Annotated in this window: 406 protein-coding genes, 1 tRNA gene, 1 other RNA gene and 3 pseudogenes (1 of these 411 only partly in view); 200 read left to right on the top strand and 211 right to left on the bottom strand. The window is 66.3% G+C overall.

Translation table 11 applies throughout. The features are described from left to right. Window positions 1-442, bottom strand: the start of a protein-coding gene (gene trpB, locus ACQ5BL_RS18140) for a tryptophan synthase subunit beta (protein ID WP_207884829.1). It extends 767 nt beyond the left edge of the window; the window shows 442 of its 1,209 coding nt (coding positions 1-442); it begins with the start codon at window positions 440-442; its stop codon lies beyond the left edge, outside the window. A gap of 155 nt (window positions 443-597) precedes the next feature. Between trpB and ACQ5BL_RS18135 the strand changes: the two genes are divergently transcribed. From ACQ5BL_RS18135 to ACQ5BL_RS18120, 4 genes are all read left to right on the top strand, one after another. Continuing rightward, a complete protein-coding gene (locus tag ACQ5BL_RS18135; RefSeq protein ID WP_243807106.1) occupies window positions 598-1,488 on the top strand; it encodes a LysR family transcriptional regulator in 891 nt (296 codons plus the stop codon). 94 nt (window positions 1,489-1,582) lie between these two features. Next, window positions 1,583-1,798 (top strand): dodecin, encoded by a 216-nt coding sequence (locus ACQ5BL_RS18130; RefSeq protein WP_017518905.1) that lies wholly within the window; start codon window positions 1,583-1,585, stop codon window positions 1,796-1,798. A gap of 145 nt (window positions 1,799-1,943) precedes the next feature. Beyond that, window positions 1,944-2,165 carry a DUF1161 domain-containing protein gene (locus tag ACQ5BL_RS18125; RefSeq protein ID WP_207884827.1) on the top strand — a complete coding sequence of 74 codons (222 nt, stop codon included), beginning with the start codon at window positions 1,944-1,946 and terminating at the stop codon, window positions 2,163-2,165. 148 nt (window positions 2,166-2,313) lie between these two features. Next, window positions 2,314-2,550: a DUF1161 domain-containing protein gene (locus ACQ5BL_RS18120; RefSeq protein ID WP_430293210.1), complete on the top strand. Its 237-nt coding sequence runs from the start codon at window positions 2,314-2,316 to the stop codon at window positions 2,548-2,550. 130 nt (window positions 2,551-2,680) lie between these two features. On the opposite strand, the gene ACQ5BL_RS18115 is transcribed toward ACQ5BL_RS18120, so the two are convergent. Both ACQ5BL_RS18115 and ACQ5BL_RS18110 read right to left on the bottom strand, forming a co-directional pair. Then, on the bottom strand, window positions 2,681-3,106 hold the full coding sequence (locus tag ACQ5BL_RS18115; protein WP_207884825.1) for a hypothetical protein: 426 nt from the start codon (window positions 3,104-3,106) through the stop codon (window positions 2,681-2,683). A gap of 62 nt (window positions 3,107-3,168) precedes the next feature. Then, window positions 3,169-3,585, bottom strand: coding sequence for a hypothetical protein (locus ACQ5BL_RS18110; protein WP_207884824.1), 417 nt, complete (start codon window positions 3,583-3,585; stop codon window positions 3,169-3,171). 67 nt (window positions 3,586-3,652) lie between these two features. Between ACQ5BL_RS18110 and ACQ5BL_RS18105 the strand changes: the two genes are divergently transcribed. Next, window positions 3,653-4,744, top strand: coding sequence for an aminopeptidase (locus ACQ5BL_RS18105; RefSeq protein WP_243807104.1), 1,092 nt, complete (start codon window positions 3,653-3,655; stop codon window positions 4,742-4,744). 144 nt (window positions 4,745-4,888) lie between these two features. Here the strand turns inward: ACQ5BL_RS18105 and ACQ5BL_RS18100 are convergent, their stop codons facing one another. Together ACQ5BL_RS18100 and ACQ5BL_RS18095 are read right to left on the bottom strand one after the other, a co-directional pair. Further along, window positions 4,889-6,412 (bottom strand): 3-hydroxyacyl-CoA dehydrogenase, encoded by a 1,524-nt coding sequence (locus ACQ5BL_RS18100; protein WP_243807103.1) that lies wholly within the window; start codon window positions 6,410-6,412, stop codon window positions 4,889-4,891. Between the two features lie 47 nt (window positions 6,413-6,459). Next, window positions 6,460-8,091: a long-chain-fatty-acid--CoA ligase gene (locus tag ACQ5BL_RS18095; protein WP_243807102.1), complete on the bottom strand. Its 1,632-nt coding sequence runs from the start codon at window positions 8,089-8,091 to the stop codon at window positions 6,460-6,462. A gap of 199 nt (window positions 8,092-8,290) precedes the next feature. On the opposite strand from ACQ5BL_RS18095, the gene ACQ5BL_RS18090 reads away from it, so the two are divergent. Then, complete coding sequence (locus ACQ5BL_RS18090) at window positions 8,291-9,076, top strand: IclR family transcriptional regulator (protein WP_207884820.1); 786 nt, start codon at window positions 8,291-8,293, stop codon at window positions 9,074-9,076. Between the two features lie 547 nt (window positions 9,077-9,623). Here ACQ5BL_RS18090 and ACQ5BL_RS18085 read toward each other — a convergent pair. Genes ACQ5BL_RS18085 through ACQ5BL_RS18075 form a run of 3 tightly spaced genes read right to left on the bottom strand, consistent with a single transcriptional unit; the run spans window position 9,624 to window position 14,059 of the window. Beyond that, window positions 9,624-10,754, bottom strand: coding sequence for an acyl-CoA dehydrogenase family protein (locus ACQ5BL_RS18085; RefSeq protein WP_243807101.1), 1,131 nt, complete (start codon window positions 10,752-10,754; stop codon window positions 9,624-9,626). A 10-nt stretch (window positions 10,755-10,764) separates the two neighbouring features. After that, window positions 10,765-11,955: an acyl-CoA dehydrogenase family protein gene (locus tag ACQ5BL_RS18080; protein ID WP_243807100.1), complete on the bottom strand. Its 1,191-nt coding sequence runs from the start codon at window positions 11,953-11,955 to the stop codon at window positions 10,765-10,767. A 10-nt stretch (window positions 11,956-11,965) separates the two neighbouring features. Then, window positions 11,966-14,059: a 3-hydroxyacyl-CoA dehydrogenase NAD-binding domain-containing protein gene (locus ACQ5BL_RS18075; RefSeq protein ID WP_243807099.1), complete on the bottom strand. Its 2,094-nt coding sequence runs from the start codon at window positions 14,057-14,059 to the stop codon at window positions 11,966-11,968. A 271-nt stretch (window positions 14,060-14,330) separates the two neighbouring features. On the opposite strand from ACQ5BL_RS18075, the gene ACQ5BL_RS18070 reads away from it, so the two are divergent. Further along, entirely contained in the window at window positions 14,331-15,281 is a 951-nt protein-coding gene (locus ACQ5BL_RS18070; RefSeq protein WP_243807098.1) for an alpha/beta fold hydrolase, read from the top strand. A gap of 3 nt (window positions 15,282-15,284) precedes the next feature. Here the strand turns inward: ACQ5BL_RS18070 and ACQ5BL_RS18065 are convergent, their stop codons facing one another. Together ACQ5BL_RS18065 and ACQ5BL_RS18060 are read right to left on the bottom strand one after the other, a co-directional pair. Then, window positions 15,285-15,740, bottom strand: a complete 456-nt coding sequence (locus ACQ5BL_RS18065) for a GNAT family N-acetyltransferase (protein ID WP_243807097.1) — start codon at window positions 15,738-15,740, stop codon at window positions 15,285-15,287. A gap of 42 nt (window positions 15,741-15,782) precedes the next feature. Next, the gene (locus tag ACQ5BL_RS18060) at window positions 15,783-16,700 is read right to left on the bottom strand and encodes a LysR family transcriptional regulator (RefSeq protein WP_243807096.1); all 918 of its coding nucleotides are present in this window, start codon (window positions 16,698-16,700) and stop codon (window positions 15,783-15,785) included. A 97-nt stretch (window positions 16,701-16,797) separates the two neighbouring features. On the opposite strand from ACQ5BL_RS18060, the gene ACQ5BL_RS18055 reads away from it, so the two are divergent. Continuing rightward, window positions 16,798-17,085 (top strand): DUF2218 domain-containing protein, encoded by a 288-nt coding sequence (locus ACQ5BL_RS18055; RefSeq protein ID WP_243807095.1) that lies wholly within the window; start codon window positions 16,798-16,800, stop codon window positions 17,083-17,085. Window positions 17,086-17,330: 245 nt separating this feature from the next. Here ACQ5BL_RS18055 and ACQ5BL_RS18050 read toward each other — a convergent pair whose 3' ends face one another. Both ACQ5BL_RS18050 and ACQ5BL_RS18045 read right to left on the bottom strand, forming a co-directional pair. Next, the gene (locus ACQ5BL_RS18050; RefSeq protein ID WP_207884812.1) at window positions 17,331-17,612 is read right to left on the bottom strand and encodes a type II toxin-antitoxin system RelE/ParE family toxin; all 282 of its coding nucleotides are present in this window, start codon (window positions 17,610-17,612) and stop codon (window positions 17,331-17,333) included. Then, a complete protein-coding gene (locus ACQ5BL_RS18045; RefSeq protein ID WP_243807094.1) occupies window positions 17,609-17,836 on the bottom strand; it encodes a CopG family ribbon-helix-helix protein in 228 nt (75 codons plus the stop codon). The genes ACQ5BL_RS18050 and ACQ5BL_RS18045 overlap by 4 nt, the downstream gene beginning before the upstream one ends. Window positions 17,837-18,099: 263 nt before the next feature. Between ACQ5BL_RS18045 and ACQ5BL_RS18040 the strand changes: the two genes are divergently transcribed. The 5 genes from ACQ5BL_RS18040 to ACQ5BL_RS18020 all read left to right on the top strand — a co-directional run bounded on the left by ACQ5BL_RS18040 (window position 18,100) and on the right by ACQ5BL_RS18020 (window position 22,615). Beyond that, complete coding sequence (locus tag ACQ5BL_RS18040) at window positions 18,100-19,485, top strand: sodium:solute symporter (protein ID WP_243807093.1); 1,386 nt, start codon at window positions 18,100-18,102, stop codon at window positions 19,483-19,485. Between the two features lie 26 nt (window positions 19,486-19,511). Further along, complete coding sequence (speB, locus tag ACQ5BL_RS18035) at window positions 19,512-20,468, top strand: agmatinase (RefSeq protein ID WP_243807092.1); 957 nt, start codon at window positions 19,512-19,514, stop codon at window positions 20,466-20,468. Window positions 20,469-20,543: 75 nt separating this feature from the next. Next, entirely contained in the window at window positions 20,544-21,470 is a 927-nt protein-coding gene (locus tag ACQ5BL_RS18030; protein ID WP_243807091.1) for a LysR family transcriptional regulator, read from the top strand. Further along, window positions 21,467-22,198: a phytanoyl-CoA dioxygenase family protein gene (locus ACQ5BL_RS18025; RefSeq protein ID WP_243807090.1), complete on the top strand. Its 732-nt coding sequence runs from the start codon at window positions 21,467-21,469 to the stop codon at window positions 22,196-22,198. Before ACQ5BL_RS18030 ends, ACQ5BL_RS18025 begins: the two co-directional genes overlap by 4 nt. Window positions 22,199-22,213: 15 nt before the next feature. Next, window positions 22,214-22,615 carry a GFA family protein gene (locus tag ACQ5BL_RS18020; RefSeq protein ID WP_243807089.1) on the top strand — a complete coding sequence of 134 codons (402 nt, stop codon included), beginning with the start codon at window positions 22,214-22,216 and terminating at the stop codon, window positions 22,613-22,615. Between the two features lie 140 nt (window positions 22,616-22,755). On the opposite strand, the gene ACQ5BL_RS18015 is transcribed toward ACQ5BL_RS18020, so the two are convergent. The 5 genes from ACQ5BL_RS18015 to ACQ5BL_RS17995 all read right to left on the bottom strand — a co-directional run bounded on the left by ACQ5BL_RS18015 (window position 22,756) and on the right by ACQ5BL_RS17995 (window position 26,086). Further along, window positions 22,756-24,714 carry a DUF4105 domain-containing protein gene (locus tag ACQ5BL_RS18015; RefSeq protein ID WP_243807088.1) on the bottom strand — a complete coding sequence of 653 codons (1,959 nt, stop codon included), beginning with the start codon at window positions 24,712-24,714 and terminating at the stop codon, window positions 22,756-22,758. Continuing rightward, window positions 24,711-25,046, bottom strand: a complete 336-nt coding sequence (locus ACQ5BL_RS18010; RefSeq protein ID WP_207884805.1) for a DUF2388 domain-containing protein — start codon at window positions 25,044-25,046, stop codon at window positions 24,711-24,713. Before ACQ5BL_RS18010 ends, ACQ5BL_RS18015 begins: the two co-directional genes overlap by 4 nt. Before the next feature lie 37 nt (window positions 25,047-25,083). Next, window positions 25,084-25,377 carry a DUF2388 domain-containing protein gene (locus ACQ5BL_RS18005; protein ID WP_243807087.1) on the bottom strand — a complete coding sequence of 98 codons (294 nt, stop codon included), beginning with the start codon at window positions 25,375-25,377 and terminating at the stop codon, window positions 25,084-25,086. 100 nt (window positions 25,378-25,477) lie between these two features. Then, entirely contained in the window at window positions 25,478-25,798 is a 321-nt protein-coding gene (locus tag ACQ5BL_RS18000; protein WP_207884803.1) for a DUF2388 domain-containing protein, read from the bottom strand. A gap of 90 nt (window positions 25,799-25,888) precedes the next feature. Continuing rightward, window positions 25,889-26,086 (bottom strand): DUF1127 domain-containing protein, encoded by a 198-nt coding sequence (locus ACQ5BL_RS17995; RefSeq protein WP_430293201.1) that lies wholly within the window; start codon window positions 26,084-26,086, stop codon window positions 25,889-25,891. Window positions 26,087-26,373: 287 nt separating this feature from the next. On the opposite strand from ACQ5BL_RS17995, the gene ACQ5BL_RS17990 reads away from it, so the two are divergent. From ACQ5BL_RS17990 to ACQ5BL_RS17930, 13 genes are all read left to right on the top strand, one after another. Then, on the top strand, window positions 26,374-27,819 hold the full coding sequence (locus ACQ5BL_RS17990; RefSeq protein ID WP_430293200.1) for a glycosyltransferase: 1,446 nt from the start codon (window positions 26,374-26,376) through the stop codon (window positions 27,817-27,819). Beyond that, entirely contained in the window at window positions 27,816-29,354 is a 1,539-nt protein-coding gene (locus ACQ5BL_RS17985) for a glycosyltransferase family protein (protein ID WP_243807085.1), read from the top strand. Before ACQ5BL_RS17990 ends, ACQ5BL_RS17985 begins: the two co-directional genes overlap by 4 nt. Before the next feature lie 72 nt (window positions 29,355-29,426). Continuing rightward, window positions 29,427-30,257 carry a class I SAM-dependent methyltransferase gene (locus ACQ5BL_RS17980; protein WP_243807084.1) on the top strand — a complete coding sequence of 277 codons (831 nt, stop codon included), beginning with the start codon at window positions 29,427-29,429 and terminating at the stop codon, window positions 30,255-30,257. Window positions 30,258-30,342: 85 nt separating this feature from the next. Continuing rightward, a complete protein-coding gene (locus ACQ5BL_RS17975) occupies window positions 30,343-31,497 on the top strand; it encodes an acyltransferase family protein (RefSeq protein WP_243807083.1) in 1,155 nt (384 codons plus the stop codon). Between the two features lie 63 nt (window positions 31,498-31,560). Further along, window positions 31,561-32,781 (top strand): acyltransferase family protein, encoded by a 1,221-nt coding sequence (locus tag ACQ5BL_RS17970; protein WP_243807082.1) that lies wholly within the window; start codon window positions 31,561-31,563, stop codon window positions 32,779-32,781. Between the two features lie 77 nt (window positions 32,782-32,858). After that, window positions 32,859-33,764: a GDP-mannose 4,6-dehydratase gene (locus tag ACQ5BL_RS17965; RefSeq protein ID WP_243807081.1), complete on the top strand. Its 906-nt coding sequence runs from the start codon at window positions 32,859-32,861 to the stop codon at window positions 33,762-33,764. Window positions 33,765-33,980: 216 nt separating this feature from the next. Next, complete coding sequence (gene gmd / locus ACQ5BL_RS17960) at window positions 33,981-34,952, top strand: GDP-mannose 4,6-dehydratase (protein WP_243807080.1); 972 nt, start codon at window positions 33,981-33,983, stop codon at window positions 34,950-34,952. A 3-nt stretch (window positions 34,953-34,955) separates the two neighbouring features. Continuing rightward, on the top strand, window positions 34,956-36,392 hold the full coding sequence (locus tag ACQ5BL_RS17955) for a mannose-1-phosphate guanylyltransferase/mannose-6-phosphate isomerase (protein WP_243807079.1): 1,437 nt from the start codon (window positions 34,956-34,958) through the stop codon (window positions 36,390-36,392). After that, complete coding sequence (locus ACQ5BL_RS17950) at window positions 36,392-37,189, top strand: ABC transporter permease (protein WP_243807078.1); 798 nt, start codon at window positions 36,392-36,394, stop codon at window positions 37,187-37,189. The genes ACQ5BL_RS17955 and ACQ5BL_RS17950 overlap by 1 nt, the downstream gene beginning before the upstream one ends. Beyond that, the gene (locus ACQ5BL_RS17945) at window positions 37,189-38,451 is read left to right on the top strand and encodes an ABC transporter ATP-binding protein (RefSeq protein ID WP_243807077.1); all 1,263 of its coding nucleotides are present in this window, start codon (window positions 37,189-37,191) and stop codon (window positions 38,449-38,451) included. Before ACQ5BL_RS17950 ends, ACQ5BL_RS17945 begins: the two co-directional genes overlap by 1 nt. Then, on the top strand, window positions 38,448-39,818 hold the full coding sequence (locus tag ACQ5BL_RS17940) for a glycosyltransferase family 4 protein (RefSeq protein WP_243807528.1): 1,371 nt from the start codon (window positions 38,448-38,450) through the stop codon (window positions 39,816-39,818). Before ACQ5BL_RS17945 ends, ACQ5BL_RS17940 begins: the two co-directional genes overlap by 4 nt. 1 nt (window position 39,819) lies before the next feature. Next, complete coding sequence (locus tag ACQ5BL_RS17935) at window positions 39,820-40,953, top strand: glycosyltransferase family 4 protein (RefSeq protein WP_243807076.1); 1,134 nt, start codon at window positions 39,820-39,822, stop codon at window positions 40,951-40,953. After that, the gene (locus ACQ5BL_RS17930; protein WP_243807075.1) at window positions 40,954-42,111 is read left to right on the top strand and encodes a glycosyltransferase family 4 protein; all 1,158 of its coding nucleotides are present in this window, start codon (window positions 40,954-40,956) and stop codon (window positions 42,109-42,111) included. It abuts the gene before it with no gap. 72 nt (window positions 42,112-42,183) lie between these two features. Here ACQ5BL_RS17930 and ACQ5BL_RS17925 read toward each other — a convergent pair whose 3' ends face one another. From ACQ5BL_RS17925 to ACQ5BL_RS17880, 10 genes are all read right to left on the bottom strand, one after another. Beyond that, entirely contained in the window at window positions 42,184-42,390 is a 207-nt protein-coding gene (locus tag ACQ5BL_RS17925; RefSeq protein ID WP_207884786.1) for a DUF1127 domain-containing protein, read from the bottom strand. A gap of 355 nt (window positions 42,391-42,745) precedes the next feature. After that, window positions 42,746-44,242, bottom strand: a complete 1,497-nt coding sequence (locus tag ACQ5BL_RS17920) for an acetyl-CoA hydrolase/transferase family protein (RefSeq protein WP_243807074.1) — start codon at window positions 44,240-44,242, stop codon at window positions 42,746-42,748. 188 nt (window positions 44,243-44,430) lie between these two features. After that, the gene (locus ACQ5BL_RS17915; protein WP_243807073.1) at window positions 44,431-45,867 is read right to left on the bottom strand and encodes an NAD(P)(+) transhydrogenase (Re/Si-specific) subunit beta; all 1,437 of its coding nucleotides are present in this window, start codon (window positions 45,865-45,867) and stop codon (window positions 44,431-44,433) included. 1 nt (window position 45,868) lies between these two features. Then, on the bottom strand, window positions 45,869-46,183 hold the full coding sequence (locus ACQ5BL_RS17910) for an NAD(P) transhydrogenase subunit alpha (protein ID WP_015474896.1): 315 nt from the start codon (window positions 46,181-46,183) through the stop codon (window positions 45,869-45,871). A gap of 62 nt (window positions 46,184-46,245) precedes the next feature. After that, window positions 46,246-47,364, bottom strand: a complete 1,119-nt coding sequence (locus ACQ5BL_RS17905; protein WP_243807072.1) for a Re/Si-specific NAD(P)(+) transhydrogenase subunit alpha — start codon at window positions 47,362-47,364, stop codon at window positions 46,246-46,248. Between the two features lie 618 nt (window positions 47,365-47,982). Beyond that, complete coding sequence (locus ACQ5BL_RS17900) at window positions 47,983-48,618, bottom strand: SCO family protein (RefSeq protein WP_243807071.1); 636 nt, start codon at window positions 48,616-48,618, stop codon at window positions 47,983-47,985. Between the two features lie 157 nt (window positions 48,619-48,775). Beyond that, window positions 48,776-49,678, bottom strand: a complete 903-nt coding sequence (cyoE, locus tag ACQ5BL_RS17895) for a heme o synthase (RefSeq protein WP_243807070.1) — start codon at window positions 49,676-49,678, stop codon at window positions 48,776-48,778. A gap of 75 nt (window positions 49,679-49,753) precedes the next feature. Further along, window positions 49,754-50,827 (bottom strand): COX15/CtaA family protein, encoded by a 1,074-nt coding sequence (locus ACQ5BL_RS17890; protein ID WP_243807069.1) that lies wholly within the window; start codon window positions 50,825-50,827, stop codon window positions 49,754-49,756. Between the two features lie 47 nt (window positions 50,828-50,874). Beyond that, window positions 50,875-51,441 carry a hypothetical protein gene (locus ACQ5BL_RS17885; protein ID WP_207884779.1) on the bottom strand — a complete coding sequence of 189 codons (567 nt, stop codon included), beginning with the start codon at window positions 51,439-51,441 and terminating at the stop codon, window positions 50,875-50,877. Next, a complete protein-coding gene (locus ACQ5BL_RS17880; RefSeq protein WP_243807068.1) occupies window positions 51,416-52,183 on the bottom strand; it encodes an SURF1 family protein in 768 nt (255 codons plus the stop codon). Before ACQ5BL_RS17880 ends, ACQ5BL_RS17885 begins: the two co-directional genes overlap by 26 nt. Before the next feature lie 45 nt (window positions 52,184-52,228). Here ACQ5BL_RS17880 and ACQ5BL_RS17875 point away from each other — a divergent pair, with 45 nt between their 5' ends. Continuing rightward, window positions 52,229-52,438, top strand: coding sequence for a twin transmembrane helix small protein (locus ACQ5BL_RS17875; RefSeq protein ID WP_207884777.1), 210 nt, complete (start codon window positions 52,229-52,231; stop codon window positions 52,436-52,438). A gap of 116 nt (window positions 52,439-52,554) precedes the next feature. On the opposite strand, the gene ACQ5BL_RS17870 is transcribed toward ACQ5BL_RS17875, so the two are convergent. The 4 genes from ACQ5BL_RS17870 to coxB all read right to left on the bottom strand — a co-directional run bounded on the left by ACQ5BL_RS17870 (window position 52,555) and on the right by coxB (window position 56,836). After that, a complete protein-coding gene (locus tag ACQ5BL_RS17870) occupies window positions 52,555-53,442 on the bottom strand; it encodes a cytochrome c oxidase subunit 3 (RefSeq protein WP_243807067.1) in 888 nt (295 codons plus the stop codon). Window positions 53,443-53,464: 22 nt separating this feature from the next. After that, complete coding sequence (locus tag ACQ5BL_RS17865) at window positions 53,465-54,022, bottom strand: cytochrome c oxidase assembly protein (RefSeq protein ID WP_243807066.1); 558 nt, start codon at window positions 54,020-54,022, stop codon at window positions 53,465-53,467. 83 nt (window positions 54,023-54,105) lie between these two features. Further along, window positions 54,106-55,701, bottom strand: a complete 1,596-nt coding sequence (ctaD, locus tag ACQ5BL_RS17860) for a cytochrome c oxidase subunit I (protein ID WP_207884774.1) — start codon at window positions 55,699-55,701, stop codon at window positions 54,106-54,108. 10 nt (window positions 55,702-55,711) lie between these two features. Then, complete coding sequence (gene coxB, locus ACQ5BL_RS17855) at window positions 55,712-56,836, bottom strand: cytochrome c oxidase subunit II (protein ID WP_207884773.1); 1,125 nt, start codon at window positions 56,834-56,836, stop codon at window positions 55,712-55,714. Between the two features lie 423 nt (window positions 56,837-57,259). Between coxB and ACQ5BL_RS17850 the strand changes: the two genes are divergently transcribed. Further along, window positions 57,260-57,898, top strand: coding sequence for a hypothetical protein (locus tag ACQ5BL_RS17850; protein ID WP_243807065.1), 639 nt, complete (start codon window positions 57,260-57,262; stop codon window positions 57,896-57,898). Window positions 57,899-58,042: 144 nt separating this feature from the next. On the opposite strand, the gene ACQ5BL_RS17845 is transcribed toward ACQ5BL_RS17850, so the two are convergent. The 3 genes from ACQ5BL_RS17845 to ACQ5BL_RS17835 form a co-directional block, all read right to left on the bottom strand. Further along, window positions 58,043-58,759: a carbonic anhydrase gene (locus tag ACQ5BL_RS17845; protein WP_243807064.1), complete on the bottom strand. Its 717-nt coding sequence runs from the start codon at window positions 58,757-58,759 to the stop codon at window positions 58,043-58,045. A 209-nt stretch (window positions 58,760-58,968) separates the two neighbouring features. Next, complete coding sequence (locus ACQ5BL_RS17840) at window positions 58,969-60,027, bottom strand: PA0069 family radical SAM protein (protein WP_243807063.1); 1,059 nt, start codon at window positions 60,025-60,027, stop codon at window positions 58,969-58,971. A 451-nt stretch (window positions 60,028-60,478) separates the two neighbouring features. Further along, complete coding sequence (locus ACQ5BL_RS17835) at window positions 60,479-62,074, bottom strand: inorganic phosphate transporter (protein ID WP_279577305.1); 1,596 nt, start codon at window positions 62,072-62,074, stop codon at window positions 60,479-60,481. 325 nt (window positions 62,075-62,399) lie between these two features. Here ACQ5BL_RS17835 and ACQ5BL_RS17830 point away from each other — a divergent pair, with 325 nt between their 5' ends. Then, a complete protein-coding gene (locus tag ACQ5BL_RS17830) occupies window positions 62,400-63,539 on the top strand; it encodes a hypothetical protein (RefSeq protein WP_243807061.1) in 1,140 nt (379 codons plus the stop codon). An 86-nt stretch (window positions 63,540-63,625) separates the two neighbouring features. Further along, the gene (locus ACQ5BL_RS17825) at window positions 63,626-64,270 is read left to right on the top strand and encodes an HAD family hydrolase (RefSeq protein ID WP_243807060.1); all 645 of its coding nucleotides are present in this window, start codon (window positions 63,626-63,628) and stop codon (window positions 64,268-64,270) included. Between the two features lie 454 nt (window positions 64,271-64,724). On the opposite strand, the gene argE is transcribed toward ACQ5BL_RS17825, so the two are convergent. The 5 genes from argE to ACQ5BL_RS17800 all read right to left on the bottom strand — a co-directional run bounded on the left by argE (window position 64,725) and on the right by ACQ5BL_RS17800 (window position 70,003). After that, window positions 64,725-65,876, bottom strand: a complete 1,152-nt coding sequence (gene argE, locus ACQ5BL_RS17820; protein WP_207884766.1) for an acetylornithine deacetylase — start codon at window positions 65,874-65,876, stop codon at window positions 64,725-64,727. A 105-nt stretch (window positions 65,877-65,981) separates the two neighbouring features. Then, on the bottom strand, window positions 65,982-66,656 hold the full coding sequence (locus ACQ5BL_RS17815) for a DUF1028 domain-containing protein (RefSeq protein WP_243807059.1): 675 nt from the start codon (window positions 66,654-66,656) through the stop codon (window positions 65,982-65,984). A gap of 205 nt (window positions 66,657-66,861) precedes the next feature. Continuing rightward, complete coding sequence (locus ACQ5BL_RS17810; RefSeq protein WP_207884764.1) at window positions 66,862-67,272, bottom strand: RidA family protein; 411 nt, start codon at window positions 67,270-67,272, stop codon at window positions 66,862-66,864. Window positions 67,273-67,275: 3 nt separating this feature from the next. Further along, the gene (locus ACQ5BL_RS17805; protein ID WP_207884763.1) at window positions 67,276-68,604 is read right to left on the bottom strand and encodes a flavin-containing monooxygenase; all 1,329 of its coding nucleotides are present in this window, start codon (window positions 68,602-68,604) and stop codon (window positions 67,276-67,278) included. Between the two features lie 478 nt (window positions 68,605-69,082). Continuing rightward, the gene (locus ACQ5BL_RS17800; RefSeq protein ID WP_207884761.1) at window positions 69,083-70,003 is read right to left on the bottom strand and encodes a LysR family transcriptional regulator; all 921 of its coding nucleotides are present in this window, start codon (window positions 70,001-70,003) and stop codon (window positions 69,083-69,085) included. A 137-nt stretch (window positions 70,004-70,140) separates the two neighbouring features. Here ACQ5BL_RS17800 and ACQ5BL_RS17795 point away from each other — a divergent pair, with 137 nt between their 5' ends. From ACQ5BL_RS17795 to ACQ5BL_RS17785, 3 genes are all read left to right on the top strand, one after another. Next, a complete protein-coding gene (locus ACQ5BL_RS17795) occupies window positions 70,141-71,487 on the top strand; it encodes an aspartate aminotransferase family protein (RefSeq protein WP_243807058.1) in 1,347 nt (448 codons plus the stop codon). Beyond that, window positions 71,488-71,799 carry a cupin domain-containing protein gene (locus ACQ5BL_RS17790; protein ID WP_207884759.1) on the top strand — a complete coding sequence of 104 codons (312 nt, stop codon included), beginning with the start codon at window positions 71,488-71,490 and terminating at the stop codon, window positions 71,797-71,799. It begins immediately after the preceding gene. A 165-nt stretch (window positions 71,800-71,964) separates the two neighbouring features. Then, window positions 71,965-73,461, top strand: coding sequence for a CoA-acylating methylmalonate-semialdehyde dehydrogenase (locus tag ACQ5BL_RS17785; RefSeq protein WP_243807057.1), 1,497 nt, complete (start codon window positions 71,965-71,967; stop codon window positions 73,459-73,461). Window positions 73,462-73,508: 47 nt separating this feature from the next. Here the strand turns inward: ACQ5BL_RS17785 and ACQ5BL_RS17780 are convergent, their stop codons facing one another. The 19 genes from ACQ5BL_RS17780 to ACQ5BL_RS17690 form a co-directional block, all read right to left on the bottom strand. Beyond that, window positions 73,509-75,251, bottom strand: a complete 1,743-nt coding sequence (locus ACQ5BL_RS17780) for an anti-phage dCTP deaminase (protein WP_243807056.1) — start codon at window positions 75,249-75,251, stop codon at window positions 73,509-73,511. A 306-nt stretch (window positions 75,252-75,557) separates the two neighbouring features. Next, a complete protein-coding gene (locus ACQ5BL_RS17775; RefSeq protein ID WP_243807055.1) occupies window positions 75,558-76,010 on the bottom strand; it encodes a BRO-N domain-containing protein in 453 nt (150 codons plus the stop codon). A 1,404-nt stretch (window positions 76,011-77,414) separates the two neighbouring features. Beyond that, on the bottom strand, window positions 77,415-77,840 hold the full coding sequence (locus tag ACQ5BL_RS17770; protein ID WP_243808589.1) for a GNAT family N-acetyltransferase: 426 nt from the start codon (window positions 77,838-77,840) through the stop codon (window positions 77,415-77,417). Between the two features lie 147 nt (window positions 77,841-77,987). Continuing rightward, the gene (locus ACQ5BL_RS17765) at window positions 77,988-78,308 is read right to left on the bottom strand and encodes a DUF2845 domain-containing protein (protein ID WP_243808590.1); all 321 of its coding nucleotides are present in this window, start codon (window positions 78,306-78,308) and stop codon (window positions 77,988-77,990) included. 139 nt (window positions 78,309-78,447) lie between these two features. Further along, on the bottom strand, window positions 78,448-79,236 hold the full coding sequence (siaD, locus tag ACQ5BL_RS17760) for a biofilm regulation diguanylate cyclase SiaD (RefSeq protein WP_243808591.1): 789 nt from the start codon (window positions 79,234-79,236) through the stop codon (window positions 78,448-78,450). Between the two features lie 5 nt (window positions 79,237-79,241). Then, on the bottom strand, window positions 79,242-79,622 hold the full coding sequence (gene siaC / locus ACQ5BL_RS17755) for a biofilm regulation phosphoprotein SiaC (protein ID WP_207888449.1): 381 nt from the start codon (window positions 79,620-79,622) through the stop codon (window positions 79,242-79,244). A gap of 26 nt (window positions 79,623-79,648) precedes the next feature. Continuing rightward, window positions 79,649-80,191, bottom strand: coding sequence for a biofilm regulation protein kinase SiaB (gene siaB, locus ACQ5BL_RS17750; RefSeq protein WP_207888448.1), 543 nt, complete (start codon window positions 80,189-80,191; stop codon window positions 79,649-79,651). A gap of 10 nt (window positions 80,192-80,201) precedes the next feature. Continuing rightward, on the bottom strand, window positions 80,202-82,190 hold the full coding sequence (gene siaA / locus ACQ5BL_RS17745; protein WP_243808592.1) for a biofilm regulation protein phosphatase SiaA: 1,989 nt from the start codon (window positions 82,188-82,190) through the stop codon (window positions 80,202-80,204). 192 nt (window positions 82,191-82,382) lie between these two features. Then, window positions 82,383-83,432 (bottom strand): protein-glutamate methylesterase/protein-glutamine glutaminase, encoded by a 1,050-nt coding sequence (locus tag ACQ5BL_RS17740; protein ID WP_243808593.1) that lies wholly within the window; start codon window positions 83,430-83,432, stop codon window positions 82,383-82,385. Between the two features lie 12 nt (window positions 83,433-83,444). After that, complete coding sequence (cheD, locus tag ACQ5BL_RS17735; RefSeq protein WP_207888445.1) at window positions 83,445-84,038, bottom strand: chemoreceptor glutamine deamidase CheD; 594 nt, start codon at window positions 84,036-84,038, stop codon at window positions 83,445-83,447. Continuing rightward, window positions 84,035-84,871, bottom strand: coding sequence for a CheR family methyltransferase (locus tag ACQ5BL_RS17730; RefSeq protein ID WP_243808594.1), 837 nt, complete (start codon window positions 84,869-84,871; stop codon window positions 84,035-84,037). The genes cheD and ACQ5BL_RS17730 overlap by 4 nt, the downstream gene beginning before the upstream one ends. A 287-nt stretch (window positions 84,872-85,158) precedes the next feature. Continuing rightward, entirely contained in the window at window positions 85,159-87,573 is a 2,415-nt protein-coding gene (locus tag ACQ5BL_RS17725; RefSeq protein ID WP_243808595.1) for a methyl-accepting chemotaxis protein, read from the bottom strand. Window positions 87,574-87,614: 41 nt separating this feature from the next. Further along, entirely contained in the window at window positions 87,615-88,100 is a 486-nt protein-coding gene (locus tag ACQ5BL_RS17720; RefSeq protein ID WP_243808596.1) for a chemotaxis protein CheW, read from the bottom strand. Beyond that, window positions 88,087-89,955, bottom strand: a complete 1,869-nt coding sequence (locus ACQ5BL_RS17715) for a chemotaxis protein CheA (RefSeq protein WP_243808597.1) — start codon at window positions 89,953-89,955, stop codon at window positions 88,087-88,089. The genes ACQ5BL_RS17720 and ACQ5BL_RS17715 overlap by 14 nt, the downstream gene beginning before the upstream one ends. An 11-nt stretch (window positions 89,956-89,966) precedes the next feature. Then, the gene (locus ACQ5BL_RS17710; protein WP_207888441.1) at window positions 89,967-90,332 is read right to left on the bottom strand and encodes a response regulator; all 366 of its coding nucleotides are present in this window, start codon (window positions 90,330-90,332) and stop codon (window positions 89,967-89,969) included. A 139-nt stretch (window positions 90,333-90,471) separates the two neighbouring features. Then, the gene (locus ACQ5BL_RS17705) at window positions 90,472-91,392 is read right to left on the bottom strand and encodes a methyl-accepting chemotaxis protein (RefSeq protein WP_430293209.1); all 921 of its coding nucleotides are present in this window, start codon (window positions 91,390-91,392) and stop codon (window positions 90,472-90,474) included. Between the two features lie 576 nt (window positions 91,393-91,968). Beyond that, on the bottom strand, window positions 91,969-93,579 hold the full coding sequence (locus ACQ5BL_RS17700; RefSeq protein WP_243808599.1) for an arylsulfatase: 1,611 nt from the start codon (window positions 93,577-93,579) through the stop codon (window positions 91,969-91,971). 168 nt (window positions 93,580-93,747) lie between these two features. Beyond that, window positions 93,748-94,575, bottom strand: coding sequence for an ABC transporter ATP-binding protein (locus ACQ5BL_RS17695; protein WP_243808600.1), 828 nt, complete (start codon window positions 94,573-94,575; stop codon window positions 93,748-93,750). Next, window positions 94,572-96,179 carry an ABC transporter permease gene (locus ACQ5BL_RS17690; protein WP_243808601.1) on the bottom strand — a complete coding sequence of 536 codons (1,608 nt, stop codon included), beginning with the start codon at window positions 96,177-96,179 and terminating at the stop codon, window positions 94,572-94,574. Before ACQ5BL_RS17690 ends, ACQ5BL_RS17695 begins: the two co-directional genes overlap by 4 nt. A 249-nt stretch (window positions 96,180-96,428) precedes the next feature. Here ACQ5BL_RS17690 and ACQ5BL_RS17685 point away from each other — a divergent pair, with 249 nt between their 5' ends. Then, a complete protein-coding gene (locus ACQ5BL_RS17685; RefSeq protein ID WP_243808602.1) occupies window positions 96,429-97,487 on the top strand; it encodes an ABC transporter substrate-binding protein in 1,059 nt (352 codons plus the stop codon). Between the two features lie 736 nt (window positions 97,488-98,223). Here the strand turns inward: ACQ5BL_RS17685 and ACQ5BL_RS17680 are convergent. Then, window positions 98,224-99,144 (bottom strand): LysR family transcriptional regulator, encoded by a 921-nt coding sequence (locus ACQ5BL_RS17680; protein ID WP_243808603.1) that lies wholly within the window; start codon window positions 99,142-99,144, stop codon window positions 98,224-98,226. Window positions 99,145-99,479: 335 nt separating this feature from the next. On the opposite strand from ACQ5BL_RS17680, the gene ACQ5BL_RS17675 reads away from it, so the two are divergent. The 3 genes from ACQ5BL_RS17675 (at window position 99,480) to ACQ5BL_RS17665 (ending at window position 103,890) form a co-directional block, all read left to right on the top strand. Beyond that, the gene (locus ACQ5BL_RS17675; RefSeq protein ID WP_243808604.1) at window positions 99,480-101,888 is read left to right on the top strand and encodes a TonB-dependent receptor; all 2,409 of its coding nucleotides are present in this window, start codon (window positions 99,480-99,482) and stop codon (window positions 101,886-101,888) included. A gap of 56 nt (window positions 101,889-101,944) precedes the next feature. Continuing rightward, window positions 101,945-102,850 (top strand): TauD/TfdA dioxygenase family protein, encoded by a 906-nt coding sequence (locus tag ACQ5BL_RS17670; protein ID WP_243808605.1) that lies wholly within the window; start codon window positions 101,945-101,947, stop codon window positions 102,848-102,850. A gap of 149 nt (window positions 102,851-102,999) precedes the next feature. Continuing rightward, window positions 103,000-103,890: a TauD/TfdA dioxygenase family protein gene (locus ACQ5BL_RS17665; protein WP_243808606.1), complete on the top strand. Its 891-nt coding sequence runs from the start codon at window positions 103,000-103,002 to the stop codon at window positions 103,888-103,890. A gap of 217 nt (window positions 103,891-104,107) precedes the next feature. Here the strand turns inward: ACQ5BL_RS17665 and ACQ5BL_RS17660 are convergent, their stop codons facing one another. From ACQ5BL_RS17660 to ACQ5BL_RS17635, 6 genes are all read right to left on the bottom strand, one after another. After that, the gene (locus ACQ5BL_RS17660) at window positions 104,108-105,466 is read right to left on the bottom strand and encodes an 8-oxoguanine deaminase (protein WP_243808607.1); all 1,359 of its coding nucleotides are present in this window, start codon (window positions 105,464-105,466) and stop codon (window positions 104,108-104,110) included. Between the two features lie 150 nt (window positions 105,467-105,616). Beyond that, window positions 105,617-106,300 carry an SDR family oxidoreductase gene (locus ACQ5BL_RS17655; protein WP_243808608.1) on the bottom strand — a complete coding sequence of 228 codons (684 nt, stop codon included), beginning with the start codon at window positions 106,298-106,300 and terminating at the stop codon, window positions 105,617-105,619. A 39-nt stretch (window positions 106,301-106,339) separates the two neighbouring features. Beyond that, on the bottom strand, window positions 106,340-107,140 hold the full coding sequence (locus ACQ5BL_RS17650; protein WP_243808609.1) for an ABC transporter permease: 801 nt from the start codon (window positions 107,138-107,140) through the stop codon (window positions 106,340-106,342). Next, window positions 107,137-107,760 carry an ABC transporter ATP-binding protein gene (locus ACQ5BL_RS17645; protein WP_243808610.1) on the bottom strand — a complete coding sequence of 208 codons (624 nt, stop codon included), beginning with the start codon at window positions 107,758-107,760 and terminating at the stop codon, window positions 107,137-107,139. The genes ACQ5BL_RS17650 and ACQ5BL_RS17645 overlap by 4 nt, the downstream gene beginning before the upstream one ends. 195 nt (window positions 107,761-107,955) lie before the next feature. Further along, entirely contained in the window at window positions 107,956-109,263 is a 1,308-nt protein-coding gene (locus ACQ5BL_RS17640; RefSeq protein ID WP_243808611.1) for an MFS transporter, read from the bottom strand. Between the two features lie 584 nt (window positions 109,264-109,847). Continuing rightward, the gene (locus tag ACQ5BL_RS17635; RefSeq protein ID WP_243808697.1) at window positions 109,848-110,645 is read right to left on the bottom strand and encodes an AraC family transcriptional regulator; all 798 of its coding nucleotides are present in this window, start codon (window positions 110,643-110,645) and stop codon (window positions 109,848-109,850) included. Window positions 110,646-110,722: 77 nt separating this feature from the next. Here ACQ5BL_RS17635 and ACQ5BL_RS17630 point away from each other — a divergent pair, with 77 nt between their 5' ends. The 4 genes from ACQ5BL_RS17630 (at window position 110,723) to ACQ5BL_RS17615 (ending at window position 115,044) form a co-directional block, all read left to right on the top strand. Continuing rightward, window positions 110,723-112,339, top strand: coding sequence for a gamma-glutamyltransferase family protein (locus tag ACQ5BL_RS17630; protein ID WP_430293199.1), 1,617 nt, complete (start codon window positions 110,723-110,725; stop codon window positions 112,337-112,339). 472 nt (window positions 112,340-112,811) lie between these two features. Next, window positions 112,812-113,648 (top strand): outer membrane protein OmpK, encoded by an 837-nt coding sequence (locus tag ACQ5BL_RS17625; RefSeq protein WP_243808613.1) that lies wholly within the window; start codon window positions 112,812-112,814, stop codon window positions 113,646-113,648. Window positions 113,649-113,788: 140 nt separating this feature from the next. Continuing rightward, window positions 113,789-114,457, top strand: a complete 669-nt coding sequence (locus ACQ5BL_RS17620) for a TetR/AcrR family transcriptional regulator (protein WP_243808614.1) — start codon at window positions 113,789-113,791, stop codon at window positions 114,455-114,457. Beyond that, window positions 114,454-115,044, top strand: coding sequence for an IMPACT family protein (locus ACQ5BL_RS17615; RefSeq protein ID WP_243808615.1), 591 nt, complete (start codon window positions 114,454-114,456; stop codon window positions 115,042-115,044). Before ACQ5BL_RS17620 ends, ACQ5BL_RS17615 begins: the two co-directional genes overlap by 4 nt. Before the next feature lie 462 nt (window positions 115,045-115,506). On the opposite strand, the gene ACQ5BL_RS17610 is transcribed toward ACQ5BL_RS17615, so the two are convergent. The 5 genes and pseudogenes from ACQ5BL_RS17610 to xdhA all read right to left on the bottom strand — a co-directional run bounded on the left by ACQ5BL_RS17610 (window position 115,507) and on the right by xdhA (window position 122,134). Continuing rightward, a complete protein-coding gene (locus tag ACQ5BL_RS17610; RefSeq protein ID WP_430293208.1) occupies window positions 115,507-116,235 on the bottom strand; it encodes a methyl-accepting chemotaxis protein in 729 nt (242 codons plus the stop codon). A gap of 138 nt (window positions 116,236-116,373) precedes the next feature. Beyond that, window positions 116,374-117,396, bottom strand: a pseudogene (locus ACQ5BL_RS17605) (HAMP domain-containing protein); the annotation flags it as partial. A 148-nt stretch (window positions 117,397-117,544) separates the two neighbouring features. After that, complete coding sequence (xdhC, locus tag ACQ5BL_RS17600) at window positions 117,545-118,381, bottom strand: xanthine dehydrogenase accessory protein XdhC (RefSeq protein WP_243808617.1); 837 nt, start codon at window positions 118,379-118,381, stop codon at window positions 117,545-117,547. After that, window positions 118,378-120,717 carry a xanthine dehydrogenase molybdopterin binding subunit gene (xdhB, locus tag ACQ5BL_RS17595; protein WP_243808618.1) on the bottom strand — a complete coding sequence of 780 codons (2,340 nt, stop codon included), beginning with the start codon at window positions 120,715-120,717 and terminating at the stop codon, window positions 118,378-118,380. Before xdhB ends, xdhC begins: the two co-directional genes overlap by 4 nt. Continuing rightward, the gene (xdhA, locus tag ACQ5BL_RS17590) at window positions 120,710-122,134 is read right to left on the bottom strand and encodes a xanthine dehydrogenase small subunit (protein WP_243808619.1); all 1,425 of its coding nucleotides are present in this window, start codon (window positions 122,132-122,134) and stop codon (window positions 120,710-120,712) included. Before xdhA ends, xdhB begins: the two co-directional genes overlap by 8 nt. Before the next feature lie 284 nt (window positions 122,135-122,418). Here xdhA and ahpC point away from each other — a divergent pair, with 284 nt between their 5' ends. Beyond that, the gene (gene ahpC, locus ACQ5BL_RS17585; protein ID WP_207885866.1) at window positions 122,419-122,982 is read left to right on the top strand and encodes an alkyl hydroperoxide reductase subunit C; all 564 of its coding nucleotides are present in this window, start codon (window positions 122,419-122,421) and stop codon (window positions 122,980-122,982) included. 198 nt (window positions 122,983-123,180) lie between these two features. Beyond that, complete coding sequence (gene ahpF, locus ACQ5BL_RS17580; RefSeq protein ID WP_207885865.1) at window positions 123,181-124,746, top strand: alkyl hydroperoxide reductase subunit F; 1,566 nt, start codon at window positions 123,181-123,183, stop codon at window positions 124,744-124,746. A gap of 285 nt (window positions 124,747-125,031) precedes the next feature. On the opposite strand, the gene cls is transcribed toward ahpF, so the two are convergent. The 14 genes from cls to zur form a co-directional block, all read right to left on the bottom strand. After that, the gene (gene cls / locus ACQ5BL_RS17575) at window positions 125,032-126,465 is read right to left on the bottom strand and encodes a cardiolipin synthase (protein WP_243808620.1); all 1,434 of its coding nucleotides are present in this window, start codon (window positions 126,463-126,465) and stop codon (window positions 125,032-125,034) included. Between the two features lie 42 nt (window positions 126,466-126,507). Further along, window positions 126,508-127,905 (bottom strand): amidase, encoded by a 1,398-nt coding sequence (locus ACQ5BL_RS17570; protein WP_243808621.1) that lies wholly within the window; start codon window positions 127,903-127,905, stop codon window positions 126,508-126,510. 90 nt (window positions 127,906-127,995) lie between these two features. Then, the gene (locus tag ACQ5BL_RS17565; protein ID WP_243808622.1) at window positions 127,996-128,577 is read right to left on the bottom strand and encodes an alpha/beta hydrolase; all 582 of its coding nucleotides are present in this window, start codon (window positions 128,575-128,577) and stop codon (window positions 127,996-127,998) included. 118 nt (window positions 128,578-128,695) lie between these two features. Next, on the bottom strand, window positions 128,696-129,349 hold the full coding sequence (locus ACQ5BL_RS17560) for a gamma-glutamylcyclotransferase (protein WP_243808623.1): 654 nt from the start codon (window positions 129,347-129,349) through the stop codon (window positions 128,696-128,698). A gap of 279 nt (window positions 129,350-129,628) precedes the next feature. Beyond that, window positions 129,629-130,030, bottom strand: a complete 402-nt coding sequence (locus ACQ5BL_RS17555) for an ExbD/TolR family protein (protein ID WP_207885860.1) — start codon at window positions 130,028-130,030, stop codon at window positions 129,629-129,631. A gap of 1 nt (window position 130,031) precedes the next feature. Continuing rightward, a complete protein-coding gene (locus tag ACQ5BL_RS17550; protein WP_243808624.1) occupies window positions 130,032-130,748 on the bottom strand; it encodes a MotA/TolQ/ExbB proton channel family protein in 717 nt (238 codons plus the stop codon). Between the two features lie 48 nt (window positions 130,749-130,796). Continuing rightward, on the bottom strand, window positions 130,797-131,612 hold the full coding sequence (locus ACQ5BL_RS17545) for an energy transducer TonB (RefSeq protein WP_243808625.1): 816 nt from the start codon (window positions 131,610-131,612) through the stop codon (window positions 130,797-130,799). Between the two features lie 429 nt (window positions 131,613-132,041). Further along, window positions 132,042-132,824 (bottom strand): MetQ/NlpA family ABC transporter substrate-binding protein, encoded by a 783-nt coding sequence (locus tag ACQ5BL_RS17540; RefSeq protein WP_207885857.1) that lies wholly within the window; start codon window positions 132,822-132,824, stop codon window positions 132,042-132,044. A gap of 42 nt (window positions 132,825-132,866) precedes the next feature. Beyond that, the gene (locus tag ACQ5BL_RS17535) at window positions 132,867-133,532 is read right to left on the bottom strand and encodes a methionine ABC transporter permease (protein WP_207885856.1); all 666 of its coding nucleotides are present in this window, start codon (window positions 133,530-133,532) and stop codon (window positions 132,867-132,869) included. Beyond that, on the bottom strand, window positions 133,529-134,539 hold the full coding sequence (locus ACQ5BL_RS17530; RefSeq protein ID WP_430293198.1) for a methionine ABC transporter ATP-binding protein: 1,011 nt from the start codon (window positions 134,537-134,539) through the stop codon (window positions 133,529-133,531). The genes ACQ5BL_RS17535 and ACQ5BL_RS17530 overlap by 4 nt, the downstream gene beginning before the upstream one ends. A gap of 324 nt (window positions 134,540-134,863) precedes the next feature. Continuing rightward, window positions 134,864-135,250, bottom strand: a complete 387-nt coding sequence (locus ACQ5BL_RS17525; protein ID WP_243808627.1) for a hypothetical protein — start codon at window positions 135,248-135,250, stop codon at window positions 134,864-134,866. Window positions 135,251-135,287: 37 nt separating this feature from the next. Further along, window positions 135,288-136,076 (bottom strand): zinc ABC transporter permease subunit ZnuB, encoded by a 789-nt coding sequence (znuB, locus tag ACQ5BL_RS17520; protein WP_243808628.1) that lies wholly within the window; start codon window positions 136,074-136,076, stop codon window positions 135,288-135,290. Beyond that, the gene (znuC, locus tag ACQ5BL_RS17515) at window positions 136,069-136,869 is read right to left on the bottom strand and encodes a zinc ABC transporter ATP-binding protein ZnuC (protein ID WP_243808629.1); all 801 of its coding nucleotides are present in this window, start codon (window positions 136,867-136,869) and stop codon (window positions 136,069-136,071) included. Before znuC ends, znuB begins: the two co-directional genes overlap by 8 nt. Next, window positions 136,869-137,375, bottom strand: a complete 507-nt coding sequence (gene zur / locus ACQ5BL_RS17510) for a zinc uptake transcriptional repressor Zur (RefSeq protein ID WP_207885851.1) — start codon at window positions 137,373-137,375, stop codon at window positions 136,869-136,871. The genes znuC and zur overlap by 1 nt, the downstream gene beginning before the upstream one ends. Window positions 137,376-137,446: 71 nt before the next feature. Between zur and znuA the strand changes: the two genes are divergently transcribed. The 3 genes from znuA (at window position 137,447) to ACQ5BL_RS17495 (ending at window position 141,694) form a co-directional block, all read left to right on the top strand. Continuing rightward, window positions 137,447-138,379 (top strand): zinc ABC transporter substrate-binding protein ZnuA, encoded by a 933-nt coding sequence (gene znuA / locus ACQ5BL_RS17505; protein ID WP_243808630.1) that lies wholly within the window; start codon window positions 137,447-137,449, stop codon window positions 138,377-138,379. A 375-nt stretch (window positions 138,380-138,754) separates the two neighbouring features. Then, the gene (locus ACQ5BL_RS17500) at window positions 138,755-140,989 is read left to right on the top strand and encodes an adenosylcobalamin-dependent ribonucleoside-diphosphate reductase (RefSeq protein WP_243808631.1); all 2,235 of its coding nucleotides are present in this window, start codon (window positions 138,755-138,757) and stop codon (window positions 140,987-140,989) included. A 15-nt stretch (window positions 140,990-141,004) separates the two neighbouring features. Continuing rightward, complete coding sequence (locus tag ACQ5BL_RS17495) at window positions 141,005-141,694, top strand: NrdJb (protein ID WP_207885848.1); 690 nt, start codon at window positions 141,005-141,007, stop codon at window positions 141,692-141,694. 640 nt (window positions 141,695-142,334) lie between these two features. On the opposite strand, the gene ACQ5BL_RS17490 is transcribed toward ACQ5BL_RS17495, so the two are convergent. Both ACQ5BL_RS17490 and ACQ5BL_RS17485 read right to left on the bottom strand, forming a co-directional pair. Then, complete coding sequence (locus ACQ5BL_RS17490) at window positions 142,335-143,285, bottom strand: homoserine kinase (protein WP_243808632.1); 951 nt, start codon at window positions 143,283-143,285, stop codon at window positions 142,335-142,337. Between the two features lie 34 nt (window positions 143,286-143,319). Next, window positions 143,320-143,607: a DUF2782 domain-containing protein gene (locus ACQ5BL_RS17485; RefSeq protein ID WP_243808633.1), complete on the bottom strand. Its 288-nt coding sequence runs from the start codon at window positions 143,605-143,607 to the stop codon at window positions 143,320-143,322. A 74-nt stretch (window positions 143,608-143,681) separates the two neighbouring features. Here ACQ5BL_RS17485 and polA point away from each other — a divergent pair, with 74 nt between their 5' ends. Continuing rightward, entirely contained in the window at window positions 143,682-146,423 is a 2,742-nt protein-coding gene (gene polA / locus ACQ5BL_RS17480) for a DNA polymerase I (protein WP_243808634.1), read from the top strand. 269 nt (window positions 146,424-146,692) lie between these two features. On the opposite strand, the gene yihA is transcribed toward polA, so the two are convergent. Next, window positions 146,693-147,346 carry a ribosome biogenesis GTP-binding protein YihA/YsxC gene (yihA, locus tag ACQ5BL_RS17475; RefSeq protein ID WP_207885843.1) on the bottom strand — a complete coding sequence of 218 codons (654 nt, stop codon included), beginning with the start codon at window positions 147,344-147,346 and terminating at the stop codon, window positions 146,693-146,695. 190 nt (window positions 147,347-147,536) lie between these two features. Between yihA and ACQ5BL_RS17470 the strand changes: the two genes are divergently transcribed. The 11 genes from ACQ5BL_RS17470 (at window position 147,537) to ACQ5BL_RS17420 (ending at window position 159,569) form a co-directional block, all read left to right on the top strand. Next, window positions 147,537-147,827, top strand: coding sequence for a c-type cytochrome (locus ACQ5BL_RS17470; protein ID WP_207885842.1), 291 nt, complete (start codon window positions 147,537-147,539; stop codon window positions 147,825-147,827). Between the two features lie 47 nt (window positions 147,828-147,874). Then, entirely contained in the window at window positions 147,875-148,480 is a 606-nt protein-coding gene (locus ACQ5BL_RS17465) for a c-type cytochrome (protein WP_243808635.1), read from the top strand. A gap of 168 nt (window positions 148,481-148,648) precedes the next feature. After that, window positions 148,649-149,290 (top strand): thiol:disulfide interchange protein DsbA/DsbL, encoded by a 642-nt coding sequence (locus tag ACQ5BL_RS17460; RefSeq protein ID WP_152219063.1) that lies wholly within the window; start codon window positions 148,649-148,651, stop codon window positions 149,288-149,290. A gap of 10 nt (window positions 149,291-149,300) precedes the next feature. Beyond that, window positions 149,301-150,173 carry an endonuclease/exonuclease/phosphatase family protein gene (locus tag ACQ5BL_RS17455; protein WP_207885839.1) on the top strand — a complete coding sequence of 291 codons (873 nt, stop codon included), beginning with the start codon at window positions 149,301-149,303 and terminating at the stop codon, window positions 150,171-150,173. Then, window positions 150,170-152,083 carry a diguanylate cyclase domain-containing protein gene (locus tag ACQ5BL_RS17450; protein ID WP_430293197.1) on the top strand — a complete coding sequence of 638 codons (1,914 nt, stop codon included), beginning with the start codon at window positions 150,170-150,172 and terminating at the stop codon, window positions 152,081-152,083. The genes ACQ5BL_RS17455 and ACQ5BL_RS17450 overlap by 4 nt, the downstream gene beginning before the upstream one ends. Window positions 152,084-152,233: 150 nt before the next feature. Beyond that, window positions 152,234-153,004 (top strand): DeoR/GlpR family DNA-binding transcription regulator, encoded by a 771-nt coding sequence (locus tag ACQ5BL_RS17445; RefSeq protein ID WP_207885837.1) that lies wholly within the window; start codon window positions 152,234-152,236, stop codon window positions 153,002-153,004. Window positions 153,005-153,020: 16 nt separating this feature from the next. After that, the gene (gene glmS, locus ACQ5BL_RS17440; protein ID WP_243808637.1) at window positions 153,021-154,856 is read left to right on the top strand and encodes a glutamine--fructose-6-phosphate transaminase (isomerizing); all 1,836 of its coding nucleotides are present in this window, start codon (window positions 153,021-153,023) and stop codon (window positions 154,854-154,856) included. A gap of 350 nt (window positions 154,857-155,206) precedes the next feature. Then, window positions 155,207-156,208, top strand: coding sequence for an NAD-dependent epimerase (locus ACQ5BL_RS17435; RefSeq protein ID WP_243808638.1), 1,002 nt, complete (start codon window positions 155,207-155,209; stop codon window positions 156,206-156,208). Between the two features lie 23 nt (window positions 156,209-156,231). Beyond that, window positions 156,232-156,972: a glycosyltransferase family 2 protein gene (locus ACQ5BL_RS17430; RefSeq protein WP_207885834.1), complete on the top strand. Its 741-nt coding sequence runs from the start codon at window positions 156,232-156,234 to the stop codon at window positions 156,970-156,972. A 3-nt stretch (window positions 156,973-156,975) separates the two neighbouring features. Beyond that, window positions 156,976-158,571 carry an ArnT family glycosyltransferase gene (locus ACQ5BL_RS17425; RefSeq protein WP_243808639.1) on the top strand — a complete coding sequence of 532 codons (1,596 nt, stop codon included), beginning with the start codon at window positions 156,976-156,978 and terminating at the stop codon, window positions 158,569-158,571. Between the two features lie 26 nt (window positions 158,572-158,597). Further along, a complete protein-coding gene (locus tag ACQ5BL_RS17420; RefSeq protein ID WP_207885832.1) occupies window positions 158,598-159,569 on the top strand; it encodes an SdiA-regulated domain-containing protein in 972 nt (323 codons plus the stop codon). Between the two features lie 119 nt (window positions 159,570-159,688). On the opposite strand, the gene ACQ5BL_RS17415 is transcribed toward ACQ5BL_RS17420, so the two are convergent. After that, complete coding sequence (locus tag ACQ5BL_RS17415) at window positions 159,689-160,345, bottom strand: lipid-A-disaccharide synthase N-terminal domain-containing protein (protein WP_430293196.1); 657 nt, start codon at window positions 160,343-160,345, stop codon at window positions 159,689-159,691. A 560-nt stretch (window positions 160,346-160,905) separates the two neighbouring features. On the opposite strand from ACQ5BL_RS17415, the gene ACQ5BL_RS17410 reads away from it, so the two are divergent. Further along, complete coding sequence (locus ACQ5BL_RS17410; protein ID WP_243808640.1) at window positions 160,906-162,213, top strand: MFS family transporter; 1,308 nt, start codon at window positions 160,906-160,908, stop codon at window positions 162,211-162,213. A gap of 3 nt (window positions 162,214-162,216) precedes the next feature. On the opposite strand, the gene ACQ5BL_RS17405 is transcribed toward ACQ5BL_RS17410, so the two are convergent. Further along, on the bottom strand, window positions 162,217-163,731 hold the full coding sequence (locus tag ACQ5BL_RS17405) for an MDR family MFS transporter (RefSeq protein WP_279577377.1): 1,515 nt from the start codon (window positions 163,729-163,731) through the stop codon (window positions 162,217-162,219). 311 nt (window positions 163,732-164,042) lie between these two features. Here ACQ5BL_RS17405 and cfaB point away from each other — a divergent pair, with 311 nt between their 5' ends. Both cfaB and ACQ5BL_RS17395 read left to right on the top strand, forming a co-directional pair. Beyond that, window positions 164,043-165,227 carry a C17 cyclopropane fatty acid synthase CfaB gene (cfaB, locus tag ACQ5BL_RS17400; RefSeq protein WP_243808641.1) on the top strand — a complete coding sequence of 395 codons (1,185 nt, stop codon included), beginning with the start codon at window positions 164,043-164,045 and terminating at the stop codon, window positions 165,225-165,227. Between the two features lie 138 nt (window positions 165,228-165,365). Beyond that, a complete protein-coding gene (locus ACQ5BL_RS17395) occupies window positions 165,366-165,836 on the top strand; it encodes a GNAT family N-acetyltransferase (RefSeq protein ID WP_243808642.1) in 471 nt (156 codons plus the stop codon). Here the strand turns inward: ACQ5BL_RS17395 and folE2 are convergent. Together folE2 and ACQ5BL_RS17385 are read right to left on the bottom strand one after the other, a co-directional pair. Then, the gene (gene folE2, locus ACQ5BL_RS17390; protein ID WP_243808643.1) at window positions 165,833-166,720 is read right to left on the bottom strand and encodes a GTP cyclohydrolase FolE2; all 888 of its coding nucleotides are present in this window, start codon (window positions 166,718-166,720) and stop codon (window positions 165,833-165,835) included. The two genes, ACQ5BL_RS17395 and folE2, sit on opposite strands and share 4 nt — an antisense overlap. Window positions 166,721-166,790: 70 nt before the next feature. Beyond that, complete coding sequence (locus ACQ5BL_RS17385; protein WP_243808644.1) at window positions 166,791-167,192, bottom strand: hypothetical protein; 402 nt, start codon at window positions 167,190-167,192, stop codon at window positions 166,791-166,793. A gap of 111 nt (window positions 167,193-167,303) precedes the next feature. On the opposite strand from ACQ5BL_RS17385, the gene dksA reads away from it, so the two are divergent. Genes dksA through ACQ5BL_RS17370 form a run of 3 tightly spaced genes read left to right on the top strand, consistent with a single transcriptional unit; the run spans window position 167,304 to window position 169,556 of the window. Further along, entirely contained in the window at window positions 167,304-167,708 is a 405-nt protein-coding gene (dksA, locus tag ACQ5BL_RS17380; protein ID WP_243808645.1) for an RNA polymerase-binding protein DksA, read from the top strand. A gap of 16 nt (window positions 167,709-167,724) precedes the next feature. Beyond that, complete coding sequence (gene zigA, locus ACQ5BL_RS17375; RefSeq protein WP_243808646.1) at window positions 167,725-168,927, top strand: zinc metallochaperone GTPase ZigA; 1,203 nt, start codon at window positions 167,725-167,727, stop codon at window positions 168,925-168,927. Further along, window positions 168,927-169,556 (top strand): DUF1826 domain-containing protein, encoded by a 630-nt coding sequence (locus tag ACQ5BL_RS17370; protein WP_243808647.1) that lies wholly within the window; start codon window positions 168,927-168,929, stop codon window positions 169,554-169,556. The genes zigA and ACQ5BL_RS17370 overlap by 1 nt, the downstream gene beginning before the upstream one ends. A gap of 160 nt (window positions 169,557-169,716) precedes the next feature. On the opposite strand, the gene ACQ5BL_RS17365 is transcribed toward ACQ5BL_RS17370, so the two are convergent. Continuing rightward, window positions 169,717-170,070: an NADH:ubiquinone oxidoreductase gene (locus ACQ5BL_RS17365; protein WP_243808648.1), complete on the bottom strand. Its 354-nt coding sequence runs from the start codon at window positions 170,068-170,070 to the stop codon at window positions 169,717-169,719. 75 nt (window positions 170,071-170,145) lie between these two features. Between ACQ5BL_RS17365 and ACQ5BL_RS17360 the strand changes: the two genes are divergently transcribed. Further along, complete coding sequence (locus tag ACQ5BL_RS17360) at window positions 170,146-171,108, top strand: CobW-like GTP-binding protein (RefSeq protein ID WP_243808649.1); 963 nt, start codon at window positions 170,146-170,148, stop codon at window positions 171,106-171,108. An 85-nt stretch (window positions 171,109-171,193) separates the two neighbouring features. Then, on the top strand, window positions 171,194-172,201 hold the full coding sequence (locus ACQ5BL_RS17355; protein WP_243808650.1) for an energy transducer TonB: 1,008 nt from the start codon (window positions 171,194-171,196) through the stop codon (window positions 172,199-172,201). A gap of 150 nt (window positions 172,202-172,351) precedes the next feature. Here the strand turns inward: ACQ5BL_RS17355 and ACQ5BL_RS17350 are convergent, their stop codons facing one another. The 3 genes from ACQ5BL_RS17350 to ACQ5BL_RS17340 all read right to left on the bottom strand — a co-directional run bounded on the left by ACQ5BL_RS17350 (window position 172,352) and on the right by ACQ5BL_RS17340 (window position 174,481). Then, window positions 172,352-172,858, bottom strand: a complete 507-nt coding sequence (locus ACQ5BL_RS17350) for a nucleoside 2-deoxyribosyltransferase (RefSeq protein WP_430293195.1) — start codon at window positions 172,856-172,858, stop codon at window positions 172,352-172,354. Between the two features lie 2 nt (window positions 172,859-172,860). Then, the gene (locus tag ACQ5BL_RS17345) at window positions 172,861-173,943 is read right to left on the bottom strand and encodes a calcium:proton antiporter (RefSeq protein ID WP_243808652.1); all 1,083 of its coding nucleotides are present in this window, start codon (window positions 173,941-173,943) and stop codon (window positions 172,861-172,863) included. A 100-nt stretch (window positions 173,944-174,043) separates the two neighbouring features. Then, the gene (locus ACQ5BL_RS17340) at window positions 174,044-174,481 is read right to left on the bottom strand and encodes a DUF1090 domain-containing protein (RefSeq protein WP_243808653.1); all 438 of its coding nucleotides are present in this window, start codon (window positions 174,479-174,481) and stop codon (window positions 174,044-174,046) included. A gap of 224 nt (window positions 174,482-174,705) precedes the next feature. On the opposite strand from ACQ5BL_RS17340, the gene ACQ5BL_RS17335 reads away from it, so the two are divergent. Continuing rightward, a complete protein-coding gene (locus ACQ5BL_RS17335) occupies window positions 174,706-175,656 on the top strand; it encodes an adenosine deaminase (protein WP_243808654.1) in 951 nt (316 codons plus the stop codon). A 19-nt stretch (window positions 175,657-175,675) separates the two neighbouring features. Here ACQ5BL_RS17335 and ACQ5BL_RS17330 read toward each other — a convergent pair whose 3' ends face one another. Beyond that, on the bottom strand, window positions 175,676-177,337 hold the full coding sequence (locus ACQ5BL_RS17330) for a SulP family inorganic anion transporter (RefSeq protein ID WP_243808655.1): 1,662 nt from the start codon (window positions 177,335-177,337) through the stop codon (window positions 175,676-175,678). Window positions 177,338-177,940: 603 nt separating this feature from the next. Between ACQ5BL_RS17330 and ACQ5BL_RS17325 the strand changes: the two genes are divergently transcribed. From ACQ5BL_RS17325 to ACQ5BL_RS17255, 15 genes are all read left to right on the top strand, one after another. Further along, window positions 177,941-178,300 (top strand): SMR family transporter, encoded by a 360-nt coding sequence (locus ACQ5BL_RS17325; RefSeq protein ID WP_243808656.1) that lies wholly within the window; start codon window positions 177,941-177,943, stop codon window positions 178,298-178,300. Continuing rightward, window positions 178,294-178,623, top strand: coding sequence for a multidrug/spermidine efflux SMR transporter subunit MdtI (gene mdtI / locus ACQ5BL_RS17320; RefSeq protein ID WP_243808657.1), 330 nt, complete (start codon window positions 178,294-178,296; stop codon window positions 178,621-178,623). The genes ACQ5BL_RS17325 and mdtI overlap by 7 nt, the downstream gene beginning before the upstream one ends. 209 nt (window positions 178,624-178,832) lie before the next feature. Then, on the top strand, window positions 178,833-179,453 hold the full coding sequence (locus tag ACQ5BL_RS17315; RefSeq protein WP_243808658.1) for a CDP-alcohol phosphatidyltransferase family protein: 621 nt from the start codon (window positions 178,833-178,835) through the stop codon (window positions 179,451-179,453). Window positions 179,454-179,517: 64 nt separating this feature from the next. After that, window positions 179,518-181,275, top strand: a complete 1,758-nt coding sequence (locus ACQ5BL_RS17310) for a bifunctional alpha/beta hydrolase/class I SAM-dependent methyltransferase (protein WP_243808659.1) — start codon at window positions 179,518-179,520, stop codon at window positions 181,273-181,275. Continuing rightward, a complete protein-coding gene (locus ACQ5BL_RS17305) occupies window positions 181,275-182,615 on the top strand; it encodes a phosphatase PAP2/dual specificity phosphatase family protein (RefSeq protein WP_243808660.1) in 1,341 nt (446 codons plus the stop codon). The genes ACQ5BL_RS17310 and ACQ5BL_RS17305 overlap by 1 nt, the downstream gene beginning before the upstream one ends. Then, window positions 182,605-183,051, top strand: coding sequence for a hypothetical protein (locus tag ACQ5BL_RS17300; RefSeq protein ID WP_152224137.1), 447 nt, complete (start codon window positions 182,605-182,607; stop codon window positions 183,049-183,051). Before ACQ5BL_RS17305 ends, ACQ5BL_RS17300 begins: the two co-directional genes overlap by 11 nt. Window positions 183,052-183,065: 14 nt before the next feature. Further along, complete coding sequence (locus ACQ5BL_RS17295) at window positions 183,066-183,695, top strand: lysophospholipid acyltransferase family protein (RefSeq protein ID WP_243808661.1); 630 nt, start codon at window positions 183,066-183,068, stop codon at window positions 183,693-183,695. 1 nt (window position 183,696) lies between these two features. Next, on the top strand, window positions 183,697-184,626 hold the full coding sequence (locus ACQ5BL_RS17290; RefSeq protein WP_243808662.1) for a phosphatidate cytidylyltransferase: 930 nt from the start codon (window positions 183,697-183,699) through the stop codon (window positions 184,624-184,626). Between the two features lie 230 nt (window positions 184,627-184,856). Beyond that, a complete protein-coding gene (locus ACQ5BL_RS17285) occupies window positions 184,857-185,852 on the top strand; it encodes an ATP-grasp domain-containing protein (RefSeq protein ID WP_243808663.1) in 996 nt (331 codons plus the stop codon). A 261-nt stretch (window positions 185,853-186,113) separates the two neighbouring features. Next, on the top strand, window positions 186,114-187,235 hold the full coding sequence (locus tag ACQ5BL_RS17280) for a PAS domain-containing protein (RefSeq protein WP_207885807.1): 1,122 nt from the start codon (window positions 186,114-186,116) through the stop codon (window positions 187,233-187,235). After that, window positions 187,232-188,668 carry a sigma-54 interaction domain-containing protein gene (locus ACQ5BL_RS17275; RefSeq protein WP_243808664.1) on the top strand — a complete coding sequence of 479 codons (1,437 nt, stop codon included), beginning with the start codon at window positions 187,232-187,234 and terminating at the stop codon, window positions 188,666-188,668. Before ACQ5BL_RS17280 ends, ACQ5BL_RS17275 begins: the two co-directional genes overlap by 4 nt. Before the next feature lie 430 nt (window positions 188,669-189,098). After that, entirely contained in the window at window positions 189,099-189,698 is a 600-nt protein-coding gene (locus ACQ5BL_RS17270; RefSeq protein WP_243808665.1) for a dimethylamine monooxygenase subunit DmmA family protein, read from the top strand. After that, on the top strand, window positions 189,695-190,663 hold the full coding sequence (locus ACQ5BL_RS17265; protein ID WP_243808666.1) for a PDR/VanB family oxidoreductase: 969 nt from the start codon (window positions 189,695-189,697) through the stop codon (window positions 190,661-190,663). Before ACQ5BL_RS17270 ends, ACQ5BL_RS17265 begins: the two co-directional genes overlap by 4 nt. 14 nt (window positions 190,664-190,677) lie before the next feature. After that, window positions 190,678-191,694 carry a heme-dependent oxidative N-demethylase family protein gene (locus ACQ5BL_RS17260; RefSeq protein ID WP_243808667.1) on the top strand — a complete coding sequence of 339 codons (1,017 nt, stop codon included), beginning with the start codon at window positions 190,678-190,680 and terminating at the stop codon, window positions 191,692-191,694. Window positions 191,695-191,817: 123 nt separating this feature from the next. Continuing rightward, complete coding sequence (locus ACQ5BL_RS17255) at window positions 191,818-193,347, top strand: APC family permease (RefSeq protein WP_243808668.1); 1,530 nt, start codon at window positions 191,818-191,820, stop codon at window positions 193,345-193,347. Between the two features lie 412 nt (window positions 193,348-193,759). Here the strand turns inward: ACQ5BL_RS17255 and ACQ5BL_RS17250 are convergent, their stop codons facing one another. The 9 genes from ACQ5BL_RS17250 to ACQ5BL_RS17210 form a co-directional block, all read right to left on the bottom strand. After that, complete coding sequence (locus ACQ5BL_RS17250; RefSeq protein ID WP_243808669.1) at window positions 193,760-194,695, bottom strand: AEC family transporter; 936 nt, start codon at window positions 194,693-194,695, stop codon at window positions 193,760-193,762. Between the two features lie 80 nt (window positions 194,696-194,775). After that, the gene (locus ACQ5BL_RS17245) at window positions 194,776-195,456 is read right to left on the bottom strand and encodes an SDR family NAD(P)-dependent oxidoreductase (protein WP_243808670.1); all 681 of its coding nucleotides are present in this window, start codon (window positions 195,454-195,456) and stop codon (window positions 194,776-194,778) included. A gap of 106 nt (window positions 195,457-195,562) precedes the next feature. Further along, the gene (locus ACQ5BL_RS17240) at window positions 195,563-196,357 is read right to left on the bottom strand and encodes an ABC transporter ATP-binding protein (protein WP_243808700.1); all 795 of its coding nucleotides are present in this window, start codon (window positions 196,355-196,357) and stop codon (window positions 195,563-195,565) included. A 25-nt stretch (window positions 196,358-196,382) separates the two neighbouring features. Beyond that, window positions 196,383-197,144 carry an ABC transporter permease gene (locus ACQ5BL_RS17235; RefSeq protein WP_243808671.1) on the bottom strand — a complete coding sequence of 254 codons (762 nt, stop codon included), beginning with the start codon at window positions 197,142-197,144 and terminating at the stop codon, window positions 196,383-196,385. After that, window positions 197,141-197,899: an ABC transporter permease gene (locus ACQ5BL_RS17230; protein WP_243808672.1), complete on the bottom strand. Its 759-nt coding sequence runs from the start codon at window positions 197,897-197,899 to the stop codon at window positions 197,141-197,143. Before ACQ5BL_RS17230 ends, ACQ5BL_RS17235 begins: the two co-directional genes overlap by 4 nt. 3 nt (window positions 197,900-197,902) lie before the next feature. Continuing rightward, window positions 197,903-199,114: an MFS transporter gene (locus tag ACQ5BL_RS17225; RefSeq protein WP_243808673.1), complete on the bottom strand. Its 1,212-nt coding sequence runs from the start codon at window positions 199,112-199,114 to the stop codon at window positions 197,903-197,905. Next, window positions 199,101-200,156, bottom strand: coding sequence for an ABC transporter substrate-binding protein (locus tag ACQ5BL_RS17220; protein ID WP_243808674.1), 1,056 nt, complete (start codon window positions 200,154-200,156; stop codon window positions 199,101-199,103). The genes ACQ5BL_RS17225 and ACQ5BL_RS17220 overlap by 14 nt, the downstream gene beginning before the upstream one ends. Before the next feature lie 84 nt (window positions 200,157-200,240). Further along, the gene (locus ACQ5BL_RS17215; protein WP_243808675.1) at window positions 200,241-201,296 is read right to left on the bottom strand and encodes an ABC transporter substrate-binding protein; all 1,056 of its coding nucleotides are present in this window, start codon (window positions 201,294-201,296) and stop codon (window positions 200,241-200,243) included. Window positions 201,297-201,313: 17 nt separating this feature from the next. After that, the gene (locus ACQ5BL_RS17210; protein WP_243808676.1) at window positions 201,314-202,468 is read right to left on the bottom strand and encodes an LLM class flavin-dependent oxidoreductase; all 1,155 of its coding nucleotides are present in this window, start codon (window positions 202,466-202,468) and stop codon (window positions 201,314-201,316) included. 339 nt (window positions 202,469-202,807) lie between these two features. Between ACQ5BL_RS17210 and ACQ5BL_RS17205 the strand changes: the two genes are divergently transcribed. Further along, on the top strand, window positions 202,808-203,539 hold the full coding sequence (locus ACQ5BL_RS17205) for a class II aldolase/adducin family protein (protein ID WP_243808677.1): 732 nt from the start codon (window positions 202,808-202,810) through the stop codon (window positions 203,537-203,539). A 270-nt stretch (window positions 203,540-203,809) separates the two neighbouring features. On the opposite strand, the gene ACQ5BL_RS17200 is transcribed toward ACQ5BL_RS17205, so the two are convergent. The 4 genes from ACQ5BL_RS17200 to ACQ5BL_RS17185 all read right to left on the bottom strand — a co-directional run bounded on the left by ACQ5BL_RS17200 (window position 203,810) and on the right by ACQ5BL_RS17185 (window position 208,084). Next, the gene (locus ACQ5BL_RS17200; RefSeq protein WP_243808678.1) at window positions 203,810-204,154 is read right to left on the bottom strand and encodes a type II toxin-antitoxin system HicB family antitoxin; all 345 of its coding nucleotides are present in this window, start codon (window positions 204,152-204,154) and stop codon (window positions 203,810-203,812) included. After that, window positions 204,151-204,405, bottom strand: coding sequence for a type II toxin-antitoxin system HicA family toxin (locus tag ACQ5BL_RS17195; RefSeq protein ID WP_430293194.1), 255 nt, complete (start codon window positions 204,403-204,405; stop codon window positions 204,151-204,153). Before ACQ5BL_RS17195 ends, ACQ5BL_RS17200 begins: the two co-directional genes overlap by 4 nt. 359 nt (window positions 204,406-204,764) lie before the next feature. Further along, window positions 204,765-205,841: an ABC transporter substrate-binding protein gene (locus tag ACQ5BL_RS17190; RefSeq protein ID WP_243808680.1), complete on the bottom strand. Its 1,077-nt coding sequence runs from the start codon at window positions 205,839-205,841 to the stop codon at window positions 204,765-204,767. 14 nt (window positions 205,842-205,855) lie between these two features. Then, complete coding sequence (locus tag ACQ5BL_RS17185) at window positions 205,856-208,084, bottom strand: TonB-dependent receptor (protein WP_243808681.1); 2,229 nt, start codon at window positions 208,082-208,084, stop codon at window positions 205,856-205,858. A 352-nt stretch (window positions 208,085-208,436) separates the two neighbouring features. On the opposite strand from ACQ5BL_RS17185, the gene ACQ5BL_RS17180 reads away from it, so the two are divergent. Next, window positions 208,437-209,174, top strand: a complete 738-nt coding sequence (locus tag ACQ5BL_RS17180; protein ID WP_243808682.1) for a metallophosphoesterase — start codon at window positions 208,437-208,439, stop codon at window positions 209,172-209,174. A gap of 18 nt (window positions 209,175-209,192) precedes the next feature. On the opposite strand, the gene ACQ5BL_RS17175 is transcribed toward ACQ5BL_RS17180, so the two are convergent. Further along, window positions 209,193-209,627 carry a CBS domain-containing protein gene (locus ACQ5BL_RS17175; protein ID WP_207885787.1) on the bottom strand — a complete coding sequence of 145 codons (435 nt, stop codon included), beginning with the start codon at window positions 209,625-209,627 and terminating at the stop codon, window positions 209,193-209,195. A gap of 165 nt (window positions 209,628-209,792) precedes the next feature. Here ACQ5BL_RS17175 and ACQ5BL_RS17170 point away from each other — a divergent pair, with 165 nt between their 5' ends. Next, window positions 209,793-209,969 carry a hypothetical protein gene (locus tag ACQ5BL_RS17170; RefSeq protein ID WP_243808683.1) on the top strand — a complete coding sequence of 59 codons (177 nt, stop codon included), beginning with the start codon at window positions 209,793-209,795 and terminating at the stop codon, window positions 209,967-209,969. A 65-nt stretch (window positions 209,970-210,034) separates the two neighbouring features. After that, window positions 210,035-210,769: a hypothetical protein gene (locus tag ACQ5BL_RS17165; RefSeq protein ID WP_243808684.1), complete on the top strand. Its 735-nt coding sequence runs from the start codon at window positions 210,035-210,037 to the stop codon at window positions 210,767-210,769. Window positions 210,770-210,800: 31 nt separating this feature from the next. On the opposite strand, the gene ACQ5BL_RS17160 is transcribed toward ACQ5BL_RS17165, so the two are convergent. Both ACQ5BL_RS17160 and ACQ5BL_RS17155 read right to left on the bottom strand, forming a co-directional pair. After that, the gene (locus ACQ5BL_RS17160; protein WP_243808685.1) at window positions 210,801-211,397 is read right to left on the bottom strand and encodes a hypothetical protein; all 597 of its coding nucleotides are present in this window, start codon (window positions 211,395-211,397) and stop codon (window positions 210,801-210,803) included. 200 nt (window positions 211,398-211,597) lie between these two features. Beyond that, window positions 211,598-211,674 (bottom strand) — tRNA-Arg (locus ACQ5BL_RS17155). Window positions 211,675-212,331: 657 nt separating this feature from the next. Here ACQ5BL_RS17155 and gabD point away from each other — a divergent pair. From gabD to ACQ5BL_RS17140, 3 genes are all read left to right on the top strand, one after another. After that, on the top strand, window positions 212,332-213,783 hold the full coding sequence (gabD, locus tag ACQ5BL_RS17150; RefSeq protein WP_207885784.1) for an NADP-dependent succinate-semialdehyde dehydrogenase: 1,452 nt from the start codon (window positions 212,332-212,334) through the stop codon (window positions 213,781-213,783). Window positions 213,784-213,985: 202 nt separating this feature from the next. Further along, complete coding sequence (gene gabT / locus ACQ5BL_RS17145) at window positions 213,986-215,266, top strand: 4-aminobutyrate--2-oxoglutarate transaminase (protein ID WP_243808686.1); 1,281 nt, start codon at window positions 213,986-213,988, stop codon at window positions 215,264-215,266. A 227-nt stretch (window positions 215,267-215,493) separates the two neighbouring features. Continuing rightward, the gene (locus ACQ5BL_RS17140; protein WP_243808687.1) at window positions 215,494-216,687 is read left to right on the top strand and encodes an HDOD domain-containing protein; all 1,194 of its coding nucleotides are present in this window, start codon (window positions 215,494-215,496) and stop codon (window positions 216,685-216,687) included. Between the two features lie 39 nt (window positions 216,688-216,726). On the opposite strand, the gene argH is transcribed toward ACQ5BL_RS17140, so the two are convergent. Further along, window positions 216,727-218,121 carry an argininosuccinate lyase gene (argH, locus tag ACQ5BL_RS17135; protein ID WP_243808688.1) on the bottom strand — a complete coding sequence of 465 codons (1,395 nt, stop codon included), beginning with the start codon at window positions 218,119-218,121 and terminating at the stop codon, window positions 216,727-216,729. 230 nt (window positions 218,122-218,351) lie between these two features. On the opposite strand from argH, the gene ACQ5BL_RS17130 reads away from it, so the two are divergent. The 6 genes from ACQ5BL_RS17130 to ACQ5BL_RS17105 all read left to right on the top strand — a co-directional run bounded on the left by ACQ5BL_RS17130 (window position 218,352) and on the right by ACQ5BL_RS17105 (window position 224,363). Next, window positions 218,352-219,422: a sensor histidine kinase gene (locus ACQ5BL_RS17130; protein ID WP_243808689.1), complete on the top strand. Its 1,071-nt coding sequence runs from the start codon at window positions 218,352-218,354 to the stop codon at window positions 219,420-219,422. A 4-nt stretch (window positions 219,423-219,426) separates the two neighbouring features. Beyond that, complete coding sequence (algR, locus tag ACQ5BL_RS17125; protein ID WP_207885780.1) at window positions 219,427-220,173, top strand: alginate biosynthesis regulator AlgR; 747 nt, start codon at window positions 219,427-219,429, stop codon at window positions 220,171-220,173. A gap of 127 nt (window positions 220,174-220,300) precedes the next feature. Further along, a complete protein-coding gene (gene hemC / locus ACQ5BL_RS17120) occupies window positions 220,301-221,242 on the top strand; it encodes a hydroxymethylbilane synthase (RefSeq protein WP_243808690.1) in 942 nt (313 codons plus the stop codon). Next, on the top strand, window positions 221,239-222,009 hold the full coding sequence (locus ACQ5BL_RS17115) for a uroporphyrinogen-III synthase (protein WP_243808691.1): 771 nt from the start codon (window positions 221,239-221,241) through the stop codon (window positions 222,007-222,009). The genes hemC and ACQ5BL_RS17115 overlap by 4 nt, the downstream gene beginning before the upstream one ends. A gap of 15 nt (window positions 222,010-222,024) precedes the next feature. Next, the gene (locus ACQ5BL_RS17110; protein WP_207885777.1) at window positions 222,025-223,134 is read left to right on the top strand and encodes a uroporphyrinogen-III C-methyltransferase; all 1,110 of its coding nucleotides are present in this window, start codon (window positions 222,025-222,027) and stop codon (window positions 223,132-223,134) included. Continuing rightward, a complete protein-coding gene (locus ACQ5BL_RS17105) occupies window positions 223,131-224,363 on the top strand; it encodes a heme biosynthesis protein HemY (RefSeq protein ID WP_243808692.1) in 1,233 nt (410 codons plus the stop codon). The genes ACQ5BL_RS17110 and ACQ5BL_RS17105 overlap by 4 nt, the downstream gene beginning before the upstream one ends. A 46-nt stretch (window positions 224,364-224,409) precedes the next feature. On the opposite strand, the gene ACQ5BL_RS17100 is transcribed toward ACQ5BL_RS17105, so the two are convergent. Next, window positions 224,410-225,495, bottom strand: a complete 1,086-nt coding sequence (locus ACQ5BL_RS17100) for a PQQ-dependent sugar dehydrogenase (RefSeq protein ID WP_243808693.1) — start codon at window positions 225,493-225,495, stop codon at window positions 224,410-224,412. Between the two features lie 114 nt (window positions 225,496-225,609). On the opposite strand from ACQ5BL_RS17100, the gene ACQ5BL_RS17095 reads away from it, so the two are divergent. Together ACQ5BL_RS17095 and rsd are read left to right on the top strand one after the other, a co-directional pair. After that, on the top strand, window positions 225,610-226,092 hold the full coding sequence (locus ACQ5BL_RS17095; RefSeq protein WP_243808694.1) for a disulfide bond formation protein B: 483 nt from the start codon (window positions 225,610-225,612) through the stop codon (window positions 226,090-226,092). Window positions 226,093-226,346: 254 nt separating this feature from the next. Further along, window positions 226,347-226,814: a sigma D regulator gene (gene rsd / locus ACQ5BL_RS17090; RefSeq protein ID WP_207885774.1), complete on the top strand. Its 468-nt coding sequence runs from the start codon at window positions 226,347-226,349 to the stop codon at window positions 226,812-226,814. A gap of 57 nt (window positions 226,815-226,871) precedes the next feature. Here rsd and ACQ5BL_RS17085 read toward each other — a convergent pair whose 3' ends face one another. Next, complete coding sequence (locus ACQ5BL_RS17085) at window positions 226,872-227,522, bottom strand: FKBP-type peptidyl-prolyl cis-trans isomerase (protein ID WP_243808695.1); 651 nt, start codon at window positions 227,520-227,522, stop codon at window positions 226,872-226,874. Between the two features lie 127 nt (window positions 227,523-227,649). Here ACQ5BL_RS17085 and ACQ5BL_RS17080 point away from each other — a divergent pair. Continuing rightward, window positions 227,650-228,741, top strand: a pseudogene (locus tag ACQ5BL_RS17080) (AlgP family protein); the annotation flags it as partial. A gap of 135 nt (window positions 228,742-228,876) precedes the next feature. On the opposite strand, the gene ACQ5BL_RS17075 reads toward ACQ5BL_RS17080, so the two are convergent. After that, the gene (locus ACQ5BL_RS17075; RefSeq protein ID WP_243809145.1) at window positions 228,877-229,341 is read right to left on the bottom strand and encodes a TIGR02444 family protein; all 465 of its coding nucleotides are present in this window, start codon (window positions 229,339-229,341) and stop codon (window positions 228,877-228,879) included. Between the two features lie 47 nt (window positions 229,342-229,388). Between ACQ5BL_RS17075 and ACQ5BL_RS17070 the strand changes: the two genes are divergently transcribed. From ACQ5BL_RS17070 to ACQ5BL_RS17050, 5 genes are all read left to right on the top strand, one after another. Continuing rightward, window positions 229,389-231,299 (top strand): ATP-binding cassette domain-containing protein, encoded by a 1,911-nt coding sequence (locus ACQ5BL_RS17070; protein ID WP_243809146.1) that lies wholly within the window; start codon window positions 229,389-229,391, stop codon window positions 231,297-231,299. A 68-nt stretch (window positions 231,300-231,367) separates the two neighbouring features. Beyond that, entirely contained in the window at window positions 231,368-232,126 is a 759-nt protein-coding gene (locus ACQ5BL_RS17065; protein ID WP_207885769.1) for a TerC family protein, read from the top strand. A 220-nt stretch (window positions 232,127-232,346) separates the two neighbouring features. Then, window positions 232,347-232,976, top strand: a complete 630-nt coding sequence (locus tag ACQ5BL_RS17060; RefSeq protein WP_207885768.1) for a LysE family transporter — start codon at window positions 232,347-232,349, stop codon at window positions 232,974-232,976. A 128-nt stretch (window positions 232,977-233,104) separates the two neighbouring features. Then, a complete protein-coding gene (locus tag ACQ5BL_RS17055; RefSeq protein ID WP_243809147.1) occupies window positions 233,105-235,006 on the top strand; it encodes a cytochrome c/FTR1 family iron permease in 1,902 nt (633 codons plus the stop codon). 73 nt (window positions 235,007-235,079) lie between these two features. Beyond that, window positions 235,080-235,550 (top strand): YaiI/YqxD family protein, encoded by a 471-nt coding sequence (locus ACQ5BL_RS17050; RefSeq protein ID WP_243809148.1) that lies wholly within the window; start codon window positions 235,080-235,082, stop codon window positions 235,548-235,550. A 135-nt stretch (window positions 235,551-235,685) separates the two neighbouring features. On the opposite strand, the gene elbB is transcribed toward ACQ5BL_RS17050, so the two are convergent. Next, window positions 235,686-236,339 carry an isoprenoid biosynthesis glyoxalase ElbB gene (gene elbB, locus ACQ5BL_RS17045; RefSeq protein WP_207885765.1) on the bottom strand — a complete coding sequence of 218 codons (654 nt, stop codon included), beginning with the start codon at window positions 236,337-236,339 and terminating at the stop codon, window positions 235,686-235,688. Window positions 236,340-236,493: 154 nt separating this feature from the next. Between elbB and ACQ5BL_RS17040 the strand changes: the two genes are divergently transcribed. Then, window positions 236,494-237,732 carry a sterol desaturase family protein gene (locus ACQ5BL_RS17040; protein ID WP_243809149.1) on the top strand — a complete coding sequence of 413 codons (1,239 nt, stop codon included), beginning with the start codon at window positions 236,494-236,496 and terminating at the stop codon, window positions 237,730-237,732. Between the two features lie 3 nt (window positions 237,733-237,735). On the opposite strand, the gene ACQ5BL_RS17035 is transcribed toward ACQ5BL_RS17040, so the two are convergent. Next, on the bottom strand, window positions 237,736-238,296 hold the full coding sequence (locus tag ACQ5BL_RS17035; RefSeq protein ID WP_207885885.1) for a DedA family protein: 561 nt from the start codon (window positions 238,294-238,296) through the stop codon (window positions 237,736-237,738). Between the two features lie 233 nt (window positions 238,297-238,529). Here ACQ5BL_RS17035 and hemB point away from each other — a divergent pair, with 233 nt between their 5' ends. Together hemB and ppk1 are read left to right on the top strand one after the other, a co-directional pair. Further along, window positions 238,530-239,543 carry a porphobilinogen synthase gene (gene hemB / locus ACQ5BL_RS17030; RefSeq protein ID WP_207885763.1) on the top strand — a complete coding sequence of 338 codons (1,014 nt, stop codon included), beginning with the start codon at window positions 238,530-238,532 and terminating at the stop codon, window positions 239,541-239,543. A gap of 21 nt (window positions 239,544-239,564) precedes the next feature. Further along, entirely contained in the window at window positions 239,565-241,757 is a 2,193-nt protein-coding gene (gene ppk1, locus ACQ5BL_RS17025; RefSeq protein ID WP_207885762.1) for a polyphosphate kinase 1, read from the top strand. 231 nt (window positions 241,758-241,988) lie between these two features. On the opposite strand, the gene ppx is transcribed toward ppk1, so the two are convergent. Beyond that, window positions 241,989-243,491, bottom strand: coding sequence for an exopolyphosphatase (gene ppx / locus ACQ5BL_RS17020; protein WP_243809150.1), 1,503 nt, complete (start codon window positions 243,489-243,491; stop codon window positions 241,989-241,991). Between the two features lie 190 nt (window positions 243,492-243,681). On the opposite strand from ppx, the gene trxA reads away from it, so the two are divergent. The 4 genes from trxA (at window position 243,682) to ACQ5BL_RS17000 (ending at window position 248,174) form a co-directional block, all read left to right on the top strand. Further along, the gene (trxA, locus tag ACQ5BL_RS17015; RefSeq protein ID WP_015475045.1) at window positions 243,682-244,008 is read left to right on the top strand and encodes a thioredoxin TrxA; all 327 of its coding nucleotides are present in this window, start codon (window positions 243,682-243,684) and stop codon (window positions 244,006-244,008) included. Window positions 244,009-244,259: 251 nt separating this feature from the next. After that, complete coding sequence (gene rho / locus ACQ5BL_RS17010) at window positions 244,260-245,522, top strand: transcription termination factor Rho (protein ID WP_207885760.1); 1,263 nt, start codon at window positions 244,260-244,262, stop codon at window positions 245,520-245,522. 106 nt (window positions 245,523-245,628) lie between these two features. Next, window positions 245,629-247,095 (top strand): 4-hydroxy-3-polyprenylbenzoate decarboxylase, encoded by a 1,467-nt coding sequence (gene ubiD / locus ACQ5BL_RS17005; RefSeq protein WP_243809151.1) that lies wholly within the window; start codon window positions 245,629-245,631, stop codon window positions 247,093-247,095. A gap of 110 nt (window positions 247,096-247,205) precedes the next feature. After that, the gene (locus tag ACQ5BL_RS17000; protein WP_243809152.1) at window positions 247,206-248,174 is read left to right on the top strand and encodes a CDP-6-deoxy-delta-3,4-glucoseen reductase; all 969 of its coding nucleotides are present in this window, start codon (window positions 247,206-247,208) and stop codon (window positions 248,172-248,174) included. 133 nt (window positions 248,175-248,307) lie between these two features. Here ACQ5BL_RS17000 and ACQ5BL_RS16995 read toward each other — a convergent pair whose 3' ends face one another. Continuing rightward, window positions 248,308-249,213, bottom strand: coding sequence for a LysR substrate-binding domain-containing protein (locus ACQ5BL_RS16995; RefSeq protein ID WP_207885757.1), 906 nt, complete (start codon window positions 249,211-249,213; stop codon window positions 248,308-248,310). A 229-nt stretch (window positions 249,214-249,442) separates the two neighbouring features. On the opposite strand from ACQ5BL_RS16995, the gene ACQ5BL_RS16990 reads away from it, so the two are divergent. The 7 genes from ACQ5BL_RS16990 to ACQ5BL_RS16960 all read left to right on the top strand — a co-directional run bounded on the left by ACQ5BL_RS16990 (window position 249,443) and on the right by ACQ5BL_RS16960 (window position 257,911). After that, entirely contained in the window at window positions 249,443-250,561 is a 1,119-nt protein-coding gene (locus tag ACQ5BL_RS16990) for an ABC transporter ATP-binding protein (RefSeq protein ID WP_243809153.1), read from the top strand. A 12-nt stretch (window positions 250,562-250,573) separates the two neighbouring features. Beyond that, window positions 250,574-251,497: an ABC transporter permease gene (locus ACQ5BL_RS16985; protein ID WP_207885755.1), complete on the top strand. Its 924-nt coding sequence runs from the start codon at window positions 250,574-250,576 to the stop codon at window positions 251,495-251,497. Beyond that, a complete protein-coding gene (locus ACQ5BL_RS16980; RefSeq protein ID WP_207885754.1) occupies window positions 251,497-252,303 on the top strand; it encodes an ABC transporter permease in 807 nt (268 codons plus the stop codon). Before ACQ5BL_RS16985 ends, ACQ5BL_RS16980 begins: the two co-directional genes overlap by 1 nt. A gap of 19 nt (window positions 252,304-252,322) precedes the next feature. Continuing rightward, window positions 252,323-253,357, top strand: coding sequence for an extracellular solute-binding protein (locus tag ACQ5BL_RS16975; protein WP_243809154.1), 1,035 nt, complete (start codon window positions 252,323-252,325; stop codon window positions 253,355-253,357). Between the two features lie 215 nt (window positions 253,358-253,572). Beyond that, entirely contained in the window at window positions 253,573-255,030 is a 1,458-nt protein-coding gene (locus tag ACQ5BL_RS16970) for an amidase (protein WP_243809155.1), read from the top strand. A gap of 28 nt (window positions 255,031-255,058) precedes the next feature. Next, window positions 255,059-256,378 (top strand): malonyl-CoA decarboxylase, encoded by a 1,320-nt coding sequence (locus ACQ5BL_RS16965; RefSeq protein ID WP_243809156.1) that lies wholly within the window; start codon window positions 255,059-255,061, stop codon window positions 256,376-256,378. A gap of 9 nt (window positions 256,379-256,387) precedes the next feature. After that, complete coding sequence (locus tag ACQ5BL_RS16960) at window positions 256,388-257,911, top strand: malonate--CoA ligase (protein WP_243809157.1); 1,524 nt, start codon at window positions 256,388-256,390, stop codon at window positions 257,909-257,911. A gap of 692 nt (window positions 257,912-258,603) precedes the next feature. Here ACQ5BL_RS16960 and ACQ5BL_RS16955 read toward each other — a convergent pair. Then, window positions 258,604-259,581, bottom strand: a complete 978-nt coding sequence (locus tag ACQ5BL_RS16955) for an NADPH:quinone oxidoreductase family protein (protein WP_243809158.1) — start codon at window positions 259,579-259,581, stop codon at window positions 258,604-258,606. A gap of 199 nt (window positions 259,582-259,780) precedes the next feature. On the opposite strand from ACQ5BL_RS16955, the gene ACQ5BL_RS16950 reads away from it, so the two are divergent. From ACQ5BL_RS16950 to ACQ5BL_RS16935, 4 genes are all read left to right on the top strand, one after another. Continuing rightward, a complete protein-coding gene (locus ACQ5BL_RS16950) occupies window positions 259,781-260,143 on the top strand; it encodes a flagellar basal body-associated protein FliL (protein ID WP_243434655.1) in 363 nt (120 codons plus the stop codon). Window positions 260,144-260,288: 145 nt separating this feature from the next. Beyond that, window positions 260,289-261,362, top strand: coding sequence for an HlyD family secretion protein (locus ACQ5BL_RS16945; protein ID WP_243809159.1), 1,074 nt, complete (start codon window positions 260,289-260,291; stop codon window positions 261,360-261,362). Continuing rightward, window positions 261,359-264,094, top strand: coding sequence for a ribosome-associated ATPase/putative transporter RbbA (rbbA, locus tag ACQ5BL_RS16940; protein WP_243809160.1), 2,736 nt, complete (start codon window positions 261,359-261,361; stop codon window positions 264,092-264,094). The genes ACQ5BL_RS16945 and rbbA overlap by 4 nt, the downstream gene beginning before the upstream one ends. 1 nt (window position 264,095) lies before the next feature. Next, window positions 264,096-265,220, top strand: a complete 1,125-nt coding sequence (locus ACQ5BL_RS16935) for an ABC transporter permease (RefSeq protein WP_430293193.1) — start codon at window positions 264,096-264,098, stop codon at window positions 265,218-265,220. A 205-nt stretch (window positions 265,221-265,425) separates the two neighbouring features. Here ACQ5BL_RS16935 and ACQ5BL_RS16930 read toward each other — a convergent pair whose 3' ends face one another. Both ACQ5BL_RS16930 and ACQ5BL_RS16925 read right to left on the bottom strand, forming a co-directional pair. Beyond that, complete coding sequence (locus tag ACQ5BL_RS16930; RefSeq protein ID WP_207885744.1) at window positions 265,426-267,264, bottom strand: sensor domain-containing diguanylate cyclase; 1,839 nt, start codon at window positions 267,262-267,264, stop codon at window positions 265,426-265,428. Between the two features lie 85 nt (window positions 267,265-267,349). Next, entirely contained in the window at window positions 267,350-267,811 is a 462-nt protein-coding gene (locus ACQ5BL_RS16925; protein ID WP_243809162.1) for an EVE domain-containing protein, read from the bottom strand. A 326-nt stretch (window positions 267,812-268,137) separates the two neighbouring features. Between ACQ5BL_RS16925 and ACQ5BL_RS16920 the strand changes: the two genes are divergently transcribed. After that, entirely contained in the window at window positions 268,138-268,269 is a 132-nt protein-coding gene (locus ACQ5BL_RS16920; RefSeq protein ID WP_279381568.1) for a hypothetical protein, read from the top strand. On the opposite strand, the gene ACQ5BL_RS16915 is transcribed toward ACQ5BL_RS16920, so the two are convergent. The 4 genes from ACQ5BL_RS16915 to ACQ5BL_RS16900 all read right to left on the bottom strand — a co-directional run bounded on the left by ACQ5BL_RS16915 (window position 268,257) and on the right by ACQ5BL_RS16900 (window position 269,651). After that, window positions 268,257-268,910, bottom strand: coding sequence for a 5-formyltetrahydrofolate cyclo-ligase (locus ACQ5BL_RS16915; protein WP_243809163.1), 654 nt, complete (start codon window positions 268,908-268,910; stop codon window positions 268,257-268,259). The genes ACQ5BL_RS16920 and ACQ5BL_RS16915 overlap by 13 nt on opposite strands. 9 nt (window positions 268,911-268,919) lie before the next feature. Then, a non-coding RNA gene (ssrS, locus tag ACQ5BL_RS16910) (6S RNA) lies at window positions 268,920-269,098 on the bottom strand. 32 nt (window positions 269,099-269,130) lie between these two features. Continuing rightward, entirely contained in the window at window positions 269,131-269,445 is a 315-nt protein-coding gene (locus ACQ5BL_RS16905; RefSeq protein ID WP_152219347.1) for a cell division protein ZapA, read from the bottom strand. Further along, window positions 269,442-269,651, bottom strand: a complete 210-nt coding sequence (locus ACQ5BL_RS16900; protein ID WP_207885741.1) for a TIGR02449 family protein — start codon at window positions 269,649-269,651, stop codon at window positions 269,442-269,444. The genes ACQ5BL_RS16905 and ACQ5BL_RS16900 overlap by 4 nt, the downstream gene beginning before the upstream one ends. A 185-nt stretch (window positions 269,652-269,836) precedes the next feature. Between ACQ5BL_RS16900 and ACQ5BL_RS16895 the strand changes: the two genes are divergently transcribed. The 6 genes from ACQ5BL_RS16895 (at window position 269,837) to ACQ5BL_RS16870 (ending at window position 276,756) form a co-directional block, all read left to right on the top strand. Continuing rightward, window positions 269,837-270,391, top strand: coding sequence for a UPF0149 family protein (locus tag ACQ5BL_RS16895; protein WP_207885740.1), 555 nt, complete (start codon window positions 269,837-269,839; stop codon window positions 270,389-270,391). Between the two features lie 9 nt (window positions 270,392-270,400). Continuing rightward, window positions 270,401-271,735, top strand: a complete 1,335-nt coding sequence (pepP, locus tag ACQ5BL_RS16890; RefSeq protein WP_243809164.1) for a Xaa-Pro aminopeptidase — start codon at window positions 270,401-270,403, stop codon at window positions 271,733-271,735. A gap of 1 nt (window position 271,736) precedes the next feature. After that, entirely contained in the window at window positions 271,737-272,921 is a 1,185-nt protein-coding gene (gene ubiH, locus ACQ5BL_RS16885; protein WP_243809165.1) for a 2-octaprenyl-6-methoxyphenyl hydroxylase, read from the top strand. A gap of 25 nt (window positions 272,922-272,946) precedes the next feature. Continuing rightward, window positions 272,947-274,164 carry a 2-octaprenyl-3-methyl-6-methoxy-1,4-benzoquinol hydroxylase gene (locus ACQ5BL_RS16880; protein ID WP_243809166.1) on the top strand — a complete coding sequence of 406 codons (1,218 nt, stop codon included), beginning with the start codon at window positions 272,947-272,949 and terminating at the stop codon, window positions 274,162-274,164. A 160-nt stretch (window positions 274,165-274,324) separates the two neighbouring features. Then, the gene (locus tag ACQ5BL_RS16875) at window positions 274,325-275,659 is read left to right on the top strand and encodes a vWA domain-containing protein (protein ID WP_243809167.1); all 1,335 of its coding nucleotides are present in this window, start codon (window positions 274,325-274,327) and stop codon (window positions 275,657-275,659) included. A gap of 95 nt (window positions 275,660-275,754) precedes the next feature. After that, window positions 275,755-276,756, top strand: a complete 1,002-nt coding sequence (locus ACQ5BL_RS16870) for a Fe(3+) ABC transporter substrate-binding protein (protein ID WP_243809168.1) — start codon at window positions 275,755-275,757, stop codon at window positions 276,754-276,756. A gap of 10 nt (window positions 276,757-276,766) precedes the next feature. On the opposite strand, the gene ACQ5BL_RS16865 is transcribed toward ACQ5BL_RS16870, so the two are convergent. After that, on the bottom strand, window positions 276,767-277,096 hold the full coding sequence (locus ACQ5BL_RS16865; RefSeq protein WP_243809169.1) for a hypothetical protein: 330 nt from the start codon (window positions 277,094-277,096) through the stop codon (window positions 276,767-276,769). Window positions 277,097-277,288: 192 nt separating this feature from the next. On the opposite strand from ACQ5BL_RS16865, the gene ACQ5BL_RS16860 reads away from it, so the two are divergent. From ACQ5BL_RS16860 to gcvP, 4 genes are all read left to right on the top strand, one after another. Then, window positions 277,289-278,908, top strand: a complete 1,620-nt coding sequence (locus tag ACQ5BL_RS16860) for an ABC transporter permease (protein WP_243809170.1) — start codon at window positions 277,289-277,291, stop codon at window positions 278,906-278,908. Window positions 278,909-279,020: 112 nt separating this feature from the next. Further along, window positions 279,021-280,103 (top strand): glycine cleavage system aminomethyltransferase GcvT, encoded by a 1,083-nt coding sequence (gene gcvT / locus ACQ5BL_RS16855; protein WP_207885733.1) that lies wholly within the window; start codon window positions 279,021-279,023, stop codon window positions 280,101-280,103. Between the two features lie 66 nt (window positions 280,104-280,169). Further along, complete coding sequence (gcvH, locus tag ACQ5BL_RS16850; protein WP_045213109.1) at window positions 280,170-280,559, top strand: glycine cleavage system protein GcvH; 390 nt, start codon at window positions 280,170-280,172, stop codon at window positions 280,557-280,559. Between the two features lie 76 nt (window positions 280,560-280,635). Continuing rightward, window positions 280,636-283,512, top strand: a complete 2,877-nt coding sequence (gene gcvP / locus ACQ5BL_RS16845; RefSeq protein ID WP_243809171.1) for an aminomethyl-transferring glycine dehydrogenase — start codon at window positions 280,636-280,638, stop codon at window positions 283,510-283,512. Window positions 283,513-284,721: 1,209 nt separating this feature from the next. Here gcvP and ACQ5BL_RS16840 read toward each other — a convergent pair. From ACQ5BL_RS16840 to ACQ5BL_RS16815, 6 genes are all read right to left on the bottom strand, one after another. After that, a complete protein-coding gene (locus ACQ5BL_RS16840) occupies window positions 284,722-285,048 on the bottom strand; it encodes a DUF2388 domain-containing protein (protein WP_243808065.1) in 327 nt (108 codons plus the stop codon). Between the two features lie 114 nt (window positions 285,049-285,162). Beyond that, a complete protein-coding gene (locus ACQ5BL_RS16835; protein WP_207885730.1) occupies window positions 285,163-285,480 on the bottom strand; it encodes a DUF2388 domain-containing protein in 318 nt (105 codons plus the stop codon). Between the two features lie 73 nt (window positions 285,481-285,553). After that, window positions 285,554-287,959, bottom strand: a complete 2,406-nt coding sequence (locus ACQ5BL_RS16830) for a tetratricopeptide repeat protein (protein WP_243808064.1) — start codon at window positions 287,957-287,959, stop codon at window positions 285,554-285,556. 118 nt (window positions 287,960-288,077) lie between these two features. Further along, entirely contained in the window at window positions 288,078-289,358 is a 1,281-nt protein-coding gene (locus ACQ5BL_RS16825; RefSeq protein WP_243808062.1) for a cytochrome c, read from the bottom strand. Between the two features lie 2 nt (window positions 289,359-289,360). Further along, window positions 289,361-290,944 (bottom strand): GMC family oxidoreductase, encoded by a 1,584-nt coding sequence (locus ACQ5BL_RS16820; protein ID WP_243808061.1) that lies wholly within the window; start codon window positions 290,942-290,944, stop codon window positions 289,361-289,363. 2 nt (window positions 290,945-290,946) lie between these two features. Then, window positions 290,947-291,453, bottom strand: a complete 507-nt coding sequence (locus ACQ5BL_RS16815) for a sugar dehydrogenase complex small subunit (protein WP_243808059.1) — start codon at window positions 291,451-291,453, stop codon at window positions 290,947-290,949. A 215-nt stretch (window positions 291,454-291,668) separates the two neighbouring features. Here ACQ5BL_RS16815 and ACQ5BL_RS16810 point away from each other — a divergent pair, with 215 nt between their 5' ends. The 3 genes from ACQ5BL_RS16810 to ACQ5BL_RS16800 all read left to right on the top strand — a co-directional run bounded on the left by ACQ5BL_RS16810 (window position 291,669) and on the right by ACQ5BL_RS16800 (window position 294,372). Next, a complete protein-coding gene (locus ACQ5BL_RS16810) occupies window positions 291,669-292,463 on the top strand; it encodes a thymidylate synthase (RefSeq protein WP_243808058.1) in 795 nt (264 codons plus the stop codon). 309 nt (window positions 292,464-292,772) lie between these two features. Continuing rightward, window positions 292,773-293,930: an iron-containing alcohol dehydrogenase gene (locus tag ACQ5BL_RS16805; RefSeq protein ID WP_243808057.1), complete on the top strand. Its 1,158-nt coding sequence runs from the start codon at window positions 292,773-292,775 to the stop codon at window positions 293,928-293,930. A gap of 7 nt (window positions 293,931-293,937) precedes the next feature. Beyond that, a complete protein-coding gene (locus ACQ5BL_RS16800) occupies window positions 293,938-294,372 on the top strand; it encodes an acyl-CoA thioesterase (RefSeq protein WP_243808056.1) in 435 nt (144 codons plus the stop codon). 539 nt (window positions 294,373-294,911) lie between these two features. Here ACQ5BL_RS16800 and ACQ5BL_RS16795 read toward each other — a convergent pair. From ACQ5BL_RS16795 to ACQ5BL_RS16770, 6 genes are all read right to left on the bottom strand, one after another. Beyond that, on the bottom strand, window positions 294,912-295,271 hold the full coding sequence (locus ACQ5BL_RS16795) for a hypothetical protein (protein ID WP_243808055.1): 360 nt from the start codon (window positions 295,269-295,271) through the stop codon (window positions 294,912-294,914). A gap of 174 nt (window positions 295,272-295,445) precedes the next feature. Next, entirely contained in the window at window positions 295,446-295,898 is a 453-nt protein-coding gene (locus tag ACQ5BL_RS16790; protein ID WP_243808052.1) for a glycine zipper domain-containing protein, read from the bottom strand. Window positions 295,899-296,026: 128 nt separating this feature from the next. Beyond that, window positions 296,027-296,518, bottom strand: coding sequence for a glycine zipper domain-containing protein (locus tag ACQ5BL_RS16785; RefSeq protein WP_243808051.1), 492 nt, complete (start codon window positions 296,516-296,518; stop codon window positions 296,027-296,029). Between the two features lie 508 nt (window positions 296,519-297,026). Next, window positions 297,027-299,348 (bottom strand): FdhF/YdeP family oxidoreductase, encoded by a 2,322-nt coding sequence (locus ACQ5BL_RS16780; protein WP_243808050.1) that lies wholly within the window; start codon window positions 299,346-299,348, stop codon window positions 297,027-297,029. A 15-nt stretch (window positions 299,349-299,363) separates the two neighbouring features. Beyond that, window positions 299,364-300,200, bottom strand: a complete 837-nt coding sequence (gene fdhD, locus ACQ5BL_RS16775) for a formate dehydrogenase accessory sulfurtransferase FdhD (RefSeq protein ID WP_243808049.1) — start codon at window positions 300,198-300,200, stop codon at window positions 299,364-299,366. 98 nt (window positions 300,201-300,298) lie between these two features. Continuing rightward, window positions 300,299-301,195: a LysR family transcriptional regulator gene (locus ACQ5BL_RS16770; RefSeq protein ID WP_243808048.1), complete on the bottom strand. Its 897-nt coding sequence runs from the start codon at window positions 301,193-301,195 to the stop codon at window positions 300,299-300,301. Window positions 301,196-301,345: 150 nt separating this feature from the next. Here ACQ5BL_RS16770 and lysM point away from each other — a divergent pair, with 150 nt between their 5' ends. Continuing rightward, window positions 301,346-301,783 carry a peptidoglycan-binding protein LysM gene (gene lysM, locus ACQ5BL_RS16765; RefSeq protein WP_207885717.1) on the top strand — a complete coding sequence of 146 codons (438 nt, stop codon included), beginning with the start codon at window positions 301,346-301,348 and terminating at the stop codon, window positions 301,781-301,783. A 52-nt stretch (window positions 301,784-301,835) separates the two neighbouring features. On the opposite strand, the gene yrfG is transcribed toward lysM, so the two are convergent. Further along, on the bottom strand, window positions 301,836-302,498 hold the full coding sequence (gene yrfG, locus ACQ5BL_RS16760) for a GMP/IMP nucleotidase (protein ID WP_243808046.1): 663 nt from the start codon (window positions 302,496-302,498) through the stop codon (window positions 301,836-301,838). A 125-nt stretch (window positions 302,499-302,623) separates the two neighbouring features. Here yrfG and nudE point away from each other — a divergent pair, with 125 nt between their 5' ends. The 6 genes from nudE to ACQ5BL_RS16730 all read left to right on the top strand — a co-directional run bounded on the left by nudE (window position 302,624) and on the right by ACQ5BL_RS16730 (window position 308,172). Next, the gene (gene nudE, locus ACQ5BL_RS16755) at window positions 302,624-303,190 is read left to right on the top strand and encodes an ADP compounds hydrolase NudE (RefSeq protein ID WP_243808044.1); all 567 of its coding nucleotides are present in this window, start codon (window positions 302,624-302,626) and stop codon (window positions 303,188-303,190) included. After that, window positions 303,190-304,008 (top strand): 3'(2'),5'-bisphosphate nucleotidase CysQ, encoded by an 819-nt coding sequence (gene cysQ, locus ACQ5BL_RS16750; RefSeq protein WP_243808042.1) that lies wholly within the window; start codon window positions 303,190-303,192, stop codon window positions 304,006-304,008. The genes nudE and cysQ overlap by 1 nt, the downstream gene beginning before the upstream one ends. Before the next feature lie 332 nt (window positions 304,009-304,340). Continuing rightward, a complete protein-coding gene (gene mutM / locus ACQ5BL_RS16745) occupies window positions 304,341-305,153 on the top strand; it encodes a bifunctional DNA-formamidopyrimidine glycosylase/DNA-(apurinic or apyrimidinic site) lyase (protein WP_243808041.1) in 813 nt (270 codons plus the stop codon). Window positions 305,154-305,235: 82 nt separating this feature from the next. Further along, window positions 305,236-305,814, top strand: coding sequence for a lysophospholipid acyltransferase family protein (locus ACQ5BL_RS16740; RefSeq protein ID WP_207885712.1), 579 nt, complete (start codon window positions 305,236-305,238; stop codon window positions 305,812-305,814). A gap of 83 nt (window positions 305,815-305,897) precedes the next feature. Next, window positions 305,898-306,239: a multidrug transporter gene (locus ACQ5BL_RS16735; protein WP_207885711.1), complete on the top strand. Its 342-nt coding sequence runs from the start codon at window positions 305,898-305,900 to the stop codon at window positions 306,237-306,239. 85 nt (window positions 306,240-306,324) lie between these two features. Further along, a complete protein-coding gene (locus ACQ5BL_RS16730) occupies window positions 306,325-308,172 on the top strand; it encodes a Na/Pi cotransporter family protein (protein WP_243808040.1) in 1,848 nt (615 codons plus the stop codon). Here the strand turns inward: ACQ5BL_RS16730 and ACQ5BL_RS16725 are convergent, their stop codons facing one another. After that, window positions 308,173-309,876, bottom strand: coding sequence for a gamma-glutamyltransferase family protein (locus ACQ5BL_RS16725; protein WP_243808039.1), 1,704 nt, complete (start codon window positions 309,874-309,876; stop codon window positions 308,173-308,175). Window positions 309,877-310,000: 124 nt separating this feature from the next. Then, entirely contained in the window at window positions 310,001-310,252 is a 252-nt protein-coding gene (locus tag ACQ5BL_RS16720; protein WP_207885708.1) for a YfhL family 4Fe-4S dicluster ferredoxin, read from the bottom strand. Window positions 310,253-310,502: 250 nt separating this feature from the next. Here ACQ5BL_RS16720 and ACQ5BL_RS16715 point away from each other — a divergent pair, with 250 nt between their 5' ends. From ACQ5BL_RS16715 to ACQ5BL_RS16705, 3 genes are all read left to right on the top strand, one after another. Beyond that, window positions 310,503-312,014, top strand: a complete 1,512-nt coding sequence (locus ACQ5BL_RS16715; protein ID WP_243808038.1) for an aldehyde dehydrogenase family protein — start codon at window positions 310,503-310,505, stop codon at window positions 312,012-312,014. A gap of 71 nt (window positions 312,015-312,085) precedes the next feature. Continuing rightward, window positions 312,086-312,241 (top strand): hypothetical protein, encoded by a 156-nt coding sequence (locus ACQ5BL_RS16710; RefSeq protein ID WP_207885706.1) that lies wholly within the window; start codon window positions 312,086-312,088, stop codon window positions 312,239-312,241. Then, window positions 312,238-313,671 (top strand): purine-cytosine permease family protein, encoded by a 1,434-nt coding sequence (locus tag ACQ5BL_RS16705; RefSeq protein ID WP_243808037.1) that lies wholly within the window; start codon window positions 312,238-312,240, stop codon window positions 313,669-313,671. Before ACQ5BL_RS16710 ends, ACQ5BL_RS16705 begins: the two co-directional genes overlap by 4 nt. 36 nt (window positions 313,672-313,707) lie before the next feature. Here the strand turns inward: ACQ5BL_RS16705 and ACQ5BL_RS16700 are convergent, their stop codons facing one another. From ACQ5BL_RS16700 to ACQ5BL_RS16680, 5 genes are all read right to left on the bottom strand, one after another. Beyond that, the gene (locus ACQ5BL_RS16700; protein WP_430293192.1) at window positions 313,708-314,607 is read right to left on the bottom strand and encodes a helix-turn-helix transcriptional regulator; all 900 of its coding nucleotides are present in this window, start codon (window positions 314,605-314,607) and stop codon (window positions 313,708-313,710) included. Between the two features lie 155 nt (window positions 314,608-314,762). Beyond that, on the bottom strand, window positions 314,763-315,242 hold the full coding sequence (gene coaD / locus ACQ5BL_RS16695) for a pantetheine-phosphate adenylyltransferase (RefSeq protein WP_207885703.1): 480 nt from the start codon (window positions 315,240-315,242) through the stop codon (window positions 314,763-314,765). A gap of 288 nt (window positions 315,243-315,530) precedes the next feature. Continuing rightward, window positions 315,531-317,126 carry a GMC family oxidoreductase gene (locus ACQ5BL_RS16690; RefSeq protein ID WP_243808033.1) on the bottom strand — a complete coding sequence of 532 codons (1,596 nt, stop codon included), beginning with the start codon at window positions 317,124-317,126 and terminating at the stop codon, window positions 315,531-315,533. Between the two features lie 39 nt (window positions 317,127-317,165). Further along, window positions 317,166-317,711 (bottom strand): twin-arginine translocation pathway signal protein, encoded by a 546-nt coding sequence (locus tag ACQ5BL_RS16685; RefSeq protein WP_207885701.1) that lies wholly within the window; start codon window positions 317,709-317,711, stop codon window positions 317,166-317,168. Between the two features lie 70 nt (window positions 317,712-317,781). Next, the gene (locus ACQ5BL_RS16680) at window positions 317,782-319,212 is read right to left on the bottom strand and encodes a coniferyl aldehyde dehydrogenase (RefSeq protein WP_243808031.1); all 1,431 of its coding nucleotides are present in this window, start codon (window positions 319,210-319,212) and stop codon (window positions 317,782-317,784) included. A gap of 229 nt (window positions 319,213-319,441) precedes the next feature. On the opposite strand from ACQ5BL_RS16680, the gene ACQ5BL_RS16675 reads away from it, so the two are divergent. Next, window positions 319,442-320,095 (top strand): TetR/AcrR family transcriptional regulator, encoded by a 654-nt coding sequence (locus ACQ5BL_RS16675; RefSeq protein ID WP_207885699.1) that lies wholly within the window; start codon window positions 319,442-319,444, stop codon window positions 320,093-320,095. Window positions 320,096-320,196: 101 nt separating this feature from the next. Here the strand turns inward: ACQ5BL_RS16675 and ACQ5BL_RS16670 are convergent, their stop codons facing one another. The 5 genes from ACQ5BL_RS16670 to ACQ5BL_RS16650 all read right to left on the bottom strand — a co-directional run bounded on the left by ACQ5BL_RS16670 (window position 320,197) and on the right by ACQ5BL_RS16650 (window position 325,217). Then, on the bottom strand, window positions 320,197-320,613 hold the full coding sequence (locus tag ACQ5BL_RS16670; protein ID WP_243808030.1) for a GNAT family N-acetyltransferase: 417 nt from the start codon (window positions 320,611-320,613) through the stop codon (window positions 320,197-320,199). An 83-nt stretch (window positions 320,614-320,696) separates the two neighbouring features. Beyond that, entirely contained in the window at window positions 320,697-321,686 is a 990-nt protein-coding gene (locus tag ACQ5BL_RS16665) for a hydrolase (RefSeq protein ID WP_243808029.1), read from the bottom strand. 66 nt (window positions 321,687-321,752) lie between these two features. Beyond that, window positions 321,753-322,361 (bottom strand): 16S rRNA (guanine(966)-N(2))-methyltransferase RsmD, encoded by a 609-nt coding sequence (rsmD, locus tag ACQ5BL_RS16660; RefSeq protein ID WP_243808028.1) that lies wholly within the window; start codon window positions 322,359-322,361, stop codon window positions 321,753-321,755. Further along, complete coding sequence (locus tag ACQ5BL_RS16655; protein WP_243808027.1) at window positions 322,361-323,854, bottom strand: M16 family metallopeptidase; 1,494 nt, start codon at window positions 323,852-323,854, stop codon at window positions 322,361-322,363. The genes rsmD and ACQ5BL_RS16655 overlap by 1 nt, the downstream gene beginning before the upstream one ends. Beyond that, on the bottom strand, window positions 323,847-325,217 hold the full coding sequence (locus ACQ5BL_RS16650) for a M16 family metallopeptidase (protein WP_243808026.1): 1,371 nt from the start codon (window positions 325,215-325,217) through the stop codon (window positions 323,847-323,849). The genes ACQ5BL_RS16655 and ACQ5BL_RS16650 overlap by 8 nt, the downstream gene beginning before the upstream one ends. A gap of 191 nt (window positions 325,218-325,408) precedes the next feature. Here ACQ5BL_RS16650 and ftsY point away from each other — a divergent pair, with 191 nt between their 5' ends. The 5 genes from ftsY to ACQ5BL_RS16625 all read left to right on the top strand — a co-directional run bounded on the left by ftsY (window position 325,409) and on the right by ACQ5BL_RS16625 (window position 330,218). Continuing rightward, on the top strand, window positions 325,409-326,881 hold the full coding sequence (gene ftsY / locus ACQ5BL_RS16645) for a signal recognition particle-docking protein FtsY (RefSeq protein ID WP_243808025.1): 1,473 nt from the start codon (window positions 325,409-325,411) through the stop codon (window positions 326,879-326,881). Continuing rightward, window positions 326,878-327,549: a cell division ATP-binding protein FtsE gene (gene ftsE, locus ACQ5BL_RS16640; RefSeq protein ID WP_207887095.1), complete on the top strand. Its 672-nt coding sequence runs from the start codon at window positions 326,878-326,880 to the stop codon at window positions 327,547-327,549. Before ftsY ends, ftsE begins: the two co-directional genes overlap by 4 nt. Then, complete coding sequence (gene ftsX, locus ACQ5BL_RS16635) at window positions 327,549-328,559, top strand: permease-like cell division protein FtsX (protein ID WP_207887094.1); 1,011 nt, start codon at window positions 327,549-327,551, stop codon at window positions 328,557-328,559. Before ftsE ends, ftsX begins: the two co-directional genes overlap by 1 nt. 110 nt (window positions 328,560-328,669) lie before the next feature. Further along, entirely contained in the window at window positions 328,670-329,524 is an 855-nt protein-coding gene (gene rpoH, locus ACQ5BL_RS16630) for an RNA polymerase sigma factor RpoH (RefSeq protein ID WP_207887093.1), read from the top strand. 79 nt (window positions 329,525-329,603) lie between these two features. Beyond that, window positions 329,604-330,218, top strand: a complete 615-nt coding sequence (locus tag ACQ5BL_RS16625; RefSeq protein ID WP_207887092.1) for a hypothetical protein — start codon at window positions 329,604-329,606, stop codon at window positions 330,216-330,218. Between the two features lie 10 nt (window positions 330,219-330,228). On the opposite strand, the gene mtgA is transcribed toward ACQ5BL_RS16625, so the two are convergent. Further along, window positions 330,229-330,951 (bottom strand): monofunctional biosynthetic peptidoglycan transglycosylase, encoded by a 723-nt coding sequence (gene mtgA, locus ACQ5BL_RS16620; protein WP_243808024.1) that lies wholly within the window; start codon window positions 330,949-330,951, stop codon window positions 330,229-330,231. Between the two features lie 32 nt (window positions 330,952-330,983). Here mtgA and ACQ5BL_RS16615 point away from each other — a divergent pair, with 32 nt between their 5' ends. From ACQ5BL_RS16615 to ACQ5BL_RS16595, 5 genes are all read left to right on the top strand, one after another. Further along, complete coding sequence (locus tag ACQ5BL_RS16615; RefSeq protein WP_207887090.1) at window positions 330,984-331,352, top strand: DUF423 domain-containing protein; 369 nt, start codon at window positions 330,984-330,986, stop codon at window positions 331,350-331,352. Window positions 331,353-331,451: 99 nt separating this feature from the next. Next, window positions 331,452-331,652, top strand: a complete 201-nt coding sequence (gene thiS, locus ACQ5BL_RS16610; RefSeq protein ID WP_207887089.1) for a sulfur carrier protein ThiS — start codon at window positions 331,452-331,454, stop codon at window positions 331,650-331,652. 60 nt (window positions 331,653-331,712) lie between these two features. Beyond that, entirely contained in the window at window positions 331,713-332,519 is an 807-nt protein-coding gene (locus ACQ5BL_RS16605) for a thiazole synthase (protein WP_207887088.1), read from the top strand. 133 nt (window positions 332,520-332,652) lie between these two features. After that, window positions 332,653-333,324, top strand: a complete 672-nt coding sequence (trmB, locus tag ACQ5BL_RS16600) for a tRNA (guanosine(46)-N7)-methyltransferase TrmB (protein ID WP_243434773.1) — start codon at window positions 332,653-332,655, stop codon at window positions 333,322-333,324. Window positions 333,325-333,491: 167 nt separating this feature from the next. Beyond that, complete coding sequence (locus tag ACQ5BL_RS16595) at window positions 333,492-334,838, top strand: DUF1329 domain-containing protein (protein WP_243808022.1); 1,347 nt, start codon at window positions 333,492-333,494, stop codon at window positions 334,836-334,838. A 181-nt stretch (window positions 334,839-335,019) separates the two neighbouring features. Here the strand turns inward: ACQ5BL_RS16595 and ACQ5BL_RS16590 are convergent, their stop codons facing one another. The 13 genes from ACQ5BL_RS16590 to ACQ5BL_RS16530 all read right to left on the bottom strand — a co-directional run bounded on the left by ACQ5BL_RS16590 (window position 335,020) and on the right by ACQ5BL_RS16530 (window position 344,846). Further along, window positions 335,020-335,274 carry a hypothetical protein gene (locus ACQ5BL_RS16590; RefSeq protein ID WP_207887085.1) on the bottom strand — a complete coding sequence of 85 codons (255 nt, stop codon included), beginning with the start codon at window positions 335,272-335,274 and terminating at the stop codon, window positions 335,020-335,022. A gap of 42 nt (window positions 335,275-335,316) precedes the next feature. Beyond that, on the bottom strand, window positions 335,317-335,640 hold the full coding sequence (locus ACQ5BL_RS16585; RefSeq protein ID WP_207887084.1) for a DUF3392 domain-containing protein: 324 nt from the start codon (window positions 335,638-335,640) through the stop codon (window positions 335,317-335,319). Window positions 335,641-335,711: 71 nt separating this feature from the next. After that, a complete protein-coding gene (hemW, locus tag ACQ5BL_RS16580) occupies window positions 335,712-336,866 on the bottom strand; it encodes a radical SAM family heme chaperone HemW (RefSeq protein WP_243808019.1) in 1,155 nt (384 codons plus the stop codon). A 27-nt stretch (window positions 336,867-336,893) separates the two neighbouring features. Continuing rightward, window positions 336,894-337,394, bottom strand: coding sequence for a DUF3916 domain-containing protein (locus tag ACQ5BL_RS16575; RefSeq protein WP_243808017.1), 501 nt, complete (start codon window positions 337,392-337,394; stop codon window positions 336,894-336,896). Between the two features lie 42 nt (window positions 337,395-337,436). Next, window positions 337,437-338,030: an RdgB/HAM1 family non-canonical purine NTP pyrophosphatase gene (gene rdgB, locus ACQ5BL_RS16570; RefSeq protein ID WP_243808015.1), complete on the bottom strand. Its 594-nt coding sequence runs from the start codon at window positions 338,028-338,030 to the stop codon at window positions 337,437-337,439. Then, the gene (locus ACQ5BL_RS16565) at window positions 338,027-338,449 is read right to left on the bottom strand and encodes a DUF4426 domain-containing protein (protein WP_207887081.1); all 423 of its coding nucleotides are present in this window, start codon (window positions 338,447-338,449) and stop codon (window positions 338,027-338,029) included. The genes rdgB and ACQ5BL_RS16565 overlap by 4 nt, the downstream gene beginning before the upstream one ends. Before the next feature lie 20 nt (window positions 338,450-338,469). Continuing rightward, on the bottom strand, window positions 338,470-339,090 hold the full coding sequence (gene metW, locus ACQ5BL_RS16560) for a methionine biosynthesis protein MetW (RefSeq protein ID WP_152219478.1): 621 nt from the start codon (window positions 339,088-339,090) through the stop codon (window positions 338,470-338,472). Window positions 339,091-339,101: 11 nt separating this feature from the next. Then, complete coding sequence (gene metX, locus ACQ5BL_RS16555; protein WP_243808013.1) at window positions 339,102-340,241, bottom strand: homoserine O-succinyltransferase MetX; 1,140 nt, start codon at window positions 340,239-340,241, stop codon at window positions 339,102-339,104. Between the two features lie 77 nt (window positions 340,242-340,318). Then, the gene (locus ACQ5BL_RS16550; RefSeq protein WP_430293191.1) at window positions 340,319-342,286 is read right to left on the bottom strand and encodes a dynamin family protein; all 1,968 of its coding nucleotides are present in this window, start codon (window positions 342,284-342,286) and stop codon (window positions 340,319-340,321) included. Window positions 342,287-342,402: 116 nt separating this feature from the next. After that, complete coding sequence (locus ACQ5BL_RS16545; protein ID WP_243808008.1) at window positions 342,403-342,693, bottom strand: DUF167 domain-containing protein; 291 nt, start codon at window positions 342,691-342,693, stop codon at window positions 342,403-342,405. A 5-nt stretch (window positions 342,694-342,698) separates the two neighbouring features. Beyond that, the gene (locus tag ACQ5BL_RS16540; protein ID WP_152219487.1) at window positions 342,699-343,292 is read right to left on the bottom strand and encodes a YggT family protein; all 594 of its coding nucleotides are present in this window, start codon (window positions 343,290-343,292) and stop codon (window positions 342,699-342,701) included. A 13-nt stretch (window positions 343,293-343,305) separates the two neighbouring features. Then, the gene (proC, locus tag ACQ5BL_RS16535; RefSeq protein WP_243808006.1) at window positions 343,306-344,139 is read right to left on the bottom strand and encodes a pyrroline-5-carboxylate reductase; all 834 of its coding nucleotides are present in this window, start codon (window positions 344,137-344,139) and stop codon (window positions 343,306-343,308) included. Window positions 344,140-344,156: 17 nt separating this feature from the next. After that, window positions 344,157-344,846, bottom strand: a complete 690-nt coding sequence (locus ACQ5BL_RS16530) for a YggS family pyridoxal phosphate-dependent enzyme (protein WP_207887076.1) — start codon at window positions 344,844-344,846, stop codon at window positions 344,157-344,159. Between the two features lie 73 nt (window positions 344,847-344,919). Here ACQ5BL_RS16530 and pilT point away from each other — a divergent pair, with 73 nt between their 5' ends. The 5 genes from pilT to ACQ5BL_RS16505 all read left to right on the top strand — a co-directional run bounded on the left by pilT (window position 344,920) and on the right by ACQ5BL_RS16505 (window position 350,464). Continuing rightward, a complete protein-coding gene (pilT, locus tag ACQ5BL_RS16525; protein ID WP_207887075.1) occupies window positions 344,920-345,954 on the top strand; it encodes a type IV pilus twitching motility protein PilT in 1,035 nt (344 codons plus the stop codon). A 105-nt stretch (window positions 345,955-346,059) separates the two neighbouring features. Beyond that, window positions 346,060-347,205, top strand: coding sequence for a PilT/PilU family type 4a pilus ATPase (locus ACQ5BL_RS16520; protein WP_243808005.1), 1,146 nt, complete (start codon window positions 346,060-346,062; stop codon window positions 347,203-347,205). A 92-nt stretch (window positions 347,206-347,297) separates the two neighbouring features. Further along, on the top strand, window positions 347,298-347,702 hold the full coding sequence (locus ACQ5BL_RS16515; protein ID WP_207887073.1) for an NINE protein: 405 nt from the start codon (window positions 347,298-347,300) through the stop codon (window positions 347,700-347,702). 222 nt (window positions 347,703-347,924) lie between these two features. Beyond that, window positions 347,925-349,298 (top strand): pyridoxal-phosphate dependent enzyme, encoded by a 1,374-nt coding sequence (locus tag ACQ5BL_RS16510; RefSeq protein ID WP_243808004.1) that lies wholly within the window; start codon window positions 347,925-347,927, stop codon window positions 349,296-349,298. After that, entirely contained in the window at window positions 349,295-350,464 is a 1,170-nt protein-coding gene (locus ACQ5BL_RS16505; protein WP_243808003.1) for a cystathionine gamma-synthase, read from the top strand. Before ACQ5BL_RS16510 ends, ACQ5BL_RS16505 begins: the two co-directional genes overlap by 4 nt. Before the next feature lie 404 nt (window positions 350,465-350,868). On the opposite strand, the gene ACQ5BL_RS16500 is transcribed toward ACQ5BL_RS16505, so the two are convergent. From ACQ5BL_RS16500 to gshB, 7 genes are all read right to left on the bottom strand, one after another. Continuing rightward, window positions 350,869-352,140, bottom strand: coding sequence for a dihydroorotase (locus tag ACQ5BL_RS16500; protein ID WP_243808002.1), 1,272 nt, complete (start codon window positions 352,138-352,140; stop codon window positions 350,869-350,871). Continuing rightward, window positions 352,137-353,141 (bottom strand): aspartate carbamoyltransferase catalytic subunit, encoded by a 1,005-nt coding sequence (locus tag ACQ5BL_RS16495; protein WP_207887069.1) that lies wholly within the window; start codon window positions 353,139-353,141, stop codon window positions 352,137-352,139. The genes ACQ5BL_RS16500 and ACQ5BL_RS16495 overlap by 4 nt, the downstream gene beginning before the upstream one ends. 45 nt (window positions 353,142-353,186) lie before the next feature. Beyond that, entirely contained in the window at window positions 353,187-353,699 is a 513-nt protein-coding gene (pyrR, locus tag ACQ5BL_RS16490; RefSeq protein ID WP_152219510.1) for a bifunctional pyr operon transcriptional regulator/uracil phosphoribosyltransferase PyrR, read from the bottom strand. Window positions 353,700-353,817: 118 nt separating this feature from the next. Further along, on the bottom strand, window positions 353,818-354,255 hold the full coding sequence (gene ruvX / locus ACQ5BL_RS16485; protein ID WP_152227853.1) for a Holliday junction resolvase RuvX: 438 nt from the start codon (window positions 354,253-354,255) through the stop codon (window positions 353,818-353,820). Further along, window positions 354,252-354,821 (bottom strand): YqgE/AlgH family protein, encoded by a 570-nt coding sequence (locus ACQ5BL_RS16480; protein WP_207887067.1) that lies wholly within the window; start codon window positions 354,819-354,821, stop codon window positions 354,252-354,254. Before ACQ5BL_RS16480 ends, ruvX begins: the two co-directional genes overlap by 4 nt. Before the next feature lie 76 nt (window positions 354,822-354,897). Further along, window positions 354,898-355,791 carry an energy transducer TonB gene (locus tag ACQ5BL_RS16475; RefSeq protein WP_207887066.1) on the bottom strand — a complete coding sequence of 298 codons (894 nt, stop codon included), beginning with the start codon at window positions 355,789-355,791 and terminating at the stop codon, window positions 354,898-354,900. Between the two features lie 54 nt (window positions 355,792-355,845). After that, a complete protein-coding gene (gene gshB, locus ACQ5BL_RS16470) occupies window positions 355,846-356,808 on the bottom strand; it encodes a glutathione synthase (RefSeq protein ID WP_207887065.1) in 963 nt (320 codons plus the stop codon). A 270-nt stretch (window positions 356,809-357,078) separates the two neighbouring features. Here gshB and pilG point away from each other — a divergent pair, with 270 nt between their 5' ends. The 10 genes from pilG to ACQ5BL_RS16420 all read left to right on the top strand — a co-directional run bounded on the left by pilG (window position 357,079) and on the right by ACQ5BL_RS16420 (window position 372,952). Further along, window positions 357,079-357,486: a twitching motility response regulator PilG gene (gene pilG, locus ACQ5BL_RS16465; protein ID WP_207887064.1), complete on the top strand. Its 408-nt coding sequence runs from the start codon at window positions 357,079-357,081 to the stop codon at window positions 357,484-357,486. A gap of 45 nt (window positions 357,487-357,531) precedes the next feature. Beyond that, window positions 357,532-357,897 carry a twitching motility response regulator PilH gene (gene pilH / locus ACQ5BL_RS16460; protein ID WP_207887063.1) on the top strand — a complete coding sequence of 122 codons (366 nt, stop codon included), beginning with the start codon at window positions 357,532-357,534 and terminating at the stop codon, window positions 357,895-357,897. 61 nt (window positions 357,898-357,958) lie between these two features. Beyond that, window positions 357,959-358,495: a chemotaxis protein CheW gene (locus tag ACQ5BL_RS16455; RefSeq protein WP_207887062.1), complete on the top strand. Its 537-nt coding sequence runs from the start codon at window positions 357,959-357,961 to the stop codon at window positions 358,493-358,495. 81 nt (window positions 358,496-358,576) lie between these two features. Further along, window positions 358,577-360,625, top strand: coding sequence for a methyl-accepting chemotaxis protein (locus ACQ5BL_RS16450; protein WP_207887061.1), 2,049 nt, complete (start codon window positions 358,577-358,579; stop codon window positions 360,623-360,625). 62 nt (window positions 360,626-360,687) lie between these two features. Next, window positions 360,688-361,551 carry a CheR family methyltransferase gene (locus ACQ5BL_RS16445; protein ID WP_207887060.1) on the top strand — a complete coding sequence of 288 codons (864 nt, stop codon included), beginning with the start codon at window positions 360,688-360,690 and terminating at the stop codon, window positions 361,549-361,551. Between the two features lie 24 nt (window positions 361,552-361,575). Continuing rightward, window positions 361,576-369,921, top strand: a complete 8,346-nt coding sequence (locus tag ACQ5BL_RS16440; RefSeq protein WP_243808001.1) for an Hpt domain-containing protein — start codon at window positions 361,576-361,578, stop codon at window positions 369,919-369,921. After that, on the top strand, window positions 369,914-370,945 hold the full coding sequence (locus ACQ5BL_RS16435) for a chemotaxis protein CheB (protein WP_207887058.1): 1,032 nt from the start codon (window positions 369,914-369,916) through the stop codon (window positions 370,943-370,945). Before ACQ5BL_RS16440 ends, ACQ5BL_RS16435 begins: the two co-directional genes overlap by 8 nt. Window positions 370,946-370,961: 16 nt before the next feature. Next, window positions 370,962-371,462: a chemotaxis protein CheW gene (locus ACQ5BL_RS16430; protein ID WP_207887057.1), complete on the top strand. Its 501-nt coding sequence runs from the start codon at window positions 370,962-370,964 to the stop codon at window positions 371,460-371,462. 6 nt (window positions 371,463-371,468) lie between these two features. Beyond that, window positions 371,469-372,266, top strand: coding sequence for an AraC family transcriptional regulator (locus ACQ5BL_RS16425; RefSeq protein WP_243807999.1), 798 nt, complete (start codon window positions 371,469-371,471; stop codon window positions 372,264-372,266). Between the two features lie 74 nt (window positions 372,267-372,340). Further along, window positions 372,341-372,952: a LysE family transporter gene (locus ACQ5BL_RS16420; protein WP_243807997.1), complete on the top strand. Its 612-nt coding sequence runs from the start codon at window positions 372,341-372,343 to the stop codon at window positions 372,950-372,952. A 282-nt stretch (window positions 372,953-373,234) separates the two neighbouring features. On the opposite strand, the gene ACQ5BL_RS16415 is transcribed toward ACQ5BL_RS16420, so the two are convergent. Beyond that, window positions 373,235-373,954: a 16S rRNA (uracil(1498)-N(3))-methyltransferase gene (locus ACQ5BL_RS16415; RefSeq protein ID WP_243807994.1), complete on the bottom strand. Its 720-nt coding sequence runs from the start codon at window positions 373,952-373,954 to the stop codon at window positions 373,235-373,237. Window positions 373,955-374,018: 64 nt separating this feature from the next. Further along, entirely contained in the window at window positions 374,019-375,422 is a 1,404-nt protein-coding gene (locus tag ACQ5BL_RS16410) for an adenosylmethionine--8-amino-7-oxononanoate transaminase (protein ID WP_243807980.1), read from the bottom strand. 192 nt (window positions 375,423-375,614) lie between these two features. Here ACQ5BL_RS16410 and ACQ5BL_RS16405 point away from each other — a divergent pair, with 192 nt between their 5' ends. The 3 genes from ACQ5BL_RS16405 (at window position 375,615) to ACQ5BL_RS16395 (ending at window position 378,428) form a co-directional block, all read left to right on the top strand. Next, entirely contained in the window at window positions 375,615-377,093 is a 1,479-nt protein-coding gene (locus ACQ5BL_RS16405; protein ID WP_243807978.1) for a flavin monoamine oxidase family protein, read from the top strand. 177 nt (window positions 377,094-377,270) lie between these two features. Next, window positions 377,271-377,825: a cytochrome b gene (locus tag ACQ5BL_RS16400; RefSeq protein WP_243807975.1), complete on the top strand. Its 555-nt coding sequence runs from the start codon at window positions 377,271-377,273 to the stop codon at window positions 377,823-377,825. Between the two features lie 27 nt (window positions 377,826-377,852). Continuing rightward, window positions 377,853-378,428 (top strand): YceI family protein, encoded by a 576-nt coding sequence (locus ACQ5BL_RS16395; protein ID WP_207887050.1) that lies wholly within the window; start codon window positions 377,853-377,855, stop codon window positions 378,426-378,428. 81 nt (window positions 378,429-378,509) lie between these two features. Here ACQ5BL_RS16395 and ACQ5BL_RS16390 read toward each other — a convergent pair whose 3' ends face one another. Next, window positions 378,510-378,944, bottom strand: coding sequence for a MarR family transcriptional regulator (locus ACQ5BL_RS16390; RefSeq protein ID WP_207887049.1), 435 nt, complete (start codon window positions 378,942-378,944; stop codon window positions 378,510-378,512). Window positions 378,945-379,213: 269 nt separating this feature from the next. Here ACQ5BL_RS16390 and mexA point away from each other — a divergent pair, with 269 nt between their 5' ends. The 3 genes from mexA to ACQ5BL_RS16375 are packed head-to-tail and all read left to right on the top strand — an operon-like array spanning window position 379,214 to window position 384,980. After that, window positions 379,214-380,371 (top strand): multidrug efflux RND transporter periplasmic adaptor subunit MexA, encoded by a 1,158-nt coding sequence (gene mexA / locus ACQ5BL_RS16385; protein WP_207887048.1) that lies wholly within the window; start codon window positions 379,214-379,216, stop codon window positions 380,369-380,371. A gap of 15 nt (window positions 380,372-380,386) precedes the next feature. Next, window positions 380,387-383,530, top strand: coding sequence for an efflux RND transporter permease subunit (locus ACQ5BL_RS16380; RefSeq protein ID WP_207887047.1), 3,144 nt, complete (start codon window positions 380,387-380,389; stop codon window positions 383,528-383,530). A 1-nt stretch (window position 383,531) separates the two neighbouring features. After that, complete coding sequence (locus tag ACQ5BL_RS16375) at window positions 383,532-384,980, top strand: AdeC/AdeK/OprM family multidrug efflux complex outer membrane factor (RefSeq protein ID WP_243807973.1); 1,449 nt, start codon at window positions 383,532-383,534, stop codon at window positions 384,978-384,980. Between the two features lie 243 nt (window positions 384,981-385,223). On the opposite strand, the gene ACQ5BL_RS16370 is transcribed toward ACQ5BL_RS16375, so the two are convergent. The 13 genes and pseudogenes from ACQ5BL_RS16370 to ubiE form a co-directional block, all read right to left on the bottom strand. After that, window positions 385,224-385,652, bottom strand: a complete 429-nt coding sequence (locus ACQ5BL_RS16370; RefSeq protein ID WP_243807972.1) for a UPF0158 family protein — start codon at window positions 385,650-385,652, stop codon at window positions 385,224-385,226. Window positions 385,653-385,752: 100 nt separating this feature from the next. After that, the gene (locus ACQ5BL_RS16365; protein WP_243807971.1) at window positions 385,753-387,330 is read right to left on the bottom strand and encodes a methyl-accepting chemotaxis protein; all 1,578 of its coding nucleotides are present in this window, start codon (window positions 387,328-387,330) and stop codon (window positions 385,753-385,755) included. 449 nt (window positions 387,331-387,779) lie between these two features. Continuing rightward, entirely contained in the window at window positions 387,780-388,493 is a 714-nt protein-coding gene (locus ACQ5BL_RS16360) for a methyl-accepting chemotaxis protein (RefSeq protein WP_430293207.1), read from the bottom strand. Between the two features lie 159 nt (window positions 388,494-388,652). Beyond that, window positions 388,653-389,693 (bottom strand): annotated as a pseudogene (locus ACQ5BL_RS16355) (methyl-accepting chemotaxis protein); the annotation flags it as partial. Window positions 389,694-389,861: 168 nt separating this feature from the next. After that, window positions 389,862-390,569 carry a 16S rRNA (uracil(1498)-N(3))-methyltransferase gene (locus ACQ5BL_RS16350; protein ID WP_243807970.1) on the bottom strand — a complete coding sequence of 236 codons (708 nt, stop codon included), beginning with the start codon at window positions 390,567-390,569 and terminating at the stop codon, window positions 389,862-389,864. After that, window positions 390,566-391,363 (bottom strand): twin-arginine translocase subunit TatC, encoded by a 798-nt coding sequence (gene tatC, locus ACQ5BL_RS16345; RefSeq protein WP_207887041.1) that lies wholly within the window; start codon window positions 391,361-391,363, stop codon window positions 390,566-390,568. The genes ACQ5BL_RS16350 and tatC overlap by 4 nt, the downstream gene beginning before the upstream one ends. Next, entirely contained in the window at window positions 391,360-391,866 is a 507-nt protein-coding gene (gene tatB / locus ACQ5BL_RS16340; RefSeq protein ID WP_207887040.1) for a Sec-independent protein translocase protein TatB, read from the bottom strand. The genes tatC and tatB overlap by 4 nt, the downstream gene beginning before the upstream one ends. A gap of 11 nt (window positions 391,867-391,877) precedes the next feature. Further along, a complete protein-coding gene (locus ACQ5BL_RS16335; protein WP_207887039.1) occupies window positions 391,878-392,123 on the bottom strand; it encodes a twin-arginine translocase TatA/TatE family subunit in 246 nt (81 codons plus the stop codon). 24 nt (window positions 392,124-392,147) lie between these two features. Beyond that, a complete protein-coding gene (locus ACQ5BL_RS16330; protein WP_065086256.1) occupies window positions 392,148-392,486 on the bottom strand; it encodes a phosphoribosyl-ATP diphosphatase in 339 nt (112 codons plus the stop codon). Continuing rightward, window positions 392,476-392,889 (bottom strand): phosphoribosyl-AMP cyclohydrolase, encoded by a 414-nt coding sequence (gene hisI / locus ACQ5BL_RS16325; protein ID WP_243807969.1) that lies wholly within the window; start codon window positions 392,887-392,889, stop codon window positions 392,476-392,478. Before hisI ends, ACQ5BL_RS16330 begins: the two co-directional genes overlap by 11 nt. Before the next feature lie 83 nt (window positions 392,890-392,972). Continuing rightward, a complete protein-coding gene (ubiB, locus tag ACQ5BL_RS16320) occupies window positions 392,973-394,580 on the bottom strand; it encodes a ubiquinone biosynthesis regulatory protein kinase UbiB (RefSeq protein WP_207887037.1) in 1,608 nt (535 codons plus the stop codon). After that, on the bottom strand, window positions 394,577-395,203 hold the full coding sequence (locus tag ACQ5BL_RS16315) for a ubiquinone biosynthesis accessory factor UbiJ (protein ID WP_207887100.1): 627 nt from the start codon (window positions 395,201-395,203) through the stop codon (window positions 394,577-394,579). The genes ubiB and ACQ5BL_RS16315 overlap by 4 nt, the downstream gene beginning before the upstream one ends. Beyond that, on the bottom strand, window positions 395,200-395,982 hold the full coding sequence (gene ubiE / locus ACQ5BL_RS16310) for a bifunctional demethylmenaquinone methyltransferase/2-methoxy-6-polyprenyl-1,4-benzoquinol methylase UbiE (RefSeq protein WP_207887036.1): 783 nt from the start codon (window positions 395,980-395,982) through the stop codon (window positions 395,200-395,202). Before ubiE ends, ACQ5BL_RS16315 begins: the two co-directional genes overlap by 4 nt. A 140-nt stretch (window positions 395,983-396,122) precedes the next feature. Here ubiE and ACQ5BL_RS16305 point away from each other — a divergent pair, with 140 nt between their 5' ends. The 3 genes from ACQ5BL_RS16305 (at window position 396,123) to ACQ5BL_RS16295 (ending at window position 397,871) form a co-directional block, all read left to right on the top strand. Beyond that, window positions 396,123-396,398: a polyhydroxyalkanoic acid system family protein gene (locus tag ACQ5BL_RS16305; protein ID WP_152219573.1), complete on the top strand. Its 276-nt coding sequence runs from the start codon at window positions 396,123-396,125 to the stop codon at window positions 396,396-396,398. Between the two features lie 170 nt (window positions 396,399-396,568). Beyond that, window positions 396,569-396,979, top strand: coding sequence for a phasin family protein (locus ACQ5BL_RS16300; RefSeq protein ID WP_207887035.1), 411 nt, complete (start codon window positions 396,569-396,571; stop codon window positions 396,977-396,979). 10 nt (window positions 396,980-396,989) lie between these two features. Next, a complete protein-coding gene (locus ACQ5BL_RS16295) occupies window positions 396,990-397,871 on the top strand; it encodes a phasin family protein (RefSeq protein ID WP_243807968.1) in 882 nt (293 codons plus the stop codon). A gap of 49 nt (window positions 397,872-397,920) precedes the next feature. On the opposite strand, the gene ACQ5BL_RS16290 is transcribed toward ACQ5BL_RS16295, so the two are convergent. The 10 genes from ACQ5BL_RS16290 to ACQ5BL_RS16245 form a co-directional block, all read right to left on the bottom strand. Further along, window positions 397,921-398,535, bottom strand: coding sequence for a TetR/AcrR family transcriptional regulator (locus ACQ5BL_RS16290; RefSeq protein WP_243807966.1), 615 nt, complete (start codon window positions 398,533-398,535; stop codon window positions 397,921-397,923). 250 nt (window positions 398,536-398,785) lie between these two features. After that, window positions 398,786-400,468: a class II poly(R)-hydroxyalkanoic acid synthase gene (phaC, locus tag ACQ5BL_RS16285; RefSeq protein WP_207887032.1), complete on the bottom strand. Its 1,683-nt coding sequence runs from the start codon at window positions 400,466-400,468 to the stop codon at window positions 398,786-398,788. Window positions 400,469-400,784: 316 nt separating this feature from the next. Further along, window positions 400,785-401,786, bottom strand: a complete 1,002-nt coding sequence (gene phaZ, locus ACQ5BL_RS16280) for a poly(3-hydroxyalkanoate) depolymerase (protein WP_243434766.1) — start codon at window positions 401,784-401,786, stop codon at window positions 400,785-400,787. Beyond that, window positions 401,783-403,462, bottom strand: coding sequence for a class II poly(R)-hydroxyalkanoic acid synthase (phaC, locus tag ACQ5BL_RS16275; protein ID WP_243807964.1), 1,680 nt, complete (start codon window positions 403,460-403,462; stop codon window positions 401,783-401,785). Before phaC (ACQ5BL_RS16275) ends, phaZ begins: the two co-directional genes overlap by 4 nt. A 538-nt stretch (window positions 403,463-404,000) precedes the next feature. Further along, a complete protein-coding gene (locus tag ACQ5BL_RS16270) occupies window positions 404,001-404,372 on the bottom strand; it encodes a gamma-butyrobetaine hydroxylase-like domain-containing protein (protein WP_207887030.1) in 372 nt (123 codons plus the stop codon). Window positions 404,373-404,464: 92 nt separating this feature from the next. Continuing rightward, window positions 404,465-405,805: an ATP-dependent protease ATPase subunit HslU gene (hslU, locus tag ACQ5BL_RS16265; protein WP_243807962.1), complete on the bottom strand. Its 1,341-nt coding sequence runs from the start codon at window positions 405,803-405,805 to the stop codon at window positions 404,465-404,467. A 29-nt stretch (window positions 405,806-405,834) separates the two neighbouring features. Next, on the bottom strand, window positions 405,835-406,371 hold the full coding sequence (hslV, locus tag ACQ5BL_RS16260) for an ATP-dependent protease subunit HslV (protein WP_207887028.1): 537 nt from the start codon (window positions 406,369-406,371) through the stop codon (window positions 405,835-405,837). A 143-nt stretch (window positions 406,372-406,514) separates the two neighbouring features. Next, the gene (locus ACQ5BL_RS16255) at window positions 406,515-407,360 is read right to left on the bottom strand and encodes an SPOR domain-containing protein (protein WP_243807960.1); all 846 of its coding nucleotides are present in this window, start codon (window positions 407,358-407,360) and stop codon (window positions 406,515-406,517) included. 6 nt (window positions 407,361-407,366) lie between these two features. After that, a complete protein-coding gene (gene argS, locus ACQ5BL_RS16250; RefSeq protein ID WP_243807959.1) occupies window positions 407,367-409,106 on the bottom strand; it encodes an arginine--tRNA ligase in 1,740 nt (579 codons plus the stop codon). 203 nt (window positions 409,107-409,309) lie between these two features. Beyond that, the gene (locus ACQ5BL_RS16245; RefSeq protein ID WP_243807958.1) at window positions 409,310-411,529 is read right to left on the bottom strand and encodes a primosomal protein N'; all 2,220 of its coding nucleotides are present in this window, start codon (window positions 411,527-411,529) and stop codon (window positions 409,310-409,312) included. A 210-nt stretch (window positions 411,530-411,739) separates the two neighbouring features. Here ACQ5BL_RS16245 and rpmE point away from each other — a divergent pair, with 210 nt between their 5' ends. From rpmE to ACQ5BL_RS16205, 8 genes are all read left to right on the top strand, one after another. Beyond that, the gene (gene rpmE / locus ACQ5BL_RS16240; RefSeq protein WP_090264577.1) at window positions 411,740-411,955 is read left to right on the top strand and encodes a 50S ribosomal protein L31; all 216 of its coding nucleotides are present in this window, start codon (window positions 411,740-411,742) and stop codon (window positions 411,953-411,955) included. Between the two features lie 25 nt (window positions 411,956-411,980). Continuing rightward, the gene (locus tag ACQ5BL_RS16235; protein WP_243807957.1) at window positions 411,981-412,784 is read left to right on the top strand and encodes a thermonuclease family protein; all 804 of its coding nucleotides are present in this window, start codon (window positions 411,981-411,983) and stop codon (window positions 412,782-412,784) included. A gap of 38 nt (window positions 412,785-412,822) precedes the next feature. Then, a complete protein-coding gene (locus tag ACQ5BL_RS16230) occupies window positions 412,823-414,232 on the top strand; it encodes a M48 family metalloprotease (protein ID WP_243808067.1) in 1,410 nt (469 codons plus the stop codon). Between the two features lie 103 nt (window positions 414,233-414,335). Beyond that, window positions 414,336-415,604 (top strand): malic enzyme-like NAD(P)-binding protein, encoded by a 1,269-nt coding sequence (locus ACQ5BL_RS16225; RefSeq protein ID WP_207887024.1) that lies wholly within the window; start codon window positions 414,336-414,338, stop codon window positions 415,602-415,604. A gap of 140 nt (window positions 415,605-415,744) precedes the next feature. Continuing rightward, window positions 415,745-417,085, top strand: a complete 1,341-nt coding sequence (locus tag ACQ5BL_RS16220) for an NfeD family protein (RefSeq protein ID WP_243807956.1) — start codon at window positions 415,745-415,747, stop codon at window positions 417,083-417,085. Then, on the top strand, window positions 417,085-417,855 hold the full coding sequence (locus ACQ5BL_RS16215; RefSeq protein ID WP_279577334.1) for a slipin family protein: 771 nt from the start codon (window positions 417,085-417,087) through the stop codon (window positions 417,853-417,855). Before ACQ5BL_RS16220 ends, ACQ5BL_RS16215 begins: the two co-directional genes overlap by 1 nt. Before the next feature lie 92 nt (window positions 417,856-417,947). Further along, window positions 417,948-418,721 carry a phosphatase PAP2 family protein gene (locus ACQ5BL_RS16210; RefSeq protein WP_243807953.1) on the top strand — a complete coding sequence of 258 codons (774 nt, stop codon included), beginning with the start codon at window positions 417,948-417,950 and terminating at the stop codon, window positions 418,719-418,721. Window positions 418,722-418,783: 62 nt separating this feature from the next. Continuing rightward, entirely contained in the window at window positions 418,784-419,518 is a 735-nt protein-coding gene (locus tag ACQ5BL_RS16205) for a substrate-binding periplasmic protein (protein WP_430293190.1), read from the top strand. Window positions 419,519-419,650: 132 nt separating this feature from the next. Here the strand turns inward: ACQ5BL_RS16205 and yccS are convergent, their stop codons facing one another. Both yccS and dbpA read right to left on the bottom strand, forming a co-directional pair. Beyond that, a complete protein-coding gene (gene yccS, locus ACQ5BL_RS16200; protein ID WP_243807950.1) occupies window positions 419,651-421,846 on the bottom strand; it encodes a YccS family putative transporter in 2,196 nt (731 codons plus the stop codon). A 216-nt stretch (window positions 421,847-422,062) separates the two neighbouring features. After that, window positions 422,063-423,439: an ATP-dependent RNA helicase DbpA gene (dbpA, locus tag ACQ5BL_RS16195; RefSeq protein ID WP_207887020.1), complete on the bottom strand. Its 1,377-nt coding sequence runs from the start codon at window positions 423,437-423,439 to the stop codon at window positions 422,063-422,065. Between the two features lie 320 nt (window positions 423,440-423,759). Here dbpA and ACQ5BL_RS16190 point away from each other — a divergent pair, with 320 nt between their 5' ends. After that, window positions 423,760-423,972: a cold-shock protein gene (locus tag ACQ5BL_RS16190; RefSeq protein ID WP_015475193.1), complete on the top strand. Its 213-nt coding sequence runs from the start codon at window positions 423,760-423,762 to the stop codon at window positions 423,970-423,972. A gap of 90 nt (window positions 423,973-424,062) precedes the next feature. Beyond that, window positions 424,063-424,590, top strand: coding sequence for an ATP-dependent zinc protease family protein (locus ACQ5BL_RS16185; protein ID WP_243807949.1), 528 nt, complete (start codon window positions 424,063-424,065; stop codon window positions 424,588-424,590). Here ACQ5BL_RS16185 and mdtD read toward each other — a convergent pair whose 3' ends face one another. After that, window positions 424,591-426,027 carry a multidrug transporter subunit MdtD gene (gene mdtD / locus ACQ5BL_RS16180; protein WP_243807948.1) on the bottom strand — a complete coding sequence of 479 codons (1,437 nt, stop codon included), beginning with the start codon at window positions 426,025-426,027 and terminating at the stop codon, window positions 424,591-424,593. Between the two features lie 306 nt (window positions 426,028-426,333). Between mdtD and ACQ5BL_RS16175 the strand changes: the two genes are divergently transcribed. Together ACQ5BL_RS16175 and ACQ5BL_RS16170 are read left to right on the top strand one after the other, a co-directional pair. Next, a complete protein-coding gene (locus ACQ5BL_RS16175) occupies window positions 426,334-426,867 on the top strand; it encodes a DUF2780 domain-containing protein (RefSeq protein ID WP_243807947.1) in 534 nt (177 codons plus the stop codon). Between the two features lie 151 nt (window positions 426,868-427,018). Continuing rightward, window positions 427,019-427,573 (top strand): DUF2780 domain-containing protein, encoded by a 555-nt coding sequence (locus tag ACQ5BL_RS16170; RefSeq protein WP_207887016.1) that lies wholly within the window; start codon window positions 427,019-427,021, stop codon window positions 427,571-427,573. Between the two features lie 8 nt (window positions 427,574-427,581). On the opposite strand, the gene ACQ5BL_RS16165 is transcribed toward ACQ5BL_RS16170, so the two are convergent. After that, entirely contained in the window at window positions 427,582-428,466 is an 885-nt protein-coding gene (locus ACQ5BL_RS16165) for an acyltransferase (protein ID WP_243807946.1), read from the bottom strand. A 136-nt stretch (window positions 428,467-428,602) separates the two neighbouring features. Here ACQ5BL_RS16165 and ACQ5BL_RS16160 point away from each other — a divergent pair, with 136 nt between their 5' ends. The 5 genes from ACQ5BL_RS16160 to ACQ5BL_RS16140 all read left to right on the top strand — a co-directional run bounded on the left by ACQ5BL_RS16160 (window position 428,603) and on the right by ACQ5BL_RS16140 (window position 433,222). After that, a complete protein-coding gene (locus ACQ5BL_RS16160) occupies window positions 428,603-429,130 on the top strand; it encodes an ATP-dependent zinc protease family protein (RefSeq protein WP_243807944.1) in 528 nt (175 codons plus the stop codon). A 66-nt stretch (window positions 429,131-429,196) separates the two neighbouring features. Beyond that, window positions 429,197-429,883 carry a two-component system response regulator CreB gene (creB, locus tag ACQ5BL_RS16155; RefSeq protein ID WP_243807941.1) on the top strand — a complete coding sequence of 229 codons (687 nt, stop codon included), beginning with the start codon at window positions 429,197-429,199 and terminating at the stop codon, window positions 429,881-429,883. Beyond that, window positions 429,883-431,301: a two-component system sensor histidine kinase CreC gene (gene creC / locus ACQ5BL_RS16150; protein ID WP_243807939.1), complete on the top strand. Its 1,419-nt coding sequence runs from the start codon at window positions 429,883-429,885 to the stop codon at window positions 431,299-431,301. The genes creB and creC overlap by 1 nt, the downstream gene beginning before the upstream one ends. A 164-nt stretch (window positions 431,302-431,465) precedes the next feature. Further along, window positions 431,466-432,911: a cell envelope integrity protein CreD gene (gene creD / locus ACQ5BL_RS16145; RefSeq protein WP_243807937.1), complete on the top strand. Its 1,446-nt coding sequence runs from the start codon at window positions 431,466-431,468 to the stop codon at window positions 432,909-432,911. An 11-nt stretch (window positions 432,912-432,922) separates the two neighbouring features. After that, entirely contained in the window at window positions 432,923-433,222 is a 300-nt protein-coding gene (locus ACQ5BL_RS16140) for a hypothetical protein (RefSeq protein WP_243807935.1), read from the top strand. A gap of 302 nt (window positions 433,223-433,524) precedes the next feature. Here ACQ5BL_RS16140 and ACQ5BL_RS16135 read toward each other — a convergent pair whose 3' ends face one another. Together ACQ5BL_RS16135 and ACQ5BL_RS16130 are read right to left on the bottom strand one after the other, a co-directional pair. Then, entirely contained in the window at window positions 433,525-434,148 is a 624-nt protein-coding gene (locus ACQ5BL_RS16135) for a glutathione S-transferase (protein ID WP_243807933.1), read from the bottom strand. Between the two features lie 16 nt (window positions 434,149-434,164). After that, window positions 434,165-435,124 carry a virginiamycin B lyase family protein gene (locus ACQ5BL_RS16130; protein WP_243807932.1) on the bottom strand — a complete coding sequence of 320 codons (960 nt, stop codon included), beginning with the start codon at window positions 435,122-435,124 and terminating at the stop codon, window positions 434,165-434,167. An 80-nt stretch (window positions 435,125-435,204) separates the two neighbouring features. Between ACQ5BL_RS16130 and ACQ5BL_RS16125 the strand changes: the two genes are divergently transcribed. Then, window positions 435,205-436,062: a protein phosphatase 2C domain-containing protein gene (locus ACQ5BL_RS16125; RefSeq protein WP_243807931.1), complete on the top strand. Its 858-nt coding sequence runs from the start codon at window positions 435,205-435,207 to the stop codon at window positions 436,060-436,062. Between the two features lie 235 nt (window positions 436,063-436,297). Here ACQ5BL_RS16125 and ACQ5BL_RS16120 read toward each other — a convergent pair whose 3' ends face one another. The 3 genes from ACQ5BL_RS16120 to ACQ5BL_RS16110 form a co-directional block, all read right to left on the bottom strand. Beyond that, window positions 436,298-438,694, bottom strand: coding sequence for a TonB-dependent siderophore receptor (locus ACQ5BL_RS16120; RefSeq protein ID WP_243807930.1), 2,397 nt, complete (start codon window positions 438,692-438,694; stop codon window positions 436,298-436,300). A gap of 201 nt (window positions 438,695-438,895) precedes the next feature. Continuing rightward, a complete protein-coding gene (locus ACQ5BL_RS16115; RefSeq protein ID WP_243807929.1) occupies window positions 438,896-439,858 on the bottom strand; it encodes a FecR domain-containing protein in 963 nt (320 codons plus the stop codon). Continuing rightward, window positions 439,855-440,358, bottom strand: coding sequence for an RNA polymerase sigma factor (locus tag ACQ5BL_RS16110; protein ID WP_430293206.1), 504 nt, complete (start codon window positions 440,356-440,358; stop codon window positions 439,855-439,857). Before ACQ5BL_RS16110 ends, ACQ5BL_RS16115 begins: the two co-directional genes overlap by 4 nt. Before the next feature lie 188 nt (window positions 440,359-440,546). On the opposite strand from ACQ5BL_RS16110, the gene ACQ5BL_RS16105 reads away from it, so the two are divergent. Then, on the top strand, window positions 440,547-441,299 hold the full coding sequence (locus ACQ5BL_RS16105) for a glutathione S-transferase family protein (protein WP_243807927.1): 753 nt from the start codon (window positions 440,547-440,549) through the stop codon (window positions 441,297-441,299). Here ACQ5BL_RS16105 and ACQ5BL_RS16100 read toward each other — a convergent pair whose 3' ends face one another. Beyond that, on the bottom strand, window positions 441,300-442,175 hold the full coding sequence (locus tag ACQ5BL_RS16100; RefSeq protein ID WP_243807924.1) for a LysR family transcriptional regulator: 876 nt from the start codon (window positions 442,173-442,175) through the stop codon (window positions 441,300-441,302). A 97-nt stretch (window positions 442,176-442,272) separates the two neighbouring features. On the opposite strand from ACQ5BL_RS16100, the gene pcaD reads away from it, so the two are divergent. Further along, on the top strand, window positions 442,273-443,070 hold the full coding sequence (gene pcaD / locus ACQ5BL_RS16095; RefSeq protein ID WP_243807922.1) for a 3-oxoadipate enol-lactonase: 798 nt from the start codon (window positions 442,273-442,275) through the stop codon (window positions 443,068-443,070). 43 nt (window positions 443,071-443,113) lie between these two features. Here the strand turns inward: pcaD and ACQ5BL_RS16090 are convergent, their stop codons facing one another. Then, window positions 443,114-444,643, bottom strand: a complete 1,530-nt coding sequence (locus ACQ5BL_RS16090; RefSeq protein WP_243807920.1) for an NCS1 family nucleobase:cation symporter-1 — start codon at window positions 444,641-444,643, stop codon at window positions 443,114-443,116. Window positions 444,644-444,733: the final 90 nt, after the last annotated feature.

Below are 444,733 nucleotides of genomic sequence, written 5' to 3'. Positions count from 1 at the left end.
GGCGATCGATGTCGGTGGTGCCCATGTAGATCACGCATTGCAGGCCGAAGCGCGCGGCCACGGTGGCGGTGGCCACGCCGTGCATGCCGGCGCCGGTCTCGGCGATGATGCGTTTCTTGCCCATGCGCCGGGCCAGCAGGATCTGGCCGATGCAGTTGTTGATCTTGTGTGCGCCGGTGTGGTTCAGCTCTTCGCGCTTGAGATAGATCTTCGCGCCGCCGCAGTGCTCGGTCAGGCGCTCGGCGAAGTACAGCGGGCTCGGGCGGCCGACGTAGTCGCGCTGGAAGTAGGCCAGTTCCTTCTGGAACTCCGGATCGTCCTTGGCCTTCTCGTATTCGCGGGCCAGGTCGTGGATCAGCGGCATCAGGGTCTCGGCGACGTACTGGCCGCCGAAGCTGCCGAACAGGCCCTTGGCGTCGGGACCGTTGCGCAGTGTGGACATGGGAAGGCTCCTTTGTTGTAAGGGTAGGTGCCGGCTGGGGGCAATCGCGGACGGAGTCCGCTCCTACGAATGGGGCTCAGGATACGGCTGTGTGATGACGGGGAAAAGCGATAAGATCGCCACAACCTGTCAGGAAAACTCACAGATCGACCGCCATGAGCCGAGACCTTCCCCCGCTCAATGCCCTGCGTGCCTTCGAGGCCGCCGCGCGTCTGCGCGGCGTGAGCCCGGCGGCGGATGAGCTGAACGTCACCCACGGCGCGGTAAGCCGGCAGATCCGCCAGTTGGAGGAAGAACTGGGCGTCACCCTGTTCGTCAAGGACGGGCGCGGCGTAAAACTCACCGATGCCGGCCAGCGCCTGAGCGAGGTCGCCAGCGACGCCTTCGAGCGCCTGCGCAACGTCAGCGCCGAGCTGCGCCGCCAGGCTGATGGCAATGCGCCCTTCGTGCTCGGCTGTCCGGGCAGTCTGCTGGCGCGCTGGTTCATCCCCCGGCTGGACCGGCTGAACCGCGACCTGCCCGGCCTGCGCCTGCAATTGTCGGCCAGCGAAGGCGAGATCGACCCGCGCCGAGCCGGCCTCGATGCCACCCTGCATTTCGCCGAGCCGCCCTGGCCGGCGGACATGCAGGTGCACGAACTGGCGGTGGAGCGCGTCGGCCCGGTGCTCAGCCCACGCTATTCGCGCTTCGCCGAACTCTGCGCGGCACCCGCCACCGCGCTGCTGGGCGAGTCGCTGCTGTACACCAGCTCGCGCCCGCAGGCATGGCCGGCATGGGCAACCAATACCGGCCTGGACGCTGGCGCCCTGCGGCTCGGGCAGGGTTTCGAGCACCTCTACTACCTGCTGGAGGCGGCGGTGGCCGGCCTGGGCGTGGCCATCGCGCCGCAGCAGGTGGTGGCCGACGACCTCGCCGCCGGCCGCCTGGCCGCGCCCTGGGGCTTCGTCGAAACCCGTGCGCGGCTGGCGCTGTGGGTGCCCGCGCGCCTGCCGGACCGGCGCGCCGCGCTGCTGGCGGAGTGGCTGCGCGGTGAGCTGAACGTCTGAGCCTGCGGTTTGCCCTGAGTCCACCCCTCTACTAGTGTCCTAGGAAGGCGCTGGCGCACTGCCTGTGCGGCGCGACGAACACAGGAGAATGGGCATGTCGAATCATCACACCTACAAGAAGATCGAGCTGGTCGGCTCCTCGCGCACCAGCATCGAGGACGCCATCAACAATGCCCTGGCCGAGGCGGCCAAGAGCATCGACTTCCTGGAGTGGTTCGAGGTGGTGGACACCCGTGGACACATCGAGAACGGCGCGGTCGGTCACTACCAGGTGACCATCAAGGTCGGCTTCCGGATTGCCAACAGCTAAGGCTGCCCGGAACACCACGCGCGACCCTCGGACGTTTGTCATGCGTGCCTGCGATGCTTGCGGCGCGCCTTGAGCGGTGCACCGGGCTTGCCCGGTTTTCGGCCCGGCTGGGCCTTTTCATGTGAATGGCGAGGGAGCGTTAACGATGAAGAAGTTTCTGTTGGCCGTGGGGGTCTTCGCACTGGCGGGCAATGTCCTGGCCGCCGGCAAACCGTGCGAGGAACTGAAAGCGGAGATCGACGCGAAGCTCAAAGCCAAGGGCGTCACCTCCTACACGCTGGAGATCGTCGACAAGGGCAGCGCCACCGACAAGAAGGTGGTGGGCACCTGCGACGGCGGCACGAAGGAAATCGTCTACTCGAAGTAAGGCTTTCGCAGTGGATGAGCGGCCGGGCGCCCGCAAGGGCCCCGGCCTTTTTCATGCTGCCCGCGCCGGGCACTCTGTCGCCGGGCGGTGGTCCACCGTTAGGATAAAGACGCCCCGCGTTGGGGTATGACGAGGGAATGCGATGACGATGAATTGGGCCGTGGCGACAAGCGTGGCGCTGCTGCTGGCGACGCCGGCGAGCTGGGCGGCAACCAAGCCGTGCGAGGAACTCAAGGCGGAGATCGAGACCAAGATCCAGGCCGCCGGGGTGACGTCCTACACCCTGGAGATCGTGGACAAGTCCGAGGTGAAGGACCCGAACATGGTGGTCGGTACCTGCGACGGCGGGAAGCGGCGGATCATCTACCAGAAGAACGACAGCTGAGTTTCCCCTCGTGCCGGGCTGGCACGACGGCTCGACCGTAGGAGCGCGCCATGCGCGCGAATCGCGGGCGTGGCCCGCTCCTACAGGGGGCGCAGCACTTCCGTCCTGCGAGTTCGTCAGGCTGTTAGAACTAGAACAACCCGCAATTCACCGGCCCCTGGAAATCCGTCTTCGCCACCAGCTTCCCGCTGGCGTCGGTCAGCAGCGCCAGGGCGCTGCGCAGTTGCGGGCGCAGCTCCAGGCGGTAGCGCTGGCCGGCGGCGAAGTCGTCGTAGCTCACCTTGACCCGGCAGGTCAGTTCCGCGGGCTCGTTGTTCATGCCCATGCCGCCGCCGGAGGGGATTTCGTACTGGAAGCGCACCACCAGGTCATGGTGCCCGGGCGTCACCTGGTAATAACGCCCGTCGTTGACCGACTTGCCGTCCAGCCGCTCGGCCATCAGCGTCTTGCCGGCCGTGGTGTAGAGGTCGATCCAGGCCATCTGCGGGTCGTGGGCGGGCAGCGGGCCGGCGCAGCCGCCCAGCAGGGCGAGCGCGAAGAGCAGACACAGGCGCATGACGGTTCACCGTGGCGAAGGACTTGTCGCCACAGCATAACCTGCAAGCCTGTGCAGCGACGTCAGGCGCTGTCGCAGCCGCGTTCGCGGCCCCGGGCGATCTCGTTGGATTGCCCGTCATACAGCTTGGCCCAGGGGCGGAAGCCGATGCTGCCGGTCTCCAGGCGATAACGCTGGCCGGCGGCGAAATCCTTGTACTTCACCGTCATCTCGCAATTGCGCCACAGGCTCTGGTCCACCGGACCGATGTCCACCGGCTCGACCTGGAACTGGAAGCGCACGCGCAGCTCGTGCTGGCCCGGATCGACCTCGAAGTAGCGCGAGCTGGGCCATTCCTTGTCGTCGACCTGGGTGGCCGCCAGGTCGCTCTGGCTGTTGGTGTCCAGGTCGATCCATGCGCGGTTGGGGTCCGGTTGTGGCATCAGCATGGCGCAGCCGCTCAGGGTGAGCAGGCTGATGGCAGTGAGAAGGGCGCGCATCGGGGGGACTCCTGGGTAGGTTGCGTCGTGCCAGCGGGCGGACCAGGCGCTGTGCTATGTTCCGCGCATGCCCTTCCGCCTTCTTATCCCGACACTCGACCGCCGCCTGTGCCGCTGGGTTCCCTGCCTGGCGATCTGGGCGCTGAGCGGTTGTTCCACGGTGGGTTATTACGGGCAGTTGGCCGACGGCCAGCTGCGCCTGCTGGCCGCCCGCGAACCGGTGTCCGAGGTGGTCGCCGACCCCGCCCGCGACCCGGTGCTGCGCCGGCGCCTGGAGCAGTCCCAGGAGGCGCGCGCCTTCGCCAGCGCCGCGCTGGGCCTGCCGGACAACGGCAGCTACCGCCTCTATGCGGATATCCATAGGCCCAACGTGGTGTGGAACGTCTTCGCCACCCCGGAGCTGTCATTGCGGCCGGTCACCCATTGCTTCCCCATCGCCGGCTGCGTGGCCTACCGCGGCTACTACGGCGAGGCGGGCGCCCAGGGCGAGGCGAAGCGGCTGAAGGATGACGGAATGGACGTCTATGTCGGCGGTGTGGAGGCCTACTCGACCCTCGGCTGGTTCGACGACCCGATCCTCAGCAGCATGCTGCGCTGGGGCGACCAGCGCCTGGCCGAGACCATCTTCCACGAGCTGGCGCACCAGAAGTTCTACCTGCCGGGCGACACCGCCTTCAACGAATCCTTTGCCTCCTTCGTCGAGGCCGAGGGCGGCCGCCGCTGGCGTGCCGCGCGCGGCCTGGCGGAGGAATCTCCGCAGCTCGCCGGGCAGCGCAAGCGCTTCACCGAACTGGTGCTCGAGACCCGCAAGCGCCTGCACAAGCTCTACGCCAGCCCGCTCAGCGACGCCGAAAAGCGCGCCGGCAAGGCGGCGGAATTCGAGCGGCTGCGCCGTGAGTACCGCGACCTGTGCGAGCACGAATGGGGCGGCAAGGCGCCGTTCGACAATTGGGTCAACGGCCCGCTGAACAACGCCAAGCTGCTGCCCTTCGGGCTTTATGACCAGTGGGTGCCCGCCTTCGCCGCGCTGTTCGCCCAGGTGGGCGGCAACTGGCCGGCGTTCTATGCGCGAGTGGAGAAGCTCGGCGCGATGCCGCCGGCACAGCGCACGGCGGCGTTGGAGAAGCTGATGGCGGGCGGGTTCGTCAGCTTCCGGTGAGTCCTTTGCCGGAGTTGGTTCGCGAGCAAGCTCGCTCCTACGAAAAGCTGCCCGGCACTGGCCTGTAGGAGCGAGCTTGCTCGCGAACCGCCCAGCGCCGGTCTCCCCTGTAGGAGCGGGAGCGTTTCTACAGGCCCTAGCGTGTCACTCCGCGCGATCAGGGCTATGCAACGGCAAATCCAGCTGCACCCGCCGCCGCAACCACGGGCTCGGCCGGTAGCGCGCCTCGCCGTAGCAGGCCTGCAGGCCCTGGAGAATGGTGAGGATGCGCGCCGCGCCGTAGTGCTCGCCGAAACCCAGCGGGCCGAAGGGATAGCCCAGCGCCAGTTGTACCGCGCGGTCCAGCGTCACCGGACTGGCGATACCGCGCTGGGCGATCTCGCAGCCCAGGTTGACGATCCCGGCGACCACCCGCTGGCTGATGAAGCCCGGCGAATCGTTGATCACCTCCACCGGCACGCCGTCGCTGCCCAGCGCCTGGCGGGCCTGGATTTCCAGTTTCGGGTCGAGGGCGGGCTGGCGCATCAGCACGCGGCGGCGGTCCAGGTCGGTGAAGGTCTCCAGCGCGAGGCTGCGCTCGGGCGGCAGGCCCAGGGCGTCGATGCGGGTACTGGCGTCGGTCCCCAGCGGGGTGACCAGGCAGATGGCGCGGGACGACGGCGCTTCACTGGTTTCCAGTACCACGCCGCCCTGGGTCAGGATCGCGGCGATGCGGTGGCGCAACTCCGGGTCCTGGCTGTCGAGCCAGTACGGGCGGTTCAGCAACACTGGCTCCGGTGGCACCTCCACTTCGTGCAGCGGCTGGCCATCGCGGTAGCGGTAGAAGCCCTCGCCGCTCTTGCGCCCGAGCAGGCCGCCGGCGACGCGCTGGGCGGCCAGGGTCGACGGCGTGTAGCGCGGGTCCTGGTAGAACTGCTGGTAGAGCGACTCCATCACCGCGTGGGAAATGTCCAGGCCGGTCAGATCGAGCAGCTCGAACGGCCCCATGCGAAAGCCCACGCCGTCGCGCAGGATGCGGTCGACCTGCGCCGGGGTGGCGATGCCTTCGCCGAGGATGCGCAGCGCCTCGGTGCTGAAGGCGCGGCCGGCGTGATTGACGATGAAGCCGGGGCTGTCCGGCGATACCGCCGGGAAGTGCCCGGCCTGCTCCGCCAGGCGGCTCAGGCGGCGCACCACCGATTCGCTGGTGCGCTGGCCGCGCACCACTTCGACGATGCGCATCAGTGTCACCGGGTTGAAGAAGTGGAAGCCGGCGACCCGCTCCGGGTGCTGGCAGCGCGCGGCGATGCGGGTGACCGAGAGCGACGAGGTGTTGCTCGCCAGCACGGCATCCGGCGCCACCCGTTTTTCCAGCTCGGCGAGCAGCGCCTGTTTGGCGCCGAGGTCCTCGATGATGGCTTCGATCAGCAGGTCGCAGTCGGCCAGTTCGTCCAGGCTGCGGGTCGGCAACAGGCGCTGCATCGTTCCGCTCAACGCGTCGGGGCTGAGCTTGCCCTTGGCCACCGAGCGCTCCAGCAACTCGCGGTTGAAGGCCAGCGCCTGCTCCACGGTCTGCGGGTTGCTGTCGTACAGGCGCACCGGCAGGCCGGCGGCGGCGAACAGCTGGGCGATGCCTCGGCCCATGGCGCCGGCACCGATCACGCCGATGCGGTTGAAGGACTCGGTCATGCTGCGGGTCTCATCGTGCGTACCTGCTTCAACCATAGACGCTGCGCTCATGCCGTGGTTCTCCGGGCCAGTTCCAGGTCGCGCAGCTGGCGGCGCAGCAACTTGCCGACGGCGGTCTTGGGCAACTCCTCAAGCACCTCGACGAAGCTTGGCACCTTGTAGCCGGTGAGGTGCTCGCGGCAGTGAGCGATGATCGCCGCCGCATCGAGCGCGGGGTCGCGCAGGCTGACGAACAGCTTCACCGCTTCGCCCTTGCGCGCGTCCGGCACGCCGATGGCCACGCATTCGCGCACACCGGGATGGCGCATCACCGCGTCTTCCACTTCGTTGGGGAACACGTTGAAGCCCGAGACCAGGATCATGTCCTTCTTTCGGTCGACGATCTTCAGCATGCCGTCGGCATCCAGTTCGGCGATGTCGCCGGTCTTCAGCCAGCCGTCTTCGGTCAGCACCTGGGCGCTCTCCTCCGGGCGCTGCCAGTAGCCCTGCATCACCTGCGGGCCGCGCAGCCACAGCTCGCCGGGCTGGTCGGGGCCGGTGTCGTTGCCCTCCTCGTCCACGGTGCGCAGCTCGGTGTCCACCAGCGCCTGCCCGACGTAGCCCTCGCGGTACGGGCTCAGCAGGGTGCCGGTGGAGACTACGGGCGACGCCTCGGTCAGCCCGAAGCCTTCGCGCACCGGCGCGCCGGTCAGTTCTTCCCAGCGCCGGCCGACTTCGCGGTTCAGCGGCGCGCCGCCGGAGGTCACCCATTTGAGGTGGCTGAAGTCGATGCTGGCAAAGTCCGGGTGGTTCATCAGGCCGACGAACAGGGTGTTGATCCCGCTCATCAGGGTGAAGGGGTAACGGCGCATGGCGCCGATGATCTCGTCGAGGTTGCGGCCGTCGCGGATGAACACCGTGTGCAGGCCCATGCCCACCGAGGACAGCAGGTTCGTGGCGAACGCCATGATGTGATAGAGCGGCAGCGGCGCGATGCGCATGTCGGTGGCCGGCTCCAGCAGGCCGGGACGCAGGAACAGTTCGAGGGTCTGCACGACGTTGGCGAGCAGGCTGCGGTGGCTGAGCATGGCGCCCTTGGAGACGCCCGTGGTGCCGCCGGTGTACTGCAGCAGCGCGAGGCGGTCCAGTCCGGGCTCGGCGTCCAGCGGCGGTGCGTCGGCGCCCAGGCGCAGGGCCTGCTGGAAGCGCGTGCAATCGGCTTCGTCGCTGTCGAACTGTGGGTGCTCGATATCGTCGATGGAAGTCAGCAGTACCTGCCGCACCGCGCTGTGTGTCTGCACGCCGCGCAGCAGCGGCAGCAGGCGGTCGAGCAGCAGGACGGCGCTGGCGCCGGAGTCGGCCAGCTGGTGGCGTAGTTCGCTGGCGGTGTACTGGGGGTTGGTATTCACCAGCACCACCCCGGCCTTCAGCGCGCCGAAGGTGGCGATGGGGTACTGCAGGGAGTTGGGCAGCATCAACGCCAGGCGCTCGCCGGGTTGCAGGCCGGCGTGGTGGCGCAGGTAGCGGGCGAAGGCGTCGGCCTGGCGCTCCAGCTCGGCGAAGCTCAGGTGGCTGTCGCCACAGGAGAAGGCGAGGCGTTCGGGAAACTCGCGACAGGCGTCGCGCAGCAGGTCGTGGAGGTTCCCGTAGCCGTGTCGGGCGATCTCACGGGCTACGTATCCGGTCGGTTGAGCGGGCATCGACTTCTCCGTACTTTTTCTCTGAGCCTTGAATTATTGTTCTGCACAGCGAAACAGTGTGTCGAAATCGATGGTATGCGATAGGCTGACGCGACGCAACGAGCAGGTTCGGGACCGCTGCGGGAAATGCAGCCGATCTGCTATCGTTCGCCCGCGCCGCCAGCGGCGCCCGTCAACAGGATTTCCCCGCCGAGGCCCCATGAGCGACGACGTCGAAGACAGCAGCAACCCCAAGGACCGCAAGTTCGTCGAGGCCCTCGCCCGCGGGCTGGACGTGCTGCGCGCCTTCACCCACGGCTCGGTGGTGCTCGGCAACCAGGAAATCTCGCGGATCACCGGGCTGCCCAAGCCCACCGTGTCGCGCATGACCTACACCCTGACCAAGCTGGGCTACCTCTGCTACTCGCAGCAGCACGAGAAGTACCAGCTGGATTCCGGCGTGCTGGCGCTGGGGTATGCCTACGTGTCCAACCTGCGGGTGCGCCAGCTGGCCAAGCCATACATGGACGCCTTCGCCCGCCGCACCAACACCACGGTCGGCCTGACCTGCCGTGACTGGCTGTCGATGATCTACGTGGAGAACTGCCGCCCGCCGGAAGCCACCTCGCTGCGTATGGACGCCGGTGTGCGTCTGCCGCTGGCGACTACCGCCGCTGGCCGCGCTTACCTCGCCGCGACGCCGGAGCAGGAGCGTGAGCATCTGCTGTCGGCGCTGGAAGCGCGCCATGAAGGCGACTGGAGCGTGATGCGCGAGTCGTTGGAGGCTTCGTTCGAGGAATACCGCCAGCATGGGTTCTGCCTGTCCCTGGGCGACTGGGACCGCAACGTGCGCGCGGCCGGCGTGCCGCTGCGTCTGGCGGATGGCGGGCTGATGGCGCTGACCTGCGGGGCGCCGTCGTTCCAGCTCAGCGAGGAGACGCTACGCGGCTCGCTGGCCCATGAGCTGGAGATGCTGGCGCGGGATATCGAGAGCCTCGGGGCCTGATATTCCCTGACCGGGAGAGCGGCTTTCGTAGGAGCGAGGGGGGTGCCTAGCTCTTCTCCGCGAAATCCATCGCGGCTGACTCGGTGTTCTATGTGAACGCCTGCCTTATGCGCCCGCGTAGGAGCGGACTTCGTCCGCGATGTGTCTGCCTCACGCCTTGTTTCCCGCATCGCTTCGGCGTGCGCGCGGGCTTCTTGTTTCGCCCCCTCGGGCGAGTCACTTCTTCCAAACGCCGAAGAAGTAACCAAGAAGGCTCGCCCCTGCATCCGGGTCCCGCTTCGCGGGACTCCCCTCGCTCCATCGAAGTTTCAGGGGCACGCGTCGACGGGCCATCCCTGGCCCGACGACGCTCTCGCGGCATCCATGCCGCTCAACCCCTGAAACTCCGATTCCACTCGGCCTCCTGAAGGGGCGCTCCGGTGTGTGCGGAAGTTTCTCTGGAAGTCGATTTTTGTAGGAGCGAGCTTGCTCGCGAACGGATTCACCGGCGACTACGGCGCTGGGCGGTTCGCGAGCAAGCTCGCTCCTACAAGGGCCGGCAAGCGTCTCAGGCGACTTCCATCAAACCCGCATACACCTTCAAATGATGATCATCGTCCCCCAGCTGATGGCTAAGCATCACCAGCCGCTTGGCGTGATGCGCCAGCACGTATTCCCAGGTCATGCCGATGCCGCCGTGCAACTGGATTGCCTGCTCGGCCACGTAGCGCGCGGCGCGGGTGACGATGAACTTGGCGGCGGCCAGGGTGCGGCTGCGCTCGGTGCTGTCGGGCTGGTCGGCGACGCAGGCGGCGAGGATCGCCATGCTGGTGGCCTGCTCCAGTTCGCTGCGCATGTCCACCATGCGGTGCTGCAGCACCTGGAACTTGCCGATGGGGATGCCGAACTGCTTGCGCGTCTTGAGGTAGTCCAGGGTCAGCGCGCAGGCTTCCTGCAGGCTGCCGAGGGCCTCGGCGCACTGCGCGGCAATGGCGCGTCCCTGTTGATAACGCAGCGCCGGCAGCGCCTCGCCCGGCGTGCCGATGGCTTCTCCGACAGCGCCATCGAGGAACAGCTCGCAGGCGCGCTGGCCGTCCACCGTCGGGTACTCGCGGCGGCCCACGCCGGGCTGCTGCGGATCGATCAGGAACATGCCGATGCCCGCCTCGTCCCGCGCATTGCCCGAGATCCGCGCCGAGACCAGGATCGCCGTGGCGCTCTGCCCGCCGATCACCACCGCCTTGCGCCCGCTCAGCTTCCAGCTGTTGCCGGCCTGCTCCGCGCGGGTCTGCACGTCGTGCAGCTGGTAGTGGCTCTGCGGCTCTTCCAGCGCGACCGCCAGTTGTGCTTCGCCGCTGGCGATGCGCGGCAGCCAGTGGTCTTTCTGCGCGTCGCTGCCCAGCTGGGCGATCAGCCCGCCGCCGTGCACCACCGATTGCAGGTAGGGCTCCAGGCACAGGCCGCGGCCCAGTTCGGTGAGCACCAGCATGCTCTCGACGCCGCCGCCGAAGCCGCCGTAGGCCTCCGGCAGCGACACCGAGGTCAGCCCCAGCTCGCCGAGCTGGCGCCAGAACTCGGCGCTATAACCCAGCTCGGAGCGGCTGAAACCCTCGCGCTTGTCGAACGGATATGCGTCGCGGACCAGGCGGGCCGCGGTGTCCTGCAGCATCTGCTGCTCTTCGCTCAGTTTGAAGTCCATGGTCCTGGCCTCACAGCTCGAGAATCATCTTGGAGACGATGTTCTTCTGGATTTCGTTGGAGCCGCCGAAGATCGACAGCTTGCGCAGGTTGAAGTACTGGCTGGCCGGTGCAGCCGAATAGTCGGCGTGCAGCGGCTCGGCGCCCAGCTCGAACTCGTCCTCGATGAAGGGCAGCGCGTAGGGGCCGAGCACCTTGCGCAGCAAGTGGCTGATCGCCTGGCGGATCTCCGTGCCCTTCACTTTCAGGATCGAACTCTCGGCGCCCGGTACGCCGCCTTCGCGGGCGGCGGCGAGGATGCGCAGGGTGCTCATCTCGATGGCCATCAGCTGCATCTCCACCTCCGCCACCTGGGCGCGGAACAGCGGGTCCTCGATCATCGGCTTGCCGTCGCACAGCTCGCGGCTGGCGACCTGCTTCAGGTGGGCGAGCACCGCCTTGGATGCGCCGATGCCGGCCAGCCCGGTGCGCTCGTAGGTCAGCAGGTACTTGGCGCAGGTCCAGCCTTCGTTCTCGCGGCCGACGAGGTTCTCGAGCGGTACGCGCACGTTGTCGAAGAACACCTCGTTGACCTCGTGCTCGCCGTCCAGGGTGATGATCGGGCGCACGGTGATGCCGGGGCTCTGCATGTCGATCAGCAGGAAGCTGATGCCGCGCTGCTGCTGTGCCTCGGGGTCGGTGCGCACCAGGCAGAAGATCCAATCCGCGTGCTGGCCGAGGGTGGTCCAGGTCTTCTGGCCGTTCACCACGTAGTGGTCGCCGTCGCGCACGGCGCGGGTCTTCAGCGAGGCGAGGTCGGAGCCGGCGCCGGGCTCGGAGTAGCCCTGGCACCACCAGTCGGTGCCGTCGAGGATGCGCGGCAGGTAGTGCGCCTGCTGTTCGGGCGTGCCGAACCTGATGATCACCGGGGCGACCATGTTGACGCCGAAGGGGATGGTGCGCGGCGCGCCGAATGCGGCGCATTCCTCCTCGAAGATGTGCTTCTGCACGGCGTTCCAGCCGGTGCCGCCGAACTCCTCCGGCCAGTGCGTGGCGTACCAGCCCTGCTCGGCGAGCACGCGCTGCCAGCGCTGGTGGTCGGCCTTGGTCAGGTGTTTGCCCAGGCGCACCTTGGCGGCGATGTCCTTGGGCAGCTTGGTTTCCAGGAAATGGCGGACTTCATCGCGGAACGCCAGTTCGTCGGGGGTGAAATGGATGTCCATGGCGGGTCCTCTACAGATCGGCGAAGCGGCGGCCTTCGGCCACCAGGCGTTCGAGCAGTGGTGCGGGCTGCCACCAGGCGCCGAGGCGCTGGTGGAACTCGCGGATTCGTTCGAGTACGTGCGCAAGGCCGACGCTGTCGGCATGGAACAGCGGGCCGCCGCGCCAGGCGGGGAAGCCGTAGCCGTTGAGGAAGATCACGTCGACGTCGCTGGCGCGCTGGGCGATGCCCTCGTCGAGAATCTGGGCGGCCTCGTTGACCAATGCATAGATGCAGCGCTCGACGATCTCTTCATCGCTGACCGGTGCACGGGTGATGCCGCGTTCGGCGGCGGCCTGTTCCAGCATGGCCGGCAGCGCCGGGTTGTCCTGCGCGGCGCGGCCGCCTTCGCCGTAGTGGTAGAAGCCGGTGCCGGTCTTTTGCCCAAGCATGCCGGCGGCGATCAGGTGGTCGAGCACCCGGGGCAAGGTCTGGCCCGGCTTGAGGTTCGGTCGCTGCCGCGAGCGGATCGCGTGACTGATGTCCAGGCCGGACAGGTCGCGCACCGCCAGCGGCCCCATGGCCATGCCGAAAGTGCGCAGCGCGCGGTCCACCTGTGCGGGCGTGGCGCCCTCCTCCAGGAGGAATTCGGCCTGGCGGCCGTACGGGAAGATCATGCGGTTGCCGACGAAGCCGTCGCACACGCCGACCACCACCGCGACCTTCTTCAGGCGCTTGCCCAGCTGCATGGCGGTGGCCAGCACGGCATCCGAGGTGGCTTTGCCGCGCACCACTTCAAGCAGGCGCATGACGTTGGCCGGGCTGAAGAAGTGCAGGCCGACCACGTCCTGCGGCCGCTTCGTGAAGGCGGCGATTTCGTCGAGGTCCAGCGATGAGGTGTTGCTGGCGAGAATCGCGCCGGGTTTGCAGACCGCGTCCAGTCGTTCGAAGACCTGGCGCTTCACCTCCAGGCTCTCGAACACGGCTTCGACCACCACGTCGGCATCGCCCAGGGCGGCGTAGTCGAGCACGCCGCTGATCAGGCCCATGCGCCGCTCCATCTCCTCGGCGCCCAGACTGCCGCGCGCCACGCTGGCGGCGTACAGGCTGCGGGCGCGGTCGAGGCCGCGTTGCAGGGCCTCTTCGTTCACTTCCAATAGTTGCACGGGAATGCCGGCGTTGGCGAAGCACAGCAGGATGCCGACGCCCATGGTGCCGCCACCGATGACGGCGGCGCGGCGGATTTCCCGTGGCTGCACCTCGGCGGCCAGCCCGTCGACCCGTGCGGCTTCGCGCTCGGCGAAGAAGGCGTGGATCAGCGCGGCGCGTTGCGGCGATTCCATGCATTGCAGGAACAACTCGCGCTCGCGCGCCAGGCCTTCGCCCAGCGGCAACTGCGTCGCCGCTTCCACCGCGTCGACGCAGCGCAGCGGGGAGAACTGACTGGGCAGGCGCTTCTGCACGTCGCCGCGCTTGTGGGCAATCAGCTCGGCGAGGCCGCTTTCCTGCACGCGCTCGTTGCGCTCGCCGGTGCGGCGCGAGCCCTTGCCGTCCGCCAGTAGGCGCTGGGCGAAGGCCAGGCCGGCTTCGATGAGATCACCGTCGAACAGTTCATCGACGATGCCGTTGTCGAAGGCCTCGGTTGCTCGGATCGGCGCGCCGGAGACGATCATCTCCAGGGCCTTTTTCACACCCGCCAGGCGCGGCAGGCGCTGAGTGCCGCCGGCGCCGGGCAGCAGGCCGAGCTTCACTTCCGGCAGGCCGACCTGGGCGTCGCGGCGGGCGATGCGGTAATGGCAGGCCAGAGCGACTTCCAGGCCGCCGCCCAGGGCGGTGCCGTGGATCACGGCGACGCTGGGCTTGCTGGAGGCTTCGATGGCTTCGATCACCTCCGATAGCAAGGGCGCCTGCGGCGGCTTGCCGAACTCACGGATATCCGCACCGGCCATGAAGGTGCGCCCGGCACACACCAGCATCACCGCGCGTACCTGCGGATCGGCCTCGGCCTGCTGGAAGGCTTTGAGCAGCCCGGCCCGGACGGATTGTCCAAGGGCGTTCACCGGTGGGCTGTCGACCGTGACCAGAGCGATCTCGCCCCGGCGTTCGTGTTGTACCGCCTCTGACATGCTGAGCTCCGCTATTGATTTGTTTTAACGGAATAGTGTTTCGCTGTGCAGAATACGATGGTCGTTTTTTCTTGTCGAGTAGGTGGCCCCGTGCTTTTTGTAGAACCGAGGGAGATGCCCGGAGGCAGACCTTTCGCGAGCAAGCTCGCTCCTGCAGGCAATGCATCGGCGTGGGATGCTGGTGAGAGCGCTACATTCGCCCGATGAATACGATTCGGGCTGCGAGCCAGGCGCGGCATAGTTGAATCTGGCTCTCACGGAAGGTCGCGTCATGCACGAGTTCGAACATCAACTGCTGGCGGTCAACGGCATCCAGCTCAGCCTCTACAGTTGCGGTCCGGCGAACGGCAGGCCGGTGTGGCTGCTGCATGGCTTTCCCGAGTGCTGGCATTCCTGGCAGCACCAGATGCGTGCGCTCTCCTCGGCCGGCTACCGCGTGTTCGCCCCGGAGATGCGCGGCTTCGGCCAGAGCAGTGCGCCGCAGGCGGGAGACGCCTATGACGTGCTGACGCTCTGCGCGGATATCCAGGGCGCCATGGACGCGCTCGGCCACGAGCGCGTGGCGATGATCGGGCACGATTGGGGTGCACCGGTGGCCTGGCACCTGGCGCTGCTGGAGCCGCAACGCGTGGAGGTGTTGGTGACCCTGTCGGTGCCCTTCGCCGGTCGCGCCAAGCGTCCTGCGGTGGAGATCATGCGCGAGGTGTTCGCCGGTAAATTCTTCTACATCCTCTACTTCCAGCAGCCCGGCCGCGCCGAGGCTGAGCTGAACGCGGACATCGGATTGAGCCTGCGCCACTTCCTCGGCGACAACGTGCGCCTGGCACCGGAGCAATCGCCCGATGGTTGCCTGTTCGACGGCCTGCCCTCGCCGCCTGCGCACCCGAGCTGGTGCAGCGCCGAGGATTTCCAGTGGTATGTGCGCACCTTCGAGGGCCGTGGCTTCCATGGCGCGCTGAACTGGTACCGCAATTTCGAGCGGACCTGGCAACGCACCGAGCCGTTGGCTGGGCGCAAGGTCGAGCAGCCGACGCTGTTCCTGATCGGCGACCGCGACCCGGTCGGGCGTTTCGAGGCCTACACGTTGCAGCGCATGCCCGAGCATGTGCCCAATCTGGAACAGCATGTGCTGGCGGACTGCGGCCACTGGATCCAGAACCAGCAGCCGGAACGGGTCAATGCGCTACTGAGCGACTTCCTGACGCGCCATTACCCGGCGTGACGGTCAGGCCTCGCGGCGCATGCCGATGTGCGGGATGTCGTCTTCCAGGTAGACCTCGGTGACCGGCGTGAAGCCGTAGCGGCCGTAATAGCCCTGCAGGTGCGCCTGCGCCGAGAGGTAGATCGGCAGGCCGGGCCAGCGTTGGGCGATAGCCTCCAGCGCCTGCTCCATCAGCTGGTGCCCGAGGCCGGTGCCGCGCCCTGCCGGGGCGATCACCACGCGGCCGATGACCACGTCGCCGTCGTGGCGCTCGGGGTCCAGCAGGCGCAGGTAGCCGACCAGCTGGCCTCCCTCCTCCACCATCAGGTGGCAGGTGTCGCCGACGAGGTCGAGACCATCGACTTCCTGGTAGGGGCATTTCTGCTCGACCACGAAGACTTCGGTGCGCAGGCTGAGGATGGCGTACAGCTCTTCCTTGCTCAGGTCGCTGTGGTGCTTGCAGGTCCAGTTCCGGGCCATGGGAATACTCCTGTCGATGGGGCGCCCATGTTAGCGCGCCGTTCAGACCGGCGCCTGGAAACGCAGGCGCGACGAGCCGCCGAGGTGGCGACGCAGCGCCTCGATGGCGACCTTGACCTTGGCCGGCTGGGCATCGCGGCGCGGGGTCACGGCGTAGATGCCGAACGGCGGCAGCGTCCAGTCCGGCAACAGCCGCTGCAAGCGGCCCTCCTCCAGTGCTTCGCGGACTTCCGGTTCAGGCTGCGCGGACACGCCCAGCCCGTCGAGGGTGAACTGGCGCAGGGCGATCATGCTGTTGGCGGCGACGCGGGGCTCCAGGCGCAGCTTGCAGCCCTCCCCGCCCGGTCCGCTGAAGTTCAGGTAGCCCTGGTGCGCCACGGTGTTCAGCGCCAGCCAGTCCACACCCTGCAGCTGCTGCGGGTGGTCGACGGGCCCGATGCGCCGCAGGTAGGACGGCGCGGCGCAGATGACGTTGTTCCACTCGGCCAGGTGACGCGCCACCAGGCTGGAATCGGCCAGGCTGCCGACGCGGATGGCGAGGTCGATGCGCTGCTCGACCAGGTCGATCTGCTCGTCGTGGAAGAACAGCTGCAGGCGCAATTGGCGATGGTTCTCCAGCAACGGACGCAGGGCCTCGGTGATCAGCTTGCCGGAAAAGCCCACCGGGGCGGCCAGGCGCAGCTCGCCCACCGGCGCCTCGCGCCATTCGCCCAGGCGTTGCTCGGCTTCCTCGGCGATCGCCAGCATCTGCGCGCAACTGCGGTAGAAGGCTTCGCCCGCCTCGGTCAGGGTCAGCTTGCGGGTGGTGCGGTGCAGCAGCGTCACCTGGGCATGGGCTTCGAGCTTGCGGATCTGCTGGCTGACGGCCGAGGGCGTCATGCCGAGGCTTTCGGCGGCCGCTGCCATGGAGCCGCGAGCCACCACGGTGGCGAAGACCGCCATGCCCTTGAGGTTGTCCATTGTGAAGCTCCGCTTAAGAGTGAAAGGCAAAATAGCGGGTTTTTCCCTGGATTTCCCCCGCCTAGCATGGCAACTCCCGAAAAAGGAGAAGAGAACGATGCCGCTGAGCCGTGCCACTGTCGCCACCCCTGACGCCTCGCGCTACCTCAAGCGCCTGTGCAACCACTTCGCCCACAAGCTCCCGGTCGAGCTGACCGAGAATCGCGGCGTGCTGCGTTTCGATTTCGGCACCTGCTGCCTGCACGCCACGCCCGACGCGCTACTGATGGACGCCGAGGCCGCGGATGCCGAGGCGCTGGAGCGCCTGCAGAACGTGGTGGTCAGCCACCTCGACCGTTTCGCCTGGAAAGAAGGGCAATTGCCGGTCGATTGGCAGGCTGCCTGATCCGCTTTCGAAAATAAGCTCGGAAAAACGAAAACCCGGCCAAGGCCGGGTTTTTTGTTGCCTGGAAAAAAGTCAGTCGTCGCTCAGAAAAAATGACTATTTATGAAGTGAAAGTTTGTAATTAGACCAAATAAAACAATAAAGAACTAAAAGTGACCAAATATACCTTATGTATATATTTGTATGATTTTTGATCAAATTAAAAAGTCAATACTTTGAAATATTTTGTAACCGTGTGGCCACTTTTACCCCGAGTTATCCACACGGTCGATGCGCAAAATCTGTACAGAACGGCCCTTTACCCGGTAGGCGGCGTGATACGGCCAGCGCTCGACCGGCAATTCCCTGACGCCGGGCACTTCGCTGGGCACGCCGCTGCTGCTCAGGTCGAGGTTCGCCAGCGGGCGGACCTGCTCGACGATGTCCTGGATGGCGCGCAGCGCCTTCTCCGGCCCGATCAGCACGACGTAGTGGTCGTAGATGGCGTCCAGGTCGGCCGCGGCCTTGTGCGTCCACTGCAAGCTCATGCCAGCCCCCACTTGGCTTCGATGGCGGCGTGATCCAGCAAGTGGCCGGCATCGGCGTCTGCCACCCCTTCATCGATGGCCGCCACGTGCCAGCTCTGGCGTTCCAGGTACTGCGCCAGGGCCTGGCGCAGGTGGTAGGGCCTGTCCCGGTGGGTGGCGCGGGCCAGCTGGTCCAGGGCCGCGACGAGGGCGTCATCGGCGCGGAAAGAGACAACGGTGGTCAATTTTTGAACAGCTCCGTTTACGCTGTATACAGTGTTTACAACGATAACATACGTATACGAATCAAGCAGTTGGCGAAGGCGAAGTTTTTTCTCGAAGGCAGCGGGAGGAGGGTGCACGGCGCCGTCTGGCGCGGCCTGAAGTGTCACTTTCGTGGCTGCGAAAGTTGGCTTCCGGCATCGGGGATTTGTTCGAAGGGCAGGGCGGATCAGGCTTGTCCGGCGACGGCCTGCATCCCACACAACAACAACAGGAGCCTCCCGCGATGCTGCTCGATTACCTGATCATGCTGGTCTACGCCCTGGGCATGCTTGCCCTGGGCTGGTACGGAATGCGCAAGGCGCGCAACCAGAACGACTTCCTGGTGGCAGGGCGCCGGCTCGGCCCCGGCCTCTACCTGGGCACCATGGCCGCCGTGGTCCTGGGCGGCGCGTCCACCATCGGCACGGTGAAGCTCGGCTATCTCTACGGTTTGTCAGGCCTGTGGCTGGTATTCATGCTGGGGCTGGGGATCATCGTCCTAAGCCTGGTGTTTTCGCGGCAGATCGCGAAGCTGAAGGTCTACACCGTCACGCAGATTCTGGAGCAGCGCTACCAGGCGTCCTCGCGGCTGATCGGCGGAATCGTGATGGTCGCCTATGACCTGATGGTGGCGGTCACCGCGACCATCGCCATCGGTTCGGTGACCGAGGTGGTCTTCGATGTCCCGCGCATCCCGGCGGTCCTCTGCGGTGGCGGTATCGTCATCGTCTACTCGGTGATCGGCGGCATGTGGTCGCTGACCCTGACCGACATCATCCAGTTCGTGATCAAGACCCTCGGCATCTTTGCCGTACTGCTGCCGCTGTCGATCCACGAGGCGGGCGGCCTGTCGCGCATGCAGGCAGTGCTGCCGGCGGGTTTCTTCGATCTCGGCCACATCGGCCTGGACACCATCCTCACCTATTTCCTGCTGTACTTCTTCGGTGCGCTGATAGGCCAGGACATCTGGCAACGGGTGTTCACCGCGCGCAGCGAGAAGGTGGTGCGCTACGCCGGCCTCGGTGCCGGGGTCTATTGCATGCTCTACGGCCTGGCCTGCGCGCTGATCGGCGCCGCCGCGCACGTGTTGATCCCGAACCTGGCGGTCCCGGAGAACGCCTACGCCGAGATCACCCGCCAGGTGCTCGCTCCGGGCCTGCGCGGGCTGGTGGTGGCAGCGGCACTGTCGGCCATCATGTCCACGGCCTCCGGTTGCCTGCTGGCCGCCGCCACTGTGCTGCAGGAGGACGTCTACGCGCGCTTCCTGCGCCCCGGCGCGCCCAACGGCCTGCGCGAGAGCCGCCTGTTCACGCTGCTGATGGGCGTGGTGATGCTGGTTCTGGCGTGCCTGGTGAACGACGTCATCGGCGCCCTGAGCATCGCCTACAACCTGCTGGTCGGCGGCTTGCTGGTGCCCATCCTCGGCGCATTGCTGTGGCGCCGCGCCTCGGCGCGCGGGGCGATTGCCAGCATCGTGGCCGGCAGCCTGGTGGTGGTCCTGTTCATGGCCATCGACGGCATCCTCGCCAACACCCCCATCGCCTACGGCCTGCTCGCCAGCCTGGTCACCTTCGTGGTGGTCAGCCTGGCCGGCGCGCCCGCTGCCAGCCTTCAGGCGCAGGCCGACTGAAACCCTTTCCCATCAGGAGACGCCCCATGAACCATGACTTTCCCCAGCCCATGGACGCCGCCGAGATTCCCCGCTTCGCCGGCATCCCCAGCTTCATGCGCCTGCCGATCTTCGAGGACCCGGCGCAGGTGGACATCGCCCTGCTCGGCGTGCCCTGGGACGGTGGCACCACCAACCGCGCCGGCGCCCGCCACGGCCCGCGCGAGGTACGCAACCAGTCGAGCCTGATGCGCAAGGTGCACCACGTCAGCCGCATTGCGCCCTACGACCTGGTGCGTGTCGGCGACATCGGCGATGCGCCGGTGAACCCCATCGACCTGCTCGATTCGCTCAAGCGCATCGAGGGCTTCTACCGGCGCATCCATGCCGCCGGTGCTGTGCCGCTGTCGGTGGGCGGCGACCACCTGGTGACCCTGCCGATCTTCCGTGCGCTGGCCGCCGAGCGGCCGATCGGCATGGTGCATTTCGACGCCCACTCCGACACCAACGACCGCTACTTCGGCGACAACCCCTACACCCACGGCACGCCGTTCCGCCGTGCCATCGAGGAAGGGCTGCTCGATCCGAAGCGGACGGTGCAGATTGGCATTCGCGGTTCGATCTACGACGCCGACGATGAAGCCTTTGCCCATGAGCAAGGCATCCGCGTGATCCACATGGAAGAGTTCGCCGAACTGGGGGTCGAGGCCACGCTCGCCGAAGTGCGACGCGTGGTAGGGCAGGAGCCGACCTATGTGACCTTCGACGTCGATGTGCTCGACCCGGCCTTCGCCCCCGGCACCGGCACGCCGGAGATCGGCGGCATGACCACGCTGCAGGCGCAGCACATGATCCGTGGCTTGCAGGGGCTGAACCTGATCGGCGCCGACGTGGTGGAAGTCTCGCCGCCCTTCGACCAGGGCGGGGCGACCGCGCTGGTGGGCGCCACCATGATGTTCGAGCTGCTCTGCGTGCTGGCCGACTCGCTGGCCGCGCGCCGCTGACCACCCCGGGGGTTCACGCGGCGGCGCCCGCGGGGCTATAACCAAAGGCCTGCGCCTGCCGCCGCGAGAATTCCCATGCTGGGCAATCTTTCCGATATCGACCTGCGCCTGCTGCGCACCTTCTGCACCATCGTCGAGGCCGGCGGCTTCACGGCCGCCCAGGTGCGCCTGAACACCAGCCTGTCGCGCCTGAGCGTACTGGTGCGCGATCTGGAACTGCGCCTGGGCTATTCGCTGTGCCGGCGTGGCAGCAGCGGCTTCCAGCTCACCGATGAAGGCCAGGAGCTGTACGAGGCGGCGCTTGTATTGTTCACCGATATCGAGCGCTTCCGCGAGCAGGTCACCGGCCTTGGCGGGCGCGACCGCGAAACCTTGCACCTGGGTTGCGTCGACGGGGTGCTCGGCCAGCATTGCTGGCCGCTGCCACTGGCCATCTGGCTGTTCCGCCAGGGCAACCCCCGCGTGCGCCTGAACCTGCATACCCAACGACCGGACGAGCTGGAAAACGCCGTTCTGGAAGAGCGCCTGCAACTGGCCATCGGCGCCTTCCACCACCGGCTGTCCGGGCTGCGCTACCAGTCGCTGTTCCGCGAGGAACAGAACCTCTACTGCGCCCGCGAACACCCGTTCTACGGACGGCAGGACGACGAGCCTTCGCTGGAAGCCATCTGCGCCGCCGACTACGTCGGACGAGGCTACATGGCCGAGAGTCAGCGGCCCCACGGGCTGGTGTTCAGGCGCACGACCAATGCCTACAGCATGGAGGCCATCGCCAACCTGGTATTCAGCGGCACTTTCATCGGCTACCTGCCGAGCCACTATGCCGCCGAGTGGGTGGCCGAGGGCCGCTTGCGGGCGATCCGCCCGGCGCAGCTGGCCTACGTGTCCGAGTTCCACTGCGTGACCCGACAGGGCGCCGAGCCGGGGGAAGCGGTCGCGGCCTTCCTCGACGCCCTGGTCCAGGCCCAGGCGCAGCTGGGCGATGGAGGGTCGTCGCCGTGAACGCCTTACAGGCTCTGCACGAGGACGGCTTCGTTCTGCTGCGCGGTCTGCTGGATGCCGCCCAGGTGGAGGAGGTGCGGTCGCTGATCGATGGCCTGCGGCCGATCCACTGGGACTACGAAGGGCTGGTGGATCACTACAAGTGCGTGTTCAACCGTTCGCCACGCTGGCTGCCGTACCTCGACCCGCCGGGTCTGATCGAGTTGGCCGAAGCCGTGCTGGGCGAGGATTGCCATGTGATCGGCCAGACGGCCTGGCGCTGTCATCCCGGCTTCATCGGCGCAGAGATGCACCAGGACTACCTGCCCGTCGCGCTCCCGGCGGAGCTGCTGGAGTCGGGCTTCGAGCTGCCGATGTCGATCTGTACTGCGCAGATCTATCTCGATGACATCGACGAGGCGCTGTGCCCGACCTGGGTCATCCCCGGCAGCCATCGCGCCGGCCGGGTACCTCATCCGGACGAGCGCGAATGGCGGGGCAGGGTGGCCGAGCCGGTGTTTTGCCGCGCCGGCGATTGCCTGCTGTTCCGTAGTGACCTCTGGCACGCCGGTAGCCGCAACCTGAGCCAGCGCACGCGCTACCTGCTGCAGGTGCATTACGGGCGGCGCATGGTCGCGCAGAAGTTTTCACCCTACCTGGACTGGGTCTTCAACCCCGAGGTGCTGGCCGCCTGCACGCCGCGTCAACGGCGGCTGCTGGGCGATCACGAAGCCGCCGAATACGACTGAAACGGAGGATTACCCATGGGCGCAATACACCAGGGCGGCTGCCACTGCGGACAGCTGCGCTACGCGTGCAACGCCGAGCTTGCGGACGTTGCGCATTGCCACTGCTCGATCTGCCGGCGCACCACCGGCGGCATCGTCACCACCTGGGTCACGGTGCCGCTGGAGCGCTTTCGCTGGACCGCCGGCAAGCCTGCCGAGTACCGGTCCTCGACGTCCTGTGTGCGTTACTTCTGCGCCAACTGCGGGGCGCAGCTGGCGTTGTTCACCGACCTCGCGCCGGACACCCTGGACATCACCATCGCGACACTGGATGAGGTCGCCGATGTGGTCCCGGACCGGCACATCTGGGTGAAGAGCCGGCTGCCATGGATTCACCTGGATGAGCAGTTGCCGGAGGAGTGGGAGGAGAAGCTTTAGTTCTGCCGGAGGCTCTGTTCGCGAGCAAGCTCGCTCCTACAGGTCGCACGTTGCGTCGCTCTTCGTAGGAGCGAGCTTGCTCGCGAACCGCCTAGGCGCGCGCCTGCGGATCGCGGACGGAGTCCGCTCCTAAGAAGCAGTCAGGGCAGCTCGAACCCACCCGCTGCCTTGTGCAGTGCGCGCAGGTGCGCGCCGATCTGCTTGGTGTTGGCCTCCAGCGCGGCCAGTTCCTCGCGTCGCTCCGGCGTGAGCAGGGCACGCACCTCGCGGTCGAGGTTGTCGCTGAGCTGGCGCAGGCGCTTCTGTCGCTGCTGGGTCTGCTGTTCGAGGGTGGTGGTTTCCTTCGCCTGGGGCAGCCCGTAGCCACCGTCGAGCAGCTCCGCCGGGCGACTGAGGAAGCCGCTGTCGTCGAGGATCTGCTGCAGCGTCTTGCCGGCAGTGGCCAGGCGTGTGTCGGCGCTCATGTCGTCACGGTTGCTCAGGTAGAGCTGCTTGAGTTCGTCCTGGGCCAGCAGCAGCTGGCGGCGCAGCGAGGCCTGTTCGAGCAGGAGCAGGGCGGCACTGGCGCGCAGGTCGGCCTTGTCGAACCAGGGGCGGCGTTCGGTGGCGGGCAGAGCGAGCCAGTCCTCGACCTTGTCCTGGGGGACGTCCAGGCGTTTTTTCAGCACGTCGAACATCGCCTGATAACGGTCGCGGAAGGAGTCGAAGCGATAGCCCAGGCGCAGGGCTTCCTTGGGGTTGTCCAGCACGCTCGGGTCGGCGATTCCCTGGTTCTCCAGCAGGCCGAGCACGCCGTAGGGGGTAATGCTGTCCATGCTCTGCAGGCTTTGCCGCTGGATGCCGCTGCGCAGGAGCTTGAGCGTCTCCACGGCGCAGTTGTTGGACAGGAAGTAGTAATTGCCGTCGTAGCTCCAGTGACTCTGCGCAGAGCGTTCCACCAGGCCATTGATCTCGTCGCGGCTCAGACGCAGCGGGATCGAGGCCAGGCTGCGCAGCTCGACCTTGGTGTATTCCTCGATCACCTGCGACAGCGGCAGCACGAACAGCCGCGACGGGTAGGCGCCGGTCAGGCCGTCCCAGCTGGAGAGCTGCAGGTCGCCGACGAAGGCGCGGAAGGACAGCACCAGGTGCTGGTCGAGGTCCAGGCGGCAGTCCGGCCCGCGCGGGCGGCCCGGTGCGCAGACCACCAGGCGCAGCATGGTGTGGCCCCAGCGGCTGGCGATGTCGGCGTTGGCCTCGGCGATGAAGTAGTCCACCTCGTAGACCCGCTCGGGGTCGAGGTAGCCCAGCGGCTGCTGACCGAAGTCGCGGCCGGCATTGAGGTAGGCGTAGCTGCTGGCGCATGCGTCGTGCGGGCGCTCGCCGAAGCGCGAAGCGTAGTAGCGGTACAGCGCGGGCCGGCGGCAGGCGTAGCTCGGGTCGAGGAGGAAGTACTCCATGTTGACCGCCACGTACTCGCGCGGGTTGCTCAGCTCGTAGCGGTCCGGGCTGCGCAGGACGAAGCGATTGTGCTGCTCGCGTTCGCCATGTTTGCCGGCGTACTGCGGCCAGCCGGCCAGGTCGAGCAGGCGTGGATCGTCACTGAGGGTGAAGCGGCGACCGGTCTGGGTGCGGCACTCGCCCGGCGCGCCGACGCGGCCGAGGCTCTTGTCGCGCATCGTGCAGCGGCGGATGACGCGGGCTTCGTCGGCATCCCAGAGGCGGGCGCGGTCGTAGAGGTGGGTGAGTTCGTGGAGCAGGGCAGCCAGCAGTTCGCGGCGCAGGGTGCCGTGGGTGCGGCCGGTCTGTTGGGTGGCCGCGCTGCCGTCGGTGAGTGCCGCGAGGTAGCGGTTGCTCAGGGCGATGGCATCTGGACGCAGGGCGCGGCCCATGCCGTTGCTGGGCAGGTCATCGCGCCACTGCACCTCGACGGTCCGGTCGAGGCGTTCGACGAAAGTGGCCGGCAGCGTTTGCAGGGCCTCGTCCAGCAACTGCTGGCTGGCCTGGCGCTGGGGGCCGGTCAATCCGTCGGTGTCGAGCTCCAGGCGGAGCGAGGCTTGGCTGCTGGCGGCGACGATCAGTGCAAGGGCCGCCAGCCAGCGGCCAACCCGGCGTTTCACAGAGCGAGAATGGCTTCGGCCAGGGCCTGGTCGGAGGCCTCACGTGCCTGCGGCACGTCTGCGCGCAGTGCCTTGAACGCGGCTTCCAGCTGGGCACCGCGGATGGCGCCATCGCTGCCGACGAAGCTGGCGGCGTCGTCACGGGCTTCCTGGACGATCTTCATGTCGCGCACGGAGGTGGTGGTGTCCGAGGTGAAGTCGATGCTGCGGGCGAAGGCGTTGGTGGTGATGTTGAACACGCGAATCACCGACTGCGCCTGGGCGCCGGAAGCGCAGGCGGCGAGCAGCAGACCGAGGATCAGGGGGCTCTTGGAAATCGAGCTGAGGCGCATGGATGTCTCCGAAAGGGCAGCAGGAGCTGCTCACGACTTATTGGGCAAGAATCGCTTCGGCCAGTTCCCGATCATTCGCCGCAAGCGCCGGGTGGCGTTCGCGCAGCCAGTGCAGCGCCGCTTCGAGGCGCGCACCACGCAGCTCGCCAGCGGTGGCGATGAAGCCTGCCGCGTCGTCACGGGCGCTGCGCAGCAGCTTGTTCTCGAACGGCGCGCTGGTCAGTTTGCTGGTGATATAGCTGGTCCGTACCGGGAACTGGGTCGTCTGGTCGAATGCCAGGGCAGGCAGGGCGAGGAGCGACAGCGGTAGCAGGATCAGCAGAGGGCGCATGGGCGGAAATGATCGGAAAAGCACGACCGCCAAGGCTAACGGAATGCGTGGCCGAGGGCCAGCGCGGCGCGCCGGGCGGAGTGCCCGGCGCGGCGGGGCATCAGATGGTCAGGATGGCCTGTGCCAGCTGCTGGTCGTTGGCGGCCAGGGCCGGCATCTTGGTGCGGATGTGGCGCAGGGCGGCTTCCAGGTGGGCGCCGCGGATGTCGCCCTGGCTGGCCACGAAGGTGGCAGCATCGTCCTTGGCTTCGAGAACGATCTTGTCGTCCTTGAAGGAGTTGCTGATGTTGGAGGTGGCGTCGGAGGTGGCGCCGGTGGCACGCACCGTCATGTCGGTGGTGTAGACGAAACTGGTGGCAAAGGCGCCGGTAGCGCAGCCGAGCAGGGTGGCTGCAGCAATCAATTGCAGGCTTTTCTTCATGAAGTGGCTCCGGATTAAGCACAAAAAGGTGGCCGGGGGGCCACTCTACTGGAGCACAGACTAACCAAGACTGATGCGAGTCACCAGAGCTCAGCGCCAGAAGGGCTTCGAGATCTCACCCACGCGCTCGCTGTGACTGACGCCGATATCGGCCGGTTGCCGGCTGTCCAACTCGGCCAGCTGGCGGCGGGTGCGGGTGTTCTGCTGCCACTGGCGCAGCAATTTCCAGAGGGTGCGTTGCATCCCGGTGCGCGGGTTGGTTGCCGGTCGGGCGAGGGCGTGTTCCATGGCGGTGTCCTCCGGCTCCTTTGGGGAGCGAGTGGTATGGGAGGACATGATTGGGTGGAGGTGGGGTGACTCGCCAGTCACAGCGGAGAGTGATTGTTCTGGGTCAGTTCCAGGAAGTTCGCAACTGTATTGCCTGGTTATCGCCCCATCTGTACTCACAGCGGAAAGGCTCTTGCCAGCGCGGCGAAGAACTGGTGCTATGCACCCCTTACTCCAGAAATTCGCAGTGGCGGCACCGGCTGCATCGATAATAAGAACCGCGCAGGAGCGGGGCCTGCGGTTGCATCATGATGGATACGCTCATTCTCATTGGCTCGAAAATCAGCCAGGACACCATCCATAGCTCGCTGGGCAAGCCGGAGTACAGTTACTACTTTCTGATGAAGGAGTTCGTACCCGCGTTGCTGCGCCTGGGCAGTGTCATCGAGGTCAAGAGTCTCGATGAGGTCGATGCGCTCTACGACCAGCACAGCGCGCAGGGCAGGAAGGTCGTGTTCCTCAGTTTCAGCCCGCCGCAGCAGACGCCCGAGGGGTTGCGTTGCCCGACCGTCCCGGTGTTTGCCTGGGAGTTCGACAGCATCCCGACCGAGGCCTGGGGTGACGAGCCACGCAATGACTGGCGGCGTGTCTTTTCCGGCTCCGGCGCCGCATTGACCCTCAGTCGTGAAGCCGCAGATGCGGTAAAGGCGGTGATGGGCGAGGACTATCCGATCGTTGCGCTGCCAGCGCCGGTGTGGGATCGCTTCCAGGGCGAGAGCATGGCCGACGCTCGCCGCCTGAACCTCTCGGAAAGAATGCTGCGCTTCACCGGCCATGTGATCGATAGCCCATACCTGGGGTTGTCGGCCGATTGCCTGGTGTTGCCGCCACAGCCGGAGCCCGCTCCCGAACCGGTAACCGCCGCACCGCGTTCGTCGGTTCGCTGGCTGACCACCAAGGCCCTGTTCAAGGGCTGGTGGGCCGAGGCAGTGGTACCCTTCCTGCCTTCCAGGCAAGAGCCTCCCGAGGCCGAGCCGCCTGTGCCGCCGGCCCCCCAGGCTGAACCACGGCAGGTGGAGTTGCGCGGGGTGGTCTACACGACGGTGCTCAACCCCGGCGACCATCGCAAGAACTGGATCGACATGATCAGCGCCTTCTGCTGGGCGTTCCACGATGTGGCGGACGCCACCCTGGTGGTGAAGATGACTCACCATGATCTGGAGAGCTACCGCGTGATGCTGATGACGCTGCTCTCGCGCCTGGCACCGTTCCAGTGCCGGATCGTGGTGATTCACGGCTTCCTCGAGGACGAGGAGTATCGCGACCTGGTCCGCCACTCGACCTATTACGTGAACACCTCGGTGTGCGAGGGCCTGTGCCTGCCGCTGATGGAGTTTCTCAGCTGTGGCAAGCCAGGGATCGGGCCGCGTCATACCGCGATGCTCGACTACCTCGACGAGGACGTTGCGTTCATCGTCGGCAGCGCGCCGCAGCCAGCCAGCTGGCCGCACGATTCACGTGCCCTGCTGCGTGCCTACCTGCATCGCCTGAACTGGGAATCGCTGGTCACTGCCTACCGCGAAAGCTACGCGACCGCCAAACGCCCCGTGGACTATCGGCGGATGTCCGAGGCGGCAGAGCGCAGGATGCGTGAGTACTGTTCGGTGGAGCAGGTCAGCGGACGCCTTGGCGAGTTTCTCGATGATCAACTGGCAGCCGCTCCGGGCGCCGCGAAGAGGAGCCTGGTGCTATGAGGTTCCTGGTCTATTCGGACGTCAATGCGACGAACATTGCCACCAGCCTCGGCCGGCCGGAGTACAGCTACTACTTCGTGCTCAAGGAGTTCACGCCAGTGCTTCGGCAACTCGGCGAGGTCACCGTGGTGCAGGATCCGCAACGCGAGGTCGATCCGCTGTTCCACCAGGCGCTGGCCGAAGGCGAACGCTGCGTGTTCCTCTCGTTCTCTCCCCCGCACAAGACCGTCCGTGGATTGGTTTGCCCAACGATCCCGGTATTTGCCTGGGAGTTCGACACCATTCCCGATGAAACCTGGCACGACCAGCCCGAGCAGGACTGGCGCTTCGTCCTCAAGGGGTTGGGGCGCGCCGTGGTGCATTCGAACCAGACGGTGCGTGCCATCCAACGCGCGGTGCGCGACGATTTCCCGGTGACGTCCATTCCCGCGCCAGTATGGGACCGCCTGGAAGGCCTGCGGCAGATGCTGGCCCAGCCGCGTCCAGCAAGTGCAGAGCACCGTATTCGGGTGCCACATGGCGTGGTGGTGGATACCCGTACCCTGGACCTGGGGCCGTACCGCCCCGGCCCGAATGCATTGGAAGAATTCATTGCCGCCGGCCAGCCGAAGCCGGTGATCGGCCCTGTGGCGGTAGCAGAAGAGATTCCCCGGCCTGGCCTCCGGCAGGTGGCGCACACCACGGTCCGCTATCTGCTGGAGTGGTATCGCCTGGTCTGGCGCGACCTCTTGCCCGCGCCGCTCAGTAGCGCCTTGGCGGCCGTCAAGCAGAGGGTCAGCCCCAGGACCTCGCTGCCCTCTGTCCAGCCCGTGTCGTCGGCGCCGGCGGTTGGTCCCGGCGCAATGGAAACCGGCTGGTGGGTTCCGGGATGTCATGAGCTGGTGCTCGACGGGGTGGTCTTCACCTCGATCCTCAATCCCTACGATGGCCGCAAGAACTGGACTGACATTCTCACGGCCTTCTGCACGGCATTTCGCGATGTTCCCGATGCCACCCTGCTGTTCAAGTTGACGCATCAGGAGTACCGCTCGGCCATCGAGGCCATGCTGACCACCCTGGCGCGTCTGCCGGATTTCCGCTGCCGCATCGTGCTGGTGCACGGCTTCCTCGAGCAGAGCGACTTCAATGCGTTCATCGAAGCCAGTGACTTTGTGGTCAATGCGTCCCACGGCGAGGGGCAGTGCCTGCCGCTGATGGAAATGCTGTCCTGCGGGATTCCCGCGCTGGCCCCGCGCAACTCAGCGATGCTGGACTACATGGACACCGAAGTCGGCTTCGTGGTGAACAGCTGGGAGGACGGCACTGCCTGGCCGCACGATCCGCGCCTGGCGTATCGCACCTGCCGCCACCAGCTGGACTGGGCGTCGCTGCGCGATGGCTATCTGGCGGCCTATCGTTGTTATCTCGAGACCCCTGAGCGTTACCGCCAACTGTCGGCCAATGCCATCGAGCGTATGCGTGGTCACTGCTCCCAGGCAGTGGCCCAGCAGCGGCTGTGCCAATTGCTGGAGATCGAGGAGGAGGCGTGCGCATGAACCAGGCCAGCCTCGAAGTGCTTCTGGCCGCAGGCTCTGCCGCGGCATACACCCGTCATAGCTGGAGCTGACATGCTGGAGTTCATCAAGAGCCTGGGCCGCAAGCCGGCGCCGGCCGCCGAGCCTGATCGCACCCCCGATCCGGTGCCCGCACCGGTCGAAAATCTGTCGACGCTGAAAGATACCTATCTGAGCGGCTGGTTCCACCAGGAGACCGATGAGTTGTTCGAGGGCTTTCCGATCAGCGCCGACGACTCGGTGCTCGACATCGGCTGTGGTGACGGTCCTTTCGTACAGTTCTGTGCCCAGCGTGGTGCGGAAGTCATCTTCGCGGACATCGACGCAGACAAGGTCGCCGGTGTCGAGCGTGCGCTGCAAGGTTCCAATGCCCGCGCGATGCTGCCGCTGGTAACCGATGCCAATCCCATCCCGCTGCCCGACGCGCGTGTCAACAAGGTCGTGGCAATGGAGGTCCTGGAGCATGTGGAGGACCCGGCGCAGTTCATGAGCGAGCTGGTTCGGGTGGGCAAGCCCGGCGCGCTGTACCTGATCACGGTGCCCGATCCGCTGGGCGAAAGCGTGCAGAAAGACCTGGCGCCGGAATCGTATTTCCAGCGCCCGAACCACATCCGCGTGTTCGAGCGCGAGGCATTCGAACAACTGATCCGCGACGCCGGCCTGGTCATCGAGCGCCAGGCGCACTACGGCTTCTACTGGTCGGTTTGGTGGTTCTTCTTCTGGGCCTGCAAGCAGGATCTCTCGCCGCCGTGGCATCCGTTGCTGGATAGCTGGACGCGCACCTGGAACATGATGCTGGAAACCGAAGACGGCCCGCGCATCAAGAAGGCCCTGGACAGGGCAATGCCCAAGAGCCAGGCGATCATTGCGCGCAAGCCTGCTTGAGCCAGGAACGAATCAGCGTGTCGGGCCTGACTCGCGCCCTACCAGCCATCGTGCCTGCGGGCCGTGGTCTGTCTGGAGCTGGACAATGAGCAAAGGCCGGATCACCGACATTGAGATCCTGCGGGGTTTCGCCGTGGTCTTCGTGGTCCTGCACCACGCCCATGGCAACCTGATCAACTGGGCCTCGCCGCGTTTCGACTACCTGACTGCACACTTTTCCGGCGGCTTTGGCGTCGATCTGTTCCTGGCGATTTCCGGCTTTGTCATTGCCCGCGACTTGCTGCCGCGACTGAGTGTGGCAGCGGAACAGGGCGGTGTCTGGCGCTGCATCCTGGCATTTTGGGTGCGCCGTGCCTGGCGCCTGCTGCCCTCGGCCTGGCTCTGGCTGATAGTGGTGCTGGCGGCGGTGCTCTGGTTCAACAGCTCCGGGGTGTTCGGTACCTGGCGTGCGAACCTGGATGCGACCTATGCCGCGCTGTTGCAGATCGCCAACTGGCGCTTTGTGGAAACCTTCATGCGCAGTGAGTATGGCGCCAGCTTCGTGTATTGGAGCCTGTCGCTGGAAGAGCAGTTCTATGTGCTATTGCCATTGGTGGCCTTGCTGTCCCGCCGCTGGCTTCCCCATGTGCTGGCGGTGCTTGTCCTTTACCAGCTCTTCGCTTCCCGCGGCCTGCTGATGGTGATGTTCCGCAGCGATGCCCTGATGCTCGGGGTGCTGCTGGCGATATGGAGCCGGACGGGGCTCTACGCCCGCCTACGAAGTGCGCTGCCGGTCCGGTTCGGGGCAGGCACTCTGTTGCTGGCCGGGATGAGCTTGCTGATGGGTGCGTTCTGGGCGGATGTCATCAATGTTGGCAGCTACAAATTCAGTCTCGTGGCATTGGGTTCCATTCTGCTGGTGTGGATCGCCTCCTACGACGCCGATGTCCTGCTACCCGAGGGTGTAATGCGGCGCCTGATGATCTGGGTCGGCACGCGCTCCTATGCCATCTACCTGATCCACGTGCCAGCCTTCTTCGCGATCCGGGAAGGCTTTGCACGCCTGTACCCGTCGGTGGCTGTCGACGAGCGTTTCTTCTATCCCTTCGTGCTGTGTGCAGCGGTGCTGATCGTGCTCCTCAGTGAATTGAATTTCCGCCTGATCGAGACGCCGTTGCGGCGCAAGGGCGCGGTCCTGTCGCGGCGCTTGGCCGGACAGCCGGATATGCCGGTGATGGTCGATTCCCGGGTTGGCGGCTGAAGAACGGGGAGTGGTGTGCATGTTTGTTCACGGAGCGGCCCGAATGGCGGAAGAGGGGAGATCATGAGTCAAGGCAAGAACCTGGAGATCGAGTATCTGCGGGGCGCCGCCATCGGCTTGACCTTGCTCTGTCACGTGCCGGTGCTGTTGCCGTACTACGAGGCGTTCTTCCTCAAGTTTTTCGGCGTTTACATGCCCTGGACCGGTGTGGATCTGTTCTTCTGCATCTCCGGCTATGTGGTGAGCAAGAGTTACCTGGACTACTTCGACAAGCATCGTCAGCAAGGGCATTTCGCCATTGCCGCGCAGAGCTTCTGGTTGCGCCGGATCTATCGCCTGCTGCCGACGGCCTGGCTGTGGGTGCTGATCCCGCTGGGGCTTTCAGTGGTGTTCAACCAGAGCGGTGCCTTTGGATCCTGGTTCGATAACCTGCGCAGCTTTACCGCGGTGGCGACCTTCAGTGCCAACCTGGCCAACCAGTACGGGAACCTGCTGGGCCCCAACAGCGTGTACTGGAGTCTGGCCCTTGAGGAACAGTTCTACTTCATCTTCCCGCTGTTCCTGTTGTGCGTGACGGCTTATCGATGGCGGGTAGGCTTGCTGCTGGGGCTGATCGCCCTGCAGTTCGCTCTGGATCGCAATATGTTCGGCACGCCTACCAGCGCGATGCTCAACTCCTTCCGCCTGGACGCCATGATGTGGGGCGTACTGCTCTGTCTGGCCGGACGTACCCCGCTGCTTCGCCAGTTTGAGCCGACCTTCCTGGGCGACAGCCTTTGGCTCCGCCTGGCCGTGCCGCTGATGCTGCTCTACCTGCTAGGAGCCATTCCCGCCCAGCTGATCGCGATGCCGGTGGCGGTGGGGCTGGTGGCGATCGTTTCGCTGTTGCTGGTGTGGATCGCCAGCTACCAGAAGGGCTACCTGTACTGTCCGGCGCCGCTCTCCAGAGTGCTGCTGTGGCTGGGGTCGCGCTCCTACGCGCTGTACGTGATCCATGTGTGTGCGTACCACTTCAGTCGCGAGCTGTGGAATCGCTATGCCGCGGCGCAGGGGGTGACGCTGGACGCATCGTTCACCGTGGAACTGGTGGCAACCGCGTTGCTGTTCGCTGTAATCGCCGCCGAATTGAATTACCGTTTCATTGAGCAGCCTTTGCGCCGAAAAGGCGCCGAGATCGCCCACCAGCGCCTGCAGCGCTTCACGGCGGAGCCGGCAGTGGTCGAGATCGATACGGAGCCGGTAAAAGAATTGGCAGTACCGGGGCGCTATCGGCAAATCGAGTAGACAGTCATCCGTCTACATGACTAACCGGTCAGCCGTTACTGGTTCCTTTGATGCAGAACAATTAGAGAGACTGACCCTTGGATAAGCGACTTCTGGTAACGGGGCTTTCCGGTTTTGTCGGTTCGCACCTGCGTTCATCGCTACCGCCAGGCTGGCAGTTGATGGAGGTACCGAGGCTGGACTTGCTGCAGCCTGGTGCCTTCGACGGCTGCTTGACGGAGAGGGCGCCGGATGCCGTGATCCATCTGGCCGGCCAGACCTTCGTGCCGCAGGCGTTCAAGGACCCGGCGGGAACGCTGCAAGTGAACGTATTGGGGACCCTGAATCTGCTGGAGTCGCTCAAGCGTTGCGGTTTTTCCGGGGCTTTTCTCTATGTCAGTTCCGGAGACGTTTATGGACAGGTGGGCGAGGCGCAATTGCCCATCACCGAGGAACAGATGCCTCGCCCACGCAATCCCTATGGTGTGAGCAAGGTCTCGGCGGAGCTGTTGTGCCAGCAGTGGAGCTTCACCGAGTCGTGGCGCATGATGGTGGCACGCCCGTTCAACCATGTGGGGACGGGGCAGAAGGCGGATTTCGTCCTGCCTGCGGTGGCAAGGCAAGTGGCGCGTATCCGGCGTGGCCTGCAGGCCCCCCGCATCGAGGTGGGTGACATCGATGTCTCCCGTGATTTTCTCGATGTGCGGGACGTGCTGGCGGCCTATTTCGCGCTGCTGGAGCATGGTCGCAGCGGGGAGGTGTACAACGTGTGCTCGGGACAGGAATACCGAGTGCGAGACCTGATCGAGCGGATGGTCCGGCTGGCCGAGGTCGAACTGGAGATCTGCCAGGACCCGCAACGTCTACGGCGCGCAGAACAGCGCAGGGTTTGCGGCAGCCACGCCAAGCTGCGACAGGAGACGGGATGGGCGCCAGTGATCAGTATGGAGCAGACGCTCCGGGATATTCTGGCGGACTGGGATGTCAGGGTGTTGCAGGAGTAGATCCTTCGCTATTGGGGGAATGGTCGGGAACCCCGACCCGGCGACGAGCAATCGCCATTGAAGTCGGCGCGGCAACGCCACAAGCGTGCAATGCCCGACCGCAGTAATGCTTCACGCGGAGACCATGGAGGGCATGCCCCGCCAGCCAGGGAATCCGGAATAACTAAAATCAACTCGCAGGCAATGATCCTGCGAGACATCACGGATGCCACAAGAATGACAAAAAGTGCTCTGATCACCGGCCTGACCGGCCAGGATGGCGCGTACCTTGCGAAGCTGCTGCTGGAGAAGGGCTACAAGGTCCATGGACTGGTCGCCCGCCGCAGTAGCGATACGCGCTGGCGCTTGCGCGAACTCGGTATTGAGTCCGAGCTGGTCTACCTCGATGGCGATCTGGCGGATGCCTCTTCCGTCCAGCGTGCCGTCATCAAGGCCAAGCCGGACGAACTCTATAACCTGGGCGCGCAGAGTTTCGTCGGCAGCTCCTGGGACCAGCCCGTCACCACCGGGATCGTCGACGGCCTGGGGGTCACTCATCTTCTGGAAGCCATTCGCCAATTCAGCCCGGAAACGCGCTTCTACCAGGCCTCCACCAGCGAAATGTTCGGCCTGATCCAGGCCGAGCGGCAGGACGAAAACACGCCGTTCTACCCGCGCAGCCCCTATGGGGTGGCTAAGCTCTATGGTCATTGGATCACGGTGAACTACCGCGAGAGCTTCAAGCTGCACGCTTCCAGCGGCATCCTCTTCAACCATGAATCCCCGCTACGCGGCATCGAGTTCGTGACGCGCAAGGTCACCGATGCGGTGGCGCGCATCAAGCTCGGCAAGCAGAACGAACTGCGCCTGGGCAACATCGATGCCAAGCGCGACTGGGGCTTTGCCGGTGATTACGTAGAAGCCATGTGGCGGATGCTGCAGCAGGACCAGCCGGATGACTACGTGGTGGCCACTGGCGTGACCACCACCGTGCGCGAGATGTGCCGAATTGCATTCGAGTACGTCGACCTGAAGTACCAGGACCATGTGGTGATCGATCCCGCCTTCTTCCGTCCGGCGGAAGTGGATGTGCTGCTGGGTAACCCGGGCAAGGCCGAACGCGTTCTGGGTTGGAGTCCAAAGACCAGCCTGGAGTCGCTGATTCACATGATGGTTGACGCCGACCTGCGTCGAGTCGGCAAGGAGTAAGCCATGCTCATTCCTGTGATCCTTTCCGGCGGGGCCGGTACACGGCTGTGGCCGGTATCGCGCGAAGGTCAGCCAAAGCCATTCATGGCGATGCCCGATGGGCAATCCCTGCTGAACAAGACCTATCGGCGCGCGGCCGGCCTGCTGGGGGGCGACGGGAGCATCGTCACGGTGACCAACCGTGACTATTACTTCCAGAGCAAGGACCATTTCCAGGCTGCCAAGCTGCGCCAGCGCGGTCACTTCATCCTTGAGCCCATCGGACGCAATACGGCGCCGGCCATCGCGGTCGCGGCCCTGGCGCTGCGCGCACTGTACGGCGACGACGTGACCATGGTGGTGATGCCGGCCGACCATCTGATCCGTGATGTCGAGGCATTCGCCAACGCCGTGGAGCACGCGGTGGAGCTGGCCGCGCAGGGGCGACTGGTGACCTTCGGTGTGGTGCCTACCACGCCGGAGACCGGCTTCGGCTACATCGAGACCGGTGACGCGCTGGACGCCAGGGGCGGCAGCACGGTCAGGCGCTTCGTCGAAAAGCCCGATCTGGATACCGCCAGGCAGTTCCTCCAGGCTGGCACCTTCCTCTGGAACTCGGGGATGTTCTGCTTCACCGTCGGTACCTTCATCAGCGAGCTGGAAAAGCACGCGCCGCAGATGCTGGCGCAAGCCATCGACTGCCAGATGGCGAGCCAGCCGGAAGAAATGGGCAATGTGGTGCAGCAGGAGCTGCCCCACGAGCACTTCAGCACCCTGGAAGACATCTCCATCGACTATGCGCTGATGGAGCGTTCCGATCGCGTCGCTGTCGTTCCGGCGATTTTCGACTGGAGCGATATCGGTTCCTGGACCGCCATGAGCGATCTGGTGGACGCGGATGCCGACAACAATCGCGCGGCCGGCAACGCGATCTTCGTCGACAGCCGGGACAACTACGTGCAGAGCGAGGGACGCCTGATCGCCACCGTGGGCGTCGAGGGACTGATCGTGGTCGAGACCGCCGACGCCATCCTGGTGGCGCGCGCGGACAGGGCGCAGGACGTTCGCAAGGTCGTCAAGCAGCTCAAGGACAGCGAGAACGAGGCGTATCGCCTGCACCGCACGGTCAGCCGTCCCTGGGGCACCTACACCGTTCTCGAGGAAGGCTCGCGCTTCAAGATCAAGCGTATCGTGGTCAAGTCCGGGGCCGCGTTATCGCTACAGATGCATCATCACCGCAGCGAACATTGGGTGGTGGTACAGGGCATGGCCAAGGTCACCAACGGCGAATCGGTACGCCTGGTGAACAGCAACGAATCGACCTACATCCCCGCGGGGCACCGTCATCGCCTGGAGAACCCGGGCGTGATCGATCTGGTGATGATCGAGGTGCAGAGCGGTGAGTATCTGGGCGAGGACGATATCGTCCGCTTCGAGGATATCTACGGCAGGATTGTCTGATGTCGCTGAGTAGTCTGAAAGGCACCTGGCAGTACCGTGGCTTCATTGCGGGCAGTGTGCGTCGGGAGTTCGAGTCTCGTTATCGCGGTTCACTGCTGGGGGCGGCCTGGACCGTCCTCAATCCGCTGGCGATGATCCTGGTGTACACGGTGATCTTCTCCGAAGTGATGCGTGCGCGCCTGCCGGGCGTGGACGACAAGATGGCCTACAGCGTGTTCCTTTGCGCGGGCCTGCTGACCTGGGGCTTGTTCGCCGAAGTGGTCAGCCGCTGCCTGAACATGTTCCTGGAAAATGCCAATCTGCTGAAGAAATTGAGTTTCCCGCGCCTCTGCCTGCCGGTGGTGAGCGTGTGCAATGCGTTGCTCAATTTCGCCATTATCTTCGCCCTGTTCATTGGCTTCCTGCTCATTACCGGCCGCCTGCCCGGCGTGGCGCTGCTGGCGTTCCCGCTGCTGCTGGCGCTGCAGCTGCTATTCGCTGTCGGCCTGGGCATGCTGGTCGGCGTGCTGAACGTGTTCTTCCGTGATGTCGGGCAATTGTTCGGCATACTCCTGCAGTTCTGGTTCTGGCTCACCCCTATCGTCTATCCGCTGAGCATCCTGCCGGAGTCCATCGGTCGGCTGGTGCAGCTCAACCCGCTGACTGGCCTGATGCAGGCCTACCAGAACCTGTTTCTCCATGGCCAGTGGCCGCAGCTGTCGCAACTGCTGCCGGTCACGCTGTGCGGCTTGCTGCTGTGCGTCCTTGCATTGGCGCTGTACCGCGCACGCGCGGGTGAGATGGTGGACGAACTCTGATGGGCCATATCCGCATTCACCAACTGGGCAAGGCCTATCGCCAGTACCCCAAACGCTGGTCGCGCCTGCTTGAATGGATCACTCCCGGCAGCGAGCCCCGCCATCACAAGCACTGGGTACTGCAGAATATTTCCCTGGATATCGCGCCGGGTGAAGCGGTGGGCATCGTCGGCTCCAATGGCGCTGGCAAGAGCACCCTGCTGAAGATCATCACCGGCACCACCCAGCCCACCAGTGGTTCCTGCGAGGTAGGCGGTACGGTGTCCGCCCTGCTCGAACTGGGAATGGGCTTTCATCCGGAGTTCACTGGCCGTCAGAATGTTTACATGGCCGCGCAACTCCTCGGTCTGCAGCGCGACGAGATTGATGCGCTGCTGCCGGACATCGAAGCTTTCGCCGAGATTGGTGATGCCATCGACCAGCCGGTGCGCACCTATTCGAGCGGCATGCAGATGCGCCTGGCGTTCAGCGTGGCCACCGCGCGCCGTCCGGATGTGTTGATCATCGACGAGGCGCTCTCGGTGGGCGACTCGTATTTCCAGCACAAGAGTTTCGAACGCATCCGCAGCTTCCGCCGTGCCGGCACCACGCTGCTGATCGTCTCCCACGACCGCTTCTCCATCCAGTCCATCTGCGATCGCGCGGTGCTGCTGGAGTTCGGTCAGGTGGCGATGCAGGGCGACCCGGAAATGGTCATGGATTACTACCACGCGCGTATGGGCGAAGGGCTCAACCATCTCGTGCGCCAGGAAATGCTCGCCAACGGCAAGGCGCGGACCATCTCTGGTACCGGTGAGGCGGAAATCGAGTCGGTGCGACTGCTGGATGCTGGCGGTCGTGGAGTCGATCTGGTCGAGGTTGGCCATGAAGTGGTACTGGAGGTGGAGGTGCGAGCCTGCCGGGACCTCGACCATCTGGTGCTGGGCTTCATGCTCAAGGATCGCCTGGGGCAGGCCATGTACGGCATCAACTCACATCGCCTGAAGCAGGTGCAGCATGACGTGAGAGCGGGGGACCGAGTGATATTCCGCTATGCCTTCCCCATGCGTCTGGGCCCGGGCAACTACTCGGTGTCCCTGAGCTTGTCCCGGCAGGATTCCCATCTGGATGGCAACTATGAGTGGCGGGACTGCGCGATGATCTTCCATGTTGTCAACAGCACCCGGGAGAACTTCATCGGCTATTCATGGCTGGATGCGCGGCTGAGCATCGAGCGCGAACACAGTGAATCCATGACAGAAAGCAGTGGAGAACATCGCTGATGCGCCTGCTCGTCGAATGCACCTACGTCTTCGAACATCCCCATGTGAACTCTGGTATTCAGCGCGTAGTGCGCAACGTCATCAGTCATCTGGAGAGCGTGCACAGCGACGTGGAGTGCATCCCCGTGGCGTTCTTCCGCGGGAACATGTACCGCGTCTTGCACCTGGCGCCGTTGTCGACGGAGAGGCTGCCGTGGCACAGCCGCATGAAGGTCGCCCTGGAGCAGCTTCGCGGCCAGTACTGGATGTGGCACGCGCGGTTGGAGCGGCGCTGGCCTATGAGTCGCTGGCATAACGCTCGGCGTGCACTTTATGTGCTGGCCCGATTGGCCAGCCTATCGATCACCTTGCCGTTGCGCTTTGCCATGTTCGCTTCGCGCAATCACGAAGTGCCCGAGCGGCTGACGTCTTTGGAGGTCCAGCCTGGCGATCAACTGCTGTTGCTCGACTCTTCCTGGCACGCGGATTTCTTCATGGTGGCCGAGCGCCTCAAGGCGCAGGGCGTCGGGCTGGTGTCGGTGATCTACGACCTGATTCCCTGCACCCACCCGCAGTTTTGTGATGCCGGATTGGTGAAGGTATTTGACGTCTGGTTCGACTGGATCGCGGAAAAGGCCGACGGCTTCATCTGCATCTCCACCACCATTCGTGACCAGGTGCGCGCCGAGATCGTTCGCCGCCGCGGCGAAAATGCGGCCCAGCAATTGTGGTTCGAGCACTTCTACCTGGGTTCCGAACTGGACCTTGTGCACGACCAGTCGGAGCTGGACGATGGGCTCACCCGTATGTTCGACGAGGGCGATCCGGTTTACCTGATGGTCAGCACCATCGAGCCGCGGAAGAACCACGCCTACCTGCTGGATGCCTTCGAGCGCCTCTGGGCCGAAGGCTCGCGAGCCAGACTGTGCATCATCGGTCGCATTGGCTGGAAATGCGATGCGCTGATCGAGCGAATCCAGAGCCATCCGCAGCTCAATCAGCGCTTATTCATGTTCAACAAGCTCAATGACCGCGGCCTGGAGCACGCCTATGCGCACGCCCGCGCATTGGTCTTCCCCTCGTTCGTCGAAGGCTTCGGTCTGCCGCTGGTCGAGGCGATGCAGCGCCAGTTGCCGGTCATGGCCAGCGATATCCCGGTGTTCCGGGAGGTTGGCGGCGATTTCGTCGCCTACTTCGAGCTGGAACGCCCCGAGTCCCTGGCGTCGCTGGTACAGGAATTCGAAGCCAGCGACCGCTTCCCGGCGGCCCGCAGTGTGCGCGACTGGCGTTGGCTCGGCTGGCGCGATGCCAGTCAGCAACTCGTGGATCGCGTACTGCACGCCCTGAGGCTGCGGCGCGAACCACGGCGCGAAGCAGAAGTGGTCTGACGTGCGCGTCGCCCTCAATGCACGCATTCTGCAGGCACCAAGGACCGGAATAGGCCAGTACGTGGCGGCCCTGAGCGAGGCGCTGCAGGAGCAGGCCGGAGTGGACCTGGACCTGTTCCTGGGTCGGTCCTGGGGAGCCGACCTGCCGTCGGCACCCATGCCCGGCTATGCGCGCAAGGCTTCGTTGGCCAAGCAGGTGCCGGGTGCCTATCGAATCCGGCGCTGGCTGGAACAGCGCTCCTTTGATCGCGGACTGAAGCACCGCCAGGTGGATCTGTACCACGAGCCGACCTTGTGGCCGCTGGAGTTCGACGGGCCCATGGTCATGACGCTGCACGACCTGACTCATGTGCATTACCCGCAGACCCAGCCGGCTGATCGCCTGTTGGAAATCGAGCGGCACGTTGGACGGGCTGTCGAGCGTGCGCAGGCGGTGCTCACCGATTCCGAACATGTTGCCGGCGAGGTTCGCCGACACTTCGGCTTGCCCGAAGAGCGAGTGACCGTCGCTCCCCTGGGCTGCGCCGCGCGCTTTTATCCGCGCGCGTATCAGGCGCTGGAGCGAACCCTGGGCGAGTTAGGGCTGGTCGCGGGTCGGTACCTGATCTGTGTCGGCACGCTGGAGCCCAGAAAGAATCTCGAACTGGCGCTGCGTGCCCATGCCCTGTTGCCGGCGAGCCTGCGCAAGGGGCTTCCGTTGGTGATAGTCGGAATGCCGGGATGGCGCGCCGAGCAGTTGGATGACACGCTGAAGGCCTCACTGGCAGAGGGAGATGTGAAGGTGCTGGGCTACCAGAGCGATGCCGTGTTGGCGGAGTTGCTCGCCGGTGCCCGGGCGCTGCTGTTCCCCTCGCTTTACGAAGGCTTTGGCCTGCCGGTGCTGGAATCCATGGCCAGTGGCGTTCCGGTGGTGCTGACAGGGACTTCCTCGCTACCGGAAGTCGCCGGCGAGGCGGGGGTATATGTAGAAGCGCACGATCCGCAGGCGATGACTATTGCCATACTGCGGCTGATGGAAGACGAATCTTATTGGCAGCGCTGCCGTACCCTTGGCCTTGAGCAGGCAAAGGCGTTCAGTTGGCAGCGGTGTGCCCGGATTACCAGCGATGTCTACCGAAAGGTACTGGGGGGCTGAATGCGCGTATTGCACTTCTTCAAGACCTATCTGCCCGATTCCGTGGGCGGCATCGAGCAGGTGATCAACCAGCTCTGCCGCACGGGGCACAGTCATGGCATCGAGAACCAGGTACTGACCCTGAGCGCCAATCCCGAACCGGCCGAGGTGATGGTCGACGGTCACCGAGTGTTCCGCGCGCGCCTCGATCTTCAGCTGGCCTCCACCGGCTTCTCCTACAGCGTGGTGCCGCAGTTCCGCAGGCTCGCCGCCGAAGCGGACATCATCAACTTCCACTTCCCCTGGCCCTTCATGGACCTGGTGCACCTGCTGTCGGGCGTGCGCAAGCCGACGGTGGTGACCTACCACTCCGATATCGTTCGCCAGAAGCACCTGTTGAAACTGTATCAGCCGCTCATGCACCGCTTCCTGAGCAGTGCCGACCGCATCGTCGCGGCGTCGCCCAACTACCTGGGTTCGAGCGATGTGCTGCGCCGCTACCAGCACAAGGCGCAGGTCATTCCCTATGGCCTGGACAAGCAGGCCTATCCCAAGCCGGTCGAGGCGTGCGTCGAGCGCTGGCGGCGGGCGGTGGGGGAACGGTTCTTCCTGTTCGTCGGCGTGATGCGTTACTACAAGGGGCTGCACATCCTCCTGGAGGCGGTGAAGGGTACCGGCTACCCCGTGGTGATAGTGGGGGCCGGGCCGCTGGAGCAGCAGCTCAAGGCGCAGGCCGCGGCGCTGGGTGTCGATTCGCACGTCCGCTTCGTCGGCCGCGTCAGCGAGGAAGACAAGGTTGCCCTGCTGGAACTGTCGCGCGCGATCGTATTCCCCTCGCACCTGCGCTCGGAGGCGTTCGGTATCTCCCTGCTCGAGGGGGCGATGTATGGCAAGCCGATGATTTCCAGCGAGATTGGCACCGGGACGAGCTTCATCAATGCCAATGGATTGACCGGGCTGGTGGTGCCGCCGAGCGACCCGCAGGCGTTTCGACAGGCAATGCGCTGGTGCTGGGAGAATCCGGAAGCGGCAGCCGAGATGGGGCGGCAGGCGGAAGCTCGCTATCGCGAACTGTTCACGGCGGATGCGATGGGGCGCGTCTGGGCAGATCTGTATCGCAATCTGCTGGACGAAAAAGCGGAGAGGGAGATTCTGCTGCCCGAAGGCCGCTCTGGCTGAGCGGCCGGGGCAACATACTTACCAGTACAGTTACGGCGAGCCTGGAGAGAGTGGCTCAGTTGTACTGTTGAATCAGCGCCAGAACGGCTTGTTCAGTTCGGCGTAACGCTGGGATTCGCTGATGCCGGCGTCGGCCAGCAGGCGGGAATCCAGGCGGGCCAGCTGACGGCGGCTTTCCATGCGGCGCTGCCACAGGCGAACGGTGCCGACGAGGCCACGGTGGGCGCTGGAGGTGCTACGGGTAGTGCTCAGAGCTGCGGAACCGAGGGTACGTTCCATGGTGGTCATCCTTCTCGCTTGTGACGAGAGTCAGTTGCTGAATTGATTGAGCATATGATCTGACTTTTTAGTCAGGGATGACAGGTACAGTTGTACTGTATTGCAGCTGGTCAGGCGATTGTTATTTTGAACTGTAATGGTGTTTTTCGGGGCGAACTGTACCGCTGCGCTCCATTCTGGTGCGCAATTGGCGGGCGTCTGGGGTGTTTCGAGGGTGCCGAAGGGCTCGGCAGAGGGAAAAACTGAACAGTTGGTGCGGGATAAAAATCTGTTCGGGAGTGTTTTTACGTGGTTTTTTTCCGGCTGTAAACCCTTGCGGGCCATTCATTGCTGAATGGCCCGCAAAAGGCTCCGGTCAGCTCGCCGCCAGCATGTGGCCGCGTTCTTCCAGATTGATATGCCACTCCAGGGCCTCGCGCAGGATGTGCGGGGTATGGCCGCCGCGCTCGCTGGCGGCTTCGAAGTAACTGTTCAGGGCGTCGCGGTAGGACGGGTGCACACAGTTGTCGATGATCACCCGGGCGCGCTCGCGCGGCGCCAGGCCACGCAGGTCGGCCAGGCCGACTTCGGTGACGAGGATATCCACGTCGTGCTCGGTATGGTCCACGTGGCTGACCATCGGCACCACGCTGGAGATATTGCCGCCCTTGGCGATGGACTTGGTGACGAAGATGGCAAGGTGCGCGTTGCGGGCGAAGTCACCCGAGCCGCCGATGCCGTTCATCATTTTGGTGCCGCCCACGTGGGTGGAGTTCACGTTGCCGTAGATGTCGAATTCCAGCGCGGTGTTGATGCCGATGATGCCGAGGCGACGGACCACTTCGGGGTGGTTGGAGATCTCCTGCGGACGCAGCACCAGCTTGTCCTTGTAGCGCTCCAGGTTGCCGAACACGTCGGCGTTGCGGCGGGTCGACAGGGTGATGGAACTGCCCGAGGCGAAGCGCAGCTTGCCGGCGTCGATCAGGTCGAAGGTCGAGTCCTGCAGCACTTCGGAGTACATGGTCAGGTTCTCGAAGGGCGACTCGATCAGGCCGCACATCACCGCGTTGGCGATGCTGCCGATGCCGGCCTGCAGCGGGCCGAGGCTGTTGCTCATGCGGCCGGCTTCCACTTCGCGCTTGAAGAAGTCGATCAGGTGGTTGGCGATGCCCTGGGTCTCGTCGTCCGGCGGCAGCACGGTGGACGGGGAGTCCGCCTGGTCGTTCACAACGATGGCGACGATCTTCTCCGCCGGGATCGGGATGGCGGTGCTGCCGATGCGGTCGTCCACGCGAGTGAGCGGGATCGGCGTGCGGGTCGGGCGGTAGGTCGGGATGTAGATGTCGTGCAGGCCTTCCAGGTTGGGGTTGTGCGCGACGTTGATCTCGACGATCACCTGCTTGGCGAAGATCGCGAAGCTGGCCGAGTTGCCCACCGAGGTGGTCGGCACGATGTGGCCTTCCTCGGTGATGGCGACGGCTTCGATCACGGCGATGTCCGGCAGCTTGAGCTGGTGGTTGCGCAGCTGCTCGACGGTCTCGGAGAGGTGCTGGTCGATGAACATCACGTCGCCGGCGTTGATCGCCTTGCGCAGAGTGCTGTCGACCTGGAAGGGCATGCGGCGGGCCAGCACGCCGGCCTCGGTGAGCTGCTTGTCGAGGTCGTTGCCCAGGCTCGCGCCGGTCATCAGGCTGATGCGCAGCGGCTCCTGCTTGGCGCGTTCGGCGAGGGCCTTGGGCACGGCCTTGGCTTCGCCGGCGCGGGTGAAGCCGCTCATGCCGACGGTCATGCCGTCCTGAATCAGGGCCGCGGCCTGGTCGGCAGTCATCACCTTGTCCAGCAGGGAGGACATACGCACGCGATCACGGAACATGGGAAAAACCTCGGGCAGTAGGAAGTGCGAGGCCGCCAGTCTAGGGACTCGGCGATTTTTGGCTCTTATACCAAGGTCGAAAAATCGCCCGGCCGGTTGCCTTCTTACTACCAAAGTCCAGCGCTTTTCCCTTTGCCGGAAAGCAAGACACCGGCGCGAGGCCGGTGTCTTGTAGATCAGCGGTCGTCTTATTCGACGGCCTTGACCATGTCTTCGATGACCTTCTTGGCGTCGCCGAAGACCATCATGGTCTTGTCCAGGTAGAACAGTTCGTTGTCCAGGCCGGCGTAGCCGCTGGCCATCGAGCGCTTGTTGACGATCACGGTCTTGGCTTTGTAAGCCTCGAGGATCGGCATGCCGGCGATCGGCGACTTCGGATCGTTCTTCGCGGCCGGGTTCACCACGTCGTTGGCGCCCAGGACCAGCACCACGTCGGTCTGGCCGAACTCGGAGTTGATGTCTTCCATCTCGAACACCTGCTCGTAAGGCACTTCGGCCTCGGCCAGCAGGACGTTCATGTGGCCCGGCATACGGCCGGCAACCGGGTGGATGGCGAACTTCACGGTGACGCCGCGATGGGTCAGCTTCTCCGCCAGTTCCATCAGCGCGTGCTGGGCACGGGCCACCGCCAGGCCGTAGCCGGGGACGATGATCACGCTGTCGGCGTTGGTCAGCAGGAAGGAGGCGTCGTCGGACGAGCCGGACTTCACCGGGCGGGCTTCCTTGGCACCGGCAGGGCCGCCAGCGTCCGCTTCGGCGCCGAAGCCACCGAGGATGACGTTGAAGAACGAGCGGTTCATCGCCTTGCACATGATGTACGAGAGGATCGCACCCGAGGAGCCCACCAGGGAGCCGGCGATGATCAGCATCGAGTTGTTCAGCGAGAAGCCGATACCTGCCGCGGCCCAGCCGGAGTAGGAGTTCAGCATCGAGACAACCACCGGCATGTCCGCACCGCCGATCGGGATGATGATCAGCACGCCGAGCACGAAGGCCAGGGCCAGCATCACCACGAAGGCAGTCAGGTTGCCGGTGAACATGAACAGCAGGCCCAGGCCCAGGGTGGTCAGGCCCAGCACCAGGTTCAGCATGTGCTGGCCGGAGAACTGTACCGGAGCGCCCTGGAACAGGCGGAACTTGTACTTGCCCGACAGCTTGCCGAAGGCGATCACCGAACCGGAGAAGGTGATGGCACCGATGGCCGCGCCGAGGAACAGCTCCAGGCGGTTACCGGCCGGGATGGTGTCGCCCAGGTTCTGCACGATGCCCAGGGACTGCGGCTCGACCACGGCGGCGATGGCGATGAACACGGCGGCCAGGCCGATCATGCTGTGCATGAAGGCGACCAGTTCCGGCATCTTGGTCATCTCGACGCGCTTGGCCATGATCGAACCGGCGGTGCCGCCGATCAGCAGGCCGACGACTACGTAGACGATGCCAGTGGTGGCGATCTCGGTGCTGATCTTGAACACCAGGGCCACGGTGGTGACCACCGCGATGGCCATGCCGATCATGCCGAACAGGTTGCCGCGGCGCGAGGTGGTCGGGTGCGACAGGCCTTTCAGGGCCTGGATGAAGCAGACCGAGGCGATGAGGTAGAGGAGGGTGACGAGGTTCATGCTCATGTCAGTGCTTCTCCGCCTTCGGCGCTTTCTTCTTGAACATTTCCAGCATGCGGCGGGTGACCAGGAAGCCACCGAACACATTCACTGCAGCCAGGGCCACGGCCAGGGTGCCCATGGCCTTGCCCAGCGGGGTGACGGTCAGGGCGGCAGCCAGCATGGCGCCGACGATCACGATTGCGGAAATGGCGTTGGTCACTGCCATCAGCGGGGTGTGCAGGGCAGGGGTTACGTTCCAGACCACGTGGTAGCCGACATAGATGGCCAGCACGAAGATGATCAGGTTGTAGATGCCGTGGGAGATCAGCATGTCTTCCATAGTTTCTCACCGGTCTTGAGGCCGGACCCTGGGGCCCGGCGCGTTCTTATATAAGAAGGGACTCAGCCGTTCTTGCGCACGATCTGGCCGTCGCGGCACATCAGGCACGCGGCGACGATGTCGTCTTCCAGGTTCACCGTGAAGCCTTCGGCGGTCAGGGTGAGCTTGAGGAAGTCGAGCAGGTTGCGTGCGTAGAGTGCGGAGGCGTCCGCCGGCACCAGCGCGGCCAGGTTGCTCAGGCCTACGATGGTCACGCCGTTCTTGACCACCACCTTGTCGGCTTCGGTCAGCGGGCAGTTGCCACCCTGGGATGCGGCGAGGTCGATGACCACCGAGCCCGGCTTCATCTCGGCGACGGTCGCCTCGTGCAGCAGGGTCGGCGCCTTGCGGCCCGGAATCAGCGCAGTGGTGATGACGATGTCCGACTGCTTGGCGCGCTCGTGCACGGCCTTGGCCTGGCGCTCCATCCACGAAGCCGGCATCGGGCGGGCGTAACCGCCAACGCCTTCGGCGCACTCGCGTTCTTCGTCGGTCTCGTAGGGCACGTCGACGAACTTGGCACCCAGGGACTCGATCTGCTCCTTCACTGCCGGGCGTACGTCCGACGCCTCGATCACCGCACCCAGGCGCTTGGCCGTGGCGATGGCCTGCAGGCCGGCAACGCCGGCGCCGAGGATCAGCACGCGGGCGGCCTTAACGGTGCCGGCGGCGGTCATCAGCATGGGCATGAAGCGCGGGTAGTGGTTGGCAGCGAGCATCACGGCCTTGTAGCCGGCGATGTTGGCCTGGGAGGAGAGCACATCCAGGCTCTGTGCGCGGGAAGTACGCGGCGCGGCCTCGAGGGCGAAGGCGGTGACGCCGCGTTCGGCCATGCGGGCGATGTTCTCGTTGTTGAACGGGTTGAGCATGCCGATCAGCACGGTACCCGGCTTCATCTGCGCCAGCTCGCTTTCGCTGGGAGCGACGACCTTGAGGACCAGTTCCGCGCCGAAGGCATCGGCGGCAGAGCCGATCTTCGCGCCAACGGCTTCGTAGGCGGCATCAGGCTGGCTGGCGTTGACGCCCGCACCGCTCTGAATGACGACCTGATGGCCCTGCCCGATCAGTTTCTTGACCGTCTCCGGCGTTGCTGCGACCCGCGTCTCACCGGCTTGGGTCTCGAGGGGTACACCGATCTGCACTTGCAAATCTCCTGCGTGATCCTGGGATTGTCCGGGCTACTACATTGGCGACCCGGGTTATCGAACTGGCAACGGTCTTCTTGTTATCGAGTGGCCGGGCTTTGTGACCCGGTGGCCGCGGCATTCTGCAATCTAACCTGGAAGGCTTCAAGGAGTTCTGGAGTGGTACGAAGCGATAACTACAAGTCACGTTTCGACCTGTAGTTTTCCGGTCTTCACCGAAGCCGCGCGGGCCTTGGTGCCTAGCCTAATTGCCTATTGTGACCGGACGGAAATGTCATCCTCGCCGTGAATGACCACCCATCAGAGGCTCCCCTACCCGCCGAAAGGCCCATTAATCCTGCAACAGGCTCAGGCATAGGTGTTAATTAATGTTTCTAATATGGAGTATGAGTCATTACTGATATCTGACTTCCTGTAGCAGATTTTTTACATTGACTACGGGGTCAGAAAATCACTCTGAAGGCTTCAATTCCGCGCATCGCGCCGGATCAGAGCCTGAGGGAGAGGTTTAGCAGAAAGTTCGCGGTTGTCTTGCCGGGGCGGGAGTGACACGAAAAAAACAACGGCCACCGTGATCGGGTGGCCGCCGGGGGTGAGACACGGTGTCGCGGGGGATCAGTTGTTCGCGCTGATCACGCTGGGCAGCTGGGCCGCCAGCTTGTCGTTGTGCAATGGGGCGCGGGTGAAGCCGTGCTGGGTATTGTCCGGGCCGATGATGACCAGGTTGCCGCTGTGGTCGACGGTGTAGTTGGGCTTGCTGGTGTCCGCCGGGATGTAGGGGATGCTCATGGCGTTGGCCAGTTTCTGCACGTTTTCTTCCGAGCCGGTGATGCCCTTGAAGCCGGCGTTGAAGAAGCCGAGGTATTCCTTGATGCGCGGCGCGGTATCGCGGTGCGGGTCGACGCTGACGAACACCACCTGCAGGTTCTTCGCCACGTCCGGCGGCAGCTTGGTCTGCAGCTCGCGCAGCTGCGCCAGGGTGGTGGGGCAGACGTCCGGGCAGAAGGTGTAGCCGAAGAACAGCAGGGACCATTTGTCCTTCAGGCTGGCGGTCTGGAACGGCTGGCCGTCCTGGTCGGTGAAGGTGAGATCGGGAACGCTGCGGGTCTGCGGCAGGATCACGATGCCGGCATCGAGCAGCACGGTCGGGTCGAGCTGGTGACGCTGGGTGAGCACCTTGTGGATGGTGAGGCCGAGGATCAGGGCGACGATGGCGACGAGGATGAAGACGGTCTTGTTGACTCGGGACATGGGGTTCTCGTGGGTCGGGACGTCTGGGCTTGAGGCTGCTGTTCGCGCCGTGCAGGTGTCTGGCAGGCGGCGCGGCGGTGTTCGCGAGCAAGCTCGCTCCTACAGTTGTGCCCAACGGCGGTGTGCTTTTTGTAGGAGCGAGCTTGCTCGCGAACCCTCAGTAGTTCAGGTGCAGCGGCAGGTAATGGTCCACCAGCAGCGCGATGAACAGCAGGAACAGGTAGGCGATAGAGTACTTGAAGGTCTTGATCGCCGCATGGGGCCGGCTGCCGCAGTAGAGTGCCCAGGCCCAGTCGAGGAAGCGCGCGCCCAGGGCCAGCGCGGCGAGCAGGTAGACCAGCCCGGCCATGTGGATGGCGAAGGGCATCAGGGTCACGGCAAACAGCACCAGGGTGTAGAGCAGGATGTGCAGCTTGGTGTAGTGCTCGCCGTGGGTCACCGGCAGCATCGGGATGTCGGCCTTGGCGTACTCGTCCTTGCGGTGCAGGCACAGCGCCCAGAAGTGCGGCGGCGTCCAGGCGAAGATGATCAGCACCAGCAGCAGCGGTTCGGCCGACACCTGCCCGGTCACCGCCACCCAGCCGAGCAGCGGCGGGGCGGCGCCGGCGAGGCCGCCGATGACGATGTTCTGCGGCGTGGCGCGCTTGAGAAAGCCGGTATAGAGCGCCGCGTAGCCCAGCAGCGAAGCCAGGGTCAGCCAGGCCGTCAGCTCGTTGGTGAACGCCAGCAGCACGGCCATCCCGGCCACCGACAGCAGCAGGGCGAAGCCCAGCGCGATGGGCGGCGAGACACGGCCCTCGGCCAGCGGGCGCTTGTGGGTGCGCGCCATGATCGAATCGATGCGCCGGTCCACCACGTGGTTCACCGCCGCCGCGCCGCCGGCGCACAGGCCGATGCCAAGGTTGCCGAATACCAGGACCTGCCAGGGCACGCCGGCCTTGGTGGCGAGCAGCATGCCGATCAGCGAGGTGATCAGCATGAGCAGGACCACCTTGGGCTTGGTCAGTTCGAGCAGGTCGCGCCAGCTGGCGTGGCTGGAAGTGCTGATAACGCTGGCCATGGTCGTTTCTCCGTCTGGTGGATCGGGACCGGCACACCGTGGCGCCGGCCTTCCATCGTGTTCAACCGTGTAATGTCATCCCTGCGAGGGATAAGCCACTGGGCGCTCCAGGGCGTCCAGGGTGATCGGGCTGCTGGCGGGCAGCTCGACGCGTTTCGTCGCCGGTGCGCGAACCCGGTAGTTCACCAGCACCAGCATCAGCAGCAGGAAGGCGCCGCCGCCGTTGTGGGTCACCGCCACCGGCAGCGGCAGGTGCAGCAGCACGTTGCTGATGCCCAGGCCGATCTGGATCGACAGACCCAGCAGCATCAGCGCGGTGATGCCGATCAGGCCGTGGCGCTGGAGGTTCCAGGCCAGCAGCAGGATCACCGCCGTGACGCATAGCGCGCCCATGCGGTGGGTCATGTGGATCGCCGTACGGGCGTCGCTGTCGAGCTGGCCGCCCAGGTAATTCGGGCCGATGTGCTGGGTGAGGTGGAAGCCATTGGCGAAGTCCATGTCCGGCCACCACTGGCCGTGGCACATCGGCAGGTCGACGCAGGCCACCGCCGCGTAGTTGCTGCTGACCCAGCCGCCGAGGGCGATCTGCCCGATCACCAGCAGCAGGGCGAAGGCGGCCAGCGCACGCAGACGCGAGGGCAGTTGCAGCGGGGCGAAGGCGCCGGACAGGCGCAGGCTGAGCAGGAACAGCAGCGACAGGGTGGTGAAGCCGCCCAGCAGGTGCGCGGTGACTACCTGCGGCCAGAGCTTGAGGGTGACCGTCCACATGCCGAACGCGGCCTGGGCGATCACCACGCCGAGCAGCAGCAGCGGCAGGCGTAGCGGCTGGCCGTCACGGCCGCGACGGACCAGCGCATGAATCGCCAGGCCGAGAATCAGCAGGCCGAGGCTGCCGGCGAAATAGCGGTGGATCATCTCGTTCCAGCCCTTCTGCGCCTCCACCGGGGCATCGGGGAAGTGCATCTCGGCATGGGCCAGTTGCGCTTCGCTGGTCGGCACATGGACGAAGCCATAGCAGCCGGGCCAGTCCGGGCAGCCGAGGCCGGCGTGGGTCAGGCGGGTGTAGGCGCCCAGCAGGATCACCACGAAGGCCAGCGCCGTCGCCAGCACGGCGACGTAGAAGGCGGGTTTGCGTGTTGCCTGGATCATGCGTCGCTCCCGATCTTGTTGTTATGGGGGCTGGCGATGGTTCAGCTTCAGCCGATGTTCGACAGCTTCAGCAGCAGCTGCAGATCCTTGAGGATCGACTTGCCGTCGACGCCGGCGTCGTAGCGCAGCACCAGGTTGCCGTGGGGGTCGACGATCCACAGCTGCGGCTTGGCGCCGGTGTGCTCGGTCGGCGTCAGGCCCAGGCGCTGCAGGCGCGGATAGTCCTTGTCGAGCAGGCCGGTGAAGTCGGCCGGCAGCGGCCTGGCGAAGGCGAGCACATGCTCGGCGCGGCTGGCCTCGCGGCCCAGGCCGATGTTGATCTGCCGGGCGAGGTAGACCAGCTGCTGGCAATCGCTGGCGCAGGCCTCCGGCGCGGTGACCAGCAGTTGCCAGCGCTCGCTTGCCTTGTCGGCCTGTACGCCGAGGTCGGCGGGGGTCTGCCCGGTGGCGATCAGGTCGCCGTGGTAGCTGCGGCCTTCCGGCACCCAGAACTGCAGCTTGTACATGGCAGTGGCGAGGATCATCGGGCCGAGGGTCACGCAGAGGATCAGGATCAGCTGCAGACGCCCACGGCGGCGGGCGGGTTGCTCATTCAGGGTCATGCTGGCGGTCATTTTCGAGAATCTCCCGTGCGCGACGGATGCCGAGGTAGAGGTAGAGGCCGGTCAGTGCGAACGCCAGGGCGAACCACTGCACGGCATAGCCGACGTGGCGCTCCGGTGGCATGGCGACGATCGGCCAGTCGGTGTCGAGGGCGGCGTCGCCCGGCTCCAGGCGGATTTCCTGCGGCAGCCCTTCGCGGCCGAGCTGGTCCCACAGGAAGGGCGCGTCCACCTGGGTGACCAGGCGCGGCCAGCCGACCACCGGAGCGGATGGCGTGGCGGGCGGCGGTACGTAGGTCCATGCGTCCAGCAGCAGGTCACGGCTGGGCGTTTCGATCTGTGGTGGCACGCGGCGGTCGGGCCAGGCGACCCAGCCACGGTTGACCAGCAGCCACTGCTGGCTGGCCCGGTCATGGAAGGGTTGCAGCACCTCGACGCCGGCGCGGCCGTCACGGGTGCGGTTGTCCAGAAGGACGGTATGTTCGGCGTCGAGCTGGCCCTGCAGGCGCACCCGCACATAGCTGCGCAGTGGTTGGCGTTCGAGTTCGGCGACGGAGATCGGGTCCTGCTGGCGCTGGGTTTCGGCGGCGGCGAGCAGCGTGCGTTTTTCGGCGGCGCGGGAGAGTTGCCAGCAGCCCAGGCCGATCAGCACCGGCAGCAGCGCGAGCACCACCAGCGTCGGCGCAAGGCCGGGCCGGAAGGCGCGGGCCTGGTGGCTCGCGCGGTGCTGGGTAACGTGCTGGCTATACTGCAAGACATCCCCCTCAACCCCAGTCCCCCCGCGGACAGGAGGCCGGTAGTGCTCAAAGCTGCGATCGTTCTGTTGTTGCTGGCGACCGTCGTCAGTCTGTTCAGTGGCCTGTTCTTTCTGGTCAAGGACGAGGGGCACGGTTCGCGCGTGGTCAACGCCTTGACCGTTCGCGTCATCCTTGCCGCCCTGACCATCGCCCTCATCGCCTGGGGCTTCTTCAGCGGTCAACTGAGCAGCCCCGCTCCCTGGCATTTCTAGTTCTGCGTTGCTTTTCGTAGGAGCGAGCTTGCTCGCGAACGCTTTTTTCCTGATGTCTCAGTATTGGGCGGTTCGCGAGCAAGCTCGCTCCTACAGGTCCGGCAATTCCTCCGGCGTCAAAGCACGTATACGAAGGTGAACAGCCCGACCCACACCACGTCGACGAAGTGCCAGTACCAGCTGGCCGCCTCGAAGCCGAAGTGTTTGTCGGCGTCGAAGTGCCCGCGGATGATGCGGATCAGCATGATGCTCAGCATGATCGCGCCGATGGTCACGTGGGCGCCGTGGAAGCCGGTGAGCATGAAGAAGGTCGCGCCGTAGATGCCCGAGCCCAGGGTCAGGCCCAGTTCGGTGTAGGCCTCGTGGTACTCGTAGGCCTGCAGCACCAGGAAGCAGGCGCCCAGCGCCACGGTCAGCGCCAGCCACAGCTTCAGCGGGCCGCGATGGTTCTTCTTCAGTGCGTGGTGGGCGAAGGTCACGGTGAAGCTGGAGCTGACCAGCAGCAGGGTGTTGATCAGCGGCAGCTTCCACGGATCGATCACTTCCTTGGGCGGCGGGAACAGCTTGTTGTCCGGGTTGCTCAGCTGTGGCCAGCCCTGCTCGAACTGCGGCCAGAGCATGTGCGAAATGCCGTGGTGACCCTCGCCGCCCAGCCACGGGTTGACGAAGTGGCGCACGTAGAACAGCGCACCGAAGAAGGCGGCGAAGAACATCACCTCCGAGAAGATGAACCAGCTCATGCCCCAGCGGAACGAGCGGTCCATCTGCGGGCTGTACAGGCCGCCGCGACTTTCGCGGATGACGTTGCCGAACCAGCCGAACAGCATGTATGCCAGGATCAGCCCGCCGGCGAAGAAGATCCATGGGCCGTGGGACTGCGCCTTGCCGGCGCTCATGTCGTTCATCCAGGTGCCGACGCCAAACATCGTCACCAGCATGCCGATGGTGGCGATGATCGGCCACTTGCTCTGCGCGGGGACGTAATAGGGATCGTGGGTTGTCATTGTTGTTGTTCTCCTTTTCCGTTCAGCGCGTGTTACTGGCCACGGGCGGCTTGCGGGAAGTGATGTCGAACAGCGTGTAAGCAAGGGTCAGGTGACGCACATCCTTGGGCAGGTCGCGGTCGACGATGAAGCGCACCGGCATCTCGATGCGCTCACCCGGCTGCAGAACCTGCTGGGTAAAGCAGAAGCATTCGGTCTTGTGGAAATAGGTGGCCGCCACCGAGGGCGCGATGCTCGGGATCGCCTGGGCGGTCATCGGCTTGTCGGTGGGGTTGCGGGCGACGAACAGCATCTGGTTCACCGCGCCCGGATGCACCACCAGTTGGTCCGACTCGGGATGGAATTCCCAAACCATGTCGATGTTGTTGTTGGCGACGAACTGGATCTTCACCTCGCGCGACTGATCGACCACCTGGCCATCGCCCTGGTAGGCGCTGCCGGAGGTCTTGCCGTTGATCCCCAGTGCCTTGCACATCACGTCGTACAGCGGCACCAGGGCGAAGCCGAAGGCGAACATGGCGACCACGGCAATGACCAGCCGGGTCACCAGCTTGCGCGTTTCGATGTTGCCGTCGCTCATCTCGTCGTTCTCCTTTCGCAGGGGCGGGCTCCGTGCGTGCCGGGAGCCGATCGCGGACGGAGTCCGCTCCTACGCAAGACCCGTCACTTCACCTCGGGCGGGGTGCTGAAGGTGTGGTACGGCGCCGGCGAGGGAATGGTCCACTCCAGGCCTTCCGCGCCATCCCACGGCTTGGCCGGTGCCGGCTTGCCGCCCTTGATGCACTTGATGACGATGAACAGGAACAGCAGCTGCGTGGTGCCGAACATGAAGGCGCCGATGGACGAGACCATGTTGAAGTCGGCGAACTGCAGGTTGTAGTCCGGAATCCGCCGCGGCATCCCCGCCAGACCCACGAAGTGCATCGGGAAGAACGCCATGTTCATGCCGATGAAGCTCATCCAGAAGTGCAGCTTGGCGAGGCTCTCGTCGTACATGTGCCCGGTCCACTTGGGAATCCAGTAGTACACCGAGGCGAAGATGCCGAAGATCGCGCCGGGGACCAGCACATAGTGGAAGTGCGCCACCACGAAGTAGGTGTCCTGGTACTGGAAGTCCGCCGGGGCGATGGCCAGCATCAGGCCGGAGAAGCCGCCGATGGTGAACAGGATGACGAAGGCCACGGCGAACAGCATCGGCGCCTCGAAGGTCAGCGAGCCCTGCCACATGGTCGACGCCCAGTTGAACACCTTCACCCCGGTGGGCACGGCGATCAGCATGGTCGCGTACATGAAGAACAGCTCGCCCACCAGCGGGATGCCGACCACGAACATGTGGTGCGCCCAGACGATGAAGGAGAGGAAGGCGATCGACGCGGTGGCGTAGACCATCGAGGTGTAGCCGAACAGCGGCTTGCGGCTGAAGGCCGGGATGATCGAGCTGACGGCGCCGAACGCCGGCAGGATCATGATGTACACCTCGGGGTGGCCGAAGAACCAGAACACGTGCTGGAACAGCACCGGGTCGCCGCCGCCGGCCGCGCTGAAGAAGCTGGTGCCGAAGTGGATGTCCATCAGCATCATGGTCACGCAACCGGCCAGCACCGGCATCACCGCGATCAGCAGGAACGCTGTGATCAGCCAGGTCCAGACGAACAGCGGCATCTTCATCAGGGTCATGCCCGGTGCGCGCAGGTTGAGGATGGTGGCGATCACGTTGATCGCGCCCATGATCGAACTCATGCCCATCAGGTGGATGGCGAAGATGAAGAAGGTCACGCTGTGCGGCGCGAAGGTGGTGGACAGCGGCGCATAGAAGGTCCAGCCGAAGTTCGGGCCGCCGCCCGGCATGAACAGGGTGCTGACCAGCAGGCCGAAGGCCGCCGGCAGCAGCCAGAAGCTGAAGTTGTTCATGCGTGGCAGGGCCATGTCCGGTGCGCCGATCATCAGCGGCACCATCCAGTTGGCCAGGCCGACGAAGGCCGGCATCACCGCACCGAAGACCATCACCAGGCCGTGCATGGTGGTCATCTGGTTGAAGAACGCCGGCTCGACGATCTGCAGGCCCGGCTGGAACAGTTCGGCGCGGATCACCATGGCGAACGAGCCGCCGAGCAGGAAGGCGCAGAAGGCGAACCACAGGTACAGCGTGCCGATGTCCTTGTGGTTGGTGGTCAGGACCCAGCGCATCAGGCCCTTGGCGGGGCCGTGGTGGTGGTCGCCGGCGTGAGAATGGTCGGGGTGATCGATCACAGCACTCATCGCGGCCTCCTTATTTTTGCTTCTGCTTGTAGGCGACCACGTCTTGCGGGGTCACCATGTCGCCGTCGTTGTTGCCCCAGCTGTTGCGCTCGTAGGTGATCACCGCGGCGATGTCCACTTCCGAGAGCTGCTTGCCGAAGGCCGCCATGGCCGTGCCCTGGACGCCGTTGAACACGGTTTCCAGATGGTGCTCCTTGGGCCCGGTGACGATCTTCGAACCCTTGAGCGCCGGGAACATCGGCGGCATGCCCTGGCCCTCAGGCTGGTGACAGGCGGCGCAGATGGTGTGGTAGACCTTGTCGCCACGGGCGATCAGCTCGTCCTTCGTCCACTCCTTGCTGGTCAGCTCCTTGAGCTTGGCGGCCTCTTCCTTGCGCTCGGCCAGCCACTTGTCGAAGTCCGGCTTGGATTTCACGTCCACCACGATGGGCATGAAGCCGTGGTCCTTGCCGCACAGCTCGGCGCACTGGCCGCGGTAGATGCCGGGCTGGTCGATCTTGGTCCAGGCCTCGTTGACGAAGCCGGGGATGGCGTCGCGCTTCACCGCGAAGGCCGGCACCCACCAGGAGTGGATCACGTCGCTGGAGGTCACCAGGAAGCGCACCTTGACCCCGGCCGGCAGCACCAGCGGGTTGTCCACCTCCAGGAGGTAGTGCTCGTCCTTGTCGGCCTTGTTGTGGATCTGGTCCTGGGACGTGGCGAGGTTGGAGAAGAACTCCACGTCCTGGCCCAGGTACTTGTACTGCCACTTCCACTGGTAGCCGGTCACCTGCACGTCCAGCTCGGGTTCCGAGGTGTCGTACATGTGGATCAGGGTCTTGGTGGCCGGGACGGCCATCACCACCAGGATCAGGAAGGGAATGACGGTCCAGAGGATTTCCACCGTGGTGCTTTCGTGGAAATGCGCGGGCTGCTGCCCGGTGGACCGACGGTGGACGATCATCGACCAGAACATCGCACCGAAGACGATGATGCCGATGACCACGCAGATCCAGAAGATGGTCATGTGCAAGTCGAAGACATTACGGCTGACTTCCGTCGCACCGGGGGCCATGTTGACCGTCCAGGCGGCGTTTGCCTGACTGAAAGCCAAGAGCAAAAGGAAGCCCATCCAGACTCGTGGATGTCGCAGCATTCGGGTTCCCCTTATCGTTGTTTTTATCCCGCCGGCATTGCGCTCTTACGGCAAACCCCCATTCCAGAGGGATTACGCGCCTGAACTCGCCAACGGCCAAGGGAGGGACCGCCAAGACAACTTACTTTGACCGTCTTACCTCGGCAGCACGCAGGGCAGGCCGGGTCCATCAGGTTTTTTCGTGTGTCGAGTCGGAGTATAGACAGGGGCCGCGACATAACAACGCAGAGTAAAAAACCTTTTCTAAAGACCGAAGAGTGATCTCAAAGCCACGGCCGGCGCGGCTTTGGAGTACCATGATGGCGGGGTGATATACCAGGACGGCATAAACACTTCCCGATTATGACAATCGCGTCTTAGCTGCAGCCGGACGCCGGCTAAGGTCTTTCTTCATTTTCCAAACCCCGCTGTCTTGGAGTTGTCATGAATACCGCTGCACTGCGTGACCTGATCCAGAACGCCCATCTTCTCGAGTCCCGCCACGGCCACCTGGCGCGCCTGATCCAGTCCCAGCTCGAAGGGCTGCATCCGAGCATCGTCCTGGCCGGAGAAGACCCCAGTGGCACCCTTACCCGCTTCGCGCATGCCTATATCGAACAGGTGCCGGACTTCCTCGATGCCGCCGCCAGCGTGGCGCGCGAGGCCGGGATAGAAGAGCGCATCAAGCCGGTATTGAAGCTGGCCGAGCAGTTCTTCCTCACCCCGCTGGCGCTGCTCGACGGCCACGATGGCCTCGACGCCCTGCTGGACGAGGCCTACCTCGCCCATCGCCTGGTGGAAGAGGTGAACGACCGTTACATCGCCCACTTCAACCAGGCGCTGATCCCGCTGGACACCACGGTGGCCAACCTGGTGGCGCACCAGTTGATCGGCGAACCCTTCGCCAACCAGCTGGACGAGGCGGTGCACCACGCGGTGGACGGCATGCTCGACGAAGACGCCTTCAGCTCGGATGCGGCACAGGGCTACCGTGCGCGCCTGAACGACCCGCAGGTGGTGACGGCGTGGCAACAGTGGCCGTGCCTGTCCCGCCAGTTCGGTGTGGAACTGCGCCTGCGCTAGAGCGGCGACGGCGGGAACAGGGAAAGGAACCCCGAGTTGGCCGGGGTTGGAGCGGGGGAGCGGTGCGCCTCTTGTGGCGCACGCCCCTGAAGTGCCTGAACCGGAGCGGCCGCGCATGCGCAGCCAGCCGCTCCGCAGGCGCCGTCAGCGCGGCAGGTAGCGCGCGCGCGGCGTGGCCATGGGGATCGGGCCTTCGCCATCGATCGGGCGGAAGCGACCTTCCTCGGCGTCGTAGCCTTTGATCTCGCTGGTCTCGATGTCGTACACCCAGCCATGGATGAACAACTGGCCGCTGGCCAGGCGCGCGGCCACGGATGGATGGGTCTTCAGGTGGTCGAGCTGGGCCACCACGTTCTCTTCGGTGAGGATGCCCAGGTGTTCCTCGGTCGCGCAGCCGCAGGTTTGCGCCACCACGGTGCGGGCGACTTCGGCGTGGCGCAGCCAGGCCTTCACTGTCGGCATGCTTTCCAGGGTCTGCGGGGCCAGTACCGCCTTCATCGCGCCGCAATCGGAGTGGCCGCAGACGATGATGTGCTGCACGCCCAGCGCCATTACTGCGAACTCGATGGCGGTGGACACGCCGCCGTTCATCTGGCCATAGGGCGGCACCACGTTGCCGACGTTGCGGGTGACGAACAGGTCGCCCGGCGAGCTCTGGGTGATCAGCTCCGGGACGATGCGCGAATCGGCGCAGGTAATGAACATCGCGCGCGGATTCTGCGCATGGGCCAGCCTCTTGAAGAGCTCTTCCTGCTGTGGGAACACTTCTTGGCGGAAGTGCTGGAAGCCATCGACGATTCGCCGCAGCGCCTCGTCCGCGCTTTCGTGGGCCTGCCCTTCACCGTGCGTTTTATCGTTCATGTATGAGCCTCGAAGAATGACGACGAATTTTTCCCATGCTTGCCGACGACCTGCCGTAGGCGAAAAGACACAACCTGACGGAAAAATCCTCTGAGATAGTTGCCTGAAGTCTGTCGGATTCCCGGGGAGCAAAGCGTAAAGCAAAACCCTGCCAGCACTTCGTGACGGATTTTTGCACGATGCTACATCCAGGCTCATGCAACGGGGAGTCAGAACAGGCTCATCTGGCTGTGGGGTGGCGCGAAGGCCGTGCAATCCAGGCTGTCGCTGCCGCGACGTTCCAGTCCCAGGCGGCGCAGGGCGATGTCGAAGCGCTGGGCCAGCAGTTGGGCGAACGGCCCCTCGCCACGGAAGCGATGGCCGAAGCGACTGTCGTAGATGTCCCCGCCGCGCACCTGGCGGATCAGGCTCATCACATGGTTGGCGCGCTGCGGGTAGTGCGCCGCCAGCCATTCCTCGAACAGCGGCCCGACCTCGCGCGGCAGGCGCAACAGAATGTAGTTGGCACTCTGCGCGCCGGCATCATGGGCCGCTTCCAGCAAGGCTTCCAGCTCGTGGTCGTTGATCATCGGGATCATCGGCGCGCACAGCACGCCCACCGGAATGCCCTGTCCGCGCAGCACGCGTATGGCCCGCAGGCGCGCGGACGGCGCGGCGGCGCGGGGTTCGAGGATGCGTTTGAGCTCATCGTCCAGGGTGGTCAGGCTGATCAACACCCGGACCAGGTTCCGTTCCGCCAGCTCGCTGAGCAGATCGAGGTCGCGCAGGATCAGCGAGCCCTTGGTGACGATGGTCAGCGGATGGCGGAAGCGCAGCAGCACCTCGAGGATCTGCCGGGTCAGCCGCTGTTGGCGCTCGATGGGCTGGTACGGGTCGGTATTGGCGCCCAGGTTGATCGGCGCGCAGATGTAGCCCGGTTTGCTCAGCTCCTGCTCCAGCACGGCGGCAGCGTTGGTCTTGGCGATCAGTTTCGTTTCGAAGTCCAGCCCCGGCGACAGGTCCCAATAGGCGTGGCTGGGCCGCGCATAGCAGTAGATGCAGCCGTGCTCGCAGCCACGATAGGGATTGATCGAGCGGTCGAAGGGCAGGTCCGGCGACTGGTTGCGGGAGATCACCGTCTTCGCCAGTTCCTGGCGGATTTCGGTCACCTGGGGCGTGGGGACCTCGTCGAACCAATCGTTATCCACAGGCACCGAGGTGGTCGGGGCGAAGCGGTTGTGCGGATTGCTGGCGGTGCCACGGCCGCGGGGTGGGAGCGTGGAGGTCATGTGGGAAATCTCTGAAAAATAGCTGTATATAAATACAGTAATCCACGAAGTTTTCCACAGCCAGTGCGATCTGCCGGATGGTCGCTTGCCCGCTATTCCCTACCCTGAGCGCGCCCTATGAAGAACATCGCGGACGGAGTCCGCTCCTACGGAAACCTGCAGCTCTTGTAGGAAGAACTGTCTTTTCCTGAATAAATCGGTGCCTGTGCTTCCCCCTTACCCCAGCCCTGGCTGCGCGCCCCGCTCCTCAGGGAGAGGGGGCAGTGCGAGCCGACTGACGCCAAGGTTTCATCCTGCACCGAACGGTCCCCTCTCCCTGAGGGAGAGGGTTAGGGTGAGGGGCTTTTGATCTGGTAGGAGCGGACTCTGTCCGCTATTTCCCGCTCGACGCAGGAGCGCCCGGTAGCCTCGTTCGCGAGCAAGCTCGCTCCTACAGGTGCTTATCCGTGGTTCACAGCACCCGCGCGAACACCCAGTACAACCCTGCCGCCAGGCCAATGGCCGCCGGCAGGGTGAGCACCCAGGCCAGCAGCATGTTGCGGATGGTCGGCCATTGCAGGCCGCTGCCGTTGGCGGACATGGTGCCCGCCACGCCGGAGGACAGCACGTGGGTGGTCGACACCGGCAGGCCGAAGCCATCCGCCGCGCCGATGGTGAGCATCGCCACCAGCTGCGCGGCAGCGCCCTGGGCATAGGTCAGCGGGGTCTTGCCGATGCCTTCGCCCACGGTGGTGACGATGCGCCGCCAACCCACCAGGGTGCCCAGGCCCAGCGCCAGGGCGACCGCCACCTTCACCCATACGGGGATGAAGCGGATGGTCTTCTCGCCCTCGGTGCGCAACGCCTGCAGGGTGCTCCAGGTTTCCAGGTCGATGTTCTGTTCGCCCTGGTCGAGCAGGCGGATGGTCTCCAGGCTCAGGTACAGGTCGTTGCGCAGGGCCTGCACCTCGTCGCCGGGAACCTTGGCCATCTCGCCGTGCCGCTCCAGGCGCGAGGCGACATCGCCGATGACGACGCCCAGGGACGGCAGCAGGTCAGGCCCGACGCGCGGGTCCTGCTGATAGGCCAGCAGCACCTGGCGCGGGTCGCCGCTGACTGCGCCGCCGCCGGCATGTTGCAGCTGTGCCTGGCTGGCCTGGGCCAGGTCCAGCAACTGGCGGGTCTGCTCGGGGCTGTGGGCGCGATCCACCGCGAACGCAAGCGGAACGGTGGCGATCAGGATCAGCATGATCAGGCCGATGCCCTTCTGCCCGTCGTTCGAGCCGTGGGCGAAGGAGACCCCGGTGCAGGTGACGATCAGCAGCCCGCGAATCCATCCGGGCGGCGGTGTACGCCCTTCGGGCGAGTGGAACAGCGCCCGATTGCGGATGCTCGCACTCATCGCCCGCAGCAGCACGAAGGCGCTGACGAAGCCGACCAGCGGCGACAACAGCAGCGCGTAACCCACCGTCAGCAGTTGCGACCAGGCGCTGCCGGACAGCCCCAGGTGCCCGGACATCGCGCCGTGGGCCAGGCCGATGCCGACGATGGAGCCGATCAGCGTGTGCGACGAGGACACCGGCAGCCCCAGCCACCAGGTGCCGAGGTTCCACAGGATGGAGGCGATCAGCAGGGCGAAGATCATCGCCAGGCCTGCGTTGCTGTCCACCTTTAACAGCAGGTCCAGCGGCAGCAGCGAGACGATGGCGAATGCCACCGCGCCGCTGGAGAACAGCACGCCGAGGAAATTCCACAGCCCCGACCAGGCCACCGCGAAGCGCGGCGGCAGGGCGTTGGTGTAGATCACCGTGGCCACGGCGTTGGCGGTGTCGTGGAAGCCGTTGATGAATTCGAAGCCCAGCGCCACCAGCAGGGCGACGACCAGGATCAGCATCGGCCAGCCCGGTTGCAGCGACGTGCCGCTGGCGCGGATGTCCTGTTCGAGGCTGACGAAGGTGAACAGCAGGGCAGCGGCCAGCAACAGGAAGAAGCTCAGGCGTCCCTTGAAGCCATGGGTTTCGCGAAGTACGGGGCTGATCGGGAACTGGGTCAGGCGCGAGGCGCGCATCACTTCCAGCAGGCCAAAACGGTCAAGCACGGCAGTGGCGCTCCCTCCGGGAGGTGAATGGGATGTGGGTCACGGCGGACTCCTTGTGACGATGCGCTACAGACTAGCCGCCTTGTGGAGGGCTGGCCTCAACGCAGGTCAATCGGCACTTCCTTTGCCAGGAGCCGGCGACCCCGCTGGCGTTCGCCGGCAACCGCCGGACGGCCGTCTGGCGCCAACGTCCGGCCTTATACTGAAATCTGGATGACCGGACGCCCCTGTGTGCCCGGCCGAGGTCAGGAGCGGGCGGCAGGTCCTTCGGACGCCGTCGAGCCGGCGAGCGGCCATGAACAGTCTGTGTTTTTCCAGCGCCATCCGGACGCCCTGGCGGCGCTGGGGTGTCGTTGCGTTATTCCTGCTGGCGCTGGGCGGTTGCTCCCATCGTCCCCCCGAACCCGTCGGCCCGGTCAGCGAGGCCACTTGGCGGCAGGTGGACGCGGACATCGGCGCCGCTTCGCTCAACGCCACGTCCCAGGCCCGCGCCTACGCCGAAGGCGCCATGGAGCACTGGATGGACCTGGTGTATGCGCGCACCGACAGCAAGTTCATCCCCTGGTTTTCCAGCTACTGGACGCAGCAATGGCTGAGCATGAAGGTCGCCTGGTACAAGATGGGTTCCAATGGCGATCTCGACCCCACGGTGGACCGCCTGGCTGCCTACCTGCAGGACGAATACCACCAGCAGGTGCTGGTGCCGGTGGCGAGGGAGCTCGACCCCGACTCCATCATGGAAACGGCCGCCAAGCGTTATGTCGGCGCGCTGGTGGAGGCCCTCAAGGCCATTCCCCAGCGCCGCGGGCTGCCGCAGCAGGCCTTCGACGAGCACCTGAAGGGCATTCCGGCGATTTCCCTCGGCCCACCCGCGAGCCGCGATGCCTCGCTGTATGACGTGGTGCGCGTCCAGGACGTCGGCGAGCTTCCAGCCTTCGCCGCGTTGATGCAGGAGATCCGCAAGGCGTCGGGCAAGGCCGGCGCCGGCACCAAGGTCAGCGGTGTGTCCCCGGTGGCCCAGCGCACCAGCGCCAAGCTGGTCAACGATCTGCGCAACCGCAGCATCGCCGGGGTGGTCGCCAGCGCCGCCGGCAAGGTCGCCGGTTCGATCATCTCGGTGGCCTTTACCCTGTTCAGCCTGAGCAGCAACGACCACGACCGGCCCGAGGTGGAAACCCAGCTGCGCAAGGAGATCAACGCGGCCTTCGACGAACAGTGGCTGGCGCTGATGCACGACCGGGAGGGCGGGGTGATGGCCGGTCTGGACTACCTCGGCGGACGGGTCCAGCAGAGCCTGACCGGCCAGCTGGCGCAACCGGTGGAGGAAGAAGAGGACGCTCAGGAGGTACAGTCCTTCGGCGCCGCGCCGCCTCCGCCCATCGATGCCAATGGCGGCTTCCGCGTGCTGCGCCAGGGCCAGGGGACCGCGCCCTGAGCGTGACGTTCGGCGCCTGAGGCTTCGCGCAGGTGGCCATGCACAGTATCCTTGCCGCCCGACTTTCGCGGCCGGACGCTGATCCCATGCATTACCAGAACATCCTCTTCGACCTCGACGGCACCCTCACCGACCCGCGCGAGGGCATCACCCGCTCGATCCAGTACGCCCTTGCCCAGCTCGGCATCGACGAACCCGACCTGCGCCAGCTCGAACACTTCATCGGCCCGCCGCTGCTGCAGTGCTTCATGAGCACCTACGACTTCGACGAGGCGCGCGCCTGGGAAGCGGTGAACCACTACCGCGTGCGCTTCAAGGACACCGGGCTGTACGAGAACAAGGTGTTCGAGGGCGTTGGCGAGCTGCTCGAACTGCTCGGCAGCCAGGGCCGCACGCTGTACATCTGCACCAGCAAGCCGACGGTGTTCGCCGCCGAGATCGCCCGGCACTTCGACTTCGCCCGGCACTTCAAGGTGATCTACGGCAGCGAGCTGGATGGTACCCGCACCAACAAGGTCGAGCTGATCGAGCACCTGCTGGACATCGAGAAGCTGGACCTTGCGCAGACGCTGATGATCGGCGACCGCAAGCACGACCTGATCGGCGCGCACCGTAATGGGCTGTCCGCTGCCGGTGTCGGCTATGGCTTCGGCAGCCGCGAAGAGCTGCTGGCGGAAAGCCCGGCGCATTACTTCGCGAGCATGGACGAGCTGCGCGCGGCGTTTGCCTGACACTCCCCGGCCGGGATTTGTTCGCGAGCAAGCTCGCTCCTACAGGTCTGCCGCGGACGGCTCTTCGTAGGAGCGAGCTTGCTCGCGAACCTGATCTGAAAGCGCGTGCCACGGCATGCCCTGTCCCCAGCCCTCTCCCAAGGGGAGAGGGAGCCGATTGCGCCGGCTGATGCCGTTGACCGATCAGTCCCCTCTCCCTCAGGAGCGGGGTGCGCGGCCAGGGTTGGGGCGAGGGGCTTTTGCTCTTGCAGGAGCGGATTCATCCGCGATCCGGCCGAAAGCCCGATGCCGTCGGATGGCAATCGCGGACAGAGTCCGCTCCTACGTCGTTTTCTGGGTCCCCGCGTTCGCGGGGATGACGCAGAGGAGCGCGAATCGCCCCGTCACTCCCGCGAACGCGGGAGCCCAAAAGACAGTTGCTCCTACGCAATGCACAGGCGCGTCTGTGCTCACATCAGCCGCGCAGCCACTCCGCCAGCCGCACCATCATCGCGTCGCACCTGGCCAACTGCTCCAGGCTGACGAACTCGTCGGGCTTGTGCCCCTGGTCCATGCTGCCGGGGCCGCAGACCACGGTGGGGATGCCGACCTGGTCGAACAGCCCGCCCTCGGTGCCGTAGGCCACGGTGGAGAACTCGCGGGAGCCGCTGAGCAGGGCGATCAGGTCGGCCGCCTCGGTCTGCGGGTCGGTGGCCAGCGCCGGGTAGGCGGACAGCGGGGTGAAGCGGATGTCCGCCTCGGCCTTCACCGCACGCATCTTCGGCAGCAGCTCGGCTTCGGCATACTCGCGCAGGTCATCGGCGACCTGTTGCGGGTCGTCGCTGGGCAGCGCGCGCACTTCGAAATCGAACTGGCACTCGGCGGGCACGATGTTCAAGGCGCGACCGCCGCTGATCACGCCGGTCTGCACGGTGGAGTAGGGCGGATCGAAGCGCGGGTCGTGGCGCGCGGGCTCCGCCAGGCGGGTGCCGATCTCGCCGAGGCGGCCGATCAGCTTCGCCGCATACTCGATGGCGTTCACGCCCTGCGGCGCGTAGGCCGAGTGGCAGGCCGCGCCGTGCACGTTGCAGCGCATCGCCAGCTTGCCCTTGTGCCCGAGCACCGGCTTGAGTTCGGTGGGTTCGCCGATGATGCAGACCATCGGCTTGTGCTCGCGCTGTTCCAGCGCGGCGATCAGCGATCGCACGCCCAAGCAGCCGACTTCCTCGTCGTAGGAGAAGGCCAGGTGTACCGGCAGGCGCAGCGGCTGGGCGAGGAAGGCCGGCACCGCCGCCAGTACGCAGGCGATGTAGCCCTTCATGTCCGCCGTGCCGCGACCGTAGAGGCGGCCGTCGCGCTCGGTCAGCTCGAACGGCGGGACCGTCCAGGCCTGGCCGTCCACCGGCACCACGTCGGTATGCCCGGACAGGCACACGCCGCCGCGATCCTTGGGGCCGAGGGTGGCGTAGAGGTTGGCCTTGCCGCCTTCGGCGTCGAAGAACAGCTCGCTCTCGACGCCCAGACCGGCGAGGTAGTCGCGGATGTATTCGATCAGCGCCAGGTTGGGGTTGCGGCTGACGGTGTCGAAGGCGATCAGCTTGGCGAGGATTTCACGGCTGGAAGACATGGTCGGGTCCTGCATCAAAACTTTTTCGTAGGAGCGGACTCCGTCCGCGATTCTGGCCGGCTGCGCCGGCATCGCGGATAAATCCGCTCCTACAGGGGCATGGTCTTACTCGTCGCCCGGCACGCCGTAGCTCGGCGCCTTGGTCGGGTCGAGGGCGCGGGTGAGGTAGTCCTGCAGCTGCGGCTTGTAGGCGACCCAGAGCTTCTCCAGCTCATCGATCGGCGCCTCGTCAGCCCAGTCTACGCGCAGGTCGACGATTGGCCAGACCAGATCGCCCACCACCTTCATGGCCGCCGAATGTACGGGACCTGCTTCGCCGCCCGCGGCCATCGCCGCCTGCATGGCCGCCAGCAGGCGCTCGGCGAGGCAACCGCCGGTCTGCTCGAAGGCGCGGGTCATGGCTTCCATCACCGCCGTGGAGGACAGCAGGTTGCCCGCCGCCACGCAGTTCTCGCCGGCCACCGCGTGGTTCACGCCCAGCGCTTCGCTGCCGGTGAACAGCGCGACCTTGCCGTGCTGGTCGATCACGGTCACCTGGCGGTACTGGCTGTAGCCGTTGCTCGACAGCGCCTTGTCCAGCGCCGCGCCCGGCTCCAGGCCGGTCTCCAGCAGGTCGAGGATCTGCGGGCCGAGGGCCGGCAGGGTGACGTTCTGTGTGGCCACCGCGCCAACCCCGGCGCGTACCCAGGGGCAACGGGCGCCCACGGCAATGCTCGAGGAGCTGATGGCGATACCCAGCTGGCCGGTCTCGGCGCAGCGTCCAACGATGGAAAAGGTCATGGGAGCTCCTTAATCAATCCTGTGTCGTAAACGACAAAACGGCGAGGCAGGGAAATCCCCGCGTCGCCGCTTCATCGCGGTGCTGCGAAAGCGTTACGAGCGACGGCCAGGCAAGGCGGGGATGGACGGGAAAAGCGGAGTTTGCTGTAGCAAATGAGCATTTTTCCGTCCGTCCCCAACGCCGTCTGGCCTAGCGCAGTCGCTTTCAGTCCGGAATGACCGCGATGACGTCGATCTCCATCAGCCACTGCGGCTGGCCGAGGGCCGAGACCACCAGGCCGGTGGAGATCGGGAACACGCCCTTCAGCCACTTGCCGACTTCCTGGTACACCGGCTCGCGGTAGCGCGGGTCGATGATGTAGGTGGTGGTCTTGACGATGTGCGACAGGTCGCTGCCGGCTTCTTCGAGCAGCTGCTTGACGTTCTTCATCGCCTGCTCGGCCTGGGCGCGCGGGTCGCCCAGCCCTACCAGGTTGCCCTCGAAGTCAGTACCGACCTGGCCGCGCACGTACACGGTGTTGCCGGCGCGCACGGCCTGGCAGAGGTCGTTGTCCAGGGTCTGGTTCGGGTAGGTGTCCTTGGTGTTGAACATGCGGATGCGAGTGTGGGTAGGCATCTCTTACTCCCAGGAAGCGGCTTTTTGAACGGAGGCTTCGCGCTGCGAAGCGTCCTGGTATTCGACATATTTACGCTGGGTGGCGATGTGGCCGGCCACGTGCTTGGCGTCGTGCCAGACACCCCAGATGAAGGAGGAACCCCGGCGCGACAGCCACGGCAGGCCGACGAAGTACACGCCCGGCTCGCGGGATACACCGCGCTGGTGCTTGGGCTTGCCCTTCTCGTCGAAGGCATCGACCTGCAGCCAGTTGAAGTCCACGGCGTAGCCGGTGGCCCAGATGATCGAGGTGATGCCGGCCTCGGCGAGGTCCAGTTCCAGGATCGGGTTGCGTACGCATTCGGCGTCCGGGTAGACCTTGCGGGCCTCCGGCTCTTCCGGCAGGTCCAGGCCGTTGCGCTCGATGTAGGCGTCGGCGGCGTCCAGCAGGCCCAGGTAGTTATCGTCGCCCGCCTTGAGGTTCTTCAGCAGGTCGTCCTGGAAGGTCACCTTGCTGCCTTCGAAGGCCTTGGTCAGGCCGACCAGGGTGATGCCCTCGTTGGCCAGGCGGCGGAAGTCGATGGTCTCGCCGCCACGGGCACCGCTCACGGCGATGGTCACGTGCTCGCGGCCCGGCTGCACTTCCTCGGCGTCCCACAGGCCGAGCACGCCCAGCCACCAGACGAAGTCGCGGTTGCGGTAGGAGCGCGGCGGACGGTCATGGGCGCCCACGGAGAGGTAGGTCTTCTTGCCGGCGCGGTTCAGCTCGTCGGCGATCTGCACGCCGGAGGAGCCGGCACCGACCACCAGCACGGCGCCTTCGGGCAACTGCTGGGGGTTGTAGTACTGGGCCGAGTGGATCTGCTGCAGGCTCTCGGTCTTCGGCGCAATGGCCGGGATCACCGGGCGCTGGAACGGGCCGGTGGCGGACACGATGCGCAGGGCCTGGAGGGTGCCTTCGGAGGTTTCCACGGTGAAGCCGGGACGGCCGTTGTTGCGGGTCACCTTCTTCACTTCCACGCCGGTGTGGATCGGCGCGTTGAATTGCTTGGCGTAGGCGACGAAGTAGTCGGCTACCTGTTCCTTGGCCGGGAACTCATCCGGGCCGACCGAGAATTCCATGCCCGGGAAGCGGTCGTGCCAGGCCGGGCCGTTGGCGACCAGGGAGTCCCAGCGGCCGGTGCGCCAGGCTTCGGCGATGCGGCTCTTCTCCAGCACGATGTGCGGTACGCCCAGGCTGGTCAGGTGCTCGCTCATGGCCACGCCGGCCTGACCGGCGCCAACGACCAGCGTATCGATTTCCAGGTTGTCGAGCGACTTCTTGGCGAAGGCGTTCGGATTCAGCTCGGTCATGGCTTGCTTCCTCTGACTCTGATCTCGTTGTTCTGCTTGTTGCGCTAGTAGCGAGGTGCTTGGGCGCATTCTGTTCAGAGACTGGCAATAGCGAAATTATGTTTTTTGTAGTCGCAGGCTAGGGAAAAGCTGTCGGGCCTCAAGCCACGGGGCATGCGGGCCGAAAGGGCGGGGGTATAGGATTTTTGGTGGCTGGGGTGACAAATTGGATAGGCAGGATGCGGGCAGGGCTGCGGGGCTGGTTTTTTCGTAGGAGCGGACTCCGTCCGCGATCAGCCCGACGCCAGGCCCATCGCGGACGGAGTCCGCTCCTACAAGAGCTTTGGGCAACGCAGGGCGTACAACCGTTCGCGGTTTTACGCCGATACACCTCGCACTGCCGTTGGCGCCAAAACCGACCTGTAGGAGCGGGCCATGCCCGCGATAGCCGGCAGCACCGGTGTAATTCGCGGGCATGGCCCGCTCCTACGAAAGCCGATCAGCGGCTCTCCGCCACCGCCTCCAGGAACCGCTCCAGCACCAGGTTCGGCCGGCGGCCCTTGCGGGTTACCACGGTCAGCGGGATGTCATAGTGGAAGCGCTCCGGCCGCAGGGCGCGCATGCGGCCCTGGGCCACCCAGTCGGCGGCGTAGTGGTCGGGCAGGTAGCCGATATAGCTGCCGGTGAGGATCAGGAAGGCCATGCCCTCGCGGTCCGAGGCACTGGCGCCGCCGCGCAGCTCCTGGTGTCGCTCCTGTGCCTCGGCGGGGATGCGGTAGCTGGGCGCCACGGCGTCGCAGGCGTGCACCTCCTCCACCGTGATGCTCGCGTCGTCGCGCTCGAACAGCGGATGCTCGCGGCTGCAGTACAGCAGCGAGCGCTCTTCATAAAGAGAGGAATACTCCAGCCCCGACAGCGGACTGATCAGCGGCACCACGCCCACGTGCAGCCGTCCGTCGAGCACGCCCAGCTCGATCTCGTTGGGCGTGGTCATGCCGATATTGATCCGCACCCCCGGCCCGCTGGCCTTCAGCGCGCGTAGGGCGTGGGTGATGCGCATCTGCGGCAGGGTCACCAGGTTGTTGATGATGCCGATGTTCAGCGCGCCGCGCAGGTGCTGGTGCAGCTCGTTGACCTCCGCGCGGAAGCCCTCCAGCGCCGCCAGCAGCGACTGGGTGGCGCGGTACACCTCGCGGCCCTCGTCGGTCATGGCGAAGCCGGCGCGGCCGCGCTGGCACAGGCGCATGCCCAGGCGTTTCTCCAGGTCGCCCATGTGCAGGCTGATGGCCGAGCGGCTGATGCCCAGCGTGCTTTCCGCGGCCGAGAAGCTGCCGCACTCGACTATGGTTTTGAAGATGCGCAGCAGGCGGATCTCGAAGTCGCTGACCTGGCCCAGGGACGGGGCGCGGGGTTTTGCCATTTTAGTTTTACCAATTCGAAACTGAGCGTGAGAAGAATAGGCTTTAACTCACGTTTAGTCAGGCTCAATCTTGGACTATCGCAGCAGGCCCGACGCGGCCTGCGCGCCCAACAAGACTGTCGTCGAGGACAAGCTCCATGAACCAGCACGTGAACGTCACCCCGTCGGTGACCAGCGACCTGAACCTGAAGGCCCACTGGATGCCCTTCAGCGCCAACCGTAACTTCCACAAGGACCCGCGCATCATCGTCGGTGCCGAAGGCAGCTACCTGGTCGACGACAAGGGCCGCAAGATCTACGACAGCCTGTCCGGCCTGTGGACCTGCGGTGCCGGCCACTCGCGCAAGGAAATCGCCGACGCGGTCGCCAAGCAGCTGACCACCCTCGACTACTCCCCGGCCTTCCAGTACGGCCACCGGCTGTCCTTCCAGCTGGCCGAGAAAATCACCCAGATGACCCCGGCCGGCCTCGACCACGTGTTCTTCACCGGCTCGGGCTCCGAGTGCGCCGACACCTCGATCAAGATGGCCCGTGCCTATTGGCGCATCAAAGGCCAGGCGCAGAAGACCAAGCTGATCGGCCGCGCCCGTGGCTACCACGGCGTGAACGTCGCCGGCACCTCCCTGGGCGGCATCGGCGGCAACCGCAAGATGTTCGGCCAGCTGATGGACGTCGACCACCTGCCGCACACCCTGCAGCCGGGCCTGGCCTTCACCAAGGGCATGGCCGAAACCGGCGGCGTCGAGCTGGCCAACGAGCTGCTCAAGCTGATCGAACTGCATGACGCCTCCAACATCGCCGCCGTCATCGTCGAGCCGATGTCCGGTTCCGCCGGCGTCCTGGTTCCGCCGAAGGGCTACCTGCAGCGCCTGCGCGAAATCTGCGACCAGCACAACATCCTGCTGATCTTCGACGAAGTGATCACCGCCTTCGGCCGCATGGGCAAGGCCACCGGCGCCGAGTTCTTCGGCGTGAAGCCGGACATCATGAACGTCGCCAAGCAGGTCACCAACGGCGCCATCCCCATGGGCGCGGTGATCGCCAGCAGCGAAATCTACGACACCTTCATGGGCCAGAACCTGCCGGAATACGCCGTCGAGTTCGGCCATGGCTACACCTACTCCGCGCACCCGGTCGCCTGCGCCGCCGGTATCGCCGCGCTGGACCTGCTGGCCAAGGAAAACCTGATCCAGCAGTCCCTGGAGCTGGCGCCTTACTTCGAGAAGGCCATCCACGGCCTGAAGGGCGCGAAGAACGTCGTCGACATCCGCAACTGCGGCCTGGCCGGCGCGATCCAGATCGCCGGCCGTGACGGCGACGCCATCGTGCGTCCGTTCGAAGCCAGCATGAAGCTGTGGAAAGAAGGCTTCTACGTGCGCTTCGGCGGCGACACCCTGCAGTTCGGCCCGACCTTCAACGCCAAGCCCGAAGACCTGGACCGCCTGTTCAGCGCCGTCGGCGACGCCCTCAACGGGGTAGCGTAAGTGAGCGAGCGTCCGAAGGCCGTCCCGACGGTACAGATCGACAACGACAAGGTCCTGGTCACCGAGTGGCGCTTCGCCCCCGGTGCCGAGACCGGCTGGCACCGCCACGGCATGGAATACGTTGTGGTCCCGGTGACCCACGGCGAGCTGCTGCTGGAAACCCCCGAGGGCGAGCGGCGCGCGCCGCTGGTCCTGGGCCAGAGCTACACCCGTCAGATCGGTACCGAACACAACGTGATCAACCCCTGCGATCACGAAGTGGCCTTCATCGAGATCGAGCTCAAGCAAGGCGACCACCCGCACGAGCATTGAGCACGCGGGCACGCAAGCAGGCAGCGCCGGACGAGTCGCCTTAGAGTGGCTGCCGGCGGGCCCGCTGCCCGGCACCGACTAAATCCCCGCTCCCCCGGGAGCGGGCTAGGGTGAGGGGCTCTTGAAAGAGTCCCGCCCCACACTTTCAGCGAGAAGAGACAACCCATGACCATCGTCAAGCACCTGATCGGCGGCGAGATGATCGCCGACACCGGCCGCACCGCCGACGTCTTCAACCCGTCCACCGGCGAAGCCGTGCGCAAGGTCCCGCTGGCCAGCCGCGAAACCGTCCAGCAGGCCATCGACGCCGCCAAGGCCGCCTTCCCGGCCTGGCGCAACACCCCGCCGGCCAAGCGTGCCCAGGTCCTGTTCCGCTTCAAGCAACTGCTCGAAGCCAACGAGCAGCGCATCGTCCAGCTGATCAGCGAAGAACACGGCAAGACCATCGAAGACGCCGCCGGTGAACTCAAGCGCGGCATCGAGAACGTCGAATACGCCTGCGCCGCCCCGGAAATCCTCAAGGGCGAGTACAGCCGCAACGTCGGTCCGAACATCGACGCCTGGAGCGACTTCCAGCCGATCGGCGTGGTCGCCGGCATCACCCCGTTCAACTTCCCGGCCATGGTGCCCCTGTGGATGTACCCGCTGGCCATCGCCTGCGGCAACACCTTCATCCTCAAGCCGTCCGAGCGTGACCCGAGCTCCACCCTGCTGATCGCCGAACTCTTCGAAGAAGCCGGCCTGCCCAAGGGCGTGCTGAACGTGGTGCACGGCGACAAGACCGCCGTGGACGCGCTGATCGAGGCCCCGGAAGTCAAAGCCCTGAGCTTCGTCGGCTCGACCCCGATCGCCGAGTACATCTATTCCGAAGGCACCAAGCGCGGCAAGCGCGTACAGGCCCTGGGCGGCGCCAAGAACCACGCGGTGCTGATGCCCGACTGCGACCTGGACAACGCCGTCAGCGCCCTGATGGGTGCGGCCTACGGCTCCTGCGGCGAGCGCTGCATGGCCATCTCCGTGGCCGTTTGCGTGGGCGACCAGATCGGCGACGCGCTGGTCGAGAAGATCGTTCCGCAGATCAAGGCCCTGAAGATCGGCGCCGGCACCTCCTGCGGCCTCGACATGGGCCCGCTGGTCACTGGCGCTGCCCAGGCCAAGGTCACCGGCTACATCGACAGCGGCGTCGCACAAGGCGCCCAGCTGCTGGTCGACGGCCGCAACTACAAGGTTGCCGGTCACGAGAATGGCTTCTTCGTCGGTGGCACCCTGTTCGACAAGGTCACCCCGGACATGACCATCTACCAGGAAGAAATCTTCGGCCCGGTGCTGTGCATCGTGCGCGTGAACAGCCTGGAAGAAGCCATGCAGCTGATCAACGACCACGAATACGGCAACGGCACCTGCATCTTCACCCGCGACGGTGAAGCGGCCCGCCTGTTCTGCGACGAGATCGAAGTCGGCATGGTCGGCGTCAACGTACCGCTGCCGGTACCGGTGGCCTACCACAGCTTCGGCGGCTGGAAGCGTTCGCTGTTCGGCGACCTCCACGCCTACGGCCCGGACGGCGTGCGCTTCTACACCAAGCGCAAGGCGATCACCCAGCGCTGGCCACAGCGCAAGTCGCACGAAGCGGCGCAGTTCGCCTTCCCCAGCAATGGTTGATGGTGGCTGAGTGACAGAGAAAGGCCGGTCTTGTGACCGGCCTTTTTTTAGGAGTTATCTATTAGATAATTCAATTCGTCTTTATAAGCTAAAGTCGGATCGTATAATTGATAGTAACCCCTGCCTACGGCTCCTCGGAACTGAGTCAACTGTGGCGGCCTGTCGCCAATTGCGAGAATGTGGTCCTTTGCAATTCCTGGGTAAGGGTCGATAAAGATAATTTCCTTGATCCCCAGTTGGTAGGCTTTTTTGGCACAGAGTTCACAGGGGCTGGCTGTTGTAAATAGTTTTCCACCTTCTATAGCTGCGCTTCCATATTTTGCTAGTTGAAGGAAAGCGTTTTCTTCTGCGTGTAAGGATCGTGTATGGACCTGATTTCCTTTGTTGTCTAGGGAGTTCTTCAGGTCCTTGAAGCAATAAGAGAGATTTTTCCCTTTAACTCCATCGGAATCGGTGAGCTTAATTAGTTGGTCCTTTGCGGCAAGTCTAAATCTGCCGTTATTTCTCTCGTACTCGCTATAAGCGATTGGGTCGAAGTCGTTCAATAAACCAGGTAGTGACCTTAAATTGCAGGGGACTTGGCCTTTGGCGACATCATTCCAGCCGACAGATTTTATTGAGTAATTATTGTCTGTCACTACTGCACCAACTTGTCTGGAAATACAGCCTGAATTGCTTTTGGCTGTATAGGCAATTTGCATTACGCGTTCTAATGCGGTGGGTGTTGTCAGCCCGGGGTGCAGCATTAAGGATAAGTACCAGGCAAGTTGTGCTTTCAATACATTGTTGTTTTCAAGCTCATTTCTTGGGTTGAGTATATGAATGTCAGAGATTTCTATGCATCGCTGCACATTTTGGCTTATGAAATCACTGTCCCCAATTGTTGTTTTGCCAGACTCCCTGCGCTCTAGTTGGTCGAATTCATCAACGCTGAATTTATGGACATTTTGTAAGTAGCTCTTTCTGTCGTCGTCTGGCGCGTTGATTGATACTAGATAGAATGCGGAGTATCGCTCTCTGAAGTATTTTGCTTCATAAGGATTTCGTATTGCATCAATAACAATAAAGGTTCTTTCATGTAACTTTCGGAGAATCTTTATTGTCCTGTTTATGGTTTCGGGAAGATGGAATACTGAAGTTGGCTGAAACTCACGCTCTATGTAGTTCGGGAGAACTAATCCAATCTTTCTAATTGAATTGCCTGCTGCTTGGTAAACCTTTATGTATAAATGATTGTCGAGCGATTGCAGTTCGCTTTTGAAATCTCTCGTGAATTTCCTTATTAATTTTAAAAATCGTAGGAAGTTGGATCTTTCTTCTTCGTCTAGGCTTATTTCTTTGTTGTGATCTAATAGGTTTGCTAATATCTTGTGGAATTTCTGAATAATATAGTTATTCGTGAATTTCCCGTCTTTTATGATTTTCTTGATTCTGGACTTTGTTATTGTTTTGTCTTGCGCGTAGATAAATTCTGTTGCTTCATCTACAGTCAGTAGTAATAGATATGAGGAGATTAGGTCGCTTACTTTAATGGATATGAATTGTTGGAAGTTTTCTCTGGAATATCGTGAAAGAATGTCGTATCTCTTAGAGTCAAGCCCGTTAAAGAATGGACTTCCTTTATGCTCGAATAAGGGATTTTGGGGGAACTCTGGATCTTTGCTTTCTAGAATATTTGCGGCTGTTGTGCACCCTGAGCCAGTTCGTCCTGTCAGACCTATTACTACAAATTTGCTTCTTTCTAGAAATAGACTTGAAATCATCTGACTATTTTTATTGACGCTTGTCATTTCATTCATCTCCTTATCAGTCAATCCCTGTGACACTCTGTAGGTATATTGCCATGAAAGCGCATTGCCACTACAGGATTTAAGTCGAAATGGCGGAGCTTGAGTGCTCAGAATGATTATTTACTGTCAGGGTAGTCTCGGGCCTCCAGCCCATCTCACCTATTGCAAATTTTTCTAGTTAACGCTTAGCCTTGGTTCTAGCTCCCACGGCATCGCGTGCGAGCGCCGGAGGTCGAGGTGTTGACCATTCTTCAGGCCGTTACCACTACGATAAATAGGGCCGCCGAAGCGGCCTTTTTGTTTAGGCTAGTCGCACCATATGAGCTTCGGTACGTCTTCCCAGCGCATCCACATTCCGCCCTGCCAGTTCAGCAACAGCCAGCGCTTTGCATCCCACGCCAGCATCACGCGCCTTGGCGCGTCGGTATCCGCTGCGTGTTCGTCGCGCAGGGTCGGGATGACGTCCTGGGTCAGCCAGCGGTCGAGGGCTTCGAGTTCGGGGTGGCCGAAGCGGAGCAGAGCTTTGTAGACGGCGGCTTCGCTCAGCATCACGGTGGGTTCTTCTGCGCCGGAGCTGTTGGCGAGGCGGACGGTCTGGACTTCGTGGGGGTAGAAGCGGTGGTGGATGCTATGGGGGAAGCGATAGGCGAGCAGGCGGGCGATGTCCGAGGCGACGAACCAGGCCTGGTTGTCGATCATGACGCCGCGTAGGAAGCGTTTGTGGCGGGTGAAGAAGGTTGGGGTGTATGCGTCGTGCATGGATGGAGCTCCTATCAATTGAATGAGCTGCCACCTGCGTCGCCAAACGAAGGGAGGCAGACCGCGCGGGGTTGGCGAACCGGTTGATAGGACCCGGCAGACACGAGGGTCTCCCCGCGCGATCTGCCATTAGCGTTGCAGAAAATTCTGCAGTTGTGCGAATGCCTGCAAAAACTTACGCCGTTTTCGCACGCACCTTGTGGCGCAATCGCGCCTATCAATAACCAGGTCGCCAAACCCGGGTCACGGAATGTGACGGCGGGAGGATAGAAATGGAGCGGGTTTCCCAACAAGCCAGCCGATTCCGGGAGACCTGTAGGAGCGGACTTTGTCCGCGATGCTCTTGTAGGGCGGATAACGCTCCAAGCGTTATCCGCCGTCTTGTTCGGTGTTTCCGCGCCGCTTCGGCGTGTGCTGGGACTTTTTGTTTCGCCCCCTCGGGCGACCCACTTTGGCAAACGACCCAAAGTGGGCAAAGGTCTTGCCCCATCATCCGGGTCCCGCTTCGCGGGACTTCCCTCGCTCCATCGAAGTTTCAGGGGCACGCGTCGACGGGCCATCCCTGGCCCAACGACGCTCTCGCGACATCCATGTCGCTCAACCCCTGAAACTCCGATTCCACTCGGCCTCCTGAAGGGGCGCTCGGAGTGCGCGGAGATTTTTCTGGAAGTCTTTAAAGCCAGAGCCAGAGCGGAAGCAGCGCTCTTCGTAGGAGCGGACCTTGTCCGCGAAATCCATCGCGGCGGAATTTGCGCTTCCAGGGAAGCGCAGATGCCAGCCGCCAATCTGCAGGACCGAGGGGGACGCCTAGTCCTTGCTCGCGAACCAAGGCCGATCGCGGACGGAGTCCGCTCCTACAAGAGCTGCATGCTTCCGTAGGAGCGGACTCTGTCCGCGATGCTTGTGTAGGGCGTATAACGCGCAGCGTTATCCGCCGTGATGGGTATCGCTTCGCTCCACGCCATCCTACGAAGAGCAATCCAGCATGAAGCAGCCAAAGTGTCAGGCGCGTGCAGAGTCCCGTCAGGAGGCCGAGTGGAGGTATTGCGCAGAGGGGCGAGCGGCATGGATGCCGCGAGAGGCGTAAAGGGCCAGGGATGGCCCTTGTACGCCGACCCTCGGAGCGATACCGGAAGGAGGGGACCCCGGCGGAGCCGGGGCCGGATGTCGGGACGAGCCCTTTGGTTACTTTCTGGGGGGCGGCCATCCGTCGTTTGAGAAAGTAACTCGCCCGAGGGGGCGAAACAGAAGACATCCGAGCATGCCGAAGCGGCGCAGAAACACCGGGCAAGACGGCGGATAACGCCAAGGCGTTATGCGCCCTACGAAGAGCAAGAGCATCGCGGACGGAGTCCGCTCCTACGGGAGTTCATCGCGCCGCGTAGAGGCGGGCTCCAGCTGAGATCAGCCGAAGTGTTTCTTCAGGTAGATACGCTGATGCCCCGGCGGGCAGTCTTCCAGCACGCCCATGCGCTCGAAGCCCTGCTTCTCGTAGAACACCGGTGCCTGGAAGCTGTAGGTGTAGAGGAACACCCCCACGCAGCCACGACGGCGGGCCTCGGTTTCGGCCTGGGCGATCAGCTGCGCACCCAGACCGTTGCCGCGCTGGTCGCCCTGCAGCCAGAGGTAGTCGATATACATCCAGCCCATACCCGATTGGCCGAACATGCCGCCGACCACTTCGCCACGCTCATCGTGGGCGTAGAGCTCGAAGTCGTCGTAGGTGTTGCTGCGGCCCATCTGCTCGAAGTTGTAGGCCAGCAGGCCCTGGACGACGACCTCGCGCGCGTGCGGGTCGACGCCGAGGGTGAAGTTGAAGGTGGGTTGCATGGGGCCCTCCGGATTGGCGAAAGCGACCAGTCTAGGGAGCTGGCGGCGGGTTGGGTAGGGTGCCTTTGGTAGGACGGCGGAAGCGCTTCGTGGAGAAGCTCCGCTCCGACAAAAGCCTCGCGCCATCGCTCCTGCAGGATTGCTCGCTCAGAGCAGTTCGCTGCGCGTGGTCTTGATCAGTTGCAAGGTGGTATCGCGGAAGTACAGGTAGCGGTAGGCGCCATTGCTGGGGCCGTACATCCAGGTTTCCAGCTGCGGATCGCCGGGGATGAACTGGTCGTCGCCGCCGCGCCGAGGCGGGGTCGGCGGGGTGACCACGCGCTTGGCCGGCTGGCCGCACTGGGCCAGGACCTGGTCCATCTGATCGCCTTCGTTGATCAGGCCGGTGCCGCAGCGCAGGGTGTCGGCCTGGGCGGTGCCCAGGGCCAGCAGGCTGGCGGCGAAGAGGAAGAGTGCTGTCCGTGGCATGGGGATTCCTTTGCGGATCTGCGGCGTATGACGATCGATGTTATACGCCGTTTGACCTTGGCGGCAGGGCTCCGGGGTCGGCCATGGCGCCAACGATGAGCGCGGTGTATCGGCGTACAACCGCGAACGGTTGTACGCCCTACGTTTCGGCAAACTCGCACTTGTCCCGCCCGCTGCGCTTGGCGTCGAGCAGCGCGGCGTCGGCGCGGCTGACGGTCTGCGAGTAGCTTTCGCCGGGCTGGTGCTCGGCCACGCCGAAGCTGGCGGTGACGGAGAGGGCTTCGGTGCCCACCCGTACGGTGAGGCAGCGGATGTCGCTGCGCACGCGCTCGATGATGGCGGCGGCGTCGGCCAGGCGGGTTTCCGGGAGGAGGATGAGGAATTCCTCGCCACCCCAGCGGCCGCACAGGTCGTACTGGCGCAGCGCGGCCTGCATGGCGCGGCCGATTTCCACCAGCACGCGGTCGCCGACGTCGTGGCCCCAGGTGTCGTTGACCTGCTTGAAGCGGTCCACGTCGAGCATGGCCAGGACGTAGGTTTCGCGGTTGCGCCGGGCGCGTTCGCTTTCCTCGCGCAGGCGCTCCATCAGCAGGCGGCGGTTGGCAATGCCGGTGAGTGGGTCGTGGGTGGAGGCTTCGCGCAGGGCGATGTTCAGGTCGCGCATCATGTTCTGGTAGCGGTCGGAGATGCGCGCGACCTTTTCCAGCTGGCGCAACTGTTTGTGGTAGCGCTCGGACAGGGTGCTGTTCTGCGCCCGGGCCATGGACTGGAAACCGTCGGAAATCTTCGCGATGCGCTCCAGGCGCGCGAGCTGGTCGAGCGATTGCTGGTGTTTCAGGTACAGGGCCTCGCGCAGGGGGTGCCCCTCGTACTGAGGGTCGGCCAGCAATTCGTCGATCAGCAGGTCCAGCTCGCGCTCGCTTGTCATGGCTCTTACTCGTCGTAGGCTTGGATGACGAACGGGAAGGTACAGTCCTCGCGGAATTCCTCGGCCAGCTCGGCGACGCGCTCGTTGCGGCGGTCGTAGTGCCAGGTGACGGTGGCCGCGCGGCCTGCGCGGTGGGCTTCTTCGAGTAGGTCGAAGATGTCCATCATGGCCTTGATGGAGCTGGTGTTGAGGTACAGCAGGCGCAGGTCGAGGGCGAGCGGGCGTTGTTCCTGGGCGAGGAAGCGCTCGACCCACTCGATCACCTGGCCGAACAGTTCATAGGAGTTTTCCGGGTAGGAGTCGCCCTGCATGGTGAGGGTGCCGGCCTGCCAGTCGCCCTGGATCGCGGGGGTGGACTGGGTTCCTGTGATGTTGAGCTCGGTCATGGCTGGGTGTTCCTGAATTCGCAGGTTCAGATCACGGCGCGCAGGCTGAAGAAGGCGCGGCCATCGGGTTGTTCGGTGAGAGAGGTCTTGAGCGGTGCGCTGGATTTGCGGGCGATGTCCAGCAGGCCAAGGCCCGCGCCGGAGGTGGCTTCGGCATCGCGCGGGCGGCGCAGTTGTTCCTTGTAGGCGGCCTTGAGCTGGGCTTTGTCGAGCCCGGCGATGGCCTCGATGCTGCGCACCAGGCCGCGGCCGTCTTCGAGCTCCACCAGGTTGCCGGCGGAGACCACGTAGTGACCTTCGTCGTTACGGGCGATGGCGACGGTGGCCGAGGCGTCCTGCTCGCCGTAGCCGCGCACGGCGGCGTAATGGCGGATGTTCTGGGTCATTTCGATGTAGACCGCGAACACGTCCATGGCCTCGCTGGGGTGCGCCTGTTCGGCCTGCAGGTAGTTGCGCAGCGCGTGGCCGATTTCCTCGATCAGGCTGCGCGAGATGGGCCCGTTGAAGCAGAGCAGGATGCGTTGTCGGGTGAAGCTTTCACGCATGGCCAGCAGATCTAGCGATTCCATGGATTAACCCCTAGTCGAAGCGGAAAGAGAGAATGGTGATGTCGTCGCGCTGCGGCCGCTCGCCCTGGTACTGCGCCAGGGTCGCGGCGAACACCTCCGCCTGCTCGGCCAGCGGCCGGCGCGCGTGGCTGCGCAGCATGTCGGCGAAGCGGCTGTTGCCGAAGCCGAAGCCGTGCTCGCCGCCGGCCTGGTCGAGGAAGCCGTCGGTGCACAGGTAATAGGTCCAGCCCGCTTCCATGGGGATCTCGACGTCCTGGTAGTCGCCCTGGCGCTTGTCGCCGATGGCGCGGCGCGCGCCCTTGTACTCGCGCACGTCGGTGCCGTCGCTGGCGAACAGGGAGATCTTCGCGCCGGCGAAATGCAGCAGGCGGCGGTCGTGGTCGACGCGCACCAGCCCGGCATCCATGTTGGTGGCCAGGGAGCGGGTGACCTGCTCCTCGCTGAGCATGCCGCGCATGACGTGGTCGGTCTCGCGCAGGATGGCGGCCGGGTCGTGGCTCTTCACGCTGTCGATGGCGTGGTCGATGGCGGCCAGCGCGAGCATGGTCATCAGCGCGCCGGGCACGCCGTGGCCGGCGCAGTCGACCACGCCGATCAGGCTGTCGAGGGGGCCTTCGCGGTAGATGTAGAAGTCGCCGCCGACCACGTCGCGCGGCTTCCACAGGACGAAATGGTGCTCGCCCAGGGACTTCTGCAGCTGGCGGTCGGGGAGGATGGCGCGCTGGATCAGGCTGGCGTAGTCGATGGAGTCGCCGATCTTCTTCTGCGCGGCGGCCATCTCGCGGTTGGCGGTTTCCAGTGCCTGGGTGCGTTGCTGCACCTTGTCTTCCAGCTCCTCGGTGTGCCGGCGAACCTGGTCGGCCATGCTGGCGAATGCCGACGACAGTTCACCGATCTCGTCCGGGCGGGTGCGCGGCAGCGGGCTGTCGTACTGGCCGGCGGCGATCGCCTTGGCCGATTGCTTGAGGCCGCGCAGCGGGCGCAGCACCAGCAGGTCGACGGTGTAGGCGAAGCCGAGCAGGAGGATCGCCAGCAGCCCGGCGAGGGTGCCCACCAGCGGCCAGATCCAGCGGTTGTCGAGCACCTGGGCGGCGTGCAGGTCGATGGCGCTGAGCACGTGCCAGCGCAGCTGCGGGATATAGGCCATGGCCAGCAGCTGCTCCTTGCCGTCCACCCTGGCCCACATCGTCTCGACTTCGCCGGGGTTGGCCTCGGCCTGGCGCATGGTCTGGCGCAGGGCGGCACGCTCCTGCTCGCTGCCGAGCAGGTCGAACACGCGGTGCTGCGCCTTGGCGCCGGAACCGGAGGAGAACGCGATCAGCTGGGTGTCCGGGTGCGCCTGGATGGCGCCGTCGGGGTCGACGATCATCGGTGTCACCCCGGCTTCGCGGCGCGAGATGAACTGGTCGAGGAATTCCGTGAGGTCCAGGCCGCCGCCGGCCAGGCCGATCTTCTCGTTGCCGGCGCGGACCACCATGTTGAACCAGACCTTGGTGACCTTCAGCTTGGCGTCGTAGTTGACGTTGATGTTGTAGGTCTCGTCGCTGGCCAGGGTATCGAAGTACCAGCGGTCCTGCGGGTCGTCCTTGCTCAGGGTGTAGCGCGGCGAGTTGGAGAGCGGCGAGCTGGAGTCGTTGAAGTAGTAGTGGTGCGAGGCGTTGACCACCACGAAGTAGGAGTAGTTGTGCTGGTCGGCGCGGAAACCCTCGGCTTCGCGGAAGAACAGCGCACGGCGCGCCGGATTGTTCTCGGCAAGCAGCCAGTCCTGGGTCACCACGGATTCGGCCAGCCGCCGCGAGAGCGCCAGCTCGCGGATCACCGGGGCGATGATCTTCTGCTGGTTGAGCAGGGTGAAGTTTCTCGCAAAGGCGAGGCCGAAATGCGTGCGGATATCCTCCATGGCCTTCCAGCCCAGCAGGACCGCCGGAACCAACGCCAGAAGACAGGCGATGAGCAATGCCACCACCGATTTACCGCGCAACCCCCATCTTGCCGCCATGGCTCTCTCAGTTCCCCTCGTCGCCCGCCGTCTGCCGGTCTTTTGGCGAAAGCCCGATTGTGCAGTGGGTGTGCAGGCACAATCAAACCAAATTGATAGCGCAGCGCCATAATCCTGGCGCCACCCTATCGACAGGGGAGTCTAGTCATTGTCTGAAAGGTCGCTCAGGCAGTGTTTCGATTTCGTGCACTGTTAGACGCGATTTCCTCCTCCGCTCAGTCGCGCCTGGTGCAACAGTGCCGTGGCGATGCGCTCCAGCGGCAGCACTTCCTTCGCCGCGCCCAGCTCCACCGCCTCGCGCGGCATGCCGTAGACCACGCAGCTGGCTTCGTCCTGGGCGACGGTGTGGCCGCCGGCCTGGCGGATCGCCAGCAGGCCGCGCGCGCCGTCCTTGCCCATGCCGGTGAGTAGGGCCGCCAGCAGGTTGCGTCCGGCGCAGCGGGCGAGGGAGTCGAACATCACGTCCACTGCCGGCCGGTGGCCGTTGACCGCCGCTTCGTGCTGCAAGTGCACCACGTAGTTGGCGCCGCTGCGCCGTACTTCCATGTGGAAGTCGCCGGGGGCGATGAGGACGTGGCCGGGGAGGATGCGGTCGCCGTCGCGGGCCTCGCGCACGGTCAGCCGAGTCTGACGGTCCAGGCGTTCGGCATAGGATTTGGTGAAGCCCGGCGGCATGTGCAGGGTGACCACGGTGCCGGGGCAGTCCGGCGGCAGCCCCAGCAGCACTTCCTTGATCGCCTCGGTGCCGCCGGTGGAAGCGCCGATGGCGATGATCTTCTCGGTGCTCAGCAGCGGCCCGCAGGCCGCGACGTTCGCCCCGGCGGTGGCGCCGGGCTTGCGCATCCGCGCACGGGCGGCGGTCTTGAGCTTGGCGCGGATTTCCTCGGTGTAGGCCTGCATGCCTTCGGCTATGCCCAGGCGCGGCTTGGCGATGAAATCGATGGCGCCCAGTTCCAGGGCGCGCAGGGTGGCTTCGGAGCCTTTCTCGGTGAGCGAGGAAATCATCAGCACCGGGGTCGGCCGGCCCTTCATCAGCTTGTCGAGGAAGGTCAGGCCGTCCATGCGCGGCATTTCCACGTCGAGGGTGATGACGTCCGGCGAATGCTGCTTGATCAGGTCGCGGGCGGCGAAGGCGTCCGGCGCCAGGCCCACCAGTTGCAGCTCCGGGTCGCCCTGGATGATCTCCTTGAGCAGGCTGCGGACCAGCGCCGAATCGTCGACCACCAGAACCCTGACCGCCATGGTGCTCTCCTTTCAGAACAGATCGATGGTGCCGCCGCGCGTCTGCCGCGACAGTTGCTGGCGGTACTGCCGCTCGCGCTGCAGCAGGGTGTCGTTGGCCAGCACGCGCAGCTTGCGCACCAGCACCCGGCCGCTGCCGGGGAAGAAGTAGACCTTGCGCGGGTGCACGTCGAGCAGGTCCTGGGCGAGCACCGGGATGTTCTCGGCGCTCAGGTAGTCGAGGACGAACGCGACGTTGCGCTGGCCGACGTCGGCGCTGAGATTCTGCAGCACCGAGCCGCCGCCGAACACCTTGGCCTCGAAGTTCCGGCGCTGGGCGCCGCGACGCATCAGGCCGTTGATCAGCAGGTCCATGGCGTGCACGCCGTAGCGTCCGGAGCTGGACAGCAGGCTCTGGGTGCCGGTGTCGCCGGGCAGCATGAAGTGGTTCATCCCGCCCAGCCCGTTGCTGCGGTCGCGCAGGCAGACCGAGACGCAGGAGCCGAGCACGGTGACGATCATCAGCTCTTCGTCGGTGACGAAGCATTCGCCGGGCAACAGCTTGACCGCGTCCAGGCCGAAGCGCGGGTCGTAGTAACGGTTGAGGCTGTCGCGCGCCGCGCTCATCCGGCCGCCTGGTAGGTCGTGCGGCCCACCGAGCGCACCAGGTGCGCGGCATGCACGAAGTTCTCCGAGTGCCCGGCGAACAGCAGCCCGCCGGGCCGCAGCAGGGCGACCATGCGTTCGAGCAGGCGGGTCTGGGTCGGCTTGTCGAAGTAGATCATCACATTGCGGCAGAAGATCACGTCGAGCCCGCCGCTGATGCCCCAGTTGGCGTCGAGCAGGTTGATCTGGCGGAACTCCACCATCTGCCGCAGTTCGCCGACCACCCGCGCCTTGCCGGCGTTGGCGCCGGTGCCACGCAGGAAGAAGCGCTTCTTCTGGGTGGTGCTCAGCGCTTCCAGGCGCTCCATGGGATAGATGCCCTGGCGCGCGCTGTGCAGCACGCCGGTGTCGATGTCCGAGGCGATCAGCTGCACCGGCGGGGTGAAGCTGCCCAGGGCGTCCACCAGGGTCATGGCGATGGAGTAGGGCTCCTCGCCGGTGCTCGATGCGGCCGACCAGACGCGCAGCGGGCGGTGGTCGAGCAACTGCTCGTCGGCGAAGCGCGCCAGGTGTTCGAAGTGATGGCGCTCGCGGAAGAAGGCGGTGAGGTTGGTGGTCAGCGCGTTGACGAACTGCTGCCACTCGTCCTCGTGGTTCTCCAGGTAGGCGAAGTACTCGGCGAAGCTGTTCAGCCGCAGGTAGCGCAGGCGCCGGGAAAGGCGGCTGTAGACCAGTTGTTCCTTGTTTTCAGACAGGCTGATGCCGGTGTGGCGGTACAGGCGGTCGCGTACCTGCTGGAAGTCCCGGCGGGTGTAGTGGAATTCATGGTCGGGGGCTGGCAGGTTGATCGACATCGTCAGTCTCGATGGTGAGCAGCTTGCGTGGGGCGGATAACCTGGCATGGGTTATCCGCCACGGCGGCGGATAACGCCTGTGGCGTTATGCGCCCTACTGAGAAAAGGTCGTAGGAGCGGGCCATGCCCGCGAAGAACCGCCGGCGCGAAGCGGATCGCGGGCATGGCCCGCTCCTACAGGGCGACTCCGGTATTGCGGCAAGGCTCATCCCAAACCATCCCTGGTCAGCTCGCGGTAACCGGCCCTCCCATTGCTCCGGCCGCCGCCATCCCTGCGCCCCGCCCGATCAGAACTCTTCCCAATCCTCCTCCTTGCCCTTGGCCCGCACCGCCTTGGCCACCCCGCGCGAGGCGCGGGAGGTGTGCGCCGGCGCCTCGGCCCGCGCCGGGCGGGCGACGGCCAGGGGCACCACGGTGGCCGAGGTGTCGAGCTTGAACACCGAGACCGACTGGTTGAGCAACCCGGCCTGTTCCTGCAGCGCCTCGGCCGAGGCCGCGGCCTCTTCCACCAGCGCGGCGTTCTGCTGGGTCATCTCGTCCATCTGGGTCACCGCGCCGTTCACTTCCTCGATGCCGCTGCTCTGCTCGGCGGAAGCGGCGGCGATCTCGGCCATGATGTCGGTGACGCGCTTGATCGCCACCACGATGTCGCTCATGGTCTGCCCGGCCTGGGCGACCAGGGTGTTGCCGTTCTCCACCTTGTCCACCGAGTCGTTGATCAGCGTCTTGATCTCCTTGGCGGCGGCGGCCGAACGCTGCGCCAGGGTGCGCACTTCACCGGCGACCACCGCGAAGCCACGGCCCTGCTCGCCGGCGCGCGCCGCTTCCACCGCGGCGTTGAGGGCGAGGATGTTGGTCTGGAAGGCGATGCCGTCGATCACGCCGATGATGTCGGCGATCTTGCGCGCCGAGTCGTTGATGGCCGACATGGTGCCCACCACCTTCTGCACCACGTTGCCGCCCTCGGTGGCGACTTCCGAGGCGTTCACCGCCAGCGAGTTGGCCTGGCGGGCGTTCTCGGCGTTGAGTTTCACCGTGCTGGTCAGCTCCTCCATGCTCGAGGCGGTTTCCTCCAGGCTCGACGCCTGCTGCTCGGTGCGGGTGGACAGTTCTGCGTTGCCGCTGGCGATCTCGCTGGCGGCGGTGTGGATGGTGTCGGCGGCTTCGCGGATCTGCCCGAGCATGCGTGACAGGCTCTGCGCGGTCTCGTTGGAGTAGTCCTTGAGTTCGCCGAAGGTGCCCTGGTAATCGGCGTCGATGCGCTGGGTGAGGTCGCCCTGGGCCAGCGCGCTGAGCATCCGGGTGACGTCGCGCAGGCCCTTGTCGGCGGTTTCCACCAGTTGGTTGAGGCCGCTGGTGAGGTTGAGGAGGAAGCCGGACTTGCCCTCCTCGGCGATGCGCGTGGAGAAGTCGCCAGCGGCAGCGGCGTTGACCAGCCCCGCCACCTCGCGCTCGACGCTCACCTCCAGCGTGCGGTCGTTCCATTCCACCACCGAGCCGAGGCGCTCGCCGGTTTCGCTCATGACCGGGTTGGCCACCAGGCCGAAGGTGCGTCCGCCGACTTCGATCTGGGTGCGGAAGGTGCTGGTGAAGGTGGCGAGCAGGCGCTGCTGGTGCTCGGGATGCTTGTGGAACTGGTCGATCGAGCTACCCATCAGCTTGTTCACCGAGAAGTTCGGCAGTGCCTTGCGCAGATCGGCCTCGGCATTCTGCAGCATGGCGGTGACGGTCTTGTTCATGTAGATGATGTTGCGGTCGCCGTCGGCGATCATCACGTTGGTGCTGCAGTTGTCCAGGGCGCTCTTGATGCGCGCGTTCTCCCCGGCGATGCGTTGCTCGCGCTCGCGGGCGGCCAACTGCTCGGTGATGTCCTGCCACTCCACCACGGCGCCGAGACGTTCGCCGGCTTCGTTGATCACCGGGTTGGCCACCACGGTGAGGGTGCGTCCGCCCAGCTTGATCTTGGCCTCGTAGGTGCCGCTCAGACGGTCCAGCAGGCCGCGCTGGTGCGCCGGCTGCTTGTGGAAACGGTCGATGCTGCCGCCGAGGATGTTGCTGGCGCGGAAGTCCGGCAGTTCCTTGCGGATATCGGCTTCGGCAGCGAGGAACATCTGCCCCACGGCCTGGTTCATGTAGACGATGTTGAAGTCGCGGTCGGCGATCATCACGTTGGCGGTGACGTTGTCCAGCGCGCTCTTGATCCGTGTGTTGACCTCGGCGGCTTCGGCGTTGGCCTTGAGGCTGGCGCGCACGCCGTCGATGGCCTCGGTGATCACCGCCTTCTTGCCCGGCAGGCGGTCCATCTCCACGCTGAGGTCGCCACGGCCGTAGGCGGTGACGGTGGCGACCACCTTCATCTTCACCGCGATGTGCGCGGCGACCAGCTCGTTGATGCCCTTGGCGATGCGCGCCTGGCGGCCGCTGAGCTTGTCGGCGGGGATCACTTCGTCGATCCAGCCCAGCTCGTGCTGGCGGGTCATCTCCACCAGCCCGGCTTCCAGGGCTTCGTCCTGCGCCTGCTCCGCGCGTTGCTCGCGCAGGGTGCGCTGCACGTTGCGCAGGCCATCGTAGAGGCGCTCGTAGCCGGGCGCGGGCGCCTCGCCGATGGCGACATCGAGGTTGCCGTCGACCAGGCTGTGGAGAATGGCGGTGATGCGGTCGGCGCGCTGCTGCGCCACGGCGTGTGCGTTGAACAGACCCATTGTCGTTATCCTCGGCTCAATCTTTTTTTGTCGTGTGGCAGTCAGGCGGCGGCTTCATCGACCAGCGCCATCTCGCGGCTGGTCATGAGTTTCTCGATGTCCACCAGGATCAGCATCCGCTCGCCCGCGGTGGCCAGGCCGAGCAGGTATTCGGTATCGAAACTGGCGGCGAACTCCGGCGGCGGCTTGATCTCCTCGCCGGACAGGGCGATCACGTCGGAGACCGAATCCACCACCGCGCCGACGATGCGCCGGCCGACGTTGAGGATGATCACCACGGTGAACTGGTCGTAGCTGATGTCGGCCAGGTTGAACTTGATGCGCAGGTCGACGATGGGAACGATGGCGCCGCGCAGGTTGATCACACCCTTGATGAAGGCGGGCGCGTTGGCGATCGCGGTGACCTGGTCGTAGCCGCGGATTTCCTGCACGCGCAGGATGTCGATGGCGTATTCCTCGCGGCCCAGGGTGAAGGTCAGGTACTCCTGTGCGGGGCTGACCGCTGCGCTGGCTTCAGTGGCGCTCATGGGTGGTTTCTCCTTGTGCCGCCAGGCGCGGCAGCGCGTCGACATCGAGGATCAGGGCGACGCTGCCGTCGCCCATGATGGTGGCGCCGGCGATCCCGTCGATCCGGCGGAAGTTCTGTTCCAGGCTCTTGATCACCACCTGCTGCTGGCCCACCAGCTCGTCCACCTGCAGGGCGAAGCTCTTGCCCTCGGATTCGAGGATCACCACGATGGCCTGCTCCGGCGGCAGGGGCATGGCGTCGATGTGCAGCAGCGCATGCAGGGAGAACAGTGGCAGGTACTCGCCGCGCACGCGGATCACCGCCGCTTCGTCGCCGGCCATGCCGCGCACGTCGTCGGCGCGGGCCTGCAGCGACTCGATGATGTAGGTCAGCGGGATCACATAGTTGACCTTCTCCACCGCGACGATCAGGCCGTCGAGGATGGCCAGGGTCAGCGGCAGGCGGATGCACAGGCGGGTGCCCATGCCGGGCGCCGAGTCGATCTCGATGCGTCCGCCCATGGCCTGGATGTTGCGCCGTACCACGTCCATGCCGACGCCGCGCCCGGAGAGCTCGGTGACGGTCTCGGCGGTGGAGAAGCCGGGCATGAAGATCAGCTGCCAGACTTCGGCATCGGTCATCCCGTCGTGCACCGCCAGGCCCTTCTCGCGGGCCTTGGCGAGGATGCGCTCGCGGGACAGGCCGCGCCCGTCATCGGAGATTTCCACCACCACGCTGCCGCCCTGGTGGCTGGCGGCGAGCTTCACCGAGCCCTGCGCCGGCTTGCCGGCGGCCAGGCGTTCGGCGGGGGTCTCGATGCCGTGGTCGATGCTGTTGCGGACGATGTGGGTGAGCGGGTCGCTGAGTTTCTCGATGACGCTCTTGTCCAGCTCGGTGTGTTCGCCCTGGAGGATCAGTTCGACCTGCTTGCCCAGGCGCGCCGAGGTGTCGTGCACCAGCCGCGGGAAGCGGCTGAAGATGAAGCTGATCGGCAACATGCGGATCGACATCACCGATTCCTGCAGGTCGCGGGTGTTGTGTTCCAGTTGCGCCAGGGCCTGTTGCAGGCGCTCGTAGTGGGTGGGGTCGAGGTCTTCGCTGAGCTGGCTGAGCATGGCCTGGGTGATCACCAGTTCGCCGACCAGGTTGATCAGGCTGTCGATCTTCTCGACGCTGACGCGGATCGAGCTGGACTCGCCCTCGCTGCGATTGTCCGTGCGCGCTGCTGCCACGGGTTTGGCCGGAGCCGGTGCGGGGACCGGAGTGGGCACGGGCGCTGAGGGTGCTGCGGTGGCGGCGCTGGGGGTACCCGGTGCATCGTCGAAGAAACCGAAGTCTTCGCTGGCCGGCGCGGATTCGGCCGGGGGCGTGCCGGGGGCATCAGCGAAGAAGCCAAAGGCGTCGTCATCGCTGGCGCCGGCTGCCTCGGGATTGCCCGGTGCGTCGTCGAAGAAACCGAAGCCGTCGTCGACGGGCGCGCTCGCCGGCTCCGCCAGCCAGGCGCGCAGGCGTTCCACCGTGTCCTGCACCGGCACGCTCGGGTCCGGACACTGGTCGCGGTGGGCGTCGAGCAGACGCTGCAGCACGTCGCGGGCTTCGAGGAACACCCCGATCATCTCCGCGCGCAGGGCGGTCTGCCCGCAGCGGATGCGGTCGAGCAGGGTTTCCAGTTCGTGGGTGACGGCGGTCAGGTCGTCGAAGCCGAACATGCCGCTGGAGCCCTTGATCGAGTGGGCCGCGCGGAAGATACCGTTGAGCGCCTCGGCGTCCGGCTGATCGAGGTCGAGCCCGATCAGCAGGAGTTCGAGGGTGGCCAGGTGTTCGTCGGTTTCCTCGAAGAACACCTGGAGAAATTGCTCCATGCCAGTAGCCATCTGCGGTACCCCTAGGGCAGGACCTTGCGGGTCACTTCAAGGAGCTTGGGCGGGTCGAACGGCTTGACCAGCCAGCCGGTGGCGCCGGCGCTCTTGCCCTGCTGCTTCATGGCGTCGCTGGATTCGGTGGTCAGCATGAGGATCGGCACGCTGCGGTAGCCGGCCATGTCGCGCAGGCTGCGGATCAGCGACAGGCCGTCCATGTTCGGCATGTTCTGGTCGGTGAACACCAGGTTGTAGGTCTTGCGCTGGGCCTTGCCCAGGCCGTCCTTGCCATCGACGGCTTCATCCACTTCATAGCCGGCGGACTTGAGCGTGAAGCTCAGCATCTGCCGGATCGACGCCGAGTCGTCGACGATCAGAATCTGCTTTCCCATTGCGTGACTACTCCTTGTTCCAAGGGGTTGGCATTCGGGGATACGGACTGGGTTCAGCCCACCAGGGCGATGTTCGCCAGGTACTCGATGATCGACTGCAACATCTTCACTGCCTCCCACGCACCGTCGGGTGGTGCGTTCAGAACAGCTCGACTTCACCAGCGCTGAGGCTGGTCTGTGCCACCGGGTTGCTCAGCGGGCGGCCGAGTTCGGCGACTTCCTCGCGCAGGCGCTCGCCCCATTCCCGGGGATCGCGCCCATCCAGCGCGCCGAGGCCGACCGCCAGCGCGCCGAGACGCGCGCCGTGCTTGCCGATCTGCCCCAGCAACTGGCTGCTCATGTCCTGGAACTGCAGGGCGGTCACGGCGGCGTTCACGCCGTCGCCCACTTCCAGGGATATCCGGTCCAGCTCCTGCACCACCTTGACGGTGTGCTGGTTCATGGCGTCCAGGTCGTCGAGCATGGTCTGGATCTTCTTGCGCGAGTCGAGGGCGAAGGACATGTCCTTGTCGGCCAGCTGGGCGATGGCGCCCTCGGCGTCCCTGATCTCGTGGTAGACCACGTCGACGTGCTCACGAATGGCTTGCGAGAAGTGCGTGGAGCGGGTGGACAGCGCGCGCACTTCGTCGGCCACCACGGCGAAACCGCGGCCGCTCTCGCCGGCGCGGGCGGCCTCGATGGCGGCGTTCAGGGCCAGCAGGTTGGTCTGCTTGGCAATGGCGTCCATGTCCTGGGTGGACTGCAGGATTTCGCCGATCTTGTGGGTGACGCGGTCCATCCGCTCCACCAGCTGCTGCGAGGTGCGGCTGGTTTCCAGGGTGGCCTCGACGAACAGCCCGAGGGTTTCCTGGGTGGCGTGGATGAAGCGCTGGAAGTCGATGTCGTCGTCCAGGTGGCCGCGCCCGTCGTAGCGCTCGATCAGCGAGTGGGACAGGCCGCGCTGGGTGTCGATGCGCTCGGCCAGACCGTGGAAGCTGTCGGTGAGCTGGGCGATGGCCTGGTGCAGGATGCTGTCGATCTGGTGGGTGTGGCCGTTGAGGCTGGCCAGGTGGCTGTCCATGGCGTCCTGCAGCGGGCGCCATTTCGGCAGTTGCTCGCTGTCCAGGCGCACCTGCTGGGTTGTCGCTTGCGCCTGGGGGGGGCCGCCGAGCAGCGGAGTCAGTGCGAGGCTGGCGATTGCGCCCAGCGGCAGCAGTACCCAGATCGGCAGGCCCGCCCAGTAAAGCCCGGCCACCGCCACCCAGGGCAGCGACTGGAGAACCAGGCGTTTCGGCCACAGGTGGCCGTCGGCCTGTTCGACAGGCGTATCGAATCGGGTATCGCGCATGCTGCACTCCGTTGCCGGCGCCAGGAGGGGAGGCCGTCGGCTGCTGAGGTAGGTCCTGAGCAGTGCGTCGGCCTGGCTTCTTAAAGCTAGAGTGCCGTTGGATGATGTCAAATTGACGCTATTTTGTCGGCGTCAAATGAGGGGCTTGATTTGGATGGATTTTTGCCTGGAGTACCGCTGGTCGGGCTTCGCATCTGGCGACAGACGGTAGTCTGAAAGCCCCGCCTGGTGGGGGCTGCAGGCATTTCAGGGAGTGGCAATACGGGTCGGGACTGGCATTGCGGGCCAGCCCGATTTTCCGTCGAGGGTTCAGCGCGCGAGGAAGGGCGGCGGCGCGTCGATTACCCCGGTTTCGTTGACGTACTGCTTGTAGTGCTCGACCAGCGCTTCCAGCTTTTCCGGCTGGAGCTTGGCCAGGTCCTGAGTCTCGCCGGGGTCGCTGGCCAGGTCGTACAGCTGCCAGGTGGCCGGACCGACCGGCGCCGGCAGGTACACCGCCTTCCAGTCGCCCTGGCGGATGGCGCGCATGCCGAACAGCTCCCAGCCGGTCACGGTCTTCTCGTCATGGGCCTGCTCGGTCTCGCCGGAGAGCCAGCCCAGCCAGGACTTGCCGCGCACCTCGGCCACCTCGCGGCCACGCCAGCGTTTGCCGGGGTGGCGCACGCCGGCGAGGTCGAGGATGGTCGGGGTGATGTCCATCACCGTGGAGAAGCCGTGGCTGATCTCGCCCTGGCGCTTGAGTTGCGGGTAGCGCACCAGCGCCGGCACGCGGATGCCGCCCTCGGTGGTGAAGGCCTTGTACAGGCGCGACGGCGCGGTGGCCGCCTGGGCCCAGCGCGGGCCGTACCAGATGTAGGAGTTGGCGCGGCCGATGTTCTCCAGGCTGTTGTCGTAGTGCTGATCGAGGAAGCTCAGGAGGTCCGGACCGAAGCGCGGGAAGGCTTCCAGCAGTGCGCCCTCGGCGCCGTTGTCGGACATGAACAGGACGAAGGTGTTGTCCAGCTCGCCCTGCTGGCGCAGGTACTCGACGACGCGGCCGACGTTCCAGTCCAGGCGCTCGACCATCGCCGCGTAGACCTCCATGGCCCGCGCCGATTTCGCTTTCTCTTCGGCGCTGAGTTGCGCCCATTCCTTGCTGATTGCCAGCACCGGATGCGCCTTCACGTCGGCATCGATCAGGCCCAGCTGCTTGAGCCGCTCCAGGCGCTCCAGGCGCAGCGCCTCGGGACCGGCGTCGTAGCGGCCCTGGTACTTGTCGACCACCTCCTTGGGCGCCTGCAATGGCCAGTGCGGCGCGGAGAAGGGCAGGTAGGCGAAGAACGGCCGGCTCTGGTCGCGCTCCTTGAGGTACTGGATCAGCTTGTCGCCAAAGGCATCGGAGGAATAGAAGTCCGCCGGCAGCTCGTCGATGAACCGGTCGTCCTCGACGTACAGCGCCGGGGTGCTCTTGAGGATGCCCGGCGTGGTCTCGTCGTAGGGTGGCTCGAAGCCGTAGTGGTTGGCCGCGCCGGGCAGCAGCGAGAAGGAGCGCTCGAAACCGCGCGCGTGGGGTGCCTGTTCCAGCTGCAGGCCCAGGTGCCATTTGCCGGCCATCAGCGTCTGGTAGCCGGCCTCGCGCAGCAGCTCGGGCAGGGCCACCACGCGGTCGTTGAGGTAACCCTCGTAGCCGGGCTTGCCTTCCAGCTCCGGGGTCAGCGCCTCGGCCATGGTGCCGATGCCGGCGATGTGGTGGTCGGTGCCGGTGAGCAGCATCGAGCGGGTCGGCGAGCAGGTCGGCGCGGTGTGGAAGTCGGTCAGGCGCAGGCCGTCGGTGGCCAGGGCGTCGAGGTGCGGGGTGGAGATCTCGCCGCCGAAGGCGCCGAGGTCGGAGAAGCCGAGGTCGTCGGCGACGATGACGAGGAAGTTGGGGCGTTTGCTCATGATTGGGCTCGTATGACTGGGAGGATGGGTGCGTTGGGCGTGCCCTCACCCCAGCCCTCTCCCAGGGGGAGAGGGGGCAGTCCGTGCCGGCTGAAGCCGTAATCCCAGCCGGCGCCGATCGGTCCCCTCTCCCTCCGGGAGAGGGTTAGGGTGAGGGTGCTCTTGCCGTCAGCAGGCAATGAACTCAAACGGCAGGTCTTCCACCCGCCTCGGCTGCGGCGCGACGTAATCGCCATCGCCGGTCAGCTCGTGCAGCAGCGCCTCGCGCTGACGCAGGAAATCGAAACCGCCGCGCTCGCGCGGATGCGCCAGCGGCACCTCGACGATGCGCTTGATCCGCCCCGGCCGTGGCGCCATCACCACCACGCGGTCGGCGAGGAACAGCGCCTCCTCCACGTCGTGGGTGACCAGCACGGTGGTGATGCGCTCGCGCTGGCGGATGCGCAGCAGCTCTTCCTGCAACTGCTGGCGGGTGAGTGCGTCCAGCGCGCCGAAGGGTTCGTCCAGCAGCAGGATGCGCGGGCTGGCCACCAGCCCGCGGGCGATCGCCACGCGCTGCGCCATGCCGCCGGAAAGCTGGTGCGGGTAGGCCCGTTCGAAGCCCTTCAGGCCCACCAGTTGCAGGTAGTCGGCAACCCGGCTGGCCTTGCCGAAGGCGCTCAGCGATTCGTTGACCAGGCCGAGCTCGACGTTCTGTTCCACCGTCAGCCAGGGGAACAGGCGGTGTTCCTGGAACACGATGCCGCGCTCGCCGCCGATGCCGTCGATGGGGGCGCCGTCGATACTGATTTCGCCCTGGAACTCGCGGTCCAGCCCCACCAGCAGGCGCAGCAGGGTCGACTTGCCGCAGCCGCTGGCGCCGACGATGGCGATGAATTCGCCGTCGGCGATCTCCAGGTCGAAACGTTCGATGGCCTGCAGCTCGCGGCCGTCCACGGGGAAGGTCTTGGCGACCTGGCGAAAGCTCACCAGCGCCGGGGAAGTGAAGGCGTTCATGCGTGTCTCCAGCGCGTCGCACGCGCTTCGATGCGTTGTCCGAGGGCGGCCAGCAGCGCGCCGGTGAGGCCGACCAGCAACATGCCGGCGCCGACCAGGTCCATGCGGAACAATTGCTGGGCGCCGATCATCAGGCTGCCGATGCCGCCGTTGGACGGCATGAAGTACTCGGCGCCGATGGTGCCCAGCCAGGCGTAGATCAGCGCCAGGCGGATGCCGGCGAACACCGAGGGCGCGGCCCCCGGCAGCACCAGCCGGCGCAGCCGTTGCCAGGGCGACAGGCGCAGCGCGAGGGCCGCCTCGCTCAGTTGCGGCGGCAGGCTGGCGACGCCGCGCTGGGTGGCCAGCAGCAGCGGGAAGAAGGACGCGAGGCCGACGAACACCACCTTGGCCGTCTCGCCCAGGCCGAACCAGGCGGTTAGCAGCGGCACCCAGGCGAAGATCGCCACCTGGCGCAATGCGGCGAAGCTCGGGCCGAGCAGGCGTTCGGCGGGGCGCAGCAGGCCGAGCGCGAGACCCAGGCCGAAGCCCAGCGCACCACCCAGCAGCAGGCCGCCGAGGGTGCGTTGCAGGCTGCTCAGCAGTGCGCCGGGCAGGCTGCCGTCGAGCAGCCCCTGCCAGAGGGCGACGGCCACCGAAACGGGGCTGGCGAGGATCGCCGGATCGACCCAGGCGAAGGTGCTCGCGGCTTGCCACAGGGCGAGCAGCGCCAGCGGCAGCAGCCAGGGTTGCAGGCGTTGCCAGCCGTGGCCGCGCCCACTGCGGCGCAGCTCTCCGGCGGCCTGTTGCGGCCAGTGCAGCAGGCGCTTGTCCAGGGCCTGGATGCCACGGTCCATCGCCGCGCCAACCAGGCCGACGACCAGGATGCAGACGAACACCGTATCGAGCATGAACAGCTGGCGCGCCTGCACCATCAGGTAGCCGATGCCTTCGCTGGAGGCCAGCAGTTCCACGGCCAGCAGTGAGGTCCAGCCTTGCGCCAGGGCCAGGCGGACGCCGGTGAGGAATGAGGGCAGCGCCGCCGGCAGGATCAGCCGCCATACCAGCAGGTGACGCGGCAGGCGCAGCACGGCGGCGGCCTCGCGCAGGCGCGGCTGGGCGTCGCGCACGCCGACCAGGGTGTGCAGGGTGACCGGGACGATCACCGCCTTGATCAGCACCACCAGCTTGAGCAATTCGCCGATACCGAAGAACAGCATGAACAGCGGAATCCAGGCCAGGGTCGGAACCTGTGCCAGGGCGCTGAAGGTGGGCAGGATCAACCGCTCGGCACGCCGGCTGAACCCCAGCCAGGCGCCCAGGGCGAGCCCGCTGGCAATCCCGGCGAGCAGGCCCCAGGCCAGGCGCTTCAGGCTGACGCCCAGTTGCAGCCACAACTCGCCGCCGAGCAGCTCGCGGGTGGCCTGCAATACCAGCTCCGGGGTCGGCAGGATCTGCGCCGACATCCAGTGCCGATGGCTGGCGACCCACCACAGCAGCGCCAACGCGGCCGGCACCAGCCAGGGCAGCGCACGGGAGGCCGAAACCCACGGCAGGCGCGGTGTGGCCAGCGCCGGACGAGGAGCGGGGAGGGCAAGGCCGGAGGCTTTATTAATATTCTTCATTGGAATATGAAAAAACCAATCAATGCATTTATGAGCTAAGAAAGGCCCATTTAAGGGAAGCCCTCCCATCGCAGCCAATGCATTCGAGGAATATTTTTTATGCCCTGCGAGCATTCCCTCGCAGAGCCCGAGCGCGTCTGATTTAGGTCTTTCAGTTACTAAAAAATAAGTTTTTATTATTTTATTTACAGGCCAGGAACTGCCTTTAGTGCCTCCCACGCATTCATCCCATTGCAGGAGGCAGGCGCCATGAAGGCCCTCACCCAACAGTTGCTGTCCCTCTTCGCCGCGCCGGTCCTGGCGGGGCTGCTCGGCGCCTATCCGACCTTCACCCAGGCCGCGCCGGTCAAGGAAATCCGCATAGCCGTGCCCGATGTCAGCGCCGGGCCGAAGCCGTCGGGCGGCGGCATCGTCGACGTGCTCACCACCCGCCAGCTGCTGGAAAAGGAATTCGCCGCCGACGGCATCCAGATCAAGTGGACCTTCTTCAAGGGCGCGGGCCCGGTGATCAACGAAGCCCTGGCCAACGACCAGGTGGACTTCGCCTACCTGGGCGATCTCGCGGCGATCATCGGCAAGTCCAGCGGGCTGGACACCCGCCTGCTGGCCGCCACCGCGCGCGACGTCAATCATTACCTCGGCGTACAGCCGGGTTCGGACATCAAGTCCCTGGCCGACCTCAAGGGCAAGCGCGTGGGACTCTTCCGCGGCACAGCGAGCCAGTTGTCGTTCGACAACGCCCTGGCCAGCGCCGGGCTTTCCGAGAAGGACCTGAAGGTCATCAACCTCGACTTCAGCGCTGCGCTGGCGGCCCTGGCGGCGAAGCAGATCGACGCCACCTGGGGCCTGGCCGGGCTGTTCGCCCTGCGCGAGAAGGGCCTGGCGGACATCGTGCTGAGTACCCACGACCTCGGCGGCGCCGGCACCCTGCAGGCGGGGCTGGTGGGCAATGGCGCCTTCGTCGACGCCCATCCCGACCTCACCGAGCGGCTGCTGAAGGTGCAGCTGCAGGCGGTGCAGTGGGCCAGCGCCGAGGCCAACCGCGATGCGTACATCGAGCTGGTGTCCAGCCAGGCCAATTACCCGGCGGTGATCTTCAAGAGCGAGTACCAGGGGCGCACTCTCGCGGAGGTGTTGTCGCCGAAGCTGGATGCGGGGTTCCTGGCGAAGCTCGATGCCTCCATTCAGGCGGCGAAGAGCTATGGGTTGATCCGGCGCGAGTTCAAGGCGGCGGAGTGGGCCAGGCCTGAGTTGCAGGAGGCGGCGGGCAAGCAGATTGCCGGGCAGCCGGTGGCGGCGATCCAGTGAGGCAGGGCGCCCTGCGGGCGCCTATCGCGGGCATGGCCCGCTCCTACTGGGGGCGTACGCTTTCGTAGGAGAGACGGGGGCGCCTAGCCCTTGTCCGCGAAATCCATCGCGGCCGATTCGGTGCTCTATGCGGATGCCGGAGTCATTCGCCCGCGTAGGAGCGGACTCTGTCCGCGATGCTTTTTGTTGGGGTGTTCGGCGCCGCTTCGGCGTGTGCGGGGACTTTTTGTTTCGCCCCCTCGGGCGAGTCCCTTTTGGCAAACGCCCCAAAAGGAACCAAAAGGTCTTGCCCCATCATCCGGGTCCCGCTTCGCGGGACTCCCCTCGCTCCATCGAAGTTTCAGGGGCACGCGTCGACGGGCCATCCATGGCCCAACGACGCTCTCGCGACATCCATGTCGCTCAACCCCTGAAACTCCGATTCCACTCGGCCTCCTGAAGGGGCGTTCCGGAGTGCGCGGAAATTTCTCTGGAAGTCTTAGAGAGCCAGAGCCAGAGCCAGAGCGGAGCTGCGCTCCCGTAGGAGCGGACCTTGTCCGCGAAGGTTAGCTACTGCATCCACTTTGCAGGATGAACACCTGTAGGAGCGAGCTTGCTCGCGAACCCGGCCTGACGCCGGCCTTGCCGGCTGATCGCGGACGGAGTCCGCTCCTACAGGTCTGGCGGTATCGCCCGGCTTTTCCTGGGCTGGGACGACATGCCCCGCCTGGTCACCGACGGCCTCTAGCGCAGCCCGTCACGCCACCGCGCTGGCCACATCCCCATCCAGCTCCACCAGCAGCTCGATCATCGCCCGCGCGGCCGCCGAGAGGCGGTCGCCGGTGCGGGTGACGATGCCGCAGCGGGCCTGGAGGATGTCGACGTTGGGCGGCAGGTTGCGGAAGTACAGGCGCTCCAGTTCACCACGGGCCATGGGCTCGCTCACCGCTTCCTCGACGGCGATGCCGATGGCCTCGGTCTGGCTGACGATGCGCACCAGGGAGGCCATGTCCTCGCACTGGATGTTGGCGGTGACGTCGATCTTGCCGCTGAGATTCGCCAGCATCTTCCGCGCGCTGGGCGGGATCAGGGTGGCGGCCAGCGGGTAGGCGAACATGTCGTTGGTGGAGAGGCTGTCCTTGGCCAGCAGCGGGTGCCCCTGGCGGCAGAAGAACAGGCCTCTGCGCGGCTTCAGCGGACGGGTCTGGAAGTTCGGGTCGGCCTCGAAATGGCGGATGTCGGCGACGAAGAATTCGATTTCCTCGCGGCTCAGGTTGCGCGCCAGGCGCTCCCAGTTGTCCACCCCGAACTGGATGTGGATGCGCGGATGGCGCCGCACGAACTGCACCACCGCATCCGACACCAGTTTCTGCGCCGGCGCCGGGCCGCAGCCGAAGCGCAGCTCGCCGGAATCCAGCTGGTTCAACTGGGCGATGGCGTGGCTCAGGTTGTTCGCGCCCTGCACCAGGCTCAGCGCGTGCTGCAGCACCACCTGGCCCTCGGGTGTGGGGCGCAGGTCCTTGCTGGCGCGGTCCACCAGGCGGCAGCCCAGTTCCTGCTCCAGACCCTGGATGCTGCGGCTGAAGGCCGGCTGGGTGATGCCCATGGCGTCGGCGGCACGGACGAAACTTCGGTGTTCGTTGAGGGCGATGAAGTACCGCAGCTGGCGCAGATCCATGATGCATTTCCGGCATTGAAAATAGTGGGCAAAGGCATTTGCCGTGGGTGATGCGCTGGTTTTAAATGCAAGCTCTTATTCCGTCAACGAAGAATAAAACTTAAATCTATTCTTTTTAGACATAAGAATATGCACGAGACCAGGAGCCGCCCGATGCATACCTTGAGCCGCCCGCCTTACCGAATGTGCTGTCCCTGCGGCCGTCCGCGCTGCTGCTGACCGCCTCGCCGCGCTGACGCGGCGCCATCCCGAATCACTGAGTTGCCGTTCGCCGCGCTGACGCGGTGCGGCCCCCTTTTGCCCGCGCATTTCGCGGACGCCCAAGGAATCACCCCATGAGTTCGAGACAGCACTTCCCCTCCATCGCCCCGCGCCGGCTGCGCGCGCCGGACTACGCCGTCATCCTGCTGCTGGCCCTTGGCGGCGCGCTGCCGGTGCTTGCCGCCGAGCAGGACGAGGACGCCACCACGACCACCACCGAGGCGCCTGCCGCCACGTCCAGCAAGGCCACGTCGACCAAGACAGAACCCGCCAAGGCCGACGCCACCCTGGGCAAGGTCACCGTGACCGCCCGCCGCCGCGAGGAGGACTCGCAGAAGGTGCCGACGCCGATCACCGTGCTCGGCGGCGAGACCCTGGAAAGCCAGCGCATCTACAAGGTGCAGGACCTGCAGCAGGTGCTGCCGAGCGTCAACGTCGCCTTCATCCACGCCCGCCAGTCGAGCATCGCGGTGCGCGGCATCGGCAACAACCCGGCCAGCGACGGCCTGGAAGGCAGCGCCGGGGTCTACCTGGACAACGTCTACCTGGGCCGCCCCGGCATGGCGGTGTTCGACCTGCTGGACATCGAGCAGCTGGAACTGCTGCGCGGCCCGCAGGGCACGCTGTTCGGCAAGAACACCACCGCCGGCGTGCTGAACATCAGCACCCGCGCGCCGACCTTCACCCCCGAGCGCAGCGTCGAGGTGTCCGGCGGCCAGGACGGCTACTTCCAGGGCAAGGGCACCGTCTCCGGCGCGCTGACCGAGACCCTGGCCGGGCGCGTGTCGGCCTACCGCACCCGCGACGACGGCTACATCAAGAACATCTACGACGACAACGACCTCAACGGCGGCGCGCGCCAGGGCATCCGTGGCCAGCTGCTGTTCAAGCCCAACGACGATTTCGACCTGCGCTGGATCAACGACTACAACGAGGAGGACTCCAGCGTCGGCAGCATGGTGGTGTACGGCGCCGCCGACCGCTTCTGGCAGCGCGCCGCCGCCGTGGGCGCATCGCCGATCCGCGATCCGGACCGGCACAAGGTCAACATCAACGGCCGGCAGAACGTCAGCGTGCACCAGGGCGGCAGCTCGGTGGAGGCCAACTGGAACCTCAATGGCGGTTTCAAGCTGACCTCCATCAGCGCCTACCGCTACTGGCACTTCACCCCGGCCAACGACGAGCAGCTCAACGTCTCGGCGATCAACAACACCGGCGTGGAAGTCCACGACCGCCAGTTCTCCCAGGAAATCCGCCTGGCTTCGCCCACCGGCGGCTTCTTCGACTACGTGCTCGGTGCCTATGCGTTCAACCAGAACCTGGGCAACAAGACCTTCACCGACTACGGCCCGCTGGCTGACCGCTACCTGCTGGGCACCAACCTCAACGCGCTGAACAACACCTACACCAAGGCCAACGGCAAGATCGAGACTGACAGCTTCGCGCTGTTCTCCCAGGGCACCTGGCACCTCACCGACAAGCTGGACTTCACCGCCGGCCTGCGCGGCACCTACGAGGAAAAGGCCGCCAAGGTCGAGCGCTTCGCCCCCGAGGGCGGCGCGCCGGTGACGGGCATCGGCGCGGTGGTGCGGCGCAACCAGCTGGGCGCCTACGACTCGGGCGACCTCGGCCTGTACAGCTTCGCGCCCTCGGCGCTGCTGAGCCTGAGCTACCAGTTCAGCGACGAGCTGCTGGGCTACGCCTCGCTGTCCCATGGCGAGAAGTCCGGCGGGGTGAACCTGGCCGTGGCCAGCGCGCCCACCGCCGGGGCGGACTCGCTGCTGGTCGGCCCGGAGCGCGCCAACGATGCCGAACTGGGGATCAAGTCGACCCTGTTCGACAATCGTCTGCAGCTCAACACCAACATCTTCTGGACCGGTATCCATGGCTACCAGGCGACCACCCTGTACCAGCCGCCGGGTTCGTCCCAGCTGGTCTCGGTGCTCTCCAACGCCGGCAGCGTGCGTTCGCGCGGCCTGGAGTTCGAAGCCACGGCGCTGCCGCTGCGCGGCCTGACGATCAACTTCAACGGCTCCTACAACGACGTCACCTACCTGTCGTTCAAGGACGCCCCGTGCCCGGCGGAGGTTTCCACCAAGCCCGGCGCGCCGGCCACCTGCGACCTCACCGGGGAAAACGTGGTGGGCGCCTCGAAGTGGATCGCCAACCTCAACGGCGAATACGCCTGGAACCTCGACGACGGCATCCGCCCCTACGTGACCGGCAGTTACGCCTACCGCTCCGAGGCCGAGGGCACGCTGGACAACTCCGACCTCTCGAAGATCGACGGCTACGGCCTGGCGAACTTCTCCGTCGGCCTGCGCAAGGACGTCGGCGACGGCCAGCTGGACGCCTCGGTCTGGCTGAAGAACGCCTTCGACAAGGACTACTACCTGGCCGCCTTCGCCAGCATCAACGGCTCCTACACCGCCTCGGTGGGGCAGCCGCGCACCCTCGGCGCGTCGGTCCGTTACGACTTCTGATCCCACTCCCGCGCCGCCCGCGGCGCGGTTCATTGCCACAGTAAGAGGACTTCGACATGAGCAACGCAGCACAAGTCATTCCGCAACAGGGCATCGAACTCGACATCCATCCGGTGGCCGGCCGCATCGGCGCCGAAATCCGTGGCGTGACCCTCTCCGGCAATCTCGACGCCGCCACCGTCGAGGCGATCCAGGCCGCCCTGGTGAAGCACAAGGTGATCTTCTTCCGGGGCCAGACCCAGCTCGACGACGCCGGCCACGAAGCCTTCGCCCAACTGCTCGGCGAGCCGGTGGCGCACCCCACGGTGCCGGTGCACGAGGGCACCCATTACCTGCTGGAGCTGGACGGCGCCCAGGGCCGCCGCGCCAATTCCTGGCACACCGACGTGACCTTCGTCGACGCCTATCCCAAGGCTTCGATCCTGCGCAACCTGGAGGCGCCCGAGGCCGGCGGCGACACCGTCTGGGCCAATACGGCGACCGCCTACGACGACCTGACGCCGGAGCTCAAGGCCCTGGCCGATTCGCTCTGGGCGGTGCACAGCAACGAATACGACTACGCCGGCATCCGCCCCAACGCCGACCCGGTGCGCCTGGAGGAGTACCGCAAGGTGTTCACCTCCACCCTCTACGAGACCGAGCACCCGGTGGTGCGCGTACACCCGGTCAGCGGCGAGAAGACCCTGCTGCTCGGGCACTTCGTCAAACGCCTGAAGGGTCTGACGCAGCATGACTCGGCGCACCTCTTCGCGGTGTTGCAAAGCCATGTCACCCGCCTGGAGAACACCGTGCGCTGGCGCTGGCAGCCGGGCGACGTGGCCATCTGGGACAACCGCGCGACCCAGCACTACGCCGTGGACGACTACGGCACCCAGCCGCGCATCGTGCGCCGCGTGACCCTGGCCGGCGATGTGCCGGTGGGTGTCGACGGGCAGCGTAGCCGGACGATCAAGAAGGTTTGACCTTTTCCCCAGAGCCCCTCACCTCCGCCCTCTCCCAGTGGATCGGTGCGACGGGATAACCCGCTGCATCGGACTGCCCCCTCTCCCACAGGAGCAGGGTGCCTAGCCAGGGCGGGGGTGAGGGAGGCCGCCAACTCAGGATTCTCGACATGACCCAATCCACCGCCCTCAAGCAATCCACCCCCGAACCCTTCGCCATCGTCCCCCTCGACGCCCCGCTGGGCGCCGAAGTACGTGGCCTGGACGCCCGCGAGCCGCTGACCCCGGAGCAGGTCCTGGCGATCAAGCAGGCCCACCGCGACCATCACATCCTGATCTTCAAGAACCAGGACCTGGACGATGAGCAGTACCTGCGCTTCGCCACCCTGTTCGGCGCCGTATTCCAGCCGCCGGCGGACGTGCCGGTGCTGTCCTCCGGCACCGACGGCAAGGCGCCGGACATCGTCAAGGTGGCCAATACCGGCGACGGCGAGCTGGGCAATTTCGCCCTGCCAGCCCATGTCGATCACCAGTGGACGCCAGTGCCGTCCTCCGGCTCCTTCCTCTACGCGCTGGAGGTGCCGAAGACCGGCGGCGAAACCCTGTTCACCAACCTGGCCCGTGCCTACGAGACGCTGGACGAAGCGACCCGCGCCGAGATCGATCCGCTGCGGCTGATCAACTACAACCCGTTCATCCGCCTGAAGAACGGCGGCTACAACGGCGGCTTCGTGCGCTACCGCACGCCGGACATCGAGCCGATCCAGGGCACCGAGCACCCGCTGGTGCGCACCCATCCGGAAAGCGGCAAGCGCGTGCTGTTCCTCTCGGTGCACACCGAGGTGGAAATTCCCGGCCACGATCCGCAGCAGGGCGCGGCGCTGATCGAGCGGTTGCGCGAGCACCTGCAGCGGCCGGAGCTGAGCTACACGCACAAGTGGGAAGTGGGCGATATCGTCTGGTGGGACAACCAGGCCACGCTGCATGCGCGCAACGCGTTCCCGGCCAGTGAACGGCGGCGGCTCAAGCGTATAAGCCTGGGTGGCAGCCGCCCGTTCTAAGAGCCAGCTCACGATCTGCTGCGCGTCGGCATAACTGCGTTAAAAACAGGCTCGGACTGCTCATTTACTGCTCGTAAACTCCGCGTCCTCGCCTGTTTTTGCCTTGTTCTGCTCTAGCTCGCGAGATCGTGAACGGGCTCTGAAAGAGCAATGAGGCGCGGGGGAACGGCCGGCGCCCCATCCGCCAGCCGTTCCGCCGCGCCTCACCATCTACCGCTTACAGGGTGCCGAGCAGCTTGCGCGCGGCCTGGGTGTGGTCGGCGATCAGGCGCTTGAGGTCGAGGCCTTCGACTTCGCCGTCGATGACCCGCCAGGTGCCGCCGATCATGATCCGGTCGGCCTTGTCGGCGCCGCACAGCAGCAGCGCGGAGAGCGGATCGTGGCTGCCGGAGAAGCGCAGTTCGTCGAGTTTGAACAGCGCGAGGTCGGCCTGCTTGCCCACCGCCAGTTCACCGATGTCGCTGCGGCCGATGAGCTTGGCCGAGCCCCTGGTCGCCCAGCCCAGCGCGCGTTCCGGGGTGATCTTCTCGGCGCCGTAGCGCAGGCGCTGGATGTACAGGGCCTGGCGGGCTTCGAGGATCATGTTCGAGGCGTCGTTGGAGGCCGAGCCGTCCACGCCGATGCCCACCGGTGCGCCGGCTTCTTCCAGGGCCACGGTCGGGCAGATGCCCGAGGCCAGGCGCATGTTCGAGCTGGGGCAGTGGCACACGCCGGTGCCGGCTTCGCCCAGGCGGCGGATTTCCTCGTCGTTGAAGTGGATGCCGTGGGCCAGCCAGGTGCGCGGGCCGAGCCAGCCGACGCTGTCCAGGTAATCCACGGTGCGCTGGCCGAAGCGCTGCAGGCAGAAGTCTTCCTCGTCCAGGGTTTCCGCCAGGTGGGTGTGCAGGCGCACGTCTTCGCGCTCGGCCAGCTCGGCGCTGGCGCGCATGATTTCCGGGGTGACCGAGAAGGGCGAGCAGGGCGCCAGGGCGATCTGCACCTGGGCGCCTTCGCCGCGCTGGTGGTAGTCGCGGATCAGGCGCTGGCTGTCGTCGAGGATGGCCTCGGCGCTCTGTACCGTCTGCTGCGGCGGCAGGCCGCCGTCGGCCTCGCCCAGGCTCATCGAGCCACGGGTGAGCATGGCGCGCATGCCCAGCTCGTTGACCACGCCGGCCTGCACGTCGATGGCCTGCTCAAGGCCGTCGGGGAACAGGTAGTGGTGGTCGGCGGCGGTGGTGCAGCCGGAGAGCAGCAGTTCGGCCAGGGCGACCTTGGTCGCCACCGCCAGTTGGTCGGGGGTCAGGCGTGCCCACACCGGGTAGAGGGTCTTCAGCCAGGGGAACAGCGGCTGGTTCACCACCGGCGCCCAGGCGCGGGTCAGGGTCTGGTAGAAGTGGTGGTGGGTGTTGATCAGGCCGGGCGTCAGCACGTGCTGGCTGGCATCGAAGGTCTGTTCGCAGGGAGTGGAAGGCTGCTGGCCGGCAGCGACCAGTTCGACGATGCGGCCGTCCTGCACGACGATGCCGCCACGGGCGTCCTGATCGTTGGCAGTGAATACGGCGAGGGGGTTGCGCAGCCAGAGGCGGGTGGAAGGCATGAGTGATTCCTCGTTGGGCGGAGCTGCCGCGTGAGGCGAGCCGGCTCCTGTATTGAGAGAGCCAGCTCAGTGTTCACCCTGTCTGCTGATCCAGGTTCGTTGACCCACAGGTCAGACGTGGGCGCATGGTAACCCCGCCGGGGCGGTTCGTCACCAGTCGATCGTCGTCCCCTGGTAGTCCAGGTAGAACTGGCCGCCGCGCCCGGCGTGGCTTTCGATCTGCTCGACAAGGCCTTTCACGCTGGTGTGCACGTCCAGCGGCGCGGCTTCGCCGCCCATGTCGGTGCGCACCCAGCCCGGATGCAGGTTGAGCACGGTGATGCCGGTTTCGCCCAGTTCGGCGACGAAGCTGCGAGTCAGCGAATTGAGCGCCGCCTTGCTCGCCCGGTACAGCGCCATGCCGCCGGATTCGTTGCCGGCGACGCTGCCCAGCTCCGAGGTCATGAAGGCCAATACGCCTTGCTCGCCATCCAGGCGCGGCAGCAGGCGCTCGGCCAGGCGCAGCGGCGCCACGGCGTTGACCATGAACAGCTGGCCGACCTCGGCCAGCGTGGCGTCGATGGCGGACTGGTGCGCTGGGCCGTAGATGCCGGCGTTGATGAACACGAGGTCGTAGTGCGCGCCGGCCAGGGTTTCGGCGAGGCGGTCCTGGGAGTGGATGTCGTCCAGCAGCAGCGATTCGATGCGCAGCGGCAGGCCGGCCAGGTCGCCGGGGTGGGCGGCGTCGCGCACGGTGGCGGTGACGTCCCAGCCGCGCTCCAGCAGCTCACGCACCAGCCCCAGGCCGAGGCCGCGCGAGGCGCCGATGATCAGGGCGGATTTTGCAGTGTTCATGGCGCTCTCCGGTGGCGTTGGCGGGCCTCCAGCATAGTCTCAGTTCTCCGCGCGCAGGCGGTCGAGGCGCAGGCGGTCGCGCTCGTCGGTGAGCCGCCAGGCCGACAGCCAGACCGCGCCGAGTGCGGTAGCGAAACCGGCAGCGGCCAGCAGGAACATCAGCAGGATCTGGTAGCGCGCGGCGTCCAGCGGGTCCATGCCGGCGAGTATCTGCCCGGTCATGATGCCCGGCAGGGTGATGATGCCGGCGGCGGCCATCTGGTTCAGCGTGGGGATCAGCCCGTTGTAGAGCGCCCGCCGCATCACGCCGCCGAGGGCGGTGTAGCGGTCGGCCCCCAGCGCCAGGCGCGCCTCGATGGCGGCGCGCTCGCGGGTGACGCTGGCGAACACCTGGTTCAGCGCCAGGCTGCCGGCGTTCATCGCCGTGCCGAGGATGATGCCCACCAGGGGGATGGCGTGGCGCGCGTCGTACCAGGGCTGCGGGCGCAGGCTGCTGGAGAGGGCGAACAGGGCGATGCCGAGGGTGGCGACGCCCACCGTGCCGCCACCGATGCCCAGGTGCCAGAAACCGGCGAGGCGGCGCCGCTGCCGCGAGCCGACCTCGAAGGTGGCGGCACCGAGCATGCCCGCCACCACCAGGGCGGTCAGCCAGGGCGAGGAGAGGGCGAACACCTGACGCAGGAACAACCCCACCAGCACCAACTGCACCACCAGGCGCACGGCGGAGACCAGCAGCGTGCGCTGCAGGCCCAGGCGCAACGCCCAGGACAGCGCGGCGGCGGCAACGATCAGCAGGGCCGCGAGGGCCAGTTCCGGCAGGTTCAGCTGGATCGGTGTCATGCCGTCACCTCATGCAGGCCCTGCTGGTCGAGCAGAAGTCGCACATCCCCCAGGCGGCGCGCCTGCTCGCCGTCGTGGCTGACCAGCAGCAGGCCCATGCCATCGGCCAGCAGGCGTCCGAGCAGCTGTTCGACGCCGTCCCGGCTGGCCGGGTCGAGCGCCGCCGTGGGCTCGTCGAGCAGCAGGAAGCGCGGCTTCTGCACCACCGCACGGAGCAGCGCCAGGCGCTGGCGCTCACCAGTGGACAGTTGCATCACCTGGGCCTGCAACAGCGTCGGGTCGAGGTTCACCTGCGGCAGCAACGGACGCACGGCATCGAGGTCGGCGAAGTGCGCGGCGACGCTGTCCTCCCACCAGCCGGACTCGGCTGCAACATAAGTGACCAGGCGCCGCCAGGTGCCGGCCGGCAGGCTCTCGCGGCTGACCCCGGCGAGGCTGACCCGACCCTGGTTCGGGTCCAGATCGGCGAGCATGCGTAGCAGCAGACTCTTGCCGATGCCCGACGGCCCGCTGAGTACCGTGCAGTGGCCGGGCGCGAGATCGAGATCGAAGGGGCCGCCGTGCGCGCCGCGCAGTTCGCGGGCTTGCAGCGGGCCGAGGGGAATTTGCGGAAGGTTCATGGAGGGCCTTCGCCGGGGAAGATGAAGGCGAGCATAACAAGGGCGCCTGACGGTTTCTCCGGAAGCTGATTCTACAAAAAACAGCCGAACCCTCTGCCGAGCTGGAGCCCGAAACGACAAGGCCCGGCATTGCGCCGGGCCTTGTGGATAAAACGCCCCGGAGAGTGTGCGCCGGGGCCTGGGCAAGCAGCCCAATCAGTCGGTGGTGATCTTCGAGTGCTTCTGGGTGTCCTTCATGGTCACGTAGACCAGCAGCGAGCAGGCGATGCACGCGGTGACGTACCAGTAGAAGCCGCTTTCCATGCCGATGCTCTTGAACCACAGCGCCACGTACTCGGCGGTGCCGCCGAAGATGGACACGGTCAGCGCGTACGGCAGGCCCACGCCCAGGGCGCGGATCTCGGTGGGGAACAGCTCGGCCTTCACCACGGCGTTGATCGAGGTGTAGCCGCTGACGATGACCAGCGCGGCCATGATCAGGAAGAACGCGCCCCACCAGGTGTCGATGCTGTGCAGGGTGCTGAGGATCGGGTAGGTGAAGACGGTGCCCAGCACGCCGAAGGCGATCAGGATCGGGCGACGGCCGATCTTGTCCGACAGCGCGCCGACGATGGGCTGCAGCAGCATGAACAGGAACAGGGTGGCCGCCGAGATCATGGTGGAGTCGGTCTTGCTCATCCCCACCGTGTTCACCAGGTACTTCTGCATGTAGGTGGTGTAGGTGTAGAAGGCCAGGGTGCCGCCCATGGTCAGGCCGACCACAGTGAGCACTTCCTTCGGATGGCGCAGCAGGGCGCGGATCAGGCTCTCCTTGGGCTCTTCCTTCTTCCTGGTGAAGGACTCGGTCTCTTCCATGCCGCGACGCAGGAACATGGCCACTACCGCGCACAGCGCGCCGATGAAGAAGGGCACGCGCCAGCCCCAGCTTTCCAGCTGCTCGGTGGTCAGGGTCTGCTGCAGCACGATCAGCACTGCCAGGGCGATGAGCTGGCCGGAGATCAGGGTCACGTACTGGAAGCTGGAGAAGAAGCCGCGCTGATCCTTGTTGGCCATCTCGCTCAGGTAGGTGGCCGAGGTGCCATATTCGCCGCCGACCGACAGGCCCTGCAGCAGGCGCGCGAGCACCAGCAGGATGGGCGCGCCGACGCCGATGGTTTCATAGCTGGGGGTCAGGGCGATGATCAGCGAGCCGAAGCACATCAGCAGCACCGAGGCCAGCAGCGCCGCCTTGCGGCCCTTGCGGTCGGCATAGATACCCATCAGCCAGCCGCCGATCGGGCGCATCAGGAAGCCCACGGCGAAGATCGCGGCGGTGTTCAGCAGCTGGGCGGTCATGTCGCCCTGGGGGAAGAAGGCCTTGGCGAAGTACAGCGAGAAGGCGGCGTAGACATACCAGTCGTACCACTCGACCAGGTTGCCCACCGAACCGCTGAAGATCGACTTGATGCGCTGGGAAGTCGTACGGGGTGCGGCAGAAGCGGAGACGGCGCTTGCGCTATCCATGGGTATTCCTCTTGTCGTTGTTGTCGTCAGGCGTGCGGACTACGGAACGGCACGCCGGCGCGCCGCGAGGGCGGCGCAGTGTCGAGGGCGATAGCAGGCAGCGTGCCAAGGCGGGAAAGCCGCGTGGCAGAAGGGTTTCAGCGATTCATGGAGGGGCGCGGGCAGGCGAAGGAGCGCCGATGGATGCGGGTGGTGAGCGGAAATCCGCCGATCACGGCGCCGGCATTTCCCTGTAGGAGCAACTGTCTCCTTCTGGGGGGCCGTGCCAATGCATCCCCCTCACCCCAGCCCTCTCCCTCAGGGAGAGGGAGCAGTCCGAGCCGACTGACACCAAGGTTTCATCCTGCGTCGAACGGTCCCCTCTCCCCCTGGGAGAGGGTTAGGGTGAGGGCCAACCTGAGCGCAGATATATCTCGTAGGAGCGGGCCATGCCCGCGATCGCGCGCATGGCGCGCTCCTACACAAGGTGCTCCGGCGTGGCTTCGGTATGGGGTTGGCCAATCGCGGACGGAGTCCGCTCCTACGCGGGGACGGGCGTTGGGTAGGAGCGGACTCCGTCCGCGATCGACATCCGCCGGCACAGACTACCTCTGTCGGAACAAATCCCCCGGCGTAAACCCGAACAACCCCTTGAACGACGCGATGTACGCCGAGGTCGAGTCATACCCGCAATCCAGCGCCGCCGCTGTCACGCTGTCGCCGGCCTCCAGCGAGCCGAGGGAGGCGAGCAGGCGCTGGCGCTGGCGCCAAAGGCGGAAGGTCATCCCGGTCTCGCGCTGGAACAGCCGCGACAGGGTCTTCTCCGAGGTGCCGATGCGCTGCGCCCAGTCGCCCAGGGTCTGGTTGTCGGTGGGGTGGTCGATCAGCGTCTGGCACAGCTGCAGCAGCCGGCCTTCCTGCGGCATCGGCAGGGAGAAGGCGACTTCCGGCAGGGTGCGCAGCTGGTCCAGCAGCACCTCCACCAGTCGCGATTCGGGGCTGTCGCCCTGGGGATAATCCACCGGCAGCTCGCAGAAGCTCTTGATCAGCTCGCGGGCCAGCGGCGTCACCTCCAGCACCCGGCAGCGGTCCGGCGCCCAGGCACAGGCGTCGTCGCGGATGTACAGGCTGCGCATCTCGGCCTGGGTCGAGGTCACTACCTCATGCTCGAGATAGGCCGGAATCCAGATCGCCCGCTGCGGCGGGGCGAAGAAGCTGCCCTCGGCGGTGTGCACCCCGAGTACCCCGGTGATGGCGTAGGACAGCTGCACCCAGGCGTGGTGGTGGCGGCTGGTCCAGGAACCGGCGCGCAGGCGTTCGGCGCGGGCGTAGACCGGCCGCGGCAGGCGTTCGAGCACCGGGATCAGGCGCTGCAGTTCGGGAGCTTGTCCTTTCATCGGTATATCTTGAAGGTATGTCGCTAGCTGACGAAGTCTGGCAGGGCTACCCTGCCGTCTCAAGCCGTATCCGGAGGACGCCGATGCTCAGTTTTTCCGCCCAGGAGTACCCCTATCCCTCGCAGCGCTCGCTGGTCTTCGGCCGCCGCGGGATGGTCGCCACTTCGCAGCCGCTGGCCGCGCAGGTGGGGCTGGACATGCTCAGGCGCGGCGGCAACGCCATCGACGCAGCCATCGCCACGGCGGCGGCGCTGACGGTGGTCGAACCCACCGGCTGCGGCATCGGCGGTGACGCCTTCGCCCTGGTCTGGGTGAAGGACCGGCTCCATGGCCTGGACGCCAGCGGCCAGGCGCCGCAGAAACTCTCCATCGAGGCGGTGCAGGACGCCGGCCATGCGAAGATGCCGCTGTACGGCTGGACTCCGGTGACCGTGCCGGGCTGCCCGGCGGCCTGGGCCGAGCTGTCGCGGCGCTTCGGTCGCCTGCCGTTCGCCGAGCTGCTGGCGCCGGCCATCGAGCTGGCGCGCGACGGCTTCCCGGTGTCGCCGGTGATTGCCGGCCTCTGGCAGAGCGGCCTGGACAAGTTCCGCGCGGCGCTGGCGCAGCATCCCGAGTTGCAGGCCTGGTTCGACGAATTCCTCCTCGATGGCCGCGCGCCGTTCGCCGGCGAACTCTTCGCCAACCCGGCCCAGGCTGACACCCTGCAGGCCCTCGCCGAAAGCCAGTGCGAAAGCTTCTACCGCGGCGAGCTGGCGCGCACCATCGCCGCCCACGCCGAGCGCAGCGGCGGCTACCTGCGCGCCGATGACCTGGCCGCCTACCAGCCGCAGTGGGTCGAGCCGATCTCGCTGAACTACCGGGGCTACGACGTCTGGGAGATCCCGCCCGCCGGCCAGGGCCTGGTGGCCCTGATGGCGCTGAACATCCTCAAGGGCTTCGACTTCGGCGACCGCGACAGCCCGGAAACCTGGCACCGCCAGCTGGAGGCGATGAAGCTCGCCTACGCCGATGGCCGCGCCTATATCGGCCAGCCGGACTGCATGCGCGTCAGCGTGGCCGACCTGCTCAGCGACGACTACGCCGCCAGGCGCCGCGAGTTGATCGGTGCGCGGGCGCTGGAGCCGCACCCGGGCAAGCCCAGATCCGGCGGCACCGTGTACCTGGCCTGCGCCGACGGCGAGGGCAACATGGTCTCGTTCATCCAGAGCAACTACCACGGCTTCGGCTCCGGCGTGGTGGTGCCCGGCACCGGCATCGCGTTGCAGAACCGTGGCGCCGAGTTCAGCCTCGACGCCCGCCACGTCAACGCCCTGCAACCGGGCAAGAAGACCTTCCACACCATCATCCCCGGCTTCCTCAGCAGGGACGGCGTGCCGCTCGGCCCGTTCGGCGTGATGGGTGCCTACATGCAGCCGCAGGGGCACGTGCAGATGGTGATGAACCTGGTGGATTTCGGCCTGAACCCCCAGGCCGCCCTCGATGCGCCGCGCTGGCAATGGCTGGGGGACAAGCGCGTGGGCATCGAATACCACGCGCCGCGCAGCCTGGCAGCGGTGCTGACACGTCGCGGCCATCACATCGAAGTGGCCCACGACCTGACCACCTACGGCCGTGGTCAGATCGTCCTGCGCGACCCGGTGAGCGGCGTTCTCTGCGGTGGCACCGAGCCCCGCACCGACGCGCATATCGCGGTCTGGTAGCACAACCGCCCGGCGGTCCGGTGCAATCCGCAGGTGTGGCGCGCGGCTGCCTCTGGCATTATTCGCGCCCGAAAAAACGCGTGACGCTTCCCACGGGGGATTGTGTAGATTTCCCACAGAAGACTTGTATACACAATTCGAAATGATTCGATTCAACACAGAATTGCCATGTATCCAATTTTCTCCCCGGGAACCGTAAAAGCCTCAGCCGAATGGCGTGATGCTGCCCTGAATTCGGCAAAAGTTGTCTGGCGGGTCAGAAAATCTGCCCATCCAGAGCCGGTCGGCGACTGTCCGCCACCCGGGCCGGGGTCACGCAAAACGTACGGATCGTTCTTCGATCCGGAAGAAAAATGGAACACCTGGTCAGGTTTGGCTCCAATCTTGCTTTTCCAGGCCAGACCTGACTTTCCGGACAGGTTCCGCTGACAACTAAAAACGTAATTCGACTGCACTGATTTAGGAGCAACGCATGACTCGCACTCTCGCATCCCTGCTGTTCGCCAGCGGGTTGCTGGCGGCCGGCCAGGCCATGGCTGGCGGTGAAGACCTGACCCCCGGCGCGGTCGTCGACGACGGCCCGCTGATCTGGCACAACGAAAGCCTGTCCTACCTGTGGGGCAAGAACTACAAGGTCGATCCGCCGATCCAGCAGACCTTCACCCTCGAGAGCGCGAGCGCCTGGACCTGGGGCGACATCTGGTTCTTCGTCGACCAGATCAACTACAACGGCAAGGAAAGCCCGGTAAACGGCAAGAACAGCTACTACGGCGAGTTCAGCCCGCGTCTGTCCTTCGGCAAGATCACCGGCACCGACCTGTCCTTCGGCCCGGTCAAGGACGTGCTGCTGGCCAGCACCTACGAGTTCGGCGAAGGCGACGTCGAGTCCTACCTGCTCGGCCCGGGCTTCGACCTGGCCCTGCCCGGCTTCGACTACTTCCAGCTGAACTTCTACTACCGCAAGCCCGATGGCGACCGCGTGCCGTCCGGCGCCTGGCAGATCACCCCGGCCTGGGCCATCACCTTCCCGGTGGGCAACTCCGACATCCTGTTCGACGGCTTCATGGACTGGGTCGTGAACAACAAGGACGCCAGCTCCGGCCACCCGAACCAGTCGGACTACCACGCCAACCTGCACTTCAACCCGCAGATCAAGTACGACCTGGGCAAGGCCATGGGCTACGAGGCCAAGCACCTGTACGTGGGTATCGAGTACGACTACTGGTCCGACAAGTACGGCATCAAGGATTCCCAGTACTTCACCACCGACCAGAACACCATGAGCGCACTGGTCAAGTACCACTTCTGACGGCTCGCCGGACCCCGCCAGGCGGCGGGGTCCGCGTTCCCTCGTGGCGCATTGCCACTCATTTTCTCCGGCGAGCGCTTGAATCGCCCGCCCCGCCTGGGTTATCCATGCTGCGCCCCCCGTAGACGTGGACCCGCCACATGACTCTCCAAGTGCCCGCCCATACTGCCCAGAACGGTGAAAAGCCCGCTGGCCGCATTCGCCAGAAGAACGAAGTCGCGATCCTCGCCGCCGCCGAGGAGGAATTCGCCCGTCACGGCTTCAAGGGCACCAGCATGAACACCATCGCCCTGCGCGTCGGCCTGCCCAAGGCCAACCTGCACTACTACTTCAGCAACAAGCTGGGGCTGTACGTGGCGGTGCTGAGCAACATCCTCGACCTGTGGGACAGCACCTTCAACCACCTCACCGTGGACGACGACCCGGCCGTCGCACTGGCCGCCTACATCCGCGCCAAGATGGAGTTCTCCCGCCGCTACCCGCAGGCCTCGCGGGTGTTCGCCATGGAGATCATCAGCGGCGGCGAATGCCTGACCGAGCACTTCAGCCAGGACTACCGCACCTGGTTCGCCGGCCGCGCCGCGGTGTTCCAGGCCTGGATCGACGCCGGCAAGATGGACCCGGTCGACCCGGTGAACCTGATCTTCCTGATCTGGAGCAGCACCCAGCACTACGCCGACTTCGCCACCCAGATCGCCTTCGTCACCGGCCGCAAGCGCATGTCCAAGCAGGACTTCGGCAACGCCAGCGACAATCTCATCCGCATCATCCTCAAGGGCTGCGGGCTGACGCCGCCGGCGACTGCATGAGTTTCACCCTCGCCGCCCCCGCCCAGTACGAGGAAGACATCCGCAAGAGCCGCTTCCACTGCGTCGCCGCGCCGATTGCCAGCGAGGCCGAGGCGCAGGCCTTCCTCGCCGCACACCGCGACGCCAGCGCCGGGCACAACTGCTGGGCGTGGAAGCTGGGCAACCAGTACCGCTTCAGTGACGACGGCGAGCCCGGTGGCACCGCCGGCCGGCCGATGCTGGTGGCCATCGAGGGGCAGGACATGGACCGCGTGGTGGTCATGGTCAGTCGCTGGTTCGGCGGCATCAAGCTCGGCACCGGCGGCCTCGCCCGTGCCTATGGCGGCTGCGCAGCGAAATGCCTGCAGGACGCGCCGCGCGTGGAGTTGGTGCCCAGCAGCCGGCTGGCCTTCGAGTGCAGTTTCGCCGAGCACGCGCTGTTCAAGGCGCGACTGCTGAGCCTGGGCGCTGCCATCGAGGACGAGGCCTTTGGCGCCAGTGGCGTACGCCTGACGCTGAACCTGCCCACCGCCCAGGTGGATGCCCTGCAGCGGCTGCTCAGCGACCTCAGCCGGGGGCGTATCCAGGCCGAGTCCCTGGACGCCTGACGCTTCTCCCCAATCGCCGTGGAACCGCCTGTGGATAACCTGTGGTCCGACGTCGCTCGCCCCGATGAATCGTAGTGTTGCACCTTCTGGTTGATTTTTGATCAAAAGCACCGTCGAGCGCTGAGCATTATTTGAACAAGCTGTGGAAAAGCTGTTGGCAATTTTCGCGGGCTTTTGCTGATCGGACGACCCTCGAATTATTCAGTGAGCTTATGCAGCGCCCGCAGCGCTTGGCCCCGGGCCTTTCGAGCGAATGTTCAGCGGCGGTGGAGAACCCGGTGTAAAAGCTCTGAACAATCTGTGGGTAGTCTGTGAGCGATTCGGGCCCGATCATTGCTGATCCGGGGCGATGATCGATCACCAGGGTGCACCGACAAGCGGGTTGTGCGAAACGAGAAGCCTCGCCAGCCTGTGGGTAACTTTGGGGAAAAAGGCGCCGGCGCAAAGGCCAGCGCCTCGGGCTTACAGGCGGAATTGCGCCATCTGCCGCGCCAGGTCGTCGGCCAGGGCGCGCAGTTCGCGGCACTGCTCGCTGCCGTGCTGCACTTCGCGGCTGGTGGCGTGGGCGAGGTCGGCGATGCCCTGCACGTTGCGGTTGATCTCCTCGGTCACCGCCGACTGCTCCTCGGTAGCCGTGGCGACCTGGTGGTTGATGTCGCTGATGCGCTCCACCTGGTCGGCGATGGCGCCCAGCGAGGCGCCGGCCTGTTCGCTGGCGGCCAGGCTCTGGCCGGTGGCCTGCTGGCCGGAGTGCATCGAGCGCACGGCCGTGTCGGCGCCGTTCTTCAGGCGCTGGATGATGGCGAGGATCTCGTCGGTGGAACCCTGGGTGCGGCTGGCCAGGGTGCGCACCTCGTCCGCCACCACGGCGAAACCGCGGCCCAGCTCGCCGGCCCGCGCGGCCTCGATGGCGGCGTTGAGGGCGAGCAGGTTGGTCTGCTCGGAGACGCCACGGATCACCGCCAGCACCTGGTCGATGCTCGCCACCTGGTCGGCCAGCTGGCCCACCGCGCTGGCGGCCTCGCCGATCTCCCCGGACATGCGCTGGCCGAGCTGCAACGAACCGTCGACCACCCGGCGCGCCTCGCCGGCCTCGTCCCGCGCCTGCTGCGAGGCGCTGGCCGCCTGCTCGGCGTTGCGCGCGATCTCCTGCACGGTGCTGCCCATCTCGTTCACCGCCGTGGCGACCATGTCGGTCATCTCCTGCTGGCGGCCGGCGTGTTCGGCGGTGTTCTCCACCACCCGCGCCACTTCGCCGACCGTCTGCAACAGCCGCTGGCTGGTGGCGAGCACGGCGCCGATCAGCGCGCGCTGGCCTTCGAGGAAGCGGTTGAAGCCGCGCGCCAGGTCGCCCAGTTCGTCGGCGCGGCTGTCGTCCAGGCGGCGGGTCAGGTCGCCACCGCCGCCGCCGATTTCCAGAAGGGCGCCGGTGACCTGGCGGATCGGCCGGGCCAGGCTGCGCGCCATCAGCACCACCAGCGCCAGGCAGAGCAGCGCGACGATGGCGCCGGCCAGGCCGGAGAACGCCAGCGCCTCGCGGGCGTCGGCGTAGATTTCCGCCTCGGGCACTTCGGTCACCAGGGTCCAGCCCAGGTCATGCAGCGGCAGGCTGGCGGCGAGGAAGTCTTCGCCGTCGCGCTCGAAGCGGGCGCTCTGGAAATCCTGCCGGCCCAGCAGCGCGGCCGCCGCCTGGGCGCCGACCAGGTCGCCCAGAGTGAGGCCCTTGGGCAACGAGGGATCGGGATGGATCTGCACCTGCCCGTCGTTCTTCACCAGGTACACGCGCCCCGACTGGCCGAAGCGGAAGTCGCGGATCAGCGCCGACAGCTCGCGCATCTCCAGGCCCAGCCCGGCGATGCCCAGCAGCTTGCCGTCACGCTCCACGCGCTGGTCGATGAACAGCGCCAACTGGCCGGTGCCGCCGTCGACGTCGATGTTCCACATGCGCGGCTTGCCGCTGTCGATGAACTGGAAGTACCAGCTGTCCTTGGGGTCGCTGCGGCTCAGGGTGCGTTCCTTGCCCTTGTCGCTGTAGTAGGCGCCGCTGGCGTTGGACGCGATCAGCGCCGCGAAGGCCTTCTGCGAGGTGCGGATGCCGCCCAGGTAGCGGGTGAATTCGGCAACCCGTTCCGGGCTTTCGCCACCGGCCAGCCAGTCCTGCACGAGGGTGTTCTCGGCAATGCCGGAGGCGGCGGTGATGGGGCCGGTGAGGCGTCGCTCGAAGTCGTTGGCGATCGCCTGGATGCTCGCTGGCAAGGCCTGCTCGAGCAGGTAGCGCTCGCTCAGGCGGTTGACCAGCACGGCATACAGGCCGAGGACGATGAGCAGGCTGATCAGCAGGGCTGCGCCCATGCTGAGGATGAGTTGGGTCTGGATACTTCGCAGGCGCATATTCTTGTTTTCCTCCGAACGCACGGCGAACTGCACGTGACTGGGCACGGGCAAAGAGACGGGGTCAGGAGGTTATCGGCGGGTACGCGAAAAACTGTCGTCTAATCAGTCAGCTTTTCGTCGGGTCGCCGCACAGCGCGGTCCAGGCGACGCCTTCGCGCGTCTGGCGCGGCGGCGCGTCCTGGTGATAGCGGGCGATGACTTGCGCTGCGATGGAGATGGCAACCTCCAGCGGCCGCTTGCCGGGTACTTCGGCCAGGCCGATGGGGCAGTGCAGCTGGGCGATCACCTCCGGCGCATAGCCGTGCTGCTCCAGGCGCATCCGGAAGCGCTGGGCCTTGGTGCGCGAGCCGATCATGCCGAGGAAACCGGCGTCGCCGCGCTTGAGCACGGCTTCGGCGAGGGCGTAGTCGAGCGGGTGGTTGTGGGTCATGACCAGGAAGTAGCTGCCCGGTGTCGCTTCACTCACCGCATCCTCGGGGTCGTCGAGCAGGCGCATGCGGACGCCGTCGGGCGCCTGGGCGGGAAACTCCGCCGCGCGGCTGTCGACCCATTCCAGGCGCAGCGGCAGGCCCGCCAGGAGCGGCGCCAGGGCGCGGCCCACGTGGCCGGCGCCGAACAGGATCACCTGCGGCCCGCGCGCGGCGAAACACTCGAACAGCAGGCTGGCACGCCCGCCGCAGCACTGGCCCAGGCGTGGGCCGAGGGGGAAGTGTTCCAGCGCCTGGGCGTCCTTGCCGGTCAGCAGGAGCTTGCGCGCGTGTTCGATGGCGGCGAATTCCAGATGACCGCCGCCGATGGTGTCCACCGTGCCCTCGGCGGTGACCAGCATCTTGCTGCCGGACTCGCGTGGGGTGGAGCCCTGCACGCCGATCACGGTGACCAGCACGTAGGGCTCGGCGCTGTCGCGCAGGCGGGCGATGGCGTCCATCCAGGTTCGGGTCATGCTCGGGTCTCCTTGCGCATCGCCTCACAGGCCCAGAGTACCCGCTCCGGCGTCGCCGGCGTATCCAGGTCGGGGCTCACCCGGTAATCCGCCAGGCTGGCGACGGCATCGCGCAGCGCCGACCACACCGAGATCGCCAGCATGAACGGCGGTTCGCCCACGGCCTTGGACAGGTACACGCTGTCCTCCTCGTTGGGACGGTCGAACAGCGCCACCCGGAAGTCCTCGGGCATGTCGCTCACGGCCGGGATCTTGTAGGTCGCGGGTCCCACCGTGAGCAGCCGACCCTTGTCGTCCCAGCGCAGTTCCTCGGTGGTCAGCCAGCCCATGCCCTGGACGAAGCCGCCCTCGATCTGACCGATATCGATGGCCGGGTTCACGCTGCGGCCGACGTCGTGGAGGATGTCCACCCGCCGCACGCGGTATTCGCCGGTCAGCGTGTCCACTTCCACCTCGGAAACCGCCGCGCCATAGGCGAAGTAGAAGAACGGATGGCCCTGGCCCTTTTCGCGGTCGTAGAAGATCTTCGGCGTGCGGTAGAAGCCGGTGGCGGAGAGCTGGATGCGCGCGAAGTAGGCCGCCTGGATGACCTCGGCGAAGCCCAGGTGCCGGCCGCCGACCGTCACGCCGCCGTGTTCGAAGCGCACCTCCTGCGGCTTCACGCCGTCGCGCTCGGTGAGAAAGTCGATCAGCCGTTTCTTCAGCGTGCGCGCCGCGTCGCGGGCGGCCATGCCGTTCAGGTCGGTGCCGCTGGAGGCGGCGGTGGGCGAGGTGTTGGGCACCTTGTCGGTGCGCGTGGCGGTGATATGCACCTGCTCCAGCGTTACCTGGAATTCCTCGGCGACGATCTGCGCGACCTTGGTGTTCAGCCCCTGGCCCATCTCGGTGCCGCCGTGGTTCAGCTGGATGCTGCCGTCGGTGTACAGGTGGATCAGCGCGCCGGCCTGGTTCAGGTGCTGCGCGGTGAAGGAGATGCCGAACTTCACCGGGGTCAGCGCCAGGCCCTTCTTCAGCACCGGGCTCCGCGCGTTGAATTCATGGATCGCCGAGCGCCGTGCCTGGTAGTCGCTGCTCTGCTCCAGCCGCGCGATCAGCTCGCCCAGCAGGTTGTGCTCGACCTTCTGGTGGTAGGGCGTCAACTCGTGCCCCATTCCTCCGTAGAGGTTGAGCTTGCGCACCTCGAGCGGGTCCTTGCCCACGGCGCGGGCGATGTCGTCCATGGCGCGCTCGATGATCATCATCCCCTGCGGCCCGCCGAAGCCGCGGAAGGCGGTGTGCGAGACGATGTTGGTGAAGCTGCGGTAGCCGGAGATGGCCACGTCGGGGATGAAGTAGGCGTTGTCGGCGTGGAACATCGCGCGGTCGACGATGGCGTCGGAGAGGTCCGGTGAATGGCCGCAGTCGCCCACCACCTCCAGCTGCGCGGCGAGCAGCCGGCCTTCGTCGTCGAAGCCGATGCGGTAGCGGTTGTGGAAGGGGTGGCGCTTGCCGGTCAGGCGCATGTCGTCGGCGCGCGGCAGGCGCAGCTTCACCGCGCGGCCGGTCTTGCGCGCGAGCAAGGCGGCGAGGCAGGCGAAGGGCGCGGCCTGGGTCTCCTTGCCGCCGAAGCCGCCGCCCATGCGCCGCACTTCCACCGCGACCTTCGCCAGCGGAATCGCCAGCACCTCGGCCACCAGTTTCTGCACTTCGCTGGGGTGTTGGCTGGAGGTGTGCACCAGCATGCCGCCGTCGTCGGTGGGCAGGGCCAGCGAGGCCTGGCCTTCGAGGTAGAAATGCTCCTGGCCGCCGACGAACTGGCGGGCTTCCAGCACCTGCGGTGCAGCGGCCAGCGCGGCTTCGGCATCGCCCCGGTGCATGTGGTGCGGCGGGCGCACGAAGCGCTCTTCGGCCTTGGCCTGGAGCGGGTCGAGCAGGGCAGGTTCCTCGGCGTATTCGACCTTTGCCAGGCGCACCGCGCGGCGCGCCTGGATCAGGCTTTCGGCGGCCACGGCGAACAGCGCCTGGCCATGGTATTTCACGCGATCCCCGACCAGCAGCGGGTCGCCGGGGAACACCGGGCCGATATCGGTGTGGCCGGGCACGTCGTCCAGGGTCAGCACCGCCACCACGCCGGGGGCGGCACGCACGGCGTCGAGATCGAGGGCGCGCACGGCGCCGCAGGCGATGCCGGTCAGGCCGACGGCGGCGTGCAGCAGCTCGCGCGGCTCCTTGAGGTCGTCCACATAGCGTGCCGCGCCGCTGACGTGCAGCGCCGCGCTGTCGTGTTCGCGGGCCTGTCCCGCGCTGTGTACGGCGGCGGTTACGCCGTTGCTGGCCAGCGGCGGCAGACTACGCATGGCGCACCTCCGCAGGGCTGTGGGTCCATTCCAGTAGTGCGCGCTGCAGGAGGTTCTGCGCCACCTTCAGGCGATAGGCGGCGCTGGCGCGCAGGTCGTCGATGGGCTGGAAATCCTGCGGGATGGCCGCTTGCGCAGCGGATACGGCAGCGGCGTCGAAGGGCCTGCCGCGCAGCGCCGCTTCGGTCCGGGCGCCGCGTAACGGCGTGGCCGCCATGCCGCCACAGGCCAGGCGCGCATCGGTGACGATGCCGGCGTCGTCGAGGTCCAGGCGCAGGGCCATGCACACGGCGGAAATGTCGTCGTCGCGGCGCTTGGAAATCTTGTCGACGCGGAATTTCTGCCGGGCCTTCAGGCGCGGAATCAGCACTGACTCGATGTATTCGCCGGGTTGCAGGATCGTGCTGCGATAGCCGGTGAAGAAGTCGTCGATGGGGACCTCGCGCACGGCTCCCGTCATGCGCAGGCGCAGGCGCGCATCCAGTGCGAGCAGCACCGGCGGCATGTCGCCGATGGGGGATGCGTTGGCGATATTGCCGCCGAGGGTGCCGCGCTGGCGGATCTGCAGGGAGCCCAGGCGCTCCAGCAGGGCGGCGACGCCGGGGAATTCCTCCAGTGCTTCGAGACAGTCGGCGTAGGGGCGGGCGGCGCCGATCAGCAGGTGGTCGGGGTGGGTTTCCAGGCGCTGGAGCTCGGCCACCCGGTCAAGGTGGATCAGCGCCGGGAAGGCTTTCAGGTTCTGTGTGGCTTCCAGCGCCAGGTCGGTGCCGCCGGCGATGAGCCGGGCCTGCGGATGGCGTTGCAACAGGTCGTCCAGCTCCTTCGGCAAGGTTGGCAGCCAGGCCTGTTGTTCGCCGTCTTGCAGCGTGCCTTCCGTAGGCAATTCGCGGAGGCGGGCGAGGGTCAGGGCAACGTCCCGGGAGAAGCGGTCGGTGCAGGGCTGCGCGGCGATCTGCGTGGCGGCATCGAGGATCGGCCGGTAGCCGGTGCAGCGGCACAGGTTGCCGGACAGCGCGGTCAGCGCCGACTCGCGGTCGTGGGGCGGCGGCGAGTGCCGCCAGGCGAACAGCGACATGACGATCCCCGGCGTGCAGAAGCCGCATTGCGAGCCGTGGCAGTCCACCATCGCCTGCTGCACCGGGTGCAGCGCGCCGGGCGCGCCGAGGTGTTCCACGGTCAGCACCTGGCGCCCGTGCACCGCGCCGAGCAGGGTGATGCAGGCGTTCACCGCGCGGTAGCGCAGCGACTCGCCGTCGGGCTCGACCAGCACCACCGTGCAGGCGCCGCAATCGCCGGAGGCGCAGCCCTCCTTGGTGCCGGTACGGGCCAGGTGGCTGCGCAGGTAGTCGAGCAGGCTGGTTTCCGGCGCTGCGCCGTCGGCCCGGATCAGCTCGTCGCCCAGCAGGAATTGGATCATGCGGAGTCCTCGTCGTCAGGCGCTGGCGCCCTCAAGGCAAGCATAGGCTCGCAGGGCTTTTTGACCAGACAGCCAGGAATAGCGAGGGCGCAGGACGTAGGACGCGGAAGCGGGTTTCGATAGGAAACTTCTTCCTTTTATATATCCTTTGATAGAGACACTCAATCTACATGATGCCCTAAATCAATGGGCCTTTCCTGTCATCAGGCGATAATCTTGCCCCTGTCGAATTTCAACCGATCGACCACTCGATTAAACGACAACTCTCTACGAGGAATTGCCTAATGAACCTGATCAACACCCAAGTTCAACCGTTCAAGGTCAACGCTTTCCACAATGGCAAGTTCATCGAAGTCACCGAACAATCCCTGAAGGGTCACTGGTCGGTTCTGATCTTCATGCCGGCAGCCTTCACCTTCAACTGCCCGACCGAGATCGAAGACGCCGCCAATAACTACGCCGAGTTCCAGAAGGCCGGTACCGAGGTCTACATCGTGACCACCGATACCCACTTCTCCCACAAGGTGTGGCACGAAACTTCCCCGGCCGTCGGCAAAGCCAAGTTCCCGCTGATCGGCGACCCGACCCACCAGCTGACCAACGCTTTCGGCGTGCACATCCCGGAAGAAGGCCTGGCCCTGCGCGGCACCTTCGTGATCAACCCGGAAGGCGTGATCAAGACCGTCGAAATCCACTCCAACGAGATCGCTCGTGACGTCGGCGAAACCCTGCGCAAGCTGAAAGCTGCCCAGTACACCGCCGCTCACCCGGGCGAAGTCTGCCCGGCCAAGTGGAAAGAAGGCGAGAAGACCCTGGCTCCGTCCCTGGACCTGGTCGGCAAGATCTAAGAACGGCCGGGAAGCGGTTGCGCGGCGGCTCCCGCCACGCAACTTCCGGGCGCCTGCTCACGACGCTTCCCACTCCGTTTTACGCAGTACCCCGAGGATGCCTACCGGCATCCTCCCTGCCAAAGCCAAAAGCGTGCGCAGGGTGGGCTGAAAAGCCTGCCGGGGAATCCCTTTGCTCAAATTCCGAGGATTTGAATCATGTTGGACGCCACGCTTAAAACCCAGTTGAAGGCCTACCTGGAAAAGGTCCAGCAGCCGTTCGAGATCGTCGCGTCCCTCGATGACAGCGACAAATCCCGCGAGATGAGCGAGCTGCTGCATGAAATCGTCGGCCTGACCGACAAGATCACCCTGCGTGAAGATGGCCGCGACGAGCGCGTGCCGTCCTTCTCGCTGAACCGCCCGGGGGCGAACATCGGCCTGGCATTCGCCGGCATCCCCATGGGCCACGAATTCACCTCCCTGGTGCTGGCGCTGCTGCAGGTCGGCGGCCACCCGTCCAAGCTCGACGCCGATGTGATCGAGCAGATCAAGGGCATCCAGGGTTCGTTCGAGTTCGAAACCTACTTCTCGCTGTCCTGCCAGAACTGCCCGGACGTGGTCCAGGCGCTGAACCTGATGGCCGTGCTCAACCCGAACATCCGCCACGTCGCCATCGACGGCGCGCTGTTCCAGGAAGAAGTCGAGCGTCGCCAGGTGATGGCTGTCCCGAGCATCTACCTCAACGGTGAAGTGTTCGGCCAGGGCCGCATGGGCGTGGAAGAAATCCTCGCCAAGATCGACACCGGCGCCGCTGCCCGCGAAGCCGAGAAGCTCTCGGCCAAGGAAGAGTTCGACGTGCTGGTGGTCGGCGGTGGCCCGGCTGGCGCTGCTGCTGCAATCTACGCCGCGCGTAAAGGCATCCGTACCGGTGTGGCGGCCGAGCGCTTCGGCGGCCAGGTGCTGGACACCATGGCGATCGAGAACTTCATCTCGGTGACCGAGACCGAAGGCCCGAAACTGGCTCGCCAGCTGGAAGAGCACGTCAAGCACTACGACGTCGACATCATGAACCTGCAGCGCGCCAGCGCCCTGATTCCGGCGAAGACCGCCGGCGGCCTGCACGAAGTGCAGTTCGAGGGCGGCGGCAGCCTGAAGGCCAAGTCCGTGATCCTGGCCACCGGCGCCCGCTGGCGCGAAATGGGCGTGCCGGGCGAGAAGGAATACAAGGCCAAGGGCGTGTGCTTCTGCCCGCACTGCGACGGCCCGCTGTTCAAGGGCAAGCGCGTGGCGGTGATCGGCGGCGGTAACTCCGGCGTCGAAGCGGCCATCGACCTGGCCGGTATCGTCAGCCACGTGACCCTGCTGGAGTTCGACAGCAAGCTGCGCGCCGATGCCGTGCTGCAACGCAAACTGTTCAGCCTGCCGAACGTGGAAGTCATCACCAGCGCGCTGACCAGCGAAGTGAAAGGCGATGGCCAGAAGGTCACCGGCCTGGTCTACAAGGACCGCAACTCGGAAGAGTTCAAGTCCATCGACCTGGAAGGCATCTTCGTGCAGATCGGCCTGCTGCCCAACAGCGAATGGCTCAAGGGCACCCTGGAGCTGACCCCGCGTGGCGAGATCATCGTCGATGCGCGCGGCGAGACCTCGCTGCCGGGCATCTTCGCCGCCGGTGACGTGACCACGGTGCCGTACAAGCAGATCGTGATCGCGGTGGGTGAAGGGGCGAAAGCGTCGCTGTCGGCCTTCGATCACCTGATCCGTAGTTCTGCGCCGGCCTGATAGGTTCGCGCTAATAAAGACGCCCGGCTCACGAGAGTGAGCCGGGCGTTTTCTTTTGGGCGGCGTTTACCGGTCGAAAATGGTGCTCGGGTTAACCCTCACCCCCGCCCTCTCCCAGAGGGAGAGGGAGCTGCGTGTGCCGGCTGATGCTGTGGTTTTATCCTGCGCCGGACCAGTCCCCTCTCCCTTTGGGAGAGGGTTAGGGTGAGGGGCTTCTGACCTTGTAGGAGCGGGCCATGCCCGCGATCGCGCGCATGGCGCGCTCCTACGGGGTGCACCGATAAATCAGAGAATCGGCGACACCAGCCGCGCCACCCGCATGCCCAGTTGCTGCAAGCGGTGCAGCCGCTTGCGGTCGTCCAGGGTCATCTCCACCGATTGTTCGAAGTCCGCCTCCAGCATGCGCTCCACCTCCTGGGCGAAGCCTTGGTCGACGGTCACCACCATGATCTCGAAGTTCAGCCGGAACGAGCGGTTGTCCAGGTTGGCGCTGCCCACCGCCGCCGTGTCGCGGTCGATCAGCACCACCTTCTGGTGCAGGAAGCCCGGCTGGTAGCGGAAGATACGCAAACCGGCGCGCACGGCGTCCAGCGCGTACAGGCTGGACGCGGCATACACCGTCTTGTGGTCGGGCCGCGAGGGCAGCAGGATGCGCACGTCCACCCCGCGCAGGACCGCCAGGCGCAGCGCCGCGGCCACCGCCTCGTCGGGGACGAAATACGGCGTGGTGATCCAGATGCGTTCCACTGCCGAATTGATTGCCTCGACGAAGAACAGCGAGCAGGTCTCCTGGGCGTCCGCCGGGCCGCTGGGCACCACCTGGCAGAGCATCCCCGAGTCTTCGTAGGCCTTGGGCAGGATCAGCGTCGGCAGCGTATGGCTGGCCCAGTACCAGTCCTCGGCGAAGCACTCCTGCAGGCAGGCCACCGCCGGGCCGCGCAGTTCGATGTGGGTGTCGCGCCAGGGCGACAGCGGCGGCTTCTCGCCGAGGTATTCGACGCCGACGTTGTGCCCGCCGACGAAGCCGCGCACGCCATCGACGACCACGATCTTGCGGTGGTTGCGGAAGTTCACCTGGAAACGATTGATCATCCCGCTGCCGGTGCTGAACGCGTGCACCTGCACCCCGCCATTGCGAAGCTTCTCGACGTAGCGGCCGGGCAGGGCGTGGCTGCCGATGCCGTCGTAGAGCAGGAACACGTCCACGCCGTTGGCAGCACGCTCCAGCAGCAGTTGCGCCAGGCGCTGGCCGAGGGCGTCGTCACGGACGATGAAGAACTGCACCAGGATCACTTTCTGCGCACTGGAAATGGCTTCGAACATGGCATCGAACGACGCCTTGCCGTTCACCAGCAGGCGCACATGGTTGTTCGCCAGGGTTGGCATGCGCGCCAGCCCGACCATCGCCTTGAGCCCCTTGTAGCCGTCGTACTGACGCGCCGCCAGGGCCTCCTCGACCCAGGGCCGCCAGTCCAGCTCGGCGGCGGCCACGTGCATTTCCTCGTTGGCCTGGCGCCGCGCGCCGATGTAGGCGTCGAAGCGGCTGCGGCCGAACACCAGGTAGGGCAGCAGGGTCAGCAACGGCATGAACACCAGCGAGGTGGCCCAGGCGATGGCGCCCTGGGCGGTGCGCACGGTGAGTACGGCGTGTACTGCGGCGACGATGCCCAGGAACTGGATCAGCACCAGCAGGTGGGCGATGTAGGCGGAATACTGCATGGGCGCGCGATCGAATCCTTGTGGTCGGCGTGTGTCCTGAGCTTAGTCGGTGGCCGGGGGCTGCGGCCACTGTGGCAGCGGGCCGCGCCAGCGTTCCCAGGCCTTGCCCAGGCGCAGCACCTCGACGTCGGCGAAGCGCGGGCCGACGATCTGCAAGCCTATGGGCATGCCCTCGGCGGTGAAACCGCAATTGATCGAAAGCGCCGGCTGCTCGGTCATGTTCCATGGCACGGTGAAGCCGATGTGCTCGAAGGGACGTGCCGGGTCATTGGTGGGCGAGGCGAACTCGGCGGGGAAGGCGGCCACCTGGTTGGTCGGCGAGAGCAGGAAGTCGATGCCCTGGAACTGCTCGGCGGCGCGCCGGCGCATCTCGAAGGTGCGGTTGAAGCCGCGTACGGCCTCGGCGCCGGAGACTGCCGCGCCGCCTTCGGCCCATTGGTAGATGTAGGGCAGCACCTTGGCCTGGCGCTCGGGCGGGAGGTTCTCCAGCTCGGCCCAGAGGCGCGCGCGCCAGAATCGATCCAGGCCTTCCAGGAGTTCGCGGTCGAGGATGGGCCGTACTTCGATGATCTCCGCGCCGGCTTCAGCGAAGCGCCGGGCAGCGGCTTCGATGGTGGCACGCACCTCGGGTTCGGGTTGCAGGCCGCAGCCGGGGTCGAGTTGCAGGCCGATGCGCAGGCCGCGCACGTCGGCGGGCTGGATGTGCCAGTCGAGATCGGCCGGCGGCAGGGCGGTGGCGTCACGCCAGTCGGGGCGGGACAGGTGCTGCATCATCAGCGCCGCATCGTCCAGGGTGCGGGTCATGGGGCCGGCACAGCGCCCGGTGTAATAAGGGTCGATGGGAATGCGCCCGAGGCTCGGCTTGAAGCCGACCAGTCCGCACCAGCCGGCGGGCAGGCGCACCGAGCCGCCGATGTCGGTGCCGATGTGCAGCGGCCCGTAGCCCGCGGCTGCTGCCGAGGCGGCGCCGGCGCTGGAGCCGCCCGGGCTCATGCGCAGGTCCCAGGGGTTGCGCGCCAGCTTGTGGAAGCTGGAAAGCCCGGAGGAGAGCATGCCGTAGTCCGGCACCGTGGTCTTGCCCAGCAGGATGGCGCCGGCCTCGAACAGGCGCGCTGCGGGCGGCGCGTCGGCGCTGGCCGGTTGCAGCAGGGTGGCGGCGCTGCCCAGGGGAATCGGGTCGCCGCGGGTGGCGATCAGTTCCTTGATGGTCACCGGCACGCCGTCCAGTTCGCCGCAAGGGGCGCAGCGTATCCAGCGCGCCTCCGAGCGCCGCGCCTGTTCCAGCGCGCGCTGCGGGTCGAAGGCGTAGAGCGCGCAGAGCTGCGGCTCCCAGCGTTCGATATGGGCGATCAGGTGCTTGAGGTACTCCACCGGCGAGAGCTGGTGCGAGCGATACAGGGCAAGCAGTTCGACGGCGGACAGGTCGTGCAACGGTGGCATGGCGGTCTCCGGCGGGGGCGTTGTTTCACCCTAGCCGAATCCGCGCCGGGAGGGGATAGGTACGGTGGTCACACCACACCGGAGCCGGAATCAGGCGCGCCGGCGCGACTGCTGGTCGATCAGGTACTGCAGGCGGTACAGGTGGCGGTAGCCGGCCTCCCAGGCAGCGTGCCCGGATTTCACGTTGATGTGCCCGGCCGATGGCAGGATCACCGTCTCGGCGCCCCAGGCGCGGCCCAGGATCAGCGCGCGCTGCGGACTGCAGGCGGCGTCGTTGTCCGAACCCACCAGCACGGCCGGGAAGGGCAGCGCTTCACGGGCGATGGGCGCGAAGTTGCGCAGGGCCTCGTGGCAGGTTTCCCGCTCCACGTCGGCCGGCGCCACCAGCAGGGCGCCGGAGACTTGCGCCAGCACGCGGCGGTCGGCGCGGGCAGCCCAGGCGGCGACGGTGACGCAGCCCAGGCTGTGGGCGATGAGCACCACGCGGCCCGGCTCGCGGCGAATCTCGCGGTCCAGTTCGGCGACCCAGTCGGCGCGCTGCGGATTGATCCAGTCGCGCTGCTGCACCCGCGTGGCGTTGGGCAGGGCGCGTTGCCAGTGGCTTTGCCAATGGGCGTCCTCGGACCCGTGCCAGCCGGGCACGATCAGGTAGCGGATGCGTTCGTTGCGCATGGAGCGGCCCTCTCGAATCGTCATGAGAAGGCATTCTAGGGAGGGTTTTAATATTCGTTAAGGAATAAGAAATTCTTTGCTTATGCAATATTTCGGCTAAACGAATCGCTATAAGGGCCTATTCCTGTGCCCGGCGCAGCGGGCAGCAGCGCGCCAGGATGCCTTCCAGGTTGAGGTCGGGCATGGCGTAGTCGCGCAGCGCCTTGGCGGTCTGCTCGACGTAGTCGCGGGTGGTGCCGAAGTGACCCTGGGCGCTGTCGAGCACGTGCCGGAAGATGCTGTCGGGCAGGGAGCCGGCGTAAGTGGGCAGGTGACGTTCGAGGACGAAGCCCAGAGCGCGCACGCGGGTGCCGTCGTCCAGGCGGCAGCTCAGCCATTCCGGGCGGTAGGAGGCATAGGGCATCTCCCGTTCCCAGAGCGCGTAGAGGTTGGCGTCGAGGTTTTCCTCCGGCAGGCGGAAGGCGAAGCCGGAGCAGGAGCCGCCCCGGTCGAGGCCGAGCACCAGGCCCGGCGCTTCCGGCGTGCCGCGGTGGGTGAGGGACCACAGGTAGAGACCGCGATGGTAGCCGTGCACCCGCGCGCGGCGGGCCTCGGCCACCGGGAACTCCGGCCGCCAGATCAGCGAGCCGTAGGCGAACAGCCAGACGGGACCGGCGCCGTGGTCGCCCATGGTGATGTCGAGCGAGGCGCGCAATTGCTGTGGTGTGAAGCGTTCCGGCACCCCCAGTGTCGGTGGGTAGAACGGGCCATCCAGGGCGGGAGACGATGTCATGCGGTACCCCTCAGGTCTCCAGACTGTCATCAACTTAGTTTATGCGCGCGAGGTGCGGAAGACCCTGATGTGCAAAGGGATATCGCCGGAGCGGGGATGACGACGAACGGTGGGGGATAGCGGTTGGTGGGGCAACCGTAGGAGCGGCTGCCGGTGCGAAGCGCGGATAAAAAAAGGCCGCTCACCCCTGCCTGAGTATTGGGTGAGCGACCTTGAAGCCTGTGGCGTTGTGGAGGTCCCGTTTTACGCCCGCTCTATTTCAAGGGTTTTACAGCCTCCTCAACGCGCGGTGATCACCGCCAGCTTGGTAATCCCGGCCTTCTCGATGGAGGCCATGGCCTTGGCCACCTGGCCGTAGTTCACGCCCTCGTCGGCCTGCAGCTGCACGCGTACTTCGGCATCTTTCGCCTTGGCCGCCGCCAGGTTGCTCTGCAACAGGTCCGGCTGGATCTCGTCCTTGTTGATGAACCACTTGCCGGCGCCGTCGATGCTCACCACCAGCGGGTCCTTCTGCTCCGGCGGGGCAACCGCCTCGGTCTTGGGCAGGTTGATCGGGATGGCGTTGGTCAGCAGCGGCGCGGTGACGATGAAGACCACCAGCAGCACCAGCATCACGTCCACCAGCGGGGTGACGTTGATCTCGGAGAGAACCTCGTCGCTGTCCTGGGTCGAGAAGGCCATGTCAGCTCGCCTCCTTCACGCTGGCGCCGGCAGCCGGTTTGCGCACGGCGGTGGGCAGGCTGACGACACGGAAGGCGCTCTTCTGCGCGAGGCTGTAGAAGTCGTGGGCGAAGTCGTCGAGGTCGGCCGCGGTGAGCTTCAGGCGGCGGAGGAAGTAGTTGTAGACCAGCACCGCCGGCACGGCGACGGCGATACCCACGCCGGTGGCGATCAGCGCGCTGCCGATGGGACCGGCGACGGTTTCCAGGCTCGCGGAACCTGCGGCGCTGATGCCCTTGAGTGCTTCCATGATGCCCCACACGGTGCCGAACAGGCCGATGAAGGGCGAGGTGGAGCCGATCGAGGCGAGCACCGCCAGACCGGACTCCAGGGAGCGGCGCTCGCGCTGGATCTGCTGGCGCAGGGCGCGTTCGAGACGGTCCTGATGGTTGATCGACTGGGCCAGGTCCGGCTGGCCGTTGTCCTGTACCTGGATGGCGGCGAAACCGGCCTGGGCCACGCGGGCGCCGGCGCCGGGCTTGCCGGCGGCCTGGTCACCGGCCGATTCGAGGCTGGTGGCGCTCCAGAACTGCTTCTGGAAGCGCTTGTCCTGGGACTTCTGGCGGGTGAACTGGACGCCTTTCACCAGGGCCAGCGCCCAGGTGACGACGGAGAAGCCGACCAGCAGCCAGATGACTGCGCCTTCGACGGATTCCAGGGGGTTCAAGGGCAGACTCATGGTTTTCTCCTTCCGCAGCTCTTGTGCGGCTTATCGATGCGGTTCGAATCAGTGCAATTTGAAGTCGATGGGTACGCTGACCCAGCCGTCCTGGGCCACGTCGCCGCGCTTGGCAGGGACGAAGCTCCAGCGTTTCACCGCGCGCACCGCGGCATCGTCCAGGGCGTCGCGACCGCTGCTCTTCTGCACCTGGATCTCGCTCGGGCTACCGCTGGCGAGAACGTGTACACGCAGCAGCACGGTGCCTTCCCAGCCACGGCGCTGAGCCAGGGGCGGGTATTCCGGCGCCGGGTTCTTCAGGTAACCGGCGCTGGCCGAGGGCGGCGTCAGCGGGGCCGGAGCCGGTGCCGCCGGGGCGGGCGGAGCCGGTTGCGGCGGTGGGGTTTCGGCCTTGGGCGGCGTGGGTTGCTCGACCGGCTTGGGCACGGGCTTGGGTTTGGCCACCGGTTTCGGCTTGGGTTTGGGGATCGGCTTGGGCGGCGGCGGTTTTACCGCGTTCTCGTCCACCACCGGAGGCGGCGGCTCCTGCACGACCGGCTCGGGAATCGGCTCGGGTGGCGGCGGTTCCACGACCGGCGGTGTCGGCGCGGTGAATTCGATGGTCATCGGCGGCACCTGCGGCGGTACCTCCGGCAGCTTCGGCGTGGGCTGCTGGCTCAGCCAGTAGACCACCGCGCCATGCAGGGTCAGGGCGAACAGGCCGAGCAGCACCGCTTCGCGGCGGCTCAGAGTGCGGGCTTTCGCCGGCACATGGCGACCCAGCTCCAGCGCATGGCGCAGCGGGCGGCCGAGATCGACCAGGTCGCCGCCGGGCACGTGGCGCAGGAGGGCATCCGGCGCGAGGGCATGCTGGGGTTGAGCCATGAACGATCTCCTTGCAGGTCTGCGCGGCTCTACGTCGCGCTTGAAACGGACCTGCATGATTGATGGAGCGTCTTAGCTCTTGAAGTGATTATTTTTGTTATTTAAATAACTTTTAGGACTAAATGATTCTGCCTGATCGCTGCAGACCGCGTGGCGCGTGGTGTTGCGCGAGGTCGGGAAAAACCGATGCTTTTACAGCATGAAAAATATGCGGGGAAGGTTGGTGCCAAACGTCCCAGAACTGCGGGATAGAGCCTATCTGTAGGAGCGAGCTTGCTCGCGAACCCGCCCAGCTCCGGCGCGACCGGCGAAACTCTGTTCGCGAGCAAGGAATAGGCGTCCCCCTCGGTCCTACGAAAGGCGAAAAGCCAGAAACGAAAAAGCCCGGTCATTCGACCGGGCTTTTCAGGAACCTCAGCTTCGCGGCGATCAGAACGCCGGAACCACGGCACCCTTGTACTTCTCGAGGATGAACTGCTTCACCTCCGGGCTGTGCAGGGCGGCGGCCAGCTTCTGCATGGCGGCGCTGTCCTTGTTGTCCGGACGGGCAACCAGGATGTTCACGTAGGGCGAATCGGAACCTTCGATGGCCAGCGCGTCCTTGGTGGGGTTCAGCTTGGCTTCCAGGGCGTAGTTGGTGTTGATCAGGGCGAGGTCGACCTGGGTCAGCACGCGCGGCAGGGTGGCCGCTTCCAGCTCACGCACCTTGATGTTCTTCGGGTTCTCGACGATGTCCTTCGGGGTGGCGGTGATCGAGGTGTTGTCCTTCAGCTTGATCACACCGACCTTGTCCAGCAGCAGCAGGGCGCGGCCGCCGTTGGTGGCGTCGTTGGGGATCACCACGGTGGCGCCGGCGGGCAGTTCTTCCAGCTTCTTGAACTTGGTGGAGTAAGCGCCCAGCGGCTCGATGTGCACGCCGGTGACGGCGGTCAGGCTGGTGCCCTTGGACTTGTTGAACTCGTTCAGGTACGGCTGGTGCTGGAAGAAGTTGGCGTCGAGACGCTTCTCGGCGACCTGGGTGTTGGGCTGCACGTAGTCAGTGAATTCCTTGACCTTCAGCTCCACGCCTTCTTTGGCCAGCATGGGTTTGACGAAGTTGAGGATCTCGGCGTGCGGCACCGGGGTGGCGGCGACGGTCAGGGTGTCGGCGGCCTGGGCCAGCGGGGCGGAGAGGGCTGCGGCGGCAGTGAAGGCGGCGAGCAGTTTTTTCATTGTTGGCTCCTGGAAAAAGCCCGCGTCCGGCGGGCCGTGCGGTTACTTGCGGGAGAAGTGGACCACCAGCTTGTCGCCGACGGTCTGCAGGATCTGTACGAGCACCAGCAGCATCACCACGGTGACCACCATGACGTCGGTCTGGAAGCGCTGGTAGCCGAAGCGGATGGCCAGGTCGCCCAGGCCGCCGGCACCGACCACGCCGGCCATCGCGGTGTAGGACACCAGGGTGATGGCGGTGACGGTGATGGCGGCGATGATGCCCGGACGGGCCTCGGGCAGCAGGGCATTCCAGATGATCTGGCGGGTGCTGGCACCCATCGCCTGGGTGGCTTCGATGATGCCCTTGTCCACCTCGCGCAGCGCGGTTTCCACCAGCCGCGCGAAGAACGGCGTGGCGCCCACCACCAGCGGCGGAATGGCCCCGGCGACGCCCAGCGAGGTGCCGGTGATCAGCACGGTGAAGGGGATCATCACGATCAGCAGGATGATGAACGGCAGCGAGCGCAGCACGTTCACCACGAAGGACAGCAGGGCGTAGACCGCGCGGTTCTCGAACATCTGCTTGGGCCCGGTGAGGAACAGCAGCACGCCCAGCGGCAGGCCCAGGACGATGGTGAACAGCAGCGAACCGCCGAGCATCCAGAAGGTGTCGATGCTGGCCTGGAGAATCTCGGACCAGTCGATGTTTGCAAAGAACTCATTCATGCGCGCAGCACCTCGACGTGGACTTCGGCGGCGTTCAGCTGCGCCATGGCGGCCTCGATGTCACCGCCCACCAGGGACAGGGTGAGCTGGCCGTAGGGCTGGTCCTTGATGCGGTCGATACGCCCGGCAAGGATGCTGTAGTCGACGCCGGTCTGGCGCGCGACGGTGCCCAGCAGCGGCGCGTAGGTTGCCTCGCCGCGGAAGGTCAGGCGCAGGATGCGGCCCGGCACGTGGGCGAAGTCGTCGTGCTGTTCGTCCTCGTCCACGCGCTCGGCCTCGAAGACGAAGCGGCGGGTGGTGTCGTGCTGCGGATGCAGGAACACGTCGGCGACGTCGCCCTGCTCGACGATGCGGCCGGCGTCCATCACCGCCACCTGGTCGCAGACGCGGCGGATCACATCCATCTCGTGGGTGATCAGGACGATGGTCAGCTTCAGCTCGCGGTTGATTTCAGCCAGCAGCTGCAGGACCTGGCCGGTGGTCTGCGGGTCGAGGGCGCTGGTGGCCTCGTCGCAGAGCAGGATGGTCGGCCGGCAGGCGAGCGCGCGGGCGATGCCGACGCGCTGTTTCTGGCCGCCGGAAAGCTGGGCCGGATACTTGCGGGCATGGTCCTTGAGGCCGACGCGCTCGAGCAGCTCGCTCACCCGCGCGGTGATTTCGGCGGCGCTGTAGGTGCCGGCGAGCTTCATCGGCATGGCGATGTTGTCGGCGACGGTCTTGGAGGCCAGCAGGTTGAAGTGCTGGAAGATCATCCCGACGCGCTGGCGGAAGCGGCGCAGGCCGTCGGCATCCAGGGCGGTGATATCTTCGCCGTCGATGACGATGCGCCCGCCGCTGGGCTCTTCCAGGCGGTTGATCAGGCGCAGCAGGGTGCTTTTACCGGCGCCGGAATGGCCGATCAGGCCGAAGACCTGGCCGCCCTCGATGGTCAGGCGGGTGGGATGCAGGGCCGGGATATCGCGTCCGGCGACGCGATAGGTCTTGTGGACGTCGTGGAATTCGATCACGTAGCAAACCTTGTGGGTACGGCGTGTGGGAACCTGTTTATGGCGTGCTGCGCGTCGGCATTACTGCGTTGAAAACAGGCGAGAAATGCTCATTTACGCGTCAGTAGACTCCGCTTTCTCGCCTGTTTTCGCCTTGTACTGCTCTAGCTCGCAAGCCCTAAACAGGTTCGGGACCTACTAAGTTGTCGAGGGATAAACGACAAACGTAGGCGGTCAGCCAAAACCGCGCATTTTAACCTGCTTTTTTATGGCTGATTAATCTTTGTTCAGATAAGGGCAGAACAAAAGAGAATAAAGGGCGCCACGAATGGGCGCCCGAGGGGGTTACGGCGTGCAGTTCGGCTGGGCGGGCGGAGCAACCGGAACCGCGGGCTTCTGCAGGCCGCTGACGTCGGCGGCGACGCCGGGGGCGCGCGGCATCAGCGAGCGGGCGCGGGTCAGATTCGCGCTGGCGCCGTTGACGTCGCCGTTCTGCAGGGCCTTGCGGCTGCGCTCCAGGTAGGCGTCGGCCAGGCGCTGGCGGCGTTCGGTGAGCTGGGTCGCGGTTTCCTGTTCGGAGCCGAGCTTGAGCTGCGCGGATTCCAGACGGCCGGCGGCCAGTTCGGTTTCGAAGCCACTGCTGCTGGTCGGGTTGCTCGCGGTGCTCTGGCAGGCCGCGAGGGCCAGTGCCAGGGTCATCAGCGCGAACAGGCGGATGACGAACGACTTCATGCGTCAGGGTCTCTTTTGATCAAAAAATCGCCAAATTCTACACCGTACGGCGCGGCAGGACAAAACTCAGCAGGAACAGGGCCGCCGCACTGACCACGATGGAGGGGCCGGCGGGGGTGTCCTTGAACCAGGACAGCGACAGCCCCGCGCACACCGCTATCAATCCGATCAGACTCGCGCCGAAGGCCATTTGTTCAGGGCTGCGCGCATGCCGTTGGGCGGCGGCGGCGGGGATGATCAGCAGGGAGGTGATCAGCAGCACGCCGACGATCTTCATGGCCACGGCGATGACGATGGCGATCAGCAGCATCAGCGCCAGGCGGATGGCGGTGACCGGCAGGCCTTCGACCCGCGCCAGTTCCTCGTGCACGGTGATCGCCAGCAGCGGCCGCCACAGCCAGCAGATCAGGCCCAGCACCAGGGCGCTGCCGGCGATTATCCACAGGAGGTCGGTCTGGCTGACGGCGAGCAGGTCGCCGAACAGGTAGGCCATCAGGTCGACGCGCACTTCCTTCATGAAGCTCAGGGTCACCAGGCCCAGGGACAGCGTGCTATGGGCGAGGATGCCGAGCAGGGTGTCGGCGGCCAGCGGCTGGCGCTGCTGCAGGGTCACCAGCAGCACGGCGAGCAGCACGCAGCCGACGGTCACCGCCAGGGTCGGGCTGACGTCCAGCAGGAAGCCGAGGGCCACACCGAGCAGCGCGGCGTGGGACAGGGTGTCGCCGAAATAGGCCATGCGCCGCCAGACGACGAACGAACCCAGGGGCCCGGCGACCAGCGCCAGGGCCAGCCCGGCGAGGAGGGCGTTGAGCAGGAAATCAGCCATGGTTGCAGTCGGGGCCGTGCTGGTGGACCGGAGTGAAGCGCGTGCCGGCGGGGAAGGCGGATTTCACCACCTCGCCGTGCAGGTCGTGGGAATGGTCGTGGTGGTGGTGATAGACCGCGAGGCTGCGGGCGTCCTGGCCGAACAGCTCGACGAAGGCCGGGTCGCCGCTGACCTGTTCCGGGTGCCCGGAGCAGCAGACGTGGCGGTTCAGGCAGACCACCTTGTCGGTGGCGCTCATCACCAGGTGCAGGTCGTGGGAGACCATCAGCACGCCGCAGCCGAGGCGGTCGCGCAGGCGGCCGATCAGGCGGTACAGCTCGGCTTGCCCGGCAACGTCGACGCCCTGTACGGGTTCGTCGAGCACCAGCAGTTCCGGTTTGCGCAGCAGGGCGCGGGCCAGCAGCACGCGTTGCAGCTCGCCGCCGGAAACACTCTGCAGCGGCTTGTCGATCACGTGGGCGGCACCGACTTCCTTCAGCGCCTCCAGCGCCTGGGAGCGTTGCACGCCGGGCACCAGGCGAAGGAAGCGCAGCACGGTGAGCGGCAGGGTCGGGTCGACGTGGAGCTTCTGCGGCATGTAGCCGATGGACAGTTTCGGCTGGCGCCAGACGCTGCCGGTGTCGGGCTTGAGCAGGCCGAGCACGCTGCGCACCAGGGTCGTCTTGCCGGCACCGTTGGGGCCGATCAGGGTGACGATCTCACGCGGGGCGATGGTCAGGTCGACGTTCTGCAGCACCGGCTGGCCGGCGTAGCTGACGCCGACGCCTTGCAGGCGGATCAGGGCGTCGCTCATCAGGCCTCCCGCTTGCCGGGGGCGCAGGCGCCGCAGAGGCCGACCACTTCGACGGTCTGGGTTTCCACCGCGAAACCGACGCCCTTGGCGCCGGCGACGATGGCTTCGCTGATGGCCGGCTGTTCCAGCTCGATGGCGGTCTTGCAGGCGCGGCAGATCAGGAACTGGCCTTCATGGGCATGTTCGGGGTGGGCGCAGCCGATGAAGGCATTGAGCGAGGCGATGCGGTGCACCAGGCCGTTTTCCAGGAGGAAGTCCAGCGCGCGGTAGACCGTCGGCGGCGCCGCCTTGCGGCCGTCTTCCTCGCTCAGCACGGCGAGGATGTCGTAGGCGCCCAGCGGCTTGTGGCTGGCCCAGACCAGCTCCAGCACGCGCCGGCGCAGCTCGGTCAGGCGCACGCCCTGGCGCGCGCACAGCGCATCGGCGTCGGCCAGGGCGCTGGCCACGCAATTGGCGTGGTCATGCGGGCGGCAGGCGAGGGGAGTCTTGGGGGCGATCTTGTACATGCGGCGGCGACGCTCGTGTGTAGAGACGTTATTATATTACTCTTTCATCATCCCCCTGTGTGAGTGCCGCCGTGTCCTTCCGTCCCGCCGCTCTGCTGATCACCTGCTGCGCCCTGCTGCTCAGCCTCCCCGCCCGTGCCGAGGTCAGCGTGCTGACCAGCATCAAGCCGCTGCAGCTGATCGCCGCCGCCATCCAGGACGGCGAAGGCACCCCGGATGTGCTGCTGCCGCCGGGCGCCTCGCCGCACAGCTACTCGCTGCGCCCATCCGATATCCGCCGGGTGCGCGACGCGCAGCTGTTCTACTGGGTCGGGCCGGACCTGGAAAACTTCCTGCCCAAGGTGCTGGAAAGCCGCAAGGGCCCGAGCGTGGCCGTGCAGGACCAGGCCGGCATGCACCTGCGCAAGTTCGCTGACTTCAGCGGGTCCAACCATCCGGACCACGATGATGACGATACGGGCCATGACCACGACCACCGCCCCGGCATGATCGACGCCCACCTCTGGCTGCTGCCGGCCAACGCCCAGGTGATCGCCGCGCGCATGGCCGAGGACCTGGCCATCGCCGATCCGGCCAACGCCAGCCGCTACCAGGCCAACCTGAAGGCCTTCGACGAGCGCATGGAGCAGCTCGATGCGCGCCTCAAGCAGCGCATCGATCCGCTCAAGGGCAAGCCGTTCTTCGTCTTCCACGAGGCGTTCGATTACTTCGAGGAGGCCTATGGCCTGCGCCACACCGGGGTGTTCGCCGTGTCCGCCGATGTGCAGCCGGGCGCGCGGCATGTGGCGTCCATGCGTGCGCAACTGCAGAAGGCCGGACCTTCCTGCATCTTCAGCGAACCGCCGATCCGCCCGCGCCTGGCCGACACCCTGAGCCAGGGCCTGCCGGTGCGCCTGGCCGAGCTGGATGACCTGGGTGTGAGCGTGAAGGTGGATGCCCAGGGTTACGAGAACCTGCTGGGCAACCTGGCGGGTGAGTTTGCGGGGTGTCTGGAGAAGCTCTGATTCGGGCTTCCCGGAATTTCCTCGGCCAGGGGCGTCCCCTCACCCCAGCCCTCTCCCAAGGGGAGAGGGAGCCGTCCGTGCCGGCTGAAGAGGCGGTGCCACCCTGAAGCAGACAGTCCCCTCTCCCTCTGGGAGAGGGTTAGGGTGAGGGACTCTTCGTGAGTTACGACCTGACCCGCGTCCGGAATAGCATCGCGGACAAAGTCCGCTCCTGCGGGGGCATTCCCCGCGCCTGATCGTCGCACCCGTCCCCCTGCGAAAACTCTCTCCTCCTGTCTCCAAACCTGCCGATCGTCTGGAACTCCGGCCCCATCGCAGCGTCTGCCGTCCAACCGACTATGTTGTCTTGTTGGGAGCTTGCGGCACTACATATTGATGTCTGTCAGTTTTTTGCTCCCACATATTGGGTTTACTCGCGCTCCATTGTGCCTGCCACCCAACTGCCAGGAGGTTATTTCCCGGATGGCCAAGACCGATGCGCGCCCCCGTGGCGCAGACCAAGGAGTCCTCGCCCTGCAACCCGCTTCGCAGGATATCTGGGACAGCAAATACCGCCTGAAGCACAAGGACGGCAAACCCATCGACGCCAGCGTCGACGAGACCTGGCAGCGGGTCGCCCGCGCCCTGGCCGGGGTCGAGGCCAACAAGGCGCAGCGCGAGCACTGGTACGAACGCTTCCTCTGGGCTCTGCGCAATGGCGCGATCCCGGCCGGGCGGATCATTTCCAACGCCGGTGCCCAGGGGCACAAGCCGGCCACCTCGACCATCAACTGCACCGTCTCGGGGATCATCCGCGATTCCATGGACGACATCCTGCAGAAGGTCCACGAGGCCGGACTGACGCTGAAGGCCGGCTGCGGCATCGGCTACGAATTCAGCACCCTGCGCCCGCGCGGCGCCTACGTTTCCGGGGCCGGCGCGCACACCAGCGGGCCGCTGTCCTTCATGGATATCTACGACAAGATGTGCTTCACCGTCAGCTCCGCCGGGGGGCGGCGTGGCGCGCAGATGGGCACCTTCGACGTCAGCCACCCGGACGTCCGCGAGTTCATCCGCGCCAAGCGCGAGGATGGCCGCCTGCGCCAGTTCAACCTCAGCCTGCTGATCACCGACGGCTTCATGGCCGCGGTGGAGGCCGATGAGGAGTGGCCGCTGGTGTTCCCGGTGCACCAGAAGGAACGCGACGAAGTCGACCTGGAAGACGCCGAGCAGGTGGTCTGGCGCGACTGGCCGGTGCACGAGGAATACCTGGTGCGCGACGACGGCCAGGTGGCCTGCCGGGTCTATGGCCGGGTCAGGGCGCGGCACCTGTGGGACATGATCATGGTCTCCACCTACGACTACGCCGAACCGGGCTTCATCCTCATCGACCGGGTCAACGAGCTGAACAACAACTGGTGGTGCGAGGCCATCCGCGCCACCAACCCCTGCGGCGAGCAGCCACTGCCTCCGTATGGTTCCTGCCTGCTGGGCTCGGTGAATCTCACCTGCTTCGTGAATGAGCCCTTCGGCGAGAACGCGCGCTTCGACTGGGAACGCTTCCGCGAGGTGGTGCGCGTCTTCACCCGCATGCTCGACAACGTGGTGGAGATCAACGGCCTGCCGCTGGCGCAGCAGCGCGCGGAAATCCTCGGCAAGCGTCGTCATGGCATGGGCTTCCTCGGCCTGGGCTCGGCGCTGACCCTGCTCAAGCTGCGCTACGGCAGCCCGGAAGCCTGCGTGTTCACCGAGGAAGTGGCGCGGGAAATGGCCCTGGTGGGCTGGGAAGTGGCCCTGGAACTGTCCCGCGAGAAAGGCCCGGCGCCGGCCCTGGCGCAGGACTACGACGTGACCGCCGAGATGCTGCGTAAACGCCCCGAGATGGCCGACGATGGCTACAAGGTCGGTGACAAGGTGGCCGGCCGTGTACTCCACGCCAGGTACTCGCGCTACATGCAGCGGGTCGCCGAGTACGCGCCGCAGCTGGTGAACGAATTAGCCGAGCAGGGCGCGCGCTTCACCCACCACAGCTCCATCGCACCCACCGGAACCATCAGCCTGAGCCTGGCCAACAACGCCTCCAACGGCATCGAGCCGAGCTTCGCCCACCACTATTCGCGCAACCTGATCCGCGCCGGGCGCAAGACCAAGGAGAAGATCTCGGTCTACAGCTACGAGCTGCTGGCCTACCGCGCCCAGGTGGATAACCACGCGGTGCCGGACGCCGAAGAGGAGAAGCACCGCCTGCCGGACTACTTCATCACCGCCGACGACATCACCCCGCAGCAGCATGTGGACATCCAGGCGGCGGCGCAGAAGTGGATCGACTCGTCGATCTCCAAGACCGCCAACGTCCCCACCGACTACCCGTTTGAGCAGTTCAAGGACATCTACCTCTACGCCTGGCGCCAGGGCCTGAAGGGCTGCACCACCTTCCGCTTCAACCCGGCGGCCTTCCAGGGCGTGCTGGTGAAGGAGGCGGACCTGGAGAAGACGGTGTACCGCTTCGAACTGGAAGACGGCAGCGTGGTGGAGTTCAGGGGCAACGAGGAAGTGGAGTACGACGGCGAGATTCACACGGCCGCCAACCTCTTCGACGCCCTGAAAGAAGGCTATTACGGCAAGTACTGATACCCCTGGAGATACGTGATGAGTGTCAAGATCAACCAGAAGATCAAAGGTTTCCAGGTGGTGGACGTGGCCGAGGAAAAGGCCCGCGCCGAGGCCGCCCAGGCGGCCGCCGTGGTGAAGATGGACGAGACCCTGCAGCGGCCGGAAATGCTGGTGGGCGCCACCTACAAGATCAAGTCGCCGCTGTTCGAGCACGCGCTGTACGTGACCATCAACGACGTGGTGCTCAACCCTGACACGCCTTATGAGCAGCGCCGGCCCTTCGAGATCTTCATCAACTCGAAGAACATGGACCACTTCCAGTGGATCGTCGCGCTCACCCGCATCATGTCGGCGGTGTTCCGCAAGGGCGGCGATTGCACCTTCCTGGTGGAGGAGATGAAGGCCGTGTTCGACCCGCGCGGCGGCTACCTCAAGCGCGGTGGCGTCTACATGCCTTCCATCGTCGCCGAGATCGGCGCCGTGGTAGAGCGCCACCTGGTCGCCATCGGCCTGATGGAGGGGCCGCAGCTGGACGAGGAGCAGCGCCTGTACCTGGCCGAGAAACGCGCGGCCTATGAAGCGGCGCAGGGCACCAACAAGGCCGAGCCTGGCGAAGGCTTCCCCGCTGGCGCGCAGCTCTGCGGCAAGTGCAACACCATGGCGGTGGTGCAGATGGATGGGTGCGCCACCTGTCTCAACTGCGGACATTCGAAGTGTGGGTGAGCCGGAGCGACGCGACGTATACGTCGCGCCGGCGAACGCCCGGCCACGGATAGCCGGGCCGGGGTTGACCTTGAGCAGAGGAGTCACGGCAGGGATGCCTGCTCCGGGTTGGATCTTCACACCACCCGCTTCGCACCGGACTGCTCTTTTGTAGGAGCGAGCTTGCTCGCGAACGAACTCCGCTGCGGGGCTGTTCGCGAGCAAGCTCGCTCCTACAGGAAACCTCTCTCCACGGACGGAACCTGTAGGAGCGCGCCATGCCCGCGATCGCGCGCATGGCGCGCTCCTACAAGGGAGTCATCAGTTTCCGGCAAGCGCAGGGTTGTACTCGTAGGAGCGGACCTTGTCCGCGAAGGTCCGCCGCCATTCCCGTGTTGAAGGCTGAACACCCTTGATGGGATGGGCGCAATGCCGAGGTGTTTCCCTGTCAGATGAGACACCGCCGCGAGGGATTTCGCGGACAAGGTCCGCTCCTACGGGGGCAATTCGTCCAGGCTCGGCTACGGAGTGGCGATGCGGTGAGGTGTATCAACCGGTGTACAGGGCTCTCGTAGGAGCGGATTTATCCGCGATCCGGCCGGCAGGCTGGTGTCACGGCTATCGCGGACGGAGTCCGCTCCTACGGCTCAACACCGCCGCATTACAGCGCAAACGGCAAATGAATCTCCACCTTCTGCCGCTTCGCCAGCCGCCGCTCGAACTCGCTCGGGTCATGGATCAGCACATCCTGCCCGGCGAACGCCTCGGCCGCGATCAGCCGCGACAGCCAGAAACGCACGCAGGCCACCCGCAGCATCTCCGGCCACAGCTCGGCCTCCAGCGCGGTGAACGGCCGCTTGGCCGCATAGGCCGCCAGCAGCGCACGGGCGCGCGGGCCGTCGAGGGCGCCGTCGTCAGTGGAGCACCAGTCGTTCACGGTGATCGCCAGGTCGTAGAGCATCCAGCCCGAGCAGGCGTTGTAGAAGTCGATCAGCCCGGCCAGGTGCGGGCCGTCGAACAGCACATTGTCGCGGAACAGGTCGGCGTGCAGGTTGGCACGCGGCAGCGCCGGCTGCTCAGCGAGCAGGCGGGCGATTTCTTCCAGGGCGTCGGCCAGCAGCGTGGCGGCAGTGCCGGACAGGTGCGACTGGAAGGCCTGGCCTTCATGCAGCATCCAGCTCAGGCCGCGATCGCTGGGACGTTCGATGATGCGTCCGCGGGTTGCCAGGTGCAGGCGGGCCAGCAGGTTGCCGACTTCCTGGCAATGGTGGTTGTTCGGTGTGCGTTCATGCCGGCCCGGCAGACGCGGTTGCAGCAGCGCCGGCTTGCCTTCGAGCTGGCGCAGCGCCTCGCCGTCCTTCGTGCGCAGGGCATAGGGCACCGGCAGGTCGGCGTCGTGCAGGACGTCGAGCAGCTCGATGAAGAACGGCATTTCCTGCACCGGGCCGCGTTCGACCAGGGTCAGGACGAACTCGCCCTGCTCCATGCTGACGAAGAAGTTGCTGTTTTCCGAACCCTCGGCAATGCCACGGAAATCATGCAGGCGGCCGAGGCCGTAGGGGGCGAGGAACTCTTCAAGAACGGGACGTTCCAGAGGTGTGAATACCGACATGCTCAATCCTCTGGAGCGTCGTGGGTGAATGGGTTTACCAGCTGAAGATCTGCCACTGCGGGATCAGCTTGTCCGGTTGGTCCGAGCGGATGAAGTTGCCGTCGCTGCCGTCCTGGCGCACCAGGAAGTACGGCTTGCCGTGCTTGGGGGTGACCTTGATGGCGTAGAGGAAGCCGTTCACACGGTATTCCTGGATGGTCTTGTCGCCGTCCTGGCGGATGGTCACATCCGGTTCCGGCGAGGGTGCATCGTCCGCCGCCATGACGGAAGTCGCGCCAAGACCCAGCACAGCGGCGAGCAACAGGCGGTTCAACGTACGCATGATAACCTTGTCCCTTTGTCGAATTGGCTACGGACAGTTTAGCCCGAGCCCTTCTGAAAAGGTTGATTCCCCTCATGAGCCAAGCACCCCTCGTCCTCGTGGACGGCTCTTCCTACCTGTATCGCGCCTTCCATGCCCTGCCGCCGCTGACCACCTCCACCGGCATGCCGACCGGCGCGGTGAAGGGCGTGCTGAACATGCTCAAGAGTCTGCGCAAGCAGTACCCCGACAGCCCCTTCGCGGTGGTGTTCGACGCCAAGGGCCCGACCTTCCGCGACGCGCTCTTCGCCGAGTACAAGGCCAATCGCCCGTCGATGCCGGACGAGCTGCGCGTGCAGGTCGAGCCGCTGCACGCCAGTGTGCGGGCGCTGGGCCTGCCGCTCTTGTGCGTGGAGGGCGTGGAGGCGGACGACGTGATCGGCACCCTGGCCCGGCGCAGCGCCGCGGCGGGGCGGGCGGTGGTGATCTCGACCGGTGACAAGGACATGGCGCAGCTGGTCGATGGGCACATTACGTTGGTCAACACCATGACCGGAAGCGTGCTCGACCCCGATGGCGTAAAAGAGAAATTCGGTGTCGGTCCTGAGCTGATCATCGATTACCTGGCACTGATGGGCGACAAGGTGGACAACATTCCGGGCGTGCCCGGCGTGGGCGAGAAAACCGCGCTGGGCCTGCTGGTCGGCGTCGGTGGTGGCCTGGATGTGCTCTACGCCAGCCTGGACAAGGTGCCCGAGCTGCCGATCCGCGGTGCCAAGGGCCTGCCGGCCAAGCTGGAAGAGCATCGCGAGATGGCTTTCCTCTCCTACGAGCTGGCGACCATCAAGACCGACGTCGAACTGGACGTCGAAGTCGATGCGCTGCATCCGGGCGAGCCACAGCGCGAGGCGCTGATCGGCCTGTACCGCGAGCTGGAATTCAAGAACTGGCTGGACGACCTGCTGCGCGAGGCCAAGGACGAGGGCGGCGGCGACGCCGAGGCCGTGTCGATCCAGGCCACCGCCCAGTACGACACCGTGCTGGAGCAGGCCGAGTTCGACGCCTGGCTGAAGAAGCTGGAAGCCGCCGACCTGATCGCCTTCGACACCGAGACCACCAGCATCGACCCGCAGCAGGCGCAGGTGGTGGGCGTGTCCTTCGCGGTCAAGGAAGGCGAGGCCGCCTACGTGCCGCTGGCCCACAGTTATATGGGCGTACCGGCACAGCTGGATCGCGACGCCGTGCTCCGCGCCCTCAAGCCGCTGCTGGAGGACCCGAAGAAGCGCAAGGTCGGCCAGCACGCCAAGTACGACATGAATGTCCTGGCCAACGCCTCGACGCCCATCGCCGTGCAGGGCATCGCCTTCGACACCATGCTCGAATCCTACGTGCTGGACTCCACCGCGACTCGCCACGACATGGACAGCCTGGCGCTCAAGTACCTGGGCCACAGCACCATCCGCTTCGAGGACATCGCCGGCAAGGGCGCCAAGCAGTTGACCTTCGACCAGATCGCCATCGAGCAGGCCGGCCCCTACGCGGCCGAGGATGCCGACGTGACCTTGCGCCTGCACCAGACCCTGTGGGCCAGGCTGCAGGCCATCCCGTCGCTGGAGAAGGTCCTCACCGAGATCGAGATGCCGCTGGTGCCGGTGCTGGCGCGCATCGAGCGCAACGGCGCGCTGGTCGATGCCAACCTGCTGGGCAGGCAGAGCGTCGAACTGGGCGAGAAGATGGTTGAGCTGGAACGCAAGGCCTATGACCTGGCCGGGCAGGAGTTCAACCTCGGCTCGCCCAAGCAGCTGGGCGCCATCCTTTATGAAAAGCTCGGCCTGCCGGTGCTGGCCAAGACCGCCACCGGCCAGCCGTCCACCGCCGAGAATGTCCTCGCCGACCTCGCCGAGCAGGACTACGAGCTGCCCAAGGTGATCATGCAGTACCGCTCGCTGAGCAAGCTCAAGAGCACCTACACCGACAAGCTGCCGGAGCAGATCAACCCGCGCACCGGGCGCATCCACACCAGCTACCACCAGGCGGTGGCGGCGACCGGCCGGCTGTCCTCCAGCGACCCGAACCTGCAGAACATCCCGATCCGCACCGCCGAGGGCCGGCGCATCCGCCAGGCCTTCGTCGCGCCCAAGGGCTACCAGCTGCTGGCGGCTGACTATTCGCAGATCGAGCTGCGCATCATGGCCCATCTGGCCAAGGACGAAGGCCTGCTGGACGCCTTCCGCCACGACCGCGACGTGCACCGCGCCACCGCCGCCGAGGTCTTCGGCGTGCCGCTGGACGAGGTGACGGGTGATCAGCGCCGCAGCGCCAAGGCGATCAACTTCGGCCTGATCTACGGCATGAGCGCCTTCGGCCTGGCCAAGCAGATCGGCGTCGAGCGCAAGGAGGCCCAGGCCTACATCGACCGCTATTTCGCCCGCTATCCCGGCGTGCTCGCCTACATGGAGCGCACCCGCGCCCAGGCCGCCGAGCAGGGCTTCGTCGAGACGCTGTTCGGCCGCCGCCTGTACCTGCCGGAAATCGCCTCGAAGAACGCCGCCATGCGCAAGGCCGCCGAGCGCACCGCGATCAACGCGCCGATGCAGGGTACCGCTGCGGACATCATGAAACGCGCCATGGTGGCTGTGGATAACTGGCTGCAGGACAGCGGGATCGACGCCCGCGTGATTCTCCAGGTGCACGACGAACTGGTGCTGGAGGTGCGCGAAGATCTGGTACAGCAGGTCAGCGACACCATCCGCCCGCTGATGAGCGGCGCGGCGGAGCTGGACGTGCCGCTGGTGGTCGAGGCCGGCGTGGGTGCGAACTGGGACGAGGCACACTGACGAACGGTCGAGAGGCCCGGGTGGCGGGCCTCTCACTCGGCCGATGAGCGGTAGTTCAGGGGCTTGCGGAAAATATTTTCGTGGCCTGCTGAACTTTCCCGCAAAGGCCCCAGTCAGAACACGTGAATGGCTGGTGAAGCCCTTCGATGCTCCTTTGCAGTGTTTAGTGTTGGCAGATTACTGGACCCCGCCCTAGCGGTCCGGACTTAAACCCCGAACTTCCCCCTCCCCATACGAAGCTCGGGGTTTTTTTTGCCTGCGATTTGGCCTCAGGCTTCCTCGCCGGCCTCCTCTTCCTCGTCATCCAGCAGCCCCAGCCAGCCGGCCAGGACCATCTGTGCCTCTTCCACGCCCTGGCGCTTGGGCGCGGAGAACAGCTGCAGGGTGGCGACGTCGCCCCAGCCCTGCTGGATTTCCTTGCGTACCTTGAGCAGCGCGTTCTTCGCCGCGCCGAAGGCGAGCTTGTCGGCCTTGGTCAGCAGCACGTGGATCGGCAGCCGGCTGGCCTGGGCCCAGTCGAGCATCAGGCGGTCGAAATCGGTCAGCGGGTGACGGATATCCATCAGCAGTACCACGCCGGCGAGGGCGTTGCGGCTGCTCAGGTAGGCCTCCAGGTGCTGCTGCCAGTGCAGCTTCAGCGGGATCGGCACCTTGGCGTAGCCGTAGCCGGGCAGGTCGACCAGGCGGCGTTCGTCATCCAGGCGGAAGAAGTTCAGCAGCTGGGTGCGGCCCGGGGTCTTGGAGGTGCGCGCCAGGTTCGCATGGGTCAGGGCGTTCAGCGCGCTGGACTTGCCTGCGTTGGAGCGGCCGGCGAAGGCGACTTCCAGGCCGGTGTCTTCCGGGCATTGGTTCACCTTGGCGGCGCTGATGAGGAAAGTGGCCTGTTGGCACAGGCCGAGAATCGGGTTTTTCGCAGGGTTCATCGAGGACATTGGCATCTTCGCAGAGGGGTGCGACCAGGTGTCGCGGGGAGCGGGCTCGTTTCCGTTTCGGCATTGGAAGTATATAATGCCGCGGATTTTGTGTGCGCTTTATCCCCCAGGGTCGGGCGCCACGGGGACCCCATTAGCCCGCGCATCAGAACGCGGACGTTCCCAGACGATGAGGATAATCATGAAGAAACTGCTGTTCGCAGCCATCGTTGCCGCGCTGGCCACCAGCGCTCAGGCCGCTCAGGATCCGGAAGCCGTGTTCAACCGAGCCTGTGGCGCCTGCCACAGTGGCCAGTTGCCGATGGCGCCGAAGAAGGGCGACGCCGCAGCGTGGAAGCCGCGCCTGGAAAAGGGCATGGACACGCTGGTGCAACATGTGACCAACGGTTTCAACGCGATGCCTCCTCGCGGCCTGTGCACCGACTGCAGCGCCGAGGATTACCAGGCCATCATCCAGTGGATGTCCAAGTAATCCCGGAAGCCCTACTCTTTCACCCTTAGCCGTTATTGGATTAGCTGATGAACAAATTGATCGTGAGTCTGCTGTTGACCCTGGGCCTTACCGGCGTTGCGCACGCCGCTGGCGATGCCAAGGCCGGTCAGGCGAAAGCTGCTGTGTGCGGCGCCTGCCATGGCGCCGATGGCAACAGCATGGCGCCGAACTTCCCGAAACTGGCCGGCCAGGGTGAGCGTTACCTGCTCAAGCAGATGCACGACATCAAGGAAGGTCGCCGCACCGTGCTGGAAATGACCGGCATTCTGACCAACGTCAGCGATCAGGACATGGCCGACATCGCTGCCTACTTCTCCAGCCAGAACGCCAGCATCGGCATGGCCGATCCGAAACTGGTCGCCCAGGGCGAAGCCCTGTTCCGTGGCGGCAAGCTGTCCGAAGGCATGCCGGCCTGCACCGGTTGCCACAACCCCAGCGGCCTGGGCAACGCCGCCGCCGGCTTCCCGCACCTGGGTGGCCAGCACTCGGCCTACACCGCCAAGCAGCTGACCGCCTTCCGCGAAGGCGAGCGCACCAACGACGGCGACGCCATGATCATGCGCAGCATCGCCGCCAAGCTGTCCAACAAGGACATCGCCGCGATCTCCAGCTACATCGAAGGCCTGCACTAAGCGGCGCGCCGGGCGGAAATCGCCGGGATGAAAAAAGGGTGGCTTCGGCCGCCCTTTTTCGCATCCGCCGCCACTACAATGCTGGAACCGTGCCTGGCGCCTCAGGTCAAAACCGCTTCATCCCGCCGCGCCCGAGCGAGGCGGATCCGCTCAGCCAAGGAGTGAACCATGCGTAACCTGATTTTCACCGCCGCGCTTGCCTTTGCCGGCCTGTTCGCCCTCAACGCGAATGCCACCGAGTTCGAAGCTGGCAAGAGCTACACCGAGCTGAGCCAGGCCGTGCCTGTGTCCCAGCCGGGCAAGATCGAGGTGGTGGAGCTGTTCTGGTACGGTTGCCCGCATTGCTACGCCTTCGAGCCGACCATCAATCCGTGGATCGAGAAGCTGCCGGCCGACGTGCACTTCGTGCGCATCCCCGCCATGTTCGGCGGCCTGTGGAATATCCACGGCCAGCTGTACCTGACCCTGGAATCCATGGGCGTGGAGCAGAAGGTTCACCACGCGATCTTCGAAAAGCTGCACAACAATCCCAAGAGCCTGACCACCCCGGAAGAAATGGCCGCCTTCGTGGCTGAGCAGGGCCTGGACAAGGACAAGTTCCTCAGCACCTACAACTCCTTCGCCATCAAGGGCCAGATCGAGAAGGCCAAGAAACTGGCAATGGCCTACCAGATCAGCGGCGTACCGACCATGGTCGTCAACGGCAAGTACCGCTTCGACATCGGTTCGGCCGGCAGCCCGGACGCCGCGCTGGAGCTGGCTGACCAGCTGATCGCCAAGGAACGCGCCTCCGCCAAGGCCGCTCAGTAAGGAGCTGGCGATGCTGCGCCGGCGGACTCGCGATCGTGTCGCAGGGGCCTGCGTCCCGAAGGTGAATCCCGTCCAGGGGAGCGCCTCCGGCTTGCCCGACGACGGCCGGCTCCGCCTGCTCAGCTTCAACATCCAGGTCGGTATCAGCACCGAGCGATACCGGCATTACCTGACTCGCGGCTGGCAGCACCTGCTTCCGACCGCGGGGCGGGCCAGCAACCTGCAGCGCATTGGCGAGCTGCTCGCCGACTACGACGTGGTCGCACTGCAGGAGGCCGACGGCGGCAGCATCCGCTCCGGCAACATCAACCAGGTCGAGCACCTGGCCCAGCTCGGTGCCTTCCCCTACTGGTACCAGCAGCTCAACCGCAATCTCGGGCGTATCGCCCAGCACAGCAACGGCCTGCTCAGCCGCCTGCAGCCCACCGCCCTGGAAGATCATCCGCTGCCCGGCCCGCCCGGACGCGGTGCGATCCTCATGCGCTTCGGCGAAGGCGAGGACGCCCTTGCGGTGGTGATGATGCACCTGGCCCTGGGGGCGCGAACCCGCACCCGCCAGCTCGCCTACATCCGCGAACTGCTGCAGGGCTACCGCCACCAGGTGCTGATGGGCGACATGAACACCCACGCCGCCGATCTGCTGGAAAGCTCGCCCCTGCGCGATCTCGGGCTGATCGCGCCGCAAGTGGAAGCCACCTTCCCCAGCTGGCGCCCGCAGCGCTGCCTGGACCATATCCTGCTCAGTTCCGAGCTGGCGCTGGAGCGCGTCAGCGTCCTGCCGCAACCGATTTCCGATCACCTTCCGGTGGCCGTGGAAATCCGTTTGCCGGATGCCTTGCGCACCTCCTCGTCGCTTGCGTTGCGCGGCGAGGCCCCTGAATGAGTCGCGAAGCCGAGCCACGCTGGAAACAGAAGTATCTCGATAACCTCGAGCAGCAGGAAAAGCTCGAACGGCGCTGGAACGCCCGCGTCGACCTGCTGCGCCGCGGCCTGGTGCGCAGCAGCCTGGCGGCCGAAGGCAGCGACAAGGCGGTGGACGCCTGCATGAAGGAGCTGCGCGAGGTCCTGCGCCGCGACGAGATGGACGCTGGCCTTGCCCGCCTGATTCCGCAACTGGAACGTGCGGTGCTCGACTCCGAACAGCGCCGCCAGCAGCGTATCGAACAGAACATCGCGGCACTCTCCCAGCTCGCCCAGCAACTGCTGGCGCTGGAGCTGCCGGGAGAGGTGCGCAAGCCGCTGAAGAGCTTCGCCCGGGACATCGCCGCGCGAGCCAGCAGCTCCCGCGAGCTGCCGGCGCTGCTGTCTGAGTTGAGTGGTTTGCAACGTCGGGTACTGGAGCACTTCGACGGCGCTGGCGGCGAGCAGCGCCCCGGCCTGCTGCAACGCCTGTTCGGTGGTCGTGAAGCGGCCGCCGATGCGCCGGAAGAGCCGCTGGCGGCGACTGTCGCCGTGGCCGAGGCGCCCTTGGCCGAGGCAACGGTGCTGGGCGAAGCGGTGGCGCACCAGGCCGAATCCCTGGCACCTGCACCTGCACCTGCACCTGCACCTGCACCTGCACCGGTCGAGCCCGTTGCCGAACAGGCCAATGTGGCGACCAGCCCGGTGATTGCCGAAGTGCCGGCCGTATCTCCCGGCGTAACGTCCGCTCCGGCCCTGCTCGACAGCCTGCCATTGCCCCCCGGCCTTTTCGGTGAACCCGCCGAGGCAGCCGACCCCTACGCCCTGCCGGCGCGTCCGGAGCCGGGCTACAGCGCAGTCGCTCCGCATATCGAAGCCAGCCTGCTGCACCTGCTGGACGAAATGCACCTGCCGATGACCCACCAGCCCCAGGCCGATGCCCTGCGCACGCGGATTCACGGCAGCCTCAACTGGTACGAACTGGTGCCGGTGCTGGATGACCTGGCGGCGCTGGTGCTGTCGCTCAACGACAGCGGGCAGCGCGAGTTCGAAGGCTACCTGCACCAGCTCAACGAGCGCCTGGGCGCCTTCCTCGACGGATTGCAGGCCGTACATGACAACCACGCCGGCGCCAGCTCCAGCGCCCGCAGCCTGGACGACACGCTGCGCGAGCACGTCAGCGGGCTGAAGGACAGCGTGCTGGAGGCCACTGACCTCGAGAGCCTCAAGCGCCATGTGGAAAGCCGCCTGCAAGGGCTGGTCGGGACCATGGACCAGTTCCGCGAGGAGCGTGAAGCCCGTGAGCGCGAAGTGGGCGAGCGTATCCAGTCGCTGATGACGCGGGTGGCGAGCATGGAAGCCGAAGCCCAGACCTTCAAGGCCAACATCGAGGACCAGCGCCAGAAGGCCATGACCGACGCGCTCACCGGCCTGCCCAACCGCGCCGCGCTGATCGAGCGCCTGGAGCAGGAAGTGGCGCGCTGGGAGCGCTCCGGCGGCGATCTGCTGCTGGCGATCCTGGATGTGGACCACTTCAAGCGCATCAACGACGACTTCGGCCACCTGGCCGGCGACAAGGTACTGAAGATCATTGCCACGGAGCTTTCCAAGCGCCTGCGCAAGACCGACTTCATTGCCCGCTTCGGTGGCGAGGAGTTCGTCGTGCTGCTGCCCGCAACGCCCCTGGAAGGCGGCCAACGGCTGCTCGACCTGCTGCGCGGCGCGGTGGAAGCCTGTCCGTTCCACTTCAAGGGCGAGCGCCTGGTGATCACCTGCTCGGCCGGCTTGACGGCCTTCCGAGCCGGCGAGCGTGGTGATGTGGCCTTCGAGCGCGCCGACCAGGCGCTGTATCGCGCCAAGCGGGGCGGGCGCAATCGGCTGGAAGTGGACTGAGCCCCGCTCGGTGTTCCCGTAGGGCGTACAACCGCGAACGGTTGTATGCCCTACAGAAAAACTTTCCATTCACGCCATCAAATCTTGACGAACGAAAGCTCTTGGGTTTTGATTCGCACACTTATCTTTCGAATCGAAACTTAATCGTTCATGTCGAAACGCAACACGCCGCAACGCCGCCACGACATCCTGGCGCTGCTCGCCGAACAGGGCGAGGTCAGCGTGGACGACCTCGCGCACCGTTTCGCCACCTCCGAGGTCACCATCCGCAAGGACTTGGCCGCCCTCGAAGGCAATGGCCTGCTGCTGCGCCGCTATGGTGGCGCGGTACCGATGCCGCATGAGCTGATCGGCGAGCCGAGCCAGCCGCTGTCGCGCTACAAGCAGGCCATCGCCCGGGCGGCGGCGAGCTGCATCCGCGAGCATGCGCGGATCATCATCGACAGTGGCAGCACCACCGCGGCGTTGATTCCCGAGCTGGGGCGCAAGCCGGGCCTTGTCGTGATGACCAACTCCCTGAGCGTCGCCAACGCCCTGCGCGAGCTGGAGCGCGAGCCGGTGCTGCTGATGACGGGCGGAACCTGGGACCCGCACTCCGAGTCCTTCCAGGGCCAGGTCGCCGAGCAGGTGCTGCGTTCCTACGACTTCGACCAGCTGTTCATCGGCGCCACCGGCCTGGACATCGAGCGCGGCACCACCACCTTCAATGAATTGCTGGGGCTCAGCCGGGTCATGGCCGAGGTCGCCCGCGAAGTGATCGTGATGGCCGAGGCGGACAAGCTGGGTCGCCGTATCCCCAACCTGGAACTGCCCTGGAGCAGCGTCCAGATCCTGATTACCGACGAACGCCTGAGTGACGAGGCGTTCGAACTGATCCAGGCGCGTGGCGTGAAAGTGATCCGCGCGCGCTGCGAAGACTGAAAAGGAGAGCCAATCCATGTGTGGAATCGTAGGCGCCATCGCCGAACGTAATGTGACCCCGATCCTCGTCGAAGGCCTCAAGCGCCTCGAATACCGTGGCTATGACAGTGCCGGGGTGGCGGTAGTCGAAGGTTCCGGCGCGTTGGAACGCCGCCGCCGCGCCGGCAAGGTGTCCAGCCTGGAGCAGGCCATCGAGGAGCAGCCGCTGCTCGGCCGCCTGGGCATTGCCCATACCCGCTGGGCCACCCATGGCGCGCCCACCGAGGACAACGCCCACCCGCACTTCTCCCATGGCGAGCTGGCGGTGGTGCACAACGGCATCATCGAGAACCACGATGCGCTGCGCGAAATGCTCAAGGCGCGTGGCTACGTGTTCACGTCGCAGACCGACACCGAAGTCATCGTCCACCTGCTGCACCTGCGCCTGAGCGAGATGGGCGATCTCACCGTCGCGCTCAAGGCCGCGGTCAGCGAACTGCACGGTGCCTACGGGCTGGCGGTGATCAGCGCCAAGCAGCCGGATCGAATCCTCGCCGCCCGCAGCGGCAGCCCGCTGGTGATCGGCCTGGGCCTGGGTGAAAACTTCCTGGCATCCGATCAGTTGGCCCTGCGCCAGGTCACCGACCGCTTCATTTATCTGGAAGAAGGCGACATCGCCGAGATTCGCCGCGACAGCATCCAGCTGTGGGACGTGAAGGGCAATCCGGTGCAGCGCGAGGCCGTGCGTTACCACGAAGGCGCCGAGGCCGCCGATAAGGGCGAGTACCGCCACTTCATGCTCAAGGAGATCCACGAGCAGCCCTCCGTGGTGCAGCGCACCCTGGAAGGTCGTCTGGGCACCGAGCAGGTGCTGGTGGACAATTTCGGCCCCCAGGCCCGCGAACTGCTGGCCAAGGTGCGCAACGTGCAGATCGTTGCCTGCGGCACCAGCTACCACGCCGGCATGGTGGCCCGGTACTGGCTGGAAAGCCTGGTTGGCATTCCCTGCCAGGTCGAAGTGGCCAGTGAGTTCCGTTACCGCAAGGTCGCGGTCCATCCGGATTCGCTGTTCGTCACCATTTCCCAGTCCGGCGAAACCGCCGACACCCTGGCCGCCCTGCGTTATGCCAAGGAACTGGGCTTCCTCTCCAGCCTGGCCATCTGCAACGTCGCCACCAGTTCGCTGGTGCGCGAGTCGGACATGACCCTGCTGACCAATGCCGGCCCGGAAATCGGCGTGGCCTCGACCAAGGCCTTCACCACCCAGCTGGTCGCCCTGCTGCTGCTGACCCTGGGCATCGGCCAGGTGCAGAAGCGCCTGAACGACGGCGTCGAGGCCGAACTGGTGGCCGAGCTGCGCCGCCTGCCGACCCGCCTGGAAGAAGCCCTGGCAATGGATAAGGTGGTGGAGAAGATCAGCGAGCTGTTCGCCGAGAAGCACCACACCCTGTTCCTCGGCCGTGGCGCGCAATACCCGGTGGCGATGGAAGGTGCGCTGAAGCTCAAGGAAATCTCCTACATCCACGCCGAGGCCTATCCGGCCGGCGAACTCAAGCACGGCCCGCTGGCCCTGGTGGACGCCGACATGCCGGTGGTCACCGTGGCGCCGAACAACGAACTGCTGGAGAAGCTCAAATCCAACCTGCAGGAAGTGCGCGCCCGTGGCGGTGAACTGGTGGTCTTCGCCGAAGGCGGCAGCGGTATCGCCAATGGCGAAGGCACCCACGTGGTGGGCATGCCGGCGATCCACGATTGCCTGGCACCGATCCTCTACACTGTGCCGCTGCAGCTGCTGTCCTACTACGTCGCGGTGCTCAAGGGCACTGACGTCGACCAGCCGCGTAACCTCGCCAAGTCCGTGACCGTGGAGTAAACCGTTCGCCGTCGCGATCCCCGCGGTGTCGGCACCTTGCGCCGTCACCGCGGTCCTTCCTTTGCCCGCTTCTGATGTGTAGGCGTTTTCGTCGTAATGCCGTCACACTTTCTCTACTAATCTTTCACAAATTCTTCTCACGCCTGCCAAGACGATGAGTCAGCCTTTGCGCGGCGTCCTAGACGGATGCCGTGCGTAGCCGAGCCCCTTGCGGCCCGGACCATCAAGACCAGGGATCGGCCCTTGCCGGTCACCACAACAACACTCTGGCTCGGGCGACCCATGACGATCACAGCGTTCGTGCAGACAAGGGATATTCCTGCCCCCGGCTTCAGCTGGGGACTGTATCCATGAAGTTCCTGGTCACCGGCGCCGCCGGTTTCATCGGCTTCCACACCGCGCAGCGGCTGTGCCGCGACGGCCACGACGTGGTCGGCATCGACAACCTCAACGATTACTACAGCGTCGAGCTCAAGCAGGCCCGGCTGGCGTTGCTGCGCCAGGAGCGCAACTTCCGCTTCGAGCAGCTGGACATCGCCGATGGCCCGGCCCTGGCCCAACTGTTCCAGCGTGAGCGCTTCGAACGGGTGATTCACCTGGCCGCCCAGGCCGGGGTGCGCTACTCGCTGGAAAACCCCCAGGCCTACGCCGACGCCAACCTCACCGGCTTCGTCAACCTGCTCGAAGGTTGTCGCCATGGGCAGGTCGGCCATCTGGTGTATGCCTCCAGCAGCTCGGTGTATGGCATGAGCCGCGACATGCCGTTCAGCACCGACATGGCAGTGGACCAGCCGGTGTCGCTTTACGCCGCGACCAAGCGCGCCAACGAGCTGATGGCGCACACCTACGCACACCTCTACCGCCTGCCGGTCACCGGCCTGCGCTTCTTCACCGTCTACGGCCCCTGGGGCCGTCCGGACATGGCGCTGTTCAAGTTCACCCGGGAGATCCTCGAAGGCCGCCCCATCGATATCTACAACAACGGCGAGATGTCCCGCGACTTCACCTACATCGACGACGTGGTGGAAGGCGTGGTGCGCATCCAGGACTGCCCGGCCGAGTCGGGCGAGCACGGCGAGGCGCCGGTGGCGCTCTACAACATCGGCCGCGGCGAGCCGGTACGCCTGCTCGACATGGTCGAGTGCGTGGAGAACGCGCTGGGGCGCCGGGCCGTTCGCAACTATCTGCCGCTGCAGCCGGGTGACGTGCTGCAGACCTGGGCCGACGTCGAGGCGCTGGCACGGCGCACCGGTTTCCGTCCGGCGACTTCGCTGCAGAGCGGCGTCGAGCGTTTCGTTCATTGGTACCGCGAGTTCTACGCGATTGAAGAGCCCTGCGCCGGCGCGGCGTGAGGGTCATGGAGCAAGATCCGAGCATGTCCAACAGCCCTTATGTGTCGGTGCTGATTCCGGCGAAGAATGAAGCCGAGAACCTTCCCGGGCTCCTCGAGGAAGTCCGCCAGGCCCTGGCCGGCGAGGTGTTCGAAGTCATAGTGGTCGACGATGGCAGCACCGACGCGACCCGCGCCGAGCTGCAGAAGCTGCAGCAGGGCGGCTATGCCGAGCTGCGGGTGCTGACCCACGAGCGTTCGCTGGGCCAGAGCACCTCCATCTATCACGCCGCCGAGGCCGCCCGTGGCCGTTGGCTGGCGACCCTGGACGGCGACGGACAGAACGATCCGGCGGACATCCCCGGGATGCTCGCCATGGTCCGCGCCGCCGACTGCCCGGCCGACCTCAAGCTGATCGCCGGGCACCGGGTGAAACGCCAGGACAGCGCCAGCAAGCGCTGGGCCTCGCGTTTCGCCAACCGCCTGCGCGGCCGCCTGCTCAACGACCACACGCCCGATACCGGTTGCGGGCTCAAGCTGATCGAGCGCGAAGCCTTCCTGCGCCTGCCGTATTTCGATCACATGCATCGCTTCATTCCGGCGCTGATCCAGCGCCACCAGGGCCGCATGCGCGTGCACCCGGTGAACCACCGGCCGCGCAATGCCGGGGTGTCCAAGTACGGCAACCTGGACCGGGCGCTGGTGGGCATCCTGGACCTGTTCGGCGTCTGGTGGCTGATCCGTCGCACACGCCTGGATGCGGTTCCCCGCGAACTGGGGCGCTGACCCATGGCCAATCAGGGCGAGCCAGGCAATTCCCTTCCCCGCCTGACGCCCCTGCGTGTCGGGACCGGTGCGCAGTTTTCCTGGTTCTGGCGTTGCGCCGAACGGCCCTGGTTGCTGCTTTTGCTGGCGGCCCTGCTGCTGGGCGCCGGCCTGGGACTTCGCCAGCCGAGCAACGTCGACGAAGAGCGCTTCCTCGGCGTGGCCCTGGAGATGCTGCAGAGCGGCGACTGGCTGATTCCCCACCGCGCCGCGGAAATCTATCCGGACAAGCCGCCGCTGTTCATGTGGCTGGTGGCGCTGCTGGTGCGCCTGGGGCTGGCGCCGAACCTGGCGCTGTTCCTGCCGGCCTTCGGCTCGGGCCTGGTAGCGACCGCCTGCCTCTACGACCTCGGCCGCCGCCTGTGGAACCGCCGCATCGGCCTCGTCGCCGGGTTGTTGTTCCTGGCTACCTACCAGACCTATTCGGTGCTGCGCGATGGCAGCATCGACGGTTTCCTCTGCCTGTGGATAAGCCTGGCCGTCTATGGCCTGTGCCGGCACCTGTTGCTCGGCCCGGCGTGGCGCTGGTTCTACCTGGCGTGCGCGGTGATGGGCCTGGGTGTCATCAGCAAGGGCGTGGGCTTCCTGCCGGCACTGATGCTGATTCCCTACGCCTATGCGGCGCGCAAGGGTTGGTCCGGCGTGGTGCGCATGCCCGGTCAGGCGCGCGCCTGGTGGCTGGGGCTGCTGGTGGCCCTGGGGGCTATCGCACTATGGCTGGTGCCGGTGGTGCTGCACGTGCTCCTGAGCGGCAGCGCCGATGGCCGCGCCTACCTCGACGACATCCTCCTGCACCAGACCGCCAAGCGCTACGCCAGCGCCTGGCAGCATCAGGAGCCGTTCTGGTACTTCTTCGCCAAGGTCATCCCGCAGTACTGGCTGCCTCTGGTGCTGACCCTGCCGTGGATGGTGCCCGCCTGGCGCCGCCAGCTGGCCCGCCATGACGGCCGCCTGCTGGTGCTGCTCGGCTGGGTGGCGCTGGTGCTGCTGTTCTTCAGCCTGAGCTCCGGCAAGCGCAAGCTCTACATCTTCCCCGCGCTGCCCGGCCTGGTGCTGGCCATGGCGCCGCTGGTGCCCTGGCTGCTGCGCCGCTGGTTTGCCGAGCGGCCGAGGGCGCGCAAGGTGTTCCTGGTCATCGCGGTGGTCTGGTTCACCGCCTGGTTCGCCCGCGGCTTCATCGAGCCGCTGCGCGACCCCGGCGATGACCGTCGTCCGCTGATGGCCGAGGTGGCTCGCCTGAGCGGCGGCGCCGAGCTGGTGCTGACCAACTGGCGCGAGGGGCATTGGCTCTACGCCCGCCAGCCGCTGGTGCACTTCGGCCTGGATACCCCCGACCCGCTGGGCAAGGCACTGACCTGGTTGCGCGGTCATCCGCAAGCGGTGGCCATGGTTTCCGCCGAAGGCCTCGAGCGTTGCTTCCACCGCGAGCGTGCCCGCGAAGTGAAGGGCGACTACGAGGAGCAGTGGTTCCTGGTCGACGCCGATGCCGACAACGGCCAGTGCGCCGACGACGCTTCCGCCCCGGCCTACCGCTTCGCCTGGAAGCCGCCGCTTTTCTGAGTTTCCACTTTCCTGGGAGTCCGAACGTGAACAGAGCTGCCGACAGCGTGGACGTCATGCAACTGCATCCCCTGCGTCGCCGCTTCGACCGGCGCACCTTGCTGTGGCTGCTCCTGGCCCTGGTGCTGGTCGTACCGGGCGTGACCTTGCTGCTCATGAAGCTCTTGCCGCAACAGGCCTACTTCTACTTCAGCAGCCAGCTGCACGCGTCCGAGTGGGCCGGGCGCAGCGTCTGGCTGCCGGACTACAAGGTGGTGATCGACGCAAAGCCGGTGAAGGGCATCGAATCCGACCTGTCCGCCCTGAGCTACGACTTCGACCACGACCGCCTGCTCGCCGTGACCAATGCCGGTGCCATGAAGCTGACGGTGTTGAGCAAGACTGGCGAGCTGCTGGCGCAGTACCCCATGACCGGTTTCGAGGACGTCGAAGGTGTGGCCTACCTAGGCGGCGGCCTGGTGGCGGTATCCGACGAGAACCTGCAGCAGATCGATTTCTTCGCGCTGCCGGATCAGCCCGGCCGGACGATCGACGCCCGCGAGGCGCAGTCGTTCGCCCTGGAGATCAAACCGAGCATCCACAACAAGGGCTTCGAAGGGCTCACCTACGACCCCGACCACGATCGCCTGTTCATCGGCAAGGAGCGCGGCCCGCGGCAGATCTACGAAGTCACCGGCATTCGCGCGAGCCTGGCCGGCAAGCTGCAGCTCAAGGTGATCGACCACACCGACTGGGTGAAGCGCAGCGTGTTCGGCACCGACATCTCCGACCTCCACTACGACCGCAAGAGCGGCCACCTGCTGGTGCTCAGCGAGGAGTCGAAGCTGATCATCGAGCTGGACGGGCAGGGCAAGCTGGTCAGCTTCCGCTCGCTCGGCGGCTTTGGCGACCTGAAACACGCGGCGCCCCAGGCCGAGGGGCTGACCATGGATGCCGACGGCAACCTCTACGTGGGCAGCGAGCCGAACCTCTTCTACCGCTTCGAGAAGCAGCGCTGAGGGGTTCGTTTCAAGGTGTGCTGAAGGCTGTCGCCGAGGCCCGCGGACGGCTCTTCTCCAGAGTCGCGCGAGCCTTTGTCATGCATCGCTGAAGGCGTTCATCAGGAGCCGCCGAAGGCTCACTGGCTCTGCTGCGCGCTGGCGCCTTCGGCCTGGGCCTGGCGCCGGATCAGCGCCAGGTTGCGCAGGTAGACCACGATGCCGAAGGACTGGCCGAGGATGATGATCGGGTCGCGCTGCGCCACGGCGTAGCTGAACAGCAGCACGCTGCCGGCCATCGACAGGTACCAGAAGTAGATGGGGTTGACCGGGCGTCCGGCGCGCTCGGAGTACCACAGCTGCAGCACGAAGCGCCCGGTGAAGAGCACCTGGCCGACCATGCCGATCACGGTCCACAGCGGGTCGGCGCCAGTGATGACCTTGAGGATCGGTTCAGGTTTCGACATCCAGCCCAAGGCGATCGCCACCGCCGCCCAGGTCAGCCAGGGCCAGGCGAAGAACAGCGGCCGGCCGCCGCTGTGGCGACGATCCAGTTCGAGATTGCGCAGGTAGATGGCGAGGCCGGCGAGCTGCCCCAGGCAGATCACCAGGTCGCGCTGGTGGGTGGCGTAGGCCAGCAGCAGCACGGCGCCGGCGCAGCTGAAATACCAGAAGTGCACCGGCATCAGGCTCTTGCGAGCGCGCTCGGAAAGCACCCATTGAACCAGGAAGCGAGCAGAGAAAGCCGCCTGTGCGGCCAGTCCGATGGCAAACCACAATGGATTGGCTGCGTTCAAGCAGAGCCCCCCGGTCGAATCGTCGAGCGCCGCGCATTTCGCGGCCTGTAGCGCTGCCCCGCAGTATACACGGGACGCATGTCTCTTTAATGGCGGCGACGAGTGGTCGGGCGGGATGACCGGGCGGGGCAGGGGCGGTCAACATTCCCCCGGTGCCTGCACGTCCGGGGGTGTGGACGGGGCACCGAGGCCAGGCGGCAGGAGCCGCAACACGAGGGGAATGGAAATCGACCTTGTCTTGTGGACAAGGTCGGACCCCGACCCTTCGAGGGGTACCTGACAAGTCTCCCGAAGGATGCGAGGCGGGCCAACGATAGAAGCTGGCCACTGGCCGGTCAATCGAAAACGACAAACGTGCGTTGGGCATGGCCGATATTCGAACCGAAACCAAGCCGGGGAAGCCGCTGACTTCGTTAGCCGGCTATCGGAGGTGTCTATACTGTTACCGAGTGTGTCAGCGACGCAGCGCCGGGCAAGGTTGGCGAAGCGTCTGATACGGGGCGGCCAGGGACTTCCGCCCAGACTTCCGGGAAGCCGTTCAACCCAACCAGAGAAGCCCCATGAACGCACCGTCCTCCGTACCGCAATACTCTGCCCATGAGCGCCGTACGCGCATCCTCGCCATCGTCGGCGCCTCCTCGGGCAACCTGGTGGAGTGGTTCGACTTCTACGTCTATGCCTTCACCGCCCTCTATTTCGCCCACGCCTTCTTCCCCTCGGACAACCCGACGGTGCAGTTGCTCAACACCGCCGGGGTGTTCGCCGCCGGCTTCCTGATGCGTCCCATCGGTGGCTGGATGTTCGGCCGCATTGCCGACAAGAAGGGCCGCAAGACCGCGATGATGATCTCGGTGCTGATGATGTGCGGCGGCTCGCTGGCGATTGCCGTGATGCCGACCTACGCGACCATCGGTGTCGCCGCGCCGGCCCTTCTGCTGCTCGCGCGGCTGTTCCAGGGACTTTCGGTGGGCGGTGAGTACGGCACCAGCGCGACCTACATGAGCGAAGTGGCGCTCAAGGGCCAGCGCGGCTTCTTCGCCTCCTTCCAGTACGTCACCCTGATCGGCGGCCAGTTGCTGGCAGTGCTGGTGGTGGTGGTCCTGCAGCAGCTGCTGACCACCGACGAGCTGAAGGAATGGGGCTGGCGGATTCCCTTCGTGGTCGGCGCGATCACCGCGGTGATCGCCTTCTACCTGCGTCGTTCGCTGAGCGAGACGGCCAAGGCCGACAACCTCAACCGCAAGGAGTCGGGCACCCTCACCGAGCTGTTCGCCCACCACAAGCGCGCCTTCTTCACCGTGCTCGGCTTCACCGCCGGCGGCTCGCTGATCTTCTACACCTTCACCACCTACATGCAGAAATACCTGGTGAACACCGCCGGGATGGACGCCAAGGTGGCCAGCGGCGTGATGACCTTCGCGCTGTTCTGCTACATGTGCATGCAGCCGCTGTTCGGTGCGCTGTCCGACCGCATCGGGCGCAAGACCTCGATGCTCTGGTTCGGCGCGCTGGGGATGATCTTCACCTGGCCGATCCTCTCCGCGCTGAAGGCCGTGAGCAGCCCCTACCTGGCTTTCGTGCTGATCATCGCGGCGATGGCCATCGTCAGCCTGTACACCTCGATCAGCGGCCTGATCAAGGCGGAGATGTTCCCGCCACAGATCCGTGCCCTGGGCGTGGGCCTGTCCTACGCGGTGGGCAACGCCATCTTCGGCGGCTCGGCGGAGTACGTGGCCCTGGGCCTGAAGAGCCTCGGCGTCGAGGAGTACTTCTACGTCTACGTCTCGGTCATGTGCGGCGTGGCGCTGGTGGTCTGCCTGCTGCTGCCGGACCTGCGCAAGGTCAGCTACCTCAACGACGAGGACTGATCCTCAGTCGCTGCCCCGGCCACGCAGCGCGTGGTCGGGCAGTGCCAGGGCGATCAGCAGCGCCAGGGCACCGAAGCCGGCGTTGATCAGAAACAGATGGCTGAACACCCGGTCCAGCGTCAGCCGCTGCGTCTCGTGGCCCGCGCCGCCCAGGCTTTCCAGCATCGCACTGGCCGAAAGGCCCTGGCCGGCGTCGCCCGCCAGCGGTTGCAGCATGGCCAGCAGCAGGGCCGACATCAGCGCGATGCCCACCGCGCCGCCCAGGGAGCGGAACAGCGTGATGTTGCTGGTGGCCACGCCCAGGTAGCGGGTGTCCACCGCGCTCTGCGCCGCCACCAGGCTGGTGGGGAACTGGGTGCCGGCGGCGATGCCGGTCAGCAGCATGCACAGACCCGAGAGCAGGTAGGCGTCCGGCGAAGCCAGCGCCAGACCGGCGATGGCGCAGGGCGTCAGCAGCGCACCGGCGACGATCTGCGGCTTGTAGCGCCCGAGGATCGCGGTCAGCCGGCCGCAGTAGTACGCGCCGATCGGCACCCCCATGGCCAGCGGCAGCAGGTGCAAGGCGGCGCTGTCGGCACCGGCGCCGGTGACCGACTGGAAGCGCAGCGGTACCAGCACCGACAGCGAGATGACCTGGAAACTGGCGAAGAAGCTGATCAGCCAGCTCAGCGTCGCCGCGCGGATGCGGAACAGGTGCATCGGCACCAGCGGTTCCGGCGCGCGGCGTTCCTGCAGCACGAACAATGCGATCAGCACCAGCGCGGCGGCGAACAACCCGAGCATCTGCGGATCGTTCCAGCGCGCGCCCTGGCCGACTTCGGTGATCGCCAGCAGCAGGCTGCCGAGCCCTGCGATCATCAGCGCGGTGCCCAGGTAATCGATCACCGGCTGCCGTCCCGGCACCGGCAGGCCGCGCAGGGTGCGGCGCGAGACCGCGAGGGCGACCAGGCCCACCGGCAGGTTGATCAGGAACACCCAGCGCCAGGACAGGTACTCCGTCAGCAGGCCGCCGAGCACGGGACCGGCGATGCTGGCCACGGCATACATGCTGCTGAAATAGCCCTGGTAGCGACCCCGTTCGCGCGGCGGGACGATGTCGCCGATGATCGCCTGGCTCACCGACATCATGCCGCCCGCGCCGATGCCCTGCAGCACGCGGGCCAGCACCAATTGCTCCATGCTCTGCGCGGCGCCGCAGAGTGCCGAGGCGGCGGTGAACAGGCCGATGGCGAACAGCATCAGCACGCGGCGCCCGTAGAGGTCGCCGAGCTTGCCGTAGATCGGCATGGAGATGGTCATCGCCACCATATAGCCGGAGATGACCCAGGCGAGCAGGTCGAAATCGCCGAAGCCGGCGGAGATCGCCGGTAGCGACACGGCGACGATGGTCTGGTCCAGCGCACCGAGGAAGATCGCCAGCATCAGCCCCACCAGTACGGTGCGGACCGCCGGACGCGGCGCGGAGAAGGTATTCAAGGTAGCCCCCTTCACTGCAGAGGTCCTCCGGTCGGAATGCATGCGGAGGGAGCGACAGTGTAGTCCAATGGAGTCATGGACTGACACGCCGACGCCATTGTTGCCGGCTGGGAAAGGCTCTATCTCAAGGCTGGAGACGAAGTCTCGCGGATGCGCTGCTACGCTTGCGTAGCGAACTATCGTTCCGCGCGTTGTTTTTTGGAACGCCCGGGGCCGGGTTGCACTCCACTGCAAGGGCCCCGGTCGACGCATCGCCACGGCGGTGCCCGATAGCGTTCCGCAGGCCAGGCCATAGGGACAGACTATGGAGGAACTGGTCTATAGTTTTTCAGCCCTGTGACCAGGAGGTATGCATGAAAGCCAATCTGCCCTCTGAGTTGCTGTCCCTGCAGTTGCCGTTGCGTATCCGCATCGGCGAGGCCCAGGCCTTCGACCTGGGGCCGGACCCGCAGGTAACTCTCGTCGTGCGTGACCCGACGCTGCTGACCGAGATCACCCAGCCCAGCCTCGATATGCTGGGCCGCGCCTACGTCGAAAGGCGCATGGATATCGAAGGCCCGATCGGCGAGGTGATCGCCATGGGCGATGCCCTGAGTGCGGCCCTTGGCAGCGACGATGGCGCGGTTGACTACGTGCGCAAAAGCCACGACAAGGCCACCGACGCCGAGGCGATCCACTACCACTACGACCTCTCCAATGACTTCTACCGGCTCTGGCTGGACCCGGAGATGGTGTACTCCTGCGCCTACTACGAGACCGGCCATGAGGACCTGGCCACGGCCCAGTTGGCCAAGCTGCGCCACCTGTGCCGCAAGTTGCGCCTGAAGCCGGGCGAGAAGTTGCTCGACGTCGGCTGCGGCTGGGGCGGGCTGGCGCGTCTGGCGGCGAAGGAATTCGGCGCCCTGGTGCACGGCATCACCCTCAGCGAGGAGCAGCTCAAGCTCGGCCGCGAGCGGGTCAAGGCCGATGGCCTGGAAGGCAAGGTGACCCTGGAGCTGCGGGACTATCGCGACCTGCCTCGCGACGGCCGTTTCGACAAGGTGGTCAGCGTCGGGATGTTCGAGCACGTCGGTCACGCCAACCTGGGCCTCTATTTCCAGCACCTGTTCGACGCGGTACGGCCGGGCGGGCTGGTGATGAACCACGGCATCACCTCCAGCAATACCGATGGGCGTCCGGTGGGGCGCGGCGCCGGTGATTTCATCGACCGCTACGTCTTCCCCCACGGCGAGCTGCCGCACCTGTCGCTGGCTGTTGCTCGCATGGGTGAGTCCGGGCTGGAGGTGGTCGATGTCGAAGGATTGCGCCTGCATTACGCGCGCACCCTGGACTTCTGGAGCGCGAGCCTGGAAGCGAAGCTGGCCGAAGCGGCGAAGATGGTGCCCGAACAGGCCCTGCGCATCTGGCGCCTTTACCTGGCCGGCTGCGCGTACGGCTTCAAGAAGGGCTGGATCAACCTGCACCAGATCCTCGCCAGCAGGCCGCATGCCGATGGCTCGGATGAGGTGCCGTGGAGCCGGCGCGATATCTACCAATGAGACTCGGGATGGGGCAGATCGTCCGGGTCTGCCCCGCGCGGCGCGTTCGGTATTCGACCAATGGTGATGTCGAAATGCTTGCATTGTGGGGCGCGAGAGGATAAACCGTCGCCTCCGTTTGGCTTATCCCTTCAGGTCATGGTGTCTTTCTACTCCGAGCTGTCCCTCGTCGAGCTGCCCGCCGACAACGCGCCCTGGCCCCTGCTGCTGTTGGCCGACCCTTGTCGCGAACAGGTCGAGCGCTATCTGCCGCAATCGCGTGTCCTGGCCCTGGCCGAGGAAGGCGCGGTGCGCGGGGTGCTGACCCTGACAGCACGCAGCTGGGGAGTCATCGAGATCACCAACCTTGCCGTGGCCGAGGAATGGCAGGGGCGTGGCCTGGGCCGGCGCCTGCTGGAGGCCGCGATCGATGCAGCGCGCAGCGCGGGTGCGCTGCGCCTGGATATCTGCACCGGCAATTCCAGCCTGGCGCAACTCGGCCTGTACCAGCGCATGGGCTTCCGCATCGCCAGTGTGGAGCATGATTACTTCTCGCTGAACTACCCCGAGCCCATCATCGAGAACGGCATCCGTTGCCGGGATCGTCTGCGCCTGGACATGGTGCTCTAGGCCCGCGTCCAGCGGCTGACCGCCACCGCGTCGTGGGCATGCAGGCTTTCCGCATGCACCACCTGCACCTCGAATCCGCTCACCTGTTCCAGCTGCACCAGCGCCCGGTGCAGCCGGCGTGCGGCATCCTCGCAGAACATCAGGTTCTGCCCGTTGGCCAGGGCGAAGGCCTGCTCGTCGGCACGCTTCACCGCAGTCTGCACGGCGGTGCCGAGGGCGGCTTCGGCCTGGTCGATCAGCGCGTTGAAGGGCAACTCCGCAACTGTCGGATCGAGCCTTAGGCGCAGCTGAGCCTCGCTGCGCTGGCTGTGCGGCGTGGCGACGATGCCCTGCGTGCTGCCGAGCCAGGCGCGGACTTCACCGGCGTGCAAGGTCCGGCCGGCGAAGTCGCTGTCGAAGCGCTCCTGGATCAACTGGCGCGCGAGGGCGGCGGAGCAGGGGCAGGTGGAGGAATAGGGCAGCGACAGGCACAGCTCCAGTTGCAGGGCGTCGCCTTCCCGCCGCGCGTGGATTTCGCAGGGATAGCGCTTCCAGCCGCTCAGCGGACTGACCAGCGCCGGGCGGCGCAGCATCAGTTCGAAGCGCAGCACCAGGCTGGCCTGCCGGGAAAGCTGCGCATGGCTTTCGAGGAAGCGCCCCAGCGTTTCACGCAGCAGGGCGGACGAGAGTTCGTTCTCGGCCAGCGCTTCCAGCGCCAGATACAGGCGCGACATGTGGATGCCCCTCGTCTCGGCATCATCGAGACTGACGCCCGCATCGGCAACGGCGGCAATGCGCTCGCCGGCGATCCGCAGCGGCACGGCAATGCCCCGCATGCCGACCCAGTCGAGCGCAATGGGCAGGTGGGTGGACTGGCAGGCGATGTCGGGGAGGAAGGCGGTCATGGGCGGGTCACGGATGGCAATTGTTATAATATAACGTATTTGCCTGGCAGCGATTGCGCAATGAATTCCTTCAGCGCGCCTGCTGCTTGCAGCCGCTGACCCGCCCGCAGGTCAGGCGGGAGCTGTCGCCGGAGGAGTTGCTGAAGCGGCTGATCGTGGTCCAGCCGATGCCCCGGCTGGTGCCGACCCATACCTGCCCGTCGCTGGCGATGCCGCTGAAGAAAGTCAGGTCGCCGTAGCGCGTGCCGGTCTGCGCCCAGTGCCGCCCACTGGCGGCCTCGAAGCCGCGCAGATAGGTGTCATGGCCCCGGGTGGCGACGCTGTAGAGATCGCCTGCGTCGGTCATGCAGGCCAGAACCTGCGCCGACCAGGCGCAGCGTGCCGGTGCTTCGCCGGGGAAGGGCAGCGGCGGCTGGCCGCTGGCGTGGGCGAGCGGGGCGAACAGGCAGAGCAGCAGGGCGCGGCGCAGCATCGGGAATCCGGAGCATCGGTGAGAGCAGTGGTATCGCACGTCGGTGGTCGCTTGTCGATCTTGCATTGTTATAATATAACATAAAAGATCACCTCCGATCCGGAGACGGCCATGACCGAACAGGAACTGCTCGCCCAGCCCGGCGAGGCCTACATGAGCGAGGCGCAACAGGGCTATTTCCGTGACCTGCTGCTGAACCAGCGCGGCGAGTTGCAGGCGCGCATCGACGAGGAATTCCATGCCCTGCAGGACGGCGAGCGGCCCAGCGACGACGCCGACCTCGCCAGCCGCGAGGAGGCGCGCCAATGGCAGCTGCGCGTGCTGGAGCGCGAAAAGAAGCTGCTGGACAAGATCGACCAGGCGCTGGAGCGCCTGGCCCGGGGCGAGTACGGCTGGTGCGAGGAGACCGGCGAGCCGATCGGCCTGCGCCGTCTGCTGCTGCGCCCTACCGCCTCGCTCTGTGTTGAGGCCAAGGAGCGCCAGGAACGGCGCGAACTGCACGTCCGCGAAGCCTGACTCTCTGGAGCACCCCGTGAACAAGCCACTCCCCGTTACCGTCCTGTCCGGCTTCCTCGGCGCCGGCAAGAGCACCCTGCTCAACCATGTGCTGAAGAACCGCGAAAACCTCAAGGTCGCGGTCATCGTCAACGACATGAGCGAAATCAACATCGACGGCCGCGAGGTGCAGCGCGACGTCAGCCTCAACCGGGGGCAGGAGCGCCTGGTGGAGATGAGCAACGGCTGCATCTGCTGCACCCTGCGCGAGGACCTGCTGGAAGAAGTCAGCCGCCTCGCCCGCGAGGGCCGCTTCGACTACCTGCTGATCGAGTCCACCGGCATCTCCGAGCCGCTGCCGGTGGCCGAGACCTTCACCTTCCGCGACGAGCAGGGCCGCAGTCTGTCCGACCTGGCGCGCCTGGACACCCTGGTCACGGTGGTCGACGGGCTGAACTTCCTCGCCGACTACGAGGGCGCCGACAGCCTTGCCGAGCGTGGCGAAACCCTTGGCGAGGACGACGAGCGCTCGCTCAGCGACCTGCTGGTGGAGCAGGTGGAATTCGCCGACGTGATCCTGGTGAGCAAGATCGATCTGATCGGCAACGCCGAGCGCGACGAGTTGCTGGCGATCCTGCGCAAGCTCAATCCGGACGCCTATATCCAGCCCATGGTGATGGGCCAGGTGCCGCTGGCGCGCATCCTCGATACCGGACGCTTCGACTTCCAGCGTGCCGCCCGCGCCCCTGGCTGGCTCAAGGAACTGCGCGGCGAGCACCAGCCGGAGACCGAGGCCTATGGCATTTCCTCCACCGTCTACCGCGCGCGGCGCCCCTTCCACCCGCAGCGTTTCCACGACTTCCTCGCCCGGCCCTGGAGCAACGGCCGGCTGCTGCGCTCGAAGGGCTTCTTCTGGCTGGCCAGCCGCTACCGCGAGGCGGGCAGCTGGTCCCAGGCCGGCGGCCTGATGCGCCATGGCCTGGCCGGGCGCTGGTGGCGCTTCGTGCCGCGCGAATCCTGGCCGCAGGACACCGCCGAGCTGCAGGTCGTGCTCAAGCATTGGGATGGCGACAGCGGCGACTGCCGGCAGGAGCTGGTGTTCATCGGCCAGGACCTGGACTTCGGCCGCCTGTTCGCGGAGCTGGACCGCTGCCTGCTGGACGATGCCGAGATGGCCGCCGGCGCCAACGCCTGGAAGCATCTGCCCGACCCCTTCGACCCCTGGGAGGCGCAGGCCTGATGCTCGCTCTCGACACGCCGGCCTGGCCGCGCCAGGTGCTAGGGAGCGATCCGCAGGTGCTGGCCGAGGTCCTGAAGGATGATGTCAACCTGGCCGTCTGGCAACGCACGCTTTACCCGGAACTCAGCGCCTTCGCCGATCGACTGGGTAGCCGGCCGCTGGACCTGAAGCAGAGTCTGGATGTGCAGGATGAGCGCGTCGTGCTGGGTGAACTGCTCGAGCATGCACCTTTCGACGGCTGCGCGCTGTTCCGCGCCGACCTGGAGTGGCTGCTGGAAGCCTTTGCCTGCCTCACGGGCGCTCGCCGCATCGGCCTGCGCGTGCGCAGTCTGGACTGCGCCATGTGCCCACGCTTTCACGTCGACCATGTGCCGCTGCGGCTGGTCACCACCTACGCTGGTCCTGCCAGCCAGTGGCTGGAGGAGGGGACGATGGCCCGCACCTGCTTGGGCGAGCCGACGGCGGAGCCCGCCGGCTCTGCGCTGATACGTCAGATGGCGGCCGGCGATGTGGGGTTGTTCAAGGGCGAGAAGTGGGCCGGCAATCTTGGCCGCGGCATCGTCCACCGCTCGCCGCAACCGGCGCCTGGTGAGCGGCGCCTGCTGCTGACGCTGGACTGGCTGGGCTGAATTCCGCACCACCGGACCGGCGCCGGACAGGCAAAAAAAATGGGTCGTCAGGGGATGACGACCCAATTCACCAAGATCATGTTCGGCGTGGGGTGCCGAGAGGGTGTGAGGTACCCAGCGACAGTAAGCCTGAGGCGTATGACAGGCCGATGACCGTGCCTCAGGGCTTGCGCCACTGGCCGTTGCTCTGGCCCTCGCAGAACGGCTGGAGGATGCGCGCGTCGCTGGCAACCCCGTAGTAATGGATATCCTGGCGGTAGGGCATGCCCTGCACCTGGGCGTTCTCGCAGACGCCGAAAGCACCGCTCGGGCAACTGTCGGCATAGGTGACCTGGACTTTCTGGTCCTTCAGTTGCGGCTGGCAGAATCCTTCGCGGAACAACTTGGCGGGAATGCTGCGATTCTGCTGGCAGACCTTCACGTCGAGGTTGGCGCCCTGGCTGTGCACCACGCAGGCTTCGCCGTGGGCGAGCAGCGGCAGGCAGGCGAGGGCTACGGGCAGGAGCTGGCGCATGGTCGATCCGGGGTGCGATAAGAAGCCGCGACTCTAGCGCTTTTCCCGGCGAGCGTCAGGCGGCACCATGGCGGAATGTTGAAGCAGATCCCGACTCATCTCATCGCCGGCCCTCTCGGGGCGGGCAAGACCAGCCTGCTGCGCGACCTGCTGGCCCAGCGCCCGGCGGACGAGCGCTGGGCGGTGCTGGTCAACGAATTCGGCCAGGTCGGCCTGGATGCCGCACTGCTCAGCCGCGACGAGGACGGTGTCGCCCTCGGCGAAGTCGCTGGCGGCTGCCTGTGCTGCGTGAATGGCGCGCCTTTCCAGGTCGGTCTCGGCCGGTTGCTGCGCAAGGCCCGGCCGCAGCGGCTGTTCATCGAACCCTCCGGCCTCGGCCATCCGTCCCAGCTGCTGGCGCAACTGGGCGCCGCGCCCTGGCAGGGCGTGCTGGCGGTGCAGCCGCTGGTGATGGTGCTGGATGCCGCGGCGCTGGCGGCCGGGCAAGCGTTGCCCGAGTCGCAGCAGAATGCGCTGGGGCAGGCCGGGCTGTTGCTGCTGAACAAGAGCGAGGCCCTCGATGATGCGGCCCGCGCCGCGCTGCTGGCCGGCTTGCCGGCGCTGCCGACACGCTGGACCACCCAGGGCCGGCTGGCGCTCCCCGAGTTGCCCAGCGTGCCCCTGACCGAGCCCGCGGCCGAATTACCGGTGCTGCCCAGAGGCGTGGAAGGCGTCGTGCTGCTGCGCCGCGACCAACCCTTGCGGCAGGAGCGCATCGAGGAGGGGCGGCAGGCGATTGGCTGGCGCTTCCACCCGGACTGGCGTTTCCGTATCGGCGAACTGGATGCGTGGCTGGCCACGCTGCCCGGCCTGCTGCGGGCCAAGGCGGTCCTGCATGGCGAGGCGGGGTGGACGGCGTGCAACCGCACCGACCGGCCAGCGGCCTGGACGGACAGCGCCTGGCGTCGCGACAGTCGGATCGAATTGATCCTGGCCACGGAAATCGACGCGCAGTTGCTTCAGGATGCGCTTCTGCGCTTTGCCATCGCTCCGCTCTGACGGACGAGGTTGCCCTTGCGGGCTGAGTGAATGATAATAATTATCAGAAGATAGTGCTTCCTGAACTCTTTCCGCAGGAATTCTCATGTCCTTACCCCAACTGCGCGAAGCGGCTGATAGCGATCTTGCCGTGTCCGCCGAGGCCCCGCTGTTTCCCGCCACGAAGGCGGAAGACGGCGCCGTGCTGCCTAGCGTGAACGCCCAGCGCGTCAGCGAGGCCAACCTGCGTCTGGTCAGTTGCGAGGGTGAGCGTCGGGATGCGGAAGTGGTTCCCGAAGAGGTGCTGATCCCCTACGCCATCCCCGTGGAAGGCGTGGAGGAGGGCGAAGAACCACCGCGTCGTGGCGGCTGGTGGAAGTCCTCGGGCCTGGCGATCGGCATGCACGTCGCGATTGTCGCCGCGCTGTTCTGGGTCGTGCCGACGCCGGCTGAGCTGAACCTGGGACAGGGCGAGATGCCCAAGGCGATGCAGGTCAGCATCGTCACCCTGCCGCCCAAGCCCGAGCCGGTGCAGCAACCGCCGGCCGCCGCGCCAGTGCCGACCCCGCCTGAACCGGAGCCGCCCAAGCCGGTCGAGCCGCCCAAGCCGAAACCCAAGCCGGTGGAAAAGGCCATTCCCAAGGTCGCGCCCAAGCCCAAGCCGAAACCCAAGCCCGAGCCTGAGGCGGAAGCTGCGCCGGAAACCACCGCGCCGCCGACCCCGGCCGCCCCGCCGCCGCCCGCCGCGCCCACCGTTGGCCAGTCCACCCCCGGTGCGCAGTCGGCGCCGACCGGCTCCCAGGGCCCTGCCGGCCTGCCGACCGGCAGCCTCAACGACAGCGACATCAAGCCGCTGCGCATGGACCCGCCGACCTACCCGCGCCTGGCCCAGGCGAAGCAGATCCAGGGCCACGTGAAGGTGCTGTTCACCATCACCAGCGATGGCCGGATCACCGACATCCAGTTCCTCGAATCGACCCCGCCGCGCGTGTTCGAGCGCAGCGTGCGCGATGCCATGGAAAGATGGCGCTTCGAGCCCCGTACGGTCGGCGGCCGGATCGTCGCGCGCCAGGCGACCAAGGTGTTCAACTTCGAGTTGAAGAAAGCCCGCTGAGGTGTTTCCGCACTCAACAAAAAACGCGCCCAGGGGCGCGTTTTTTGTTGCCGCGATTCGCACCGCATGGCTCTTCGTAGGAGCGAGCTTGCTCGCGAACAGGATTAGCCGGCCCGATTGAAGTCGGGCGGTTCGCGAGCAAGCTCGCTCCTACAAGGGCAGCAGCTCCGCACGCAACAACTCCAGCGCCTCCCGCGTCCCGCCAACGGCGACCTGCGCCGGCACGCCGAGCATCAGGTTCAGCGGCAGGCCGAAGGCTTCCACCTGGTTGCCGTCGCGGTCGCGGCCCGGCTGGTTGCCCTTCCACTCGCACGGCAGGCGCTCGGCGCAACTGCCGCCTTCCTGGATGTAGCCGTACAGCGGCTTGCCGAGCGCGGCGGCATAGCCCAGCTCGAAGGCCGTGCCGCTGTCCGGTTCGGCGCCGCGGAAGGGGTTGAGGTTGGCGACCACCGCGTCGGCCTCGGCGATCAGGGCGAGGTTGGCCTGGTAGATCCACAGCGCCTGGTCCTGCGGCCGGTCAATCCCCTCGGGCACCGAGTGATCCAGCGGATACAGCCCCTGCAGGCCGAACTCGGCGCACAGGGCCTTGAGCCGTTCGCCCTGCTCGAAGGCATCGGGGCGGAACACGTCGGGGCCGGCGAGGTAGATCTTGAGCATGGTCAGAGTCCCATCAGCGACAACATCAGGAAGGTGGCGAACAGCACGAAGTGGGTCATGCCCTCGATGGCGTTGGTCTTGCCGTCGTGCAGGTTGAAGCCGGCCACCACCAGGGTGATGAACATCATGCCGGTCTGCAGCGGGGTCATCGCCATCTGGATCGGCTGGCCCTTGAACAGCGCCAGGGCCTCGATCACCGGCACGGTGAGGATCACCGTGGACAGCGAGGCGCCCAGGGCGATGTTGACCACCGGCTGCATGCGGTTGGCCAGTGCGGCGCGCAGCGCGGTGAGGATTTCCGGGCTGGCGGAGATCGCCGCCACCAGCAGCGCCGGGACGATCGCGGGCACGCCGCTGCCTTCCAGGCCGACGTCCAGGGCCTTGGACATCACCTCGGCGAGCGCGCCGATCAGCACCACGCCAACCACCAGCAGGGCCATGGACTGTTTGCTGCTGCCCGCCGCCTCGTGGTCTTCGGCGTGTTCGCCGTGGGCCGCGTAGTTGTAGCTGAAGAAGTAGCTGTGCTGGCCGGTCTGCATGCGCAGGAACAGCGCATAGAGCATGACCATGCAGCCGATGGTGAAGAAGGAGTAGAGCTTCCACTGCTCGGCCGGGATCAGCTCCGGCACCACCATGGAGATGCCCACTGCGGTGAGGATCATGGTCACGTAGGTCTTGCCCGAGTCGTCGTTGTACGACTGCTCGCCGTGCTTGAGGCCACCCAGCAGCGCGGCCAGGCCGAGGATGCCGTTCATGTCCAGCATCACCGCGGCGTAGATGGTGTCGCGGGCCAGGGTCGGGGAGTGGTTGTGGCCCATCATGATCGCCAGGATCACCACTTCCACCAGTACCGCCGCCAGGGTCAGGATCATGGTGCCGTAGGGCTCGCCGACCTTCTCCGCGAGGATTTCGGCGTGGTGCGCCACCCGCAGCGAGACGCCGATGATCACCGCCAGCAGGGCCGTGGCGGTGATCCCGGCGAGCAGCTTGCCGCCGCCCAGCAGCCCATGTTCCAGCGGGTACACCGCGATCGCCACCAGCAGGGCGAGGAGGAGGAATTTTTCGTCTTTGAGCGCGCGCAGCATCGAGGGCTTTCCATTTCCGGTTAGAGCGAGTGCGCCATCTTAGGCAATGCCCGGAAGGCGCACCAGACGCAGACGGACCTCGTCGGGGAGCGCCGGACTGTCAGCGCTCGGCGGTCAGTTCAGCCTGTGCCTTGCGCGGCGCATCCTCGATGTCCGCTACCTCGGCCTGCTTCTCCTGCAGCTTGGATTGGGCCTTGGCGATTTTCCCGGGATCGCCCTTGGCTTGGGCTTCGCGCAGGTCGACCTGGGCTTCCTGGACGTCTTCCTGCTTGTCGCGCAGTTTGTCCTCGAACTTCGTCACTCGCTGTTCGGGGCTCCAGGTCGAATGGGCGGCGCTGTGGTCGAAGCAGTGGGCATTGGTTTCGCTCAGTGCCCTTTTCAGGCCGGCTACGCGATGGCTATTGCCATACTGTTGCGCCTTCTGGAGCTGATACTCGAGCGAGGCCCGCTTGTGCGCGCAATCCGCGGAAGCCAGGGTGGAGAACCCTGCAGTCATGGCGAATACAAGAGGAAGGACAGACAGTTGCCGCTTGGTCATAGTGAAAATCCTCAAACAAATTTCACAAGGCAGGAGAGATTTCTACCTCGACCACTTTAGGACGATCGTTCCACTAACCGGTACCGCTCGAAACCCAAGTAACCACTGGAAACTGTCGCTATTCCTGTAGGGCTATTCGCCGGGGCGTGCGACCTCGCATTCGCCCTGCGCTCTTCGCGGGCCGTGCGATAATTTCCCCGACCGCCTGATAACGAGACCTCACCATGTACGACTGGCTCAATGCCCTGCCCAAGGCCGAACTGCACCTGCACCTGGAGGGTTCGCTGGAGCCCGAGCTGCTCTTCGCCCTGGCCGAGCGCAACAAGATCGCCCTGCCCTGGGGCGACGTCGAGAGCCTGCGCAAGGCCTATGCCTTCAACAACCTGCAGGAATTCCTCGACCTCTACTACGCCGGCGCCGACGTGCTGCGCACCGAGCAGGACTTCTACGACCTGACCTGGGCCTACCTGCAGAAGTGCAAGGCGCAGAACGTCATCCACGTCGAGCCCTTCTTCGACCCGCAGACCCACACCGACCGTGGCATCCCCTTCGAGGTGGTGTTGCGTGGCATCCAGGGCGCGCTCAAGGACGGCGAGAAGCAACTGGGCATCCGCCATGGCCTGATCCTGAGCTTCCTGCGCCACCTCTCTGAGGATGAAGCGTTCAAGACCCTGGAACAGGCCATGCCGTTCCGCGACGCTTTCATCGCCGTCGGCCTGGACAGTTCCGAAGTGGGCCATCCGCCGAGCAAGTTCCAGCGCGTATTCGACCGCGCCCGCGCCGAAGGCTTCCTCACCGTGGCCCATGCGGGCGAAGAGGGTCCGCCGGAATACATCTGGGAAGCCCTGGACCTGCTCAAGATCGAGCGCATCGACCACGGCGTGCGCGCCATCGAGGACGAGCGCCTGATGCAGCGCATCATCGACGAGCAGATCCCGCTGACCGTCTGCCCGCTGTCCAACACCAAGCTCTGCGTGTTCGACCACATGCGCGAGCACAACATCCTCGACATGCTCGAACGCGGGGTGAAGGTGACGGTGAACTCGGACGACCCGGCCTACTTTGGCGGCTACGTCACCGAGAACTTCCAGGCGCTGCACGAGCACCTGGGCATGACCCAGGAGCAGGCGCAGCGGCTGGCGCAGAACAGCCTGGATGCGCGGCTGGTGAAATGACGCGTGGCGCCCTCCCCCTTCAGGGGAGGGCGATGGTATCGGCCGCCGCCGTCGAGGCCGTCAGCGCGGCGGGGAAGTCCGGGTGATAGATGGCCGCCCTCGGCGCATCGAGTATCCCGGTCTTGCGCAGCTTGCCCAGCACCCGTGCGTTGGCCTCGCACAGGCGCACCTCGATGCCGCGCCGCTGGAGGTCCTCGATCACTTCCTGCAGCGTCTGCAGGCCGGTGATGTCCATGAAGGGCACGCGGCGCAGGCGGATGATCAGCACCTTCGGGTCGGTGTGGGTGGTGACCAGGGCACGCTCGAAGGTCTCCACCGCGCCAAAGAACAGCGGTCCCTCGATGCTGTACACCAGCACCCCTGGCGGCAGTTCGGCCAGGCCGCGGCCGCGCAGCTCCACCTCCAGCTCCGGACCTTCGTTGGCGTGCACTTCCACCGACGATGCCATGCGCCGCATGAAGTGCAGCATGGCGAGGATCACGCCGATGTTCACCGCGATCACCAGGTCGCTGAACACCGTGAGCAGGAAGGTGATCAGCAGGATCGCCACGTCGGCCCGCGGCGCGCGCTTGACCATGAACACGAAGTGCCGCATTTCGCTCATGTTCCAGGCGACCACGAAGAGAATCGCCGACAGCGCGCAGAGCGGGATGTTCGAGGCCAGCGGGGCGAGGAACAGCAGGATCAGCACCAGGGTCGCGGCATGAGTGACGCCGGCCAGCGGACTATTGCCGCCGTTGCGGATGTTGGTGGCGGTGCGGGCGATGGCGCCGGTGGCGGCGAAGCCACCGAACAGAGGGGTGACCAGGTTGGCGATGCCCTGGCCGATCAGCTCCTGGTTGGAATCGTGGCGGGTGCCGGCCATGCCGTCGGCGACCACCGCCGAAAGCAGCGACTCGATGGCGCCGAGCATGGCGATGGCGAAGGCCGGGCCGATCAGTTCCAGCACGCGCGGCAGGGTCACCTCCGGCAGGCTGAAGCTCGGCAGACCCTGGGGAATGCCGCCGAAGGCGCTACCGATGGTGGCCACGCCGTCGAAGTGGAACAGCGACTGGATGGCCGTCACCACCACCATCGCCACCAGCGGGCCGGGCACCCGCTGCAGCGCCTTGATGCGCGGCGTGAAGAGCACCAGCGCCAGGCTCAGTAGCGCCAGCAGGGTGGTCGCGATGTGCAGTTGCGGCAGTGCCTGCAGCAGGTGCCAGAGCTTCTGGTGGAAGTGTTCGCCGCTGACGGCGGGCAGGCCGAAGAAGTCCTTCCACTGGCCGACCCAGATGATCACTCCGATGCCGGCGGTGAAGCCGACGATCACCGGCGCCGGGATGAAGCGGATGATCACGCCCAGGCGGCTCATGCCCAGCAGCACGAGGATGGCGCCGGCCATCAGCGTGGCGATCTGCAGGCCGTCGACGCCGTACTTGGCGGTGATCCCGGCGAGGATGACGATGAAGGCGCCGGTGGGCCCGGCGATCTGCACCCGGCTGCCGCCCAGCACAGAGACCAGCGCGCCGGCCAGGATCGCCGTATAGATGCCCTGTTCCGGCTTCACCCCGCTGGCGATGGCGAAAGCCATGGCCAGCGGCAGTGCCACCACCCCGACTATCACCCCGGCCACCAGATTGCGTGTCCAGTGCTCACGGCCGAACAGGCCGGCCTTCCAGGCGTCTCGCAGAGCGATCATCGCAGTCTCCGACGGTGTACTGGCTGTGGATACTAACAGGGCGGCGGATGGCCGGGCGCTGGCGCAGGTCACGGCCGCGGCGTGCTGTCGCAGGTTGAACGGTGTGAACAAAATATTGCACAACCCTGATGGCGCCTGCTGTCCGGCGTGCTCTTCAGGCGCCTATATATGGGCGTTCATACCCATGATCGACGGCGTCGATTTGCCTGATGACCCGAAAATCGGCATAATGTGTTCATTATGTTGAACATCAAGGCTCTACCTCTCCCCACTTCCCGCCTGGTTTCGCGCGAGCGTTACTGGACCGGCGACCTCTAGCCCCTCCCTTCGGTAGCCACCTGAGCGTGGCGCCAAGCGCGGCGGAACCTCCGTCGCCCGAGTCGGCGCCACCGAACCCGAACCGAAAACCGCCGCAAGGATGCTTTCAGAGCCTTTTTACGATCCAGCGAGCTAGAGCTGGAGTAGGCGGAAAGTAGCCGAAGAGCGGAGTTTGCGACTGCAAATGAGCATCTGAGGGTAGTTTCCAACGCCCTCCAGCCGACGCGCAGCAGATCGTAAACAGGCTCTTAGATTGCGCGCGGCCGCCCATGGAGGGCTTGTACCATGCGTTCCTGGATCTATCTGTTTGCCGCCATCGGCTTTGAAGTCGTTGGCACCACGTCGATGAAATTCACCCATGCGCTGTACCCGGTCGCGGGTCTGCTGCTGATGTACCTGATGGTCGGCCTGTCGTACTACTTCCTGTCCCTGGCCATCAAGCATGTGCCGGTGGGCGTGGCCTACGCCCTGTGGGAAGGCATCGGCATCGTGCTGATCTCCCTGGTCAGCGCCGCCTGGCTGGGCGAGGACCTGACCTTGGAGAAGGCTCTGGGCCTGGTCGTGATGATCGCCGGCATCCTGCTGGTGAAGTCCGGCACCCGCAAGAACGAGCGTGAGACCGACATGGAGGCCGTAGCATGCTGAACCATGACCTGATTCCGATGGCCTGGCTGGGCCTGGCCATCGTCCTGGAAGTGATTGCCAACCTGCTGCTGAAGTATTCCGACGGCTTCCGCAAGCGCCTCCTCGGCGTCACCTCGATTCTCTTCGTGCTGGCTGCCTTCACCGCGCTGTCCCAGGCGGTCCGTGGTATCGAACTGTCGGTGGCCTACGCGGTGTGGGGCGGCTTCGGCATCCTCGCCACCGTGGCCATGGGCTGGGCCCTGTTCGGCCAGCGCCTGTCCTGGCGCGGCTGGCTGGGCCTGGCGATGCTGATCCTGGGCATGGGCCTGCTGAAGCTGGCCTGATCACCCTGCATCGTCCGGAAGGCGGAGTCTCCGAAAGGGGCTCCGCCTTTTTCATGGGCGCTGCCTGTCGGCGGTTTGTGTCTCGGCATGCGGGATCGTTCATCTATTGTGTTGAGACGCTTCCTACAGCTCTGCTTCCACCGTGAGGCTATGCTCGATGGGTCCACAGGGCTGTGGATTGTTCGTTCCGATCGATGAGAAGGACCTTCATGATCTCCGTCTACCAACTCAAGTCGCGCTTCCAGAACCTCCTGCGTCCCCAGGTGACGCGCCTGCACCAGCGTGGCGTGACCGCCAACCAGGTGACGCTCGCCGCGTGCGGCGCCTCGCTGCTGGTCGCGCTGGTCGTCGCGCTGCTCAGTGCCCATCTCTGGATTTTCCTGCTGATTCCGCTGTGGATGTTCGTGCGCATGGCGCTCAACGCCATGGACGGGATGCTCGCCCGCGAGTTCGGCCAGCAGTCGAAGCTCGGCGCCTACCTCAACGAACTCACCGACGTGATCGCCGACAGCGCCCTGTACCTGCCGTTCGCCCTGCTGCCGGGCGTCGCGCCAGGGCTGGTGGTGCTGGTGGTGCTGCTGGCGATCATCAGCGAGTACGCCGGCGTGCTGGGCGTGATGGTCGGCGCCTCGCGCCGCTATGACGGTCCGATGGGCAAGAGCGACCGCGCGCTGTGCTTCGGCATTTTCGGCGCGGGGCTGGCGACGGGAATCCTGCCGCTGGGCTGGCTGAACGACCTGCTGGTGGTGGTGGCGGTGCTGCTGCTGCTGACCATCGTCAATCGCGTGCGCCATGGCCTCTCCGAGCAGCGGGAGAAGTCCGCCGCCTGAGTACGCACCAAGACCTGAACGGCGGGGACGGGATCGTCCCCCAAGCCATCGAACAGAGGAAGTTATGCGCGAATCTTCGAATCACCACTTCGTGACCCACGACGGCGTCGAACTGTTCTACCGCCACTGGCCGGCGCTATCCGCCGCAGAGGAACCGCGCCGGGCGGTGCTGCTGTTCCATCGCGGCCACGAGCACTCCGGACGCATCGCCCACCTGGCCGACGAGCTGGACATGCCCGGCTTCGACATCTTCGCCTGGGATGCCCGTGGCCACGGCCAGTCCCCCGGCGCGCGCGGCGACAGCCCGAGCTTCGGCACCAGCGTGCGCGACGTGCAGACCTTCGTCGAGCACATCGCCGCTCACCATGGCATCGCCGTCAGCGACATGGCGGTGGTGGCACAGAGCGTCGGCGCCGTGCTGGTTTCCACCTGGGTGCACGACTACGCGCCGCCGATTCGCAGCCTGGTGCTTGCCTCGCCGGCCTTCAAGGTCAAGCTTTACGTGCCCTTCGCCCGACCGGGGCTGAAACTGGCTCGCTGGTGGCGCGGCAATTTCTTCGTCAACAGCTACGTCAAATCCAACTTCCTGACCCACGACCCGGAGCGCATCGCCTCCTTCGACAGCGACCCGCTGATCGCCCGCGCCATTTCGGTGAACGTGCTGCTCGGCCTCTACGCCGCTGCCGAGCGCGTGGTGGCCGATGCCCAGGCGATCCAGGTGCCGACCCAGCTGCTCATCTCCGGTTCCGACTTCGTGGTGCACCGCAAGCCGCAGCAGCGCTTCTTCGACACCCTCGGCACGGCGCGCAAGGAGTTGCACGTCCTGCCCGGCTTCTTCCACGACACCCTCGGCGAGCTGCACCGCGAGCAGGCGGTGAGCCGCGCCCGGCGCTTCCTGCTCGAGTGCTTTGCCCGGGCGCCGGAGCGCCCCGACCTGCGCGCTGCCGATCGCTTCGGCTACACCTGCGCCGAAGCCGAGGCGCTGGCCACGCCGCTGCCGGCCTGGTCGATCCGCGACCTCTACTGGCGCGCGACGCGGGCCAACATGCGCCTGGGCCGCCTGCTCTCGGACGGCATCAACCTGGGCTTCCAGACCGGTTTCGATTCCGGCAGCACCCTGGATTACGTCTACCGCAACCAGCCCGCCGGCGCCGGGCCGGTGGGCCGGATGATCGACCGCACTTACCTGGAATCCGCCGGCTGGCGCGGTATCCGCCAGCGCAAGGTGAATATCGAGGAACTGCTGCGCCAGGCCATGGCCAGCCTCCGCGAGCAGGGCCGTGAGGTGCGCATCCTCGACATCGCCGCCGGCCACGGGCGCTACATCCTCGAAGCGCTGCAGGGCGTCGAGCCGCTGCCGGAGAGCGTGCTGCTGCGTGACTACAGCGAGCTGAATGTGCGCGAGGGTTCGGCGCTGATCGAGCGCCTTGGCCTCAAGGAGCGCGCCCGCTTCGTGCAGGGCGATGCCTTCGACGGCGCGGACCTCGCCGCCGTCGAACCGAAGCCGACGCTGGCGGTGGTCTCGGGCCTCTATGAACTGTTCGCCGACAACGCCATGGTCAGCGGCTCGCTGGCTGGCCTTGGCGAGGCGGTCGAGGAGGGCGGCTACCTGATCTACACCGGCCAGCCCTGGCACCCGCAACTGGAACTGATTGCCCGCGCCCTGACCAGCCACCGTGCCGGCCAGGCCTGGGTGATGCGCCGCCGCACGCAGCTGGAGATGGACCAGTTGGTGGAAGCCGCCGGCTTCCGCAAGCTGGCCCAGCGTATCGACGAGGACGGCATCTTCACCGTGTCCCTGGCTCGCCGGGAGCGCGGCTGATGGCGCCGCGCGAGCCCGGCGTGCTGCGCCGGGCGGTGATCTGGCTGGTGTTCCTCGGGCCGTTCTTCTTCGCCAGCTACGGCTTGGCCAACTGGGCGGCGGCGCAGCGCGAGTCGGTCGGCGTGCTGGCGTTCGACTGGGAACGCGGTATGCCGCTGTGGCCCTGGACGATCATCCCGTACTGGTCCATCGACCTGCTCTACGGCTTGTCCTTCCTGCTGCCGCGCACGCGCCGCGAGCTGGACAGCCACGCGCTGCGCCTGCTCAGCGCACAGGTGATCGCGGTGAGCTGCTTCCTGCTCTTCCCGCTGCGCTTCAGCTTCGAGCGGCCGGCGCTGGACGGCGTGTTCGGCTGGCTGTTCGACCTGCTGATGGGCTTCGACAAGCCGTTCAACCAGGCGCCTTCGCTGCACATCGCGCTGCTGGTGATTCTCTGGGTCGCCTACGGGCGCTACGCCAGTGGGCTGTGGCGCTGGCTGCTGCACGGCTGGTTCGCGCTGATCGGCCTGTCGGTGCTGACCACCTGGCAGCACCATTTCATCGACGTGCCGACCGGCGCGCTGGTCGGCTTCCTGTGCGTCTGGCTGTGGCCGCGCGAAGGGCGCTCGCCCGTCGCCGCCTGGGCCCTGAGCGGTGATCCGCGCCGGCTGCGGCTGGCGGCGTCCTACGCCATCGGATCGGCCGTGTGCGCGACGCTGGCGCTGGTTGGCGGTGGCGGGTGGCTGTGGTTGTTCTGGCCGGCGGTGTCGCTGGCGCTGGTTGCGCTCTGTTACCTGGGCATCGGCTCGGAGGGCTTCCAGAAGCGCGCGGACGGTGGGCAGTCGCTGGCGGTGTCCTGGCTGCTGGCGCCCTATCTGCTCGGCGCCTGGATCAACTCCCGCGCCTGGACGCGCCGCCATCCGCAGCCGGACGAAGTGCTGCCCGGTCTCTGGCTGGGCCGCTTGCCTGGCGCTTCCGATCTTGAAGCAAGGCCCGACCTCGCCGTGCTGGATCTGTGCGCCGAATTGCCCTGCATGGCACGGGCTCGCCGCTACGCGTGCCTGCCGCTGCTCGACCTGGTGGCGCCCAGCGTCGAGCAGTACCGGCGTGGCGCCGCGCTGATCGACGAGTTGCGTGCCTCCGGGCCGCTGCTGGTCTGTTGCGCCCTGGGCTATTCGCGCAGCGCCACGCTGGTCGCGGCGTGGCTGCTGGTTTCCGGCCATGCCCGCTCGGTCGAGGAGGCCGTGGCGCAGCTTCAGCGTGCACGACCGCAGGTGGTGCTCAAGGCCGAACAACGGGCGGTGCTGGCGCAGATCGCCGGCCAGCCGAGCCTGTCGCAGGAGGTGATCCATGTCGGTTGATCCGGGCCTGACCCTCGTCGCCAGCCTGTTGCGCCGTGGCAGCAGCCTCAATGGCCTGTCCTCCGCGCTGACCGTGCTGGCCCTGGCGCTCGGCTTCTATGGCGTGCTGATGGCCAGCGCCACGCTGGCGTTCAGCCTGAGCATGGCGTTGCTGGTGCTGCTGGGCCTGGTGCAGAAGTTCTACGCCATGCGCGTGGCGCTGGACGCCGATCTGTTCGAGGCCATGGCCAACGCCGGCGATGCGCTGCCGGAGAAAACCCGGCAGCTGGACGACGCGCTGGCCACCTACGCCGGAGTACCAGCGGACAAGGCCGGCCGTCCCTGGAGCGAGCGCAGTCGAGGCGCGCTCGCGCTGTTGCGCAGGCAGGTTCTGCTCTGCGCGGTGCAGTGGCTCGTCGCGCTGCTGTGCCTGATCACCCTGACCTTCCAATCCTGAGGAACGTACCCGGAATGCTGGAACGACTCTTCGCCTACGCCATCATCGCCGGTGCCCGCGCGGTGACCGGCCTGCGCAGCCTGTGGCTGGGCACCACGCCCATTCCCGCGCAGCGCATCTACTACGCCAACCACAGCAGCCACGGCGATTTCGTCCTGCTCTGGGCCTCGTTGCCGCCCGAGCTGCGCGCCCGTACGCGCCCGGTGGCGGGCATGGACTACTGGGGCAAGGGCGGCCTGCGCGGCTTCATCATCAACCGCGTGTTCCACGGCGTGCTGATCGACCGCCAGGGCAGTGCGGAGGGCCGCAATCCGCTAGAGCCGGTGGAGCAGGCGCTGGCCGACGGCGACTCGCTGATCCTGTTCCCCGAGGGCACGCGCAACCTCGACGAGGAAGTGCGCCTGCTGCCGTTCAAGAGCGGTATCTATCACCTGTCCAGGAAGCATCCGCAGGTGGAGCTGGTGCCCGTGTGGCTGGACAACCTCAACCGCGTGATGCCCAAGGGCCGCGCGCTGCCGCTGCCGCTGCTGTGCACCCTGAGCTTCGGCGCGCCGCTGACGGTAGAGGAGGGCGAGGCCAAGGAAGCCTTCCTCGAACGCGCCCGCGAGGCGCTGCTCAAGCTCGCCGCGCCGGAGGGCCATTGAGATGAACCAGACCTGGCTGCTCTTCGGTGGCATCGGCGCCATCCTCGTCCTCGCCTCGCTGGTCGGCGCGGTGCTGCGCTGGAAGGCGCCACCCGGACCGAACGCGGTGATCGACAACCTCAACGCGCGGATCAATGCCTGGTGGGTGATGGTCGCGGTGATCGGCGGCGCCTTCGCGCTCGGCCAGTGGGCGGTGATCCTGCTGTTCTATGGCGTGTCCTTCTACGCCCTGCGCGAGTTCCTCACGCTGATGCCGACCCGGCGCAGCGACTACCCGGCGCTGGTGGCGGCCTTCTACTTCGTGCTGCCGATGCAGTACCTGCTGATCGGCATAAAGTGGTACGGGCTGTTCTCCATCTTCATCCCGGTCTACATGTTCCTGCTGCTGCCGATCCTCGCTTCGCTGGGCGGCGACTCCAAGCATTTCCTCGAACGCGCCTCGAAGGTGCAGTGGGGGCTGATGCTGGCGGTGTTCTGCATCTCCTTCGTGCCGGCATTGCTGACCCTGGACATCGCCGGCTACGAGGGGCGCAACCTGCTGCTGATCGCCTTCCTGGTGATCGTCGTGCAGCTCTCGGACGTACTCCAGTACGTCTGCGGCAAGCTCTTCGGCAAGCGCAGGATCGCGCCGAACCTGTCACCGTCGAAGACCGTGGAAGGCTTCGTCGGCGGCGTGGCGCTGGCCACCCTGATCGGCGGCGCGCTGTGGTGGATCACCCCGTTCAAGCCCTGGCAGGCGCTGCTGATCGCGCTGATGATCAACATCCTCGGCTTCTTCGGCGGGCTGGTGATGTCGGCGATCAAGCGCGACCGTGGGGTAAAGGACTGGGGCCACATGATCGAAGGCCACGGCGGCATGCTCGACCGCCTGGACTCGGTGTGCTTCGCCGCGCCGGTGTTCTTCCACTTCGTGCGCTACTGGTGGACCTGACGAGCGGCGGGCCAGAGGCGGCGAGGCCCGGGCCGGTTTTTCCGCCCTGGCCGGGGCCCGCGCCTTCCGGCCGGCCGGTTCGCGGCTACGCTTGAGTTTGCCGCTGGTCGATTCTTGTACGGCCAGCGGGGCGCCAGGGGGCAGCAGCACGATTGCGTACGAGGCCGTCAGGCAATGGGAACTCACTTTCCGGTTGAGCTGTTCCGGTGTGTTGCCCGCGGGGTTTGTGCATGAGCACGCTATTTAGCGGCATTTCCTCCCCCACCTGCCTGATCACGGCCACCGGCGCGTTCTGCGCCGAGGCGGTGATCGATTCACTGCGCCGCCATTCCAATGCGCGGCTGCTGGGCACCAACTACCGGCCGCCGGAGTGGTGCGCCACCTCGGCCTTGCTGGATGCCGCGTTCCAGGTGCCACCCGCGCGGGAGGTGGACGCCTATGTCCGGCGCATACTGGAGATCTGCGACGCCGAGCGGGTGACCCACGTCCTGCCGATGATCGATCCCGAGGTCGATGCCTTCGCGCTGCACCATGAAGCCTTCGCCGCCCGCGGCATCACCCTGTGCATGCCGCCGCTGGAGAGCATCCGCGTCGCCCGCGACAAGTGGCTGGTCCACCAGGCGTTCCAGGACGTCCCGGGCATACGCACCATTCCCACCTGGCGCCTGCGGGACCTGCCGGTGCCGGGCCTGGAGCTGCCGCTGATCGCCAAGCCCTGCGACGGCCGCAACTGTGAGGGGCTGGTGCGTATCCAGGACCCGGACTACCTGCGCTACATCCAGGACAAGTGCCGGGATCGCGACTACATCGTGCAGCCGCTGCTGCCCGGCGAGGTGTGCGTCGTCGACGTGGTGCGGCAGGCCGGCACGGGGCAGTGGGCGGGCATGGCCCGGCAGGAACTGATCCGCACGCCCACCGGCGCCGGCCTGACCGTGCAGATGCTGCCCGATGCGTCGCTGGTCGAGGCGGCGGGCCGTGTCGCCGAAGTGCTGGGGGTGAATGGCTGCATCAACATGGAATTCCTCGTCCATGACGGCGAGGCGCTGCTGATGGACGTCAACCCGAGGTTCTCCGGCGGGATTGCCTTCAGCTACCTGTCCGGTTACGACATGGTGCTCAACCACTTCCGCTGCTTCTCGGGCGGCGAGCTGGATGCGCCGGTGATGCCGGCGCCGGCCATCCATGCGCGGCATTACGTGGAGGTCACCACCGTCAGCGGGACGTGAAGCAGCGCTTTGCATTGGGGCGGATACCACACCCGCACGGATCCATCACCTTCCATCGCTCCGCACGCCGCTGCACCGATGCAACGGTTAATCTGCCCGTTGCGCTGCGCGAATGCGCAACATGCTGCGATTTTGCACACAGTCTCTCGCGCCACCCCGCAGGGCATGGGCGTTGCACGCTGGCATGCAACATGCCTTGTTCTCCACGCGAGCCGCCAGACGGCTGCACTGTCGTGTTGGGAAATTGCATTGGAGAGGGAAATGGACCCGCTAAAACTGCTGCTGGACAGGGGCCTGCTGCTGTCCGACAGCCTGACGTCCCAGGGGCGCTTCATCGAGGTTTCCGCCGAACAGACCGACCAGCTCGGCTATCCGCCGGGTTCGCTGGACGGGCAGGGCATCGAGCAGGTCTATACCGCCGAGTCGGTCAATGCGCTGCACCAGTTGTTCGCCAACCCGCCGGCGGACGAGCGCGTGCAGGATCTGGAGCTGACCCTGATCCGCCATAACGGCGGCCTGCTGCCGGTGCTCGCCAGCGGCGTGCTGCAATGGCGTGATGGCGAGCCGGCGCGCCTGCACCTGGTGAAGATGCCGCTGGGGCCGATCAGCCGCCGCCTGGGCGAGCTGCAGAGCGCCAACGAAGTGATGAGCCAGATGCTCTTCAGTGCGCGGGTGGCCTACTGGTGCATCGAGTTCGCCGAATCGGTGGACGTGCGCGAGACGCCCGACGAGATCGTCCGCCAGGTGTTCGAGAACCGCTCCTACTGGCGTATGTGCAACCGCGCCATGGCCAACATCTACGAGATGCCCGCCGATGTCGATTTCAGCGAGCAGCCGGTGCGCCTGTACTGGCCGCGCAGCCCGGCCAACGAGGAGTTCGTGCGGCGCCTGATCGAGGCGGACTTCCACGTCGATGGCGCGCTGTCGGTGGACCGCCGCCACGACGGCTCGCCCGCCTACGTCGAGAACGACGTGCGCGCCAGCATCCACAACGGCCGAATGCTGCGCATGTGGGGCAGCCTGCGCGACGTCAGCCAGGAACTGCGCATGCAGCACGACGCCGAGCAGCGCATCGAGGCGCTGCGCCGGGTGTTCGACGCGGTGCCTGACGCCGTGCTGGTGATCGACGAGCAGGCCCAGCCGCAATGGCGCAACGCGGCCTTCGAGCAGACCTTCGGCATCACCCGCGCCGCCGGGCTGGCCTCGACCCTGAACCGCCTGCCGCTGCCCGAGCGCACCTGGCAGCTGCTCGACCTGCCGGACCAGTTCGGCAACTACCTGTCCTTCAACAGCCACTGCTCGCGCATCCTCATCCGCGAGGGCGTGGCCTGGCGCGTCTTCGTGCTGCGCCAGGCGAGCGAGGCGACGGAACTGCATCCATGAATGAAGAAGGCTTCTTCGCGTCCCCGCGCATGGGCATGCGCTCCTCGGTCAGCGCCTCCGGGGAGATGCTTTCCGCGCTGCTGGAAACGCCGGCGCTGCACGCGCTGCTGGACAGCTTCGGCGAGGCGGTGATCGTCTGCGACGGCGACTCGCGGGTGCGCTTCATCAACCTCGCGGCCGAGCGGGTCAACCGCGTCGCCCGCGCGGATGTGCTGGGGCTGCCGGATGCGGACTTCTTCCAGCGTTCGGCCTTGCAGTTCGACGACTTCCTGCAGGTCCTGCGGCGTGGCGGCAAGAGCGCGCTGACCCGCTCGCGCGATGGCCGGGTGTTCCTCACCCGCGCCCAGGCCGTGCCCACGGGGGCCTACGAGAAGCCTTACACCCTGCTGGTCCAGCGCGAATACGAGCCAGGCACCGCCGGCAGCCTGCGCAGCCCGTCCGGGCGCGCCTCGACTACTGACCTGCAGGGCCTCGGCGACCCGCAGGACAACGCGCTGCACATGTCGCCGCTGCTCTCCTCCATCGCCGACATGGGCGTGCGCGCCTTCCGCCGCCGCGCGCGCCTGCTGCTGCTCGGCGAGCCCGGTGTGGGCAAGACCGCCATCGCCCGGCATATCCACCGTGCCGCCGGCTGGGGCGACCGGCCCTTCATCGACGTGAACTGCGCGAGCATCCCGGAAACCCTGTTCGAGTCGGAGATGTTCGGCTACGAGCGCGGCGCCTTCACCGGCGCGCTGCAGTCGGGCAAGCGCGGCTACATCGAAAGCGCCTCGGGCGGCACGCTGTTCCTCGACGAGATCGGCGAAATCCCGCTGCAGGTGCAGGCCAAGCTGCTCAAGTTCCTGGAGGACGGCACCATCCAGCCAGTGGGTTCGCCGTTGTCCAAGCAGGTGCAGGTACAGGTGATCGCCGCCACCAACAAGGACCTGCGCGCCCAGGTGGCGGCCGGTGAATTCCGCGCCGACCTCTACTACCGCCTGGCCGTGCTGCCGGTGGAAATCCCGCCGCTGCGCGCCCACCGCGACGACCTGCCGGTGCTGATGGACATCCTCCTGGCGCGCATCAACCGCGACCGCCAGCCGCCGCTGCGGCTCGCCTCGGCATGCCGCGAACGCCTGCTGGACTATGACTACCCCGGCAACATCCGCGAGTTGGTGAACATCTTCGAGCGCCTCGCCGTGCTGGCCGACGACGTGGCCGAAGAGCTGCACCTGCCGCCGGAACTGCTCGGCGCGCCGCCGGCCGGCAGCCCGGTGGCCCTCGATGAGCCGGCCGCCGCCATCGACGACCAGCCGCTCAAGGCCCAGGTGCAGCGCTACGAGCGCCAGGTGATCCTGCGCGCGGTGCGCCTGTGCGGCAGCAAGCGCAAGGCGGCGATCCACCTGGGCATCGACGTCGGCACGCTGATCCGCAAGTTGCAGCGGGACGAGTGAGCGCCAGCCTGCCGGCCGGCTCGCGGGCATGGCCCGCTCCTACATGAACGTCCGCGCCGTGCTGCCCGGTTACTGTAGGAGCGGGCCATGCCCGCGACCGCATCACTCCGACCCTATCGCGGACGAAGTCCGCTCCTACGCAAATCCCACCCACGGCATCTATCCGTGTGACCGAATGGTCACGCCGCCTTCCTGCGTCCAGCGGAGCTGCCCTTGCGACAATCCACCGCTGCAAGCCTGCCTACAGGCGTTGTCATTTCTGCTTACACCTCTATCCCTGTTTATTATTTTTATTCTTTAATTTCAATAACTTAACTATTTGGCACAGCCTGTGCTCTATGTCTCTGCGACCCGTGACCGTGCACGGGTCCTCGAATCGCGCCGCTGCTTCTGACTTCAGAGCCGCGGCAGTTCTGGAGGCACAAGAACAATGCTCATCACAGGTATCAAGAGCCGGCCGGTCTATGACCAGTTGCGCCCGCTCGCCGGTGGCCACCACCACATCATCGCCGGCCAGGGCAGCGGCGGCGCCGCCATGCTCCGCCTGCTCGCCGAGATGCCGCGCACTGCGCCCATCCGCGTGCTGTATTCCACCGAATCCTTCTCCGGCCAGGATCACCTCGCCGCGCTGCGCGACATCACCGACGTGGAGCTTTCGATCTACCCGAGCAACCGCGCGCTGGTCGATGACCTGCACGCGCTGCTGGGTCAGTCGCGCATGGGCACCCGCCTGTACCTGGCTGGCTCCGAGAGTTTCATCGGTACCGCCATGCAGGCCGCCGACGCGATCAACCTGAACAAGGACGAAGTGCTGCGCGAGCACGCCGGTTCCTTCGTCCGTCGCGTCTGGTGCGTGCACTGCGACGGCTACACCGAGAACGTCACCCAGCGCGTCTTCGACTGCCCGCACTGTGCCCGCACCCTGGTGGTCCGCGACCACTACTCCCGCCGCCTGGCCGCCTTCCAGGCGGTGAAGGCCGACGCCGAAGTCCCCGGCGAACTGCCCGAAGCCGAGGAGCTCGACACATGAGCCAGTCCAACGGAACCCTGAATGTCCGCGTCACCCGCATCGAGCAGGTGACCCCGGAGATCAAGCGCTTCACCCTGGCCTCCACCGACGGCGCGCACCTGACGCCGTTCTCCGGCGGCAGCAACGTCGTGGTGCTGATGCCCCACGCCACCGGCACCTACCGCAACGCCTACTCGCTGATGAGTTCGCCCTACGACGCTAGCGCCTACCAGATCGCCGTGCGCCGCGTGGAAGACGGTCGTGGCGGTTCGAAGTACATGCACGACGTGGTGAAGGAAGGCGACGAGCTGGAAATCCTCCGCCCGGTGAACCTGTTCCCGCTGAGCAAGCATGCGCGCCTGCACCTGTTCATCGCCGGCGGCGTGGGCATCACCCCGGTGTGCTCGCAACTGGCCGAACTGCGCCTGCGCGGCACCCCGTTCGAAGTGCACCTCGCAGTACGCGGCGACGCCCATGCGCGCCTGGGCGAAGAACTGCTGCAGGAATACGGCGACGCCGTGCGCCTGTACCGCGACGACCGCGGCGAGCGCCTGGATATTTCCGCCGTACTGGCCGACCGCCCGCTGGGCAGCGACGTCTACGTCTGCGGTCCCGAGGGCATGATCCAGGCAACGATCGACGCCGCCCACGCCCACGGCTGGACCGACAGCCACATCCACTACGAGCGCTTCCTCGAACAGGGCAGCGTCGGCGAGGCGTTCCAGGTCACCCTGGCGCGCAGCGGCGCGACCATCCAGGTGTCGCCCGACCAGAGCCTGCTGGAGGCCGCCGAGGCCGCCGGCCACGAAATCCCGTACCTGTGCCGCGGCGGTGCCTGCGGCATGTGCGAGACCAACGTCCTGGAGCTGGAGGGAGAAATCCTCCACACCGACGACTGGCTGTCCGACGAGGACAAGGCCGCCAACACCAAGATCATGCCCTGCGTGTCGCGCGCCAAGTGCTCGCGGCTGGTCATCGACTGCTGAGCCGGAGAACGACCATGACCATCCAATTCCGCCCCGACGAAACCTACCGCGACGACTACACCTACGCGAACAGCCAGGCCTGCATCGACCGCGCGCCCTGGCCCTTCCCGGATGACGAGTACATGTACTCGATGAACCTGGAGCCGCACGTCAGCGTGGGCGACGGCGCCTTCCGCGCGGTGTTCGACATCGACGAGCACTACATCAGCGAGTGCCGCGACCGTGCGATCACCCTGGAGAAGGACCCGGGCATGCACTACGTCTCCGCGCCGCACATGATGGAGGCGCAGTGGGACCTGCTCGAACTGATCATGGAGTCCTATGCCAAGGACTACCCGGAATACTTCTCTCTGGAGAAAGACGGCACCCGCTGGCACTGGACCAACAAGCTGCTGAACATCGACGACACCTTCACCTTCGGTGATCCGTCGACCCTGCCCTATGAGCCGATGGAGTACGTCACCCGCCAGGCCCAGGGCGACTGGGTCCTGCAGGAAGAGCGCGACGGCACCCTGTACTGGGGCGCGGGCATCGCCACCCAGCGCGCCGACTACTCGCTGCGCTTCAACCTGGGCATGGCCTGGCACGAGTTCCACGGCCCGGTGCCGCTGGTGAAGGAAACCGGCATGCTCGACCGCGCGCTGAAGTTCCTCCTGCGCCTGCGCAACGGCCACCCGGTGCGCCGCCTGAACTGGTCGCTGACCGTCAACCCGCGCCTGGACGTGTCCGCCGAGTCCCTGCCTGAGTGGGCGCCGGACCGCACCACGGTGACCGCCGAGAACGCCGGTCAAAAGGTCTACTTGCGCATCGAACTGCAACCGCTGCACCGTTTGCCGCGCAGCAACGCCATCGTGTTCCCGATCCGAACCTACCTGCTGAGCCTGGAAGACATCGCCACCAACCCGGCGTGGGCCAAGCGCATGCACCGCGTGCTCAAGAGCCTCAACCAGGAACTGGTCGACTACAAGGGCTTCACCCGCTACCGCGACCAGGCAGTGGAGTGGCTCTCGCAGTTCGACGACGGCCAGTAACGCTCCACCAGGAGCAAAGCCGCGCAGTACACACAACTACAAACCCGAAAAGGGAACCGGCGGGCGTCGTGAGGCCCGCCGGCCGATTGCCTTCTGCCCATCAACCCCTGAGAGGAAACAACGATGAGTGGGTCCCCTGCCAAGCGTGCCGCTGGCGTAACCGATTCCGATGCCGAGCAGCTCGCTGCCCTCGGCTACAGCTCCAACTTCGAACGCAGCATGAGCCTGTGGGAGAACTTCTCCCTGGGCTTCACCTACCTGTCGCCGGTGGTCGGCGTCTACACCCTGTTCGGCCTGTGCCTGGCCGCCGGTGGTCCGCCGATGTTCTGGACCTACCTGCTGATCGGCCTGGGCCAGATGCTGGTGTGCCTGGTGTTCTGCGAAGTGGTCTCGCAATTCCCGATCTCTGGCGGCGTCTATCCCTGGGCGCGCCGCCTGGTGGGCAAGCGCTGGGCGTGGATGGTGGGCTGGGTGTACGCCTGGGCGCTGTGCACCTCCATCGCCGGCATCGCCGTGGGCGCCAGCCCGTACATGGCCGCCATGCTCGGCTTCGAGATGCACGGCAACGCCGCCATCGGCATCGCCCTGGCGCTGATCGCGCTGTCCACCGTGCTCAACCTGTCCGGCACCAAGCTGCTGGCCCGCGTCGCCATGTTCGGTTTCCTCTGCGAGCTGGGTGGTGCGCTGCTGGTGGGCGGCTACTTGCTGATCTTCGAGCGCCACAACGACTTCAGCGTGCTGTTCAACACCTTCGACATCAAGATCGACGGCAGCTACTGGCCGGCCTTCCTCGCCGCGTCCCTGGCGGGCCTGTTCCAGTACTACGGCTTCGAGGCCTGCGGTGACGTCGCCGAGGAAACTCCGAACCCGGGCAAGATGATTCCCAAGACCATGCGCATGACCATCTACATCGGCGGCGCCGCCGCGATGTTCGCCTGCCTGGCGCTGATCCTCTCGGTGCCCGACATCCAGCGCGTGATCAACGGCGAAGACACCGACCCGGTGACTACCATCCTCGCCAATGCCTTCGGCCCGGTCGGCTCGAAGCTGGTGATGGCGGTGGTGATGGTGTCGTTCGTGTCCTGCGTGCTGAGCCTGCAGGCTGCCGCCAGCCGCCTGCTGTTCGCCTATGCCCGCGACGAGATGATCGTCGGCAGCAAGGCGCTGTCCAAGCTGAACACCAACCACGTGCCGGCCGTTGCGCTGGTGGTGGCGGGCGTGATGCCGGCGGCCATCGTCTGCCTGGGCCTGTTCATGGGCGACGCCGTGGCCACCATCGTCGGCTTCGCCGCGATCGGCATCTACGTGTCGTTCCAGCTGATCGTCATCGCCTCGCTGATCGCCCGCGCCAAGGGCTGGGTGCCCGGCGGGCAGTTCACCCTCGGCAAGTGGGGCGTGCCGGTGAACGTCGCGGCGCTGATCTACGGCGTGGCGGCGATCACCAACATGGTCTGGCCGCGCACTCCGGATGCGCCCTGGTACATGAACTACTCGATGATCCTCACCACCGTCGTGGTGATCGGCGCGGGCCTGGTCTACATGCTGCTGGCCAAACCCTACGACAAGGGCACCGCACCGGCGGGCGACGCCCATCGGATTTCCGGCCGCCAACTACCCGCGCGCGCTGCGGGCGCGCTGACCGAACCGGCTTGATCGCAACGTTGACGCAATTCGGGCCATACGCCTGAGGGGCTGCGTCTGGTCCGTCATCATCTTCCCCCGTGACGGACCCCTGCGTTTGCGCAACGGACCACCATCCCCGCGATGGCTGGTCCGTTTTTTTATTCCCGGCTTTTGTAGGAGCGAGCTTGCTCGCGAACGGACTCCCCGGCGGCTCCGGCGCTGGGCGGTTCGCGAGCAATAACGACGGTGTCCCCCTCGCTCCTACAGGGAAATTTCTGTGCTCGAATCAGCCCTCACCCCAGCCCTCTCCCAGAGGGAGAGGGAGCTGCTCGTGCCGGCTGACGTTGCGCTGCCATCCTGCTCCAGACGGTCCCCTCTCCCTCCGGGAGAGGGTTAGGGTGAGGGGAAGCACAGGTACAGGTTTACCCAAGAAAAGACAGCCTTAACGAGCGATCCACAGCAGGCACAGCGACAGGGTCACCAGCGACCCCAGCGTCGACACCAGAATGCTCCGCGACACCACCGCCGCCTCGCGCTGGTAATACTCGGCGAGCATGAACGGCCCGGTGCCGGTGGGCAGCGCACTGAGCAGCAGCGCCGAGTCCGCCCACAGCGGCGGCAGGTCGAAGACCTGGTAGGCGAGGAAGCCGGTGAGCAGCGGCTGGCCGATCAGCTTGATCGCCACCAGCGGCCAGGCGCCGGCCTGCGCATCCTGCGGCTCCTGCTTCTGCGCCAGGAACAGGCCGAGCGAGACCAGTGCGCAGGGCGTGGTAGCCGCGGCGAGCATGTCGAGGAAATGCAGCAGCGGCTCCGGCAGGCCGATACCGGACGCTGCCCACAGGCCGCCGATGATGGGCGACACCACCAGCGGATTCTTGCCCAGCGCCTTGCTCACCACCCAGATGGCGCGGCCGATGTGTTTCTCCTCCTGCAGGCCGACTTCGATGCACACCACGGCGATGGCGAACAGCACGCAGACCACCAGCAGCGAGGCGATCAGCGCCGGCTCCAGGCCGTCCTGGCCGAACACCAGCAGGCACAGCGGGATGCCCATGTAGCCGGTGTTGGCGTAGGACGCGCTGAGCCCGTCGATGCTCGCCGCCGGCAAGGTGCGGCCCTGCATCAGGCGCCAGGCGAGGGTGGCGAAGAACACCAGCAGGCAACCGCCGGTGAAGGCGGCGAGGAAGCCCGGCTGCCAGATTTCCGCCCAGGTTGCGGTGGCGGTGACCTTGAACAGCAACGCGGGCAGGCACAGCCAGACCACCAGCCGGTTGATCTCCGAGGCGGCCTGCGGGCCGAGGCGATTAATGCGCCGGCACAGCCAGCCGACCAGGATCAGCGCGAAGATCGGCAGGACGACGGACAGGACGTGGGACATGGCAACGCAACCGGACAGCGAAACGGTTGGCGAGCATAGGGGCCGAGGTCGCTGCCGTCCAATGCGACCTCGGTCCGAAGTCAGACCCGCCCGGTGACCGGAATGCAGGCGCCGGTGATCGCCGCCGCGCTGTCCGAGGCGAGGAACAGCAGGGTCGCCGCCAGTTGTTCCGGGCGCACCCAGCGGTCGAACTCGGCGTCGGGCATGTCGGCGCGGTTCTGCGGGGTGTCGATGATGCTCGGCATCAGCGCGTTGACGGTGATGCGTGCGTCCTTCAGCTCTTCCGCCAGTGCCTCGGTCAGGCGCATCACCCCGGCCTTGGACGCGGCATAGGCGCCGGTCCCAAGCGCCGCGCGGGTGGCGGCGGCCGCCGCGATATTGAGGATGCGCCCGCGGCCGCGGGCCTTCAGGTGCGCCAGTGCGGCCTGGCTGGAGACCACGGCGGTGCGCAGGTTGATGCGGTACATCAGATCCCAGGTGTCGACGTCGCCGTCGGCCAGGGTTTCCCAGTGGAAGCCGCCGGCCACGTTGATCAGCGCATCGAGTCCGCCGAAATGTTCGCTGGCGCGGTCGATGGCGGCGCGGGCGGCGGCCGCGTCGGTCAGGTCGACGCCGCCCAGGGACAGCGCACCGGCCTGTGGATAACGCGGACTCACGGCCCGGTCGAGCAGCGCGACCTGCCAGCCGGCGTCGGCGAACGCCTGGCCGACCACGCTGCCGAGGTGGCCGAAGCCGCCGGTGATGGCGACGATCCTGTTCATGCAGTGCACCCTCAAGGCGTTGGAAGAGCGGCCCTTATAGGGTTAGCACGGCGCGCGGAGAAAGGTCGCCGACGACAGATCTACGGACGAATCGGGACGCACCGGTCTAGCCGTGCATCAGCTCGCCCAGCAGTTCGTCCTTGAGCCGTTGCAGCAAGGGCTCGGCGCGCTGGCGCGGGTGCGGCAGGTCGACCCGCACCTCATGGCGAATCCGCCCCGGCCGCGCATCCATGACGATCACCCGGTCACCCAGGTACAGCGCCTCTTCCACGTCGTGGGTGACCATGATCATGGTGCTGCGCTGCTGCACCCAGATGCGCTGCAGTTCGTGTTGCAGGCGCACGCGGGTGAGGGCGTCGAGGGCGCCGAAGGGTTCGTCCAGCAGCAGTACCTTGGGCCGGGTGATCAGCGCGCGGGCGATGGCGGCGCGCTGCGCCATGCCGCCGGAGAGTTGGTGCGGGTAGGCGTGCTCGAAGCCGGTCAGGCCCACCAGCTCCAGGTGGTCGGCGACCAGCTCGCGCTTCTCGGCGCGGCTGAGCTTCTGCTGCTTCAACGCCAGGGCGACGTTTTCTTCCACGGTCTTCCAGGGGAACAGGCGGTGGTCCTGGAACACGATGCCGCGCTCCAGGCTGGTGCCGGTGACCGCCTTGCCGTCGAGCAGGATGCGCCCGCTGTAGTCGTTCTCCAGGCCGACGATCAGCCGCAGCAGCGAGGATTTGCCGCAGCCGCTGGCGCCGACGATGCTGACGAACTCGCCGGGGCGTACTGCCAGGTCGATGTTCTCCAGCACCGGCAGGCTGCGCCCGTCGATGGAGTAGGCCTTGCTCAGGCCCTGGATGGCCAGCGCGCCGGATTGCGCCTGCTGGGCCGGTAGAATGGCGGGGTCGAGGATCGCGTTCATGGTCTGGGCACTCATGGCAAAAGGGTCAGCGCAGGTTGCGCCAGCGCAGCAGGTGGCGCGCGGCGCGGGCGAACAGCTGGTTCATGGCGTAGCCGAGCAGGCCGATGCTGAGCACGCCGATCACCACGATCTCCATGCGCGAGCCGGTCTCGGCGTTCATCATCAGGTTGCCCAGGCCCATGCCGGTGGAGAGGAACAGCTCACAGCCCACCGAGCTGACCCAGGCGAAGGCCAGCGCGTGCAGCACGCCGTTGCTCAGGCTGGGCAGGGCGCCGGGCAGCAGCACTTCGCGGAACTGCTGCCAGGGGCCGAAGGCGTACAGGCGGCCGACTTCGCGGTAGCGCTTCTCCACGTCGCGGAAGCCCTCGAAGGCGTTCAGCGTCATCGGGTAGAAGGCGGCGAGGCTGACGATCAGCACCTTGGACGCCTCGCCGCTGCCGAACCACAGGGCGATCAGCGGGATCAGGCCGAGGATCGGCACCTGGCGGATGGTGTGGTAGAGCGGCGCGAACAGTCGCTCCAGCGGCCGCGACAGTGCCATGCCGGCGCCCAGGGCGAAGCCGGCGAGCACGCCCAGCAGCAGGCCGAGGCAGGTGCGCTTGAGACTGGCGGCGACGCTCAACCACAGCTCGCCGGTGTCGATCAGCTCGGCGAAGCCGGCGCCGATGCGCTCCAGCGGCACGAAGGCATAGGCGGCGCTGGCGCCCTGTTGCGACTGCCAGTGCCAGCCGGCGATCAGCAGCACCGGCAGCACCAGCCCGCGCAGCTTTCTGAGGTGTTGGATCATGGCGTCGGTCTCCAGCGCAGCAGGCGCTTCTCCAGCAGGCGGAAGGCGAAGTCGAGGATGAAGCCGATGGCCCCGGTGATCACCACGCCGACCATCACGATGTCGATGCGCAGCATCTGCCGGCTCAGTTCGATCATCTGCCCCAGCCCGCTGTCGGCGGCGAGCAGTTCGGCGGCCACCAGCACCATCCAGGCGCGGCTCAGGCTGATGCGCAGGCCGGTGACGATGGGTGGTGCGGCGGCGGGGAAGGCGACGTCGCGCAGCAGGCTCCAGAGCGGCAGGCGGTAGACGCTGGCGACCTCGAAGTAGCCGCGCGGAATGCCCTTCACGCCTTCGCTGGCGGCCAGCGCCACGGGGAAGAAGGCGGCCTTGGTGACGATCAGGACCTTGAAGGTTTCTTCCACGCCGAAGAACAGGATGAACATCGGGATCAGTGCGATCGACGGCACCTGGCGCAGGGTATGGAACAGCGGCGCGCAGTAGGCTTCGACTGTCTTCGACAGGGCCATGGCGGTGCCGAACAGCAGCCCGCCGACGGCGCCGATGGAGAAACCGATGGCCAGGCGCGACAGGCTGTTGACCACGTGCTCGCGCAGTTCGCCGCTGGCCAGCAGGTCCTGGAAGCTGGCCCAGACTTCCGCCGGCGGCACCAGCAGTTGCGGGGGGAACCAGCCGGCGCGGGCGGCGACGAACCAGGCCAGCAGCAGGAGCAGCGGCGAAGCGAACCAGCTCAGGCGATCGAATGTTCGGCTCATGTGTCAGCCCTCCTGGCCGAGCAATGGCCCGGCACTGTGGCGGCGCAGCTTGCGTTGCCAGCAGAACAGCGCGGCCAACAGCACCAGGGGAATCCAGCAGAGGAACAGGTTGCCCAGCCCGACGAAGTGGCTGATCGCCCCGCCCAGCAGCGCGCCGGAAAAACTGCCGGACATGGAGGCGAGGTTGAACAGCCCGGAAATCTTGCTCTTGTCCATGGCGTGCTCGCCCAGCTGGGCCATGTTCACCAGATGGATGAGCGCCGCCGCCGCGCTGAGCAGCACGCCGCCCAGGGCCAGCAGCCAGTAGTCGCGGGCAACCCCGAGCAGCAGCAGCGCAGCCAGCGCCGCTGTGAGGCTGCCGATGTAGGCCAGGCGCCGGCCGCTGCGTTCGATCAGGTAGCCGAAGCCGAACAGCCCGAGCACCGAGGCCAGGCCCTGGATCATCACCAGGCTCACCGCCTGGCCTTGGGACAGGCCAACGACCTCCATCGCCAGCAGCAGGATGAAGGTGCCGAACAGCGCGCTGGTGGCGGCGCTGAGCAGCTCGATCAGGCAGCTCTCGGCGATCTCGACGTTGGCCAGCATGGCGCCCACCTGTTGCAGCAGCCCGCCGGTGGCGGCGGCGACGGGTATGTCATCGCTGGGCACTTCGCCTTCCCAGAAGCCGAGGCTGTAGAAGGCCATCAGGCCGAAGCACAGGCCGATGGCGGCAAAACCCCAGGTGAAGCTCGCCGCGCCGCTCAGCCAGTTGCCCAGCAGCGGCCCGAGCAGGCCCATGCCCAGGGTCAGCGAGCCGCGGTACCAGCCGGCCTTGTCGTTACCGATACGCTTGAGCTGGCGCAGGAAGGCGCTGTTCATGGCGACGATGCGGAACGGGATGCACAGGCCGATCAGCAGGCGCGCTGCGGCCAGCCACAGCCAGCCGCCGACCAGCGGGATGGCCAGGTTCAGCAGCATCGGCCCGAGGCTGGCGAGGAAGTACACCCGGCGCGCGCCGAAGCGGGCGATGACGAAGCCGGCGGGCAGGGTGAGGATCACCATGCCCAGGGCTTCCATGGCCGAGATGATGCCGATCTGCATGGCGTTGGCGCCGATGCTGATGGCGTAGAGCGTGGTGACGATCTTCGCCATGCCGATGGTGGCGCCGCTGAACGCCGCCAGCAGCATGAAGTTGAGCAGGAAGGCGGCGGGCCGCGCCGGGCTAGATGGCGACATCGATCTTCCCCAGCAGGGCTTCCAGCGGACGCGGGTCGATCCAGTCGTCGACGCTGAAGTCGGCGCCGATGAAGTCCCAGCGCTGCAGGAACGAGGTGAGGTCGCGCAGGGCGTTCACCGAGCGTTCCGCCAGGTTGGTCTGCAGGCGCAGATGGGCGTCCTCGCCATAGGCGCTGGCGACCCAGAACTCGCTGGTGTTCAGCTCGCGGGCGAGGAAGCGGCGGGTTTCCTCCGGGTGCGCCCAGGCCCATTGCTCGGCACGCAGCACGGTATCGAGCACCAGCACCGCGGCATCGAAATGTTCGTCCAGCAGTTGCTGGTCGACGGTCAGGGTGCGTGGCGTGCCGATGTTCGAGCGCACCAGCGGCTCGGGGTGCGAGCCGACGTCCAGCACCACGTGCAGGCCGAATTCGTGGGCCAGCTGCAGGCCGTGGGCGCCCTTGAGGAAGAGGGCGTCGATGTCGCCGCGCAGCAGGCCGATCAATTCGTTGTTGCGCTGCACCACGCGGTTGCCCTTGAGCGCCACCTGGGCGCCGAACACGTGGCGCACCGGGTCGTCGCTGTAGGTGCCGCCGTAGGGGTAGTCCACCAGCTCCACGTCGCGCACCTCCAGGCCTTCCAGGCGCAGGGCGTTTTCCAGGCCGCGCAGCGACTGGGCGCGGGTGAAGTCGATCTGCACGTTGGCCCACTTCGGCAGGCCGAAGCGCCGGTGGCGCAGGTCGCGGATGCTGCGCACGCCGCTGTCCGGGGCGCTGACGATGAGCTGCACTTCGTCGCTCCACGACAGGCCGATCACCCGCGTGGACGCGCCGCTGGCACGGGCCCAGATAGCGGGGATGTTGCCGCCGTGGCGCACGGAGTAAGGCAGGTGATGGTCGAAGTGCGCCTCGCGCACCTCGCGTTCGGACGACTCGCGCAGCGACTGGATGCGTGTGCCGAAGGGACGGAAGGCCTGGGCCAGGCGCCCGGATTCGACGGCGATGCCGAGGCCCGTGGGAACGGGGCTGTGGGTGTACCAGAGGGTTTCCAGCGGTGTGCTCATGGGTGTCCGTCAGGGATGAAAGCCCCCGCGCCGTCGCGCGGGGGCCAGGTCGGGAAACAGAGGGAATCGCCCTCGTGACGTTGGTCAGCCAGCTTTTTGCGCCAGAAGGCTGCGCAGGGTTTCCAGCGGGCGCGGGTCGATCCATTCGCGCACGTCGACGCGTGCCGGGATGAAGTTCCAGCGCTGCAGGAAGTCGGTGAAGTCCTGCAGCGCGAGGATCGAGCCTTCGTCGAGGTTGGTGCGCAGGCGCAGATGGGCGTCCTCGCCATAGGCGGTGGCGACCCAGAACTCGCTGCTGTTGGTTTCCCGCGCCAGGTAGCGGCGGGTGTCGTCCGGGTGCTGGTGCGCCCAGTCCTCGGCACGCAGTACCGAGGCGAGGATCGCGGTGGCGGCGTCGGGGTGGTTCTCCAGCAGGTTGAGGTCGACGCTCAGGGTGCGTGGCGTGCCGTTGTTGGCGCGGATCAGCGGCTCCGGATGGGCGCCGGTGTCGATCACCGTGTACAGGCCGAACTGCTGTGCCAGCTGCACGGCGTGGGCGCCCTTGAGGAAGATCGCGTCCACCTCGCCGCGCAGCAGGCCGACCAGCTCCGGGTTCTGCCCGCCGCGACGGCGGCCGCCGTGGCCGGTGATGCCGACGATGTTGCTCGGCGTCTCGTCGCTGAAGGTGCCCTTCAGGCCGAAGTCCACCAGCTCGACGTCGCGCACTTCCAGGCCTTCCAGGCGCAGGGCGTTTTCCAGGCCACGGATGGCCTGGGCGCGGGTGAAGTCGATCTGCGCGCCGCTCCAGTCCGGCAGACCGAAGCGCCGGCCCTTGAGGTCGCGCACGGTGCGGATGCCGCTCTGTTCGGTGGTCAGGATCAGCTGCGCCTCATCGGCCCAGGACAGGCCGATCACGCGGGTCTCGCGGCCGCTGGCGCGGGCCCAGATGGCCGGGATATTGCCGCCGTGGCGCACCGAGTTCTGCAGCGTGTGGTCGAAGTGCGACTCGCGCACCGCCTGGTCGGCGGACTCGCGCAGCGACTTGATCTGCGTGCCCTGTTCGGCCAGGGCTTCTTCCAGCCAGCCTTTCTGCACGGCGATGCCGAGGCCGGTGGGGACGGGGCAGCGGGTATACCAGAGGGTATCGAGGGGACGGGACATGTTCAGCTCCTTGTGGCTCAGGCGCGGGCCTTGAGTTCGTGGACGTCGGCGCGTTTGCCCTGCACCAGCGGCAGGACTTCCTGGCCGATGCGCAGGGCTTCTTCCAGGTGCGGATTGCCGGCGAGGATGAAGGTGGAGAAACCGGCGTCGCGGTATTCGGCGAGGCGCTCGGCGACGTTCTCGTGGCTGCCCACGAGACCTACGGTCGGTCCCGGCTTGGCCTTGCCGAAGCCGGCCCAGAGGTTGGGGCCGAGGATCAGGTCGTCGAAGCGCTCGACGTTCTGGTGGTAGGCGGTCTGCCGCGCGGCGCCGACGGAATCCGAGCCGGTGGCGAAGTTCTTGATGAAGGCGCTGGTGCGCGCGTCGATGCGCTCGTATTGGCGGCGCAGTTCGCTCCAGGCGGCCTCTTCGGTCTCGCGGGCGAACAGGTCGATGCGGATGCCGAAGCGGATCTCGCGGCCCTGCTTGTCGGCCAGCTCGCGCACGCGCTCCAGGTGCGGCTTGAGCTTGTCGATGGGCTCGGCCCAGTTCAGGTAGACGTCGGCGTGTTTAGCCGCGACGTCCAGCGCCGGATCGGAGAAGCCGGAGAAGTACACGCCGGGCTTGCGCACGTTCTTCAGTGCGATGGGCAGCGAGCCGTTCTCCAGCTGGTAGATGTCGCCCTGGTAGGAGAACTGCTCGTTCTTCCACAGGCCGTCGATGATGTCGAGGAACTCGCCGGTGCGCTGGTAGCGCTTGTCGTGTTCGAGGAAGTCGCCGTTGGCGCGCTGGCTGGCGGGGTTGCCGCCGGTAATGATGTTCCACTCCAGGCGCCCATGGGACAGGCTCTGCAGGATCGCCGCCTGCTGCGCGGCGTAGGCCGGCAGGGTCCAGGCGGCCTGGAAGGCGATCAGGAACTTGATCCGGCGGGTCTCGCGGGCCAGGGCGGCGGCGGCGATCCACGGCTCCGGCCCGGTGGGCAGCAGCGCGCCCTCGAAGCCGGCGATCTCGGCGGCCTTGGCCACCTGGGCGATGTAGTCGATGTAGGTGAAGCCGTCCGGCTCGCCGTTGGGCAGGCGGCCCGGGGCGATGTTGCCGGGGCGCTCGATGTGGCTGCCGCGGTTGTTCTTGTCCGAGGCGAGATAGGGACCGTCGCTGCCCAGCGGCAGTCGCCAGAAGAATTCGGTACTCATGGCCTTGCTCCTTTGCTTTGCGGGGGCAGCGTCGTGCTGCTCGTGCAGGGTCTTGAGCAAGGGCTGTGCCCAAAGCCTGCAGGCCAGGCGGGGCGGGGCTTTCAGGGTGGTGTGCTGCTGTGGCAGCAGGGCGTTTGTCTGTACAGCAGCAATAGGGCAGCAGGGGATGCTGGACGGGCAGCAATTTCCGCCCTGTTCGGGGCCCTGGTGGCTTCCCGGTTGCTCGTGTGAGTCGTAACTGGCTGATTTGTATTGGTATTTCTGAGTGGCACAAGTCCTGCTCAGTCAGTGGAACACCGCCACGCGGTTCATCCATCCCCGACTGCCAGGAGACATTCCATGTCCACTCTCGACCCGCAACTCGCCAGCCAGCTCGAACAGGTCCGCCGCGATTTCGCCAAGGCCTTCCGCGTGCTCAAGGAAAGCCGCACCCTCACCGCCACCAACACCTACCAGGCCTACGTGCGGGTGCCGGACAGCGACAAGGTCATCGCCGTCCACGCGCCGAGCCCCTGGGCCGACGACCAGGAAATCCGGGCGGTCATCGCCACCTGGGACGGCGAAGTGATCCTCGACGAAAGCATCCCTGGCGCGACTCCGCTCAGCGGCCGTGGCGCGGGCGGCAACGGCAAGCGCTATGCACCGATCTTCCAGGCGCGCCCGGAAGTGAATGTGGTGATCCACGTGCACACGCCCTACCTGGGCGGCTGGGCCAGCGCCCACCGCGTGCTGCCGATCCGCTACGCCGCCTCCCAACGCGTGACCCTGGCCCGCGAGCTGCCGATCTATATCGACCGTCGTCAGCCCGAGCCGCTGTTCATCCTCGACAAGCTCGCCGAGAACCCCAACACCCCGGCCATCCTCGAAGCCAACGGCGGCGCGACCTTCTGGGGCGAGGACCTGATCAAGGCGTCCAAGCTGATCCTGCTGATCGAGGAGGGCGCCTACTTCCAGGGTCTCGCCGAAGGCCTCGGCGGCTCCCGGGAATTCGGCCCCGGCGTGCTGGAGCAGCAGTGGAAGATGACCGGGCTGTGGGAGCAGGGGCAGAAGCTGCTGGAAGTGGCGGCCTGAGTTTCCTGCCGGTATGAAAAAGCCCTCTTGCGAGGGCTTTTTTGTGGGTGCGGACTGCGCTTTTCGTAGGGCCGAGGGGGACGTCCAGTCCTTGCTCGCGAACCGCCTCCGCAGCGGGGTTTGTTCGCGAGCAAGCTCGCTCCTACAGGTCCACTCCGCTGCTCCCTGTAGGAGCGGGCCATGCCCGCGAAGAGGTTCGCTTCCTGCCGACTCATCCGGCTTGCCTGGGTCGGGATTTCGCGGACAAGGTCCGCTCATACAGGTTACGGCTCAACCGCCGCTGCGTCTGCGCGCGGCACGTTCGAAAACGTTCTCCGCCCATTGATTCAGGCTCTTGCCAGAGGCCTTTGCAGCGATGGCCGCTGCCGCATGAACTTCCGGCCGGATGCGCAGCATGATCTTCCCGGACGCTGGCTTCTCCGGCTCCACGCCGCGTTCGGCACAATCGGCGAGGTAGTCCTCGACCGCTTCCTGCAAGGCGGCGTGCAAACCGCCGACACTGTCGGCATGGAAGCTGATGATGTCGTGCACCCCCAGCAGGCGGCCGACAAAGAGGTCGTCGCGGTCGTCGAATTCGATGCGGGCGGTGTAGCCCTTGTAGGTCATGCGGCTCATGCTTCCACTCCAGCCCGGCGCAGAAAATCGCGGGCTTCCTCGACCTGGTAGCGCTTGGCTTCCTTGCCCGGATGCGGGCGATGGCAGCGCCAGGTCTGGCCATGCAGCACCAGCTTCACTCTCGATCCTTCGCGCTCTTCCACGATTCCGCCCAGATGCAGGATCAGGGCCTCGATGTCGGCAAAGACGATGCCCGCACTGGTCGGCGTGCGGAAGATCATGGTGAGGGTCTTTCGGTGGCGGTTCTGCATCTCGAAATGCTATCTCTGGATGATAGCATCCGGCGTCGGGATTCCGCGCTAATCCGGCCGGAAGTGTCGAGTCTTTCTGTAGGAGCGGGCCACGCCCGCAATTGCGGACGAGGTTCGATTGCGACGATGCCTCCCTGTGGCTGTGGTGCGTGGGCTTACCCCTCACCCCAGCCCTCTCCCCAAGGAGAGGGAGCCGGCTGACGCCTGGATTACTCCCTGCTCCGAACCGTCCCCTCTCCCGCGTGCGGGAGAGGGTTAGGGTGAGGGGCTCTTGATCTTGTAGGAGCGGACTTCGTCCGCGATCCGGCCGAGAGGCCGGCAAGGAGCATCGCGGACGGAGTCCGCTCCTACGGTTTACATCACGGCTTGGCGGCAACAGCCGGGCCGGCGCTGCCCTGCCAGAAACTCTCCAACTGCAGATCCTTCAACCCCTGCTCGACGAACTTCGGTTCCAGCAGGTCCTCCACCTTCACCTCGCCCCGAATCAGCTTCGCCTTCTGGCTGTAGGCAATCCCATCGCTGTAATGCTGGCGCAGGGCCTCGTCGTAGAGCGGCGAGAAATGCGCCGACCACGGCTCGCCGGCCACTTCGCGCTGCAGCACATTGAGCGGCACGCCGGAGCGGGCCTGTGCCTCCTGGTAGGCCGCCTGGTTGGCGTCCTGGGAGACCCACCAGGCGGCTTTCAGGTAGGCGTCCACTACCAGCTGGGTAAGGTCCGGATGCGCCTTGACGAAGTCTCGCGCGCCCCAGAGTTCGGCGCGCATCTTCCAGTCGGCCGGGGCCTGCTTGCTCGACCAGATGATCCGGCCGACCTGCTTGTCCTCCAGCAGGAAGGCATCGCTCAGGGTGAAGAAGGCGTCCACCCGCCCGGCGCTCAACGCAGCCGCGCCGGCCTGCGGGTTGAGGTTGAAGATGCGGAAGTCCTCGAAGCTCAGGTGGTTGGCCTCCAGCAGCTTGGCGAACGACAGCTCCCATGGCCGGCCACGGTGCAGGGCAATGCGCTTGCCCTTGAGGTCGGCGATGGATTTCGCCGTGGAGCCGGGCGGCACCACCAGGTAGACGTTGTTGCCGATGCCGCCGGGAGCGATCAGCTGGGTCTGCACACCGGAGGCATTGGCGATGATCGACGGCAGGTCGCCGTAGAAGGCGAAGTCGATACGCTGGTTGGCGAACTCCTCATTGACGAAGGTACCCACCGAGGCGGTGGCGGCGGGCACCCATTCCAGCTTGATGCCGCGCTGGGCCAGTTGCTGCTCCAGCCACTTGTCGCGCTCGATGACGTAAGCCGGGCCATTGAAGGTGACTTGCCCGGCATTGGCGTAGGCCACGGTGGCGATGCGCAGGGTGGTCGGCTGCTCGGCGGCCAGGGCACCACCTGCGAGCAGCAGGGCGGCGGCCGGCAGCAGCCGACGCAGCGTGCGATGGATCAGGGACATGCGGTTTACCTCGCTTAGAAGTCGGTGGTGACCGAGACGCCGAAGGTGCGCGGGTCGCCGAACATCAGGGCGGCGGTCTGGAAGCCGCCGGGCAGGGTGTGGTTGCGGTATTCCTTGTCGGTCAGGTTGTTCACGTAGGCGGTGACGCGGGTGGTTTCGCCCGGCAGTTCGTAGGTCACCTGCGCGTTGCCCAGGGTGTATCCGCCGCTGCGCATGTTGGCGCTCTGGTCGTTGCTGAAGAAGTACTGGCGGCTGCGGGTGTTCCAGTCGGTGCCGAGGATCACCGCGCCGCCGACGTTCAGCGGAATGCGGTAGTCGGCGCCAAGCACGGCCGAGACGTTGGGCGCCCGGACGAAGTTGTTGCCCGAGTAGTCGTTGGGGCCGGAGGTGTAGTCGGTGAACTCGGTGTGCAGCAGGCCCAGGCCGAAGTTGACGTGCAGGTTCTCCACGGGGATGGCTTCGAGCTCGAACTCGGCGCCGTAGGCCTCGCCCTGGGCGCCGTTGGCCAGGCGCGAGACGGTCTGGTTGTTCACCGCGGTGACGATGTTGAGCTGGATGTCCTTGTAGTCGTAGTAGAAGACGCTGGTGTTGGCGTTCAGGCGGCCGTCCAGCCATTCCGACTTCAGGCCCAGTTCGTAGGAGGTGAGGTATTCCGGGTCCACCGTGGCGACGGTGGCCTGGCTGGTCACGCCGGTGTTGTAGCCGCCGGAACGGAAGCCGCGGGCATAGCGGAAGTAGGCGCGGGCGTTGTCGGAGATGCGGTACTCCGGGGTCAGGTCCCAGCTGTAATCGCTCCAGGTGTTGCTCGCGTCCTGGGTGGCGTTGGGTACCAGGGGCGAGAGGACGTTGTCTTCCTTCCACCAGTCGCCATTGCCGAACACCGCGGGGCCGCGGTTCTGCAGGCGCAGCAGGTCGATGTCCTTGGTCTCGCGGGTCCAGCGCAGGCCGGCGGTGAGGCTGAAGTCGTCGGTGAAGTTGTAGGTGGTGCTGCCGAAGATGGCGTAGCTCTCGGTCTGCTGGTCGTAGCTGACGTTGTTGTAGTAGCGCGGGATGTAGGGGTTGGTCAGCGCCGCGTTGGCGTTTTCCGCCTGCAGGTCCTCGTTGAAGTAGTGGAAGCCCAGTACCCAGTTCAGCCGGTCGGTGCGCGGCGAGGCCAGGCGGAACTCCTGGGAGTACTGCTGGCTGTCGGCGTAGCCGTAGCTGCGTTGCAGTTCCAGCGGGGTGTTGTCGCTGTCGCTCCAGCCGTCGCGGGTGAAGTGCTCGAAGGCGGTGATGGAGGTCAGCTCCAGTTCGCCCAGTTGCCAGACCAGGTTGAGGTTGCTGCCCAGCTGGTCGATCTCGGCCTGGTACTTGGCATTGAAGTTGGCCTTGCCCAGTTTCGGGTCGATGGAATAGCCGAACTGGTTGGTGCCGTTGGGCCGGGTGCCGTAGCTGACGGTGTTGTAGCTGGCGGTGTCGTGGTAGCTGCGGGCGTGCAGGTTGAGGTTGGCGTCGAGGTCGTCGTTGATCCGCGCGGCGAACTGCAGGCGCACGGCGTCGTCTTCCAGCGCGCCCTGGTCGTCGTTGTCGTTGATGTTCTCGGTATAGCCGTCGCGGCCCTGGTGGTGGAAGGACAGGCGACCGGCCAGCTTGTCGTCCACCAGCGCGTCGCTCACCGCGCCTTCGACGATGCGGTTGGCGTAATTGCCCATGTCGACCTTGAAGTAGCCCTCGGGGCTGAAGGTCGGCCTGCGCGAGATGAAGTTGATCGCGCCACCGGTGGTGTTCTTGCCCCACAGGGTGCCCTGCGGGCCGCGCAGCACTTCCACGCGCTCCTGGTCGAACAGCGGGAAGCCGGTGGCACTGATGTTGGCGATGTACACGTCGTCGACATAGATGCCGATCGGGCTGACCGTGTTGGCGCCCTGGTCGCCGGTACCCAGGCCGCGAATCCACCAGCGCGGACGGCCGTGGCCGTCGGTGGTGCCGGCGGAGGCGTTGGGCGTGTAGCGGGTCACTTCGTTGGCCGATTGCAGGGAGGCGTCGCGGATCTTCTCGCCGCTGATCACGGTTATCGGCGCCGGCACTTCCTGCACCGACTCCTCACGCTTCTGCGCGGTGACCACCACCTTGCCCAGGGTGGTGGGCGCGGCGCTGGTGTCGTTGTTCTGCTGGGTGTCGTTGTCGTCCGCCACGGCGTGCTGGCTGGCGAGTCCCCCCAGACTCAGGACGATGGCGAGGGAAAGGGTACTGCGTTTGAACATGGTGTCCCCAAGGGGCGGCGAAAGGACGGCCGGCTCTGTGGTGCTCGGTCGTCGCCGCAAGGCATCAAGCTGTTGTTGCGTTGCTCTTGTGCTGGCTCACGCGTGATAAGGCCGGTTGGCTTGATGGGGACATCGCAACATCCGTACCGCTTTGCGGTTTTATTGCAAGGCATTGATATGAAAGAGGTTTTAATTTCTGCTGCGTGAGCGTTGCTGCTGGGGAAGCAGTCCATGCTGGCCTGTCGCTGCGTGGGCAACAGCACGCCAGCAGGTCATCCCGCTTTCGTCGAAAGGCCTCGGGATCGCCATCTGCCGCTGTTAAGCTGGAGCCTCGCCAGACCAGGAGATGGTGATGAATACCCTGTTGCCGGAACGCCCCCTGCAACGTTTCCCGCGCAACCTGCGTGGCCGCGATTTCGTGGTCGGGGATGTGCATGGCCATTTCGAGCTGCTCGAACGCCTGCTGCAGCGGGTAGCGTTCGATACCGCCGCCGACCGCCTGTTTGCCGCCGGTGACCTGGTGGATCGCGGCCCCTATTCGCCGCGCGTGCTGGAGTGGCTGGAGCACCCCTGGTTCGCCTCGGTGCGCGGTAACCATGAGCAACTGGTGATCGACTCGGTGCTGGCCGGCGATGACCGCGACCTGCACTTCCGCAACGGCGGCGCCTGGCTCTATCTACTGGAGCAGGCGGAGCGCGAGCGCATCGCACGGCGTCTGCAGAACCTGCCGCTGGCCATCGAGGTGGACATCGGTGAGGGGCGCCGTGTCGGCATCGTCCATGCTGAAGCGCCGATCTCGTCGGCTTTCCCGGACTGGAACAGCGGCATGGCGGCACTGGCGGGAGAGCTGGGCAACGCTGCCCGGCGGAACGCGGCAGCATTGGCAATGTGGGCGCGCACCCGCATCGAGGGCGAGGACGAGACGCGGGTGCCCGGCGTCGAGCGCCTGTATGTCGGCCACACGGCGCAGACCCGCGTGCGTCGGCTGGGCAACACGCACTACATCGACACCGGCAGCGGCTACGCCGACGGTGCCTTGAGCCTGGTGGACCTGCACAGCGGGAAGGTGGAAACGGCGACCGCGCATTGAGCGGCCGTCCGCGTCCGTTTACTCGCCGCGGATGTATTGCTCCAGCTGACGGATCAGGTCGGCCTGCTCGGCGATGGCCGCCTTCACCAGATCGCCGATGGACAGCAGGCCGAGCAGCTCGCCGTTCTCCACCACCGGCAGGTGACGCAGGTGACGCTCGGTCATGATGCTCATGCAGGCGTCGATGTTCAGGTGGGTGTCCACGGTGATCACCGGTGCGGTCATCACCGCGCTGATCGGCGTGTCCTCCGAGTTGCGACCCTTGAGCGCCAGGCGCCGGGCGTAGTCGCGTTCGCTGAAGAAGCCGACTACCTGGTTGGCCTCCACCACCGGCAGGCCGCCGAGGTTCTTCTCCGCCATCAGGCGCAAGGCGTCGATCACCAGCGCGTCCGGGCTGATGGTGTAAACCTGCTGGTCCGCCTTGGCGTTCAACAGCTGAGCCACATTCTTCATTCCTGCCCCCTTTCGTCGTTTCACGGCGCGATGCCCGAGGTTCATAGAGAATCGTGGACAGATGACAATCCGGCAAGATTGGAAAGCGCCGTTGACACCCTTGAAAGCGTCATCCCCGATGCTGCGATTTATACTGTCCCTCCACTCCTGCCTTGCTGATCGACCATGACTGACGACGACCGCGACCTCCCCGAGCCCGAACACGACCACCTGCTCGACCTCGACGACGACCTCGACAGCCTGCTGGACGCGGACGCAGCGTATTTCGACGACCAGCCGGATGACGACGAGGAGCCGGAGGAGTATCACTCGGGTCTGGACGACGACTGGCGGGAAGACTGATTCCAGACCGCTTCTTTGCGTCACGAAGTGCTGGCAGAATGCCCCGCAGCATAAGAGGGATCACCATGCGCTACCTCCCCATCGTCCTGAGCCTGGCCCTGCTGGGCGGCTGCTCCTCCTCGGTCCGCACTGACGAGCGCGGCGCCCCAATTTCCCTGTACCGCGATACCCGCCACAACCTGGTGGTGAACTTCCAGCCCGACGCCCAGGTGGCCGCCAACCCGCGCTGGAGTGTGCTGATGAACAGCTGGCGCGAGTCCCTGCGCGAAGAAGCGGATTCGGCGGACTATCAGCTCTCGGTACAGGATGGCCAGCCGCGCGCCACAGAAACCCTGTCCACCCTGGTGGTGATCGAGGTGGGCGCCGGCCACAGCGCCAACAACCGCCCGCGCGCCGAAGAAGGCGAGTGGATTACCTCCACCGTGCGCTACCACGACGGCCTCACCGGCCAACTGCTCGCCTCGCGCCGTTACGACAGTGAGGTGCAAGCGTCCGGCGACCTGTTCGCCGCGATGGGCCCCGCGCAGCTCGATGCGGTGTCCGAGCAGATCGTCGAGGAAATCACCGGCGCCTTGCTGGTGGCCCGGCCGTCCCGCCCATTGCCGTCGCCCACGACGCCTGCCGCTCCGGTAGCGCCGCAGCGGAACGTGCCGGCTCCCGCCGCGCCTACGGCGATCGAAACCGTCGCCCACGCCGCCACGCCGCCGCGCAGCCAGGAGCAACAGATCCTCGATCTGCAGCAGCGCAACCTGCCGTACGAGCAGTATCGGGACGAGTACCGGCGGATCATGGGGCGCTGAGCGCCCCTACGCGAGGTCGAACGGTCGGGGGTTACCAGAACCAGCCGCCGTTCGACAGCTCCTGTTCGCAGCTCTTGTACTGGGCGCTGTACAGCGAGGCGCGGGCCTGGACCTTCTGCGACACCTTCTTCAGCCACGGCTTGGCGTCGTAACTGCGCTGGCGATAACCGCCCCAGCCCTCGTGGTAGTTCAGGTACTGGGCGTAGGCGTCCCACTTGGAAACACGGTTCACGCTGTAGGTCTTGTTCATGTACCAGCCCATGAAGTCCAGCGCGTCGGCGAAGTCGTCGCGGTCGGCGCCCCAGTCCCCGGCGTCCTTCTTGTAGTCCGCCCATGTCTCGTCCTTGGCCTGGGCGTAGCCGTAGGCGGAACTGACCCGGCCCCAGGGAATGAAACCGAGGAAGTAATAACGGGGTGGCAGCGCGTCGTGCTTGAAGGACGACTCCTGGTACATCATCGCCATCGGCACCTGAATCGGCGCGCCCCAGCGCTTCTGCATCTTCAGCGCGGCTTCGTGCCATTCCGGCTTTTCGCGGAAGATCTCGCAGAGGTTTTCGGGGTTCGCGGGAGGCTTGGTGGCGCACCCGGCAAGGGCCAGGAGCAGGGCCGGCAACGAGAGCCGAAGCATTGGCGGTATATCCTTTTCGCGCGCGATGGCAGCAGGCTTATACAGTCTTTGATGGCGAAGTGGAATCGTAGGGCGTCGAGGCCCGGCGCGGCGGCAGGGCCCGCCAAGCGGTGCGTTTAAGACAAAAACAGGAAAGCCCGCACAGGGCGGGCTTTTCAGGTGGTTCCGCAGACTGCCGGGGGCAGCTCGAAACAGGTAGATGGCGCATCCGGCGGGATTCGAACCCACGACCCCTGCCTTCGGAGGGCAGTACTCTATCCAGCTGAGCTACGGATGCGTATGCCGCGCCTGGCGCGGCAGGCGGCAATCATACGCATCTCGGGCTTGGGCGTCCAATAGCAGTACGCTCGTTCATGATATCGAACGAAATGCGCCGTCTGTCGGTAGAAATGCTCCGAAAAGGCTCTGCATCCTGATACCTTCGTTGGTTTTGTCGAACAAGCTCTTGCCCTTTACAGTCAAGGGCCCTAGGATTCGTTTGAGATTTCAAACGCCTCCCCATCACAACAACAGGAGACCGGAGAATTGGCATCACACCAGCCGGCCAACCGCCTGCGGGATGACATTCTTCCGTTGTGCCAACCGCTTGTCTTCAATGACAGCAGGTCCCTGTGCGGCTTCCGTCGATCAGCGTACCGGAAGGTTGTAGGGCAGACGTCTTCTTGGATTCAATCCAGGAATCCGTGCGTGAGCGAACTGGACCAGACCGGGCAATGACCCCGGCCTGAGTTTTTTCGTGTCCGCATGCCGAGCGAACTAAGAGCCGTTCGCCTGGCGTCGCCCCTTGCAGTGGCGACCTTCGCCTCTGGCGCCGATGGTGATCGGCCGGGGCGAATGAACGGCAGAGACTGCGGTCTCTCCATTCCAGACAACAGACGGGCGGGGCTCCAGACAGACCCGCCGTCCACAGGCTTTCCTCGAAAGGAGACAGGTCATGCAACTCAAAGACGCCAAGCTGTTCCGCCAACAGGCTTACATCGACGGTTCCTGGGTCGACGCTGATGGTGGCAAGACCATCAACGTGAACAACCCGGCCACCAACGAAATCATCGGCACCGTGCCGAAGATGGGCGCCGCCGAGACCCGTCGCGCCATCGAAGCCGCCGACAAGGCCCTGCCGGCCTGGCGTGCGCTGACCGCGAAAGAGCGTGCCAACAAGCTGCGCAAGTGGTTCGACCTGATGATCGAGAACCAGGACGACCTGGCTCGCCTGATGACCATCGAGCAGGGCAAGCCGCTGGCCGAAGCCAAGGGCGAGATCGCCTACGCCGCCTCCTTCCTCGAGTGGTTCGGCGAAGAAGCCAAGCGCATCTACGGCGACACCATTCCGGGCCACCAGCCCGACAAGCGTATCATCGTGATCAAGCAGCCGATCGGCGTGACCGCGGCCATCACCCCGTGGAACTTCCCGTCCGCGATGATCACCCGTAAAGCCGGCCCGGCCCTGGCCGCTGGCTGCACCATGGTGCTCAAGCCCGCTTCGCAGACCCCGTACTCCGCCCTGGCCCTGGCCGAGCTGGCCGAGCGCGCCGGCATTCCGAAGGGCGTGTTCAGCGTCGTTACCGGCAGCGCCGGCGAAGTCGGCGGTGAGCTGACCAGCAACCCGATCGTGCGCAAGCTGACCTTCACCGGCTCGACCGAAATCGGTCGCCAGCTGATGGCCGAATGCGCCAAGGACATCAAGAAAGTGTCCCTGGAGCTGGGCGGCAACGCGCCCTTCATCGTGTTCGACGATGCCGACCTGGACGCCGCCGTCGAAGGCGCGCTGATCTCCAAGTACCGCAACAACGGCCAGACCTGTGTCTGCGCCAACCGCCTGTACGTGCAGGACGGCGTGTACGACGCCTTCGTCGAGAAGCTGAAGGTCGCCGTGGCCAAGCTGAACATCGGCAACGGCCTGGAGCAGGGCATCACCACCGGTCCGCTGATCGACTCCAAGGCAGTTGCCAAGGTCGAAGAGCACATTGCCGACGCCGTTTCCAAGGGCGCCAAGGTCCTCTCCGGCGGCAAGCCGCATGCCCTGGGCGGCACCTTCTTCGAGCCGACCATCCTGGTCGACGTACCGAAGAACGCCCTGGTGTCCAAGGACGAGACCTTCGGCCCGCTGGCGCCGGTGTTCCGCTTCAAGGACGAGGCCGAAGTCATCGCCATGTCCAACGACACCGAGTTCGGCCTGGCTTCCTACTTCTACGCCCGTGACCTGGCCCGCGTGTTCCGCGTGGCCGAGCAGCTGGAATACGGCATGGTGGGCATCAACACCGGCCTGATCTCCAACGAAGTGTCGCCGTTCGGTGGCATCAAGGCTTCGGGCCTGGGCCGCGAAGGTTCGAAGTACGGTATCGAGGACTACCTCGAGATCAAGTACCTCTGCCTCGGCGGTATCTGAGCTGATTTTTCCGTGGGCGCGCGGGTGGCAGGCAAGAGCTGACAGCCACCTTCGCGTCGGCGTTTTCCGGTGGTAGCACCGGACAACCCGTCTGGCGGGCCGCAAGTTCCACGACAGTCGATCATCGTATGCTGTCGCGTGAGGCTTCTCCCCGCTTTCATCCTTTGATCCGGTCGCCCGATGAGCGGCCACTGAGGAAGCTATGAGCAAAACCAACGAATCCCTGCTGCAACGTCGTCAGGCCGCCGTACCGCGCGGTGTAGGCCAGATCCACCCGGTCGTCGCCGAGCGCGCCGAGAACTCCACCGTGTGGGACGTCGAAGGTCGTGAGTACATCGACTTCGCCGGCGGCATCGCAGTACTGAACACCGGCCACCTGCACCCGAAAGTGGTTGCCGCCGTTCAGGAGCAACTGACCAAGCTGTCCCACACCTGCTTCCAGGTGCTGGCTTACGAGCCCTACATCGAGCTGGCCGAAGAGATTGCCAAGCGCGTCCCGGGCAACTTCCCGAAGAAGACCCTGCTGGTCACCTCCGGCTCCGAAGCCGTTGAAAACGCCGTCAAGATCGCCCGTGCCGCCACTGGCCGCGCTGGCGTGATCGCCTTCACCGGCGCCTACCACGGCCGTACCATGATGACCCTGGGCCTGACCGGCAAGGTCGTTCCGTACTCCGCCGGTATGGGCCTGATGCCGGGCGGCATCTTCCGCGCCCTGGCTCCGTGCGAACTGCACGGCGTGAGCGAAGACGAGTCGATCGCCAGCATCGAGCGCATCTTCAAGAACGATGCCCAGCCGCGCGACATCGCTGCCATCATCATCGAGCCGGTTCAGGGCGAGGGTGGCTTCTACGTCAACTCCAAGCCGTTCATGCAGCGCCTGCGCGCCCTGTGCGACGAGCACGGCATCCTGCTGATCGCTGACGAAGTGCAGACTGGCGCTGGCCGTACCGGCACCTTCTTCGCCACCGAGCAACTGGGCATCGTTCCGGACCTGACCACCTTCGCCAAGTCCGTTGGCGGCGGTTTCCCGATCTCCGGCGTTTCCGGCAAGGCCGAAATCATGGACGCCATCGCTCCCGGCGGCCTGGGCGGCACCTACGCCGGTAGCCCGATCGCCTGCGCCGCGGCCCTGGCCGTGCTGAAAGTGTTCGACGAAGAGAAGCTGCTGGAGCGTTCGCAGGCTGTTGGCGAGCGTCTGAAGGCAGGTCTGCGCGACATCCAGGCCAAGCACAAGGTAATCGGCGACGTTCGTGGCCTGGGTTCGATGGTTGCCATCGAGCTGTTCGAAGGCGGCGATCACAACAAGCCGGCTGCCGAACTGGTCAGCAAGATCGTGGTTCGTGCCCGTGAGAAAGGTCTGATCCTGCTCTCCTGCGGTACCTACTACAACGTCATTCGCTTCCTGATGCCGGTCACCATCCCGGACGCCCAGCTGGACAAGGGCCTGGCCATCCTGGCCGAGTGCTTCGACGAGCTGGCCTGAGCCTTGACGGTTTAGCCGCTGTAACGAAAAAGGCCCGCGCAAGCGGGCCTTTTTTTTGTGTCCGAAATTGATGGTGCGCATGGGAAAGCGCCTAGGCTTTGGACTACGCTGCGCATTATTCCGTAGGCCTCACGCTGGCGGCATCCGAGGAAGCGCAGACCGGCAGGGACCGCTCTGGATCGGTTGTTCGTGCCGGCGTTTGGCGTCTGTATCGAACGAGGTGATCCATGAGCGTTTCTCCTGGCGTGTTGGTTGCGGCCAGCGATCCCTGGAGCCGCGAACTGCTGGGCCAACTGGTGCTCAGCGTACGTTGCGATGCCACAGTGCAGTTCTGCGAGGACGGGCTGGCGGCAATCGATGCCTGCAAGCGACAGCCGTTCGCCCTGGTGCTGGCTGAACAGGAACTGCCCGGCAGCGATGGCCTGGAGCTTCTGCGTCAGGTCCGCGTATTGCGCCGGGGGGCGGCGCAGCCCTTTATCCTGATCAGCGCAAAGGCGGATGCGGCCAGCGTGCGCGCGGCCCTGCCGTTGGCGCCGACGGCCTATCTGGTGAAACCGTACAACGCCGAGAACCTGCGCGAGCGTCTGCGCGCAGTGCTGCTGGCGCCGGGGGAGAACATCGTCTGTGAGTTGCCTGCCCTGGAGCAGAGCCTTTCGCTGGGGCGCTTCCTGCAGGGCGAGCGCGACGCCACCGAGGGTGCCCCGCTGATGGGCGAAGTCGGCAAGGCGGTGAACCGCTGCATGGAGGCCGGCGACATCAACCTGGAGATGCTGGAGCAGGAGTTCGGTCATGATCCGCAGATCACTGCCTGCCTGATCTCCGCCGCCAACAGTGCCGCGCGGCACGTCGGCATGCCGTGCCAGACGCTCCTGCAGGCGCTGTCGCGGCTGGGTGTTGCCCATGCCCTGAACCTGATGCTGGCGGTGGCGCTGCAGCGTGCTGCCACGCTGGACGATCCGTTGCTCAAGGAGCATGCCGAACGCTTCTGGCAGCTCTCGCGCCACACGGCCGATGGCGCCTTTGCGCTGGCCGAGTCGCTGGGAGCGGATGCCGACCGTTGCTTCACCGCGGGCCTGCTGCATTGCCTGGGCGACCTGGCCTTGCTGCGTAGCCTGCAGGACTGGAACAGCGCGGGTGGAGCGCTCAGCGAGGGCGAAGTGGACGCGGCATTGGCCGAGCACGGCGCCAGCTTCGGCTCGGCGTTGCGCACCCGTTGGCGCCTGCCGCTGGAGTTGCGCAACCTGATCGCGGCAGCCTACGCCCTGAACGGTGGCGTGCTCAGCCGCGAGGCGCTGATCGTCAACCTGGCCGCCAACGCGGCGCGCCTGCCGGAAGCCGAATTACCGAGCCTGTCGGAGCACAAGGCGGTGCGCATGCTGCAGCTGACGCCGGCGCAGCTGGGTTTTCTCAGCAGAAGCTGAAGAAGGGAAGGCCGCGCCTGGCGGCGCGGCCACTTACGCTTAGCGCGCGGCGAGCAGTTCCTTGCCCCGCACGACGGCGGCGCGAACCTGCTTGGGCGCGGTGCCGCCGATGTGGTCGCGGGCGTTCACCGAACCCTCCAGGGTCAGCACGGCGAACACGTCGTCGCTGATCTGGTCGCTGAACTGGCGCAGCTCGTCCAGGCTCATCTCGGCCAGGTCCTTGCCGCTGTCCACGCCGTACTTCACCGCATGGCCGACGATCTCGTGGCAGTCGCGGAAGGGCAGGCCCTTGCGTACCAGGTAGTCCGCGAGGTCAGTGGCGGTGGAGAAGCCGCGGCGGGCCGCTTCGCGCATGATCTCGCGCTTGGGCTTGATCGCCGGAACCATGTCGGCGAAGGCACGCAGGCTGTCGCGCAGGGTGTCGGCGGCGTCGAACAGCGGCTCCTTATCTTCCTGGTTGTCCTTGTTGTACGCCAGCGGCTGGCCCTTCATCAGGGTCAGCAGGCCGGCGAGGTGGCCGAACACGCGGCCGGACTTGCCGCGTACCAGCTCCGGCACGTCGGGGTTCTTCTTCTGCGGCATGATCGAGGAGCCGGTGCAGAAGCGGTCGGGCAGGTCGATGAACTGGAACTGGGCGCTGGTCCAGAGCACCAGCTCTTCGGAGAAGCGCGACAGGTGCATCATCGCCACGGCGGCGGCGGCGCAGAATTCGATGGCGAAGTCACGATCGGAAACGCCGTCCAGCGAGTTGCCGGAGATGGCTTCGAAGCCGAGCAGCTCGCAGGTGATGGTGCGGTCGATCGGGTAGGTGGTGCCGGCCAGCGCGGCGCTGCCCAGGGGCATGCGGTTGGCGCGCTTGCGGCAGTCCACCAGGCGCTCGTAGTCGCGGCTGAGCATTTCGAACCAGGCCAGCAGGTGGTGCCCGAAGGTCACCGGCTGGGCGGTCTGCAGGTGGGTGAAGCCGGGCATGATGGTGTCCGCTTCGGCTTCCGCCAGACCCAGCAGGCCCTGCTGCAGGCGGGTGATTTCGGCCAGGATCAGGTCGATCTCGTCGCGCAGCCACAGGCGGATGTCGGTGGCCACCTGGTCGTTGCGCGAGCGGCCGGTGTGCAGTTTCTTGCCGGTGATGCCGATGCGGTCGGTCAGGCGCGCTTCGATGTTCATGTGCACGTCTTCCAGGTCGACGCGCCAGTCGAAGTTGCCGGCCTCGATCTCGCTCTGGATCTGCTTGAGGCCATCGATGATGGTGTCGCGCTCGGCGTCGGTCAGCACGCCGACCTTGGCCAGCATGGTGGCGTGGGCGATGGAGCCCATGATGTCGTGGCGGTAGAGGCGCTTGTCGAAGTCGACGGAGGCGGTGAAGCGGGCGACAAAGGCATCGACGGGCTCGCTGAAGCGGCCGCCCCAGGACTGGTTGGTCTTCTCTACGCTCATGGATTTCTCTCGCGGAAACGGGCAGGCGCGGCGCGCGGCCTGCATGACGGGCAAAGTGCGACGATAATAGCAGGCTGAACGACAAAACCGGCGGCGCTTTGGCGGTTGGAGTGGGGGAGTGGCCGGGAATCGCCGTGCAACCCCGGCCGATCCTTGCGCTCTCCGACAATTCCCGGCTCTGGTCGCACGCCGTGCTTGCCGCCGTGCGGACGCTTACGGAAACTGCGTCGATGCTCATACTTGCCAAGACCGGCGCCCGACCGGCACCCGAAGACGACTTCTTCATTCCCGAGCTCTGCCAGCCCGAGGCGCTGTTCAGCCTGGTGGTGCTGGCCGAGATGCTGGTGCTGGTGATCGTGCTGGCCGAACCGATGACGCCCAGTTTCAACTGGGTGCGCCTGTCATTGATCTCGCTCTTTGTGCAGTGGATCGTGCTGCTCTCGGCCGGCCTGCTGTGCCGCCTGCGGCCGCTGCTGGCGCGTTGGCCAGCCTGGCGTGCGGGGGCGATCAGCTGCGCGCTGGTGGTGGCGCTGACCCTCGGCTGCACGGCGGCGGCTGACTACCTGTCCCTGGGCGGGCCGATGTCGCGCACCGGCGAGGTGAATCTTTACCTGCGCCATGCATTGATCGCCCTCATCATGTCCACCCTGTTGCTACGCTACTTTTATCTCCTGAGCCAATGGCGGCGTCAGGAACAGGCCGAACTGCGGGCACGGATCGAGTCGCTGCAGGCGCGTATCCGTCCGCATTTCCTGTTCAACAGCCTCAACAGCATCGCCAGTCTGATCGAGCTCGATCCGGGCAAGGCCGAGCAGGCGGTGCTGAATCTGTCGGACCTGTTCCGTGCCAGCCTGGCCAAGCCGGGAACATTAATTTCCTGGGGGGAGGAACTCGAGTTGGCCAGACGCTATCTTTCCATAGAGCAGTTTCGTCTTGGCGACCGCTTGCAGCTGGACTGGCAGGTGGGTGGCGTGCCCGATGGCGTGCCGATCCCTCAGCTGACGTTGCAGCCCTTGCTGGAGAACTCGCTGATTTATGGCATCCAGCCGCGCATTGAAGGCGGACTGGTGAAGGTTGAGGCGGACTACCGTGACGGTGTATTCCAGCTCTGCGTGAGCAACCCGTACGACGAGTCGACGCAGACGCTGCCCACGAAGGGGACCAAGCAGGCGCTGCAAAATATTGCGGCGAGACTTGCGGCACTTTTCGGGCCAAAAGCTAGTCTCAGCGTCGAGCGCCGTGACGGACGGCACTACACCTGTCTACGCTATCCATGTGCGCGTCTCATGCAGGAAGCCTGAGCTTATGAATGTCCTGATCGTCGATGACGAACCCCTGGCGCGAGAGCGCCTGGCCCGGCTGGTAGGGCAAATGGACGGCTATCGCGTCCTCGAGCCCTCTGCCAGCAATGGTGAAGAAGCGCTGACACTGATCGACAGCCTGAAGCCGGATATCGTCCTGCTGGATATCCGCATGCCCGGCCTGGACGGGCTTCAGGTGGCGGCCAGGCTGTGCGAGCGTGAAGCCCCGCCGGCGGTGATCTTCTGCACCGCCCATGACGAATTCGCCCTGGAGGCGTTCCAGGTCAGCGCGGTCGGCTACCTGGTCAAGCCGGTCCGCAGCGAGGACTTGGCCGAAGCATTGAAGAAAGCCTCGCGGCCCAACCGCGTGCAGCTGGCGGCGCTGACCAAGCCCCCGGCGGCCGGTGGCCCTGGCCCGCGCAGCCACATCAGCGCGCGGACTCGCAAGGGCATCGAGCTGATTCCGTTGGAAGACGTGATCTTCTTCATCGCCGACCACAAGTACGTGACCCTGCGCCACGCTGCCGGCGAGGTGCTGCTGGATGAGCCGCTGAAGGCGCTGGAAGACGAGTTCGGCGAACGCTTCGTGCGCATCCACCGCAACGCGCTGGTCTCCCGCGAGCGCATCGAGCGTTTGCAACGCACCCCGCTGGGGCACTTCCAGCTCTACCTCAAGGGGCTCAATGGCGATGCCCTGACCGTCAGCCGCCGGCATGTCGCAGGCGTACGACGACTCATGCATAACCTGTAGCGACACAGTGCCGCATTCCGCGTGAAGCCTGGGCTCCCCGCCCGGGTTTCTGCGCGCGCGAGCTGTTATGATGCGGGCAATCTGGTGCACGCTTTAATTGCACGCTTTCTACTGCACGGAAATGCCCATGTCCTCTCGCGAAATCCGTATCGCCACGCGCCAGAGTGCGCTGGCCCTGTGGCAGGCCGAATACGTCAAGGCCCGCCTGGAGCAGGCCCATCCCGGCCTGGTCGTTACCCTCCTGCCCATGACCAGTCGTGGCGACAAGCTGCTCGACGCGCCGCTGGCGAAGATTGGCGGAAAGGGCCTGTTCGTCAAGGAGCTGGAGACCGCGCTGCTGGAAAACGAGGCGGACATCGCCGTGCACTCCATGAAGGACGTGCCGATGGACTTCCCCGAAGGCCTGGGCTTGTACTGCATCTGCGAGCGCGAAGATCCGCGCGACGCCTTTGTCTCCAATACCTATGCCAGCCTCGATGAGCTGCCCGCCGGCAGCGTGGTCGGCACTTCCAGCCTGCGTCGCCAGGCCCAACTCCTGGCTAGCCGCCCGGACCTGCAGATCCGCTTCCTGCGCGGCAACGTCAACACCCGCCTGGCCAAGCTGGATGCCGGCGACTACGACGCGATCATCCTCGCCGCCGCTGGCCTGATCCGCCTCGGCTTCGAAGACCGCATCCGCTCTTCGATCAGCGTCGAAGCCAGCCTGCCGGCCGGCGGCCAGGGCGCGGTGGGCATCGAGTGCCGTACCGCCGACAGCGAAATCCACGCACTGCTCCAGCCGCTGCATCACGCGGAGACCGCCGTGCGCGTGACCGCCGAGCGCGCCCTGAACAAGCGTCTCAACGGTGGCTGCCAGGTGCCTATCGCCTGCTACGCCGTGCTCGAAGGCGATCAATTGTGGCTGCGCGGCCTGGTTGGCCAGCCCGACGGTAGCCAACTGCTGCGTGCCGAAGCTCGGGCCGCGCAGGCCGACGCTGAAACGCTCGGCGTGAAGGTGGCCGAGGCGCTGCTGGAGCAGGGCGCCGAGGAAATCCTCAAGGCGGTGTACGGCGAGGCCGGTCACCCGTGAGTCACTGGCGGCTGCTGCTGACCCGTCCCGAAGAGGAGTGTGCGGCACTGGCCGCGAGCCTCGCTGAGGCGGGCATCCACAGCGCCAGTCTGCCGTTGCTGGCGATCGCCCCGCGGGAGGAGACCCCGGCCGAGCGCAGCCTGATTCTTGACCTGGACCGCTACTGTGCGGTTATCGTGGTCAGCAAACCGGCGGCGCGCCTGGGACTTGAGCGGCTCGACCGCTACTGGCCGCAGCCACCGCTGACGCAGAGCTGGTTCAGCGTGGGCGCGGCGACCGCGGCTATCCTCGAAGACTACGGCCTGACCGTGCACTACCCCGCAGACGGCGACGACAGCGAGGCCCTGCTGAGGCTGCCGGCGCTGGAGCAGGCCCTGCAGGTGCATGATCCGAAAGTGCTGATCCTGCGTGGCGAAGGTGGCCGAGAATTCCTCGCCGATTGCCTGCGCGGCCAAGGCGTGGCGGTCGACTATCTGGAACTCTACCGGCGCGAAATGCCGTCTTATCCCGCGGGTGAACTGTTGCGGCGCATCCGCGAAGAGCACCTGAACGCCGTGGCGATCAGCAGCGGACAGGGGCTGGAATATCTGCATCAGCTGGCGGCGCAGGACTGGCCGCAGGTGTGTGCGCTGCCGTTGTTCGTGCCCAGTCCGCGCGTGGCCGAGCAGGCCCGCGAACTGGGCGCGCAGCGGGTGATCGATTGTCGGGGCGCCAGCGCTGCGGCACTGATGGAGGCGCTGCGGAGCGCCGACAAGAACAATTTCTGAGCGAAGGATGGATCTGTGAGCGAAGCCGTCACTCCCCAAGAGACTCCCACTCCGACCAATCCGGCCCGTGAGCCTGCACCGCGCAAAGGCGGCACCGGCATTGCCCTGCTGGCCCTGCTGGTCGGCGCCGCCGGCCTTGCTGCGGGCGGCTGGGGTGTCTGGCAAGTCCAGCAGCTGAAGATCGCCGAGCAGCAGCGCGCTGCCCAGCTGGAGGACGCCCGCGCGCAGGCGCAGAGCGTGCAGAACAGCAACGCCCTCCTGAACAAGCGTCTGGACGCCTTGCCGAGCGCCGAAGAACTCGATGCCCGCCGCCGCCTGGTGGTAGAGCTGCAGGGCGACCAGCAGCAGCTGGCCAAGCAGCTCAAGCAGGTGCTGGGCCAGAGCCGCCAGCAGTGGCGCCTGGCTGAGGCCGAACACCTGCTGCGCCTGGCTGCGCTGCGTCTGTCGGCATTGCAGGATATCGACAGCGCGACCGAACTGGTGCAGGGCGCCGACGATATCCTGCGCGTGCAGAACGATCCGGGCGCCTTCGCTGCCCGCGCGCAACTGGCCAAGAGCCTGGAAGCGCTGCGCAGCCTGCCGCGTCCGGACCGCACCGGGCTGTTCCTGCAACTGGGCGCGCTGCGTGACCAGGCTGCACAACTGCAACCGTTGAACCCCGCCTTCAAACCCGCCGATGCCGGCACCGGGCCGAAGACCGCCTGGAGCGATGGCAACGATCGCTGGAGCGAATGGTGGGATCGCATCTCGCAGTACGTGCGCATCGACTTCAACGCCGGCCAGGACATCCGCCCGCTGCTCTCCGGCCAACAACTCGACCGCGTGCGCCTGGCCCTCAGCCTGGCACTGGAACAGGCGCAATGGGCGGCTCTGAACGGCAAGCAGGAGGTCTACCAGCAGGCGCTGAAACAGGCCCGGCAGATCGTCGGCGACTTCTTCAACGCCGATCTTGCCGACAGCCGCGCCCTGGCGACCCGCCTCGACGAGCTGAGCAGCCAGGCCGTCACCGTGCAGACGCCGGACCTGGGCCCCGCCCTCAGCTCGCTGCAGGCCTATCTCTCGCGCCGCGACGCCGCTGCCGCGCAGCAGGAAACCGTCGCGCCTGACGCGGGGGCCCAGCCATGAGCCGCGTCTATGTGCTGATCCTGGCCGTCGTGCTGGCGGCCACCCTGATCGGTCTGGCCGTTGCCGAGCAGTCGGGCTACGTGCTGATCGCCTACAAGAGCTTCCGCTACGAATCCAGCCTGTGGACCTTCCTCGCACTGCTGGTGGTGTTCTGGGCGGTCTACCTGGCGGTACGGGTAGCGATGCGTCTGCTGGGCGTGTCCGGGCGGGTGGTCAACCCCTGGTCGCGCTTCAACCGTCGCCGCCGTTCGCTGTTGGCCGAGGAGAACGGCCAGCGAGACCTCGCCGAAGGGCACTGGCAGCAGGCGCTGCGTCACCTGCGCCGCGCCGCCGAGTTGAGCGAGCGTCCGCTGCCGCACTTCCTGGGCGCCGCCCGCGCGGCCAATGAACTCGGCAAGACCGAGGAATGCGATGAGCTGCTCGATCACGCCCTGAAGCGTGAGCCGGGCGCCGAGCTGGCCGTGGGCCTGACCCGTGCCCAGCTGCTGATCAACCGTGGCGATGTCGGCCAGGCGCGTACCGTGCTGGACAAGCTGCACCAGGACCATCCGCGCCATCCCACTGTCCTGCGCCTGCTCCAGCAGCTGTACGTCAGCCTGCACGACTGGCAGGCGCTGTGCGTGCTGCTGCCCGAGTTGCGCAAGGAGCGGGTGCTGCAGAACGCCGAGCTGGCGGACCTGGAGCGCCGCAGCTGGATCGCCTCGCTGGGCGAGGCCGGCGAGCAGGGCATGGGGCAGGGCGAGCGCAGCCTGCATGCTCTGAGCCAGCGCTGGCAGAACGTGCCGTCCAATCTTCGCGCACAGCCGCCGCTGGTGGCGGCGTACGCCGAGCAGCTGCTGCGCCTGGGCGCTCCGGAAGAAGCCGAAGACGTGCTGCGCAAAGCCCTCAAGGAAGGCTACGACAGCCGCTTGGTGTACCTGTATGGCCGCGCCCGCGGTCGCGATGGCGCGCATCAGCTGAAGACCGCCGAAGGCTGGCTGAAGCAGCATGGGGACGACCCTGAGCTGCTGCTCACCCTCGGTCGCCTGAGCCAGCAGAACAAGCTGTGGGGCAAGGCGCGCGAGTACCTGGAGGCCAGTATCGCCCGCCAGCGCAGCGCGGAAGCCTGCGCCGAGCTGGCGCGTCTGCTCGCGCAACTGGGCGAGGTGGAGCGCAGCAACCAGCTGTTCCAGGAAGGCCTGGGCCTGCTGGCGCCGTCGGCTTCGTTGCCGGTGGCGGCTCGGGCCTGATCCCGATGCCTGAAGAAACGGCGCCTGCGGGCGCCGTTTTGGTTTCTCAGGGCTTGTCGTAGCTGATGCGATATATCGCGCCTTTCTGGTCGTCGCTCACCAGCAGCGCGCCGTCGGGCGCCACCAGTACGTCGACGGGGCGGCCATGCACGCCGCCGTTCGCGTCCAGCCAGCCTTCGGCGAATACGCTCTGGCGCTTGAGCGTACCGTCCTCGTTGAGCTCGACGCGGGCGATGCGGTAGCCGATCTTCTGGCTGCGATTCCAGGAGCCGTGCTCGGCGATGAACAGGTTGTTGCGATACTCCGGCGGGAACTGGTCGCCCGTGTAGAAGCGCAGCCCTAGCGCCGCCACATGCGGACCGAGCTTGGCTACCGGGGGAGTGAAGGCGGAGCAGGGCGTCTTGCCTTGCTCGGGGTCGGCAAGGTCGCCCTGATGGCAGTCGGGATAGCCGAAGTCCTCGCCCACGCGGCTGACCTTGTTCAGCTCGTCGCTGGGCCGGTCGTCGCCCAGCAGGTCGCGGCCGTTGTCGGTGAACCAGAGTTGCTGCGTCTGCGGGTGCCAGGTGAAGCCGACGGTGTTGCGGATGCCGTAGGCGACCACTTCGCGGTCGCTGCCATCGAGGCTCATGCGTTGCAGGTTGGCGTAGCGTTCGCGGTCCGGGCGGCAGATGTTGCAGGGCGCTCCGACCGGAACGTAGAGCTTGTCATCCGGCCCGAAGGCGATGAATTTCCAGCCATGGGCCGTCTCGGCGGGGAATCGGGCGGGCAGCTCCTCGGGCGCAGGCGGTGCGTCGAGGTGCTTCTCGATATCGCGCAGGACCAGGACGCGGCTGATGGCCGAGACATACAGGTCGCCCTTGCGGAAGGCTACGCCCACGGGCATCTGCAGCTTCTCGGCCACCACCGAGACACGGCCGTCCGGGCGCACGGCATAGACCTTGCCAGCGCTCGAACTGCCGACGAACAGGGTGCCCGCATCGCCCCAGGCCATGGCGCGTGCGCCAGGCACCTGGTCGGTAAACAGGCTGATGTGGAAGCCCTCGGGCAGTCGGATGAATCCCAGTGAGTTGTCCGAACAGGCTGGCAGGCTGATCAGACACAACAGCGCAAAAAGCGGCAGCGGACGACGCATGGCATGGATTCCCGGATGAGTGCCACCGGCAGTTTAGACAGCCGCCTTGAAACGGCGCCGGTCTTTCCTCTACCGTAGCGCCCTTCCTGCAGCAGCCCATTCAGCGGAGCCGCCATGAACCTGGCCAGCCCTCGTTCCCTGTTCTTCCTCGCCTTCCTCGCCTGCGCCGCCATGCTCGGCACCGGCTTCTACCTGCAGTACGTGATCGGGCTGGAGCCCTGCCCGTTGTGCATCCTGCAGCGCATCTTCTTCGCGGGCGCCGGACTCTTCGCGTTGATCGCCGGGCTGCATGGCCGTGGCGCTCGCGTGTACTCGGTGCTGATCCTGCTCTGTTCACTGGCCGGTGCCGGCACCGCGGGCCGGCAGATCTGGCTGCAGACCCTGCCGCCGGACCAGTTGCCGGCGTGCCTGCCGCCGCTGGATTACATGCTCGAAAGCATGCCCTACACCAAGATCATCTACACCATGTTCCACGGTTCGGCCGATTGCGCCGAGGTCAGCTGGACCCTGCTCAGCCTGAGCATTCCGGAGTGGAGCCTGCTCGCCTTCATCGCGTTCTCGCTGTTCGCCATCTTCCAGTTCTTCCGCCGCGGCTGAGCGTCGCAGCCCTTTCGGCCCTGGTCTGCGCTGTGCGGCGCAGGCCAGAGAGGCCGCGGCTTGCCGATTAAACGCTCGTATTAATTTTCCGCGCACCGGTGTCTTGAAGGCAGAATCGGGCGGGCATACTCTGGATTTCCATTCCGCCGGAAAGCCGCCACCGAAGAAAACCAATTTCGCGGATGTCGAACGTCGACAGAATATTGTCCCGGGGCGGACATTGCCGGGACGGCGACAAGGGAAGTGAGGACAACATGCTCGAGAGCTGCCGTAATGCCCAGGAACGTTGGGGAGGCGTACACCAGCTGATCGACCGCTGGCTGCGGGATCGACATGAATTGGTCCGGGCATTCGATTCCCTGGACGGTGTCCAGGCGCCGAAGACCAACGCCCAAGACCTCCAGAGCTTCTGCCAGCTTCTGCTCGACTACGTGTCGGCAGGGCACTTCGAAGTCTACGAACAGCTGATGAACGAAGCGCAGGCCTTCGGCGACACCCGGGGTCTGGAACTGGCCAAGCAGATCTACCCCCGCCTCGAAACCATCACCGCCAACGCACTCAACTTCAACGATCGCTGCGACAACGGCGACTGCCGCGAAGGCACCTGCCTGACCAGCGAGTTGAAGAGCCTGCGTCAGCAACTGCACGAACGCTTCGAACTGGAAGATTGCCTGATCGAAGTGCTGCACAACGCACACGGACAGAACGTCGCCACGGTCTGATCGATCGCCTTGTGCGAAAACGGCGCGAGCGCTTTGAGCGATCGCGCCGTTTTTGTTTCAGCGACTCTCCAGCAGCTCGATCTCGAACACCAGGGGCGCGTAGGGTGGAATCAGGTCGCCCGCGCCGTCGGCGCCATACGCCAGTGCCGAAGGCACCACCACTCTCCAGCGAGCGCCTACCGGCATCGCCTGCAGCGCCGTGCGCCAACCGGGAATGACCGCGTCGAGACGGAACCATTGCGGTGAGCTGCTGGCATCGAACGGGCTGCCGTCCGCCAGGTTGCCGCTGTAGTTCACCCGTGCCTCGCGCAGTTGTGGATTGTTGTTGCCGCGTCCTGCTTTCAACTCGCTGACCAACACGCCACCGGGCAATTCGCGAACACCGTAGCGAGCCTTTTCGTTGACCAGAAAACGCTTCTCCGCAGCCCTTGCGGAGTTGCTGGAATCGGTGGGCGCAGGGGAGTTTTTCTGCTCCTGATCGTGGGCGCCGAGCACCGTCGCCATACGCTCGGGCGGCAGTGCCAGCGGCTCGCCGCGATAGCTCTGGCGCAGGCCTTCCAGCAGGTCGTTGATGGCGATGTCGGGGACTTCCTGATGCAGTCTTTCGCCCAGTTGCACACCCAGGCTGTAGGCCAGTTCATCCTTGGGTGGTGCGGCGCTGGCCAGCAGAGGGGCGAGGAGCAAGCAGAGCGGGGCAAGACGAAGCATGGGTTCTCTCGGCTGTGAAATCCGCTGGAGATTATGCCGGGCGCGGCCTCCAGCTCAATCAGGACAGTGGCGAGCGGCTTCTGACGGGGCTAGTATGGGCGCAACCACGTCCGCCAGGAGGCACGTCATGTCGGCCAACAAGAAACCAGTCACTACCCCTTTGCACCTGCTGCAGCAGTTGTCCCACAGCCTGATCGATCACCTCGAAGACGCCTGCAAGCAGGCCCTCGTCGATGCAGAAAAACTCCTCGCCAAACTCGAGAAACAACGCGGCAAGGCACAGGAGAAACTGCACAACGCTCGCACCAAGCTGCAGGACGCCAGCAAAGAGGGCAAGGCCAAGGCTCAGGCCAAGGCGAAGTCCGCCATCGCTGAGCTGGACGATGCGCTGGAAACTCTGAAGACCCGCCAGACTGAAACCCGTGCCTACATTGCTAACCTCAAGCGCGATGTTCAGGAAAGCCTGAAGCTCGCCCAGGGCGTGGCAAAAGTGAAGGAAGCTGCAGGCAAGAGCCTGGCCAGCCGCAAGCCGGCCGCCGCTGCCAAGCCGGTTGCCAAGCCTGCTGCTAAAGCTGCCGCCGCGAAGCCTGCTGCCAAACCGGTTGCCAAGGCTGCTGCCGCGAAGCCCGCCGCTAAACCGGCTGCCAAGGCTGCTGCTGCGAAGCCCGCTGCCAAACCGGCTGCCAAAACTGCTGCCGCGAAGCCCGCCGCCAAGCCGGCTGCCAAAGCTGCTGCTGCGAAGCCTGCCGCAAAACCGGCTGCCAAAGCTGCTGCTGCGAAGCCCGCCGCCAAGCCGGCTGCTAAAGCTGCTGCCGCGAAGCCCGCCGCCAAGCCGGCTGCTAAAGCTGCTGCTGCGAAGCCCGCCGCCAAGCCGGCTGCTAAAGCTGCTGCTGCGAAGCCCGCCGCCAAGCCGGCTGCTAAAGCTGCTGCTGCGAAGCCCGCCGCTAAACCGGCTGCCAAGGCTGCTGCTGCGAAGCCCGCCGCCAAACCGGCTGCCAAGGCTGCTGCTGCGAAGCCCGCCGCCAAACCGGCTGCCAAGCCTGCTGCTGCGAAGCCCGCCGCCAAGCCGGCCGCCAAGCCTGCTGCTGCGAAGCCCGCCGCCAAACCGGCTGCCAAGGCTGCTGCTGCGAAGCCCGCCGCCAAACCGGCTGCCAAGCCTGCTGCTGCGAAGCCCGCTGCCAAACCGGCTGCCAAGCCTGTTGCAGCCAAGCCGGCCGCTCCGGTAGCGCCTGCCGCACCGGCTGCTCAACCGACCGCGCCGGCTGCTCCTGCCGCTGCTCCGGCCGCCAGCGCCACTCCGGCACCGGCAGCTCCGGCCAGCACCAGCAACACCTCCTCCAGCGCTTCCTAAGGCTCAGGAGAGGCTCGCCGCGGTGCGCAGGGTTTCCCGCGCATCGCGGCGCAAGCTGCCAGCGTCTCCCGCCGCTGCATCCAGCCAGCGCGACAAGTCTTCCGCTTCACCCCGTGGCCAATCCTTCGCCACGCTCTCAAGCCGCTCCAGCAGGACCTTTTCCGCGTCCAGCTCCAGTTGCTTGAGTCGTTCGCGCAGACCGGCCAGCGCCGCATCCTGCTGCGCCGCTTCGCGCCATTGCTGACGCAACGAACGCAGCGGCACTATCACCTGATCTCGCCAGTTTCGCGCCGTGCTTTCCAAGGCACTGATACGTGCCGGCGAAAAGGCCACGCCAGTGCTTCCCAGCCACGTCGAAGCGAGCATCAGGCAGACATCCGCACCACCTTCCTGCAGCGCCAGGCAGGCCGCCTCAACCCCGGGGCGGGCGTAGAGTTGCAGCGCATACGACCAGACATCATCAGACATAGAGCACCCACAGCGATTGCCAGGCGAAGCTGATAAACTCCGCCGCCATGATTCGACTACAAAATCTTACGCTACAGCGTGGCCCCCAGCGCTTGCTGGAAGGTGCCGAACTCACCCTGCACGCCGGACAGAAAGTCGGCCTGATCGGCGCCAACGGCGCCGGCAAGTCGAGCCTGTTCGCCCTGCTGCGCGGCCAGCTCGGCCAGGACGCCGGCGACTGCTACCTGCCGGCGGACTGGCGCATCGCGCACATGCGCCAGGAGGTCGATACCCTCGACCGCCTTGCCGTCGACTACGTGCTCGACGGCGACGTGCACCTGCGCAAGATCCAGGCGGATCTCGCCGCGGCTGAAGAGGCCCACGACGGCACCGCCCTGGCGCGCCTGCACAGCGAACTGGACAGCGCCGACGGATACACCGCCGATGCCCGCGCGCGCAAGCTGCTGGCCGGCCTTGGCTTCACCCCCGAGCAGATGGATCGCCGCGTCGGCGACTTCTCCGGTGGCTGGCGGATGCGCCTGAACCTGGCGCAGGCGCTGATGTGTCCCTCCGAACTGCTGCTGCTCGACGAACCCACCAACCACCTCGACCTCGACGCCATCCTCTGGCTGGAAGAGTGGCTCAAGGGCTACCCGGGCACGCTGCTGCTGATCTCCCACGACCGCGACTTCCTCGATGCCGTGGTGGACAACATCGCCCACCTCGAACAGCGCAAGCTGACCCTGTACCGCGGCGGCTACTCGGCCTTCGAGCGCACCCGCGCCGAACGCCTCGCCCAGCAGCAACAGGCGTACGAGAAGCAGCAGGCGCAGCGCGCCCACATGGAAAAATACATCGCCCGCTTCCGCGCCCAGGCCACCAAGGCCCGCCAGGCGCAGAGCCGGATCAAGGCGCTGGAACGCCTGGAAGAACTGGCGCCGGCCCACGTCGACTCGCCGTTCGACTTCGCCTTCCGCGAGTCCGACAAGATTTCCAGCCCGCTCTTGAACCTCTCCGAAGCCCGCCTGGGCTATGGCGAGAAGACCGTGCTGGAGAAGGTCAAGCTGCAACTGGTGCCCGGTGCGCGCATCGGCCTGCTCGGCCCCAACGGTGCGGGCAAGTCGACCCTGATCAAGACCCTGTCCGGCGACCTGTCGCTGCTCTCCGGCGAGCTCGGTCGCGGCGAGAACCTCGCCATCGGCTACTTCGCCCAGCACCAGCTCGATTCGCTCGACCCCAAGGCCAGCCCGCTGCTGCACCTGGCGCGTATCGCCCCGGCCGAACGCGAACAGACCCTGCGCGACTTCCTCGGCGGCTTCGACTTCCGTGGCGATCGCTGCGACGAACCGGTGCTGAACTTCTCCGGTGGCGAGAAGGCGCGCCTGGCCCTGGCGCTGATCGCCTGGCAGAAGCCCAACCTGCTGCTGCTCGACGAACCGACCAACCACCTCGACCTGGAAATGCGCCTGGCGCTGACCCTGGCGCTGCAGGAGTTCTCCGGCGCCGTGGTGGTGGTGTCCCACGATCGTCACCTGCTCAAGAGCACCACCGACGAATTCCTGCTGGTGGCCGACGGGCGCATCCGCGAGTTCGACGGCGACCTCGACGACTACGCCCGCTGGCTGGTGGATTTCCGCGCCCGGCAGACGCCTTCCACCCCTGCCGCACCGGCCGGCGACAAGACCGACAAGCGCGCCCAGCGCCAGGCTGCCGCTGCATTGCGCCAGCAACTGGCCCCGCACAAGCGCGAGGCGGAGAAGCTGGAGAAGGAGTTGGGCAAGGTCCACGAACAGCTCGCCGAACTGGAAGAGCGCCTGGGCGACAGTGCGCTCTACGAAGCCGCGCGCAAGGATGAATTGCGCGACCTGCTGGCCCGCCAGGCAGCCCTCAAGACCCGCGAAAGCGAACTGGAAGAGGACTGGCTGATGGCGCTGGAAACCCTCGAAGAGCTGCAACGCCAATTGGAAGCCAGCGAATGAGGGCGGGCGTGAGCCTGCCGCTGGCGCGGATCGAATCTTCCCACCACCCCTGACGGACATCCCCCACTATGGAATGGCTCACTAGCCCCGAGATCTGGGTTGCCTTTCTGACCCTGACCGCCCTGGAAATCGTTCTGGGCATCGACAACATCATCTTCATCTCGATCCTGGTCGGCCGCCTGCCGGCTGCCCAGCAACCCCGCGCACGTTTCTTCGGCCTGGCGCTGGCGATGGGTACGCGCATCCTGCTGCTGCTGTCGATCACCTGGGTGATGCGCCTGACCGCCGACCTGTTCACAGTGTTCGAGCACGGCATTTCCGGGCGTGACCTGATCCTGTTCTTCGGCGGCCTGTTCCTGCTGTTCAAGAGCACCCTGGAAATCTTCCACAGCCTCGAAGGCGCGGAAGAGGGCGGGCAGCAGGGCGGCAAGACGCGCGGCTTCATGGGCATCATCATCCAGATCGCGATCATCGATATCGTGTTCTCCCTGGACTCGGTGATCACCGCAGTCGGCCTGGTGCAGCACGTACCGGTGATGATCGCCGCGATCGTCATCTCGGTCGGCGTGATGATGCTCTCGGCCGGCACCATCAGCGCCTTCATCGACAAGCACCCGTCGTTGAAGATGCTGGCGCTGTCGTTCCTCATCGTGGTCGGCACCGTATTGATCGCCGAATCCTTCGAAGTCCACATTCCCAAGGGCTACGTGTACTTCGCCATGGCCTTCTCGCTGGCGGTGGAGGCGATCAACATCCGCCTGCGCGGCGCCATGGCGCGCAAGCGCGGCGAAGAGCCGGTGAAGCTGCGCAAGGATGTGCCGAGCTGATTGCTCCGACGTCATCGAAAAGCCCGGCCATGCGCCGGGCTTTTTATTTGTGTGTAGGAGCGGGCCATGCCCGCGATCGCGCGCATGGCGCGCTCCTACAGGTCGACTCCTTGCGATGGGAAATGCGTCTGTCGGCAACACTGGGCGGCGCTACACGACTAGGGCACACTGAGCCTCCGTAACAAATTATTGCGCCTGCCTGGGCGCCGTGAGGTTCGAGATGCTCGCCAGTACCTGGTTCGCCTTCTTCATTGCCTGCTGGGTGATCAGCCTGTCGCCCGGCGCCGGGGCCATCGCCTCGATGTCGTGCGGGCTGCAGTACGGCTTTGCGCGCGGTTACTGGAACGCGCTGGGCCTGCAGTTCGGCCTGGCCCTGCAGATCGCCGTGGTGGCCGCTGGCGTCGGCGCACTGCTGTCCGCCTCCGCGCTCGCCTTCAGCGCGATCAAATGGTTCGGCGTGGCCTACCTGGTCTACCTCGCGTACCGCCAATGGACCTCGCCGCCCCAGGCGATGGTCGCGGAAGGGGAACGCCCCATCGGGCGGCCGCTCTCCCTGGTGCTGCGTGGCTTCCTGGTCAATGCCAGCAACCCCAAGGCGGTGATCTTCATGCTCGCGGTGCTGCCGCAGTTCGTCGATCCGCACCGGCCGATGGCGATCCAGTACGTGATCATGGGCGCGACCATGATCACCGTCGACCTGATCGTCATGGCCGGCTACACCGGTCTGGCCGCCCGTGTACTGCGTGCATTGCGCTCGCCGCGCCAGCAGCGGCTGATGAATCGTACCTTCGCCACCCTGTTCGTGGGCGCCGCCGGGTTGCTCGCCAGCGTGCGCCGCGCCGCGGCCTGAGGGCCTTTGCGCCGCCTCCGCGGCGTCGTCACTGACGCCTCGGATACGGCCTTGCGGGACATTGTCCTTGCATAGACGGAAACCTGAGGTGACAATTTAACCTCATTCATTCTCATTTAGCTTCCGTTATGCAACCCTCCAAACTTCTCGTGTGGCTGTTGCCGCTGGTCGGCCTTTTCAGCCTTGGAGCTCAAGCCGACACGGTTGTCGACCCGTCCCAAGCCCTTCATCTGCTCAGTTATCTCGCCGCCGACTACCCAGCGACCGTTGCGGACGGCCAGGTCGTCGATACCAGCGAATACAAGGAGCAGCTGGAGTTCGTCGGCAACCTCCACGCGCTGATCCTGACCCTGCCGGCCCGCCCTGAGCGCGCCGACCTGGAGAAGGCGGCCGATGCCCTCAAGCAGGCCATCGAGCAACGCCAGCCGGGCGCACAGGTCGCCCAGCAGGCACGTCACCTGGAGGCGCGCGTCGCCGATATCTACCAGGTGGTGCAGACCCCGGCGATCACGCCCGATCCGTCCCGCGCCGCCGATATCTACGCCCAGCAGTGCTCGATCTGCCACGGCGACGCCGGCAAGGGCGACGGCCCGGCGGGCATCGGCCTGGAGCCGCCGCCGGCCAACCTCACCGATCGCGCGCGCCTGGATCACCTGAGCCTGTACGACCTGCACAACGTCATCGGCCTGGGCGTCGCCGGCACCGACATGCCGGCCTTCGCCGACCAGCTCGATGAGCGTCAGCGCTGGGACCTGGCAACCTACGTCGCGAGTCTCAGTGCCGGCCAGGCCAAGGCCGATCCGGCCCATGCCTACCCGCTGGCGACCCTTGCCACCCAGACCCCGGCCGAAGTCGCCGAGCGCGATGGCGAGGCTGCGGCCGAGAGCTTCCGCGCCTTGCGCGCCCGCCCGCCGCTGGAACACCGTGGCCCGGCGCAGCAGATCGACTACACCAGCGCGACCCTGGACAAGAGCTTCGCGGTGTACCGCGCCGGCGACCGCGACCAGGCCTACGACCTCTCCGTGGCGGCCTACCTGGAAGGCTTCGAGCTGGTGGAAAGCTCGCTGGACAACGTCGACGCCGACCTGCGCAAGGCCACCGAGAAGCAGCTGATGGCCTACCGTCAGGCCCTGCGTGATGGCCTGCCGGAGGCCGAGGTGGCGCAGCAGCTGGAGCTGGCCAAGGCCAAGCTGGCGGCTGCCGCCAAGGCCCTGAGCGGTGATTCGCTGAGCTTCTCCATCAGCTTCGTCTCGGCCCTGCTGATCCTCCTGCGCGAAGGCGTGGAAGCGATCCTGGTGCTGGCGGCGATCCTCGCCTTCCTGCGTAACACCGGGCAGGAGAGGGCCGTGCGTGGCGTCCACGTCGGCTGGGGCCTGGCCTTCGTCGCCGGCTTCGCCACCTGGGCGGTCGCGGCTTACGTGATCGATATCGGCGGCGCCCAGCGCGAGCTGATGGAAGGTTTCACCTCGCTGTTCGCCTGCGTGATGGTGCTCTGGCTCGGCGTGTGGATGCATGACCGCCGCCACGCCGCCGCATGGCAGGACTACATCCGCAGCAGCCTGGTCGGTGGCGGTGGCCGCTTCGGCTTTGCCGTGCTGGCGTTCTTCTCGGTGTATCGCGAGCTGTTCGAGGTCATCCTGTTCTACGAGACCCTCTGGCTGCAGGCCGGCCCGGCCGGTCACAACGCGGTGATCGCCGGCGCGGGTACGGCGGTGGTGATCCTGATCGCCATTGCCTTCGTCATCCTGCGCGGTTCGGCGCGTCTGCCGCTGAAGCTGTTCTTCACCGTCAACGCCGCGCTGCTCTGCGCGCTGTCGGTTGTGTTCGCCGGCCATGGCGTGGTGGCGCTGCAGGAAGCCGGGGTGATCGGCACCCGCCCGGTACCGTTCTTCGACTTCGACTGGCTCGGCATCAAGGCCGACGCCTACTCGCTGTCGGCCCAGGCCTTGGCGCTGCTGGCGGTGGTCGTGCTCTACGGCCGCAGCTACTTCAGCGAGCGCCGCAAGGCGGAGAGCATTGTCTCCTCCTGATGCGATAACCACGCGGTTCACAACGGCCAGTGCGATACTGGCCGTTGTGCTTTTCGAAGGAAGGTTTTCCCTGATGCGTATCTGGATCGACGCCGACGCCTGCCCTCGGGCGGCCAAGGAGCTGGTGGCGAAGTTCGCCTTGAAGCGCAAGCTGGAGGTTGTGATGGTCGCCGGCCAGCCCGTGGCCAAGCCGCCGTTCGCCTGCGTCAGCCTGGTGGTGGTGCCCAGCGGGATGGACGCCGCCGACGACTACCTGGTGGAGCAGGCCGAACCCGGCGACCTGGTGATCTGCAGCGACGTACCGCTGGCCGACCGGCTGGTGAAGAAGGGCGTCGATGCCCTCGACCCGCGTGGCCGCGAATTCGACGAGAAGAACATGGGCGAGCGCCTGGCGGTGCGCAACCTGTTCACCGACCTGCGCGAGCAGGGGCAGGTGGGAGGCGGGCAGGCGCCCTACGGCGACAAGGACCGGCAGGCGTTCGCCAATGGCCTGGACCGGCTGCTGACGCGGTTGATGCGCGAGGCGGAAGCCCGCAAGCCATGAAAAAACGCCCGGCATTGCCGGGCGTTTTCATTCAAGGCTGAGCGTAGGAGCGGACTTCGTCCGCGATAGGTCCGCAACGCGCCGGAAACCATCGCGGACGGAGTCCGCTCCTACGAGGTCAAAGGCCCATCAGGCTCAGGCCAGCTCCAGCACCCGATCAACCGCCTTGTTGATGCCGCTGGCGGCCTCGGCGATGGATTGCGCGAGCATGTAGGCCGGGGTGGTGACCAGCTTGTGGGCCTTGTCTTCGACGATCTCTTCCACGCTGCAATCGATGTGCTTGGCGCCCATCCTGGTCAGCGCCTGGGCGGTGCCTTCGTCGGTGCCGATGGTGCATTCCACGCCGGCGCCGTAGATGCGCGCGGCCATGGCCGGGGCGATGCAGATCAGGCCGACCGGCTTCTTCGCCGCGGCGAAGGCCTTGGCCAGGGCCAGCACGTCCGGCTGCACTTCGCACTGGTCACCCTTGAAGGCGAAGTCGCTGAGGTTCTTCGCCGCGCCGAAACCGCCGGGCACGAGCAACGCATCGAAGTCCTCGACCCTGGCTTCGCGAACGTCCTTCACCTCGCCACGGGCAATACGCGCGGATTCGACCAGCACATTGCGGCTCTCGGCCATTTCCTCGCCGGTCAGGTGGTTCAGCACGTGGTGCTGGGCGATGTTCGGGGCGAAGCACTGTACCTTGGCGCCGCGCTGGGACAGACGCAGCAGGGTGATCACGCTTTCGTGGATTTCAGCGCCGTCGTAGACGCCACAGCCGGAGAGGATGACGGCAACTTTCTTTTGCATGGACTGCTCCTGTTCGGGAATGCCGGGCGTGTCGCGATATGCCGCCCGGGTTGTCACCGGCGGTCGGGGCCGGCGATGGGCAAGGGGCTAGGATCAATCATCAGGGCGCGTCGGCCCTGAGGCCTTCCCATAAGCATAACGACTCGGCCGAGCCATGAACTACATCCTCTTCGCCGTACCCTTCTTTTTCCTCCTGATCGCGATCGAGTTGCTCGCCGATCGCTGGCGGGGCATCAGCACCTATCGCCTGAGCGATGCGCTGAACAGCCTCAGCGCCGGGGTGCTGTCCACCACCAGCGGACTGCTGACCAAGGGCCTGGCGCTGGTCACCTACACCCTTGCCTGGCAGCACCTGGCGCTGTTCGAACTGTCGGCGCAGAGCCTCTGGGTCTGGGTGTTCGCCTTCGTCTTCTACGACTTCTGTTACTACTGGAACCACCGCCTGGGCCACGAGCGCAACGTGCTCTGGGCCGCGCATTCGGTGCACCACCAGAGCGAGGACTACAACCTCTCCACCGCGCTGCGGCAGACCAGCACCGGCTTCCTCTTCGGCTGGCTCTTCTACCTGCCCATGGCCGTCGCCGGCGTGCCTCCGCTGGTGTTCCTCACCGTCGGTGCGCTGAACCTGCTGTACCAGTTCTGGGTGCACACCCGGCACATCCCCAAGCTCGGCGTGCTCGAGTGGGTCTTCATCACGCCGTCCAACCACCGCGTGCACCACGCGCAGAACCCGGTGTACATGGATCGCAACTACGGTGGCGTGTTCATCGTCTGGGACCGCCTGTTCGGCACCTTCCAGGAGGAGCTGGACGAGGAGCCGGTGGTGTTCGGCGTGACCGTGCCGCTGGCGAGCTGGAACCCGCTGTGGGCCAACCTGCAGGTCTACGCGCACCTGTGGAACGATGCACGCCGTGCCGGCAGCGTCCGGGACAAGCTGCGTATCTGGTTCATGCGTACCGGCTGGCGTCCGGAGGATGTCGCCCGGCCCTATCCCATGGTCAAGCCGGACCTGGCGACCTTCCGCAAGTTCGAGGTGCCGCTGACGCGCGGTCGAAAGGGGTACGCCGGCGTGCAGTTCGCCACTTACGTGGTGGCCGGCACCTGGCTGCTGGGCGTGGGGGAGGGCTGGCAGGTGCTGCCGCTGGCGATTGGCCTGGCCTGGATGGCGTTCGGGCTGTACGCCATTGGCGCCTGGCTGGAAAACCGCGCCTGGGCACTGAAGCTGGAAGTGCTGCGCCTGGCGCTCAACGTCCCGGTGCTGGCGGCATTGGTGCTGTGGGGCGGGATCGAATTGCCGCAGTGGGCGCCCTGGGCGCTGGCGGTCTACGCCCTGGCGAGCCTGATCGGACTGCTGGGCCTGCGGCGCGCCGAACGGCTGCCCCAGGCCGTCTGAGGGTCAGGTCTTGCTGGCGTTCCTGAAGCGGCGGTGCAGCCAGAGCAGCAGGCCAATGACGATCAGGCCGCCGAGCACCATCAGCTCGTACTTCTTGATGTTGCCCAGCACGCCCTCGAGCACGCTGCCGAAGTAGTAGGCCGCCGAGCCCAGCACGGTGGCCCAGACGATGGCGCCGATGCCGTTGAGCAGCAGGTAGCGTCCCGGCGGATAGCCCGACAGGCCGATGGCCACCGGCATCACGGTACGCAGGCCGTAGACGAAGCGGAAGCTCAGGACCCAGACGTCCGGGCGACGGCGCACATGCTCCAGCGCCTTGTCGCCCATCTGCTGCCAGCGCGGCTTGCGCGCGAGCAGCTTGCGGCCATGGCGACGGCCGAGGAAGTACCACAGCTGGTCGCCGGCGTAGCTGCCCAGGAAGGCCACGGCGATCACGTATTCGAGCTGCATATAGCCGCGAAATGCCAGGAACCCGGCCAGAACCAGAATGGTCTCGCCCTCGAAGAAGGTGCCGAGGAACAGGGCGATGTAGCCGAAATCCTGCAGGAATTGTTGGAGCATTATCGAGGCAACGCAGCGAAATGAACGCGAAGCCTAACCCGGTTGTCGCTCCGGGGGAAGGCGTGCCAGTCGTCACCCCTGACCTGGGGCAACTTCCCGCCGCCGCCAGCTGTCGCCCGGCCGGTGCGGCGGGATGCCGCGACCAAGGGTCACTGTTACCGCTTGTTACCAATCGGTCATAATTCACGGCTATAACTGTCACACTGTGCCTGCCTGTCCAGGCCCCGGAGTACGCCGTGAGCTTCATTCCTGCCGATCGTGCCTTCCCCTTCGCCCGCCTGCGCCGTAATCGCCGCGACGACTTTTCCCGTCGCCTGGTGCGCGAGAACGTGCTGACCACCAACGACCTGATCCTTCCGGTGTTCGTCCTCGACGGCAAGAACCAGCGTGAAGCGGTGCCCTCGATGCCGGGTGTGGAGCGCATGTCCATCGACCTGCTGCTCAAGGAAGCCGAGGAGCTGGTGGAGCTGGGTATCCCGGCCATTGCGCTGTTCCCGGTGACCCCGCTGGAGAAGAAGTCCCTCGACGGCGCCGAAGCCTTCAACCCCGACGGCATCGCCCAGCGCGCCACCCGCGCCCTGCGCGAGCGCTTCCCGGAGCTGGGGATCATCACCGACGTGGCCCTGGACCCCTTCACCAGCCACGGCCAGGACGGCATCCTCGATGAAGACGGCTACGTGCTCAACGACGTGTCCGTCGACGTACTGGTCAAGCAGGCGCTGTCCCATGCCGAAGCCGGCGCCCAGGTGGTTGCGCCCTCGGACATGATGGACGGTCGGATCGGTGCGATTCGCGAGGCCCTGGAGTCGACCGGTCACCTCAACACGCGCATCATGGCCTATTCGGCCAAGTACGCCAGCGCCTACTACGGTCCGTTCCGCGACGCCGTCGGCTCGGCCGCCAACCTCGGCAAGGGCAACAAGGCCACCTACCAGATGGACCCGGCCAACGGCGACGAAGCGCTGCACGAGATCTACGCCGACCTCGCCGAAGGCGCCGACATGATCATGGTCAAACCGGGCATGCCGTATCTCGATATCGTTCGACGGGCGAAGGACGAATTCCGCGCGCCGACCTTTGTCTACCAGGTCAGTGGCGAATACGCGATGCACATGGCCGCCATCCAGAATGGCTGGCTCAGCGAAGCGGTCATCCTGGAGTCGCTGCTGGCCTTCAAACGTGCCGGCGCAGATGGCATCCTGACCTACTTCGCCAAACGCGCTGCAGAACAATTGAAAAAGGGGGGCTGACCCCCGCCGACGAGACTTGCGATGAATACCGAAGGCCTTAGCGAAACCGAAGTTATCGACGCTGACATCACCGAGATCGCCGTGGCGGAGACCACCGAGGCGACGCCTCCGCCGCCGGAGGTGACCGCTCCTGCGGTCAACGTGGACGACAGTGCCCTCTACATTCATCGCGAGCTCTCGCAGCTGCAGTTCAACATCCGCGTGCTGGAGCAGGCGCTGGATGAGTCCTACCCGTTGCTGGAACGCCTGAAGTTCCTGCTGATCTTCTCCAGCAACCTCGACGAGTTCTTCGAGATCCGCGTTGCCGGCCTGAAGAAGCAGATCACCTTCGCCCGCGAACAGGCCGGCGCCGACGGCCTGCTGCCGCACCAGGCGCTGGCGCGCATCAGCGAGCAGGTGCACGAGCAGGTCGCCCGCCAGTACAGCATCCTCAACGACATCCTGTTGCCGGAGCTGGCCAAGCACGACATCCGTTTCATCCGCCGCCGCTACTGGACGCCGAAGATCAAGGCCTGGGTCCGTCGCTTCTTCCGCGACGAGATCGCACCCATCGTCACCCCGATCGGCCTCGATCCGACCCACCCGTTCCCGCTGCTGGTGAACAAGAGCCTGAACTTCATGGTCGAGCTCGAAGGCCTGGACGCCTTCGGCCGCGACTCGGGCCTTGCGATCATCCCGGCTCCGCGCTCGCTGCCGCGGATCATCCGCCTGCCGGAAGAGGTCGCCGGAGCCGGCGACAACTACGTGTTCCTCTCGTCGATGATTCACGCCCACGCCGACGACCTGTTCCACGGCATGAAGGTGAAGGGCTGCTACCAGTTCCGCCTGACCCGTAACGCCGACCTTTCGGTGGACGCCGAGGACGTCGAGGACCTGGCCCGCGCGCTGCGCGGTGAACTCTTCTCGCGCCGCTATGGCGACGCCGTGCGCCTGGAGGTGGTGGACACCTGCCCGACGCACCTGTCGAATTACCTGCTCAAGCAGTTCGGTCTGTCCGAGACCGAGCTGTACCGCGTGAGCGGCCCGGTCAACCTGACCCGCCTGTTCAGCGTCACCGGCCTTGCCAGCCATCCGGAGCTGCAGTACCCGCCGTTCACCCCGGCGATCCCCAAGCTGCTGCAGAAGAAGGAAAACCTGTTCAACGTCCTGGGCAAGCTCGACGTGCTGCTGATGCACCCGTTCGAGTCCTTCACCCCGGTGATCGACCTGCTGCGCCAGGCCGCCAAGGACCCCAGCGTGCTGGCGATCAAGCAGACGCTGTACCGCTCCGGGGCCAACTCCGAGATCGTCGACGCGCTGGTGGAAGCCGCGCGCAACGGCAAGGAAGTGACCGTGGTGATCGAGCTGCGGGCGCGCTTCGATGAAGAATCCAACCTGCAGCTGGCCAGCCGCCTGCAGCAGGCCGGTGCCGTGGTGATCTATGGCGTGGTGGGCTTCAAGACCCACGCCAAGATGATGCTGATCCTGCGTCGCGAAGACGGCGAGCTGCGCCGCTACGCGCACCTGGGCACCGGCAACTACCACGCCGGCAACGCCCGCCTGTACACCGACTACAGCCTGCTGACCGCCGACGTGGCGCTCTGCGAGGACCTGCACAAGCTGTTCAACCAGCTGATCGGCATGGGCAAGACGCTGCGCATGAAGAAGCTCCTGCACGCGCCCTTCACCCTGAAGAAGAACCTGCTGGAGATGATCAACCGCGAGGCCGCCCAAGCCGCCGAGGGCAAGCCGGCGCACATCATGGCCAAGGTCAACTCGCTGACCGACCCGAAGGTCATCCGCGCGCTGTACAAGGCCAGCCAGGCCGGCGTGAAGATCGACCTGGTGGTGCGTGGCATGTGCTGCCTGCGCCCGGGGGTGCCGGGGGTTTCGCACAATATCCAGGTACGCTCGATCATCGGCCGCTTCCTCGAGCACAGCCGGATCTACTACTTCCTCAACGGCGGCGACGAGAAGCTCTATCTCTCCAGTGCCGACTGGATGGAGCGCAACCTCGACATGCGCGTGGAGACCTGCTTCCCGGTGGAAGGCAAGAAGCTGGTTCAGCGGGTGAAGAAGGAGCTGGAGTCGTACCTGGCCGACAACACCCAGGCCTGGGTGCTGCAGGCCGACGGCAGCTACGTGCGCCAGAGCCCCAGCGGCAACCAGAACGCCCGCAACTCCCAGGCGATCCTGCTGGAGCGCCTGTGCACGCCGGTGATCAGCTCGCGCTGATTCCTCGGTCTCGCCGAAAGCCCTGCCTCGCCGGCGGGGCTTTTTATGTGCGTATCAGGGGGGCTTTTCGTAGGGGCGAGCTTGCTCGCGAATCCATGCCCCGCTGCGGGGATCGTTCGCGAGCAAGCTCGTTCCTACAGGTTCCAGTATGCGTTGGGCGCCGCACACCTCCGGAAACCAGAAGGCCCCGGCGCTTGCACGCCGGGGCCTTCTATCTTGCCTGGGGGGTGATCAGCTCACGCTGATCGAATACCCCACGCGCTTGAGCCACTCCGCTTCCTGCTCGAAGTCCGCCTGGGTCAGCGGGTTGGCCGCCAGCCAGCCGTCCGGGAAGCGCACGTCCAGCGACTTGCCGGAGGCCTTCAGGGCCACCGCCGGCATTTCCTGGGTCCCACGGATGTGGTGGAAGAGGATGGCGAAGCGCAGCACGATGCACAGGCGGATCAGCTTGTCGCCTTCGTCGCCCAGTTCGTTGAACTTGTCCGCCGGGATGTTGCGGCGGTGGCCGCGCACCAGCAGCGCCAGGGTCTGCTGGTCGACGCGGGAGAAGCCGGCCAGGTCCGAGTGTTCGAGCAGGTAGGCGCCGTGCTTGTGGTAGTGATAGTGGGCGATATCCAGGCCCAGTTCGTGGACGCGGGCGGCCCACATCAGCAGTTCGCGATGGCCCTCGTCGTTCAGGTCCCAGGCCTCGGCGACCTGGTCCAGCGATGCCAGTGCCTTGGCCTCGACACGCGCGGCCTGCTCCGGGTCGACGTGATAGCGCTCCATGAGCGCGCTGATGGTGCGTTCGCGGACGTCCTCGTGGTGATGGCGGCCGAGCAGGTCGTAGAGCACGCCTTCGCGCAGGGCGCCTTCGGAGTGGTCCATGCGGCTCAGTTCGAGGGCATCGAACAGCGCCTCGAGGATCGCCAGACCGGCCGGGAAGATCGGTCGGCGGTCGGGCTTGATGCCGTCGATATCGAGCTTCTCGGCTTCGCCCGCCTTGAACATCTTGCGCTTGAGCCAGGCTAGGCCCTCGGGGTTGATCTCGCCGTTGCCGTGGCCGCCGGCCTGGATCGACAGGCAGATGGCGCGGATGGTGCCGGAGGCGCCCACCGCCTCGTCCCAGCCCAGGCGGCGCAGGCTGTTCTCGATGCTCATCAGTTCCAGGCGCGCCGAGGTGTAGGCCTGGGCGTAGCGCGCAGGGGTGATCTTGCCGTCCTTGAAGTAGCGCTGGGTGAAGCTCACGCAGCCCATCTGCAGGCTCTCGCGCAGTTGCGATTCGAAGCGCTGGCCAATGATGAACTCGGTGCTGCCGCCGCCGATGTCCACGACCAGGCGGCGACCGGCGGTGTCCGGCAGAGTGTGGGACACGCCCAGGTAGATCAGGCGCGCTTCTTCACGGCCGGAGATGACTTCCACGGGGTGGCCGAGGATCTGGTCGGCGACGCGGATGAAGTCGGTGCGGTTGCGCGCCTCGCGCAGGGCGTTGGTGCCGACCACGCGTACCGAGCCCGGCGGCATGCCGCTGATGAACTGGGCGAACTGCTTCAGGCAATCGAAGCCGCGCTGCATGGATTCGGCGGTGAGCATGCGGTCTTCGCCGATGCCGGCGGCCAGCTGGACCTTCTCGCCCAGCCGCTCAAGGATGCGTATCTCGCCGTGATCGGCCTTCGCCAAAACCATGTGGAAACTGTTCGAGCCGAGGTCGATGGCCGCGATCAAGGGAAAGGTCTTGGCTGGGGTATAGGGCATGTTTGAAGGTCCGGACGAATACAGGAGACATCCTGCCATTTTAGGCAAGGAGTGCCAATGAAGAGGGTGTCACCGATCAGCGAATGCCGCATCAGCGATAGATAGACTCAATCAGCTGTGCCTTTCGGTGCGGGCCGAGGCGGGATATGATGACGGACACTTTTTCGCATCCGATTGACGGAGAGAATACATGAGCGAACATATCGTCAATGTTACCGATGCCAGCTTCGAGCAGGACGTACTGAAGTCCGACGGTCCCGTGCTGGTCGACTATTGGGCCGAATGGTGCGGCCCGTGCAAGATGATCGCCCCGGTACTCGACGAGATCGCCAAGGACTATCAGGGCAAGCTGAAAGTCTGCAAGCTGAACATCGACGAGAACCAGGACACCCCGCCGAAGTACGGCGTGCGCGGCATCCCGACCCTGATGCTGTTCAAGGGCGGCAACGTCGAAGCGACCAAGGTTGGCGCACTGTCCAAGTCCCAGCTGGCAGCCTTCCTCGACAGCAACATCTGAGTCGAAGCCTGCATGAAAAGCCCCGCAAATCAGCGGGGCTTTTTTCTTTTTACCGCTATTTTTCCCTAGACGCTCCGAAACCCGGGTGTTAAATTCGGGCGCACAACGTTGATTTACGTTGTTCCCTGCAAGCCGTCGCCGACGCACTTCCTATTCGAATTCCAAGCGATCCTGTCCGTCATCTGCGGCACGGCTCTTCAAGCATCACGCTTGTTCCCTTTTCCCCTTTCAGCGTATTTACGTCCCCTTCTATGAATCTGACCGAACTCAAGCAAAAGCCGATTGCCGAATTGCTGGAAATGTCCGATGCCATGGGCCTGGAAAACATGGCTCGTTCGCGCAAACAGGACATCATCTTCGCGCTGCTGAAGAAGCACGCGAAAAGCGGTGAGGAAATCTCCGGCGACGGCGTGCTGGAGATTCTGCAGGACGGCTTCGGCTTCCTGCGCTCCGCCGATTCCTCGTACCTGGCCGGCCCCGACGACATCTACGTCTCGCCCAGCCAGATCCGGCGCTTCAACCTGCGCACCGGCGATACCATCATCGGCAAGATTCGTCCGCCGAAGGAAGGCGAGCGTTACTTCGCGCTGCTCAAGGTCGACACGATCAACTTCGACCGCCCGGAAAACGCGAAGAACAAGATCCTGTTCGAGAACCTGACCCCGCTGTTCCCGAACAAGCGCCTGACCATGGAAGCCGGCAACGGCTCCACCGAGGACCTCACCGGCCGGGTGATCGACCTCTGCGCCCCGATTGGCAAGGGTCAGCGCGGCCTGATCGTCGCACCGCCGAAAGCGGGCAAGACCATCATGCTGCAGAACATCGCGGCGAACATCACCCGCAACAACCCCGAGTGCCACCTGATCGTCCTGCTGATCGACGAGCGCCCGGAAGAAGTGACTGAGATGCAGCGCACCGTGCGCGGCGAAGTGGTCGCCTCCACCTTCGATGAGCCGCCGACCCGCCACGTGCAGGTCGCCGAGATGGTGATCGAGAAGGCCAAGCGCCTGGTCGAGCACAAGAAGGACGTGATCATCCTGCTCGACTCCATCACCCGTCTGGCCCGTGCCTACAACACCGTGATCCCCAGCTCCGGCAAGGTGCTCACCGGCGGTGTCGACGCCCACGCCCTGGAAAAGCCCAAGCGCTTCTTCGGCGCCGCGCGCAACATCGAGGAAGGCGGTTCGCTGACCATCCTCGCCACCGCGCTGATCGAAACCGGCTCGAAGATGGACGAAGTGATCTACGAGGAATTCAAGGGCACCGGTAACTCGGAGCTCATCCTCGACCGTCGCATCTCGGAAAAGCGCGTGTTCCCGGCGATCAACATCAATCGCTCCGGCACCCGTCGCGAAGAGCTGCTCACCGGTGAGGAAGAGCTGCAGCGCATGTGGATCCTGCGCAAGATCCTCCATCCGATGGACGAGATCGCCGCGGTCGAATTCCTGCTCGACAAGCTCAAGCAGACCAAGACGAACGATGAGTTCTTCGACTCCATGAAGCGCAGCAAATAATCGCTCTGAGAGTACAACGAGGCCGGGGAAACCCGGCCTTCGTGTTTCTGCGAAGCGTTGTTAGCGGCTAAACTGTCGCATCTTCACCTTCGCATCGAGACTCCTCATGCAGTATCGCGACCTGCGCGAGTTCATCGCCGCCCTTGAGCAGCGTGGACAGCTCAAGCGCATCCAGGCGCCGGTTTCCCCCGTGCTGGAAATGACCGAGGTGTGCGACCGCACCCTGCGCGCCAAGGGCCCGGCCCTGCTGTTCGAAAAGCCCACCGGCTACGACATCCCCGTGCTCGGCAACCTGTTCGGCACGCCCGAGCGCGTGGCCCTGGGCATGGGCGCCGAGGATGTCTCCGAGCTGCGCGAGATCGGCAAGCTGCTGGCCTTCCTCAAGGAGCCCGAGCCGCCCAAGGGGCTGAAGGACGCCTGGTCCAAGCTGCCGATCTTCAAGAAGGTCATCAGCATGGCGCCCAAGGTCCTGAAGGACGCGCCCTGCCAGGAAGTGATCGAGGAGGGCGACGACGTCGACCTGTCGAAGCTGCCGGTGCAGACCTGCTGGCCCGGCGACGTGGCGCCGCTGATTACCTGGGGCCTGACCGTCACCCGCGGGCCGAACAAGGAACGGCAGAACCTCGGCATCTACCGCCAGCAGGTGATCGGCCGCAACAAGGTCATCATGCGCTGGCTCAGCCACCGCGGCGGCGCGCTGGACTACCGCGAGTGGTGCCAGAAGCACCCGGGCAAGCCTTACCCGGTGGCCGTGGCCCTGGGCGCGGACCCGGCGACCATCCTCGGCGCCGTGACCCCGGTGCCGGACACCCTTTCCGAATACGCCTTCGCCGGCCTGCTGCGCGGGCACAAGACCGAGCTGGTGAAGTGCATCGGCAGCGACCTGCAGGTGCCGGCCAGTGCCGAGATTGTCCTCGAAGGGGTGATCCATCCCGGCGAGATGGCCGACGAAGGCCCGTATGGCGACCACACCGGCTACTACAACGAGGTGGACCGCTTCCCGGTGTTCACCGTCGAGCGCATCACCCGCCGGCAGAAACCGATCTACCACAGCACCTACACCGGCCGCCCGCCGGATGAACCGGCGATCCTCGGCGTGGCGCTGAACGAAGTGTTCGTGCCGATCCTGCAGAAGCAGTTCCCCGAGATCACCGATTTCTACCTGCCGCCCGAGGGCTGCTCCTACCGCATGGCGGTGGTGACCATGAAGAAGCAGTATCCCGGCCACGCCAAGCGCGTCATGCTGGGTGTGTGGTCGTTCCTGCGACAGTTCATGTACACCAAGTTCGTTATCGTCACCGACGACGACATCAACGCCCGCGACTGGAACGACGTGATCTGGGCCATCACTACGCGCATGGACCCCAAGCGCGACACGGTGATGATCGACAACACGCCGATCGACTACCTGGACTTCGCCTCGCCGATCTCGGGCCTGGGCTCGAAGATGGGCCTGGACGCCACCCACAAGTGGCCGGGCGAGACCAGCCGCGAGTGGGGCAGGGTGATCGAGAAGGACCCGGCGGTGACCCGCCGCGTCGACGAAATCTGGGCGAGCCTGGGCATCGATTGAGGCGCAGGTAACCTTGTAGGAGCGGGTCATGCCCGCGACCTGGCGCCGCTGCATGGCAAGGTTCGCGGGCATGGCCCGCTCCTACAGAATCAAAAGAACGAGAACAACGCTTGAAAGTGACCTTGCAACCCTCCGGCGCCCGGCTTGAGCTGAGGCCCGGCGAACGTATCCTCGACGGTGCGCGGCGCCTGGGCTACGAGTGCCCGCAGAGCTGCCGCAACGGCAACTGCCACATCTGCGCGGCGCTGCTGGTGGAGGGGCGCGTGCGCCAGGATGGCGAGGTGCGCGACCACGGCGAACTCTTCACCTGCCTGGCCGAGCCGCTGGAAGACTGCGTGCTGCACTGGGACGGCGTGCTCGCCCCCGGCGAGCTGCCGGTGCGCTCTCTGGCCTGCCAGCTGACCCTCTGCGAGCCGGTGGGCGGCGACGTCTGGCGCGTGCGCCTGCGCGCGCCGGCCGGCAAGCCGCCGCGCTACCACGCCGGGCAGTACCTGCTGATCGAGCGCGAGGGCAGCGATCCGGCGGCCTTCTCCATGGCCTCCGCGCCGCAGGAAGGGCGCGACCTGGAGCTGCACATCCTGGCTCGGGAGAACAGCGCCATCGACCTGCTGGCGCAGTTGCAGCGCGACCGTTTCGCCCGCGTGCAGATGCCCTTCGGTGATGCCCACCTGGCCGACCTGCCCGACGGCCCGCTGGTGCTGATCGCCGCCGGCACCGGCATGGCGCAGATGCACAGCCTGATCGAATACTGCCGCGCCGCCGGCTTCAGCCATCCGGTGCACCTGTACTGGGGTGTGCGTCGTCCGGAGGACTTCTACGAGCTGCCGCACTGGGAGCAGTGGCAAGGCGTGCCCAACCTGTATCTGCACAAGATCGTCAGCGACCTGTGCGGTTGGGCGGGGCGCTGCGGCCTGCTGCATGAAGCGGTGTGCGAAGACTTCACCGACCTTTCCGGCCTGCGGGTGTACGCCAGCGGTTCGCCGGCGATGGTCTATGGCACTCTGGATGCGTTGGTGGCGGCGGGCATGGACCCGCATCAGATGCGCGCCGACGTGTTCGCCTACGCGCCGCGGGGCTGAGCCTAAGGGGGCTTTTGTAGGATCGAGGGGGACGCCTAGTTCTTGCTCGCGAACCCGGCTCCCGCTGCGGGGCTTGTTCGCGAGCAAGCTCGCTCCTACAGGGTCACGCCCTGGATGCGTAGCGCCTCGCGACTCAGTTAAACGGAGACCCGCTGGAAAACTCTTCCTGCAACGCCGCCCGAATCCACTCCTCGAACCACGCCACGTCGGCACTGACCGGCCCCGGCGGCAGCAGCAACTGGTAGCTCTCCAGCGGCACTTCCTCGGTCAGTGGCCGCACCAGGGTGCCGGCGGCGAGCTGGTGCTTCACCAGCACCAGGTTGGCCAGGGCGATGCCGTGGCCGGCCTCGGCCATGGACAGCGCGTGGTCGTTGCTGACGTAGAGCACTTCCGGACTCACCCGCAGGTCCAGTCCGATGGTGGACAGCCAGAGGTTCCACCATTCGCCGTCGTCCACGTGGATCAGCGCGTGCTGCGCGAGGTCGCGGGCGCTGCTCAGCGGGCCGTGCTCGGCCAGGTACGACGGCGAGCAGACCGGGAACACCGCCGGGCGGATCAGCGTCGCGTGGCATTGCGGGTAGATGCCCGGCAGGCCATAGACGATGCCCAGGTCCGCGCTCTTGCCGTCCACTTCGGTGAAGGTGGGGTTGGGCTCCACGGCGACCTTCAGGCCCGGCCGCTGCTGGCGCAGGGTTTCCAGGCGTGACATCAGCCAGCGCTTGGTGAAGGCCGGCACCGCCATGATCTTCAGCCAGCGCGCCGAGCCGCCGGGAGCCAGCTCGTGGCCGGCGTCAGCGATCTGCTGCAGGGCTGTGGATATCTTCGCGTAATAGCGCTGCCCGGCCGGCGTCAGGCTGACCCCGCGTGGGGTGCGCTCGAACAGCTGCACGCCCAGCCAGTCCTCCAGCAGCTTCACATGGCGGCCGATGGCCGGCTGCGTGACGTGCAGGTCCCGGGAGGCCGCGACATAGCTGCCCAGCCGGGCGGCGGCCTCGAAGGCGCGGACGGCATTGAGCGGCGGAAGGCGCTGGATCGACATGGAAATGGCCTCGGCGGTTAGCTGTTAATTTTTTTAATACCGACTGTAAGAAAATTGAGCTTTTCGCTCAACTGCCTTTCTTCGAATATCCGCTTCAGGAGCACCACGATTTTCAGGGCCGAGCATACGGCCGGCGCTGCTTCCAGCGTTTCTCTAGTCCTGCCAGAACAACTACAAGATCCCCCGACCGCCAGCGTGCGGCGGACGGGAAGGATGCGGAGGTTTCACCATGAATGCCCTGCACAGCCTGCAGACGGCGGCGGTCTCGATCCGCTCCGTACGCAAGGTCTACGGCGACCCGGCCAGCGGTCCCGTCGCGCTCAAATGCGTCGACCTGGACATCCGCGACAACGAGTTCTTCACCCTGCTCGGTCCTTCGGGCTGCGGCAAGACCACTCTGCTGCGGATGATCGCCGGCTTCGAGTTCCCCACCGCCGGGGAAATCCGGCTGTACGGCGAGAACATCGCCGACCGCCCGCCGTTCGAGCGTCCGGTGAACACCGTGTTCCAGCACTACGCCCTGTTCCCGCACATGACCATTGCCGAGAACCTGGCCTTCGGCCTGGAATCGCACCCGATGGGCAAGCGCATGAGCAAGGCGGAAGTCGCCGAGCGCGTCCGCGAGATGCTCGCCCTGGTGCAGATGGAACGCTTCGCCCAGCGCAAGCCGACCCAGCTCTCCGGCGGTCAGCAACAGCGCGTCGCCCTGGCCCGCGCCCTGGCGCCGCACCCCAAGGTGCTGCTGCTCGACGAGCCGCTCTCCGCCCTCGACCTCAAGCTGCGCCAGGCCATGCGCGAAGAGCTCAAGGCGATCCAGTCCAAGACCGGCATCACCTTCATCTTCGTCACCCATGACCAGGAAGAAGCCCTGACCATGTCCGACCGCATCGCCGTGCTCTCCGAGGGCGAGGTGCAGCAGGTCGGCTGCCCGGACGAAATCTACGAGCATCCGCGCAACCGCTTCGTCGCCGACTTCATCGGCGAGACCAACTTCCTCCCGGCACGGGTCGAGAGCATCGCCGGCGACTGCGCGCAGTTCCGCATCCCCGGTGGCCAACTGATCCAGGCGGTCAGTCGCGAGGGCCTCAAGGCTGGCGCCGAGGTCACCCTGTCGATCCGCCCGGAGCGCCTGCAACTGGTGGCCGAGGACAACCCGTCCGCCACGCCCTGCAGCATCGCCCAGCAGATCTACCTGGGCACCGACCTGCAGTACCAGGTCAGCCTGGCCGACGGCACCCGCCTGACGGTCCGCGCGCCCAACAGCGCCGGCCAGCGTCAGCGCCTGGTGGCCGGGCAACGCGCCGGGCTGCTGTTCGAAACCGGCAGCGCCAGCGTCCTGCTGGACTGAGCGGGGGTGAGCATGAACCAGATATCCACCACCGGCGGCGCGCTGGAGCGGCGCAAGGCGCTGAGGAGCTTCCTCGGCGTATCGCCCGCGCTGGCCTCCATCGGGCTGTTCCTGATCGTGCCGATCTTCATCGTGATCGGCTATTCGCTGATGCAGGCCAACCCCTATGGCGGGGTCAATCCGCACTTCAGCACCGACGCCTACGTCTCGCTGCTGTTCGAGCGCCAGCTCGACGACAGCCTGGCCTTCGCCGACTCCTACATGGTGATCGCCCTGCGCTCCATCGGCATCGCCGCCGCGACCACCTTCATCACCCTGCTGGTGGGCTTCCCGGTGGCGGTATGGCTGGCGATGCAGCCGGCGCACCGCCGTGGCCTGCTGATCTTCCTGATCACCGTGCCGTTCTGGGCCAACCTGCTGATCCGTACCTACGCCTGGATCCTGCTGCTGCGCGGCACCGGCGTGATCAACGGCACGCTGATGAGCCTCGGCATCATCCACCAGCCGCTGGACCTGCTGTACACCGACGGCGCCGTGCTGCTGGGCCTGGTCTACACCTACGCGCCCTTCGTGGTGCTGCCGATCTACGCAACTCTCGAGAAGATGGACATGCGCCTGCTCGAAGCTGCCCAGGACCTCTACGCCGGGCGTATCCGCACCCTGCGCAAGGTGGTCCTGCCGATCGCCCGTCCGGGGATTCTTGCCGGCGCCATCCTCACCTTCGTGCCCTGCCTGGGCGCGATGATCGCCCCCGAGCTGCTCGGCGGCGGCACCAAGATGATGCTCGGCAACCTGATCTTCCGGCAGTTCAGCGATGGCCGCAACTGGCCCTTCGGAGCGGCGCTGTCGCTGGTGCTGATGGCCGCAGTGATGCTGGTGCTGATGTTCTACGCGATGCGCGCCGAGCGCCTGCGCATCGCCCGGGGAGGTGAATGATGCTGTCGCTGCTGAGCAAGCGCCGTCTGGGCGTGCAGGACTTCCGTGGCTTCGGCGCCCTGAGCCTGCTGTTCTACATCTACCTCTATGCGCCCATCGTGGTGCTGGTGGTGCTCTCGTTCAACGCCAACCAGTCCGCCACCGTGTGGACCGGCTTCAGCCTCGACTGGTACCGCAGCGCCTTCGCCAACCAGGCGCTGCGCCAGGCCGCCGGCAACAGCCTGCTGATCGCCGTGTGCGCCTGCGTGATTTCCACCGCGATCGCCACCCTGGCCGCGCTGGGTACCTCGCGTGGCGCCAAGTTCAAGGGCCTGCGCCTGTCCATGGGGGCGATCATGCTGCCGCTGGTGCTGCCGGAGATCGTGGTCGGCGTCGCCACCCTGGCGCTGTTCTCCACCCTCGGCCTGTCGCTGGGCTACGGCAACCTGATCATCGCCCACACGGTGTTCTGCATCCCGTTCGCCTACCTGCCGATCCGCGCCCGGCTGAACGACATGGACCTGTCCCTGGAACAGGCCGCCGCCGACCTCTATGCCGGTCCCTGGCGGACCTTCCGCAAGGTCACCCTGCCGCTGCTGACCCCGGGGATCGTCTCCGGGATGATGCTGGCCTTCATCGTCTCGCTGGATAACTTCGTGATCTCGATGATGGTCTCCCAGGCCGGTACCACTACGTTGCCGATCTTCATCTTCGGCCTGCTGCGCATGGGCGTGACGCCCGACGTGAACGCGGTGTCGACCCTGATCCTCGGTGTTTCCGTGCTGTTCGTAACGTTGTCCTTCCTGCTTGGCAAGAAGAAAGCCTGAGCCACTTCCGGAGAATAAGATGAGCAAACTGATCGCTGCTGTAGGCGCCACCCTGACGCTGGGCCTGATGGCCCAGGTGCACGCCGCCGAACAACTGAACGTCGTCAGCTGGAGCGGCTACTTCACGCCGCAGATCCTGGAGAAGTTCGAGAAGGAAACCGGCATCAAGGTGACCGTGGATTCCTACGACTCCAACGAGACCCTGCTGGCCAAGCTGAAGCAGGGCGGCACTGGCTACGACGTGGCCATCCCCTCGCACCAGTTCATCCCGATCCTGGTGAAGGAGAAGCTGCTGGAGCGCTTCGATCCCGTCAGCCAACCGTACTACGCCAACCTCGTGGACAACCTGAAGAAGCCCACCTGGGACCCGGAAGGCGCCTACTCGGTACCCTTCATCTGGGGCACCACCAGCGTGGTGCTGGACACCGCCAAGTACAGCGGCCCGATGGACAGCTACTCGGTGCTGTTCACCCCGCCCAAGGAGCTGCAGGGCAAGATCAACATGCTGGACTCCTCCAGCGACGTGATCGACACCGCCAGCCTCTACCTGGGCATCCCGCTGTGCAGCGAGGACCCCAAGCAGATGCAGCAGGTGCTGACTCTGCTGAAGAACCAGAAGCCCTTCGTGAAGACCTACAGCTCCAAGGCCGGCTCGATCCGCGAGAACCTGGCCTCGGGCGAAGTCGACATGTCGATGTTCTGGGGCGGCTCGTCGATGCGCGCGCGTGAGATGAAGCCCAGCCTGAAGTACCTCTACCCGAAAGAAGGCGTGACCGCCTGGGTGGACAACCTGGTGATCCCGGCCGGCGCCAAGCATCCGGACAGCGCCAAGAAGTTCATCGCCTTCCTCAGCAAGCCCGAGAACTCGGCGATGACCCAGAACTTCCTCAAGCACCAGAGCCCGATCAAGGGCGTGGAACCCTTCCTCGATGCCGGCCTGAAGGATGCGCCTGAACTGCACATCCCCGAAGGCACCAAGGTGGTGTTCAGCCAGACCTGTGGCGAAGGCGCGATCCGCCTGGCCGACCGTGTCTGGACCAACCTGATGCGCTGAGTGCGTTAGCTGGCCCCCCGCGTTCGCGGGGGAGACGGGGAGAGTGGTGAGCGTGGTGCCTCCAGGCGCCAGGGCACCGCTCGCCCCGACGAGACGCGCTGCGAATGAGCGCAGCGCTGTCTTTCCCTGAGCGTCGGCATGCCTGGCGCCCGCACTGTCCGTGATTCGTCATCCCCGCGAACGTGGGGACCCAGTAGAACGCAAGGCAACGCCGTATGAGCCAGAACCCGCACAACGAAATCGTCCAGCTCCAGGCCCACGAACTGGCCCAGCTCATCCGCCTGCGCCAGGTGTCGTGCCGCGAAGTGATGCAGGCGCACCTGGCGCAGATCGAGCGCTACAACCCGGCGGTCAACGCCATCATCAGCCAGCAGCCGGGCGAAACCCTGCTCGCCGAAGCGGACCTGCGCGACGCCGAGCTTGCCCGCGGCGAGTACCGTGGCTGGATGCACGGCCTGCCCCATGCGGTGAAGGACCTGTCGCTGACCCAGGGCATTCGCACCACCCTCGGCTCGCCGTTGTACCGCGACTACCTGCCCGAGCGCGACGGCATCATGGTCGAGCGCATCAAGGCCGCCGGCGCGATCATCATCGGCAAGACCAACACCCCCGAATTCGGCCTCGGCTCCCACAGCTACAACCCGATCTTCGGTGCCACCGGCTGCGCCTACGCGCCGGACCGCACCGCCGGCGGCAGCAGCGGCGGCGCGGCGGCGGCCCTGGCGCTGCAGATGGTCCCGGTGGCCGACGGCAGCGACATGATGGGCTCGCTGCGCAACCCGGCGGCCTTCAACAACATCATCGGCATGCGCCCATCCCAGGGCCGCGTGCCCTTCGACGACAGCGCCGACCTGTTCATCGACCAGCTCGGCTACGAAGGTCCCATGGGCCGCAGCGTGCGCGACGTGGCGCTGCTGCTGTCGGTGCAGGCCGGCTTCGATGCTCGTGCGCCGCTGTCCATCGCCCAATCCGGCGAACAGTTCGCCGGCTCGCTGGAGCGCGACTTCAAGGGCGCGCGCCTGGGCTGGCTGGGCGACCTCGGCGGCCATCTGCCGATGGAGCGCGGCGTGCTGGAGCTGTGCCGCAAGTCCTTCGCCGACTTCGAAGCCATCGGCTGCCAGGTCGAAGACACCGCCATGGGCTTCTCCCCGGAGCGCCTGTGGGACACCTGGCGCACCCTGCGTCACTGGATGGTCGCCGGCTCCCTGGGCGCGACCTACGCCGACCCGGCCAAGCGCGAGCTGCTCAAGCCCGAGGCGATCTGGGAGATCGAGAACGGCCTGAAGCTCTCGGCCGTCGAGGTGTTCCGCGCCTCCGCCGCGCGCAGCGACTGGTACCGCGCCATCAGCCAGTTGTTCGAGCGCTACGATTACCTGCTGCTGCCCAGCGCCCAGGTGTTCCCGTTCGACAAGACCTGGGACTGGCCGAAGGAGATCGCCGGCAAGTCCATGGACACCTACCACCGCTGGATGGAGGTGGTGATCCCCGGCACCCTGTCCGGTTGCCCGGTGATCAACGTGCCGGTCGGCTTCAATGAACAGGGCCTGCCCATGGGCGTGCAGATCATCGGCAGGCACCAGGCCGACATGGCCGTGCTGCAACTGGCCCACGCCTACGAGCAGGCCTCGCGCTGGTACCAGCGCTGCCCGCCGCCGCTGTTGAAGGGCGACTGATCCACTTAGCCACACGTGAGGGGGACGCATGAATATCAGCTTCTTCCAGGAACTGCTGCAAAGCATCACCGAGCGCGGCCGGCAACTGCTGGAGTCGCGCGAGCCGGCGCCGGGCAATGCCCAGGCGCTGGCGCAGGCTTGCCACAAGCTGGTTTCCAGCCACGGCGAAGCCTCGGGCGTTGCCCTGGCGCAGCAGGTGCTGTGCGCCTACCGGGATTGCCCGCAGGACCAGCAGAAAGCCTTCTTCGACATCCTGCTGAAGGACTTCGCGCCGCCCCATGACGCACTGGCGCAAGCCTGCCAGCGCTACCTCGATGATCCGTCGTCGGCCAATACCACGGCGCTGTTCCAGGCCAGCGAACCGCCGCGCCAGGAGCTGTTCCGCCGCCTCAACCAGGCCCCCGGCGGCACCGCCGAACTGATCGCCATGCGCCGCCTGCTGCTGCAGGAGCTCAAGGCCAGGCCTGAGCTCGCGGCGGTCGACCACGACCTGCAGCACCTGCTGGCCTCCTGGTTCAACCGGGGCTTCCTGGTATTGCGGCGCATCGACTGGTCGACGCCGGCGTCGATCCTGGAAAAGATCATCAAGTACGAGGCCGTCCACGCCATCAAGGACTGGGACGACCTGCGCAGCCGCCTGCAGCCGGCCGACCGCCGCTGCTTCGCCTTCTTCCACCCGGCCCTTGCCGACGAGCCGCTGATCTTCGTCGAAGTGGCGCTGACCCGCGCAATGCCCGGGGCAATCGCCGACATCCTTGAGGCCAAGCCAGAAGCGCAGTCGGCGGAGGAGCCGGACACCGCGGTGTTCTACTCCATCAGCAACTGCCAGGACGGCCTGCGTGGCATCTCCTTCGGCAACTTCCTGATCAAGCAGGTGGTGGAGGAACTGGCGCGGGAGATACCCGGCCTGCGCCAGTTCGTCACCCTGTCGCCGGTGCCCGGCTTCCGCCGCTGGCTCGACAGCCTGGGCGATGACCTGCAACTGGGCGCGGCCGCCGCCGAGCTGCTCAAGGCGCTCAAGCCCGACGCACCGCCACCGCCGCGCACGGAACAGCCGTTGCTGGCGCTGGCCGCCGAATACTTCCTGCACGCCAGGAACGGCGGCGGCCTGCCGCTGGACCCGGTGGCGCGCTTCCACCTGGGCAACGGCGCCCGCCTGGAGCGCCTGAACTGGCGCGGCGACCTCTCCGCCAGCGGCCTGCGCCAGGCCGCCGGGCTGATGGTCAATTACCGCTACGAACTGCGCCAGATCGAAAAGAACCACGAAGCCTACGCCAACCAGGGCGCGGTCACGGCCTCTCCCGAGGTTCGCAAACTGGCCACCCTGTCAGCGAAAACGAAACGCTAGGACCCGCACATGAACCAGAGCCTTTTCGCCGAAGTCGGCAAACACCTGCCCAGCGACCTTTCCAAGCCCTTCATCCGCACCCCGGACGGCGGCGGCTACAGCTACGCCGACATGCTGCGCAGCACCTCGCAGTTCGCCCACGCGCTGGTGGAACTCGGCGTGCAGCCGGGCGACCGCGTCGCCGTGCAGGTCGACAAGAGCCCCGAGACGGTGATGCTTTACCTCGCCGTATTGCGCGTCGGCGCGGTCTACCTGCCGCTCAACAGCGGCTACACCGGCGAGGAGCTGCGCTACTTCCTCGACGACGCCGAGCCCTCGCTGTTCGTCTGCGCACCGGCCTTCGAGGCCCAGGCCCGCGAGCTGGCGAAGGTCAGCGGCGTGGCCCACGTGGAGACCCTGGGCGACGCCGGCAACGGCTCGCTGATGGAGCGGGTGCAGGGCAAGCCGGGACGCTTCGCCGACGTCGAGCGCGCCGCCTCCGACCTTGCCGCGATCCTCTACACCTCCGGCACCACCGGGCGCTCCAAGGGCGCCATGATCAGCCACGGCAACCTGGTCTCCAACGCCCGCGCGCTGGTGGATTACTGGAAGATCAGCGCGGACGACTGGCTGCTCCATGCGCTGCCGATCTTCCACATCCACGGCCTGTTCGTCGCCTGCAACAGCCTGCTGATGGCCGGCGGCTCGATGCTCTTCCTGAGCAAGTTCGACGCCGCGCAGATGCTCAAGCTGCTGCCGCAGGTGAACCTGCTGATGGGCGTGCCGACCTTCTACACCCGCCTGCTCGACCAGCCGGGCCTGACCCGCGAGGCGGTGGCGCACATGCGCCTGTTCATCTCCGGTTCCGCGCCGCTCACCGCCGAGACCCATAAGGCCTTCTCCGAGCGTACCGGCATGGCCATCCTCGAACGCTACGGCATGACCGAGACCGGCATGAACACCTCCAACCCGCTGGACGGCGAGCGCATCGCCGGTACCGTCGGTTTTCCGCTGCCGGGCGTCGAACTGCGCATCACCGACCCGGCCAAGGCCGAGCCGACCCTGCTGCCCCAGGGCGAACCGGGGATGATCGAAGTGCGCGGGCCGAACGTGTTCCAGGGCTACTGGCGGATGCCGGAGAAGACCGCCGAGGAACTGCGCGCGGACGGCTACTTCATGACCGGCGACATCGGCTTCGTGGATGAGCGTGGTTACGTGCAGATCGTCGGCCGCAACAAGGACATGATCATCAGCGGCGGCTTCAACGTGTATCCGAAGGAGCTGGAAGAAATCCTCGACGCCCTGCCCGGCGTGGCCGAGTCGGCGGTGATCGGTGTGCCGCACCCGGACTTCGGCGAGGGCGTGACTGCGGTGCTGGTGGCCAGCAAGGGCGAGGCGCCGACCGAGGCGCAGGTACTCGCCGCCCTGGACGGCAAGCTGGCGCGCTTCAAGCAGCCCAAGCGGGTGATGGTGGTCGATTCGCTGCCGCGCAACGTGATGGGCAAGGTGCAGAAGAACGTGCTGCGCGAGCAGTTCAAGGGGCTGTATTCCTGATACTGCGCCCAACGCTGGTACCCCCTTGTAGGAGCGGGCCATGCCCGCGATCGCGCGCATGGCCCGCTCCTACAAGGGGACTTCGGCGTTTGCGCTTTCGTAGGAGCGGACTTCGTCCGCGATGCTCTTGCTTCTGGTTGGGTATTTCTGCGCCGCTTCGGTGTGCGCTGCGAGATTTTGTTTCGCCCCCTCGGGCGAGTCACTTTCTCAAACGCGAGAAAGTAACCAAAGCGCTTGCCCCTCCATCCGGTTTTTCGCTTAGGCGAAAAATTCCCTCATTGAAGCGAAGTTTCAGGGGCACGCCGCGAAGGGCCATCCCTGGCCCATCGCGGCTCTCGCGGCATCCATGCCGCTCAACCCCTGAAACTCCGCTTCAACGAGGCCTCCTGAAAGGGGCCGTCCGGAGTGTGCGGATGTTTCTCCGGAAATCTTCAGAACCAAAGCCAGAGCTGGATCGGTGGGGGCGGGGACTCTTCGTAGGACCGAGGGGGACGCCTAGTTCTTGCTCGCGAAACGCCCAACACCGGATTTCCCCTGTAGGAGCGGGCCATGCCCGCGATCGCGCGCATGGCGCGCTCCTACAGGTTGGCCTCGGAACGAAAAAGCCCCGCTCACGCGGGGCTCTTTGCTTTCGTAGGAGCGGACTCCGTCCGCGATCGCGGATGAAATCCGCTCCTACAGGGAACATGGAATCAGCGCACCGTTACCACCACCTTCCCCACCGCCTTGCGCTGGCCGAGGTGATTGATCGCATCCGCCGCCTTCTCCAGCGGATAGGTCTGCGACACCAGCGGCTTGATCCTGCCCTCGGCGAACCAGGTGAACAGCTGCTGGAAATTCGCAGCGTTGTCCTGCGGCTGGCGCTGGGCGAAGGAGCCCCAGAACACGCCGACCAGCGACGCGCCCTTGAGCAGGGTGAGGTTGGCCGGCAGCGACGGGATGGTGCCGCTGGCGAAGCCCACCACCAGCATGCGGCCGTTCCAGGCGATGGAGCGGAAGGCTTCCTCGAACAGGTCGCCGCCCACCGGGTCGTAGATCACGTCCACGCCCTGGCCGCCGGTGATGGCCTTGAGCTGGTCCTTCAGGCTGCCTTCGCTGTAGTTGATCAGCACGTCGGCGCCTGCTGCCTTGGCCACTTCCAGCTTGGCGTCGCTGCTGGCGGCGGCGATGACCTTGGCGCCCATGGCCTTGCCGATCTCCACCGCCGCCAGGCCGACGCCGCCGGAGGCGCCGAGCACCAGCAGGGTCTCGCCCGGCTGCAGGTTGGCGCGCTGCTTGAGCGCGTGCATGGAGGTGCCGTAGGTCATGCCGAAGGCGGCGGCACTGGCGAAGTCCATGCCGTCGGGGATCGGCATCACGTTGTAGCCGGGCACCGCCACTTCCTCGGCGAAGCTGCCCCAGCCGGTCAGCGCCATCACCCGGTCGCCGGGCTTCACGTGGCTGACCTTCTCACCCACCGCCGCGATCACGCCGGCGGCTTCGCCACCCGGCGAGAACGGGAAGGGCGGCTTGAACTGGTACTTGCCCTCGATGATCAGCGTATCGGGGAAGTTCACCCCGGCGGCGTGCACCTGCAGCAGGACTTCGTTCTTCTTCGGCTCGGGGCTGGCGATGTCTTCCAGCACCAGGGTTTCGGCGGGGCCGAAGGCTTTGCACAGCACGGCTTTCATGCGGAGTACTCCACTCTGGGTATCGGCGCAGTGTAGGAGTGCGCGCCGAGGGGGCAAATCACCATGGTCCCGGCTTATGCCCCGATATAGCTTGGGCGGCGGCGCGAGTGTGGCTATCCTTTGGACCATCGAATCCGGAGACACCGCCTTGAGAGCTTTCCTCGCCCTGTTGCTGGTCCTTTCCTTCAGCCCCTTCGTCATGGCCTCCGAGTCCGAAGAGGGGAAGGCGGAAGACGCCAACAAGCCCGTGTTCATCGACCTCACCCCGGCGCTGGTGGGTAACTACGGCAGCGGCCCGAAGCTGAAGTACTTCAAGGCCGACATTGCACTGAAGGTCACCGGCAAGGAGGCCTCGGAGAAGGTCGAGCACCATGAGCCGCTGATTCGCAACCAGCTGGTGATGCTGTTCGCCCAGCAGACCGACGACTCCCTCGGCAGCGTCGAGGGCAAGGAGAAGCTGCGCCAGGAGGCCCTCAAGCAGGTGCAGGACGTGCTGCAGCAGGAAGAGGGGAAGCCGCTGGTGGACGAGGTCCTCTTCAACAACCTCATCGTCCAGCCCTGATCGCGGGGCTCAGGCCCCCGCCACATCTGGCGTGTAGGAAATTTCCTAGTCACGCCTGACTTGCATCAAGCCCCATTCGCCACCGATCACCGATGATCCCTTCATGATTCGCTCGAATCAGAGCGCAGCAGATGAGGATCATCGGATGACAGGAATCGCAAAAAGCTGGCGCACCCGCGGACTGATCGTGGTGGCTGCGGCCGTGCTCGCCGCGCTGGCCTGGCAGACGTTCAAGCCCAACGGGCTCCCCGACGGATTCGCCAGCGGCAATGGGCGCATCGAGGCCACCGAAGTCGACGTGGCCACCAAGCTGCCCGGCCGCGTGGCGGAAATCCTGGTGGACGAAGGCGACTTCGTGAAAGCCGGCGACGTGGTGGCGAAGATGGACACCCAGGTGCTCCAGGCCCAGCTCGCCCAGGCCCAGGCGGAGGTGCGGCGGGCGCAGAACGCCCAGCTCACCGCCGAATCCCTGGTGGCCCAGCGCACCAGTGAGAAATCCACCGCCGAAGCCGTGGTTGCCCAGCGCCAGGCGGAACTGACCGCCGCGCAGAAGCGCTTCAGCCGCACCGAGCAGTTGGTCAAACGCAACGCCCTGCCGCAGCAGCAACTGGATGACGACCGTGCGGTGATGCAGAGCGCCCAGGCCGCGCTGGCCGCATCGCGCTCGCAAGTGGTCTCGGCCCAGGCCGGCATCGCCGCCGCGCGTTCCCAGGTGATCGAGGCGCAGTCGGCCATCGAGGCCGCCACCGCGAGCACCGTGCGCCTGCAGGCGGACATCGACGACAGCCTGCTAAAGGCCCCGCGCAACGGCCGCGTGCAATACCGCGTGGCGCAGCCGGGTGAAGTGCTGGCGGCCGGCGGCAAGCTGCTCAACATGGTCGACCTGGCCGACGTCTACATGACCTTCTTCCTGCCCTCGGGCCAGGCCGGCAAGGTCGAACTGGGCCAGGAGGTGCACCTGGTGATCGACGCCGTGCCCGAGTACGTGATTCCTGCGAAGGTGTCCTATGTCGCCAGCGTCGCGCAGTTCACGCCCAAGACCGTGGAGACCGCCAACGAGCGCGAGAAGCTGATGTTCCGCGTCAAGGCGCGCCTGGATCCGGGGTTGCTGGCGAAATACATCACCTACGTGAAGACCGGCGTACCGGGCATGGCCTACCTGCGCCTCGACCCGCAGGTTGAGTGGCCGGCGCAGCTGCAGATCAAGGTCCCGCAATGAACGCCGCCGACTGCGTGGCCCGTCTGGCTGGCGTCTCGCTGCGCTATGGGCAGACCCGCGCAGTCGACGACGTCAGCCTGGAAATCCCGGCCAACCGCATGGTCGGCCTGATCGGCCCGGATGGCGTCGGCAAGTCCAGCCTGCTGGCGCTGCTGGCCGGCGCGCGGAAGATGCAGGACGGCGAGATCCAGGTGCTCGGCGGCGACATGCGCGACGCGCGCCACCGCCGCGCCGTATGCCCGCGCATCGCCTACATGCCGCAGGGCCTGGGCAAGAATCTCTACCCGACGCTCTCGGTGTTCGAGAACGTCGACTTCTTCGGCCGCCTGTTCGGCCACGACAAGGCCGAGCGCGAGCGGCGCATCGCCGACCTGCTGCGCAGCACCGGTCTTGCGCCCTTCGCCGAGCGCCCGGCGGGCAAGCTCTCCGGCGGCATGAAGCAGAAACTCGGGCTGTGCTGCGCGTTGATCCACGACCCCGACCTGCTGATCCTCGACGAGCCCACCACCGGCGTCGACCCGCTGTCGCGCAACCAGTTCTGGGAGCTGATCGCACGTATCCGCGCTGGCCGCGAGGGCATGAGCGTGCTGGTGGCCACCGCCTACATGGAGGAGGCCGAGCGCTTCGACCATCTGGTGGCGATGGACGAGGGCAAGGTGCTCGCCACCGGCACGCCCGCCGAACTGCGCGAGCAGACCAGCACGCAGAATCTCGAAGAAGCCTTCATCGCGCTGCTGCCCGAGAGCAAGCGCGCCGGCCACCACAAGCTGGTGATTCCGCCGCGCGCGCAGAGTGAAGGCGCGCCGCAGATCGCCATCGAAGCCGAGGGGCTGACCTGCCGCTTCGGCGATTTCGTCGCGGTGGACCACGTCAGCTTCCGCATCGAGCGCGGGGAAATCTTCGGCTTCCTCGGCTCCAACGGCTGCGGCAAGTCCACCACCATGAAGATGCTCACCGGCCTGTTGCCGGCCAGCGAAGGCACCTGCGCGCTGTTCGGCCAGCCGGTGAACGCCAACGACATGCAGACGCGTCGGCGCGTCGGCTACATGTCCCAGGCCTTCTCGCTGTACGCCGAGCTGACGGTGCTGCAGAACCTCGAATTGCACGCGAAGCTGTTCCACATTCCGCATGAGCAGATCGCGCCGCGCGTGGAGGAAATGCTCCAGCGTTTCGACCTCGGCAAGGTCAAGGACGAGCTGCCCGACAGCCTGCCGCTGGGCATCCGCCAGCGCCTGTCGCTAGCCGTGGCGGTAATCCACAAGCCGGAAATCCTGATCCTCGACGAGCCCACCTCGGGCGTCGACCCGGTGGCCCGCGACGGCTTCTGGGAGCTGATGGTGGAGCTGTCGCGCAACGACGGCGTGACCATCTTCATCTCCACCCACTTCATGAACGAGGCCGAGCGCTGCGACCGCATCTCGCTGATGCACGCCGGCAAGGTGCTCGACAGCGACACCCCGCAGGGGCTGATGCACAAGCGCGGCCTGCCGACCCTGGAAGCCACCTTCATCGCCTACCTGGAAGAGGCTGCCGGCAGCGCGCCGGTGCCCGACGCCGTGCCCGCTCCCGAGCAGCCTGCCGCGCCCGCCCGCTACCAGGGCAGCGACCGATTCAGCTGGCTGCGCCTGTTCAGCTACGCGCGCCGCGAGGCCATGGAGCTGCGCCGCGACCCGATCCGCCTGACCCTGGCGCTGCTGGGCACCGCGCTGCTGATGTTCATCATCGGTTACGGCATCAACATGGACGTCGAGGACCTCACCTACGCGGTGCTCGACCGCGACCAGACCACCACCAGCCAGGCCTATGCGCTGAACATTTCCGGCTCGCGCTATTTCATCGAGAAGGCGCCGATCCAGAATCCCGAGGAGCTGGAACGGCGCCTGCGCAGCGGCGACATCAGCCTGGCCGTGGAGATCCCGCCGAACTTCGGCCGCGACCTGAAGCGCGGCGCCGACCCGGCCATCGGCGTGTGGATCGACGGCGCCATGCCGACCCGCGCCAACACCGTACTCGGCTACGTGCAGGGGCTGCACGCCAGCTACTTGGCCGACCTTGCGCGACAAAATGGCAACGCCGCCGCCAGCGCGGCGGCCAGCACCGAAGTGCGCTTCCGCTACAATCCGGACGTGGAGAGTCTCAAGGCCATGGTGCCGGCGGTGATACCACTGCTGCTGATCATGATCCCGGCAATGCTCACCGCACTGGGCGTGGTGCGCGAGAAGGAGCTGGGCTCGATCACCAACCTCTACGTCACCCCGGTCACGCGCCTGGAGTTCCTGCTCGGCAAGCAGCTGCCCTACATCGGCATGGGCATGATCAACTTCGTGCTGATGCTGGCCATGGCCGTGCTGCTGTTCCAGGTGCCGCTCAAGGGCAGCTTCCTGGCGCTGCTGGTCGGTGCGTTCCTTTACGTGGTGACCAGTACCGGGCTCGGCCTGCTGCTCTCGACCTTCATGAAGAGCCAGATCGCCGCGGTGTTCGGCACCGCCATCGCCACCATGATCCCGGCGATCCAGTTTTCCGGGTTGATCCACCCGGTGTCCTCGCTGGAAGGCGCGGCGGCGGTGATTGGCCAGCTCTACCCGACCTCGCATTTCCTCATCGTCAGCCGTGGCACCTTCTCCAAGGCGCTGGGCTTCGCCGACCTGTGGGTCTACTACCTGCCGCTGGCGGCCATGGTGGTGGTGCTGACGCTGCTCAGCGTGGCCTGCCTGAAGAAGCAGGAGGTCTGAGATGAGCAAGCTGGCGAACATCTTCAACCTCGGCATCAAGGAATTCCGCAGCCTGGGCCGTGACTACGCGATGCTGATCCTGATCGCCTGGGCCTTCACCCTGGGCGTCTACAGCTCGGCCACCGGCGTGCCGGAAACCCTGCACCACGCGCCCATCGCCATCGTCGACGAGGACCAGTCGCAGCTCTCCTCGCGCATCGTCAACGCCTTCCAGCCGCCGTACTTCCGGGTGCCGGAAATGATTGGCCACGCGCAGATGGACCGCGGCATGGACGTTGGCCTGTACACCTTCACCCTGGACATTCCGCCGGACTTCCAGCGTGACGTGCTGGCGGGGCGGCAGCCGGCGATCCAGGTCAACGTCGATGCGACGCAGGCCGGCCAGGCCTTCTCCGGCGCCGGCTACATCCAGAACATCGTCGGCACCGAGGTGCGCGAGTTCGTCAGCCGCTACCGCGCCGAGGCGGCGATGCCGGCGGAGCTGGCGGTGCGCATGGAGTTCAACCCGAACCTGACCCAGGCCTGGTTCGGCGCGGTGATGGAGGTGATCAACCAGATCACCATGCTGTCGATCATCCTCACCGGCGCCGCGCTGATCCGCGAGCGCGAGCACGGCACGGTGGAGCACCTGCTGGTGATGCCGCTGACCGCCTTCGAGATCATGATGGCCAAGGTCTGGTCCATGGGCACCGTGGTGCTGGTGGCGGCGGCGATCTCGCTGCAGCTGGTGGTGCGTGGCTGGCTCGACGTGCCGATCAGCGGCTCGGTGGGATTGTTCCTGCTGGCCGCGGCGTTGCACCTGTTCGCCACCACCTCCATGGGCATCTTCCTCGGCACCGTGGCGCGTTCGATGCCGCAGCTGGGCCTGCTGGTGATCCTCACCCTGATGCCGCTGCAGATTCTTTCCGGTGGCACCACGCCACGAGAGAGCATGCCGGAGCTGGTGCAGCACATCATGCTGGCGGCGCCGACCACCCACTTCGTCAGCCTGGCCCAGGCGATCCTCTATCGCGGCGCGGACCTGTCCATCGTCTGGCCGCAACTGCTGGCCATCGTCGGGATCGGCGCGGCGTTCTTCTTCGGCGCGCTCTGGCGCTTCCGCCGGACCATCGGGCAGATGGCGTAACGCCCGCTCTTTGTTCTTCGTAGGACCGAGGGGGGCGCCTGGTTCTTGCTCGCGAACCGTCCAGCGCAGGCATTTCCATTGTAGGAGCGGGCCATGCCCGCGATCGCGCGCATGGCGCGCTCCTACAGGGAGTCGTGATTCATGCGCTCCATTGTGTCTCTCCCTTCAGGGAGAGGGTGCAAGGCCCGCGCGCCGACCTGACAGATCACTCCACCGGCCACACGCACGTCTGGTTCCGTCCCTTGCGCTTGGCCGCATACAGCGCCTGGTCCGCCTGGGCGATCAATTGGTCCGGCTCGCTGTCCTGGCCAGGCTTGGCGATGGCCACGCCGATGCTGATGGTCAGCCGCCCCAGCTCTGTCGCCGGGTGGGCGATGGCCAGTTCGGCGATGTGCTGGTGCACCCGCGCGGCCACATGGGTCGCCCCATTCAGGCTGGTATCGGCGAGGATGATCACGAACTCCTCGCCACCGTAGCGACAGGCCGCGTCGCCTTCGCGCTGCAGACAGCCGCGCAGGGCCCCGGCGACCCGGCGCAGGGCGTCGTCGCCGGCCAGGTGGCCGAGGCAGTCGTTGAACAGTTTGAAGTGGTCGACGTCGAGCATCAGGATCGCCAGCGGTGAATCGGAGCGGCGCAGGCGGCGCCATTCGCTCTGCAGCTGGCGGTCGAAGTAGCGACGGTTGAACAGGCCGGTGAGGCCGTCCTGCTGCGACTGCTTCTGCAACTGGGCTTCCAGTTGCAGGCGTTCGCCATTGTCGCGGGCCACGGCGATCAGGTACTCGCGTTCGCCCTGGCGGGCCAGCTGGGTATTGATTTCCGCCGCCTGCAGGCTGCCGTCGCGGCGCTGCATCTCGCGCTGGAAGATCATCGCCAGGTTCAGCCGGTTGGCCTGCTGCACCAGCTGCAGCCAGGCGAAGAAGCCGGGGATCAGCCGTTCCGGGTCGTCGCGCAGCAGCTGGCGGAAGTCCTCGGCGCTGTAGCCCAGGCTGCTGTAGGTGGCGCGATTCATGTGCAGCAGCTCGCGGGTCTGCAGGTCGAAGATGAACAGGGCGTCGCGGCTGGAGTCGGTGAGGTCCAGGACCAGTTGCAGGCGCTCGCGGCTGTCGAGCAGGTGGCCCTCGATGGCCTGGCGCTGCTCGGCTTCCAGGTTGAGCAGGCGGTTGCTGGCGCTCAGCGCGGTGGCGCGGCGGGCGTTGTCCCGCGCCAGGGCGAGGGCGGCGACCAGCAGCAGGCTGATGGTCACGGCAGCGCAGAAGACGACCGTCGGCAGCGGTGTGGAGAGCGACTGCACCAGCGTCGCGCTGGGGCTGAGCTCCAGCTCGAAATTGCGATTGTTCAGCAGCTGCAACGGCAGGCGCAGGGTGTCCTCGGCCCGGCTGTCCGGCTGGTCGCGGGTATAGAGCGGCTGGCCATGTTCCAGCAGGCGCACGCTGAACAACTGGTCGTCGGCCTGCTTCAGCAGATGGTCCATCAGGTTGCCGACACGGAAGATGCCTTCCATGAAACCGTCGAAGATCCGCGTACCGTCTGCGCCGCGCAGGTAGACCGGTGTGTAGAGCACGAAGCCGCGCCCGCCCTGGAGCAGCTCGATGCTGTCGCTCAAGCCTGGCTTTCCGGTGTCGCGGGCCGCGATCGCAGTGGCGTAGCCGGGGCTCATCGGCGACAGCCAGTAGTTCAGCGCCACCTCGTTGCCTTCCAGGGGCTCCACCCAGCGGATGCGCAGGCCCGCATCGGCCCACTGGATCGACTGGTAGCCGGGGAAGTTGTCGATGTAGAAGCGCGCATTGAGCTCCCACTCCGAGCGCGGGATGCGCCCGTGGTGGGTCCAGATCTGCGCCAGCAGGTTCAGGCCCTGAACCTGTTCGTGCAGGTTGGCTTCCAGCTGGTGGGCGAGGGCGCGCGCCTGGTAGCTCAGGCGTTCGCGAACCCGTTGCCGCTCGCTGCTGGCCAGCTCATGGCCGAGCCAGGCACTGGCCAGCAGCAGAACACAGAGCAGGCCGCCAAGTCCGAGATAGGTGGCAAAGGAGGACTTCAGGCGATCCATGCGGTGAATTCCGAAAGCGTTCCTTACCTAATAGCACAGTGCTATCGGTCTTTCACGGCCGGCCATTTCCGGAAATGGGGTCCTCTCACCGCCGGGCCAGACCCAGCACGATCTGCCACTGCTCCTCGGTCACCGGCATTACCGACAGACGGCTGCCGCGCTGCACCAGCGGCATTTCCTCGAGGCCCGCCTGGGCCCTGAGCGCGGCCAGCGGCAGCACCGACCTGAACGCCTCGACGAAGCCCACGTCGCGGGCGGCCCAGGGGTTCTTTTCCGCGCTGGCCTTGGGGTCGTGGTAATGGCTCTGCGGGTCGAGCGCGGTGGGGTCGGGGTAGGGCTCGCCTTCGATCTGCGCGATGCCGGCGATGCCCGGTTCGGGGCAGCTGGAGTGATAGAAGAAGAACAGGTCGCCCGGCTGCATGCTGCGCATGAAGTTGCGCGCCTGGTAGTTGCGCACGCCGTCCCAGCGCGCGGTCTTCAGACGCTCGAGGTCGTGAATCGAGAGTTCGTCGGGTTCGGATTTCATCAGCCAGTAAGCGCGTGCCATTCGCGAGGGCCTCCTTGTGTGTGGCGAATTTCCGGACGCGGTCGCGAGGTCCGGCCGGGGACTAAGGGTAGGTGCTTCCCCTGCGACAAGCTGCCGGCTCGCAGGAGATTTTCTGTAGGAAGAAAATGTAGGAAAACGGCATGAACCTTGCCTGAAAGTGCCCGAAGTTTTGGCAGGCGAGCCTCCTCCGACGATCGGTTGGCGTCAGAATTGCGGGAAGCTTTTCATTGTCGGAGAATGCCGCCGTTTTTAGCTTGGCCCGCCGGACGGACAAAAAAACACCGCCGGCCATCGTGGACAGTTTGCCTGGAAGGGGGAGGCAATCGATGAAACGCAAGCCTGATCTTTTGTGGGTTCTGGTAATCCTTTTCGGCCTGGGGGTCGTCACCACCGGTTACACCCAGAGCCTCTGGGAACGCCAGGGCAATATTCCTGCCCAGGTGACTCAGCAGCCGTGATTCCCCGCCGGGTGTCGCAGGGATCGCGACGCCTGTGCGAGACGGCCATACCAGCCGCCATCCGTCACCGTGCCCATCAGCGGTACGTCCCAGCTGGCCAGTTCCAGCCGATCGACTTTCTGACATTCGTGCGCCAGACCCAATAGCGTCGGTGTGTGCCAATTTTTGCGCATGCCCAGGTACGCCAGGGTGCGGTCGTAGAAGCCTTTGCCCATTCCCAGGCGTCCGCCTTGCGGGTCGAAGCCCACCAGCGGCAGCAGCAGCAGATCCAGTGCCCAGGCAGGGCGCTGCTGGCCTCGATTGGATACCGGCTCGGCGATGCCGAAGCGGTTGCGCGTCCAGCGTTCGCCAATGCCGACGCGCTGGAAGGTCATATGGGTCTTCGGCCAGTCCGACAGCACCGGCAGGTAGGTCGCCTTGCCGCGCTTCTGCGCCGCCTTCATCAGCGGTCGTGGGTCGATCTCGCCGTCAGCCGGCAGGTACAGGGCAATGTGCTTCGCCCGGCGAAACAGCGGATGCTGCGCGAGCTGGCGGTACAGGGCCCGGGCGGCGAGGCGTTGCTGAAGGGGGGTGAGCGCGCGCCTGGCCTGGCGCAGCTGGCGGCGCAAGGCAGGGCGGGAGAGACCGTCGGATCGGATCATGGAAGGGTAAAGCTCCCCGGACATGCCGCTGTCGGGTTAGCCCTTGAACCCGAGAGTTCAAGGTGGTGGTTGCAGTAGGCTTTAAGGCTTTCCGTCGTGCGGACATGCACACCAGCCCAACTGGCAACCCCCGTTGTTGCAATTATCGGCTCAGGGACATCACCGACTGGCAAACACACCAGGGAACGGTGTGGATTATACCCCAAGGAAATTTCCAGGGTCAGACTTCACCCGGTTCCTTATCGGTGGTAAGGGCACGGTCCACGCGCTCGAGCAGTTCGCGCACGCGCTCGCGGGTGGAGCTGGAGTCGTGGTCCTGGCGCTCCTGCTTGTGCAGCAGGTCGTGGGTGATGTTCAGCGCGGCCATCACCGCCACGCGGTCGGCGCCGATAACTTTGCCGCTGGAACGGATCTCGCGCATCTTGCTGTCGAGATAGCGCGCGGCGCTTTCCAGGTTGACGCGCTCGTCCGGAGGGCAGGCGATGCAGTACTCCTTGTCGAGGATTTGAACGTTCAGGGTATTCGACTGGCTCATGAGTCCTGCTCCAAGGCTTTGAGTCGCAAAATCATCGCTTCGACCTTCTGCCGAGCCAATTCGTTCTTCTCGATCAGATGGGCGCGTTCTTCCCGCCAGCTTTTCTCGTTCGCCCGCAGCAGCCGGTTCTCGGCCTTGAGCTGCTCCAGGCGCTGGAGCAGCTGGTCGAACTTGGCGATCAGCGCGTGCAGGTCGGCGTCTTCCATGGGTTCTCGCTTGGCTCTTCAGACTGAGAATGGGAGTGACCGCAGACTATATAGGACCGCCGCGGGGGCGGGTCAACGCGGCGACCCGTTACATGGTCTTGCACCGGGCGGCGGTGCTAGGATACGGGACCACATTCTATGCGCGGCGCCCGATGGCGCCTAGCTGCCTTACCCCGGGTTCGATCATGTCCACGTCAAGTTCCGCCTATTCCGCCTTTGCCACTCTGCTCGCCGAGGCCGCCCTGCCGATTTCTCCCGCCGAACTGCACGGCCATCTGCTCGGCCGCGTCTGCGCGGGTTCCGGTTTCGACCAGGACGAATGGCTGCAGGCCGCGGGCGAACTGCTCGGCGGCGAGCCGGGCGAGCGCCTGGGCGCGGCACTGGGTGGCCTGCTGGGCATGGTCCAGCAGGACTTCAGCGCCGGCGAGATGGCCGTGGTGCTGATGCTGCCCAACGACGACGCGCCGCTGGCCGAGCGCGCCGCGGCCCTGGGCCAGTGGTGCCAGGGCTTCCTCGCCGGCTTCGGCCTGGCGCTGCGTTCCCCGAGCCTGTCGGATGAAGCCGACGAAGTGCTGCAGGACATCGCCGCCATCGCCCAGGTCCAGGGCGCGCTGGAAGATTCCGAAGACGGCGAGGCCGACTATATGGAAGTGCAGGAGTACCTGCGCGTCGCCCCGCTGCTGCTGTTCTCCGAATTCGGCAAGGTGCCGGCACCGGCCGAGAAACCGTCCCTGCATTGAGGTTGCTGCATGATCCGTATCGCCAAGTCGGAATACGCCCGTCGGCGCAAGGCGCTGATGGCGCAGATGGAACCCAACAGCATCGCCATTCTCCCGGCGGCGCCGATGTACATCCGCAACCGCGACGTCGAGCACGTCTACCGCCAGGACAGCGACTTCCAGTACCTCACCGGCTTCCCCGAGCCGGAAGCGGTGATGGCGCTGATCCCCGGCCGCGAGCATGGCGAGTACGTGCTGTTCTGCCGGGAGCGCGATCCGGAACGTGAACTCTGGGACGGCCTGCGCGCCGGCCAGGACGGTGCGATCAGCGCCTACGGCGCCGACGATGCCTTCCCCATTGGCGATATCGACGACATCCTCCCCGGCCTGATCGAAGGCCGCGACCGCGTCTACTACGCGCTGGGCGCCAACCAGGAATTCGACCGCCGGCTGATGGACTGGATCAACGTGATCCGCTCCAAGGCCCGCCAGGGCGCGCAGCCGCCGAACGAGTTCGTCGCCCTCGACCACCTGCTGCACGACCTGCGCCTGTACAAGAGCGCCGGCGAGGTGAAGGTGATGCGCTATGCCGCCGAGGTTTCCGCCGGCGCCCACGTGCGTGCCATGCAGATCTGCCGTCCGGGGCTCTACGAGTACCACCTGGAAGCCGAACTCGACTACGCCTTCCGCAAGGGCGGGGCGAAGATGCCGGCCTACGGCTCCATCGTCGCCACCGGCCGCAACGCCTGCATCCTGCACTACCGCGAGAATGACGCGCAGATCAAGGACGGTGACCTGATCCTGATCGATGCCGGCTGCGAGATCGACTGCTACGCCAGCGACATCACCCGCACCTTCCCGGCCAATGGCACCTTCAGCCCCGAGCAGAAGGCCATCTACGAGCTGGTGCTTGAAGCCAACATGGCGGCCTTCGATTACATCGCCCCCGGCCGCCATTGGAACGAGGCCCACGAAGCCACCGTGCGGGTCATCACCGCCGGCCTGGTGAAGCTCGGCCTGCTCAGCGGCGACGTCGACGAACTGATCGAAAGCGAAGCCTACAAGGCCTTCTACATGCACCGCGCCGGTCACTGGCTGGGCATGGACGTGCACGACGTCGGCGAATACAAGGTCGGCGGCGAATGGCGCGTGCTCGAAGTCGGCATGTCGATGACCGTCGAGCCGGGCATCTACATCGCCCCGGACAACACCGACGTGCCGAAGAAGTGGCGCGGCATCGGCGTGCGTATCGAGGACGACGTGGTGGTGACCAAGACCGGCTGCGAAATCCTGACCAACGGCGTGCCCAAGACCGTCGCCGAGATCGAGGCGCTGATGGCGCAAGCCAAGGTTCAGGCCGCCTGACATGCAACGTACGCAACTGGCCATCATCGGTGGCGGACTGGTCGGCGCGAGCCTGGCGCTGATCCTCCAGGCCGGCGCCCGCGAGCGCGGCTGGAAGATCGTACTGATCGAGCCCTTCGCCCCCGGCGATGCCTACCAGCCCAGCTACGACGCGCGCTCCTCCGCGCTGTCCTTCGGCAGCCGGCAGGTCTATGAGCGTCTGGGCCTGTGGCAGCAGATCGCCCAGCGCGCCGAGCCGATTACCCAGATTCACGTCTCCGACCGTGGCCGCTTCGGCTCCGCCCGCCTGACGGCGGTGGAAGAGGGCGTACCAGCCCTGGGCTACGTGGTGGAGAACGCCTGGCTCGGCCAGTGCCTGTGGCACGCGCTGGACCCGGAGGTGGTGAGCTGGCGCTGCCCCGCCGAAGTGCGGCGGATGGAAGCGATTGGCGACGGTTACCGCCTGACCCTGGACGATGATTCGCAGCTGGATTGCGACCTCGCCGTACTGGCCGACGGCGGCCGCTCGGGCCTGCGCGAACAATTGGGCATTGGCGTGCGTTCGTCCTCCTATGGGCAGACCGCGCTGATCGCCAACGTCAGCCCGTCCGAAGCCCACCGTGGCCAGGCTTTCGAACGCTTCACCGAGAACGGTCCGCTGGCCCTGTTGCCGCTGCCGGACAACCGCTGCGCGCTGGTCTGGACCCGCAACGGCCGCGATGCCGAGCGCCTGCGCGAGCTGCCCGATGCGGCCTTCCTCGCCGAGTTGCAGGACGCCTTTGGCTATCGCCTGGGCGCCTTCCGTCAGGTCGGCGTGCGCCATGGCTATCCGCTGAGCCTGATCGAGGCCGAAGAGCAGATTCGCCCGCACCTCGTCGTGCTGGGCAACGCCGCCCACAGCCTGCACCCGATTGCCGGGCAGGGCTTCAACCTGTCGCTGCGCGATGCCCAGGCATTGGGCGACCGGCTGCTGCAGGAAGAGGCCGCGCCGGGCGACTTCGCCGTGCTGCAGCGCTACCTGGACGGCCAGCGCCTGGACCAGCAGATGACCGTCGGCTTCTCCGACCGCGTCACCCGCCTGTTCTCCAATGCCCAGCCGCTGCTCGCCACCGGCCGCAACCTGGGGCTGCTCGGCCTCGACCTGCTGCCGCCGGCCAAGCGCTGGTTCGCCCGCCAGGCCATGGGCCTGGGCGCTCGCCCGGTGTGACAGCCCCCAGCCATAAGGAAATTCGATGCACGCGGATCTGGTAATAGTCGGCGCGGGAATGGTCGGCAGCGCCCTGGCCCTGGCCCTGGAAGGCAGCGGCCTGGACATCCTGCTGCTGGACGGCAGCCCGCTGAGCGTCAAGCCGTTCGACCGCGAGGCGCCCTTCGAGCCGCGCGTCAGCGCCCTGTCCGAGGCCAGCCGGCGCATCCTCCAGCGCCTGCACGCTTGGGACGGCATCGCCGCGCGTCGCGCCGAACCTTATCGCGAAATGCAGGTATGGGATGGCTCCGGCACCGGGCAGATCCACTTCAGCGCCGCCAGCGTGCACGCCGAAGTGCTCGGCCATATTGTCGAGAACCGCGTGGTGCAGGATGCCTTGCTGGACCGCCTGCATGACTCCGCCCTCGGCCTGCTGCCCGGCGCGCGTCTGGAGCAACTGCGCCATTCCGGCGACGACTGGCTGCTGACCCTGGCCGATGGCCGGGAAATCCGCACGCCGCTGGTGATCGCCGCCGACGGCGCCAACTCCGCCGTGCGCCGCCTGGCCGGCTGCGCCACCCGCGAGTGGGATTACCTGCACCACGCCATCGTCACCAGCGTGCGCTGCGAGAAGCCGCACCTGGCGACTGCCTGGCAGCGCTTCACCGACGACGGCCCGCTGGCCTTCCTGCCGCTGGCGAAGGAGGGCGATGCGCACTGGTGCTCGATCGTCTGGTCGACCACGCCGGAGCAGGCTGAAAAGATCATGGCGCTGGACGACGACAGCTTCCGCGCCGCGCTGGGGCGCGCCTTCGAGCATCGCCTGGGCGCCATCGAGCACGCCGACCGTCGCCTGTGCATTCCGCTGCGCCAGCGTCACGCCAAGCGCTATGTGGAACCGGGGCTGGCGCTGATCGGCGACGCCGCGCACACCATCCACCCGCTGGCCGGGCAGGGCGTGAACCTCGGTTTCCTCGATGCCGCGGTGCTCGCCGAGGTGATCCTGCATGCCTACGAGCGCGGCGAGAACATCGCCGAAGAGCGCGTGCTGAGCCGCTACGAGCGCCGCCGGATGCCGCACAACCTGGCGATGATGGCGGCGATGGAAGGTTTCCAGCGCCTGTTCCAGGCCGACCCGCTGGCGGTGCGCTGGCTGCGCAATGCCGGGTTGCGGCTGGTGGACAAGCATCACGAGGCCAAGGGGATGTTCGTGCGGCAGGCGCTGGGGCTGTCGGGCGATCTGCCGACGCTGGCGCGGGTGTGAGCCGGACGCCGCTATTGTCGGCAAAGTCCTACGACGATTAGGTGATAATCCTTGCCTTGCCGCTGTCGTCGCGGATGGCGCCAGGCGGGTGGCGTTGTTACAAATCTGACCTCATTTCATGGGCCGGCTCATTGCCGGCCTGTCACCCCGAGGTCCGACCATGACTCCCTTTTTCCCCCGGCTGTTTTCTTCCTGCCTGATGCTCTGGACCTGTGCGGGCATGGCCGGCCCGCTGTCCGTGGATAGCAGCCAAGGCAAGCTGGTGGCGGGCAAGCCGCAGACGTTCTATCTGAAAGTCGCGGTAACGGTGCCCGAGGATGGGCCCGAAAAGGCCACGCAGACGCCGTTGAACGTGGCGTTGGTCCTGGATAATTCCGGCTCCATGCAGGGCGAGCGCATCGACTATGCCCGCCGCGCGGCGCTGAGTTTTGTCGAACGCCTGCAGACGCGTGATCGTCTGGCCCTGGTGACTTTCTCCGAACAGGCAGAAGTACGCTATCCCTCTACTCAGAACGTCGATAAGACGAAGCTCCGGGCGATCATCGGCAAGATTCGCGACGACGCCTACACCGCACTCTACGACGGCGTGGAGACCGGTGCCGGACAGGTAGCCGAGCACCTGAGCAAGGCCCAGCTCAATCGCGTGGTGCTGCTCTCCGACGGTGAGGCCAATATCGGCCCGTCCAGCCCGCAGGAGCTGGCCGAATTGGGCCGTGGTCTGGCGAAGAAAGGCATCTCGGTCACCACGGTCGGATTGGGCGAGTCCTACAACGAAGAGTTGATGATGAAGCTGGCGGCGGCGAGTGACGGCAACCACGTCTTCGCCCGCAACGCTGCGCAGCTCGAAGGTATCTTTGGCGCCGAATTCGACGATGCGCGAGCCGTGGTGGCGCGCGATGCGCAATTCGATATCCAGTTGCAGCCGGGTGTCGAGCCGGTGCGAGTGTATGGCTATGACTCGGAGATCAAGGGTCAGGACATCAAGGTGAAGATTCCGCAGCTGCGTGGCGGTCAGGAGAAGTACGTGATTGTGGAGGCCAAGACGTCACCGGGGAGTGCCATGGACAAGCTGCCTCTGGCCAAGGTGGGGCTGGCCTATCAGTCGATGAACGGAGAGACCGTCAAGGCTCAGGTGGACAGCCAGGCCGAGCTGGTGCATGACGAGAAGGCCGCCGTGGCCAGCGCCAACCCGGCGGTGATGGAGAAGGCCATGCTGCAGGTGGGGACTGCGCAGAACGAACAGGCACTGCAGGCCATCTCCAGGGGCGATGTCGCCAAGGGAAAGCAACTGCTGAAGGACAACGCCGTGATGCTCGAACGCAATGCCGAGATTCTGAACTCGAAGGAGCTCAAGTCGATTGGAGAGCAGACCCGCAGTTACGAGAAAATGGCGAGCGAGCCGGTGCGAGAGTCGGAGTTGAAGAAATCCATGTCGCAGGATGTGTATAACCAGAAGACCCAGAAGGTGTTCAAGTCCAGCGCATCCACGCCATGATCGAAGGTTGAAACACCCCGACACACCTGCGCGACCCAATGGCAAATGCGGTTCCTTATCATTTGCGGGATATCTTTCCCGCAAAGGACACGCCCATGCTCATGCGCAAAGGTCTTCTCGCCACCCTCCTGCTGGCCGCCATCGGTAGCACCGCCCAGGCCGCCGACGAAGTGGTGGTCTACTCCTCGCGCATCGACGAGCTGATCAAGCCGGTGTTCGACGCCTACACCGAGAAGACCGGGGTGAAGATCAAGTTCATCACCGACAAGGAAGCGCCGCTGATGGCGCGGATCAAGGCCGAAGGCGCCAATACCCCGGCCGACCTGTTGCTGACCGTCGACGCCGGCAACCTCTGGCAGGCGGAGAAGATGGGCATCCTGCAGCCCTTCGATTCGCCCACCCTGGACGCCAACATCCCGCCGCAGTACCGCTCCGGCACTGACAGCTGGACCGGCCTGTCGCTGCGCGCGCGCACCATTGCCTACTCCACCCAGCGGGTGAAGCCCGAGGAGCTGAGTACCTACGAGGCGCTGGCGGACAAACAGTGGGAAGGCCGCCTGTGCCTGCGCACGGCGAAGAAGGTCTACAACCAGTCGCTGACTGCCACCCTTATCGAGACCCACGGCGAGCAGAAGACCGAGCAAATCCTCAAGGGCTGGGTGAGCAACCTGGCCACCGACGTGTTCTCCGACGACACCGCGCTGCTCCAGGCCATCGCCGCCGGTCAGTGCGACGTCGGCATCGTCAACACCTATTACTTCGGCCGCCTGCACCAGGAGAAGCCGGACCTGCCGGTGAAACTGTTCTGGCCGAACCAGGGCGACCGTGGCGTGCACGTCAACCTGTCGGGCATCGGCCTGACCAGGTACGCGCCGCACCCGGAGGCGGCGAAGAAGCTGGTGGAGTGGATGACCGGCCCGGAGGCCCAGGCGCTGTTCGCCGGCATCAACCAGGAATTCCCGGCCAACCCGAAGGTGGAGCCTTCGAAGGAAGTGGCGGCCTGGGGCGCGTTCAAGGCCGACAGCATCCCGGTGGAAGTCGCCGGCAAGCGCCAGGCCGAGGCGATCAAGCTGATGGATCGCGCCGGCTGGAACTGATGGGTAGCCCTCAGGGCGCGGGCTGGTATTGCACGGAAAGCGGCTTGCCGCTCTCCGCCAGCAGGCAGGTGAAGTGTCCGTCCAGCTGTTCGCCCTTGCGCAGGGTGGCGCGCAGCGCCTTGCTGGCCACCACGCCCTTGACCTCGCCGGTATAGCTTTCCTCCCGCACGCTGCTGGCATCCAACCAGGTCTGCTGCCAGCGTTGCTGCATGGTCGGATCGCTGGCAAAGGAGCGCGAGGCCAGGTCCATGCAGGCTTCGAGCGAGCTCGGTGGCTCGGCAAAGGCGGCGCCGCACAGCGAGCAAAGCAGCAGGGCGGGGAGGGTTGGGGTGAGCCGCATGGGGTTTCTCCTGAGGGACGGCGATGGCAAAGTGGCCGATTCGACCGCTCTACCTTGCGCTTTATCCCTGCATCCTCGCGATCAGTTGATTTCGAGTCTGCGAGCGGATATTTCCCGGTGTCATTCGGATACGCCTGACACTGATGCTCTTCAAGCGAGAGCGCCCACGGACGTTTCTGGATAACCCGTTACATGCGCTTCAACCGCTGGTATCCCATCACCTTCATCGTTGCCGCCCTGGTATTGCTGCCGATCAGCGTGCTGCTGCTGAGCTGGGCGGAGATCGACCGGGAAATCTGGGCGCACCTCTGGGATACCCAGCTACCGCGCCTGCTGGGCAACACGCTGGTGCTGGTCGGCGGCGTCGGCGTCGGGGTGACGCTGCTGGGCGTGAGTCTCGCCTGGCTCACCAGCCTCTGCGAATTCCCCGGCCGGCGCTGGCTGGACTGGGCGTTGATGCTGCCCTTCGCGGTGCCGGCCTACGTTCTGGCGTTCGTCTTCGTCGGCCTGCTGGACTTCGCCGGACCGGTGCAGACGCTGCTGCGCGAGTGGTTCGGCAGCGGCCTGCGGCTGCCCCGGGTGCGCTCCACCGGCGGGGTGATCATCGTCCTGGTGCTGGTGTTCTACCCCTACGTCTACCTGCTGGCGCGCACCGCCTTCCTCGCCCAGGGGCGCGGGCTGACCGAGGCGGCGCGGGTCCTCGGGCTGTCGCCCTGGATGGCGTTCTGGCGGGTCGCCCTGCCCATGGCGCGGCCGGCGATCGGCGCGGGCCTTGCCCTGGCGATCATGGAGACCCTGGCGGACTTCGGCACCGTCTCGGTGTTCAACTTCGATACCTTCACCACTGCGGTGTACAAGACCTGGTATGGCTTCTACAGCCTCTCCAGCGCCACCCAGTTGGCCAGCCTGCTGCTGCTCTTCGTCATGCTGGTGCTGCTGGGCGAGCGCTACAGCCGGGGCCGCAGCGGCGTGCCCAGCGAGCGGCCGCGTGGTGCTGCCCTGTATCGCCTGCATGGTTGGAAGGCGTTCGCGGCGACGGCCTGGTGCCTGCTGGTGTTCGCTTGTGCCTTCGTCATTCCCGTGCTGCAACTGCTGGCCTGGTGCTGGCAGAAGGGCCGTTTCGATCTCGACGAGCGCTATTGGGGGTTGATCCTGCACAGCCTCTACCTGGGCGGGCTTGCCGCGCTGGTGACGGTGGCGGTGGCGCTGCTGCTGGCCTTTGCCCGCCGCCTGTCGCCCACCGCGGCGGTGCGTTCGGCAGTCGGCATTTCCAACCTAGGCTACGCGCTGCCCGGCTCGGTGCTGGCGGTGGCGATCATGCTGGCCTTCAGCTGGCTGGATAACCATGCGGTGATCCCGCTGTCCTCCGCCTTGGGCGGCGCCGGCAAACCCCTGCTGCTGGGCAGTCTCGGTGCGCTGCTGGTGGCCTACCTGATCCGCTTCATGGCGGTGGCCCACGGCCCGCTGGAGGGCGCCCTGGCGCGTATCCGTCCGTCGCTGCCGGAGGCATCGCGCAGTCTCGGAGTGGGCGGAGCGGGACTATTCTTCAGGGTCTACCTGCCCCTGTTGCTGCCGGGGACGCTGAGCGCCGCGCTGCTGGTGTTCGTCGATGTGCTCAAGGAAATGCCCGCGACGCTGCTGATGCGCCCCTTTGGTTGGGACACGCTGGCCGTACGGGTCTTCGAAATGACCAGCGAGGGCGAGTGGGCGCGGGCCGCGCTGCCGGCCCTGACGCTGGTGCTGGTGGGGCTGTTCCCGGTCATCGGCCTGATCCGTCGTTCGGCCCGTGCGGCCGGTTGTGCCGATCGCTGAGATTCGACCGTCGGACCCGCTGTCCACGGGCCGGTCATGCGACTACAATGCGCGCGTTTCGTGCGGGCCGTACTCGCGCTCCGCACCCGCCTCGCCCGGAAGGAGACCACCCATGGGACAGCGCACACCGCTCTATGATTTGCACGTCGCCCTCGGCGCCAAGATCGTCGATTTCGGCGGCTGGGACATGCCGCTGCACTACGGTTCGCAAGTCGAAGAGCACCACCAGGTACGTCGCGACTGCGGCGTGTTCGACGTTTCCCACATGACCGTGGTCGACGTCACCGGTCCGCAGGCGAAGGAATACCTGCAACGACTCCTGGCCAACGACGTCGAACGACTGCAAACCCCGGGCAAGGCGCTGTACAGCGGCATGCTCAACGACCGTGGCGGGGTGGTCGACGACCTGATCGTCTACCTCGGCGTGTACGGCTACCGCGTGGTGGTCAACGCCTCCACCCGCGACAAGGACATGGCCTGGATGCAGGCCCATACCGAAGGCTTCGACGTCACCCTGACCGAGCGCGCGGACCTCGCCATGCTGGCCGTGCAGGGCCCGAATGCCCGCGAGAAGACCGCCGAGCTGGTCACCCCTTCGCGCGCTGCGCTGATCCGCGAACTCAAGCCCTTCCAGGGCAAGGCCGACGGTGACTGGTTCATCGCCCGCACCGGCTATACCGGCGAGGACGGCCTGGAAATCATGCTGCCGGCCGCCGAGGCGCCGGGCTTCCTCAACGAACTGGTCGGCGCCGGCATTGCCCCGGCGGGCCTGGGCGCGCGCGACACCCTGCGCCTGGAAGCCGGGATGAACCTGTACGGCCAGGACATGGACGAAGACATCTCCCCGCTGGCCGCCAACATGGGCTGGACCATCGCCTGGGAGCCGGCCGGGCGCGACTTCATCGGCCGCAAGGCCCTGGAAGCGCAGAAAGCCGCGGGCGATACGCCCAAGCTGGTCGGTCTGGTGCTGGAAGAGCGCGGCGTGCTGCGCGCCCACCAGGTGGTGCGCGTCGCCGGTGTCGGCGATGGCGAAATCACCAGCGGCAGCTTCTCCCCGACGCTGGGCAAATCCATCGCCCTGGCCCGCGTGCCGGCGGCCACCGGCGACCGCGCCGAGGTGGAGATCCGTGGCAAGTGGTACCCGGTTCGCGTCGTTCAGCCGAATTTCGTGCGTCATGGCAAAGCCCTGATCTAAATTGCATGATCTAACTTGAATAGGGCGGCACCGCCGCCCGTCGCCCAGTCACCGAGGAAAAACAACATGAGCAATATCCCCGCCGACCTGCGTTACGCCGCCAGCCATGAGTGGGCGCGCCTGGAAGCCGACGGTACCGTGACCGTGGGCATCTCCGACCACGCCCAGGAAGCCCTGGGCGACGTGGTCTTCGTCGAACTGCCGGAAGTGGGCAAGACCCTCGCCGCCGGCCAGGAAGCCGGTGTGGTCGAGTCGGTGAAGGCCGCCTCGGACATCTATGCCCCGGTGGGCGGCGAAGTCATCGCCGTCAACGACGTACTGGCCGACACCCCCGAAGAAGTGAACAACGACCCGTACGGCTCCTGGTTCTTCAAGCTCAAGCCGAGCAACCCGGCCGAGCTGGACAAGCTGCTGGACGCCGCCGGCTACCGCGCGGCCAGCGACGCCGACGCGTAAGACACCGCTGTACACACAGGCCTCGACTCGTCGGGGCCTGTTCTTTTAGGGAACGACTTTTTTCGAGACCGACGCCATGTCGAACACCCCTTCGCTGTCCCAGCTGCACCAGCCCGACGCTTTCCTCGCCCGCCACCTGGGGCCCGATGCCGTCGAACAACAGGCCATGCTCGACACGCTAGGCGTCGCCAGCCGCGATGACCTGATCGTGCAGACGGTGCCGCCGGCCATCCGCCTGAACCGGCCGCTGGACCTGCCGGCCGCGCTCGACGAGCAGGGCGCGCTGGCGAAGCTGAAGGGGTATGCGCAGAAGAACGAGCTGTGGACCAGCCTGATCGGCATCGGTTACTACGGCACCCTGACCCCCACGGTCATCCTGCGCAACGTGCTGGAGAACCCGGGCTGGTACACCGCCTACACGCCGTACCAGCCGGAAATCGCCCAGGGTCGTCTGGAATCCCTGCTGAACTTCCAGCAGATGACCATCGACCTCACCGGCCTCGACCTCGCCAGCGCCTCGCTGCTCGACGAAGCCACCGCCGCCGCCGAGGCCATGGCCCTAGCCAAGCGCGTGGCCAAGTCCAAGAGCAACCTGTTCTTCGTCGACGCCCAGTGCCATCCGCAGACCATCTCCGTGGTGCAGACCCGCGCCGACGCCTTCGGCTTCGAGGTGGTGGTCGACGAGGTGGACAACCTCGGCCAGCACGCGGTGTTCGGCGCGCTGCTGCAATACCCCGATACCCGCGGCGAGATCCGCGACCTGCGCAGCCTGATCGACGCGCTGCATGCCCAGCAGGCTATCGCCTGCGTGGCCAGCGACCTGCTCGCGCTGCTGCTGCTCACCCCGCCGGGCGAGCTGGGCGCCGACGTGGTGCTGGGCAGCGCCCAGCGCTTCGGCGTGCCCATGGGCTACGGCGGCCCGCACGCGGCTTTCTTCGCCTGCCGCGACGAATACAAGCGCGCCATGCCGGGCCGGATCATCGGCGTGTCCAAGGACGCCCGTGGCAACACCGCGCTGCGCATGGCGCTGCAGACCCGCGAGCAGCACATCCGCCGCGAGAAGGCCAACTCCAACGTCTGTACCTCGCAGGTGCTGCTGGCCAACATCGCCAGCCTGTACGCCGTGTACCACGGCCCGCAGGGCCTCAAGCGCATCGCCCAGCGTGTGCACCGCCTGACTGCCGTACTGGCCGCCGGCCTGACCGCCAAGGGCGTGAAGATCGTCAACCAGCACTTCTTCGACACCCTGACCCTGGACGTCGGTGCTGGCCAGCAGGCCATCGTCGAGCGCGCCCGCGCCGCCCGGGTGAACCTGCGCATCGTCGGTGAGGACCGCCTGGGTGTGAGCCTGGACGAAACCAGCAGCGCCGACACTCTCGCTACTCTATTCGACATCCTGCTGGGTGCCGGCCACGGCCTGGACGTCGCCCAGCTCGACGCCGGTAATGTCGCCGATGGCATCCCCGCCGACCTGCAGCGCAGCAGCGGCTACCTGACCCACCCGGTGTTCAACCGCCACCACAGCGAAACCGAGATGCTGCGCTACCTGCGCCAGCTCGAAGGCAAGGACCTGGCGCTGAACCAGGCGATGATCCCGCTGGGCTCCTGCACCATGAAGCTCAACGCCACCAGCGAGATGATCCCGATCACCTGGCCGGAATTCGCCAGCCTGCACCCCTTCGTGCCGCGTGAGCAGGCCGAGGGCTACCGCCTGATGATCGAGGAGCTGGAGCGCTGGCTCTGCGCGATCACCGGCTTCGACGCCATCTGCATGCAGCCCAACTCCGGCGCCCAGGGCGAATACGCGGGCCTGCTGGCGATCCGCAAGTACCACGAGAGCCGTGGCGATGCGCACCGCAACATCTGCCTGATCCCGTCCTCGGCCCACGGCACCAACCCGGCCTCGGCGATCATGGCGAGCATGCGCGTGGTCATCGTCGAGTGCGACAAGGGCGGCAACGTCGACCTGGAAGACCTCAAGCGCAAGGCCGAGGAAGCCGGTTCGCAGCTGTCCTGCCTGATGATCACCTACCCCTCCACCCATGGCGTGTACGAGGAAGGCATCCGCGAGATCTGCGAGGTGATCCACGCCCACGGTGGCCAGGTCTACATGGACGGCGCCAACCTCAACGCCCAGGTGGGCCTGGCGCGCCCGGCGGACATCGGCGCCGACGTGTCGCACATGAACCTGCACAAGACCTTCTGCATCCCCCACGGCGGTGGCGGTCCGGGCATGGGCCCGATCGGCGTGAAGAAGCACCTCGCGCCCTTCGTCGCCAACCACCCGGTGATCCGCATCGAAGGCCCGAACCCGCTCAACGGCGCGGTGAGCGCCGCGCCCTGGGGCAGCGCCAGCATCCTGCCGATCAGCTGGATGTACATCGCCATGATGGGCCCGCAGCTGGCGGATGCCACCGAGGTGGCGATCCTCAATGCCAACTACGTGGCCAGCAAGCTCGACGGCGCCTTCCCGGTGCTCTACCGCGGCCGCAACGACCGCGTCGCCCACGAATGCATCCTCGACCTGCGCCCGCTCAAGGCGCAGACCGGGATCAGCGAGGAAGACGTGGCCAAGCGCCTGATGGACTACGGCTTCCACGCGCCGACCATGTCCTTCCCGGTGCCCGGCACCCTGATGGTGGAGCCGACCGAGAGCGAGTCCAAGCATGAGCTGGACCGCTTCATCGAGGCGATGCTGTCGATCCGCGGAGAAATCGCCAAGGTCGAGAGCGGCGAATGGCCGGCCGAGGACAACCCGCTCAAGCGTGCGCCGCACACCCTGGCGGACGTCACTGGGCTGTGGGAGCGCCCGTACGAGATCGCCGAGGCGGTGACGCCGACCGAGCATACCCGCGCCTTCAAGTACTGGCCGGCGGTGAACCGCGTGGACAACGTCTATGGCGACCGCAACCTGTTCTGTGCGTGCGTGCCGGTGGATGACTATCGCGAGTGATCGCTGAGTCGGACTGAAAAAGCCGCCTTCGGGCGGCTTTTTCGTGGTGATGATTTCGCCGCTATGGACGGGCTTTTCGTAGGAGCGAGCTTGCTCGCGAATTGTCCCAGCGGCGGAGTCGCCTGTAACCACGTTTCGTAGGAGCGGACTTCGTCCGCGATGCTCTTGTAGGGCGAATAACGCTCCAAGCGTTATCCGCCGATTTGACATTCGGCGTTTCTGCGCCGCTTCGGCGTGCTCGGATGTCTTCTGTTTCGCCCCCTCGGGCGAGCCGAACTGAAAAGCCGCCTTCGGGCGGCTTTTTCGTGGTGGCGATTTCGCCGCTATGGACGGGATTTTCGTAGGAGCGAGCTTGCTCGCGAATTGTCCCAGCGGCGGAGTCGCCTGTAACCACGTTTCGTAGGAGCGGACTTTGTCCGCGATGCTCTTGTAGGGCGAATAACGCTCCAAGCGTTATCCGCCGATATGACGTTCGGCGTTTCTGCGCCGCTTCGGCGTGCTCGGATGTCTTCTGTTTCGCCCCCTCGGGCGAGTTACTTTCTCAAACGACAGAAAGTAACCAAAGGTCTTTGCCCCATCATCCGGGTCCCGCTTCGCGGGACTTCCCTCGCTCCATCGAAGTTTCAGGGGCCCGCGCTGACGGGCCATCCCTGGCCCGACAGCGCTCTCGCGGCATCCATGCCGCTCAACCCCTGAAACTCCGATTCCACTCGGCCTCCTGAAGGGGCGTTCCGGTGTGTGCGGATGTTTTTCTGGAAGTCTTAAAGTGCCAGAGCCAGAGCCAGAGCGTGGCGCTCTGGCTCCCGTAGGAGAGACGGGGGCGCCTAGCCCTTGTCCGCGAAATCCCGCGCGGAGGACCCCGTTGCTACAGGAAAACGTCAGGGCCTTGCGCCTCCTGTGGCGAACCTGGCTGATCTGCCGGTGCATCGCGGGCATGGCCCGCTCCTACAGGGAGGCAGGAACGTAGGGCGTATAACGCTCGACGTTATACGCCGATTAGCCTTGTCCTGGTGGCGCTGCGGGGTTTGGTCTCGGAGCCGGCTTCAAATCGGGGTTTAACGGCGTACAACCGCGAACGGTTGTACGCCCTACGGTGCGACGGCCAGCGTTAGGGCGTGACGCTGGGCGGGCGGAGTAACCCGATCCTCCCGCCGGCCACGCCAGCAGGGAACGGCCCGTGGCGAGCGCCAGGGGCCGCGCCGGTGGGGCTCAGTGGGCAGGTGCATCGTCGCTGCGGGCCAGGATGGCGTTGGCCAGGTCCATGTCGCTGCGATCACGCAGGCTGGGATTGTCGTTGCGCAGGCGGGTCAGGGCGGATTCAAGGTAGGGGCCGCGGATCGCACCGTCGCTGGCGACATAGGCGCTGGCGTCGTCCTGGGCGGCGACGATCAGTTTGTGGTCATGCCTGAAGGTCAGGTAGAGCGACGCGGTGGTCGCGCCGGACGAGATGATATCGCGCAGGAAGTCATCGGCCAGGGCCGAGGTAACGGGCAGGGCGAGCAGGGCGAGTACGGTGGCCAGTTTGGCGGTGTGCATCAGAATCACCTCCGGAGGGTCCGTGTACAGGTGAGATGCGCGGGGTTTGCGGGGAGTTCCACCTTTGCGCCGGGCGGCGCGCACCGTGTGGGGAGGCGGCGCGCGCCGTGGCGGTCAGCGTTGACTGGCGAGCAGGGCGGTGGCCAGTTCCGCGTCGCTGGCGTTGGCCAGTGCCGGGTTGCCGGTGCGCATCTGCTGCAGCGCGGCCTCAAGGTAGGGGCCGCGAATGGCGCCATCGGTGGCGATGAAGCTGGCGGCATCGTCCTGGGCCGGGCCAACCAGTTTGTGGTCGTCGCGGCTGGTCAGGTAGCTCGAGGCGGTGGTGGCGCCGGAGGTCAGGACCGAGTGCCAGAAGTCGCTGTCTTCGGCCATGGCCGAGGCCAGCGGGAATAGGGTGAACGCAATGACGGCGGGGATGAAGCGGCGACGCATGGTAACTCCTTGATTGAGTGCGTCTGTCAGAGCGTTTGCCGCTTCCTGAGTTCCCGCCTGCTCGTCGGAAGATTCACTCACGCTTGAGCGTGGGATCGTCCGGATTCTGTTGCTCCAGTTCCGCCAGCAGCATCTGCACCTTCTGCATCTGCCCGGTCTCGCGCAGGTAGCCGATCAGCGCCAGGCGTGCCGTACGGTTGGCCGGGTGGCGCTGCAGCAGTGCCTCCAGCTCATGGGCGGCGGCGTCGGCTTCGCCGCTGTCGTGCAGGGCGATGGCCAGCACGTAGCGGAACTGGTCGTCGTCCGGCGACAGGCGCACCGCTTCGCGCAATTCCTTGAGCGCCGCCGGGCGCTCGCCCTGGCGCACCAGGGCGAGGCCCTTGACGTGGTGCAGCAGCCCGGCGGACGGATGCTGGCGCAGGGCGTCGTCGAGCAGTTGGCCGGCATCGGCCTGGCGACCGTTGGCTTCCAGCCACTGGATCAGCGTGACGGTGGCTGGCAGGAAGTCCGGGTTGTGCTGTATCGCCGCGCGGAGCGCCGGCTCCACCTGGTCGCTCCGACCGGTTCGCTGGTAGAGCATGGCGAGGTTGAGGTTGGCCTCGGCGCGCTCCGCCAGGCTCTTCTGGACTTCCTCGTATTCGCGCAACCCCTTGTCCAGGGCCTCGTCGAGGCCGGGGCGAGCCTGCGGCGGCAACTGCGACAACTGCCAGGCCGCGGTGATGCGCACGGCACGGATCGGGTCATTCAGCAGGGGAGCCATCAGGGGCACCAGCACCAGGGCCTGCTGCGGCCCATTGGCGAGGGGCATGACGACGTTGATGGCGGCCGTGCGCACCAGCGGATCGGGGTCCTTCAGGCCCTGCGCCGCCAGTTCCAGCGAGCGGGGGCTGGGGTAGTCAGGCAGTTCGGCCAGCAGTGTCGCGCGGCGGATCGCCGGCAGCTCCGGCGAGGCCAGCAGCAGGTGCAGCGCACGGGAAGCACCCGGCTTGCCGTCACGGGCTTTCCAGAGGGTGTCGTCGTAGCGTGGCGTGGGATTGCCCGAGGCGTTCGGCTTGGCCGGCTGTTCGCTGGCGTACCACTGCTGGAACTGCTCGGCGATCTTCTTCGCCGGGGTGTCCTTGTGGCAGGCCAGGCAGGCGTCGGGCGCGCCGATACGCCGTGCATGCGCGGGGTCGGGCAGGCTGAAACCGTGGTCGTGGCGGTAGTCGTTGACCATGTAGTAGCGGCCCGGCATGTGACAGGACGTGCACTGCGCACCGGGGCTGCCGGGTTCGTGGTGATGGTGCTCGGGCGAGTCGTAGTTCTTCGCCTTCAGGCCCTTGCCGTCGATCTGCGGGCGCACCGGCTTGCCGGCGGTGTTGTGGCATTGCAGGCAGACGCCGTTGCCTGGCGCCTTCAGCTCGCCGCTGTGGGGATTGTGGCAGTCGGTGCACTGCACGCCCTTGGCGAACATCTTGCTCTGGGTGAAGGAGCCCCATTCGAAGACTTCGTCCTTGATCTTGCCGTCGATCTCATAGAGCTCGTGGGTCAGGGTGCTGGGCAGGTAGTCGTCCATGAAGCGGTTTTTGTTCTGGTAGCCGTCGCCCAGCGGCGCGCGGCGGGCGTGGCAGCGTGCGCAGGTTTCCACCACGGTGCTCTGGCTGGCATTTTTCAGCGGCACCTCGAAGCCCTTGTCGGCGCTGCGGTCCGGTTTCTGCGCCCATTCCAGGTGCTTCGATGCAGGGCCATGGCAGGCCTGGCAGCCGACGCCGAGGCTGTTCCAGTGGCTGGCGAAGCTGTCGGTTTTGGCGTCGTAATTGCGCTTGAAGCCGGTGGTGTGGCATTCGACGCACATGAAGTTGGCGTTCTGCGCCGGGCGGGTCCAGTGCAGCTCGTCCTTGTAGTCGATGCGTTGGCCGGGCATCAGCTGGAACCAGCGGTGCTTGCGGCTATCCCAGGCAACGCCGAGGGCCTGAAGACGGCCACCCGGATATTCCAGCAAGTATTGTTGCAGGGGTTCGATGCCAAAGGTGTAGGCCACCTTGAAGTCCGCCGGCTTGCCGTCGTTGCCGGGGGTGTTGACCCAGTATTCGTCGCCCTTGCGGAAGAAACGGGTGGTCTCGATCTCGCCCTTGAAGGTGACGTCGGCGAAATCGCCGAGCACGTTGCCTTCGCTGGCCGGCTTCATCGCCTGCTGGTGATGGGAGCCCTGCCAGTCCTTGGTCTGTGCCTGGTGGCACCCGGTGCAGGTGGATTCGGCAACCAGTTGCGCGGATTGCGGCGCAGGTGTCGGCGCCTGTGCAGCCGGTGCGGGGTTCCGGGCCGGCGGCTGGCCGCTCGGCAGGGTGACGCCATTGTCCTGCTCTACCCAGATCCAGGCGCCGACGGTGGCCGCCAGCAGCAGCCCGGCCACCACGGCGAGCCAGGTGCGGCGCGGTGCGGACGGTTGGGGCGCGTGGGGAGTGGGGCGAGGCTTCTTGGTCTTGTGGGACATGGACATCCGTTGTTCCGCGACGACTCCAGGGGTAAGGGAGCTTCCGCGAGCAGGGGGAGGCTGTCAACGCGGGCGGGCCGTCTTCGTCGTGGGGTGGCGGCCCGCCACTATGTCGGGATGAGGCTCAGGGCTGGCGTATTTCCGCGACCCGCGCGCTGTCGACTTTCACCTCCGGATTGCCGAACTGCGCGGTGAGGTAGTTCACCAGGGTGGCGATCTGCTCGTCATTGAGAGTCCCCGCGAAGCCGGGCATGAACAGCTCCTGGTCGCCGACCTTGCGGTGCACGCCGCCGAGTACCACCTGCACCAGGTTGTCCGGCTGCAGGGCGCCGACCGCGCTGTTCTTCAGCAGCATCGGGTAATAGCCGTCCTTCACCCCTTCGCCGCTCCAGGAGTGGCAGCTGGCACAATTGCCCAGGTAGAGGCGGGCGCCGTCGACCTGATTTTGCGCGGCGAAGTCCTGGCCGCGCAGGGTGACCACGTCCTCGGCCGGCTTGCCCCACTGGAAACGCGCCTTGCGCTCGCCATCGCTGACCGCCGGGACGCTGCGCAGGTAGGTGGCAATGGCTTGCAGGTCCGCTTCCGTCAGGTACTGGAAGCTGTGCTCCACTGCCTCGCCCATGGGGCCGGCGGCCTGGGCCTTGCCCGGCACGCCGCCGGTCTTGAGGTACTGCACGATCTCCGCGTCGCTCCAGCCGCCGATGCCGCTGTGGGTGTCGGGAGTGATGTTGAAGGCGTACCAGCCGCCCAGGGCGGCACCGGCGAGGAAGCCGGTGCCCTGTTCGTTCATGGCCTTCTCCTGGAAGGCCATGCCGCGAGGGGTGTGGCAGGTGCCGCAGTGGGCCAGGCCCTGGACCAGGTAGGCGCCACGGTTCCAGGCGGCACCCTGCTTCGGATTGTTCTGGTAGACCGCATCGTCGTGGAACAGCAGGTTCCAGATCGCCAGCGGCCAGCGCACGTCCAGCGGCCAGGCGATGTCCGACTCCTGGTTGGGCTGCGCCACCGCCTGCACGCCGCCGTTGAGGAACCAGGCGTAGAGCGCCTTCATGTCGTCGTCGTTGATCTTCGCGTAGGCGGTGTAGGGCATCGCCGGGTAGAGGCGGGTGCCGCCCTTGGCCACGCCGTCGCGCAGGGCGCGGGCGAAGTCGTCGTAGCTGTAGCTGCCGATGCCGGTCTTCGGGTCGGGGGTGATGTTGGTGGAGTACACCGCGCCCAGCGGCGTGGCCAGCGGCAGCCCGCCGGCGAAGGGCTTGCCGCCCGGCGCGGTGTGGCAGGCGGCGCAGTCGCCGGCACGGGCCAGGTACTCGCCGCGTTGCAGCAGTTCCTGTGGCGCCGGGTCCAGCGCATTGGCGGCGTGGCCCGAAAGGGGAGCGGCGAGCAGGGCGAGGAGTGCCAGGGCTTTCATCGTCAGGCCTCCCGCTTCAGCTGGTCGGCCAGGCGCAGGGCCAGGGCGGCGATGGTCAGGGTGCAGTTCACCGAGCCGACGGTGGGCATCACGGCGCTGCCGGCGATGAACAGGTTGGGGTGGTCGTGGCTGCGGCAGTGGCTGTCGACCACCGAGTCCTTCGGGTCGGCGCCCATCAGGGTGGTACCGGTGATGTGGTTGTTGTTGGCGAAGTTGTCCTCGAACACCACCTCGGTGCCGCCCAGCAGTTTCGCCGCGTGGGTGTACACCTCGCGGGTGTGCACCGCGCTCTTGTGCACATAGTCGTCCATCGCGTAGGTGAACTCCGGCTTGGGGATGCCCACGGCATCGCGCTCGCTGGTGCTGGGGACGATACGGTTCTCCGGGTGCGGGAGGATTTCGTGGAAGCTGTCGAAGCGCACGAAGCGTGCGGCGCGGTCGCGGATCTGCGCCTCCAGTTCGCGGCCCAGCAGCAGCGGGCCCTTGCGGATCAGCTCGGCGGCCACCTGGTCGGTGCGCGAGAGGTTGGACAGGTGGATCTTCTTCGAGGCGTACTGGCTGCGGAACGCGCCATCGCGGAAGCCCACCATGGAGGTCATTTCCTGCGGCCCACGGCCTGGCCAGAGCTTCTCGTCGGCATAGAACTGCACGGCGGTGCCGGGGTGGTCCATGAGGTTGCGGCCGACCATGTCCGAGCTGTTGCCGACCTCCGACATCAGCATCAGCTTGGGGGTCTCGATGCCGTTGGCGGCGAGGATGAAGGTGCCACCTTCGACCCGGTGCTCGTTGCCCTGCGGGTCCTTGTACAGCGCGGCGCTGATCTTGCCGCCGTCGCCCTTCTCCAGCTTGAACACCACGGCGTTTTCCACCAGTCGCGCGCCGGCGGCTTCGGCCTTCTCGACGTGGACGATGCCGTTGTACATGGCGCCGATGGGGCAGATCGGCATGCAATTGTTGTTGCCGCAGCAGGTGGGCCGCGCGTCGTAGGGGCGGCTGTTGCGCGCCACCGGCTCGGTGACTACGCGGTAGCCATTGGCGTTGAGCAGGGTCTTGATGCGCTGCTCGTTCCACGACAGCGGCAGTGGCGGCATGGGGTAGGGCTGGCTGCGCGGAGAGTCGAGTTCCTCGTCGCCCGGTCCCCAGACGCCCAGTTCCTCCTCGGCGCGCTGGTACCAGGGTTCAAGCTCCGCGTACTCGATGGGCCAGTCGCGGCCCACGCCGTAGAGGCTCGCCAGCTTGAAGTCGTTGGGCAGGAAGCGCCAGGCCGAGGCCGCCCAGTGCCAGGTGGTGCCGCCGACCACGCGCAGGTACTGCACGTCGTAGGGGTGGGTGCCCTTCTGGATCAGGTAGTGGTTGTCCGGCTTGAACTGCGGGTGCGGCGCGTGCGGGCTGGACGGGTAGGCCGCCTGGTTGTCGGACTTGTCCGCCTGGTTGCGGAAGCGCTCGACGATCTCCCAGCGCGCCATGCGCGGCCCGGCTTCGAGGATCAGCACGTCCTTGCCGGCCAGCGCCAGTTGATGAGCCACCAGCGCCCCGGCGACGCCGGAGCCGACCACTACGAAATCCGCGCGTTGCGTCTCGGCCATGTTCACACCTCCCGCTCGGCCGGCTGGGCCGCCCAGAAGCCCGGCTTGTTCGGGCAGTAGCTGCGGATCACCAGCACGTCGTCCACCGCCTTGAACATCAGCGCCTGCTCATAGGTGATCAGCGTGGCGTTGCTGGCATCGCCGATCTGCCCCAGGTACCAGCCGCCGAGGATCTGCCGGGCCAGCCACTGCTGGCGCTCACCCCAACTGGCGGGCGGGTCGGCCAGGTGCGCCTGCAGCTCGGCGAGGCTCTGCTTGAGCGCGGTGTCGCGCTGGGCCAGCGCTTCGAACAGGCGCTGGCCGATGCGCGGGTCGAGGTTGCTGCGGCCGGTCAGGCGCTGGGAGAGGATCATAAAGCTGGCCAGTTCCGCCTCGGCCTGGGGCGTCAGCGCGGCCCAGGTGCGGACGGCGGGGCTGAGCAGTACGCCGCCGACCGCCGCGGCGGTGCAGGCCGCCGCCAGCAGTTGACGGCGGGAAAGGGGGAAGTCGGGCAATTGAACGTCGGACATGCAGACCTCTCTGGCACCAGGCAAGGGCGGCGGCGGTCGGACGCCGCCTGCGTCGTGTCGTTCGAAACGGAGTGCGGCCACCGGGCCGGTCGGGGTGGCGAGAGCGGGCCGCGCCCCTTAGTATTGCCGCTTGTTCAGATTCTGCATGGGCGGATCGACCCGCCGGCGGCCACCGCGAGCCGCGCCGCAGAGCCTCACCGGATGAAACAGCACCGATGAAACAGTACCTCGACCTCATGCGCCACGTGCGCGAACACGGCACCTTCAAGAGCGACCGCACCGGCACCGGCACCTACAGCGTATTCGGTCACCAGATGCGCTTCGACCTGGCCGACGGCTTCCCGCTGGTGACCACCAAGAAGTGCCACCTGAAATCGATCATTCATGAGCTGCTGTGGTTCCTCAAAGGCTCGACCAACATCGCCTACCTGAAGGAAAACGGCGTCTCCATCTGGGACGAGTGGGCCGACGAGAACGGTGACCTCGGCCCGGTCTACGGCTACCAGTGGCGCTCCTGGCCGGCGCCGGACGGCCGCCATATCGACCAGATCGCCAACCTGATGGCGATGCTGAAGAAGAACCCGGACTCGCGCCGCCTGATCGTCTCCGCCTGGAACCCGGCGCTGATCGACGAGATGGCCCTGCCGCCGTGCCACGCACTGTTCCAGTTCTACGTCGCCGACGGCAAGCTCAGCTGCCAGCTGTACCAGCGCTCGGCCGACATCTTCCTCGGCGTGCCCTTCAACATCGCCAGCTACGCGCTGCTGACCCTGATGGTCGCGCAGGTCGCGGGCCTGCAGCCGGGCGAGTTCATCTGGACCGGCGGCGACTGCCACCTGTACGCCAACCACCTGGAGCAGACCGACCTGCAGCTGACCCGCCAGCCGCTGCCGCTGCCGACCATGAAGATCAACCCCAAGGTGAAGAACCTGTTCGACTTCCGCTTCGAGGACTTCGAGCTGGTCGGCTACGAGTCTCACCCGCACATCAAGGCACCGGTCGCTGTCTGACCTGCCCTTGCGAAGAAAAAGGCCGGCGTAATGCCGGCCTTTTTCGTTTCTGCGGGGCTGATTTGGTAGGAGCGGACTCTGTCCGCGATGTGCAACCGGCTGGCTCGGAGCGGCCGGCAATCGATCGCGGATGAATCCGTTCCTGCGCTCCACGACATGCCGTGCCGCAGCATTCATCTTGTGAATAACTGTTTCGCCTGGCGGCACGAGGTTTCATGAGGCTGTGTTGCATTGCTATGCTCCCCCGGCTGGCCGCCGACCTGCGGCCCACGCCGTTTCCGCAGTACAACGACAAGACCGGGGACCGCCATGCAGCCTTTCAGCTTCGCCACCACCGCGCAGATCCTCTGCGAGAGTGGTTCCGCTGTCCGCCTGGGTGAACTTTGCCGCGAGCGCGGCGCCCAGCGCGTGCTCATCGTTACCGACCCTGGAATTACCCGGCTGAACATGCTCGACGATGTTCTACCGGGCTTCGCGAGGGCTGGCGTGGCGGTGGAAGTCTTCGACCAAGTACTGGCCGACCCGCCGGAAGGCGTGGTGCTGGCCGCCGCCGGACAGGCGCACAGGATGGCCGCGCAACTGGTGATTGGCTTCGGTGGCGGCAGCTCGATGGACGTGGCCAAGCTGGTGGCGCTGCTGGCGCATCCGCTGGCGACGCAGGGTCTCAAGGATATCTTCGGCGTCGGCAACGCCCGCGGCCCGCGTCTGCCGCTGATCCAGGTGCCGACCACCGCCGGCACCGGTTCGGAAGTCACGCCCATCGCCATCGTCACCACCGGCGAGACCACCAAGATGGGTGTGGTCAGCCCGCACCTGCTGCCGGACCTGGCGGTGCTCGACGCCGATCTCACCCTCGGCCTGCCGCCGGCAGTCACCGCCGCCACCGGCATCGACGCCATGGTCCACGCCATCGAGGCGTACACCAGCAAGCTGAAGAAGAACCCGCTGTCCGACCTGCTGGCCCGCGAGGCCCTGCGTCTGCTGGCGCTGAACCTCGACGAAGCGGTGCACAACGGCCGCAACCGCGAGGCGCGCCAGGCCATGCTGCTGGGCGCGTGCCTGGCCGGACAGGCCTTCGCCAATGCCCCGGTGGCCGCGGTGCACGCGCTGGCCTACCCGCTGGGCGGGCACTTCCACATTCCCCATGGCTTGAGCAATGCACTGGTGCTGCCGGAAGTGATCCGCTTCAATGCGCCCACTGCCAGCGCGCTCTACGCCGAACTGGCGCCGCTGCTGCTGGGTGAGCGCCTGCGTACGGATGCCGACCGCACCGAGCAATTCATCGCCGAACTGGCCGAACTCAGCCCGCGCTGTGGCCTGCCCTCGCGCCTGCGTGACGCCGGTGTGCCGGAAGACAGCCTGCCGCGCCTGGCGGCCGACGCCATGCTGCAGCAGCGCCTGCTGGTGAATAATCCCCGCGAGGTCAGCGAGCGCGATGCGCTGGCCATCTACCGAGCCGCCTATTGAGAGAGCGATGAGCGAACAGCATCCCAGCCGCGCCGACTACGCGCACTTCCTGCCGATCACCACCCGCTGGCACGACAACGACATCTACGGTCACGTGAACAACGTGACCTACTACGGCTTCTTCGACACGGCGGTGAATACCTACCTGATCGAGCGCGGCGGCCTGGATATCCACGACGGCGAGGTGGTGGGCTTCGTGGTCAGCTCCAGCTGCGACTACTTCGCCCCGGTGGCCTTCCCCGAGCGCATCGAGGTCGGCCTGCGGGTCGGCAAGCTGGGCAACAGTTCGGTGCAGTACGAGCTGGCGATCTTCCGCGAAGGCGAGGAGCTGGCCTGTGCGGCGGGCAGGTTCGTGCATGTGTTCGTCGACCGGGCGAGCAATAGCCCGGTACCGATCCCGGCGCCGCTGCGCGAGGCGATGGAAGTATTGCTCCGCGCCTGAACGGCTTTTCGTAGGAGCGGACCTTGTCCGCGATGTTTTCTGCTTCTGGCTGGGCGTTTCAGCGCCGCATCGGCGTGCGCTGAAAAATTTTATTTCGCCCCCTCGGGCGAGTTACTTTCTCAAACTACGGATGGCCGCCCCACAGAAAGTAACCAAAGGTCTTGCCCCATCATCCGGCCCTGGCTTCGCCGGGGTTCCCTCCTTCCATCGAAGTTTCAGGGGCCCGAACTAGGCGTCCCCCCGTCGAAGGGCCATCCCTGGCCCATCGCGGCTCTCGCGGCATCCATGCCGCTCAACCCCTGAAACTCCGATTCCACTCGGCCTCCTGAAGGGGCGCTCGGAGTGTGCAGATATTTCTCTGGAAGTCCTCAAGAGCCATAGCTAAAGCCAGAGCGGAGGGGCTCCCGTAGGAGCGGGCCATGCCCGCGAAATCCTTCGCGGATGGATTCCTCTCCTACCGGAAAACACTCATGCTGAGCGCCCGCGTAGGAGCGGACTTTGTCCGCGATGGGCGCGATGCCATATGGATAGGGCAGCGCTCACCACCCCATCGGATAATGCTGAATCCGGCAGGGCTTGGGATTGCCGTCGTTCTTGCACTCTCCATCCAGGTACTGATAACGCATCCACACCCGCTGGCCCGGCTTGGGCCAGTGCCTGCGCGCAATCATGCTCTGGTAATCGGCGCTCTCCGGCGCGAAGGCGATCACTTCGCCGCGAATCGGGCACTCGGTCGACGCCGCCTGGGCCTTCACCGACTCCACCCGCCCCTTCAGGGCAGGGTGGGGCTGGGTCACCGTCCCGGTGATCTCCACCTCCATCCGGCAGACCTGCCAATTCGCCGCCTGAGCGCAGGGTGCAATGAACAGAGGCAGGAACAGTCCAGCAGCAACTTTCACGACAAGAACTCCTTGTAGGCAGTGATCCTTCACCCGCAAGCCTATACCAGACGCGCCGGGTGGGCGGGCGGCCACCGGTCGAGCTGAGCGCGCTGCTCTCGGTGCTGCCGGCTCGCCAGGCCTGAAATGAAAGAGCCCGCCGGAAGGCGGGCTCTTTCTGGAGTCAACGCAGCATCAATCGTCGTCGTGATGCTTGTGTTTGTGCTTATGGTGGCCCTTGGCCTTGTGATAGCCGTTGTCATGATGGCCGTCGTGATCGTCGTCGTCATCGTTGTTCTTGTCGGCCATGTGGTTGCCCAGCGCGCCGCCCGCGGCGCCGCCCAGGCCTGCGCCGATGGTGCCGCCGGTGGAGCCGCCGACCTTGTTGCCGATGACCGAGCCGCCAGCAGCACCCAGGCCGCCACCAATGGCTGCCTCGGTCTTGTTGCCGTTCTTCGCGCCCATTGCACCGCCGGCCGCGCCGCCGACGCCCGCGCCGATGGCCGCGCCGGTGGAGCCGCCCAGGGCGCCGCCAACCACGTTACCGAGTGCGCCGCCCACACCGCTGCCAATCGCAGCCTTGGTGTCATCGGCCATGGCGTGGCTGGCCAGGAGAGCCAGCGCCAGAACAGAAAGAGTCTTACGCATCTTGCGAACCTGAATCCTGAATGGAGAGTAGGGGTGGGGAATTGTCCCGCACACAAAACAGCCGGGCAATGTAGGCCCGGCTGTCAGTCATCGTTTCCGTGGACTGATCGCGGTTTGTATTGCGCAGATCAATCCCAGTCGCGGTGGTGGTGCCTGTGGTGCTTGTACCAGCCGCGATGGCGACCGTTATCGTGCCAGTCACGGTCGTAGTAGCGGGCACGACGGTAGCCGTGATGGTAGTCATCATCGTCGTCGTCGCGGTTGTTATCGGCGTAATGGTTGCCCAGTGCGCCGCCTGCGCCGCCACCCAGGGCCGCGCCGATCAGGCCGCCAGTAGTGCCGCCCATCTTGTTGCCGATTACCTGGCCGCCGGCTGCGCCCAGGCCACCGCCGATGGCGGCTTCTGTCTTGTTGCCGTGGCGGGCACCGACCGCACCACCGGCCGCACCGCCGATACCACTACCAATGGCGGCGCCGGTGCTGCCACCGACCGACTGGCCGATGACCGAACCCAATACCCCGCCCAGGGCGCCACCGACGCCGGCACGGGTGTCGCCGTCCGCGAAGGCGGTGCCACCAACCAGCGCAAGAGACAACAGGAGCATCGAGGAGTATTTCATAGAGAGGATCTCTCTGTGGGGATGTTGGAAGCGATCCTCGGTTCGTGCGAAGGCTCTGACAAGGCACTTCCGACGAATAACACGACTTTCATCAAATAATGCAAGTATTTGATTTAAAGTCGGAACTTTTTCGATTTGGGGCAGTCTGAGTGTTATTCCAGGGCTTTGTTTTGCGTGTGTTTTTGACGCAAAGTGCCATTGCAATGATGGCTTTTCACGCGACTCCCTGGTGCCCTTCCGAGTTTACCTTTCATTCCCTTCCTGCGTGATGCAATTCCGGCGGATTTTTCGCAGGACATGGCCCCGTGCATACGCAGAAAAGCCCCGGGAGCGTAGGGCGTATAACGTTCGACGTTATACGCCGCCTGACCTTGGCTCTCTTCCGCATGGACTTCAGCCTGGATGCCCATCACGGAGCGCTTGGAATCCGGCCCACGCGCCAACCGGCCAGGCAGGGTGAATCGGCGTACAACCGCGAACGGTTGTACGCCCTACGCACCCGGTGCGATCACAGGATCCGCAGGCTCGGCCGCGCCTTCTCGAAGCGGATGGCGACGAACTTGGAGGTCGGGGTGTAGCTGCCCACGCCGTGGCTTTCCAGCGGCACCAGCGGGTTGGTCTCCGGGTAGTAGGCCGCCGCCTGGCCCGCGGGGATGTCGTAGGCCAGCAGGGTGAAGCCGCTGACCCGGCGTTCCACGCCGTCCGCCCAGAGCGACACCATGTCCACCTTCTCACCCGGCTCGAAGCCCAGACGGCGGATGTCCGCTTCGTTGGCGAACACCACCTCGCGCTGGCCGCGCACGCCGCGGTAGCGGTCGTCCAGGCCATAGATGGTGGTGTTGTACTGGTCGTGGGAGCGCAGCGTCTGCAGGATCAGGTGCGGCTCCTGGCCGGTCTTGCGGACCTTCTCGTGGACCAGGTCCGCCGGCAGCGGGTCGCTGTGGAAGTTGGCCTTGCCGCTGGCGGTATTCCAGCGCCGCTCGGCGGCGGCGTTGCCCAGGTGGAAGCCGCCCGGGTGCGCCACGCGACGGTTGAAGTCGGTGAAGCCGGGGATGGTGTCGGCGATCAGGTCGCGGATGCGGTCGTAATGGGCGATCAGCGCATCCCAGTCCACCGGATGGTTGCCCAGGGTGGCCTTGGCGATGCCGGCAATGATCGCGGGCTCCGAGCGCATCTGCTTCGAGGACGGCTCCAGCTGGCCAAAGGAGGCGTGGATCATGCTGAAGGAGTCTTCCACGGTCACCGCCTGCGGACCCTCTGCCTGGCGGTCGATGTCGGTGCGGCCCAGGCACGGGAGGATCAGCGCGTCACCGCCTACGGTGAGGTGGCTGCGGTTGAGCTTGGTGCTGATCTGCACGGTCAGTGCGCAATTGCGCAAGGATTGATGGGTGCGTGCGCTGTCCGGGGTGGCCTGGGCGAAGTTGCCGCCCAGGCCGATGAAGACTTTCGCCTCGCCCTTGAGCATCGCCTCGATCGCCTCGACCGTGTTGTGGCCGTGCGCGCGCGGCACCTTGAAGCCGAAACGGTCTTCGAGGGCGTCGAGCAGCGCCGCGGGCGGGCGGTCGTTGATGCCCATGGTGCGGTCGCCCTGCACGTTACTGTGGCCGCGTACCGGGCACAGGCCGGCGCCGGGGCGGCCGACGTTGCCGCGCAGCAGTTGCAGGCTGACCAGTTCCTGGAGGGTCGGCACCGAGTGGTGATGCTGAGTCAGGCCCATGGCCCAGCAGACGATCACGCGCTCGGCGCGGCGGTACATGATCGCGGCCTGCTCGATCTCCTCGAGGCTGAGGCCCGACTGCTGGACGATGTGGTCCCAGGGGGTGTCGTCCACCGTGGCCAGGTAGGCCTCGATGCCCTGGGTGTGCTCGGCGATGAAGGCATGGTCGAACACCGCCGGTTCGCCCTTGGCCTGGGCCTCGCGGGCCCATTGCAGGAGGAACTTGGCGATGCCGCGCACGGCCGCCATGTCGCCACCCAGCGCCGGGCGGAAGAACGCGGTGTTCAGCGGCTCGGAACTGTTGGTGAGCATCTCCAGCGCGTTCTGCGGATGCTGGAAGCGCTCCAGGCCGCGCTCCTTGAGCGGGTTGAAGGCGACTACCTGGGCGCCGCGCTGCACCGCCTCGCGCAGTGGTTCGAGCATGCGCGGATGGTTGGTGCCGGGGTTCTGGCCGAACACGAAGATTGCATCGGCATGTTCGAAGTCGTCGAAGGTCACGGTGCCCTTGCCGACGCCGACGCTCGCTCCCAGGGCTACGCCGCTGGCTTCGTGGCACATGTTCGAGCAGTCGGGGAAGTTGTTGGTGCCGAAGGCGCGGACGAACAGCTGGTAAAGGAAGGCGGCTTCGTTGCTGGCCCGGCCCGAGGTGTAGAACTCGGCCTGGTCGGGGCTTTGCAGCGCATTCAGGTGCCGGGCGATGAGGGCGAAGGCATCGTCCCAGGCGATCGGCAGGTAGCGGTCGGTGGCCCGGTCGTAGCGCATCGGCTCGGTCAGCCGGCCCTGGTATTCGAGCCAGTAGTCGCTCTGCTCGCGCAGCGCGCTGACGCTGTGGCGGGCGAAGAAGGCGGCGTCCACCCGGCGCTTGGTGGCTTCCCAGTTCACCGCCTTGGCGCCGTTCTCGCAGAACTTCACCCGGCCGTCCTCGGGGGAGTCGCCCCAGGCGCAGCCGGGGCAGTCGAAGCCGCCGTTCTGGTTGGTCTTGAGCAGGGCGCGCAGGTTTTTGAAGGGCTGCTTGCTGTCCAGCCAGAAGCGCGTGACGCTGATCAGCGCGCCCCAGCCGGCGGCCGGGCCCGTGTAGGGCTGGTAGCGGGGTTTTTCGTGTTGCAGGCTCATGGAGACTCTTTTTCGTTAGACGGCTTTCGGCGCCGGGCTGTAGACCCGGGGGGCGTTGCGGTGGGGCAGGTGGATCAGGTTCAGGTTGTGCCGGCGGGCCCACTGCACGGTAAGGGCTGTGGGCGCGGAGAGGCTGACCAGGGTGGAGAGCCCCGCGCGCACCGCCTTGTGGATCAGCTCCAGGCTGCAGCGGCTGGTGACCACGGCAAAGCCATCGCGCGCGTCCAGGCGCTGGCGCTTGAGGGCGCCGATCAGCTTGTCGAGGGCGTTGTGGCGGCCGATGTCCTCGCGGCACAGGCGGATCTCGCCGCTGCCATCGACGAACAGCGCGGCGTGCACGGCGCCGCTGCGCCGGGCGATTTCCTGGGCAGCGTTCACCCGCTCGCGCAGGCCGTCGAGGTGTGCGGCGGGCGGCAGCGGGGCGGACGGCAGCACCGGCAGCTTCGGCAGCGCCTGGTCCAGCGCCTCGACGCCGCACAGGCCGCAGCCGGTATTGCCGGCCAGTTGCCGGCGTTGCTCCTTGAGTGCCCAGAAGGCGCGGCTGCTCACCTGCACCTCGGCGGCAATGGAATCGCCATGGGGAGTCAGGCGGATGTCATAGATGTCGTCGATGGATTCGATGAAGCCAGCGCCGAGGCTGAAGCCGTGTACGAAGTCTTCCAGGTCGTTCGGTGAAACCATCATCACGGCCTGGCTGAGGCCGTTGTAGGCAATGGCGAGGGCGATCTCGTCGGCCAGCGGGGCGCTGCCGGTGTCGTTTTCCGGGGTGAGTTCGACGTAGGCATAGCCTTCGGCGGACGTGTCGGGAGCCCGGTCCTCGGCGGCGGCCGGGTGGGCGATCAAGCAAGGCATGGGCTGAGCCCTATGGTTCTCTAGTAATAGCGCCAGACTAGGCCCATCCGTCGGGGGCGTCTAATGGGTAGTTTCGATACCGTGATCGACGCCGTCTATCACTCGCCCGGAGAACCGTCCAGCAAGGTGGCCGCTTCGTGGAAACAGGCCTCGGCCAACGCCGAGCGCGGTTCGCCCCGGCGAATGATCAGGCCCAGCGGGGAGAGGGTGCGGGCGTCTTCTATCGGAGTGAGGGCGAAGTGCTCGCCCTGGGCGTCCAGCCCGCTGCCCAGCGGCATGATCGCGCAGCACAGGCCTCGCTCCACGGCTTGCAGCAGCTGGTGCACGGCGTCGGTTTCCAGGCGTGGCTGGGGTGTCAGGCCACGGCTGCGGAAGCCGTGGTCGATGGACTGGCGAAAGTGCATGCCGGTGGCGAGAAGGCCCAGGGGCAGGTCCGCCAGTGCCTCCCAGGCGAGGCTCGGACTGTCGAACTGGAAGTGCCGGCAATCGTGCAGCAGGCCCATGCGCGTGCTCGCCAGCTCCAGTCCTTCGAAGTGCTCGCGGTCGAGGCGGTCGAGGTAGGACAGGCCGAGGTCCAGCTGGTTGCGGGCGAGGCCTTCGAGGATGTTCTCCGAGCTCAGTGCGTAGAGCTGGAAGCGCAGTTCCGGGTGGCGCTGGGCGAACAGTTCGATCAGCCGCATGGGGTCGAAGCCCGCCAGCGGCACCAGCCCCAGGCGCAGCGTGCCGACCAGTTGGCCACGGCAGGCGGCAGCCTCGGCATACAGGCCATCGCGGGCGGCCAGCAGGCTGCGCGCCCAGGCCAGCACGCGCTCGCCGGCTTCGGTGAAGCCTTCGAAGCGCTGCCCGCGCCGCACCAGTTCCAGGCCCAGCTCTTCCTCCAGATTGCGCAGGCGCATCGACAGGGTCGGCTGGGTGACATGGCAGCGCACTGCTGCCTGGCCGAAGTGTCGCGTCTCGTCGAGGGCACAGAGGAACTTGAGCTGTTTGATGTCCATCGGGGGATGGCTCCGGAAAGCGGCGTCTGTCGGATGAAGGCGGGCTGGGAAGAATCCGGCGGGCGCTGTCGATCTTGCCGACTAGACTCCAACCCCTCGCGGTCCGCCCAATGCCGGCCGCCTGTCACTGTAACCGTAGGGAGGTTGGATATGGGCATTTTTGCGTTCGTGAAGGAAGCCGGTGAGAAACTCTGGGAAAGCATTGTGGGCCAGGAGGCACAGGCTGCCGAATCGCTCAAGGAGCACATCGCCAAGGTCGGCCTGGGCAACCCGGCCATCCAGGTCAGCGTCGAGGGCGACAAGGTGATCGCCACCGGCGAGGTGGCCAGCCAGGAAGAGAAGGAAAAGATCCTGCTCACCCTGGGCAACGTCGCTGGCGTCTCCGGCGTCGAGGATCACATCACCGTCGCGGCTCCCGCACCGGAAGCGCGCTTCGTCACGGTGAAGAAGGGCGACACCCTGAGCGCCATCGCCAAGGCCGAGTACGGCAATGCCAATGCCTACATGAAGATCTTCGAGGCGAACAAGCCGATGCTCAGTCACCCGGACAAGATCTATCCCGGCCAGGTGCTGCGGATTCCGGCGTAGCGTAAAGGAGCCCGGCCCAGTGCCGGGCTCTTTCATTTCCGGCGAGCGGGAATCAGAGCCCCTCGATCAGCGTCCGGTAGCTGTCCTGGGCGGCGAATTCCTCGGTGTCCTTGAGCGCGCCACGGCTGTCGGGCTGACGCACCGCCAGCAGGTGGCCGACGCCGAACTGCCGCGCCGCGCGCAGGATCGGCAGGCTGTCGTCGATGAACAGGCTGCGCGCCGGGTCGAAACCGATATCGGCCTGCAGCGCTTGCCAGAATTGCGGGTCTTCCTTGGGGTAGCCGTAGTCGTGGGAGCTGATCAGGCGGTCGAACCAGGGTTCGAGCTCGACCCGCTCCAACTTCAGCGACAGCGAATCGCGGTGGGCGTTGGTGATCAGCACCGCGCGCTTGTTGTGCAGGCGCAGGGCGGCGAGGAACAGGTCGGCGTCCGGACGCAGGGCGATCAGATGGGCGACTTCGCGCTTGAGATCGAGGACCGACAGCTTCAGCTCGCGGGTCCAGAAATCCAGGCAGTACCAGTTGAGCTGTCCGGCGTGGTCGCGGAACAGCGGCAGCAATTCGGCGTCGGCCTGCTCACGGCTGATGCCGTGGTGTTCGGCGTAGCGCCTGGGCAGGTGCTCGAGCCAGAAATGATTGTCGAAGTGCAGGTCGAGCAGGGTGCCGTCCATGTCGAGCAGGACGGTATCGATGGCTGACCAGGGCAGGCTTGGCATGGTGGGCTCGGTAACAGGGTGTCGTAATTGCGCAGCGGATCGGCAGGCTCCGCGCAACATCCGACACGGACAATCGGAAAAGGCGGGTTATCATAGCCGACCCGGCCACCCCCAGGAGTCGCCCCATGCGTCAGAAACCCACGGTGCTCGCCCGCGAGATCGTCGCCAAAAGCCGACTGTTCGCCGTCGAGGAGCTGCAATTGCGCTTCTCCAACGGCGTGGAGCGCACCTATGAACGCCTGGTGGGCAAGGGGCAGGGCTATGGCGCGGTGATGGTGGTCGCGATGCTCGACGCCGAGCACGTGGTCCTGGTCGAGGAATACTGCGCCGGGGTCGACGAGTACCAGCTGTCGCTGCCCAAGGGGCTGGTGGAGCCGGGCGAGGACATCCTCGCCGCGGCCGACCGCGAGCTCAAGGAAGAGGCGGGCTACGGCGCCGGCGAGCTCGAATACATCACCGAGCTGTCGCTGTCGCCCGGCTACATGAGCCAGCGCATCCAGGTGGTGCTGGCGCGCAATCTCTACCCCGAGGCCCTGCCCGGCGACGAGCCGGAGCCGATGCGGGTGGACAAGATCAGCCTGCGCGAGCTCTCCAGCCTCGCCCAACATGCCCAGTTCAGCGAAGGGCGCGCTCTGGCCGCGCTCTATCTGGTGCGCGACCTGCTGACCCAACGAGGGGAGTACCAGCCGTGATGCACGCCTTTCTTCCTGCGGTCATCGACCTGGTGCACAAGGCGGGCGACGTGATCCTGCCGTTCTGGCGCAGCGACCTGGACGTCGAGCAGAAGGCCGACGAATCCCCGGTAACCGCCGCCGACCTGGCCGCCCACCGCCTGCTGGCCGACGGCCTGCGCGCGCTGGCGCCGGAGGTGCCGGTGCTGTCGGAGGAGGACTGCAACATCCCGCTGGAGCAGCGCTCCCAGTGGACCCGCTGGTGGCTGGTGGACCCGCTGGACGGCACCAAGGAATTCATCGCCGGCAGCGAGGAGTTCACCGTCAACGTGGCGTTGATCGAGCGCGGCCGCGTTGTGTTCGGCGTCGTCGGCGTTCCCGCCAGCGGCCGTTGCTACTACGGTGGCGCAGGGCTTGGCGCGTGGCGTGAGGAGCGCGGTGGCGAGCCGCAGGAGATCAGCGTACGGGTCAGCCCGGCCGAGGCTTTCACCGTGGTGGCCAGCAAACGCCATTCGAGTCCCGCCCAGGAGCGCCTGCTGGCCGGTCTGGCCGAGCGTTTCGGTGATCTGACGCTGGCCAATATCGGCAGCTCGCTGAAGTTCTGCCTGCTGGCCGAGGGCTCGGCGGACTGCTATCCGCGCCTGGCGCCGACCTCGCAATGGGATACGGCGGCGGCCCAGGGGGTGCTGGAAGGCGCCGGCGGCGAAGTGCTCGACCTGCATGGCCAGACCTTCACCTACGAGGCGCGGGAGACGCTGCTCAATGAATCGTTCCTCGCCCTGCCGCAGGCCGCGGAATGGCGCGGGGAGCTGATCCAGCTGGCGCGGGCGCTGGACTGAATCGTAGGGCATACAAGCGTTCGCGGTTGTACGCCGATACACCTTGCTCGATCACGGGTGCCAATGCCGAATCGAGGTGCCCTGATATCGAGGTCATACGGCGTATAACGTCGAACGTTATACGCCCTACAACTCATCAGACTCCCGTAGGAGCGGACTCTGTCCGCGATGCTCTCGCGCCGGGGCTATCGCGGACGGAGTCCGCTCCTACAAAAGCTCCACACGCCTCACCGTGGGCGCAGCCTTCTTGCAAGGCATTTGCTTTTTTTGATGTTCGCGAGCAATAACTAGCTATCCCTTCGCTCCTACAGAATCCTCCTGCGTATCGATCCATGCCTGAATTACCCGAAGTCGAAACCACCCGCCGGGGCATCGCGCCCTACCTCGAAGGCCAGCGCGTCAGTCGCGTGATCGTCCGCGAGCGCCGCCTGCGCTGGCCGATTCCCGAGGACCTCGACGTGCGCCTGTCCGGGCAGCGCATCCTGCAGGTGGAGCGGCGCGCCAAGTACCTGTTGCTCAACGCCGAGGCCGGCACGCTGATCAGCCACCTGGGCATGTCGGGCAGCCTGCGCCTGGTCGAGTGCGGGCTGCCGGCGGCGCGCCACGAGCATGTGGATATCGAGCTGGAGTCGGGCATGGCGTTGCGCTACACCGATCCCCGGCGCTTCGGCGCGCTGCTCTGGAGCCAGGCGCCGCTGGAGCACGAACTGCTGCGCCACCTGGGCCCCGAGCCGCTGACCGACGCCTTCGAGGGCGAGCGGCTGTACCAGATGTCCCGCGGCCGCAGCATGGCGGTGAAACCCTTCATCATGGATAACGCGGTAGTGGTCGGCGTGGGCAACATCTACGCCACCGAGGCGCTGTTCGCCGCCGGTATCGACCCGCGTCGCGAGGCCGGCACCATTTCCCGTGCCCGCTACCTGAAGTTGGCGCAGGAGATCAAACGCATCCTGGCGATCGCCATCGAGCGCGGCGGCACCACGCTGCGCGATTTCGTCGGCGGCGACGGCCAGCCGGGCTACTTCCAGCAGGAGCTGTTCGTCTACGGACGCGGCGGCGAGTTCTGCAAGGTCTGCGGCTCGACCCTGCGCGAGGTCCGTCTCGGCCAGCGCGCCAGCGTGTACTGTCCGCGCTGCCAACGCTGACCCTTCCCGCCGTCGTTAATCTGTCGCTCTAAAATAATCCATAACAACAATGGCCCCTCTCGAGGGGGCCACCAGGTGATTCATGTCCGGTAATTATCTGCCCCGCAACCCGCTGGCCGAGGCGCTCGGCCACGCCATGCTGCGCGTCGCGGGCTGGCGCATCGAGGGCTCGCTGCCCGCCCTCGACAAGTTCGTGGTGATCGGCGCCCACCACACCTCCAACTGGGACTTCATGCTGTTCCTCGCCGCCAAGTTCGTGCTGCGCCTGAATGCCCGCTGGTTCGGCAAGCACACCCTGTTCCGCGGTCCCTGGGGCGGGCTGATGCGGCGCTGGGGCGGTATTCCGATCCAGCGCCACCTCAAGCTCAATACCGTGGACCAGGCGGTGCAGGCCTTTCGCGACAGCCGCGAGATGATGCTGATCCTCTCGCCGGAGGGCACGCGCAGGAAGGTCGAGCGCTGGAAGATGGGCTTCTACCATATCGCCCGTGGTGCGGGCGTGCCCATCGTCCTGGCCGCGCTGGACTATCCGGGGCGGCGCATCGTCATCGGCGAGCCGTACTGGCCGACGGGAGATGAGGCGGCCGATCTGCGTCGGATGCTGGATTTCTACCGGCCGTTTGTACCGAAAAAGCCTGAATATGCATTCTTCGGCGATTGAAGGCTGTCACGCGACAAGTCACGGAGCGCTGTTATAGTTAATGGCAGTCTGCCTGCCCAACTACATAAAAAGGACTTCTCTCCATGAACCTGTTTCGCACCACCGCCGTTGTCCTGGCTCTGACCTGCGGGCTGTCGTCGATGCCGGCCGTCGCCGAAGAAGTGGTGGCTTCCAGCGCCAGCGGCGATCCGCTCTATACCGTCGAGGCGCCGCCCGCATACGCCATGATGGGTGACCTGATCTTCGCCCGTCCGCTGCTGATCGCCGCGACCGTGGTGGGCGCCGCGGCGTTCGTGGTGACCCTGCCGTTCAGCGCGCTGGGTGGCAACGTCAAGGAAGCCGGCGAGGCGCTGGTGGTCGAGCCGGGCAAGTCCGCCTTCGTTCGCTGCCTGGGCTGCACCAAGAGCGGCTACAAGCAGGACTGAGTTCTGCCCACCGGGGCGGCCGCGTCCGGGCCGCCCGTCACATCGAACGCATCCCCGGCGATGCGTTGAGCCCAGCAGGTAACGTATGGATACGACCCGGCTGAAGAAGCACCTGCGTCCGGTGCTTCTGTCGCTGGTTGCCGTTGGTCTTGGCTATGGCTTCTGGTCCAGTGCCGGTCTGCTGCAGTTGGGCGCGGGGCTGGCATTGTTCCTGTTCGGCATGCAGTGCCTGGAAGAGGGCCTGCGTGACTTGGCCGGAAGCCAGCTGGAGCGCTGGCTGGAGAAAAGCACCGCGACCCGTGGCAAGAGCCTGCTGTTCGGCCTGGTCGGCACCTTCCTGCTGCAATCCTCCACTCTGGTTTCCCTGCTCACCATCGCCTTCATCAGCACCGGGCTGATCCAGCTGGCCGGTGGCATCGCCATTCTCTTCGGCGCCAACCTCGGCGCCACCAGCGGCATCTGGCTGCTCGCCCTGGCCGGGCAGAACCTCAGCCTGAGCCCGCTGGCACTGCCGCTGCTGGTGTTCGGCGTGCTGATGGGCTTCAACGGCGACAAGAGCAAGGCCGCCGGGCGCATCCTGCTGGGCATCGCCTTCATCTTCCTGGGCATCGACCAGATCAAGGAGGGCTTCTCCAGCTTCGGCGACGCCCTGGACACCAGCGAACTGCAATCCGAGGGCATGCTCGGCGCGCTGCTGTTCGTCACCTTCGGCGCGCTGATCACCGTGGTCCTGCAATCCAGCCACGCCACCCTGATGCTCACCCTGGCGGCACTGGCCGGTGGTCAACTGGAGCTGGGCCAGAGCCTGGCCATCGCCATCGGTTCCAACGTCGGCAGCAGCGTCACCACCGCCTTCGTCGGCTCCCTGGGCGGCAACCGCAGCGGGCAGCGGCTGGCATTGGCGCACGTGTTGTTCAACGTGGTGACCGGTGTGTTGACCTTCATCCTGCTCTCGCCCCTGACCTGGCTGGTGCACGCGCTGGTGACGCCGTTTGGGCTGGCGGACAACCCGATGATCCAGCTGGCGCTGTTCCACACGCTGTTCAACGGCATGGGTGTGCTGCTGTTCTGGCCATTGCAGGGCGCGCTGGCCAAGGCACTGGTGCGCTGGCTGCCGGAGGTGGAAGAGCCGACGGTGCTGATCACCGACATGGCACCGGCCCTGCCGAGCATCGAGCGCACCCATGCGCGCTACCTCAACGAGCGGGCGCTGGACTCCGCCGACGCCTCGGCCAGCGCGGTGCTGCAGGAGCTGCGTCACCTGGGCCGGCTGAGCATCGAGGTGATCTGCCACGCCTTGTACCTGCCGGTGGAGATGCTCGCCCAGCCGCGTGTGGATGAAAGCCAGCTGCAGGCCGCGCCGGACCGTCACGCGCTGTCCGCGGAAGTGCTTTACCAGCGTCATATCAAGGGCGTCTATGGCGACCTGCTGAGCTTCATGGGGCGCCTGGAGGTACCGCTGGACGAGGAGCACCAGCGGCTCTGGCTGTCCTGCCAGGTGGTGGCGCTGCAACTAGTGGATGCGGTGAAGGACGCCAAGCACCTGCAGAAGAACCTCGGCCAGGCGCTGCAAGGCGAGCCTTCGTCCATGCGCGAGGCGTACGTGGAGCTGCGTCGTCACCTGCTCGGCATGCTGCGGGAAGTGCGGGCGATGGGCGTGCTGATCGGCGGGGAGTTACCGGAAGACGCGCTCCTGGCGCGCCTGCAATTGCTCGACGAAAGTGCTGCGGCGTTCGACGCGGCCTTCCGCCAGCGCCTGTTCGCCGCGGTGCGCCGGCAGGAGCTGGACGGCCTGCAGACCAGTTCGCTGATGAACGACCTGGGCTACGTCAGCCGCATCGTCCAGAGCCTGCGCAACGTGCTGCAACTGGGCACCGAGCACGGTCTGTTCGAGCCGCAGGACGACGAGGCTCCAGCGCTCATCCTCTCCTGATCAGCGCATCGGCATCGCGAGTTCGGTAGCGATGCCAATGCCGCGCGGATCGCTGGCCGTCTGCACCTCGCCGGACTTCTTGTTCCACAGCAGCACCTGCTGGTTGCCATAGGCGCGGCCGACATCCTTGAGCGTATAGCCACGGCGGTTCAGCTCGGCCATCTGGCTGCCGCTGAAGGCGCGCGGTTCGTGCTCGATCACGTCCGGCAGGTACTGGTGGTGATAGCGCGGGGACGACACCCACTGCTGGATCGGCTTGCCGTCCAGGTAGTCCAGCATCGACAGCAGCACCATGCTGGGAATGCGGCTGCCGCCGGGGGTGCCGAAGGCCGCCAGCTCGTTGGAGCTTTCGATGAAGCTCGGGCTCATGCTCGACAGCGGGCGCTTGCCGGAGGCCACGGCGTTGGCCTGGCTGCCGGCCAGCTGATAGGCGTTGGCGCCGCTGACATCGGTGGCGAAGTCATCCATCTCGTCGTTGAGCAGCACACCGGTGCCGGGCACGGTGAAGGCGGCGCCGAATGGCAGGTTGACCGAAAGGGTCGCGGCCACCGCGTTGCCGTCCGCATCCATGACCACGAAGTGGGTGGTATGGTCGCCCTCGCGCCAGGCGGGCGCCGGAGGCAGGGACGAGCTGGGAGTGGCGCGCTGCGGGTCGATGCCACCGGCCAGGCGCTTGAGGTAATCGGGCGCGAGCAGTTGCGGCACCGGGTTGGCGACGCGATCGGGGTCGCCCAGCAGGCCGCGATCGCGGTAGGCGCGGCGCAGCGCCTCCACCACATAGTGCGCGCGCTGCACCGGGTCGGCCTTTTGCCACGGCAGTTGCTGCAGCATCCCCAGGCTCTGGGCCAGGGCCACGCCGCCGGCGGAGGGCGGCGGTGCGCTGATGAGCTCACGCCCATCATTCAGTGGGTAACGCAGAGCCGGGCGCTCCACGGTGCGGTAGCTGACCAGGTCCTCCAGGCTCCAGACGCCGCCGGCGGCGCGCACGCCCTGCACCAGCTTGTCGGCGGTTTCGCCTTCGTAGAAGCCGATCCGGCCATAACGGGCCAAACGCTCCAGGGTGCGTGCCAGCTCCGGCTGGCGCACCAGGTCCCATTCTTCGGGCAGGTTGCCGCTGGGAAGGAAGATGCGCGCGGTTTCGCGGTCCTTGCGCATCGCGTCCAGGCGCCAGGAGGCGCGGTCGATGTAGATGCGGTCAACGGAGACGCCGTCGGTGGCCAGGCGGATCGCCGGCACCAGATTATTCGCCAGGGTCTTCCTGCCGTAGCGGCTGGTGATATCCGCCAGCGCCGCGGGCAGGCCGGGGATGCCGGCAGCCAGCGGGCCATTGAGCGACAGCTGCGGGTCGACCTTGCCGTTGCGCTCGTACATCCGCGCGTGGGCGGCCAGCGGGGCGCGCTCGCGGGCGTCGATGAAACGGTAGGTCGGCGGGTCGCCAGCCTGGCGCAGCAGGAAGAAGCCGCCGCCGCCCAGGCCCGAGCCATAGGGTTCGGCCACCGCCAGCGCGGCGCTGATGGCCACGGCGGCGTCGAAGGCGTTACCGCCGTCGGCGAGGGTTTCCAGGCCGGCCACGGTGGCGGCGGGATGGGCAGTGGCAACGCCGGCCTGCGCCGGGTGTTCCGCGGCATGCAGGGCGGCGCTGAGCAGCAGGAGGCTGCAGAAGCCGAGCAGGGTGGCGCGGGAGCGGATATTCAACAGGGACATGGCATCTCACGAACCGCCGGCTGCACCGGCTGGAAAACCTGATTGGGCGAACTAGGGAGGATAGACAATCCCACGGCCCAAGGGTTTGTGAGAGCTCAATGAAAAAGTGTCGAACCGCGCGGGATCAGGCCTTGCCGGTGAGCTTCTTGTACTTCTCCATCAACTGCTCCTTGCTCTCGACGTTGTTCTCGTCGAGGGGGATGCAGTCGACCGGGCAGACCTGCTGGCACTGCGGCTCGTCGTAGTGGCCGACGCACTCGGTGCACAGGTTCGGGTCGATCACGTAGATCTCCTCGCCCTGGGAGATCGCGGCGTTGGGGCACTCGGGTTCGCAGACGTCGCAGTTGATGCAATCGTCGGTGATTTTCAGGGACATCGAATAACTCCGGCCATGTCCGGGGGCATGGCTGTCAGCAACAGGAATGCTGGAATTGTGCCGCATCGGGGGCTTGCGCGCACCTGCCGGCTGACCGACCAGCCCATGAAGAATTCGCAGGAATGCGCAAAGCGCCGCAGGAAGCTGAAAGATCGGCGGCTTGCGACAGCCCTAGTCTGGCGTCGAACCGAACTCGGCCGGCGGTGGCCGCCGGGGTCAAGCCATAGTCGTCAGAAAGGAAAAGCGCACCATGAATGCTCTCGAACACTTTGCTCGGCTCAGCGGTTGCCAATGGATCGACGGACAACTGCGCCCGGGCTCAGGCGGCGCAAGCCAGGAGGTCCTGGACCCGGCCACCGAGCAGTGCATCGGCCAGATCAGCGACGCCAGCCGCGAGGAGGTCGAGCGCGCGGTCGCTGTGGCCAATCGTGCCCAGCAACTGTGGAACCGCAGCAATGGCCTGCATCGCGCCGAAGCGCTGCACGCGGTGGCCGCGGAGATCCGCCGGCAGCAGCCGCTGGTAGCGGAGATGCTCACCCGCGAGATCGGCAAGACCTACAAGGAGTCCTTCGATGAGGTGTCCTGGTCCGCCACCGCAGTGGACTACTACGCGGAGCTGGGCCGCCATGAGATCGGCCGGGTCACGGGCCCGGTGGTGGACGGCCAGTTCAACTTCTCGCTGAAGGAGCCGCTGGGCGTGGTGGTGCTGATCCTGCCCTTCAACTATCCGCTCTGCCTGCTCTGCTGGCAGGCCGCCGCGGCGCTGGCGGCGGGCAACTCGGTGATCATCAAGCCGTCCGAGCTGACCTCGCTGACCACCCTGCAGTTCGTCCAGGCCTTCGCCGCGCTGGGCGAGGGCCTGGTGCAGGTGCTGACCGGCGGCGCCGAGGTCGCCCAGCAGCTGGTACGCCACCCCAACACGCACATGGTGGCGTTCACCGGCGGGATCGAGACCGGGCGCATCGTCGCCCGCGAGTGCGCCGGGCTGTACAAGCGCACCCTGATCGAAACCTCGGGCAACGACCCCTTCATCGTGATGCCCTCGGCGCCGCTGGACATCGCCGCGCGCGGCGCCGCCTTCGGCGCCTACCTCAACTGCGGTCAGGTCTGCGCCTCGTCGGAGCGCTTCTATGTGCACGATGCGGTGTACGACGCCTTCGTCGAACGGCTGGCCTATCATGCCGGGCGCATCCGCGTCGGCAATGGCCTGGACAAGGTGGACATGGGGCCGCTCGCCTCCAAGGTGCAGCGTGAGCGCTACGAGCGAATTCTCCACCGCGCCATCGAGCAGGGCGCCCGCGTCGCCGCCGGTGGCGGTCGCCCGCGCGGCCTGGAGCGGGGCTGGTTCGCCGAGGCGACCGTGCTGCGTGACGTGCGTCCGGAGATGGACATCCTGCATGACGAGAGCTTCGGCCCGGTGGCGCCGATCTGCCGGGTCGAAAGCCTGGACGAGGCGCTGAAGCTCTCCAACGACTCGCGCTACGGCCTGGGCTCGACCATCTACACCACCGACCTCGAGGAAAGCATGCGCGCCGTGCACGCGCTGGAGGCCGGCATGGTGTGGGTCAACGCACCGCTGCTGGACAACGACGCCGGCCCGTTCGGCGGCCGCAAGCAGTCGGGCATGGGACGCCAGCTGGGGGCCGAGGGCCTGGATACCTTCCGCCACAGCAAGTTCGTGATGATGGATCCGGCGGCCTCGGCGCAGGACTTCTGGTGGTTCCCGTTCCGCGACGAGGAAGCCTTCCCCGGTACGCGCTGAGCCGGTAGCCGAAGCAAACATTCCGCCGCGCCGGCACGGGCGGCGGACCTTTCTGGATGAGGGCCGAAAAAATGCAAGAACAAACGGGCGAACTGGAAAGACGTCTGCGGTTGCTGGAAGACCCGGATGAGCAAGGCGAAGACTTCGATGCGATGAGCTGGTTCTGGCTGCTCCTGCTCGGGCTGGTCCTGCCGGTGGTGGCGCTGGTAGCGGGGTGGTACGCATGAACGGACACCTATCCGCGACCTCGGCAGCCGCCGGGGGCGCCACCAGTGCCGCCGTCGAGGCGGACAAGAGCGCCCTGCCGCTGCTGCGCAGCGAGCGCACCTGGGGCAGCTGGAAGCTGGGCATCTCGCTGGCCACCGCGGCGGCGGCGACCTGGTGCTATCTCATCGGCGGCTATGTCGGCGCCTATCTGCCGTTCCTCAGCGGCTCGATCTCCCTCAGCGCCGGCTGCATGATCGGCATGCTGCTGGTGGCGCTGGCCGTGGTACCGGTGTGCATGCGATTCGGCGTCGACTCGATCGCCTCGGTCAAGCCGCAGTTCGGCAACCGTGGCTGGGTGCTGGTCAGCGCCATGCAGTTCATCTCGATCGTCGGCTGGAACTCCCTGCTGCTGATCTTCTTCGCCAAGTCGACCACCCAGTTGCTGCTGGCGCTGGGGGTGATTCAGGACGGCAGTGGTGCCTTGCTGGTGCCGATGACCATCCTGCTGGCCTGCTCGCTGGTGTTCTGCTTCCTGCTCAAGGGTTCCAGCGGGGTCGACCGGGTCGCCAAGATCCTAGTGGTGCACGTGCTGGTGGGCTTCTGGATGCTCTACATCATCGTCAGCCAGCGCTGGGGCGAGCTGGCCAGCGCGGTGCCCGCATCCGCCTCGCCGGACCGGCTGTGGAACTACACCACCGGGGTCGAGATCGGCATTGCCTCGCTGCTGTCCTGGTGGCCGTACATGGGCGCCATGGTGCGGATGGCGCCGAAGGGCCGCACGGCGGCGCTGCCGATCATGCTCGGCATGTCGGCGCCGGTGCCGGCCCTGAGCCTGATCGGCATCGCCGGGGTGCTGGTGTTGCAGGTGTCCGATCCGTCGGAGTGGCTGCGCAGCATCGGCGGGCCGACCTACGGCATCGTTGCGCTGCTGTTCGTCGCTGCCGCCAACCTCGGCACCGCGGTGGCGGGTGTCTATGCCTCGGCCATCGGCCTGCAGCACTTCAAGGCGCTGGAGCGACTGTCCTGGCCGGCGATCCTGCTGATCACACTTCTGCCGGTGGCGCTGGTCGGGTTGATCATTCCGGAGCTGTTCTTCGCCAACTTCGGCACCTTCCTCGCCTTCATCGGGGTCGGCTTCGCGCCGCTGTGCGGCATTCAGATCGCCGACTACTACCTGATGCGCCGGCGCCGGATCGTGGTACGCGCACTGTTCGACAATGGTCCGGACAGCCCCTACCGCTTCTGGCTCGGGGTCAACCCGGCGGCAGTATTGGCGATGGCCGCGGGGTGCGCGACCTATGTCGTCCTGCTCGATCCGCTGACCTACGAAAGCCATGGCCCCTATGCCTTCACCACCGCTTCGCTGCCGTCGGTGCTGGTCGCGGCGGTGGTGTATGGCCTGCTGACTCGGCTCTGGATCATGCCGGCAGGCAAGGGTGGCTACCGCTGAGCCCGCGCCCGGGGCTCGCTCGCCGGGCTCCGGCTGTCAGTCGCCGCCGCGCTGGCGGAAGCGTCCGGGGGTTTCCTGGCAGGTGCGGTGGAAGCACGCGGTGAAGTGGCTCTGGCTGGAGAACCCGGTGGCCAGGGCCACGTCGCTGATGCGCGCGTCGGTTTCCCGCAGCAGCGCCTTGGCGCGCTCGATGCGCCGCTGCAGCAGGTAGTGGTAGGGCGACACGCCCATGGCCTTGCGGAAGGTGTGGGCGAAGTGACAGGGGCTGCTGTGCGCCGCCGTGGCGATGTCCTCCACCGAGATGTTCTGCGCCAGGCTCGCCTCGACGAAGTCCAGCGCCGCCTTGAGCTTGTGCGGCGAGAGCGCCAGGCGCTCGTCCGCTTCCTCCGTCAGCAGGTTGCAGTGGCCGCGCAGCAATTCCAGACAGAAGGTCTGCGTCAGGGCCTGCACATAGGCCCGTGAGCCGGGCTTGTTGCCATGCAGCTCGTCGAGCAGGCCCAGGCCGATGTTGTAGATCGCCGGGTTCTCCAGGCCGATGCCATCGGTCAGTTCGAAGGCCGGGATGTCCGCCTCGCGCGCCGTGCGCCGCAGCACCTGCGGGTCGAGGCAGACGTGCAGGGAGTCGATCGCCGACGACCATTCCCAGGCGTTCTCCTGGTTCGCCGACATGATCGAGATCTGCCCCGGGCGGCTGTGTCCGCGCAGCCATTCGCCATTGAGACGGACGCCGAGATCGCCGGGCGTTTCCAGGTGTATGACGATGAAGTGCGCCGCCAGCGGTGGCGGCTCGATGTGCCCGCGGTTGGGGTGCAGGTGGCGGCGGGCGGTGATCGACGTCCAGCCGTGGCTGTCGCTGGAGGATTGTGCGGGGGTGGGCATGAAGCTCGCCCACTCCTGCGGTGAAAGCGCATCGGGGTGCTGGCTCTTGCGGAGCATGGCCTCGCCTCTTGTTGTTCTTCTTGAGGAGACGTGTCCGTGTCGTTCGGCGGAGTGTGCCCCTGGTTCCGCAGGGTGCGGCGGGGCTCTGCTGTTCTAGCAGAAAAGCCGGGCCTGGGGGAGGCCCGGCGTGCGGTCGGGGACCGCTGGCGGGGTCAGCGCTTGAAGCGCTCGGCCAGGGCGCTGGCCACGGCGGGATGGACGAACTTGGCGATGTCGCCGCCCAGCGCCGCGATTTCGCGCACCAGGGTGGAGGAGATGAAGGAGTACTTCTCCGACGGGGTGAGGAACATGCTCTCCAGGTCGGGGGCGAGCTGGCGGTTCATGTTGGCCAGCTGGAATTCGTACTCGAAGTCCGACACCGCGCGCAGGCCGCGCAGCAGGATGTTGGCGTTCTGTTCCTTGGCGAAGTGCGCGAGCAGCGAGGAGAAGCCGACGACTTCGACGTTGGGCAGGTGCGAGGTGACCTGGCGCGCCAGCTCGACCCGTTGCTCCAGCGGGAACAGCGGATTCTTCTTGGGGCTGGCGGCGACGGCAATGATCACCTGATCGAACAGACGCGAGGCGCGTTCGACCAGATCGGCATGGCCTTTGGTGATGGGGTCGAAGGTACCCGGGTACAGCACTCGATTCATCGCGGCGTCCTGGTCGGCTCTTGTTGGCAGGCTGGGCATCAGCGGGGCGGATGGTAACGCAGCATGTCCGTGGGGCCAAGCGACCTTGGTAGTGCTTCCGCGCGCGGACTACCTGAGTTTATAGCTGACGGACCGGTCAGTCACGCGCAGGCCCCGTTCCAGAGCCTGTGCGTGCGGGAGCCCTTCTGTAGGAGCGAGCTTGCTCGCGAACCGCTTACCTCCGATGTATCGGGGAAACGTTGTTCGCGAGCAAGCTCGCTCCTACAAGAGACCTTCAGCTTCGGCGCGTCAGGCCTTGCCCAGTCGCTCGGCCAGCGCGGCGCTGAGCTGCGCGGTGAGGCCGTACACCGACAGCTGCGGGTTGGCACCGATGCTGGTGGGGAACAGCGAGCCGTCGTGGATCGACAGGTTCTGCAGCTGGTGGTGACGGCCGAGGCTGTCGCACACCGCCTGCTTCGGGTCCTCGCCCATGGCGCAGCCGCCCATCACGTGGGCGCTGCCCAGGCGGGTGCGGTACAGCTCAAGGCTCAGGCCGTCGATCAGGGCGTGGGCTTCCTTGGCGCTCTTCACATACCCGGCGTCGGCATGCAGCGGCAGCACGGCCTTGGCACCGGCGGCGAACTGAATGTCGGCCATGGTGTGGAAGGCGCGGCGGATGCCGTCCCAGGTGTAGTCGGTCATCTGGTAATCCAGTACCGGGGTGTCGTCGCCGCGCAGGCTGACTGTGCCGACCGCACTGTCGGGGTGGAAGCCGTCGCGCATCAGCGCCAGGATCACGTTGGTGTGCGGCAGCTGCTCCATGCGCAGGGCGTTGTCCTCGCCGAAGCGGCCGAGCAGCGTGGCGCTCAGCGAGGGCTGCAGCGGTGGCACTTCGAGCTTGTAGGACATGCGCCCGGTGGCGCCGTCGTCCCACTGGAAATGGTCGGAGTAGATCGACTGCGGCGCGCCGTAGAAGGGGTTTATCACCTCGTCGAACAGCCCGGCGCTGAAGTTCACCACGTGCAGGAAGGTGCGCTGGCCGACGCGGCCGTTCGGGTCCGGCGCCTTGGAGCGCAGCAGGATCGCCGGGGTGTTGATGCCGCCGCCGGAGAGCACGTAGTGGCGCGCCTTGACGGTGATCTTGCGGCCGGTCGGGGCGACGCAGCGCTCGTCCATGGCCACGCATTCCAGGCCGCTGACCTGGTCGCCGTCGATCAGCAGGCGGTTGGCGCGGGCGAGGTAGAGCAGCTCGCCGCCCTTGTCCAGGGTGGCGGGGATGGTGGTGACCAGCATCGACTGCTTGGCGTTGGTCGGGCAGCCCATCCCGCAGTAGCCCAGGTTCCAGCAGCCACGCACGTTGCGCGGGATGACCTTCCAGTGCAGCCCGAGCTTGTCGCAGCCCTTGCGGATCACGTCGTTGTTGGCGTTCGGCGGCAGGGCCCAGGGCGCGACGCCCAGGCGCTGTTCCATCTTCTCGAACCAGGGCGCCATCTCGGCCACGCTGTGGCCCTTGACGCCGTGCTCCTTGGCCCAGTGTTCCAGGGTCAGGTCCGGCGTGCGGAAGCTGGAAGTCCAGTTGACCAGGGTGGTGCCGCCCACGGCGCGGCCCTGGAGGATGGTGATGGCGCCGTCCTTGCTCATCCGGCCGATGCCTTCCTGGTACAGGGTCGGGTAGGCCTCGGCTTCCTGCATCTTGAAGTCGGAGCTGGTGCGCAGCGGGCCTTCTTCCACCAGCAGCACCTTGTAGCCGGCGGCGCTGAGGGTTTCGGCGGTGGTGCCGCCGCCCGCGCCGGTGCCGACGATCACCACGTCGGCTTCGAGGGTCAGGTCGTTTTCCAGGCGGGAGCCGTCATGGACTTTCCAGCCACCGGCCAGGCCGGCAGCGAACAGATCGGGTACAGGCATCGGGATTCTCTCAGGCGAATTCTTGTTGTTCTGGCCAGGTCAGACCTTCGGCGGGCCGGGGTAGCCGCAGTGGCCCCAGGACTCCGGGCGGCCGTACCAGGCCATCAGGACCAGTTGCAGCAGCGAGCTGTGGCCCATCTTCAGCAGCGAGATCGAGCTGTTCTGCCAGCGTTCGAGGAAGTGCTTCACGTCGGCGGCGCTGGCGTTGTCCCAGCTGCCCCAGATGCCGGTCAGCGGGCCGCGGGTGATCGGCAGGGCGAGCACGTCGAACAGCTGGACGGTGAGCTTGAGCATTTCCGGAGAGAGACGGTTCAGGCTGAAGTCGAGGCTTTCCAGGGTGCCCTTGACCGCGTCGGCCATGCGCTCGGCGGGCACGGCGCCGGCCAGCATCACCGGGATCAGCGCACGCAGGAAGGGCATGTCGGAGTCGCGCAGGACCTTGTAGCCATTGGCCGGCACGCTGGCCGAGCAGCCGCTGAGCGTGGCAGTGACGCCGGCGGTGGCGAGGAAGGCGCCACCGAGCAGGCCGATTTTGAGAACGCCGCGCCGGGACAGGCCCGGTGCGCTCAGGGAGGTGTCTGTCATTCTTGTTCTGTCACCTTTGTAGAGGGCACCTGTGAGGGAACGCCGCCGGGGTTGCCGGCGGCCGGGAAGATCAGCGGACGAACAGCTTGTACACCAGCTTCTGCAGCGCCTTGCCGTAGGGCGGGTAGATCACCCGGGCGGCGTTGAAGCGCGGCTTGGCGAACACGCCCTTGGCCTTGCTGAAGGTCAGGAAGCCTTCGTGGCCGTGGTAGTGGCCCATGCCGGACGGGCCGATGCCGCCGAACGGCATGTCGTCCTGGGCCACGTGCAACAGGGTGTCGTTCAGGCACACGCCGCCCGAGTGGGTCTGCGCCAGCACGTAGTCCTGCTCGCGCTTTTCGTAGCCGAAGTAGTACAGGGCCAGCGGACGGTCGCGCTCGTTGATGTAGCTCAGCGCCTCGTCGAGGGTCTGGTAGGGGATCACCGGCAGCAGCGGGCCGAAGATTTCCTCCTGCATCACCTTCATCTCGTCGCTCACGTTCAGCAGCAGCGCCTGCGGCAGGCGGCGACCCTGGGCCTGCGGGAACAGCGGGATGACGGTGGCGCCGCGTGCCTTGGCGTCGGCCAGGTAGCCGTTCAGGCGCGACAGCTGGCGCTCGTTGATGATCGCGGTGTAGTCCGGGTTGTTCTCCAGTTTCGGGAAGAAGCCCTGCACCACCTGGCGGTAATGGTCGACGAACTCGTCGACGCGGTTGTGCGGCACCAGCACGTAGTCCGGCGCCACGCAGGTCTGCCCGGCGTTGAGCGACTTGCCGAAGGCGATGCGCTCGGCGGCGTCCTTCATCGGCACGCTGGCGGAGACGATGGCCGGCGACTTGCCGCCCAGCTCCAGGGTGACCGGGGTGAGGTTCTCGGCGGCGGCGCGCATCACGTGCTTGCCGATGCTGGTGGCGCCGGTGAATAGCAGGTGGTCGAAGGGCAGCTTGGAGAAGGCCACGCCCACTTCCACCTCGCCTTCGACGACCGCCACCATGTCCTCGGGGAAGATCTTGCCCAGCAGCGCCTTGAGCATACGCGCGGTGGCGGGGGTGGATTCGCTCATCTTGATCATCACGCGGTTGCCGGCGGCCAGGGCGCCGGTCAGCGGGCCGATGGCGAGGAACAGCGGGTAGTTCCACGGCACGATCACGCCCACCACGCCCAGCGGCAGGTAGATGACCTTGGCCGAGGCCGGCTGGAACAGCATGCTCACGCTGCGCCGCGACGGCTTCATCCACTTCTTCACGCGCTTGGCCGCGTAGTGCACGCCGTGCAGGCTGGGCATCACCTCGGCGAGCAGCGTTTCGTCGGCGGAGCGATTGCTGAAGTCGCTGTTGATCGCCTCGATGATCGCCTGTTGCTCGCTGACCAGCAGGTTGGCGAGGCTCTTCAGCCAGGCGATGCGCTGGCCGGCGTCGGGCATCGGGTTGGCGCGATAGGCCTGACGCTGGCGTTCGAGAAGGGATTCCAGCTGGCTGATCTGCTGCTGGCTCTGCTGCAGGTAGGCGATGTCGGCGACCATGACGGGGCTCCTTGGCGGAAGCGACGGGGAAGCGTCCGGTGGGTGGGTGCTTCGGGTTGTTGTGCTGTCGCTGGATTTTTAGAGCAATTACTCTAGACTGTCAATCAGCATGACTGACCGGCTTCGCCTGGCCCAGCCAACGAAAAGTTGGGATGCGTCGGCAGAGGTGTTACGCGGTAGCAATCGGTGTACCTTTGCCGCGCATTTTTCGTTTTCACGAGTTCCGCGAATGGCCCCACGCATCAAGACCCGCGAGCGCATCGCCCAGGCCAGCCTGGAGCTGTTCAACGCCCAGGGCGAACGCAGCGTCACCACCAACCACATCGCCGCGCACCTGGGCATTTCGCCGGGCAACCTGTACTACCACTACCGCAACAAGCAGGCGATCATCGCCGAGCTGTTCGCCGAGTACGAAGGGCATGTGGACCAGTTCCTGCGGGTGCCGGAAGGCCGTGCGCTGACGGTGGAGGACAAGCTCTACTACCTCGAGTCGCTGCTGGCGGCGATGTGGCGCTACCGCTTCCTGCACCGCGACCTCGAGCACCTGCTCGACGCCGACCCGGAGCTGGCCGCCAACTACCGCAGCTTCGCCCGTCGCGCGCTGGTCAACGCCAAGGCCGTTTATCGCGGTTTCGTCGACGCCGGCATCCTGCTGATGGACGACACCCAGCTCGAAGCCCTGACCTTGAACGCCTGGATCATCCTCACCTCCTGGGTGCGTTTCCTGTGCACCACCCGCGAAGTGGCTGGCGACCTCAGCGAAGCCGAACTGCGCCGGGGGCTCTACCAGGTGCTGGCGCTGGAAAGCGGGCACATCGCTCCGGATGCGCGCGAGGCGGTGGCGGCGGTGTTCGACCGGTTGTACGTGCCGTTGGGAGAGTGATGCGGCGAGGGGGCTGATCGGCGGATAACCGCAAGCGGTTATTCGCCCTGCATGACCGGTCCCCGTAGGGCGCATAACGCGCCAGCGTTATCCGCCGCTTTTCAGATATCCGCCTTGCGCGGCCCCGGAACCCTCGGCCGACGCAGCGCGATGCCATGGCGCAGGAAGAATCCCTCCACGCCCTCGGTGGCATCGGTGTAGAGCGTGCGCTCTGGATGGTCCGCCAGGAAGCGCGCCATCAGCAGGCGCCCGACGCCGCGCGACTGGAAGCCCGGCAACACGGCGATCTCCGCCAGCCAGGTAGTCTGTGCCGTCTCACTCTCTGCTCGCAGCAGACCGATGACCTGCTCGCCCTCCTGGGCCAGCAGGGTGTAGCTGGAGAACTCGTAAAGCTCACGCAGCTCCAGCGTCGTGCCGGGCGAGCCCCAGCCCACCGCACGGTAGAGCGCGGCGATCCCGGCGCACTGCGCATCGCTGAGTGCCGGGTTGTGCAGAATCGTCAGCGCCGTGGTGGTCATGGCATCACTCCTGTTCGGCCTTCCCTTCCTGGGTACATCTTCAGTCTGCCCCATTGCTGCCCCGGGCGGCTGATCCAGGGCAGTCAGGCGCCGTGCCGGTGTAGCAGCCACTGCGGGATGCGGCGTTCCAGGTAGTAGTCCGGCCGGCCCGGCGAACCACCGATGAAACCGACATGGCCGCCGCGGGCCAGCAGTTCCAGTTCGGTGGAGGCCGACAGCTCGCTGGCTGAAGGAATGCTCTGGGCATGGATGAAGGGATCGTCGCTGGACTGGATAACCAGGGTCGGCACGCGGATGCCGCCCAGGTAATAGCGGCTGGAGGCCCGTCGGTAGTAGTCGTGCACGTCGGCAAAACCGTGCAGCGGCGCGGTCACCCGGTCGTCGAAATCCCAGAAGGTGCGCATGCCGTCCAGCGGGCCGAGGCGCTCCAACGCGGCGAGATTCTCGGCGTGGCCGCCAGCGGCGAAGGCCTGGCGCTTGGTCTGTACATAGGCCACCAGCTCGCGCATGAAGTGCGCCTGGTAAACCTTGGAGAAGCCGATGCCGATGCGGTCGGCGCACTGGTCCAGGCGGAACGGCACTGACACCGCTACCGCGCCGCGCAGCGGGCAGCTTTCCGACGACTCGCCCAGGTACTTGAGCAGCACGTTGCCGCCCAGCGAATAGCCCACGGCGTAGAGCGGCGCCATCGGCCGCTTGGCTCGGACGTGTTCGACCACCGAAGCGAGGTCTTCGCTGACGCCGGAGTGATAGCCGCGCGGCAGCAGGTTCGACTCGCCCGAGCAGCCGCGCCAGTTCAGCGCCACGCTGGCCCAGCCCTGGGCGGCCAGTTGCTGCTGCAGGCCGAGGATGTAGTGCGACGACGACGAGCCGGTGAGCCCGTGCAGCGCGACCACCAGTGGCGTGTCGGCCTCGTGCGGGCCGTGCCAGTCCAGGTCGATGAAATCGCCGTCCTCCAGCCACAACCGCTCGCGGCTGCGCTCGAGTGCCGGCAACTGGCGCAGCAGCGAGCCGTAGAGGGTCTGCAGGTGCGGGCCGGGCAGCCACCAGGCGGGTTTGAAAGGGGCGTTCATGGGCGGGGCATGTGGCAAGTGGAAGGCCAGTTTAGCGCCATCCACTTGCCGGCGGAGCGCCGGGGTTCAGGCTTCCCGCTGCCACAGCGAGTAATGCACCGCGCCGGCCTTCTTCTCCCGGTGCAGGCGCCAGTTGGCCGGCAGGCCGAGGCTGGAGGGTACGGCTTCGCTTTCGGTGTAGACCCACGCGTCCTTGGCCAGCCAGCCGCGTTCTTCCAGCAGGCGGCAGGCGTTCTGCAGCAGGTCCTGGTGGAAGGGCGGGTCGAGGAACACCAGGTCGAACGGAGCGGCCGGTTGGCTCTCCAGGTAGCGCAGGGCGTCGGTCAGCAGGACCTGGCCGCTGCTGCACTGGAGGGTGGCGAGGTGGCCGCGCAGGGCGGTGGCCGCTTCGGCGTTGGTGTCCAGCGCGAGGCCCGCGCTGGCGCCGCGGGACAGGGCTTCGAGGAACAGCGCACCGCTGCCGGCGAAGGGGTCCAGTACGCGGGCACCGGGCACGTAGGCTGCCAGCCAGTTGAACAGGGTTTCGCGCACCCGGTCCGGCGTCGGGCGCAGGCCCGGGCCGTCGGGGAAGGCGAAGCGCCGGCTGCGCCATTCGCCGCCAATGATGCGCAGCTGGCCCTGGCCGCCATGGGGCTTCTGTGCGGCGCGCGGGGCGCCGCCGTGACCTTTGCTCATCAGTGCTCCGGTACGCCGGCGGGTTGCTCGGCGGGTTTGTCGGTGGGCGGCGGCAGGGGTTTCTGCGGCACGGTGGGGCCGGCGGTGACGATGACGAAGGCGTCCGGGTCGAGGTGGCGGCGCATGGCCTGCCGCACCTGTTCGACGCTCAGCGCCTGCACCTGGCTGAGGAAGGTTTCCAGGTAGTCCAGCGGCAGATCGTAGAAGCCGATGGCGCCCAGCTGGCCAACGATGTCGGCGTTGCTCGCGGTGGACAGCGGGAAGCTGCCGGCCAGCTCGCGCTTGGCGTCGTCCAGTTCCTTCTGGGTCGGGCCCTTGTCGAGGTAATCGCGGACGATGTCCTGGACCAGCTTGAGGGTGCCTTCGCTCATTTCGGCGCGGGTCTGCAGGCCGATGGTAAACGGCCCGCGCGCTTGCATGCCGGTGAAGCCGGAGTACACGCCGTAGGTCAGGCCGCGTTTCTCGCGCACCTGGTCCATCAGCCGGGTACCGAAGCCGCCACCGCCGAGGATCTGGTTGCCCAGGTAGAGCGCGGCGTAGTCCGGGTCGTTACGGGTGATGCCCAGCTGCGCCAGCATCAGCTGGGTCTGCTTGGACGGGAACTCGATGTGGGTGAGGCCGGCCTTGGGCGTCTGGGGCTCGGCCGGGGCCGGCAGGGCGGGACCCTTGGGCAGCGACTGGGACACGCGGTTGGCGATGCCTTCGGCCTGTTCGCGGGTCAGGTCGCCGACCAGCGCGATGACCACGTTGCCGGCGGCGTAGCCCTTCTGGTGGAAGGCGCGCAGCTGGGCGGTGGTGATCTTCGGGATCGACTTCTCGTTGCCGTCGCTGGAGTGGGCGTAGGGGTGGTCGCCATAGAGCCGCTTGAACAGTTCCAGGCCCGCCAGCTTGCCGGGGTTCTGCTTCTGGTACTCGAAGCCGGCCATCACCTGGTTCTTGATGCGCACCAGGGCGTCCTCGGGGAAGGTCGGCTGGCCGATCACCTGGTCGAACAGCGCCAGCGCGGCGTCGCGCTTGACCGGTTCGCTCAGGCTGCGCAGGCTGGCCACGGCCATGTCGCGGTAGGAGCCGTTGCCGAAGTTGGCGCCCAGGTCGTCGAAGCCGGCGGCGATGGCGCTGGTGTCCTTGCCGGGCACGCCTTCGTTGAGCATGGCGTTGGTCAGCATGGCCAGGCCGTAGGCGTCGCCGTCCTGGCTGCTGCCGGCGGCGAAGGTCAGGCGCAGGTCGAACATCGGTAGCTCATGGGCTTCGACGAAGAGCACGCGGGCGCCTTCGGCGGTCTTCCACTGCTGGATGTTCAGCTTGCGGTGACCAGGCGCCTTGCCGGCGGCTTCGGCGAGGGATTGCAGGCCGGTGGGCGCGCTCGGTTCGGTGGCCGGCTTGGCGACCCCGGTATCGGCGGCAGGTCGGGAAACGAACAGTACCAGTCCGGCGATCAGCGCGATGACGATCAATCCGACCAGTGCGTAGCGCAGGCCATTGCGTTCACTCATGGCTCGGCTCCTTGTCGGTGGCGACTTCCGGCAGGACCTGGGCGAGGGTCAGGCGGGAGCGGGTGAAATAGGTGCGGGCGGCTTTCTGGATGTCCTCGGCGGTGACCGCCTGGAGGGACTCCAGGTCCTGGTCGGCGACTTTCCAGGACAGGCCGACGCTTTCCAGCTCGCCGATGGTGCTGGCCTGGCTGGCGATGGAGTCGCGCTCGTAGACCAGCCCGGCGATGACCTGGGCGCGCACGCGCTCCAGCTCTTCATGGCTCGGCGGAGTCTTCTTCAGGTCTTCCAGCTGTTGCCAGAGGGCGGTTTCGACCTGGTCGAGGGTCTTGCCGGTCTGCACGTTGGGCGTTGCGCTGAGGAAGAACAGGCTGTCGCCGCGGGCGAAGGCGTCGTAGGAGGCGGAAGCGCCGGTGACGACTTCCGCACCGCGCTCAAGGCGCGAGGACAGGCGGGCGCTGTAGCCGCCGTCGAGGATTGCCGTGAGCAGGCGCAGGGCGTTGACCTCGCGTGGGTTGTCGGCGCTGCCCAGGCTCGGCACGTTGAAGCCCATGATCAGGCTCGGCAGCTGGGTGCGCACATGCAGGGTCAGACGGCGTTCGCCCGGCTCGGCCAGTTCCAGCGGCTTGCGTGCCGGGGGCAGCTCGCGCTTGGGAATCTCGCCGAAATACTTCTGTGCAAGGGCCTTCACCTCGTCGCCGCTGACGTCGCCGACTACCACCAGGGTGGCGTTGTTCGGCGCGTACCAGGCTTCGTACCAGCGGCGCAGGTCGTCGTTGGTCATGCGCTGCAGGTCGGCCATCCAGCCGATGGTCGGTGTGCGGTAGCCGCTGGCGGGGTAGGCGGCGGCCTTGAAGCGTTCGAAGGCCAGCGCGTTGGGCTTGTCGTCGGTACGCATGCGGCGCTCTTCCTTGATCACCTCGATCTCGCTCTTGAACTGGTCGGCCGGCAGGGCGAGGTGCGCCATGCGGTCGGCTTCCAGTTCCAGCGCCACCGGCAGGCGGTCGCGGGCCAGCACCTGGTAGTAGGCGGTGTAGTCGTCGGTGGTGAAGGCGTTCTCCTCCGCGCCGAGCTCGCGCAGCACGAGGGATGCCTCGCCGGGGCCGAGCTTGCGGCTGCCCTTGAACATCATGTGCTCCAGGGCGTGGGACAGGCCGGTCAGCCCGGGCGTCTCGTAGCTGGAGCCGACCTTGTACCAGAGCTGGGAGACCACCACGGGGGCGCGGTGGTCTTCGCGGACCACGACCTTCAGGCCATTGTCCAGGGTGTATTCATGGGTGGGCTGCGGATCTGCGGCCACCGCCATCAGCGGCAGCAACAGGGAACCGAGCAGCAGGCCGGCATGGCGGCGTGCAGGGGTTTTCATCGTCGAATGAACCTTTCGGGCTATCCGCAGGGTCTATGCAGGCTGGCGACCAGCCTCTTAACCCCGGCGGGCGAGGAGATGCTAGGATACCCATCCGTTTTCCGGGCGGCCATGTTCAGGGCTTCTCAAAGCTGTTTCGAGGCTTTTTTGCTGCCTGTATCCGTGGCGTCCCCTAGAGATTCGATCCCTACATGTTTGGTTCCAACGACGACAAGAAGGCCCCGCCAGCCGGGGAAAAGAAGGGTCTGTTCAGCTGGTGGCGCAAGAAGCCGCAGGCCGAGGAGCAACCCGCCGCGCAAGCCGAGCCGCAGGTTGAACAGCCTGTCGCCGCCGAACCGATTCCCACACCCGAGCAGGCCCCGGTCGCCCAGGTCGAGCCGGCAGCCCCGCGTGTCGAGCCAATCCCGGAGCCGACCCCGGAGCCGGTGCTCGACGTGGTGCCCGCCAGCGTTCCCGTCGAGCCGGTAAAGCAGCCCGAACCGCAACCGCCGGTCGTTGCCGAAGCGCCGCAGCCAGTCGCCGAGCCCGTGCAAACCGTACAGCCCGTCGAACCGCCGCCGGCTCCGGTCGCCGCGCCGGTACAGCCCGCGCCCGTGGCGCCTGTCGTGGTTGCCCAGCCGGAGCCGCACCCCACGCCCGAGGCTCCCGTCGCTGTCGCCCAGCCTGAAGAGCAACCCGCTCCCGCAGCACAGCCCGAGCCGCAAGCCACGCCTGCTGCTGCCGAACCGGCCAAGCTCGGCTTCTTCGCCCGCCTCAAGCAGGGCCTGTCGAAGACCAGCGCCAGCATCGGCGAGGGCATGGCAAGCCTGTTCCTGGGCAAGAAGGCCATCGACGACGACCTGCTGGACGAACTGGAAACCCGCCTGCTGACCGCCGACGTCGGCGTCGAGGCCACCACCACCATCGTGCAGAACCTGACCAAGCGCGTGGCGCGCAAGGAACTGGCCGACAGCGAGGCGCTGTACAAGGCCCTGCAGGAAGAGCTGACCGGCCTGCTGCGCCCCGTGGAGCAGCCGCTGGCCATCGAGTCCGGCAAGCAGCCCTACGTGATCCTGGTCGTCGGCGTGAACGGCGTCGGCAAGACCACCACCATCGGCAAGCTGGCGAAGAAGCTGCAGCTGGACGGCAAGAAAGTCATGCTGGCCGCCGGCGACACCTTCCGCGCCGCCGCCGTCGAGCAGCTGCAGGTGTGGGGCGAGCGCAACAACATCGCGGTGATCGCCCAGCACACCGGCGCGGATTCCGCCTCGGTGATCTTCGATGCCGTGCAGGCCGCCAAGGCCCGTGGCATCGATGTGCTGATCGCCGATACCGCCGGTCGCCTGCACACCAAGGACAACCTGATGGAGGAGCTGAAGAAGGTGCGCCGCGTGATCGGCAAGCTGGACGAGACGGCTCCCCACGAAGTCCTGCTGGTGCTGGACGCCGGTACCGGGCAGAACGCCATCAACCAGGCCAAGCAGTTCAACAACGCCGTTGAACTCACCGGCCTGGCCCTGACCAAACTGGACGGCACCGCCAAGGGCGGGGTGATCTTCGCCCTGGCCAAGCAGTTCGGCCTGCCGATCCGTTACATCGGTGTCGGCGAGGGGATCGACGATCTTCGAACCTTCGAGGCCGAAGCTTTCGTCCGCGCACTCTTCGAGACCCGGGAGATCGCATGATCCGTTTCGAGCAGGTAGGCAAACGCTATCCCAACGGCCATGTCGGCCTGCACGAGATTTCGTTCCGCGTGCCGCGCGGCGAGATCATGTTCGTCACCGGCCACTCCGGCGCGGGCAAGAGCACCCTGCTGCGCCTGATCCTGGCGATGGAGCGACCCACTTCCGGCAAGCTGCTGCTCGGCGGGCAGGACGTGTCGCGCATCTCCACCGCGCAGATTCCCTTCCTGCGCCGGCAGATCGGCGTGGTGTTCCAGAACCACCAACTGCTCAACGACCGCAGCGTGTTCGACAACGTCGCCCTGCCGATGCAGATCCTCGGGTTGCCCAAGCCCGAGATCGCGCGCCGCGTGGAAGAGGCGCTGGAGCGGGTGAACCTCAAGGAGAAGGCCGACGACCTGCCGTCCGACCTCTCCACCGGCCAGCAGCAGCGCGTCGGGATCGCCCGCGCGGTGGTGCACCGTCCGGCCCTGCTGCTCGCCGACGAACCCACCGGTAACCTGGACCCGCGCCTGGCCTCGGAAATCATGTCCGTGTTCGAAGACATCAATCGTCTCGGCACCACCGTGCTGATCGCCAGCCACGACCTGGCGCTGATCGCGCGGATGCGTCACCGGATGATCACCCTGCAGCGCGGCCGCATCATCGCCGACCGCGAGGAGACCGCCTGATGAGCGCCAACGACCTGCCCCACGGCCCGGAAGAGGGCACGCCGCAGCGCAACACCCGCGAGCGCCCGGACGAGCACGAGAACCAGGACCAGAGCGCCTCGCTGGCCGCCTATGTAGAAAACCACCGCGCGAGCCTCGCCGACAGCCTGCACCGCCTGTTCAGCCACCCCTTCGGCAGCTTCTTCACCTGCCTGGTGATGGGCATCACCCTCAGCCTGCCCATGGGCCTGTCGCTGCTGCTGCACAACGTCGAGCGCCTCGGCGGCTCCTGGCAGCGCGCCGCGCAGATTTCGTTGTTCCTCGACCTGAAGGCCACTGACAGCCAGGGGCAGGACCTGCGCGAACAGATCGAGAAAATGCCCGATGTGATCGAGGCGCAGCTGATCAGCCGTGACGATGCGCTGAAAGAACTGCAGGAGCAGTCCGGCCTGGGCGAGGCGCTCAAGGAACTGCCCGACAACCCGCTGCCGGCGGTGATCTCGGTGACGCCCAAGCAGATCGACAAGGCCCAGCTGGATGCCTTGCGTCAACGGCTCGCCGAACTGCCGGGTGTACAACAGGCGCAGCTGGACCTGGTCTGGGTCGAGCGGCTGTCGGCAATCCTCAAGCTGGGCGACCGCTTCGTCTTCGGCCTGACCATCCTGCTGGTGCTGACCCTGCTGCTGGTCATCGGCAACACCATCCGCCTGCACATTGAAAATCGCCGTAACGAAATCGAGGTGATCAAGCTGGTTGGCGGGACGGACGGTTACGTGCGCCGCCCCTTCCTTTATATGGGCGCGCTGTATGGCCTGGGTGCGGGCATCCTGTCCTGGGCGCTGCTGGCCTTCGGCCTGGACTGGCTGAACGGCGCGGTGGTCAATCTGGCCGGGCTCTACGGCAGCGACTTCGGCCTCGCCGGGGTGCCGGTGGATGATGGCCTGTCGCTCACCGTCGGTGCCGTGCTGCTGGGCTGGATCGGCGCCTGGCTGGCCGTGGCGCGCCACCTGCGGGAGCTGGCGCCGCGCTGAAACCCCCTGAATTTAAGGGGGTCAAGCGGGTGTAAAGGAACTTTTACACCCGCTTGCAGTCAGATTTCGCAGTGCTACACTGCGCGAGTTTCGTGAATCGGAGGATTCGCATGACCACTTCTCTGCAACCTGTTTATGCCCTGGTTCCCGGTGCAAACCTGGAATCCTATGTGCACTCGGTGAACAGCATTCCGCTGTTGTCGCCGGAGCAGGAGCGCGAACTGGCTGAACGCCTCTTCTATCAGCAAGATCTGGAAGCGGCACGGCAAATGGTTCTGGCGCACCTGCGCTTCGTCGTGCACATCGCCCGGAGTTATTCCGGGTACGGCCTGGCTCAGGCCGATCTGATCCAGGAAGGCAACGTCGGCCTTATGAAGGCCGTGAAGCGCTTCAACCCGGAAATGGGTGTGCGCCTGGTGTCGTTCGCCGTCCATTGGATCAAGGCGGAAATCCATGAGTTCATCCTGCGCAACTGGCGGATCGTGAAAGTCGCGACCACCAAGGCGCAGCGCAAGCTGTTCTTCAACCTGCGCAGCCAGAAGAAGCGTCTGGCCTGGCTGAGCAACGACGAAGTGAACAGCGTCGCCGAAAGCCTGGGCGTCGAGGCCCGCGAAGTCCGCGAGATGGAAAGCCGTCTCACCGGGCAGGACATGGCCTTCGACCCGGCGGCCGACGCCGACGACGAAAGTGCCTACCAGTCTCCGGCGCATTACCTGGAAGACCATCGCTACGACCCGGCGCGCCAGCTGGAGGAAGCGGACTGGAGCGACAGCTCCACCGCCAGCCTGCACGAGGCGCTGGAAGGCCTGGACGAGCGCAGCCGCGACATCCTCTACCAGCGCTGGCTGGCCGAGGAGAAGGCGACGCTGCACGACCTGGCGGCCAAGTACAACGTGTCCGCCGAGCGTATCCGTCAGCTGGAAAAGAACGCGATGAACAAACTCAAGGGTCGCATCGAAGCCTGACCGGCTTCGACGCGCCCCGGCGAGTCCGAGAACCGCACCCTGGTGCGGTTTTTTTCTGCCCGTGCAACCGGAGAGCTCCATGCCGCGCCTTCGCCCCGCCTATGGGCTGTTCTTTCTCGTCATCGCCGCGCTGGCGTTCGCCCTGGGCTCCTGGATTGCCCGCACCTCGGCGCCGCCCAAACCGCCGCAATGGTTTGGCGACTGGAAGGAGAAGGTGTTCGAGCCGCTGGCCGATGACCGCCTGAGCCTGAGCGACCTGCAGGCGCAACTGCCGGGCGAGCTCTGGCTGACTGCCAGCCAGGACGGGCCGCAGCTGCATTACCGCGGTCAGTTGCATACCGATGAAGGGCTCTGGCACGTCGAGGCGGAGCTGGGGTTGAGCGCGGACGAACACGCCAGCCTGGCCAAGGCCACCGGCATGCAGGCGGGCAGCAAGGACCAGCCGTTGAGCGCCGAGCTGATGGGGCAGTTGGCAAGCAAGCCGGTGGCCGAGTTGGCGCTGGCGCCCCAGGAAGAGCTGGCCGTAGGCCGTCTGGCGGTCAGCCTGGGTGATCCGCGGCTGCGCCTGCAGACTGAAGGAGGGGAGGCCTGGGTCTACCCCGAGCGAGGGCTGACGCTGCTGCACAAGGATGGTTTGCTGCAATGGCTGCGCATCGTGCCGCGCAACACCTTCGTGAAGACCCGGCCGCACTGAAGCTCAGGGATTACAGGCGATCGAGGTAGTCGCCGCCGCCCAGTTGCCACATCTGCTGGCGGATCCAGGCGGCGCGCTGGCGCACATAGGCGCCGGGACGGCTGGCGCTCCACTTGCGCGGGTTGGGCAGCACGGCGGCGAGCAGACTGGCCTGCTGCTGTGACAGGCGCTTGGCATCGACGCCGAAGTGGTGCTGCGCGGCAGCCTGGGCGCCGAATACCCCGGAGCCCCACTCCACGCTGTTCAGGTAGACCTCGAGAATCCGCTGCTTGGGCCAGAAGGTCTCGATCAGCAGGGTGAACCAGGCCTCGAAGCCCTTGCGAACCCAGCTGCGACCGGACCAGAGGAAGACGTTCTTCGCCACCTGCTGGCTGATGGTGCTGGCGCCGCGCACGCTGCCGCCGTGCTCGTTGTGAGCCAGCGCCTGCTGGATCGCCGGCAGGTCGAAGCCGTGGTGTTCGGCGAATTTCTGGTCCTCGCCGGCGATCACCGCGATCTTCAGGCTCTCGGGCAGCTCGTCCCAGGAGCGCCAGCTGCGCTGCAGATCGATCGGCTGCCCGTCGAACCAGGATTCGATCTTGCGCTCGACCATGACCATGGTGCCCGGCGGCGGCACCCAGCGCAGGACGATGACCAGCGCCACGCTGCCGGCAACGAACCAGAGCGCGAACTTGAACAGGCGGCGGAGCAGCTTTGGCATTCGAGACTTTGCCGGGGCGGATGAGCGGGCCATTATAGCGGCACTCATCTGCCTGGAGCTTTCGCATGCTGCGCATCTTCCTCATGCTCGCCGCCTTTTTCGGTTTCACCGGCGTGGCCCTCGGCGCCTTTGCCGCCCACGGCCTCAAGAACCGTCTCACACCGGAGTATCTGGCGGTGTTCCAGACCGGCGTGCACTACCAGATGCTGCATGCCCTGGCCCTGCTGGGCGTGGCGCTGCTCTCGGTGCAGGTCGGCGGTGCGCTGGTGAAATGGGCGGGCTGGGCCTTCGCCGTCGGTATCCTGCTGTTTTCCGGCAGCCTCTACCTATTGACCCTGGCGGGGCTGAGCGTGGGCATCGTCACTCCGATCGGCGGCCTGTTCTTCCTCATCGGCTGGGCCCTGCTGTTCGCTACGGCCGCTCGCCTGGGCTGACCCGGACGTCAGAAAAGCCGGCCTGCGGCGCCCGATGCCTTGGTCATCGGGCGTGATCGGGCTAGAATGCCGACCCCTCCAGCAATGACCGTCCCGACCATGCGTATTCAGTTGAACGGCGAATCTTTCGAGCTGCCCGACGGCCAGACCGTCGCCAACCTGCTCGAGCGTCTCGACCTCACCGGCAAGCGTGTCGCGGTCGAACTCAATCTGGACATCGTGCCGCGTAGCCAGCACGCCGCCACCGCCCTGAGCGAAGGCGACCAGGTGGAAGTGGTGCATGCCATCGGCGGCGGCTAGAGCCCGCCGCTACATCTTTCAGGCCCCGCAAAGCTTTCCCAATTCCTGAGGAGTGATCCGATGAGCCAAGCTTCCTCCACCCTGCCGGTCGACAAGCCCTTCACCCTGGCGGGCCGCACCTACAATTCGCGCCTGCTGGTCGGTACCGGCAAGTACAAGGACCTCGAAGAGACCCGCGTGGCCATCGAGGCCTCGGGCGCCGAGATCGTCACCGTTGCCGTGCGCCGCACCAACATCGGCCAGAACCCGGGCGAGCCCAACCTGCTGGATGTGATCCCGCCGGATCGCTACACCATCCTGCCGAACACCGCCGGCTGCTACGACGCGGTCGAAGCCGTGCGCACCTGCCGCCTGGCCCGCGAGCTGCTGGATGGCCACAACCTGGTCAAGCTGGAAGTCCTGGCCGACCAGAAGACCCTCTTCCCCAACGTCGTCGAGACCCTCAAGGCCGCCGAAGTGCTGGTCAAGGACGGCTTCGACGTCATGGTGTACACCAGCGACGACCCGATCATCGCCCGCCAGTTGGCCGAGATCGGCTGCATCGCGGTGATGCCGCTGGCCGGCCTGATCGGCTCGGGCCTGGGCATCTGCAACCCGTACAACCTGCGCATCATCCTCGAAGAAGCCAGCGTTCCGGTGCTGGTGGATGCCGGCGTGGGCACCGCCTCCGACGCCACCATCGCCATGGAGCTGGGCTGCGAGGCCGTGCTGATGAACACCGCCATCGCCCACGCGCAGAACCCGGTGATGATGGCCGAGGCCATGAAGCACGCCATCGTCGCCGGCCGCCTGGCGTACCTGGCCGGCCGCATGCCGCGCAAGCTGTATGCGAGCGCGTCGTCGCCGATGACCGGTCTCATCAACTAAGTATTTCCACCTCAACGCGGGCCGGTCTGCCTCGGGTAGCCGGCCCGCGTGTGCATTTATCCGCAAGGTCCGAGTCATGAGTGACATTCCCGAGAATCAGCCCGAAAACCAGCCCGATGCCGAAAACCGGCCGATGCGCACCATCAAGAGCTTCGTGATGCGCGCCGGGCGCATGACCGAGGGCCAGCAGCGCGGCCTCGAGCAGGGCTGGCCGAAGTACGGCCTGGAACTGGCCGACGGCCTGCGGGACTTCGACCAGGTCTTCGGGCGCAAGGCGCCGCGCACCTTCGAGATCGGCTTCGGCATGGGCCACGCTACCCTGGAGATGGCCGCCGCCGCGCCGGACCAGGACTTCATCGGCGTGGAGGTACACCGTCCGGGTGTCGGCGCGCTGCTCAACGGCATGCTGACCGACAACCTCAGCAACATCCGCGTCTACAGCTGCGATGCCCTGGAAGTGCTGCGCGACTGCGTGGCCGACGCCAGCCTCGACCGCGTGCTGCTGTTCTTCCCCGATCCGTGGCACAAGTCCCGCCACCACAAGCGCCGCATCGTGCAGCCGGCCTGGGCCGAGCTGGTACGGCAGAAGCTGAAGGTTGGCGGTGTGCTGCACATGGCCACCGACTGGGAGCAATACGCCGAGCACATGCTGGAAGTGATGAATGCCGCACCCGGCTACCGCAACCTTTCGGCGGATAATACCTACGTGCCGCGCCCTGAAGAGCGCCCGGTGACCAAGTTCGAACGGCGCGGCGAGCGCCTCGGCCATGGCGTCTGGGACCTCAAGTTCGAGCGCGTCGACTGATTCACCCAAGGCCTGCACCGCAGGCCTTTTTCATGGACGAACACACAAGCAGACCGGGACCACCCGGCGGCCGGGACGGCCACACCTCACCTCCTGAACAAGAGCGGCATCCGCCGCCAATAAAAAATAAGAGTGACGGACTGAAGTCCGTCGCAAAGGAGTCTGCTGTGTTGAAGAAACTTGCCGTACTGCTGGTGGCAGGGGTGTGGGCCCTGCCGACGCAGGCAAAGGTCGACGCCGCCGAAGCGGCACGCCTGGGCCGTGACCTGACGCCGATGGGGGCGGAGAAGGCCGGCAACGCCGGTGGCGCCATTCCGGCCTGGACGGGTGGCATCACCACGCCGCCGGCGGGCTATCAGCCCGGCGCCCATCATCCCGACCCCTATGCCGGCGATGCCGTGCAGTACAGGGTCGACAGCAAGAACCTGGCGCAGTACCAGGCCCTGCTCACCCCGGGCACCCAGGCGCTGCTGCAGGAGAACCCGGACTACTACCTGCGCGTGTTCCCCAGCCGCCGCAGCGCCGCGCTGCCCCAGCGCATCTACGACGCCACCCGCTTCAATGCCGAGAATGCCGAGCTGATCGCCGACGGTAACGGCGTGCAGGGCGCCGCCGCCGGTGTGCCGTTCCCGATTCCGAAGAACGGCCTGGAGGCGATCTGGAACCACATCATGCGTTACCGCGGCGAGCAGATTCACATGGTCACCAACCAGGCCGCCGTGCTTGCCAACGGCAGCTACAACCTGCTCAAGCTCGACCGCTACGTGTACTTCAACTATGGCCGCGAGGGCATGACTCCGCAGGACCTGAACAACACCCTGTTCTACTACAAGTACGAGGTGGTCGCCCCGGCCAAGCTGGCCGGCTCCGCGCTGGTGGTGCAGGAAACCCTCGACCAGGTGCTGTCGATCCGCAAGGCCTGGCGCTTCAGTCGTGGCGAGCGCCGCGTGCGCCGTCTGCCTAGCCTGGCCTACGACAGCCTGCAGCCGGACACCAATGGCCTGGCTACCGCCGACACTGTGGACGTCTACAACGGTGCACCGGACCATTACGAGTGGCAGCTGCTGGGCAAGCGCGAGATGCTGGTGCCCTACAACAGCTACGCGGTGCACCAGAAGGGCATTCCCTACGCCGACATCCTGCGCACCAAGACCCTCAATCCCGAACTGCTGCGCTACGAGCCGCACCGCGTCTGGGTGGTCGAGGCGACCCTGCGCAAGGGCATGAGCCATCCGTTCGCCAAGCGCCGTTTCTACCTGGATGAAGACAGCTGGCAGATCCTCGCCAGCGACATCTACAACCAGGACGGCAAGCTGATCCGTGCCCAGGAAGTGCACCCGATCAACTACTACGACGTGCCCATGGTGCTGAGCACCCTGGAAGCGCTGTACGACCTGGAGGGCGCGCGCTACTTCGTCGACGGCCTGGACAACAACGAGCCGATGTACGACTTCAACGCCTCGCTGGGGCCGCGCGACTTCACGCCGCAGGCGCTGCGCCGCGAGGGGAACTGAGACAAACGAAGGCCGCCGCGGGGCGGCCTTTGTGCATCTGGACGGTGTGGGTGGAGGAGCCTGTGCTCGCGAATGTGCTATCCGGCGGTTCGCGAGCAAGCTCGCTCCTACGAAAAGCACTGCCCCGTAGGAGCGGACTCTGTCCGCGATGCCGTCCGAAGGACGGCCGATCCGCCGCGCGTTACTCGATCAACTCCGCCCCCAGCACCGTAGTCTCCGGCATGCGCATCGGCGCCGGGCTGATCTGCAGGTACTTGATGCTGGTGCGGGGAATGATCAGCAGGTCGCCGTCCACTTCGATGGCAATCGCGGGCGACTCCATCTGCTTGCGAATGCCGCGAGCCACTTCGGCAGGGTCTTCACTCTGTTGCGGGAAGCGCAGCGCCAGGCGCTGTCCGTCGACGAAGTGCAGGTAGAGGTGCTTGATCGGCTTCATGGTTCCTCCGGTGGTGGTGGCTGACCGCCGGAGGCACGCAGGTCAGCTGCGGTCGGCGATCATGCCAATCACGAAGAACACTAGCAGCAGGATCGGCGCCAGGGTGTAGTTGTTGAAGTAGCCCAGCCCCTTGGCCAGCCACGGGGTGACGAATACCATCGCCAGGCCGTAGCCCACGGCGCAGATCAGCACGAACAGCAGGGTGCGGAAGACGAAGTTCAGGCTGCCGATGCGTTGCTGTATCCAGGCGTTGATCGCCGGGCCGAACAGCACCAGCACGGTGGCCATGATCGCCAGGGCGATGTCGGACAGGTGGCCGCGGCACCAGCGGGAGACGTTGGCAATCAGGTCGAGCGCGAAGTCCATTGGGGCTCCTTGGGATCGAGAGTCGCCGGGGAGTGTACACGGGCGGCGCCGGCAGCGTCGCCCGTCGGTTCTCAGGGAAGGAAGCGCTGCAGCAGGTCGTTGAGGAACAACTGGCCGCGCTCGGTGGGCGCCAGGCGCTGCGGGTCGTCGACCAGCAGGCCGTCCCTGCGTGCTTGCCGGCAGGCTTCGTCGATGGCGGCCAGCGGCAGGCCGGTGCGCTCGGTGAAGGTCGCCGCGGGGACGCCATCGGTCAGGCGCAGGGCGTTCATCATGAACTCGAAGGGCAGGTCGTCCGCTTCCAGGTCGCGCTCGCCGGCCTGGAAGGGTTTTTCCGGGTTCAGGTAGTCCTTCGGCAGACGGGTCTTCCAGGTGCGCAGGATACGGCCTTCCGGCGTGCTCAGCTTGGCGTGGGCGCCGGCACCGATGCCGAGGAAGTCGCCGAAGGTCCAGTAGTTCAGGTTGTGCCGCGCGCGCTTGCCGTCACGGGCGTAGGCGGAGGTTTCGTACTGCAGGTAGCCCGCTTGCGCGAGCAGGGCTTGCCCGGCTTCCTGGATTTCCCACAGCTGGTCGTCCTCGGGCAGCTCCGGCGGCTGGCTCCAGAACACCGTGTTGGGCTCCATGGTCAGTTGGTACCAGGACAGGTGCGTTGGCGCCAGGGCGATGGCTTGCTCCAGGTCGGAGAGTGCGTCGGCGACGCTCTGCTCCGGCAGGCCGTGCATCAGGTCCAGGTTGAAGTTGTCGAAGCCGGCGCGGCGGGCCATGTCGGCGGCACGCACGGCTTCGTCGCCGTCGTGGATGCGGCCGAGCGCCTTGAGCTTGGCGGCCTGGAAGCTCTGCACGCCGATGGACAGGCGGTTGATGCCGAGCTCGCGGTAATCGGCGAACTTGGCCTGCTCGAAGGTGCCGGGGTTGGCTTCCAGGGTGATTTCGATATCGCGCTCGAAACCGACCTGGCGCTCCAGGCCTTCGAGGATGCGGCCCAATGCGTTGGCCGAGAACAGGCTGGGGGTGCCGCCGCCGAAGAAGATCGAGGTCAGCTTGCGGCCGTGGACATGCGCGCCGTCGGCGGCCAGGTCAGCCAGCAGCGCCTCGACGTAGGCGTCTTCCGGCAGCTCCGGCCCGGCGGCGTGGGAGTTGAAGTCGCAATAGGGGCATTTGCGCACGCACCAGGGGATGTGCACGTATGCAGACAGTGGGGGGAGCTGAAAGGCAGAATCGTTGGGCACAGTGACAGGCTTGAGTCGTTGGGGGGACTATCGTGGCATAACTTCGCCAAAGTACCAGCGTTGGCAGATGAAGCGTCCGTCAGGCTGGTCAGGGTCGGCGCAATCGATATGGACGCCAAGCTCGGAACTGCCTGGGTCCAGCCGAAGCTGCCATTCTTCAGCGAGGCTGGATGTCAGATGGCGGCTTTTGCCAGCTGGGCCTTCCGCTTCTCGCGTGTGACTCGCGAAGTAGCCTTCGTCCTTGTAGATGCAGACTTCGCTGGTGAAGAAGTCCGGCAGGCATATCACAGCGGTTACCCGCCAATCCTTGGCGAATTCGGGTTTGCTCTGCATCAAGTGCTGGCAGGCATCTATCAGAAATTGCGCGCACTGCGCCTGGATTTCCGGCGTCGTGTAGCGGCCTTGGACAAGGCTGATCTGGACCGGAATCTTCCAGTTCCAATAACGCTCGGTCAGTGGTACGTCGGTAGGGAAACAGTTCTGAAAGCTATCAGCCCACTTCTTAAGGGCGCGCAGTCGGCGCTTCACTCCGCGAAGTTTCTTTTCGCTGAACAGGAGGCGCCGTCCCAATCAGAGCCCCAGCCGCTGCTTCAGCAGGGCCATCGCGCGGGCGCGGTGGCTGAGCTGGTTCTTCTGCTCGGGCGGCAGTTCGGCGCTGGAGCACCCGGCTTCCGGCACCCAGAACAGCGGGTCGTAGCCGAAGCCATGCTCACCGCGGGCCTCGCGCAGGATGCTGCCGTGCCAGAGGCCTTCGCAGAGGATCGGCAGCGGGTCGTCGGCATGGCGGACCAGGGCCAGCACGCTGACGAACTGGGCGCCGCGCTGTTCGTCCGGCACGTCCTTCAGGGCGTCCAGCAGCTTGGCGTTGTTCGCCGCATCGCCCTTGCCGTCGGCGTAGCGCGCGGAATAGATGCCCGGTGCGCCGCCGAGGAAGTCCACCGCCAGGCCCGAGTCGTCGGCCAGCGCCGGCAGGCCGGAGATACGCGCGGCGTTACGGGCCTTGAGGATGGCGTTCTCGACGAAGGACAGGCCGGTTTCCTCCGGCTCCACATCGCTGAACTCGCCGATCGAGCGCACCTTCACGTGGGCGCCGAGCATGGCCTGGAGTTCCTTGAGTTTGCCGGCGTTGTGACTGGCCAGCACCAGTTGTTCGAGCTTGATCATTCGTCGGGGAAGATTTCCTGCATGAAGTCGAAGCTTTGCGGCGCTCCGCCTCCGGACTGGACCTGGATGGTGAAGGTCAGGGTTTCGCGGCCTTCGATGGGGAATTGCGCCAGGTTGTAGACGGCGCCTTCCTCGACCACGCGCTTGAAGGTCAGGGGGATTTCCTGGCCCATCAGGTTCTTCGCGGAACCTGCGACGGTGGCGTTGGCCGGCTTGCCGCTGGCGTCCAGCGGCACGATGTTGACCACGCCCTGGGCTTTGCTGCGTACCACGCCCACGGCCTGTGCGACCTTGGGCTGGAGGAAGCTGGAGTTGAACACGCTGTAATGCACTTGCAGGTCGCCCAGGCGCTTCACCTGTTCGGCGAAGGCAGGCAGGGCGAGGACCAGGCAGGCAATGAAGGTAAGCAGGCGGCGCATGTTAGTTCTCCTGGGGTCGATCAGATGGCGATGCGATGGTCCTGCACGCCAGGGCCACTGACCCGATAGATACCGATCTCACCCAACAGATTAGGCCAGATTCGCGAGGCCCAGCCATGCTGGTGCTCGCGGTCCACCGCCAGATGGTCGAGAACCTTCACCTGCAACTGCCGGCACAGGGCCTCGAAGTCGCGGAAGGTGCAGAAGTGGATGTTCGGCGTGTTGTACCAAGTGTACGGAAGGAAGTCCGACACCGGCATGCGACCGTTGCGCGCGAGGTACCAGCGGCAGCGCCAGTGGCCGAAGTTGGGGAAGGTGATGATGCAGGTCTTGCCGACCCGCAGCATTTCCGCGAGCACCTTGTCCGGGTAGCGCAGGGCCTGCAGCGACTGGGTCATCACCACCACGTCGAAGCTGTTGCTGGCGAAGTTGCCCAGGCCCTTGTCGAGGTCCTGCTCGATGACGTTGACGCCGCGTTCGATGCATTTGGCGATCTTTTCGGCGTCGATCTCCAGGCCGTAGCCGCTGACCTGCTTGTGGTCGCGCAGCCAGGCGAGCAGTTCGCCGTCGCCGCAGCCCAGGTCGAGTACCCGGCTGCCGGCGGGGATCCAGTCTTGGATGATGTCCAGGTCGGCGCGCATGCTGTTCCTTCTTATACGCTGATGCGGTTCATGTAACCGCCAAAGGCTTGCAGGTAGCGTGGAATCGGTATCAGGAAGGCGTCGTGGCCTTGCGGCGCATCGATTTCCAGATAGCTGACGTTCTTCTTCGCCGCCAGCAGGGCGTCGACGATCTCCCGCGAGCGCGCCGGGGAGAAGCGCCAGTCGGTGGTGAAGGACATCAGGCAGAAGTCCGCCTTCACCCCGGCGAGGGTCCGCGCCAGGTCGCCGCCGTGGGCCGCGGCCGGATCGAAGTAGTCCAGCGCCTTGGTCATCAGCAGGTAGGTGTTGGCATCGAAGCGGGTGGAGAATTCCTCGCCCTGGTAACGCAGATAGCTTTCCACCTGGAACTCGACGCTGTGCAGGTCGTAGTTGAGCTTCTCCGACTTCAGGTCGCGGCCGAACTTGGCGCCCATGGCGTCATCGGAGAGGTAGGTGATGTGCCCCACCATCCGCGCCAGGCTCAGGCCGCGGCGGGGAATCACGTCATGTTCCTGGAAGTGGCCGCCGAAGAATTCGGGGTCCGAGAGGATCGCCTGGCGTGCCACTTCGTTGAAGGCGATGTTCTGCGCCGACAGCTTGGGGGCGCTGGCGATGCACAGACAGTGGCGCACGCGCTCGGGATAGCTGATGGTCCATTGCAGGGCCTGCATGCCGCCCAGGCTGCCGCCGATCACCGCCGCCCACTGCTGGATGCCCAGACGATCGGCCAGGCGCGCCTGGCTGTGGACCCAGTCTTCCACGGTGACCACCGGGAAATCCGCGCCATAGGCCTTGCCGGTGGCGGGATTGAGGTGGGTCGGTCCGGTGGAGCCGTTGCAGCCGCCCAGGTTGTTCAGCGAAACGACGAAGAACTTGCGGGTGTCGATGGGCTTGCCGGGGCCGATGCAGCTGTCCCACCAGCCCGGCTTGCGATCATCGATGCTGTGGTAGCCGGCGGCGTGGTGATGGCCGGACAGCGCGTGACAGATCAGCACGGCGTTGCTCGCCGTGGCGTTCAGCTCGCCGTAGGTCTCGATCACCAGCTGGTATTCGGGCAGCGTCTTGCCGCAGGCCAGGGGCAGCGGCTCGTCGAACTGCAGTGTCTGGGGGGAGACCAGACCGACGGAATCTTCGGGGAAGACTGTAGGCATCGACCCAGCTCAAGGATAAAAAAGGACAGCCAGTCTAAAGAGCCCCGCCCCCAGCGGCAAGCGCTGCGGGGCGGGGTTCAGGCGCGTTGCGAGCCGGGGAGGGTGACGACCTTGGCCTGGCGGTGCAGCGGCGAGGGACGACGCAGCTGGCGGTGGATGTCGCAGGCCTCGGCGAGCTGCTTTTCCAGCTCATCGGTATAGCGCCCCAGCAGCAGCGAGCGATGGCGTGCCTGCTGGGTTTCCTGGGCGAGAGACTTCAGCCGCAGCATGTGGGTTTCCAGCAGCTGCTTGTGCTCCAGGCTGTACTGCATCAGCGGCATCAGGGCATCGGAGGCCCACTGTTCGGCCTCTTCGCGCAGGCGCTGGTGCAGGCCGATGACTTCCTGGGCCACGGTGGCGAAGAAGCGCCGGGTGAGGGTGCGCTGTTCGGTGAGCAGGGTCTTCAGGTGCAGGCGGAAGCGGTCGGCCTTTTCCTCCAGCTGGACCAGTTCGCGCAGGTAGCGGTCGACCCGGAACTGCGGTGCCTGCAGGGCATTGAGCGGGTTTTCCTGGTTGTGCCGGTGGTAGATGACCTCGACCATGCGGTTGGTCGCCTGCGCCTCGTGGTGCAGGCCATTGAGGTCACCCTGCACGGTGCGGAAAAACTGCAGGATGGCCTGGTTGATGCCCACGGTGGTCCAGCTGCCGCGCAGCTTTTCATGGACCTTCTTCAGGTGCTGTTCCAGGCGCTCGGCGCGCACCGCTTCGCACAGCTGCTCGCCCTGGTGGCGCAGCAGGCGCTGGTTGGTCTTCAGGTTGAGCAGGCGCTTGTGATGCAGGCTGTGATCTTCCTTGGTCCTGGCGGTCAGCTCGAACAGCAGCTGGCCGCTGTCATGCTGCTGGCTGTCGAGCAGCGCGTGCTGCTCCTTCACCTTCTCCAGGCGTACGCGCAGGGTGTGCTGGGTGTTGTTCACCAGCGCCAGCACCTGGCCGACCACGGCGTCTTCGAGCAGGCGCTCCTTCTGCGTGACGATCCGCTCGCAGAGCAGGTCCTCCAGGCCTTCCAGCTGGCTGCGGGCGAGCAGTTCGCGGTCGCCGCGGACCTTGGCCAGCAGCGCCTGCTTGGCCGACAGCGGCAGCACGTCATGGCGGGCGATGCCCAGCTGGCGTGCGGTGGTGTCCTGGACCTGGCGGATGGCGTTCTGCACGAAGCTCTCGCCGGCCAGGTCGTCCCACAGCACGTCGATCTTGTTCAGCACCGCGTAGAGCGTGGTGTGGTTGTCCTCGCCCAGCTGGCGGATGTGGTTCTGCCAGATCGCCATGTCGGAGGCGGTGACGCCCGTGTCCACGGCCAGCAGGAAGAGGATCGACTGGGCGGCGGGCAGCATCGACAGCGTGAGTTCGGGCTCGCTGCCCAGAGCGTTCAGGCCGGGGGTATCGAGAATGCGCAGGCCCTGGCGCAGCAGCGGGTGGTTGAAGTTGACCAGCGCGTGGCGCCAGGCCGGCACCAGCACGATGCCGGGCTTGTCGGTGGCTTCCAGCAGGTCTGGGTGGAAGCCCAGCTGGATCGCCTGTTCCACCGGCAGCGGCTTGGTCTTGGCGACCTGAGCAAAGGCCAGGGCCATGTTGGCCGGGTCGGAGGTGTCCAGCGGAATGTTCACCCAGTGCCGCGGGATGCGCTTGAACTGCGCAACGCTGGCGTCGGCCACGCGGGTCTCGATCGGCAACAGGCGGATGTAGGGTCGCTCCGAGCGTGGGTCGAAGAACAGCTCGGTGGGGCACATGGTGGTACGCCCGGCCTGGGACGGCAGCATGCGCCGGCCGTAGCCGGCGAAGAACAGGCTGTTGATCAGCTCGGTCTTGCCGCGCGAATACTCGCCGACGAAGGCCAGGGTGATGTGGTCCACGCGCAGCAGGCGCAAGGTGCGGTCAAGGCGACTTTCTATTTCCGGCGTGTTCAGCCGGCTACGCTCCAGCAAACTGCGATAACGGGTGATCTCCCGGACCAGTTCCCGCTTCCAGGTAACGTAGGCATCGATCTGCTGACTGAGACGCTCCATGCTCATCAGGCGGTCCTTGGGCTGGCGCGTCCTGCGCGGGGATGAATACCGTGGATTATGCGATGACGCGCAATAGCGTCAATTGGCCTTCATCACAATATCGAACGTAAGGTCGGCCAAGGCTACCGAGCGGTAATCCCCAATTCTTCCGGCAGTTTCGCCGGCTTTGGAATGCGCACGCGCTTCTGCCGGTTCAGCTCGCCGCTGACCAGTTGCACCTGGCTCTTGGGAACGCCGAAGGCCTTGCCGAGGAACGCCAGCAGGTGGGCGTTGGCCTTGCCCTCCACCGGCGGCGCGGTGAGGCGGATTTTCAGGCGCTCACCGTGCAACCCGGCGAACTCGTCACGGCTCGCCTTGGGTTGCAGGTGGCAGTCGAGGATCAGGTCCTCGCCGTCCCAGTGATAGAACGGCATGCCGATTACATGAAGGGGCTGAGGATCTGCGGCATCCCGGTCATGGCGGCGAGGTTGCCGATCACCAGCATGTCGATCAGTTTCAGCGCAATGAAGGCGAAGATCGGCGAAATATCCAGGCCGCCGAGGTTCGGCAGCAGCTTGCGGAACGGCGCCAGGAAGGGCTCGCAGATCTGGTTCACCAACTGGGCGCCGGGGTTGTAGCTGCCCGGAGCGACCCAGGAGAGGATCACGCTGATGATCAGGGCGAAGAAGAACACCTTGAGGAACAGCGAGGTCACCGCGATCACCGACCACACCAGCAGTTGCAGGATGTAGCCGCCCACGCCGTAGCCCATCAGGGTCAGGGTGACGATCATCAGCACCAGTTGGACCAGGATGGCCAGCACCAGCGAGGCGAAGTCGACGCCGCCGAAGCCGGGGATCACGCGTCGCAGCGGGTTCAGCAGCGGCTTGGTGGCGCGCACGATGAACTGGCTGAGCGGGTTGTAGAAGTCGGCGCGCACCAGTTGCAGGATGAAGCGCAGCAGGACGATCAGCAGGTACAGGCTGCCCAGGGTCTGGATGACGTAGATGGCAGCGGTGGAAAGACCGGTCATTGAGGGCTCCTTGTCATTGACCCAGTTGTTCGGCCAGCTCGGCGGAGCGGTGGTCGGCGGCGCCTACCGCCTTCTCTACCAGCGCTTCGAAACCGTTGGCCTGGAAAGTCTTGATGGCGGCTTCGGTGGTGCCGTTGGGCGAGGTCACGCGGCGGCGCAGTTCGGCCGGGTCGACATTGCTGGTGGTCGCCATCTGCGCGGCGCCCAGGGCGGTCTGGCGGGCCAGCTGGCCGGCGACCTCGCGGGACAGGCCGAGCTTCTCGCCGGCGGCGGTCATGGCTTCCATGAGAAGGAAGAAGTAGGCGGGGCCGCTGCCGGAAACGGCGGTGACCGCGTCGATCTGCTTCTCGGCGTCCAGCCACAGGGCGATGCCGACCGCGCTCAGCAACTTTTCGGCCTGCTCGCGCTGGGCGCTGCTGACGCGGGCGTTGGCGTACAGGCCGCTGGCGCCCAGGCCGACCAGGGCCGGGGTGTTGGGCATGCAGCGGACGATGGCGCGCGCCTGGCCGTTCACCGCACCCAGCCAGCGCTCGAGGCTGGCGCAGGGGATGCCGGCGGCGATGGAGACGATCAGGGCGTTGCCCGAAAGCGCCGGGGCCAGGGCCTGGCAGACGTCCTTCATGACCTGCGGCTTGACCGCCAGGACCACCACGTCGGCGCCGGCCACGGCGCTGGCGTTGTCGGCAACGACCTCGATGCCGTGCTCGGCGGCGATCTTCGCGCGTTGCTCGGCGCCCGGATCGCTGGCGCGGATGTGGCTGGCTTCGACGCCCTTGGCGCGCAGGCCACCGATGAGACTGGCGGCCATGTTGCCGGCGCCGATGAAGGCAATGCGGGTGCTGCTCATGGAGTCTCTTCCTTTATTCAGTGGGAAGCGCCGTAGTCGCGGGCGCCGAACAGGGCGGTACCGATCCGCACCCAGGTGGCGCCTTCGTCGATGGCGGCTTCGAGATCGTGGCTCATGCCCATGGACAGGCTGTCCAGGCCGAGGTTCAGGGCGTGCATTGCCTCGCGCAGGCGGGCGAATGCGGCGTGCTGTGCGGCAACATCGTCAGTGGGTTCGGGAATCGCCATCAGGCCGCGCAGCGTCAGGTTGGGCAACTGCGCCACCGCCTGGGCGAGGGCGGGCAGCTCCTCGGGGGAGCAGCCGGACTTGCTGTCCTCGCCACTGACGTTCACCTGCAGCAGCACGTTCAGTGGCGGCAGGTGCGCCGGGCGCTGTTCGGACAGGCGCTGGGCGATCTTCAGGCGGTCCACCGAGTGCACCCAGTGGAAATGCTCGGCGATCGGCCGGGTCTTGTTGGACTGGATCGGGCCGATGAAATGCCAGGTCAGCGCCAGGTCGGCCAGTTCCGTCTGCTTGGCCAGCGCTTCCTGCAGGTAGTTCTCGCCGAAATCGGCCAATCCGCAGGCGAAGGCTTCGCGAATATCGGCCGCCGGTTTGGTCTTGCTGACCGCCAGCAGGCGCACCGTCTCCGGGTCGCGCCCGCAAGCTTGCGCCGCCTCACGGATGCGTGCGCGAACCTTTGCAATATTCTCTGCTATCGTGGACATTACCGTCGCTTTTCCGCCCGGCTGCTGCGAGTTCTGCGGCATTCTACCTGCTTGCTCTTGATTGGGGAGTCCCATGGATATTACCGAGTTGCTCGCCTTCAGCGCCAAGCAGGGCGCTTCGGACCTGCACCTCTCGGCCGGTCTGCCGCCGATGATCCGCGTCGACGGCGATGTTCGCCGGATCAACCTGCCGCCTCTGGAGCACAAGCAGGTCCATGCGCTGATCTACGACATCATGAACGACAAGCAGCGCAAGGATTACGAAGAATTCCTGGAGACCGACTTCTCCTTCGAAGTCCCCGGGGTCGCCCGTTTCCGTGTCAACGCCTTCAACCAGAACCGTGGCGCCGGCGCCGTGTTCCGGACCATTCCCTCCAAGGTACTCACGATGGAGGACCTGGGCATGGGAGAAGTGTTCAAGCGTATTTCGGACGTGCCGCGCGGCCTGGTGCTGGTGACCGGCCCGACCGGTTCGGGCAAGTCCACCTCGCTGGCGGCGATGCTCGATTACCTGAACAACACCAAGTACAGCCACATCCTCACCGTCGAAGACCCGATCGAATTCGTCCACGAGTCGAAGAAGTGCCTGGTCAACCAGCGCGAGGTGCACCGCGACACCCTCGGCTTCAACGAGGCGCTGCGCTCGGCCCTGCGTGAGGACCCGGACATCATCCTGGTGGGCGAGATGCGCGACCTGGAGACCATCCGCCTGGCGCTGACCGCCGCGGAAACCGGCCACCTGGTGTTCGGCACCCTGCACACCACCTCCGCGGCCAAGACCATCGACCGTATCGTCGACGTATTCCCCGCTGAGGAAAAGTCCATGGTTCGCTCCATGCTCTCCGAATCCCTGCAGTCGGTGATTTCCCAGACCCTGCTGAAGAAGATCGGCGGCGGCCGTGTCGCGGCCCACGAGATCATGATCGGCACCCCGGCCATCCGTAACCTTATCCGCGAGGACAAGGTCGCGCAGATGTATTCGGCGATCCAGACCGGCGGCGCGATCGGCATGCAGACCCTGGATATGTGCCTGAAGGGATTGGTCGCCAAGGGCCTGGTGACCCGCGAGGCGGCGAAGGAAAAAGCCAAGATTCCAGAGAACTTCTAACTCCACCGGGCCGCATCCCGGCCCGGCGCACGGAGCGCGCCACACGCACCCGCTTCGTGATCCGACAGCCCTGTCGTACTCAGCGTGAACCTGGCGAGAAAGATCATGGAATTCGAGAAGCTGTTGCGCCTCATGGTGGAAAAGGGTGCCTCCGACCTGTTCATCACGGCGGGCGTGCCGCCTTCGATGAAGGTCAACGGCAAGGTGCTGCCGGTGACCAAGACCGCGCTGTCGCCGGAGCAGACCCGCGAGACCGTGCTGTCGGTAATGAACGAGCAGCAGCGCCGCGAGTTCGCCGAGAACCACGAGTGCAACTTCGCCATCAGCGCCCGTGGCGTCGGCCGCTTCCGCGTCAGCGCCTTCTACCAGCGCAACCTGGTGGGCATGGTGCTGCGCCGCATCGAGACCAACATCCCGACCTTCGAAGACCTCAAGCTGCCGGAAGTCCTCAAGAAGCTGGCGATGACCAAGCGCGGCCTGGTGATCTTCGTCGGTGCCACCGGTACCGGTAAGTCCACCTCGCTGGCGGCGATGATCGGCTACCGCAACAAGAACTCCACCGGCCATATCATCTCCATCGAAGACCCGATCGAATTCATCCACCAGCACCAGGGCTGCATCGTCACCCAGCGCGAGGTGGGCCTGGATACCGACTCCTTCGAAGTGGCCCTGAAGAACACCCTGCGCCAGGCGCCGGACGTGATCATGATCGGCGAGGTGCGCTCGCGCGAGACCATGGACCACGCCGTGGCCTTCGCCGAAACCGGCCACCTGTGCCTGGCGACCCTGCACGCCAACAACGCCAACCAGGCGCTGGACCGGATCATTCACTTCTTCCCGGCCGACCGGCATGACCAGGTGTGGATGGACCTGTCGCTGAACCTCAAGGCCATCGTCGCCCAGCAACTGGTGCCGACCCCGGACGGCAAGGGCCGTCGCGCGGTGATCGAAGTGCTGCTGAACACCCCGCTGGCCGCCGATCTGATCCGCAAGGGCGAGGTGCACGAGCTCAAGCCGCTGATGAAGCGCTCCACCGAGCAGGGCATGCAGACCTTCGACCAGGCGCTGTACCAGCTCTACAGCCAGGGCGAGATCACCTACGAAGACGCGCTGGCCTACGCCGACTCGGCCAACGACCTGCGCCTGATGATCAAGCTGGGCTCGGAAACCGACGCCGACCACCTGTCCAGCATGACCCAGGGGCTCACCCTGGAGATGAGCGACGACGATCCCAATCGTCGTTTACGCTGATCCTGCTTTCCAAACAGATAGCGTCCGAGGAGCCCGCCTAGCGCGGGCTTTTCGTTTATTCTGGGTGCATCGCAATGACACGGGAGAAAGGCATGTCTGCCAACCCTGATACCCACAGCAAGGTCATCGGCTACCTGCTGTGGATCTTCGGCTTCACCGGCTCGCACCGCTTCTACTATGGCCGGCCGATCACCGGCACGATCTGGTTCTTCACCCTCGGCCTGTTCTTCATCGGCTGGATCATCGACCTGTTCCTCATCCCCTCCATGGACGATGCGGCGGACCGGCGCTATCGCGCCGGCGGCGTGGACTACAACGTCGCCTGGATCCTGCTGACCTTCCTCGGCGTGTTCGGCGTGCACCGCATGTACATGGGCAAGTGGCTCACCGGCATCCTCTACCTGTTCACCGGTGGGCTGTTCTTCATCGGCGTGCTCTATGACTTCTGGACGCTGAACAGCCAGATTTCCGAGCGCAACGGGCCGCAGCGGATCTGATACCCGCTCACTCCCCGTAGGAGCGGACTCCGTCCGCGATCGATTTCCGGCGGCTCCGTGCTGGCCGGTTGCACATCGCGGACGAAGTCCGCTCCTACGCACGTCCCACCCTCTTTCTTTCGTCGCGCCGCCTGGCGCGAGCTGTGCCCGCCGCCTAAGGTCAGGAGGACAGTAGCAGGCGCACCGGGCGATCCCCGGCACGCCGCAGAAGGAGTGGCTGCCATGAGCAACGAATCCCGCCCAGCCGTACTCGACCTGATCGGCAATACCCCCATGGTCCGCGTGACGCGCTTCGATACCGGACCCTGCACCCTGTTCCTCAAGCTCGAATCGCAGAATCCCGGCGGCTCCATCAAGGACCGCATCGGCGTCGCCATGATCGAGGCGGCCGAGCGCGACGGCCGGCTCAAGCCCGGCGGCGTGATCGTCGAAGCCACTGCCGGCAACACCGGCCTTGGCCTGGCGCTGGTGGGCCGGGCCAAGGGCTACCGGGTGGTGCTGGTGGTGCCGGACAAGATGTCCACCGAGAAGGTCCTGCACCTGCGCGCCATGGGCGCCGAGGTGCACATCACCCGTTCCGATGTCGGCAAGGGCCACCCCGAGTACTACCAGGACGTCGCCGCGCGGCTGGCCAAGGAGCTGCCCGATGCCTTCTTCGCCGACCAGTTCAACAACCCCGCCAACCCGCTGGCCCACGAAACCGGCACCGGCCCGGAAATCTGGGCGCAGACCGGCCATGACCTGGACGCCGTGGTGGTCGGCGTCGGCTCCGCCGGCACCCTGACCGGCCTCACGCGCTTCTTCCAGAAGGTCCAGCCGAAGCTGGAAATGGTCCTGGCCGACCCGGTGGGCTCGATCATGGCCGAGTACTCGCGCTCCGGCGCCATCGGCACGCCCGGCTCCTGGGCGGTGGAAGGCATTGGCGAGGACTTCGTGCCCTCGATCGCCGACCTTTCCAGCGTGCGCCACGCCTATTCGATCAGCGACGAGGAAAGCTTCGCCACCGCCCGCGAACTGCTGCGCAACGAAGGCATCGCGGCCGGTTCTTCCACCGGTACCCTGCTGGCCGCCGCGCTGCGCTTCTGCCGCGAGCAGACCGAACCCAAGCGAGTGGTCAGCCTGGTCTGCGACACCGGCACGCGCTACCTGTCAAAGATCTACAACGATCAGTGGATGACCGACCAGGGCCTGCTGCAGCGCAAGCGCTACGGCGACCTGCGCGACATCGTCGCGCGGCGCTTCGAGGAGGGCCGCGTGGTCAGCGTCGGCCCCGGCGACACGTTGCTCACCGCCTTCCAGCGCATGCGCCTGGCGGACATCTCCCAGCTCCCCGTGCTCGATGGCCAGCGGCTGGTCGGCGTCATCGACGAGTCCGATATCCTGCTGGGCGTGCATGACGACCCCGAACATTTTCGCAGCGACGTTGCCAGCGCCATGAGCACGGCTCCGGAGACCCTCGCACCGGGCGCGAGCCTCAAGGAGCTCGAAGCCGTGCTGGCGCGCGGTCTGGTCGCCATTGTCGCCGACGCCTCGGGCTTCCACGGCCTGATTACCAGATTCGACCTGCTCAACCATTTGCGGAGGACCCTCGCATGAGCCAGCACGACGACCGCCTCGGTTTTGCCACCCGTGTGATCCACGCCGGGCAGGAGCCGGACCCGTCCACCGGGGCGATCATGCCGCCGATCTATGCCAACTCCACCTACCGCCAGGACAGCCCTGGCGTGCACAAGGGCCTGGATTACGGGCGCTCGCACAACCCCACGCGCTGGGCGCTGGAGCGCTGCGTGGCGGATCTGGAAGGCGGCAGCAAGGCCTTCGCCTTCGCTTCGGGGCTGGCGGCCATCTCGGCGGTACTGGAGCTGCTCGACGCCGGCTCGCACATCGTTTCCGGCAACGACCTCTATGGCGGCACTTTCCGGCTGTTCGAGCGGGTGCGTCGACGCAGCGCCGGGCATGACTTCCACTTCGCCGATCTGGCCCAGCCCGGCGCGCTGGAAGCGGCGATTACCGACAAGACCCGAATGGTCTGGGTGGAAACCCCGAGCAACCCGCTGCTGCGCCTGACCGACCTTGCCGCCATCGCCCGCACCTGCCGCGAGCGCGGCATCCTCTGCGTGGCCGACAACACCTTTGCCAGCCCCTACGTGCAGCGCCCGCTGGACCTGGGCTTCGACATCGTTGTGCACTCCACCACCAAGTACCTCAATGGCCACTCCGACGTCATCGGCGGCATCGCCATCGTCGGCGACAACCCCGACCTCGCCGAGCGCCTGGGCTTCCTGCAGAACTCGGTGGGCGCCATCGCCGGCCCGTTCGACGCCTTCCTCACCCTGCGCGGGGTGAAGACCCTGGCGCTGCGCATGGAGCGGCACTGCGCCAATGCGCTGGAGCTGGCCAAGTGGCTGGAGCAGCAGCCGCAGGTGAAGCGCGTCTACTACCCCGGCCTGGCCTCGCACCCGCAGCACGAACTGGCGCGCAAGCAGATGAAGGGCTTCGGCGGGATGATCTCGCTGGACCTGAATACCGACCTGGCCGGCTCCAAGCGCTTCCTGGAGAACGTCCGGTTGTTTGCCCTGGCGGAAAGCCTGGGCGGCGTGGAAAGCCTGATCGAGCACCCGGCGATCATGACCCACGCCAGCATCCCGCCGGAAAACCGCGCGGCGCTGGGCATCGGCGATTCGCTGATTCGCCTGTCGGTGGGGGTGGAGGACGTGGAAGACCTGCGCGCCGATCTGGCCAAGGCTTTGGCGATGATCTGAATACGTTCTCCGAGCTGCTTTTTGTAGGAGCGAGCTTGCTCGCGAACATCTCAACTCCAGAGGTGTGCGGTTCGCGAGCAAGCTCGCTCCTACAAGAGCAGCCTCTGTGTGCGGATTCCCACCGCACGCCGGAGCACTTTGTAGGAGCGGACCTTGTCCGCGAAGTCTTGCCGACACCTCGGAGTGTTCAGGAGGGAGCTGGCGCAGGCCGCTGCTGTATCTCGAAAGGCGGGGTGCCCGCCGCGAAGGGTTTCGCGGACAAGGTCTGCTCCTACGCCCGCCGGTTGGCGCCGGTGCACCCCGTAGGAGCGGGCCATGCCCGCGATCGCGCGCATGGCGCGCTCCTACACGGGCCCCATGAAAAAGCCCGCCAATCGGCGGGCTTTTTCATGGGTGGCGCAACGTTACACCGCGTGGACGATATGCCCGTCCACCAGGGTGCAGCGCACCACGCCCGGCAGGCAGTGGCCGAGGAACGGGCAGTTCTGGCCACGGGAGTGCCAGGTTTCGCCCGCCAGGGTCTGGCCGTCGGCTTCGAACAGCACCACGTCCGCTGCCGCGCCGACCGCCAGTTTGCCGGCCGGCAGGCGCAGGGCGGCGGCGGGGCCGCTGGAGAGGCGCGCGAGCAGGGTCGGCAGGTCCAGCAGGCCGTCCTGCACCAGGGTCATGGCCAGAGGCAACAGCAGTTCGACGCTGCTGATGCCCGGGTCGGTGGCGGCGAACGGGGCGTTCTTCGCGTCCTGCTCGTGGGGCTGGTGGTGGCTGGCGATGGCCTGGATCACGCCGCTCTTCACCGCTTCGCGCAGGGCGTCGCGGTCCTTGCGCGAGCGCAGCGGCGGCTGCACATGGTACAGGCTGGAGAAGTCCGCCAGCGCCTCGTCGGTGAGGATCAGCTGGTACAGCGCCACGTCGGCGGTGACCGGCAGGCCGCGGGCCTGGGCCTGGGCGATCAGCTCGACGCCACGGGCGCTGGTCAGCTGGCTGAAGTGCGCGCGTACGCCGGACTGCTCGACCAGCAGCAGGTTGCGGGCCAGGGCCACGGTCTCTGCTGTTTCCGGGATGCCGGCCAGGCCACGGAAGCTGGCGGTCGGGCCTTCGTGGGCGAGGCCGCCCTCGGCCAGGTCGTGGTCCTGGGAGGTGAAGATCACGGTCAGGTCGAAGGTCGCCGCGTATTCCAGCGAGCGCAGCAGCACGCGGTTGCTCGCCATCGGCGCCAGGCCGTTGGTGAAGGCCACGCAGCCGGCGTCGCGCAGGGCGACCAGTTCGGACAGCTGTTCACCGGCCAGCCCCTTGGTCAGGGCGCCGATGGGGAAGACCTTGGCGTTGCCGGCTTCGCGGGCGCGGTCGAGGATCAGCTCGGCGACGGCGGAGGTGTCCAGCACCGGCCGGGTGTGCGGGGGGAAGCACAGGCTGGTCACGCCACCGGCGGCGGCGGCGCGGGTTTCGCTTTCGATGCTGCCCTTGCGGCTGTAGCCCGGCTCGCGCAGGGCGACGCTCAGGTCCACCAGGCCGGGCGCGGCGATCAGGCCGGCGGCGTCGATTTCCTGGGCGGCGTGGAAGCCGGCCGGCGCTTCGCCGATGGCGACGATCTTGCCGGCCTCGATGTGCAGGTCGCAGACCTTGTCCAGGCCGCTGGCCGGGTCGATCAGGTGGGCGCCACGAATACTGACGGTCATTGCGCGTCCTCCTGTTCCAGCTGGCGTTGGGCGTTCTGGCCGCTCATGGCCATGGACAGCACGGCCATGCGGATGGCGATGCCGTAGGTGACCTGGTTGAGGATCACCGACTGTTCACCGTCGGCCACCGCGGAGTCGATCTCCACGCCGCGGTTGATCGGGCCGGGGTGCATGACGATGGCGTCGGGCTTGGCCAGCTTCAGGCGTTTCTGGGTCAGGCCGTAGAGCTTGAAGAATTCGCCTTCGCTGGGCAGCAGGCCGCCGGCCATGCGCTCGCGCTGCAGGCGCAGCATGATCACCACGTCGACGTCCTTCAGGCCTTCGTTGGCGTCGGTGTAGACCTTCACCCCGTACTGCTCTTCCAGACCCACCGGCAGCAGGGTGCGCGGGGCGATGACGCGGATGTCCGGGCAGCCGAGGGTCTTCAGCGCCAGCATGTCGGAGCGGGCCACGCGCGAGTGCAGGATGTCGCCGACGATGGCCACCGAGAGCTTCTCGAAATCGCCCTTGTGGCGGCGGATGGTGAGCATGTCGAGCATGCCCTGGGTCGGGTGGCCGTGGCGACCGTCGCCACCGTTGATCACGGCGACGTTGGGGCTGACGTGTTCGGCGATGAAGTGCGCGGCGCCCGAGTCGCTGTGGCGCACGACGAACATGTCGGCGGCCATGGCCTCGAGGTTGCGCAGGGTGTCGGTGAGCGTCTCGCCCTTGCTGGTCGAGGAGGTCGACACGTTCAGCGAGATGACGTCGGCGGACAGGCGCTGGGCGGCCAGTTCGAAGGTGGTGCGGGTGCGCGTGGAGTTCTCGAAGAACACGTTGCACACGGTCTTGCCGCGCAGCAGCGGGACTTTCTTCACCGCGCGGGCGCCGACTTCGAGGAAGGAGTCGGCGGTATCGAGGATTTCAGTCAGCAGTTCGCGGGACAACCCGTCGAGCGAGAGGAAGTGGCGCAGCTGGCCCAGGTCGTTGAGCTGCAGCGGGCGCTTGGCGTCGGTCGGCATGTGGCAGGCCCTGAAAGTTGGGGGTGGAGGTCCGGGCACGCGAAGTTACAGCGCGGAGCTGAGAAGCGTACGCTCGAGGACGAGTGGTGCGGGACCGCGCAATTTTACCCGCTCGTTGGGGGCGAGCGACAGGGTTTCGCCGACCACATCCGGACGAATCGGCAGTTCGCGCTTGTTCAGGTCGACCAGGCAGACCAGGGTCACGCTGGCCGGGCGGCCGTAGTCGAACAGCTCGTTGAGCGCGGCACGGATGGTGCGACCGCTCATCAGCACGTCGTCCACCAGCACCAGGTGCTGGCCGTCGATCTCGAAGGGCAGCTCCGACGGACGGACCTGCGGGTGCAGGCCGCTGCGGGTGAAATCGTCGCGGTAGAAGGAAACGTCGAGGATGCCGAGGATTTCGTCGCTGCCCAGTTCCTTGAGCAGCGCCTGGGCGACCCAGATGCCGCCGGTATGGATGCCGACGAAGCGCGGCGAGTCGATGCCGCGCTGCGCCAGGTAGTTGCGCAGGTCGGTGGCCATGCGGGGGAGGAGTTCGGCGGGGCTGGGCAGGGTCATGACGTCTCCGGTTCGGTTGGCGAGGCCACCCGGCGCGGGCGGCCTTCGGGGCGGACCGTTCCGGGGCGGACTGGTCCGGCAAGCATAGTGGCTTTCGCTCTCTTGGCGCTGCCTCAGGTCAAGCGGGGGCGTGCTCGGCCAGCCAGCCCTCCAGCAGCAGGGCGGCGGCCAGGGCGTCCACCGGGCGCTCTCGGTAGCCGTCGCGCTGGCCCTGGGCCAGGCGTTCGCCCTTGGCGGCGTAGGTGGTCAGGCGTTCGTCGTGGGTGTGCACCGGCAGGTTGTAGCGCCCGTGCAGGCGGCGGGCGAACTTCTCGGCGCGCTCGCTCATGTCGCTGGGGGTGCCGTCCATGTTCAGCGGCAGGCCGACGACGATGGCATCGGGTTGCCATTCCTTGATCAGGGCTTCCACGCGGTTCCAGTCCGGCACGCCGTTCTGCGCCTTGAGCACGCAGAGCTCGCGGGCCTGGCCGGTGATGGCCTGGCCGACAGCGACGCCGATCTGTTTGGTGCCGTAGTCGAAGCCCAGCAGCAGGCGCAGGGGTTTGCTCGACATCAGGCGTGCCCGGCCTGGGCGGTGAGCAGGCTGAGGTTGACCCCCAGGCGCTCGGCGGCGGCGGACAGGCGCTGTTCGGCCGGAACCTCGAAGAGCACCGCCGGATCGGCGGGGCAGGTCAGCCAGGAATTGTCGGTGAGTTCCGCCTCCAGCTGGCCGGCATCCCAGCCGGCGTAGCCGAGGGTGATCAGGTGCTGGGCCGGGCCGCTGCCATCGGCGATGGCGAACAGCACGTCCTGGGAGGTGGACAGCGACAGCTCGCCCAGCTCCAGGGTGGCCTGGTAGCTGCGTCCGGCCGGGTGCAGGACGAAGCCGCGGTCGGTCTGCACCGGGCCGCCGTTGTAGATGACCATGCCCTGGCAGCGTGCCGGCGGCAGTTCGTCCGGACGCAGCTGTTCGAGCACGTCGGAGAGGCTCAGGCCGCTGGGGCGGTTGATGATCAGGCCCATGGCGCCCTGCTCGTTGTGTTCGACGATGTAGGTGACGGTCTGGGCAAAGTTGGGGTCCGCCATGTGCGGCATGGCGATCAGGAAGTGGTGCTTGAGCGAACTTGCGGCTGTGCTTTTCATGCCAGCTAGTTTCAGGCCTGGAGCGTCAGGGGACAAGCCTTGAAAGCGCCACCGCGTGCCGCCAGGCACGACAGCTTCAGCGGCTGGACAGGCGGTCGCCGCGTTCGAAGCGCCAGGTGCGGATGATTTCCAGGCGGTCGATGTCGTTCAGGTCGCCCGAGAAGGGCGCGAACGGCGCGGCCAGGCGCACGATGCGCTGGGCGGCCTGGTCGAGGGTGGGCTGGCCGGAGGATTCCAGCACCTGCACTTCATAGAGGGAGCCGTCGCGGTTGATCGACACCAGCAGGCGCAGGCTGCCGTAGATGCGCTGGCGGCGGGCCTCGTCGGGGTAGTTGAGGTTGCCGATGCGCTCGATCTTCTTGCGCCACTCTTCCTTATACCAGGCACCCTTGTCGCGCATGGTCGAGGCTGCGCTCAGGCGGTGGATGCGCGGGCGCTTGGCGTAGGCCTGCTGCTCGCGGGCGAGGTCGGCTTCAAGGCTGGAAATCTGCGCGGACAGCTGGCTGGAGTCGAACTGCGGCGCGGGCTTGGCGACGGTCTCCGCCTTGGGCGTCTGCGGCTTGGCCTGGACCTTGTCCGGGCGCGGGCTGCGGGTGCTGACCGCGGTCTTGGGCGCTTCCGGGCTCTTGGCCTGCTTCGGGGTGGCCGGCGGCGCGACCTTCTTCACCTCGGTGTCCTGGAACGGCGCCTGCTCGGTGGTCTTGGGGATAGCCTTGTGTTCCAGGGTGCCGCTGCCCTGCTGGTGCATCTGGGCGAGGTAGTCGGCCTTCTCGGGCGCTTTCTCGCTCTTGAAGCTGGCCAGGGTGATTTCCAGGGTTTTGCTCAGCATGCTGGGCATGGGCATGGTGAAGCCCACGCCGAGCAGGATGGCCACGTGCACGATGGCCGCAACGAACAGGGTGAAACCCAGCCGGTCCGCCGGGCGGACGCCGGAGGACACGGGGAAGTCGGAATGGGTTGCAGCGTTCATTGCGGGTCACTAGGCCAAAGTGGGCGAAAGTCTGCCCACGGGGCTTATAAAAGTCTATGACGCACTGCGCGCCTTGAGCTTTTCGTCGATGACTGCCATCAGCCTCTCACCGATACGGGTGTCGTAGGCGGCGTCGATCTCGCGGATGCAGGTCGGGCTGGTGACGTTGATCTCGGTGAGGTTCTCGCCGATCACGTCCAGGCCGACGAACAGCAGGCCGCGTTTGCGCAGTTCCGGGCCGACCTGCGCGGCGATCCAGCGGTCGCGCTCGGACAGCGGCTGGGCCACGCCACGGCCGCCGGCGGCCAGGTTGCCGCGGGTCTCGCCCTGCGCCGGGATGCGCGCCAGGCAGTATTCCACCGGCTCGCCGTCGATCATCAGGATGCGCTTGTCGCCGTCCTTGATGGCCGGCAGGTAGCGCTGCGCCATCACCTGCTCCTGGCCGTGACGGGTCAGGGTCTCGAGGATCACCGAGAGATTCGGGTCGCCTTCGCGGTGGCGGAAGATCATCGAGCCGCCCATGCCGTCCAGGGGTTTGAGAATGATGTCACGATGCTCGGCGGCGAACTCGCGCAGAATATCGGACCGGCGGCTCACCACCGTCGGCGGCGAGCACTGCGGGAAGAGGGTAGCGAAGTACTTCTCGTTGCAGTCGCGCAGGCTCTGCGGCTTGTTGACCACCAGGGTGCCGGCGGTCTCGGCCTGTTCCAGCAGGTAGGTGGAGTAGACGAATTCGTTATCGAAGGGCGGGTCCTTGCGCATCAGGATCACATCCAGCTCCGACAAGGGCTGGTCGACTTCGGCGTCCAGTTCGAACCAGTGGGCCGGATCGTAGAAGACCTTCAGGGGACGCATGCGGCCACGGGCCACGTTCTCCTTCTGGTAAAGATCCTGCTGTTCCATATAGAACAGCTCCCAGCCACGGGCCTGGGCTGCCAGAAGCATGGCCAGCGAGCTGTCCTTCTTGAAATTGATCTGCGCGATGGGGTCCATCACGATCCCGAGGCGTACGCTCATGGGATGTCCTCCTGAGGACGGGTGAAGGTGCTGAGGAGCACCGTCGAAAAGGCTGAAAAAGGACGTTCAGGGTGGCGCTGGATGTGCGCTCGGTCAAGGAAAAAGCCTGCGCGTTCCGGGTCTTATGGCCTGAATTTGCTGGGCGTGGTAAAGATTCTGACGATTGTGGTAAAAGGTTCCCACGATTGGGTCGCAGCCCGACGGTGGCAGGGCGCACGCGCACTGAAATAAAAAGTGGAAAAACGACTCACCGAGACGGTAAGGGCGAACATGGAACAGCATTCCGACGGTTTGAAAGTGATGGTGATCGACGACTCCAAGACGATTCGTCGCACCGCCGAAACCCTGCTGAAGAAAGTCGGCTGCGATGTCATTACGGCCATCGACGGTTTCGACGCTCTGGCCAAGATTGCCGATACCCATCCCAGCATCATCTTCGTCGACATCATGATGCCCCGCCTGGATGGTTATCAGACCTGCGCCCTGATCAAGAACAACAGTGCCTTCAAATCCACCCCGGTGATCATGCTGTCCTCCAAGGACGGCCTGTTCGACAAGGCCAAGGGTCGCATCGTCGGTTCCGACCAGTACCTCACCAAGCCCTTCAGCAAGGAAGAGCTGCTGGGTGCGATCAAGACCCATGTGCCTGACTTTACCCCGGTGGAGCAAGCTTCCTGAAGTCCGGCCCAGCGCCGGTGACGCCTTTTCCGTATGGGGACCCCAATGGCTCGAATTCTGATTGTTGATGACTCGCCGACCGAGATGTACAAGCTGACCGCGATGCTGGAAAAGCATTCGCATCAGGTACTGAAGGCCGAAAATGGCGCCGACGGCGTGGCCCTGGCCCGCCAGGAGAAGCCGGACGTCGTCCTGATGGACATCGTCATGCCCGGCCTGAACGGTTTTCAGGCGACCCGTCAACTGTCCAAGGACCCGGAAACCAGCGGTATTCCGGTGATCATCGTCACCACCAAGGATCAGGAGACCGATAAGGTCTGGGGCAAGCGCCAGGGCGCGCGCGACTACCTGACCAAGCCGGTGGACGAAGAAACGCTGCTCAAGACCATCAATGCGGTGCTGGCCGGCTGAAGCCGGTCCGCATGCGCTGAAGTCTTCAAGAACATAATTATTAGAGAAGGCCAGGGCCGGCATGGCGGAAGTCCAGAGTCCTTTCGAGGTTCTCGTCCAGATCGATCAGCGCTGTCGTCTGCTGGCCGCGGGCCTGCCTGCGCAGCGCGAAGTGGCGCAGAGCTGGAACGGGATTGGCTTTCGCATGGCCGGGCGCCTGTTCGTGGCACCCATGGGGGAGGTCGGCGAGGTTCTTCATGAGCCGCGCTACACACAGCTGCCGGGTGTCCGTGACTGGGTGAAGGGGGTCGCCAACGTGCGCGGTCGCCTGTTGCCGATCATGGACCTGTGCGGCTTCCTCGGCGCGGAGCTGTCGCCTCTGCGCAAACAGCGGCGCGTGCTGGTGGTGGAGCACCAGGAAGTCTTCGCCGGCCTCATCGTCGATGAGGTGTTCGGCATGCAGCACTTCCCGGTGGAAACCTTCAGCGAGCAGCTGCCGCCCCTCGAAGCGGTCCTGCAACCCTTTATTCATGGCGTCTTCAATCGAGAACAGCCCTGGTTGGTGTTCAGCCCGCATGCGCTGGCGCAGCACCCGGCGTTCCTCGAAGTCGCCAGCTAGATTTTACCGGTTGGGCTGGTTCGCCAGCCCTTGTTGTGACATGGAAACCGTAAGCGTTGGGGGTCCAGGCGGGGGCCGTATATGAAAAAAATCAAGGCAGGCAGTCTCTTTTCGGGCACGCGTAGCAGCTCGCTGATCCTCGGACTCTTCGTGGTCCTGATCGTGGCGATCGTCTTGCTGTTCGCCAACTTCGCTTACCTCAACACCCAGGCGGACCATGACAAGCAGTACATCGGCCACGCCGGTGAGCTGCGCGTGCTGTCCCAGCGTATCGCCAAGAACGCCACCGAAGCGGCGGCGGGCAAGGGCGAGGCGTTCAAGCTGCTGAAAGAAGCGCGCAACGACTTCGAGAAGCGCTGGAACATCCTGGTCAAGGGTGACGAAACCACCGGCCTGCCGCCGAGCCCGGCCTCCGTGCAACCGCAGATGGCGGAAGTACAGAAGGACTGGGACGTCCTGCGCAAGAACACCGACTCCATCCTGGCCAGCGAGCAGACCGTACTGTCCCTGCACCAGGTGGCCGCGACCCTCGCCGAGACCATCCCGCAGCTGCAGGTGGAGTACGAAGAGGTCGTCGACATCCTGCTGGAGAACGGCGCCCCGGCCGACCAGGTCGCGGTCGCCCAGCGCCAGTCGCTGCTGGCCGAACGTATCCTCGGCTCGGTGAACAAGGTGCTCGCCGGTGACGAGAACTCCGTCCAGGCCGCCGACAGCTTCGGCCGCGACGCCAGCCTGTTCGGTCGCGTGCTCAAGGGCATGAAGGAAGGCAACGCGGCGATGAGCATCTCCAAGGTGACCAACGCCGAAGCGGTGGATCGTCTCAACGAGATTTCCGAACTCTTCGAATTCGTCTCCGGCTCGGTGGACGAGATCCTCGAAACCTCGCCGGAACTGTTCCAGGTCCGTGAAGCGGCCAACACCATCTTCGGCGGTTCGCAGACCCTGCTGGAGAAGGCCTCGACCCTGGCCACCGGCTTCGAGAACCTGGCCGAGGGCCGCGTGTTCAACAAGGTCGCCAGCGCCATGCTGGGTGTGATCGTGCTGGGCGCGATCATCCTCATCGGCCTGGTGATGGTGCGCGAGACCAACCGCCGGCTGGCCGAGACCGCCGAGAAGAACGACCGTAACCAGGCGGCGATTCTGCGACTGCTCGACGAGATCGCCGACCTCGCCGACGGTGACCTGACGGTGGCCGCGACCGTGACCGAGGACTTCACCGGTGCGATCGCGGACTCCATCAACTACTCCATCGACCAGCTCCGCGAGCTGGTGGAAACCATCAACTTGACCGCCGTGCAGGTGGCCGCCGCCGCCCAGGAAACCCAGGCCACCGCCATGCACCTGGCCGAGGCTTCCGAGCACCAGGCCCAGGAAATCGCTGGCGCTTCCGCCGCGATCAACGAAATGGCCGTGTCCATTGACCAGGTATCGGCGAACGCCTCCGAGTCCTCGGCGGTAGCGGAACGTTCCGTAGCCATCGCCAACAAGGGCAACGAAGTGGTGCACAACACCATCACCGGCATGGACAACATCCGTGAGCAGATCCAGGACACCTCGAAGCGGATCAAGCGCCTCGGTGAATCGTCCCAGGAGATCGGTGACATCGTAAGCCTCATCAACGACATTGCCGACCAGACCAACATCCTCGCCCTGAACGCCGCGATCCAGGCGTCCATGGCGGGCGACGCGGGCCGTGGCTTCGCGGTGGTAGCGGACGAAGTACAGCGCCTGGCGGAACGTTCCTCCGCGGCGACCAAGCAGATCGAGGCGCTGGTGAAGACCATTCAGACCGACACCAACGAAGCGGTGATCTCGATGGAGCAGACCACCTCCGAGGTGGTACGCGGTGCCCGTCTGGCGCAGGACGCCGGTGTGGCCCTGGAAGAGATCGAGAAGGTATCCAAGACCCTGGCGGCGCTGATCCAGAACATTTCCAACGCCGCCCGTCAGCAGGCGTCCTCCGCCGGCCACATTTCCAACACCATGAACGTGATCCAGGAGATCACCTCGCAGACCTCCGCCGGTACCACCGCCACCGCGCGCAGCATTGGTAACCTGGCGAAGATGGCGAGTGAAATGCGCAATTCCGTATCCGGCTTCAAACTGCCGGACCTTGCGGAACAGGCCTGAGCAGAGGAGGTGCGCTGCTCTTTGCCGGGTAGCGCACGACAGTCTTGAGCGAGGGGCGCGACATGCAGGCAAGTGGCGTCTGGTCGTTGCAGCCGTTGGCCGACATGTCGGCCGCGGAATTCCGCGACTGGCAGGCACTGTTGGAAGACCGTACCGGCGTTGTCGTCAACGAACAGCGCCGCGCCTTCCTGCAGACCAGCCTGGGCGCACGCATGCGCGAACTGGGCATCAGCGACTACGGCAGCTACTTCCGGCAGGTCACCGATGGCCCGCGCGGCGCGGTGGAGTGGTCGAACCTGCTGGACCGCCTCACCGTTCAGGAAACCCGTTTCTTTCGCCACAAGCCCTCCTTCGACCTGCTCGGGCGCTACCTGCGCCGGCGCGTCGAAGAGGTCGGTCAGGACCGGCCGCTGGCCTTGTGGAGCGTGGGCTGCTCCAGCGGCGAGGAGCCATACTCCCTGGCCATGGTCGCCATGCAGACCATGGAGGCCGCAGGGCTCGCGCCGTTGTTCGGCGTGACCGGGACCGACATCAGCCTCAGCGCCCTGAGCCGGGCGCGCGCGGCGGTGTATGCGGCACGCAAGCTGGATGAGTTTGACCCCGCCTTGACCGAGCGCTTCTTCAGCGTGCAGGCCGACGGGCGTTATCAGGTGATACCGAGTCTGGCCGAGCGCGTCTGCTGCGCCCGGCTGAATGTGCTGGAACTGGCCCAGGCGCCAATGTCCGGCATGGATGTGATCTTTTGCCAGAACCTGCTGATCTACTTCCGCCGCTGGCGGCGGCGGGAAATCCTCAATCGCCTGGCCGAGCGGCTGGCGCCGGGGGGACTGTTGGTGGTCGGTGTCGGCGAGGTGGTGGATTGGCACCATCCGCTGCTCGAACCGGTCGCCGACGAGCACGTTCTGGCCTTTACCCGGAAGGGGTGACACAGACACATGAGTGGAGTGGCTATGGGTGATCGGCACGATTATGTCGCCCTGGAATGGGTGAAAGGCGAGATTGCCGAAACGCTCAAGCAGGCGCGACAGGCGCTCGAATCCTACGTCGAGAATCCCCAGGACCCGACGCGGATGGGCTTTTGCCTGGCCTATATCCATCAGGTGCGGGGCACCCTGCAGATGGTGGAGTTCTACGGCGCGGCATTGCTCGCCGAAGAAATGGAGCACCTGACCCAGGCATTGATCGACCAGCGCGTCACCCGCCAGGGCGAGGCCCTGGAAGTGCTGATGCAGGCCATCCTGCAGCTGCCGGTGTACCTGGACCGCATCCAGAGCGCCCGCCGCGACCTGCCGATGGTCGTGCTGCCGCTGCTCAACGACCTGCGCACCGCCCGCGGCGAGAAGCTGCTGTCGGAAACCAGCCTGTTCTCCCCCGACCTCTCCCGCACGGCGGCTGCGCTGTCGAGCGATGCCCTGGCGCGCCTGCGCACCGCCGAGTTCACGGCGCTGCTGCGCAAGCTGCGGCAGATGCTCCAGGTCGCCCTGGTGGGCGTTATCCGTAATCAGGACCTGCCGACCAACCTGGGCTACATGGCGCGCGTCTTCGCCCGCCTGGAGTCCGTGTGCAAGGACGCGCCGCTGGGTCGCCTGTGGGTGATCGCCTCGGCCATCGTCGAAGGCCTGGCCAACGGCAGCATCGCCAACGGCACCTCCATGCGCAACCTGCTGCGCCAGGTGGACCGCGAGTTCAAGCGCCTGGTCGACCAGGGCGCCGACGCGATGAACCAGCCGGCGCCGGATGAGCTGATCAAGAACCTGCTGTTCTACGTGGCCAAGGCCTCCGAGCAGTCGCCGCGTGTGCGCGCGGTGAAGGATGAGTACCGCCTGGACGACGCCCTGCCCGGCGCGGCGGTGGTCGACGAGGAACGCGCCCGCCTGGCCGGCCCGGACCGCGACGCCATGCGCTCGGTGGTCGGCGCGCTGTGCGAGGAGCTGGTGCGGGTCAAGGACAGCCTCGACCTCTTCGTGCGCAGCGACCGCAGCGCCATCGGCGAGCTGGAAAGCCTGCTGGCGCCGCTCAAGCAGATCGCCGATACCCTCGCGGTGCTGGGCTTCGGCCAGCCGCGCAAGGTCATCCTCGACCAGATCGAGGTGGTCGGCGCCCTGGCGCGCGGCCAGCGCAAGCCGGACGATGCGACCCTGATGGACGTGGCCGGCGCGCTGCTCTACGTCGAAGCGACCCTGGCCGGCATGGTCGGCCCGAGCGAAGCGCCGGGCAGCGAGGAAAGCCGCCTGCCGACCACCGATGTCGAGCAGATCCACCAGGTGGTGATCAAGGAAGCACGCAATGGCCTGGAGCTGGCCAAGGACGCGATCATCGAGTTCATTGCCTCGCAGTGGAACCACGAGCACCTGGCCCGCGTGCCGGAGCTGCTGACGCAAGTGCGCGGCGGTCTGGCGATGATCTCCCAGGAACGTGCGGCGAAACTGCTGGAATCCTGCAATCGCTACATCCAGGAGCAACTGCTGGTGCGCCAGGCCGTGCCGGACTGGCACAGCCTCGACACCCTGGCCGACGCCATGACCAGCGTCGAGTACTACCTCGAGCGCCTGTCCGAGGACCAGGGTAGCCAGGGCGACCTGATTCTCGACGTGGCCGAGGAGAGCCTGGAAAGCCTGGGTTACTCCCTCAAGCCGCGTCCGTCGATCCTCGATGCCGCCGAGCCGCCGGCTCCGGCACCGCTGGACAATCCGCTGGATGAAATCGACGTGCTTGCCAGCGCGGCCCTGGCCGTCGAGCCGGCGCCGCAGGAGGCGCCGAGCGCCCCGCTGGAAGCACTTGATGAACCGGTAGAAGAACTGCCCGTCGCCCCTGTGGACGATTTCAGTGCCTTGTCGTCGTTCGATGAATCGAGTCTCGGCGAACCCCAGGCCGAAGCGCCGGCCTTCGAGCCGCTGCAGCTCGACAGCGAACTGCCGGCTGCCGAGCCGGTGGCCGATCTGGGCGCCTGGTCGCTGGATGAGCCTGAGGCAACCTTGCCGGCCGAACCTGCCGGCTTGAGCCTGGAAGCATCCGAGGAGGCCCAGCCCCAAGAGCCGGCCTGGACGCTGGACGATATCGTCGAGCCCGTAACCCCGGAAGAGAATCTCTGGGAAACGCTCGACCTGAGCGCCGAGCCCGCCCAGCCCGAACCGAACGGGACGCTTGAGCCTGTCGGCGAAAGCGCCCCCGCCGAAGAAGAGGACTGGCTGAGCCACGACCTGAGCCTGTCGCCGACCGAACCGGCGGCACCGCTGGTCCTGGACGAGCTCCCGGCTATGCCTGAGCCGACCTCGGCTGCACCGGTAGACGAGCTGAGCTGGGACATCGCCGAGTTACCCGTCGCCGAGCCGTCTGCCGCTGAGCAAGCGCTGGTGAGCGACGACAACTGGACCCTTGGCGAGCTGCCGGAAACGCCCGCCCTGGCCGAAGACGTCGACCTGAGCCTCGATGCGCCGCTGGCGCCGGACGAACTCCCCGCCGTCACCGAGCCGGCCTCGGCCACTCCTGCGGATGAGCTGAGCTGGGACATTTCCGAGCTGCCCACCGCCGAGCTGCCTGCCGCTGAGCAAGCGCTGGTGAGCGACGACAACTGGACCCTCGGCGAGCTGCCGGAAACGCCCGCCCTGGCCGAAGGTGTCGACCTGAGCCTGGACGCGCCGCTGGCTCTGGACGAGCTCCCGGGCACCCTGGAGTCGGTTGCGGCCGCTTCCACCGCGCCGGCGAACGAACTGAACTGGGACGTCGAGCTGCCCGCCGCCGAGCCGCCTGTCGCCGAGCAAGCGCTGGTGAGTGACGACAACTGGACCCTGGCCGAGCTGTCCGAGACGCCCGCCCTGGCCGAGGGCGTTGACCTGAGCCTGGATGCGCCGCTGGCGCTGGACGAACTCCCCGCCGCCATCGAGCCGACCCCGGCTGCGCCAATCGACCTGGCGGACGAACTGAGCTGGGATGTCGAGCTGCCCGCCGCTGAACAGCCGCTGGTGAGCGACGACAACTGGACCCTGGGCGAGCTGTCCGAGACACCCGCCCTGGCCGAAGGCATCGACTTCAGCCTGGATGCGCCGCTGGAGTTGGAAGCCCTGGCCGCCGACAGCGTCGATGAACCCCTCGCTCCGGCAGAAGGCTGGAACGAGCTGGATATCGCCGACCTCGACCTGCCGGAAGTCGAGCTGCCGGGACCGCCTCCCGTGGTGGAGCCGGTTGCCGAGCGACCGATGTCCATCGCCGAGGTGATGGCCACGCCGACCCAGGCCATCAATCCGCCCGCGCAGGACGTGCCGCCGAGCCTGCTGCCGCCGCCGGCCGACGAAGAGCCGATGGATGACGAGCTGCGCGAAGTCTTCATCGAAGAAGCCGCCGAGGTGCTGGAAACCATTGGCGAACACCTGCCGGCCTGGCTGGCGAACGCCGACGAGCGCGACGCGCTGAGCGAAATCCGCCGCGCCTTCCACACCCTCAAGGGCAGCGGCCGCATGATCCGCGCGCTGATCATCGGCGAGCTGGCCTGGTCCATCGAAAACCTGCTCAACCGCGTGCTCGACCGCAGCATCATCACCACGCCGGCCGTGCACCAGGTCGTGCAGGACGTGGTCGCGCTGATGCCGGAGCTGGTCGAGGAATTCGCCGCCAATGCCCAGCGCCAGCGCGACGATGTCGACCGCCTGGCCGCCACCGCCCACGCCCTGGCCAAGGGACAGCCGGTGCCGCCGCCCGGCGGCGGACAGCCCGAATCCGCCGCTGACGCCTGCGTCGAGGACGCGAGCGCGCCGGTTGCGGCGAGCAGCATCGAGGCCGAGGGCGAAAGCCTCGACCCGCAGCTGCTGGAAATCTTCCGCAACGAGGCGGAAACCCATCTGGAAACCCTGGTGGGCTTCCTCGCCGACTGCGCACAACAACTGCCGCAGCCGGTGACCGACGACCTGCAACGCGCCCTGCACACCCTCAAGGGTAGCGCGCACATGGCCGGTATCCTGCCGATCGCCGAAATCGCCACGCCGCTCGAACGGCTGATGAAGGAGTTCAAGACCAACCTGCTGCAGATCGACCTGCGCGAGGCCGAGCTGCTGCACGGCGCCGAGCGTCTGTTCCGTGTCGGTCTGGAGCAGTTGGTGGAAGGTCGCCCGCTGGCGCCCATCGACGGCAGCGCCGAACTGCTGGCACGCATCGCCCAACTGCACCAGGAACGCCTGGAGGCCGCCGAGGCTAAGCGTCGCGGCGAGAGCGGCGAGGGCAGCGGCAGCGATCCACAGCTGATCGGCGTGTTCCTCGCCGAGGGCATGGACATCCTGCTGGACGCCGAGGACCTGCTGCGGCGCTGGCGCGAACACCCACAGGAGCGCCAGGAACTGGGCGCCCTGCACGACGAGCTGGAAACCCTCAGCCGCGGTGCGCAAATGGCCGAGCTGCCGCAGATGGCCGAGCTGGCCGACGCGCTGCTGGCGGTCTATGGCGCGGTGCAGCAGGGGCAGCTGGAGGTGGGCGAGGCCTTCTTCAGCGCCGCCGAAGAGGCCCATGAAGCGCTGATCGGGATGATGGACCAGGTGGCCGCGGCACTGCAGGTCAGTGCCCGCCCGGAACAGGTCGAAGCGCTGCGCCGCCTGCTGGACTCGGTGACCGAGCCGGGCGAGTCGGAAGAAGACTTCGTCGACCTGGAGAGCCTGACCGCCGACGACTTCCCCGCCGAGGACGAGGAGTTCCTCCTCGACACCCGGCCCGTGGCCGAGGAAGACTTGCCCGACGGCCTGAGCTGGCCGCCGCGCACTGACAGCGCCGAGCAGGCGCAGCGCGCCGATGACGACGAAGTCATCACCGCCGCCGACCCGCGCCCGCACCTGGCGCCGCAGCATCCGCCGCAGGCGCTGGACGAGGAAATGGTCGCGATCTTCCTCGAAGAGGCGGTGGACATCCTGGACAACGCCGGCCAGGCGCTGGACAAGTGGCTGAAGTCGCCCGAGGCCCTGGCGCCCCTGTCGACGCTGCAGCGCGACCTGCACACCCTCAAGGGGGGCGCGCGCATGGCTGAGATCCGCGAGATCGGCGACCTGTCCCATGAACTCGAATCGCTTTACGAAGGGCTGGTGGATCACCGCTTCCAGCACAGCCCCGCGTTGGGCGACCTGCTGCGCACCTGCCACGACCGCCTGGCGACCCAGCTCGACCAGTTGCAGGCCGGCCAGGCCCTGAGCGACCCGACTGACCTGGTGCAGACCATTCGCACCTTTCGGCAGAATCCCTCCGCCGGGCTGAGCGCTCTGCTGGCCGAGGCTCCGCTCGACGCGGACGTCGAGGCGGAGCAGCAGCCGGCGGCGCCGGAGATCGAACTGGAACTGCCCGCCGAGCCCGAGCTGGAAACCGACGCCGAGCCGGCGCCGGCCGCGCTGCCGGAAGTCGACCTGCAGTCCTTCCTCGACGAGGCCGAGGCGCAGAGCGTCGAAGTCCCGCAGGAGTCTGCTCCCGGCCCGGTTGCCGGGGCTGGCTACGAACTGGACGACGAGCACGACCAGGAGCTGGTGGAAATCTTCCTCGAGGAAGGTTTCGACATCCTCGAAAGCTCCTCCGGTGCCTTGCAGCGCTGGATGGAAAACGTCGACAACAGCGTCGAACTGGAGGCTTTGCAGCGGGATCTGCACACCCTCAAGGGCGGCGCGCGGATGGCCGAGATCCGCCCCATTGGCGACCTCGCCCACGAACTGGAATTCCTCTACGAAGGCCTCTGCGGCGGGCGCCTGCGCGCCAGCCCCACGCTCTTCGAACTGCTGCAGCGTTGCCACGACCGTCTCGCCGAGATGCTCGAGGCCGTCCAGGGGCACCGCCGGATACCGGAGGGCGACTCGTTGATCGAGGCGATCCGCCGATTTCGCGCAAACCCCGACGAGCAACTGAGCATCCCCAGCAGTGTCAGCCTGCAGGCGCTGAGCGCCGAGCCGAGCCTGCCGGAGGGGCCGGAAGCGGACATCCTCGACATCTTCCTCGAAGAGGCCGACGACCTCCTCGACGCCATGGAGCAGGCCCTGGGTCGGTGGGACGCCGAACGCGAGAACGGTGCGCTGGACGAGCTGCTGCGCATCCTCCACACCCTCAAGGGCGGTGCGCGCCTGGCCGGCCAGGCTGGCCTGGGCGACCTGGCCCACGACCTCGAACAGCATCTGTCCGAGGCCCAGCAGCAGGGCGCACCCTGGCCGGAAAGCCTGCTGCTGGACGTGCAGTCCGGCTTCGAAGGGCTGCAGTCCGAAGTCGATCAGCTGCGTCAGCACCTGGGCGACACCGACGAGGTGGCCGCCGTCGAGCTGGCGCCCCCTGCGCCCGAAGCTCCGCTCCCGCCGGCCCTGCCGAGCGTGCTGCCGGAGGCCATCATGGCCGCCACCGTGCCGCAGCGCGTCGAAGCCCCGGTGGTACTGCCGTTCGTCCGACGCGCCCAGGAGGCTGCCCAGGAAGCGGCGGCCCGCCGCGCGCCGCAGGAACTGGTGAAAGTCCCCGCGCAGTTGCTGGAAGGCCTGGTCAACCTCGCCGGTGAGACCTCCATCTTCCGTGGCCGCGTCGAGCAGCAGGTGAGCGACGTCGGTTCGACCCTGACGGAAATGGAAGCCACCATCGAGCGGGTGCGCGACCAGTTGCGCCGCCTCGACACCGAGACCCAGGCGCAGATCCTCTCGCGCCACCAGGCCGACGCCGAGCGCGCCGGCTACGAAGACTTCGACCCGCTGGAAATGGACCGCTACTCGCAGCTGCAGCAGCTCTCTCGCGCGCTGTTCGAGTCCGCGTCCGACCTGTTCGACCTGAAGGAAACCCTGGCCGCGAAGAACCGCGATGCCGAGACCCTGCTGCTGCAACAGGCGCGGGTCAACACCGAGCTGCAGGAAGGCCTGATGCGCACCCGCATGGTGCCCTTCGACCGCCTGGTGCCGCGCCTGCGCAGGATCGTCCGGCAAGTGGCGAACGAGCTGGGCAAGCAGGTGGAGTTCGTGGTCAGCAACGCCGAAGGCGAAATGGACCGTACCGTGCTCGAACGCATCGTCGCGCCGCTGGAGCACATGCTGCGCAACGCGGTGGACCACGGCATCGAGTCCGGCGAGGTGCGCCGCCAGGCCGGCAAGCCGGAAGTCGGCACCATCCGCCTGACCCTCGGCCGTGAGGGTGGCGACATCCTCCTGACCCTGGGCGACGACGGTGGCGGCATCCGCCTCGACGCGGTGCGGCGCAAGGCCATCGAGCGTGGCCTGATGACCGAGGACAGCGACCTGACCGACCACGAGGTGCTGCAGTTCATCCTCGAGGCCGGCTTCAGCACCGCCGAGAAGATCACCCAGATTTCCGGCCGTGGCGTCGGCATGGACGTCGCCGCGTCCGAAGTGAAGCAGCTGGGTGGCTCCATCAGCATCCACTCGACGCTGGGCGAGGGCACGCACTTCAACATCCGTCTGCCGTTCACCGTATCGGTGAACCGTGCACTGATGGTGCTTTCCGGCGAAGACCTGTACGCCCTGCCGCTGAACACCATCGAAGGCATCGTGCGGGTTTCCCCCTTCGAGCTGGAGGCGCTCTACGAGCAGGCCGCGGCCGAGGGCGGCGCCTCGCCACGCTTCGAATACGCAGGCCAGGACTACGAACTGAAGTACCTGGGCGACCTGCTCAACAACGGCCAGCACCCGAAGCTTGTAGGCCAGTCGCTGCCGCTGCCGGTGATCCTGGTGCGCTCGGCGGACCACGCCGTGGCGGTGCAGGTCGACGCCCTGGCGGGCTCCCGCGAAATCGTGGTGAAGGGCCTCGGCGCGCAGTTCGCCGGGGTGGCCGGCATCTCCGGCGCGACCATCCTCGGTGACGGCCGCGTGGTGGTGATTCTCGACCTGCTGGCAACCATCCGGGTACGCCATGCCCACGCCCTGCAGGCGCAGCCGCGCCGTCAGCTGGCCGGCCCGGCGGTGGCGGAAGTCGAGCACCAGCGCCCGACCCTGGTCATGGTGGTGGACGACTCGGTGACCGTGCGCAAGGTCACCAGCCGCCTGCTGGAGCGCAACGGCATGAACGTGCTCACCGCCAAGGACGGGGTGGACGCCATCGCCCAGTTGCAGGACCACAAGCCCGACATCATGCTGCTGGACATCGAGATGCCGCGCATGGACGGCTTCGAAGTGGCGACCCTGGTGCGCCACGACGAACAACTCAAGGACCTGCCGATCATCATGATCACCTCGCGTACCGGTGAGAAACACCGCGACCGCGCCCTGGCGATCGGCGTCAACCAGTACCTGGGCAAGCCGTACCAGGAGACTGAACTGCTGGAGAGCATCCTGAGCCTGGTGAAGACCCATGTCTGAGCAGAGTACGCCGCGCATCGCGGTCATCGCCGATACCTCCCTGCAACGCCACGTGCTGGCGCAGGCCCTGGCCGGCCACGGCTACCAGGTGGTGCTCAATGCCGACCCGGCGCGCCTGGACGGCGAGCAGCTGGACGCCTGCGAGACCGACCTGTGGCTGGTGGACCTGGCGCAGCAGGAGGACTCGCCCCTGGTGGACAACCTGCTGGAGCAGTCGCGGATTCCCGTGCTGTTCGGCGAGGGCCATGCGCCGGAGCGGCATTCCGAACATTACCCGCGCTGGGAGCGGCGGCTGGTGTCCAAGCTGCGCAAGCTGGTGGGCGACCCCAGCGCCGGCGTCGGCCGCAGCCTCGCGGCGCTGCTCGACGAAGCGCAGCGGCCGACCCGCGTAACGCTGCCCGACGACTTGGCTGCCTCCCCGCTGAAAGCCGGCGAGCCGGCCTCGCAGGTCTGGCTGCTGGCGGCCTCGATGGGTGGCCCGGCGGCGGTCAAGGCCTTCCTCGACGCGCTGCCCGGTGCCCTGCCGGTCGGCTTCCTCTACGCCCAGCACATCGACCCGGCGTTCGAGGCCAGCCTGCCCCAGGCGGTCGGCCGGCACAGCCAGTGGCATGTGAATACCGTGCGCGACGGCGACCCGGTGCGTTGCGGCGAAGTGGTGGTGGTGCCGATCAGCCAGGAGCTGGGCTTCGACGACGAAGCGCGGATGCGCGTCCTCGACCGTCCCTGGCCGGAGCCGTACAGCCCCTCGGTCGACCAGATGATGCTCAACCTGGCCCAGCAGTATGGCGAGCGTTGCGGCGTGATCGTCTTCAGCGGCATGTGCAGCGACGGCAGCGCGGCGGCGGCCTACGTGCGCCGGCAGGGCGCGGAAATCTGGACCCAGCGCGCCGAAAGCTGTGCCTGTTCGAGCATGCCCGACAGCCTGCGCGAGGGCGGCTACAGCACGCTGACCGCCGACCCGCGCGAGCTCGCGGCGGCGCTGGTCAACCATCTGGCCGCGCAATGCGTGGCCGAAGTGACGTGAAAGCTGGAGTGGTGCGATGAGTGATCTTTCCGTGGTCAAGGAAGGCGGCCAACCCGCCGCGGCGGCCAACACCGCGCCGGCGAGCCTGACCGGCCTGCTGGTGCCGCTGGCCGACCGCAACCTGCTGCTGCCCAACGTGGCGGTGGCCGAGCTGATCACCTACCGCGCGCCGCATCCGGTGGATGGCCTGCCGTCTTGGTACCTGGGCCAGGTGGCCTGGCGCGACCTGCGCCTGCCGCTGCTGTCCTTCGAGGCGGCCTCCGGCGGCCAGACCGAAGTCAGCGCCGGCGCCCGGGTGCTGGTGCTCAACGCCCTTGGCGGGCGCGCCAACGTCAAGTTCCTGGCCTTGCTGGTACAGGGGATTCCGCGCTCGCTGAAGATCGGCGCCGACCTCAAGCGCGCCGACGTGCCGCTGGCGCCGCTGGAGCTGGACGCGGTGGACCTGGGCGACGAGCAGGCGCGTATTCCCGACCTGGTCGCGCTGGAACAGAAGCTGGCCGACTCCGGCCTGATCTGATTCGTTATGGGCGGCCTGCGACTCGCGCAGCTGGGCGATGAGCCCGGCTTCGAGGTGGCCAGCGCCGTGCTCGGCGGTCACTCTTTCGAGCGCCACAGCCACGATGAATTCGTCATCAGCGCCAACCTGCGCGGCGAGGAGCGCGTGTGGCTGGACGGCCGCACCTTCGACGCCGGCCCCGGCGCCATCACCAGCTACAACCCCGGTCAGATCCAGGGCGGTGGTGTCGCCGAAGGGCAACCCTGGCAGTTCGTCAGCCTTTACCTCGCGCCCGATCAGTTGGCCGCGATGCTCGGCCTGCGGTGCCTGGAGTTCGAGCGTCCCACGGAGCGGCTTCCCGCCCTGGCCGGTGCCCTGGCCGACGCCGTCGAGCGTGTGCTGGGTCAGGACGCTTTCGTTCGCCAGCGCGGCGAGGAGCGCCTGACGCTGCTGCTCGCCGAGATCGCCCGTGCCATGGGCGTGCGTCTGCCGCGGGAAAGCGCCGAGAGTCGTGGGCGCATCACCGATCTTCAGGAGTGGCTGGCCGCCGACCTGGCGCGACAACCCGGCCTCGACGAGATGGCGGCCTATCTCGGGCTGTCGAGATTCCACCTGCTGCGCAGCTTCCAGAAACAGGTGGGTCTGAGTCCCCGGCAGTGGGCGATGCAGCTGCGCACCCGCCGTGCCCAGGCGTTGCTGCGCGCGGGCCTGCCGGCCACCGAGGTGGCGCACGAACTGGGCTTCGCCGACCAGAGCCATCTGAACCGGCATTTCCGCGCGGCCTATGGCGTGTCGCCGGGAAACTTCCAGCGCGCGCTGCGCTGAGCAATCCGGTTCAAGTGCGGCGGCCGTTGCCCGGGCAAACTCGCGTCATCGCCATCCTGTTCGAGAGCTGATCCATGACCCTGTTCTTCGCCGCGCTGCTGTTCGGCATCGTCTTCTGCCTGTCCCCCGGTGCCGTGCTGGCCGAAACCCTGCGCCGTGGCCTGAAGGGCGGCTTCCGCCCGGCGCTGCTGGTGCAGTTCGGCTCGCTGATCGGTGACGCAGTGTGGGCGCTGATCGGCCTGACCGGGCTGGCGCTGCTGCTGGGGCACGAGACCCTGCGCCTGCCGCTGACCCTGGCCAGCGCGGCTTACCTGGCCTGGCTGGGTGTACAGAGCCTGCGCGATGCCCGTCGCGTCGGTGTGGTGGAGGAGGGCGAAAGCGCTGAGCACAACGCCGGGGCCTTCGCTTCCGGGGCCATGCTGTCGCTGTCGAATCCGAAGAACGTCGTCTACTGGGGCGCGCTCGGCGGCGCGATGGCCGGGTTGGTGGACGGCGTGCCGACGCTGCGCGACTCGCTGGTGTTCTTCGCCGGGTTCATGACCGCGTCGGTGCTGTGCTGCTTCTTCTGCGCGGCGCTGGTGGACTGGCTGCGGCGCAATGCCTCGCCGAGATGGCATCGGGTGAGCCACGGGCTGTGCGGGGTGGTGTTGCTGGTGCTGGCGGGGTTGGCGTTGCGGGGAATTTGAGCGGCGTTGATTGCCGGATGGTTCGGTGCGTGGGCGGTTCGCGAGCAAGCTCGCTCCTACGAAGAGCGCATTGGGCTAACCGGCTACCTGTAGGAGCGAGCTTGCTCGCGAACCTGCTTGGCATCGGCGCTGCCGGTTTCCCTCACCCCAGCCCTCTCTCAAGGGGAGAGGGGACCGTTCGGTGCAGGTGGAAAACGCGGTATCAGCCGGCACATTCTGCTCCCTCTCCCCCTGGGAGAGGGCTGGGGTGAGGGGCTCTTGGTCCAGCGCAGAACCTTGGCCTTAGAAATCACCCCAAAGCTGCTGCGCCACGCTCAGCGCCACCACCGGAGCGGTCTCGGTGCGCAACACGCGCGGTCCCAGTCGCGCCGCATGGAAACCGGCGCCCTTGGCCTGCTCCACTTCCGCGTCGCTCAAGCCGCCTTCCGGGCCGATCAGGAAAGCCAGGCTTGCCGGCTTGTCATGGCTGGTCAGCGGTTCGGCTACCGGGTGCAGCACGAGTTTCAGCTGCGCCTCGCAGCTCTCCAGCCACTCGACGAGGGTGACCGGCGCGTTGAGCACCGGCAGCACCGAGCGGCCGCACTGTTCGCAGGCGCTGATCGCCACCTGGCGCCAGTGGGCCATGCGCTTGTCGGCGCGTTCGTCCTTCAGGCGCACTTCGCAGCGCTCGCTGACGATCGGGGTGATCTGGCTGGCGCCCAGTTCGGTGGCCTTCTGGATCGCCCAGTCCATGCGCTCGCCGCGGGACAGGCCCTGGCCCAGGTGCACGCGCAGCGGCGATTCGGCCTGGCCGTCGAAGACTTCGCGCAGTTCCACGCGGACGTTCTTCTTGCCCACTTCGATCAGTTCGCCCAGGTATTCGCGGCCCGAGCCGTCGAACAGCTGCACGGCGTCGCCGGCCGTATGGCGCAGCACGCGGCCGATGTAGTGGGCCTGGGCTTCGGGCAGCTCGTGCTGGCCGAGGGAGAGCGGGGCGTCGATAAAGAAGCGGGAAAGGCGCATGGCGATGTCGAACTGAAGGGGAAAGCGGCAAGCTTAAAGCTTTCGGCCTGCCGCTTGTAGCCGATCAGCCCGGATCGCGATGCTCGGGGAAGCGTTCGCTGACCGCCACGCTCACGCTGTCGCGGGTGGCGAGGTCGATGCCTTCGCTGGCGACCTCGGCGAGGAAGTCGATCTGCTCGGGAGTGATGATGTAGGGCGGCAGGAAGTACACCACGCTGCCCAGCGGGCGCAGCAGCGCGCCGCGCGTAAGACCATGCTGGAAGACCTTCAGGCCGCGGCGCTCCTGCCAGGGGTAGGCGGTTCTGGTCGCCTTGTCCTGGACCATCTCGATGGCGAGGATCATGCCGGTCTGGCGGATTTCCGAGACGTGCGGGTGGTCGGCCAGGTGCGCGGTGGCGCTGGCCATTTTCTCCGCCAGGGCCTTGTTGGCCTCGATGACGTTGTCCTGTTCGAAGATGTCCAGGGTCGCCAGGGCGGCGGCGCAGGCCAGCGGGTTGCCGGTGTAGGTGTGCGAGTGGAGGAAGGCGCGCAGGGTGGCGTAGTCGTCGTAGAAGGCCTGGTAGACCTTGTCGGTGGTGAGCACCGCGCTCATCGCCAGGTAGCCGCCGGTCAGCGCCTTGGACAGCACGAGGAAGTCCGGCGTGATGCCGGCCTGCTCGCAGGCGAACATGGTGCCGGTGCGGCCGAAGCCGACGGCGATCTCGTCGTGGATCAGGTGCACGCCGTAGCGGTCGCAGGCCTCGCGCAGCAGCTTGAGGTACACCGGGTGGTACATGCGCATGCCGCCGGCGCCCTGCACCAGCGGCTCGACGATGACCGCCGCCACCTCTTTATGGTGCTGCTCAAGCGCCTGCTCCATGGCGGCGAACATCGTCCGCGAATGTTCTTCCCAGCTCACGCCTTCGGGGCGCAGGTAGCAGTCGGGGGTCGGCACCTTGATGGTGTCCATCAGCAGCGACTTGTAGGTCTCGGTGAACAGTGCCACGTCGCCCACCGACATCGCCGCCACGGTTTCGCCGTGGTAGCTGTTGGTCAGGGTAATGAAGCGCTTCTTCTCCGGCTGGCCGAGGTTGTGCCAGTAGTGGTAGCTCATCTTCAGCGCCACTTCGATGCCGGCCGAGCCGCTGTCGGCGTAGAACACCCGGGAGAAACCGGCCGGCGCCAGGCGCAGCAGGCGCTCGGACAGCTCGATGACCGGCTGGTGGCTGAAACCGGCGAGGATCACGTGTTCCAGCTGGTCCACCTGGTCCTTGATGCGCTGGTTGATGCGCGGGTTGGCGTGGCCGAACACGTTGACCCACCAGGAGCTGACCGCGTCCAGGTAGCGCTTGCCTTCGAAGTCCTCCAGCCAGATGCCTTCGCCCCGGCGGATGGGGATCACCGGCAGGCGTTCGTGGTCTTTCATCTGGGTGCAGGGGTGCCACAGCACCTGGAGATCACGTTGCATCCACTCGGCATTCAGGCCCATGGGCTGTTCCTCAAAAATGATGGCGAGTCCTACTGTCGACTCGCCCGGATCGGGCAAGCCTATTCAATGCACCTGAGATGAACAAGGACACGTCCTACGACACATGCTGCAGCTCGCCGACCAAGACAGCTATTCGCTTTTCGGGCGCTCACGTATGCTTCGCGCCTTTGCACTTTTCTGGGGATCTGGTCGATGAAGATGGGATGGCTGCGCGCGGCTGCGCTGGTCGCTCTGGGGGCGTTCAGCGCGGTGGCGCTGGGCAAGGACAAACAACCGACGGCCATCGTGATCGGCGGCGGTCTCGCCGGCCTTTCCTCGGCCTACGAGCTGCAGCAGGCCGGCTGGCAGGTCACCCTGCTCGAAGCCAAGCCGCAGGTGGGCGGCCGTTCGGGGCTGGCCACCAGCGAGTGGATCGGCAACACCAAGGTACAGCCGACCCTCAATGGCTACCTGGATACCCTGAAGGTGAAATCGGTGCCGGCGCCGGACTTCGTCCGTACCCCGAGCTACCTGATCGACGGCGTCTACTACAGCAGCTCCGACCTCAAGGAGAAGATGCCGGCCGTGGCCGCCGATCTCGAGCGCTTCGAGAAATCGCTGGACGACCTCTCGGCGTCCATCGACGATCCGCTCAACCCGCTGGCGACCAAGACCACCCAGGCCCTGGATGCGCTGACGGTCGCCCGCTGGCTGGACAAGCTGAACCTGTCGCCGACTGCGCGCCTGCTGGTCAACCAGCGCATCCGGTCCCGCTACGAGGAGCCTTCGCGCCTGTCGCTGCTGTTCCTCGCCCAGCAGGGCCGCGTCTATCGCAACGTCGATGACCGCGACATGCGTGCGGCGCGCCTGCCCGGCGGCAGCCAGGCGCTGGCCGAGGCCTTCGCCAAGCAGCTCAAGACCATCAAGACCAACGCCAAGGTCACCGGCATCACCCAGGACAAGGATGGCGTGACCGTCAAGGTCGGTGCCACGGGCTATTCCGCCGATTACGTGGTGCTGACCGTTCCGCTCGCGGCTGTCGGCAAGATCCCGATGACCCCGGGCCTGAGTGCACAGCAGCAGTCTTCGATTGCCAACATGCCGTATGCCTGGCGCGACCAGATCCTGATGAAGTTCAAGCGCCCGGTATGGGACGACAAGACCCGTCTGTCCGGCGAGATCTTCAGCGACCAGGGCCTGGGCATGATCTGGGTGGAGCCCGCGGTCAAGGGCGGTGCCAACGTGCTGATCAACCTGTCCGGCGACAACGCCCGCGTGATGCAGGCCTTCGGCGACCGCCAGGTGCTGGAGCAGGTGCTGATCCGCATGAACAAGTACTACCCGAAGATGCGCGGCGCCTACAACGGCTATGAAATGCGCCGCTACAGCACCGATGCGGGCACCGCCGGCTCCTACGTCACCTATGGACCGGGCGATGTCAGCAGCTTCTGGCGCGTCTGGGAGCGTCCGGTTGGCCGTGTGGCGTTTGCCGGCGAGCACACCGATGCACTCTATCCGGGCACCATCGAAGGCGCACTGCGCAGCGGCAAGCGCGCGGCGAGCCAGGTGCGCGACCTGCAGGCTGGCAAGACCCCGGTCGTGGAAACCCAGGCGACCACTCCGGGTTCGAGCAGCAAGCCCGGCGACGCCAAGGGCGAGAAGAAGGGCATCCTGTCCTGGCTGCCGTTCTGACCGGAAGCGTTCCATCCACAATGCCGGCGAAAGCCGGCATTGTCGTTTTCGGGCTCTGGCACGCCCGTTTCACCGGCGATCTATCTTGTGTGTCGATGTTTCAAAGCAGGATTTTCCGCTTTTATTCGATGGATTTGCCGCTAGTCTTGGTCCTCCGTTTTTCAAGGATGTCGATCGATGCAATGGCGTAATTCCCCCTCCCGCTACGGACTGGTCAGCCTGTTCCTGCACTGGGGCAGTGCGCTGGTGGTCTTCGGCCTGTTCGGCCTGGGCCTGTGGATGCGTGAGCTGGACTACTACGACAGCTGGTACCACCGCGCTCCGGAAATCCACAAAGGCATCGGCATCCTGCTGCTCATCGCGCTGTTCCTGCGCCTGCTCTGGCGCTTCGTCAGCCCGCCGCCGCCGGCCCCGGCCAGCCACGGCCAGCTGACCCGCCAGGCGACCAAGCTGGGCCACCTCGCCCTGTATGTCCTGTTGTTTGCTGCAATGATCGCCGGCTACCTGATCTCCACCGCCGAAGGTAAGCCGATCAGCGTGTTCGGCTGGTTCGACGTGCCCGCCACCCTGAGCGGGCTGCCCGACCAGGCCGATGTCGCGGGCGTCATCCACCTGTACCTGGCCTGGGCGCTGGTGGTGCTGGCCGTGCTGCACGCCCTGGCGGCCCTCAAACATCACTTCATCGATCGCGACGCCACGCTGACCCGCATGCTCGGCCGCGCCGCGAAGTAAAAACCTCACTCATAGGGAGATTGTTCAATGCTGAAGAAGACCTTCGCCGCGCTGGCCCTGGGCACTGCGCTGTTCTCCGCCGGCCAGGCCATGGCCGCGGACTACAAGATCGACAAGGAAGGCCAGCACGCCTTCATCGAGTTCCGCATCAAGCACCTGGGCTACAGCTGGCTGTATGGCCGCTTCGACGACTTCGACGGCGCCTTCACCTTCGACGAGAAGAACCCGGCCGCCGACAAGGTCAAGGTCACCATCAACACCAACAGCGTGAACTCCAACCACGCCGAGCGTGACAAGCACCTGCGCAGCGCGGACTTCCTCAACGTCGCCAAGAACCCGACCGCGACCTTCGAGTCCACCGGCGTGAAGGCCGAGGGCAAGAACGCCGAGATCACCGGCAACCTGACCCTGAACGGCGTGACCAAGCCGGTCACCATCAAGGCCGAACTGGTTGGCCAGGGCGACGACCCGTGGGGCGGCTACCGCGCCGGCTTCATCGGTACCACCACCCTGAAGCTGAAGGACTTCAACATCCAGCGCGACCTCGGCCCGGCTTCCCAGGAAGTGGAGCTGACCCTGTCGGTCGAAGGGGTGCGTCAGTAAGACGCGATACTGCGAAAACGCCGGCGAATGCCGGCGTTTTCGTTTGTGCGCCTTGGAGCCTGTTCACGATCTCGCAGGTTCTTACTCCGGGCGGCCGGTCAGGCACTGCTGGAGCAGGCGGGTGAGCAGCTGTTGCTGCGCGTCGTCGAGGGGCGCGAACAGATCGTCATGGGTTCGTGCGAGGATGGCCTGGGTACGCGCTTCGGTGATCCGCCCGGCCTCGGTGAGGAACAGCTGGAAGCTGCGTTGGTCGCCGGGGTTGCGTTCGCGGCGGACCAGCCCCAGTGCTTCCATCTCGCGAATCTTGCGGGTGACCAGTGCCTTGTCGCGGCACAGACGGCGGCCCAGGGTCTGCAGGCTCTGGCCGGCATCGGCGCCGATCAGCTCGAGCAGGCGGATATCCGGCGGTGCAAGGTCGATACCCTCGGCGCACAGCTGGTCCTGAACGCTTTCGCGCAGGTGGTCGAAAACCAGCCTCAGGGCTTGTGGCAGCTCGGGATTCACGGTGTGGGTCATTGGCGCGGTCACGGTAAACGGAATGTAAATCCGGTTGATTGGATCAACCATTTTTTCGTATTTTAGTTGATGTTATCAACTTTGTGCTGCACGACCTGCGCCTTGCGGGAAACCTACTGCGATATCGGCAAACGGCTAAATCGTTTCAGTAGGTTTCCCTCAAGGCTTTCGGACGTTTACAAACAGAACTGAACGTAAGTATTTTTGCCCGCTTTTCCGGACCGGCACGCCCAGCGCCCCCGGATGTTTTGCTCATGAGGAACAACGATATGCAACGAAAGCCAGCCATGCGCGCCCTGGTTCCGGCCCTGCTCGTCGCCATGGCCACCCTTGCCGGCTGTGACAAGAGCCAGGCGCCGCAGGAGAAGCCGGTCCCCGAAGTCGGGGTGGTGACCCTGCAGGCGCAGGAAGTGGCTCTGAGCACCGAGCTGCCCGGCCGGACCACTGCCTATCGCATCGCCGAAGTTCGCCCGCAGGTGAACGGCATCATCCTCAAGCGCCTGTTCAAGGAAGGCAGCGACGTCAAGGAAGGCCAGCAGCTGTACCAGATCGATCCGGCCACTTATGAAGCCACCCTGCAAAGCGCCGAGGCCACCCTGGTCTCCACCCAGCAGCAGGCCGATCGCTACCGCGAGCTGGTGAAGGACGAGGCGGTGAGCAAGCAGCAGTACGCCGACGCGCAGGCGGCCTACCTGCAGGCCAAGGCCACGGTGGACAGCGCCAAGATCAACGTGCGCTACACCAAGGTCTACTCGCCGATCTCCGGCCGTATCGGCCGCTCCACGGTTACCGAAGGCGCGCTGGTACAGAATGGCCAGGCCACGGCGATGGCCACCGTGCAGCAGCTGGACCCGATCTATGTCGACGTGACCCAGCCCTCCACCTCGCTGATCCGCCTGCGCCGCGAGCTGGCCGCCGGGCAGCTGGAGAAGGCCGGCGACAACGCCGCCAAGGTCAAGCTGTACCTGGAGGACGGCTCGGAGTACCCGATCGAGGGCAAGCTGGAGTTCTCCGAAGTCTCGGTCGACCAGGGCACCGGCTCGGTCACCGTGCGTGCGATCTTCCCCAACCCGAACAAGGAGCTGCTGCCGGGCATGTTCGTCCATGCGCAGCTGCAGGAAGGCGTGAAGAAGCAGGCCATCCTCGCGCCGCAGCAGGGCGTGACCCGCGACTTCCGTGGCCAGGCCACCGCACTGGTGCTGGGTGCTGGCGACAAGGTCGAGCAGCGCACCCTCAAGGCCGAGCGCACCGTTGGCGCCTACTGGCTGGTCAGCGAGGGCCTGAAGCCCGGCGACCGCCTGATCACCGAAGGCCTGCAGTTCGTCCAGCCGGGCGCCCAGGCCAAGGCCGTACCCGCGAAGAACGTGGCGCCCACCGCCGGTGCCGCCGACAAGCCCGCCGCCGCACAGCCGGCCAAGCAGGGTTAATCAAGGGGATTTGTAATGTCGAAGTTTTTCATTGACCGGCCCATCTTCGCCTGGGTGATCGCCCTGGTGATCATGCTGGCGGGCGGTCTGTCGATCCTCAAGCTGCCGGTGAACCAGTACCCGGCCATCGCACCGCCGGCCATCGCCATCCAGGTCGCCTACCCGGGCGCCTCCGCCGAAACGGTGCAGGACACCGTGGTGCAGGTGATCGAGCAGCAGATGAACGGTCTCGACCATCTGCGCTACATCTCCTCGGAGTCCAACTCCGACGGCAGCATGACCATCACCGTGACCTTCGACCAGGGCACCAGCCCTGACATCGCCCAGGTCCAGGTGCAGAACAAGCTGCAGCTGGCCACGCCGCTCCTGCCGCAGGAAGTGCAGCAGCAGGGCATCCGCGTGACCAAGGCGGTGAAGAACTTCCTGATGGTGGTCGGCGTCGTCTCCACCGACGGCAGCATGACCAAGGAAGACCTGTCGAACTACATCGTTTCCAACATCCAGGACCCGCTGTCGCGGACCGCCGGTGTGGGCGACTTCCAGGTGTTCGGTTCGCAGTACGCCATGCGCATCTGGCTGGACCCGGCCAGGCTCAACAGCTACCAGATGACCCCGGGCGACGTGAAGGCGGCGATCCAGGCGCAGAACGTGCAGATCTCCTCCGGCCAGCTGGGCGGCCTGCCCGCGGTCAAGGGCCAGCAGCTCAACGCCACCATCATCGGCAAGACCCGCCTGCAGAGCGCCGAGCAGTTCAAGGAAATCCTCCTCAGGGTCAACGCCGACGGCTCCCAGGTTCGCCTGAAGGACGTCGCCGACGTGGCCCTGGGCGGCCAGGACTACAGCATCAACGCCCAGTTCAACGGCAAGCCGGCCTCGGGTATCGCGATCAAGCTGGCCACCGGCGCCAACGCGCTGGATACCGCCAAGGCGATCCGCTCCACCCTCAAGACCCTGGAGCCGTTCTTCCCGCAGGGCATGAAGATCGTCTACCCGTACGACACCACCCCGGTGGTCTCCGCCTCCATCCATGAGGTGGTGAAGACCCTGGGCGAGGCGATCCTGCTGGTGTTCCTGGTGATGTACCTGTTCCTGCAGAACTTCCGCGCCACGCTGATCCCGACGATCGCCGTGCCGGTGGTGCTGCTGGGCACCTTCGGCGTGCTCGCCGCCTTCGGCTTCTCGATCAATACCCTGACCATGTTCGGCATGGTGCTGGCGATCGGCCTGTTGGTGGACGACGCCATCGTGGTGGTGGAGAACGTCGAGCGGGTGATGGCCGAGGAGGGCCTGTCGCCCAAGGAAGCCGCGCGCAAGTCCATGGGCCAGATCCAGGGCGCGCTGGTGGGGATCGCCCTGGTGCTCTCGGCGGTGTTCCTGCCGATGGCCTTCTTCGGCGGCTCCACCGGCGTGATCTACCGCCAGTTCTCCATCACCATCGTCTCGGCCATGGCCCTGTCGGTGCTGGTGGCCCTGATCCTGACCCCGGCGCTCTGCGCCACCATGCTCAAGCCCATCGAGAAGGGCGACCACGGCGAGCACAAGCGCGGTTTCTTCGGCTGGTTCAACCGCATGTTCCTCTCCACCACCCACGGCTACGAGCGTGGCGTGTCGTCGATTCTCAAGCACCGCATCCCGTACCTGCTGATGTACGTGCTGATCCTGGGCGGCATGGTCTACCTGTTCACCCGCATTCCCACCGCGTTCCTCCCCGACGAGGACCAGGGCGTGCTGTTCGCCCAGGTACAGACCCCGGCCGGCTCGTCCGCCGAGCGTACCCAGGTGGTGGTGGACTCCATGCGCGAGTACCTGCTGGACAAGGAAAGCAGCTCGGTGGCTTCGGTGTTCACCGTAACCGGCTTCAACTTCGCCGGCCGCGGCCAGAGCTCGGGCATGGCGTTCATCATGCTCAAGCCATGGGAAGAGCGTCCGGGCGCGGATAACAGCGTGTTCGCCCTTGCCCAGCGCGCGCAGAAGCATTTCTTCACCTTCAAGGATGCGATGGTGTTCGCCTTCGCCCCGCCGGCGGTACTCGAACTGGGTAACGCCGTGGGCTTCGACATCTTCCTCCAGGACCAGGCCGGTGTCGGTCACGACGTGCTGATGCAGGCGCGCAACCAGTTCCTCGGTCTTGCCGCGAAGCATCCGGCGCTGCAACGCGTGCGTCCCAACGGCCTGAACGACGAACCGCAGTACAAGCTGCTGATCGACGACGAGAAGGCCAGCGCGCTGGGTGTCTCCCTCGCTGACATCAACAGCACCCTGTCCATCGCCTGGGGTTCGAGCTACGTCAACGACTTCATCGATCGTGGCCGGGTGAAGAAGGTCTACCTGCAGGGGCGCCCGAATGCGCGGATGAGCCCGGAAGACCTGGAGAAGTGGTACGTGCGCAACGACAAGGGCGCGATGGTGCCGTTCAGTGCCTTCGCCAGCGGCGAGTGGAGCTACGGCTCGCCCAAGCTGGCGCGCTACAACGGCGTGCCGGCCATGGAAATCCTCGGTGAACCGGCTCCGGGCCGCAGTACCGGTGAGGCCATGGCGGCGGTCGAGGAGATCGTCCAGCAACTGCCCAAGGGCGTCGGCTACGCCTGGACCGGCCTGTCCTACGAGGAGCGCCTGTCCGGCTCCCAGGCACCGGCGCTCTATGCCCTGTCGCTGATCGTGGTGTTCCTGTGCCTGGCGGCGCTGTACGAGAGCTGGTCGATTCCGTTCTCGGTGATGCTGGTGGTGCCGCTGGGTGTGATCGGTGCGCTGCTGGCGACCTCCATGCGCGGCCTGTCCAACGACGTGTTCTTCCAGGTGGGCCTGTTGACGACCATCGGCCTGTCGGCGAAGAACGCGATCCTCATCGTGGAGTTCGCCAAGGAGCTGCACGAGCGCGAGGGCAAGCGCATCGTCGATGCGGCCATCGAGGCGTGCCGGATGCGTTTGCGTCCGATCGTCATGACCTCCCTGGCGTTCATCCTCGGCGTGGTGCCGCTGGCGATTTCCTCCGGTGCAGGCTCGGGCAGCCAGCACGCGATTGGTACCGGCGTGATCGGCGGCATGGTCACTGCGACCGTCCTGGCGATCTTCTGGGTGCCGTTGTTCTATGTGGTGGTGAGCACCCTGTTCAAGGACGCCGCGTCCAAGGAACAGGAAGCCACCGAGAAGGGCCATTGATATGAGAAAGTCCCTCTTGTCCCTTGCGATCGCCGCCGGCGTGTTGTCCGGCTGCTCGCTGATCCCCGACTACGAGCGCCCCGAGGCGCCCGTGGCCGCGGCCTACCCGCAGGGCGAAGCCTACGATGCGGCGAAACCGGCCAACGCCGGCGCTGACATCGGCTGGCGCGAGTTCTTCAAGGACCCGCAGCTGCAGCTTCTGGTCGAAGTGTCGCTGGAGAACAACCGCGACCTGCGCGTCGCCGCGTTGAACATCGAAGCCTACCGGGCGCAGTACCGCATCCAGCGGGCCGACCTGTTCCCGGCGGTGGATGCCAACGCCAGCGGCTCGCGCCAGCACGTGCCGGGCGATCTGTCGCAGACCGGTCACTCGACCATCACCAGCCAGTACGGCGCGACCCTGGGCGTCACCGCCTGGGAAGTCGACCTGTTCGGCCGCCTGCGTGCCCTGCGCGACCAGGCACTGGAAACCTACTTCGCCAGCGAACAGGCACGCCGCAGCACCCAGACCAGCCTGGTGGCCAACGTCGCCAACGCCTACCTCACGCTGCGTGCCGACCAGGCCCAGCTGGAGCTGGCCCGCAACACCCTGGCGACCTACCAGAAAAGCTACGACCTGACCAAGCGCAGCCACGAGGTGGGTGCCGCCTCGGCACTGGACCTGGCCCAGGCGCAGACCTCGGTGGAGCGTGCCCGCGCGATCTCGACGCAGTACACGCGCCTGGTCGCCCAGGACCAGAATGCCCTGGTGCTGCTGCTCGGCTCCGGCCTGCCGGCCGATCTGCCCAAGGGCGGCGATCTGTCCGACGACCTGTTGGCCACCGTACCGGCGGGCCTGCCGTCCGACCTGCTGCAACGTCGCCCGGACATCATCCAGGCCGAGCACCAGCTCAAGGCCGCTAACGCCAACATCGGCGCGGCGCGTGCGGCGTTCTTCCCGCGCATCAGCCTGACCGCCAACGCCGGCAGCCTGAGTCCGGACCTTTCCGGGCTGTTCGACGGCGGTTCCGGCAGCTGGCTGTTCCAGCCGTCCATCAGCCTGCCGATCTTCAATGCCGGCGCCCTGCAGGCCAGCCTGGACCTGGCGAAGGTGCAGAAGGACATCAACGTGGCGCAGTACGAGAAAGCCATCCAGACGGCCTTCTCCGAAGTCGCCGACGGCCTCGCCGCCCGCGGTACCTTCGGCGAGCAGCTGCAGGCGCAGCGGGCGCTGGTGGATGCCAGCGACCGCTACTATCGCCTGGCCGATCATCGCTACCGCACCGGGGTGGACAACTACCTGACCCTGCTCGATGCCCAGCGCTCGCTGTACAGCGCTCAGCAGCAGCTGATCAGCGACCGCCTGAACCAGCTGACCAGCGAGGTGAACCTGTACAAGGCCCTCGGTGGCGGCTGGAGCGAAAGCGCGGCGCAAGCCAAGCCGATCTCCAACGAGGCGCCGCAAGGCTGATCGTTACTGGTTGGAAAATGAAAACGCCGCCCCTCGGGGCGGCGTTTTTGTGTGTGCGGGATGCGCGGGGCGGCCAATCGCGGACGGAGCCCGCTCCTACGGGGGGCTGCGGGGCTGACCTGTAGGAGCGCCCCATGGGCGCGATCGCGGGCATGGCCCGCTCCTACAGGGGAACTCCTGCGCGAACCCCGACGATCTGCGCCGCCCTACATCGAGGCTCGGCGTGGGGGCGGGCATTGCCAACTACAACATGGCACTCCGCGTCGCCGGCTGAATGTGGTTATCCGCCAGCCAGTCCAGCGCACACTCGCGCAGGCGCTCGGCCTGGTAGGCGTACCAGGCCTGGAGCAGCTCCGGATAGCCCATCAGCACATGCCGGAAGGCCTTGAACGGCTTGCGCCCCTCGATGGCGTTGGCCAGGGCGGAATAGGCGTGGGGCTCGGGCACTTCGCGCAGGAAGTCGCGCATCAGCTCCAGCGACTGGCCGCTGCTCAGCGGCTCGATGGGCAGCAGGCGCTCCGGCTCGCGGTGCAGCAGTTCGGCCAGCTCGGGGTCCGGGTCGTCTTCGGGGATCAGCAGCACCTGGCCGCTGAACAGGTCCAGGTAGTGATCGATCCCCTGGGTATCGAGCGCGAAGGCCAGTTCGTCGAGGTCGATGGTCAGCGGGCGCATGGTCACTCTCCCAAGGTGGCGGGTATCCGATGCTACGCCATGCGCATGACAACTGTCCTGCCGCTGCCGGTCGGCGCGGGAGCACCGACCGGTTGGCGCGTCACAGGCGGAAGCGTCCCACCTGCACTTGCAGTTCATTGCCCAGGCGCGCCAGTTCGCTGCTGGAGCCGGCGGTCTGTTCGCTGGCGGCGGCGGACTGCTCGGCGATCTCGCGCACCTGCACCACGCTGCGGTTGATCTCCTCGGCCACGCTGCTCTGCTGTTCGGCGGCGGAGGCGATCTGCAGGTTCATGCCCTGGATGTCGGCCACGGTACGGGCGATCTCGCCCAGCGCCTCGCCGGCGCGGCGGGTCAGTTCCACCGAGCTGCCGGTCAGGCGACGGCTGTCGTCCATGCGCGCCACCGCTTCCTGGGCGCCGCGTTGCAGGCCGGCGATCAGGCCCTCGATCTCGGCGGTGGACTGCTGGGTGCGCTTGGCCAGCCCGCGCACCTCGTCGGCCACCACGGCGAAACCGCGCCCGGCCTCGCCGGCGCGGGCTGCCTCGATTGCGGCGTTGAGCGCCAGCAGGTTGGTCTGTTCGGCCACCGACTTGATCACGTCCAGCACGCTGCCGATCTTCTCGCTTTCCTGGCGCAGCGACTCCATGGCCTCGGCGGAGCGATCCACCTCGCTGGCCAGGCGGTCGATCTGCGCCACCGCATCGCGCACCACCTGGTCGCCCTGGCGGGCCTGCTGGTCCGCCTGCCGGGCGGCGAGGGAGGCCTGCTCGGCGTTGCGCGCGACTTCCTGCACGGTGGCGGCCATCTCGTGGATGGCGCTGGCCACCTGCTCGGTTTCCACGCGCTGGGCATTGACCCCGGCGCGGGTCTGCTCGGTGACGGCGGAGAGTTCGTCGGCGGCCGTGGCCAGTTGCCCGACGCTGCCGCCGAGCTGGCCGATCAGCCGCGCCAGGTTCTCGCGCATGCGCAGCATGACGCGTTGCAGCTGCCCCAGCTCATCGGGGCGCTGCAGGTTCAGGTCGCGCGCCAGGCCCCGGGACAGGTCGCCTTCTGCGATGTACTCGGCCAGCTCCAGCGCCTCATGCAGCGGGCGGACGATCTGCCGGTTGATGGCCCAGCCGGAAAGCAGGCCGAAGGCCAGGGCGAGGACCGCGATGAGGATCAGCCGGGTCTTGGCGGCGGCGGTCTCCTCGCTGTTGCGCTGGAGGGTATCGTCGTACAGGCGGGTGCTGGCGCCGAGCATCGCCTGGCTGGCGTCGTCCAGCTCCTGGCGCGCCTGCTGCGTGGCGGTGACGCCGGAACGGCTCAGGCCGTTGAAGGCCGCGCGGTAGTCGGTCACCGCCTGGCGCGCCGCACTCAGCTGCGTTGCGTCGATGTCGCTGCCGCTCAGGCGCCGCTCGATCAGCGCGAGCATCTTCGAGCTGTACTGCTCGACCCGCTCGGCCTGGGCACGGTCGCCACCCAGTTCGAATTGCAGGCGGGCGAGGTTGGCTTGCTGGCCGAGATTGCTCAGTTCGGTGAGGGCCGCCAGTTGCTCGCCGCGCCGGGCCTGGTTATCCAGGCTGCGCAGGCCGCCGAGCAGGACCAGCAGGGTGAGGAACAGGAGGATGCCGAATCCCACCACCAGCTTGAGGCTGACGTTCAGACGTCCCAGCTGGACTACTAACCAATCGTACATGTCGAAAGCTCCAGAAAGGCTTCGCCACGGGATCGACGGCCCGGGGCAGGGAGGATCGGGAGGAGGCAGATGAGGCGGTTTTTTCTCGGGACGCATCTGTGTGCGTCAGAGGGTATCGGCGGATTTTTCGGAAACTGAAGGGCAGGAATGGTCACGATTTGCTCTCTTGGGGGGAGGCTTGCTCGCGAATCACTCCGGTAGCGTCTTTTTTGTAGGAGCGCGCCATGCGCGCGAATCGCGGGCATGGCCCGCTCCTACAAGGGGGCGCGAGTTTCGAGCAGGGTTCGTAGGATGGGTGGAGCTTGCGATACCCATCAGAAGTGTTCGTGCGGGAAACGATGGGTATCGCTTCGCTCCACGCCATCCTACGGACCGATCGAAGACAGGGCGCAGGGCAATGAGCAGAAAAAAGGCCCGCATTGCGCGGGCCTTTTCCATCCGGTTGGCGATCAGACGCGGAAGCGGCTGACCAGCACCTGCAGCTCGTTGCCCAGGCGCGCCAGCTCCATGCTGGAGGCGGCGGTTTCCTCGCTGGCGGCGGCGGTCTGCTCGGAGATGTCGCGCACGTTCATCACGCTGCGGTTGATCTCCTCGGCCACGGCGCTCTGCTGCTCGGAGGCGGCGGCGATCTGCTGGTTCATCGACTGGATGGTCGACACGGTGCGGGTGATCGCGCCCAGGCGCTCGCCGGCGCGGCGGGTCAGGTCGACGGTGCTGACGGTCAGCTCGCGGCTGGTCTCCATCATCTGCACGGCCTGCTGGGTACCGCTCTGCAGGCCGGCGATCAGCTCCTCGATTTCCTCGGTGGACGATTGGGTGCGCTGCGCCAGGGCACGCACTTCATCGGCCACCACGGCGAAGCCGCGGCCGGCATCGCCGGCGCGAGCGGCCTCGATGGCGGCGTTGAGCGCCAGCAGGTTGGTCTGCTCGGCCACGGCCTTGATCACGTCCAGCACGCTGCCGATCTTCTCGCTTTCGCGCTTGAGCTTGAGCACCGACTCGTTGGAGCGGTCGACTTCGCCGGCCAGGCGGTCCATCTGCCCGACCGCTTCGTTGACCGCGCCTTCGCCGTCGCGGGCCTGGCGGTCGGCGGTGGAGGCGGCCTCGGAGGCTTCCTCGGCGTTGCGCGCAACCTCCTGCACGGTGGCGGCCATCTCGTTCATGGCGGTGGCGACCTGGTCGGTCTCGCTCTTCTGGTTGTTCACCCCGGCGCTGGTCTGCTCGGTGACCGCGGACAGCTCCTCGGCCGCGCTGGCGATCTGCGTCACGCCGTCGTGGATGCGACCGATCAGCTCGCGCAGGGACAGGTTCATGCGCTGCATGCTCTTCTGCAGCTGGCCCAGTTCGTCGGAGCGGCTGGTAGGGATGTCGCGGGAGAGGTCGCCGTCGGCAATGCGTTCGGCATGGCCCAGCACCTCGCGCAGCGGATTGACGATCTGCCCGGTGATGATCCACGCGGCAATCAGCCCGAGCACCAGGGCGATCAGTGTGGCCAGGCCCAGCAGGGTCTTGGCCTGGGCGACGCCGGCGTCGCGCTTGGCGGTTTCGCTGACGGTGAGTTCGTTGCTGATCTTCTCGATCTGGACCCCGCTGTCGCGCATGCGATCACGGGCGGACTGACTGGCGTTGACCTCGTTGCGATAGGTGTCGAGCGCCGCCCGATAGGCCGCCAGGGCGTCGAGGGCGCTCTGGTAGTCGGTGGCCAGGTCGGCCGGAGCGCTCTGCATGCCCGCCTGTACGGCCTGGGTGGCCTGCTGGAGGCCATTGACAGCGGTCTGCTCCAGCGCGGGATTGTCGACGCTGGTGTAGGCGAGTACCTGGAAGCGCGCCGCCATCACCTGGCGGCCCAGGCTGGCCAGCGCCTGCAGTTGCCGGGGCGACTCGAGACTGCTGCTGGCGACCAGTTTCTGTTCGGCCTTCTCCAGGCCGCCGGTGATCAGCGCGGCATTGTGGATCAGGTTCTGCTTGGCGGCATCACGGGCGGCGAAGGACTTCAGCAGTTCGTCATACAGTCGGCGGTACTCCGTGAGCAGTTCTTGCTGCTGGTCCAGCTTGCGACGGTCCTGTGCCTCGCTGAACTTGGCGGAGATAGCCTTTTGGCGCTGCTCCAGCTGGTCCAGGGCGTCGACCACCAGCTTGGCGTCTTCCGGCGCACGGGTGGACTGGAACTTCAGACGGGCAATGCGCAGGTCCTTGGCGCCCGCCACCAGTTCGGAAATCTCGCCGAGCTTGTCGCCCCGGTTGATCACGTTGCTCAGGTTGATCCAGCCGGTGAGGGCGATCAGCAAGGTGAGCAGCAGCACCAGGCCGAAGCCTGCGGCGAGTTTGAGTTTGACACTGAGGTTGTTGAACCAGCGGAACATGGCGGCGGGGCTCCAGCGATGAACAGGGCCGGTACGCATGGCTGAGCAGGGAATGCGCAGAGTGGGAACGACCGGTATCGCAGGTATCGGCGCCAGGGGCGGGAACTGAAGCGTCTGGTGGAGATTTTCTGACTGGCGGTTCAAGCCGGAAACCGCATGGTTTCCGGCTTAGAACAGGCGTGCCAGGAGTGCGGTGACGGCGGTTTCGACGCGCAGGATGCGCTCGCCGAGCTGGACCGGGGCGAGGCCGGCTTCGCGGAGTTTTTCCACCTCGTAGGGAATCCAGCCGCCCTCCGGGCCGATCGCCAGGGTGACGGGCTCCGTCAGCGCCCGCGGGCACTCCGGCCAGGGACCGGGATGGCCGATCAGGCCGAAGCTGCCCGCTGCCATGGCTGGCAGGCGATCCTCGACGAAGGGCTTGAAGCGCTTCTCGATGATCACCTCGGGCAGCACGGTGTCGCGGGCCTGCTCGAGGCCGAGGATCAGTTGCTCGCGCACCGCGTCGGGTTCGAGGAAGGGAGTCTGCCAGAAGCTCTTTTCCACCCGGTAGCTGTTGAGCAGTACCAGGCGCGGAACGCCCATGGCGGCGACGGTCTGCAGCACGCGGCGGAGCATTTTCGGGCGGGGCAGGGCGAGCAGCAGGGTGAGCGGCAGCTTGGCCGGCGGGGCCTGGTCGAAGCTGACCTGCAGCTCGGCCTCGTTGGCTTCCAGGCGCAGCAGGCGGCCTTCGCCCATCGGTCCGCCGAGGCGGCCGACGCGCAGGCGGTCGCCGCTTTCGGCGCGGTGGACCTCTTGCATGTGGGTCAGGCGGCGGTCACGCAGGATCACGCGATCCGCCGCAACGAAGTCGGCGTCGTCGAGCAGCAGCAGGTTCACGGGCGGGTCGCCGGCGGCTGGTCGCCCTTGGATGGGTCTTCTTCGGTTTCCGGCCCGCGCTTGCGGATCAGGTGGCTGAACAGCACGCCGGCCTCGAACAGCATCCACATCGGTACCGCCAGCAGGGTCTGCGACATCGGGTCCGGCGGGGTGAGGATCATGCCGACCACGAAGCAGCCGATGATCACGTAGGGGCGGATCTTCTTCAGGTAGGCCACGTCGACCACCCCGATCCATACCAGCAGCACGGTGGCCACGGGAATCTCGAAGGCCACGCCGAAGGCGAACAGCAGGGTGAGGAAGTCCAGGTAGCTGTTGATGTCGGTCATCGGCGTCACGCCTTCCGGGGCCTGGCCGAGGAAGAAGTGGAACATCAACGGGAACACCAGGAAGTAGGCGAAGGCCATGCCGGCGTAGAACAGCACGATGCTGGAGGCCAGCAGCGGCAGGGCGACGCGCTTCTCGTGCTTGTACAGCCCCGGGGCGATGAAGCCCCAGACCTGGCCGAGGATCACCGGCATGGCGAGCAGCACGGCGACGATCATGGTCAGCTTCAGCGGCGCAAGGAAGGCCGATGCCGGGTCGATGGCGATCATGGTCGCGCCTTCGGGCAGGAAGCGCCGCAGCGGCTCGGAGGCCAGGGCGTAGATCTTCTGCGAGAAGTACAAGAGGCCGATGAAGATCACGAAGATCGCGATCACGCAGCGCAGCAGGCGCGTACGCAGCTCGGTCAGGTGCGAGACCAGGGGCATTTCCTGGTCGTTTTCGGGCTGGTCGGGTTTTTCGGCGCTCATGGGTTACGCGGCGTCTCGGACGAAGCGGGCGGCTGGCTCGGTTGCGGCGCCTGGGGCGCGGCGGTCGGCTCGGCCGGTGCGGCGGGGGCCGCTTCCGGGCTGGCGGTGGGCGCTAGGCCCATGCCCGGCAGGTTGTTCAGGCGGCTGTTGGGCGCAATGCTCGGCGCCGCGGGCGGCTCGGCCGGCGTGCCCTGGCCTTCGGGCTGGGCCGGCTGTTGCGGATTGAAGGCTTCCCGGGCCTGGTCTTGCAGGTCGGTCAGCGGCGCCATCAGCTTCTTGGCTTCCTGCTCCATCTGCAGGATGTGCTCGTTGTGCAACTGGCGGCGGATTTCATCCGCACCCAGCTCACGCTCCACTTCCGTCTTGATGGCATTGAAGCTGCGCTTGAGCCGGCCGATCCACAGGCCGGCGGTGCGCGCGGCACCCGGCAGGCGGTCGGGGCCGAGCACCAGCAGGGCGACGAGGCCCACCAGCAGCAGTTCGCTGAAGCTGATACCGAACATGGTTTATCCCATCAGTCCTTGCGAGCCGGCTCTTCGACCTTCTGCGCCTGGGCGTCGATGGTGTGCGGCTGGTTCAGCGGCTGGGCGGGCGCGGCGGGGGCGTCCTTCTTCTCGTCTTCCTCGGTGTTCATCGCCTTCTTGAAGCCCTTGATGGCTTCGCCGACGTCCGAGCCCAGGTTCTTCAGGCGCTTGGTGCCGAAGACCAGGACCACGACGATCAGGATGACGACCCAGTGTTTCCAGTCAAAGATGCCCATCTTGTTCTCCTCGAGTTGTTCGTATCAGGCCGACGGCTGGCGTGCCGCTTTCTCGTCGTGCCCGGAAAGGCCGAAGCGGCGGTCCAGCTCGTCCAGTACCGCCTGTGGGTGCTGGCCGAGCGCGGCGAGCATCACCAGGGAGTGGAACCAGAGGTCGGCCGTTTCGTAGATCAGGTCCGTGCAGTCGCCGCTGGTGGCGGCGTCCTTGGCGGCCAGGATGGTTTCCACCGATTCCTCGCCGACTTTCTCCAGAATCTTGTTCAGGCCCTTGTGGTACAGGCTGGCCACGTAGGAGCTGTCCGGTGCGGCATTCTTGCGCGCTTCGAGGACTTCCGCCAGACGGGCGAGGGTATCAGTGCTCATGGGGTTTTCCTGTACCTGCGTGGGTGTAGATGGCATCCGGGTCCTTCAGCACCGGGTCGACGGTCTGCCAGGCGCCGTTCTCGAACACCCGGTAGAAGCAGCTTTCGCGGCCGGTGTGGCAGGCGATGCCGCCCAGTTGTTCGACCATCAGGATCACCACGTCGGCGTCGCAGTCCAGGCGCAGTTCGTGCAGCTTCTGCACGTGCCCGGACTCCTCGCCCTTGCGCCAGAGCTTGCCGCGCGAGCGCGACCAGTAGATGGCGCGGTTTTCGGCGGCGGTGAGGGTCAGGGCCTCGCGGTTCATCCAGGCCATCATCAGCACGCGGCCGGTGCGATGGTCCTGGGCGATCGCCGGCACCAGTCCATTGGCATTCCAGTTGATTTCGTCCAGCCAGTCTTTCATCTCGGGTTCCGTACGGCGGGCACGCGCGGTGCCCGGAGCCACTGTCTACAACGTTCAAGTGTGCCAGTCAGGGCGGCGACTGGCTATCGGCGCAGGATCAGATACAGACCACCGGCCAGCATTGCCCAGGCCGGCCAGGCGGCCAGGCTGTGGGTGGCGAGGCCCGTTTCGGCGGCCCCGGCGACGAGCACCGCGCCGATCAGTCGCGCCGGCCAGGCGCTGGCCATGCCGGCCTGGCCATTGCCCTCGCGGGCTTCGTTCTGCGGCTCGCGGGACAGCCGTTCCAGGGTATCGCGGGTCATCTGCGCCAGGTGCGGCAGTTGTTCGATGTGCTGCTGGGCGTTGCGCAGCAGGGTGCCGGGGCTGACGCGCTCGCGCATCCAGCGTTCCAGGAAGGGCTGCGCAGTGGTCCACAGGTCCAGTTCCGGGTAGAGCTGGCGGCCCAGGCCTTCGATGTTCAGCAGGGTCTTCTGCAGCAGCACCAGTTGCGGCTGCACTTCCATGTTGAAGCGCCGCGCGGTCTGGAACAGGCGCAGCAGCACCTGGCCGAAGGATATGTCCTTGAGCGGCTTCTCGAAGATCGGCTCGCACACGGTGCGGATCGCCGCTTCGAAATCGTTGACCCTGGTTTCCGCCGGCACCCAGCCCGAGTCGATGTGCAACTGGGCGACCTTGCGGTAGTCGCGCTTGAAGAAGGCGATCAGGTTGCGCGCCAGGTAGTCCTGGTCCTCGTCGGTGAGGCTACCGACGATGCCGCAGTCCACCGCGATGTACTGCGGGCTCCACGGCGTGCGGGTGCTGACGAAGATGTTGCCGGGGTGCATATCGGCGTGGAAGAAGCTGTCGCGGAACACCTGGGTGAAGAAGATCTCCACGCCGCGCTCGGCCAGTGCCTTGAAGTCGGTGCGCTGGTCGCGCAGGGTCTCCAGGTCGGTGACCGGGATGCCGTAGATGCGCTCCATCACCAGCACCTTGGGGCGGCACCAGTCCCAGTAGACCTGGGGCACGTAGAGCAGCGGCGAGCCGTCGAAGTTGCGCCGCAGCTGCGAGGAGTTGGCCGCTTCGCGCAGCAGGTCGAGCTCGTCGTAGATGGTCTTCTCGTAGTCGCTGACCACTTCGGCCGGGTGCAGGCGGCGGGCGTCGGCGGAGATGCGCTCGGCGGTGCGGGCGAGGATGTGCAGCCAGGCGATGTCGGAACGGATCACCGGTTCCAGGTTCGGGCGGATGACCTTCACCACCACTTCTTCGCCGGTCTTGAGCTGGGCGGTGTGCACCTGCGCCACCGAGGCGGAGGCCAGTGGCTCGCGCTCGAAGCGCGAGAACACCTGCTCGATCTTCGCGCCGAGCTGCTGTTCGATGAGCGCCACGGCCTGTTCCGGCGGGAAGGGCGGCACCTTGTCCTGCAGGAAGGCCAGCTCCAGGGCGATGTCGTCGGGGAGCAGGTCTCGGCGGGTGGAAAGGATCTGGCCGAACTTGATGAAGATCGGCCCGAGGTCCTCCAGCGCCAGCCGGATGCGCGCGCCCCGGCTGAGGTCCAGCGGCTTGCGCGGCAGCCAGCGCCAGGGCAGCAGCCCGCCGACCAGACGCAGCCACCAGGGCAGGAAGGGCAGTTCGAGGACCATGTCGTCGAGTCGGTAGCGGATCGCTACGCGCTGGATGCGCAGCAGGCGGCGGAAGGCGAGCAGCTTCATGCGTCGGGCTTGGTCTTCTGGGTCAGGCGGGTGATCCGCGCGTCGAGGCGGTCGAGGGCGATCTTCAACTGGTCGAGCTCTTCGAAGCGGGCTTCGGCTTCATGCTGGCCGACCAGGGTACGGCTTTCCTCGGCCAGATAGTCCGCCAGGCTCAGGCGCAGGCTTTCCAGGCTGTCGCCGGCCCAGGCCATGCCGCCGCGCAGGCGCGCGCCGAGCAGGTGGGCGGGCACCGGACCGAGCCAGCGGGCGACTTCGTATTCCCAGTCCAGCTCCAGGCTCTGGAGGATGTCGGCCAGCTCCAGGAGCATGGCGCTGTCACCGCCCATGGTCACTTCCGGGCTGTGCAGGACGCGGGTCTTGTCCCTGGCCAGGGCCAGTTGCAGCAGGCTGCCGGCCGGCGCGACGAGGGTGCAGTCGGCCTGCGCCTCGTGGTGCGCGGCCAGGTGCAGGCCGTCGGCGTCGGGCAGGATGAACAGCCGCAGCGCGGGCGCCTGGCAATCCACTTCCAGCACCTTGCCGGCGAGCCGGCCAAGACGCCGCAGGGCCACGCCGTCGAGCCGCAGCACGCGGTTGACGGTGGCCTCGGCGCTGGCCAGGGCGGCCTGCAGGAGCAGGGTCATCAGGGCTTGATGCCGCGGTGCAGGGCGACGATGCCGCCGGTCATGTTGTGGTAGGTGACGCGGTCGAAGCCGGCCTCCACCATCATCGATTTCAGGGTTTCCTGGTCCGGGTGCATGCGGATCGACTCGGCGAGGTAGCGATAGCTTTCCGAGTCATTGGTGACCAGCTTGCCCATCAGCGGCAGGAGGGTGAAGGAGTAGGCGTCGTAGGCCTTGGACAGCAGACTGCTGGTGGGCTTGGAGAACTCCAGCACCAGCAGGCGGCCGCCCGGCTTGAGCACCCGCAGCATGGAGCGGATGGCTTCGTCCTTGTGGGTGACGTTGCGCAGGCCGAAGGCGATGGTCACCGCGTCGAAGTAGTTGTCGGGGAACGGCAGCTTCTCGGCGTCGGCCTGGACGAAGCTGACGTTGCCGGCGACGCCGCTGTCGAGCAGCTTGTCGCGGCCGACCTTGAGCATCGAGGCGTTGATGTCGGCCAGTACCACTTCGCCGGTCGGGCCGACCAGGCGGGAGAACTGGCGGGTCAGGTCGCCGGTGCCGCCGGCGATGTCCAGCACCCGGTTGCCGGCGCGCACGCCGGACAGCTCGATGGTGAAGCGCTTCCACAGACGGTGGACGCCGCCGGACATCAGATCGTTCATCAGGTCGTACTTGGCCGCCACCGAGTGGAACACCTCGGCGACCTTCTCGGCCTTCTCGCTCTCGCGCACGGTCTTGTAGCCGAAGTGCGTGGTGGGATCGGCGCTGTCCTGGCCGGCTTGGGGCTTGCGCGGTTCGCTCATGGCATTTCTACCCTGGAAGTCAGTGGCGGGCATTCTAACAGGAAGCAGAGAAAACGCCGCCCCGGTCACGGCGCCGCCGGGGTGCGGCGATACGGCGCGGCGCGTATGATCGCAGGGTCAGTCAGTCCCGGAGCTCCAGCATGTCCCGTATCCACGTCGAACGTCCCCATTCCCTCGGCCGCGAGGCCGCCCGTGCCAAGGCGGAAAAGCTTGCCGACAAGCTCAACCGCGAGCACGGCGTGAGCAGCGAGTGGCAGGGCGACACCCTGGTGATCAAGCGCAGCGGCGTGGACGGGCGCATCGAGGTGGGCGAGGACCGGATCGCGGTGGACGTGAAGCTGGGCCTGATGCTCTCGGCCATGAGCGGCCTGCTCAAGGGCGAGATCGAGCGCGCGCTGGACAAGGCCCTGGCCTGATTCCCGCCGGCCCCGTTCCCCGCGGGGCCCTGGCCGTTTTTTGACGGCGCCAGCGGCATTGCGCACGCTGGTATGTGTTTTCTAATTTTCCCCGATACCTTGGCCCACAGTCCCGCCTTTCGCGGGCAGCTATTCGACATCATCGAATCCGAACCCTGTGAGGTGCCACCATGGCCAAGGCTGTCAGCAAGAAGAAAGTCGAAGAACTCGAATCCTCCCTCTACTCCGATGCCAAGCGCTACGCGCGGCAGATCTGGCTCGCGGGCCTGGGCACCTACGCCAAGGTCGGCCATGAAGGCAGCGAGTACTTCAAGGAGCTGGTCAAGTCCGGCGAGTCCGTGGAGAAGAAGGGCCGCGAGCTGGTCACCACCCAGATCGACGCCGCTAACGACAACGTCAAGGGCCGCCTGCACAGCGTGAAGGCCAAGTTCAACCTGGACAAGATCGAAGAGGCGTTCGACGCCCGTGTCGCCTCCGCTCTCAATCGTCTCGGAATTCCCTCCAGGCGCGATGTGGCGGCGCTCTCTGCTAAGCTGGATTCGCTGAGCGAAGTGCTCGAGCGTGTCGCGAGAACTCAATAAGGAGAGCAGGATGGCTGGCAAAAAAACTACCGATAAAGAGTCCAGTTGGATCGGCGAGATCGAGAAATACTCGCGGCAGATCTGGCTGGCCGGCTTGGGGGCCTACTCGAAGGTCAGCAAGGACGGCAGCAAGTTGTTCGAGACCCTGGTCAAGGACGGCGAGAAGGCTGAGAAGGAAGCCAAGACCGAAGTCGACAAGTCCGTTGGCGCAGTGAAGTCTTCGGCGCGCTCCGCCAAGTCCAAGGTGGAAGCGGTGAAGGGCAAGGCAATCGACAAGTGGGGCGAGCTGGAAGAGGCGTTCGACAAGCGCCTGAACAGTGCGATCTCCCGCCTGGGTGTGCCGAGCAGCCGTGAGGTGAAGGACCTGCACAGCAAGGTCGAGAGCCTGACCAAGCAGATCGAGAAGCTCACCGGCGTCAGCGTCAAGCCAGCCGCCAAACCGGCCGCGAAAGCTGCCGCCAAGCCGGCTGCCAAGGCCGCCGCCAAGCCCGCAGCGAAAGCCGCCGCCAAACCGGCTGCGAAACCCGCTGCGAAGACCGCGGCAGCCAAACCCGTTGCCAAGGCCGCGGCGAAACCGGCGGCCAAGCCGGCTGCGAAAGCTGCCGCGAAGCCTGCTGCCAAGGCTGCCGCCAAACCGGCTGCGAAGCCGGCGGCCAAGCCCGCTGCAAAGCCGGCCGCCAAGGCTGCTGCCAAGCCCGCCGCGACGAAACCTGCCGCAGCGAAACCGGCTGCTGCGAAGAAGCCGGCGGTGAAGAAAGCCGCTGCGCCCAAGCCCGCTGCCGCCAAGCCGGCGACTCCGGCCGCCACTCCGGCTCCGGCGGCTCCCGCCGCTGCCGCTGCACCGGCGGTGACGCCCGCTGCCGCTCCGGTGACGCCGCCGACCCAGGCCTGACCAGCCTGTCGCCGTACCCACGCCCGGCCTCGCGCCGGGCGTTTTCATTTCAGCGACTCAGGTAGCGCTCGGCCAGACGTTCGGCGATCTGCCGCGAGTCGTCGCGCAGGTGCGGCGCGACCAGCATCATCACCTGGTAGACCACATGGCGCACGTCGCCGGGGTGGCCGAGGATGCGCTGGTAGTCGAGGGAGAACAGCAGGGTCAGGGTGATCTGCTCGACCAGTTGGCCGAGGGACTCGGTATCGCTGTCCAGTTCGCCGCGGGCCTTGAGCTGGGCCAGCAGGGTCGCCAGGGTGCGCTTGAGGCCGTTGAGCCAGCTGCGCATGCCGCGCGCCAGCTTGGTCAGGCGTCCAGCGAGGTTGGAGAGGTCCTGGAACAGGAAGCGGTAGTGCGCCAGCCGCTCGACGATCAGGTGCAGGAACAGCCAGTAGTCCTCGGCGCCCAGGCGAACGTCTTCCGGCGGATCGAGCAGGGGCGCGAGCTCCTCCTGGAAGCGTTCGAACAGCGCCAGCACCAGCGGCTCCTTGCCGTGGAAGTGGTAGTAGAGGTTGCCGGGGCTGATACCCAGCTCGGTGGCGATCTCCAGGGTGGAGACATTGGGTTCGCCCCGCTCGTTGAACAGCAGCAGAGCACACTCGAGGATTCGGTCGCGCGTTTTCATCCGTGTTCTGGTTCTGGCCGCAGTGGTGGCCGACGATAGCGTCAGGGGTGGGTGGCTGCCAATCGGACGGTTTCAAACTTCCGCATGGTGCCAGGGGAACTTCTTCGTAGGATGGGAGGAGCGCAGCGATACCCATCAGCGGTACATGCCCGTGAATCGATGGGTATCGCTTCGCTCCACGCCATCCTACAGGTGCCTCCCACTGTGCCGGCTTTAGGCGCGGAGTGAGCCACCCGCAATGGGTTATCCGTCAGCGCACGTGCACATAGGTGCCCGGCGCGGCTTCCTTTGCCGGGTACTCGGCATTGCCCAGTTCGAAACTCACCGGACGGCGTTCGCCGGAGCGCTGCTGGATCCACTCCAGCCACAGCGGCCACCAGCTGCCTTCGTGGCGCTGGGTGTCGTAGTACCAGGCGCGCGGGTCGGAGCTGAGCTTGCCGTTGTCGAAGTAGCAGGCCTTGGGGTTGCCCGGCGGGTTGAGGATGCTCTGGATGTGCCCGCTGTTGGAGAGGATGAAGCGGCTCTCGCCGCCCAGCAGCAGGGCCGAGCGGTAGACCGCGTCCCAGGGCGTGATGTGGTCGGTGATGCCGGCCACGTGGAAGTTGTCCACCGCGACCTTCTTCAGGTCGATGGCGGTGCCGTTGACCTCCATGGCGCCGGGACGGGCCAGCGGGTTGTGCTTGAAGAAGTCGAGGAAGTCGCCGTGCAGCGCAGCCGGCAGGCGGGTGTTGTCGTTGTTCCAGTAGAGGATGTCGAACGCCGGCGGCTCCTTGCCCAGCAGGTAGTTGTTGACCCAGTAGTTCCAGATCAGGTCGTTGGGGCGCATCCAGGCGAACACCTTGGCCATGTCGCGGCCGTCCAGCACGCCCTGCTGGTAGGAGCGGCGCTTGCTGCTCTCCAGGGTCTGCTCGTCGGCGAACAGCGCGGCGGGGGTTTCCACCTGGCTGTCGAGCAGGCTCACCAGGTAGGTAGCGCTGGCGACCTTGCGCAGCTGCCGGCGCGCCTGCAGATGGCCTTGCAGCGCGGCGATGGTCAGGCCGCCGGAGCAGGCGCCCATCAGGTTGACGCTGCGGCTGCCGCTGATCGAGCGGCAAGCCTCGATGGCGGCGTCCAGCGCGTCGACGTAGGTCGACAGCCCCCATTCGCGATGGCGCGCATCGGGGTTGCGCCAGCTGACCATGAAGACCTGCAGATTGTTCTTCAGGGCGTACTGGACGAAGCTCTTCTCCACGCTCAGATCGAAGATGTAGAACTTGTTGATCTGCGGCGGCACGACCAGCAGCGGCTTGGCATGCAGGTGCTCGCCCATCGGCTTGTACTGGATCAGCTCCAGCACCTCGTTGCGGAACACCACCGCCCCCGCCGTGGTGGCGACGTTCTGGCCGATCTCGAAGGCATTGCGGTTGACCTGGCTGGGCATGCCGCCGTTGTGCATCAGGTCGTCGAGCAGGTGCTGCACGCCCTTGAGCAGGCTCTGGCCACCGGTGTTGAACAGCTCCTTTACCGCCAGCGGGTTGAGCAGGGTGTTCGACGGCGAGGCCGCGTCGGACAGGATCGACAGCAGGAAGCGTGCGCGGGCGCGGTCGTCGCTGTCCAGGTTGCTCTCGTCGACCCAGGCCAGCAGTTGCTTCTGCCAGGCCAGGTAGGCCTGCACGGTGCGCCGGTAGATCGGATTCAGGCGCCAGGACGGGTCCTGGAAGCGCGCGTCCTGCGGATTGGGCTGCAATGGCGAGTCGCCGATCAGCACCCGGCCCATCTGCTTGCCGAATGCCGCCAGGTGCCGCGCCGAGTGTACCGGCTGGCGGATCCCCTGCGCGGCGAGCATGCGCAGGGTGGAGAGCAGATCCCTGCCGCGCAGGCCGACGATGGCGCTCTGCGCATTCATGAACTCGGTGGGGACGGGCACGCTACCCGGCTCGGCTTTCTCTCGCATGAACAGCACTCCGTAAGGGGCCAACCTGACAATGGCGAAGCAAAGCCTGTACCGGAGCCGGGAAGACCCCATCGCAGGCGGCTGCCGCCGGTTCGAGGGATGCACGGGTATCGACGCGGGAGGAAAGACTGCCCGAAAACAGGGCAGTGGATCAGCAGTCGAGCAGCAGTCCGGCCCCCTTTTGGGGCGGCCGGCACCTGCTGTCCCGAATCAGGCGCTACGTGTCGATACCCGCGAACACGCCTGTTTGTTGTTAGTAACTGCGCAACGATTGGTCAAGGCAGGGTGCCCGCCGTTCATGACGAGTCCGTGACACCTAGCTGGCCTTGGGCGTGAACGGTCGCGGGTGGATGACCGCGCGCTGCCGCTCCTCCTGGAGGAACTTCATGATGATCGGCGCCACGGTTTCGGCGCGGGTCACCAGGAACAGGTGGCCGTCGTCGATCACGTGCAGCTCCGCGTTGGGGATGCGCCAGGCGAGCATGCGCATGTTGATCAGCGGGATGATCGGGTCGTCGTCGCCGGCCAGGATCAGCGTCGGCTGGCGGATCTTGTGCAGCCAGTGGATGCTGGTCCAGCCGAGGCCGGCAAACAGTTGCCAGTAGTAGCCCATCTTGCCGGACGAGCGCGCCTTGCTGGCGAAGGCCAGGGCCAGCTTGGGGTCGCGGCGGAAGGCGCCGCCATAGATGTCCGGGGCGATGTGTATGCCGTAGGACGGCTGGATGTAGCGCCGTGGACTGGCCATGCGCCAGAGCACCTTGGGCTTGCCCGGCACCATCACCGCGCCGGCGGCGGTGGCGGCGAGGATCAGTTTCTTGCAGCGCTCCGGGTAGTCATGGGCGAACTGCTGCGCCAGCGCGCCACCCCAGGACACGCCGATGGCCGTCACCTGGCCGTAGTCCAGGTAGTCGAGCATCCGCGCGGCCAGCTTGGCCAGGCCCGGGAAGCGGTACGGCGTACTGGGGGTGGAGGAACCGCCGACGCCGGGGACGTCGAAGGCGATCACCTCCAGATCCGGGTCCAGCGCGGCGACGAAGGGGAACACCAGCTCAAGGTTGGCGCCGATGCCATTGAAGATCAGCAGCGGTGTCGTGTGTTCCTTGCCCGGCCGTACGGCGGTGCGGATGGTCTGCCCGTCGAGCTCGATGGTGCGGAACTCGAAGGGCTGGGCGGCCGGTGCCTTGTCCGGCAACACCTCCGGGCTGCTGCGCCGGACCTTGGCGCGCCGGGGCGCGGCGACCACCTCGGTGGCCGCTACCGGTTGCAGGGAGGCGTCGTCCAGGGCGGCGCCGACGGGCGGGACAGGTTCTGTCTTCATCGTTCGTGTACGTAGGTTCCGGGAGCGGCTTCGCCGGCCGGGTGGGCCTTGCAGCCCAGCATGGTGGGTGCCTTGCGGGTCTTGCCCGAACGCTCGGCCAGCCAGTTCTGCCAGTGCAGCCACCAGGAGTCGGCGTGCTTGCTGGCGTTTTCCTGCCAGGTCTTCGGATCGACGGAAAGCTCCGGTCCGGTCATGAAGCGTGCCTTGGGGTTGCCCGGCGGGTTGAGGATGCTCTGGATGTGCCCGCTGTTGGACAGGATGAATTCACACTTCCCGCCCAGCAGCCGCGCGGAGCGGTAGCAGGCTTCCCAGGGCGTGATGTGGTCGGACAGGCCGGCCACGCAGTAGAAATCGCAGGTGACCTGCTTGAGGTCGATCGGCGTGCCGGCCACTTCCAGCGCGCCGGCGCGGGTCAGCGGGTTGGTCTTGAACATCTCCACCAGCTCGCCGTGCAGCGCGGCCGGCAGGCGCGTGGTGTCGTTGTTCCAGAACAGGATGTCGAACGCCGGAGGCTCGTTGCCCAGCAGGTAGTTGTTGACCCAGTAGTTCCAGATCAGGTCGTTGGGACGCATCCAGGCGAACACCTTGGCCATGTCCTTGCCTTCCAGCACGCCGGACTGGTACGAGCGGCGCTTGGCCGTCTCCAGGGTCTTCTCGTCGGCGAACAGGGCGATCTGGGTGTTCAGCTCGAAGTCGAGCACGCTGACCATCTGGGTGAAGGCGTGCACCTTGTTCTCGCCCAGGGCGGCGTAGTGGCCCAGCAGCGTCACGGTGGTGATGCCGCCGGAGCAGGCGCCGAGCATGTTCAGGTCCTTGCTGCCGGTGATGGCCAGGACCACGTCGATGGCTTCCTTGAGCGCCTCGATGTAGGTGGTCAGGCCCCATTCGCGCTGCGCCTTGGTCGGGTTGCGCCAGCTGACGATGAAGGTCTGCACGCTGTTGCGCAGGGAGAAGCGCGCCAGGCTCTTCTCCGGGGAAAGGTCGAACACATAGAACTTGTTGATCTGCGGCGGCACCACCAGCAGCGGGCGCTCGTGCACGCTCTCGGTGATCGGCTTGTACTGGATCAGCTCCAGCACGTCGTTGCGGAACACCACCGCGCCTTCGGTCAGGGCCAGGTTCTTGCCGACCTCGAAGGCTTCCATGTTCACCTGGCTGGGCATGCCGCCGTTGTTCACCAGGTCCTTGGCCAGATGGGTGAGGCCGTCGAGCAGGCTTTTGCCGCCGGTCTCGAAGAAACGCTTGACCGCCGCCGGGTTGGACAGCGTGTTGGTCGGCGCCATGGCTTCGGTCATCAGGTTGATGACGAACTGGCCGCGGCTGATGTCCTGCGCCGACAGGTCGCTGTCGCCGATCCACGAATGCAGTTCCTTGCGCCAGGCCAGGTAGGTCTGCAGGTAGCGTCGGTAGAGCGGGTTCTGGCTCCAGGCCGGGTCGTTGAAGCGACGGTCGTCGTCGGCGGGCTTGAGTTCGGATTTGCCCAGCAGCACGTTCTTCAGCTCGAGGCCGAAATGGGTCACGTGCTTGGCACTGTGGAAGGGCTGCTTGATCGCTTGCAGCAGCACCATGCGGGCAGAGGTAAGCAGGTCCTTGCCACGAATGCCGATCACCGGATTGAGGTTGAGCGTATTTTCCGCGGCTTGCTGAGGCAGATCGTTGTTTTTCTTCTGGGTCATCGGCGACGCTCCATTGTCCTGAGACGAATACTGGCGAGGCTCATCTGGAGTGACGCGGCCAAGTACTGCTCGGGTTGGCGGAACGTGGAGAACACTCCACGCGGTTCATCACTTGGCGGCGTCACTGGAAGTCAGGAACCTCAAGTGCGGTGCATTGCACTGTCTTGGTTACCCGAGTTTCCTTCACCGCGCAAGCTGGTGCAGCGTGGGCCTTCTCCTAGGAGTATGTCGGGAAAAGTTAGAAAACGCGTTCTAGAGAGGGGGGATCTTCCGAACTCGTCCACAGTGACCACGCAAGAACCAGTCTGCACGGCGAATGTTGCAAATGGCGTGCCCCAAGGCGATTGTCCGACGAAGGTTTGTGCGGAGGGGGTAGTGGAAGTGAGTTTCGAATTAGTTCTAGATGCGCGTCACGGTGACGAAGAGCAAGAGCATCGCGGACGGAGTCCGCTCCTACGGGAGTCGCGCGGGAGCCGATCTGTAGGAGCGGACTTTGTCCGCGATTGCGCCCGAGGGGGCGCTCCCACAGGGATAGTTGTCAGAGCATCAGCTTGACCACGGACTCCGACGGATCCCGCGACTTGCCGGCCTTCTCCAGTTGCGCCAGGTAATCCGCCCACATTTCGTCCTGGCGGATGCACAGCTCGTACAGGTAGTCCCAGGTGAACAGCCCGCTGTCGTGGCCGTCGTCGAAGGTCAGTTTCAGCGCGTACTGTCCGGCCGGCTCCAGCCCGGACAGGCCGACATTCAGCTTGCCGTACTGCAACACCGGGTTGCCGTGGCCCTGCACTTCCGCCGAAGGGGAATGCACACGCAGGAACTCGGCGGAGAGGTCGTAGGACTGCTCCCCGTAGGTCAGCGAAAGTTTCTTCGAGGCCTTGTGCAGCTTAATGGCGGAAGGGATGCGCATGGACGGCTCCTGAACGGGGATTCCGGCATTGTAGCGCCGGCGGAAAACGAGCGGGGCGCCCTGAGGCGCCCCGTCGCAGCGATAGGGATCGCTTACAGGATGTAGCGGGACAGGTCTTCGTCCTGGGCCAGTTCGCCCAGGTGGCCGTTGACGTAGGTCGCGTCGATCACGATCGGCTTGTCGCTGTGCTCGCTGGCCAGGTCGGCGGCGTCGAAGGACACCTCTTCCAGCAGGCGTTCGAGCAGGGTGTGCAGGCGACGGGCACCGATGTTCTCGGTCTTCTCGTTGACCTGGTAGGCGATCTCCGCCAGACGCTTGATGCCGTCGGCGGCGAACTCGATGCCCAGGCCCTCGGTGTTGAGCAGCGCGGTGTACTGCTCGGTCAGCGAGGCGTGCGGCTCCTGGAGGATGCGCTCGAAGTCGCTCGGGGTCAGGGCCTTCAGCTCGACGCGGATCGGCAGGCGGCCCTGCAGTTCCGGCACCAGGTCGCTCGGCTTGGACAGGTGGAACGCGCCCGAGGCGATAAACAGGATGTGGTCGGTCTTCACCATGCCCAGCTTGGTGTTCACCGTGCAGCCTTCGATCAGCGGCAGCAGGTCACGCTGCACGCCCTCGCGGGAGACGTCGGCGCCGCCCACGTTGCCGCGCTTGGCGATCTTGTCGATCTCGTCGATGAAGACGATGCCGTTCTGCTCCACCGCTTCCAGGGCGCGGGCCTTGAGGTCTTCTTCGTTGACCAGGCGCTGCGCTTCCTCGTCGCGGATCAGCTTCATGGCCTCGGCGACCTTCAGCTTGCGGGTCTTGCGCTTGCCCTTGCCCATGTTGGAGAACAGGTTCTGCAACTGGTTGGTCATCTCTTCCATGCCGGGCGGGGCCATGATTTCCACGCCTGCCGGGATGTCGGCGACCTCGATGTCGATTTCCTTGTCGTCCAGCTGGCCTTCACGCAGGCGCTTGCGGAACAGCTGGCGGGTGTTGGAGTCCTCGCGCGGCGGCTCGTCGCCGAACCCGCCGGTGCGTGCAGGCGGCAGCAGGGCGTCGAGGATGCGCTCTTCGGCGGCATCTTCGGCGCGGTACTTCACCTTCTGCACTTCCTGTTCGCGGAGCATCTTGATGGCGGCGTCAGCGAGGTCGCGGATGATCGACTCGACGTCACGGCCGACATAGCCGACCTCGGTGAACTTGGTCGCTTCCACCTTGATGAAGGGCGCGTTGGCCAGCTTGGCCAGGCGGCGGGCGATCTCGGTCTTGCCGACGCCGGTCGGGCCGATCATCAGGATGTTCTTCGGCGTCACCTCGGCGCGCAGCTCGGCCGGCAGCTGCATGCGCCGCCAGCGGTTGCGCAGGGCGATGGCCACGGCGCGCTTGGCGTCTTCCTGGCCGATGATGTGACGGTTGAGCTCGTGGACGATCTCGCGGGGAGTCATGGACATTTGATGCGTTACTCCGGAACGACAACGCCTCAGATGGCGCTGTCGAGCTCCTCGATGGTCAGGTTCTGGTTGGTGAACACGCAGATGGAGCCGGCGATGTTCAGTGCGGTCTCGGCGATCTCGCGGGCGCTCATGTCATCGGTGCCTTTCTGCAGCAGGGCCAGGGCCGCCGCCTGGGCGAAGCCGCCACCGGAGCCCATGGCGATCAGGCCGTGCTCGGGTTCGACCACGTCGCCGTTGCCGGTGATGATCAGGGAGGCGTCCTTGTTGGCCACGGCCAGCATGGCTTCCAGGCGGCTCAGGGAACGGTCGGTGCGCCAGTCCTTGGCCAGTTCGACGGCGGCGCGCACCAGGTGGCCCTGGTGTTTTTCCAGCTGCTGCTCGAAGCGTTCGAAGAGGGTGAAGGCATCGGCGGTGGCGCCGGCGAAGCCGGCCAGCACTTCACCGTGGTACAGGCGACGGACTTTCTTCGCGTTGCCTTTCATCACGGTGTTGCCCAGGGAAACCTGGCCGTCGCCGCCCATGACGACTTTGCCGTTACGGCGGACAGATACGATGGTGGTCAAGGGTCTTACTCCACACTGCGGGGCGATGTGCCCGAATGCAGAGTCAGATGGGGACTACGAAGGCGGGGTTCAAGTCCTGCGCCGGACGGTGTACGTGCTTTTCGTACACCGTCTGTCGGCGCAGGGCCCGAATGACGAGGCTATCAGCGGGTCTGGCGCTGCTGTAACAGCAGATTGCTGAAGCCGTTGCCGGCCAGCTGTTTCTGCGCGGCCGAGGCCTTGGTGCGGTCGCCGTAGGGGCCGACCATTACCCGGTACCAGGTTTCGTCGCGCACGGTGCCCGATTCCACGCGGGCGTTCTGGCCCATCATGATGATCTGCGCGCGCAGATGGTCGGCGTCGGACTGCTTACGGAACGAGCCGGCCTGCAGGTAGTACTGGGTGGCGGCCACGGCCGGCGGCGGCGTGGGCTTGGCCGGTGCGGTGGCGGTTGCCGGGATCGACGGGGTTTGCGGCAGCGCCTGCTTCTGCGCCGTTGCCACCGGGTTGGCGGCGGCAGCGGTCGTCGGAGTGGCCGGAGCGGTAACCGGCTTGACCACCGCGGGCGGCGGCGGGTTCTGCCCGCTCAGGGCGGTCAGCGCGCGCTGGGTGTCGATCTTCGCGGCTTCTTCCTTGGTCGCGACCACGGTCGGCGGCTGCTGCGGTTGCGCGGGCTTGGTCGGCGGCGGCACGGCTTCCGGCGGCACGGCGACTTCGGAGCCCGGCAGCAGGGTGTAGAAGTCGTACTTGGGCTTCACCCCGGTCGGGGCGTTGGCCTGTTGCGACTGCACGGTGCCGGAGGGCTTGTTGGAGCCGACCACGGCCTTGGGCGCCTCCGGCTTCTCGCGTTTGACGTCGTTGCGACCCGGCTCCAGCTTCATCAGGAACATGATGAAGCCGCCGATGGCCAGGCCGGCGACCAGCCAGACCCAGCCGGGGACCGAACTCTTCTTGGCCGGGGCCTGGTAGCGGCTGGCGCCGCGCTTGGGAGCGGGTTTCTTCTTCGCCATGGGTACTTACATGCGCTCCAGGGTTTCCAGGCCCAGCAGCTCCAGGCCCTGCTTGAGGGTGCGGCCGGTCAGCGCGGCAAGGCGCAGGCGGCTTTCCTGTTGCGCCGGGTCTTCGGCTGCGAGGATCGGGCAGTGCTCGTAGAAGCTGGAGAACAGGCCGGCCAGCTCGTACAGGTAGGCGCAGAGGATGTGCGGGACACCCTTCACGGCGACGTTGTTGAGCAGGTCGGCGAACTGCGCCAGCTGTGCGGCCAGGGCGATTTCCTGCGGTTGCTGCAGGACAATCTTGCCGCCCACTTCGTCATAGCCCTTGCCCAGCTTGCGGAAGATGCTCGCCACGCGGGTGTACGCATACAGCAGGTACGGCGCGGTGTTGCCCTCGAAGCTCAGCATCAGGTCGAAGTTGAAGCTGTAGTCGCTGGTGCGGTGCTTGGACAGGTCGGCGTACTTCACCGCGCCGATGCCGACGGCGTGGGCGATCTGGCGCAGGTCCTGCTCGCTGAAGTCGGGGTTCTTGCCTTTCACCAGGGTGTAGGCGCGTTCCTCGGCCTCGATCAGCAGGTCGATCAGCTTCACGGTGCCGCCGTCGCGGGTCTTGAACGGCTTGCCGTCGGCGCCGTTCATGGTGCCGAAGCCCATGTGCTCCAGCTCCATGCTGGCCGGGACGAAACCGGCGCGGCGGGCTACTTCGAAGACCTGCTGGAAGTGCAGGGCCTGGCGCTGGTCGACGAAGTACAGCACGCGGTCGGCGTGCAGCACCTTGTGCCGGTAGCGCATGGCAGCAAGGTCGGTGGTGGCGTAGAGGTAGCCGCCGCCGGCCTTCTGCACGATCACCGGCAGCGGCTCGCCTTCGGCGTTCTTGAATTCGTCGAGGAACACGCACAGGGCGCCGTCGCTCTCGACCAGCAGGCCCTTGGCGGTGAGGTCGGCCACCACCTGGGCGAGGTCGTCGTTGTAGGCGCTTTCGCCCTTCACGTCGGCCATGGTCAGTTTCACGCCCAGCAGGTCATAGACCTTCTGGCAGTGCGACAGGGAGATGTCGTTGAAGCGGGTCCACAGGGCGATGCACTTGGGATCGCCGGCCTGCAGCTTCACCACCAGCTCACGGGCGCGGTCGGCGAACTCGGGGGACTCGTCGAAGCGCTTCTTGGCGGCGCGGTAGAAGACTTCCAGGTCGTGCAGTTCGGCCTGGGCATCCACCGGTTGCTCTTCCAGGTAGGCCAGCAGCATGCCGAACTGGGTGCCCCAGTCGCCCACGTGGTTCTGGCGGATCACGGTGTCGCCGAGGAACTCCAGCACGCGGCTGACGGCGTCGCCGATGATGGTCGAGCGCAGGTGGCCGACGTGCATCTCTTTCGCCAGGTTCGGCGAGGACAGGTCCACCACCACGCGCTGCGTGGCACCGGCCTTGCGCACGCCGATGTGGCCGTCGGCCAGGGCCTTGTCGAGGCTGGCGGCGAGCCAGGCCTGGTCCTGGAAGAAGTTCAGGAAGCCGGGGCCGGCGATCTCGACCTTGGCCACTTCCGGGCTCTGCGGCAGCGCCGCGACCAGCTTGGTGGCGAGGTCGCGCGGCTTCATGCCGGCGGGCTTGGCCAGCATCATGGCGATGTTGCTGGCGAAGTCCCCGTGGGTTCGGTCCTTGGTGTTCTCCACCTGGATGTCGGGCGTCAGGCCGGCCGGCAGGGTGCCGTCTTCGGTGAGGCTGACAAGGGCTTGCTGGATCAGGTGGCGAATCGTGTCTTTCATGGTTTTCTCCGTGCTCGCGTGCATCCGGCGCGCGCGACCGGTTATCGGGCTCAGAACCGCGCATTATCCGTGGCCGGGCATGGCTTGCCAACCGCGGAGCGCTCCTTGTTCAGTCTCGCCGCTGTGCCATCCGTCGCGGCTGATGGAAGTCAATGTAGGACGGATGCGCAAGCCCGGGCGGTTTTGCCTGACGGGATTGCCCGTCAGAAAAGATCGATCGGGTCGACATCCAGCGACCAGCGCACCTGCCTGCCGCTGGGCATGCCTTCGAGCATCTGCAGCCAGGGCGTGAGCAGACGGTGCAAGGGCGCGCGGGCGGCACTCATCAGCAGCAGCTGGGCGCGGTAGCGGCCGGCGCGGCGCTCCATGGGAGCGGGTACCGGGCCGAGGAGTTCCACCTCGCCGCCCAGCGACGCCTGCAGGCGCTCGGCCTCGGCGCAGGCTTCGTCGAGGAAGGCCTCGGCCTGCCCCGGCTTGTGCGCCTCGGCGCGCAGCAGCGCCAGGTGCGCGAAGGGCGGCAGGCCGGCGGCGCGGCGTTCGGCCAGGGCCTGGTCGGCGAAGGCGAAGTAGCCCTGCTCGGTGAGTTGCACCAGCAGCGGGTGGTCGGCCAGGTGGGTCTGAATCAGAACGCGGCCCGGCTCCTCGGCGCGCCCGGCGCGGCCGGCGACCTGGACAATCTGCTGGGCCATGCGCTCGCTGGCGCGGAAGTCGGCGGAGAACAGCCCGCCGTCGGCATCGAGGATCGCCACCAGGGTGACACGCGGGAAGTGGTGTCCCTTGGCGAGCATCTGCGTGCCCACCAGGATGCACGGCTCGCCTTTATTGATAGTGGCGAACAGGTCGCGCATGGCGTTCTTGCGCGAGGTGCTGTCGCGGTCGATGCGCAGCACCGGGTAATCGGGGAAGAGGATGCGCAGGCGCTCCTCGGCGCGCTCGGTGCCGGCGCCGACCGGGCGCAGGTCCACCGTGCCGCATTTCGGGCAATTGCGCGGCGGCCGCTCGCGGTGGTCGCAGTGGTGGCAGCGCAGCTCGCCGCTGCCCTGGTGTACCGTCATTCGCGCGTCGCAGCGCGGGCACTGGCTGATCCAGCCGCAGTCGTGGCACAGCAGGGTCGGGGCGAAGCCGCGGCGGTTCAGGTAGACCAGTACCTGCTGGCCGGCGGCCAGGGTTTCCTTGATCGAGCGTTGCAGCGGCATGGAGATGCCCGAATCCAGCGGCAGGCTCTTCACGTCCAGGCGCTGGAACTTCGGCTGGTGCGCGCCGCCGGCACGCTGGGTCAGGCGCAGCAGGCCGTAGCGGCCGCTCTGGGCGTTGTGCAGGCTTTCCAGGGCCGGCGTGGCCGAGCCCAGCAGGATCGGCACGTTTTCCAGGCGCGCACGCACCATGGCCAGGTCGCGGGCGTGGTAGCGCAGGCCTTCCTGCTGTTTATAGGAAGCGTCGTGCTCCTCGTCGATGATGATCAGCCCCGGATGCTTCAGCGGGGTGAACAGCGCCGAGCGGGTGCCGATGATGATGTCCGCCTCGCCGTCGCGGGCGGCCAGCCAGGCGTCGAGGCGCTCGCGGTCGGTCAGCGCGGAGTGCAGCAGGGCGATGCGCGCGTTGAAGCGGCGCTCGAAGCGCGACAGGGTCTGCGGGCCGAGGTTGATCTCCGGGATCAGCACCAGCGCCTGCTTGCCGGCCTCCAGGGTCTCGCGGATCAGCTGCAGGTAGACCTCGGTCTTGCCGCTGCCGGTGACGCCGGCCAGGAGGAAACTGTGGAAGCTGCCGAAGCCGGCGCGTACCGCTTCGAAGGCGGCGCGCTGCTCGGCGTTCAGCGGCAGCTCGGCCTGCGCCAGCCACGGGCCGTGATGCGGCGGCACGCTGTGCACGCGCACCTCCAGGCTGACCAGGCCTTTTTCCTGCAGCAGGTCGAGGCTGTCCTTGTTGATCTGCAGTTGGCTCAGCAGATCGTGGGCCACGCCGTGGGGGTGTTGCTTGAGGATCTTCAGCGTCTCGCGCTGGCGCGGCGCGCGGGCCAGGCGCGGGTCTTCCTCGCGGGCGCCGGGCTCGGCGTGCCAGAAACGCTGCTGGCGCGCCTCGGCCGGCTCGCCCTGGCGCAGCAGGTTGGGCAGCGCCCAGGAGAAGGTATCGCCCAGGCTGTGCTGGTAGTACTGGGACGTCCAGCGGCACAGCTCCAGCAGGTGCGCCGGCATTGGCGGCTCGTGGTCGAGCACGGCCAGTGCCGGGCGCAGCTTGTCCGCCGGGACCTCGGAGGTTTCCACTTTGTCCACCAGCACGCCGACCATCTCGCGGCGGCCGAAAGGCACGCGCAGGCGCACGCCCGGCTGCAGGCGCGCTACGTCGACCCCGCGCGGCGGCAGGTAGTCGAACAGACGGCGCAGCGGCGAGGGCAGGGCCAGGCGTAGAATGATGGGTGCAGGCACGCGGTGCGATTCCGGGCGGCGGGGAGCGGCGATCTTAGCACCCGGTGACCATCGGTCGAGGCTTGACTTGCGTGGAAAAACAGCTCTGGTATGATCCACGCCCTTAATTTGTGCGGTGCCCGGTAAAGATCCCGCCTGCGGTCCTCGATGACCGTGGCTCGGCTTCTGACAGAGACTGGGTGGCGGCACACCAACCAGAGAGAAGACATCATGAAACCGGAAATCCATCCCGCGTACGAAGAAATCGAAGCTACCTGCAGCTGCGGCAACGTGATCAAGACCCGTTCGACCCTGTGCAAGAGCATCCACCTGGACGTCTGCTCCGAGTGCCACCCGTTCTACACCGGCAAGCAGAAAGTCGTCGACACCGGCGGCCGTATCGATCGCTTCAACCAGCGTTTCGCCATGTTCGGTGGCAAGAAGTAAGATCGATTTCCGGGAAAGGCCCTCGATGGTTTTTCACGGTATCTCGAAAAAGGCGTCCCTCGTGGGCGCCTTTTTTATGGCCGTCTGCTTTATGGCAGACGCGTCGGCCGCTGCCTGCCCGAAGCCTGGATCGCCCGAAGCGGTGCGCGTGGCGCGGGTGGTGGACGGCGACACCCTGAAACTCGCCGATGGCCGCAGCGTGCGCCTCATCGGTGTGAACGCTCCGGAGCTGGCCCATCGCGGCCGCCCGGAGGAGCCCTTTGCCGTCGCCGCGCAGCGCCGCTTGCAGGCGCTGGTGGCGGCCAATGACGGCGAAGTCGGCCTGGTCACTGGCCGTCAGGGCAAGGACAAGTACGGCCGCACCCTGGCCCATGCCTACGATTCCCAGGGCAACAACCTCGAATCCCGTCTGCTCGCCGAAGGCCTGGGCTACCTTGTAGCTATCGCGCCCAATACCGATCTCACCGCCTGCCAGCAGGCCGCCGAACGCGAGGCGCGCAGCGCCGGGCTGGGGCTGTGGGAGCACGCGCCGGTTCAATCGGCGGAGCAACTTCACGAAAGCGGCTTTGCCGTGGTTCGCGGTCGTGTCGATCAGGTACAACGTAACGGCGGTGGACTGTGGATCGATCTGGATGGCCCGTTGGTGCTGCGTATCGACCCGCGCCTGCTGAAGCATTTCGACAACGCAACCCTGCGTGACCTGCGTGGTCGACAAGTGGAAGCGCGCGGCTGGGTGATCGACCGGTCCGAGCGCGGTGCAATCAAACCAGGACAGGCACGCTGGATGCTGCCTTTGACCGACCCGGCGATGATGGAGGTATTGCCATGAGCGTGCGCTCGTTCGGAATTCTTGCCCTGCTGGCGCTGATGAGCGTCCTGGGCGGTTGCGCCGTGAACCCGGCCACCGGCAAGTCCGACTTCGTGATGATGAGCGAGCAGGAGGAGCTCAGCCTGGGGCAGAAGTACAGCCAGGAAATCCTCAAGCAGTACCCGCGCTACGAAGACGAGAAGCTGCAGGCCTACGTGCAGCAGGTCGGCGAACGGGTCGCCCGCGCCGGCGACCGGCCCCAGCTGCAATACCACTTCACCGTCATCGACACCCCGGACATCAACGCCTTCGCCCTGCCCGGCGGTTACATCTACATCCACCGCGGCCTGATGGCCTACCTGGGCTCCGAGGCGGAGCTGGCGGCGGTGCTGGGCCACGAAGTCGGCCACGTCACCGCCCGCCACAGCGTGCGCCAGCAGAGCCAGTCCAGCGCCTGGAACATCCTCGGCCAGGCGGTCGCCATCGGGACTGGCGTGGGCGCCGCCGCCGACCTCACCAACGTGCTCGGCACCGCTTTCGTGCGCGGCTATGGCCGCGACATGGAGCTGGAGGCCGACGGCCTGGGCGCCAAGTACCTGGCCCGCGCCGGCTACGATCCCACCGCGATGATCCAGGTGGTGCGGGTGCTGAAGAACCAGGAAGACTTCGCCCGCGACGAGGCCGCCCGCAAGGGCCAGGCGACCCAGCCGGTGGGCTACCACGGCCTGTTCGACACCCACCCGGACAACGACCAGCGTCTCAAGCAGGTGATCGGCCCGGCCCAGGCCCTGGCCGGCAACAGCCAGCACGAAGTCGGCGCCGAACGCTACCTGAAGGCCATCGACGGCATGCCGTTCGGCGATTCGGCTTCCAGCGGCGTGCGCCGTGGGCAGAGCTTCTACCATGCGGAACTCGACTTCACCCTGACCTACCCGGCCGGCTGGGGCATCCTCAACCAGCCGACCGCCCTGGTGGGCTTCACTGCCGACCAGCAGGCCTACATCGGCATGAAGCTGGTGCAGCGCGATGGCCAGCTGACGCCGGTGGAGTTCCTGCGCAAGGGAACGGGCGGTCGCCTGGCGGGCGAGGAGAGCTTCCAGCAGGCCGGCCTGGACGTTGCCACTGGCGTGGTACCCGGCTCGCCGGCCCGTCGCGTCGCGGTGATCTACCAGAAGGACCGTGCCTACCTGTTCGTGGGTGCGGTCAAAGGCCGCGCCTCCCTGGAAGGCGTGGATGACCAGTTCCTGCAGGTGATCCGCAGCTTCCGGCCGATGCGCGCGGACGAGAAGAAGCTGGCGCAACCGCGCCGGATCGCCGTCGTTCAGGTCAAATCCGGGCAGACTGTCGAGGAGTTCGCGAAAGCAGGTCCGGGGCTGGAATCTGACTCGATAAATCGTATACGCTTATTGAACGACTTGTATCCAATCGGTCAGCCAAAACCTGGCGATTGGCTGAAGGTCGTACGCTAGAGGTCTTGACAGCAGGGGCTTGGGCTACCTTGGCAGGTGCGGGCTTTCTGCGTATGCTCGGACCCCCGTCTGTCCAACAAGTAACAAAAGCGGAAGTGCCCAAATGTCTGATCTCAAGACCGCTGCCCTCGAATATCACGCCCAACCCCGCCCCGGTAAACTGAGCGTCGAGCTGACCAAGCCGACCGCCACCGCCCGCGACCTGTCGCTGGCTTACAGCCCGGGCGTCGCCGAGCCGGTCCGCGAAATCGCGCGTGATCCGGAGCTGGCCTTCAAGTACACCGGCAAGGGCAACCTGGTCGCGGTCATTTCCGACGGTACCGCCATTCTCGGCCTGGGCAACCTCGGCCCGCTGGCCTCCAAGCCGGTCATGGAAGGCAAAGGCGTGCTGTTCAAGCGCTTCGCCGGTGTCGACGTATTCGACATCGAAGTCGACGCCGAAAGCCCGCAGGCCTTCATCGATACCGTCAAGCGCATCTCCATCACCTTTGGCGGCATCAACCTGGAAGACATCAAGGCACCCGAGTGCTTCGAGATCGAGCGCGCGCTGATCGAACAGTGCGACATCCCGGTATTCCACGATGACCAGCACGGCACCGCCATCGTGACCGCCGCCGGCATGCTCAACGCCCTGGAAATCGCCGGCAAGAAGCTGGAGTCCGCGAAGATCGTCTGCCTGGGTGCCGGCGCCGCCGCCATCTCCTGCATGAAGCTGCTGGTGAGCATGGGCGCCAAGGTCGAGAACATCTACATGATCGACCGCCAGGGCGTGATCCACGCTGGCCGTAACGACCTGAACCAGTACAAGGCCGTATTCGCTACCGAGACCGACAAGCGCACCCTGTCCGACGCCCTCGACGGCGCCGACGTGTTCGTCGGCCTGTCCGGCGCCAACCTGCTGAGCGCTGAAGACCTCGCCCGCATGGCGCCGAACCCGATCGTCTTCGCCTGCTCCAACCCGGACCCGGAAATCAAGCCGGAACTGGCCCACGCCACCCGCAATGACGTGATCATGGCCACCGGTCGTTCGGACTACCCGAACCAGGTGAACAACGTACTGGGCTTCCCCTTCATCTTCCGCGGTGCCCTGGACGTACGCGCCACCCGCATCAACGAAGAGATGAAGATCGCCGCCGCCCTGGCCCTGCGTGACCTGGCCAAGCAGCCGGTACCCAAGGACGTGTGCGATGCCTACGGCGTGAGCGCCCTGGAGTTCGGCCGCGAGTACATCATTCCGAAGCCGATGGACAAGCGCCTGATCACCGTCGTTTCCGACGCCGTGGCCAAGGCCGCCATCGAGACTGGCGTGGCCACCCTGCCGTATCCGAAGCACTACCCGCTGAAGTCCGTCGAAGACGTCTTCAACGGCTGATTCGCGCAGGCTCACGAGAAACCCCGCTTCGGCGGGGTTTTTCGTTTCTGGCGGGGCGCCGGGCCCCGGGGGCTATGCTTAGGGGAGGGCATCGTCCATTCATTCGCCGCGATGCCCGCCGGCCAAGGCCGGGAGGCGCCATGTTGAGGCTGCTCCGTCGACTCGCCTGTTTCCTGCTGCTTGGCGCGGGAGGGGTTCTGGCGGCTCCCACGGCGGTAGTGCTGGATGTGGACGGCGCCATCGGGCCGGCGACCGCCGACTACGTGGTGCGTGGCATCAGCCGTGCCGCGGAGGAGGGCGCGGCGCTGGTGGTGCTGCGCATGGACACCCCCGGCGGGCTGGACAGCGCCATGCGCAGCATCGTCAAGGCGATCCTGGTCAGCCCGGTGCCGGTGGTCGGCTACGTCGCCCCCGGCGGCGCGCGGGCCGCCAGTGCCGGGACCTACATCCTCTATGCCTGCCATATCGCGGCGATGGCGCCGGGCACCAACCTGGGCGCGGCGACGCCGGTACAGATCGGCGCACCCAATCCCGAGCCCTCGCAGGGCAAGTCCGACGACAAGCCCGACAGCGGCGGCACCCTCGAACGCAAGCAGATCAACGATGCCTCGGCCTACATCCGCGGCCTGGCGCAACTGCGCGGACGCAACGCGGAGTGGGCCGAGCGCGCGGTGCGCGAGGCGGTCAGCCTGGCGGCGGACGAAGCACTGAAGCAGAGGGTGGTGGATGTGGTGGCGCCGGACATTCCCATGCTGCTGACGATGATCGATGGCCGCAGCGTCAGCATCCAGGGTCACGAGGCACGCCTGCAGGTGGCCGGCGCGGCGCTGGTCGAGCGGCAGGCGGAATGGCGCACCCGGCTGCTGGCGGTGATCACCGACCCCAGCGTGGCGCTGATCCTGATGATGATCGGCATCTATGGGTTGATCTTCGAATTCGCCAACCCCGGCATGACGCTGCCCGGCGTGCTCGGTGCGATCTGCCTGCTGCTGGGGCTCTATGCCCTGCAGATGCTGCCGGTGAGCTACGCCGGGATGGCGCTGATTCTGCTTGGCCTGGCCTTCATGGTTGGCGAGGCCTTCATGCCCAGCTTCGGCGCGCTCGGCCTGGGTGGCATCGCCGCGTTCGTGGTCGGCGCGTTGATCCTGGTCGATACCGATGCCCCCGGCTACGGTATTCCCCTGGGGCTGGTAGTGGCCTTGGCGACCGTCAGCGCGCTGTTCATCGCCGGCGTCCTCGGTGTTGCGCTCAAGGCCCGCCGGCGTGCCGTGGTCAGTGGCCCGGCCGGCCTGGTGGGCAGCCTGGCGACCATCCAGTGGGTGGCCGATGACGATCCCTGCGCCGGCTGGGTATCGCTGCAGGGCGAACAATGGCAGGTCCACGCCGACCGGCCGCTGCACAGCGGCCAGCGGGTGCGGGTGATGGCGCGCAACGGCCTGAGCCTGGAAGTGGCGGCCAACGACGATTCAGGAGGTGTGTGATGGGCTTTCCCTTCGGACTCTTGGTGGCGCTGATCCTGCTGCTGTTCCTGGTGCTCAGCGCGCTGCGGATCCTGCGTGAATACGAGCGCGGGGTGGTGTTCCAGCTGGGCCGCTTCTGGAAGGTGAAGGGACCGGGGCTGGTGCTGGTGATCCCGGTGGTGCAGCAGATGGTCCGGGTCGATCTGCGTACGGTGGTGCTTGACGTGCCGCCGCAGGACGTGATCTCCCGCGACAACGTCTCGGTGAAGGTCAACGCCGTGGTGTACTTCCGCGTGCTCGACCCGCAGAAGGCGATCATCCAGGTGGAGAACTTCCTCGCCGCCACCAGCCAGTTGGCGCAGACCACCCTGCGCGCGGTGCTGGGCAAGCACGAGCTGGACGAGATGCTGGCCGAGCGCGAGCGGCTCAACATGGACATCCAGAAAGTCCTCGATGCGCAGACCGACGCCTGGGGCATCAAGGTCGCCAACGTCGAGATCAAGCACGTCGACCTCAACGAATCGATGATCCGCGCCATCGCCCGCCAGGCCGAGGCGGAGCGGGAGCGGCGGGCGAAGGTCATCCATGCCGAGGGCGAGTTGCAGGCGTCCGAGAAGCTGATGCAGGCCGCCGAGATGCTCAGCCGCCAGTCCGGCGCCATGCAGTTGCGCTACATGCAGACGCTGAGTGCGATTGCCGGCGACAAGAATTCCACCATCGTTTTCCCCATGCCCATCGAGTTGCTCAAGGGGCTGCTCGAATCCAGCGGCAAGTCGAGCAAGCCTGACTGAAGGCAACGTCTGTCAGATAGTCAGCGTCTATAGTTCCCGGCTCATGCATTGACGCGTCCATTCCCGGACGAAGTGGGCGCCCTGGGGGAACGATGAAAACGACCCTGCTGACGGCCCTGACGCTGGCCGTCACCACTGGCCTGCTCGGTTGCGCAGGCGCACCTCAGATGAGCTGGTCGCGCGTGGGCGACTCCGCACAGAGTGCGGCGGTCAGCCCGGATGTCTGGGCGCCGGTGGCTGGCGCGGCGGTGATCGCCGCCGGCAACTGGGACCACAAGTGGCAACGCTCGGCGAGCGATCACGACTGGTTCTTCGGCGGCGATGCCAACCAGGCCGCCGACCGGATGCTTAACCTCGCCACCGGGGCGAGCGTGGTCAGCGCGCTGGTCGCCGCACCGAAAACGGCCGACGGCGAGGAAAAATGGAGCTGGCGCGGGCGCAACCTGGCGTTGCTGGCGGCGGACCGTTATGCCGTGACCGGCTTCGTCGAAGAGGCCAAGGAGTGGTCCGGCCGCGAGCGCCCCGATGGGGTGCCCGACGACTCCTTCCCGTCCAAGCACACCGCCGTCACCGCCGTGCACACCAGCTTCACCCGGCGCAACCTGGACTACATCGACATGGACCCGACCCTGCGCTACACCGCCAAGGCCGGCCTCTACACGCTTGACGGGCTGACCGCGCTGGCGCGGGTCGAAGGCGACAAGCACTACCCGACCGATGTGCTGGTGGGCATGGCGGTGGGCAACTTCTTCGCCAACTTCACCTACAACCTGTTCCTCGAAGGCCCCGAGCGTGATCGCTACAACCTGATGGTAGTACCCGAGACCGGCGGCGGCATGAGCCTGCGCGCGGCGATGTTGTTCTGAGGTTGGCGCGGCGCCGTGGGCAGCGTCTAGTCTTGAAAGCTTCTCCCAGGACGACATCCCCGATGGCGCTGCGCCTGCTGCTGATCCTTGTGTTCCTGTGCGTTGCCGGCGTGGCGCGGGCCGGAGAAGTGCTGCGCATTGCCGCGGATCGCTGGCCGCCCTACGCGGACAACCGCTTGCCCGGAAACGGCGTGGCGGTGCATCTGGTGCAGGCCGCACTCAAGCGTGCCGGCTACGCCAGCGAATACATCGAGGTGCCCTGGCCGCGCGTGCTGCACGGCGTGGCGAACGGCGAGTACGCCCTGGTGGCGGACGCCTGGTACGCGCAGGAGCGGGAAGCCTTCGGCGTGTATTCCGAACCCTACCTGGTCAATCGCGTGCGCCTGATCAAGCGCCGGGGTTCGCCCATCACCTTCGCCAAGCTGGCCGATCTCTATCCGTACCGCATCGCCATGGTGCGCGGCTACGCCTACTCCGAGGCCTTCAACAACGACCCGAAACTGCAACGGGTGCCGGTGTTCAGCTTCGTCAATGCGGCGCTGATGCTGCAGGCCGGGCGCGTGGACCTGACGTTGGAAGACGAGATCACCGCGCAGGTGCATTTCAACAGCGACCTCGCCGAACTCAAGGGCGAGCTGGAGTTCCTTCCGGTGCCGCTGGCCGAGAATGGCCTGCACATCCTGGTGGGCCGTCACGTTCCGCATCACGCGGAAATTATCGTGGCGTTCAACCAGGCTATTCGCGCGATGCGGGCGGACGGCAGTTATGACGCGCTGATGCGCGAGCATGGGTTGTAACGGGCAGCCGGGCTGTGTGGGGATTACCGGGATGGCTTTTCGCAGGGGCGAGCTTGCTCGCGAATGGAGTCTCCCGGCGACAGCGGTGCCGTGCGCTTCGCGAGCAAGCTCGCTCCTACAGAGGCTGTGTGCTCAGGCCGTCTCGGCCTGCTCCGCACCAATCTCCTTCTTCAGCAGGTGCGCCGCCAGGGTGCGTAGCGGCGTGAGCTGTCGGCAGATCAGTGCCAGCTGGGTCTGCACCAGTCGATGCGCGTCGTCCTCGTCCTCGGGCAGCTCCTCCAGGCGCTTGGCCAGCGCGTCTTCCTCATCGCTGTAGATCGCCACCGGCTGCTGCTCGGTGAGGCGTGCGGCGATGTCGTCGAGGCTGGCGGTGAGGCGTTCGGCGGCCTCGCCGATCAGTGCGTCGCTGGGGGCCGGGGGCAGGCGGTCGCGGTGCGCGCCGAGGGCGGAGAGGTAGCTGAGCAGGGTGTGGGAAAGCACCAGGAAGCGGAAGCCAATCTCCGCGTCCTTCCGGAAGTGGCCGGGCTCCAGCAGCATGTTCGACAGGGTGGTGGACAGCGTGGCGTCGGCGTTGTGCGCGTTGCGCCGGGCGGTACGGTAGACCAGGTCGTCGCGCTTGCCGTTGGCGTACTGCTGCATGATCTCGCGCAGGTAGCGGCTGTTGCAGGCCAGGGTGCCGCCGACCAGGCGGTGCAGGCTGCGGCCGTGCCAGTCGGGCAGCACCAGCAGCACCGCGGCGCCGGCGATCAGCGCGCCGAGCAGGGTATCGAACAGGCGCGGCAGGATCAGCCCGTAGCCGTCGCCCACCTGGTTGAAGCAGAACAGCACCAGCAGGGTGATGGCTGCCGTCGCCAGGGTGTAGCGCGTACTCCGACTGGAGAAGAAGGCGACCCCAGCGATCACCGCCAGCAGCGACTGGATCAGTGGGTTGGGGAACAGGTCGATCAGTGCCCAGCCGGCCACCAGGCCGATCAGGGTGCCGAGAATCCGCTGCACCAGGCGGATGCGCGTGGCGCCGTAGTTCGGCTGGCAGACGAACACCGTGGTCAGCATGATCCAGTAGCCCTGGGTCGGGTGGATCAGGTGCAGCACGCCGTAGCCGGCTGCCAGCGCCAGGGACAGGCGCAGGGCGTGGCGGAACAGCAGCGAGGTCGGCGAGACCTGCAGGCGGATGCGTTCCAGCGCCTCCTTCAGCGAGTGCGGGGAACGGTCGAGCAGGGTGCTGTCCTGCTCGTCGTCCAGGGTGTCCGGATTGCTCGCGCCGCTGAGCTTGCGGTCCAGCGTGGTGAGGTTGGCCGCCAGCGCGCCGAGGGAGCGCAGCAGCCCGCGCCAGGCCGGGTTGCCCTGCTCGCGCAGGTACTCCAGCGAGGCATTGAGGTCGGCCAGGGCCAGTTCGCTGTCGTTGTAGTCGAACGGCTGGCGCAGCTGGATGGCTTTTGCCAATGCCTTGCACGCTTTGCCCTGCTGGTTGAGCAGGCGCTGGCAGCGGAACAGCACGTCGCTGTGGAAGAAGGCTTCGGCCAGTTGGTTGTAGGGGTAGTGCGAGGAACTGGCGCGCTCGTGGACGTCCTGGGCGATGAAGTAGAGCTTCAGGTAGCGGCTGATCTTCGGGCTCGGCCTGCCGTGGGAGAGGCGTGCGAGGATGGTCTCCTTGGCCTGGTTGAGCGCCACCACCACGCGGCCGTTCTGCCGCGCCAGGGCCAGGCGCTGGGCCTCGACGTCGAGCTGGCGCAGCGGCTCCAGCAGGGTCGACTTGATCTTCAGGTATTCGCCCAGTTCGAGGAACAGCTTCGCCAGGCTCTGCTGCACCGGCTGGTTGGCGAACAGTGCGTTCCACAGTACCGAGAGCAGGCCGTACCAGAGCGCGCCGATCACCAGCAGCACCGGCTCGCGCCAGAAGTCGGTAGGCGTGCCGCCGCGCTGGTCCACGCCGATCATGGTGTAGATCGACAGGATCAGCGTGGCCGAGGCGATGGCCGCGTAGCGCTCGCCCAGCGCTCCGAGCAGGGTCATGGCGAAGGTCGACAGCGCCAGGCCGGCGACGAAGAGGAGCGGGTAGGGGAACAGCAACTCCACCGCCAGCGATGCAATGCTGAAGCAGGCCAGGGTCACCAACAGTGCCTGCAGGCGGCCCAGCCAGTGGTCGTCGGTTTCCGCCAGGGCGCTGGCGATGACCCCGAGGAACAGCGGGATCACCAGTTCCGGCCGGCCCTGCAGCCAGCACGCGAGCATGACCCCGCTGAGGGCGACGAACACCCGCAGGCTGTAGGCGAACTTGTCCAGCGCCCAGAGGCGCCGCAGAGACTGGAGCAGTGGGGAGGAAAACATGCGCGTGCGGGACTTCCGGGTGTCTGCCGCTCAGACTAGCGGAACGTCTGCCGCGCTGCTATCGCGAGGGCGACAGACCTTGGTGTCGCTGGCGTAGGTGCGGACCCATCGCGGACGGACTCCGCTCCTCCGCGAGGGGGAAAGTCGGCGCACCCTGTAGGAGCGGGCCATGCCCGCGATCGCGCGCGTGGCGCGCTCCTACAGGGTGAAGAGGGGTCAGAGAATCCGCGCCTTGAACGAGCGTCCCTTGATCTTGCCTTCGTTGAAATGCTTCAACGCCTGCTTGGCCACATCACGTTCCACGGCAACGAAGGCCTGGAAGTCGAAAATGGCGATCTTGCCGACCTGGGTGCCCTTGAGCCCGGCGTCGCCGGTCAGGGCGCCGAGGATGTCGCCGGGGCGCAGCTTGTCCTTGCGTCCGCCGGCAATCGCCAGGGTGGTCATCGGCGGCAGCAGCGGGGTGTCGTTGGCCTTGAGGAAGTCGATGCGCTCCCAGTTCAGCGGCGCGCCCTGCAGGTCCTCGATGGCCTGGGCGCGGCTGGCCTCGGCGGGGGTGACCAGCGACAGCGCCAGGCCCTTCTCGCCAGCACGGCCGCTGCGGCCAATGCGGTGCACGTGGACCTGCGCATCGCGCGACAGCTCGACGTTGATCACCGCTTCCAGCGCGGCGATGTCCAGCCCGCGCGCGGCCACGTCGGTGGCGACCAGCACGCTGCAGCTGCGGTTGGCGAACATGGTCAGCACCTGATCACGCTCACGCTGTTCCAGATCGCCGTGCAGGGCCAGGGCGGAAATCTTGCGGGCGTTGAGCTGCTCCACCACTTCCATGCACTGCTGGCGGGTATGGCAGAAGGCGACGCAGGACTGCGGGCGGAAATGCTGCAGCAGACGCACGACCGCATCGATGCGCTGCTTCGGATCGATCTCGTAGAAGTGCTGTTCGATCTGGCTGTCGTCGTGCAGCGCTTCCACTTCCACGCGCTCGGGGTTCTTCAGGAACTTCGCCGCCAACTGGCCGATGCCTTCGGGGTAGGTGGCGGAGAACAGCAGGGTCTGCCGGCGCGCCGGTAACTGGCCGATGATGTCGGCGATGCTGTCGTAGAAGCCCATGTCGAGCATGCGGTCGGCTTCGTCCAGCACCAGGGTGTTCAGGCCATCGAGCTTCAGGGTGCCGCGGCGCAGGTGTTCCTGTACCCGGCCCGGGGTGCCGACCACCACGTGGGCGCCGTGCTCCAGGGAACCGATCTGCGGGCCGAAGGGCACGCCGCCGCAGAGGGTCAGCACCTTGATGTTGTCGGCGGCGCGGGCCAGGCGGCGGATTTCCTTGGCCACCTGGTCGGCCAGCTCGCGGGTCGGGCACAGCACCAGCGCCTGGCAGCCGAAGTAGCGCGGATTCAGCGGGCTGAGCAGGCCGATGCCGAAGGCGGCGGTCTTGCCGCTGCCGGTCTTGGCCTGGGCGATCAGGTCGCGGCCCTTGAGGATCGCAGGCAAGGCGGCGGCCTGGATCGGCGTCATCTCGCGGTAGCCGAGGGAATCGAGGTTGGCCAGCAGGTCTGCCGACAGGGAAAGGCTGGAGAAGGCGGAGGTGGTCACGAAGGAGGCCCGGGTGAATCCATATGGCCGCGCAGTGTAGCAGGAGGGGCCCTCCAGCGGCCGGAATACCGGCTGCGCAGGGCTTTGCGGCCACTCGTCAGAAAACGCGCGACCGGGCACATATGGTTTTTTATACAGATTCGCTTTCCGTAGATTTTTGTCGTAGAGTGCCTGAACTGTGTTTGCATGGGTCGCCGTCGATCGTGACCTGATGCGGTCGGTTATTCCACCCCGTCCTGCTCGACTCCTTGTAACTCCTTGCAACTCAGTTCCTGGCCACTCGCGTGGCTAATTTCCAAATTCGTTCCAAGGAGAACACCATGTCGAATCGTCAGAACGGCACCGTCAAGTGGTTCAACGAGACCAAAGGCTACGGCTTCATTACCCCGGAAAGCGGCCCGGACGTATTCGTTCACTTCCGCGCTATCGAAGGTAACGGCTTCAAGACCCTGGCCGAAGGCCAGAAAGTCAGCTTCGAAGTCGTGCAGGGCCAGAAAGGCATGCAGGCCGAGCGCGTACAGGTGATCAACTAAGATCCCCTGGCGTCAGCCAAAGAACCCCGGGTGGAAACATCCGGGGTTTTTTATTGCCTAAAGCTGCCACCTCTTCCGGAGTTTCCATCCATGCCGTCGCCCGTCCTCCGCCTGCTGGCCCTTGGTCTGTTCGCTTTCACCGGTACCTGCGCCGTTGCGGCCGACGAACCGGCCCCGCCCGCCCAGCCCACGACCTGGGGCTGGGCCGAGACGATCAAGCTGATGCCCGAGGAGACCGCCCTCAAGGCCCGCCTGGATACCGGTGCGCAGACCTCGACCATGGATGCGCGCAACATCGTCCGGATCAAGAAGAACAACGAGCGCTGGGTGCAGTACGACGTGATGGTCGCCGACCCCGCGACCGGCAAGGAACTGCGCCTGCCCTTCGAGCGCAAGATCGAGCGCGTCCTGAAGTTCCACTCGGCCAATGGCGTCGAGCGCAGCCCGGTGGTGCTGATGGACGTGTGCCTGGGCAACAAGGTCTACCGCGAGCAGTTCTCCCTGCGTGACAGGCAGGCCCAGGAGTACCCGGTTCTGCTCGGCCGCCGCAGCCTGGAACACATGGGCAGCGTGGATTCGTCGAAGACCCAGACCCTGGCGCCCAGCTGCAAACCCTGATCAGTGTTCGCTGACGTCGTTCTCCGGATCGACCCGGCGCGGCGTGGTGCGGCCATCCTCGGCATTGAGCTGGAAGAAGATCGCCGCCGCCAGCATCGACAGCAGGCCGACGCTCAGGTAGGTCGCGTGGAAGGCTGACAGTACGTCGCCCTGCGCACTCTCCAGATCGCCATTGAAGCCCCCCAGCAGCGCCGCCGCGCAGGCCACGCCCAGGCCGATGGACAACTGCATGACCACCGACAGCAGGCTGTTGCCGGCGCTGGCGTTGTCGTCGCGCAGGTCGATCAGGGTCAGGGTGTTCATCGCGGTGAACTGCAGCGAGTTGATCCCGCCCAGCACCGCCAGCTGCACCAGCAGCAGGGGATAGGAGGTGTTCTGGTCCACCAGGCCGAGGCTGGCGATCAGCGCGCCCAGCAGCAGCGTGTTGCCCACCAGCAGCCTGCGATAGCCGAACAGCTCCAGCAGCGGCTTGGCCAGCGACTTGATCACCATCGCCGCCAGCGCCATCGGGATCATGGTCATCCCCGCCTTGGCCGGCGAATAACCCAGCCCGACCTGCAGCAGCAGCGGGGTCAGGAACGGCAGCGAGCCGCTGCCCAGGCGCGCGAACAGGTTGCCCAGCACGCCCACGGCGAAGGTGCGGGTGCGGAACAGCGACGGATGGAATAGCGGCGCCTCGATGCGCAGTGCGCGCAGCCAGTAGGCCGCCAGCAGGACCAGGCCGCCCACCAGCAGAAGCACCACGCGCACATGGGGCATGTGCAGCTCGCCCAGGCCTTCCAGGGCGATGGTGATCAGCACCATGGCGCCGCCGAAGAGCAGGAAGCCGACGCTGTCGAAGCGTGTGGCGCGCACGCCGCGCAGGTCCGGCATCAGGCGCAGGGCGACGAGGAAGCCGACCAACCCCACCGGCAGGTTGATCAGGAAGATCCAGTGCCAGCTGGCGTACTCCACCAGCCAGCCGCCCATGGTCGGGCCGGCCAGCGGGCCGAGCAGGCCGGGGATGGTGACGAAGCTGAGAATCCGCACCAGCTCGCTGCGCGGGTAGACCCGCAGGATCACCAGGCGCCCCACCGGCATCATCAGCGCCCCGCCGACGCCCTGCACCACCCGCGCGCCGACCAGGATGCCGAGGGTTGGCGACAAGGCGCAGAACAGCGAGCCAAGGCTGAACAGGAAGATCGCGAAGAGGAACACCCGGCGCGTGCCGAAGCGGTCGGAAATCCAGCCGGAGGAAGGAATCAGCAGCGCCACCGTGAGCAGGTAGGCGATCACCACGCCCTGCATGCGCAGCGGGTCCTCGTTGAGCGAGCGGGCCATGCTCGGCAGCGCGGTATTGAGGATGGTGCCGTCCAGGGCCTGCATGAAGAAGGCGATGGCCACCAGCCAGGGCAGCAGGCGGGCCACGCGGGGTGTCAGGGTGAAGGGTTCGCTCATGATCGGTCCGTCGGTCAGGGATGGCACAAGCTTAGGGAATGTTCGGCGGCGGTGGGGAAAATACAGTGCGGCGCGGTGCACGGCACCCGTCGGACGATGCTCTGCCCGCGCGCGCCCGGCCATGATCCGGCAGGACGCTCTAGGTGTTTGGAAACGCCTGTGCTAGACATTTAGCAGCGATCTTTTTTCCGCCTTGTGATGCGGTGCCTTGTTTCATCACCGGCGTCCGTCATGGCGGAACGATGTCACTGCCGACCGGTCGATATGGCGTCCGGTCGCTTGCCGGAATTCTCAAAGGAGACAGCGATGTCCGTCAAACCCCGCGCCACCCTCGCCCTTGCCGCCCTGCTGGCGGCTTCTTCCGCATTTGCCTTCAACCTGGGCGACGCCGCCAAGGCGGTATCCGGCGCCACCGGCGGCGGTACCGCGCAGGTCGCCACCACCCCGCAGGCCAGCGGCCTGCTCGGCGCCCTGACCGGCCAGCTCGGGGTCAACGAAGAACAGGCTGTGGGCGGCACCGGCGCACTGCTGGGCCTGGCGAAGAACAAGCTCAGCGGCGGCGATTACTCGCAGCTGCTCAAGGCCGTTCCCGGCCTCGACAAGCTGTCCGGCGCCAATGCCCTGGGCGGCCTGGGTGGCCAGCTCGGCAACTCGGCGGCCAGCAGCATGCTGGGCAACGTCAGCAGCCTGGGCGACGTGAACAAGGCGTTCGGTGCGCTGGGGATGGATCAGAGCATGACCGGCAAGTTCGCCGGCGTGCTGCTGGACTACTTCGGCAAGCAGGGCGTGAACAGCCAGTTGCTGAGCAGCCTGAGCGGGCTCTGGGGCGCCGGCGCCTGATCGCCTGTCCACGATCTTCTCCAGCTCGGAAGATCGTGAACGGGCTCTGAGTCAGTGGGCCGCCGGACGGCGCGGAACCGCCGGCGGCCCTCTGTGTCATATCGACGAGCCGGTCCCTGTTCGGGGCCGGGCATCCTCTCCGGAGCCGTCGATGTTCGCCAAACCCGCCGTTGTCCTGGCCGCCGCCTGGCTGGCCGTATCCCCCGTGTTCGCCGCCACCTTCACCGAGACCGCCGAGCCGGCGCCTTCGGCTGAGGTGCCCGCGCAAACGGCCAACGCCCTGCTGAGCAACCTGACCCACCAGCTGGGCGTCAGCGAGCAGCAGGCCATCGGCGGCACCGGCGCCTTGCTGGGGCTGGCGCTGAACTCCCTGAAGGAAACCGACAGCACCCAGCTGCAGAAGGCCATGCCGGACATGCAGCAACTCGCCGGCAGCGGCTCCACTGGCGACCTGGGCAGCATGCTGGGTGGCCTGGGCGGGGCCGCAGCGCTGCTCGGCGGAATCAACAACCTGCAGGACGTCGACCAGATATTCGGCGTGCTGGGTATGGACCAATCGATGATCGGCCGCTTCGCCGGGGTGATCCTCGACTACTTCACCGAGCAGGGCCTGAGCAGCCAACTGCTCGGCACGCTCGGCGGCCTCTGGGGCATGCCCGCCTCGCCGGCATTGAAGGCTCCGCCAGTGGCCGGACGCGGGGCCTGAGCCCCGCTTCAGAACTCCTGGCGCAGCGCCTCGATGCGCGCGTCCTTCTCTTCCCACAGGCGTGATACCCAGGCCTGCACGTACTGGCGAAACTCGGGATCGTTCTCGTAATCGCCCTGCCACAGCGCGGGGTCGATCTCGCGCGCCTGGATATCCACAATCACCCGTGGCACCCGTCCGCACAGCAGGTCCCAGAAGCCCGGCCGCGGGCCCTTGGGGTAGACCAGGGTGACGTCCAGCAGGGTGTCGAGCTGCTCGCCCAGCGCGGCCAGGACGAAGGCCACGCCGCCCGCCTTGGGGCGCAGCAGGTTCTTGTACGGGGATTGCTGATTGGCCTGCTTGGCCGGGGTGAAGCGGGTGCCTTCGAGGTAGTTCACCACGGTCACCGGCATGCGCTTGAACTTCTCGCAGGCGGCCTTGGTGATCTCCAGGTCCTTGCCCTTGAGCTCCGGGTGCTTCTCCAGGAACGCCTTGCTGTAGCGTTTCATGAAGGGGTAGTCCAGCGCCCAGAAAGCCAGGCCGAGGAAGGGCACCCAGATCAGCTCCTTCTTCAGGAAGAACTTGAAATAGGGCGTCTTGCGGTTGAACGCCTGCACCAGTGCCGGGATGTCGACCCAGGACTGGTGGTTGCTGATCACCAGGTAGGAGGTGTCGCGGCGCAGGTCGTCGCCGCCGCGGATGTCCCAGACGGTCGGGGTCATCAGCGCGAAGATGGCCTTGTCGATTTCCGCCCAGGTCTCGGCGATCCACATCACCCCGCGCGAGCAGGCATCCTTGGCGGCCTGGCCGGGGACGACCAGCTTGAGCAGGGCGATCAGCAACATCGGGCCGATCAGGACCAGGGTATTGAGCAGCAACAGGAGGCTGGCGATCAGGCCGGTCAGTGCTCGCATGGAGATCCGATTCCTTGTGCGACGGTGGCGCGGCCATGATACGCAGACAATTACCGAGGCCCAAGTGGGGGCGCTATGGCGAACCAAGGGCCGTCGTGCTAGTCCTATGCGCAGATACCCACCCCGGAGATTCTGCGTGAAACGCGCCCTCGCCCTGCTTTCCCTGTTCGCTCTGCCCAGCCTGGTGCTGGCCGCCGAACCCAAGCTCTATGGCCGCTACGAATGGGTCAGCCTGCCCGAACTCGATCAGACGCTGCAGGCGAAGATGGACACCGGCGCCTACACCTCGTCGCTGTCGGCCAAGGACATCCAGCTGTTCCAGCGCGACGGCGAGGACTGGGTGCGCTTCAAGCTGGCCACCAAGGACGGCGGTGACTCGGTGTACGAACACAAGCTGCTGCGCATCTCCAAGATCAAGAACCGCGCCGAAGGCGCCGCCGAGGACGAGGAAGAAGACAGCAACCCCGGCCTCAGCCAGCGCCCGGTGATCGAGTTGCCGGTGTGCCTGGGCGGTGACCAGCGCACCATCGAGGTCAACCTGACCGACCGCAGCCACTTCAACTACCCCTTCCTGATGGGCACCAAGGGCCTGCGCAAATTCCACGTCGCGGTCGACCCCGGCGAGCGCTTCACCGCCGGCAAACCCAACTGCTCCGGCGGCTGAGGCCCCGATTGACGCGGTGCCGGGCTTGCGGCACCGTGCCGGCAGTTTCCACGGAGCCGGAATCTCATGCCGCACATCCTCATCGTCGAAGATGAAGCCGCCATCGCCGACACGCTGCTCTACGCGTTGCAGGCGGAAGGCTTCGAAACCACCTGGCTGAGCCTGGCCGGCGCCGCGCTGGAGCGGCTGCAGCGCGAGGTGTTCGATCTGGTCATCCTTGACGTCGGCCTGCCGGACATCAGCGGCTTCGAAGCCTGCAAACGGCTGCGGCGTTTCTCCGAGGTGCCGGTGATCTTTCTCACCGCCCGCGACGCCGAGATCGACCGGGTGGTGGGGCTGGAGATTGGCGCCGACGACTACGTGGTCAAACCCTTCAGCCCGCGTGAAGTTGCCGCGCGGGTGAAGGCCATCCTCAAGCGCACCACGCCGCGCGATTTGCCCGTCGCCGCCACTGACAATGGTCCCTTCGAGGTGGACGAGGAGCGGGCGCAGATTCGCTATCACAGCCAGCCGCTGGCGCTGACCCGTCATGAGTTCCGTCTGTTGCAGACCCTGCTGGCGCGTCCGGAGCGGGTGTTCAGCCGCGAGCAACTGCTCGATGCGCTCGGCGTCGCCGCCGATGTCGGCTACGAGCGCAATGTCGACAGCCACATCAAGAGCCTGCGTGCCAAGTTGCGCCAGGTCGCCGCCACCGCCGAACCCATCCAGACCCATCGCGGCCTGGGCTACAGCTACGCGCCGGACAAGAGCTGATGCGTCTGTCGCTGCGGATCTTCCTGGTCTACTTCCTGTTTGTCGGGCTGACCGGCTGGTTCGTCCTGCGCACGGTGATGGACGAGATCCGCCCCGGCGTGCGCCAGTCCAGCGAAGAGACTCTGGTGGACACCGCCAACCTGCTGGCCGAGGTGCTGCAGGCCGATGTGAAGGGCGGCACCCTCGACCAGAGCCGGCTACCGGAGATGCTTCGTGCCTATGGTGCGCGCAGCCCGCAGGCGAATATCTGGGGGGTGAACAAGACGGCGGTAAACCACCGCATCTACGTCACCGACGCGCGCGGCATCGTCCTGCTGGACTCCCTCGGCCAGGCGGTGGGCCAGGACTATTCGCGCTGGAACGACGTCTACCTGACCCTGCGCGGCCAGTACGGCGCGCGCTCCAGCCGTGAATCGGCGGACGATCCTGAGTCCTCGGTGATGTACGTCGCCGCGCCGATTCGCGATGGCGAGAAGATCATCGGAGTGGTCTCGGTCTCCAAGCCCAACCGTACCTTGCAGCCTTACATCGATCGCTCGCAGCGGCGCCTCGCCTGGCTCGGCGCCGGGCTGATCGTCCTCGGCCTGCTGGTCGGCGCGCTGCTGTCCTGGTGGCTCAGCCGCTCGCTGGAGCGCCTGACCCGCTACGCCCAGGCGGTCAGCGAAGGGCTGCGTGCGGAGCTGCCGCGCTACCGGGGCGGCGAAATGGCGCAACTGGCCGACGCGGTGGAGCGCATGCGCGTGCAGCTCGAAGGCAAGGCGTACGTCGAGCGCTACGTACACACCTTGACCCACGAGCTGAAGAGCCCGCTGGCGGCGATCCGTGGCGCGGCGGAATTACTCGAAGGCGAGATGCCGGCCGAGCAGCGGGCGCGCTTCGTCGGCAACATCGCCGGGGAGAGCGAGCGTCTGCAGCAACTGATCGAGCGCCTGCTGAACCTGGCCCAGGTGGAGCAGCGTCAGGGGTTGGAGGAGCGGGTGCCGGTGGCTCTTCATGAGCTGGCCGCTGAACTGATCGGTGAGCGATTAGCCCGTGTGCAGGGCGTGCAACTGGCGAACGATATTCCACCCGAGGCGAGCGTGCCGGGCGAGCGTTTCCTGCTGCGCCAGGCACTGGGCAACCTGCTGGACAATGCGCTGGATTTCACCCCGCCCGGTGGTGTGGTGCGCTTCTCCGCCCTGGCCGAAGGCAGCGGCTGGCGCGTCGAGCTGTTCAACCAGGGCGAGGCCATCCCCGACTTCGCCCTGCCGCGCCTGACCGAGCGTTTCTATTCCCTGCCGCGCCCATCCAGCGGACGCAAGAGCACCGGGCTGGGGCTCAACTTCGTCGCCGAGGTGGCGGCGCTGCATGGTGGTGAGCTGAGGGTCGAGAACGTGGAGGGCGGGGTACGGGCGAGCCTGTCCGTGCCGCAGCCGTAGCCTGTAGGAGCGCCCCATGGGCGCGAATCGCGGGCATGGCCCGCTCCTACGGGGAGCATCGAAGCTCATCACACAAACTCCACAGACTCTCCACATTCGCCCCCCGGCCCCCCCACACCAGCCCCCCAAGCTCTCCCCGTCCCCACCCCACGGAGAGCCCTCCCATGAATCGCCAACTCGGCATCAAGCTCGGCGCCATCGCCCTGCTGATCGTCCTCCTGCTGATCCCCCTGCTGATGATCGACGGCCTGGTCGACGAGCGTCAGAACTACCGCGACGAGGTCCTGCAGGACATCGCCCGCAGCGCCAGTTACAGCCAGCGGCTCACCGGCCCGCTGGTGATCGTGCCCTACAGCCGCACCGTGCGGGTCTGGCGCCTCGACAAGGCCAGCCAGCAGCGCGTGCTGCAGGAGCGCGAGGTGCGCGGTCGCCTGTACTTCCTGCCGGAGACCTTCCTGCTCGACGGACAGATGCGCACCGAGCTGCGCCATCGCGGCATCTATGAGGCGCGCCTGTACCACGCCGAGAGCAAGGTCAGCGGCAGCTTCGTGCTGCCGGCCAACTACGGGATCGGCAGCGACCTGGACAGCTATCGCTTCGATGCGCCGCTGCTGGCGGTGGGCATCAGCGATGTGCGCGGCATCGAGAACGCGCCGAAGCTGAAGGTGGGCGACGAGCTGCGCGACTTCCAGCCGGGTACCCAGAGCCAGTTCCTCGGCAACGGCGTGCATGCTGTGCTGCCGTTCAAGGCCAGCGACCGCGAGCAGCGTTTCGACTACGCCTTCGACCTGTCGCTGCTGGGCAGCAGCCGCCTGGACATTACCCCGGTGGGCCGCGACAGCCAGGTCAACCTGGTGTCGGACTGGCCGCACCCCAGCTTCGGTGGCGAGTTCCTGCCCACCGAGCGCAGCGTGAGCGACCAGGGCTTCAGCGCGCGCTGGCGCACCAGCTTCTTCGCCACCAACCTGGAAGACCAGCTGCGCGCCTGCACCGCGCCGGCCCAGGCCGATGCCGCCCGTGCCGTGACGGCGGAAGACCCGGATGCCGCGCGCGCCGCGCCTGCCGTGTGCAACGAGTTCGGCAATCACCGCTTCGGCGTGGCGCTGGTGGACCCGGTGGACCAGTACCTGAAGACCGATCGCGCGGTGAAGTACGCCTTGCTGTTCATCGTCCTGACCTTCGCCGGCTTCTTCCTCTTCGAGGTGCTCAAGCGCCTGGCCGTGCACCCGGTGCAGTACGCCCTGGTGGGCATGGCGCTGGCGCTGTTCTACCTGCTGTTGTTGTCGCTCTCCGAGCATCTGGGCTTCGAGCGGGCCTACCTGATTTCCGCCAGCGCCTGCGTCGGCCTGATCGGCTTCTACCTCTGCCACGTACTCCACAGCCTCTGGCGCGGAGCCGGTTTCAGCGCCGGGCTCGCCGGGCTTTACGGGATGCTCTACGCACTGCTCAGCGCCGAGGATTACGCGCTGCTGATGGGTTCGCTGCTGCTGTTCGGCGTGCTCGGCGGGGTGATGGTGCTGACTCGCCGGCTGGACTGGTACGGCATCGGCAAACCGGCTCGCGACGACGAGTTGTCCTTTTCCCTGAACGACGTGCGCGTCGAGCGCTGAGGAGCATGGCCATGCCGAATCTGCTGCGTTTCTCCCTGTGCCTGCTGGCGGGGCTGATGCTTGCCGGCCTGTGTCTGCCGGTGCTGATGCTGATCGGTCGTTTCGACTGGATTGCATTGTTGATCGCTACCGGCAAGCCGCTTGCGCATCTCGCGCTGCTGTTGCCGGGCGGACTGTGGGAGCAGCTCAGCGGGGTGGAGGACGCCGCGCACAATCCCCATGTGCGCTCCTTCCTCGAACTGTGCATGGGCGTTGGCCAGATGGGTTTGCTGGTGGCGCTGCCGCTCTACCGGCTGGGGAGAAAGCCATGAGTGCCTGGCGTGGGTTGCGCGAGGAACGCGACGCAGGGGGCCGCTTGGCGCGGCGGATTGCCGGGTTGTTCGGGCAGGTGATGGGGTTGCGGGTGGTGCGCGATGAGCGATTTCAGCGTGGGGTGGTGCGTCGGGGGATGGCTACTCGTAGCTTCTGGCGCGGGGCCTTCCCCCTCACCCCAACCCTCTCCCAGGGGGAGAGGGGGCTGGGCGGTGCGGGCTGGCGGGTGTGGAACTCGCCGGCTCGCACCGTGGGAAACGCTCCGTAGGATGGGGGGAGCGCTGCGATACCCATCAGGCTGTCAGGCCGGCACGGTCGCCTTCAGCGACGGCCGCTGGCTGACCTCGGCGAACCACTTCGCCAGCTGCGGGAACTCGGCGCGCCAGTTCCAGTGCGGCTGGCGGAAGTCCAGGTAGCCCAGGGCGCAGGCCACGCCGATGGCGGCGACGTCGAAGCGCTCGGCCAGTTCGGCGTGGGCCGGGCCATCGAAGTAGGCGAGGGTGCGGACGATCTTCAGCTGCTGGTTGTCGAGCCAGGAGTCCCAGTGCTTGTCCTGCGGGCGCAGGGCGGTCTCGTAGCGGATCAGCACGGCCGCATCCAGCACCGCGTCGGCCAGCGAGGCCAGGGTCAGGCGCCGCCAGCGCGCCGGACCTTCGCGCGGGATCAGCGGTTCGCCGGCGTGCTGCTGGTCGAGGTATTCGAGGATCACCCGGCTGTCGTGCAGGGCCTGGCCGTCGGGAAGGTGCAGGGCGGGAATCTTGCCGGCGGGGTTGTCCCGCACCACGCCGGCGTCTGGCGCGATGGGGGTGTGGACGGCGGCTTGGAGTTCGACCCGGTCGAGCTGGCCGGTCTCGTGCAGCAGGATCATGACCTTGCGCACGAAGGGCGAGGCGGCGGCGTGGAACAGGATGGGACGGACGCTCATGGGTTCTCCTCGGCGTTCATTCGTGGATGACCACCAGGCGGTCGGTGCCGGACTCGGCACCCCAGACCTCGCCCGGTCGGCCCAGCAACTGGCGCACGTTGGCGTGCTCGCGGTCGCTCGGATAAGTGGTGAAGCGTTCGCTCTGCGGATCGAAGCGCAGGATGGCGTTGCTGGCGAAGTCGCTCAGCCAGACCTGGTCCATGGCATCGACATAGAGCGCATAGGGCTGCGGATGATCGCCCGGCAGGTTCCAGGTTTTCCACTGGTTGTTGTCCGGATCGAAGCGCGCCAGCTGGCCGGCGCTCCACTGGCTGATCCACAGCCGCCCGACCGAGTCGGACCACAGCCGGCGCGGGCCGCTGCCGGCGCTGGGCGTATCGATGCGGGTGACCTTGTCGCCGACCGGGTCGATGTGGCCGAGGTAGTCGCCGGCCAGTGAGGCGTACCAGAGCTCGCCGTCGGGCGTCACGGCGATGCCGTACGGCCCCTTGCCCTTGGGCGCCGACCAGACCTTGAGTTCGCGGGTTGTGGGGTCGAGGCGGCCGTAGAAACCGTTCTGGCCGGTGAACCACAGGATGCCATCGTCATCGAATACACCAGTATTGAGGTTGGCCTTGGCCGCCTCCCTGGGTAGCGGAATGACCTCCACGCCCAGGCGCTCGCGGTCGACGTGGACGATGGCATTGAGCCCGCCGTCGGTGATCCAGGCGTCGCCATCGGGTCCGGCGACTACGCCGTGGGGTGCGGAATTCTTGCCCAGGTCGACCTGCTCGCTGGCGCCGGTCTGCGGGTCGAGTCGGCCGAGTGCATGCGCGTGCTGCGCGGTGTACCAGACCTTGCCGTCGTCCGTGGGGGCGACATCGTGCGGGCCGGAGCCCTTGGGCAGGTCGAAGTACTTCACGCTGGCGGCATCGGCGCCGCCGGCCAGCAGCAGGCCGGCGAGCAGCAAGGGCAGGGCGCGCAGGGTGGTGGACATGGGGCTCTCCTTGGCGGGTCCGGAATTGGCTGAGACTGTACGCCGAGCCTGGCGTTCAGCGATATGCAGGAGTGAAGCGCGTGACAACGATACAACTACTGGGGGCGGCGTGCCGCCAGGGTTCGCCGGTCAATGACGACGCCATCGGTTATACCGAGAGGGCGGCCTGGGTGCTCGACGGCGCCACCAGCCTGGGGCCGGGGCTGGTGGATGCACAGAGCGACGCGCGCTGGCTGGCGCAGTGCGCCAATGGCCATCTGCAGCGCCTGCTAGAGGACCAGCCGGGGTTACCGACCGAGGCGCTGTTGCGGGCCTTGCAGCAGGGCATCGCCGCGGACTTCCGCCGTGACGCGGGCGTTGCCGCCACGCCGGAGCTGGACTTGCCCACGGCCTGCCTGAGCCTGCTGCGGGTACTGGACGACGGCGCGCTGGAGCTGCTCAACCTGTGCGACAGCCGCATCCACCTGGCCTGGGACGATGGCCGTGTGGAGAGCTTCGGCGATACGCCGCTGGAGGCGCTGGACCGGCAATCGGTGGAGCGCCTGCTGGCGCTGCGCGAGATGCACCCGGACTGGAGCCATGCGCAGCTGTTCCAGGCCAGCCGCGAATGGGTGCGGCGCAACCGGGCGCTGGCCAACACGGCGCAGGGTTACTGGGTGCTCGATCCGACCGAGCGTTGGCTGCCACAGGTGCAGCGGCGGGTGATCGATCCCGCGCGGCTGAAGGCGTTCATGCTGGTCACCGACGGCTTCGACCGCTTGCTGGAGTTCCGCCGCTACGGGCTGGCGGGGCTGTTCGAGGCGCTCCCTGAGCGCGGCGTGGAAGCGCTGATCGACGAGCTGCGGGCAGTGGAGTCGGCCGATGGCCAGGCGCTGGAACATCCACGCCTGAAGATCCATGACGATGCGAGTGTGGTCTGGGGAGAGCTGCGGCGCTGAGCGTTACCCGGCAGCCGGCGGGATGGCGATTGCGTAGGAACAACTGTCTTCTTTCGGGCAAGTCCGTGCCTGTGCTTCCCCTCACCCCAGCCCTCTCCCAATGGGAGAGGGAGCTGTCCGTGCCGGCTGAGAGCGAGATTTCCTCCTGCACCGAACGGTCCCCTCTCCCTTTGGGAGAGGGTTAGGGTGAGGGCAGACCCGCGCTCAGGCGTTTTCCTGTAGGAGCGGACTCTCATCACCACTTGTACGTCAGGCTCGCCACCACCTTGCGCTGGTCGCCGTAGTAGCAGTAATAGCCGTCGCAGGTGGAGAGGTAGTCCTTGTTGAACAGGTTGGTCGCGTTGACCGCCACCGAGGCGCCATCGAGGCCGCTGGAGAGCTTGCCCAGGTCATAGTGCAGCGCGGCGTCGTACAGGGTGTAGGAGCCCACGTAGCCGTCGTAGGTGTTGGCCTGGTCGCCGTAGGTATCGCCCACGTAGCGCACACCGTAGCCGACGCCGAAGCCGTCGAGGGTGCCGGCGTGCCAGGTGTAGTCGGCCCAGAGCGCCGCCTGGTTGCGCGGGATCAGCTGCAGGCGGTTCCCGGCGTAGAGGCCCTTCTTCACCTCGGTGTCGGTGTAGCTGTAGCTGCCGACCAGCTTGAGGTTCTCGGTCAGGTTCGAGTTGGCTTCCAGCTCCAGGCCGGTGACCTTCACCTCGCCGGTCTGGCTGGTGACGGAGACGCCGCCGACGTTGTCGGTGACGCTCACGTTCTTCTGCCGCAGGTCGTACACGGCGGCGGTGAGCAGGGTGTCGCTGCCCGGCGGCTGGTACTTCACCCCCAGTTCCCATTGCTTGCCTTCGGTGGGCTTGAACGACTCGGTGGCGGAGACGTCGGCGCCGCTGGCCGGCTGGAACGACTCGGCGTACGACAGGTACGGCGCCACGCCGTTGTCGAAGAGGTAGCTCAGCGCGGCATTGCCGCTGAACTGGCTGTCCGACTCGGTGCTGGTGGCGTCGCCCTTGTTGTGGAACGTGGTCCCGGTGTGCACCCAGTCCTGGCGACCGCCGAGGGTCAGGCGCCAGTTGTCCAGGGCGATCTGGTCCTGCACGTAGGCGCCGGTCTGGAAGATGTCCTGGTCATAGTCGTAGTACGCATCCGAGCGCGGCGGGCGGACGATGGGCTGGCCGTAGATCGGGTCGTTCACGTTGGTCGGCGGCACGTTGTAGCCGTAGATCGCCAGGTAGCGGGTATCGCTGCGGTTGTGGTCCAGGCCCAGCAGCACGGTGTGCCCGAGCGCGCCGGTCTGGAAGTCGGCCTGGAAATTGTTGTCCACCACGAACTGGGTGACGTCCTCGTCCACCGAGGTGCTGACGCGACTGAGGGTGCCGTCGTCGCTCACGGTGTCCAGGTAGCCGCCGGGGGTGAGGGCGTCGAAGGTCAGGTCGTTCTTCATGTAGCGCAGGTTCTGGCGGAACTGCCAGACATCGTTCAGGCGATGCTCGAAGCTGTAGCCCAGCCACCAGGTGGTGCGGTCGTAGTTTTCCCAGTCCGGGTCGCCCAGGTTCTTGTGGTGCGAAATGTCGCCGAAGGGGGCGTCGTACTTGGTGCCCTTGAGCGGCAGGAACTGGGTGGTGATGCCGGTATCGTCGCGGGTGAACTGGCTGAGGAAGGTCAGCTTGGTGTCGTCGTCGGCATTCCAGGTCAGGCTCGGCGCGAGGTTGTAGCGTTTGTCCGGGATGTGGTCGATCTGCGTGTTGCTGTCGCGCGCCACGCCGCTGACGCGGTAGAGCAGGCGGCCTTCGTCATCCACCGGGCCGGTGCTGTCGAAATTGATCTGCTTGTGGTTGTAGTTGCCGCCCTGCAGTTGGACGGTGCTGGCCTGCTCCTCTTGTGGACGCAGGCTGGTCATGTCCAGCAGGCCGCCGGGCGGCGTCTGGCCGTAGACCGAGGACGCCGGGCCGCGCAGCGCGGCGACGCGCTCCAGGTCCCAGGTTTCCAGCTTCGGGTTGGCATAGATGCCGGTGGCCATCGGCAGGCCGTCGAGGAACTGGGTCGGCTCGAAGCCACGGATACGCAGCCAGTCGGAACGGGTATCGCTGCCGAAGCTGCTGGCGACGGTGCCGGGCATGTAGCGCACGGCGTCGTCGATGTTCTGCACCGCGCGGTCCTGCATCTGCTCGCGGGTGACCACGGAGATCGACTTGGGGGTTTCCAGGATCGGCGTGTCGGTTTTGGTGCCGATCCGCGAGCGGGTGGCGACGTAGCCGACCGCCGGGCCGTCCGGGTCTTCCTGGGCGGCGCTGATGGTGGTGGCGGACATCGACAGGGTGTCGCTTGGCTCCGGGCGCAGGCTGTAGCTGCCCGAGGCGCTTTCCACCAACTCCAGCCCGGTGCCCTGCAGCGCCTGGCGCAGCGCGCCGACGGTGTCGAAGCGACCTTGTACGGCATGGGCATTGCGGCCCTGGGCGAGCGCCGGGTCCAGGCTCAGGCTCAGCCCGCCTTCGGCGGCAATACGATTGAGCGTGCTGGACAGCGGACCGGCCGGCAGCTGGTAGTCGCGCTGGGCATCGGCGGCAAAGGCGGGGGAGCCCAGCAGTATGGCGGTGACCAGCAGGCAGGGGCGGAGCGAAAGGTCGAACGGGCGGCGCATGGACAACGACTCCTGAAAAAACGTTCTCGATGCCTCCTTGCCGAACGAGATTGGAAAAGTGATAGGGCGGGGTGAAATTTTTTTGCGGGGTGATTGGCAGGAACCGGCTTTCGTAGGAGCGAGCTTGCTCGCGAACAGAACATCCGGCCGCATTGGCGTTATGCGGTTCGCGAGCAAGCTCGCTCCTACAAAAAACGCTCCTCAGCGGCGTGGTGCCACCCGTGACCACCACGGGCCGTGCCGCTCGATCCTCACCGGCAGGCTCGGTTCCAGCGAGCTGAGCGCCAGGTCTATGTTCTTCAGGGGGAAGCTGCCGGTGATGCGCAGGTCCGCGACCGCCGGATCGACGCCCAGGTAACCGGGGCTGTAGCGCGCCAGCTGGTCGAGCAGCTCGCCCAGGCGCACGTTGTCCACCACCAGCATGCCGTGGGTCCAGGCGTCGGCGGTGGCGCTGTTGGCCTCCACCGGGCCGAGGCCGTCGGGCCGTACGCGCACGTGCTGGCCTTGGGCGATGACCTTCTCTTCTGTGCGCTGCTCAGGACGGGCGGCGACCGCCGATTGCAGCACGCTGAGCAGAGTGCCGTCGTTGCCGTCGCGCTCCACCAGGAAGCGCGTGCCGAGGGCGCGCAGGCGGCCGTCGCGGGTCTCGACGATGAAGGGCCGGCTGTCGCCGTGGGCGGTTTCCACCATGATCTCGCCGGAGAGCAGGACGATGCGCCGCTCTCCGGCATCGAAGCGCACGTCCACGGCGGTGCGGCTGTTGAGCTTGAGCAGGCTGTTGTCGGGCAGACGCAGCTCGCGCTGTTCGCCGGTGCCGGTGAGCAGGTCGGAGAAGGCGTACTGCACAGGCAGATAGCGGTTGCCCACGCCGAGGGCCAGCGCACCGACCAGCAGCAGCGACAGCCCGCTGCCCGCCAGCCGGCGAACCTTCTGCCGCGCTTCCCGCGGCGAGCGCAGCAGGGCATTGCGTGCCGCCTTGGGCGCGGCGCCGGCGAGGCTGCGGTCGAGCATCCCCAGTTGGCTCCAGGCCCGCGCGTGCTCGCTGTGTTCGGCATGCCAACGGCTGAAGGCCGCCTCGTCATCCGGGCGCGTCTCGCCGGAGCCCAGGCGTAACTGCCAGCTGATGGCCTCGTCGAGCACACGCAGGGAAACCGGACCCTTCACGTCGGCGTTCCGTACAGCGCGATGTAGCACTGGCGCAGACCCTGGGCGATGTACTGACGCACGCGCGGCACGGAGACGCCGAGCTGTTCGGCGATCTCGGCATGGCCCAGGCCGTCGAGGCGATTGAGCAGGAAGGCGCTGCGCGCACGGGCCGACAGGCTACCCAGCAGGCGGTCGATTTCGCGCAGGTCGGCGAGGATCAGGCAGTGTTCTTCCGCCGAGGGCTGCACGGCTTCGGGCAGGTGCTGCAGTTCTTCCAGGTAGGCCTGTTCCAGCGCCACGCGGCGCCAGTGGTCCACCAGCAGCCCTTTGGCGACTGTCACCAGGAAGGCGCGGGGCTCGCGCAGCGACGGCAGCTCGCGGCGGCCGAGCACACGGACGAAGGTGTCCTGGCTCAGGTCTTCGGCTCGCTGCACGCAGCCCAGGCTGCGGTTGAGCCAGGCGGTCAGCCAGTCGCGATGATCGCGGTACAGCGCGCCCACGCGTTCGCCATTGCCCATCTGGATGGCTGACACCCGTTGCTCCCCCATCTCCCAGGTTGGGAATTAATTCAATAACGAGAACTATTCGCAAATGATCGCAGACTGCCGCCAGCGCTGCAATCACGCCTGTCGGCTTTTGTCGGCCGATCGCCGGCAAATCGACGGCGTTCTACAATCGATCCTCTGCCTTTCACCGGATGACCGTCATGCGCGAACCCTTGTTGATCATTGGCTCCTATCTCTCGCCCTACGTGCGCAAGGCGCTGGTCATGCTTGAACTCAAGGGCGTGGACTACCGCGTCGACTCCGTCGTGCCCTTCTACGGCAACGACGAATTCGAGCGCCTGAGCCCGCTGCGCCAGGTGCCGGTGCTGGTGGATGGTGAACTGGTGCTCAACGATTCCTCGGTGATCTGCCAGTACCTGGAGGAGCGTTATCCACAGCCCGCGCTCTACCCTGCGGATATCGCCGACCGCGCCCGCGCGCGCTGGATCGAGGAGTTCGCCGACGCCCGCATGGGCCAGGTGGTGATCTGGCAGTTGTTCGACCAGTTGGTGATCGGCCGTGGCGTGTGGGGCCGCGAGCCGGACGCGGCGCTGCTGGAGAAGACCTACCAGCACGACCTGCCGGCGGTGTTCGATTACCTGGAAGCGCAGTTGCCGGAAAGCGGCTGGCTGTTCGGTGAGCTGTCCATCGCCGACATCAGCGTCGCCTGCTTCATGCGCAACGCGCAGTTCGCCCGCTACGAACTGGACACCCAGCGCTGGCCGAAGCTGGCGGCGATGCTGGAGGCAGCCTTCGCGCTGCCGGCATTCAAGAAGCTCAATCAGTTCGAGCGCGCCATCGCCCGCACGCCGATCCTCCAGCAGCGCGAGGCGCTGCTGGCCGCCGGTGCGCCGGTCAGCGCGGTCAGCCACATGCGCGAGCAGCCGGTGCGCGGGCCGATGAGCCGCAGCTGATCAGGCGTCCCGCAGGAACTGCCACAGCCGCTGCGCCACGGGGCCGTGGGTACGGTCGCGGCGGCGCGCGGCGACCAGCTCCTCGCGGCGGCCCGGCAGGTGCGCGCCGCTGAGGTTGCGCAGACGGCCGTCCGCCAGTTCCTGCTCGATCAGATGACGGGGCAGGTGGCCCCAGGCCAGGCCATGCAGCACCAGCTCCTTCTTCATCGCCTGGTCCGGCACCGTGCATTGAGGCGCGCCATCGAGGGTGAAGTAGTCCACAGGTGGCGAGTGCCGGGCGCTGTCGCGCATCACGCACTGGGTAAGCGGACGCAGGTGCTCGGGGTGGATGTCCGGGGTGTCCGGCAGAAGCACCGGCGCAATCACCGGGATGAAATCGACGTTGCCCAGGTCGATCCATTCCAGGCGCGGGTCGGCCTTGTCCACACGGTGCAGGATCAGGTCGGCCTCGTCATCCAGCAGCCGTTCCAGCGGGCCGCTGACGCTTTCGAAATACAGTTGCAGGCGTGTCTGCGGTTCCTTGGCGAAGAAGCGTGCGAGCCTTTCCAGCAGCGCCGGGCGCGGGCAGAAATCGCCGAGGACCACGCGCAATTCGCTTTCCTCTCCGGCCGCCAGGTGTGCGGCGTGGTCACGCAGGTTGCCCAGCTCGCGGAGTAGGCCCTGGGCGCGGTGGTGGAAGGATTCGCCGGCGGCGGTCAGGCCGACGCGGTAACCGCTGCGGTCGAGCAACTCGAAGCCCAGTTGCCGCTCCAGCCGGGCGACGGCGGCGAAGATCGCCGGGTGCGAACGGTGCAGTTGCTGCGCTGCGGCCTGGAAGCCGCCGGCCTCGACGACCGCAGCGAAGCATTGCAGGTCGTGCAGGGTGAAGTCGTGCATGTCAGCTTTCCTGACAAAGTCATTAAGATCTTTGTAATTTCTTCGGAATCCCCCCGCAACTAACTTCGTCTCCACATTCACTCGAGGAGACGCTCCCATGAGCTCGCTGCACTATCTGACCACCCGCGACAACGCCCGCATCGCCTACCGCCTCGATGGCGCCGCCGAGCGGCCGCTGCTGGTGCTGTCCAATTCCATCGGCACCGACCTGCACATGTGGGACGGGCAGATCGCTGCGCTGACCGAGCACTTCCGGGTGCTGCGCTACGACGCTCGCGGGCACGGCGCATCCAGCGTACCGCCGGGGCCTTATTCGCTGGCGCGGCTGGGCGAGGATGTAATCGAGCTGCTGGATTCGCTGGGTGTGCAGCGCGCGCACTTCCTCGGCCTCTCCCTCGGTGGCTTCGTGGGGCAGTGGCTGGCGCTGAATGCGCCACAGCGTATCGAGCGGCTGGTGCTGGCGAATACCTCTGCATGGCTTGGGCCGCAGGACCAGTGGGATGCGCGTATCGCCGAGGTACTGGAAGCGGAAAGCCTGCAGGGCACCACGGCGACCTTCCTCGCCAACTGGTTCCCGACCTCCTGGCTGGAGCCGCTGCGCCCGGAGGTTGAGCCGTTCCGCGCCACCCTGCTGGCGACCAATCGGCATGGCCTGGCCGGTTCCTTCGCCGCCGTGCAGGAAACCGATCTGCGCAGTGCGTTGCGGGACGTCCGCCTGCCCACGCTGGTGATCGCCGGGCAGTTCGACACCGTTACCGCCGCCAGCCACAGCGAGCTGATCGCCGAAGCGATTCCCGGCGCGCGCCTGCTCACGCTGCCGGCGGTGCACCTGTCGAACATCGAGTTTCCCCGCGAGTTCGAGGGCGCGGTGCTGGATTTCCTGCTGGCGCCCTGAACGACAAAGGCCGCCCGCAGGCGGCCTCTGTCTTGTCGGCAGATCAGTGGTGCGCCGCATCCACCGCGATGGGCTCACCGGAAATGTCCGCATAGCCGCGCTTGCGGTCGGCCAGGGCATAGTGGATCAGCGCGCCCAGGCCGGCGCCGAAGAACCAGGAGAACTGCGACAGCGCATCGAATGCCGGCACCAGCGCCAGCACGATGGCGATCAGCGCGGCCGGGATGAAGGCAGCCACGGCGCGCAGGTTAACCCCGCCCCGGTAGTGGTAGGCCGCCTCGCGGCTCTCGCTGTACAGCTCCGGCAGGTTCACCCGGCCACGGCGCACCAGGTAGTAGTCGGTGACGATGATCCCGTACAGCGGGCCGAGCAGGGCGCCCAGGCCGCCGAGGAAATACACGATCACCGCCGGGCTGTTGTACAGGTGCCAGGGCAGGATCAGCACCGCGATGGTGGCGCTGAGCAGGCCGGCGCGACGGAAGTTCAGCAGGTTCGGCGCCAGGTTGGTGAGCACGTACGCCGGGGCGACGAAGTTGGCCATGATGTTCACCGCCACGGTGACGATCAGGAAGGCCAGGCAGGCGAGCACCAAGCCCGCAGTGTTGGGAATGGCGGCGACAATCTCGGTCGGGCCCTGCACCAGCTTGCCGTCGATGCTGAACTGCGCGCCGGCGAGCACCACGGCGATCAGCGCAAAGCCCAGCATGTTCACCGGCAGCCCCCAGAAGTTGCCCACGCTGATGGTGCGGCGGTCCGGGCAGTTACGGGTGAAGTCGCAGAAGTTGAGGATCATGGTGCCGTACAGCGAGACCCACAGCGCGGCGGCGCCGAACACTTTCAGCCACATCGCCGAGCCGGTCGGCGCATTGCCGCTGGACCAGGAGATCGACAGGCCGCTGCGCCAGTACATCCAGCCCGCCAGGGAGGCGAAGGCGACCAGGATCACTGGGCCTGCGAAGGATTCGTAGCGGCGCACCATCTCCATGCCATAGGCGAAGATCACCAGCTGCACGCACCAGATGCCGAGGAAGGTGACCCAGCCCAGGGTGGAGAGGCCGAGGATCGAGTCCTGGTCGTAGGGCTTGAGGTCCGGGGCGATGGCGGTGAGCAGCACGCGCAGGACCACCGAGGCGAGGTAGGTCTGGATGCCGAACCAGGCGATGGCGATCACCGCGCGGATCAGCGCCGGCACCTGTGCGCCGTGGATGCCGAAGCTGATCCGGCACATGACCGGGTAGGGCAGGCCGGTCTTCTGGCCCATGTAGCCGGACAGGTTCATCAGGCCGTAGATCACCAGCGCGCCGAGGGCGAAGGCGGCGAGGATCTGCGCACCGCTCATGCCGAGGGCGAACAACCCGATGGCGAAGGAATAGTTGGCGATGTTGTGCACATCGTTGGTCCACAGCGCGAACAGGCTGTAGCGCCCCCAGCTGCGTCCTTCGGCCTTGGTCGGCGCGAGGTCGGCGCTGTACAGGCGCGGGCTGAGGGTTGGCGCAGCGTCGCTGGCGGGCGCCGCGCTGTCGACAGGTTGGGTGGGGGCAACGCCGGACAGATGAGAGGGGCTGGAATTCATGGGCTTCTCGGTTTTTGTGTGCACGGCTTTTTAGGTTTGTATCCAAAAGCCAAATCCGTGCCAGTGCCTGATGAGCGCTGCCCGACGCGT

The sequence above is a fragment of the Pseudomonas sp. B1-22 genome (assembly GCF_050474425.1).
Lineage (GTDB): Bacteria > Pseudomonadota > Gammaproteobacteria > Pseudomonadales > Pseudomonadaceae > Pseudomonas.
The sequence above is the reverse complement of the archived record's forward strand: the minus strand, read 5'-3'. Positions and strand labels throughout refer to the sequence as shown.

What these genes read in the sequence shown, in the direction of transcription:
- ACQ5BL_RS18135 (WP_243807106.1), top strand. Translation starts at nt 598, where the DNA reads ATGAGCCGAGACCTTCCCCCGCTCAATGCCCTGCGTGCCTTCGAGGCC.
- ACQ5BL_RS18130 (WP_017518905.1), top strand. Translation starts at nt 1,583, where the DNA reads ATGTCGAATCATCACACCTACAAGAAGATCGAGCTGGTCGGCTCCTCG.
- ACQ5BL_RS18125 (WP_207884827.1), top strand. Translation starts at nt 1,944, where the DNA reads ATGAAGAAGTTTCTGTTGGCCGTGGGGGTCTTCGCACTGGCGGGCAAT.
- ACQ5BL_RS18120 (WP_430293210.1), top strand. Translation starts at nt 2,314, where the DNA reads ATGAATTGGGCCGTGGCGACAAGCGTGGCGCTGCTGCTGGCGACGCCG.
- ACQ5BL_RS18115 (WP_207884825.1), bottom strand. Translation starts at nt 3,106, where the DNA reads ATGCGCCTGTGTCTGCTCTTCGCGCTCGCCCTGCTGGGCGGCTGCGCC.
- ACQ5BL_RS18110 (WP_207884824.1), bottom strand. Translation starts at nt 3,585, where the DNA reads ATGCGCGCCCTTCTCACTGCCATCAGCCTGCTCACCCTGAGCGGCTGC.
- ACQ5BL_RS18105 (WP_243807104.1), top strand. Translation starts at nt 3,653, where the DNA reads ATGCCCTTCCGCCTTCTTATCCCGACACTCGACCGCCGCCTGTGCCGC.
- ACQ5BL_RS18100 (WP_243807103.1), bottom strand. Translation starts at nt 6,412, where the DNA reads ATGACCGAGTCCTTCAACCGCATCGGCGTGATCGGTGCCGGCGCCATG.
- ACQ5BL_RS18095 (WP_243807102.1), bottom strand. Translation starts at nt 8,091, where the DNA reads ATGCCCGCTCAACCGACCGGATACGTAGCCCGTGAGATCGCCCGACAC.
- ACQ5BL_RS18090 (WP_207884820.1), top strand. Translation starts at nt 8,291, where the DNA reads ATGAGCGACGACGTCGAAGACAGCAGCAACCCCAAGGACCGCAAGTTC.
- ACQ5BL_RS18085 (WP_243807101.1), bottom strand. Translation starts at nt 10,754, where the DNA reads ATGGACTTCAAACTGAGCGAAGAGCAGCAGATGCTGCAGGACACCGCG.
- ACQ5BL_RS18080 (WP_243807100.1), bottom strand. Translation starts at nt 11,955, where the DNA reads ATGGACATCCATTTCACCCCCGACGAACTGGCGTTCCGCGATGAAGTC.
- ACQ5BL_RS18075 (WP_243807099.1), bottom strand. Translation starts at nt 14,059, where the DNA reads ATGTCAGAGGCGGTACAACACGAACGCCGGGGCGAGATCGCTCTGGTC.
- ACQ5BL_RS18070 (WP_243807098.1), top strand. Translation starts at nt 14,331, where the DNA reads ATGCACGAGTTCGAACATCAACTGCTGGCGGTCAACGGCATCCAGCTC.
- ACQ5BL_RS18065 (WP_243807097.1), bottom strand. Translation starts at nt 15,740, where the DNA reads ATGGCCCGGAACTGGACCTGCAAGCACCACAGCGACCTGAGCAAGGAA.
- ACQ5BL_RS18060 (WP_243807096.1), bottom strand. Translation starts at nt 16,700, where the DNA reads ATGGACAACCTCAAGGGCATGGCGGTCTTCGCCACCGTGGTGGCTCGC.
- ACQ5BL_RS18055 (WP_243807095.1), top strand. Translation starts at nt 16,798, where the DNA reads ATGCCGCTGAGCCGTGCCACTGTCGCCACCCCTGACGCCTCGCGCTAC.
- ACQ5BL_RS18050 (WP_207884812.1), bottom strand. Translation starts at nt 17,612, where the DNA reads ATGAGCTTGCAGTGGACGCACAAGGCCGCGGCCGACCTGGACGCCATC.
- ACQ5BL_RS18040 (WP_243807093.1), top strand. Translation starts at nt 18,100, where the DNA reads ATGCTGCTCGATTACCTGATCATGCTGGTCTACGCCCTGGGCATGCTT.
- speB (WP_243807092.1), top strand. Translation starts at nt 19,512, where the DNA reads ATGAACCATGACTTTCCCCAGCCCATGGACGCCGCCGAGATTCCCCGC.
- ACQ5BL_RS18030 (WP_243807091.1), top strand. Translation starts at nt 20,544, where the DNA reads ATGCTGGGCAATCTTTCCGATATCGACCTGCGCCTGCTGCGCACCTTC.
- ACQ5BL_RS18020 (WP_243807089.1), top strand. Translation starts at nt 22,214, where the DNA reads ATGGGCGCAATACACCAGGGCGGCTGCCACTGCGGACAGCTGCGCTAC.
- ACQ5BL_RS18010 (WP_207884805.1), bottom strand. Translation starts at nt 25,046, where the DNA reads ATGCGCCTCAGCTCGATTTCCAAGAGCCCCCTGATCCTCGGTCTGCTG.
- ACQ5BL_RS18005 (WP_243807087.1), bottom strand. Translation starts at nt 25,377, where the DNA reads ATGCGCCCTCTGCTGATCCTGCTACCGCTGTCGCTCCTCGCCCTGCCT.
- ACQ5BL_RS18000 (WP_207884803.1), bottom strand. Translation starts at nt 25,798, where the DNA reads ATGAAGAAAAGCCTGCAATTGATTGCTGCAGCCACCCTGCTCGGCTGC.
- ACQ5BL_RS17995 (WP_430293201.1), bottom strand. Translation starts at nt 26,086, where the DNA reads ATGGAACACGCCCTCGCCCGACCGGCAACCAACCCGCGCACCGGGATG.
- ACQ5BL_RS17990 (WP_430293200.1), top strand. Translation starts at nt 26,374, where the DNA reads ATGATGGATACGCTCATTCTCATTGGCTCGAAAATCAGCCAGGACACC.
- ACQ5BL_RS17985 (WP_243807085.1), top strand. Translation starts at nt 27,816, where the DNA reads ATGAGGTTCCTGGTCTATTCGGACGTCAATGCGACGAACATTGCCACC.
- ACQ5BL_RS17980 (WP_243807084.1), top strand. Translation starts at nt 29,427, where the DNA reads ATGCTGGAGTTCATCAAGAGCCTGGGCCGCAAGCCGGCGCCGGCCGCC.
- ACQ5BL_RS17975 (WP_243807083.1), top strand. Translation starts at nt 30,343, where the DNA reads ATGAGCAAAGGCCGGATCACCGACATTGAGATCCTGCGGGGTTTCGCC.
- ACQ5BL_RS17970 (WP_243807082.1), top strand. Translation starts at nt 31,561, where the DNA reads ATGAGTCAAGGCAAGAACCTGGAGATCGAGTATCTGCGGGGCGCCGCC.
- gmd (WP_243807080.1), top strand. Translation starts at nt 33,981, where the DNA reads ATGACAAAAAGTGCTCTGATCACCGGCCTGACCGGCCAGGATGGCGCG.
- ACQ5BL_RS17955 (WP_243807079.1), top strand. Translation starts at nt 34,956, where the DNA reads ATGCTCATTCCTGTGATCCTTTCCGGCGGGGCCGGTACACGGCTGTGG.
- ACQ5BL_RS17950 (WP_243807078.1), top strand. Translation starts at nt 36,392, where the DNA reads ATGTCGCTGAGTAGTCTGAAAGGCACCTGGCAGTACCGTGGCTTCATT.
- ACQ5BL_RS17945 (WP_243807077.1), top strand. Translation starts at nt 37,189, where the DNA reads ATGGGCCATATCCGCATTCACCAACTGGGCAAGGCCTATCGCCAGTAC.
- ACQ5BL_RS17930 (WP_243807075.1), top strand. Translation starts at nt 40,954, where the DNA reads ATGCGCGTATTGCACTTCTTCAAGACCTATCTGCCCGATTCCGTGGGC.
- ACQ5BL_RS17925 (WP_207884786.1), bottom strand. Translation starts at nt 42,390, where the DNA reads ATGGAACGTACCCTCGGTTCCGCAGCTCTGAGCACTACCCGTAGCACC.
- ACQ5BL_RS17920 (WP_243807074.1), bottom strand. Translation starts at nt 44,242, where the DNA reads ATGTTCCGTGATCGCGTGCGTATGTCCTCCCTGCTGGACAAGGTGATG.
- ACQ5BL_RS17915 (WP_243807073.1), bottom strand. Translation starts at nt 45,867, where the DNA reads ATGAGCATGAACCTCGTCACCCTCCTCTACCTCATCGCCTCGGTCTGC.
- ACQ5BL_RS17910 (WP_015474896.1), bottom strand. Translation starts at nt 46,183, where the DNA reads ATGGAAGACATGCTGATCTCCCACGGCATCTACAACCTGATCATCTTC.
- ACQ5BL_RS17900 (WP_243807071.1), bottom strand. Translation starts at nt 48,618, where the DNA reads ATGTCCCGAGTCAACAAGACCGTCTTCATCCTCGTCGCCATCGTCGCC.
- cyoE (WP_243807070.1), bottom strand. Translation starts at nt 49,678, where the DNA reads ATGGCCAGCGTTATCAGCACTTCCAGCCACGCCAGCTGGCGCGACCTG.
- ACQ5BL_RS17890 (WP_243807069.1), bottom strand. Translation starts at nt 50,827, where the DNA reads ATGATCCAGGCAACACGCAAACCCGCCTTCTACGTCGCCGTGCTGGCG.
- ACQ5BL_RS17885 (WP_207884779.1), bottom strand. Translation starts at nt 51,441, where the DNA reads ATGACCGCCAGCATGACCCTGAATGAGCAACCCGCCCGCCGCCGTGGG.
- ACQ5BL_RS17870 (WP_243807067.1), bottom strand. Translation starts at nt 53,442, where the DNA reads ATGACAACCCACGATCCCTATTACGTCCCCGCGCAGAGCAAGTGGCCG.
- ACQ5BL_RS17865 (WP_243807066.1), bottom strand. Translation starts at nt 54,022, where the DNA reads ATGAGCGACGGCAACATCGAAACGCGCAAGCTGGTGACCCGGCTGGTC.
- ctaD (WP_207884774.1), bottom strand. Translation starts at nt 55,701, where the DNA reads ATGAGTGCTGTGATCGATCACCCCGACCATTCTCACGCCGGCGACCAC.
- coxB (WP_207884773.1), bottom strand. Translation starts at nt 56,836, where the DNA reads ATGCTGCGACATCCACGAGTCTGGATGGGCTTCCTTTTGCTCTTGGCT.
- ACQ5BL_RS17850 (WP_243807065.1), top strand. Translation starts at nt 57,260, where the DNA reads ATGAATACCGCTGCACTGCGTGACCTGATCCAGAACGCCCATCTTCTC.
- ACQ5BL_RS17845 (WP_243807064.1), bottom strand. Translation starts at nt 58,759, where the DNA reads ATGAACGATAAAACGCACGGTGAAGGGCAGGCCCACGAAAGCGCGGAC.
- ACQ5BL_RS17840 (WP_243807063.1), bottom strand. Translation starts at nt 60,027, where the DNA reads ATGACCTCCACGCTCCCACCCCGCGGCCGTGGCACCGCCAGCAATCCG.
- ACQ5BL_RS17835 (WP_279577305.1), bottom strand. Translation starts at nt 62,074, where the DNA reads ATGCGCGCCTCGCGCCTGACCCAGTTCCCGATCAGCCCCGTACTTCGC.
- ACQ5BL_RS17830 (WP_243807061.1), top strand. Translation starts at nt 62,400, where the DNA reads ATGAACAGTCTGTGTTTTTCCAGCGCCATCCGGACGCCCTGGCGGCGC.
- ACQ5BL_RS17825 (WP_243807060.1), top strand. Translation starts at nt 63,626, where the DNA reads ATGCATTACCAGAACATCCTCTTCGACCTCGACGGCACCCTCACCGAC.
- argE (WP_207884766.1), bottom strand. Translation starts at nt 65,876, where the DNA reads ATGTCTTCCAGCCGTGAAATCCTCGCCAAGCTGATCGCCTTCGACACC.
- ACQ5BL_RS17815 (WP_243807059.1), bottom strand. Translation starts at nt 66,656, where the DNA reads ATGACCTTTTCCATCGTTGGACGCTGCGCCGAGACCGGCCAGCTGGGT.
- ACQ5BL_RS17810 (WP_207884764.1), bottom strand. Translation starts at nt 67,272, where the DNA reads ATGCCTACCCACACTCGCATCCGCATGTTCAACACCAAGGACACCTAC.
- ACQ5BL_RS17805 (WP_207884763.1), bottom strand. Translation starts at nt 68,604, where the DNA reads ATGACCGAGCTGAATCCGAACGCCTTCGCCAAGAAGTCGCTCGACAAC.
- ACQ5BL_RS17800 (WP_207884761.1), bottom strand. Translation starts at nt 70,003, where the DNA reads ATGGCAAAACCCCGCGCCCCGTCCCTGGGCCAGGTCAGCGACTTCGAG.
- ACQ5BL_RS17795 (WP_243807058.1), top strand. Translation starts at nt 70,141, where the DNA reads ATGAACCAGCACGTGAACGTCACCCCGTCGGTGACCAGCGACCTGAAC.
- ACQ5BL_RS17785 (WP_243807057.1), top strand. Translation starts at nt 71,965, where the DNA reads ATGACCATCGTCAAGCACCTGATCGGCGGCGAGATGATCGCCGACACC.
- ACQ5BL_RS17780 (WP_243807056.1), bottom strand. Translation starts at nt 75,251, where the DNA reads ATGACAAGCGTCAATAAAAATAGTCAGATGATTTCAAGTCTATTTCTA.
- ACQ5BL_RS17775 (WP_243807055.1), bottom strand. Translation starts at nt 76,010, where the DNA reads ATGCACGACGCATACACCCCAACCTTCTTCACCCGCCACAAACGCTTC.
- ACQ5BL_RS17770 (WP_243808589.1), bottom strand. Translation starts at nt 77,840, where the DNA reads ATGCAACCCACCTTCAACTTCACCCTCGGCGTCGACCCGCACGCGCGC.
- ACQ5BL_RS17765 (WP_243808590.1), bottom strand. Translation starts at nt 78,308, where the DNA reads ATGCCACGGACAGCACTCTTCCTCTTCGCCGCCAGCCTGCTGGCCCTG.
- siaD (WP_243808591.1), bottom strand. Translation starts at nt 79,236, where the DNA reads ATGACAAGCGAGCGCGAGCTGGACCTGCTGATCGACGAATTGCTGGCC.
- siaC (WP_207888449.1), bottom strand. Translation starts at nt 79,622, where the DNA reads ATGACCGAGCTCAACATCACAGGAACCCAGTCCACCCCCGCGATCCAG.
- siaB (WP_207888448.1), bottom strand. Translation starts at nt 80,191, where the DNA reads ATGGAATCGCTAGATCTGCTGGCCATGCGTGAAAGCTTCACCCGACAA.
- siaA (WP_243808592.1), bottom strand. Translation starts at nt 82,190, where the DNA reads ATGGCGGCAAGATGGGGGTTGCGCGGTAAATCGGTGGTGGCATTGCTC.
- ACQ5BL_RS17740 (WP_243808593.1), bottom strand. Translation starts at nt 83,432, where the DNA reads ATGGCGGTCAGGGTTCTGGTGGTCGACGATTCGGCGCTGGTCCGCAGC.
- cheD (WP_207888445.1), bottom strand. Translation starts at nt 84,038, where the DNA reads ATGAGCGCGGCGCGCGACAGCCTCAACCGTTACTACGACCCGCGCTTC.
- ACQ5BL_RS17730 (WP_243808594.1), bottom strand. Translation starts at nt 84,871, where the DNA reads ATGTCGATCAACCTGCCAGCCCCCGACCATGAATTCCACTACACCCGC.
- ACQ5BL_RS17725 (WP_243808595.1), bottom strand. Translation starts at nt 87,573, where the DNA reads ATGGGTCTGTTCAACGCACACGCCGTGGCGCAGCAGCGCGCCGACCGC.
- ACQ5BL_RS17720 (WP_243808596.1), bottom strand. Translation starts at nt 88,100, where the DNA reads ATGAGCGCCACTGAAGCCAGCGCAGCGGTCAGCCCCGCACAGGAGTAC.
- ACQ5BL_RS17715 (WP_243808597.1), bottom strand. Translation starts at nt 89,955, where the DNA reads ATGGCTACTGGCATGGAGCAATTTCTCCAGGTGTTCTTCGAGGAAACC.
- ACQ5BL_RS17710 (WP_207888441.1), bottom strand. Translation starts at nt 90,332, where the DNA reads ATGGGAAAGCAGATTCTGATCGTCGACGACTCGGCGTCGATCCGGCAG.
- ACQ5BL_RS17705 (WP_430293209.1), bottom strand. Translation starts at nt 91,392, where the DNA reads ATGGACAGCCACCTGGCCAGCCTCAACGGCCACACCCACCAGATCGAC.
- ACQ5BL_RS17700 (WP_243808599.1), bottom strand. Translation starts at nt 93,579, where the DNA reads ATGAGCAAACGCCCCAACTTCCTCGTCATCGTCGCCGACGACCTCGGC.
- ACQ5BL_RS17695 (WP_243808600.1), bottom strand. Translation starts at nt 94,575, where the DNA reads ATGAACGCCTTCACTTCCCCGGCGCTGGTGAGCTTTCGCCAGGTCGCC.
- ACQ5BL_RS17690 (WP_243808601.1), bottom strand. Translation starts at nt 96,179, where the DNA reads ATGAAGAATATTAATAAAGCCTCCGGCCTTGCCCTCCCCGCTCCTCGT.
- ACQ5BL_RS17685 (WP_243808602.1), top strand. Translation starts at nt 96,429, where the DNA reads ATGAAGGCCCTCACCCAACAGTTGCTGTCCCTCTTCGCCGCGCCGGTC.
- ACQ5BL_RS17680 (WP_243808603.1), bottom strand. Translation starts at nt 99,144, where the DNA reads ATGGATCTGCGCCAGCTGCGGTACTTCATCGCCCTCAACGAACACCGA.
- ACQ5BL_RS17675 (WP_243808604.1), top strand. Translation starts at nt 99,480, where the DNA reads ATGAGTTCGAGACAGCACTTCCCCTCCATCGCCCCGCGCCGGCTGCGC.
- ACQ5BL_RS17670 (WP_243808605.1), top strand. Translation starts at nt 101,945, where the DNA reads ATGAGCAACGCAGCACAAGTCATTCCGCAACAGGGCATCGAACTCGAC.
- ACQ5BL_RS17665 (WP_243808606.1), top strand. Translation starts at nt 103,000, where the DNA reads ATGACCCAATCCACCGCCCTCAAGCAATCCACCCCCGAACCCTTCGCC.
- ACQ5BL_RS17660 (WP_243808607.1), bottom strand. Translation starts at nt 105,466, where the DNA reads ATGCCTTCCACCCGCCTCTGGCTGCGCAACCCCCTCGCCGTATTCACT.
- ACQ5BL_RS17655 (WP_243808608.1), bottom strand. Translation starts at nt 106,300, where the DNA reads ATGAACACTGCAAAATCCGCCCTGATCATCGGCGCCTCGCGCGGCCTC.
- ACQ5BL_RS17650 (WP_243808609.1), bottom strand. Translation starts at nt 107,140, where the DNA reads ATGACACCGATCCAGCTGAACCTGCCGGAACTGGCCCTCGCGGCCCTG.
- ACQ5BL_RS17645 (WP_243808610.1), bottom strand. Translation starts at nt 107,760, where the DNA reads ATGAACCTTCCGCAAATTCCCCTCGGCCCGCTGCAAGCCCGCGAACTG.
- ACQ5BL_RS17640 (WP_243808611.1), bottom strand. Translation starts at nt 109,263, where the DNA reads ATGGATAGCGCAAGCGCCGTCTCCGCTTCTGCCGCACCCCGTACGACT.
- ACQ5BL_RS17630 (WP_430293199.1), top strand. Translation starts at nt 110,723, where the DNA reads ATGCTCAGTTTTTCCGCCCAGGAGTACCCCTATCCCTCGCAGCGCTCG.
- ACQ5BL_RS17625 (WP_243808613.1), top strand. Translation starts at nt 112,812, where the DNA reads ATGACTCGCACTCTCGCATCCCTGCTGTTCGCCAGCGGGTTGCTGGCG.
- ACQ5BL_RS17620 (WP_243808614.1), top strand. Translation starts at nt 113,789, where the DNA reads ATGACTCTCCAAGTGCCCGCCCATACTGCCCAGAACGGTGAAAAGCCC.
- ACQ5BL_RS17615 (WP_243808615.1), top strand. Translation starts at nt 114,454, where the DNA reads ATGAGTTTCACCCTCGCCGCCCCCGCCCAGTACGAGGAAGACATCCGC.
- ACQ5BL_RS17610 (WP_430293208.1), bottom strand. Translation starts at nt 116,235, where the DNA reads ATGGTCGCCACGGCGGTGAACGAGATGGGCAGCACCGTGCAGGAGATC.
- xdhC (WP_243808617.1), bottom strand. Translation starts at nt 118,381, where the DNA reads ATGACCCGAACCTGGATGGACGCCATCGCCCGCCTGCGCGACAGCGCC.
- xdhB (WP_243808618.1), bottom strand. Translation starts at nt 120,717, where the DNA reads ATGCGTAGTCTGCCGCCGCTGGCCAGCAACGGCGTAACCGCCGCCGTA.
- xdhA (WP_243808619.1), bottom strand. Translation starts at nt 122,134, where the DNA reads ATGATCCAATTCCTGCTGGGCGACGAGCTGATCCGGGCCGACGGCGCA.
- ahpC (WP_207885866.1), top strand. Translation starts at nt 122,419, where the DNA reads ATGAACCTGATCAACACCCAAGTTCAACCGTTCAAGGTCAACGCTTTC.
- ahpF (WP_207885865.1), top strand. Translation starts at nt 123,181, where the DNA reads ATGTTGGACGCCACGCTTAAAACCCAGTTGAAGGCCTACCTGGAAAAG.
- cls (WP_243808620.1), bottom strand. Translation starts at nt 126,465, where the DNA reads ATGCAGTATTCCGCCTACATCGCCCACCTGCTGGTGCTGATCCAGTTC.
- ACQ5BL_RS17570 (WP_243808621.1), bottom strand. Translation starts at nt 127,905, where the DNA reads ATGCCACCGTTGCACGACCTGTCCGCCGTCGAACTGCTTGCCCTGTAT.
- ACQ5BL_RS17565 (WP_243808622.1), bottom strand. Translation starts at nt 128,577, where the DNA reads ATGCGCAACGAACGCATCCGCTACCTGATCGTGCCCGGCTGGCACGGG.
- ACQ5BL_RS17560 (WP_243808623.1), bottom strand. Translation starts at nt 129,349, where the DNA reads ATGACATCGTCTCCCGCCCTGGATGGCCCGTTCTACCCACCGACACTG.
- ACQ5BL_RS17555 (WP_207885860.1), bottom strand. Translation starts at nt 130,030, where the DNA reads ATGGCCTTCTCGACCCAGGACAGCGACGAGGTTCTCTCCGAGATCAAC.
- ACQ5BL_RS17550 (WP_243808624.1), bottom strand. Translation starts at nt 130,748, where the DNA reads ATGAGTCTGCCCTTGAACCCCCTGGAATCCGTCGAAGGCGCAGTCATC.
- ACQ5BL_RS17545 (WP_243808625.1), bottom strand. Translation starts at nt 131,612, where the DNA reads ATGGCTCAACCCCAGCATGCCCTCGCGCCGGATGCCCTCCTGCGCCAC.
- ACQ5BL_RS17540 (WP_207885857.1), bottom strand. Translation starts at nt 132,824, where the DNA reads ATGAAAAAACTGCTCGCCGCCTTCACTGCCGCCGCAGCCCTCTCCGCC.
- ACQ5BL_RS17535 (WP_207885856.1), bottom strand. Translation starts at nt 133,532, where the DNA reads ATGAATGAGTTCTTTGCAAACATCGACTGGTCCGAGATTCTCCAGGCC.
- ACQ5BL_RS17525 (WP_243808627.1), bottom strand. Translation starts at nt 135,250, where the DNA reads ATGAAGTCGTTCGTCATCCGCCTGTTCGCGCTGATGACCCTGGCACTG.
- znuB (WP_243808628.1), bottom strand. Translation starts at nt 136,076, where the DNA reads ATGGCTGATTTCCTGCTCAACGCCCTCCTCGCCGGGCTGGCCCTGGCG.
- znuC (WP_243808629.1), bottom strand. Translation starts at nt 136,869, where the DNA reads ATGAGCGACGCCCTGATCCGCCTGCAAGGCGTCGGCGTCAGCTACGCC.
- zur (WP_207885851.1), bottom strand. Translation starts at nt 137,375, where the DNA reads ATGTACAAGATCGCCCCCAAGACTCCCCTCGCCTGCCGCCCGCATGAC.
- ACQ5BL_RS17500 (WP_243808631.1), top strand. Translation starts at nt 138,755, where the DNA reads ATGTCTGTCAGTTTTTTGCTCCCACATATTGGGTTTACTCGCGCTCCA.
- ACQ5BL_RS17490 (WP_243808632.1), bottom strand. Translation starts at nt 143,285, where the DNA reads ATGTCGGTATTCACACCTCTGGAACGTCCCGTTCTTGAAGAGTTCCTC.
- ACQ5BL_RS17485 (WP_243808633.1), bottom strand. Translation starts at nt 143,607, where the DNA reads ATGCGTACGTTGAACCGCCTGTTGCTCGCCGCTGTGCTGGGTCTTGGC.
- polA (WP_243808634.1), top strand. Translation starts at nt 143,682, where the DNA reads ATGAGCCAAGCACCCCTCGTCCTCGTGGACGGCTCTTCCTACCTGTAT.
- yihA (WP_207885843.1), bottom strand. Translation starts at nt 147,346, where the DNA reads ATGAACCCTGCGAAAAACCCGATTCTCGGCCTGTGCCAACAGGCCACT.
- ACQ5BL_RS17470 (WP_207885842.1), top strand. Translation starts at nt 147,537, where the DNA reads ATGAAGAAACTGCTGTTCGCAGCCATCGTTGCCGCGCTGGCCACCAGC.
- ACQ5BL_RS17465 (WP_243808635.1), top strand. Translation starts at nt 147,875, where the DNA reads ATGAACAAATTGATCGTGAGTCTGCTGTTGACCCTGGGCCTTACCGGC.
- ACQ5BL_RS17460 (WP_152219063.1), top strand. Translation starts at nt 148,649, where the DNA reads ATGCGTAACCTGATTTTCACCGCCGCGCTTGCCTTTGCCGGCCTGTTC.
- ACQ5BL_RS17455 (WP_207885839.1), top strand. Translation starts at nt 149,301, where the DNA reads ATGCTGCGCCGGCGGACTCGCGATCGTGTCGCAGGGGCCTGCGTCCCG.
- ACQ5BL_RS17450 (WP_430293197.1), top strand. Translation starts at nt 150,170, where the DNA reads ATGAGTCGCGAAGCCGAGCCACGCTGGAAACAGAAGTATCTCGATAAC.
- ACQ5BL_RS17445 (WP_207885837.1), top strand. Translation starts at nt 152,234, where the DNA reads ATGTCGAAACGCAACACGCCGCAACGCCGCCACGACATCCTGGCGCTG.
- glmS (WP_243808637.1), top strand. Translation starts at nt 153,021, where the DNA reads ATGTGTGGAATCGTAGGCGCCATCGCCGAACGTAATGTGACCCCGATC.
- ACQ5BL_RS17435 (WP_243808638.1), top strand. Translation starts at nt 155,207, where the DNA reads ATGAAGTTCCTGGTCACCGGCGCCGCCGGTTTCATCGGCTTCCACACC.
- ACQ5BL_RS17430 (WP_207885834.1), top strand. Translation starts at nt 156,232, where the DNA reads ATGTCCAACAGCCCTTATGTGTCGGTGCTGATTCCGGCGAAGAATGAA.
- ACQ5BL_RS17425 (WP_243808639.1), top strand. Translation starts at nt 156,976, where the DNA reads ATGGCCAATCAGGGCGAGCCAGGCAATTCCCTTCCCCGCCTGACGCCC.
- ACQ5BL_RS17410 (WP_243808640.1), top strand. Translation starts at nt 160,906, where the DNA reads ATGAACGCACCGTCCTCCGTACCGCAATACTCTGCCCATGAGCGCCGT.
- ACQ5BL_RS17405 (WP_279577377.1), bottom strand. Translation starts at nt 163,731, where the DNA reads ATGCATTCCGACCGGAGGACCTCTGCAGTGAAGGGGGCTACCTTGAAT.
- cfaB (WP_243808641.1), top strand. Translation starts at nt 164,043, where the DNA reads ATGAAAGCCAATCTGCCCTCTGAGTTGCTGTCCCTGCAGTTGCCGTTG.
- ACQ5BL_RS17395 (WP_243808642.1), top strand. Translation starts at nt 165,366, where the DNA reads ATGGTGTCTTTCTACTCCGAGCTGTCCCTCGTCGAGCTGCCCGCCGAC.
- folE2 (WP_243808643.1), bottom strand. Translation starts at nt 166,720, where the DNA reads ATGACCGCCTTCCTCCCCGACATCGCCTGCCAGTCCACCCACCTGCCC.
- ACQ5BL_RS17385 (WP_243808644.1), bottom strand. Translation starts at nt 167,192, where the DNA reads ATGCTGCGCCGCGCCCTGCTGCTCTGCCTGTTCGCCCCGCTCGCCCAC.
- dksA (WP_243808645.1), top strand. Translation starts at nt 167,304, where the DNA reads ATGACCGAACAGGAACTGCTCGCCCAGCCCGGCGAGGCCTACATGAGC.
- ACQ5BL_RS17370 (WP_243808647.1), top strand. Translation starts at nt 168,927, where the DNA reads ATGCTCGCTCTCGACACGCCGGCCTGGCCGCGCCAGGTGCTAGGGAGC.
- ACQ5BL_RS17365 (WP_243808648.1), bottom strand. Translation starts at nt 170,070, where the DNA reads ATGCGCCAGCTCCTGCCCGTAGCCCTCGCCTGCCTGCCGCTGCTCGCC.
- ACQ5BL_RS17360 (WP_243808649.1), top strand. Translation starts at nt 170,146, where the DNA reads ATGTTGAAGCAGATCCCGACTCATCTCATCGCCGGCCCTCTCGGGGCG.
- ACQ5BL_RS17355 (WP_243808650.1), top strand. Translation starts at nt 171,194, where the DNA reads ATGTCCTTACCCCAACTGCGCGAAGCGGCTGATAGCGATCTTGCCGTG.
- ACQ5BL_RS17350 (WP_430293195.1), bottom strand. Translation starts at nt 172,858, where the DNA reads ATGCTCAAGATCTACCTCGCCGGCCCCGACGTGTTCCGCCCCGATGCC.
- ACQ5BL_RS17345 (WP_243808652.1), bottom strand. Translation starts at nt 173,943, where the DNA reads ATGCTGCGCGCGCTCAAAGACGAAAAATTCCTCCTCCTCGCCCTGCTG.
- ACQ5BL_RS17340 (WP_243808653.1), bottom strand. Translation starts at nt 174,481, where the DNA reads ATGACCAAGCGGCAACTGTCTGTCCTTCCTCTTGTATTCGCCATGACT.
- ACQ5BL_RS17335 (WP_243808654.1), top strand. Translation starts at nt 174,706, where the DNA reads ATGTACGACTGGCTCAATGCCCTGCCCAAGGCCGAACTGCACCTGCAC.
- ACQ5BL_RS17330 (WP_243808655.1), bottom strand. Translation starts at nt 177,337, where the DNA reads ATGATCGCTCTGCGAGACGCCTGGAAGGCCGGCCTGTTCGGCCGTGAG.
- ACQ5BL_RS17325 (WP_243808656.1), top strand. Translation starts at nt 177,941, where the DNA reads ATGCGTTCCTGGATCTATCTGTTTGCCGCCATCGGCTTTGAAGTCGTT.
- mdtI (WP_243808657.1), top strand. Translation starts at nt 178,294, where the DNA reads ATGCTGAACCATGACCTGATTCCGATGGCCTGGCTGGGCCTGGCCATC.
- ACQ5BL_RS17315 (WP_243808658.1), top strand. Translation starts at nt 178,833, where the DNA reads ATGATCTCCGTCTACCAACTCAAGTCGCGCTTCCAGAACCTCCTGCGT.
- ACQ5BL_RS17310 (WP_243808659.1), top strand. Translation starts at nt 179,518, where the DNA reads ATGCGCGAATCTTCGAATCACCACTTCGTGACCCACGACGGCGTCGAA.
- ACQ5BL_RS17305 (WP_243808660.1), top strand. Translation starts at nt 181,275, where the DNA reads ATGGCGCCGCGCGAGCCCGGCGTGCTGCGCCGGGCGGTGATCTGGCTG.
- ACQ5BL_RS17300 (WP_152224137.1), top strand. Translation starts at nt 182,605, where the DNA reads ATGTCGGTTGATCCGGGCCTGACCCTCGTCGCCAGCCTGTTGCGCCGT.
- ACQ5BL_RS17295 (WP_243808661.1), top strand. Translation starts at nt 183,066, where the DNA reads ATGCTGGAACGACTCTTCGCCTACGCCATCATCGCCGGTGCCCGCGCG.
- ACQ5BL_RS17290 (WP_243808662.1), top strand. Translation starts at nt 183,697, where the DNA reads ATGAACCAGACCTGGCTGCTCTTCGGTGGCATCGGCGCCATCCTCGTC.
- ACQ5BL_RS17285 (WP_243808663.1), top strand. Translation starts at nt 184,857, where the DNA reads ATGAGCACGCTATTTAGCGGCATTTCCTCCCCCACCTGCCTGATCACG.
- ACQ5BL_RS17280 (WP_207885807.1), top strand. Translation starts at nt 186,114, where the DNA reads ATGGACCCGCTAAAACTGCTGCTGGACAGGGGCCTGCTGCTGTCCGAC.
- ACQ5BL_RS17275 (WP_243808664.1), top strand. Translation starts at nt 187,232, where the DNA reads ATGAATGAAGAAGGCTTCTTCGCGTCCCCGCGCATGGGCATGCGCTCC.
- ACQ5BL_RS17270 (WP_243808665.1), top strand. Translation starts at nt 189,099, where the DNA reads ATGCTCATCACAGGTATCAAGAGCCGGCCGGTCTATGACCAGTTGCGC.
- ACQ5BL_RS17265 (WP_243808666.1), top strand. Translation starts at nt 189,695, where the DNA reads ATGAGCCAGTCCAACGGAACCCTGAATGTCCGCGTCACCCGCATCGAG.
- ACQ5BL_RS17260 (WP_243808667.1), top strand. Translation starts at nt 190,678, where the DNA reads ATGACCATCCAATTCCGCCCCGACGAAACCTACCGCGACGACTACACC.
- ACQ5BL_RS17255 (WP_243808668.1), top strand. Translation starts at nt 191,818, where the DNA reads ATGAGTGGGTCCCCTGCCAAGCGTGCCGCTGGCGTAACCGATTCCGAT.
- ACQ5BL_RS17250 (WP_243808669.1), bottom strand. Translation starts at nt 194,695, where the DNA reads ATGTCCCACGTCCTGTCCGTCGTCCTGCCGATCTTCGCGCTGATCCTG.
- ACQ5BL_RS17245 (WP_243808670.1), bottom strand. Translation starts at nt 195,456, where the DNA reads ATGAACAGGATCGTCGCCATCACCGGCGGCTTCGGCCACCTCGGCAGC.
- ACQ5BL_RS17240 (WP_243808700.1), bottom strand. Translation starts at nt 196,357, where the DNA reads ATGAACGCGATCCTCGACCCCGCCATTCTACCGGCCCAGCAGGCGCAA.
- ACQ5BL_RS17235 (WP_243808671.1), bottom strand. Translation starts at nt 197,144, where the DNA reads ATGATCCAACACCTCAGAAAGCTGCGCGGGCTGGTGCTGCCGGTGCTG.
- ACQ5BL_RS17230 (WP_243808672.1), bottom strand. Translation starts at nt 197,899, where the DNA reads ATGAGCCGAACATTCGATCGCCTGAGCTGGTTCGCTTCGCCGCTGCTC.
- ACQ5BL_RS17225 (WP_243808673.1), bottom strand. Translation starts at nt 199,114, where the DNA reads ATGTCGCCATCTAGCCCGGCGCGGCCCGCCGCCTTCCTGCTCAACTTC.
- ACQ5BL_RS17220 (WP_243808674.1), bottom strand. Translation starts at nt 200,156, where the DNA reads ATGAGCACACCGCTGGAAACCCTCTGGTACACCCACAGCCCCGTTCCC.
- ACQ5BL_RS17215 (WP_243808675.1), bottom strand. Translation starts at nt 201,296, where the DNA reads ATGTCCCGTCCCCTCGATACCCTCTGGTATACCCGCTGCCCCGTCCCC.
- ACQ5BL_RS17210 (WP_243808676.1), bottom strand. Translation starts at nt 202,468, where the DNA reads ATGAGTACCGAATTCTTCTGGCGACTGCCGCTGGGCAGCGACGGTCCC.
- ACQ5BL_RS17205 (WP_243808677.1), top strand. Translation starts at nt 202,808, where the DNA reads ATGTCCACTCTCGACCCGCAACTCGCCAGCCAGCTCGAACAGGTCCGC.
- ACQ5BL_RS17200 (WP_243808678.1), bottom strand. Translation starts at nt 204,154, where the DNA reads ATGAGCCGCATGACCTACAAGGGCTACACCGCCCGCATCGAATTCGAC.
- ACQ5BL_RS17195 (WP_430293194.1), bottom strand. Translation starts at nt 204,405, where the DNA reads ATGCAGAACCGCCACCGAAAGACCCTCACCATGATCTTCCGCACGCCG.
- ACQ5BL_RS17190 (WP_243808680.1), bottom strand. Translation starts at nt 205,841, where the DNA reads ATGTCCCTGATCCATCGCACGCTGCGTCGGCTGCTGCCGGCCGCCGCC.
- ACQ5BL_RS17185 (WP_243808681.1), bottom strand. Translation starts at nt 208,084, where the DNA reads ATGTTCAAACGCAGTACCCTTTCCCTCGCCATCGTCCTGAGTCTGGGG.
- ACQ5BL_RS17180 (WP_243808682.1), top strand. Translation starts at nt 208,437, where the DNA reads ATGAATACCCTGTTGCCGGAACGCCCCCTGCAACGTTTCCCGCGCAAC.
- ACQ5BL_RS17175 (WP_207885787.1), bottom strand. Translation starts at nt 209,627, where the DNA reads ATGAAGAATGTGGCTCAGCTGTTGAACGCCAAGGCGGACCAGCAGGTT.
- ACQ5BL_RS17170 (WP_243808683.1), top strand. Translation starts at nt 209,793, where the DNA reads ATGACTGACGACGACCGCGACCTCCCCGAGCCCGAACACGACCACCTG.
- ACQ5BL_RS17165 (WP_243808684.1), top strand. Translation starts at nt 210,035, where the DNA reads ATGCGCTACCTCCCCATCGTCCTGAGCCTGGCCCTGCTGGGCGGCTGC.
- ACQ5BL_RS17160 (WP_243808685.1), bottom strand. Translation starts at nt 211,397, where the DNA reads ATGCTTCGGCTCTCGTTGCCGGCCCTGCTCCTGGCCCTTGCCGGGTGC.
- gabD (WP_207885784.1), top strand. Translation starts at nt 212,332, where the DNA reads ATGCAACTCAAAGACGCCAAGCTGTTCCGCCAACAGGCTTACATCGAC.
- gabT (WP_243808686.1), top strand. Translation starts at nt 213,986, where the DNA reads ATGAGCAAAACCAACGAATCCCTGCTGCAACGTCGTCAGGCCGCCGTA.
- ACQ5BL_RS17140 (WP_243808687.1), top strand. Translation starts at nt 215,494, where the DNA reads ATGAGCGTTTCTCCTGGCGTGTTGGTTGCGGCCAGCGATCCCTGGAGC.
- argH (WP_243808688.1), bottom strand. Translation starts at nt 218,121, where the DNA reads ATGAGCGTAGAGAAGACCAACCAGTCCTGGGGCGGCCGCTTCAGCGAG.
- ACQ5BL_RS17130 (WP_243808689.1), top strand. Translation starts at nt 218,352, where the DNA reads ATGCTCATACTTGCCAAGACCGGCGCCCGACCGGCACCCGAAGACGAC.
- algR (WP_207885780.1), top strand. Translation starts at nt 219,427, where the DNA reads ATGAATGTCCTGATCGTCGATGACGAACCCCTGGCGCGAGAGCGCCTG.
- hemC (WP_243808690.1), top strand. Translation starts at nt 220,301, where the DNA reads ATGTCCTCTCGCGAAATCCGTATCGCCACGCGCCAGAGTGCGCTGGCC.
- ACQ5BL_RS17105 (WP_243808692.1), top strand. Translation starts at nt 223,131, where the DNA reads ATGAGCCGCGTCTATGTGCTGATCCTGGCCGTCGTGCTGGCGGCCACC.
- ACQ5BL_RS17100 (WP_243808693.1), bottom strand. Translation starts at nt 225,495, where the DNA reads ATGCGTCGTCCGCTGCCGCTTTTTGCGCTGTTGTGTCTGATCAGCCTG.
- ACQ5BL_RS17095 (WP_243808694.1), top strand. Translation starts at nt 225,610, where the DNA reads ATGAACCTGGCCAGCCCTCGTTCCCTGTTCTTCCTCGCCTTCCTCGCC.
- rsd (WP_207885774.1), top strand. Translation starts at nt 226,347, where the DNA reads ATGCTCGAGAGCTGCCGTAATGCCCAGGAACGTTGGGGAGGCGTACAC.
- ACQ5BL_RS17085 (WP_243808695.1), bottom strand. Translation starts at nt 227,522, where the DNA reads ATGCTTCGTCTTGCCCCGCTCTGCTTGCTCCTCGCCCCTCTGCTGGCC.
- ACQ5BL_RS17075 (WP_243809145.1), bottom strand. Translation starts at nt 229,341, where the DNA reads ATGTCTGATGATGTCTGGTCGTATGCGCTGCAACTCTACGCCCGCCCC.
- ACQ5BL_RS17070 (WP_243809146.1), top strand. Translation starts at nt 229,389, where the DNA reads ATGATTCGACTACAAAATCTTACGCTACAGCGTGGCCCCCAGCGCTTG.
- ACQ5BL_RS17065 (WP_207885769.1), top strand. Translation starts at nt 231,368, where the DNA reads ATGGAATGGCTCACTAGCCCCGAGATCTGGGTTGCCTTTCTGACCCTG.
- ACQ5BL_RS17060 (WP_207885768.1), top strand. Translation starts at nt 232,347, where the DNA reads ATGCTCGCCAGTACCTGGTTCGCCTTCTTCATTGCCTGCTGGGTGATC.
- ACQ5BL_RS17055 (WP_243809147.1), top strand. Translation starts at nt 233,105, where the DNA reads ATGCAACCCTCCAAACTTCTCGTGTGGCTGTTGCCGCTGGTCGGCCTT.
- ACQ5BL_RS17050 (WP_243809148.1), top strand. Translation starts at nt 235,080, where the DNA reads ATGCGTATCTGGATCGACGCCGACGCCTGCCCTCGGGCGGCCAAGGAG.
- elbB (WP_207885765.1), bottom strand. Translation starts at nt 236,339, where the DNA reads ATGCAAAAGAAAGTTGCCGTCATCCTCTCCGGCTGTGGCGTCTACGAC.
- ACQ5BL_RS17040 (WP_243809149.1), top strand. Translation starts at nt 236,494, where the DNA reads ATGAACTACATCCTCTTCGCCGTACCCTTCTTTTTCCTCCTGATCGCG.
- ppk1 (WP_207885762.1), top strand. Translation starts at nt 239,565, where the DNA reads ATGAATACCGAAGGCCTTAGCGAAACCGAAGTTATCGACGCTGACATC.
- ppx (WP_243809150.1), bottom strand. Translation starts at nt 243,491, where the DNA reads ATGCCCTATACCCCAGCCAAGACCTTTCCCTTGATCGCGGCCATCGAC.
- trxA (WP_015475045.1), top strand. Translation starts at nt 243,682, where the DNA reads ATGAGCGAACATATCGTCAATGTTACCGATGCCAGCTTCGAGCAGGAC.
- rho (WP_207885760.1), top strand. Translation starts at nt 244,260, where the DNA reads ATGAATCTGACCGAACTCAAGCAAAAGCCGATTGCCGAATTGCTGGAA.
- ubiD (WP_243809151.1), top strand. Translation starts at nt 245,629, where the DNA reads ATGCAGTATCGCGACCTGCGCGAGTTCATCGCCGCCCTTGAGCAGCGT.
- ACQ5BL_RS16995 (WP_207885757.1), bottom strand. Translation starts at nt 249,213, where the DNA reads ATGTCGATCCAGCGCCTTCCGCCGCTCAATGCCGTCCGCGCCTTCGAG.
- ACQ5BL_RS16990 (WP_243809153.1), top strand. Translation starts at nt 249,443, where the DNA reads ATGAATGCCCTGCACAGCCTGCAGACGGCGGCGGTCTCGATCCGCTCC.
- ACQ5BL_RS16985 (WP_207885755.1), top strand. Translation starts at nt 250,574, where the DNA reads ATGAACCAGATATCCACCACCGGCGGCGCGCTGGAGCGGCGCAAGGCG.
- ACQ5BL_RS16980 (WP_207885754.1), top strand. Translation starts at nt 251,497, where the DNA reads ATGCTGTCGCTGCTGAGCAAGCGCCGTCTGGGCGTGCAGGACTTCCGT.
- ACQ5BL_RS16975 (WP_243809154.1), top strand. Translation starts at nt 252,323, where the DNA reads ATGAGCAAACTGATCGCTGCTGTAGGCGCCACCCTGACGCTGGGCCTG.
- ACQ5BL_RS16970 (WP_243809155.1), top strand. Translation starts at nt 253,573, where the DNA reads ATGAGCCAGAACCCGCACAACGAAATCGTCCAGCTCCAGGCCCACGAA.
- ACQ5BL_RS16965 (WP_243809156.1), top strand. Translation starts at nt 255,059, where the DNA reads ATGAATATCAGCTTCTTCCAGGAACTGCTGCAAAGCATCACCGAGCGC.
- ACQ5BL_RS16960 (WP_243809157.1), top strand. Translation starts at nt 256,388, where the DNA reads ATGAACCAGAGCCTTTTCGCCGAAGTCGGCAAACACCTGCCCAGCGAC.
- ACQ5BL_RS16955 (WP_243809158.1), bottom strand. Translation starts at nt 259,581, where the DNA reads ATGAAAGCCGTGCTGTGCAAAGCCTTCGGCCCCGCCGAAACCCTGGTG.
- ACQ5BL_RS16950 (WP_243434655.1), top strand. Translation starts at nt 259,781, where the DNA reads ATGGCCTCCGAGTCCGAAGAGGGGAAGGCGGAAGACGCCAACAAGCCC.
- ACQ5BL_RS16945 (WP_243809159.1), top strand. Translation starts at nt 260,289, where the DNA reads ATGACAGGAATCGCAAAAAGCTGGCGCACCCGCGGACTGATCGTGGTG.
- rbbA (WP_243809160.1), top strand. Translation starts at nt 261,359, where the DNA reads ATGAACGCCGCCGACTGCGTGGCCCGTCTGGCTGGCGTCTCGCTGCGC.
- ACQ5BL_RS16935 (WP_430293193.1), top strand. Translation starts at nt 264,096, where the DNA reads ATGAGCAAGCTGGCGAACATCTTCAACCTCGGCATCAAGGAATTCCGC.
- ACQ5BL_RS16930 (WP_207885744.1), bottom strand. Translation starts at nt 267,264, where the DNA reads ATGGATCGCCTGAAGTCCTCCTTTGCCACCTATCTCGGACTTGGCGGC.
- ACQ5BL_RS16925 (WP_243809162.1), bottom strand. Translation starts at nt 267,811, where the DNA reads ATGGCACGCGCTTACTGGCTGATGAAATCCGAACCCGACGAACTCTCG.
- ACQ5BL_RS16920 (WP_279381568.1), top strand. Translation starts at nt 268,138, where the DNA reads ATGAAACGCAAGCCTGATCTTTTGTGGGTTCTGGTAATCCTTTTCGGC.
- ACQ5BL_RS16915 (WP_243809163.1), bottom strand. Translation starts at nt 268,910, where the DNA reads ATGATCCGATCCGACGGTCTCTCCCGCCCTGCCTTGCGCCGCCAGCTG.
- ACQ5BL_RS16905 (WP_152219347.1), bottom strand. Translation starts at nt 269,445, where the DNA reads ATGAGCCAGTCGAATACCCTGAACGTTCAAATCCTCGACAAGGAGTAC.
- ACQ5BL_RS16900 (WP_207885741.1), bottom strand. Translation starts at nt 269,651, where the DNA reads ATGGAAGACGCCGACCTGCACGCGCTGATCGCCAAGTTCGACCAGCTG.
- ACQ5BL_RS16895 (WP_207885740.1), top strand. Translation starts at nt 269,837, where the DNA reads ATGTCCACGTCAAGTTCCGCCTATTCCGCCTTTGCCACTCTGCTCGCC.
- pepP (WP_243809164.1), top strand. Translation starts at nt 270,401, where the DNA reads ATGATCCGTATCGCCAAGTCGGAATACGCCCGTCGGCGCAAGGCGCTG.
- ubiH (WP_243809165.1), top strand. Translation starts at nt 271,737, where the DNA reads ATGCAACGTACGCAACTGGCCATCATCGGTGGCGGACTGGTCGGCGCG.
- ACQ5BL_RS16880 (WP_243809166.1), top strand. Translation starts at nt 272,947, where the DNA reads ATGCACGCGGATCTGGTAATAGTCGGCGCGGGAATGGTCGGCAGCGCC.
- ACQ5BL_RS16875 (WP_243809167.1), top strand. Translation starts at nt 274,325, where the DNA reads ATGACTCCCTTTTTCCCCCGGCTGTTTTCTTCCTGCCTGATGCTCTGG.
- ACQ5BL_RS16870 (WP_243809168.1), top strand. Translation starts at nt 275,755, where the DNA reads ATGCTCATGCGCAAAGGTCTTCTCGCCACCCTCCTGCTGGCCGCCATC.
- ACQ5BL_RS16865 (WP_243809169.1), bottom strand. Translation starts at nt 277,096, where the DNA reads ATGCGGCTCACCCCAACCCTCCCCGCCCTGCTGCTTTGCTCGCTGTGC.
- ACQ5BL_RS16860 (WP_243809170.1), top strand. Translation starts at nt 277,289, where the DNA reads ATGCGCTTCAACCGCTGGTATCCCATCACCTTCATCGTTGCCGCCCTG.
- gcvT (WP_207885733.1), top strand. Translation starts at nt 279,021, where the DNA reads ATGGGACAGCGCACACCGCTCTATGATTTGCACGTCGCCCTCGGCGCC.
- gcvH (WP_045213109.1), top strand. Translation starts at nt 280,170, where the DNA reads ATGAGCAATATCCCCGCCGACCTGCGTTACGCCGCCAGCCATGAGTGG.
- gcvP (WP_243809171.1), top strand. Translation starts at nt 280,636, where the DNA reads ATGTCGAACACCCCTTCGCTGTCCCAGCTGCACCAGCCCGACGCTTTC.
- ACQ5BL_RS16840 (WP_243808065.1), bottom strand. Translation starts at nt 285,048, where the DNA reads ATGCACACCGCCAAACTGGCCACCGTACTCGCCCTGCTCGCCCTGCCC.
- ACQ5BL_RS16835 (WP_207885730.1), bottom strand. Translation starts at nt 285,480, where the DNA reads ATGCGTCGCCGCTTCATCCCCGCCGTCATTGCGTTCACCCTATTCCCG.
- ACQ5BL_RS16830 (WP_243808064.1), bottom strand. Translation starts at nt 287,959, where the DNA reads ATGTCCATGTCCCACAAGACCAAGAAGCCTCGCCCCACTCCCCACGCG.
- ACQ5BL_RS16825 (WP_243808062.1), bottom strand. Translation starts at nt 289,358, where the DNA reads ATGAAAGCCCTGGCACTCCTCGCCCTGCTCGCCGCTCCCCTTTCGGGC.
- ACQ5BL_RS16820 (WP_243808061.1), bottom strand. Translation starts at nt 290,944, where the DNA reads ATGGCCGAGACGCAACGCGCGGATTTCGTAGTGGTCGGCTCCGGCGTC.
- ACQ5BL_RS16815 (WP_243808059.1), bottom strand. Translation starts at nt 291,453, where the DNA reads ATGTCCGACGTTCAATTGCCCGACTTCCCCCTTTCCCGCCGTCAACTG.
- ACQ5BL_RS16810 (WP_243808058.1), top strand. Translation starts at nt 291,669, where the DNA reads ATGAAACAGTACCTCGACCTCATGCGCCACGTGCGCGAACACGGCACC.
- ACQ5BL_RS16805 (WP_243808057.1), top strand. Translation starts at nt 292,773, where the DNA reads ATGCAGCCTTTCAGCTTCGCCACCACCGCGCAGATCCTCTGCGAGAGT.
- ACQ5BL_RS16800 (WP_243808056.1), top strand. Translation starts at nt 293,938, where the DNA reads ATGAGCGAACAGCATCCCAGCCGCGCCGACTACGCGCACTTCCTGCCG.
- ACQ5BL_RS16790 (WP_243808052.1), bottom strand. Translation starts at nt 295,898, where the DNA reads ATGCGTAAGACTCTTTCTGTTCTGGCGCTGGCTCTCCTGGCCAGCCAC.
- ACQ5BL_RS16785 (WP_243808051.1), bottom strand. Translation starts at nt 296,518, where the DNA reads ATGAAATACTCCTCGATGCTCCTGTTGTCTCTTGCGCTGGTTGGTGGC.
- ACQ5BL_RS16780 (WP_243808050.1), bottom strand. Translation starts at nt 299,348, where the DNA reads ATGAGCCTGCAACACGAAAAACCCCGCTACCAGCCCTACACGGGCCCG.
- fdhD (WP_243808049.1), bottom strand. Translation starts at nt 300,200, where the DNA reads ATGCCTTGCTTGATCGCCCACCCGGCCGCCGCCGAGGACCGGGCTCCC.
- ACQ5BL_RS16770 (WP_243808048.1), bottom strand. Translation starts at nt 301,195, where the DNA reads ATGGACATCAAACAGCTCAAGTTCCTCTGTGCCCTCGACGAGACGCGA.
- lysM (WP_207885717.1), top strand. Translation starts at nt 301,346, where the DNA reads ATGGGCATTTTTGCGTTCGTGAAGGAAGCCGGTGAGAAACTCTGGGAA.
- yrfG (WP_243808046.1), bottom strand. Translation starts at nt 302,498, where the DNA reads ATGCCAAGCCTGCCCTGGTCAGCCATCGATACCGTCCTGCTCGACATG.
- nudE (WP_243808044.1), top strand. Translation starts at nt 302,624, where the DNA reads ATGCGTCAGAAACCCACGGTGCTCGCCCGCGAGATCGTCGCCAAAAGC.
- cysQ (WP_243808042.1), top strand. Translation starts at nt 303,190, where the DNA reads ATGCACGCCTTTCTTCCTGCGGTCATCGACCTGGTGCACAAGGCGGGC.
- mutM (WP_243808041.1), top strand. Translation starts at nt 304,341, where the DNA reads ATGCCTGAATTACCCGAAGTCGAAACCACCCGCCGGGGCATCGCGCCC.
- ACQ5BL_RS16740 (WP_207885712.1), top strand. Translation starts at nt 305,236, where the DNA reads ATGTCCGGTAATTATCTGCCCCGCAACCCGCTGGCCGAGGCGCTCGGC.
- ACQ5BL_RS16735 (WP_207885711.1), top strand. Translation starts at nt 305,898, where the DNA reads ATGAACCTGTTTCGCACCACCGCCGTTGTCCTGGCTCTGACCTGCGGG.
- ACQ5BL_RS16730 (WP_243808040.1), top strand. Translation starts at nt 306,325, where the DNA reads ATGGATACGACCCGGCTGAAGAAGCACCTGCGTCCGGTGCTTCTGTCG.
- ACQ5BL_RS16725 (WP_243808039.1), bottom strand. Translation starts at nt 309,876, where the DNA reads ATGTCCCTGTTGAATATCCGCTCCCGCGCCACCCTGCTCGGCTTCTGC.
- ACQ5BL_RS16720 (WP_207885708.1), bottom strand. Translation starts at nt 310,252, where the DNA reads ATGTCCCTGAAAATCACCGACGATTGCATCAACTGCGACGTCTGCGAA.
- ACQ5BL_RS16715 (WP_243808038.1), top strand. Translation starts at nt 310,503, where the DNA reads ATGAATGCTCTCGAACACTTTGCTCGGCTCAGCGGTTGCCAATGGATC.
- ACQ5BL_RS16710 (WP_207885706.1), top strand. Translation starts at nt 312,086, where the DNA reads ATGCAAGAACAAACGGGCGAACTGGAAAGACGTCTGCGGTTGCTGGAA.
- ACQ5BL_RS16705 (WP_243808037.1), top strand. Translation starts at nt 312,238, where the DNA reads ATGAACGGACACCTATCCGCGACCTCGGCAGCCGCCGGGGGCGCCACC.
- ACQ5BL_RS16700 (WP_430293192.1), bottom strand. Translation starts at nt 314,607, where the DNA reads ATGCTCCGCAAGAGCCAGCACCCCGATGCGCTTTCACCGCAGGAGTGG.
- coaD (WP_207885703.1), bottom strand. Translation starts at nt 315,242, where the DNA reads ATGAATCGAGTGCTGTACCCGGGTACCTTCGACCCCATCACCAAAGGC.
- ACQ5BL_RS16690 (WP_243808033.1), bottom strand. Translation starts at nt 317,126, where the DNA reads ATGCCTGTACCCGATCTGTTCGCTGCCGGCCTGGCCGGTGGCTGGAAA.
- ACQ5BL_RS16685 (WP_207885701.1), bottom strand. Translation starts at nt 317,711, where the DNA reads ATGACAGACACCTCCCTGAGCGCACCGGGCCTGTCCCGGCGCGGCGTT.
- ACQ5BL_RS16680 (WP_243808031.1), bottom strand. Translation starts at nt 319,212, where the DNA reads ATGGTCGCCGACATCGCCTACCTGCAGCAGAGCCAGCAGCAGATCAGC.
- ACQ5BL_RS16675 (WP_207885699.1), top strand. Translation starts at nt 319,442, where the DNA reads ATGGCCCCACGCATCAAGACCCGCGAGCGCATCGCCCAGGCCAGCCTG.
- ACQ5BL_RS16670 (WP_243808030.1), bottom strand. Translation starts at nt 320,613, where the DNA reads ATGACCACCACGGCGCTGACGATTCTGCACAACCCGGCACTCAGCGAT.
- ACQ5BL_RS16665 (WP_243808029.1), bottom strand. Translation starts at nt 321,686, where the DNA reads ATGAACGCCCCTTTCAAACCCGCCTGGTGGCTGCCCGGCCCGCACCTG.
- rsmD (WP_243808028.1), bottom strand. Translation starts at nt 322,361, where the DNA reads ATGAGCAAAGGTCACGGCGGCGCCCCGCGCGCCGCACAGAAGCCCCAT.
- ACQ5BL_RS16655 (WP_243808027.1), bottom strand. Translation starts at nt 323,854, where the DNA reads ATGAGTGAACGCAATGGCCTGCGCTACGCACTGGTCGGATTGATCGTC.
- ACQ5BL_RS16650 (WP_243808026.1), bottom strand. Translation starts at nt 325,217, where the DNA reads ATGAAAACCCCTGCACGCCGCCATGCCGGCCTGCTGCTCGGTTCCCTG.
- ftsY (WP_243808025.1), top strand. Translation starts at nt 325,409, where the DNA reads ATGTTTGGTTCCAACGACGACAAGAAGGCCCCGCCAGCCGGGGAAAAG.
- ftsE (WP_207887095.1), top strand. Translation starts at nt 326,878, where the DNA reads ATGATCCGTTTCGAGCAGGTAGGCAAACGCTATCCCAACGGCCATGTC.
- ftsX (WP_207887094.1), top strand. Translation starts at nt 327,549, where the DNA reads ATGAGCGCCAACGACCTGCCCCACGGCCCGGAAGAGGGCACGCCGCAG.
- rpoH (WP_207887093.1), top strand. Translation starts at nt 328,670, where the DNA reads ATGACCACTTCTCTGCAACCTGTTTATGCCCTGGTTCCCGGTGCAAAC.
- ACQ5BL_RS16625 (WP_207887092.1), top strand. Translation starts at nt 329,604, where the DNA reads ATGCCGCGCCTTCGCCCCGCCTATGGGCTGTTCTTTCTCGTCATCGCC.
- mtgA (WP_243808024.1), bottom strand. Translation starts at nt 330,951, where the DNA reads ATGGCCCGCTCATCCGCCCCGGCAAAGTCTCGAATGCCAAAGCTGCTC.
- ACQ5BL_RS16615 (WP_207887090.1), top strand. Translation starts at nt 330,984, where the DNA reads ATGCTGCGCATCTTCCTCATGCTCGCCGCCTTTTTCGGTTTCACCGGC.
- thiS (WP_207887089.1), top strand. Translation starts at nt 331,452, where the DNA reads ATGCGTATTCAGTTGAACGGCGAATCTTTCGAGCTGCCCGACGGCCAG.
- ACQ5BL_RS16605 (WP_207887088.1), top strand. Translation starts at nt 331,713, where the DNA reads ATGAGCCAAGCTTCCTCCACCCTGCCGGTCGACAAGCCCTTCACCCTG.
- trmB (WP_243434773.1), top strand. Translation starts at nt 332,653, where the DNA reads ATGCGCACCATCAAGAGCTTCGTGATGCGCGCCGGGCGCATGACCGAG.
- ACQ5BL_RS16590 (WP_207887085.1), bottom strand. Translation starts at nt 335,274, where the DNA reads ATGAAGCCGATCAAGCACCTCTACCTGCACTTCGTCGACGGACAGCGC.
- ACQ5BL_RS16585 (WP_207887084.1), bottom strand. Translation starts at nt 335,640, where the DNA reads ATGGACTTCGCGCTCGACCTGATTGCCAACGTCTCCCGCTGGTGCCGC.
- rdgB (WP_243808015.1), bottom strand. Translation starts at nt 338,030, where the DNA reads ATGATCAAGCTCGAACAACTGGTGCTGGCCAGTCACAACGCCGGCAAA.
- ACQ5BL_RS16565 (WP_207887081.1), bottom strand. Translation starts at nt 338,449, where the DNA reads ATGCGCCGCCTGCTTACCTTCATTGCCTGCCTGGTCCTCGCCCTGCCT.
- metW (WP_152219478.1), bottom strand. Translation starts at nt 339,090, where the DNA reads ATGCGCGCCGACCTGGACATCATCCAAGACTGGATCCCCGCCGGCAGC.
- metX (WP_243808013.1), bottom strand. Translation starts at nt 340,241, where the DNA reads ATGCCTACAGTCTTCCCCGAAGATTCCGTCGGTCTGGTCTCCCCCCAG.
- ACQ5BL_RS16550 (WP_430293191.1), bottom strand. Translation starts at nt 342,286, where the DNA reads ATGAGCATGGAGCGTCTCAGTCAGCAGATCGATGCCTACGTTACCTGG.
- ACQ5BL_RS16545 (WP_243808008.1), bottom strand. Translation starts at nt 342,693, where the DNA reads ATGCCGTTCTATCACTGGGACGGCGAGGACCTGATCCTCGACTGCCAC.
- ACQ5BL_RS16540 (WP_152219487.1), bottom strand. Translation starts at nt 343,292, where the DNA reads ATGACCGGTCTTTCCACCGCTGCCATCTACGTCATCCAGACCCTGGGC.
- proC (WP_243808006.1), bottom strand. Translation starts at nt 344,139, where the DNA reads ATGAGCAGCACCCGCATTGCCTTCATCGGCGCCGGCAACATGGCCGCC.
- ACQ5BL_RS16530 (WP_207887076.1), bottom strand. Translation starts at nt 344,846, where the DNA reads ATGTCCACGATAGCAGAGAATATTGCAAAGGTTCGCGCACGCATCCGT.
- pilT (WP_207887075.1), top strand. Translation starts at nt 344,920, where the DNA reads ATGGATATTACCGAGTTGCTCGCCTTCAGCGCCAAGCAGGGCGCTTCG.
- ACQ5BL_RS16520 (WP_243808005.1), top strand. Translation starts at nt 346,060, where the DNA reads ATGGAATTCGAGAAGCTGTTGCGCCTCATGGTGGAAAAGGGTGCCTCC.
- ACQ5BL_RS16515 (WP_207887073.1), top strand. Translation starts at nt 347,298, where the DNA reads ATGTCTGCCAACCCTGATACCCACAGCAAGGTCATCGGCTACCTGCTG.
- ACQ5BL_RS16510 (WP_243808004.1), top strand. Translation starts at nt 347,925, where the DNA reads ATGAGCAACGAATCCCGCCCAGCCGTACTCGACCTGATCGGCAATACC.
- ACQ5BL_RS16505 (WP_243808003.1), top strand. Translation starts at nt 349,295, where the DNA reads ATGAGCCAGCACGACGACCGCCTCGGTTTTGCCACCCGTGTGATCCAC.
- ACQ5BL_RS16500 (WP_243808002.1), bottom strand. Translation starts at nt 352,140, where the DNA reads ATGACCGTCAGTATTCGTGGCGCCCACCTGATCGACCCGGCCAGCGGC.
- ACQ5BL_RS16495 (WP_207887069.1), bottom strand. Translation starts at nt 353,141, where the DNA reads ATGCCGACCGACGCCAAGCGCCCGCTGCAGCTCAACGACCTGGGCCAG.
- pyrR (WP_152219510.1), bottom strand. Translation starts at nt 353,699, where the DNA reads ATGACCCTGCCCAGCCCCGCCGAACTCCTCCCCCGCATGGCCACCGAC.
- ACQ5BL_RS16480 (WP_207887067.1), bottom strand. Translation starts at nt 354,821, where the DNA reads ATGAAAAGCACAGCCGCAAGTTCGCTCAAGCACCACTTCCTGATCGCC.
- ACQ5BL_RS16475 (WP_207887066.1), bottom strand. Translation starts at nt 355,791, where the DNA reads ATGAACGCTGCAACCCATTCCGACTTCCCCGTGTCCTCCGGCGTCCGC.
- gshB (WP_207887065.1), bottom strand. Translation starts at nt 356,808, where the DNA reads ATGAGCGTACGCCTCGGGATCGTGATGGACCCCATCGCGCAGATCAAT.
- pilG (WP_207887064.1), top strand. Translation starts at nt 357,079, where the DNA reads ATGGAACAGCATTCCGACGGTTTGAAAGTGATGGTGATCGACGACTCC.
- pilH (WP_207887063.1), top strand. Translation starts at nt 357,532, where the DNA reads ATGGCTCGAATTCTGATTGTTGATGACTCGCCGACCGAGATGTACAAG.
- ACQ5BL_RS16455 (WP_207887062.1), top strand. Translation starts at nt 357,959, where the DNA reads ATGGCGGAAGTCCAGAGTCCTTTCGAGGTTCTCGTCCAGATCGATCAG.
- ACQ5BL_RS16450 (WP_207887061.1), top strand. Translation starts at nt 358,577, where the DNA reads ATGAAAAAAATCAAGGCAGGCAGTCTCTTTTCGGGCACGCGTAGCAGC.
- ACQ5BL_RS16445 (WP_207887060.1), top strand. Translation starts at nt 360,688, where the DNA reads ATGCAGGCAAGTGGCGTCTGGTCGTTGCAGCCGTTGGCCGACATGTCG.
- ACQ5BL_RS16440 (WP_243808001.1), top strand. Translation starts at nt 361,576, where the DNA reads ATGGGTGATCGGCACGATTATGTCGCCCTGGAATGGGTGAAAGGCGAG.
- ACQ5BL_RS16435 (WP_207887058.1), top strand. Translation starts at nt 369,914, where the DNA reads ATGTCTGAGCAGAGTACGCCGCGCATCGCGGTCATCGCCGATACCTCC.
- ACQ5BL_RS16430 (WP_207887057.1), top strand. Translation starts at nt 370,962, where the DNA reads ATGAGTGATCTTTCCGTGGTCAAGGAAGGCGGCCAACCCGCCGCGGCG.
- ACQ5BL_RS16425 (WP_243807999.1), top strand. Translation starts at nt 371,469, where the DNA reads ATGGGCGGCCTGCGACTCGCGCAGCTGGGCGATGAGCCCGGCTTCGAG.
- ACQ5BL_RS16420 (WP_243807997.1), top strand. Translation starts at nt 372,341, where the DNA reads ATGACCCTGTTCTTCGCCGCGCTGCTGTTCGGCATCGTCTTCTGCCTG.
- ACQ5BL_RS16415 (WP_243807994.1), bottom strand. Translation starts at nt 373,954, where the DNA reads ATGCGCCTTTCCCGCTTCTTTATCGACGCCCCGCTCTCCCTCGGCCAG.
- ACQ5BL_RS16410 (WP_243807980.1), bottom strand. Translation starts at nt 375,422, where the DNA reads ATGGGCCTGAATGCCGAGTGGATGCAACGTGATCTCCAGGTGCTGTGG.
- ACQ5BL_RS16405 (WP_243807978.1), top strand. Translation starts at nt 375,615, where the DNA reads ATGAAGATGGGATGGCTGCGCGCGGCTGCGCTGGTCGCTCTGGGGGCG.
- ACQ5BL_RS16400 (WP_243807975.1), top strand. Translation starts at nt 377,271, where the DNA reads ATGCAATGGCGTAATTCCCCCTCCCGCTACGGACTGGTCAGCCTGTTC.
- ACQ5BL_RS16395 (WP_207887050.1), top strand. Translation starts at nt 377,853, where the DNA reads ATGCTGAAGAAGACCTTCGCCGCGCTGGCCCTGGGCACTGCGCTGTTC.
- ACQ5BL_RS16390 (WP_207887049.1), bottom strand. Translation starts at nt 378,944, where the DNA reads ATGACCCACACCGTGAATCCCGAGCTGCCACAAGCCCTGAGGCTGGTT.
- mexA (WP_207887048.1), top strand. Translation starts at nt 379,214, where the DNA reads ATGCAACGAAAGCCAGCCATGCGCGCCCTGGTTCCGGCCCTGCTCGTC.
- ACQ5BL_RS16380 (WP_207887047.1), top strand. Translation starts at nt 380,387, where the DNA reads ATGTCGAAGTTTTTCATTGACCGGCCCATCTTCGCCTGGGTGATCGCC.
- ACQ5BL_RS16375 (WP_243807973.1), top strand. Translation starts at nt 383,532, where the DNA reads ATGAGAAAGTCCCTCTTGTCCCTTGCGATCGCCGCCGGCGTGTTGTCC.
- ACQ5BL_RS16370 (WP_243807972.1), bottom strand. Translation starts at nt 385,652, where the DNA reads ATGCGCCCGCTGACCATCGACCTCGACGAACTGGCCTTCGCGCTCGAT.
- ACQ5BL_RS16365 (WP_243807971.1), bottom strand. Translation starts at nt 387,330, where the DNA reads ATGTACGATTGGTTAGTAGTCCAGCTGGGACGTCTGAACGTCAGCCTC.
- ACQ5BL_RS16360 (WP_430293207.1), bottom strand. Translation starts at nt 388,493, where the DNA reads ATGAACGAGATGGCCGCCACCGTGCAGGAGGTTGCGCGCAACGCCGAG.
- tatC (WP_207887041.1), bottom strand. Translation starts at nt 391,363, where the DNA reads ATGAGCGCCGAAAAACCCGACCAGCCCGAAAACGACCAGGAAATGCCC.
- tatB (WP_207887040.1), bottom strand. Translation starts at nt 391,866, where the DNA reads ATGTTCGGTATCAGCTTCAGCGAACTGCTGCTGGTGGGCCTCGTCGCC.
- ACQ5BL_RS16335 (WP_207887039.1), bottom strand. Translation starts at nt 392,123, where the DNA reads ATGGGCATCTTTGACTGGAAACACTGGGTCGTCATCCTGATCGTCGTG.
- ACQ5BL_RS16330 (WP_065086256.1), bottom strand. Translation starts at nt 392,486, where the DNA reads ATGAGCACTGATACCCTCGCCCGTCTGGCGGAAGTCCTCGAAGCGCGC.
- hisI (WP_243807969.1), bottom strand. Translation starts at nt 392,889, where the DNA reads ATGAAAGACTGGCTGGACGAAATCAACTGGAATGCCAATGGACTGGTG.
- ubiB (WP_207887037.1), bottom strand. Translation starts at nt 394,580, where the DNA reads ATGAAGCTGCTCGCCTTCCGCCGCCTGCTGCGCATCCAGCGCGTAGCG.
- ubiE (WP_207887036.1), bottom strand. Translation starts at nt 395,982, where the DNA reads ATGAGCGAACCGCGCAAGCCCCAAGCCGGCCAGGACAGCGCCGATCCC.
- ACQ5BL_RS16305 (WP_152219573.1), top strand. Translation starts at nt 396,123, where the DNA reads ATGTCCCGTATCCACGTCGAACGTCCCCATTCCCTCGGCCGCGAGGCC.
- ACQ5BL_RS16300 (WP_207887035.1), top strand. Translation starts at nt 396,569, where the DNA reads ATGGCCAAGGCTGTCAGCAAGAAGAAAGTCGAAGAACTCGAATCCTCC.
- ACQ5BL_RS16295 (WP_243807968.1), top strand. Translation starts at nt 396,990, where the DNA reads ATGGCTGGCAAAAAAACTACCGATAAAGAGTCCAGTTGGATCGGCGAG.
- ACQ5BL_RS16290 (WP_243807966.1), bottom strand. Translation starts at nt 398,535, where the DNA reads ATGAAAACGCGCGACCGAATCCTCGAGTGTGCTCTGCTGCTGTTCAAC.
- phaC (WP_207887032.1), bottom strand. Translation starts at nt 400,468, where the DNA reads ATGCGAGAGAAAGCCGAGCCGGGTAGCGTGCCCGTCCCCACCGAGTTC.
- phaZ (WP_243434766.1), bottom strand. Translation starts at nt 401,786, where the DNA reads ATGAAGACAGAACCTGTCCCGCCCGTCGGCGCCGCCCTGGACGACGCC.
- phaC (WP_243807964.1), bottom strand. Translation starts at nt 403,462, where the DNA reads ATGACCCAGAAGAAAAACAACGATCTGCCTCAGCAAGCCGCGGAAAAT.
- ACQ5BL_RS16270 (WP_207887030.1), bottom strand. Translation starts at nt 404,372, where the DNA reads ATGCGCATCCCTTCCGCCATTAAGCTGCACAAGGCCTCGAAGAAACTT.
- hslU (WP_243807962.1), bottom strand. Translation starts at nt 405,805, where the DNA reads ATGTCCATGACTCCCCGCGAGATCGTCCACGAGCTCAACCGTCACATC.
- ACQ5BL_RS16255 (WP_243807960.1), bottom strand. Translation starts at nt 407,360, where the DNA reads ATGGCGAAGAAGAAACCCGCTCCCAAGCGCGGCGCCAGCCGCTACCAG.
- argS (WP_243807959.1), bottom strand. Translation starts at nt 409,106, where the DNA reads ATGAAAGACACGATTCGCCACCTGATCCAGCAAGCCCTTGTCAGCCTC.
- rpmE (WP_090264577.1), top strand. Translation starts at nt 411,740, where the DNA reads ATGAAACCGGAAATCCATCCCGCGTACGAAGAAATCGAAGCTACCTGC.
- ACQ5BL_RS16235 (WP_243807957.1), top strand. Translation starts at nt 411,981, where the DNA reads ATGGTTTTTCACGGTATCTCGAAAAAGGCGTCCCTCGTGGGCGCCTTT.
- ACQ5BL_RS16230 (WP_243808067.1), top strand. Translation starts at nt 412,823, where the DNA reads ATGAGCGTCCTGGGCGGTTGCGCCGTGAACCCGGCCACCGGCAAGTCC.
- ACQ5BL_RS16225 (WP_207887024.1), top strand. Translation starts at nt 414,336, where the DNA reads ATGTCTGATCTCAAGACCGCTGCCCTCGAATATCACGCCCAACCCCGC.
- ACQ5BL_RS16220 (WP_243807956.1), top strand. Translation starts at nt 415,745, where the DNA reads ATGTTGAGGCTGCTCCGTCGACTCGCCTGTTTCCTGCTGCTTGGCGCG.
- ACQ5BL_RS16215 (WP_279577334.1), top strand. Translation starts at nt 417,085, where the DNA reads ATGGGCTTTCCCTTCGGACTCTTGGTGGCGCTGATCCTGCTGCTGTTC.
- ACQ5BL_RS16210 (WP_243807953.1), top strand. Translation starts at nt 417,948, where the DNA reads ATGAAAACGACCCTGCTGACGGCCCTGACGCTGGCCGTCACCACTGGC.
- ACQ5BL_RS16205 (WP_430293190.1), top strand. Translation starts at nt 418,784, where the DNA reads ATGGCGCTGCGCCTGCTGCTGATCCTTGTGTTCCTGTGCGTTGCCGGC.
- yccS (WP_243807950.1), bottom strand. Translation starts at nt 421,846, where the DNA reads ATGTTTTCCTCCCCACTGCTCCAGTCTCTGCGGCGCCTCTGGGCGCTG.
- ACQ5BL_RS16190 (WP_015475193.1), top strand. Translation starts at nt 423,760, where the DNA reads ATGTCGAATCGTCAGAACGGCACCGTCAAGTGGTTCAACGAGACCAAA.
- ACQ5BL_RS16185 (WP_243807949.1), top strand. Translation starts at nt 424,063, where the DNA reads ATGCCGTCGCCCGTCCTCCGCCTGCTGGCCCTTGGTCTGTTCGCTTTC.
- mdtD (WP_243807948.1), bottom strand. Translation starts at nt 426,027, where the DNA reads ATGAGCGAACCCTTCACCCTGACACCCCGCGTGGCCCGCCTGCTGCCC.
- ACQ5BL_RS16175 (WP_243807947.1), top strand. Translation starts at nt 426,334, where the DNA reads ATGTCCGTCAAACCCCGCGCCACCCTCGCCCTTGCCGCCCTGCTGGCG.
- ACQ5BL_RS16170 (WP_207887016.1), top strand. Translation starts at nt 427,019, where the DNA reads ATGTTCGCCAAACCCGCCGTTGTCCTGGCCGCCGCCTGGCTGGCCGTA.
- ACQ5BL_RS16165 (WP_243807946.1), bottom strand. Translation starts at nt 428,466, where the DNA reads ATGCGAGCACTGACCGGCCTGATCGCCAGCCTCCTGTTGCTGCTCAAT.
- creB (WP_243807941.1), top strand. Translation starts at nt 429,197, where the DNA reads ATGCCGCACATCCTCATCGTCGAAGATGAAGCCGCCATCGCCGACACG.
- creC (WP_243807939.1), top strand. Translation starts at nt 429,883, where the DNA reads ATGCGTCTGTCGCTGCGGATCTTCCTGGTCTACTTCCTGTTTGTCGGG.
- creD (WP_243807937.1), top strand. Translation starts at nt 431,466, where the DNA reads ATGAATCGCCAACTCGGCATCAAGCTCGGCGCCATCGCCCTGCTGATC.
- ACQ5BL_RS16140 (WP_243807935.1), top strand. Translation starts at nt 432,923, where the DNA reads ATGCCGAATCTGCTGCGTTTCTCCCTGTGCCTGCTGGCGGGGCTGATG.
- ACQ5BL_RS16135 (WP_243807933.1), bottom strand. Translation starts at nt 434,148, where the DNA reads ATGAGCGTCCGTCCCATCCTGTTCCACGCCGCCGCCTCGCCCTTCGTG.
- ACQ5BL_RS16130 (WP_243807932.1), bottom strand. Translation starts at nt 435,124, where the DNA reads ATGTCCACCACCCTGCGCGCCCTGCCCTTGCTGCTCGCCGGCCTGCTG.
- ACQ5BL_RS16120 (WP_243807930.1), bottom strand. Translation starts at nt 438,694, where the DNA reads ATGCGCCGCCCGTTCGACCTTTCGCTCCGCCCCTGCCTGCTGGTCACC.
- ACQ5BL_RS16110 (WP_430293206.1), bottom strand. Translation starts at nt 440,358, where the DNA reads ATGGGCAATGGCGAACGCGTGGGCGCGCTGTACCGCGATCATCGCGAC.
- ACQ5BL_RS16105 (WP_243807927.1), top strand. Translation starts at nt 440,547, where the DNA reads ATGCGCGAACCCTTGTTGATCATTGGCTCCTATCTCTCGCCCTACGTG.
- ACQ5BL_RS16100 (WP_243807924.1), bottom strand. Translation starts at nt 442,175, where the DNA reads ATGCACGACTTCACCCTGCACGACCTGCAATGCTTCGCTGCGGTCGTC.
- pcaD (WP_243807922.1), top strand. Translation starts at nt 442,273, where the DNA reads ATGAGCTCGCTGCACTATCTGACCACCCGCGACAACGCCCGCATCGCC.
- ACQ5BL_RS16090 (WP_243807920.1), bottom strand. Translation starts at nt 444,643, where the DNA reads ATGAATTCCAGCCCCTCTCATCTGTCCGGCGTTGCCCCCACCCAACCT.